The sequence below is a fragment of the Microbacterium sp. T3-8 genome (assembly GCF_055398145.1).
Map to the genome: position 1 here is coordinate 958,732 of NZ_AP027918.1, position 450,942 is coordinate 1,409,673.

Consider the following 450,942-nt stretch of genomic DNA (forward strand, 5'->3'; position numbering starts at 1 on the left):
TCCCGACCCGCACACGAGGAGCGCGACCATGACCCGGATCCCCGAGCCCGACCGTACGCCCGAGGGCCCCGCCTACGAAGGTCGCCTTCTCGATCGTCCCGATGAGGAGGTGGTCGATCAGGGCGCAGCCTTCGACCTGCGCACCCTGCTGACGCGCCGCGGAGTGCTGAGCCTGGCAGGGATCGGCCTGGGCGCGGTGGTGCTCGCCGCCTGCGCTCCGTCGGTCACGGCATCCGGTTCTCCCTCGCCGACCGCGACGCCGACGCCCAGCCCGACTCCCACCCCCACGCCGACGTCGGATGCCGTGGCCGCCGACGTCTCGGAGATTCCCGAGGAGACCGCGGGGCCTTACCCGGGCGACGGCTCGAACGGTCCGGACATCCTCGAGGACTCGGGCATCGTCCGCCAGGACATCCGCTCCTCCATCGACGGCGGCGCGACCGCCGAGGGAGTGCCGCTCGTGTTCGAGCTGCAGATCGTCGATGTCGCCAGCGGGGCGCCTGCCGAGGGCGTCGCCGTGTACGCCTGGCACTGCACAGCGCAGGGCGAGTACTCGATGTATTCGTCGGGCCTGGAGGACGTCACCTACCTGCGGGGCGTGCAGGTGGCAGATGCCGCGGGCACGGTGTCGTTCACCTCGATCTTCCCCGGCTGCTACGCCGGGCGCTGGCCGCATATCCACTTCGAGGTGTATTCGGACGTCGCGTCGATCACCGACGCGAGCAATGCGATCGCGACGTCTCAGCTGGCGCTGCCCGAGGCGGAGTGCGCGGCGGTCTACGCGACCTCGGGCTACGACGGCTCGGCTCGGAATCTCTCTGGGATCACACTCGCCAGCGACAACGTGTTCGGGGAGGATTCGGCCGTGTCGCAGCTCGCGACGATGTCAGGGGATGCGTCGGCGGGGTACCGTGCGGTGCTGGTCGTGGGAGTGACGGTCTGACACGGCCTGCGCAAATCTGCTAGTCTGTCTACGCAACGTGTGTGCACGCCCCTCTCGGCGCCCACGTCGCCACTGATCAGGGCCATTCCGGACCACGCACATCGACGCGCGCGGCATCCGCCCACGATCTTCCATCGCGGAGCGCGGACGCGCCCGCCACACAGCAATGATGAGCATGACCATGAGTACGACAACTTTCCATCCGACCGATCCGTTGACCTGGAAGCAGGCCGACCTCGACGTGCACGTCGCGACCCGCGACGGCGAATTCGCCGGTTTCGTCGAGTTCGACGGCACCGCCCACGTCGTGCGTGACGCGCGCGGTGCCGATCTCGGCACATTCGCCGATCTCGACGACGCTCAGCGGGCTCTGGAGTTCTCACACGAACCCCACAGCAAGCGCCGGAACCTCGGTTTTCCCGCGGTTTTCCGCCGCCGCCCGCGCCGCGCCCGCGCCTGAACGACCCCGCCCCTCCGGAATCGCATGCCGGAGGGGCTTTCGTATGCCCTCCCGCGTATGCGGGCAGGGTTAGCCTGAGGTCAGCGATCGGCATCTGCCCTTGGCTTCTGAAGCTCAAGGGCTCCCGATCGGAAGGAGAGCATCATCTCCACTTCACAGCTCGAATCCACCGCTTCCACGCTCGGCCCCATCCGGCAGACCTATTCCGGAAACGCCGACTTCCCGCCGATGGCGAAGGCGTATCGCGATGTGCAGCAGGTGGTCAAGGAGACCGGCCTGATGCAGCGCACCCCGGTCTTCTACTCTCTCGTCGCGGGGGCTCTCGCCCTCGGCTTCGGTGGTGCGATCACCGGGTTCATCCTGCTCGGCGACAGCTGGTTCCAGCTCCTCATCGCCGGAGCCCTCGGCATCCTCTTCACGCAGGTCGCGTTCCTCGCCCATGAGGCCGCCCACCGCCAGATCCTCGCCTCCGGGCCGTCGAACTTCCGCCTGGCGCGGATCCTCGCGGCCGGCGCCGTCGGCATGAGCTACCACTGGTGGGACTCCAAGCACACCCGCCACCACGGCAACCCGAACCAGGTCGGCAAGGACCCCGACATCCAGGTCGACACGATCTCGTTCCTCGAGACGGATGCCGCGCAGTCGCGCGGTCTCGTGCGCCTGATCACCCGCAAGCAGGGCTGGCTGTTCTTCCCGCTGCTCACGCTCGAGGGCATCAACCTCCACTACATCAGCCTCAAGCACCTCACCACGCAGAAGAACGTGAAGGGCCGCTGGACCGAGCTGAGCCTCATCGCGCTCCGCCTCGCGCTGGTCATCGTGCCGGTCTTCCTCTTCCTCCCCCTGGGCATGGCCTTCGCATTCATGGGCGTGCAGCTCGCCGTCTTCGGCGTCTACATGGGCGCGTCCTTCGCTCCCAACCACAAGGGCATGCCGGTCATCGCGCCCGATGCCAAGCTCGACTTCTTCTCGAAGCAGGTGCGCACCTCGCGCAACGTCAACGGCGGCTGGTGGGCCACCTGGTTCATGGGCGGACTCAACCACCAGGTCGAGCATCACCTGTTCCCGAACATGTCGCGCCTGCACCTCTCGAAGGCACGCGGAATCGTGCGCGACTACTGCGCGGCCAACAGCATCCCCTACACCGAGACGAGCCTGTGGCGGTCGTACGCGATCGTCATCGCGTACCTCAACCGTGTGGGACTCGCCGCGAGCGATCCGTTCGACTGCCCGGCCGCGTCGCAGATGCGCCGCGCATAGACGACGACCATGACGAAGGCCCGAGCGGAATCCGCTCGGGCCTTCGTCATGCAGGGGTGTGTCAGCGTGCCGAGTCGTCGTCGCTCTCGACGACCTCGATCGTGATCTTCTCGAGCGGACGATCGTCGTCGATCGCCTCGTCATCGAGCACCTCGTCGCCCAGGAACTCCTCGGCGGGCTCGTCGTCGACCGTCGCGACCTCGCCGAGCGACGCGGTCGCGCCGCCCTCGTCGGAGAAGACGCCGTCGGGGCGGATGAGCTCGCGCACCTCGGCCATGAAGCTCGTGAGCTGCTGCTGCTGCCAGCGCAGCTGACGCGTGCGGTCCTCGGCATCCCGCAGCACCGTGTTGGTGTGCGTCGTGACGGCGTCGACGATCTTCTGCGACTTCACCCGCGCGCGGTCGAGCGTCTCGCGGGCGCGCACCTGGGCGTCTGCCTCGATGGACTGCGCCTGCGAACGCATGAGGCGCTCGTAGTCGTCGGCCTTCGCCGAGATGCGCTGGGCGTGGTCGAGAGAGGCCGAGACCTGCTCGTTCGCATCGCTCGTGATGCGCTCGGCGTGGGCGACGGCCTGGTTGTGCAGCACGAGGAACTCCTGCTGAGCGTCGTCCTGGCGGCGGGTCAGTGTCTCTTCGAACTCGAGCACGCGGGCGTTCATCTCGCGCACGTCGCGCTCGGCGTCGGCACGCAGCTGGGTGGTCTCGCGGGTGACGAGCGAGCGCAGTGCGGCCGCTCCCTTCTCCGCCTCGGTGCGGATGGCCGTGGCCTCCTGCGAGGCCTGGTTGACCTTCTCGGTGGCGTGGGCGCCCTCGCGCTCGATGCGCGCCTCGTGCGCCGTGTACTCGGTGTCGATCTTGAGGCGCACCTGGTCGGCATCCCGCTCGGCCTGGGAGATGATGCGGGCGACGTCGGCCTCGGCCTCGGCGCGCTGGGCGGCGACCTCTTCGCGGGCGGCGGCCATGAGGCGGTCGGCCTGCACCGCGGCGTTCTGGATCAGGACGTTCGCCTGCTCCTCCGCCACGCGCAGGATCGCCTCGAACTGCTGGCGCGACGGCGCCTCCTCACCGTCCGGGGCGGGGGCGTCGACGAGCTCGGAGGTCAGCGTCGCGACCTGCTGCTCGGTCTCGGCGACTTTCGCCTTCAGAGCGGTCAGCTCGCTCTCGAGCTCTTCGCGGGCGGAGCCCTCCTCCGACTTCAGCGCATCGATCGCGTCGGCGTGACGCACCTCGGCGTCGGCCAGGTCGGCGTTGGCCTGCTGCAACTGGTTGCGCAGCGTCGACAGCGCGGAGTCGACCTCCGCCTTGTCGTAACCGCGGAAACCGATCGTGAACGCCGCCGGAGACGACGAGGAGCCCTGCGGGGAGGAGGCTGCGGGCGGCGTGGTCTCGATCAGCTGGTCGAAGAAGTCGGGGGAGCGGTCGCCGCTGCGGTCTTCGGACTCGGAGGATTCGCTCATGGTTCGTGCCTTTCTGGGGCAGGTCCGTGAGGACCGGGGAGGGATCGTGAAGGGCCGATGCCGTGACAGCCGCTGCGAGCCGCTGTCGCCGTCGCAGTCCAGCCTAGTTGCGTCGGGCGGGAGTTGCGTGCCGGTTTCACCCGGCGCGAAAGGCGAATTCACCCCGCGCGAGGGGCGATCAGGCGTCGAGTGCCCAGCGGGCGTTTTTGGGGTCGAGCAGGTGACCGCGAAGGTATTCGAGGTGCGGCCCCTCCGACACCGTGACCCCGCGCGCTGCGGCGGCGGTCGAGATGCGCGTGCGCAGGTCCTGCCAGAACGAGACGGTCTGGGGGAAGCCCATGTACTCGCGGAAGGTCTCGACCTGCACGCGCGTGCCGGCGGGATCGGGCACCAGGCGCACGATCGTGTCATCGGGCTCGACGAAGCGGATGCCGAAGCCGCCGTCCGCGCGCCCCGGGAAGTCCTTGGGCTTCTTGCCCGCGGCCTCGGCGACGATCTCGCGCGCCGCGTCTTCGGGGGCGTGGATGACGACGGTGGTTCCGAACTCGACGAGCACGTTCACCAGTTGCTTCGCGGCGAACTTGCGTCCGGCGTTCTCGCCGGCGGCTGCGGCCTTGCGGTTCGCCCACCTCTTGATGAAGGGCCCGCCGATGATGAGTACGAGGACGAGAATGCCGAGAAGGATGATTGTCGGGTCCACGGCCACAGCGTAGCGGGTGCGTGCGGTCGGCTGGCGCGCACCGATATTTCGGTTAGCTCGACAGCACGTGATCGAGCACCAGCTCGCCGCTGGCGTTGAGGTGCTGCATCAGTTCGGCGATGCGTTGCGGGTCGACGGTGGGCGGCTGCTCCTCGTCGAAGCCGAACTGCAGGGGGATCGCCGGATGGATCCAGACCGTCGCCCGCTTGTTGGGGCCGCTGTCACGCGGCGCCCACGTCATCATGAAGCTCTCCTGTCGGCGCAGCTTCGTCGCGATGATGATCTTGAGATGCGCGAGCGTCACGTCCTCGATGATGATCGGGTCGGAAGTGCCGTCATACCTGAGCCTGCCCATAGAAGAACCGTACTTGTTATTCGGGGAATATCACGCCGATGTCCGCCACGAATTCCTGTCGCGCTGGTACCGTGACGGCGGGGGACATCATGTCCGCTGGGGCCGAACGACCACGGGAGAGCGCGACATGAAGCGACAGTCACGCTTGCGGCGCGCCCGAGTCGGTGTTCTGGCACTCCTGGCGGTGGTCCTCGCCTCCTTCTTCCCGTCGCTCACGTCGTCGGCACCGGCATCCGCTGCGACCGACGGGCAGATGGTCGTACCCTCATCCGGGAACATCCAGTCGAAGGTCGGCGACGGATGCCGCAACAACTACCGCAAGCACGACGGCATCGATATCGGCGGAGGCGGCGGAACGCCGATCCTGGCGGCCTATGACGGCGTGATCAAGGCGCGAACCGCGAACAGCGGGTACGGCAACTACGTCGACATCGAACATCCCGGCGGCTACGTCACCCGCTACGGGCACATGGCCGCGCCCGGCATGCAGGCGGCAGGCACGCGCGTCAGCCGCGGACAGCAGATCGGCGTCGTCGGCAAGACCGGCGCCACCGACGCGTACCACCTGCACTTCGAGGTGTGGCGCAACGGCAGCGTGTACAGCGCGATCAACAACGGCTTCACGTGCCTGACGAACGTCACGCGCGGCAGTTTCATCCCGATGAACTTCCCCGGTCTCGGAACCCCGGTAAACCCCAAGGTGCTGACGGCCGACTACAACCGCGACGGCAAGGCCGATCTCGTCGGTGTGGCCGCCGATGGCGATCTCCACTTCCTCGGGGGGAACGGCACCGCGGCGCTCAAGCCGCGCGTCGTCATCACCTCCGGCTGGGCGGGCCGCGGACAGATCGCGCACGGCGACCTCAACAACGACGGCCACTCCGACCTGATCGTGGTCCGCAACGATGGAACGCTGGAGTTCTACGGGGGCAGTCCTGCGGCCGGAGGAGGGTTCGCCTCCCAGCGGGACATCGCGACCGGATGGGGCGGACTGCTGCATCTCGTCTCCGGAGCCGACTACACGGGAGACGGCCTCCACGACGTCATCTCCGTCCGTCCGGACGGCAACATGACGATCCATCTCGGAGACGGCAAGGGCGGATTGTCAGGGCAGACGCGTCCCGGCGGACCGGAGTGGAATTCGATGGTCTACCTCGTGGGCGGCGACTTCGACCGCGACGGGCGCGGAGATCTCATCGCGATCGATGCCGCCGGCACCCAGTACTTCTACCCGGGCATCCCCAACGGCTTCGCCGCGCGTCAGATCGTCGGGCGCGGATGGACCGGGTTCACGGCCATGACGGGCGGCGTCGACTACAACGGCGACGGGCGCCCCGACCTCGTCGCGCGGATGGCGAACGGCGACCTTCGGGTCTACCCCGGCGGCGGGAACGGCGGGTTCGGCGCCTCGTACGTCATCGGAACCGGGTTCGGCTCCTACCTGCAGATCGAGTGATCGCGACCGGCGTCAGCCGAGAAGCAGCATGATCAGGAGCAGCACGGGCAGGCATCCGATCGTCGTCAGGAAGACGGTGTCACGGGAGATCGCCTCGCCGACGCCGTAGCGCTGCGAGTAGTTGAACACGTTCTGCGCGGTCGGCAGAGCCGCGAGCACCGTGACGATCAGCACCTCGTGCGTGGTGAGCCCGAACACGAACTGGGCGAAGACCCACGCGACCAGTGGCATGACCGTCAGCTTCAGGATGCTCGCCACGACGACATCGCGTCGGTGCCCCCGCGTGCCGAGCACGCGCTGGCCGTGCAATGACATGCCGTAGCTGATGAGGAGCACCGGCACCGCGGCATCCGCGATCAACTGCGCGGGTGCCAGGACGATCTCCGGGAGTTGCAGGCCTGTGACCGACACCAGGGTTCCGAGCAGGGCGCCGATGATGATCGGGTTCGTCGCGGTGCGCAGCAGCGTGCGGCGCAGAGAGGTGCGCTCGGCCGTGGCGGCGTCGAGGATCGTGAGCGAGACCGGCGTGAAGACCAGGAGCTGCAGAAGGATCACCGGCGCGGGGAATGCCGCACTCCCCAGCAGATAGAGGGAGAGGGGCAGGCCGATGTTGTTCGAGTTGACCTGACCGGCCGAGAGAGCGCCGATCGTCGTCTCGGCCACCGACCGACGCCAGGCGAAGCGCGCGACGAGGGTGTGGATCAGGATCACGACGACCGCGGCGATGGCCGACACGGGCAGCAACGACGAGAACAGCATCGTCGCGTCGGCGTGCGCGAGAACGGTGAAGAGCAGGAACGGCGAGAGCACGAAGAAGACCAGGCGACTCAACACCGGACGCGCGTGCTCGCCGAGCAGATCGATCCGTGCCAGCACGTAGCCGACGATGATCGCGACGCCCACCACGACGAATCCGGTGAGTGTCTCGAGCATTCTTCGAGCGTATCGAGGTGCCGCGAGCCGGACGAATCCGGGGGCGCGGGGGAAACACGTCGGGCGGTGCGAGCCGGAGCCCGCACCGCCCGACGGCGATCAGATCAGGATCGGATCAGAGGGTGTTGCGCGTCCGCATCCGACGGACGGTGAGCAGTGCTGCGCCGAGGAGCAGCAGGGCCGCCGCCGTCACCACGTACGGCGTCGCATCGGTCATACCGGTGTTGGCGAGCGAACCCGGGGCGCTGCCCGAGCCCTCGCCCGCGCCGCCGCCCGTGGTGGGAGCCGCCGCGACCTCGTACGAGACGGTCGTGCTGTTGCTCTGACCGTTGACGGTCTGCGTCACGACGAGCGAGAACTCGCCCGCCTGGGCGGTGAGCGGAACGCTCCATGCGCCGTCGGCGACGGTGGTCGATCCGGCATCCGCACCATTCAGGGTGACGCTGATCGCGGCCTCCTCGATGCCCGTTCCGGTCGCGGCCGTCGGGGCGCTGGCGAAGGCGTAGGCGCCTCCGGCCAGCGGTGCGTCGACGATCGGGGCCGTCGGGATCACGGCGAAGGCCGAGGTCGCAGATGCCGAGGTGATGCCGTCGAGCTCCTGCGTGGCGCTGACCGAGTAGGCGTCGATGCCGAGGTCGACCTCGACGCTCCAGGTGCCGTCCTCGCCGACCGTGGCCTCATCGGTGACGTCGCCGGTCAGGGTGACCGTCGCGCCGATCTCGCCGGTTCCGGAGATCTCGGTGACCTCCGACACGATGCGGTCACCGTTCGCGGGCGACGTGAAGACCGGGGCTGCCGGGAGCACAGCGACCGCGAACGGCGTCGCCGCCGACTCGTTGAAGCCGTTGCGCACGATCGCGCTGAACTCGTACTCGCCGACCTCGGGCGGCGCGGGGAACGACCAGTTGCCGTTACCGTCGATCGGCACCTCGAAGGGTGCGCCCTCGGCCTGGGTGACGACGAGCGTCTGACCTGCGGCTCCGGTGCCGGTGATTGCACCGCCGATACCGACCTGAGCGGGCGAGGTGACGGTCGGAGCGTCGACGTAGAGCGCGACGGTGTAGCCGCCGGTGAGGGAGAGTGCGTTCTGCAGGTCGGCTGCGAACATCACCGGACCGTCGGGGCCCGTTCCGCCGCCGGACAGGATGCCGACGGCCGTGTTTCCCTGGTAGACCGCGCCGCCCGAGTCGCCCTCAGCCGAGTTCGCGGACGTGAGGAAGCCGTAGACGAGGCGTCCGCTGACGTTCGCCCAGACGCCGGTCTCCGTCACCTGCCCGGAACTCAGACCGGTCGTCCGGCCGGACTTGCTCACGGTGCCGAACTGCGGAGCGCCCACGGCACGCACCGGCGTGGTGCTGAGTGAGAGGTCCTCCGACGCAGAGGTCGTCCAGTCGGTGATCTCCGGGAGCAGCGTGAGGTCGACGTTCTGCACGTCCCATACCGAGATGTCGGTCGAGGTGAGGTCTCCGCTGGCGCCGGTCGAGTTGCCCGGGCCGCCGTACTGCGAGAAGGAGAGCTCGGCGAGGCCGTCCACGAGAGCCACGTCGCCGTTCTCGGGGTCGCCGCCACCCGCCGGGTCGCCGGTCGGGAGCGTCAGAGCGCTGAACGTGTACGCGCCGTCGTCAGTGCAGTGACCGGCGGAGATGATCGCGGGATCGCCGGTGGGCGTCCAGCCCGAGAAGCCGATCGAGCAGAGACCGCCGACCTCCGGGGATGCCGGGTCGAAGGCGAGGTAACCGGCACCGGCGACGACATCGGTGGTCGCCAGGGACTCGAGCGGAGCATCGAGCACCTTGACGACGACGTTCGAGTGACCGTCGACGAAGGCATCCGCTTCGCCCGGCAGGGAGTCCTGCGGTGCGGTCGTGTAGACGACGACCTGGCCGTCGGCGTTCGTGCCGACGGCTTCGACGCCGTCGGTCGTGAGCAGCTGCTTGGCGTTCGCGTCGAACGACGCTCCGCTCGTCGGCGCCGCGCCGTCTTCGTCAGCCGTGGCGGCCGTGGGGATCAACGCGCCGGACAGCGCGAGGATGATGGCCGCGGTGGTACCGCCGGCCAGCACTCTTCTCTTGTTGGGGGTCATCTTCTCGTCTCGATATTTCGCAGTGCAGGTGATCGACGGCGCGCGCGAAAGCGCTTGCGCGTGCCCGGGGACACGCCCAACCTAGCCAACCTGTGAGCGCGCTGTATGCGATCGGAGCGAGGTCTTGCGCGAATTGTCATTGGGGAGATGTCCCCATGACGCACGGCGAAACAGCCGGTCAGCGCCGAGTACGCGCTCGCGTCTTCGTGACGCTGCCGAGGGTCGCGCGCACCGGGGTGCCGAGGTACAGACCGAGCGACGCCCCCGAGGCGAGACCGATCCCGATGACGGCGGCGTCGATCAGCGAGCCGCCCGCGCCGACGACGCCCATGCTGGTGCCGCCGTTGTGCACCATCTCGAGCAGCCCCTGGAATACCGCCACTCCGGGCACGAGCGGCACGATGGCCGCGGTCGTCACCGCGACCGACGGAACGTGCAGGTTGTGGGCGATCAGCACCCCGACGAAGCTCGCGAGCAGAGCGCCGATCGCGCTCGCCGCGGCCGGGTGCAGATTGAGGGCGACGGATGCCGTGTACCCGGCGATCGTGATCGCGCTGAGCAGAGCGCTGACGAGGATGATGCGGATGCCGGCGCCGTTGAACACGGCGACGGCGACGGCGATGATGATCGCCCCGGCGAAGACCCCGAGCAGGGGACCGAACGGGGCGGGGTCGTCGGGCAGGTCCATCGTGAACCCGAGCACGCTACCGAGCTCGAGTCCGACGAGGATGCCGATCACCACACCGAGGGTCTGCATCGTGAGGTCGAGGATGCGTCCGCCGGCGGTGAGCGCGAACCCGTCGATCGCATCCTGCGCGGCGCCGACGACCGTGAGCCCGGCGAGCATGAGCACGATGCCCGATGCGACGATGATCGAGGGGCGGATGCCGACGAACGGCTCGATCCCGGCGGACCCGAGCGCCGATACGGCGACCGCGACCACAGTGGTGACGAATCCTCCGGCGATCTGGCTGAAGAAGAGGGGAACCCGCACGCGCGCGAGGCCGGCCTGCGTGAGGGCGGCGGCGAGGGCGGCGATGAAGGTGAGTCCCACGATGATCGGTGACGCGCCGAGAAGGATGCTGACGCCGACGGCGAGCATCGCCCGGGCGACGACGACCACGGACTGCTGGTAGCGGAACGGCACGCGCCGGATCACGCGGAACGCGGTGCGGGCGGACTCCAGGTCGAGCCCCGCTTCGACGTCGGCGACGAGCGCCTGCACGCGTTGCAGTTTGGCGTGGTCGGGGGCGGCGACGCGCACGACGCGCAGCAGAGTCTCGGGCCACACCTCGCCGCTCAGGTGGAACGAGACGGTCACCGAGTTGTAGGTGACGTCGACCTGCACCCCCTTGAGGGCATAGGCCTCGCACACCCGGGTGATCGCGAGCGTGACCTCGTGAGCGGAGGCGCCGACCGCGAACATCGATTCGCCGATGCGCGTGGCGAGGTCGAGCACGCGGGGCACCGTGCGCTCGTCGATGATCGGCATGGCCTCGGTGTGCGCGACGTTCGAGGGATCGTTGTGCAGGATCCGCTGCATCGAGGCGAGCAGTCGCCGGCGCGAGTTCGAGGGCATACCTCTATCCTCTCGTCCGGGTCAGGCGAACGATGAGAGAGCACGCCGATATGCCACGCTGTCGGCTCGTGTGCCGGCCGTGACGAGGAGGGCGTTGTCACCGACGCGACGGGTGTGCTCGCTCTGGCACGGGATCGTGATGATCGTCGTGAGTCCCGCCCGCCACGCGGGGATGAGGGCCTCCAGGTCGCGGTGCTCCGGGTCTTCGGTGAGGGTGTGCGGGCGCGCGGCGGCGCGCTCTTCGAAGGCCGAGTGTTCGTGGTCGGTGTAGGAAGGGTCGTCGAAGGCGGCGTCGCCGAACTCGTCGCGCCAGGTCGGGCCCATCATGTCGCGGAGGAGGTTCTCGCGATCGGGGTCGCCCGGTTCCATCGCGAGCAGTCGCGGGAACTGGTCGTGATCCTGCTCGCGGCCGGCATGGACGGAGGCCGCCCGCCAGAGTCGATTCCACGCTCTCTCCCAGTGAGCCCGGGTGTCCGCGTCGAGCACGGCTGCAGCCGGCGCGGGAGTCCGGACGAGGAGCGGCGGAAGGTCGTCGCCGGTGGGCTGGAGCCCGTACGCCTCGCGCAACCAGAGGAGTTCGAAGAGCGCATGCGGTGCGTCTTCGATACGGATGACCATGTCGTGCGGCCAGCGGTTACCGGGGATCGGGTTCACGGATCGCATCGGAGAAGTACACCCGAGATGCGCGCCGGGCGAAAGACCTCCCGGGGCTATTGCGCTCCAGGCCAGCGGATGCCCGCGGGCAAAGCAAAACCCCCGCCATGTAGAAGCTAGGCGAGGGTTTCTGGGCTGATTGTAATGATCAGCCTTGTGGCTCCGACCGGCATCGATCCGGTGACCTTTCGATTTTCAGTCGAACGCTCTACCAACTGAGCTACAGAGCCGCGCGACCGGCGAACCTGTCGCGTCCTAGACGAAAAGCCCTCTCCGAAGAAAGAGCTCATCGCACGGAGCGACCCTGACGGGACTTGAACCCGCGACCTCCGCCGTGACAGGGCGGCACGCTAACCAACTGCGCTACAGGGCCATACTTGTTTTCAATTATATCGGACGTGGTGACCCCAACGGGATTCGAACCCGTGCTACCGCCGTGAAAGGGCGGCGTCCTAGGCCGCTAAACGATGGGGCCGAGTCAGTCCCGGGGGACTTCCTTGCCGACGCTCAAGCATAAGCGATAGTCGGGGCAAATCGCGAATCGAGGGCGAGTCAGCGCGCTCCCGGGCGTGTTCCGGGAGACGATGTACCCGTCAGCATGCCCTTCGACCGACCCGCGCGCCCTGGTGCGCATGTGAAAGTTGTTGTTACTGTGACATGTGTGAAACCGGCGGAAGGGGCCGTGTGAACGACCAGATCACGAAGGATGCCGCAGCAGCTGCAGCATCCGAGGAATGCGGCTGCGCGCCCACGCCCGCCGAGCGCGACGCTCTCTGGAAGCAGAGCTTCAGCCGTCGCAGCGCGCTCGGGCTCGGCGCGCTCAGTGTCGTCGCCCTCAGCGCCTTCGGGGTCACCTCCGGCGTCTCCGCCGCCTACGCCGCGTCGTACCCGAGCTGGGACGACGTGCAGAAGGCCAAGAACAACGAGGCAGCCAAGGGCGCCGAGATCCAGCGCATCGAGGGCCTGATCCAGTCCCTCACGCAGAAGGTCGCGCAGACCCAGGCGGCTGCCAAGACCGCCTCCGACGAATACTTCACGGCCCAGCAGGAGTTCTTCGCCGCGATCGCCGAGGCCGACACGCTCCAGGCGAAGGCCGACGAGCAGGCGGGCGTCGCCGACGAGTCGGCTCGCAAGGCCGGCCAGGTCGCTGCGCAGATCTATCGCAACGGTGGCGACGACACCTCGCTCGAGTTGTTCTTCGCCGGCTCCGCCGCGAACGCCGATGAGCTGCTCTCGCGCCTCGGCACGATGGACAAGCTCCTCGAGTACAACCAGTCGGTCTACGACGATGCCGTCGCCGCCCGCAACTCCGCCCAGTCGCTCAGCGACCAGGCGAAGGTCGCACGCGACGAGCGCGACCGCCTGCAGAAGATCGCCGAGCAGAAGATGGTCGCGGCCCAGCAGGCGGCGGATGCCGCGCAGGCTGCCCTCGACGAGCAGTCGGCGAACCTCAACACCATGCAGGCGCAGCTCGCCGCCCTCAAGGACACGACGACGAAGACGGTCGCCGGCTACCAGGCCGGTGTCGCGGCTCGCGAGGCCGAGGAGAAGAAGCGCCGTGAGCGCGAGGCCGCCGAGGCCGCGGCGAACGCCGGCGGCAACAGCGGCGGCGGAGGCGCCCCCGCCGGCAGCGGCAGCGGTTGGGTGCGCCCGCACGGCGGTTACCGCAGCTCGGGTTACGGTCCCCGTTCGCAGCAGTGCAACGCGAACGGATGCTCGTCGAGCTGGCACTACGGCATTGACCTCGCCAACGGTTGCGGGGCGGCGATCTACGCCGCGTACGCCGGTGTCGTCGACGCCGCGTTCTACAACGGCGGGTACGGCAACTACGTCCGCATCCAGCACGGCACCGGCGTCGCGACCGGCTACGCGCACATCCGCGACGGCGGCTTCGCGGTCAGGGCCGGCCAGCAGGTGCAGGCCGGGCAGATCATCGCCTACGCGGGCAACACCGGCGGATCCTTCGGCTGCCACCTCCACTTCGAGGTCTACATCAACGGGTACTACACGAACCCGGCCGACTTCATGGCCGCGCGCGGCATCTCGATCTGAGCATCCGCCCCCGACATGCAGAAGACCCCCGGCCGCTGAGCGGATCCGGGGGTCTTTCGCTTCGAGCGTTGGCGAGGGGTCAGTGACCCTGCTCGCCGAAACGGACGATCGCCTCGTCGAGGATGCGCTCGGCCTCGGCCTTGTCGCCCCACGCGTCGACCTTGACCCACTTGTTGGGCTCGAGGTCCTTGTAGTGCTCGAAGAAGTGCGCGATCTCCTTCTTCGTGTACTCGGCGATGTCGTCGATGTCCTGGATGTGCGCCCAGCGCGGGTCCTTCGACAGCACGGCGACCAGCTTGTCGTCGCCGCCGGCCTCGTCGCTCATCTTGAGCACGGCCACGGGACGCACCTCGACGACGACGCCCGGGTAGATGGCGTGGTCGAGCAGCACGAGCACGTCGAGCGGGTCGCCGTCCTCGCCGAGCGTGTTGTCGAAGTAGCCGTAGTCGGCCGGGTAGCCGAAGGTCGTGTAGAGCACGCGGTCGAGGTGCACTCGCCCGGTCTCGTGGTCGACCTCGTACTTCACGCGGCTGCCGCGCGGGATCTCGATGACGGCGTCGTGTGCGCCCATGCGTGTGCTCCTCAGGAGAAAAATCGGTTGGATGCCGCGGACAAGCCTACTCGGCAGGTCCGGGCGTCTGAACGTCGGAGTCGCGCGAACGCCCGCGAGACAGCCGATCGACCAGCCGGGAGACGGGGGCGTTCAACAACAGCAGGAAGAGGGCGGCGTACCCGATCTCGGGAACGAGCACGGCGACGAGCAGTGCCGCAGCGAACAGGATGATCGCGGCCAGGTCGCCGAGCACCCCCTCGCGGTAGGTCGAGGGCGGCGCGGTCGAGAGCTCCGGGCGCCGTCCGAGATAGATGCCGCCGGCCAGCGTCGCGAGCTGCGTGGCGATCAACGTGCCGATGTACACGACCTTCTGCAGTGGGTCGGTGTCGATCTGCCCCAGCATGGCCGTCGGCACGGGCAGCCACACGATCGTGGCCATCCACGCCAGGTTGATCCAGATCAGCGGCGTGGTGATCCGCTCCACATCGCGGTACTGACTGTGGTGCCCCATCCAGAAGGTCGCGATGAGCAGGAAGCTCAGTGCGAAGCTCAGCAACTGCCCCGAGTGCTCGTGGAAGAACTCCGCCGTCGTCAGCTTGCCGGACGCGGCATCCGACACCGCCTCCATGAGCGGCAGGATGAGCAGCGTCATCGCGATCGCGACGACGGCGTCGACGAACGCCTTGAACCGCTCGGTGCGGAACGGCGGGGTGCGGTGCGGTGCGGTCACGGCGTCAGGATAGTGCCGCCGCAGGGGCGGGCGCACGCCCCGCGGATGCCGTGCCCTAGCGTGGAGGGATGCCGTCACTCGACCCCGCCATCGCCGAGATCCGCCGCGCCGTGCGCACCGCACTGGCCGATCTGCCCGAGGGTGCCGCCGTCGTGGTGGCTCTGTCCGGGGGAGCGGACTCCCTGGCACTGACCGCCGCGGTCGCCTTCGAGGCGCCGAAGGTCGGCATCCGCGCGACCGCCGTCACCGTCGATCACGCCCTTCAGACGGGATCGGATGCCGTCGCCGCGCGGGCCGCCGAGCAGGCGACGGCCCTCGGTCTCGAAGCCCGCGTCGTGCGGGTCGAGGTCGACGACGCGACCGACGACGGCCCCGAGTCGGCGGCGCGGGACGCGCGCTATCGGGCGCTGCGGGATGTCGCCGACGAGGTCGGCGCGCGAGCGGTGCTGCTCGGCCACACGCTCGACGACCAGGCGGAGACAGTTCTGCTCGGGCTGGCCCGCGGCGCCGGAGCCGCGAGCCTGCAGGGCATGGCGCCCGTGCGGGAGGACGACGACGGCGTGCGCTGGATGCGCCCGTTGCTGGCGGTGCGTCGCACGACGACGCGCGCCTTCTGCGCGGCATCCGCTCTCGATGTCTGGGACGACCCCCACAACCTCGACGATCGTTTCTCCCGGGTGCGGGTGCGCGAGCGCGTGCTCCGCGTGCTCGAGGCCGAGATCGGGCCGGGAATCGCCGAGGCTCTCGCGCGCACCGCCGAGCAGCTGCGCGAAGACGCCGAGGCGTTCGACGAGATGATCCACGAGACCATCGAAGACATCGTCGAGCACGCCGAAGCCGGCATCTCGGTGAGCGTCGCGGCGCTCGCAGCGAACCCCGCGGCCCTGCGCAATCGCGTGATCCGCCTCGTGGTCGACAGCGAGTTCGGGGTGAGCCTCACCCGGCTGCAGACGCTGGAGGTCGCGCGCCTGGTGACCGACTGGTCGGGTCAGGGCCCGATCGACCTGCCCGGGTGCGCCGCCGCCCGCCACGGTGGGCGCATCGTCTTCACGGCGCGCACCTGACCTGCGGCGGGCGGCGCCCGTTACTTCTTGCCGCCGAAGAGCCCGCCGACGATGCTGCCCAGGTCGATGCCGCCGTCGCCCGACTTGTTGCCGCCGCCCAGCAACCCGCCGATGATGTCGCCGACGCCACCGCCGCCGGAGTTGCCGTTGCCGCCGCCGAGCAGACCGCCGATGATGTCGCCGATCCCGCCACCGCCCTGCGACTCGGTCGAGGCGGAGCCGCTCTTGCCCTTGCCTGCGTTCGCGATCAGACCCATCACGATCGGCGCGAGGATCGGCAGGAGCTTGCCGAAGTCGATGCCCGCGGTCTTGTCTGACTGCGTGAGCTTCTCGGTGACCTTCTTCTTCTCCTCGGCTCCGAGGATGTGCGTGACGATCTTGTCGCCATCGGCCTGATCGATGTCCTTGATCGAGGCGGCGCCGCCCGTGCCCTCGTGCTTCTTCAGCGCCTTCTGGATCGCCGCCGAGCCCTCGTCGGTCGAGGCGTTCTTCGCGAGCCCTCCGAGAAGCACCGCACCGCCCTGCTCGACCGCGGTCTTCGCGACGTCGGGAGAGACACCGAGCTGCTTCGCGATGTCGTCGATCGGGACCTGCTTCAGGATGTCGTCGAGAGCCATGGGAATCCTTCCGTCGGTGGGCGTCCGCCCGTCTCACGGCTCAGAGTAGTGCGGATGCCGGGGCAGGGGGAGAGCGGTGTCGTCGATCGCCTAAAATCGATCCATGCGCGCCACGGAAATCCAGGCTGACCTGTCCGAGATCCTCGTCACCGAGGAGCAGATCCTCGCCAAGCTCGACGAGCTGGCCCTGCGGGTCGCCGACGATTACGCGGGCAAGGACCTCATCCTGGTCGGCGTGCTCAAGGGCGCGGTCATGGTGATGGCCGACTTCGCGCGGGCGCTGCCCTTCCACGCGCCGATGGACTGGATGGCCGTGTCGAGCTACGGTGCGAGCACGAAGTCCAGCGGCGTCGTGCAGATCCGCAAGGACCTCGACACCGACCTGAACGGCAAGCACGTGCTCATCGTCGAGGACATCATCGACTCGGGGCTCACGCTGAGCTGGCTGCTCGAGAACTTCGAGTCGCGCGGCGCCGAGTCGATCGAGGTGCTCGCCCTGCTGCGCAAGCCGGAGGCCGCGAAGGTGGTCATCGACTGCAAGTACGTGGGCTTCGACATCCCCACCGATTTCGTCGTCGGCTACGGCCTCGATTTCGACGAGAGGTACCGCAACCTGCGCGACGTCGCCGTGCTCGCCCCGCACGTCTACTCCTGACGCGCTACGCCGTGGGTGAACGCACAGCAGGCGCCTAGTACGCGCGCGATACGCTGATCCGATCATGGATGTGAAGAAGCTCGGCAAGAATCCGCTGATCTACGTACTGGTGATCGGCCTGCTGCTGATCCTCGGGTTCGTGCTGGTCTCGAACATCGCGGCACCCAAGCAGATCACCACGCAGGAGGGTCTGAAGCTGCTCGGCGGCTCGACCGTCACCGAGGTGGTCAACACCGACGGCGACCAGCGCGTCGACCTCACGCTCTCGAAGCCGTTCGAGGGTGCCGACAAGGTGCAGTTCTACTACGTCGACGCCCGCGCCGACGAGGTGGTCACGGCGATCAACGACGCCGACCTCAAGGAGGGCTTCAACGACGCCGTGCCGCGCGCGACGTGGTTCGACGGCTTCCTCTCTCTCCTCCTGCCGCTCGTGCTCCTGGGCCTGCTGTTCTGGTGGCTCCTGTCGTCGATGCAGGGCGGCGGCGGCAAGGTCATGCAGTTCGGCAAGTCGAAGGCGAAGCTCGTCAACAAGGAGACCCCGACGGTCACCTTCGCCGACGTCGCCGGCGCCGACGAGGCGATCGAAGAGCTCCATGAGATCAAGGAGTTCCTGCAGGACCCCGCGAAATTCCAGGCGATCGGCGCCCGCATCCCGAAGGGCGTGCTGCTGTACGGCCCTCCCGGAACCGGTAAGACCCTTCTCGCCCGCGCTGTCGCCGGTGAGGCCGGAGCCCCCTTCTACTCGATCTCGGGTTCGGACTTCGTCGAGATGTTCGTCGGCGTCGGAGCCTCGCGTGTGCGCGACCTGTTCAACCAGGCCAAGGAGAACTCGCCGGCGATCATCTTCATCGACGAGATCGACGCCGTCGGTCGTCACCGCGGCGCCGGCATGGGAGGCGGCAACGACGAGCGCGAGCAGACGCTCAACCAGATGCTCGTCGAGATGGACGGCTTCGACCCGAACGCGAACGTCATCGTGATCGCGGCGACGAACCGCCCCGACATCCTCGACCCCGCACTGCTGCGTCCCGGCCGTTTCGATCGCCAGATCGGTGTCGACGCTCCCGACCTCAAGGGCCGTCAGAAGATCCTCGAGGTGCACAGCAAGGGCAAGCCGCTCTCGCAGAGCGTCGACCTCGAGGTCGTCGCCCGCAAGACGCCGGGCTTCACCGGTGCCGACCTCGCGAACGTGCTGAACGAGGCGGCGCTCCTCACCGCCCGCTCGAACGCGCAGCTCATCGACAACCGCGCGCTCGACGAGGCGATCGACCGCGTCATCGCCGGTCCGCAGCGTCGCACCCGAGTGATGAAGGACCGCGAGAAGCTCATCACCGCGTACCACGAGGGCGGGCACGCGCTCGCCGCCGCGGCCATGAACTACACCGACCCGGTCACCAAGATCACGATCCTGCCGCGCGGCAAGGCCCTCGGCTACACGATGGTGCTGCCGCTCGAAGACAAGTACTCCGTCACGCGCAACGAGCTGCAGGACCAGCTCACGTACGCGATGGGCGGCCGCGTCGCCGAGGAGATCGTGTTCCACGATCCGACCACCGGCGCCTCGAACGACATCGAGAAGGCGACCTCCATCGCCCGCAAGATGGTCATCGAGTACGGCATGACGACCGAGGTCGGTCCGGTCAAGCTCGGTTCCGAGGGCGGCGACATGTTCGTCGCGCGCGACATGGGCCGCGGACGCGAGTACTCCGAGAAGGTCGCCGAGCGCGTCGACGCCGAGGTGCGCGCGCTCATCGAGCAGGCCCACGACGAGGCCTACGAGGTGATCAGCGCGAACCGCGACATCCTCGACCGTCTCGCCCTGGCGCTGCTCGAGGAGGAGACCCTCGACCACAACCAGATCGCCGAGATCTTCACCGAGATCCGCAAGCTCCCCGAGCGCCCGCTGTGGCTGTCGAGCAGCGACCGTCCGGTCTCGGACGTGCCGCCGATCGAGGTTCCGAAGAAGGTCGTGCCGGTCGCGGCGTCCGTCGAGGAGCCCTCGGCGACCGCCCGCGCACAGGAGCCGTCAGGAGCCACGAACCCGCGTCCCGCGACGGCCTGATCGTGGGCGTCGACAGGGCGCGGATCGAGCGGCTGACGCGTGAGCTGCTCGAGGCGATCGGTGAAGACCCGGATCGTCCGGGGCTGCGCCAGACGCCCGCGCGCATGGCCGAGCTGTACGCGGAGTTCTTCGGCGGCGTCGGCGAGGATGCCGCGGCTCCGCTCGAGCGCACGATCAGCGTGACCCGGGGCCCCGCCCCCGACACGCTGCCCTCGGGCGCGGTGCTGCTGCGCGATATCCGCTTCCGTTCGGTGTGCGAGCACCACCTGCTGCCCTTCGCCGGCCGGGCCCACCTGGCCTACCTCCCGGGGGAGCAGGTCGTGGGTCTGGGTGCGCTGGTGCGCGTCGTCGAGATCCTCGCCGCCCGCCCGCAGGTGCAGGAGCGGCTGGGCGAGCAGATCGCCGACACGATCGCCGAGAACCTCGACACCCGCGGTGTGCTCGTCGTGCTCGACGCCAGCCACGGGTGCGTGACGATGCGCGGCGGACGCCAGCCCGAGGCATCCACCCTCACCATCGCCGCCCGCGGCATCTACGAGGACCCGATCGCGCGCGCCGAGCTCATCGCCCTCATCGGTCCGTCGTCCGGTGCACTCTCGTGACCGGCATCTGGGGCATCGTCAACGTCACTCCCGACTCGTTCAGTGACGGCGGACGCTACCTCGACGTCGACTCGGCGGTCGCGCGGGGACTGAAGCTGCGCGCCGACGGCGCCACCGTGCTCGACATCGGCGGGGAGTCGACGCGCCCCGGCGCGGAGCGTGTGGACGCCGCCACCGAGCAGTCGCGCGTGATCCCGGTGATCGAGCAGCTGGCCGCGGCCGGCGTCGCCCTCAGCATCGACACGATCAACGCCTCGACGGCGTCGGCGGCGGTGCGCGCCGGGGCCCGCATCGTCAACGACGTGTCGGGCGGGCTCGCCGACCCCGAGATGCGCGCGGCCGTCGCCGAGTCCGGCGCCGACTACGCGATCGGGCACTGGCGCGGTTTCTCCGACGACATGTACGCCCGCGCCGACTACCATCGCATCGCGCGCGAGGTCGCCGGAGAGCTGCAGGAGCGCCTGGGCGAAGCCGCCGCGGCGGGCATCGCACCGTCGCGGGTGATCCTCGACCCGGGCATCGGATTCGCCAAGGCGGGTGCGCAGAACTGGGATCTGCTGCGGGGACTCGACGACATCGTCGCCCTGGGACCCCGCGTGCTCATCGGCACCTCGCGCAAGCGGTTCCTGGCCGAGACGTTGGGCCAAGCGGATGCCGACGTCACCGAGCAGCGTCGCGACCTCGCGACCGCCGTGACCAGCGCTCTCGCGCTGCGCGCCGGCGTGTGGGCGGTGCGCGTGCACGACGTGGCCGCGACCCGCGACGCGCTCGCGATCGCGCACGCCTGGGAAGGGCGCTGAGCGCCGGCCGCTGCGTCGTCGGTGCTCCCGCGTACGCTGGGGTGATGGACTCCCTCGATGAGATCGTGCTGACCGGGCTGACGGTGTTCGGCCGGCACGGTGTGTACGCCCACGAGCGCGCCGACGGGCAGGAGTTCACGATCGACCTGCGCCTGCGTCTCGACCTCGCCCCGGCCGCGGCATCCGACGACGTGGTCGACACGGTGCACTACGGCGAGTTGGCCGAGAAGGTGGCGGCGATCGTCGCGGGAGAGCCGGTCGACCTGATCGAGACGCTCGCGTCGCGCATCGCCGACGCCGCCCTCGGCGACGAGCGGGTGCACGACGTCACCGTCACGGTGCACAAGCCGCACGCCCCCATCCCCCTCACGTTCACCGACGTCTCGGTGGTCCTCACACGCGGGCGCATCACGGCAGGAGGCGTCGCATGAGCCGCAACCTCACCCGACCGCCCGAGGTTCCGCTGCCGGGTCCCGGTCGCGAGCCGGTCACCGCCGTCGTCGCCCTCGGAGCCAACCTCGGCGACCGGCACGCCACGATCACCGCCGCGGCCGAGCGCATCGCGCGCCTTCCCCTGGTCACCGACGTACGACTCTCTCCGCTGCACGAGACCGTCGCCCTCCGCGTCGACGGGCCCGACCCCGACGCGCCGGGCTACGTGAACGCGGTCGCCCTGGTGACTACGCGCCTCGCCCCCGAGATCCTGCTCGGCATGCTGCATGCGATCGAAGACGAGAACGGGCGCGAGCGCCACGAGCGGTGGGGCGACCGCACCCTCGATCTCGACCTCATCGCGTACGGCGACGAGGTCTCCGACGACCCGCGTATCGTGCTGCCGCACCCGCGTGCGTTCGAGCGCCTCTTCGTGCTCGACCCGTGGCTCGACATCGACCCCGACGCCGAGCTCGCAGGTCACGGCCGTATCGCCGACCTCGCCGCCGCGCTGCGCGCGCAGGGGGAGTGATGCAGCGCACCTCCGCCGGGCTCCTCGTCATCCTCGCCGTCGTCGGCGCCGGTCTCGGGTTCCTCCTCGATCAGCTGCTGACGGCGATGGGCCGCGCGACCTTCACCCCTTCGGTCTTCCTCCCGGTGCTGCTCGTGCTCATCGCGGCGGCGGCGCTCGCCGTCGCCTGGCCGGTGCGGCGCAGTGTGCGCACCGGCATCCGCATCGATCCGTTCCGTGCGCTCCGCGCCGCGACGCTCGCTCGCGCCTCGAGTCTGCTCGGAGCCCTGCTCGCGGGCTTCGGCGCCGGTCTCCTGGGCTTCCTCCTGACACGGCCGATCGATCCCCCGGTAGGGTCGACAGTGGCGATGATCGCCCTGATCGCGGGAGCAATCGTGCTCGTGGTCGCCGCCCTCGTCGCCGAACAGTTCTGCACCCTGCCGAAGGATCCTGATGACTCAGAGCCCAGAGAACGCGCCCCTGAACCCGGCCGAGGGCACTGACCTCGCCGCCCTCGACCAGGGGGTGTACACCTCTCTCCGCACGGCGCGCAGCGAGGCCCGCCTCGAGCTCGACGGCACCTGGCACCAGATCTCGCCGCGCTACGCCATCTCGCAGCTGCTGCAGAACGCGCTCCTGCTCGTCGTCGTGATCGTCGCCGCCGCTGTGCTCGCTCTCGTGCTGCACCAGAGCTGGGTGTGGATCCCCGGCGCCGTGCTGACGCTGCTGATCGTCGTGACGATGATCATCCTGCCGCGGCAGGCGCGGGCGATCGGCTACATGCTGCGCGCCGACGACATCGTCTTCCGCAAGGGCATCCTCTGGCAGCGCATGATCGCCGTGCCCTACGGGCGCATGCAGCTCGTCGACATCACGCAGGGTCCGGTCGACCGCGGCTTCGGCATCTCGCAGCTCAAGATGGTCACCGCCGCCGCGACCACCGGCGTCCAGATCCCCGGCCTCACGCAGGCCGCGGCCGAGGCGCTGCGCGACACGCTCATCGAGGTCGCCGAGACCCGCCGGACCGGCCTGTGAGCGAGCCGCAGTTCCCCGCCCCGCCGACGCCGGCGGACGCCGCGCCCGCCGGGAAGGCGGATTCGTCGAACCTCGCCGACGGCGAATGGCATCGGATGCATCCGCTCACGCCCCTGTTCAAGGGCGGGCTGGTGCTGCTGATCGTCGCGGGCATCACGTTCGCGAACCTGCGCGACCGGGTGATCGCCTGGTTCGTGAACATCACGACGCCGAGCGACACGCACTACAGCGACTACTCCTCGGGCGACCCGGTCGACTGGGTGCTCGAGAACAACCTGATCCTCATCGCCCTTCTGGCGGTGCTCGGGCTCCTGATCGTGCTGGTCGCGATCTTCTGGTTCGTCTGGCGCTTCCAGCAGTTCCGCATCACCGGCGACCACGTCGAGGTGCGCAAAGGCATCATCTTCCGCTCGCACCGCCGCGCCCCGCTCGACCGCGTGCAGGGCGTCAACCTCACGCGGCCGTTCCCGGCGCGCATCATCGGCCTCGCCAAGCTCGAGGTCGTCGGCGCCGGAACCGACGCGAACGTCGAGCTCGAGTACCTCGCCACCCCGCGGGCCGAGGCCGTGCGCGCCGACATTCTGCGCCTCGCGTCGGGCGTGCGTGCGGCGCGGCAGGCCGCGGCATCCGGTGCACCTGCCGGGCCGACGACCACCCGCGCCCAGCTCGTCGACTCGATGAACCACGGCGTCACGGGACTCATCGCCGGCGTCGACCTCGAAGACGTGGCACCCGAGAGCGTCGTGAAGATCCCGACCGGCCGACTGGTCGGCTCGCAGCTGCTCGCGGGCGTGCTGTGGTTCGTCTTCTTCGCGCTGATCTTCGGCATCACGATGGGGTTCATGTTCTTCGGTGCCCTGCTCGACGGAGACGTGGGCGGGAGCTTCATCTCGCTGGGGCTCGCGCTCGGCATCGGCATCCCCCTCGTCATCGCGGTCGTGGGTATCACCTGGGCGCAGATCTCGAAGTCGCTCCGGTACTCGATCGCTCCGACGCCCGACGGCGTGCGCATCACCTACGGTCTGCTCACGACGGTCACCGAGACGCTGCCCCCGGGCCGTATCTTCGCGGTCGAGGTCACGCAGTCGCTGCTGTGGCGCCCGTTCGGCTGGTGGTCGATCAAGATCAACCGCATGAGCGGCAAGAGCGCCGCGCAGCAGTCCTCGGGCAGTGCGCAGCAGTTCAACATCGTGCTGCCGGTCGGCAAGCGGGCAGACGTCGAGCGGGTGCTCGGGCTGATCCTGCCCGACGTGCCGGCGGCCGACATCCCGCTCATCTGGGAGCACGGCATCCTCGGACCGGTCGAGGGCGACCCGTACCGCACCATGCCGCGTCGCGCCGGATGGCGTCGCCCCCTCTCGTGGAAGCGCCACGGCTACACGGTCACCGACTTCGGCCTGATCCTGCGTCGCGGTGTCATGTGGCGCAAGCTCGCGGTGTTCCCGCTCGCGCGGCTGCAGGGCGTCTCGCTCTCGCAGGGACCGATCGACCGTGCGCAGCGCGTCAGCGGCGCGCAGGTGCACACGGTTCCCGGTCCGATCCACGGCATCCTCTCGGGCCTCGAGCGCGACGACGCCCTTGCACTGATCGGCGACGTCTCGAGCCGGGCTGCTGCCGCGGCTGCGCGCGACACCTCGCACCGCTGGAGCGAGCATGCAGGAGAAGCGGATGCCGCGGCCGCGGGTGCGCCCGTACCGCCGCCGTATGCGCCGGTGCCTCCGCCGTACGCGGGGCAGCCCGGTGCGGATGCGGGTGCACCGCCGGTTCCGCCGCTGCCTTCGGGTGCGCCGCCTGCTGCTCCGGTGCCGCCTGCTCCTCCGGCACCGCCCGCTCCTCCGGCGTCGGCTGCTCCTCAGCCGCCGGCACCGCCCGCGCCTGCCGCCCCTCCCGCACCTCCTGCGTCGACGGAGGAGTGACGTGGTGGAGCGCGACGGACGCCTCGGCGTCGGCATCATCGGCGCGGGTCTCGTGGGGCCCGTCATCGGCGCGGCCCTCGGCGGCGCCGGGCATGCGGTCGTGGGGATCACGAGCGGATCCGACGACGAGCGGGCGTCGGCCGTTCTGCCCGACGTGCCCGTGCTCGACGCACTCGAGGTCGTGCGCCGCGCCGAGCTCGTGGTGATCGCGGTGCCGCACGACCAGTTGGAATCGCTCGTCGCCGGTATCGCCGAGGTCGGCGGATGGCAGATCGGCCAGCTCGTGCTGCACACCGACCCCGCCTTCGGTATCGAGGTACTGCGTCCCGCCGCCGCGAAGGGGGCGATCCCGCTCGCCGTACACCCGGCGATCACGTTCACCGGAACCTCGATCGATCTGCGTCAGTTGCAGGCGGGGTTCGCGGCGGTCACCGCTCCCGCGGCCGTCCTGCCGATCGCCCAGGCCCTCGCCGTCGAGATCGGTTGCGAGCCGGTCGTCGTGGCCGAGGCGGATCGCGCCGCCTACGCCGATGCGATTCAGACGGCGACCGAGTTCTCGCGCTCGATCATCGGACAGGCCACGGGTCGCCTCCGCGAGATCGGCATCGACAACCCCGGCGGCTACCTCTCGGCCCTCGTGCAGTCCACCGTCGAACGGGCGCTGCGCGAAGCATCCGATCCTCCGCCTTTGCTCTGACGGGCGCCCGCGAACGCGTGAGGGGTCACAACGCGCCGCGAGTGCGGCGTGCGGTGCGGCGTGTCTTGACCCCTCACGAGTGAGGGGAGTGAGGGGAGCGCGAGGGGAGCGCGAGGTGCGGGTCAGCGTCCGCCGGAGAAGCCGCCGCCTCCTCCGCCGCCGGAGAACCCGCCGCCGCTCGAGCCGCCGAAGCTCGACGAGCTGCCGGTCGATGGCGCCGTGTACGACGATGCCGATGCGGTGGAGACGGCGAAGGCCGCGAGCGAGGTGCTCAGATACGGTGAGCGACCGTCGCCGATCCAGCCGGGACCCCGCTGCTCGTACGTGTACGCGTGCTCGAGCACCTTGCCCCATTCGTCTTCCATGCCGAAGAGCATCGCGTAGGGGAGCAGACGCTCGTAGAGCACGATGACGTTCGCGCTGCCGTCCTGCCGGCGCTCCGCCCCCGTGTACGACTGCAGCATCTGCAGACGGTCGGCCTCGGCGACGCGGATGAACTCGCGCACCCCCTGCAGATACTCGTACTGCCGGGCACCCTCCGCGGTGAGCATGACGTGCTTCGAGAATGCGTAGAGGCTCGCCAGGAGCACGAAGAAGGCCCCGAAGGCGACGACCACGAGCGCCGGAATCGCTCCGACCCGACCGGTGGCGACGCCCCAGATCGCCACCGCCAGTCCGATCGCGGCGACGGCGATCGCGATCCACTGCAGGATCACGGCGCCGCGGGCGCGCTCGCGCACGGTGAGCCCGCGGGTCTCGGCCTGCTTCTTGCCCAGCGCCTGCAGGACGCCCATGCGCGCGGCGAAGGTCTCGCTCGCGGCGGGGATGTCGACGACGCCGGTGTCGTCGGCGCCGAGGAACAGGTTGTCGACCGCATCCGCGTCGAGCTGGTCGGGGAGACGTCCGTCGGGAAGGCGTCGCAGCCGCGGCCGCTCGGGCTCGGCGCCTTCCTCGATCCGCAGCACCCCGCGGACGGCGAGGTGCACGATCTCGGCGGGGATCACGGCCTTCGCGCCGGGCAGGATCGCGGCCGCGAGCAGCGGGGGCATCGCATCCGGCACGTCGTACTGGGCCACGACGATGCCGGTGGCGGTGCGTCGCCTCCTGCGCACCGCCGAGACGGCGAACCAGCTCGCGACCGTCAGTCCCAGGCCGCCGACCGCGGCGAACATCGGTGCGACGTCGGTGACCGGGTTCGGGGTGCGGGCAGCGGGTTGCGTGACGGTACCCGCGTCGAAGCCGATCGCGACGGTCACTCCGTCGCCGGCGGCGCGCTCGCCCGATTCGACGCGGAAGAGGGCGCCGTCGGCGGTGTCCGTCGGGCCTTCGAGCGTGCATGCCTCCGACGACCCGGAGTATCCCTCGTAGCAGCGGCTGGCGCCGGTGAGGGCGGCGGTCAGGGTGTCGTCGAAGAGGATGTCGGCGCGGAAGGACTCGATCGCCTGCGTGCTGTCGAGGGGGAGGAGGTCCCAGTAGAACTCGTCGACTCCGGTCTCGGCGGCGAGGACGACGTCGCGCATCTCGTACTCGATCACGTAGGTCTGAAGCCCCTGCACGTAGTCGTCGTCGCCGGTGAGCACGTAGAGCACGCCATCGTCGGTGTCGGTCTCGTAGGGAACGTCGGCGCCCGTCTCATCGGTGACGGAGAGGATGCGGGTGTCGATGCCCGCGTTCTCGTAGGAGGTGGCGAGACCGCGGACGATCCCGCGGTTCTGGTCGAAGTCGGGGAATCGGGCGACGAGCTCCTCGGTGACGTGCATGGTGGCTCGGCCCTCGTCGTCGACGCCCACCGTGTAGGTGGCGTCCCACGACGCGTAGGAGAAGTCGTCGACGTCGGCGGAGACGGATGCTCGGGCGCTCGCGGGGCTCGATGCGAGCAACACGAGGCCGGCGACGGCGGCGGTGGTGGCGAGGGCGCGGAGGATCCGTGGGGCGGCCATTCTTCGAGGCTACCCAGCCTCGGCCTCGGATCGGCCTACGGCCTCGGTAAACTGGAACGACTTTTCCAAGGAGCCCCGAATGACCGACGCGTCCGCCGCGCCCGCGCAGAACCCCACCGACCCTTCGAACACGGAGCTCGGCGACGACGAGATCCACGAGCAGAAGGCCGTGCGTCTCGCCAAGCGCGAGCGTCTGATCGCGAAGCGGACGGATGCCGGTGGCGGGGCGTTCCCGGTCGGTGTCCCGGTGACCCACACGATCCCGGCGCTGCGCGCCCAGTACGGCGAGGGTGGTGCCGACGAGCTCGAAGCGGGAGCCGAGACCGGCGTCGTGGTCGGCGTCGCCGGCCGCGTCGTGTTCAGCCGCAACACCGGCAAGCTCTGCTTCGCGACCCTGCAGGCGGGTGACGGTTCGCGCATCCAGGCGATGATCTCTCTCGCGAACGTCGGCGAGGAGTCGCTGGCGGACTGGAAGGAGTACGTCGACCTGGGAGACCACGTCTTCGTGCACGGCGAGGTCATCTCGAGCCGCCGCGGCGAGCTGTCGATCATGGCCGACGGCTGGGAGATCGCATCGAAGGCGATCCTGCCCCTGCCGAACGCGTACGCCGAGCTGAGCGAGGAGGGTCGTGTCCGCAGCCGCTACCTCGACCTGATCGTGCGTGAGCAGGCCCGCCAGACCGTGCGCGCCCGTGCCGCGGTGAACGCGAGCCTGCGGGCCACGTTCACCGGTCACGACTACCTCGAGGTCGAGACCCCCATGCTGCAGGTGCAGCACGGCGGGGCATCCGCTCGCCCGTTCATCACGCACTCGAACGCGTTCGACACCGAGCTGTACCTGCGCATCGCCCCCGAGCTGTACCTCAAGCGTGCGGTCGTCGGAGGTATCGAGCGCGTCTACGAGATCAACCGCAACTTCCGCAACGAGGGCGCCGACTCGACGCACAGCCCCGAGTTCGCGATGCTCGAGGCCTACCAGGCCTACGGCGACTACGACCAGATGGCCGCTCTCACTCAGGAGCTCGTGCAGAACGCGGCGATCGCGGTCGCGGGTTCCACGACGGTGACCTGGGCCGACGGCACCGAGTACGACCTCGGCGGCGAGTGGGACCGCATCTCGATGTACGAGTCGCTGTCTGCCGCTGCCGGACGCACGTTCACCCCGCAGGACGCGGTCGACGATCTCATCGCCTTCGCCGAGGCCAACGGCGTCGATCTGCCCGCCCAGGCGACCCACGGCAAGCTCATCGAGGAGCTGTGGGAGCACTTCGTGAAGGGCGACCTGGTGCGCCCCACGTTCGTCATGGACTTCCCCGTCGACACCTCGCCCCTCGTGCGCGAGCACCGGTCGATCGACGGAGTGGTCGAGAAGTGGGACCTGTACATCCGCGGCTTCGAGCTGGCGACCGGGTACTCCGAGCTCGTCGACCCCGTGATCCAGCGCGAGCGTTTCGTCGAGCAGTCCAAGCTCGCCGCGCGCGGCGACGTCGAGGCGATGCCGATCGACGACGAGTTCCTGCGGGCGTTGGAGCACGGCATGCCGCCGTCCGGCGGCATGGGCATGGGCATCGATCGCCTGCTCATGGCGATCACGGGTCTCGGCATCCGCGAGACCATCCTGTTCCCGCTGGTCAAGTAGTCCGCCCCGCGGTGCGTCGGAAGGTCCATTCCGGCAGCACCGCGGCGTTGATCATCGACCCCACGAGCGCGGCGAGTCCGTAGTCGGGGTCGATCTCGCGCACCAGGTCGAGGTAGTGCGCCGCGTGCGTGGACCGGCCGAGCGCCCACGAGAGCCACGCCGCCGCGGTGAGCGGGGCGGGGCGGGCGGCACGCGGTGCGCGCGACGCGGCGGTGCGCACGACGTCGAGGGCGAAGCTGAGCCGATCGGGGTCGGGCGTCGGACCGCGCCCGAGGAAGATGTCGCCGAGCTCGTCGGGGATCGACCGGCCGTGCTGGGCGAAGTCGAGCTGCGCCGCGAGCGATCGTCGACCGGAGGCGTGGTCCGAGGCCCACTGCAGCAGTGCCACGTCTCGGTAGGCGGGGCGCTCGAGGCACCACAGCAGCGCGGCGACCGCGAAGGGCGGCAGCTCCCCACGGGAGTCGAGCAGCTGCTCGTAGAACGCGGGGACGTCGTCGAGGATCGCGAGGGCGGCCAGGGCCTCGGAGTTCTCGTCGTCGGACAGCGACGACGCCGGGCGCCCGAGCAGTTCGGAGAGGTCGTGCAAGGCCCGCCCGACGCGCTCCTTCTGCGCGAGATCGGCGACGGGGAGCACGGCACCGGATTTCTGATCGCCCGACACGTCTCCGATGCCGGGCACCTTCTCGGCGCGCACCGGCTCGACGGGATGCAGAAGAGGTTCCTCTTCGAGGTAGCTCGCCCATCCGCCGGGCGTGACGCACAGCGCGTCGACGATGCGGAGGCCGGCGTCCTCGGCGCAACCGAGCAGTTCGTCGAGGGCGACGGCGTGGGGGAGGACCCACCCGTCCGGTGTGCTCTGAGCCGCCTCGTCGACGTAGGCGACGACGGCGACCGCGTCGATCGCGGCCACGCGTGAGACGAGGCCGATCGCGGTATCCGCATAGTGCTCGAGCGGCACGTCGTCGCGGGGAAGGTCGATGCGCATCGCGCCGTAGGCGCGGGAGCCCTGGAAGGGGAGCATGACGATGCTGCGCCGGGGCGTGAAGCCGGCGAGGAGGGGGACGATGCCGAGGAACTCGGCGGAATCTGCGGCACGGAGGACGGTGTTCATGAGGCGAGTGTGCCCGGTGGCGGCATCCGCCCGTTCCGGAAAACCGGGCCTGTGGAGGGATTGCCCCGTCCTTCGGATCGGCGCAGGAGGAGTGAGGTCGCGTACCATGGGGGTATGGACAACTTCTGGGTCGCCGCCGCGTGGTCGATCCTTCCGACTCTCGGGGTCAGCGCCATCTTCTTCATGGTGCTCCGCGGCATCCTGCGATTCGACCGCACCGAACGCAAGGTGCACGCGCAGATCGAGGCGGAGGAGCGCGCGGCCCGCGGTCTTCCCCCGCGCTCCTGAGGCACTGTCCCACCCATCCGCTACTGTGAAGCGAACACCGCCGGACGGTGATGCGCGACGGAACCCTTCATCGGTGAGGTCCGTCAGGAAGAGAGCAGTATGACCGCGGAGGGCGTCGCCTGGGCGATCACGGCGTTCCTCGTGGTGCTCGATCTGACCATCCGCATCACGGCGATCATCGTCATCCCGCGCAACCGCCGCCCCACGGCTGCGATGGCCTGGCTGCTGGCGATCTTCTTCATCCCGTTCGTCGGGGTCTTCCTGTTCCTCGTGATCGGAAACCCGCGACTGCCGCGCGCCCGCCGCCGCAAGCAGGACCAGATCAACGAGTACATCGCCGCGACCAGCGAGCACCTGCACTTCGGAACCCTCCGTCCCCACGCGCCGGACTGGTTCGGTCCGCTGGTCGAGATGAACCAGCGCCTCGGCGCTCTGCCGCTCTCGGGCGACAACGGAGCGCATCTGATCTCCGACTACCAGGAGTCGCTCGACGCGATGGCCGACGCCATCCGCGAGGCGAAGGACTACGTGCACGTCGAGTTCTACATCCTGCAATCGGATGCCTCGACCGACAACTTCTTCCGTGCGCTCGAAGAGGTCGCGGCGCGCGGTGTCTCGGTGCGGGTGCTGCTCGACCACTGGGCCAACCGCTGGAAGCCGCGCTACAAGCAGACGATCCGGCGCCTCAACGCCATGGGCGCCGACTGGCACCTCATGCTGCCGGTGCAACCGTTCAAGGGGCGGATGCAGCGCCCCGATCTGCGCAACCACCGCAAGCTGCTCGTGGTCGACGGCGTGACCGCCTTCCTCGGCTCGCAGAACGTCACCGACTCGACCTACAACCTGCCGAAGAACATCAAGCGGGGCCTGCACTGGGTCGACCTCATGGTGCGCCTCGACGGGCCGGTCGTGCTCAGCGTCAACGCGATCTTCCTCAGTGACTGGTACAGCGAGACCGACATCGTGCTGGAGGAGATCGACATCGCCCACGCCGACATCGGATCGGGGGACCTCGACTGCCAGGTCGTGCCCTCGGGCCCCGGGTTCGAGGTCGAGAACAACCTGCGTCTCTTCCTCGGCCTGCTGTATGCGGCGAAGAATCGCATCATGATCGTGAGCCCGTACTTCGTGCCGGACGAGGCCCTGCTGCTCGCCGTCACCGCGGCCGTCGACCGCGGTGTCGAGGTCGAGTTGTTCGTCTCGGAAGAGGGCGATCAGGCCATGGTCTACCACGCGCAGCGCAGCTACTACGAGGTGCTGCTCAAGGCGGGCGTGCGCATCTGGATGTACCGCAAGCCGTACATCCTGCACACCAAGAGCCTGACGGTCGACGACGAGGTCGCGGTCATCGGCTCGAGCAATATGGACATGCGCTCCTTCGGTCTCAACCTCGAGGTCTCCATGCTCGTGCGCGGCGAGGAGTTCGTCGCCGAGATGCGCGAGGTCGAAGACACCTATCGGTCGCTCAGCCGGGAGCTCACCCTCGAGGAGTGGATGCAGCAGCCGCTGCGCTCGACCGTGCTGGACAACCTGGCGCGCCTCACCTCCGCCCTGCAGTGATCGCTCCCGACTTCCGATGGAATATCGCCACCGGTACCCTGGGGGCATGGTCACTCCCTCGCGCGTCGTCGCCGTCCTCTCCGCTTTCGCCGCGGCGCTGCTGATCGCCGGGTGCACCGCCACCCCCGGATCGACCTCGCCCACGAGCACACCCGGTGCATCGACCGCGCCCGGGGCCGGCGATGACGACTTCGCCGACGTCGAGGCCGCACTGCTCGACGAGGGCCGCATGTTCGCCGTCGTCACCTGGGGCTCCTCGACGTGCGTTCCGCAGGTCGACACGGTGACCGCCGAGGGCCAGAACGTCTCGGTGACGCTCGTCGACGGCGCAGCCGACCAGGTCTGCACCCAGGACATGGTGCAGCGCGCCAGCATCGGCGGCCTGCCCGCCGGTGTGGACCCGACGAAGGACATCACGCTGCAGGTCACCTACGGCGATATCTCGGATGACGCCGAGATCGGCGGGGCACCCGTCACCGGCGTTCCCGGGGAGTCGACCGAGTACCAGCCCTCCGCCGGATGGTTCGACGACGGCAGCCTCGTGCTGCTCACCTGGGGCTCGTCGGGATGCCCGCCGGTCGTCGAGTCGCTCGAGGGTTCGGGCAACGCGGGCACGGCGACCTTCGTCACCGACGACACCCAGATCTGCACCATGGACATGGCGCCGCGTGCGACGATCCTCTCGTTCGGCGACGACGCGGTCGACGACGACGGCTTCACCCTCACCCTCGTGGGCGGTGGCCTCGACGGCACGGTGTCGGTGCTCGCCGACTGACACCGCCGGCTGAGCGCATCGCCGGCGGAGCACCTCGCGGCGGAGCACCTCGCGGCGGAGCACCGGAAGGAAAGCCGCGTGTCAGAGCGCGTCGACCGGATGCCCCTCCGGCAGCGCGAGCAGGAGCGCGCTCGGATCGACCCGGCAGGTGATGCGCACGGTATTGCCGAACTCGTCGCCGTCGAGCTCGACCGGCGTGGGCACCGACGTCGCAGCCTCCGCGGCGAGGCCCTGGAAGTAGTGCACCGCGGCATCCTTCCCCCGGCGCTCGAGGATGCGCCTGCCGGCGGCGAAGCGCCGCAGCACCGAGTTCTCCCACCAGATCCTGCGCCAGACGTTGAACCAGCCGAACGCACCGGAGGGCCGGATCACGGCGACGTCGAGGGTTCCGTCGGAGATCGAGGCATCCGGCACCAGAGCGATGCCCGCGGGCAGGGTGCCGCAGTTGGCGAAGAGGATGCTGTGCACCTTCGTCGAATGCAGGCGGCCGTCGTCGATCTGATACACCGAGCGGAAGGGCGAGGCGTTGGCGAGCGAGCGCGCGGCGCCGTCGACGTAGGCGATCCACCCGACCGACTTCTTGAGGTCCGGGCGGGTGTTCGCGATCATGTCGGCGTCGAGTCCGATTCCGGCCAGCACCACGAAGGCGTGCTCGCTCTCGTCACCGCTCTCACGTGTGATGCGCGCCCATCCGATGTCGATCGCGTGGCGGGATCCGGTCAGCGCCGCACGGATCATGTCGTCGGGCGAGCCCAGCGGCAACGCCAGGTTGCGTGCGAGCAGGTTGCCGGTGCCGCTCGGCAGGATCGCGAGGGGAACGCCGGTGTTCGCGATGGCCTCGGAGACCGCGCGCACGGTGCCGTCGCCACCGGCGACGAGCACGACGTCGACCCCACGGGCGAGAGCCTGCGCCGTGGCACCCTGCCCGGCATCCTGGATCGTCGTCGGATAGAACGCCGGATGCTCCCACCCCTCGGCCTTCGACAGCTCGCGCACGGCAGCGCGCAGTCTCTTCTCGTCGACCTTGATCGGGTTGTAGACGAGCGCGGCCTGTCGTCTCGCGGCCGGGGGCTTCGTCATGGCGATACTCTATTCCCGGCATGTGTCATGCAGGTGACACGGGGACGGGTGCCCGAGCGCTCTGGGGAGGGGCCGGAATGGGTGCGCAGGCGAAGAGCGAGTCGATCGGCGATGCGCGTGCACTGCTGACCGAGATGATCACGGACGAGCCCGATCGGCTCCGGCGCCGCAGCATCTCGCTCGGCGTGCCCGTGGACGATGCCGACGACGCCGCCCAGATGGCGCTCTTGCGCGCCTGGAGATCGGTCGCCCACCTGGAGACTCCCGAGCCGGGAAGGGTGTGCTCGTGGCTCGACGCGATCGCGCGCAACGTCGCGATCGACCTCTCCCGTCAGCGGGCACGCCGCCCGCAGACCGAGCTCGACGACGAGATGCCCGACGCCGTGAACGTGGCCGGAGCCGCCGAGATCCGCGTGATCCTCGACGGTGCGCTCGCCGCTCTGCACGACCTCCCCGACTCGCTGCGGGAGCCACTGCTGCTCACCGCCGTCGACGGGTTGTCGGCCGGCGAAGCGGCGGAGCGCCTCGGCATCGACCCCGCGGCGGTCCGCCAGCGCGTCGCCCGCGCACGCAAGGCGCTCGGCGCCTGCCGGCAGAGCGGCATGGGCGCCGACTGACGGGTTCTTCTCGGCCCCGGGGTGACGCCCTGGTCCGCCCGTCGAGACCCATCGAGCCCGTCAAGACCTATCGAGCCCGCCGAGACCCACCGTTGCCGACGTCGGCACCGGTGGGTCTCGACGGGCGTGGTGGGTCTCGACGGGCTCGCAGGAGACCGCGCTGCGCGGTCAGACGGTGCCGAAGGGGTTGTCGACCGCGTAGCGCCAGCCGTGCTCCTCATCGAAGACGGCCACGTCGGCGGTCGTGCCGGCGAGGGCGATCTCGGATCCGTCGGGGCCCGTGCCCGTGATCGTCCAGTCGGCGATCGCGAGGCCGGTGCCGGCGCTCTCGAACACGTGGCGGACGGTCATCGAGATCGGCAGGTCGAGACCGAGGAACTGCTCGAGCGCGCCGCGGACGGCGGCCTCGCCGGTCACCGGGGTGCCGGGAGCCGGGACGAAGACGACGTCGGCGGTGTTCAGGGCCATCAGGCCGTCGAGGTCGCGGGCGTTGAAGCGGTCGGCGAAGGCCAGGTTCAGCTGGTCGAGCGAGGTGACACGGGTGGTCATGGGTATTCCTTTCACAGCGGCGATCGGCCGGATGCCGACCACCGAGGAGAAAGACGATGCGCGGCCCCGGGTGTGACATCCGGCGAGCCTGAGGGGGTGGGAGACCCCCGTAGAATCGTGGAATGATCGACCTCGCTCTTCTCCGCGACCACCCTGATCTCGTCCGCCGCTCGCAGGCCGCGCGCGGCAACGACCAGGCCACCGTCGACATCGCACTCGAGGCCGATCGATCGCGCCGCGCGGCGCTCGCCGCGTTCGAGGAGCTGCGGGCCGAGCAGAACGCGTTCGGCAAGGTCATCGCGAAGGCGCCGAAGGAGGAGAAGCCCGCGCTCGTCGCGCAGGGCAAGGAGCTCGCCGAGCGCGTCAAGCAGGCGCAGCAGGTCGCGAACGACGCCGGAGAGGCAGCATCCGCCGCCCTGGCCCGCATCGAGAACGTCGTGATCGACGGCGTGCCCGCCGGTGGCGAGGCCGACTTCGTCGAGCTGCGTCGCGTCGGCGAGGTGCCCTCGTTCGACTTCGAGCCGCGCGACCACCTCGAGATCGGCGAGATCCTCGGGGCGATCGACATGGAGCGCGGGGCGAAGGTCTCGGGCGCCCGCTTCTACTTCCTGCGCGGCATCGGCGCCCGTCTCGAGATCGCGCTCATGAACCTCGCGCTCGACAAAGCGCTGCAGAACGGCTTCGTGCCGCTCATCACGCCGACGCTCGTGCGCCCCGAGATCATGCAGGGCACCGGCTTCCTCGGCGAGCACGCCGACGAGGTCTACCACCTCGACAAGGGCGACGACCTCTACCTCGTCGGCACCAGCGAGGTCGCCCTCGCCGGGTACCACAAGGACGAGATCGTCGACCTGTCGGACGGCGCGCTGCGCTATGCCGGCTGGTCGACCTGCTACCGCCGCGAGGCCGGATCGCACGGCAAGGACACCCGCGGCATCATCCGCGTGCACCAGTTCAACAAGCTCGAGATGTTCGTCTACACGGAGGCGGAGGATGCCGAGGCCGAGCACCTGCGCCTCGTGGCCCTGCAGGAGGAGATGCTGACCTCGCTCGGCCTCGCCTACCGCGTGATCGACGTCGCCGCGGGCGACCTCGGATCGAGCGCCGCGCGCAAGTACGACATCGAGGCCTGGGTGCCCACGCAGGGCGCGTTCCGCGAGCTGACGTCGACGTCGAACTGCACGACCTATCAGGCGCGCCGCCTCGACGTGCGCCACCGGCCGGTCGTCGACGGGGCGGACTCCGGCTCCGCACCGAAGACCCAGCACGTCGCGACGCTGAACGGCACGCTTGCGACCACCCGCTGGATCGTGGCGCTGCTCGAAACGCACCAGCAGGCCGACGGCTCGGTGCGCGTGCCCGAGGTGCTGCGCCCCTACCTCGGCGGGCTCGAGGTTCTGACGCCGGAGAACACGAAGGCGACGTCGAGGGTCACCGCATGACCGCGCCCTGGCTCGTCGCGCTCGACGTCGACGGCACCATCCTGCTCCAGGACGAGACGATGAGCCCGGGCGTTCCCGAGGCCGTCGCGCGCCTCCGCGATGCCGGTCACGTCGTGACGATCGCCACCGGTCGCAGCTGGATGGCCACCCGCCGGTACGTCGAGCAGCTCGAACTCGACGCCGAGTACGTCGTCTGCTCGAACGGCGCCGTCACGATGCGCCGCGTCGGCGACGACTGGGAGCGCTGGAACGTCGAGACCTTCGACCCCTCGCCCGCGCTCGCCCTTCTGCGCGAGCGCCTGCCGGACGCCCGCTACATGGTCGAGCTCGCCTCGGGCCAGCGGCTCTTCACCGACCAGCTCGACGACTGGACGCTCGACGGCGGCCGGCGGGTGAGCTTCGAGGAGCTCGCGGCCGAGCCCGTGTCGCGCATCGTCGTGGTCTCGCCCGGTCACGACGAGGAGGACTTCCATCGGCTGGTGGCGGATGCCGGCCTGAACGAGGTCTCGTACGCGATCGGGTGGACGGCCTGGCTCGACATCGCCCCGCAGGGGGTCGACAAGGGCACCGCGCTGGAGCGCGTGCGCGAAGAGCTCGGCCTCGTCGGGGAGCGCGTGCTCGTCGCGGGTGACGGGCGCAACGACATCGGCATGTTCGGCTGGGCGCGCACGCTCGGCGGGCGCGCGGTCGGCATGGGGCAGGCGCCGGCCGAGGTGAAGGATGCGGCATCCGAGATCACCGACGACGTCGTCGACGGCGGGCTGGCGAGTGCGCTGAATACACTTCCAGCGCCCGCCCAGGTCAGCGCGGGAGAATAGAACTCGGCTAGACTCACGGCTTGTCGGCAGATCCGTCTGTCGGGAGGGTTGTCCGAGCGGCCGATGGAGCTGGTCTTGAAAACCAGTGGGCAGAGATGTCTCGTGGGTTCGAATCCCACACCCTCCGCTTCCTGAGCCCGGTGCCCCCTCACCGCAGGCAGAACCGAAAGGCACCGTGTGACCGAGAACACCCGACGCCGTCGAACGATCGCGCGCCACGGCCAGTTGCACTCGCCGGGACCCCTCAGCCAGCTGCTGAAGTTCATCGCGATCGGACTCGCGGTGGTGCTGGTGAGCGGTGTGGGCGTTGCGGCGTACGTCGTATACGACCTGCGCAGCACGCAGCTCGCGAACTCCGTCGAACTCGAGGGCCAGTCGGCCGATGCGGTTCCGCCAGACATCAGCGAGTACGAGGGTGGATTCAACTTCGTGCTCGCGGGTGTCGACACCTGCGAAGAGGCGTACGCCGGCTATTTCGGTGACCGCTGCAGCGGCAACGACTCGGAGGGCAACCTCAACGACGTCAACCTGCTCGTGCACGTCTCCGATAACCCCCGCCGCATCACGGTCGTCAGCTTCCCGCGCGACCTCATGATCCCCATCCCCGAGTGCACCGACGACGACGGCAACGTGCACTCCGCGATGAGCAAGCAGCCGCTCAACGTGGCCTACAGCGACGGCGGTCTCAACTGCGTCGCGAAGACGATCTCCGAGCTCACCGGTCAAGAGGTGCAGTTCGCGGCATCCGTCACCTTCGGCGGCGTGATCGAGATCACGAACGCGATCGGCGGCGTCGATGTGTGCCTCGCGAACCCGATCCGCGATCGCTACACGGGCCTCGACCTGGCGGCCGGCACCCACACGGTGCAGGGCCTCGAGGCTCTGCAGTTCCTGCGCACCCGTCACGGTGTCGGCGACGGCAGCGACCTGGGCCGCATCGGCAACCAGCAGCAGTACATGTCGAGCCTGGCGCGCAAGCTCATCAGCGGCGAGACCCTCGGCAACGTGGGCACCATGCTGAAGCTCGCGCACGTCGGTCTCAGCAACCTCGAGACGAGCACGACGCTGGACGACCCGATGACGATCGTGCAGATCGCCCTCGCGGTCAAGGAGGTCCCGTTCGAGGACATCGTGTTCGTGCAGTACCCGACGGGTACCGACTCGCAGAACGCCAACAAGGTGGTGCCGAACTACACGGCCGCCGGCGAGCTCTTCGACGCGATCGAGGCGAACGCGCAGCTGCAGATCACGCACCAGAACACCAGCAACGACGGTGTGATCGTGCAGGAGCCCACGCCTGCCGAGACGACCCCCGAGGAGACGGCCCCCACCGAGGAGACGGCTCCGACCGAGGAGGCTGCTCCGACCGAGCCGGCGACGCCCGACAACGTCGTGGCGCTCCCCGACACCATCAAGGGCAACTCGGCCGCGCAGCAGACCTGCTCGAACGGCAACGTGCGCTGACCGACGGTCAGGTGTGCGGCGTGTAGCGCACGGGGGCATGCGTCGCGGCCACGAGGGCACGCAGCTCCTCGAGCGTCGCCGGCGCTGCACCGAGCGCCCGCGCCTGCACGAGCACGTTGCCGAGCGCTGTGGCCTCGACGGGGCCGGCGAGCACCGGGAGCCCGGTGCGGTCGGCGGTCGCCTGGCACAGCAGGGTGTTGAGGGATCCGCCGCCGACGATGTGCACGACGTCGAGGCGGCGCCCGGTGAGAGCGGATGCCGTCGCCACAGCTTCTGCGAACGCCACCGCGATCGACTCGACGATGCTGCGCGCGAACGCGGGTCGGTCGGTCGGGGCCGTCTGCCCGCTCGCGGCGAGCAGGGCGCCGATACGCGCGGGCATGCCACCCGGCGCCGAGAGCGACGGGTCGTTCGCGTCGAAGGTCGGCACGGGGGCAGTGACGGCGGATGCCGCGGCCAGCAGAGCGACCAGATCGATCGGAGCGCCGTCCTCGGCCTCCCAGGCCCGCACGGTCTCGCTCAGCAGCCACAGGCCCGCCACGTTGTGCAGGAACCGGAAACGCCCGTCGACACCGCGCTCGTGCGTGAAGTTCGCCGCGCGGGCGGCATCCGTCAGCACGGGCTCCGCGAGCTCGACGCCGACGAGTCCCCACGTGCCGCACGAGATGTAGGCGGCGGAGGGAGACGCCATCGGCACCGCGGCGACGGCGGAGGCCGTGTCGTGCGAGCCGACCGCGATCACCGGGAGGTCGGCGCCGATCCGGCGGACGATCTGCGGACGCAGGGTACCGATGGTCGCGCCGGGATCGACGAGTGCGGGCAGGAGCGCGGGAGCGATGCCGAGACGGGAGGCGAGGTCGGTGTCCCACTCCCCGTCGTCGACGCGGAGGAGCCCGGTGGTCGAGGCATTGGTGCGCTCGGCCACACGCGCGCCCGTGAGGAGGAAGGCGAGCAGATCGGGGACGAGCAGCGCGCTCTCGGCCTCGGGAGCGCGGTCGTCGACGCGCAGCTGATAGAGCGTGTTGAACGGCAGGAACTGCAGGCCGTTGCGGCGGTAGAGCTCGTCGAACGCGACGATCTCGTGCACCTCCTCGACGCCGCGAGCGGATCGCTCGTCGCGGTAGTGGAACGGCTCGGCGACCACTTTCCCGCCCGCGATCAGCCCGTAGTCCACGGCCCAGGAATCGATCCCGATGCTCTCGATCCCGGGCTCGCGGCGGACCGCCTCGGCCAGGCCGTCGAGCACGTTCTCGGAGAGAGCCTCGAAGTCCCAGTGCAGGCCGTCGGCGCGTGCGACGGGACCGTTCGGGAACCGCGAGACGGGCTCGAGGTCGAGCACGCCGTCGCCGATGCGGCCGATCATCACCCGGCCGCTGGTCGCGCCGAGGTCGACAGCCGCGACGGCGCGGGTGCTCATCGCAGGAACGCGGCGGCGACGCCGGAGTCGACCGGGATGTGCAGGCCGGTGGTGCGGCTCAGTTCGGGGCCGGTCAGCACGTACACGGCATCCGCCACGTTCTCGGGAACGACCTCGCGCTTGAGGATCGTGCGGTTGGCGTAGAACTGGCCGAGGTCCTCTTCGGCGACCCCGTAGGTCGCGGCGCGGTTGGCGCCCCAGCCCGAGGCGAAGATGCCCGAGCCGCGCACGACGCCGTCGGGGTTGATGCCGTTGACGCGGATGCCGTACTCCCCGAGCTCGACCGCCAACAGCCGCACCTGGTGGGCCTGGTCGGCCTTGGTCGCCGAGTACGCGATGTTGTTCGGGCCGGCGAAGACGGAGTTCTTCGACGAGATGTAGATGATGTCGCCGCCGAGCTTCTGGTCGATGAGCACGCGCGCGGCGGCCTTCGACACGAGGAACGAGCCCTTCGCCATGACGTCGTGCTGCAGATCCCAGTCCTTCTCGGTGGTCTCGAGCAGCGGCTTCGAGAGCGAGAGGCCGGCGTTGTTGACGACGAGGTCCACGCCGCCGAACGCGAGTACGGCGTCGTTCAGAGCCGCCTGGATCGCGTCGGCATCCGCCACGTTCGCCGCGACGCCGATCGCGACGTCGGTGCCTCCGAGCTCCGTCGCCGCGGCCTGCGCCTTCTCGAGGTCGAGGTCGGCGATGACGACGCAGGCACCCTCAGCCGCGAGACGGGTGGCGATGGCCTTGCCGATGCCGGACGCGGCGCCGGTCACGAACGCGATGCGCCCCTGGTGCGACTTCGGCTTCGGCATCCGCTGCAGCTTGGCCTCCTCCAGCGCCCAGTACTCGATGTCGAACTTCTCGGCATCGGAGATGGGGGAGTAGGTCGAGAGCGCCTCAGCCCCGCGCATGACGTTGATCGCGTTGACGTAGAACTCGCCGGCGACGCGCGCCGTCTGCTTGTTCGCGCCGTACGAGAACATGCCCACGCCGGGAACGAGCACGATGAGCGGGTCGGCGCCGCGGATCGCGGGCGACTCGGCGGTCGCATGTGCGTCGTAGTACGCCTGGTAGTCGGCGCGGTATTCGGCGTGCAGCTCGTGCAGGCGTGCGATCTGCTCCTCGGCGGATGCCGTGGCCGGCAGGTCGAGGATCAGCGGCTTGACCTTGGTGCGCAGGAAGTGGTCGGGGCAGCTCGTGCCGAGCGCGGCGAGGATCGGGGCCTTCTCGGAGGCGAGGAAGTCGAGCACCTCCGCGGCATCCGTGAAGTGGCCGACCATCGCGCGGTCGTGCGAGGCGATGCCGCGGATCGTGCCGGCCAGAGCAGCGGCGCGCTCGCGGCGCTCGCCGGACGGCAGTGCCTCGAAGCCGGTGCGGACGCCGCCGAACGGGTCGGTCTTCCCGTGCTCGGCGATGTACGAGGCTGCGGTGTCGATGATCCACAGCGAGTTCGCCTCGGCTTCGTCGGACGTGTCGCCCCACGCCGTGATGCCGTGGCCACCGAGGATGCCGCCGATCGCCTGGGGGTTCGCCTTCTTGATCTCGGCGATGTCGAGTCCGAGCTGGAAGCCGGGGCGGCGCCACGGCACCCACACGACCTTCTCGCCGAAGATCTTCGAGGTCAGGGCCTCGCCGTCGGCGGCGGTCGCGATCGCGATGCCGGAGTCGGGGTGCAGGTGGTCGACGTGCGCGGCATCCACGAGTCCGTGCATGGCCGTGTCGATCGAAGGAGCGGCTCCGCCCTTGCCGTGCAGGCAGTAGTCGAATGCCGCGACCATCTCGTCTTCGCGGTCGATGCCGGGGTACACGTCGACCAGCGCGCGCATGCGGTCGAGACGTAGCACGGCCAAGCCCTTCTCGGTGAGGGTGCCCAGGTCGCCGCCCGAGCCCTTCACCCACAGCAGCTCGACGGGCTGCCCGGTCACGGGGTCGATCTCGGTGCCCTTGGCGGAGGTGTTGCCACCGGCGTAGTTGGTGTTCTTCGGGTCGGCGCCCAGGCGGTTGCTGCGCGCGATCAGGTCGGCGGCGGTCGGGTTCGTCATGAGTGGTGTTCCTTGATCGAGGGGTCGAGGGACGGCGCGCTCAGGCGCCCCAGCCGGCCTGCACGCCACCGACTCGTTCTGCGGCGATCTTCTGCTGGTAGCCGGATGCCGCGTAGGCGGCCATCGGGTCGGCGGCGAGGCCGCGCGACTCGCGCCACTCGGCGAGGGCGGGGCGCACGTCGGTGTAGAACGCGTCCATGAAGATCGCGTTCGCTGCGAGCACGTCGCCGGACTTCTGCGCGGCGGTGAGGGCGTCGCGGTCGACGAGCAGCGCGCGTGCCGTCATCTCCTGCACGTTGAGCACCGAGCGGATCTGACCGGGGATCTTGTCCTCGACGTTGTGGCACTGGTCGAGCATGAACGCGACATCGGGGTTGTTCAGACCGTCGCCGCGCACGACCTCGAAGAGGATGCGGAAGAGCTGGAACGGGTCGGCGGCGCCGACGATCAGGTCGTCATCGGCGTAGAAGCGCGAGTTGAAGTCGAACGACCCGAGCTTGCCGAGGCGCAGCAGCTGCATGACGATGAACTCGATGTTCGTGCCGGGGGCGTGGTGGCCGGTGTCGAGGCAGACGGATGCCTTGTCGCCGAGCGAGACCACCTGCGCGTACGAGGTGCCCCAGTCGGGAACATCGGTGTGATAGAACGCCGGCTCGAAGAACTTGTACTCCAGCACGAGTCGCTGGTCGTCGCCGAGGCGGGCGTAGATCTGCTGGAGCGATTCCTGCAGGCGGTCCTGGCGGCCGCGCAGGTCGGCCTGGCCGGGGTAGTTCGATCCCTCGGCGAGCCAGATCTTGAGGTCGCGGCTGCCGGTGGCATCCATGACGTCGATGCACGCGAGGTGGTGGTCGATCGCCTTCCGGCGGATCGCGGCGTCTTCATGGGTGAGGGCGCCGAACTTGTAGTCGTCGTCCTGGAAGGTGTTGGAGTTGACCGTGCCGAGCGTCACGCCGAGATCTTCGGCGTGCTTGCGCAGGTCGGAGAACGAGTCGACGAGGTCCCACGGGATGTGCAGCGCCACGCTCGGCGCCAGAGCCGTGTAGGTGTTGACCTGCGCGGCATCCGCGATCTTCTCCCACGGGTCGCGCGGCGTGCCGGGGGTGCCGAACACCTTGAAGCGCGTGCCGGAGTTGCCGAAAGCCCAGCTGGGAAGCTCGATGCCCTGCTTCTCGAGCGCGGCGAGGTGGTCAGGGGTGAGGACGGACATTGTCACTCGCTTTCTGTAAAGATGAATCGTTTCATAAGTTACGGCAGTACGAGAGATCCGTCAACTGCCGACGGCAAGCGAATGGGTATCATCGGGCGATGACCGACGACGTCGAATGGGAGACGAGGCTTCGGGCGCTCCCCTCCACCGGGTGGCCCGAATTCCTCACCGCGCATTCCGGGCTTCCCGGTCGCCGCGCGAACCTCGCACTCGTCTCCGCAGTAGCTCGCACAGCCGAACCGGCGGTGATTGCCGAACTCGAGAAGACCGATGACGAGTTCGCGATGATGTGCGTCGCCGCATCCCGCGGTGCTCGATCCGACGACGCCGACGTCCTCAGGCGACTGCGTGGCCACGCCGAGGACCAGCGGTGGCGCGTCCGCGAAGGAGCGGTCATCGGTCTGCAGCTTCTCGGCGATCGGGACATCGCCGCGCTTCTCTCCATCGTGAAGTCCTGGGCGGAAGAGACCGATCCGCTCCTCCAGCGCGCGGCGGTTGCGGCGATCTGCGAGCCGCGGCTGCTGCGCGACCCGCGAACGGTCGGCGATGCTCTCGGCGTCTGCGCGACGACCACGGCGCACTTCGTCACCTGGCCGAGCGAGCGCCGTCGTGCTCCGGACGTGCGAGTCCTGCGCCAGACCCTCGGCTACTGCTGGAGCGTCGTCGTGGCGGCGGACCCCGACGTAGCCCTGGACGCCTTCCTCGGGCTGGATCCCGACCATCCCGACGTGGGCTTGATCGTCGCGCAGAATCTGCGCAAGAGTCGTCTCTCCCGGATCCTTCGCGACAGAGGTGAAGGGGTGGCTCGGTAGCCTGTGGCCATGGGATTCTCACCGTGGGGCTTGGGTATCTCCCTGGCGGTGCTGGCTCCCACGTTTCTGCTGTGGGTGCTTCCGCCGCGGTCGCCGCTCCCCCGACCGCGAGTTCCCGGCGTGCTCGCCGTGCTGGAGCGCAGCGGCCAAGCGCTGTGCCTGGTCGTGCCGGCCGTCACGCTCCCCGGCGCGATGAGCGTGTGGTGGGCGGTGCCCGGCGGGCTGGCGCTGGTCGCGTACTACGCCCTGTGGGCACGGTACGTCGTCGAGCGCACCCCGGATTCGCTCTATCGGCGAACGTGGGCGCTGCCGGTACCGATGGCCGCGCTCCCCGTGCTGGTCTACCTCGCTGCGAGTGGGCTGCTGGGCAATCCGTTCATCGCCGCCAGCGCTGTCGTGCTTGCGGCGGGGCACGTGCCGACATCTCTGATCATCGCGAAGGAACTGCGCACGCCACCCGATCGACGCGCGCTCTAGCGAGCCCCACCCCGCACCGCCTCGAACAGCCCGTCGTCGCCGACCTGCCCGCCCTTGAGGAGCACTTCGACGCCGTCGACCGAGGCATCATCGCTGCGGGCACGCAGCACCACCACGTTCGCGCCGGGATTCGCGGCGATCGACAGGCTCGCGATGCCGAGCGAGCGCACGACGCGGCTCGACGTGTCGCCGCCGCAGACGATCAGGCGGCGGGTCGCCCCGGCGCCGAGAGCCCCGCGGATGACGGACGTCGCCGCATCGGCGATCGCCGCCAGTACCTCGGGATGACCGGCGAACGCCGGGGCATCCTCCGACGAGAGGGCGACGCTGCGGCCCGCGCGCAACAGCGCGACGACCTCGGTCTGTGCGTCGGCATCCGGGGCGAGCGGGCGCACTGCCCAGCCGGCCGCCTGCGCGGCGGCGATCTGGCGCCGGGTCTGCGGCGAGCGGCTGCCGGACACGGCCAGCACCGGGCCGCCGGCGGTGCGTTCTTCGGCGAGGGCGGATGCCGGACGCCCGAGCGCGAGCGCCCTGCTGAGTCCGCCCGATCCGATCGCGAAGAGCGGATGCCGTTCAGTACTCAGCTCTTCCAACGCCGTGCCGATCAGCGCGAGATGCGCGTCGTCGATGGCGTCGAGCACGAGAGCGGCCGTGGGGGAGCCGTCGATCTCTGCGGCGAGCGACGACGCCGTCGAGTACCGGGTGAACGGCACACCGTCGATCGGCAGCGGGGTCTGCCGCGAGAGGTGCGCCGCGAGGTCGGAGTCGTCCATCGGCGTCGACGGATGCTGAGACATGGTCGGCTGGCGGTCGAGCCGGTGCACGGTGCCGCCCTCGGCCGCGAAGTGGTGGCCGAAGACCGTGTAGCGGCCGAAGTCGGGCTGGGCGAAGAGCACGGGAACGGTCCGTGAACCGAAGACCTCGCGGCCGATCTCGATCACCCGGCCGAGGCTCCCGACGGTCGGCGAGGAGTCGGCCGTGGAGCACGCCTTGTACTGAACGATGCGGGGCGACAGATCGCGCAGGGCCGTGAGAGCGGGGCGCACTTCGGCATCCAGCGCATCCGGCGAGAGCGAGCGGGCGATGCCGGCGATCCCGACCACCTCGTGGGAGCCGGCGGCATCCGCGAGAGCCGCGGCCGAGGGCGTGCCGATGAACAGGCATCCGCGCACCCCGTGCCGGGCGAACTGCAACAGCACGTCGACGCTGCCGGTGACGTCGTCGCCGTAGTAGGCGACAGCCGGCGGGGACAGCGGCGAATCAGTCACGGACCGCCCCGAAACGCTCGGTCGCCCGACGCAGTTCGGGCGATGTCGCCAGCGCCTGCGCGGTCGTCTCACCGCGCTCGGCCGAGGCCCACGCGGCGCGCATGCTCTCGACGCCGGCCGCGGCGCCGTCGGGATGACCGTGGATGCCGCCGCCCGCGAGCACGAGCAGGTCCGACGACCCGACCGCGCGACGGGTCGCATGGGCGAGCCCTCCCCACTGGCCCGACGACAGCACCGGCACCGTGTCGCCCACCCCGTCGAGCGGCGTGCGCACGTCGGCGATCGACGCGAGCACCTCGTCGTCGGACTCGTAGAACTTGTTCGAGATGCCATTGGTGTGCAGATGGTCGGCGCCGCTGAGCCGCGCGAGCTTCTGCCAGGCTCGGAACGAGAAGCCGACCTGCGGGGAACGGCTGATCGCGCCGAACATCGCGCGGTGGCCGTGGATCGGCACCTGCGTGAAGCGCCGCACGTGCGCGAGGCCCGCGAGCCCCACCATGTTGATGCACACCATGACGCAGGTGCCCCCGGCGGCGACCACGAGGTCGTGGTTCTGCTCGAGCAGATGGATGTCGTCGGTGATGTTGAACGCGTACATGGGCATGCGCCCCGTGCGGTCGGCGTAGCGTTTCAGCACCGGCATAACGGCGGCCACGCGCTCGGCGAGCGGCGCGGTGGGGCCGTTGCCCTGCAGCTCGTCGTCCTTGATGAAGTCCACGCCCGCCTCGGCCAGCTCTCCCACCACCTCGGCAAGGTCCGACGGCGAAAGACCGATGCTCGGCTTCACGATCGTGCCGATCAGCGCGCCGTCCGGGCGTCCCATCCGCTCGCGCGTGCCGGCGAGTCCGAAGCGGGGGCCGCCGTAGCGCTCGCCGAAGGCCGCGGGGAGGTCGAGGTCCACCAGCTTGACGGCCGCGAGCTCCTTGATCTCGAACAGGTTGCCGGCGACGGCCGCCTGCAGGTTCGGGATCGACGGCCCGAAGTTGTCGAGCGGAAAGCGCAGACGCATCCGTGCGCGCCGCCGCTGCGCCGGGTCACCGACGGTGCCGGGCAGGGCGCTGTCGCCGGTGAGGGGCAGCTCCTCGAGGTCGACGACCTGCGCCGCGAAGCGGGCGCGCAGATCGTCGGATTCGCGCTCGACCCGCACGAAGGTGCCGGTCGACTGCTCTCCGGCGAGGGTCTCGGCGGCCTGCTGCAGCGGCAGAGAGGTCTCGATGACGTATGTCGCGGTGACGTGGGCCGCGGTGACGTGGTCGCTCATCGGGTCACCAGACGATCGGGAGCCAGACCGACATCTCGCCCGGGCCGCGATTGCCCCACGCGAAGTACGGCACGAGCCGGGTCGGGATCTCGACGAGCGGCGCCGCGTCGATGTCGGCGTAGAGGGCGTCTTCGGAGGTGCCGGGAATGGCCTGGAGCGTCGTGGTCACGGCGAGAAGGCGCTGCCCGTCGATCTCGATCCGTTCGGTGCCGAACGTCGCACCGCGGCGCAGCGCAGCCTGTTCGAGCAGAACGTCATCGGGGAGGTCGGCCTCCTCGACGCAGTAGACGACCGGACCGCGCTGCACGGCGACCTGGTTCGCGGCCTCCTCGGCGAGGCGGTGGGCGCGCAGCACGCGCACCGGCATCGGCAGATCGAGCACGATCTCGTCACCGACCGCGAGGGGCCGATCGATCCGCGTGTAGGTTCCGGGAGCGCTCGCCGCGACGGGTTCGCCCGCGACCGTGAGCGCGGCATCCGACGACCATCCGGGGATGCGCAGGTGCACGGGCAGTCCGCCCGCTTCGACCGCGGTCACGGTGAAGACGATCCGTCCATCCCACGGGTAGTCGCTGTGTTCGGTGAGCGCGAGCATCCGCCCGTCGTCGAGCACGGCGCGCAGTTCGCTGCCGCCGTACTGGTGCACGTGCAGACCGGCGTCCGAGACGGATGCCGCGCGCTCGTGCCACCGCGAGAGTGTCCTGGCCGTGTTCGGCGGACAGCAGAAGCAGCTGAGGTACCGCTCGCGCAGACGCTCGTCGGACTTCGGCGGGGCGGGCACCGGGTGCAGGCCCGTGTCGCCCGCACGACGCAGCTCGAAGGGCAGCTCGCGCACCTGACGCAGCGGGTTCGTGTAGAAGTACGAGGTGCCGTCGAGGCTGATCCCGGCGAGCAGCGCGTTGAACGCGATCTGCTCGATCACATCGGCGAAGCGCGCCTCGCCGGTGAGCGCCAGCATCCGCTCAGCCCAGAGGATCATGCCGATGTTCGCGCACGACTCGGCGTGCGCGGTGGTGTGAGGCAGCTGATACGCGCGGCCGTAGGCCTGGTGCACGCGGCTGATCTGCTCCTGCCAGGGATGCCCGTCGGGCGAGGCGCCGTCGTAGAGCGCGCCGCAACCTCCGGTGATGTAGAGCTTGGTGTCGATCACGTCGTCCCAGAGGCGCGTGAGCACCTCGACGATGTCGGCATCGCCGGTCTCGAGGGCGAGGTCGGCGAGCCCGGCGTAGAGGTAGTTCGCCCGCACGGCGTGCCCGGCGACCACGTACTGCTCGCGCACGGGGAGGCGATCCTGGTTGTCGTCGCCACCCTGGAAGTCGTCGCGCACGCGCAGGAACGACTGGGCGAGCCCGAGCCAGCGGCGGTCGTCGGTCGCGCGGTACAGCTCGATCACGGCCATGTAGTGCGAGGGGCAGATCGCGCTGCGGGCGAGCTCGACCGGCTTGTTCTCGGCGAGATCCTCGAGGTACCCGGCGGCGCGCACGGCGACGTCGAGCAGCAGCGGCGATCCGGTGACCTCGTGATGCCGCACGCACATCGTGATGAGGTGGCCGAGGTTGTAGGTCTCGAAGTGGAACCTGTCGGCGAGGTCTGTGGCCGCCACCGGCCCGAGCGCCGCGATCAGCGTGGGCGTGTGCAGGTACCCGTCGGCGCGCTGCACCGAGGCGATGAGTCGCGCCAGTTCGTCGATCGTCTCGGCGAGGGCCGGATCGGAGCGCACCTCGAGCTGGGCGATCGCGGCTTCCATCCACTTGTAGAAGTCGCCGTCCATGAAGGGCGGTCCGACGTGCTCGCCCTGCTCGAGGCCGGCGGCGATGCGGAAGTTGCGCAACCCCGCGCTCACGGCGGGATCGCGGAGCGAGTCCCACATCGACGGAACGGTGACGTCGCGGGTGCGCTCCTGCACGGCGCCCCAGAAACCGCTCGCCCAGCGAGCGTGGTCGGTGCCGAGCGGAGTCAGCGTGCGCGGTCGTGTGCCGGTGGTCATCGGGCGTCCTCCGGGGTCGCGGTGCGGGTATCGGGATCGTCGTTCGCGAGCAGCTCGGCGAGTCGTGCGACCCCCGGCGCGATGCTGGTGAGCACCGGCACGGTGACGCGGGCGCTCTCGGCCGCCGAGGCCATCGAGGCCTGGGCGAGCACGACGACGTCGGCGTGGGCGGCCAGGCGTTCGATCGCAGCGGCGACGAGTGCGTCGTGCTGCGGGCGATCCCCTTCCGAGACTGCGACGAACGCCCCGTCGACGACCTCGTCGAGGATCGTCGGCTCGACACCGGCGATCGCGGCGCGCTCGCGCAGCAGCGCGACGGTCGGGGCGAGGGTGGTCGGGAGGGTGGCGATCACGGCGATGCGTTCGCCCGTGGCGACGGCCCGATCGGCCATCGCCTCGTCGATGCGCAGCACGGGGATGCCGGCACGCTCGGCGGTGGGAGCCGCGTAGCCCGAGATCGACGAGCACGTGAGCATGACGACGTCGGCTCCGCCCTCGCGCGCGGCGCCGGCGAGGTGCGCGAGACGGTCGGCGACGGATGCCGCGCGCTCCGCGTCGCCCAGATCGGCGACGATCCGGTCGTCGAGGTAGTTCACGAACGTCGCGTCGGGCAGGGCCGCGCGGGCGGCGTCGACGACCGGGGCGATCACGACGGCCCCGGTGTGCAGGAAGGCGACGCGGGTCATGCGGTCACCTCCGCGGCGGAGTCGGTGGCGTCGGCATCCGCTCTGTCGAGCGTGACGGAACGCGTGTGCGTGCCGTGCCCGACCTCTTCCTCGGGCTGCCCCGGGAGGGCGAGCACGCCGGTGGTGCCGACGGGCAGCTCGGCAGTGACGTGGAGCACGCCCGCGTCGATCCGCCACGAGACCGCGGCCTCGCCGAACGGGGTGCGATGCCGGGCCGACGCCGAGGTGAGCCCGCCGCCGGGGCGCGGCGCGACGCGAATGCGACGGTAACCCGGGGCATCGGCGGCGAGGCCGGCGACGACGCGGTGCATCCAGTCGACCACGGCGCCGAGCGCGTAGTGGTTGAACGAGGTCATCGACCCGGGGTTCACCGAGCCGTCGGGGCGCATCGAGTCCCAGCGCTCCCAGACCGTCGTCGCGCCCATGCCCACCTGGTACAGCCACGACGGGCACTCCTTCTCGAGGAGAAGGTCGTAGGCGGCGTCGAGCTGACCGTTCGCGCTGAGGGCGTCGGTCACGAGCGGCGTGCCCACGAACCCGGTGCCGATGCGGTTGCCCCCGGCCCGCACGAGAGCGGCGAGCCGGGCGGCGGCGGGGGCGCGCAGCTCGTCGGGGAGCAGGTCGAACTCGAGGGCGAGAGCGTAGGCGGTCTGCGCGTCGGAGGTCATCCGCCCGTCGTCGCCCACATAGGCGCCGATGAACGCCGCCTTCGCCCCGGCGGCGAGGGCGGTGTAGTGCGCGGCATCCGTCGTCTCGCCCAGCGTCGCGGCCATGTCGGCGACCAGCCGTGCCGAGTACGCGAAGTAGCCCGAGGCGACGAGGTAGCGATCGGTGAGGGCGTCGGCCGGGTCGTGCGGGGGAGCAGCAGGGTCGAGCCAGTCGCCGAGCTGGAACCCGGTGTCCCACAACCGCGAGGGACCCGCGATCTCGGCCTGCAGGTCGACCCACGCGCGGGCGCTGTCGAACTGCGCGCGCAGCACGCCCTCATCGCCGAAGCGGCGGTGCAGGGTCCACGGCACGATGGTCGCGGCATCGCCCCAGGCGGCACCCGGGCGCTGCGGGGTCCACATGGTGTCGGCCGGGATGACGGGCACGTACCAGGGCACGGTGCCGTCGGGCAGTTGCTCGGCCTCCAGGTCGCGCAGCCAGCCGGCGAGCATGCCGGAGGAGTCGTACAGGAAGGATGCTGCCGGCGCGAACACCTGGATGTCGCCGGTCCATCCCAGGCGCTCGTCGCGCTGCGGGCAATCGGAGGGGATGTCGACGAAGTTTCCCCGCATGCCCCAGACGACGTTCTCGTGCAGGCGGTCGAGCTGGGGGTTCGAGGATTCGAACCAGCCCGTGCGCTCCATGTCGGTGTGCAGCACGCGGGCGACGAGAGCGCCGGCCGCGGCATCCGCATCGATGTCGCCGGGCCAGCCGTCGACCTCCACGTAGCGGAAGCCGTGATAGGTGAAGCGCGGTTCCCACTCCTCGCCCTCGGGGCGCCCGGCGAACGTGTAGACGTCGGTCGAGACCGCGTCGCGCAGCGGGCGCGTGTAGAGCTCGTCGTCCTGCAGCACCTCGGCGGTGCGGAGCGTCACGGTCGTGCCCGCGGCGGCCGTGGAGCGCAGGCGCACGACGCCGACGAGGTTCTGCCCGAAGTCGAGCACGCGCTTGCCGGCCGGGGTGCGCAGCACGGTGACCGGGTGCACCTCCTCGGTCACGCGCACGGGCGGGCCGGTCGGTGCCAGGAGCGTCGCGGGGTCGCGGCGGCGCAGCTGCACGCGCTGCCAGTCGCCGTCGTCGTACCCCGCGCGGCTCCACCCCGGCAGCTCCTCGCGGGCGTCGTAGGTTTCGCCGTCGTAGATTCCCGAGTGCAGGATCGGGCTCGGCGCCGACCGCCACCGCGTGTCGGTTGCGACGGTCTCGGTCGTGCCGTCGGCGTAGGTGAGCTCGAGCTGACCGATGAAGGAGAGATCGTCGCCGAAGACGTTGCGGAAGCCGCCGCGCCACCCGAGACGACCGCGGTACCAGCCGTCGCCGAGCCACGCGCCGATCGCGTTGTCGCCCTCGGCGAGCAGGTCTGTCACGTCGTAGGTGTAGTAGCGCAGGCGCTCGCGGTAGACGGTCCAGCCGGGGGAGAGCACGTCGGTGCCGACACGCTCGCCGTTGATCTCGGCCTGGTAGAGACCGTGGGCCGACGCATAGAGGCGGGCGCGCACGAGGTCGGGGCGCACGGTGAAGTCGCGGCGGACGAGCGCGGGCCGGCGGTCGTCGCGCATCGGGTTCTCGTTCCAGATCGCGCCGATGGGGCCCGCGGTCCAATCCTCGGGGTGCAGCAGTCCGGTCTCGACCGTGGCCCAGGGGCTCGGGTCGCTCCATTCGCCGTCGGTGCCGCGCACCCGCACGCGCACGGATGCCCGGGCGCGCGAGTGGAGTGCCCGACCCGGCCACGGCACGAGCACCTGCGCGTCGGAGTCGATCTCGAAGGTTTCGACGGCGCCATCGGTGTCGATCTCGATGCGGGAGGCGGCGTGCGTCCATCCGGTGGGAGCGGTGTCGATCACCCACGACAGGCGCGGGCGTGACTCGCCGATGCCCAGGGGCTCGCGGTGATGCTCGAAGCGAACGGCGGATACGGTGGCCGGCATTGGACACTCCCAAGATTTCGAAACGTTTCAGAGACGCAGACAAAGCGTTGTCGTAGCGAATCGCGTTAGAATTGTGACGTTTCAATACTAGGGCATGGAGGTCGGCGAGGTCGATCACGTGCCAGACTCGGACGCGGAGGTCCCCCATGGTCATTGCGGTCACAGGAAGCAGCGGCACGCTCGGTCGCGCGACGGTCGAACGACTGCGCGTCGGGGGAGCCGAGGTCATCGGCTTCGACCTCGCCGGCCCCGCCGGGGCGGGCTTCACGCGCGTGGACCTCACCGACTACGGGCAGACGCTCGACGCGCTGCTCGGGGTGACTGCGCGCCATGAGGGCATCGACGCACTCGTGCACCTCGCCGCGATTCCGGTGAACGGGCTCGTGCCCGATGCCGCGACCTTCGAGAACAACGTGCTGGTCTCCTCGCACGTGCTGCTCGCCGCGCATCGCGCCGGCATCCGCACCGTCGTGCTCGCGTCGAGCATCACGGCCATGGGCTTCCCCTTCGAGGTCGCGCCGCCGTCGCTCCCGGTCGACGAGACCTACACGCGCGCGTTCAACACCTACGGCCTCGGCAAGGTCGTCGAAGAGGCGATGGCCGCGCAGCTCGTCGGATGGCATCCGGATGCCTCGATCACCGCGCTGCGCTTCACCAACGTCGTCGCGCCCGAGGCCTACGACACCTTCGCCGCGGCATCCGAGCCCGACTACCGCCGCGACCTGCTGGGGTCGTGGGTCGACGCGCGCGACGGAGCCGAAGCCGTGGCGCTCGCGCTCGAGGCGGCGACCCCCGGGTTCCGCGTCTACAACGTCGCAGCTCCCGAGTCGGGCAATGCGGCGCCCTCGCGCGAGGTCGCGGAACGGTGGTTCCCCGGCGTTCCCGTGGCCGAGGATCTCGCCGAGTTCGGATCGCTCATGTCGACCCGCCGCATCCAGGACGAACTTGGGTTCCGCGCCCGGTACGACTGGCGCTGACGCTTACCTGCTGAGGGGTCAAGACACGCCGCGCGTCCGCGTACGGTCGTGGCGTGTCTTGACCCCTCACGTGCCTTCGTCGCGACCCGCGCCGTCCGGCCAGGCCGCGAGGCACACCTTGTTGCCCGATTGATCGGCAAGGATCCAGGCGGCGGGGGCCTCGGAGTCGTCGACGATCCGACCCCCGGCGGCGACCGCGCGAGCTACACGGTCCTCGATGTGGGCGCGCGAGAGCGATACGTCGACATGCATGGCGTGCCGCAGGGGTTTGGCAGGGTCGAGTTCTTGCATCCATACGGTCGACCCCTGCCCGAGAGGGTCGATGCAGTTGTCGTCGTCCATCGGGGCGTAGCCGAGGACGGTGCGCCAGAACCTGAGGTCGATGGCATCGGGCGCGGCGGCGACCGCGAGTTGGACCTCCTGAACCGCGCGCGGATCTCCGGCGATGCCCTGTCTGCGCGCCATCTCGGAGATCGTACGGGCGAGGCTGGCGTGCGAGCGCTCGGTGGCCCACACCTCGCGGGTGAGCTTGACGGTGAGGCTGTGCGGCGTCGCCGTCAGCACCGTGCGTTCGCCGAGGTCGGGCAGCTCGGCGATGGCGGACGCGAGGCGAGCGGCCTGGGCCAGCGACTCCACGGTGAACACCGCGGTCGGCCCTCCATGGAGGATCACCCAGTCGCCGAGGTCGCCTTCGGACAGGAAAGCGCGCCACCCCTCTTCGCTCATGGTGCACACCCTACGCCGCGCACTGATCGCGCGAAAGGAACCCGTCTACCAGTCCGCGCGCAGCGACCGCACCATGCCCTGGAGCAGGTGGAACGCGACCTGCTGATCGTCGGCGCTCATGCTCGACAGCATCCGTTTCTCGACCGCGCGCACCGCGGCGGTCGCCTGCGCGAGCAGGTCGCGCCCGGCGGGCGTGAGGTCGGTGGGGAGCGCCTTGCCGACCGGGGCTTCGGATGCCCGCACGACGAGCCCCTCGCGTTCGAGCTGCTGCAGCAGCACGTTCATCGACTGCCGGGTGACGAAGGCGCCGCGGGCGAGGTCGGAGTTAGAGAGGCCGGGGCGCTGCGCGAGCAGTTCGAGGCAGGAGTATCGCGTGATGGTCATGTCGAGGGGGCGCAGGGCCTCTTCCATCGCGAATCGCAGGGCGCTCGCGGCCTCCTTCAGTAGATACCCGAGGGAGGTCGGCAGGTGGATGCCGTCTTGACTCATGTCAGTATTCTGACATAGATTGATGCATGTCAGAAAACTGACACGTATCGAAGGAGCATCCCATGCCCGTCACCGGCCCCGACTTCATCTCTCTGCAGACGCGCGACCTCGACGCCTCGCAGGCGTTCTACGAGAAGTACCTCGGCCTCGTTCGCTCGCCCGCCGGGCCTCCGCACGCCGTCGTCTTCACGACCACGCCGATCGCGTTCGCGCTGCGCGACATCGTGCCCGGAACCGATCTCGCCGCAACGGCGCAGCCCGGCATCGGCGTCGCCCTCTGGCTGCACGCGACGGATGTGCAGAGCATCCACGACGCCCTGGTCGCCGATGGGCGCACGATCGTCGCCGCCCCCATCGACGGACCGTTCGGGCGCACCTTCACCTTCGCCGACCCCGACGGCTACCACGTCACCCTCCACGACCGCGCCTGACGCTCTCGGAGGGGACGCTTCGACAGGCTCGGCGACCTCGTCGTAACCCAGGAGTCGAGACACGCCGCTGGCGCGTGGCCGCGCGCGGCGTGTTGTGACCCCTCACCGCCCGGGGGTCGGACGCGAAAGGGGGCGGATGCCGCAGCATCCGCCCCCTTCGTCGTCGCGGGTCTCAGCCCTTGACCGCGCCGGCCGCGAGGCCCTTCATGATGCGCTGGTTGAGGAAGAGGTACATGATCAGGATGCCGAACACCGTCACGCAGATCGCGGCGAACAGCGGGCCGTAGTTGATCGCGCCGTATTCGCCCGAGAAGTTGAGGAGCCCGACCTGGATCGTGTTGAGGCTCCTCTTGCCGCCGAAGACGAGGGCGATGAGCAGGTCGTTCCAGATGAGGAAGAACTGCACGATCGCGACCGTGAAGATCGCGTTCTTCATCATCGGCAGGCCGATCGCGAAGAACGAACGCAGCATCGAGGCGCCATCGATCGTCGCGGCTTCGAAGATCTCGCGGGGGATCGCGCGGAAGTACGTCGCCATCATGAACACCGTGAGCGGAAGGCCGCCCGCGACGTAGATGAGGATCATCGGCAGGTACGAGCCGCTGAGGCCCATCTTCGAGAAGGCGTTGAACAGCGGCAGGATGATCATCTGCCCGGGGATCATGATGCCCGCCAGGAACAGCAGCAGCACCGAGGCGCGGCCCTTGAAGACCATGATCTCGAGCGCGTAGCCCGCCGCCGTGCCGAGCAGCACGATGAACACGAGCGACGGCACCGTGACGATCAGCGAGTTCGTGATCGTGGTGGCGAGGTTGCCGGTCTCCCAGGCGACGGCGTAGTTGTCCCATCGCCAGTTCTCGGGGAGCGTGTACGAGGGGTTGTTGAGGAACTCGTTGTTCGACTTCAGCGAGTTGATGAACATCCAGAACAGCGGGTAGGCCGTCACGATGACGAGCACCGCGATGGTCAGCCAGGTCGGGATCTTGCGCAGGATGCCGAGGGCGATCGCTGCGGGACCGCGGCGGTGCGGGACGAACGCCTTCGCGCTGGGAACGGCCGTCGTGTCGAGTGTGGTGGTCATGATGCTGTCCTCAGACGGTGTTGTCGCGACGCGACGAGCGGAAGATGACGAGCGTGATCAGCAGACACATGATCGTGAGCACGAGGGCGACGGTCGAGCCGTAGCCGAAGTCGCTGTACTGGAACGCCGTGCGGTACATGTACATCGTCAGCGGCGTGGTCGCGTTGCCGGGGCCGCCGCCGGTGAGGGCGAAGACCGAGTCGAAGACCTTGATCGTGCCGTTGATGCTGAAGATCATCGAGGCGAAGAGGATCGGCAGCGACATCGGGAGCACGATGTAGCGGAAGAGGCTGAACGACTTCGCGCCGTCGAGACGGGCCGACTCGATGATCTCGTCGGGGATGTCGAGCAGGCCGGAGAAGACGAGGATGCCGTAGAAGCCGGCGGAGCGCCAGACGTCCATGATGACGATGACGACGAACGCGGTCGCGCCGTCGCCGAGCCAGTCGATGTTGCTGAGGCCGACGTTCACGAGCAGCTCGTTGACGAGGCCGTCGCCGGGGGCCGACTGGAAGAGCTTCTGGTACAGGATGCCGATCGCGACGGTCGGGAGCACGACGGGGAAGAACACCAGAGTGCGGACGATGACCGAGGAGCGGCGGAGCACGAAGTGGTAGAGCAGCGCGAGTCCGAAGCCGAGCACGACCTGGAACAGGGTGGTCAGCAGCGCGTAGCGGATCGTGAACCAGAAGGCGTCGGCGACGTACTGGTCGGAGAAGAGCCGCTGGAAGTTCTCGATGCCGTTGAACTCGAAGCCTTCGAGGATGCTGCCGGTGAAGAACGTGAGGCCGAACGACCAGAGCACGGGGACGATGGTGATGAGCGTATAGATGACCAGTGCCGGCAGGAGCAGCAGCAGGATCGTCTTCCGGTCGCCGAGGACGGACTTCATGCGTGGCGGCCTTTCGGGTGTAGAGGGGGTGAGACGAGAGAACCGGCTCCGCGCACTCCGGGTACGAGTGCGCGGAGCCGGTGCGGATCAACCGGCGTCGAGAGCGTCCTGGACGAGGGTCATGAACTCCTCGGCCGTGAGCTGGCCCGTGACGAGCAGCGCGGCGTTGGTCGACGAGATGTTGCTCGCCTTCGCGTTGAAGAGCGCCTCGAACCACAGCACGCTGTCGGTGCTGGTGGAGATCTCGTCGGCGATCGTCTGCGAGATCGCGGGCAGCTCGACGTCGGCGTCGTCGGCGATGAAGCCGGTGATCTGGCCCTGCTCGAGCGCCTCGTTGCCGTAGTTCTCGGCGATGCAGCCGAGCCAGGCGCCGGTGCCCTCGTTGTAGGCGGCGTTGCTCATCGTGGCCGGCAGGCCGACGTTCGACGGGTAGGCGTCGGGCGTGCCCTTGCCACCCTCGACGGCCGGGAAGTTGAAGAACCCGACGTTGTCGGCGCCGATCTGGTTGCCGTCTCCGTTGATGTTGCCGAGGATCCAGCTGCCCATGTAGATCATGGCGGCCTTGCCCGTGAGGAACTCGTTGTAGGAGCTGTCGATGTCGAGCGAGGTGACGTTCGCGTCGAAGTAGCCTTCGGCGCCGAGGTCGGCGATCGCCTGCGCGGCGGCCACGTACTCGGGGTCGGTCAGCTTGGCGTCGCCGGACGCGACCTTCTCGAGCGCGTCGTCACCGACCGAGCGGAAGAGGTAGCTCGAGATGAGGCGGGTGATGGGCCAGCCCTGCTCGCCGGATGCCGTGAACGGCGTGTAGCCCGCGGCCTTGGCCTCGGCGGCGATGGTGGTGAGGTCGTCCCAGCTCTCGGGGACGTCCCAGCCCTGCTCCTCGAAGATCTGCTTGTTGTACCAGATGCCCTCGATGTTGTACTGGAACGGCAGGAAGTTGAACTCGCCGCCGTAGAGCTTCTTGATGGTCGACACGGCGCCTTCGGCGATCTTGTCGCGCACGCCGAGCTCGGTCAGCTTCTCGTCGAAGTCGACGAGGTAGCCGCCCTTGGCGAGCTTCGCGCCCTCGGAGGGGTTGCCGCCGGCGGAGAAGATCGGGGGCAGTTCGTCCTGCGTGGCGAGCAGCTGCACCTGGGCGTCGAGGTCGGCCTGCGGTGCCGAGTTGAACTCGAGGGGCATAGCCTCTTCTTCGGCGGCGCACTGGTCGCCGGCGAGGGCTTCTAGCACCGGCTGCGTGGTGGTGTTCTCGGAGTTCTTCAGGAACTCGAAGGTGGTCGCACCCGATCCGCTGTCACCGGCGCAGCCGGAGAGGATGAGAACCCCGGCGCTGGCCAGAGCGGCAACGCTGAGGAGCGGCTTGCGAAGGCGCCGCCGTTCTGCTGTGAACACATTTCCTCCTTGAAAGTGATATCTCGTTATTGAGACGTTTCAAAACTGATGTTAGGGGGAGATCTGTGGCCTGTCAAACGAAAACTGTTCTGAGGCGCGGTGAGGAAGTTCGGCGGCCGTCGGGCGGATGCGCAAGGATGAATCCATGAGCATTGAAACGTCACAATCAGCCGCGGTCGACGACGAGGTGGTCGTCGACGACGCGGTCGATCGACTCATCGCCGAGATGAAGCTCGCGCAGAAGACGGCCCAGCTGGTGGGGCTGTGGGCCGGCGCCCGCCGCGACGACAACGCCGCCCCGATGCAGGATCAGCTGATCGCCGACGGCATGCACGTCGAGGAGTTCGCCGCGCACGGCCTCGGCCAGCTCACGCGTCACTGGGGAACCACGCCGATCACGGTCGAGGCGGGCACCGCCGAGCTGCGCCGCCGCCAGAGTGCTCTCACCGAGCGCACCGGCATCCGCGCTCTCGTGCACGAGGAGTGCCTCACCGGCGTCCTCGCCTGGGGAGCGACGACCTACCCGACCCCGCTGGCCTGGGGCGCCGCGTTCGACCCGGCGCTCACCGAACGTCTCAGCCGGCGGATCGGCGAGGACCTGCGCGCGCTCGGCGTGCATCAGGGGCTCGGCCCCGTGCTCGACGTCGTGCGCGACGCCCGTTGGGGACGCGTCGAGGAGTGCATCGCCGAAGACCCGTTCACGGTCGGCGTCGTGGGCAGTGCCTACGTGCGCGGCCTCGAATCGGCGGGGGTGGTCGCCACGCTCAAGCACTTCGCCGGGTACTCGGGGTCGCGGGCGGGCCGCAATCACGCGCCGGTCTCGGTCGGTTTGCGCGAACTCGCCGATGTCCACCTGCCGCCGTTCGAGCGGGCGATCCGCGCGGGGGCCCGCTCGGTCATGAACGCCTACAACGACGTCGACGGGGTTCCGGCCGCGGCATCCGCCGACCTGCTCACCGGCATCCTGCGCGACCGCTGGGGCTTCGACGGCACCGTGGTCGCCGACTACTTCGCCGTGCGGTTCCTCGAGACGATGCACGGGGTCGCCGCCGATGGCGAAGACGCGGCGGTGCTCGCGCTCTCGGCCGGCATCGACGTCGAACTCCCCACCGGCTCCGACTACCTCGCGCCGCTCGTCGCCGCGGTCGAGAGCGGGCGGATCGACGAGTCGCTCGTCGACCGCGCTCTGCGCCGCGTGCTGCGGCAGAAGCGCGATCTGGGGTTGCTGGAGCCGGCCGCACCCGAGGGCGATGCGACCGTCGACCTCGACTCCGCGGCCAATCGCGCGCTCGCGCGCGAGATGGCGGATGCCTCGATCGTGCTGCTCCAGAACGACGGTGTTCTGCCGCTCGATGCAGGGCGCACCCCACGGCTCGCCGTCGTCGGTCCGAACGCCGACCGCTTCGGGGCGGTGTTCGGGTGCTACTCCTTCGTGAAGCACGTGCTGCCCCGGCATCCCGAGGTCGATACGCTGATCGCCGCGCCCACGGTCGCCGAGGCGCTGCGCGGGCGCTGGCCGGGTGAGGTCGATGTCGTCGAGGGCTGCGCCGTCATGGACGACGACGTCTCCGGGATCGACGCGGCGGTCGCGGTCGCGCTCGCCGCGGACGTGGTCGTGGCGGTGATGGGCGACGACTCCGGGATGTTCGGACGCGGCACGTCGGGCGAGGGCTGCGACCGCGAGGACCTGAGTCTGCCCGGGGTGCAGGAGCAGCTGCTCCACGCGCTCGTCGAGACCGGTCGTCCGGTCGTGCTCGTGCTGCTGACCGGTCGCCCCTACGCGCTCGGCGCCGCCGCCGACCGCTGCGCGGCCGTCGTGCAGGCGTTCTTCCCCGGGCAGGAGGGCGGGCCGGCCATCGCGGATGCTCTCCTCGGGGTCACCTCGCCCTCGGGCCGTCTCCCCGTGCAGATGCCCCGGCCGGGCACCCCGCAGCCGGGCAGCTACCTCGCCCCGAAGCTCGGATCGCTCACCGGCGTCAGCTCGGCCGACCCGACGCCGCGGCATCCGTTCGGCCACGGCCTCGGGTACACGACCTTCGTGCGGGACGGACTGAGCGTCGCAGAGACCCGGGTCGCCGTCGACGGCGTCGTCGAGGCCGAGGTCACGGTGCGCAACGCGGGCGACCGCGAGGGAGCCGACGTGCTGCAGGTCTACGCGAGCGACCCGGCGGCGCAGGTCGTGCGTCCTCTCCGCCAGCTCGTCGCGTTCCACAAGGTGCGGTTGGCCCCGGGGGAAGCGCAGACGTGGCGGGTGCGAATCCCCGCTGCCGCCTTCGCCTTCACCGGTGTCGCGGGGCATCGCATCGTCGAACCCGGCCGCATCGTGCTACGGGTGGCCGCGGATGCCGCGGACGAGGGGCAGGCCATCGAGATCGACCTGATCGGAGACGTGCAGCGCGTCGACGCGATCGCCGACGAACCGGTCTGGGAACGCCGTGGCTGAGCGTGCGTGTGCCGCTCCGGGTGCGTCGCAGAGGAGCCGGTAAAGTGACTGATCGATCACCGAGCCGAAGGAGGCCGCGCATGGCCCGAGTCGGAATCCGTGACGTGGCGGTGCTCGCGGGTGTGGCCGTGGGTACCGTGTCGAACTACCTCAACCACCCCGACCGCGTCTCGGCCGACAAGGCCGAGCGCATCCGCGCCGCGATCGACTCGCTCGGGTTCGTGCCCAGCAACGCCGGTCGGCAGTTGCGCCTCGGGGTGAGCAGCGCGATCGGCTACATCGCGCCCGACGTGAGCAACCCGTACTTCGCCGAGATCGCCGAGAGCGTCGAGCTGCGCGCCAGCGAGCTCGGCTTCACCGTGTTCCTCGCCAACTCTCACCGAAGCCGCGATCGCGAGAACGACTACATCCAGCTCTTCGAGCAGTACCGCGTGCAGGGACTCCTCATGTCGTCGCACCTGCCCGTCGAAGACCGCCTCGCGCAGGTGCGCCGTCGCGGCACGCCCTCGGTGCTGGTCGGCCAGCGCGGGCAGTCCGACGAGCAGCCCTCCGTCTCGCTCGACGAGGTCTCGGGCGGGCGCCAGGCGATGCAGCACCTGATCGAGGTCGGATGCCGTCGCCTGCTGTTCGTCGGTGGCCCGCTCGACATCCCGCAGGTCTCGGGGCGTCTGGCCGGTGCGGGCGAGGTCGTGCGCGAGTTCGGGGCGGCGACGCTCGAGGTGATGGACGAGCCCGATCGCACCGTGCGCGGCGGCAAGCGGATCGGGGCGGCGCTGCTCTCGCGCCCGGCGGACATGATGCCCGACGGCATTTTCGCCGCGAACGACCTCCTCGCGCTCGGCATCATGAACGCCCTCGTCGCCGGCGGCGTCGAGGTTCCGCGGCAGACCGCAATCGTCGGCTACGACGATATCGAGTTCGCGGAAGCCTCGCTCATCCCGCTCACGAGCGTCATGGGCCGCCACGACGGCTTCGGCATCGCCGTGGTCGACCTGCTCTTCGACGCGATCGGCGGCAACGCGATCGCCGCGCCGCATCGGATGTTCGAACCCCAGCTCGTGGTGCGCGCGAGCACCGGGAGGGCATGACCGTGGCCGCGAGCATCCGCGACGTCGCCGACCGCGCCGGGGTGTCGGTGGGCACGGTCTCGAACGTGCTCAACCACGTCGACCGCGTCAAAGAGGACTCCGTCCGGCGCGTGCACGAGGCGATTGCCGAGCTCGGGTACGTGCGCAACGACGCCGCCCGTCAACTGCGCGCGGGGCACAGTCTGATGGTCGGCCTGGTGGTGCTCGACGTGCGCAACCCGTTCTTCACCGAGCTCGCCCGCGGCGCCGAGCGCGAAGCTGCCCGACACGGGCTCTCTGTCGTGCTCGCCAACAGTGACGAGGACGTCGCGCAGGAGGCCCGGCACATCGACCTCTTCGAGCAGCAGCGCGTGCGCGGCATCCTGCTCTCGCCCTATCAGGAGGCGGGACCGCGCCTGCGCCGGATGCGCGACCGGGGCATCCCCGCCGTCCTCGTCGACCGGCGCGGCGCCGACGACTCGTTCAGCAGCGTCTCGGTCGACGACGAGACCGGCGGGTACCTCGCGGCTCGCCACCTGCTCGACACCGGGCGTCGCCGCATCCTCTTCGCCGGCGGCCCCCTCGACATGCGTCAGGTGGAAGACCGCCTCGGCGGTGCACGCCGCGCCATCGCGGAGGTGCCCGGCGCCGTGCTCGACACGCTTCCCTCGGCGGCGTCGACGGTCGACGCCGGTCGTCTCGCGGGCGATCAGGTCGCCGCACTCGCGGCGTCGGAACGCCCCGACGCGATCTTCTGCGCCAACGACCTCGTGGCGCTCGGGGTGCTGCAGGGACTGCTGACGAACGGCATCCGCGTGCCCCAGGACGTCGCTCTGATCGGCTTCGACGACATCGACTTCGCGGCGGCTGCGGCCGTGCCCCTCTCGTCGGTGCGGCAACCGAGCAACCTCATGGGCGAGACGGCGATGCGCCTGCTGCTCGAGAGCGCCGACGACCCGGGCCGTGCGCCCGAGCACATCGTGTTCCAGCCCGAACTCGTCGCGCGCGCCTCGACGGCCTGAGCCCTGGCCCGCCCGCGCGGCCTCAGAACTCCGCGACGACCGGGCGTCCGTCGAGGTACGCGATGAGGTTGAGCACGAGGAAGTTCCAGTTCTGGAAGTTGCGCGTCATGATCGCCTCCCCGGTGTCGGGGTTGTAGAACTCGTGCAGGCATCCTGTCGTGGCGAGGTCTCGACCGAACAGCTCGACGGTCTGCTCCGCGAGCTCGCGGGCGTCGTCGGCGAAGCCGTACTTCTCGAGGCCTCGGAAGACGAGGTAGTTGCTGATGCCCCACACCGGTCCGAGCCAGTTGGAGGGGTTGTTCGACGCACGCAGGTTGTAGGGCTTCTCGAGGCGCGACAGGGTGCGCACCCCGAAGTTCGCCCGGAACGTGCGGGTGTCCTGCAGGCGTTCGCGCATCCGCTCGGCCTGCTCCTGCGACGCGAACCCCGCCCACAGCGGCAGGAAGCTCGACCAGTTGTCGACCCGCAGCAGCAGCGCCGACCACGATCGCGGAGCGCCGCTGTGCAGCCAGTCGTCGCCGTCGATCTCGCGGAAGGCCAGGTCGGCGCTGTAGTAGGTGCCGTCGCGCTCGTCCCACAGGTGCGTGTTGATCGCGTCGGCGAGGTCCTGCGCGCGTCCGCGCCAGCGATTCGCCTCGGGCAGCCGGTCGAGGTCTTCGAGCAGCGATCCGAAGGCGAGCAGTTCGCGGTAGAGCAGCGAGTTGACGTAGATCGAGGCCGTGCTGCGGTCGGGGCGGTAGTAGACCGAGGGGTCGTTGTCGACGCCGATCGCGAAGTCGGTCTGCCAGTACGCCAGGCCCGTCTCGGCGTGGATGTGGCTCTCGAGGTAGCGCTCGAGGAACGACTGGATCACCGGGATGCCGTCACTGATCCACTCGGCGCTGCCCCGGCGACGGCTGAGCAGTGCGGCCTGCTGGGCGATGATCGGCTTGTGCATGTTCTGCGAGAACCCGGCGGCGCGCGAGGGGTCGCCGTGCAGCAGCGGACCCTCGGGCTTGAGCAGCAGCGGCATCACGCCGTCGGCGTCGGTGTGGTCGAGGAAGTTGCGGATCGTGCCCTCCTCGTAGGCGCCGAAGCGCCCCGCCTCGCCGGTCTCGAGCTCGACCTGGCCGAGCACGACGCTGATGAACCAGGAGTCCCAGTCCCACAGCGCGTTCGAGTAGTAGGGGGAGTCGGGCGAGCTGGGCACCGTGTACGGGTGGGCGAGCACGCCGGAGGGCTCGCGGGTCATCTGCGTCGCGTGCTCGGTGACGTAGGTGCGGAGGTCGGACTTCCAGGTGTCGATCATGCGTTCGATTCCTCGGTTCGGGGGAGGGAGATGCGGGTGAAGGCGGAAGGGGCGAGCGCGACGGCTGCTTCGCCGCGGTCGGTCGAGACGTGCAGGGAGCGCGGCTCGTCGGCGATGTTGGCCACGAGGATGTCGTCGCCGGCGTCGGTGCGGGCGCCGATCGCCCAGGTCAGGCCGTCGGGGCTGGGTCCGGTGAGCAGCGTCGCGCCGTCGCGCGCCGCGAGGGCGGCGAGCGCGTGCAGGGCGGACGCGACGGGCAAGTCCTCTCCGTCGGACGAGCGGATGCCGCGCGGCCCCCACTCCTCGAACCACGCGAGCGAGGTGACCCCGGGCACGGCCAGGGCCGCGGCGCTCGCGATCGTCCAGGCGGCGAGTTCGGGCGCCTGCTGGCGGTCGTCGTCGGTTCCGGTGAACTGCGGGCCGTAGCCGTCGCGCAGGTCGTCATGCGGCGACAGCGGTTGGGCGGAGGCGGCCACGTCGTTGAAGCGGGGGCGGAGCGAAACCGGGCCGATGTGCACGGGGCGCCCGGCCGCGCGCACGACGGTCTCTTCGGCGACGAGGCGCTGCATCGAGACGGACTCGACGATCTGCTCGGTGTCGGCGGAGTGGAACAGCGGGGTGACGGTGACCGCGATCCCGTCGAGGTCGTCGGGCAGGCGGTGGAGTTCGCGGTTGAGTTCGGTGAAGTGCGAGCGGCTGCCGCCGATCACCGCGGGCGTGCGGCCGTGCGCGGCGAGGGCGGCGCGCAGCAGATCGATCGCCTCGCCGTCTGAGACGTGCCGGGCATCGCTGACCTGGTGGAAGGCCGTGGCGCGCACGAGGTCGATGCCCGCGAGGGCGGCGACGGCATCCGATATCTTCTCGGGCGCCGCCGGGTCGATCACGAAGCGCACGTCGAGGGGGAGACCGGAGGTGGAGGCCCGGGCGATGGCCGCCCGCCAGTCGCGACTCGCGAGGTCGAGCTCGACGAGCAGGGTCGTGCCGACGGGGTCGACGACCGGAGCGGGATCGGGGGCGGATGCCGCGGCGACCCCGACCGACGGGAAGGGGCCGGCAGGGGTGAGGCGGATCGTGTCGGAAACGGCGCGGATCTCGGCATCCGCCGTTTCCTCAACCTGGATCCGGAGGGCCTGCACGACGTGCTCGCCCTCGATGACGCGGTAGGGGAAGGGGAGCGAGAGTGGCCGGTTGTAGGTCTTGAACGAGGCATCCGTCCAGTTGCGCTGGTCTTCCATCTCGAACACGTCGCCGACGAACGCCAGGTCGATCGCGGCGCCGTCGTGCGTCCAGCCGAGGGACGTGATATCGACGACCGGCTGGTGCGCGCTGATGCGCTCGGGGAACGCGGTCTGCTCGGTCGTGCCGTCGGAGTGGCCGACCTGCAGGGCGGCTCCCGCGACCTGGGGTGGGTGCAGAACGACGAGTCCGGTGCGGTTGGTGTCGACGTCGCGCGTCGCCCGCAGGTCGAGGGTGATGGCGAGTTCGGCGGCGTCGGCCGTGGCGCGGAGCACGCCCCCGAACGCAGGCTCGGTCGTGCGCACGGCGATCTCGAGGCGCGAGTCGTCGCCGGTGATCTCGCCGAGGTCAGGGGCAGGGTGTTCCAGTCGCCGTCGCGCACCACGGCGCGGATGCTGCGGAGCACCCGATGCCCTCGCCACTGCAGGTCGGCGAGCTCATCGTCGCGGCGCTCGATCGTCCAGTCCCCGAGGGTGCGCTCGTCGCGTTCGGGGCGGTTCCACGTCATGATGCGTCCTTGCACGAGGTGGGCCATCGCCCGGATTGGTACGTTTCAATCCTGCCGTACGTGCCGGGTGTCGGGCAAGGCGAGCGGGGGAATCCGGCGGGGATCGGACCGGGTTCGGTCCCGGTTCGTGGGATGCCGCGGAATCCGTTACGATGGCTAGGTGCATCCGAGCTTTCGGGCGAGGATGCCTGGAGACGTCGCATAGTCCGGCCTAGTGCACCACCCTGCTAAGGTGGAGACCTCTTTAAGGGGTCCAGGGGTTCAAATCCCCTCGTCTCCGCAGCGAAGCCCCCGAGTGATCGGGGGCTTTTTCGCGCTCTCCGGTGGAGTCGTGCCGCCGATCCATACCAAAGGGTACGGGCCGATCCTTTGGTATGGATCGTGGGTGCGACCCGATCGAATCCGTCCGGACTGATCGGGTGGGGGGAGCCGGACGCGCGGGATGCTGGGGCATCCACAGAGGAGGAACGCATGATCGGCACGCTGAACGCTCTGGTCGACCTGGTCGAGAGCACCGACGTCGATGATCTCGATGTCGCCGGATTCGCTCGCGCGCGCGGCACCACGGAGTACCACCTGCGCCGGATGTTCTCGACGCTGGCGGGCATGCCGCTGTCGGAGTACGTGCGACGTCGCCGCATGACTCGGGCAGGCGCGGAACTCGTCGCCGGGGCATCCGATCTTCTCGATGTCGCCGTGCGGCACGGATACGGCTCGGTCGAAGCCTTCGGCCGAGCGTTCCGAGCCGTGCACGGGATCGGGCCTGCCGACGCGCGCCGTGACGGCGGACCTCTTCGCACACAACCCACGCTCCGGTTCCGCCTGAGCGTTGAAGGGAGCACTCCCATGCACGTCACCATCACCCATCACCCCGCGATCGTCCTCGTCGGGCACGCGGTCGACGTCCCGCTGATCCACCGCGGGGTCAACCCGCGCATCCAGGAGCACATCGCCGCGATCGCTCCCGAAGAGCACGCGCGCCTCAAGGCGCTGTCGGATGCCGAGCCCACCGGCATCCTGGCCGTCACCGCCGACATCGAGCCCGACGCACCCGAAGGCAGCCCCCTCACCTATCTGCACGGCGTGGCCCGGAAGGAGTCGTCGCCCGTGCCCGCCGACCTCGATGCGATGCCGCTGCCCGCCGGCTCCTGGGCGATATTCGCGGCCGACGGGCCGTTCCCCGAGACGCTGCAGAACCTCTGGGCGGCGACGGCGACCGAATGGTTCCCCTCCAACCCGTGGCGGCTGCGGCCCGGGCCCTCGATCGTGCGGTACCTGGAGTTCACCGGTGCGCACGCGTCGTGCGAGCTCTGGTTGCCGATCGAAGAGGCGTGACCGGGTCGGCGACGCGCGTCAGTGACCCGACGCGCCCAGCGCGGCAATCAACTCCTCGGTCGTCGTGACCTCGGCCAGCAGGGGAACGATCTGCGCGAGGTGCGCTGCACCGACGTCCGGGCGGAAATCCATGACGACATCCGTCGGGAGCGCCACCGAGTAACCGAGCGCATAGGCGTCTCGCGCGGTCGATTCCACCCCGATGCTGGTGGCGACGCCGGTCACGACCACCTGCGTCACGCCGCGGCGGGAGAGCTGGTCGTGCAGATCGGAGCCGGCGAAGGCGCTCCATGGTGCGCGACGGATGCGGATGTCGGCGGCATCCGTCGCCAGGGAGGGGAGGGGTGCATCGCCACCGGCGGGCACCGTCGAGACCCCGTGCGCCTTGGTCATCTCGGTGCGCCCGGGCACCGACCCGCTGACCGTGGCGACGACCACCGGCTTGCCGGATGCCCGGAACGCCGCGGCGAGCGTGTTCGTGTTCGCGACGACCCGCTCGAGGGTGTCCTGCTCCATGCGGGGCGCGGTGGCGACCTGGAGGTCGACGACGATCAGCGCGACGTTCTCGTCGAGGGGTGCGAGCGGCATCAGTCGTTCTCTCCGCCGAAGGTGACGACGACCTTCTCGGCCTGTCCGGGCGTTGCGGCGAGGGCGAGTGCGTCCTGCACGCGGTCGAAGGAGATCTCGTCGCTGATGATCTGCGCGTACTTCTGCCAGTTGTCGATGATGTCGTCGGTCACCTCGAAGATCTCGGTGGGATAGCCCATCGACAGACGGATGTCGAGCTCGGTGGTCAGGAGCCCGCCGAGGTCGATCTCGACCGGAGCCTTGTGCACGGCGACCACGCTGAGCACGGCGCGCTTGCCGGCGACACCGAGCACCGTCCGGATCACCTGCGGCGCACCCGCGGCGTCGATGTATCCCTCGGTGGAGGAGCGCTCGCCGCGCAATCCGATGCCCGTCGACCGGCCGTGCAGCTCGATCAGCCGCGCGGCCACGTCTTCGGTGCGGGAATCGATGACGGCATCCGCTCCGAGCGCCAGCGCCTTCTCGAGGCGGTTGCGCACGATGTCGATCACGACGACGTGCGCGACGCCGCGGCGCTTGAGGCTGAGCAGGGCGCCGAGGCCGATCGGGCCGGCGCCGAAGATCGCGATCCGGTGCTCCGGCGCGGGGTCGAGGCGGTTGACCGCGTGGCGGGCGACCGCCATCGGTTCGTTGAGCGCGGCCACGCTGAACGGCACGTGCGGTGGGATGACACGGAACTGCTCACCCGGCTTCGCATCGAGCAGCACCACGTACTCGCTGAGCGCGCCCTGCGCGCCGCCGGAGCCGAGCAGGCCGTCGACGGTGGCCATGACGTTGATGACGACGTGGTCGCCGACGGCGACACCATCGACCTCGGCGCCGACCTCGACGACCTCGCCTGCCGGTTCGTGACCGAGCGGCGTCGCGCCCTGGCGCGGAGGGATGCCGCCATAGGTCGTGTACATGTGGTCGGAGCCGCAGATGCCGCAGGCGCGCACGCGCACGAGCACGTCGCGCGGGCCGGCGGTGGGGGCGTCGACGTCGACGACGGTCGTCTCGCCGGGGCCGGTCACCAGTACTGATCTCATCGGGGGCTCCATTCGGGTCGGAAGTTCACGCGGCACTTATGTTACACATGTCACATAAGTAGCGGAACACCTTCGGTACTCTCGACTCATGGCGGAATCTCGGATCGGGCGGCCCCCGGATCAGCGCACCCGCGCGGCCGCGCTCCGCGCCACCCGTGAGCTCCTCCTCGCCCGCGGCTACGAGGGCGTCGCGATGAGCGACATCGCCGCCGCGGCCGGCGTGCCGCGCCAGACGCTCTACCGCCGCTGGCCGACGAAGCAGGCGCTCGTCGCCGACTGCGTGCTCGACGACGTGCTGCCGGTCGAACTGGTCGTCGTCGCCGCGACCGGGGACCTCCGTGCCGACATCGACCTCTGGCTGCAGAGCTCGATCGCCTCGATCGAAGCGGATGCCGACGCCGCACTGTTCCGGGCGCTGCTCGTGGCCTCGGCATCCGATGAATTGGCTCGGCAGCGCATGGTCGGCCACTTCCTCGCTCCGCTGCGGAATGCGATCGAGCGTTCGTTCGCGGCGGCGGGACGCGAGGGGCACGAGCTCGTCGCGGATGCGCTGCTCGGGGCGATGGTCGCGGCGATCGTCTCCCGCGATGCCGAGGCGCTGCGCCGCGTGCGGGACCTCGGCGACCTGCTCACCCGCGGATGACGGAAGGACTCGCGATGCCGGCCACCGATCTGAAGAAGACGCTCGACGCGTACCAGGCGAAGCGCGGGGTGTTCCGGCTCGTCGACGTGCCGCCGATGCAGTACCTGATGATCGACGGTGCCGGCGATCCGAACGTGTCGCAGGCCTACGCGGATGCCCTCGCCGCGCTGTATCCGATCGCCTACGGGGTCAAGTTCGCGAGCCGCGCGCAGCTCGGCGTCGACACCGTCGTCATGCCGTTGGAGGGCATCTGGCATGCCGAGGACATGGCGTCGTTCACCTCGCGCCGCGACAAGTCGACGTGGCTGTGGACGATGATGATCATGGTTCCCGACCATGTCACCGCCGAGATGGTCGAGGCGGCGCGCGACAAGGCCGCGGCGAAGAAGGATGCCTCGCCGAGCCTGTCGGCGGTGCGGCTCGAGACCTTCGACGAGGGGCTGTGCGTGCAGACGCTGCACGTCGGTTCGTACGACGACGAGGCGCCCGTGCTCGAGGATCTGCACCACCGCTTCATCCCCGGCAACGGGTTGGAGATGCGCGGCATCCACCACGAGATCTATCTCAGCGACGCGCGCCGGGTCGAGCCGGCCAAACTCCGCACGATCCTGCGGCAGCCGGTGGCTCCCGCGGGTCCCTGAGCGAGCGAAACGAGACGAAGGGCCACCGCCCGCGCTCACGCCGTCGCGGGCTTCTCGCTCCACAGCAGCAGGAAGGCGCCGAGCCCGATCATCATGCCGCCGCCCGTGGCCGACATGGTCGAGAGGCGGCGCGGTGAGCGGCCGAACCAGTCGCGCGCCGCGCTCGCGAGCAGCACCCAGATCGCGTCGCAGCTGACGCCGATCGCGACGACGATGACGCCGAGCACGAAGAGCTGCAGCGGCACGGAGCCCGCGTGCAGGTCGACGAACTGGGGGAGGATCGCGAGGAAGAACGCGATCGACTTCGGGTTGGTGAGCCCCACGATGAAGCCTTCGAAGAGCAGCCGGGTGCCGGACTTGCGCGTGGCTGGTGCGGTCGCGGCTGCGGCGGCATCGTGCCGGTGCCGGATCGCCTGGATGCCGAGGAACACGAGGTAGCCGGCGCCGAGCACCTTCACGATCGTGAACAGGATCACGGACTGCGCGATCACCGTACCGACGCCGAGGGCCACGGCGAGCACCAGCACGATCGATCCGACGGCGGTGCCGAGGATGCTGAGGAACCCGCCGACCCGGCCCAGAGCGATCGATCGACCGATGGTGAAGAGCACCGTCGGCCCGGGGATCACGACCATCACGAACGCGGCGACGACGAACGCGAGCAGCGTCTCGGGAGCGAACATGAGCCGATCCTAAAGGCATATCAATATGCTCTCCACAGATGCGGTTCATATGTCTTCATCTGGGGTCGATCTGTCGTAATCTCGCCTTCGAGATCGGAGGTTCGAATGGTTGATGATGGATGGTCGGTATCGCCCGAGCAGGTATCGGTCGTGCTGCAGAACGTGGACGTGGCGGGGGAGCCTCTGGGGCAGGCGGTGAAGGACGCCCAGGCTCTCGCCGAGCGTCGCTCCGACCTCATCGTGACCGGGCGCACGACTCTCGCCGAGGCATGGGACGACTTCCTCGAAGTGCGCGCACTGGTGCCGGGGAAGGCGATCACCGCAGTGTCGAATGCGGCGGCCGCGGTGGTGGAAGGTGTGCTCGCGATCACGGCGGGTGATGAGGTCATGGCGGAGACTTGGCGCTCAGAACACCCGGGGATCTTCGAGGGGCAGGTGAAGATCTCGTGAGCGCCTTCGTCTCGCACACGTTGCGCGAGGTGCCCTCCTCGACGGCGATGTCGGCACTCGGCACAAGCGCCGAATCGCTCGGAACCCTGGTCGTGGAGACGATGGATGCGGTGAGGACCCAATGGGTGGAGCTGGAAGGCGCGTTCACTCTCATTCCGGCAGGCGACACATCCGGAGCGATGATGACGCCGTCGGAATCCTCGAAAGGGTTCCGCGATGCGATGGACGCCGCGAAGAAGGCTCTGGCGGATGCTGCCGGCAACGTGTTCGCCGTGCTCGAGCAGACGCGCACCGATCTACAAGGGACGATCCAGAATCTCAACGAGCGGCACTACTCGCATTCCCTGATCCTCGATCAGGAGATCGCGACGTTCCAGGCCGACCGTGAGAACGACCCGGTGATCAACGGGAGGAACCATCCGGAGACGGATGCGTACACCACGGCGAAGGTGAACCTCGGGCTGCTCGATCAAGAGGCGGAACGGCTCGCCTTGGAAGTCGAGATGTTCAATCGCTCGGTCGATCAGGCAGAGCAAGACCTTGCCGACAAGCTGCGCGGGATCGAGGGTGGCGATGAGATCTATCAATCCTCGGGGAAGGCGGTGACGACCGCGCAGACGGCTTGGGGGCTCATCCCACCCGGCCTCTCGTCGGGGCCCGGCACGGCGCCGACCGTGGTGTCGCTCGGGGACTACCTCGATCTCGCCATCGCCCGTGCGGCAGCAGACCGCATCAACTGGTTCACGACGGCGGGGGAGAAGGACGTCTCTGACTGGTTGGCCGCCCACCCTGAGTTCTTCGCGGCTATCGGGTTCATCCCTCCCGCGAAGGCCAACGAGATCTGGGATCGTCTCCGGAACCGGTCGACAGCGGATGCCTCGGGCAAATGGGTCACCGGCCCGTTGGCCACCCTCTGGGATAGAGCGCCCGCGTCGATCGGGAATCTCAATGGTGTCAAGACGGCGGATCGCGTGCCGTGGTCGACGCGCGAGGTCGAGCGGTTGCTCGATGATCCGACACTGACGGACGACCAGCGTAAGAAGCTCAATCTGCTTTGGGATCAGCAGGACCGAGAACTTCGAGTCCTCTCCGCCTTCATCGATGAAACCGGGGACGTGCGGGCCTCACTAGTCCGTGGAAACCCGGACACGGCCACCCAGGTGATCACGATCACGCACGGCATCGAGACCGATGTCGGCACTCTGGGTGAGTGGGGTCAGGTTGCGCGAGATGTGTACGACTACACGAATCAGCAAGTCGACTTCCGTCACATCGATGCTTCGACGGCTGTGATTCTGCAGATGGAGTGGGACTCCGGCGGGATGTGGTCTGTGTGGGATGACGAGCTTCCCGCCAATGGTGCCAGTCGTGTCGCGGCGATGGTCGAGGGGCTGCGCTACGTGAACCCTGATGCCTGGCAGGAGGGCTGGGCGCACTCGCTCGGGACGACGGCGGTCACGTTGAGCAACGCACAATCGCCCGGTGTCTTCGACCACATGACCCTTTTCGGGTCGGCAGGTCTCACTCCGGAAGGCAACGCTGCAATGGAGGATGCAATCTCTCACGGAGACGCCAGCGTCTCCGTGACCGGCGCCACCTCCGACTGGATCGCAATCTGGGGACGACCACCAGTGCTCTCCACACACTCCGTCGACCCCGCCGCGAGCGAGGGCGTCGAGATATTCGGATCTGACGGGGGCACAGTGACGGACTACGTCACGCCGGACCTTCGTCCGGTGATCGGTCTGCCCACAGGCGGCCACAACGCAGGAGCGTCGACGGATTGGCTCTATCGTCTCCACCGGTCGCCCGGCTTCACTTTCTCGTACGCGCCTGCGGACAGCGTCGGATATCTCGATCCACGCGGGCAATCGTTCCTCCAAGCGGTGGCGGACTACGCCGAGCGGGTGGAGGGACGGCAGTGACGGCTTCGACGGACCGGGTTGGCGGAGCGTCTCGGCGGTGGATTTCCGTAGTGGCTTTAGGAGCGATGATCATGATGACAGCAGGGTGCTCCCCGAGTGGACACGATTTGTATGGCCAGGCACACGACGTCTACTCATCGATGCGTGAAGAAGTCGCTGATCTGCAGCTCTACGTCTTTGATGGTGAATGGGATCTTGGTGGCTGGGGCGTAATTCCGGAAGAGTGCGGGAGTAGCGGATATCGATTCGCGTTCAGTCGCACGACGCCTCTCGATGATGGATGGTGGCTGCCGCAGGAAACGACCGAGGCGAAGGCGGATGCAATCATGCGCTGGTTGGACGAGCATGGATGGTCGGATATTCGGCTACTTACTTATAGTGGCGGCGTCGCATCGGTGAATATCGAGGCCTCGAACCCCGCAGCGCATGTTGAAGATCTGCTCGTCACCCTCACGCCAGGAACGGCGAACGACATCGTGCATCTGAAGGTCACCGGATCATGCGAGTCGGGTAGCCAGGCGGAGTTGAGAGCGTTGATGTTCCCCGACGGGGTGTCGGATCTGAACGCACCCGAGCGTGCTCACCCGTCCGTGCTGCCGCCGTTCGGACTTCCAGCGCCGAGCCCGACTCCGACTCCGACTCCTGAATCATGAGCGACGACAGGGCGGGCGTGCCGCCCATCGCACCGCTTCAGCCATCGGCGATGCCGAAGGCGAAGCGCGACAGAGCCGAGACCTTCGGCGCGATCGTGGTGTTCACGCCACTGATCGTCACTGGGTTGTCGTTTGTCATCCTGGCGGTGCCGATCTACGGCATCATCGGGCTCGCCATCTTCGGCTATCTCGCGATGGTCTGGTGGGTGTTCGGTGTGGCGTCACTGTTGGTTCTGTTCTTCGCGCTGTGGGGCAACCGGCAGGCGGCGCTCTATGGGGCGCTCGGAATGCTCGAATCGCTGGTGCTGGGCATGATCTACTCACAGTTCCCGGGCGCATGAGCGACGACCTCGAACGCACCGCAGCGCCCGAGCATCCCTACGTTCCGAACTCGGCGCAACGAGAAAGAGCACGGTCGGCGGCATGGGGCTCCATGCTCGCGGCGCTGTGCCTGTGGGTGGCATTCCCGCTCTGGACGGCGTGGTCGGCGTACCTGAACTTCGTACCGATCTGGCAGTACCTGCAGTACGGGGTGTCAATCGTCCTCGCCGCGTTCATCTACAAGAACGTGCACTTCCGTAGTCGATTCGGATCGCTCGCGACCAAGATCTTCGGCGCGCTCGGCGCACTCGCCATCGCGGCGCTCGGCCCCGTCCTGCTCCTCTACATGCTCGAGCATCCGTGGGGGTGGTCATGAGTGGTTTGGATCGGGCTGTGGATAACTTGACCATGGTCGTGACGACCCCGTCTTCGACGAGCGTGGCGGCGATCTTGACCCCGTTGCCGTCGGTGTAGCTGACGACCTCCTCGGCGAGAGCTTCTCGAGTTGCGCGGTGTCTTCCTGATGAGCTGCCGAGTGCTCAAAATGCTCACCACCGCGCGGATCCACGTCTCCTGCACGATGTCTTCGGCATCCGACACACTGCCCAGCATCCGGTAGGCGACGCCGAAGAGGCGACGACGATGAGCGTCGAAGGTCTCGAGCGCATCGTTCAGGCCGTCGGCGGGCGACAGCTCGTCGGGCATGGTCTCCTCTTCTCCACGCGGAGCTGTCGGCTCCACCCGCTCTGACCGGATAGCGCGGCGATCTGTGACGCCGGGCGTGATGAAGAGAACTGCCGATGCTAACCGCTGGCCTACCGCTCTGGCAATGGCATTCTCCGATTCCCTGCGCGCGCCTATCGTCGACACCACAAACAGAATCACAGGAGCCCGCATGACTGCACAGACCCGCACATCCCCCGGCTCCGCATGCGGCGGTGACGAGCACGGACTCGTCCACTCGCCCGCCGCCGACACCCCGGCCACCGCAGACGCTCCGAGCGAGGTCTCGTACGAGCGCGTCGACCCCGACCGCTACGTCGTGCTGCACGACGGCCCCGTCGGTTTCGTCGAGGTCGTGCCGCCCGTGTTCGTCTGCTACGTCGGCCACCCCTACGCCCAGGCGAGCGAGATCGCCCAGGTTCACGACTTCCACCGCGCCGTGGAGATCGTCGCCGAAACAGCCGCGTCACCGCGTGCGCCTAAGATCACGGCATGAGCCTCGAGATCTGGCCGGGAACGCCCTACCCCCTGGGGGCCACCTACGACGGACAGGGAACCAACTTCGCCCTCTTCAGCGAATGCGCCGAGAAGGTCGAGCTGTGCCTGTTCGACGCCGACGGCACCGAGCAGCGTGTGGAGCTGACCGAGGTCGATGCGTTCGTCTGGCACGGCTACCTGCCGGCGGTGCAGCCGGGGCAGCTCTACGGCTATCGCGTGCACGGCCCCTACGACCCCACCGAGGGTCAGCGGTTCAACCCCAACAAGCTGCTGCTCGACCCTTACGCCAAGGCCGTCGCGGGTGACATCGACTGGGGGCAGTCGCTCTTCGGCTACGACTTCGGCGACCCCGACTCGCGCAACGACGAGGACTCCGCCGCGTCAATGGCGAAGGGCGTGGTCATCAACCCGTTCTTCGACTGGGCGGGCGACCGACTGCTCAAGACGCCCTACGCGCAGACCGTGATCTACGAGGCGCACGTGAAGGGCCTCACCGTTCAGCATCCCGACGTGCCCGACGACCTGCGCGGCACCTACGCGGGCATCGCGCATCCCGCCATCATCGACCACCTCGTGCGCCTCGGGGTGACGGCGATCGAGCTCATGCCGGTGCACCAGTTCGTGCACGACTCGGTGCTCCAGGACAAGGGCCTCACCAACTACTGGGGTTACAACACGCTCGCGTTCTTCGCGCCGCACAACGACTACGCCTCGAACGGCCAGCAGGGTCAGCAGGTGCAGGAGTTCAAGGCGATGGTCCGCGCCCTCCACGCCGCGGGCATCGAGGTCATCCTCGACGTCGTCTACAACCACACCGCCGAGGGCAATCATCTGGGACCGATGCTCTCGATGCGCGGGATCGACAACCGGGCGTACTACCGGTTGGAGGAGGACAAGCGGTACTACACCGACTACACCGGCACGGGCAACAGCCTCAACGCCGGCAGTCCGCACGCGCTGCAGCTGATCATGGACTCGCTGCGCTACTGGGTGACCGAGATGCACGTCGACGGGTTCCGCTTCGATCTCGCCTCGACCCTTGCTCGCGAGTTCTACGACGTCGACCGGCTGGCGGCGTTCTTCGAGCTCGTGCAGCAGGATCCGATCGTCTCGCAGGTGAAGCTGATCGCCGAGCCGTGGGACGTCGGCCCCGGCGGCTACCAGGTGGGCAATTTCCCGCCCCAGTGGACCGAGTGGAACGGCAAGTACCGCGACACGGTCCGCGACTTCTGGCGCGGAGAGCCGCAGGCGCTCGGCGAGTTCGCGTCGCGCCTGACCGGCTCGGCCGATCTCTACGAGCACTCCGGCCGTCGCCCCGTGGCGTCGATCAACTTCGTCACCGCGCACGACGGCTTCACCCTGCGCGACCTCGTGTCGTACGACGAGAAGCACAACGAGGCCAACGGCGAAGACAACAACGACGGCGAATCCCACAACCGCTCCGACAACAACGGGGTGGAGGGTCCGACCGACGACGCCGATGTCAACCGTCGCCGGGCGCGCCAGCAGCGCAATTTCCTGGCGACGCTGTTGCTCTCGCAGGGCGTGCCGATGATCGCGCACGGCGACGAGTTGGGCCGCACGCAGGGCGGCAACAACAACGGCTACGCGCAGGACAACGAGATCACCTGGGTCGATTGGGATGCCGCCGACCGGCCCCTGATCGAGTTCACCGCATCCGTCGCCCGACTGCGGCACGAGCATCCGACGTTCCGACGCAGCCGCTTCTTCGACGGGCGTCCCGTGCGCGACGAAGACGGCGAGCGCGTGCCCGACGTCGTCTGGCTGCGGCCGGACGGACGCCCGATGAAGCCCGAGGACTGGGACTCCGGATTCGGACTCTCGGTCGGCATGTTCCTCAACGGCTACGGCATCCGCGAGAAGGACGTGCGCGGGCGCCCCGTCACCGACGTGAACTTCCTCGTCTACTTCAACAGCGGGGATGCCGCGGTCGATGCCGTTCTGCCGCCGGCCCGGCTCGCGAAGGGCTGGGAGATCGTCGTCGACACGGCGGGTCAGTCGATCGAGGGCGCGACCCTGCGTCCGCGCGACGACCTCATCCTCGAGGCCCAGTCGCTGCTCGTGCTGCGCGAGCGCCCCGAGGCGGAGATCGACACCGACGACTCCGTCGAGGCATCTCTGCGTGCGCAGACCGAGCACGTCGAGGCGGTCGAGGCGGCTGCGGCCGCATCCGCCGCCGAGGCCGATGACGCTCCGACCGAGGCACCGGACGAGGAGAACCCGTGACCCGTCGCCCCCTCTCGACGTACCGCCTGCAGATCACCTCGCGCCTCACGCTCGACGAGGCGGCGCGCGTCGCGCCGTACCTCGCCGCGCTCGGTGCGGACTGGGCGTATCTCTCGCCGTTGCTCGCCGCGACTCCGGGATCCGACCACGGTTACGACGTCGTCGATCACTCGCGCGTCGATCCGAGCCGTGGGGGAGCGGAAGGACTCGAGCGCTTCGCGGCTGCGGCGCACGGAGCGGGCCTGGGCATCCTGATCGACACGGTCCCGAACCACATGGGGGTCGGCGTTCCGCGCGCGAACCCGTGGTGGTGGGATGTGCTGCGCCTCGGTCGATCGTCGTCGCACGCGGTCGCGTTCGACATCGACTGGCGACGGGGCGACGACCGGGTGCGCCTCCCGATCCTCGGCGCGGCGCCCGCCGACGTGGTGACGTCGGGCGACCTCGTGGTCGATACGACTCCGCAGACGGATGCTCCGGACGGCACCCTCTCCTACTTCGAACACGTTCTCCCGCTGGCCCCCGGCACGGCCGCGCTCGCCGACGATCTGCCGGCCCTGCTCGCCGCGCAGCACTACGAGCTGCGGTTCTGGGAGGACCAGAACACCGAACTCAACTACCGGCGGTTCTTCGCGGTGCCCGAGCTCGCCGGCATCCGTGTCGAACTCCCCGATGTCTTCGCGGCGTCGCACCGCGAGATCGTCCGGTGGATCACCGAGGGCCTCGCCGACGGGCTCCGGGTCGACCACCCCGACGGCCTGTCGGATCCGGGCGGCTACCTCGAGAGCCTGGCGGATGCGACCGGCGGGGCGTACGTGCTCGTCGAGAAGATCCTCGAGCCGGGCGAGGCGCTGCCCGACTGGTGGCGCACCGACGGCACCACGGGGTACGACGCCCTGGGTGAGATCGACCGCGTGCTCATCGACCCGGCCGGTGTCGCGGCGCTCGACGCGCTCGACTCCCGTCTGCGTGCCGACACCGGCCTTCCCGAGGCGGAGTCGTGGCACGACCTGACGCACACGACGAAGCGGATGATCGCCGAGACGATCCTGCAGTCCGAGGTGCGACGCCTCGTGCGCAGCCTGCCGTTCGGCATAGTCGACGCGGATGACGCGCTCACCGAGATCGTGGCGTGCTTCCCGCTGTATCGCCCGTATCTGCCCGCGGGACGCGAGCACCTGGACCGGGCGCTCGCCGAGGCCTCCCGGCGCCAACCGGATCTCGCGGGGCCGATCGCCGAGCTCGCCCCGCTCCTCGCCGACACGGCGCTCGAGATCGCCGACCGGTTCCCGCAGTTGAGTGGCGCGGTGATGGCGAAGGGCGTGGAGGACACGGCGTTCTACCGCTACACCCGCCTCGGTACCCTGACCGAGGTCGGCGGCGACCCGTCGATCGCGGCGCTGACCCCGGCCGAGTTCCACGCGGCTCAGCAGGACCGCCTCGCCGCCTGGCCGCACTCGATGACGACGCTCTCGACGCACGACACCAAGCGCTCGGAAGACGTGCGGGCGCGGCTGTCGGTCCTCGCCGAGATGCCGCAGCGCTGGGCCGATGTGCTCGCCGATCTGCGCGCGATCGCCTCGACCGGTCACGGTCCCCTCGACTCGCTGCTGTGGCAGGCGGCGGTCGGCGCCTGGCCGATCACCTCCGAACGCCTGCGCGACTACGGCCTCAAGGCCGCGCGCGAGGCGGCCGAGTCGACGACCTGGCAGCACCCCGACGAGGACTTCGACCGAGGCGTGATCGCCATCGCCGATGCCGCGAACGGAGCCGCCCGCGAGACGCTCGAGGGGTTCGTCGCCGAGATCACCGGCTTCGGTCGGTCGAACTCGCTGTCGGCCAAGCTGCTCCAGCTCACCGGTCCCGGCGTGCCCGACGTCTATCAGGGCAGCGAGCTGTGGGATCTGTCGCTCGTCGACCCCGACAACCGACGCCCGGTCGACTTCGCCGCGCACGCGCAGCTGCTCGGCGCGCTCGACACCGACGTGGCGCACGGGCTCCTCCCGGCGGTCGACGGCACGGGTCTCGCCAAGATGCTGGTCACCTCGCGCGCCCTCCGGTTGCGCCGCGACCACTCCGAGCTGTTCACCCGCTACCGTCCGGCCGAGGTCGTGGGCGACGCATCCGCCCATGCCGTCGCGGTCGACCGCGGCCGCGTCACCGTCGTCGCGACCCGCTTGCCCGTAGGGCTCGCGGCCCGTGGCGGCTGGGGCGACACGCTCCTGATGCGCCCCGACAGTGCGGCCACCGATGTGCTCACCGGCCGCCGCATCGACCCGGGCCCCGTGCGCCTGGCCGAGCTGCTCGACACCTATCCCGTCGCCCTGCTGATGGAGGCACGATGATCGAGGTCTGGGCGCCGCGGGCGCAGCGACTGCGGCTGCGCCGCTGGGCGGATGCCGCGGCATCCCCCCACGACACCGAGCTGGCCTCGGCATCCGACGGCTGGTGGCGCGCCGACGTGGCGCTCGCCGAGGGCGACCGCTACGGCTTCGTGATCGATGACGCCGACGAAGCCCGCCCCGACCCGCGCTCGCGTCGTCAGCCCGACGGCGTGCACGGCCCGTCGGCGGCATTCGACGCGTCGACCTTCGCCTGGACGGATGCCGCGTGGACCGGCCGCCCCCTCGCGGGCGGCGTGATCTACGAGCTGCACGTCGGCACGATGACCCCCGAGGGCACCCTCGACGCGCTGATCGAGCGGCTCGACCACCTCGTCGACCTCGGCGTCACGCACATCGAGCTGCTGCCGGTGAACGCCTTCAACGGCCTCTGGAACTGGGGCTACGACGGCGTGCTCTGGTATGCGGTGCACGAGCAGTACGGCGGCCCGCGCGCCTACCAGCGGTTGGTGGATGCCGCGCACGCCCGCGGTCTCGCCGTCATCCAGGACGTCGTGTACAACCACCTCGGTCCGAGCGGCAACTACCTGCCCGAGTTCGGTCCGTATCTGCGCGACGGTCAGCGCAACACATGGGGCGACTCGATCGACCTCGATGAGCCGGCGGTGCGCGAGTACATCATCGAGAACGCGCTGATGTGGCTGCGCGACTTCCACGTCGACGGGCTCCGCCTCGACGCGGTGCACGCTCTGCACGACGAGCAGCCCGTGCACATCCTGCAGGAGCTGGCCGAGCGGGTCGATGCGCTGTCGGCGCATCAGCAGCGGCCGCTCACCCTGATCGCCGAGTCGGACCTCAACGACCCCACGCTGATCCTCCCGCGCGAGGCGGGCGGCTACGGGCTCACGGCGCAGTGGTCCGACGACTGGCATCACGCCGTGCACGTGGCCCTGACCGGTGAGACGGCGGGCTACTACGAGGACTTCGCCGCGGCGGATGCCGTCGCCAAGGTCACCCGCGGAGGGTTCTTCCACGACGGCACGTTCTCGTCGTTCCGCGGGCGTCCGCACGGCCGACCGGTCCCCGACACGGTCCCCGCCTGGCGACTGGTGACCTTCGCCCAGGACCACGACCAGATCGGCAACCGCGCGGCGGGCGACCGGCTCTCGCAGACGCTGTCGCCGGGGAGGCTCGCGGTCGCGGCCGTGCTCACCCTCACCGCTCCCGGAACCCCCATGCTCTTCATGGGAGAGGAGTGGGGAGCCTCCACGCCCTGGCAGTTCTTCACCTCGCACCCCGAGCCCGAGCTCGGTCGCGCGACCGCCGAGGGCCGCATCGCCGAGTTCGCCCGCATGGGTTGGGACCCCGATCAGGTGCCCGACCCGCAGGACCCGGAGACCTTCGAGCGCTCGCACCTCGACTGGGCCGAACTCGACCGGCCCTCGCATGCCGGGCTGCACGCGCTGTACCGCGATCTGATCGCGCTGCGCCGCGCCCGACCCGAACTCACCGACCCCGATTCGTCGCGCAACCGCGTCACGGTCGAGGTGAGCGCGAACTCGGCAGGCAACGCGCCCGACGCCCGTGTCTACCGGATCGACCGCGGTGCGCTGGCGGTGCTGGTGAACCTGTCGCCCGAGCCCGCGTCCTTCGCGGTCGGCCCCGGTGACGAGGTGCTCCTGGCGACGGGCGAGGCGCTCATCGTCGACGGAGAGATCACCGTCCCGTCCGAATCGGCGGCCGTCGTCGCTCCCCCCGAGGGCCCGGAGGCCGTCTCGGGGTGAGAAGCTAGAAGGATGAGCACGTCGTCCCTCACCGCCCCGGCCACCCCGCTGAGCGACGACGAGGTGCGTCGGCTGCGCGAGGACTTCCCGATCCTCGCGAGCACGGTGAACGGGCATCCGCTCGCCTATCTCGACTCGGGCGCGACCTCGCAGCGGCCCTTCGCGGTGCTCGACGCCGAGCGCGAGTTCGCGACCACGTTCAACTCCGCCGTGCACCGCGGAGCGCACACCCTCGCCGCCGAGGCCACCGAGCTCTTCGAGGACGCCCGGGCCACCGTCGCGCGCTTCATCGGGGCCGACGACGACGAGATCGTCTGGACCTCGAACGCCACCGAGGCGCTGAACCTCGTCGCCTACTCTCTCTCGAACGCCTCGATCGGGCGGGGAGGCGCGGCGGCCGAGCCCCTGCGACTGCGGGCGGGCGACGAGATCGTCACGACCGAGATGGAGCACCACGCCAACCTCATCCCGTGGCAGGAGCTCGCCGCGCGCACCGGCGCGACCCTGCGCGTGATCCCGCTCGACGACGACGGGGCGCTGCGCCTCGACACCCTCGCCGAGCACATCACCGACCGCGCGAAGCTCGTCGCCGTCACCCACGTCTCGAACGTGCTCGGCGTGATCAACCCCGTCGAGCAGGTGATCGCCCGCGCCCGCGAAGTCGGTGCGCTCGTGATGCTCGACGCCTGCCAGTCGGCTCCGCACCTACCGCTCGACGTGCGCGCCCTCGACGTCGACTTCGCCGTGCTCTCCGGCCACAAGATGCTCGGACCCACCGGTGTCGGCGCGCTCTACGGCCGCCGCGAACTGCTCGAGATCATGCCGCCGTTCCTCACCGGCGGCTCGATGATCACCACCGTCACCACCACCGAGGCCGAGTACATGGCTCCGCCCCAGCGCTTCGAGGCCGGCACGCAGCGGGTCTCGCAGGCGATCGCGCTCGCCGCAGCGGTCGACTACCTGACCGAGATCGGGATGCCGCGGATCGCCGCCCACGAGGCCCAGCTCGGCGCGCGCCTGCTCGACGGGCTCGGCGCGATCGAGGGCGTACGGGTGCTCGGCGCGGGCATCGCCCTGCCGCGCGTGGGGCTCGCGAGCTTCGACGTCGCCGGCATCCATTCGCACGACGTCGGCCAGTTCCTCGACGACCGCGGCATCGCCGTGCGCGTCGGCCACCACTGCGCCCAGCCGCTGCATCGCCGTCTGGGCGTGACCTCGTCGACCCGGGCCAGCACCTACCTCTACACGACCGACGCCGAGGTGGATGCCGTGATCGACGGCGTCGCCGCGGCCATCGACTTCTTCGGAGCACGCTCATGACGTCCGGCGACCTGCAGAACCTCTACCAGGAGCTCATCCTCGACCACTCGCGCACGCCGCACGGCTTCGGCCTGCGGGGCGAGATCCTGGCGCAGTCGCACCAGGTCAACCCGACCTGCGGCGACGAGGTCACCGTTCAGGTGCACCGCGCGGCTGACGGATCGATCGAGGCGATCGCCTGGGAGGGGCACGGCTGCGCGATCTCGCAGGCATCCGCGTCGCTGCTCGCCGAGCTCGCCGAAGGGCTCTCGGTCGACGATCTCGACGTGCGCATCGCGGCGTTCCGCGAGGCGATGCGCTCGCGCGGCAAGATCGAGCCCGACGAGGAGCTGCTCGGCGATGCCGCGGCTCTCGGCGGGGTGTCGAAGTACGTGGCGCGCGTGAAGTGCGCGATGCTCGCGTGGGTCGCCGCGGAGGATGCCCTGCAGAAGTCGACGCTGTCGCCCTCGGCCTAGGGCGCGCCGACGTCATCCGAGGACTTCTCGGAATACCGGCGGGCGGTGGGCGTTGGCCCCTGCATGACCACTATCGGAATCATCGGTGCAGGACACATCGGCGCTCAGGTCGCTCGCGCGGCCGTCGCCACCGGCTACGACGTCGTGATCGCGAACTCGCGTGGACCCGAGACCCTCACGGATCTCATCGACGAGCTGGGCCCGAAGGCGAAGGCGGCGACCGCGGTCGAAGCAGGTGCGGAGGGCGATGTCGTCGTGGTGACGGTGCCGCTCAAGGCGATCGGTGACGTGCCGGTCGAACCGCTCGCCGGCAAGATCGTGCTCGACACGAACAACTACTACTTCGAGCGCGACGGCCACATCGACGCACTCGACAAGGGCGAGACCACGACCTCCGAGATCGTGCAGGCGCACCTGCCCACCTCGCGCATCGCCAAGGCGTTCAACCACATCATGGCCGCCGACATCACGTCCGACGGAACCCCGGCCGGTACGCCGGACCGCCGCGCGCTCGCGACCGCGGGCGACGACGAGGCCGTCGCGTTCGTCACGAAGTTCTACGACGAGATCGGATTCGACACCGTGAACATCGGACCCCTCAGCGAGTCGTGGCGGGTCGAACGCGATCGCCCGGCGTACGTCGTGCGGCAGAACGCGGCCGAGCTCGAGGCGAACCTGGCGAAGGCGAATCGCCTGCCCTGAGTCGAGATCGATTTCACGATGGGGGACGGATGCCGCGGCATCCGTCCCCCGTCTCATTCAGCTGAATATTCTCGCCCTGGGATACCAAAGTTGGCGATTTCGCTCTGCGAGTGCAAGACTGCCGGAATGACGGGGGCGGGGGCTACCGAACTGGAGTCGGTGCGAGTGACGCGCATACTGCGCGATGACATCGTGCTGGGTCGGCGTGCCCCGGGATCGCGACTTGTCGAGCGCGACATCGCCGCCGAGCTGCACGTCTCGCGGCTGCCGGTGCGCGAGGCCATCCGCGTTCTCGTGTCGGAGGGCGTCGTCGTCGCACGGCCGCGCACGTGGGCCGTGGTGCGCGAGTTCACGCACCAGGACATCCAGGACTTCGCCGAGGTGCGCGAGGCGATCGAGACCCTGATCTTCGTGTTCGCCGCCGAGCGCCACGACGAGGACGGCATCGAGCGCATCCGCCTCGCCTACGAGCGTGAGATGGCGGCGGCCCTCGCGGGCGATGCCGAAGGTGCGCGGATCGCGGCGGGCGAGTTCCACGAGATCGCCGCGCGCCTCGCCGGCAACGACATGCTCAACGAGCTGATCAGCGTTTTCCTCACGCGGCTGCAGTGGTTGTTCGGTCAGCACGACGACCTCCTGGCGATGGCCGAGGAGCACCGCATCATTCTCGAGGCGATCGAGGCCCGCGATTCCGACGCCCTGCGCACACTGATCCCGCAGCACCTCGCGAGCGGGCGGCTCGCGGCCGAGCGGCGGTTGGCGCGCGGCGTCGAGGTCTGAGGGGCGGGCTGGTCCGTTCGGTGCCGGTCTGGTGTGCGGTCTGCGTGCGTGGCACTAACTCAGGACAACCGGCCCCTGAAATCGTTATCTTCGCTCTCCGGGCCCGGATCCGGCCCGTTCTTCCTGAGTTAGTGCACGCCGGTCCGCCGCACTTCGCCCTCACACCGCCCCGGCACACCGCTATATTGGGCCTGTTGGGTGTGTTCGCGTTCTCTGGGGAGCGGTATGCGAGGCGTAGCCGTCGTCGTCGGGGGTCTGTTGTTGATCGGGGGAGCGACGATCGTCGTGCTCGCCGACCAGCAGCGCGCGGCCGAGGTCGCCCAGCTCCACGAGCGCGTGGAGCAGACCACCGAGCGTCTCGACGACATCGGTGACGACAACCTCGGCCTGGCCGCACGGCTCACGGCCCTGCGCTCGCAGATCGCCGAGCAGGATGCCGAGCTCACCGACACCACGGGATTCATGCAGTGATCCGGCGCGCGATGGCGGTGACGATCGCTGCGGCGATCCTGGTGGGCGGCGCCGTGGTCGATCGAGCCGCCGCTCTCGAGGCGGAGCGCGCCGAGACGGTCGCCGAACTGATCGCCGTGACCGAGCAGGCGACCACCTCTGCCGCGCGCACCGCCTATCTCGAAGGGGCCGTCGAACGCGCCGAAGAGGATGCCGCCGACCGCGACGCGGTGCTTGAGGTGCGCCCCGCCTTCGTCGATGAGATCGCCGCTCTCTCCACGGCGTTGGAGGGCGCGGACGGCAAGGTCGACACGGCGGCGCACCGGGCATCCGCTCTGAATGCGCAGCAGACGGTGCTCGCCGAGCGGTCGGATCCCGCGGTGGTCGTCGCGGCCACCGCCACTGTTCACGCGCTCACCGAGAAGGTGGGCGAGGAGGTCTCCGACTGGCAGGCGGCTCAGATCGTCACCGCGGGTCCGGCCGGGCCGGCCTGGAGCACGAGCGGACCCGACGGGTACGCGCGCGTGCGCGCCGCCCTCGACCAGGTGGGCGGGGCGGGCGTGGGCCTGTACGAGTCGTCGTCGTGCGCGGGCGGCACGGCCCCGGCCTGCGCGAACAGCGGCGGCTACATCAAGTACCGCGCCGACATCGCGAACTGGAGCACCGGGCGCCTGCAGTGGGCCATGGCGCACGAGCTCGCGCACATCTACCAGTTCCAGGTGTGGGGCGCGCTCAACGCCTCGGGCTCGTACCAGTCGATGTTCGGGGGAGACCCCGAGTTCCTGGCGAACTGCATGGCGGTCGTGCGCGGGTACCCGGGTGATGTCGGGTGCAACGGCGATCAGCAGGCGTGGGCGTCGGGTATCTGGGTCGGCGCGGTGGGCTGACGGCCGGTCGCTGGCTCAGTCGATCGGCGTCGTCGTGTCGATGGCCTCGCGCAGCGGCCCGCGCATGACGCGCCAGTAGCCGGTGGGGGAGAGGCGCGTGAGCACGTCGATGAGCCGGGCCTCGCGGCCGATCATGGTGCGCGCCCGGCGATGGACGGTCGCGCGCACGATGCGCGCCGCGGCATCCGCGGGTTCGGTGTGGTACATCGCGGCCTGTGCGGCGGCGGCCCGATCGGCGATGGCCGGCGGGATCGCGGCGGCGTACCTGCCGTGCAGGATGATGCCGGTGCGCACGCCCGCCGGATACACCGCGCCGACCGACACCGTGCTGCCCTCGAGCTCGTGCCGCAGCGCCTCGGAGAACCCGCGCACGGCGTACTTGCTCAGCGCGTACGGGATGCGACCGGCCGGTGCGGCGAGGGCGTAGACGCTCGCGAGGTGCGTGATGTGGGCGGCGGGGGCGCGGCGCAGCGCGGGCAGGAGCGCCTTCGTGATCGACACGGTGCCCCAGAGGTTCACGTCGGTGAGCCAGCGCATCTCCTCCATCGTGAGCTGGTCGATGTCGCCGAGCATCGACGACCCGGCGCAGGTGATGAGCGCGGTGATCCGAGGATGGGCGGCGGTGATGTCGGATGCCGTCGCGAACACCGCGTCGTCGTCGCGCAGGTCGACCACGTGGATGGTGAGGGGCGGCGCGCTCGGGTTGCGCGGACCGGCGAGTTCGGTCGAGAGAGCCTGCAGCGCCTCGGCGTTGTGGTCGATGAGGGCGAGGTGCGCGCCGGCGGCGGCGAGCTGGCGGGCGACCTCGGCCCCCATGCCGCTGGCCGCGCCGGTGATAACGGTCGTGCTTCCGGGCAATGTCAGTGGCCGCATGCATACTCCTCGAGGGCGAGCCGAGCGGGCTCTTGCCCATTCTGGCCGAGGCTGCGCGCGGGCGATACGGGTACGCTCGAAGGGAGGAGGTTCCGGTGGGACGAACAGCGGATGCCATCGCCGAAGGCGTCGCGATCGCGACCGCTGCGGCGCGCCTCGCGATCAAGAACCACATCCTCGTCGGGACGATCGCCGAGGACGGGATCTTCGACACCGAGAAGTACATCGCCGACGCCCGTGAGGCGTTGCGAGCGATGGCCGAGGAGTCCGAGGCTGCGGCCGCGAACGTCACCGCCCTGCGCAAGCGGGCCCGTGGTCGGCACTCCGATCCGCGCGGCACGCACGACTACCGCGACCGCGATGTGCGCAATCTTCGACGGCGGGCCAAGCAGGCGAGCGGCGTCGCGGCGAAGCTGCGCGAGATGATGGACGACCCCGAGCAGCTCGGCGCGATGGTCGAAGAGGCGCGCGAGGGTGCGTGGTCGGATGTGCGGCACAACCTCGACCGTCGACTCCGTGTCGAGGGCATGCGTCCCGATCAGGATCCTGACTACTCCCGCATGCGCGAGGCGCGGATGCAGGCGCTGCGGCTCGTCGATCTGCAGGCGCTGTCGTCGCTGCAGCGCGCCAAGGCGAAGCGCAAGAAGAAGGAGAAGGACGCCGAGAAGGAGTCCGCCGAGACCGCCTGAGGGGCTCGTTTCGCTTTCGCGTCGAGTCTCATGTAGGCTATTCCACGGCCCGCTGAGCGGGCTGGGCGCCCGTAGCTCAATGGATAGAGCATCTGACTACGGATCAGAAGGTTAGGGGTTCGAGTCCCTTCGGGCGCACATCACCTGAAACCCCCGTCGCGAGAGCGGCGGGGGTTTTCTCGTCCCCGGGGAGTGTCTCGCCCCCGCACAACTTCGGAGTTCTGGCGCGACGCGCCGGTCGCGGAATCCGTTCGTGCGGTGTGTCGGATCGGATCTCCGAAGTTGTGCCGGGGGAGGAGTGTCTTGTGGGGGACCCTTCGACAAGCTCAGGGACCCAGCCTCACCGGGTCGCCCCGTCTCTGCACTGGGTCGCTGAGCCTGTCGAAGCGTCTCATTCCGCACGAATTCGAAATTCGCGACGGATAAACGCCCGCACCCGATATACCAAAATGCCAAAAGGGGCGACCCGGGAAAGTGCTCGTGCTACCGCCTAGACGAGGAACTCCGCGTTTTATGACGCGAAAACGGAATCTTTTTTCTGGGCCCGGCGTGTCGCGCAATTCGGCTTGCAAATGCGCGAAGACATAGGCCACTGTGAATCCCCAGAGCGGCGCATATGAGGCGCCTGTGAGCATCCGGGGGGATGACTTTGCCCAAGTACATGGTGCGACGTGTTGTCGCGCGCGCAATCGTCGGAGCAGTCGCACTGGTGTCGTTGATGTCGACACCGGTCATGGCACAGGCGGTCGAACCCGCCTCCGCCGACACGGTGATCGCGAGCGTCGCGGCCGCTCCGGTGGTGTTCGCCTCGGCGGACGAGAAGGACTCCGACGGCGACAGCATCCCCGACGTCGTCGAGCGCGAGGTCTGCGGCACCGCGACCTGTGCGATCGGCACCGAAGACCGCGACGCCGACGGCATCCCGGACTGGACCGAAGTGCTCTCGTGCGGCAGCACCACGTGCGCCTCGCCCACGGCCGACCGCGACAAGGACGGCATCCCCGACTTCGCCGAGCGCCTCGTCTGCGGCACCGACACCTGCTCGAACTCGCTCGAAGACGCCGACGGCGACCGCATCGGCGACTGGGTCGAGTTCGTGATCTGCGGCACGCGCACCTGCGCGGACGGCTCGGAGGACTACGACGGCAACGGCGTCTCGGATGCTGCGGAGCTCGCCGCCTGCGTCGTGCGCGTCGACGACCTCGCCATCACCGGTGGCACGATCGCCCTGTGGATCATCATCCTCGCCGTCGTGCTGATCGGCGGCGGCCTCGGACTCTGGATCTGGCAGCGCCGCCGCAACGCCGCGGCCGGCATCGACGCGGTAGATGACGCGGATGCCGACACCGATACGGATGCCGCTGCGCCGACCGAGAGCGACACGGATGCCGACGCGGACTCCGACCTCGACGTCTTCGACGAGCCCGCCGCAGAAGCCGACACCTCCCCGGATGCCGAAGGCACCGACCCGACGCCCGACACGACCCCCGACACCACGACCGACACGACGCCCGACACCGACGACTCCACCGAGGCTGGTCGCTGATGTGGTCGAGGTCCGTCGCGGTCAGTGCGATCGCGGCGCTGGTTCTCGGTGTCGGCGCCGTGGCGCCCGCACCGTTCACGCCCCAAGAGGTCATGGAGCAGGCCCGCTCCGAGGTGCTGCAGAAGGTCTACGCGGCCGCCGGCCTGAACGCCGACGGTGAGCTCGACGACACCGACACCGACGACACCACCGGCACCGCCACCGTGACCCCCGCCCCGGCGGCCCCGCCCGTCCAAGGCGGCATCTCCACGACCACCAGCGCCACCGCCCACACCTCCACCGGCACCTCGAAGCCGATCGAGACCTCGGCCGCGGCATCCGATCTCGCCCCCGGCGAGCCGACCGACATCGCCTCCGACGCGCTCGGCGTGCAGGCGACGTTCTCGGGCCATGACCTCGAGGCTCCCGTCTCGCTCAGCCTCACCGAGGCGCCGTCCGAGGCGCAGGCGCGTCGCTCGGCCGTGGTCGACACCTCGGGTGTGGTGGTGAGCGATCCGGTCGAGATCGTCGCGCTGAACGATGCCGGCGAGAAGGTCACGAGCTTCCCCGCCGAGCTGATCGATCTGCCCAGCGACGACCCCGAGCACGGCCCGGTCGTCAAGGACGTGATTCCGGGCATCACGCTCGAGTTCGACGTCGACATGGCGCGCGTCGAAGAGGCCGAGGTCGAGACCTCGACCCTGCGCATCTACACGCGCTCGACGCCCGACGAGCCGTGGACCGAGCTGCCGTCGTACTTCGACGCCGAGACGCAGACGGTCAAGGGCGAGTCCGATCACCTGTCGCAGTTCGTGGTGATCGGGACCCCGTTCCCGGTTCCGCCGGGACCGGTGGTGGTGCTCGACCCCGACAACGACGAGGGCGTCGTGCAGACGCCGGCTCCGGCGACCGAGTTCCCGTACAACTGGAACCTCGTCGAGGGCCTCGCCAACTACCTCGCGCTGCAGTGCAAGGCGCAGGTCGTGCTGACACGGCCGGCCAGCATCCCGTTCGTCTCCCGTGATACCCGCGCAGGGGTCGCGGCATCCGCCAACCCCGTCGCCACCGTGAGCTTCGGCTTCGCGACCTGGAACGGGTACGCGTGGGGCAACGAGGCCGAGGGCGGCACGATGGCCTACTCGCGCGGCTCGGGTGCCGACAACCAGCTGCGCGACTCGTTCGTCACGCACATGCCGACGTACACGGGGCGTCCGTCGAACATCGAGCCGTCGAACGCGAACTTCCCGTTCGCGCAGTTCGGCGGGGTGCCGGGGGCGTACGCGCACGTCGAGACGCTGTTCCTCGACCACAACTACGACCGCCCGGTCATCGATCAGGGCTTCGGCAGCATCGTCGACGGCACGTTCCGCAGCCTCGGCGGGTACCTCGAGTCGATCGGCTTCGACTGCACCGACCCCGTGCTGGGCGGCTGGCCTTCGCCGCCGTCGCAGGCCGAGCTCGCCCGCTGGCGCCACCTGGGCTACCAGAACTACCAGACCTACGGCGCCGATCCGGTGTCCTTCTCGACCGGAAACCTGGTCGAGTCGTTCCCGCTGTTCGACCTGGCGGGCCCCGGCGCGCAGTCGATCGCGGCGAACCTCGTATACAACGCGCAGGACGGCCGGCTCTCGCGGGTCGGCGCGGGCTGGACGTTCGGGCTGGGAGCCCGGGCGCAGCGCTTCGACGACGACTCGGTCATGGTCGTGCGCGGCGACGGTGCGTCATTCGTCTTCGCGAGCGACGGCGCCGGTGGCTACACGGGCGAGGAGGGGCTCGGCCTCACGCTCACCGAGGGCGGCGCGGGCCAGCTGAACCTCACGAGTGACGAGGGTGAGACCTGGGTCTTCGACGCCGCCGACATCTGGGGCATCGGCGAGCTCACCCGGCACGTCGACCGCCAGGGCAACGCCACGACCCTCACGTACGGGGCATCCGACCCCGACGTGCACCAGTTCACGCCGCTGACCTCGATCACCGACGCCGCCGGGCAGACCGTGCAGGTCGCGAGCGACGGCGTCGGGCGTATCACGGGCTTCACACTGCCGGATGGACGCACCTGGTCGCTGGCCTACAACGACGCCGGCGATCTGATGTCGATCACGAGCGCCGACGGCACCGTGCAGTCGTTCACGTACGACGCCGAGCACCGGATGCTCACGGCCACCGACGGCAACGGCGTCACGTATCTCGTGAACGAGTACGACGCGGCGGGCCGCGTGGTGCGGCAGCTAGATGCCGAGAGCAACGTGCGCACCTTCGCGTACGCCGATGGCAAGACGACCTATACCGACAACGAGGGCGGCGTGGCCGTGTTCGAGTACGACGACGAGGCCCGCATCACGGGCATCGTCGACACCGCCGGTGAGAGGGCGACGTGGGAGTTCGACGACATCGGCAACGTTTCGTCGCACACCGACGAGGCCGGTCGCACGTGGGAGTACACCTACGACGACGACGGCAACCTGCTCGAAGAGGTCGACCCGTCGGGCACCGTCACGAGCTACACGTACACCGATGGCGGCGACGTCGAGACGGCGACCGATCTCGACGGCGACCGCACCGAGACCAACGTCTACAACGCGCAGGGCTTGATCACCGAGGTGCAGCAGGCCGACGGCACGAGCGTGCGGTTCGAGTACAACGCGGCGGGCGACCTGACACGCAGCATCCTGCCGTCGGGAGCCGCCACGACCTATGCGTACGACGCGCGGGGCAACCTGGTGTCGTCGACCGATGCGATCGGGCGGGTCACGACGTACGCCTACGACGCGAGCAACCGCCTCACCTCGGTGACCGATGCGGCCGGCGGCGTCTCGTCGTTCGCCTGGGATGCGGGCGACCGCCTCGCATCGACGACGGATGCCGAGGGCGGGATCACCACCTACGCCTACGACGGCAACGGGCAGCTGACGGCGGCGACCGACCCGATGGGTGCGGTCACCGGCTACACGTGGGATGCGCTGGCGCGCCTGGTCACGGTGACCGACCCCGAGGGCGGTGCGTCGACGTTCGCCTACGACGGTGAAGACAACCTGACGGCGTCATCGGATGCCGAGGGCGGAACCACCGCGTTCGTGCTCGACGAGGCCTACCGCACGGTGGGTGTCATCGATCCGAACGGCGGGGAGTGGGAGCGCCGGTACGACGAGACCGGGGTGCAGACGGCATCCGTCGATCCTCTCGGTGCCGAGACGACGTCGACGATCGACGATCTCGGTCGCCCGGTCACGACCACCGACGCCACGGGTGCCGCGTCGTCGGTGGAGTACGACGCCGCCGGACGCGTGGTGTCGCAGACCGACGCCGCGGGCGGAGTGACGACCTACGAGTACGACCCGATGGATCGGGTGACGCTCGTCACCGACCCGGCAGGGTTCGAGACCGAGTACCTGTACGACATCGACGGCAACCTCATCGGGATCATCGACCGCAACGGCAATCCGACGCTCTACGAGGTGGATGCCGCAGGCCAGGTGCTGCGCGAGACCGATGCCACCGGCGCGGTCACCGAGTTCTCGTACGACGCCGTGGGGCGGATCACGAGCATCCTCGATGCCGACGGTCGCGCGACCGCGATCGAGTACGACCGCAACGGGCAGCAGACGGCGATCGTCGCGCCCGGTGGGGCGCGCACGACCTACGCCTACGATGCCGCGGGGCGCCTGGTGTCGCAGACCGATGCGCTCGGCGGGGTCACGACCTACGCCTACGACAAGGCATCGCGCCTGGTGACGGCGACGGATGCCGCGGGCGGCGTGAGCACCTACGCCTACGACAAGGCCGGCCGGCAGACGCAGGCCGTCGATCCGGTCGGTGAGGTGACGGCGTTCTCGTACGACGAGGCGGGTCAGCTCGTCGGGGTCATCGAGGGTTACGAGCCCGGGGCGGATGCCGCCGCCGATGTGAACGTGAAGACCGCGTACGCGTACACCGCCACCGGTCTTCTCGAGAAGATCACGAACCCGCTGGGGGCGGAGACGACCTTCGCGTACGACGCGGCGGGGCGTCAGACGACCGAGACCGGTCCGACGGGCATCGAGACGAAGACGGCGTACGACGACGCCGGTCGCGTCGAGCGGGTGTCGAACCCGGCTGGACTCGTGGCGGCGTACACGTACGACGCGCGCAGTGATGTCGAGACGCTGGTGCGGTCGGACGGCGAGGTGTCGTTCGAGTACAGCGGCGAGCAGCAGCCGATCGTGATGGACGACCCGACCGGCACGACCGGGTGGGTCTACGACGAGGTGGGTCGTCTGCTCCAGCAGACCGACACCCGGGGTGACACGCTCACCTCGACGTACACGCCGGCGGGTCTGCGCGAGTCGCTGACGTATCCGGATGGCACCGAGACGGCGTACACGTTCGACGCCGCGGGTGATGTGGCGACGCAGTCGACGCCCGAGGGGGTCGTCGAGTATGCGTGGGATGCCGAGAGTCGGTTGACGGGCATCACCCGCCCGAACCAGGTGACGAGCTCGTTCGAGTACGACCCGCTGGGTCAGGTCACGCGGGTGCTGCACGAGACGCCCGAGCCGGAGCCGGTGCCTGCCGAGCCCGAGCCGGAGCCGTTGAAGACGGATGCCGTGGAGTGCCGTGCCGTGGGCACGTATCTCGCCGAGCGGCAGGCGCCGGCCGCGGGTGGGCAGAAGCCGTGTGTGAAGACGTGGGACTACCTGGAGCGGCGCACGCTGCCCGAGGTGGAGTCTCCGGTTCCCGCCGGGGCGTCGCTCGAGTACACGTACGAGTACGACGCCGCGGGCAGTGTGACGGACTCCGTCCGCACGATCACGGGTCCCGAGATCGCGGGACCGTCGGTCCCTGAGCCTGTCGAAGGGCCCGACACCCCGTCCACACCGTCGGTCCCTGACGCGCCGTCGGTCCCTGAGCCTGTCGAAGGGCCCGACACCACGCAAACAGTCGACACCCTCTCTCACACCTTCACGTACGACAACCTGGGTCGCCTGACGCAGTCGGAGGCATCCGATGGTGAGACGAACGCGTACGGCTATGACGAGGCGGGTAATCGCACGTCGTGGGATGTCACGGGCGCCGAGGCGGGGGATTCTCATCTGACGGCACAGTTCAACGCCGCCGGGCAGCTCACGTCGACCAAGACGACGGGTGTGAATGCGGGTTCTGCGTCGTACTCGTTCGATGGTGCGGGTAATCGGTCGTCTCAGACGGTGAATGGTGTTCCGACGTCGTTTGGTCATGATGCGGCGGGGCGGTTGTTGTCGACGCAGACGGAGGGGCGGTCGACGTCGTATAGGTATGACGGGTTGGATCGTCGGACGTCGGTGACGGATGAGACCCGGTTTGGGTCGGACACGACATCGACGACATGGGATGGTCTTGACCCTGTTGCGACCGATAGCGGGTTGCACGGGTCGACGGAGTTGTTGCGGGATCCGACGGGTGAGGTCGTGTTCCAGTCGGGTGCTTACGACGACGCGTGGGTGTTGGGTGATGCGCGCAATGCGACGGCGACGGCGGATGCCGGGGGTCGGATCACGGATCTCGTGGACTACACGGACTTCGGTGCTGCCGGGTTCGAGTCCACCGGGTGGGCGTCGTTGGTCGGTAACGACGGGCAGCCGGGTGATGCGACTCTCGGGCTGGATCATTACTACGCCCGTGACTACGACACCGCGACCGGGTCGTGGGTGCAGCCGGATGAGTGGCGCGGGTTGCTGGTGCGCCCGCAGTCGTTGAACCGGTTCGCGTATGTCGAGAACTCGCCGGTGGCGTTCAGCGATCACCTCGGGTTCCTGCCGATCGGTGGCGGCCTCAAAGGTGGCGTCGCGAAGGCCAACATGAAGAACGCGATGAAGAAGGGCGGGATCGCGGCTGCGCTAGGAAAGAAGAAGGGGTCAAGGCTCCCCAAGCACTCGATGGGGGATCTCGACGGTAAGGCGCCACGCAACTTCGCCAAGGATCCGAGGGATCGTTCTTCGGACTTCACCACTCAGTTGCACCTGCGCAACATGGTCGGCTGCGGATTCGGCGACACTGCCTGCCGGGGAAGTCAGTTTGGTGGATCGAGTAGCTGCTTCTTTATGCCGAATCCAGCGGCATGCCTGATCAACCAGTGGGCGGGAGGCGCCCTACGAGGGGTCGTGGATGCAGTCTCTAATGCTTGGAATCTTGCTGCGGGAGTAGCAAGATTTGCGCGAAACATCCCGCTGACGGCTTTCGGCATCGCTACTGCGGCGATCGGCGGTGCGAGCTGCGACTGGTTCGAGAATGGGCTCGTGCTCTGCGCAGGGTCGAAGCTCGGTGGAACGATCACTCTGGGAAACGTGATCGTCACGGACTACACCCGAGACGGTTTCATCGCGCATCCTGAGCTCGTCAGACACGAGTCAAATCACACCGTCCAGTCGGCAACAATGGGAAACGACGCATACGTCGCGGTCTGGGCTGCGGGTTTGATCTTGTCCGGGGTGTTCGGGCAGTGGCCCAATGAGCGTGGCGGAGGGTGCCTGAACCCGATCGAATGGGCTGCTGGACCTGGAGGTGGATATGAAGAGATTTGCTTCAAGTGGTAGTACCGAGAGTCAGTCATCTAGGCTTCGGTTTACTTCTCGAGCGACTCTGACCGGGACGCTTCTGATCGGACTTCTCCTTTCGTTGGCCGCGTGCAATGACTATTACCACCATGGCAAGTACGAGATGCTCGTCAGCGGAGGAGACCTTTTCTTCACCGTCTGTGAGGGGCAGGTCGCCACTGACATCCTCGTCCAGGAATGGCATCGAGGAATGGGCGAACCGAGCGACGAGACCATTTGGCATGCTGAGGGCGAGGCTGATCTTCGGGCTGGCACTGTGCTCCAAGCTGGCACCGATAGCGACGGACTCTCGACGGTGGAGTTCGCCATGCCAGCACTCGAGCCTGGGACTAAGTACTTCATTGAGGTGCAGGGAGACGTCCCAGGAACTCCGTCAGCTCTACTTGAGATCCCAGCGGACGGCATGCCGAACGGAATGTGGCTCAACTCGGACGGCAGGGTCCGCGAGCGGGCATGCTCGGGCTGACGAGCCGAGCGATTCATGGGCTTTCAAGGTGAGGGGAGGTGTTCGAAGACGATCGCGTCAATAACGCGTACTGAACTGTTTCGAGCGCGACATCCCCCTCGTCGCGATGAGGCGTTGCTGACGCAGGCGAGGAGAGCAGCGTGAGCGCTTCGACCCGCGGTGCGCGGTTTCTCGAGATCGTCGGCGGACTCCTGCTGATGTTCATACGCAGCATCCTGTTGTGGCTGGTCATTCCCATCGCGTTTCTGGCATGGGTCTTCGTGCACGGCTGGGCGCAGCACACCCGGTTGCGGCATGCGCTCGCTTGGTACGACTTCAACACTGTGTCGCTCCTGATGAACGGTCCTCTCCGACTCATGTTTCGGGCCGAACAGCGACCGCCTTTCGTCGGTGTCTCTCATATGGGGAAGGGCGAGTGGCATCGAGTCAGCCTGAACGACTTGCTCTAGTTCAGCCTGGAGTAGCGCGGGATCTGTCGAAGTCGCGTCATGATTCGTGCGCTCGGTCGTCTCTTCAGTGGAGTGGCGGACGCTGCAACGGAGGACTGCGAACGCTGCGCGCGTTCGGGATGATCGGGGGAATCAACGGTGGGCAAGCTTGTCATCACCTAGCTTCTGGACGTGGGCTGCGAGGCAGCGCCGCATCCGCATGATTATGGTCGTCGTGTGCCTGGTGTACGTCGGCATCTCCGGCGCGCTCATTCTGTGGTTCGTTCCTATCCAGGTTCCTGAACTGTTGATCGCTTCTGTCGCGCTTGTGATCGTGACCCCGATAGTGCTCTATTACCAGTTGACGAGCGGTCTCGACTTCTTCGCCACGTCTGACGTCGCGGGCCCTGATCCGTCGCCGCACATCGCGGCGCAGGTGTCGAGGAATGCAAATCACGCCGAGTCTTTCGGATCGCCTCGGTTGCCCGACGACTTGTCGAACCTTGTATCGATCCCGTTATCGCAGGTCGGAGAGGGGCCTGTTCGGGTGCGGACGGAATGGGATCGACATCTGTTCGTCGCGGCCCATCGGATGAGGCTGGTGGGCAAGGACGCCGGTCGCGGAATGAAATCGACCTTGGTCATCGACTCGTCCGGAATGTCACTGATCGCGGGCTGGAGGCGGCCGGGCGTCGTCTTCACACTGCCGGCGTCGTCTGTTCTCGGCCTGTGGAGAGGCTCCGACGTCGCCACGATCGGAGGCTCGGATGTCCTCGTGGCAGTGATCGAGCATGAGGGCGACCAGCTTCTCTTCGCATTCACGGTGAGGCGCTGGAGCCAGGACGAAGAACTGAAGAAGTTCAGGGTCGACGAGCTGATCGCGTTCAGCGAGGTTCCTCGGTGATCGAGCAACGCGGTTTCCACAACGTCAAGGCCCGCGGAGCATCTCGGCGCCGATCCCTGATGCTCTGGTTCTGGTCCTCGATCCTGATGTCGGGCGCCTGCCCACGGCGATGGGAAGCGACGCGGTTGCGGCAACCGATAGTGCTCTTGCCGTCGGCGCAATGAACGAGTTCGACGGTGTGACGTCAGTGTGTCTCTCGGATTCGGACGATGAGTGCTCGACAGGAGAGGGGATGACGCTTCGGTGGCGAGGAGTCATTCGCACCTCCGGGCGGATCGCGGTCATGAACGTCCGCAACGAGATCCTGCTGGAAGCGCCAGCGAGATCCGACGCTGAGGTCGTTGTCTGGAGCAACTCACTGGCAGAACCCGACGCGCTCTGCATCTGCCTGCTGTAGCGAAAACAACGCTCGCCTAGAAGAGCCATCGGAAGGAATCAAAGATGAGTGACAGCAACGACGGCTCGACATACGAACTGCACGTGCCGATCGAGACCCTCAGGGCGGCGACGTCTGTGCTGCTGCGGCATCTCGAACAGCTCGAAGGACCGGTCGTGACGCTTCGAGAGGACTACTTCTGGTCGATCCCCGCTGATGATCTCTACGACGTAATCCGCGAACCGAGTGCGCTCACGATCGGGCAACTGAGTGAGAGTCTTGCGCACCTCGCGTCGGTCTCATCGCATCCGGACGCTGCTCTGTCGTACGGTCTCGTGTGGCTGGCTGACGTGCTCCGTGCCATCGGCCATGACGTGGTCCGCTGATGCGTGCCGCTCGGACCGAGCCGCGCCTCGTCGACCTCGTCTACGACGGGGCCTTCGCTCAAGCCATCGAACGCGCGCACTCGTTCGCTCCGCATGAAGTCCACACCCAGCTTTTCCTCGACGATGAACGTCACCTCGAGGACGCCGGACCCTGCGATGAGTTCCTCAGGGCGTGGATCGACTCGATCGAATTCCCGTTTCTCCGAGCGGAGGCGGCCGACGCCTTCGCCCGGTGCTACACGACCGAGCTCGCACCCGTGCCGAACGGCGAGTACATCGGTGCGTACCTGCTTACCCGGGCACTGCATGATGCACTTGCGCGAGTCATCGAGGTGATCCTGGGTGACGAGCTGAAGGACCTCGAAGAGACTCCGAGGCATCCACTCTCCGCGGAATCGGCAGCGCGGTGGAGAGCCGTCGGCCGAGCCTTGGCAGAGCTCGATCTTCCTCCTGCTGTGTCGCCCGTGGCACCCGGGGGGGGGGGGGGGGGGGGGGGGAGAGAGATGGCCAGCCGGACCACTCGAGGGGAACGCAGACAGACGAACGGCTCGGACGGGCTCGTCGCGGTCGCTCAGGGAGCCCCTTCTGGCGACGAGCTGATCGCAACGGCTGACACCCCGAAGAATGGTCCGAAGTCGCGTCATATTCCGGGCGTTCGGTCGTCTCTTCAATGGGGCGTGGCCTTTGCGGTGATTCCACGAAGGCTCTAAGCGATAGCGACTACCGGAGGAACTGAGTGACGATCGAGAGCAGCAGTGGGACCCCCGTCAGGCGACTCGCCGACGTTCTCGGTCGCGCACGGGGTGAAGCTCGGCACGTTCATGGCTGAACCCGCCGTCGCTGATGCGGCGATCATGCTCTTCGGTGTCTCCTCGACGTCGATGGTCGGCGCATTGCTCATTGTGAATCCTCGGACAGCTATTCGGCTCAACGTCAAGGGCATCCGCGCTCTTGCCGACGTTTACGGGCAGAAAGCCACCGAGCGAATTGTGCGCGACGCCGATCCGAAGTGGGCGGTCAACTTCGGAATCGGCTTGCTGGCTATGGCGCTGGCCTCGCTGGTGATCCTGTTCTTCCGGTTGCACGTGCCGCTTGCGGTCCAGACAACGGCCATGGTGGCGGGGCTTGGCGCCTTGCAAGTCCTGGCGACGGTCGCATTGCTCGCGATTCGACAGCGGAATCGTCGATCCCGGGCCTTCACGCGTCGCAGTTCGTCGACTCGCGACCGCATTCGGATCAACGCAATGATCGTCGGCTCGTGCGGTGTCTCGACTCTGATCCTTCTCGCCGTGCTGCTTGCGACAGTGCCGATCGGAGGATGAGTGAGCGCCCGTAGGCGAAACGCGTATCGGTGGTTGAACCTCGTCCTGTTCTTCGCGGGGGTCGCGCTGATGGCGCTCGCGTACTGGCTGGATGTCCGCGATGGAGTTCCGACTACGAGGCGGGAAGACCAACCGTTCGAGGTCACCGTGGCCGGCGGCCTCGGCATCATCGCGCTGGGAAACGGACTCTACAGATTCTGGAAGAGCTTCAAGAGCGATGATGAACAAAGGAAACGGTGAGTGGCGCGCATGATTCAATCCGGGCTGGCATCCTTCGTCGTGCGATCGATGGAGACGCCACTGGCATCCATCACGGAGGTGCTCGGCATCCAGCCCACCGGGGTCATCCCCAGAGGCACAGTTCTGCGCTCGGGTCGTGTGCAGGAGTGCAACGTCTGGTGCATCGACTCCGACCGGATGGACAACACCGAAGACGACCGAACCGGCACTGTCGCGCTGCGCTGGTTGCTCGATGCCTGCCGTCCCGTAGCGGGGAGGGTGCCTCTGCTTCCGGCGGACTGTGAGACCTGCATCTGGTGGACGGCCGACTCCGACTCCGCCCAGGGCGGATTCGTGCTGCCGGCCGAGCTGATGGCGCAGGTCGCGGCGCTCGGCGTCGACCTCTACACGACGGTGAACCTCGATGACCGAACGGATGCCGAACGCGAGGCTAACGCATGATCGTGCCTCCGGCGCAGAGCCTTCCGCCGGCAAGCTCGCGCACCGTCTGGAACTGGCTCATCGTCGCCCTGCCGATCTTGACGTCGATTCTGGCGTTCGGCTACCTCGCTGATTGGCAGCGGATCTTCCCGCAAATCGTCCAACTGATGGTCGATGATGTCGCGCGCGTAGACCGGCCGACATACGACTCCGCGGAAAGCATGAGCGAGTTCATGTCACTGTTCTTCGAGCTCTTCTTCAGCCCGTGGCTGTGGACGTCGTTCATTCTGGGATGGGGCGCGTACGCGGCATCCGTTCGATTCGCTGTGCTCGATGTGCGCGCGCTGACGGGTCGCGGGTTCCTCCAGCCGTTTCCCTGGGCGTGGACCTTCCTGTCGCCCCTGGTCTATGTGATCGGGCGACACGTCGTCGTCCGGCGGCAGGGCAGCACCGAGCGTGCGCCGCTGATGGTGTCGGTGATCTCGCAGTCGCTGGCTTTCGTGGCGATGACGTACTGGACCGTCGTTCTCACCATGCAGGCGCTGGAGCTGATGCTCCCGATGGTGTTCGCACGCTGAAGCACTCGAGGCTTCTCGTCTCGTTCGCGTAACAGGTGGCGTAGCGCCGTCATGTTCGACGCAGTAGGTCGTCTTATTCATGAGGGGGTGATTCTGGTGCGACTAGAAGCAGAGACGGGTGCTGCTGCGGGGGGCGGCGGCGACGCCGTCGCCGTGGAGATGAAGCCATGACACATTTCGGGTTGTCGACGATGTACTGGGCGGCGATCATAACCACCTTGATCGTCGCAGCCGCGAGCACCAGCGCTCTGTCGGGCGGAACGTTGCCGCCTGAGGCCTATTACTTCTTCGGCCCTGCCTTCCTCGTCTCTCCGCTTGTCGCGCGGGTCGCCTACAAGTACAGCGAACCGCGGGCCGCGCGAAAAGCGCTCCACGGGGCGATGGCCGCCACCGGCGCCGACCACGGCCTCATCCTGCGCCCGTCCGTCAGACAGATGCTGGGCGTGGCCAAGCTGTGGGAGCACTCGGCGCATGCGCGGGCGCTTCAGAAGGACTTCGTCAACGCGCCGACGTTGGCCAGCGCCCGGCTGGTAGCGGTCCGTACCGCGAACGGGCTCGAGCTCCGCATGGGCTTCTCCGGCGAGCAACTGCTCCTCGACCTCCCAGACGGGAGGTTTCGGTTGGGCAACCCACCGGGCATCGGACGGTTGGAACTACTCCACCCGAACGGTGACCCGGCCGCCGAGTTCCCCATCATGCGCATCCGAAAAGGGTTGCTCAAGCCAGCGACGATCGCCGAGGCGAGGGAGGGTCTCGATCCTCGCGGCGCGGCCCCGCACAGGGAGGAGTCCATCAATGACTGAAACCCCCGAACTCCGATTCTTCGACGCGATCGTCCGCGCGGTGCACGCGAGGGGCGAAGATTGGAGCCTCCGCGTCATCGATGCCGCGGTGGCCGCCCTCGTCGACGACCTCGACAGCCCGAGCCTGCGGATTCTCGCCGGGCAGCCGGCCAACGACGAGGTCGCCACCGAGCGGCTTCTCCTCGCTACGTGCGAAGAGCTCGGCATTCCCCACCCGCCCAGACGAGAACGATGGGTGTCGCGCGTGATTGACGGGCGTCGCTGGGAGCGCATCGCGAGTGACAGCATCCGCTTCGCGATCGAGCCGTCGGAGGCGAGCAGCACGGGAGTGGAGCTGTGCATCTACATCAATGATGTCTCGGTCGCCGCCAGCCTCTCCTCCGGCCTCCACCCCGTCGACATCGACCACTTCACGGTCGAGGTCGATGAGCGGCTCGCGCTGATCTCATCGTGCCCGGCATGTGGGGATTCCGAGTGCGACTGGGTCGACATCGACATTTCGCCCGACGGCAAGGCGGTTCACTGGGATTGGGTGAGCGGCGTGCCGAACGGCGTCGACGCGGGTGTCTCCTTCCCGGTTGGCGCATACGAAATGGAGGTCGAGCGCGTCCGGGCCGATCGCTCGTGGGAGACCCCGATGGATGCCGCGCGGCGCCTGGTGTTCGGTCGGGTGGATCACGAGCTTCTCAGGGTGCGCGGGGTGAAGCTCGACTGGGTCGGTCCCGACCACGACGATCCTGCGCGGGTCAGAGTGTGGCTCTCATCTCTCATCGATCGGGATCCCGAGCATCCGTTCCAGGTCTTCCTGCGATTCCCCGGAGACGGGTCACCTGCCGAAACCAGTGCCGCCGAGATCGTTCGAACACTTTCGCGACCGCCTGAAGAGTGGCGCGCGACCTACCTCATGAACAACTCGCGAGACGAACACCTGGCGCCGTCAATCGCAGGTCCGCTCTGGCGGCGCAGGCCGAACCCGGGTGAGCCGCCCGCTGTGGAAGCGCGCGTACTCGGGCCGATCGCCAGCGAACCCGGCTGGTCGGAATGGCTCGCCACCTACGTCTTCGACCCGCGCACGCGCGACAAGACCCTCCGCGAGATCGAGAACATCGACACTCGTGCGGATAACGCCAAGATCGTCACGCGCGGGATCGCCGCGGGGTTGATCGTGTTGCTCGGCGCGGGCGTACTCGTCGGCACGACCGTTCTGGCGGACGGCATGCACGATCCGCCCTTGTGGATGCGACTTCTGCTCCTCACGTTCGGCCTCCTCACGGTCCTCGGGCTCGGCCTCTCGATTTGGCGCATCGGCGGCGGGAGCGTTGCGCGCACGGAGGCCGCGCGGACGCGGGCGATCGAGGCGCTGGAGAATGACAGCCGACGGATGCTCCCGCGCACAGTTCTCCGCGACTTCTACGTCTCCGATCGCGTGAGCGACAGCGATGTGTGGGATGCGGCGCAGCAGCTGCACGCGCTCGACGCCGCGTGGGCCGGCTACGCCCAGTTACGCGAGCGCCGCAACCTCACTCTGGGTCAGGAACTGGAGATACTGGAGGCCGAGGCGTCTGCCCGCATCGTGCTGGATGCTGTCGGCGAGCTGCTGAACCCCGGGTCCGCGCCGGCGGAGGAACACTGGTGAGTGGGCGGTTCGTGCCGATCCCGAAGGACGTGAACGGGTGGTGAGTCGATGAGGCTTGAACTCGACATTCGGTTTCTCAGTCGCTCCGGAGTTGATCTCACGGTCGACGACCTGCGACTCGGGCTATCGCTTGGCATCGTGAAGCCGACGACTGTCGTCGCTCTGGCGAAGCGCGCTGATCTCGAATCGCCTGTCGACCCGGTCATCCAGGAGCTCTCGGAGCTCGATGGCAGCGCGATCGCGGATATTCGGGAGATCCTCGGTGCGGGAGAACAGGCGACGCTCGAGCCGGAGCTGTCTGTCCGAAAGTGGCTCTATCTCGAGCTGCTCGCGACGTACGAACTCAGGGAGAATCTGAAGGATCCTTTCGAGTTCGTCGAACTGATCTACGCCGACTTCGGCTACCCGGAGTCGGTGGCACCCTTCGTGAGATACATGCCGTTGGAGGAAGGCGCCCCTTCTGGCTTGGCGGCCATGACGGAGAGCTGGCGACAGTACTTGACGAGTGAAGCGGAGGCTCTCGTGTGCTCGCGTGAAGATCGGCCGGGCGACCCGGTTGAGGAGCGCTAGCCCCTACCCCTCCACCAGGCTCGTGATCGCCGGATCCCGCCGCGCGACCTCCACCGCGGTCGCGACGATCACTTTCCGCATGGCCGACACCGCGATCGCCGGCCGAACGTCCGAGCGGTGCGCGAGGCTGACCGTGCGGGTCATCATGGGGTGCGACAGGCGCATCGACCGCAAGCCGGGCTGGTCGAGCAGCACCATCGCGGGCACGACGGCGACGCCGAGGCCGCGTTCGACGAAGCGCAGTACGGCGTCCATCTCGGCGCCGGCGAGCACGGGCGCGGGTTCGAGGCCCTCGCTGCGGAACGCGGCATCCGTCGTCGCGCGCAGTTCGTACGTCTCGTCGAAGACGATGAGCGGCAGGGTGGCGAGCTCGTCGAGGCCGATGGCGGATGCCGTCGACACCGGCGGCTGAGACGCCGATGACACGACGACGAGCTCTTCGGCCAGCAGCGGCATCCGCGTCAGGCTCACGCCCGCGGGCGGCGGGCCGGCCGATTCGGTGATGAGCGCCATGTCGACCGCGCCGACGGCGACCTGCTCGACCAGCGCGCGCGATCCGGCCTCGGCGAGCTGCAGCTCGACACCGGGGTGCGCGACGTGGAAGGCCGCGAGCGCCTCGGCGACGAGGCTCATGCACAGTGTGGGCGGGGCACCCAGGCGCACGCGTCCGCGACGGATGCCGGCGAGCTCGCCCATCTCCTCCTTGATCGCCTCGGCCTCGGCGAGCATGCGCTGGGCGCGGGGGAGCAGCGTCTCGCCGGCGGAGGTGAGGGCGATGTGGCCGCGCGCGCGATGGAAGAGTTCGGCGCCGAGTTCACGTTCGAGCGTCGAGATCTGCCGACTGAGCGACGGCTGCGCGAGGTGCAGCGATTCGGACGCCCGCGTGAAGTGCCCGAGGCGGGCGACCTCGACGAATCCGCGCAACTGCTCGAGGTTCATGTCCATAGGCTACCAACATGGTTCGAAGAGGAACTATGCATTGGAGTTATTAGGGTGACCTAACTAGCGTCGAGAGCATGAGTACTCGCGAACGTCAGATCTCCACCACGATCCTCGTCATCGGCACCGGCGGATCCGGGCTGCGCGCGGCGATCGAGGTCGCCGAACACGGCATCGACGTCCTCGCCGTCGGCAAACGCCCCCGACAGGATGCCCACACCTCCCTCGCCGCCGGCGGCATCAACGCCGCCCTCGGCACCATGGACGCCGACGACAGCTGGCAGCAGCACGCCGCCGACACCATCAAGGAGAGCTACCTGCTCGCCACCCCCCACACCGTCGAGATCGTCACGCAGGGCGCCGAACGCGGCATCCGCGACCTCGAACGCTGGGGCATGGACTTCGCCCGCGAAGACGACGGACGCATCTCGCAGCGCTTCTTCGGCGCGCACACCTTCCGCCGCACCGCCTTCTCGGGCGACTACACCGGCCTCGAGATCCAGCGCACCCTCGTGCGCAAGGCCGAGCAGCTCGAGGTCCCTATCCTCGACAACGTCTACATCACCCGCCTGCTCGTGCGCGACAACGTCGTCTTCGGCGCCTACGGCTTCGACCAGGCCGACGGCACCCGCTACCTGATCCACGCGGATGCCGTCATCCTCGCCGCCGGTGGACACAACCGCATCTGGCGCCGCACCTCCTCGCGCCGCGACGAGAACACCGGCGACTCCTTCCGCCTCGCCGTCGACGCCGGCGCCCGCCTGCGTGACCCCGAGCTCGTGCAGTTCCACCCGTCCGGCATCATCGAGCCCGAGAACGCGGCCGGCACCCTCATCTCCGAGGCGGCGCGCGGTGAGGGTGGCATCCTGCGCAACGCCCTCGGCGAGCGCTTCATGCCGAAGTACGACCCCGAGCGCATGGAGCTGTCGACCCGCGACCGCGTCGCGCTCGCCGCGTACACCGAGATCAAGGAGGGGCGCGGCACCGAGAACGGCGGCGTCTGGCTCGACGTCTCGCACCTGCCGCGCGAGACGATCATGACCCGCCTGCCCCGCGTCTACCAGACGATGATGGAGCTGCAGATGCTCGACATCACCAACGACCCGATCGAGATCGCGCCGACCGCGCACTACTCGATGGGCGGCGTGTGGGTGCGGCCCGAAGACCACCAGACCGACGTCGACGGCCTCTACGCCATCGGCGAGGCCTCGAGCGGGCTCCACGGCGCCAACCGCCTCGGCGGCAACTCGCTCATCGAACTGCTCGTCTACGGACGCATCGTCGGCCAGGCCGCGATGGAGCACGCGGCCTCCCTCGAGGCGCAGAAGAGGTCAGCGGATGCCGTCGCCGGCGCACGAGCCGAGATCGACGACCTCCTCGCCGCCGACGGACGCGAGAACGTGCGCGCCCTGCAGCGCGCGATCCGCAACACCATGACCGAGCACGCCGGCGTCGTGCGCTCGGAGGAGGGGCTGCGTCAGGGTCTCGCCGAACTCGACCTCATCGAGGGGCGCATGGAAGACATCGGCATCCACCCCGACATCGCCGGGTTCCAGGACCTCGCGCACGCCTTCGACCTCAAGGCCTCGGCGCTCGCGGCGCGGGCGACGATGGAGGCGGCGCTCGAGCGTCGTGAGACCCGCGGATGCCACAACCGCAGCGACTTCCCCGACACCGACCCGACGCTGCAGGTGAACCTCGTCTGGTCGCCGCGCGACGGCGTGACGCGCGAGGCGATCCCCGAGATCCCCGAGGAGATCGCCGAGCTTATGCGCGAGGTCGACACGGCGGGCAAGCTCGTCGAGTAGGGGTTCCCCATGGCCGGGCGCTTCGACAGGCTCAGCGACCCAGTTCTGGTCCGCGACCCAGTCGCTGCCCGCGACCCGGTTTCGGTCCGCGACCGAGCCGCGCTAGTGGGTCCCTGAGCCTGTCGAAGGGCCCCACACCCCGCGGAAACTCAGTCCTCGGTGTCGACGACCCCGATCCCGACCGCCTCATGGTCGGGTTCGGGCTCGTCGCGCTTCGGGGCCTTGGGCTCTTCACCCGGGTCCTTCTCGGTGCTCGGCTCCTGCAGGTCTTCGGTGCTCGGCACCTCGCTCGGGTCGGCGTCTTCGGGTGACTCGGCCGCATCCGGCGTGGTCACTTCGCCCTCGGCATCCGATGCCGGAGTCGGCGTGGGCGTCTGCGCCTCGGCGGAGAGGTCGTCGGTGGGTTCGGGGGTGCTGTTCGTCATGATCGCTCCCTTCGCGATGTCTGACGTTCAGGATGCCGTCGCAGCTGCCCCGTTTGAAGGGGCTTGACGCGCGCTCAGAAGTGCATCTGCTGGAGCGTGCCGTACTTGATGACGATCTCCTCGACCTCGGGCTGGGCATCCGCCGGCTGCAGGCGCACGGTCTTGCCGCTGCCGTCGAGCAGCACCAGGTCGGGTCCGTTCGAGAACCGCAGCGCCGGCCAGGGCGAGGTCCAGACGATCGAACTGTTCGCATCGAGGGCCGTCACACCCGCGGCATCCATCGTCACCGCCGTGGTTCCATGGTCGCCGCGCACGGGGAAGCGCGCGGGGAACTCGCTGTTCTCCCACTCGCGGAAGTACACCGACAGGCCGATCTTCGCCTGGGGGAACCCGGCGCGCAGGCTGCGGCCGATCCGCGAGATGTGCACGGTGCGGTCGTCGGGCTCGTCGTCGGAGGGGATCTGCAGCAAGCCGCCGATCTCGTAGGTGAGGCGGAAGAGCTCCTCCTGGCGCTTGTCGTCGAGGGCGAGGTCGCTGCTCTCGAGGAACGGCTGCGTGCCGATGCGGCCGGAGCGCACGCTGAACGTGCGGCTGGTGGCGTTCTTCTTGCGGCGCGAGCTCAGCACGCCGAAGACGACGATGCCGATCACGACGAGAACGCCGACGGCGAGGAAGATCAGGATTCCGGTGTCATCACTCACACGCCCACAGTAGTGAGTCAGCGGGTTAACGAAGGTGAACCGACATCGACGATCCGGCGTAGCCTGAAGGGGTGACAGCGTACGTCTCGGCCTTCGACCTCTTCTCCATCGGAGTGGGGCCCTCGAGCTCCCACACGGTCGGACCGATGCGGGCGGCTCTCGACTTCGCGCAGCGGCTCGCCGCCGCAGGCTCGCTCGATCGCGTCTCGCGCGTGGGGTGCACACTCTTCGGCTCGCTGGGCGCGACCGGCATCGGCCATGGAACCCCGGATGCCGTCGTCGCCGGCCTCCGTGGACTCTCGCCCGAGACCTGCGACCCCGCCGCGGTGCGATCGGCGTGGAGCGACTATCCCGCGGGCGCACCCCTCGTCATCGCCGGCGCCCATGAGGTCGCTTTCGCGAAGGAAGATATCGTCTTCGCCCCGCGCACGCGCTTGCCCGGGCACCCGAACGCCATGACGCTCACGGCGTGGGCGAGCGACGGCGAGGCGGTGGTGGAGGAGACCTACTACTCCGTCGGCGGTGGGTTCATCCGTCGCGAGGGCGAGGAGGCCGCGCTCGCGACCTCCGGGTTCCCCTATTCCTACGCGGATGCCGCGTCGCTGCTCGCGCTCTGCGACGAGCACGGGCTTTCGATCGCCGAGGTCGCGCGCCTCAACGAGACCTCCCTGCGCAGCGAAGCAGAGGTGGCCGCGGGGCTCGACGCGATCTGGGACGCAATGGCCGGATGCGTCGACGCCGGCCTGCACTCCGACGGTGTGCTGCCCGGCATCCTCAAGGTGAAGCGACGTGCCGGGGTGATCCGCGGGCAGCTCGACGCCTCGGAGGCCGACGGCCACCGCGAACTCCCGGGCGAGTGGCTCGGTGCCTTCGCGCTCGCCGTCAACGAGGAGAACGCCGCGGGCGGACGTGTCGTCACCGCCCCGACGAACGGTGCCGCCGGCATCCTGCCCGCCGTCGCCATGTACTGGTGGCGGTTCCTCGCCGACTCCGGCCTCGGGGCGGGCAACGCCGTCACTCCGTACGGCGAGCTGGTCGGCAGCGCGCTGCTGGGATTCGAATCGGATGCTCGGGCGCTCGCCCCCTCCGACGCGTTGGACGAGGAGCAGACCGCCGAGGCGAACCGCCGCCGCGGCATCCGTCGTTTCCTGCTGACCGCCACGGCTCTCGGGTCGCTCTTCAAAGCCAACGCCTCGATCTCGGGCGCCGAGGGCGGGTGCCAGGCCGAGGTCGGATCGGCCTGCGCGATGGCCGCCGGCGGACTCACCGCCGTGATGGGCGGCACCAACCGTCAGATCGAGAACGCCGCCGAGATCGCGATGGAGCACCACCTCGGACTCACGTGCGACCCGATCGGGGGCCTCGTGCAGATCCCCTGCATCGAGCGCAACGCGATCGCCGCCTCGACCGCCGTCACCGCCGCCCGCCTCGCCCTGCGCGGCGACGGCAGCCACTACGTCTCGCTCGACGCGGTCGTCGAGACCATGCGCCAGACCGGACTCGACATGTCGACCAAGTACAAGGAGACGAGCGAGGGCGGCCTCGCGGTCAACGTCATCGAGTGCTGAGGGGTGGCTCGGGCATTCCTGCCGGAGCATAATCGCACCATGAGCGGTTCGGTGGGCGGCGAGGGAGCCGCGGTCGAGATCACGGGGCTCCGGGTGCGGAGGGGGCCCGTACACGTCTTCGATGGCATCGATCTGCGCATTCCTCGCGGACAGATCACCGGGCTGCTCGGACCCTCGGGCTGCGGCAAGACCACCCTGATGCGGGCGATCGTCGGCGTGCAGCGCATCGACGCGGGTCGGGTCACGGTTCTGGGGGAACCGGGCGGATCGCCGCAGCTGCGCCATCGCGTCGCCTACGGTACCCAGGGCGCCGCGGTCTACGCTGACCTCACGGTGCGACAGAACCTCGCGTACTTCGCCTCCCTGCTGAAGGCGCCGAAGGGCGATGTCGATCGCGTGCTCGCCGAGGTCGGGCTGCGCGCGCAGGCCGGCCAGCTCGTCGAGTCGCTCAGCGGCGGGCAGCTGAATCGCGTGTCGCTCGCGATCGCCCTCATCGGATCGCCCGAGGTCGTCGTGCTCGACGAGCCGACCGTCGGCCTCGACCCCGTGCTGCGCGCCGAACTGTGGGCGTTGTTCCGGGGCCTCGCCGATCGCGGCGTGACCCTCGTCGTGTCGAGCCACGTGATGGACGAAGCCGCCCGCTGCGACCGTCTGCTGCTCCTGCGCGACGGCCGGATCATCGCCGACACCACCCCGCAGGGACTCCTCGACGAGACCGGCGCCCCCGACGCCGAGGCCGCGTTCCTCACGCTGATCGAACGCGATCAGGCCGCGGCATCCGTCTCTCCTGCCGGTCCTGGTGCCGGCGAGACGCGCCGATCGCGCCGCGCCCGCGGGACGGAGGCCCCGCGTTGAACGGCGCACGGATGCTCGCAACCGCCGGGCGCGTGCTCGCGCAGCTGCGTCACGACCCCCGCTCGATCGCCCTCATGCTCATCGCCCCGAGCCTGCTCGTCGGGCTCTTCGCCTGGCTGTTCAGCGACCAGGACGGGGTGTTCGATCAGTTCGGCGGCGCGATCCTGGCACTGTTCCCGTTCATCGTGATGTTCCTGGTCACCTCGATCACCACGCTGCGCGAGCGCCGATCGGGCACGCTCGAGCGACTCATGACGACGCCGCTCGGCAAGGCCGACTTCATCCTCGGGTACGCACTCGCCTTCGGAGTCATGGCCCTGCTGCAGGCGGTGATCACCGTGTCGTTCGCGGTGGGAGTGTGCGGGCTCGACGTCGAGGGGCCGCTCTGGCAGCTCGGGCTCGTCGCGATCGTCGACGCCCTGCTCGGCACCGCGCTCGGACTGCTCGCGAGCGCGTTCGCGCAGACCGAGTTCCAGGCCGTGCAGTTCATGCCGCTGCTCGTCTTCCCGCAGATCATCCTCGGCGGCCTGTTCATGCCCCGTGACCAGATGCCCGACGTGCTGTTCGCGATCTCGGACTGGCTGCCGCTGAGCCACGCGATCGACACGATCAACGCCGTCGCTGCGGGAGACGAAGGGTGGGACGTGTTCGGGCCGCTGCTCATCGTGGTGGCGTTCGCGATCGGCGCGCTCGTGCTCGCCTCGCTGACGCTGCGCCGACGCACGCGTTGACCGCGGCGAACGGCCTCAGCGCGCGGCGCGGTTCTTCGTGTGTCGAGTCGGGGCGGCCGCCCAGGGATCCTCGGGCCACGGATGCTTCGGGTAGCGGCCGCGCATCTCGGCGCGCACCTGCGCATACGGACCCGACCAGAACGAAGTGAGGTCGTCGGTGACGGCGAGCGGGCGCCCGGCGGGGGAGAGCAGGTGGAAGAGCACCGGCACGCGACCGTCGACCAACCGGGGAGTCTCTGCCCAGCCGAAGCACTCCTGCAGCTTCACGGCGACGACCGGTCGGGCATCCGGATCGTCGGGGGTCGGATACACGATGCGGACGCGCGAACCGCTCGGCACCTCGAGCCGCTCGGGTACGAGCTCGTCGAGACGCCCGGCTTCGGGCCACGGGAGCAGGCGCCGCAGTGCCGAGGTCAGGTCGAGCCGGGCCGCGGGGGTACCGCTGGCCAGAGCGTCGAGCTCGGGTGCGAGCCAGGAATCGAGGGCCGAGAGGAGTCCGGCATCCGAGACGTCCGGCCACGGCGCCCCCAGCTCCCGGTGCAGCAACGCCAGGCGGCTCCGCAGCTCGACGGCGGATGCCGACCAGGCGAACATGCTCAGCCCCTCGCGCTGCAGCGTGCGGCGCACGGCATCCCGCCCCTCGTCGGCAGACGCGCGCACCGGAGCCGAAGAGCGCAGGATGGCGCCCACCCGGCGCTCGCGACGCGCCTGGATGCGACCGCCGACGAACTCCGCCTCGACGCGGTCGGTGAGCAGGTGGCTCGCCGCCTGCTCCATCTGCTCCTCGGTGAGCATCGCAGCCGATCGCACGATCGCCCCCGAACCGGCCGCCGCGCGCCCGGACGCCCGCGTGACGTCGGCGATGGCCAGCCACTCGAGGGCCGCGAGCGAACCGCTCACTCCCGCGCGGGTGCCCGAGGCCAGCAGGAACGTCGCCCCGCTCGCCGTGCGGTCGACGCGGCGGGCGATCCGCTCGGGGAACGCCAGGGCGATCACCAGGCCGACACCGTCGAGATCGGAGCGCACACCCGCTGCCGAGGTTGTCAGGCGCTCGAGGCGATCCGCGTCGCTGCGCCACCGGCGAGAGTCCGGAGTTCGTCCGCCCCGCAGGGCGATGAGCGCCTGCGCGACGTCGGAGTCCGCCGTGCGCACGTCGCCGCCCAGCAGCGCGACGACCTCGGCGGCGAGGCGAGAGCCCACGACCGGGCTGCCGTCACGCAGAGCGCGGGCGAGCCGCGGATCGGTCGGGATGCGTGCCAGGGCTCGGCCCTCGGGCGTCGCGCGACCGTCGTCGTCGATCGCGCCCAGGCCGTGCAGCACCGTGAGGGCGTCGGCCAGGCTCTCGGAGGGGAGCGGGTCGATCAGTCGCAGACCCTTGCCTCCCGGTGCGCCCCAGCTGGCGAGCAGCAGGGCGGCATCCGCGAGATCGGTCGAGGCGATCTCGGGAGTCGGACGCGCTGGTGCCGTGGCATAGGTGCGTTCATCGACGCAGCGGACGACCGTCCCCGCTCCCTGGCGGGTCGCGCGGCCGGCGCGTTGCACGCTCGACGAACGGGAGGCCACGGTGGTGACGAGCCCCGTCATTCCGCGCCCGGCGTCGCGCTGCGGAGTGCGGGCGAGGCAGGTGTCGACCACCAGTCGCACGCCCGGCACGGTCAGCGAGGACTCCGCGAGTGATGTCGTGACGATGATGCGGGGTTCTTCGGCAGGGCGGCGGCCGCGGATCACGGCATCCTGTTCGGCCGCCGGCATCCGACCGTGCTGCTCCCGCACGTCGAACACGTCGGTCGTGTCGCGGATGCGGCGAGCGATCTCCGACACCTCGCGCGCGCCCGGTGCGAAGACCAGCGCGTCGGCAGCGGGATCGTCGCGGTGCAGATCGAGAGCAGCGGATGCCGCGGTGCGCGCGACGTGATCGAGGAACGCCCAGGTCACCCCGCGATCGTCGAGGCGCGGAGCGGGGCTCGGCGCCCACCGTTCGGTGAGGGGGAAGGCGGGCACCCGATGGTCGACGATCGGCGCGGGTTCGTCGTCGGTGCCGATCACGGCGGCGATGCGCTCGGCATCCAGCGTTGCCGACATGGCGATGAGTGCGAGGTCGTCGCGCAGCTCGCGCACCTCCGAGAGCAGGCCGATCAGCAGGTCGGTCTCGAGCGCGCGCTCGTGGACCTCGTCGATGATCACCGCATCCACACCCGCGAGGTCCGGATCGTCGAGCAGGCGGCGCAGCAGCACGCCCGCCGTGACGAACTCGACCCGTGTCTCGGTCCCGACCGCGCGCTCGCCGCGCACGGTGAACCCGACGCGCGTGCCGAGCGGCGATCCGTCGAGCTGAGCGAGCCGGCGCGCCGCGGCCCGGGCGGCCACGCGGCGCGGCTGGGTGACGATCACGCGGCCCGGCGATCGCGTTGCGAGCAGCGGTGGCACGAGCGTGGTCTTGCCCGTGCCGGGAGGGGCGCTCACGACCACCGACGTACTCGTGTCGAGCGCCGCCTGGAGCTCGTCGATCGCGGAGGCGAAGGAGAGCCCCGCGCCGATCGCGGCGAGGTCGAAGGCGGCGGAGGTCATGGTTCCAGTCTGCCTGTGTCGAGAACGGCGAGTAGACGTGGCGCGGCCCGCGGCGGGTGTACTTAACTCAGGAAAACCGGCCCGGATCGGCCTGGATCGGGTGGAAACAGACTGCGCGGTCGAGTTCTTCCTGAGTTGGGTACGGAGAAAACGACGGATGCCGCGACCGAAACGGCCGCGGCATCCGCTGTGTCCTGCTGGTGACTACTCCGCGTCGTCGGCGGGCGGCGGGGGAGTCGTCGGGTTCGGCACGCGCTGCGTCGGTGCGGCGGCGGCGGGGGCGGGGGCGGATGCTTCGGCCACTCCTGCTCCGAATCCGCGGCCCACGGCCTGGCCCTGGATGATGCCGGCGAGGTCGAGACCGGTCGCCGACTGCACGCTGTCGAATACCGAGCGCAGTGCCTTCGCGCTGTCGGCGCCGACGACGTGCGAGGCGCCGTCCTCGCCGGAACCGCCGATGATCGACACGTTGCCGATCGCCGAGTAACCCTTGGCGAACTCGGCCATGATCGACGGCAGCACGTCGAGCACGCGCTGCGAGAGGAAGGCGTCCTGGTTGGAGGCGATGGCCTTGGCCTCTGCCTCGACGGCGGCGGCACGGGCTTCACCCTCGGCGCGGATCGCGTCGGCCTCGGCGATGGCGCGCAGGCGACGAGCCTCGGCCTCGGCTTCTGCCTTCGAGCGCAGTGCCTCGGCCTCACCGGTCGCGCTGGCGACCGCGGCTGCGGCCTCACCGTCGGCACGGGCCTTGTCGGCCTGCGCCTGCTGCTCGGCGATGCGGGTGCGGGCCTCGGCCTGCTTGACCTGCTCGATAGCTGCGGCCTCGGCGGCGCGCTCACGCGTGTAGAGCTCGGCCTGGGCGCGGGTCTCGGCCTCGTACCGCTGCGCGTCGGCGACGCGCTTGACGTCGGCGTCGAGCTGGGCCTGCTTGTTCTCGGCCTGCTGCTGCAGAACGGCCTGCTGAGCCTGCTCGCGGGCGAGGTTCTCGGCCTGCTCCGCCTCGGCGCGCGCCCGACCGATGCCGGCGTTCGCGTTGGCGGTGTTGGTGTCGAGGGCGGTCTGCTCGACCAGGTTGGCTTCCTGGTTGGCGATGAACTTCTGGTTGATCGCACGGTCGGCGTTCGTCTGCGAGATCTCGGCCGACTGTCGCTTCGCCTGGATCTCGGGAGCACCCAGCGACTGGATGTAGCCGACCTTGTCGGTGATGCCCTTGATCTGGAACGAGTCGAGGATCAGGCCCTGCTCGGCGAGCTCCTGCGAGACGTCGGCGGCGATCTGGTCGGAGAACTTCTTGCGCTCGCGCATGAGCTCGACGACCGAGAGGGTCGCCACGATGCCGCGCAGGGCACCTTCGAGCTGCTCGGTGGTGAACTGCTCGATGGCCTTGTCCTGCGAGGCGAAACGCTCGGCGGCGCGGCGCACGAGGATGGGGTCGGAGCCGATCTTGACGATCGCGACGCCGTCGACGTTGAGCGTGACGCTGTCGAGCGACTGCGCCTCGGCGTTGAGCGACACCTGGCGCGAGCGCAGAGAGATGATCTCGTGGCGCTGCGTGATCGGGTTGACGAGCGACTTGCCGTTCACGATGACCGTGACCGGCGACTCCGACATCTCGGGGCGGCTGGTGCCGTCGGCGCCGACGACGGCGCGTTGCACCTTCTGCTTGCGTCCCGAGATGACCAGCGCCTCGTCGGCGCGGGCGACCTTGATCCAGCTGCGTGCGAACAGCAGCAGGATGAGCAGGACGACGACGACGATGACGACGGCGATGCCGACGATGACGAGGATGCCGACGATTCCGGCGAGCTCCATGGGTGACCTCCCTGATCCCCCGAAGGGGAAGTCTGCGTTCCCGCGGCGTGCGGGACTCAACTCCCACCCTGCCAGATCACAGGAACGGATGCCGAGGGGAGAACTCCCCGTGTCAGGAGCGGCGCAGTTTGTCGGAGAGCGCGCGGAGCGTGCGCAGTTCGTCGTCGTCGAGCGCCGACATGCGTTCGGCGATGGATCGCCCGTGCACGGTGGCGACCGCGCGGAACGCGCGCGCACCGGCATCCGTCGCGGTGATGAGCGATCCGCGACCGTCGTCGGGGTCGGCGCACTTGGTGACGAGGCCGTTCGTGACCATGCGGTCGACGAGGCGCGAGACGCTCGGCTGACTGATCAGCATGTTGGCCGTGATGTCGCGCAGACGGGCGGTCATGTCGGGGGAGCGGGTCACCGTGAGCATGACGTCGTACTCGGCCTGACTGATGTCGGTGCCATCGAAATCGGCGAGCATGTCGTGGAAGACCTCGTGCTGCGCGCGGAACAGGCTCTCCCAGGCGGCGAGGGCGAGCTTGCGATCGGTCATCCCTACAGGATACCGGCCTCGGGGGCAGCAGTAAGGGCCGATCGGAGAGGCTCCCGACCGGCCCTTGTCCCTTGCACCAAGAGTGTCCTGCAATCACATTCGGTGAGTGCCACAGCAAACATTCACCGTGTGATCACTGTATAACGGCGAGATAACGAATGCAACGGTTTGATTACGGAAAGTCGGTGGAGAATATCGGCCCCGACGCGCCCGGAAACCCTCCGTCTGTTCGGTGTTCACCGAACGGATGCCGCGTGGACAGGAGCAGGGCCCGCGGCGTCCCTAGCCTGACCGGACACCCCCTCTCGAGACTCTTCAAGGAGTGCCCTTCCGCATGTCTGTTCCGTCCCCCGCCCGTCGGCGCGTCTGCGCCGCGATCCTCGCCGCGACGTTGGCCTCCGGCGCCGTCGTCGCGCTCGGGGGCTCTGCCGCCACCGCGGCGGAGCTGCCCGACACCTTCCTGAGCACGGCCGCGACCACGTGGCACTACTCCGACGACAACACCGACCCCGCCGCCGGGTCCCCCGATCGTCTGGTCTGGACGCAGGCGGGCTTCGATGACTCCGCGTGGAAGACCGCGGCCGGCGCGTTCGGCGCGAAGAACGGCCAGCCGACCGGCATCGGCTCGGGCTTCCCCATCAATACCCTGCTGAACCAGTACATCGCCGGCACGACGGACGACGTCCCGACCTTCCACTTCCGCACGGCGGTCGACATCGACGCCGAGCAGCTGGAGGCCATCGACGGTCTCTCGGCAACTCTCACCTACGACGACGCCGTGCAGGTCTTCGTGAACGGCGAGAAGGTCGCCGGATTCGTCGACGAGAAGGTCGAAGCGGCGCCCGAAGCGCAGCGCAACCTCATGTACGCGGGGAACAGCGGCGGGGACCCCGTCACCTCGACCTTCACGATCGACGCCGACGACCTCGTCGCCGGTGAGAACACGATCGCCGTCGCGCTCTACCAGGACCGCATCACGAGCTCGGACATCTACTTCGACTTCCAGAGCCTCACCCCGATGATCGCGGGCGTGGAGCCGGTCGCTTCGTACGACGACGTGGTCCTCACCATCGGCGCCGACGAGTCGACCCGCAACGTGACCTGGTACACGAACGTCGACACCGCGCAGTCGCTGCAGTACGCGCCCGGCACCGACACGAGCGCGTTCCCGGCATCCGGCATCACGACAGTCCCGGCCACCGGCGGCCTGACGAGCAGCAACGAGTACAACCGTCGCGCCGCCCTCCAGGGGCTCGCCGAGAACACCACCTACCTGTACCGCGTGGGATCCGAAGCGGGTGGCTGGTCGGACGTGAAGTCGTTCTCGACCGCATCGTTCTCGGGCGACTACGGCTTCCTCTTCTTCGGCGACCCGCAGATCGGCGCCTCCGGCAACGCGGAGCGCGACGGACAGGGGTGGGCCGACACGCTCGACATCGCCGAGCAGACCTACCCCGACAGCGAGCTGCTCTTCTCGGCCGGTGACCAGGTCAACACGGCATCCAGCGAGACCGAGTACGGCTACTACCTCGCGCCGGAGCAGCTCTCCAGCATCCCCACCGTGCCGGTCAACGGCAACCACGACGTGGGCTCGAAGGCCTACGCGCAGCACTACACCGTGCCGAACCTCGACGAGACGGCGGGCTCCGCGACCAGCGGCACCTCGTCCGGCGGCGACTACTGGTTCATGTACAAGGACGTGCTCTACGTCGTCCTCAACACGAACAGCAACGACGACCAGAGCCACATCGACTTCATGGAGAAGGTCGTCGCCGAGCACGGTGCCGACGCCAAATGGCAGGTGCTCGCCTTCCACCACTCGATCTACTCGGTCGCCTCGCACGTGTACGACTCCCAGATCGAGCGTCTGCGCAATGCGCTGCCGACCGCGATCTCGGACCTCGGCTTCGACCTCGTGCTCCAGGGCCACGACCACAGCTACACCCGCACGTACCTGATCAAGGACGGCGAGCTCGCCGACGCGACCGAGGTGCCCGGCCAGGCCGAGGTCTCGGCCGGTGAGGGCGAGGTGCTGTACGTCACCGCGAACTCCGCCAGCGGTTCGAAGTACTACGACGTGAAGGCGCCCGACGCCTGGTACGGATCGGTCATCAACCAGGAGAAGGTGCGCAACTACTCGCACGTCGAGGTCACCGACGACTCCATCACCGTCACGACGCTGCGCAGCCAGGCCAACGGCACGGCGTCGCCCGTGAACAGCGTCGTCGACGAGGTCACCCTCGTGCGCGACGACGTCACGGCTCCGGACATCGCCTTCCCAGCGGAGTCGGAGGTCGTGCAGGGGGAGAAGTTCGACGCCCTCGCCGGCGTCACCGCCACCGATGAGCGCGACGGCGACGTCTCTGCGTCGCTCGAGGTCGAGGGGTCGGTCGACACCGACGTGCTCGGTTCCTACGACCTCGTCTACACGGCGACGGATGCCGCGGGCAACACCGCGACCGCCGAGCGCACGGTGAGCGTCGTCGAGGCTCCGGTGGTCGCCCCCGCGAAGCCGAGCGTCACTGTCTCGGGAGAGGCCGTGCAGGGTGGGAAGATCACGATCGCGGGCACCGGGTTCACCCCCGGCGACAGCGTGTCGGTCGTCGTGCACTCCGACCGCGTCGACCTCGGCTCGTTCACGGTCGCGGCCGACGGCACGCTGGCCGCGAGCTGGACGATTCCTGTGGCGTTCGATGTCGGAGCCCACACGATCGTCGTGACCCTCCCGGACGGATCGACCGTAGAGGCGACGTTCACGATCGCGGCTGCGGCGGCGTCCGGAGCGGCCGGTTCGGACGCGCTGGCCACGACCGGTGCGGAGCTGCCGCTCGCGATCGGCGGCATCGCGCTGCTGCTGCTCGTCGTCGGCGGTGTGCTCGTCGCCCGTCGTCGCCTGGTCGCGAACCGCGACTGACGATCACGGATGCCCCGGGCCTTTGGGCTCGGGGCATCCCCGTATCTTCGACATCTCCGAGGAACTCATGAAGTCGTCCGCGTCGGCTCTCGCCCTGCTGCTCGTCGTCGTGCTCACCGGCTGCTCTCCGGTCGCCGAGGCATCGCCGTCGTCATCGATGGCGCCCACGAGCACCCCGTCGGCGAGCGCCGAAGCCTCGACACCCGTCGAGCTCGTGCCCGGCTCGACGCTCGATCGATCCGCGGTGACCGCAGCGGTGCCCGTGGGGGAGACGATCTCGATCGTGGTTCCATCCGCCCCGGGTGAAGAGGAGCGCCTGGCGCTCGCCGCCGTGCAGGACGAGGCCGCCCGTCACCGCGCCACGGTGCAGGTGCATGCGGATACCGACCCTGTCGCGTCGGTCACCACTGCTCTCGCCGATCGTCCCGACGTGATCGTCGCCATCGGTCCCGCGCTCATTGGCGCCATCGACCGGGCCTCCGCCGCCAACCTCGACGTGTCGTTCCTCGTACTCGGCACGCAACTCGCCGAGCCCACCGGAAACGTCATCGCCGTCACCTGGCCCGGAGCCGAGGAACGAGCCGTGTTCGCCGATGCCCCTGCGTCTTTCACGGGTGCCGCGACGTACGCGGGCGAGGCGCTCGGGGTCGGTCTCGCCGCCTTCGCCTCCGGACTCGACGGTCACGTCATCGCTCTCGACTGAGGGCACGACACCGACCGAGGCGCAGCCCTAAGCTCGTCGTGACGAGGGGTCGGGATGACGAAGAAGATCGTGGTGGCGGTGCTCGCAGGGATCGGGGCGGTGCTCTTGCTCGCGGGATGCGCCGGGCCGAGCGGCGTGGGTGCGGAACCCACGCCCACGGTGACGCCGACGGCGGCGTGCCCGCAGGTCGAGGGCGTCGATCTGCCGCCCGAGTGTGCGCCCTACGATCCCGAGCAGGCGATGGACCTCAACGACCGCTACCGCGACCGTATGGAGATCGACAGCGCGACGCACGAGGCGAGCGCCGCCGTCGTCGAGACGCTGCGCATCGACCTCGAGGGGTTGCGCACCGCGGGCACGTTCACGGTCGACACCGTGCGGGCCGCCCTGACGGATGCCGGGCTCCCCGACGCGCAGGTGCGCGAGGACTACGGCGACGTGCTCTTCGGCGTCGGGGGTGTCGACGGCGGATGCGTCTTCGGCGAGGTCACCGAGGAGGGCGTGACCGTGGACATCGGCGGCTACATCCTCGACGGCGGATGCCTGCCCGCGCAGTGAGACGTCGGCGGCCCGGGGCCTAGTCGTTTTCGAGCACGTAGGCCCCGGAGGCATCCGTGAACAGCGCCGTCTGGCCGGGAAGGGCCTGCCGGGCGAAGTCCGAGATCCATGGGAACCGGGCGAGGAACGAGTCGACCGACCACACCTCGTGGTTCGCGGAGTCGTTCATGTAGGCATCCGATTCGAGCCCGGTGACCGACTGCAGGTGCGCGCCCGTGAACGTGACCCAGCGGGGCGAATGCTCGGCGTGCAGCTTCGAGAGGAACACGGGACGGTTGCCGGCGATGCCTGCGGGGGCCGCCACGGCATCGTCACGGGTCACGTCGAGCAGCGCGTCGAGCGAGCCCGCTTCGGCGACCAGCGCCTCCCATCCGCGTGCCGCGGCGTACGCCGCCTCGGTATCGGTGAGCAGGCGCAGCGTGCGCACATGGCCGACGAGGGCACCCTCGTGCCGCACCTCGTCGAACGAGCTTCCCCACCGAGAGCCCGTCGCCATGATCGCCGTGATGCGCGTGCCCGAGAGGAAGGGCTCGGTGTTGCGCCAGGGAGCGCCGACCGGAGGCACTCGGCGGTTGCGGGCGATGTCGTCGCACACGATCTCGATCGCGGCGAGAGCGGCGCCCTGCTGGCCGTCGATCACCTCGACCGCCAGTTCGACCTGTTCACCGGTGTCGGTCGGCAGGCGTGAGGCGCCCAGAGTCATCACCGTCACCGGGCCGTCGGTCGGGCGCTTCTCGACGATGCGGACCGACCCACCGATCAAATCGGGGAAAGGCGCCGGCGCGACCCCCAGCGAATCGAAGACGTGTTCGGGGAAGCCGTGATCCGAGGTCATCGCCCGAGTCTTCCAGTCGCCGAGAGGCGAGGCAACGGGCGGGCGGCGGCTCAGGAGCCGATGAGGCTCCGCTGCTCGACGAGCGGGCAGGTGAAGACGTCGCGCTCGCCGAGTCCGACCCGATTGATGTAGCGCACGACGATGGCGTACGAGGTGAGCAGGCCGACGGAGGTGTACGGCACGTCATGCGCGCGGCAGTACTCCGCGATCATCGGCGCCGCACGGCGGAGGTGAGGGCGGGGCATCGACGGGAAGAGGTGATGCTCGATCTGATAGTTCAACCCGCCCATGACGACGTCGAGCAGGCGAGTGCCCCGAACGTTCCGGCTCATCATGACCTGACGCCGCAGGAAGTCGAGCGTCATGTCGCGCGGCACGACCGGCATCCCCTTGTGGTTCGGAGCGAAGGCGATCCCCATGTAGAAGCCGAACAGGCCCAGCTGCACGGCCAGGAAGACGAACGCGATGCCCGGCGACAGCACGAGGAAGACGAGCGTCAGAAAGCCTCCGAGGCGGATGCCGAGGAAAGCGATCTCGATCCATCGCCGTTCGAGACGACCGCGCGCGAACACCCGGCGCACGCCTGAGGCGTGCAGCGACAGCCCCTCGAAGAGCAGGATCGGGAAGAAGAACACGCCCTGGTGTCCGCGCATCCAGGTGAGCACCGGACCGCGGTGCCTCGCCGCCGTCTCGGCCGTCACGGCGATGACGGGCAACTCGATGTCGGGGTCGGATCCCAGCTTGTTCGGGTTGGCATGGTGGCGGGTGTGCTTGTGCTGCCACCAGCCGTAACTCATGCCGACGAGCAGGTCGCCGAGGATCAGGCTGATCCAGTCGTTCCAGCGCCCCGAGACGAAGATCTGCCGATGGGCGGCGTCGTGGCCGAGGAAGGCGATCTGGGTGAAGACGATCGCGAGCGCGGCGGCCGTGAAGAGCTGCCACCACGACTCACCGATCCAGACGAACGCCGCGAGGCACACGGCGACGACCAGTGGCGCGGCGATGAGCTTCGTCCAGTAGTACCCGTATCGGCGGCGCAGCAGGCCCTGGTGGCGGACCTGCTGCGCCAGCTCGGTGAACGCGCTCGTCGCGCGCGCAGTGCCCTCGCGCGGACGGGTGCGGATGGTCTGGCGGATGTCGTCCATGACGACCTCCTTCTCCGGCGTCGCCGCTAGCTGCGGACAGCGCCTCCTTCTTCGACCCAGTCCTCGATGCGGGAGTCGTCGTCGGACGACCGATCGCTTTCGGAGGGAGGGGTGAACACGACCGCGTCGGCGAGCGCGGCGACCAGCGCCGCGCGCTCCTGCTCGCGGTCGGAGGCGATCTGGAATCGGTCGGCCGCCTGCGCACGTGCCGTGTGCAGGGCGGTCGTGATCTCGGCGAGCCGCTGCGCGAGCACGGAGGCGAGGCCATCGCGAAGCTCTTCCAGATTGGTGTTCGCGATCTCGAGGCGACGGTCCGCCACGTGCAGCTCGACCGTCGGGTATCCGTTCGCGGACAGGTGGTCGCGCATCTCGCTGCTCTGGATCGCATCGACCTCATCGCGATCGGCTTTGCGCGTGAACACCGCTTCGACGGTGTAGTGGTCGGGAGCGTCGTCGGTCATCAGTGCGGCGGGAAGCGAACCGACGAGGACGGACCCCAGGCCCAGCAGTTCAGGGTTCTGCCCTGCGATCTTCAGTTGTGCGTTCATACCGCGACGATAGGTGCGTCGCCGCCATCACGGCAGGGCGTTGACTCCCCGGAACATGCGTGTGTGCGAATATGTCGCGCCAGGATCACCCGTGCGCGAGCACCTGCAGGCCGATGACGGCGAGGCCGAGCGCCGCCTCGGCTCCGAGCGCGACGAGGCGCTGGAACCACGTCAACGGCATCCGCCGTACGGCGATCCAGCCGATGACGATGAGCGAGGCGAGCAGGGCGATCGCGCTGGCGCGCAGCGCGGCATCCGTCGACCAGGCATCGAGCCCCGCGAATCCCAGGAACACGAACAGCAGCACGACCGTGCTGAGCGCCCCGAAGCTCGACGCGAGAGCGTGCCGCAGCTCGGGCGGCGTGAAGAGCCGCTCGTGTACGACGAGGTGCGAGATCAGGTCGGCGGTGAACACGGCGAGCAGGGTGCCCATCACCGTGACGATGAGCGTCGTCGCCGCCTCGCCGGCGCTCACGTGGCCGTGGGTCGAGAGCGTGATGACGACGGCGAGCGCGGCGAACGTGAGGTAGATCCGCTCCTTGAGGTGGGCGGCGCGGGCCGCGCGTTCGGCCTCGTCGATCTCTGCGGCCATGACTGCTCCTCGTTCGCTCTGCGGGTGTGCAGACCAGGCTACGGCCCGCGGGCGCCGCGGTTGTCGGTCGTGCACGACGTTGTTACGGTCGTCGGATGCTGTTCGCCGGAGTTCTCTTCTTTCTCATCGGCTTGGGTCTCTTCACGGGATCGATCGTGCGCGTCGTCCGCGCCAACCCCGGACGACGGGTGCCGTACTGGCGCGAGGCCGAGGTCGCGCCGAAGTGGTCGATCGCGATGCGCGCAGGCGGGGGAGCGTGCATGGCCTTCGGCGTCGGCATGCTCGGCGGCACCTGGGTCGAGCAGGGCGACTCGGCGTGGTGGTGGGTGCTGCCCACCCTCGTGCTGTGGGTCGCGCTGCCGGCCGCAGTGATCGCGATGCACAACGCTCGCGCTCGCCGCTGACGGCATCCGTTCGGGTCGCACGAGAGGTCGGTATCCGCCGCGATGCCGACCTTTCGTGCGCCCGGATCATCTCAGCGCCCGGGGGAGACGTCGGATGTTCGGGTTGCGCATCGGCCTCGGCGGTGTTTATATTACGACGTAAAGTAATTCTCCCAAGAAGGCAGACATGACGCTCAGTGTCGAGCAAGACCTCCCCACCGCGACAGCGGCGGCACCCGCGGAACGGCGGAAACGGCAGTCCCGGTTCCGCCGCAGCCTGCGCCGCTACTGGCAGCTGTACCTCCTGCTGCTGATCCCCATCATCTGGTTCATCGTGTTCCGCTACATCCCGATGGCCAACGCGGTCATCGCGTTCAAGAACTACAACCCGATCGACGGCGTCTGGGGCAGCCCCTGGGTGGGCTTCGACAACTTCGCGAACCTCTTCCGCAACCCCGTCTTCCCGCGCCTGGTCGGCAACACGTTCATCCTCGCCGCGTACACCCTGCTCGCCAGCTTCCCGCTGCCGATCATCCTCGCCCTCGCGCTCAACGAGGTGCGACTGCGCTTCTTCAAGCGCACCGTGCAGATGGTCACCTACGCGCCGTACTTCATCTCGACGGTGGTCGTGGTGTCGATGACGATCCTGCTGCTCTCGCCGCGCGTCGGACTCCTCGGGCGCACGTTCAGCTTCTTCGGCGCCGGGCAGGTCGATCTGCTCGCCAGCGCCGACTTCTTCCGGCACATCTACGTCGCCACCGACATCTGGACCACGACCGGATACTCGGCCGTCATCTACCTCGCCGCCCTCGCGTCGGTCGACACCTCGCTCTACGAGGCCGCCAAGATCGACGGCGCGAGCAGGCTCCAGAAGATCTGGAACGTCGACATCCCGGCGCTGCTGCCCACGGCATCCATCATCCTCATCCTCGGCGTCGGCAACATCATGGCGATCGGGTTCGAGAAGGCGTTCCTGCTGCAGAACGCCCTCAACCTCTCGACATCCGAGATCATCCCGACCTATGTGTACAAAACGGGCATCCTCAATGCGAACTTCAGCCTCGGGGCGACGATCGGGCTCTTCAACGCCGTGATCAGCCTCGTGCTGCTGCTCGTGGTGAACACGGTGTCGAAGCGAGTGACGGGAAACGGACTGTGGTGACCACGATCAACACCGAGGCGCTCCTGACCGAAGAGGTCGTCGTCGCGAAGAACAAGAAGCGCCGGCCGAAGCGCGACCCGCTCACCCGCGGCGTCAAGGTCAAGGAGACCAAGACCGACCGAGTGTTCATCGCCGCGGCTTACATCCTGCTCACGGTCTTCCTGCTCGTCGTGCTGCTGCCGCTGCTGAACATCCTCGCGAGCTCGGTCTCGAGCCCCCAGGCCGTCTCGGCGGGCCGCGTGCTGTTCTGGCCCGTCGACTTCACGCTCCGCGGCTACGAAGAGGCGCTCGGCAACCCCGCGATCCTCCGCGGATTCGGCAACTCGATCTTCTACACCGTCGTCGGCACGCTCATCAGCGTGCTCGGCACGGTCGCCGTCGCCTACCCGCTCTCGCGGACCCAGCTCTTCGGACGCAAGGTCATCACCGGTGGCGTCGTGTTCACGATGCTCTTCAGCGGTGGCGTCATCCCGATGTACCTCGTCGTGCAGTCCCTCGGCCTCCTCGACACCCGCTGGTCGATGCTGCTGCCCAACGCGATCGGCGTCTGGCAGGTGATCATCGCGATCGTGTACTTCCGCTCGGCCGTGCCCGACGAGGTGTACGAGGCGGCACAGCTCGACGGGGCATCCGAACTGCGCATCCTCTGGACCATCGTCGTGCCGCTCGCGAAGCCCCTGCTCGCCGTCATCGCCCTGATGTACGCGATCATGCAGTGGAACTCGTACTTCGACGCCCTGCTCTACCTGCGCAACGCCGACCTGCAACCCCTGCAGCTCGTGCTGAGAGGACTCCTGATCCTCAACGACTCGGGCGGGGGCGGAGACGTCGCCGAGCAGCTGCGGCGCCGTGAACTCGCCGACCTCATGCGGTACTCGACCGTCGTCATCGCGACCATCCCGATGCTCGTCGCCTACCCGTTCGTCGCGAAGTACTTCAACAAGGGGATCATGGTCGGCGCCGTCAAGGGCTGACCCCTCTCACAGACCCACCACCACACACCCCCATTACCCGGGCAAAGGAGATTCCGGCAATGAGACACAGCATCATCCGAGGAGCGGCGGCCGTAGGCGCCCTCGCTCTCGCCGCAGGAGCGCTGGCGGCATGCACGTCGCCCAGCGACGACAACGGCAAGCTCGTCGCGTTCGGCCCGCAAGGCGACAACGGTTCGCTCAAGGACAACGCGTTCACGAAGCTGCTCGAGGAGAAGTTCGACATCGACTTCGACTGGCAGACCACCACCTACGACGGCAGCGTCGCCGGAGAGAAGCGCCAGGTGTCGCTCGCCAGCGGTGACTACCCCGACGCGTACTTCCTCGTGCCGTGGGTCGACGCCTTCTCTCGCAGCGAGGTGCTCAAGTACGGGCAGCAGGGCCTGCTCGTGCCCCTCGAAGACCTCATCGACGAGTACGCGCCGAACCTCAAGGAGCGCTTCGAGGAGAAGCCCGACTGGAAGCAGTCGGTCACCGCGCCCGACGGGCACATCTACGCGATCACCCAGTGGACCGAGTGCTTCCACTGCAGCTACCCGTCGAAGCTGTGGGTCAACTCCACCTGGCTCGACAAGCTGGGTCTCGACCAGCCGACCGACACCGAGGAACTGCGCGAGATGCTGCGCGCGTTCAAGAACGACGACCCGAACGGCAACGGCAAGGCCGACGAGGTCGCGCTCAGCGCATCGTCGGGCGAACCGGTCATCAACTACTTCATGAACGCCTTCACCTACGCCCCGTACGGCTCGCCCACGAGCCCGCCGCCGATGGTGCTCGACGGCGACCAGGTGACGCTCTCGGCGACCACCGACGGATGGCGCGAGGGCCTGAAGTACATCTCGTCGCTCGCGGACGAGGGGCTCATCGACACGGCGTCGTTCACCCAGAACGGCGAGTCGCTGCGCGCGCTGGGCGACAACGCCGAGGCCGAGATCCTCGGTGCCGCGGCGGTGCTGCACCCGTACGAGATCGTCACGCAGGATTCGCCCGACGGGCGCGACACGCACTACGACGCGGTGCCGCCGGTGAAGGGCCCGGATGGCACGCAGTACGCGACCTACCGTTCGCCGATCAGCTCGCTGGGCATGTTCGCGCTCACGAACAAGTCGAGCGAAGAGGAGCGCATCCAGGCGATCAAGGCGATCGACTACCTCGTGACCGATGAGGGCGACAAGCTCGGCGCCATGGGCCCCGAGGGCGAGGCCTGGGTTCCGGCCGAGCCGGGCGATGTCGCTCTCGACCCCGAGCTCGAGCCGACCTTCAAGCCGCTCACGTACGACGAGACCTCGAACTCCGCCTGGCGCTCGATGGCTCAGTACTGGGACTCGCTCGAGTTCCGCAACTCGCAGGTCGTGCCGGAGGACATCTACGCACCCGACGGGTACGAGCGTCGTCTGCTCGAGGCCACGAACCTCTACGAGCCGTTCGCTCCCGACGAGAGCCTCGTCTTCCCGTCGGAGAAGCTGTGGCCGAACCCCGACACCTCGGCGGAGATCGCCGAGCTGCAGACGAACATCGCGACCTACATCACGCAGGCGCAGGCGGAGTTCGTCACGGGGCAGCGCGACATCAACGACGACGGCGCATGGCAGTCGTACATCGACGACCTGAACGGCCTGGGCGTCGACCGCTACCTCGAACTGCAGCAGGAGCTCTACGACGCACTGTGAGCGAGTGAGGTGAAGGACTGCCCGGCGGATGCTTCCGCCGGGCAGTTCTGCGTGGGGTGACTGGTTGCGACGGTTTGACCCTCAGCGAGAGGGGCTTGGGTGCCTGAGCCTGTCGAGGGGCCCCGCCCCGCGGAACCGAGCTCAGCGCACGAGGGACTGGATCGCGGCCGCGGCGGCGCCACGGGCCCAGTCCTCGAAGGTGTGCGGGCGTGCGACGATGCGACAGCGCGCCGCGGCGCCGAAGGCGTGTGCCTCGAAGGCGCTGCGCAGCGTCTCATCGAAGAGGTCGAAGTTCGACACGCCCTCGCCGCCGATGATCACGAGTTCGGGGCCGGTGAGGTTCACGAGCGTGGCGATGGCGGTGCCGACGATCTCGGCAGCCTCGCGGAACGCCGCCTCGGCAGCGGGGTCTCCGTCGTGGGCGAGGCGCACGGCCTCGTCGATGCCGATGATCCGACCGTGCGCGGCCGAGACGGCCGCTTCGATGGCGGGGGTCGCGGCCACGGCCTCGACGCAGCCGTTGCGCCCGCACGGGCATACGCGTCGGGGATCGGCGAGGGCCAGGTGCCCGATCTCGCCGGCGACCCCGTAGGCGCCGCTGACGACCTGGCCGTTCACGTGCAGTCCGCTTCCGATGCCGCGGCCGATCGTGACGATCGCGAACGAGGCCGTGCCCAGACCGATGCCGAACCAGTGCTCGCCGACGGTGAGCGCGTGCACGTCGTTCTCGAGGGTCACCGGTCGGCCGATCCGGTCGCGCAGCCGCGCGGCGAAGTCCTCGTCGGTCCAGCCCATGATGGCCGACTCGCGCACGATGCCGTGACGGCTGTCGACGTCGCCCGAGATCGAGACGCCGAGCCCGGCGATCGCGGCCGACCGCGGCCCGAGCTCGCTCTCGAGAGAGGCGGTGACCTCGACGATGGCCTCGAGCACGGCATCCGGGTCGTGGGCCGCGAGCGCACGGTGCTCGGAGGCGAGCACCGTGGTCGTGAGGTCGGTGGCGACCGCGATGACCTCGTCGACGTTCACCTTCACACCCAGCATGATCATCGCTCCGGGCACGATCGACACCGGGGCGACGGGTCGCCCGGGATTGCCGTCGCGGTGCTCGGCGGGCGGTGCATCGACGAGCCCCGCTGCGACCAGCGGCGACACGGCCTTCGTGACCGCGGCCTGTGAGAGGCCGGTGTGCCGGGCGATCTCGATACGGCTGATCGGGCTGCGCGTGAGGATGGTCGCGAACACCTTCGATCCGGCATCCGATGCGGATCGGATGAGGGTGGTGCGCGTCGACGTGTCGTGGTCCATCAATTCCTCGTTCGTTATCGGCAACCGTAGCGAATCACGGGCGCAGACGGGCGGCGGCGAACTCGAGGGCGTTCTCCTCGTCGAGGTCTCCGCCGGCCTCGTGGCCGTTGTCGGGCCAGAGCACGACGTGCTTCTCGCCCCCGTAAGCCGTGAAGGCGGGGAGCACGGATGCCGGGGGCGTGACCCCGTCGCGCAGCCCGGTGCTCAGGATCGCCGGAGCGTTCGCGCGCTTCGCGTGGTTCACCGCGTCGAAGTAGCGGAGGGTGTCGAGGGCCGCCGCCCGATCGAGCCGGCGGTCGGCGAAGTACTGGGTCAGCAGGGCGTACGGTGCCTCGTTGCTCAGGTCGGCGGCGCGGTTGAGTTCGCTGAGGAAGGGAGCCTGGATGATCGCGACGGCGAGGTCGGGCACGAGCCCGGCCATGGCGAGCGCGATCCCGCCACCCTGACTGGCGCCGACGACGCCCACACGCGATGCGTCGACCAGGTCGAGCGAGCGGAGGGCCTCGACCGCCCGCACCGCGTCGGCGTAGACACGACGGTAGTAGTACTCGTGCGGCGAGCGCAGGCCACGGGTGAGGAACCCGCCGGCCGAGGGGCCGCCGTCGGGGTGGTCATCGTCGGTGTCGCCGTGGCCCTGCCCGCGGGCGTCGACCACGAGGTGCGCGTAGCCGGCGGCGGCCCAGCGCAGGTCGCGCAGCGCATGGCCGCGGCCGTTGCCGTATCCGAAGAACTGCACGAGCCCGGGGAGCGGTGCGGTGGCGCCGTGCGGCGCGCGCAGCCAGGCGCGGATCTGCGTGCCGCCGAATCCGGCGAACGTCACCTCGAACACGTCGATCGCGGTCAAGCGGGTCGGATGCGGTTCGATCGTCACGCCGAGCGGATGCTGTCGCGTCTCGTCGAGCGTCTCGGCCCAGAAGGCGTCGAAGTCGGCGGGCTCGGTCTGCGTGGTCGGGGTGTCGACCGTCACGAACTCACCGCGCATCGACAGCTCCGCTCAGAGCATCGGCGCCGACCGGCACCGAGAGAGTGCCGCCCGCGGGCACGGTCAGCGTCACGCGGTGCCCGTCGTGCTCGACGTCGACCGTGCGGTCCTCGGCGAGGCGGTTGTGCAGGATCGCCTCGGTGAGGTGCCCCTCCGACCACGCGACGTCGGCGACGAGGCCGGTGCGCACGCCGATGCCCTGCACCTCGCCCGTCGTCCACGCGGCCGGCAGCGCGGGCAGCAGGCGCACGACGCCGCCGTGGCTCTGCACGAACATCTCGGCGATCGCGGCCGGGAAGCCGAGGTTCGCGTCGATCTGGAACGGCGGATGCGTGCTGAAGAGGTTCGGCAGCAGGCCACCCCACTCCGAGCCGTCGACCGGACCGTGCCGCGTGGCGTCGCCGTCGAACGGCGTGAGCGCCTCGTCGAGCAGCGAAGCGGCGGTCTCGCCGTCGCCGATGCGGGCGCGGAGCGCGATCTTCCACGCCCACGACCACCCCATCGCTCCGGGGCCGCGCGCGTCGAGCAGGCGGATGCCGGCATCGAACAACTCGGGGGTGCGTTCGCGCGTCGTCACCTCGAGCGGATACATGCCGAGCACGGGGGTGAGGTGGCGGTGCAGCGGTTCGACCTCGACCACGTCGGCCGACCACTCGCTGATGCGCCCGTCGGCACGGATGCCGACCGGGGCGAGGGCACCGAGCGCGCTCGTGATCTCGGCCGCGAGCGTCGGGTCGTCGAGGTCGAGGGCGTCGATCGCCTGGAGGGCGCGTTCGAGCAGGCCCTGCACCAGCAGCAGATCGGATGCCGACGTCAGGCCGATCGCGGTGCCCTCGCCGTCCGAGGCGAAGAAGGAGTTCTCCGGGGAGGTGGAGGGGGACGTGCGCAGGCGTCCGTCGGCGTCGGGCACGAGCCAGTCGAGAGTGAACTCGACGGCGCCGCGCAGCACGGGCCAGATGCGGGCGCGCAGAAGGTCGCGGTCGCCACCGAACTCGTAGGCGTCCCAGAGGTTGTGGGTCAGCCAGACGCCGCCCATCATCCAGATCGCCCAGCTCGGGGCGCCGTGACCGTCGCCGACCGGCAGCGCCCAGCCCCACACGTCGCTGTTGTGGTGGGCGACCCAGCCACGCGCGCCGTAGAGTTCGCGGGCGACGTCGGCGCCGTTCTCGGCGAGCTTCTCGACGAGCGCGAGCAGCGGCTCGAAGGAGTCGTCGAGGCCGAGCACGGGAGCCGCCCAGTAGTTCATCTCGGTGTTGATGTTGATCGTGTAGTTCGACGACCAGGCCGGGCGCAGCTCGGCGTTCCAGATCCCCTGCAGGTTCGCGGCCGGGCTGCCCGCGCGCGAGCAGGAGGCGAGCAGATACGCGCCGAACTCGGCGATCACGGTCGTCTTGAGGGCGAGGTCGTCGCCGCGCAGCAGGTCGCGCTCGACGTCCCAGGTGCCCTCGCGCCGCCCGCCGATCGCGAACCGCGCGCGCGTCAGCTTTCGTCGGTCGGCGACGTGCTCGTCGAACAGTGCGGATGCCTCGCGGCGAGCGGCGGCATCCGCCTGTTCCGCCGCGCGGTTCCGGATCGTCTCGCGCGAGACGTTCCGCCACTCCTCCTCGCTCGCGCCGGCCCACCACGACGCGGCGCGAGACGAGGAGGAGAGGAAGATCAGCAGGCGCCGGGCGCCGTGGACGGCGACACCGTCGGCGGTCACTTCGACACGGCCGTCGGTGCGCCACGCGACGGATGCCGCGGCGAAGGCGTCGTAGCCCTCGTCGTCGGCGTACCGCAGCGGCGTCTGCAGCGGTCCTTCGTGCAGAGGCGCTCCATCGATGGGGGCCACGACGCCGAGCGTCATCCCGCCGTCGCGGACGACGAGGCCATCGGTGTGCAGGGGAGTGGTCAGCGCGACGGATGCCGTGAACTCGGCGTCGGCCTCGATCTCGATCACGAGGGCCTGCGCGGGGGCCGAGACCCACGATCGACGGCGCAGCGTGCCACCGGGAATGCGCAGCGTCTCGAGGAGCACGGCGTCGTCGAGGTCGAGGATGCGCGCGGGGTCGTCCGGCTCGGCATCCGTGATCCGCACGTGCAGGTCGCCGAGCGGCAGGTACTCCTGCGAGTAGGGTCCCTCGAACGCCATGAGGAGGTCTTCGGCGCGGCGCACGTCGTCGGCGTCGAGCGCCGCGCGCACCTCGGCCAGGCGTGCGGGGCCCGCGCCCGCGGCGATCACATCGCGCAGCGCGCGGGCGGGTCCGTCGGGCGTCCCCGACCACACAGTGGAGTCGTTGAGGGCGTAGCGCGCGTCGGCGCCGCCGAAGGCCATCGCGCCGATCCGCCCGTTGCCGAGCGGGGCCGCTTCCTCCCATCGGGTCGCCGGGGCAGCCCACGAGAGCCGGAGATTTCCGGCGGCGGACGAGGGGTTTTCTGCTGCGGAGAGCGACATCGATCTTCCTGTCAAAACCTCGGATGTTTGCTTGCGGTCTCAGCGTATTCATGATTAATTACCGGTGTCAAGTAATTGGCCGGGCCGTTGGGTCCGGTTCTTTCCTGGGGACAACGCGACGGAGCGCCTGGGGTTTCACCGTCGAAACCACCGAGAGGAAATCATGTTCGACACCATCCGTTCGACAACACGGTTGCGATGGGCGGCGGGCTTCGCCGTCAGCGCACTCGTGCTCGGAGCAGGTGCCGCCACGGCATCCGCAGCATCCGCCACCGAGGTCTCCGCGACCCCGGTCACGGCGGCACTCGCGACGAGCGTCGTCGCCGCGACGAACACCGACGAGGAGTCCCTCGCGGACAAGCCCTACATGGGCTGGAGCAGCTACAGCATGCAGGTCTACGCCGGCAACGGGCAGGCCTGGATCAGCGCCGACCAGATCATCGCGCAGTCCGACGCCATGCACGAGAAGCTGCAGAGCCACGGCTACGAGTACATCAACATCGACGCCGGCTGGAACGGCAGCAACGACGAGTACGGCCGCCCGATCCCGAGCGAGACGCTGTACCCGAACGGCCTGCAGGCCGTGATCGATCACGTGCACGGCAACGGCCAGAAGATCGGCCTCTACTTCATCCCCGGCATCTCCGAATCGGTCTACGAAGCCGCGTACCCCGTCTACGGGGCCCCCGAGTGCACGACCGCCGACGTCGTCAAGCGGCCGCTGCAGCAGGCCGACTACTGGGGCATCGGCCACCGCATCGACTTCTCCACCCCCTGCGGCCAGGCCTACATCGACTCGATCGCCGACATGCTCGGCGAGTGGGGCATCGACTTCGTCAAGTTCGACAGCGTGACCCCCGGCTCCGGCGTCGGCGACCTCTCGCTCGACGCCCGTGACGACGTCGCCGCATGGTCGCAGGCGCTGAAGCGCAACAACATCTGGTTCGAGCTCTCCTGGGCGCTCGACATCCGCTACGCCGACTACTGGAAGGAGCACGCCGACGGCTGGCGCATCGACTGGGACGTCGAGTGCTACTGCGAGAACGAAGCTCTCACCACGTGGGACAACATCGCCCGGCTCTTCCCGAAGGCCGCCGAATGGTGGCGGCACGCGGGGCCGAACTCGGGATGGAACGACTTCGACTCGCTGAACGTCGGCAACGGCAAGATGGACGGCCTCACCAAGGACGAGCGCCGCACCGCGGCCACGTTCTGGGCGGTGTCGTCGGTGCCGATGTACCTCGGCAACGACATGACCAACCTCGACGCCTACGGCCTCGAGCTGCTCACCAACGACGAGGTCATCGCGGTCAACCAGGCCGGGCGCCCCGCGCACCCGGTCTCGACCGGCTCGTCGCGCCAGACGTGGTTCTCGACCAACCCCGACGGCTCCGTCACGGTCGCGGTCTTCAACCTCGGACGCACGGATGCCGACATCACGGTCTCGCTCGCCGACCTCGGCGTCGAGGGCGAGGTCAAGGTGCGCGACCTCTGGAAGAAGAAGAACCTGGGCAAGGCGACCGGCGAGTTCGTCGCGACCGACGTGCCCGTGCACGGCACCCGCCTGTTCACCTTCACGCCGGCGAAGAACAGCACGCTCACCCTCAACGACGACGACGCACGGCTCACCTACGAGGGCGCATGGACGCGCAACGGCGGCGCCGAGGTGCCCGCCCGCGCCCAGGCCCTGACGGTCTCGTCGTTCGACTCGTCGCAGGGCGGCACGGCTCCCGAGCCCGGCCCGTCGAACGTGCGCACGATCAACAACAACGACCCCGGCATCGTCTACAGCGGTACGTGGAGTCAGAGCGGTGGACGCGGCATGGGCGACTACCAGGACGACGTGCACTACAGCGAGGCCAACGGGTCGGCGTTCGAGTACTCGTTCGTCGGCACCGGGATCGACTGGTTCACCGAGACGCACTCCTCGCAGGGGGAGGCCGAGGTCTACCTCGACGGCGTGCTCGTCGACACGGTCGACACCTTCCAGGCCGAGGGCCGCGGGGTGCAGCAGCAGGTCTACAGCGTGCGCGATCTTCCGAACGGTTCGCACACTCTGCGCGTCGTGAAGAAGTCGGGCCAGTTCATGCTGAACGACCGCCTCGACATCGTGCAGGAGGGCGTGATCGACGTCGACCACCTCGCCTTCGACCGGGCGGCCCCGGCGGATGCCGTCGTCACGCTGCTGCGCGACCCGAGCGAGCTGCAGAGCATCTCGCGCGACGGCACGCCGCTCACCGACGGCACGGACTACACGATCGCGGGTGACGAGATCACCTTCGCGAGCGGGTTCCTCGCGGCGCTGCCGGATGGCGACACCGGGCTCGAGCTACGGTTCCGCGGCGACCACCGCGACGACGTGCACGCCACGGCCGACGACGGAGCGGCGGTCTCGTTCACGTTCAGCGGCAAGAAGCTGACGTTGACCGGCGCGACCGGACCCGATCAGGGCACCGCCGAGATCTACCTCGACGGCAACCTCGTCGACACGGTCGACCTGCACAGCGACACCCGCCTCACGCAGCAGGTGCTCTTCACGCTCGACGACGTGAAGAAGGGGGATCACACGATCAAGATCGTGAAGACCTCGGGCGACCTGCTCCGCTTCGACAGCCTGTCGTACGTGACGCGGTAGCCCGATGAGACCAGGGGCGCGGGTGGAGTGTGTGCCGCCCGCGCCCCTTTCCTCTTTGTGTGGATGCCGTCAGGCGGCGTCCGGCGTGATGACCAGGCGCGTGCCCCACGGGTCGGCGAGGCGTAGCGTGTGTCCATCGTCGGCGCCGTCGACGCCGTGCGAGCGGATGCGGTCGGCGAGCGCCTCGACGTCGTCGCGGGTGGGCACCACGATGCGCACATCGCCGAGGCCGAGCGAGGCGGCCCGCGGGCCGGCGCCGGCACTCTGCCAGGTGTTCATGCCGATGTGGTGGTGGTAGCCGCCCGCCGAGACGAACAGGGCGCTGCCGAGATCGGCCGTCACATCGAACCCCAGCACTCCGGCGTAGAACGCCTTCGCCGAGGGGATGTCTCCCACCTGCAGGTGCACGTGACCGATCGCAGCCGTGTCTCCCGACGTCGAGGCATCCGTCGTCAGCCACTGCTGCAGGAACGCGTTCGGGTCGAGGGCGAGCGAGGCCATCTGCACCCCGCCGTCGGGCAGGATCGTCCACTCGTCGCGCGGACGGTCGTGGTAGAGCTCGAGGCCGTTGCCCTCGGGGTCGGTGAAGTAGAACGCCTCGCTGACGAGGTGGTCGGCCGAGCCGGTGAACGTCTGCGGAACGCGCTCGGCCATCGACAGGAGGGATGCCGCGAGCTGGTGCTGATCCTGGAACAGGATCGCCGTGTGATAGAGCCCTGCGCCGCGCGGATTCGCGTTCGGCAGCTCCTTCTCCTGGCGGAGCCGCATGATCTTCTGCGTGCCTCGGCCGAGGGTGGCCGTGGCACCGGACTGGTCGAGCACGTCGAGCGTGACGGCCTGCTGGTAGTACGCGGTCATGGCGTCGAGATCGCGCACGAGCAGTTCGACGGTGTCCATGCGCGTGTCATCGGGTGCCGCGCCGGCGGTCGAGACGGATGCCGCGCGCCACGCGCCGGCCGCAGGTGTCAGGCTCATGCGCCGATGGCCTTCACCGACCACGCGGGGAAGTCGGGTGCCCAGGCGAGGCCGGCGGCGGCGAGCTTCTCGCGCGGCTGCACGACCTTCATTCCTCCGGCGGCGACATAGGCGAGGGCGAGGATGCCGGCGACGATCCAGTAGGCGATCAGCATGGTGCTTCTTTCGGTTGATTGACATTTCAACTAACGCGAGAGGTGGCGCGATAATTCCACCGCTCAGGGCACCTCGTCAGAAAGCATCCGTCCGCATGCTCTAGACTGATCTCACCAAGGGGAGTACTCCGCCACGGTGGTTTCGTCATTACGGATGCGTTCGCATCCCGGGCCGCCGGTTCCTGATCGAAGGAATGGAGAAGACTTTGGCGCTGCTGCCGCATACGCCGAGTCTGGAGTCCTCATGGATGTCACCCCCCTGATCTGGATCATCACGATCGCCGTGACGATCGCGTTCTTCGTGTACGAGTTCTTCGCGCACGTGCGCACACCTCATGAACCGTCGATCGGCGAGTCCGCCCGCTGGTCGATCTTCTACATCAGCCTCGCGCTGCTCTTCGGCATCGGCATCGGCGTCGTGTCGGGATGGACCTACGGCGGTGAGTACTTCGCCGGGTACCTGACCGAGAAGGCGCTGTCGATCGACAACCTGTTCGTCTTCCTCATCGTGATGACCGGGTTCGCCGTGCCGAAGAAGTACCAGCAGAAGGTGCTGATGATCGGCATCGTGATCGCCCTGATCCTGCGCGGCATCTTCATCGCCGTCGGCGCGACGCTCATCGAGAACTTCTCGTGGATCTTCTACCTGTTCGGCGCGCTGCTGCTCGTGCTCGCCTACCGTCAGGCGTTCAGCAACCACGAGAGCGACCCCGCCAACGGTCGGTTCATGAGGTTCGTGCGCCGCCACCTGCCGGTCAGTGACGAGTACAACGGCGACAAGCTCACGGTCGTCAAGAACGGCAAGCGCTTCGTGACCCCGATGCTGCTCACGATCATCGCGATCGGCTTCATCGACCTCGTGTTCGCCGTCGACTCGATCCCCGCGATCTACGGACTCACCGACCAGGCGTACATCGTGTTCACCGCCAACGCCTTCGCGCTCATGGGTCTGCGCCAGCTGTACTTCCTCATCGGCGGCCTGCTCGAGCGTCTCGTCTACCTGGCGCAGGGCCTCGCGGTCATCCTCGCCTTCATCGGCGTGAAGCTCGTCTTCCACGCCCTGCACGTCAACGAGCTGCCCTTCATCAACGGCGGCGAGCCCGTGCTCTGGGCGCCCGAGATCCCGATCTGGTTCTCGCTGCTCTTCATCGGTGCGACCATCGCAGTCGCCACCGTCGCCAGTCTCCTCAAGACGCGCCGCGATCCCGCGGCCGTCGCCTCCGCCACCGAGAACACCGACAAATAAGGAGATCTCCTTGAACGCCCACTGTTCTGACTCTTCGGACTCTGACAGTACGAGCGCCCGGTTCACCCCGGGCGCGCACCCCCGCACCGAGCAGGTGACCCGCTGATGGGCGACCTGCTCTGGAACATCGCCCTGGTCTTCGCGTTCGTCCTGATCGGCGGTGTCTTCGCAGCGACGGAGATGGCGCTCGTCACGCTGCGCGAGAGCCAGATCAACGCGATCGGCCTGCGCGGCAAGCGCGGGGCGAAGGTCGCGGCTCTGGCCCGCAACCCCAACACCTTCCTCTCCGCGGTGCAGATCGGCGTGACGGTGGCCGGCTTCGCATCGGCGGCCTACGGAGCGACCTCGATCGCGCCGTCCGTCGCGCCGCTGTTCGAGTCGTGGGGTCTGGATCCGGCGATCTCTCTCACGATCGCGACGATCGCGCTGACGCTCGTGATCGCCTACCTGTCGCTCGTGCTCGGCGAGCTGGTGCCCAAGCGCCTCGCGATCCAGCGCAATGCGCAGTTCGCGTACGCCGTGGCGCCCGCGCTCAACGGCTTCGCGATCGTCATGCGGCCGGTGATCTGGCTGCTGTCGGTGTCGACGAACGCGCTCGTGCGTCTGCTCGGCGGAGACCCGAACAAGACCGGTGAAGAGCTCAGCGACGAGGAGGTGCGCGACATCGTCGCCTCGCATCAGGGTCTCCCCGATGACGAGCGCCGCATCCTCGACGACGTGCTCTCGCTGCGCGGACGTCAGATCAGCGAGGTCATGCGGCCCCGCCCCGAGGTCGTCGCGCTCGACGAGACCGCGACGGCAGCCGAAGCGATGGCCCAGGTGCGCGATCTGCCGTTCTCGCGCTACCCCGTCGCCGACAAGTCGATCGACGACATCATCGGCTTCGTGCACGTACGCGACCTGTTCGAGGCGGCGGGCGACGATCCGTCGCGTCCCGTGCAGACGCTGCTGCGTGACATCCCGTACATCCCGTCGACCGCCCGGGTGCTGCCGACCCTCACGCGAATGCGCGCCGACGGGCACCACATCGCGGTCGTCGTCGACGAGTACGGCGGCACCGACGGGCTCGTCACGCTCGAAGACCTGGTCGAGGAGGTCGTCGGCGAGATCTTCGACGAGTACGACACCGCCGAGATGGATCTCCCGGGCGGAGCGATCGACGGCCGTCTGAACCTGCAGGACTTCGAGGAGGCGACGGGTCTCGAGCTGCCCCGCGGTTCGTCCGACACGATCGCCGGGTTCATCACCGAACAGCTCGGACGCCTCGCCGTCGTCGGCGACACGGTCGAGGTGCCGGGCGCGACGATCCAGGTCGCCGAGCTCGACCGCCGCCGAATCGCGCGCGTAAGGGTGACCCCGCGCGCGGAGGAGGAGGAGGAGGAGCCGGCCCCGGCCGTCTGACCTTCGCCGCGCCGTCGCCGAGCCACCTCTCGCCGAGCCACCCCTTTCTGCGCGAGCCACCCCTCTGCGGGCGGTGCGGAAAGGGGTCGCTCGGTCGTCGAGGGGTGGCTCGGCGAGTGTCGAACGGATGCCGGGGCGCCGGGCGAGGGAACGCGACGTCCACCCGGCGTGCCGATACTCTGGCCGGGACATCGATACGGGGGACACTTCCATGCGCACTTCTCGACTGGCCATTCTCGCCGCCGCTGCCGGCCTTCTCGCCACGGCGCTCACGGGCTGCACCTTCTCGGCATCCGCCACCGCGTCGCCCGACGACATCGCGACGCTCGCGGAGGACGCGCTCGAGGGCGAGATCGGCCAGCGCCCCGAGATCGACTGCGGCGACGACAGCATTCCCCTGAAGGAGGACTCGGTCGTGCCGTGCCTTCTCACAGATCCGGCCAGCGGTGCTGAGTTCGACGCCGACGTCACCCTCACGAAGGTCGACGGCACGAACGTCACGGTTTCGGTGCAGGTCGCGGATGCCCCGAACAACGCTCCCGCACCCGAACCGAGCGAGAGCCCCGCGACCGACACCGGTGGAACCCTGACGCTGACCGCCGAGGAGATCGGCGTCACCGCTGCGCGGGCGCTGACCGACGCGGGCGTGCTCCCGAGCCCGAGCGTGCTCTGCCCGGGCGGATCGCACGAGGTGTCCAACGGCTACAGTCTCGAGTGCACCGCGATCCAGGGCGGCGATCAGTACGCCGCGACCGTCACGATCTCCGAGGTCGAAGGGTCGTCGTACTCCGTCAACATCGTCATCCCGGAGCTCGCCGGCTGATCCCGCCCGCCGGCTGATCGTTCAGGCCGGGAAGACGACCCCGGTCGCCGCCTCGGCGGCCGACCACAGCGCCGCCCCCGTCGCGGGTGAGCGCACGGCATCCGAGGCGGCGACTCGCTTCGGCGCCCCCCGGAACTCGAGCAGCCCACCCGGCCCCCAGTAGTCGCCGCCCGTGGCATCCGTCGCCGTCGACGCGTGAACGATCGGCAGAGCGCCGGCGTCCTTCCCCTGCACGAGCGCGCGCGTCGGACGGGCCAGCGCCCGCACGAGGCGGGAGCCGGCGGCGAGACCGGGCCGTTCGGGCGTGAGGGGGTCCACCGCGTAGCCCGGATGCGCGCAGAGCGCCGAGCGCCCGGATCCCGACCACCGGCGGTCGAGTTCGAACGCGAACGCCATGAGCGCCGCTTTCGAGCGGCCGTACTGACGCAGTGACGATCCGCGCCAGGAAGCGGTGATGCGCGCGGGATCGAGTTGCGCGAAACGGTGCGCGAGTGAGCCGACCGCCACGACCCGGGCGTCGGGCGCAAGTGCTCGGCCAAGCTGTGCGATCAGGGCGAAGTGACCGAGGAAGTTCGTGCCGACCATGAGGTCGAGCCCGTCGGCGGTGCGGGCATCGGGTGTCGCCGCCTTCACGCCGGCGTTGCAGATCACGGCGTCGAGTGTTTCGCCGATGCCGGATGCCGCCTGCGCGACGCTCTCGAGCGATCCGAGGTCGAGGGGCAGCACGCGCAGATCGGCGTCCGCCACCCGGGTGCGAACGGCGTCGACCGCCGTCGCCGCTCGCTCGGCGGAGCGGCATCCGAGCAGTACCCGCGCCCCGCGGGTCGCGAGCTGCTCGACGCACCAGTAGCCGATGCCGGCGTTCGCTCCGGTGACGAGGATCGTGCGGCCGCGCAGATCGGAAGCATCCATTCCCCCAACCTACGCGGCCGCCGTTCCCCGGGATCCCGAAGCGCGGATGCCGCGGTTACGCCGAACGTCGCGAGAGGAGTCCCGCGACGACGTCGATCAGCACGAACCCCACGAGGGTCCAGCCGACCAACGGGAGCCACAGTCCCACCACCGCGCCGACCGCCGCGACGGCCGCCAGCCCCCACCACGGGGCGTCGCGCAGCACCCCGCGCGGCGGTGGTGAGCCCCCGAACCTCCGTGCCGAGCGCGGCGGTCGCCGCTTCCACCACATCACGTACCCGAGCACGACCATCCCGGCGATCGCGAGGGCGATCACGAACAGCACGATCTGGTTCGCGAGACCGAACATCACTCCCATGTGCAGGTCGATGCCCCACCGCGCGAGCTTCGCCGGCAGTGAGAACTCGGCGAAGTCGACCCGGTCGACGACCTGCATCGTCGTGCCGTCGATCGCGACCGAGTCGACCTCGGTCGGGTAGCTCGTCTTGATCCCGCGCACGACCCACGCCGAGCCCGGCGCGGCGGGAGGGGTGATCTCCACGAGCCCGGTGTCGACGTTGGTGCGCTGCGCGATCGCGAGCACCGCATCGAAGGTGGCGGGATTCGCCGCACCGGTCGGAGCGGACACCGCCCCGTGATGCCCGGCGTGCTCGTCGGCCGGGGCATCCGCTCCGTCGAGCGCGGTCGTGAGCTGCGGCGTGCCCCAGTCGAGCGAGGCGCGCAGGCTCGAGACGTTCGCGCCGGCGAATTGCGACCAGGTGATGCCGGTGGCCGAGAGGAACAGCGCTCCGAGCACGACCCAGACCCCGAGAGACGCGTGCCAGCCGAAGACCCGCCGATACCCGGTGTGCGTCGGGTTCGGCCGCAGCAGATCGCGCTTCGCGCGCGCCTTGCGGATGCGGATGATCCACAGCGCGAGGCCCGCCACGACGACGATCCCCAGCCACGATGCCGCGAGCTCGCTGTAGTATCGGCCGATCTCGCCGAGTTGCAGGTTGCGGTGCAGGTTGTCGATCCAGGTGCGCAGCGGCAGCGCCCCGCTCGTGCCGTAGACGGTGAGGTCTCCGTGGATCTCGCCCGTACCGGGGTCGATGAACACGGCGCGGGACTCGCTCGCGGCGAGCCCGTCCTGCGCGAACAGGATGCGCGAGGTGTCACCCGGCTCGGGCGCGGGGCGCACCGCCGACAGCGTCGCCTCCTCACCGACGTGCTCCTCGGCGATCCTGATCTGCTCGGCGAGGGTGAGCGACGTCGACGATGCCGGCGCGTGCAGCTCGTGCGCGTAGACGACCTGCTCGAGCGTCGGCGTGAGCGCGTAGAGCGCACCGCTCAGCGCCGCCACCAGGATGAACGGCCCCACCAGGATGCCGGCGAAGAAGTGCAACCGCAGCATCAGGGCTCCGAACCACCGGGGCTTCTTCGCGCGGCCCGGTCGGGAGGCGGCCGGCGGCGCGGCCTCCGTGACCGTCACGACGAGCCGCCCAGCAGCGTCTCGCCGATGAAGCCGCCCTCGCGGCATCCGGGCGGGATCGCGAACACGGCCGAGCCGATCGGCGTCGTCCACTCGTTGAGCAGATCGAGGTCGGCGAGCCGTTGCTGCATCGGCGTGAACTGCCGATCGATGTCGGCCTGGAACGACACGAAGATCAGGCCGGACTCCGACACGCTCGCGCCTGCCGGACGCTCGTCGTAGTTGTAGGCGCGACGGAAGATCTTCTCGCCGTCGTCGCCGCGGGCGCGGCGCATGTGCGCGAACTGCGGGATCACGGGGAAACCGACCGCCGTGGTCGCGTCGAAGTCCGGTTCGTCGAACTCCTGCGTGCCGGTGAGCGGTGCGCCGTTCGCCAGTGTGCGGCCGACGGATGCCTCGCGCCCGCTGCGATCCAGGCGATCCCATTTGTCGAGGTCCATCCGCGTACGGCGCACGACCATACCGGTGCCGCCGGCCATCCATCCGTCCTCGACCCACACGACGGAGTCGAACTCGGTCGTGCCCGGTTCGGGGTTGGCGGTGCCGTCGACCTGGCCGAACAGGTTGCGCATGGTCGTGCCCGAACGCTCGGTGCCGTACGCGCGGCGGAAGCCCTGCTGGCTCCAGCGCAGCGACGCGAAGCTGCGGGCGTCCTTCAACAGCATCCGCGCCGCGTGCGCGACCGTGAGCGGATCGTCGGCGGCGATCTGCAGCAGCAGGTCGCCGTCGGAGAACTCCGGCTGCAGGCGATCGATCGAGAACGCCGGCAGGGGAGCGAGCCACTCCGGCGCCACGCCCGCCGCGCGTGCGACGAGGCCCGGGCCGAACCCGAACGTGACGGTCAGGCGTGCGGGCGCAGCGGCGAGCTCCGGTTCGGAGTCCGCGAGCGCCGCTTTCCCCTGCGTGAGGCGGGCGGCGTCATCGGTGAGGATGCGCAGCAGCCGGGTGAGGCCGTCGCGATCCGTCGTGTCGAGCAGGTCGAGGGCGAGGAACAGTCCGTGCGCTTGCGCGGCGGTGTCGATCCCGGCCTGATGCGTGCCGTGGAACGGCACGGCCTCCTCGCCGTTCATCGGCGTCGAAGCGGGGGCTGCGGTGCCGGCGTCCTGCCGGTTCAGGGCGTAGTCGACCCCGATCGCCGCGACCGCGCCGACACCGGCGACAGCCCCTCCGAGGAGGAACTGCCGCCGGGTCGACCCGGAGCGATCGGAGCGCGCACCCTCGGTGCGCGGGGGCATCAGTGGTCCATGCCCTCGTGGTCGTCGCCCTCGTCGCCCTCGTAGTTCTCGTTGGCGCCCGAGTAGTCCTTCACCGGAGCGGTGAAGGCGTACGTCGAGTCGTCCGAGAACGTGAGGGTGACGGTGACCTCGTCGCCCGCGCTGAGGGCGCCCGTGAGCCCCATCAGCATGATGTGGTCGGCACCGGGCACGAGTTCCAGCGAACCGCCGGCGGGGATCGAGAACCCGCCCTCGATCTCGCGCATGACCATCTCGCCGGCCTCGTTCTCGACGGTCTCGTGCAGCTCGACCATGCCGGCGGCGTCGGTCTCGGCCGACACGATCGTGACGGCATCCGTGCCGCTGTTGGTCAGCGTGCCGAAGGCCGCCGACATGTCCTCGTCGGTGGCCTTGACCCAGGCGTCCTCGATGGTGACGGTCTCGCCCGCGGGGGCCGCCTCGGTGGGCGTCTCGGCAGCGGCGCACCCCGTGAGGGCGAGCAGCGAGACGGCGACGAGCGCGGTCAGACGGGACAGGTTCTTCGTGGGGGTGTTCATGGAAATGCCTTTCACTTCTCTTCCGCGGCGTCGCCCTCGGCGGACGCGGCGGGTGCCGTCTTCGGACGGCGGAGGATTCGATACAGGACGAGGGCGACGACGGCGATCGCCGCACCCGCGCCGCCGACGAGCAGCAACCGCAGGCCGCCGTCGGTCTCATCAGTGGACTGACCCGTGGGATCCGAGGCGTCCGGAACGTACGAGGGAGCATCGGCATCCGTCGGTGCCTGCGTCGCCGTCATCGGTTCGGCGTCGCCGATCGTGAACGGGACGATGCCCGAGATCGGATGCCCGTCCTCCGAGACCACCTGCCAGCGCACCTGGTACCCGGCGTCGGGCATTCCGGGCTCGACCGTGGCGGTGACGGTGTTACCCGAGACCTCCACGTCGCCGGTCGCCCAATCGCGACCGCTCTCGTCGATCACGAGCACGACCGCGCCCTGGGTGGAATCGCCCAGCACGAGCAGCTCGCCCGAGTACGTCAGGGTGATGCTCTCGGGCGCCGTGGCCAGACTCTCGTCGGCTTCGGGCGTGCTGTGGACGAGCGAATCATGGGCGGATGCCGGCACGGCCGTCGCGAACACCGCGACAGCCGCCACCGCCATCCCGACCGCGAATCTGCGGGCAGGGGACATGGATGACAGACCTCTCAACGGGCGCCGGGAAGCCGACGCCGCATGTGCGTTCGGATGCCCGCGCGGCAGCGTGCCGGCGCAGGCGTGATCGCCTGACGGCACAGAGGCCGCAGGCGCGGATCAGATCGCGGGGGAGAGAGGTGGCGCTCGACCGCGCAGGGTCGACAGCAGCAGGGCATCGCGCAGGGCGACGGGGGAGGAGAAGACGGAAGGCGCCGCGAGCGGGCGCGCGGGTGCCACGAAGGCCGCCGAGGCGACGCGGCGCCGCACCCAGCGGATGCTCTGCTGCGCGAGATCGCGCAGACCGAGGAGCAGCCTTTCGCCGCGGTGCAGAGCGGCGATCGTGAGGGCGGCGGCGACCACGTGTCCGATCCACATGGTGCCGTCGGCGACGACGGCATCCGGGATCGCGCCCGCGGCCGGGAGCACCAGCGGGGCACCGTGCACGTGCGGGGCGACGACGCCCGACGGCGTGATCGTGCCGAGCACGAAGAGCGTGTGGAAGAGGAACTGGCTGACCGCCACCGAGATGCTCAACCGGATGACCGAGAGCCGGCGGCCGGCGAGGAGGACGCACACCATGAACGAGAGCACCCACGGCACGATGATTCCGAGCGGTCCCGGCATCGCCCCGCCGGCGGTGACGTGCCCGGCCAGTGCGACGAAGATCGCCACGGCGGATGCCGCGAACCCGCGCAGGACGGCGGGTCTTCTGGACGGGTGCACGCGTCCATTCTGTCAGGTCGCCGAAACGCCGCGAACGAGGGGCGTCAGATTCTCCGACGCCCCTCGTTGTAATCGACGGGCCCTTCCCCAGGGCCCTCAAGTGATCTCCCCGATCACGTCGGTGCTTCGGGCACCACACCCGAGGGGCGGCGGTCCCCACATGCCGCCCCTCATCTCCCTCCGGAGATCTCGCGTCAGGCGATCACGTGCACGGCGCCGCCGACGATGATCGTCAGGAGCGTGGTCCAGGCGACGATCGCGAGTCCCTGCCAGAAGAGGATCCGTGTCTTGCTCACGCCGGTCGCGGCGAGCATCGTCGCCGTGAACTGCGTCGGCAGCAGCAGCGGGCCGAGCAGGCTCACCCCGGGAACGCCGTAACGCTCGAGAGCGTTCTGGAACTTCTGCTTGCGCGGGCTCGCCGCCTCCGGCGTCTCGATCGCCGCTGCGTCGCCGCCGGCCGCGACGAGCTGACGGGAGCGGTTGCGCTGCACGATCGCCTGCCGTGCGCCGGAACTGGCGAGCACGAGCACCAGCACGCAGAGGAAGTTGCCGACGATGCCCGCGATGGCGGCGACGACGGGATGGATGCCGCCGATGATGCCGATCGAGGCGGCGCCCTCTCCCTCGATGAACGGGACGGCGCCCGCGAGGGCGACGATGAGCGGCTGAACGAGCTCGGGCACCTGGGCGACCAGGTTCTGGAAGGTCTCGATGAGGTTCATGGTGTCCTCCGGGTCTGTGCGGCAACGGTCTCTCCGTTGCGATGCATCCAGTTCACCCGCTGGGGCCCGATCGCGGCAGTGCCGCGGTGTCACCGGAATCCACGCGCTCCGCACGACCGAGGGGTGACAACTGTCACGGCTCTAGGGTGGTGGGGTGAGCACCCCCTCGACACCCGGAGCCCGCCAACTCGCGCGCGGCATCATCGCCACCTGGTGGTACACGGTGTCGGGTGTGCTGTTCCTCGAACTCATGCTGGTGTTCTTCTGGACGGTGCTCGCGTTCGCCGAGCCCGAGAGCATCGTGCCCGGCATGATCGTGGCCATCGGTGGCCTGATCTGGTGGGCGTCCACCGCGCTCCTGCTGCGCGACTACCGGCACCGCGTCGATGCCGAGCCCGGCGTCGCATGGCGGAGCATCCTCCTGCCGATGACCGTCGCGGTGGCGTTCGGCGTCGTCGCGGGCATCGCGCTGGGCAGTTGGCAGCTCGCGCTCATGCCCATCGTCCAGTCGCTCGCGCTGCTGAACTGGCCGGCCGGTGTGCGGTACCGCGTGACCATCGCGGCGGTGCTGGTCATGGGGGCGCTCGGATTCATCGATGCGCACGACGAGGCGGCAGCCGTGTGGTGGATGCCGATCTTCTACACCGCGCTCCTGCCGATCATGACGGTGAGCACGCTGTGGTGGTGGGATGTGCTGAACACGCTCGACCGCGCCAGAGCCTCCGAGGTCAGGCTCGCGGCCACCCAGGAGCGTCTGCGCGTCGCCACCGACGTGCACGACCTGCAGGGGCACCATCTGCAGGTGATCGCGTTGCAGCTCGAACTCGCCGAGCGACTCATGCCCGTCGACGCGGATGCCGGCATGGAGCAGCTCCGCGCGGCGCGCTCCAGCGTCGACGACGCACGGCAGGGCACGCGCGACCTCGCCACCCGCTTCCGCTCGGTGCCGCTGGGCGACGAACTCGCCAACGCCCGCGACCTGCTCACGGCCGCGGGCCTCGAGGTCGAGGCGCGCATCGCCCCGGACGCGGCATCCGCGCCGGCATCCGCCCTCGGGCCGGTGATCCGCGAGACGACCACGAACGCCCTGCGCCACGGCGGCGGCGCGCGGGCACGGCTCACCCTCGCTCGAGACGGCTCGCACTGGCGGTACACGATCGCGAACGACCGTGCGGACGGTGAGGAATCGGATGCCGATGGCTCGGGCCTCGACGGCATCCGCCGCCGTCTCGCCGAGGTCGGCGGAGCGCTGGAGGTGCGCGACGACGGCGGGGAGTTCGTCGTCACCGCGACCGTCCCCGCCGAGGACGCGCGATGATCCGCGTGCTGCTGGCCGACGACGAGGGCATGATCCGGTCGGCGCTCGCCGCGTTGCTGCGGCTCGAAGACGACATCGATGTGGTGGCGGAGTGCGGTGACGGCGACGAAGCGGTGGCCGAGGCGCTGCGCCTCGAGCCCGACGTGTGCCTGCTCGACCTCGAGATGCCGGGCCTCGACGGCGTGCAGGTCGCCGAGCGGTTGAATCGCGCCATCGCGACCCGCTGCGTCGTCGTCACCCGCCACGCGCGGCCGGGTGTGCTGCGTCGTGCGCTGGCATCGGGGGTGTCGGGCTTCCTCCCCAAGTCCCGCGGAGCGAACGAGGTCGCCGCGGTCATCCGCAAGGTCGCGGCCGGCGGCAAGTACGTCGACCCGGAGATCGCCGCCGATGCCCTCAGCGACGAGCGCTCGCCGCTGACCGATCGCGAGCTCGACGTGCTGCGTGCGGGGCGGCGCGGCGAGACGACCGGGCAGATCGCCCGCATCCTCTCGCTCGCCCCGGGAACCGTGCGCAATCACGTCTCGGCGATCCTCGGCAAGCTCTCGGTCGCGACCCGCCAGCAGGCGGTTCTCCTCGCCGAGGAGCGCGGGTGGATCTGAGCCGCCTATCCTGGCATCATGACCTCCGCTGCCGCTAAGCCCTCGGTCCTGTTCGTGTGCGTGCACAACGCCGGTCGCTCGCAGATGGCCGCAGGATTCCTGCGGGAGATCGCGGGAGACCGCATCGAGGTGCGCTCGGCCGGATCGATGCCCGCCGACGCGATCAACCCGGTCGCGGTCGAGGCGATGAGCGAACTCGGCATCGACATCACCGCCGAGCAGCCGAAGGTGCTCACGACCGAGGCCGTCCAGGCATCGGATGTCGTCATCACCATGGGATGCGGCGACGCCTGCCCGTTCTTCCCCGGCAAGCGCTACGAGGACTGGACGCTCGACGACCCGGCCGGGCAGGGGATCGACGCGGTGCGCCCGATCCGGGATGAGATCCGCGCGCGGATCGAGACCCTCGTCTCCGAACTCGTCTGATCCTCTGCGGGGCTGCGGCCGGAGGGAGCCCGGGGCATGTCGTGGTTCGGAACGCTGCCGACGCCGGTGGGAGTCATCGGAGTGGTCAGTGACGGCACGGCGGTCACGCGCGTGACGTGGATCACCGAGGCCCCGGCCGGGGCCGAGCTCGGCCCGGATCCGCTGCTGAGCGAAGCCCTCGGGCAGGTGGACGCGTACTTCGCCGGTCGGCTGACGCGGTTCGACCTGCCGATCGAGCTCGGCGAGCAGACCGTCGCGACCCGTGCCGTCCTGACGGCGCTGTACGAGACCGTCGGCCACGGCGAGACCCTCACCTACGGCGGCCTCGCGGCCCGGAGCGGCACCGAGGTCCCCGCCCGGGGGATCGGATCGATCATGGGCGCCAATCCGGTGCCCCTCATCGTCCCGTGCCATCGCGTCGTCGCGGGCGACGGTCTCGGCGGGTATTCGGGCGGCGTCCCCGGCCACGGTCTCGAGACCAAGCGCTGGCTGCTCGAGCACGAGGGTGCGCTGCCGGCGTCGCTGTTCTGACGGGTCGTTCCGGAGGCGCCGGCGGCGGCATCCGTCATCGCGTCATCGACGCGTCCGACGTCCTGCGAGAATGGACGTGCCGAAGTCCCGAACCGAGGAGCCAACGTGCAGTTCATCTCCACCCGCGGCGGCATGCAGCCGCAGCCGTTCAGCGAGACGCTGTTGGAGGGCCTCGCGCCCGACGGAGGGCTCGCCGTCCCGGCCGAGATGCCGACCGTCGACACCGAGACGCTCGAGCGCTGGCGGGCACTGACCTACCCGCAGCTCGCGACCGAGGTGCTCGGCCTCTTCGCCACCGACATCCCGCGCGAAGACCTGGCCCGGATGACCGAGGCGGCCTACGCGCCGTTCCCGGGCAACGTGGTGCCGCTGCGCTCGATCGGCGACGGTCTCACGCTCGTCGGCCTTTCGGAGGGCCCCACGCTCGCCTTCAAGGACATGGCGATGCAGTTCCTCGGGCAGGTGCTCGAGTACGCGCTGGAGCGCAAGGGATCCGTGCTCAACATCCTCGGAGCGACCTCGGGCGACACCGGATCCGCCGCCGAGCACGCGCTGCGCGGCAAGGAGCGCGTCTCGGTCTTCATGCTCTCGCCGCAGGGCCGCATGAGCGCCTTCCAGCGGGCGCAGATGTTCTCGCTCGACGACGACAATGTGCACAACATCGCCGTCGAGGGCGTGTTCGACGACTGCCAGAACCTCGTCAAGCACCTCGCCGGAGACCTCGACTTCAAGCGGGCGCAGAACCTCGGCGCCGTGAACTCGATCAACCTCGCGCGCATCACCGCACAGGTCGTCTACTACTTCTGGGCGTGGCTGCGGGCGACGGATGCCGACGGCCCGACCGAGGTGTCGTTCACCGTTCCGTCGGGCAACTTCGGCAACATCCTCTCCGGTTTCTTCGCGAAGCAGATGGGGCTGCCGATCCGCCGCCTCGTGCTCGCCGCCAACGAGAACAACGTGCTCGACGAGTTCTTCCGCACGGGTGTCTACCGGCCGCGCAACGCGGCGCAGACGCTCGCGACGTCGAGCCCGTCGATGGACATCTCGAAGGCATCGAACCTCGAGCGCTTCATCTTCGAGCTCGTGGGCCGTGACCCCGAGCGCGTCGTCGGCGCCTGGCGCGACCTCGATGAGCAGGGCTACTTCGACTTCGCCGGCGATCAGCCGCGCTTCGCGCTCGAGTACGGGATCGTCAGCGGCACGTCGACGCACGCCGACCGGCTCGAGACCATCCGTTCGGTGTACGCCTCGACCGAGGAGATCATCGACCCGCACACGGCCGACGGCGTGAAGGTGGCGCGTCAGTACGTGGAGGAGGGTGTGCCCATGCTCGTCCTCGAGACCGCGAAGCCGCACAAGTTCGCCGAGACGATCAACGAGGCCATCGGTGTCGAGCTCGATTACTCGAAGGAACTCCGCGAGATGCTCGGCGCCCCCCAGCACGTCACCGAGATGGCCGACGACGAGCACGCGCTGCGCGCGTTCATCGAGGCGCACGCCCTGCGTTGACGCGCGTCACTCCTCGGGGTCGCCGTGCAGCATCCAGCCGATGCCGAACCGGTCGACGAGCATCCCGAACGTTCCGCCCCACGGCGGAACGTCGAGCGGCATGGTGATCGTCGCGCCTTCGGCGAGCTTGTCCCAGACCTCTTGGGTGCGCGCCTGCGTGTTGCCGCTGAGCGAGACCGAGATCCCGGCGGGCTTCTCGTAGGGCATCCCGTCGGGGGTGTCGGACGCCATGAGCACCAGGCCGTCGGGCGTGGTGAGCTGCGCGTGCATGACCAGGTCCTTCTGACTCGGATCCTGCACCATGTCGGGGAAGTCCCCGAACACGCTGATGTCGAGGTCTCCGCCGAGCACGCTCTGATAGAACTCCATCGCCTGGCGGGCGTCGGTGCGGAACGACAGGTACGGGTTGAGATTCGCCATGACTGCTCCTGGCGAGAGGGATGCCCCGGGTTCGAGGCACGATCAGTCTGCGTCGGTCCGTCACCGCGCACAAGAGAGTTCGGCGAGCGCGTCCCGGTTCAGGCCGGGAGAGCGCGAACCGCGGCGGTGAGCACCTGCGGGACGGTCGGCACGCCCTCCGCGCGGAAGACCGTCTCGCCGTTCGCCGCACGGATGATGACCGTCGGGGTGAAGCGGATGTCGAGGGACTCCGCCGCGTCGGGATCGCGTGCCACGTCGATCTCGGTCACGGTCGCATCCGGCAGGAACCGCACGGCGTCGGCGAGGACGGCGCGAGTGCGCGCGCACGCACCGCAGAACGCCGATGTCACGAGCGTCAGCTCCATGTGCGTCTCCTCTCGGCGGATGCCTCCACCGATGCAACCGCCGAGCGCAGGTTCGTGTTCCCGCCGCCAGGACTCGGTCGCGAGGCGCCGCTCAGAACGCGGTGCGTTTGACGAGGCCGCGATTCCTGCGGATGTTCTCGTAGTCCCACTGGATCGCGCGCGACTCGGCGAGCCAGGCGGCGACCGCGTCGGTGTCGACGTCGTCGGCCGCGACCAAGAGCACATCGGCGGCCTGGAACGACCCGGATGCCTCAAGACCCGGTGCCGCGAACGACTGCCCGCTCCAGAACATCAGCCGCATCCCGTCCTTCAGCCTGCTGTAGCCGACGATCGGATTGCCGTCGAGGAACCAGACGGGATGCGCGTGCCAGACCTTGCCGGTCGCCGCGGGAAGACCGCGCTCGATCTCCGCGGCGAGCAGGTCGGCGATCTCGCGGTCGGCCGGAGCGAGGCGTGCGTGGTACTCGTCGATCGAGCCGTCCCGGATCACGTCGGTCACTCCCTGTCCAGGCCGAAGTTGCGTGTCATCATGCCGAACATCAGCGCAGCGAATGCGCCGATCATCGTTCAGATCTGTGGCTCGGTCATGGCGATCATCCCCCTCGTGTGCGTCGTCGCGTCCATCCTGCCAAGGCTCGCACGGTTGTTCAGACCGCTCAGCACGATCGGTGGAAAACTCGCTCAGGTCGTCATCGGTGGAGGGGAAGCGCGCCCTCACGCATCCCTCGCCTCCGCCCGCGGATGCAGCACACCCGAGGCGGCGCCGAGCACCGCGCCGACGATCGTGTCGACGATCCGCTCGCCCGCGACGTCGAGCGACCCGATGCTTCCGGTCGCCGCGCCCGTCAGCAGCAGCACGAGCGGGGTGATGAACACGAGGGCGAGGGCGTAGTGGCGCACCACGACGAGCTCGATCGAGAACTGCAGCAGCCCCAGTAGCAGGGCCAGCCAGATGCCGGCCGGGTGCAGCAGCGCGAGCAGGATGTAGAGGCCGGCACCGACCACGGTGCCGAGCATCCGATGCAGCCCGCGCTGGAAGGCGGCGCGTCGTGCGGCGGCCACACCGATCACGGCGACGGCCGAACCGACGATCCAGTAGGTGCGATCGGGATCGATCACGAGGCCGAGCAGCACGCCCACGATCGCGACGATCACGACGCGGAGCAGGAGCATCCGGGAATCCGCGTTCCAGGCCGGCCCGGGCAGGATCTCCCGCAGCGGGCGCGCCCGGATCCGCCGGATGCGGGGGAGCGCGAGCGGCGCGAGGGCGACGAGGTACGAGAACAGGCAACCGCCGGTGAGGGCTGCGAGATAGACGAACGGGTCGATCGTTCCGGAGGCGACGACGTGGGCGGACAGGCCGTAGACCAGCACGAAGAACAGGGGGCCGGGAGGGCCGAGCCGGAAGCCGAACGCGAGAGCCGCGCTCACGGTCGCGACCACCACGACACCGATGCTCACCACGAGGGTGTTCCCCGCGACGAGAATGCCGAGGGCGGCGCTCAGGATCAGCGAGACGGCGATGATCGGCAGCACCCGCGCACGATCGACCACCGGGGCGGAGCCCGCGTAGAGCACCGTGAAGGCGCCGGAGGCGGCGATGTAGCCGAGCGGTGCCTGGCCGAGGACGGTCGACACGGCGATCGGTGCCGCGATGCCGATCGCGGCCTGGAGGGCGAGGGGCCAACGCGGTCCACGGGAGGGGGCGAAGGCGAAGAGGCTCACCCCTCCATTCTCCTCCTCGCTCCTGCGAAGGCGGACACGGTCGATACGATGGCGAACGTGACCCCCACCGTGCGCCCCGGCATCGATGAACGCCTCTCGCGGATGATCCAGCTGCCGACCGTCTCGGCCGAGCTCGAAGAGCGGGGACGGGAGCCGTTCGACGCCTTCGTCGCCCTGATCGCCGAGCTGTACCCGTTGACGCACGAGAGTCTCGCGCTCGAGCGCCACACCGATTTCGGGCTCCTCTTCCACTGGCGCGGGAGGGCGGAGGCATCCGAGGGGCCGGTCGTGCTGATGGCTCACTACGACGTCGTCCCGGTCGACGAGAGCGATGCCTGGACGCATCCTCCCTTCGCCGGTGTGATCGCCGATGGCATCGTGTACGGGCGGGGCGCGCTCGACGACAAGGGGCCGTTGATCGTCGTGCTCGAAGCCGTCGAGAACCTGCTCGCCGACGGCTTCGTCCCTGCGCGCGATGTCTACCTGTCGTTCGGTGGCAACGAGGAGACCTACGGGCACGCGGCGCAGGAGATCGCCGCGGTGCTGCGCGACCGCGGCATCGTTCCCTGGCTCGTCGTCGACGAGGGAGGAGCGGTGGTCGATGCGCCCCTGCCGTTCGTACCCGGGCGTGCGGCGATGATCGGCGTCGGCGAGAAGGGCGTGATGACCGTGCGGCTCTCGGCCCGCGGGGACGGCGGTCATGCCTCCGCCCCGCCGACCCTCACGGCGGTGCGGCGCATCGCGCGCGCGGTCGATCGGCTGGGCCCCACGACGTTCCGACCGCGGGCGTCGACGGCGATCCTCCGGATGCTGTCGCGCCTCGCCGATCAGACGCCCGGGTCGGCGCGGCACCTGCTCCGGGTGCTCGCCTCCGCGCCGCTGCTCACGGCGCGGGTCTTCGCCGCGCTCGGGGGAGAGCCGGCGGCGCTCGTGCGCACGACCGTCGCGCCCACGATGCAGTCGGGCGGGACCGCGGCGAACGTGCTCCCGTCGCAGGCGTCCGCCACCGTCAACCTGCGCATCGCGCTCGGAGAGACGACGCAGCAGACGGTGCTGCGCGTGCGTCGGCGCGTGCGCGACCCGCTCGTGAAGGTCGAGGTCGTCGAGGCGAGCGAACCGTCGCCCGAATCGTCGACCGAGAACGCGCAGTTCGCGCTGCTCGCCGAGGCGCTCGAGGTCTCGCATCCGGGCGTGCCGGCCGTGCCGTACGTGATGATGGCGGCGACGGATTCCCGGCACTTCCATCGTTTCGCCCCGGCGGTGTACCGCTTCGCTCCCCTCGAGATGTCGAACGCCCAGCGGGCATCGATCCACGGCGTCGACGAGAACGTCGAGATCGCCGCCCTCGCGCGGGGAGAGCGGTTCCATCGCGCTCTCCTCGAACGGCTAGTGTGATCTCAGTCGCCCCTCGATGGGTCCGGGGGCCCCACGAGAAGCAGGAGTCGCGATGACGCGCACGCGCACACTGGGCACCCTGGCCGCCGTCGTCGGCTACCTCGCGTTCGTCGAGTTCACCAGCGGCGTCCTGCAGGGTTACTACACCCCGATGCTCACCGACATCGCCCGGCACCTCGGCATCCACGACGCCGACGTGAACTGGCTCGAGGGCACGCAGCTCATGCTGTCGGCCCTGGTGGTGCCCGCCTTCGCGAAGCTCGGCGACATGGTCGGCCACAAGCGGATGCTGTTGATCTCGACGGCCCTCACCGCCGCGGCAGCACTCGTGCTGCCGTTCACCGACTCGTTCGGGGTCTTCCTCGTCGCGTGGACGCTCATGGGCTTCTACGTCGTCTGGCTCCCGCTCGAGATCGCCCTGATCTGGTCGCGGTCGCGCCGGATGGAGGGGCGCTCCACGATCACGGCGAAGGCCGCCGGTCTCCTCGTCGCCGCCCTCGAGGGGGGAGCGATCCTCGGGGCGCTCGCCGGAGGTGCACTCGTCGACGTGCTGCCGCTGACGGTCGTGCTCCTCGTGCCGGCGATCCTCATCGTCGTCTGCTTCTTCGTCATCCTGTTCGGGGTGAAGGAGTCGCCCGACCCCACGGGCGGTGCGTTCGACACGGTCGGGCTCATCCTCATCTCGCTCGCCCTCGTGTGCTTCACCGGTGGACTCAGCCTGCTGCGCCTCGAGGGCGGCCTCGTGAACCCGTGGTCGTGGGCGGTGGTGCTGCTCGGGATCGTGCTGGTCGTGCCGTTCGTGCTCTGGGAGCTCCGCCGCGACGATCCGCTGATCGACGTGCGCATGTTCCGCTCACCGGCCCTCGGCCCGGTGTTCCTCACCGCCGGTCTCTTCGGCGTCAGCGTGCTCGGCGCGCAGGCTCCGCTGTCGACCTTCGCGCGCACGGACCCGGGTGTGCACGGCTACGGGCTGGGCACCTCCGGCTTCCAGACCTCGCTCATCATCGGGCTCTATCTCATCGCGATGATCGCCGGCGCGCTCCTGTTCCCGCTGGTCGCCCGTCGCACCACGCCCCGGCTCACGCTGATGGGCGCGTCGCTCCTGGTCGGGATCGGGTTCCTGCTGTTCCTGCCGTTCCACGACACCTACGCGCAGGTCGTGACGAACATGGTGATCGCCGGGCTCGGCTCCGGAGCGCTCGTGGCTGCGCTTCCCGCGGCGGCGGCATCCGGTGCACCCGCCACGCAGACGGGCGTGGCGACCGGCCTGACGAACTCGGTCAAGACCGTGGGCGGGGCGATCGCATCGTGCGTGTTCGGCATCGCGCTGTTGAACGGCGTGGCCGAATCGGCCGGTGCGGCGGCCGAGGGCACCGCCGGGTCGCTCGCCGGGTACTTCACCGTGTGGATCGTGTGCGGCGTCACTGCCCTGGTGGCCGCCGTCACTCTCGTCTTCGTACCGAAGACGGCGTTCACGGATCGTCCCGCCGAGGTCGAGGCGTCGCCGGTCGTCTGATCGCCGGCTGCCATCCGAGCAGTCTGCCAGCGTCCGCAGGGTGACATCTACACGGGGACGTGACCCGTGGATGACCCACGAATCACGCCCCCCTGTGCAGGGAGATCAGTTCCCCTTGACGTTCACGATCTGCCGCAGCGTGTGCCGGATCGTCACGAGGCTCTCGGCATCCGCCATCACCCGATCGATCGGCTTGTACGCCTGCGGGATCTCGTCGATGAAGGCATCCGTGTCGCGGAATTCGATCCCGACCATGGCCTCCCGCAGCTGCTCGTGGGTGAACGTGCGCCGCGCCGCCGACCGGGAGTACTCCCGACCGGCACCGTGAGGCGAGGAGTTCAGCGACAGCGGGTCACCCTTCCCCTCGACCACGTACGACGCCGTGCCCATCGATCCCGGGATGAGCCCGGGCCGACCGGCATCCGCCTGGATCGCGCCCTTCCGCGACACCCACACCCGCTTGCCGAAGTGCTTCTCCGACTCGGTGAAGTTGTGGTGGCAGTTGATCCGCTCCTGCTCGTCGACGGGTGCGCCGACGAAGTCGGACACCTGCCGGATCACCCGATCCATCATCTCCTCCCGGTTCAGCAGCGCGAAGTGCTGGGCCCACCGGAGTTCCCGGATGTATCGCGTGAACTCCGGCGTGCCTTCGACCAGGTAGGCCAGGTCGGGGTCGGGAAGCTCGATCCACCACTGCTTCGCCAGCCGCTGTGCCACCGCGATGTGGTGGCCGGCGATCCGGTTGCCCACACCCCGCGAACCCGAGTGCAGGAACAGCCACACCCGGTCGAGCTCGTCGAGGGAGACCTCGATGAAGTGGTTCCCGGAGCCGAGCGATCCGAGCTGCAGTCGCCAGTTCTTGGCGTAGGACTCGGGGTCGAACCCGTTCTGCTCGGCGAGCGCTTCGAGCTCCGCGATGCGGGGCTCGGCGGTGGCGACGATCTTGTTGTTGTGGTGGCCGGCCGACAGCGGTACGGCGCGCTCGATCTGCACCCGCAGCGGCGCGAGGTCGCGTCCGGCGACGTCGCTCTTCGTGAACTGCGTGCGGACGGCGATCATGCCGCAGCCGATGTCGACCCCGACGGCGGCGGGGATGATGGCGCCGAGCGTCGGGATGACCGAGCCGACCGTCGCCCCCTTGCCGAGGTGCGCATCGGGCATGAGTGCCAGGTGCGGGTGGATGAACGGCATGCGTACCGTGGTGTGCGCCTGATCGAGTGTCTTCTCGTCGATCAGCGACGCCCACGACAGCAGCCGCGCGGAGAGCTTCTCCATGATTCCTTTCCTTCGTGATGTTCAGTCACAGGTCGGGCACTCATAAAAAAAGCCCCGGACCTGACGGTGCGGGGCAGGGGACAGCGGATGCTGTCACACGGCGCGCGCCGGAGGGTACGACTCATCGCGGTCGTGGCGCTTCTGCGGAAGGGCTGCGACCGTGGCGATGGGCTGATTCCGCAGGGCGGTCATGCGTCGTCTCCTCGGCTGAGTGCTGCACCGGTCGGCGCAGCCTTGCAACATTAGGGGGCGGGCGGGGTGGGTGTCAAACGTCGCGCGGAGGGTTGTGCATGAACTCGATGCGGATGCCGCCGTCGTCCTCGACGAACGAGGCGTAGTACCGCTCGGTGAAGCGCGGGTACTCCTTCGGCTCGCGCACGGGTGTCCAGCCGGCCGTGACGGCGATGGCGTGCAGTCGTTCGACGTCGTCGCGGGAGTCGACGGCGAACGCCAGGTGCTGCCAGCCGACGCGTCCGTGACGGTGCGGTTCGGGGTCGTCGTCGCGCGGTGCCATGAGAATCAGCTCGGTCTCGTCATCCTTGTTCCAGGAGAGCGAGTGATCGTCGCCGTAACCGATCGCGAAGCCGAGCGCGGCGAGCACCGGGGCGAACTGGGCGCGCCCGCGTTCGAGGTCGGCGACCGTGATGCCGAGATGATCGAGGAGGGGCATCAGAGCTCGATACCGTGGTCCTCGTCGTTGACGCCGGCGTTGTGCCCGCGCCGCGACTCGTAGCCGAGGAACCACCCGATCCAGACGATGGCGGCGAGCAGCACGCCGAGCCAGACGTTCTGGAAGATCAGGCCGATCACGACGCCCAGCACCAGCAGGCCGACGGTGACGATCAGGCGGAGCGCGAGTCGACGACGAGACGGGTTCATGGTCACAGCCTAGGGCTAGCGGGCGCGGTGGTCCTCGGGCGCGAGGCGCGGACCTCGGCGCGGCTCCTGCACGCCGCTGGCGTGGATGAGGCGGAGCACCCGCTGCCGATGGCCCGCCCACGGGGCGAGGAGCGCGAGCATCCCGTCGTCGTCCGTGCGTGTGCCGGTCAGTGCATAACCGACCTGGTGCGCCAGGTGATAGTCGCCGACGCTCACGGCATCCGCATCTCCGAGCGCGCGGATGCGCGTCTCGGCCGAGGTCCAGAGGCCGATCCCGGGCAGGCTGGCGAGCACGCGGTCGCGGTCGACGCCGGTCTCTGCGGCGCGCGTGGCGCGTTCGATGCTGTCGCCGCGCTGCGCCGCGCGCACGAGCGTCTTCGACTGCGGCGGCTCGACGCCGGCGCGCTGCCAGATCCACGACGGGATCGTGCGCCAGACGGAATGCGGGGGAGCGGCGTGCATCGGCCGCGGGGTCGGGCCGGGGGCGCGCTCGCCGTAGCGGGTGACGAGGTAACGCCAGGCCCCGAAGGCTTGCATGCCCGTGACCTTCTGCTCGATGATCGCGCATGCGAGCGCGTCGAACACCTCGTCGGTACGCGTGAGCCGCAGACCGGGGTGACGGTGGGCGGCATCGGCGATCAGCGGATGCCGGGTCGGATCGAAGCCCTCTGCGTCGTCGTCGGCCCCGCAGAGCCGGGGGACCCGGTCGAGAGCATCGCCGGCTCCCGGGCCCCAGGCGGTCGCCCGCACCTCTCCCGAAGAGGCGCGGAGTGCGATCGTCGCGATGCCGGAGGGGGTGCGCAGAGCGCGCCAGATGACGCCGCCGTCGATGACGGTCGTGGGGTCGTTCCGCCCGCGACGCAGCATCCCCACGGTCCGCAGCAGGTCGAGCGGATGCTCCGGTCGGTACACGATCTCGTGCGGAGCGCGCGCGGCCTCGGCCGCATCGGCATCCGCTGTCATCGTCATGCGCCCACCCTACGTCGGGCGTCCGACAGAGCGATGGGTGCGCGGGTCAGAAGCGGTCGGGCGAGGGGGTGCCGTGTCCGTAGCGGATGACGACATCGGCGTGGCGATCGAAGCGGTAGCCGATGCCGCGCACGGTGCGGACGATGTCCTCGTAGCGGCCGAGCTTGGCGCGCAGTCGGCGAACGTGCACGTCGATCGTGCGCTCACCGGGCGTTTCGTCGTCCTGGGCCTGCCACAGGGCCGAGACCAGTTCCGAGCGCTCGATCGTGCGGCCCTCGCGGAGCACGAGGTACTGCAGCAGCTCGAACTCCTTGTAGGTGAACGCTGCGGACTCGCCGTCGATGAGCACGCGCTTGCGCGAGATGTCGACCGTCACGCCGCCCTCTTCGTCGACGGCGTCGTCCTCGGCCGCGGCCTTGGTACGGGCGATCGCGCCGGGCTCGTGCAGGGCGAGACGCACCACGTCGAGGTCCTTACCGCCGGAGCCGTGCGGGGCGAGGGCCACCGTGGCGTGCGTCTCGGCGCCAGGGGCGAGCTCGGCGAGCGTGCGGCGGAGGGCGTCGACGAGCAGCGGAAGGCTCACGCCGGCCTCGGCGGCCTTGATCTCGTCGAGACCGACGTAGAGGGCGAAGCCGCGCGGCGAACGGGCGGCGGGAAGATCGGCGGCGGTGTTCAACGGTGCGTCTGCCTCGGTGCGTGCGGGAACGGTGCGCAGCGGGGCGGTGGCGGGACGCTCGAGAAGTGCGATGTTCGACATGATGATGAAGTCCTCAGGACGTGAGCCGATGGGCTCTGATGCGTTGCATGAATGACCGGGGCGAGCCGGGAAGCGAGCAAAGGGTGGATGCTCGGGGACCCCTGCCTCGAAGATCGCGAGGGACGGGGTCGGGCGGGTGGCTGTTCGTTCAGCTGCACATTCGGCAACACATGCCAACGCGACCGGGCATCATCATCCCGGCAGTCCCGTTCGCCTCCTGGGCGGACAAAGGGCGTGCGTTGGTGGTCATGGGGGGATTATGTCCGATCGTGTCGGCCCGTGTCAAAACGACCACACGATCGCGCGGCGGGCGTAACGTGGTTCCGATGACGAAATCGACGCTCGCCTCCGGCTTCATCCTCACCGACGAGAAGGACGCCTCCCGCTACACGCTGACCCGCGACGGGCAGCTCGTGAGCGTGCTCGACTACCGCGACGACGGTCGCACCATCGCGCTCACTCGGGCCTTCACGATCCCGAGTTTCCGCGGCCACGGCTATGCCGGGACGGTCGTCGAGGGCGCGGTCGCCGAGATCGAGGAGCGGGGTGACCGCAAGGTCGACGCGGTCTGCTGGTACGTCGCCGACTGGTTCTCGGCGCACCCCGAGAAGGCGTCGTTGCTGCGCTCACGGTGACCGCCTCGTCCGTGACGTTGTGTTACGACGTCGATTTGGAAGGATGGGGCGTATGAAACTCGCCGAGGCACTCACCGCACGGGCCGATCTGCAGCGCCGGATCGAACAGCTTCGCGCGCGGATCACAGCGAACGCCCGTTTCCAGGAGGGGGAGGAGCCCTCCGAGGATGCGAACGCACTGCTCGTCGACGCCGAAGCCGACCTTGCACGGCTGCGCGATCTGATCCGCCTGATCAACGCCACGAATGCACGGCTCGATCTGGGGACCGACGGCACGATGACCGACGCGCTCGCGACGCGGGACGTGCTGCGGCTCCGGCATTCACTGCTGGCGGATGCCGCGGCATCCGCATCCGGCAACACGCAGTTCCCCCGGCAGATGCGTTCGGAGCTGCGACAGATCTCGGCGCTCCCCGTGGCGGAGCTGCGGGCGAACGCGGATCGGGTCGCGCAGGAGCTGCGCGAACTCGACAACCGGATCCAGCAGGCGAACTGGACGAACGATCTGGAGGAGTAGCGGAAGTCGGTAGTCACGACGAGGCGGGCACAACCCCCGCCGGGAGGGGCAAGTCCCGGCACCTGTGGGCGGAGGGCAGCCCTGATCTCGCATCGCGCAGCCCCGCACGCCGCACAGGTGATCGCGCACCGCGCATCTCGCATCACCGCGTGCCGATCGTCGTGACGAGGGTGGGTCAGGGGACCTTCCGCTTACGAACCTCTCGATCGACTTGTTATAGTCGAGCTCTGCTCAGCCCCGTCGGCTGAGGTGGTCAGGCGCCCGCGGCGCACTGGTCCGAGGCTCGAAACCTCCGGCATCCTTCACCAGACACCGGAGGTTTTTCCATGTCGTCATCCCTGCGCGCCCGCCCTCAGACCCGATGGTGGGCGCTCGTCGTCCTCTCGTTGACCCAACTGGTCGTCGTCCTCGACGGCACCATCGTCAACATCGCCCTGCCCCGTGCTCAGGCCGCTCTCGATCTCAGCGACGTGCAGCGCCAGTGGGTCGTGACGGCCTATGCACTCGCCTTCGGAGCGCTCCTGCTCCTGGGCGGCCGGATCGCCGATTTCATCGGACGCAAGCGGGCGTTCCTGATCGGCATGCTCGGCTTCGGAGCCGCCTCCCTCTACGGCGGTCTCGCCCAGCAGGGCTGGGAGCTGGTCCTCGCGCGAGGCCTGCAGGGCGTGTTCGCCGCCCTCCTCGCGCCGGCGGCCCTGGCGTTGTTGACCGTGACGTTCCCGACTGGACGGGAGCGCAACACCGCCTTCGCCGTGTTCGGCACAGTCGCCGGCACCGGCGCGGCCATCGGCATGCTGCTCGGCGGTGTCCTGACCGAATTCGCCGACTGGCGTTGGTGCCTGCTCGTCAACCTCGTCTTCGTCGTGATCGGCGTGGCCGGTGGGGCGATCGTGCTGACCGAGAGCGCGGCTGAGGGCAGCAAGCGCCTCGACATCGCGGGTGCCTTGAGCGTCACCCTCGGACTAGGGTCCCTCGTCTACGGGTTCAGCCTCGCCGAGGGCGGGTGGGCGCAGCCCCTGACGATCGGCTTCCTCGTGCTCGGCGGCGTGCTCCTCGGACTCTTCGTCTGGGTCGAGAGCCGGGTCGCGCACCCGCTGCTCCCGTTGCGCGTGGTCGCCGACCGCGTGCGCGGCGGCGCGTTCCTCATCCAGGGCGTCGCCGGCGCGATCATGATCGGCGCGACCGTGTACCTGACGTTCCACCTGCAGTTCGTTCTCGGCATGGGAGCGCTCCAGGCGGGGCTCGCGAGCCTCCCGCTCCCGATCGCGACCATGGTGCTCGCGCCGATCGCGACCAAGCTGCTGCCCGTGATCGGTCCGCGCCCGATGCTCGTGGTCGGCCCGCTGATCGCTGCGGTCGGCCTGTTCACGCTCTCGGGAATCACACCGGACGGTGCGTACGTCGTTCAGATCGCCCCGGCGCTGGTGCTGCTGGGGATCGGGATGGGCTTCGTGTTCATCCCTCTGCAGAACCTGGCGCTCTCGGGGGTCGCGCCGCACGACGCCGGGGTGGCGTCGGCGGTCGCGAACTCGGCGATGCAGATCGGCGGATCGATCGGGTTGTCGGTGTTCACGGCGGTCTACGCGGCCGCGGTCGGTGGACACGCGCAGACAGAGGTCGGTCCGGAGCGGCTCACGGGTGCCTACGGCTGGACGTTCATCGCCGCATCGATCTTCATGGTCGCCGCCTCGGTGATCGCGGCGACCATGGTTCGCGGATCGAAGAGCGAGCTGCTGCCGTCGCTCGGAGAGGCCGTCCCCTCCGCGCACTGAGCGGAGCCGGTCGCCCATCGGGCGGCGGATCGACGATCGGCCCCGTCGATCCGCCGCCGGGGAACGGCTGCTGCGGCACGCCTCGGACGGAATGTCGGTGGCCCTTCGTACCGTGTGATTATGCGCATCCTGCACACCTCCGACTGGCACATCGGCCGCACCTTCCATGGCAACTCGACCATGGACGCGCTGGCCCAGGTGCTCGGAGCGCTCACGGAGCAGGTGAGGGAGCACGCGGTCGACGTCGTGGTCGTGGCGGGCGATGTCTTCGACTCCGCGACGCCATCGGGTCCCGCCTACACCCTGCTCGGCGATGCGCTGGTCGCTCTGCACGACACGGGGGCGAGCGTCGTCGTGACGAGCGGCAACCACGACTCGGCGGCCCGACTCGGTTTCCAAGCCCGGCTGCTGCGCGAGGGCATCCACGTGCTCACCGATCCGCTGTCGATCGGCACGCCGGTGACGATTCACGATGTCGACGGTCCGGTGAACTTCTACGGGATCCCGTACCTCGAGCCCGCGATCGTGCGCCAGCACTGGCCCGAGGGAGATGCCGAGGGACGTCCCCTGCGCACCCAGGCGCAGACGATGGCGCATGCCATGCACCTCGTCCGCGAGGGCATGGCGCGTCACGACGGGCGCTCGGTCGCGATCGCCCACTGCTTCGCCGCCGGAGTCGATGCGACGACGGGGCTCGAGCGGGAGGTGCGCCAGGGCGGGCTCGACGTCGTGCCGCTCGAGGTGTTCGACGGCCCCGATTACGTCGCTCTCGGGCACATCCATGGCCGCAACCGCCTGAGCGACCGCGTGCGCTATGCCGGAGCGCCGCTGCACTACAGCTTCGGCGAGCAGAGCAAGCCGCGCGGCTCCTGGCTCGTCGAGATCGGAGAGAGCGGGCTCGCGGGTGTCGAGTGGCTCGACCTCCCGGTTCCGCGCCGGCTCGTCACTCTGACGGGCACCCTCGACGAGATCCTCTCCGACGACAACGTCGCGGCTCATGCCGAGGATTGGGTGTGCGCGACCTACACCGACGCGCTTCCGCAGACCGAGCCGATGCGCCGCCTCCGTGAGCGCTTTCCGTTCTGCGCACTGGTGCAGCACCTGCCGGCGACGACGGTCGAGAGCGGTGAAGGGTCGTACGCGGCGCGTCTGCGCGAGGCCGTGAGCGACGACGAACGCATCGCCGCCTTCCTCGAGCACGTCCGCGAGGGCCACGGGCCCACGGCGCGTGAGATCGAGCTCATCCGTGAGGTGCTCGACGACCGGGTGCGCGCAGAGGCGCTCGTCTAGATGCGCCTGCACCGCCTGGAGGCCGAGGGATTCGGTCCGTTCCGCTCGCGCCAGGTCGTCGACTTCGACTCGTTCGCCGACGATGGCATCTTCTTGATCGCCGGTCGCACGGGTGCAGGCAAGTCGAGCATCCTCGACGCCGTGTGCTTCGGGCTCTACGGCGGAGTGCCGCGTTACGAAGGCGGCGAGAAGCGGCTGCGCAGCGACTACTGCGAGCCCGATGACATCTCCGAGGTCTCGATCGAGTTCAGCACCCCGGCGGGTCGCTATCGGGTCACTCGTTCGCCCGAGTACCTGCGCCCGGCCAAGCGCGGGGGCGGTTTGACCAAACAGGCACCGGCGGTGGCTCTCGAAGAGCACACGGAGTCGGGATGGATCGGGCGAGCCGCCCGAGCCGTCGACGTCGCTCACGAGCTCGACGAGATCCTCCAACTGAGCCGCGAGCAGTTCCTGCAGGTGATCCTTCTCGCCCAGAACCGCTTCTCGGAGTTCCTGCTCGCCAATAGCAAGGACCGCCAGGCACTTCTCCGCCGGCTGTTCGGCACCGAGCGGTTCGACGACGTGCAAACGCGATTCGATGAGCGGCGTCGAGCGTCGGAACGCGCACTCGACCTGCGTCTGGCGACGATCGGAGCGCGGCTCGACGAGGCCGAGGCGCTCGTCTCTCGGGAGGCGCTGGGAGCGGATGAGCGCGCGCACACCGCGGAGTCCGAGGCGTCCGGAGAGTCCGAGGCGTCCGGAGAGTCCGCGGCGTCCGGAGACGCTGCGGCGGCGGATGAGCCGTTCGCTTCCGAGTCCGCCGGCGCTTCCGGCGGTGGGCCGACACCCGGAGCCGCGGCGTCGCGGGACGTGCCCGCCGCCGACACGGGCGGACGCCTCGACGATCTTCGCCGCGCCGAGGCGCGAGCCGCGTATCGCAGCGAGCGCCGCCGTGCCGAACGCGACGATGCCGAGCGCGCACTCGCGGCGGCGGATGCCCGACTCGCCGAGGTTCGTGAGGAACGTGCGGCGCAGAGCGAACGCGACCGTTCGCGTGCCGCGCTCGCGATACTGGACGCCGAGCAGCCGCAGATCGACGAGGATCGGGTCGCGCTCGCGTCCGCGCGCAGCGCCGAGGCCCTCCGCGCAGTGATCGATGCCGCCGAACGGGCCGCACGCGCCGCGGAGTCCGCGGCGGAGTCGGCGCGGATCGCGGAAGACGAGTGGGGCGCCGTCGATGCGGGTCTCGACGCCCCCACTGTCGACCTGCTGAACGACTGGGTTGCCGAGCGTCTGAGCGAGCGTGGCGCATGGGAGCAGGCCGCTCTGCTCGAGGAGGGTTCCGCTTCCCGCAACGCGGAGATCGAACGCGCGCGTGCCGCGGCGAGTGAGGCCGCCGCGCGCGTCGCCGAACTCGTCCGGGAGCAGGGCGACCTGCCCGCCGAGCTCGCCAGGGAAACCCACGCGCGTGACGAAGCGAGGCGCACCGCTGACCGTCTCGACGACCTCACCCGACGGCGCGACCAGGCGATCACCCGCGCGGAGGCCGTGCGTCGTCGCGAAGAGCTGCGGGAGCAGAGCGACGCGGCCGAGCGTGCGCTCGCGGAGGCGACCGACGAGCTGGCGACGGCTCAGACCGCGCTCGCGCTCCTGCGTCGACGGCGCCTCGACGGCTTCGCGGGAGAACTCGCCTCGACTCTCACGGCTCAGGAACCGTGTCCCGTGTGCGGGTCGCGCGAGCATCCGGCCCCCGCCGTGCACGCCGACCCGGTGTCGGCAGACGACGTCGAGGCGGCCGAGGCCGTGCGTGACCTGGCTGCTCGACGCGAACGTGCCGCCTCCGAGCATCACGTGTCGCTCCGCGAGAAGATCGCCGGAGCGGAGGTCGCCGCTGAGGGGCGTACCGCAGAGACGGCATTGGCCGAACTCGAGGCGCTCGAGACGGAGCGGCGATCCTCGATCGATGCGCAGAGCGCTCTCGCCACCCATGACGCCGCCATCGCCGCGATCTCCGCGCGAGCGGAGGCCCTCGACGACGAGCGCGCCGCCGCAGAGGCGGCAGTGGGAGCGGCACGCGAGACGCTCGCCGCCCAGGAGCAGAGCGCCCGAGAAGCCGAAGCGCGCATCGTCGAGGCACGAGGTGAATTCCCTTCGGTCGCATCGCGCATCGCGATCACCAGCGACGGCATCGCCGCTGCAACGGCGCTCGCCTCCGCGCTCCGCGACCTCGAACAGCGGGAGCTCGCTCGCGCCGAGGCCGAGGCGGCTCGACGGAGCGCACTCACCGACTCGCCCTTCGAGACGATCGACGACGCCCGCGCGGCTCTGCGCTCGCCGCGCGAGTGCGACGCACTCGAGGAGAAGATCACCCGGCACGCCGTGAGCCGCGAGAAGGAGAAGAGCATCCTTCTGCCGCTCGAGATGCGTGCGCTCCCCGACGAACCGATCGACATCGCGCCGTTCGAAGCATCCGCCGCCGACGCCCGGGCCGGCTGGATCACCGCAGTCTCCGCCGCCGGAGCCGCAGCGGGTGTGCTCGAACGGCTGACGTCGCTCACCGCGGCCGCCGCAGACGAGCACGGTCGCAGCGCCGAGGAGATGGCCGAGCACGCCGTGCTGCAGAACCTCGCCGATTCGATCGCCGGTCGGGGCCGAACACACGAAAAATGACGCTCGAGACCTTCGTGCTCGCCGCCGAGCTCGAGGAGATCGTCGAGGCGGCCAACCGTCGGCTGGGCGACATGTCCACGGGCCGCTACCAGCTCCGGCACTCCGACGCCCTCGCCGCACGCGGCGCCGCATCGGGGCTCGGCATCGTCGTCCACGACGCCTTCACCGGGCAGACACGTCCCGCGCAGTCGCTCTCGGGCGGCGAGACCTTCCTGAGTTCCCTCGCACTCGCGCTCGGACTCGCGGAGGTGGTCACGGCCCGGGCCGGCGGCATCCGTCTCGACACGCTCTTCATCGACGAGGGCTTCGGGTCTCTCGACGCCGACACCCTCGACGTCGCGATGCGCACGCTCGACGAACTGCGGCAGGGCGGTCGAACCGTCGGCGTGATCAGTCACGTCGAGGCGATGCAGGATCAGATCCCGGCGCAGCTCCGCGTACGTGCGACGAGTGCCGGGCCCAGCGTCATCGAGACGCGCTGACGCGACATCCGCTCAGGCGTGCGGACGCGGTATCCGCGCACATGCGCGGATGGCGGCGCCGCTCAGACGCCGTACTCCCGCCGGATGACCTCGCGCAGCTGGACGCTGCACCGGGCGATCGCCGCCCGGAAATCGACCAGCGCGCCCTCCTCGGCGCGATCCGAGATCGCGCGGAACGCCCGGATAGGCACCCCGAACTTCTCGGCGACCCAGATGTACGCATAGGTCTCCATATCGACGAGTCCGGCGCCGGACGGGCGGATGACCGCCGTGATGCCGGCATCGCCCACGAAGCTGTCGCCGGTCGCGATCAGCACGCCGTCGCGACCCGTCGACACGCGCGCCGGAAGTGAGACGTGCTGGCCCGCGATGCCGTCGAGATCGAACACGTCGTGCTGCAGGGCGCTCCCGATCTCGTGGACGCTCGCGTCGAGATCCGGATCGATCCCACCCGCCGTGCCGACGACGACGACCTCGTCGTAAGGCTTCGCGTCGAGCGCGCGTGTGAGGGCGTACGTCGCCTGCATCTTGCCCTCGCCGGTGACGAGCTGATCGAATCCTTCGAGGTTCTCGGGGAACGCTTCGAGTTCGGATGCCATGGCGGCGACGAGAAGTTTCACCTCGCCATCCTGCCAGGTGCCGGCGGGCGACGCGAAGCCGCGGGGCATCCGCGATGCGTCATCCCTCCGTAACAGGACCGGGAGATACTGGGAGGAGGAAGAGTGGAGGAAGCCGTGTCCCTGCAGAAGCAGATCTCCGATGCCCTCGGTGTTCGCGCCGAGATCGATCCCGAGTCCGAGGTCGAACGGCGGGTGCAGTTCCTCGCCGACTACCTCCGCACCACCGGCGCCCGAGGCTACGTGCTCGGGATCTCGGGTGGTCAGGACTCGACGCTCGCCGGTCGCCTCGCACAGCTCGCGGTCGAGCGCGTGCGTGCCGAAGGCGGAGAAGCCCGTTTCCTGGCCGTGCGCCTTCCGTACCGGGTGCAGCACGACGCAGCGGATGCCGAGGCGGCACTCGCCTTCATCGCCGCCGACAGCTCGGTCGAGGTCAACATCCAGAACGGCGTCGACGGCGTCGAAGAGGATATCGAGTTCGCCGTGACCAGCGACATCAGCGATTTCAACCGCGGCAACATCAAGGCACGGGTGCGCATGGTCACGCAGTATGCGCTGGCCGGGCACGAGGGCGCCCTCGTCATCGGCACCGATCACGCCGCCGAGGCCGTGACCGGCTTCTACACGAAGTTCGGTGACGGGGCCGCCGACATCCTGCCGCTCTCCGGCCTCTCGAAGCGACAGGGTCGCGCGCTGCTGCAGTTCCTCGGCGCCCCCGACCGGCTCGCGTTCAAGGTGCCGACGGCGGATCTGCTCGACGGGCAACCCGGACGCGCCGACGAGGACGAGCTCGGACTCACCTACGAGCAGATCGACGACTTCCTCGAGGGGCGCCCGGTGGACTCCGAGGTGGCCGGCCGGATCGAAGCGCGCTACCTCGCGACCCAGCACAAGCGCAACCTCCCCGTGACGCCCGACGACACCTGGTGGCGCTGACCCGGGTGCCGTGAGCTGCGGCGATGTCGGATGCCGCAGCTAGTGTCGAAGCACGACGAAATGGAGCATCGTGCGGATCGACACTCAGGCGCAGCGCGTCATCTGGAGCGCCAGCGACCTCAAGGCCGCAGCCGAATGCGAGTTCGCCTGGTGCCGTGCGATCGACGCCAAGCTGGGCCGGGTTCCGGCGGTCGAAGAGCCCGAAGACGCGACGCTCGCGCGTGCGGCGCTGCTCGGTGACGTCCACGAGAGGAACGTGCTCGCGCGGTACGTCGCCGAACTCGGTGACGACGCGGTGCGCCAGATCGCGAAGGTGTCGTCGACGGATGCCGCGGCGCTGGGTGCTGCGGTCGAGGAGAGCCTGGCGGCTCTGCGTTCGGATGCGGAGGTCGTCTTCCAGGCGGCGTTCGCCACCGAGGAGTTCGTGGGGTTCGCCGATTTCCTGCGACGCGATGCCGACGGCCGTTGGCGGGTGCAGGACTCGAAACTGGCGCGCAAGGCGCGCGTCACCGCGTTGATGCAGCTCGCGGCATACGTCGACCAACTCGATCGACTGGGAGTGCCGCGCGCCGACGAGGTCGATCTCATCCTGGGAGACGGCACGCTCAGCACACACGCCGTCGACGACCTGCTCCCGCTCTTCCAGGTGCGTCGCGCCCGCCTGCGCGCACTGATCTCCGATCGACGCATCGATGCGGGAGCAGAGGGCGACCCGCTCGCCTGGGGCGAAGACCGGGGAGATCTGCAGGTCGTCGCCTGCGGCCGCTGTGCGACGTGCGAGGAACAGGTGATCGCGCACCGCGACCTGCTGATGGTCGCACGCATGCGTCCTGTCCAGCGCGCCCGACTGCGTGCGGCGGGTATCGCGACCATCGACGAGCTCGCCACCGCGCCCACGGCGCCGGCGGGAATGAACGTCGACACCTTCGAAGGGCTCCGTGCGCAGGCCGCTCTGCAGCTCCGCGCCGATGCCAGCGGTGCCCCCACCTTCGACGTGCACTACGCGCCGGCGATCCACACCCTCCCGGTGCCGAGCCACGGCGACATCTTCTTCGACTTCGAAGGCGACCCGCTCTACACGGAGCCGGCGCCGATCGGGGAGTCGCACTGGGGCATCGACTATCTCTTCGGCTGGGTCGACAACGCCGACCAGTACACGGCCATCTGGGCGCACACGTTCGCCGAGGAGCGCCGCGCGTTCGAGACCTTCCTCGACTTCGTCGCCGTGCGCCGGGCCGCCCACCCCGGAATGCACATCTACCACTACGCGCCCTACGAGACTTCGCACCTGGTGGCGATGGCGGCGCGACACGGAGTGCGCGAGGGCGAGGTCGATCGACTGCTCCGTGAGGGGGTCTTCGTCGACCTCTACCCCCTGGTGCTGCGCACGGTTCGCGTCGGTTCGCGTTCGTATTCGATCAAGAAGCTCGAGCCGCTCTACATGGGCGACGACGTGCGCACGAGCGACGTGCAGAAGGGCGACGACTCGATCGTGCAGTACGTCGCCGCGCGTGAGCTCGCGGCGGCGGGCGAGCAGAGCGATGCCGACGCGGTGCTCGCCGATCTCGCGGACTACAACCGCTACGACTGCGTCTCGACGCGCCGTCTGCGCAACTGGCTGATCGAGATCGCGCGGCAGAAGGGTGTCAGCCCCGCCCCTCCCGACGCCGCCGACCAGGTGATCTACGAGCCCTCTCCGCGGTCGGTGGCCCTCCTCGCCGACGCGGAGCGCGCCGTCGACGCGGGCCAGGACGGCCAGGTCCATCGCATCGCCGCAGCGGCGATCGACTACTTCCCGCGCGAGGCCAAGAGCTTCTGGGTCTCGCACTTCCAGCGGCTCCGTGAGCCCGTCACGATGTGGGAGGGCACGCGCGACGTGGTGCGCGTCGATGCGGGCTCCTCGGTCGTGCGCCGCGAGTGGAGCATCGGCGAGGGACGTCGGGTGATGTCCCGCGACATCGAGATCCGCGGTGAGGTCTCGCCGGGAACGACGCTGGGTGTGGGAGCGCAGCCGTTCGCACTGTACGAGGCACCGGCGCCGTTCGACGTCGACATCCCCTCGCGCGCGGTGCACGTGCCGCACGCCGTGACGGTGGCCGAGGTTCTCGACGACGGATTCCTCATCACCGAGACGGCGATCCAGGGGCAGACCTGGGACGAGCTCCCCCTTGCCCTGACGCCCGCCGCGCCGCCGCGGGTCGTCTCCCTGCAGGGAGCGATCGACGAATGGGCCGACGCCGTGCACGCCGCAGCTCCGGGATTCCCGGAAGATCCGGCGACCGACATCCTGCGCCGGATCCCGCCGCGTACACGCTCGGGCGCGCCGCTTCCGCCGGTGGAGGCCGGCGCCGGCGACCCGATCGACGCCATCGTCCGGGGCGTGCTCGACCTCGACCGCAGCTACCTCGCGGTGCAGGGGCCTCCCGGAACGGGCAAGACCTACACGGGGTCACGCGTGATCGCCCGGCTCGTGAACGAGCACGGGTTCAAGATCGGGGTCGTCGCGCAGTCCCACGCCATCATCGAGACGTTGCTCGCCCGAGTCGTCGCCGACGGCGTGGCGCCCGCGCAGGTCGCGAAGGCGCCGAAGGACCCCGACTCCGATCCCGCGTACACGGTGATCCCGAAGAGCGGCATGGCGGCCTTCCTCGCCGAGCACGCCGATGAGGGTGTCGTGGTCGGGGGCACCGCCTGGGACTTCAGCAACACCGCCCGCGTCGAGCGTGGAGGTCTCGATCTGCTCGTGATCGACGAGGCGGGACAGTTCTCGCTCGCCTCGACCATCGCGGTCGCGGCGGGTGCGAAGCGCCTGCTGCTCCTCGGCGACCCGCAGCAATTGCCGCAGGTCAGTCAGGGTGCTCACCCCGAACCCGTCGATACCTCGGCACTGGGATGGGTGATGGACGGCGATGCGGTCGTGCGCCCCGAGTACGGCTACTTCCTCGCCCGCTCCTGGCGCATGCATCCGTTCGTCGCCGCGCCGGTGTCGAAACTCGCCTACGCCGGCAAGCTCGCCTCCGCGCCGGGAACCGAGAAGCGATCCGTCGACGGCATCGACCCCGGGCTCCACGTCGTGCCGCTGAGACACCGTGGCAACGCGACGCAGTCGCCGGAGGAGGCCGCCGAGGTCGTGCGGATCGTCCGTGATCTCGTCGGGCGGACGTTCACCGACAACACCGGCGACGGCGCCAACGCCGACACCGGCGACGACAACACGACGACCCGCCCGCTCACCCCTGCCGACATCATCGTCATCACGCCGTACAACGCGCAGCGCCAGCTCGTGCACGAGGCGCTCGCGTCCGCGGGCTTCGGCGATGTCCCGGTCGGAACCGTCGACAACTTCCAGGGCAAGGAAGCGGTCGTCTCGATCACCTCGCTCGCCGCCTCCAGCGGACGCGATGCCCCGCGAGGTCCCGAGTTCCTGCTTCTGCAGAACCGATTGAACGTCGCGATCTCCCGCGCGCAGTGCGTCGCCTACCTGATCCACTCGCCGGCACTGCTCGACGATCTTCCCTACACGCCGGAGGGCGTGGCGCGGCTCAGCGCCTTCGCCCGCCTGGTGGGCGCGGCGGACTGACCGAGGCGAACCTGTGCACACCCGAGACGAGATACTTCGAGCAGCCGCGGAGTGGGCGTGGTTTCCCCGAGGATCCGAGAGCGAGAACGCGGAGCTGCTCCTCGTTCGCTACCCTCCTCGCTTCGGTGGGGGAGTACGAGGGTCGCAGGTGCGCTCCTCGCGGCGTGCGGACGAGGTTCTCGACCATGCGATCTCCCGTACGGTGCGCTGGGGCGAAGACACCCTGACGTTCTGGACGAACCCCTCGGACGCGCCCGATCTGGAGGATGAGCTCCGCCGGCGTGGAGCCGAACACATCGACACCGTCGCGGTGTTCGCACGACCGATCGATGGTGAGGCCGCGGCCGCAGCACCTCCGCCGAACGGGGCCATCGCCGAGCTGGTCACCGACCTCGACCAGATCCGAGCGGTCGACGCGATCAACGTCGCGGTGTGGGAGCAGCTCGCTCTCGACGACGAGGGCCTCCGTGCCGAGTTCGATGAGCTCACCGCGTCGCTGGAGTCGCGCACCCACGGACGTGTGCTCGCGCGCCTCGCGGGGCAGCCGGTGAGCACGGGAGGGTGGACACTCGCCGACGGCTTCGCGCGTCTCTGGGGCGCGTCGACTCTCGAAGACCATCGCGGACGCGGCGCCTACCGTGCAGTCCTGTCCGAACGCCTCCGGATCGCGGCGCAATGGGGCGCCATGACGGCTCTGGTGAAGGGACGCGTCTCGACCTCTGCGCCGATCATCGCGCGCGCCGGCTTCGAGCACTACGGGGATGAGCGTGCGTACCGCCTCATCGTGGGCTGAACAGCCGCCTGCGGCTCAGACCGTGCCGTAGAGGCGGTCGCCCGCGTCGCCGAGGCCGGGCACGATGTACCCCTTCTCGTTGAGACGCTCGTCGAGCGCACCCAGCACGAGCGTCACATCGCGGTCGCCGACGAGCGCCTCGATCGCTGCGACGCCTTCGGGCGTGCCCAGGAGGCAGATCGCCGTGACGTCCTTCGCCCCGCGATCGAACAGGAACTGGATGGCCGCGGCGAGCGAGCCGCCCGTCGCGAGCATCGGGTCGATGGCGAAGCACTGCCGGTCGCTCAGGTCGTCGGGAAGACGCTCGGCGTACGTCGTGGGTTCGAAGGTCTCCTCGTCGCGCACCATGCCCAGGAATCCGACCTCGGCGGTCGGGAGCAGCTTGACCAGGCCCTCGAGCATGCCGAGGCCGGCCCGCAGGATCGGGACGACGATCGGGCGGGGCTCGGAGATCTTCACACCCATCGTCGTCGTGACGGGGGTCGTGATCTCGATCGGAGAGACCTTGACGTTGCGGGTCGCCTCGTACGCGAGGAGCGTCACGAGCTCCTCCGTCAGCTGGCGGAACACCGGCGACGGGGTACGCGCATCGCGCAGCACCGAGAGCTTGTGGGTGACGAGAGGGTGGTCGGCGACGTGAACACGCATGGAATACAGGCTAATGCGCCGAGCCGCCCGGCACGACATCGGATGCACCGCGCGCGGCGGACGCCGCACGCCGCTGTCGTAGGCTCGATCCATGACCGCCGCCGACCTGCCCGCGATGCGCCGTGCGCTCGTGCTCGCGGCGGAGGCGAGCACCGCGGACGAGATCCCGGTGGGTGCCGTGGTCGTCGACTCCGCCGGTCGCATCATCGCCGAGGGGCGCAACACCCGCGAGGAGACGCACGATCCCACGGGTCACGCCGAGGTCGAGGCGCTGCGCCGGGCCGCGGCATCCGTCGGCTCTTGGAATCTCGAGGGGCACACCCTCGTCGTCACCCTGGAACCGTGCCTCATGTGCGCCGGAGCGATCCTGCAGGCGCGCATCGGACGGGTCGTCTTCGGGGCGTGGGACGACAAGGCGGGAGCCGCGGGGTCGATGTACGACGTGCTGCGCGATCGCCGTCTGCCCTACCGGGCCGAGGTCGTCAGGGGACTGGAAGCGGATGCCGCTACCGCCCTGCTGCGCGACTTCTTCGCCCGCAAGCGCTGACGCTGCGGGCTGGCCGGTCAGTCCGAGGACTTGAAGACGAACGCGTCCGTCGGGGGCTCCGGATCGAGGGCAGGCCGGTACACGTCCGGCTCGATGTAGATCACGCGGGCGGCGGGAACGGCCTCGCGGATGCGTGCCTCGATCTCATCGATGTCGTCGGCGGCCTCGCGCACCGACTTGTCGGCGGTCAGTGCGATCTTCGCCGCGACCATGAGCTCGTCGGGGCCGAGGTAGAGGGTCTTGATGTGGATGAGCTTCTCGACCTCGTCGCCGGCGGCGATCGCTTCGACGATGCGATCGAGGTCGGCGGTGGTGGCGCCTTCGCCGACGAGCAGGCTCTTGGTCTCGATGCCCAGCACGATCGCGATGAGCACCAGCAGCACACCGATCATGAGCGTGCCGATCGCGTCGAACACCGAGTTGCCGGTGATGACGGTGAGCCCGACGCCGAGCAGTGCGAAGCTCAGGCCCGCCAGTGCACCGGTGTCCTCGAGCAGAACGACGGGCAGTTCAGGCGCCTTGGAGCGGCGCACGAACGACACCCAGGACTGCCCCTTCTCTCGAACGAGGTTGCTCTCCTTGATCGCGGTGCGCAGTGAGAAGCTCTCGAGTCCGATCGCGATCACGAGCACGACGATCGGCAGCCACCACCACACGGGGTCCAGTTCGTGCGGGTGCGTGAGCTTGTCGATGCCCTCGTAGATGGCGAACAGGCCGCCGAGGGAGAACAGGATGATCGACACGACGAACGCCGAGACGTACCGCTCGCGGCCGTAGCCGAAGGGATGCGCGCGGTCGGCCTCGCGGCGCGACTTGCGTCCGCCGAGCAGGAGCAGGAGTTGGTTGCCGGAGTCGGCGATCGAGTGCACGGCCTCGGCGAGCATCGACGCGGACCCCGAGAGCAGCCAGGCGACGAGCTTCGCGAGCGCGATGCCCATGTTCGCCAGGAACGCTGCGATGATCGCCTTGCCGCCGCCGGATGCACTCATGCGTCGAGTCTAGATCGCCCCCTCTGGGGATCGCAGGTGCGCCCGCCGTAGGATGACGACATGGCTGACTCTCTCCCCGCTCTCGCGTTCCTCGGTGCCGGTTCGATGGGAGGGGCGATCCTGCGCGGCGTCGTCGCCTCGGGTGTCGCCGTCGACGGCGGGATCACCGCCACGAACCGCTCGCGGGTGAGTGCCGCCGACCTCGCCGACCTTCCCGGCGTCACGACCATCGCCCTCGAAGAGCACCCCGACGGCAACCGCGACGCACTCGCTTCCGCTCGGATCGTGCTGGTGGGCGTGAAGCCGGGGATGGTGCCGGATCTGCTCCGCGAGATCGCCCCGCACCTCGCCCCGGACGCCATCGTGGTGAGCCTCGCCGCCGGTGTGACGCTGGCCACGTTCGCCGACGCCCTGGGCGCCGACGTGCACGTCGTCCGCTCGATGCCCAACACCCCGGCGACGGTCGGCAAGGCGGTCACCGGTCTCGCGGCCGGTCCCGCATCGACGCCCGACGACATGGCGCTCGTGCGCCGTCTGTTCGAGACGGTCGGCGCCGTGATCGAGGTGCCGGAGTCGCAGATCGACGCGCTCTCGACGATCTCGGGTTCGGGCCCCGCCTATGTCTTCCTGCTCATCGAGGAATGGACGAAGGTCGGCCTCGGGCTCGGCTTCAGCGAGGCGGACGCCCGCCTGATGGCGGAGCAGACCTTCATCGGCTCGACGGCGTTGCTCGAAGCGTCGGGGGAGACCCCGACCGAGATGCGCCGACGGGTCACGAGTCCGAAGGGCACGACCGAGCGTGCGATCGCGGTGCTGCAGGATGCGCACCTCGAGAAGACGTTCGCGGATGCTTCGGCGGCCGCGCTGGCGCGCGCTCGGGAGCTCGCCGCCGGGGCGTGACCATGCGGCTGCGATTCTCGGGCGAGATCTGGTTCTGGCGCGGACCCGCGCCGTTCCACTTCGTGACCGTGCCCGAGACCGAAGCGGTGATGATCGGCGAAGTCGCCGCGGTCGTCACCTACGGGTGGGGGATGATCCCGGCATCCGTCACGATCGGCGGAACGCGCGTGACGACGTCGCTCTGGCCGAAGGACGGCGGCTACATCGTCCCGATCAAGAAGGCTCTGCAGGACGGTGAGGGCATCGGCATCGACGACGTCGTCGACGTCACGCTCGACATCGACGCCTGACGCCTCGCCCGACCTGTACGAGTCGCGCGCGTCAGCGGTCGAGGGCGGCGAAGCGCTCGATGTCGCTGTTGGTGCCCGAGACGATGATCAGGTCGTGGTTCGTGACGATCGTGTTCGCCTCGGCGTAGCGGAACGGCTTGCCCGGGCTCTTGACGCCCACCACCGTGACGCGGTACTTCGTGCGCACGCCGGACTCGTTGAGGCCGATGCCTCGGATGAACTTCGGCGGGTACATCTTGGCGAGCACGAAGTCGTCGTCGAAGCGGATGAAATCGAGCATGCGGCCGCTGACGAGGTGGGCGACGCGCTCGCCGGCCTCGCGCTCCGGATAGATGACGTGGTTCGCTCCGACGCGGGCGAGGATCTTGCCGTGCGACTGCGAGACGGCCTTGGCCCAGATCTGCGGGACCTTGAGGTCGACGAGGTTGGCGGTGATGAGGACGGATGCCTCGATCGACGAGCCGACCGCGACGACCGCCACCTGGAAGTCCTGGGCGCCGATCTGGCGCAGGGCGTCGATGTTCTTCGCATCGGCCTGCACGGTGTGCGTGACGCGATCCGACCACTTCTGCACGAGCTCGAGGTTGCCGTCGATCGCGAGGACCTCCCGGTCGAGGCGATCGAGTTCGCCCGCGCAGGCGGCGCCGAACCGGCCGAGACCGATGACGAGGACGGGAGCGTCGCCCCGGAGGACTTCAACCAACGATCGGCCTTTCCACGGGCAGTGAGTAATACTGCGATCGCGATGTCGCGGCGACTGCCGCGGCGAGAGTCACTGTACCAATGCGCCCCATGAAGATGGTGGCGGCGAGCACGTAGGAGCCGGCGTCGGGGAGCTCGGCGGTGAGGCCCGTCGAGAGTCCGACGGTGGCGAAGGCGGAGATCACGTCGAACAGCACGTGGCTGATGTCGGCCTTCGTGATCTGCGCGATGACGATGGTCGACAGGGCGACGATCGTGGCTCCCCAGGCGACGACGCTGAGCGCGACGCGCTGCACGTCGCTGGGGATGCGCCGGCCGAACACCTCGACGGACTGGCGACCCTTCGCCTCGGACCACACCGCGATCGCGAGCACCGCGAGGGTGGTGACCTTGATTCCGCCGGCGGTCGACGCCGATCCTCCACCGACGAACATGAGCATGCTCGCGGCGACGAGCGACGAGCCGTTGAGGTCGGCCATGTCGATCACGTTGAAACCGCCCGAGCGGGTCATCGCCGACAGGAAGAAGGCCTGGAACGTCGTGTCGGCGGCATCCATCGAGCCGAAGGTCTTCGGGTTCTGGTACTCGAGGATGAGGAAGACGGCGGCCCCGAGGACGAAGAGCAGCACGGTCGTCACGAGTGTGAGCTTGGTGTGCAGCGACCAGCGCTTGACGTGCCAGACGTGCTTGGCCAGCGAGTAGATCACGGGGAAGCCGATGCTTCCGAGGAAGACGCCGACCATCAGCAGCGACAGCACGAGGTAGTCGTCGGCGAACACCGCGACGCCGCCGTCGTTGGGGGCGAAGCCCGTGTTCGTGAACGCCATCGCGGCGAAGTAGGGGGCTTCCCAGAGAGCGGCGATCGGACTCACCCCGGCCATCACGAGTCCGGGGTAGAGGAGCACGGCGAGCGCGCCCTCGATGATGAGCGCCGAGAAGGCGACGGTGCGCAGTAGCTGGCCGACCTCCCCGAGGCGGACGGTCTGGCTCTCGTTGACGACGCCGCCGTGCGCGCGCATCGGGTTGGTGTCGCCCGCGGCGAGGAGCTTGGCGCGCAACCCCAGGCGCTTCGAGATCACCATGCCCATGAGGGAGGCGAGGGTCAGAACGCCGAGACCGCCGATGTTCACGCCGACGAAGATGAGCACGTGCCCGAACGGCGACCAGTGGTTCGCCATGTCGACGGTCGCGAGGCCGGTGACGCAGATGGTCGAGACGGCCGTGAACAGCGCGTCGCTGAGCGGGGTGACGGTGCGATCGGCCGCAGCGATCGGCAGCGAGAGCAGCGCCGTGAACACGAGGATCAGCAGCGCGAACACCACGATGGCGAGACGCGAGGGCGAGGAGGTGAGGATGTGACGGCCGTGGGCGGCGACATTGCGCAGGCGTTGCTTGGGGGACGACGCAGACACGATGCCCGACATCGCGTCCCCTTTCGTCTGCCTCCGCCGCAGATCGGCGCCGGCTCAGCACCTGAGACCGAGCCCTCGTCATGGTACTCCGTGCCGGGGACGACTACCCTGAACACATGACCGACATCTTCGACGTGATCGCAGACGGTACGAGGCGAGACATCCTCCAGCTCCTCCTGCGGCGCACCACCGAAGGAGAAGCGGGCACGAGCGTCAGCCAGATCGTCGCCGACCTCGGCATCAGTCAGCCCACGGTGTCGAAGCACCTCAAGGTGCTCCGCGACGCCGAGCTGGTGACCGTGCGCGAAGACGGTCAGCGTCGTTTCTACAGCCTCGCGGTCGAGCCGCTCGAGGTCGTCGACGACTGGCTGGTGCCCTTCCTCGTCGACGCGTTCGGCGACGACGCCCCCGACATCGCCTACCCCGGGGCCCCGATCCCCGAGAGTGCCGCGCACGCGGCGGAGGTGGTCGGGCGCGCGGCGGCATCCGCGAAGCACGTGGTCGCCACGGCCCTCAAGCGACTCGGCGCCTGACACCCCGCTCGACACAGTTCGCCCCCGGCGACCGGGGGGCTGTCGTCGGGGGCGATGCCGCGGGCCCCAGCCCGCGTGTCCCGAGGCGGTGCCTGCCCCGGTCCTGCGCCGAGTGTGACACTTTCGGCTGAGTGAACCTCGGAGAGAGGCTATGCCTCTGCTGTGACGAGTGACGGCACCGTGAGTCCCACTGTTCACACCGGCCCCAAGGGTTTACACGCGTCACTGCCAACCCATAGAGTGTGCTCATTCGAGAAAGGGGTATGTGGGATGCCCGAAGTTCCTGACGTCCGGTTCCTCACTGTTGCTGAGGTGGCCGGGATCATGCGCGTGTCGAAGATGACCGTCTATCGGCTCGTGCACTCCGGCGACCTGCCGGCCATCCGTTTCGGACGCAGCTATCGCGTGCCGGAGTCCGCCGTGGCGGACGCCCTCCAGCGCCCGATCGCCGACGTCGGCTGACCGTGCGGGAGTCCGCATCGTCGGTGTGACGGCGCAGGCCCGACGGTTTGCTAGACTGATCCGAGGCATTTTTCCGTGCCCGTACCCGGGCGTCCGATCATCGCGACGCCCAACCCCCTGACTTAGTGAGGTTTCCGTGGGTTCTGTCATCAAGAAGCGCCGCAAGCGCATGGCGAAGAAGAAGCACCGCAAGCTGCTTCGCAAGACTCGCCACCAGCGCCGCAACAAGAAGTAAGCGGCCAAGACACGAGCGCCCCCGACAGCTCTTCGGAGCATGTCGAATGGGGGCGCTTTGTGTCTCTGCCGAAGGTCCGAGCAGCTCGAAGGAAGCCATGAAGTCGATCACCGTTACCGAACTCGCCGACCGCACGGGCACGCCGCTCATCGACGTGCGCGAGAAGGACGAGTTCGCGGCGGGCCACGTGCCCGGCGCCGTCAACATCCCGATGTCCGAGATCGGCAACCGACTCGAAGAGCTCCCGGCCGAGTCGTTCGACGTGATCTGCCAGGCCGGCGGCCGTTCCGCTCGCGTCGTCGAGGCGCTCGAAGCGCGCGGCTACGACGCCACCAACGTCGAGGGCGGCACGGGCGAATGGATCGCGCAGGGACGCGCGGTCGAGGTTCCCTCGGCGTGACCACGCTGACCCTCATCGGTAAGCCCGACTGCCACCTCTGCGACGTCGCCTCCGAGGTCATCGACGCCGTCGTCGCCGAGCTGCCGGATGCCGCGGCCGAGCGGATCGAGATCGTCGAGGCCTCGATCACCGAAGACCCCGCCCTGTTCGATCTGTGGTGGGAGAAGATCCCCGTCGTCCTGATCGACGGAGAACTGCACGCGCACTGGCGACTCTCGCCGGACCGACTGCGCACCGCGCTCGAGGAGGCCCTGAAATGACCATCCGCCATGTCGTCTCCTGGAAGCTCGCCTCGGAGGACGCCGACGAGCGCGCCGCGCAGGCCGCCGAGGTGGCCCGCCGCCTCAACGCCCTCGACGGTGTCGTGCCGCAGCTGCTGTCGATCTCGGCCGGCGCGAACGTCGTGTTGCCGGAGTCGAACTGGGACGTCGTGCTCGTCGCCGACTTCGACTCCGTCGAGGCGCTCGACGAGTATCAGGTGCACCCCGCGCACGTCGAGGCGTCGGGATACATCCGCTCCGTCGTGAGCGCACGGGTCGCCGTCGACTTCGAGATCTGATCCCCGCACGCGTAACGCACCGAAACAAAACCGTAATCCTGGATCGGGCACTCTTAGTAGGGCATCCACCCGGCACGTGCCAGGATGTTCACCTATCGGCCCACTTCGGTGGGCCTTACCCTGCCATCGACTCTCAGGAGCTGTTATGCACCGTCGCACTACCTTCGCCGGCCTCGCACTCGTGGCTGCCGCAACCCTCGCGCTCGCAGGCTGCGCCGGCGGAACCGACTCCGGAAGCGGGGACTCGGATGCCGGAGACGAGTACGGTCTCGTCAGCGCGGGCACGCTGACCGCCTGCTCCGACGTGCCCTACCCGCCCTTCGAGGTCGAGGACTCGAGCACCGAGAGCGGCTACTCCGGATTCGACATCGATCTTCTCGATGCGATCGCGAAGAAGCTCGACCTCAAGCTCGCCGTCCAGGACGTGGGCTTCGACGCGCTCCAGTCCGGCACCACGCTCGTCGCAGGTACCTGCGACCTCGGAGCTTCGGCGATGACGATCACGGACGAGCGCAAGGCGAACATCGACTTCTCCGACCCGTACTACGACTCGCTGCAGTCGCTGCTCGTGCGCACCGACTCGGGTATCGAGTCGATCGACGACCTCGCCGGCAAGAACGTGGGCGTCCAGCAGGGCACCACCGGTGAGACCTACGCGACCGAGAACGCCACGGGCGCCGAGCTCGTGCAGTACCCCTCCGACGGCGAGCTGTGGCCCGCGATGCAGGCCGGTCAGATCGACGCCATTCTGCAGGATCAGCCGGTCAACATCGAGCACGAGAAGGCCGACAGCGCCTACAAGATCGTCGAGACGTACGACACCGAGGAGTCCTACGGTTTCGCCTTCGCCAAGGGCGAGAAGGACGCGCTCGTCGATGCGGTGAACACCGCCCTGCAGGAGCTGCGCGACAGCGGTGAGTACCAGAAGATCTACGACTCCTACTTCAGCGCGAACTGATCGTCGTGCGTAGGAGTTTCGGAGGTCCTTCACAATGGCGTTGAAACGGACGACCAGGACCAAGCTGTATCGCCTGGTGATGTATGTGGTGTTCTTCGCGGTCATCGCGGGGATCGCCCTGTCGATCAATTGGGAACGGGCGATCCCCCAGTTCCTGAACGTGGAGGTCGCCGCGAGGCTCTTCCCCGACATCATCACGATCGGCCTGCGGAACACGATCCTGTTCACGATCATCGCCTTCACGGGTGGTCTGCTGCTCGGCATCCTCTTCGCGATGATGAAGCTGTCGAGCATCGGGTTGTTCCGGTGGGTGGCTACCGCGTGGATCGAGCTCTTCCGCGGCCTTCCCGCCCTTCTGACGATCTTCTCGGTGGCATTTATCGTCCCGATCGTCTTCGGGTGGAAGGTGCCGGGCGGGCCGGTCGGCGCCGGACTCCTCGGACTCATGCTGGTGGCCTCGGCGTACATCGCCGAGGTCATCCGCGCCGGGGTCCAGGCTGTGCCGAAGGGGCAGACGGAGGCGGCGCGCTCGTTGGGCATGTCGCCGCTGAAGACGATGTTCTGGATCATCCTCCCGCAGGGTTTCCGCATCATCATCCCGCCGATGACGAATGAGCTGGTGCTCCTGCTGAAGGACACGTCACTCGTGTTCATCGCCGGTAGCTTCATCTGGTCGAAGGAGCTCACCACCTTCGTCCGCGACGCGAACACGTCGAACGCGAACGCGACGCCGCTGATCGTCGGCGCCCTGCTGTATCTGGTGGTGACCATTCCGCTCACGCGATACACCGCGTGGCTGGAGCGACGGATGGCGAGAGAACGATGATCACAGAACTGATCGATGTCCACGCTCCGGCGATCGACATCCAGGGTCTCGTCAAGACCTTCGGCGACAACGAGGTGCTCAAGGGCATCGACCTCACCGTCACCAAGGGCGAGGTCGTCTGCGTCATCGGCCCCTCCGGCTCGGGGAAGTCGACGCTGTTGCGCTCGGTCAACCTGCTCGAGGAGCCGACCGGCGGCAAGGTGCTGATCGAGGGGATCGACATCACCGACCCCGAGACCGACATCGACCGTGTGCGCACCCGCATCGGCATGGTGTTCCAGAGCTTCAACCTGTTCCCGCACCTCGATGTGCTCGGCAACCTCACCGTCGCCCAGCAGCGGGTGAAGAAGCGGAGCAAGGCCGAAGCACAGAAGATCGCAATCTCGATGCTCGACCGAGTCGGGCTGTCGCAGAAGGCGGATGCCTATCCGGGGCATCTGTCGGGTGGGCAGCAGCAGCGCGTCGCGATCGCGCGTGCGCTGTGCATGAACCCCGACATGATGCTGTTCGACGAGCCGACGTCGGCGCTCGACCCCGAACTGGTCGGCGAGGTGCTGCAGGTCATGCGCACGCTCGCCGACGAGGGCATGACGATGCTCGTGGTCACCCACGAGATGGGCTTCGCCCGTGAGGTCGGCTCGCGCCTGATCTTCATGGACGGCGGTCACATCGTCGAAGAGGGCGACCCGCGCGAGGTCATCGGCAACCCGCAGCACCAGCGCACGAAGGACTTCCTCTCGCGCGTGCTGTGAGACGTTCACACACGATGAGGCCCCCGGAGCGAATGCTCCGGGGGCCTCATCGTTGTGGAGGAGGGATCAGACCTCGACGACCTCGGCGTCGGGGGCGTGGGTGCGCACGGACTCGATCCCGTTCTCCGCGGCGGACTTCGAGGAGTAGCCCTCGCTCGTCGCGATGACCTGACCGTTGCCGGCCTTGAGGCGGAACCGGTATTCGCCGGACCTGTCGGTGTAGAGCTCGAACTTGCCTGCCATGAGGCATCCTCTCTGTGGTGTCTGCGAGGCGGAGGGCCTCTCGTGCATCACGGTAGCGCCCGACCGCGTGCGGCGGTAGGGCGGGACTCAGGCGCGCGGGTGCACGGCTACGGGCTCGGGCGCGACCGCGATGCGGACGCGATCGCCGAAGGCGGGGTGGATGCCGGGGGCGTGCTGCACCCGGACGATCTCTCCCGCTTCGGTGCGAACGAGCGTGCGACGCATGCTGCCGAGGAAGGTGCTCTCCTCGACGACCGCGTCGGTTGCCGCATCCGCCTCCGAAGCGAAGAACACGTTCTCGGGGCGCAGGTACACGTCGACCGGGCCGTCGGCGGGCGTCTGCAACGGCAGCCGCTGCCCCCACACGACGACGTGGTCGCCCTCGGCGACACCGGCGACGACGCTCGAGAGGCCCACGAAAGCGGCGACACCGGCGGTCGACGGCGTCGTGTAGAGCTGCTCCGGCGACCCGATCTGCTCGATGCGGCCCGAGTTCATCACGGCGATCCGGTCGGAGACGGCGAGCGCCTCCTCCTGGTCGTGCGTGACGAACACGGTCGTGATGCCCAGGCGCAGCTGGATCCGGCGGATCTCATCGCGCAGCTGCACGCGCACCTTGGCGTCGAGCGCCGACAGCGGCTCATCGAGGAGCAGCACCTTGGGCTCGGTGACCAGGGCGCGCGCCAGCGCCACGCGCTGCTGCTGGCCGCCCGACAACTGGTGCGGGTAGCGGTCGGCGAAGTCGGCGAGACCGACCAGGGCGAGAGCATCCTTCGCGCGCTTCGCGGATTCGGATGCCGACACCCCGCGGCGGCGCAGCCCGAAGGCCGTGTTCTCGGCGACGCGCAGGTGCGGGAACAGCGAGTACGACTGGAAGACCATACCGATGTCGCGCTTGTTGGTCGGGACGCGCGAGACGTCCTGACCGCCGAGCAGCACCGCGCCCTCGTCGGAGCCCTCGAGGCCCGCGAGCACGCGCAGGAGCGTGGTCTTGCCGCAGCCCGACGGACCCAGCAGCGAGACGAACTCACCCGGGGCGATGTCGAGGTCGACGCCGTGCAGCACGCGGTTGCCCGCGTAGCTCTTCACGATGCTCTGCAGCTGCACCCGGGTGCCCTCGCCCGCCTCGGCGAGCAGCAGGTTGTCCTGGGTGCGGGGGAGTGCGTGATCGATGGTCATGAGTGGGCCTTTCCGTTGCCGCGTGCGACGCGACCGATGAGGAGGAGAAGGAGGAACACGAGTGCGAGTGCCAGCAGCGTGAAGATCGCCGGCGCGTACGGGTCCTGCTTCTGCACGACGACCATGGCCGTCTGGAACACCTGCCGGTTCAGCAGCGAGGCGATGGTGAACTCGCCGAGCACCACCGCGATGGAGATGAGCGACGCGGCCAGCAGGCCCTGGCGGAGGTTGGGCGCCAGCACCTTGAGCACGACCGTCGGCCAGCTCGCCCCGAGCGACCGTGCGGCCTCGGAGAGCGTGCGCAGGTCGGCGGCGTCGATCGACGCCTGGATCGAGCGGTAGGCGAAGGGCAGCACCGTGATGCCGTACGCGAACGCGAGCGTCCACGTGCCGGTGCCCACCGAGCGGCCGATCTGCAGGTAGATCGGGGCGAGACCGACGACCAGCACGATCGCGGGGATCGAGATCGGCAGCAGCACCGCGAACTCGAAGATCGGCTTGAGCTTGCCGAAGCGCAGGTTCACCAGGATCATCGTCGGCGCGAGCAGGAACAGCACGATCGCGACGGTGACGACGGCGAGGATGAGCGAGTTGCCGAGACCAGTCCAGATCGGCTTGATCGCCGCGGAGGCGGCGGGGTCGAACAGCGCGAGCCAGTGGTCGAACGAGAGCCCGCTCTCGGTGTCGCGCAGCGTGTAGAGGAACGTCGACACGAGCGGGATGGCGAAGAACAGGCCGACGAGGATGCCGATGACCCAGCGGGTCGTGAGCGAGGGGGCGAGACGGTTCACGACTGCCACCTCGCGGCCCGACGCTGGATCAGCGAGTACAGGGCCATCACGACGCCGACCACCACGATCATGCCGAGGGCGAGCGCGCCCGCGAGGTTCTCGCGACCGAGCACGGTCTCGCTCGTGAGTGCGGTGCGGATCTGCAGCGGCACGATTTGCGAGCCCTGGCTCGCGAGAGCGGCGGCCGTGGCGTAAGAGGAGAACGAGTTCGCGAACAGCAGCAGCAGGCTCGCGAGGAACGACGGGGCGAGCACCGGGAGCCCGATGCGCAGCCAGAAGCTCGTGCGCGTGCCGCCGAGGGTGAGGTTCGCCTCGGCCCACTGCGGCTTGAGCGCGGCGAGGGCCGGCATGAAGGTGATGACCATGAGGGGGATCTGGAAGTAGATGTACGGCAGGATCAGGCCGGGCAGTTCGTAGAGCCACGTGCCGTTCTCGTAGATGTTGATGCCGAACGTGTCCTTGAGGAACACCGTCAGCACACCCTGGATGCCCATCATCGCGATGAAGGCGAACGCCAGCATCACGCCGCCGAACTGGGCGAGGACTCCGGCCGCGGCATCCACCGACGAGCGGATCGCGCCCTGCGGATTCATCCCGAGGAGGGCGTAGCAGACGAGCGCGCCGACGACGGCGCCGACGACGGCGGTCAGGAGCGAGATCCAGGCGGAGTTGGCGAACGTGTTCAGTACGACGGGATCGCCCAGTGCCGACACGTTGGTCCAGGTGAACGAGCCGTCCTTGGTGAAGAAACCGGAGCCGATCGCGAGCAGCGTCGGCACGGCCAGGAACAGCACGATGTAGGCCGCGAAGGGTACGAGACCCAACCAGGCCCAGGAAGGCGCGGACCGCCGGGCCCGCGCGGTGTGCGCGGGCCCGGCGGTGGTAGCGGGAGCGGATGCCGGAGCATCCGCCCCCGTGTCGACGAGAGTCGTCACTGGACCGCCGCTGCCCACTTCTCACCGAGCAGCGTGCCGGCGCCTGCGGACTGCTCCTCGGTGGGGACGACCGTCTCCTCGGGAACCTCGGGCAGAGCCGCAGCGAGGTCGGCGTCGATCGTGCCGGCCTCGGTCATGGCCTCCATGCGCACGGGGCGAGCGCCGCCGCCGAGCCACAGGTTCTGCACCTCGTCGCTGTAGAGGAACTCCTGCCACAGGCGCGCCGCAGCCGGGTGCGGGGCGTCGACGTTGACCGCCTGGTTGTAGTAGCCCGCGTAGCCGGTGCCGTCGAAGACCACGACCTCCCAGTTGGGGTTGTCGGCTTTGTGCGAGGCGTTCAGGTAGTCCCAGTCGAAGACGACGGGGGTCTCGCCGCTCGCGACGGTCGCCGTGGTCACGTCGACCTTGAGCAGGTTGCCGGCCTTCTGCAGCTCCGAGAAGAAGTCGATGCCGGGCTGGAAGTCGTCGAGCGTACCCTCGGACTGGACGGTCGCGAGACCGACCGCGGCGAACGCGGCGCCGGCCTGGGTCGGGTCGCCGTTGATCGCGACGGCACCCTTGTAGTCGGCCGAGAGCAGGTCGGCGAGCTCCGCGGGAGCGTCGAACTTCGAGGAGTCGTAGCCGACCGACATGTATCCGCCGTAGTCGCCGACGAAGAGGCCGGTCGGCTCCTTGAGCTCTGCGGGGATGTCGTCCCACGTCTGCACCTTGTAGGGGGCGAAGTAGTCGGTGTTCTGGAGCGCGACCGTGAGGCCGATGTCGAACACGTCGGGAGCGGTGTCGAGGCCCTTGTTGGTCTCGGCGGCCTGGATCTCCTCGGCGCTGGACACGTCGGGGGAGGCCTCGTTGATGGTGATCTCGGGGTACTTCTCGGCGAAGAGGTCGAGGATCTCGCCGTAGTTCGCCCAGTCGCGCGGCAGCGCGATGACGTTGAGCTGGCCCTCCGCCTTGGCGGCGGCCTCGAGGTCGGCGAACGTGCCGAAGTCGGCGACGGACGTCGCGGTCGCGGCGTCGGTCGATCCCTCGCCGGCGTCGGTCGCGTCGGCGGCGCCGGAGCAGGCGGTGAGTGCCAGAGCGGCGGTGGTGACCAGTGCGATACCGGCGCCGATGCGCGCGCGGCGGGTGAAGCGTGCCATGAGTGTCCTCTCGGGTGACCGGCGGTGCGCCGGTTCGGGTTGCGAGAGGAAACTATGGGCCGTGAGTTACCGGTCGGAGCGGCGTGGGTGAACGGAGGGTGACCGGGTGGTGGCGGGGTGGGGTGCGCCCCGTCCTGGCGCGGAGTTCAGGCGGTCTCGACCGTGTACTTGAAACCGAGATGTGACCCGATATACCCCAACTTCTCGTAGAAGCGGTGGGCGTCGGTGCGCGCGGCATCCGAGGTGAGCTGCACCATCGCTGCTCCGACCGCGGGTGCGGCCTGCTCGCCGACCCAGCGCATCACGGCCGACCCGATGCCCGACGACCGCAGGTCACTCTGCACCCGGACGGCCTCGACGAGCAGCCTCCGGGCGCCCCGACGCGCCATGCCCGGGATCGAGGTGAGCTGCAAAGTGCCGACGATCGCCCCGTCGAGCTCGACGACGAGCAGGTCGTTCGACGGCTCGGCGAGGATCTCGAGGAGCGCCTCGGCATACGCCGGCCGGTCTTCCGCCGAGGCGACATCGCCGCGCGCTGCACTGATCGGGTCGTCGGCGAGCAGGGCGATCACGGCATCCGTGTCGTCGGCCGTCGCGCGGCGCAACACCGCGCTCCCCAGGCGCGACGCGAACGGGTACGGCAGGGGGAGGGCCTCGATCATGGCTCCAGTCTGTCAGCGGGCGCGTCGCACGCTGACAGACTGGATGCCGGTGCACGCCCGAATCTCTGGAATCATGGCCGGGTGGATATCGGCACCGTGCTCGGACTCGAGCAGCTCACCTGGGGGATGCTGCTGCTCGTCGTCATCGCCGCCTTCGCCGCCGGCTGGATCGATGCCGTGGTCGGGGGCGGAGGGCTGTTGCAACTGCCCGCGCTGCTGCTCATCCCCGGGATCGCGCCGATCCAGGCGCTCGCGACCAACAAGCTCGCCTCGGTTTTCGGCACCGCGACCAGCAGCGTCACCTACTACCGGCGGGCGAAACCCGACATCCGCACCGCGATCCCGATGGCCCTCATCGCACTCGCCGGATCGTTCGGCGGGGCTGCGGTGGCCACGCTGCTGCCCGCCGCGGCGTTCAAGCCGATCATCGTCGTGGCCCTGCTCGCTGTCGCACTCTTCACCGCCTTCCGGCCGCAGATGGGCGCGGCGACCATGCTGCGCTTCCACGGGCACAAGCACCACATCATGGCCGGCGCGGCTGGTCTCGTGATCGGCTTCTACGACGGCATGATCGGGCCGGGAACGGGGACGTTCCTCGTGATCGCGCTCGTCGCGCTGCTCGGCTACGACTTCCTGCAGGCGAGCGCCAAGGCCAAGATCGTCAACCTCGCCACCAACCTCGGTGCGCTGCTGCTCTTCATCCCGCATGGCTCGGTGCTGTGGGTGCTCGGGGGGATTCTCGCGGTCGCCAACGTCGCGGGCAGCTACCTGGGGTCGCGCATGGCGATCTCGCGCGGCACGAAGTTCATCCGCGTGGTCTTCCTCGTCGTGGTGATCGCCCTGATCGCCAAGCTCGGCGTCGACGTGTGGAACGAGAACCTCGCCCCGGCGCTCGGACTGGTGCACTAAGTCGAGACAAGGCAAAGTCGGAGGTGCGCTCAGACATCTGACGTGAGTGCTGCACGATAAACCAGTTCCGACTTGGCTTGACGCGAGTGCGTTCGCTTGTTGGACTCGAAAGATGGTCTTCTTCACAGAGCTGCCCCCGGAATCTGCGCCCACTCCCATCCGGGCTGTTGAAGCCTCGCCCTGGCTTTATCCGCCGAAGGACGAGCTGCCCGTTGCGGTCCCGTTGGTCAGACGCCTCGCGAGGGTGCCGGGCGCGAGTCTCAGCTTGCGACGGGTCGATGTGTACCGTGCTGGCGTGGAGTTCGTCCTGCGGTTCGACATGGGCATAGAAGCGGGTCTTGATTCCGAGAGGGAGCAGCACCTGCGTGACCTTCTGCATCCGCGCGGGTTCCGCCCGGACCCGACGCGGCAGATGCGGCTTGGTGTGATGTTGTCGGACGGTTCTCGCGCGGATGCGACAGCTGACTCGCGTGGCCTTCCACGCGGTGTTGAGGAGCCGGACGGTCCCTCCTTGACGTTCTCCGGTGGCGGTGGCGAGGGTAGCGGGGATCGGTGGACGACCGAGTTTCGCGCCTGGTTGTGGCCGCTGCCTCCGAAGGGCGCGTTGACGCTCTACTACTTGTTCGAAGGAATCGGCATCGAAGAGGGCTCCCTCGAGGTCGAGGCCACCGAATTGAGGGAGGCGAGTCGCAGCGTCCTGGACGTCTGGACTCCCTGACACCCGCACGCACAAGACGTCATCATGCGACGAGGCCAGGCGGGTCAGCCAGCGAAACGCCAGCGCCCACCCCGTGCCATCGCAATCCGGGTGGTTCTTGGTTGTCAACTCGTCGCGGGAGCGACCGATCGCATAGTAAGGCTGCTCCGACCCGAACTTCGTGTAATTCTGCGAGCCCCCGCGGCGCGCCGGAGGGTCGCACCGTGCTGGTGCACACGGACGATCGTGGAATCGATTGAGGTCACCCCATGGATCCTTCGACGGGCTCAGGGGCCGAGCAACGCGACAGGCCCAGCACCCGGAACCGGGTTGCTGAGCCTGTCGAAGCATCCCCCGCACGGGGGCAGAGGGTCAGGCCTCGTCGTCCTCCGGCTCGTAGTCGACGCCGGCCTCGGCGCGCTGCTCGGCCGAGATCGGAGCGGGCGCGGCCGTGAGCGGGTCGTAGCCGTTGCCCGACTTCGGGAACGCGATGACCTCGCGGATGGACTCGGTCTTCGTGAGGTGCTGCAGCACGCGGTCCATGCCCAGCGCGATGCCGCCGTGGGGCGGCGCGCCGAACTTGAACGCGTCGAGCAGGAAGCCGAACTGCTCATCGGCCTGCTCGTCGCTGATGCCCATGACCTCGAAGACCCGCTTCTGGATGTCTTCGCGGTGGATGCGGATCGAGCCGCCACCGAGCTCGGAGCCGTTGCACACGATGTCGTACGCGTAGGCGAGGGCCGATCCGGGGTCGGTGTCGAACGTCGCCTCGAACTCCGGCTTCGGTCCGGTGAACGCGTGGTGCACGGCGGTCCAGGCTCCGGCGCCGACGGCCACGTCGCCCGAGGCCACGGCATCCGCCGCCGGCTCGAACATCGGGGCGTCGACCACCCAGGTGAAGGCGAACTCGTCGGGGTTCAGGTAGCCCAGGCGGCGACCGATCTCGACGCGGGCGGCACCGAGGAGGGCGCGACTCTCCTTCGTGGCGCCCGCGGCGAAGAACACGCAGTCCCCGGCCTCGGCGCCGACGAGCTCGGCGAGACCCGCCTGCTCGGCCTCGGACAGGTTCTTGGCGACGGGGCCGCCGAGCGTTCCGTCCTCGTTGAAGAGCACGTAGGCGAGACCGCGGGCGCCGCGCTGCTTCGCCCAGTCCTGCCAGGCGTCGAGCTGCTTGCGGGGCTGGCCCGCGCCGCCGGGCATGCGCACGGCGCCGACGTACTCGGCCTGGAAGACGCGGAACGTGGTGTCGGCGAAGTACTCGGTCGCCTCGACCAGCTCGAGGCCGAAGCGCAGGTCGGGCTTGTCGGAGCCGTACTTCGCCATCGCGTCGGCATAGGTCAGGCGCGGCAGCGGGGTCTGCACCTCGACGCCGATCGTCTTCCACATGGCGACGACGAGCGACTCCATCAGGCGGATGACGTCTTCCTGGTCGACGAAGCTCATCTCGATGTCGAGCTGCGTGAACTCGGGCTGGCGGTCGGCGCGGAAGTCCTCGTCGCGGTAGCAGCGCGCGATCTGGAAGTACTTCTCGACGCCGCCGACCATGAGCAGCTGCTTGAAGAGCTGCGGCGACTGGGGCAGGGCGTACCAGCTGCCCGGGCTCAGGCGCGCGGGCACGAGGAAGTCGCGGGCGCCTTCCGGCGTGGAGCGCGTGAGCGTCGGGGTCTCGACCTCGGTGAAGTCGTCGGCGTGCAGCACGTCGCGGATCGCCTTGTAGACGTCGGAGCGCAGGCGCAGGGCGGATGCCGGGGCCGGACGGCGCAGGTCGAGATAGCGGTACTTGAGGCGCGCCTCCTCGCCGACGGTCTCGCTGTCGGCCAGCGCCGTCGAGACCTGGAAGGGGAGGGGAGCGGACTCGTTGAGCACCTCGACGGTGGTCGCGATGAGCTCGATCTCGCCGGTGGGCAGGTTCGGGTTCGCGTTGCCCTCGGGGCGGCGCGACACCTCGCCCGTCACCTTGAGGACGAACTCATTGCGCAGCGGGTGGGCGATCTCCTCGTCGCGGATCACGACCTGGGCGATGCCCGACGCATCCCGAAGATCGATGAACGCGACTCCTCCGTGATCACGACGGCGATCGACCCACCCCGCGAGGGTGACGGTCTGACCGATGTGCTCGGCTCGCAGTGAGCCTGCCGAGTGGGTGCGAAGCACGGAGTATTCCTTCTGTTCTGTGAACGGGCGAACCCGCCCATTCTACGGGGGCGCGCGGCGTGTCTCCGGCGGGCGGAGGGGATCAGTAGGGTGGCAGGGAAAAGGAAGGTGCTCCCATGGAACTCGCCCTCGTCCCCGCCGCCGATGTACCGGTCGTCCCCGATTTCGTCTCCGCGTTCTTCTCGGGAACCACGAGCGTCATCGGCATCATCTTCTACGTGCTGCTGGCGATCGCCTGGTGGAAGGTGTTCACGAAGGCCGGGTATCCGGGCATCCTCGCGCTGATCCCGATCGTCAACGCGATCTTCCTGCTGCGCATCGCCGGGATGTCGGGCTGGTGGGTGCTGCTCTATCTGGTGCCGATCGCCAACGTCATCCTCGCGATCGTCGTCGCGGTCAAGGTGGGCGATCGCTTCGGCAAGGGTGGTGCGTTCTCGTTCTTCCTGCTGTTCCTGATCCCGTTCATCGGGTACTTCATCCTCGGGTTCGGGGACTCCCGCTACCGCAAGGCCTGACGTGCCGGCATCCCGTCTGCACCTCGTCCGTCACGGCGAGGTCCACAATCCCGGCCGCGTGCTCTACGGCCGTCTGCCCGACTTCCACCTCAGCGACGACGGACGGCGCATGGCGCAGTCGGCGGCCGAGCACGTCGCCGGTCTCGGTCGCGACGTCGAGGCCCTGCGGTGCTCGCCGCTGGAGCGCACGCAGGAGTCGGCCGCTCCGTTCGCCGAGCGCTTCCACCTCGAGCCGGTGCTCGACGAACGCGTCATCGAGCCGACCAACGTCTTCGAGGGCACGCAGATGCGCCGCTCGCTCATGAACCCGCTCAACTGGTGGCATCTGCGGCAGCCGTCTGTGCCCAGCTGGGGCGAGCCGTACGTCTCCGTCGCCGAGCGCATGCGCGCCGCGATGGACGAGCTCTGGCACACCACCGAGGCGGGCGACGCGGTGATCGTGTCGCACCAGGCACCGATCTGGATCACACACCTGTCGGTCGCCGGACTCCCGCTGCGGCACGATCCGCGCACCCGGCGCTGCGCCCTGTCGAGCGTGACCTCGTTCGAGCGGGTCGGCGACGTGTGGCGTGAGGTCGACTACGCCGAACCCGCGGCGACGGGCGGCGCGGTCGACGTCGGCGCCGTCTGAGGCATCCCGTTCATGGCCCTGGGAGCTACGCGCCCTCGGCCATGAGCGACTGGATGTGACCGACGGCGGCGAGCTGACCCGCCGCGACCGCCAGCGCGACCGCGGCCATCGCGCCGGGCAGCGAGGCCCGATGTGCGATGTCGCCCGCCGCCGACACCCCGGCGACGGACGTGCGGCCGAAGTCGTCGATCTCGATCGCGCCGGACGGGAGCATCGCGAGTCCCTGCTCGGCGAACGGGGCGCGCTGGCGCGAGACCACCGAGGCGACGAAGATGCCGGCGACAGATGCTTCGCCCTCCGCCGTGGTCAACGTCACCGTCTCTCCCTCCCGCGCGATCGACAGAGGTGACGAGGGGGCGACGACGGCGCCGAGCGCCTCGAGGGTCGCGCGATCCTCCTCCGGGAAGGAACCCTCGGTGGGGAAGACCGTGATCGACGACACGATCCGGCCGAGCAGCCCGATCAGATGGGCGGCGCGGGCGGCCTCGCCGATCACGGCGATCGGCTTGTCCGCATGCTCGTGCCCGTCGCAGAACGGGCAACTGAACGCGCCGGCGCCCCACAGCTCCTGCAGTCCGGGGATCGCCGGCAGTTCGTCGGCCATGCCGGTCGCGAGCACGATGCGTCGAGCCACCACCGTGCCGCCGTCGGCGAGTTCGACGGTGAACGCCCCCTGCTCTCCATCGACCCGCTCGACGCGGGCATCGCGCACCTCGACGTCCGCGTACTCCGCGAGCTGGGCGCGGGCGATCGCGCGGAAGTCGGCGGGCGGGGTGCCGTCGTTCGCGGCGACGTTGTGCATGTGCAGCACCGTGCCGTTGCGGTACTCGCCCGAGTCGAGCAGCAGCGCCGAGCGGTGCATCCGTCCCAGCGTCAGCGCCGCCTGCAGGCCCGCGGGGCCTGCGCCGATCACGATCACGTCGTACATGAGGGGTCCTTCCGACCGGTGGATCTTGTGTTCGCGATCAGTCTGTGACTTCATGTCGGGATGAAGTCAAGCGACGGGGCGCGAGGTTGACATCACTAGTTCGGCTAGTAATCTAGTTTTGCGAGCATTGTCCGGATGTTCGCACCACACGGAGGGAGCGGGACATGATCGAACGGGAAGAGATCGCTGCGAACGAGGATGGCGCGGGCGCCGAGGGGGAGCGCTTCGGGAAGTGGTTGTCCCTGATCAATCAGGAGGACTGAGGTGAGCACCGCGGAGGCTCCCGCCACCATCTGGAACGCGATCGATCAGTCGTACGCGCTCGACGTCGCCCGCGCCGTGGAGCGCGTGCGCGTCGCAGAGGACCAGCTGGCGCGTCGACGTCAAGCGTCGTGTGGACCGAGTCCACTGCTTCGCGAGATCACCCGGCTCATCGCCGAGGCCGACCATCGCAACGAGGCGATCACTCCCGGTGACCTCGCGTCCGAGTTGCAGGTGACGACCGCCGCGATCTCGAAGGCGCTCGAGAAGCTCGAGACCGCGCGGGTCATCACCACGCAGCGGAACCCCGCGGACAGTCGCTCGAAGCTTCTCGTTCCCCTGCGGCGGATCGATCCCTCCGAGGGGCTCGACGCCACGGCGGTCGCCGTCCACCGGATCGCGACGGACCTGAGCGCCGAGCAGTCGGCGGTGGTGAGCGACTTCCTCGAGAAGGTCGCCGACCTCATCACGAGGGAGTGCCGGGACTGACGGCGTCGCTTCGGCGGTCGAGCGGCGGACCTTGCGTCCACGCTCCGTTTGTGACTTCATGTTGGGATGAAGTCACATGCCGAGCATCCGTGGTCCGTCGGCGATGTCGCCGCCCGCGTCGATCTGCCCACCAACGTGCTGCGCCACTGGGAGTCGGTCGGACTGCTGACCCCCGCTCGCGACGACGCCGGCCGCCGTCGGTACGGCGAGGACGACGTCGTGCGTATCGCCGTGATCCAGCGCAGCAAGGCCGCGGGCATGACGCTCGATCAGATCGCGGTGCTGCTCGACGACAGCAGTTGGGGGCGCCATCAGGTGCTGCAGTCGCACATCGACGACATCGACCGCCGCATGGAGGAGATGCGTCGCTCGCGCGAGATGACCGAGCACGCGCTGCGCTGCCGCTCGCACGACATCGCCACCTGCCCGCGCTTCCGGGCGGGCGTCGACGACGTGCTGTCGCGGTTCTGAGGGGCTCCGGTGACGGCTCCCGTATCCGGCCTAACCATAGGAACCTCGGCGTAAACTCGTAACCGTGCCACTCGCCTCGAGGATTCACCCGATCCGCAGCGGCCGCCCCTCCCGCACTCGCCGTTCCCGGCGTGCGGTCGGAGCCGCGCTCGCCGCGGTGCTTGCCGTCGGCCTGACCGCCTGTGCTCCGGATGCCGTGAGCGAGTCGTTCCTGAGCGGTGAGAACACCGGCTACGTCGCCGCCGATGGCGCGATCCAGGAGATCCCCGTCGCCGAGCGCGGCGAGCCGATCGACTTCTCGGGCGTCACCGAAGACGGCGAGGCCTTCGACAGCGCCGACATCGCGGGCCAGGTCACGGTCGTGAACTTCTGGTACGCCGGCTGCGCGCCGTGCCGCGTCGAGGCCGGCGATCTCGAGTCGGTGTGGCAGGAGTACGAAGACCAGGGTGTGTCGTTCGTCGGCATCAACACCCGCGATCAGGCCGACACGGCCAAGGCCTTCTCGACCGAGTTCGAGATCACCTACCCGAGCCTGATCGACGTCGACACCGCGCAGGCCAAGCTCGCCTTCGCGGCCGAGACGCCCATCCAGGCCACCCCCACCACTCTCGTGCTCGACAAGCAGGGCCGCGTCGCCGCCCGCATCATCGGGCCCATCGACGGGACCTCGATCCTGTCCACGCTCGTCAAGGACGCGCTCGCGGAGAGCGCGTGAATCCCCAGGACATCATCGGTTCGGGAGCGCTCTGGCTGGCGATCCCGGTCGCTCTGCTCGCCGGGCTCATCTCGTTCCTGTCGCCCTGCGTGCTGCCGCTCGTGCCGGGGTACCTCGGCTTCCTCGGCGGATCCGTGGCTCCCCGCCCGGTGAACGGCGCGACCGCGTCGACGGATGCCTCGGCCTCGGGTCGCGGTCGCCTCGTCATCGGCGTGCTCCTCTTCATCGCCGGCTTCAGTGCCGTCTTCGTCGCGATCACCTCTCTCGGCGGCGTCGCGAGTGTCTTCCTGATCCAGTGGGGCGAGCTCATCACGCGCATCCTCGGCGTCGTGATCATCCTCATGGGGCTCGTCTTCCTCGGGCTGTTCGGCTTCGCGCAGCGCGAGCTGCGCTTCCACATCGACGGCAAGTACGGCGTGATCGGGGCGCCGCTGCTCGGCATCGCCCTCGGGATCGGCTGGGCGCCCTGCCTCGGCCCCACCCTGACGGCGATCTTCGCCCTCTCCTTCAACGCCGGCGACCCGGTGCGCGCGGGGGCCCTCGGTCTCGCCTATTCCCTCGGCCTCGGCATCCCGTTCCTGCTCGTCGCCCTCGGCTTCGGTTGGGCGACCACGGCCATCGGATTCCTGCGCCGCCACATCCGCGTCGTCAACATCATCGGCGGCGTGCTGCTGATCGCCCTCGGCGTGCTGATGGTGACGGGGCTGTGGACCGACATCATGTCCCGACTGACGGCGGTGATGAGCAGTGTCATCCTCCCGCTCTGATCACGAGACGACCGAGAAGAAAACCCGGAAGAACGAGAGTGCCGTGAGCAGCAAGACGCCCAGGTCCAGCGATCCGCTGCGACCGTCCGACCACGTCGACGGCGACGACTCGATCACGCAGCCGCGCCTCGGTTTCGTCGGGTGGCTGCGCTGGGGCTGGCGCCAGCTGACCTCGATGCGCACCGCGCTGATCCTGCTGCTCGTGCTCGCGGTCGCCGCGATCCCCGGATCGATCTTCCCGCAGCGCATGGCCGACCCGAACGGTGTCACGCAGTGGCAGCGCGACAACCCCGATCTCTTCCCGATCCTCGACGGCCTCAAGCTCTTCGACGTCTATCTGTCGCCGTGGTTCTCGGCGATCTACCTGCTGCTGTTCACCTCGCTCGTCGGCTGCGTGATCCCGCGCATCCGGCACCACTGGAAGGCGCTCCAGGCCCGCCCGCCCCGCACGCCCGCGCGGCTGCAGCGGCTCGACGACTTCCGGGCCGTCACCCGCGACCTCTCCGCGACCGCGGGGAACGGCGAGAAGACGGATGCCGAGGCCGAGGCATCCGCATCGATCGCCGTCGCGACCAAGCAGCTCAAGGCACTCGGGTATCGGGTCGAGCGCTACGACCGTGGGCGCACCTTCTCCGTGTCGGCCGAGCGCGGGTACTGGCGCGAGACCGGGAACCTGCTCTTCCACCTCGCGCTCGTCGGCGTGCTGGTCACGGTCGCCATCGGCGGCGGCTTCGCGTATACCGGTCAGCGGGTGCTGGTCGAGGGCGAGACGTTCGCGAACACGCTCGTCGACTACGACTCGATGAACCGCGGACGCTTCGTCGCCGACGACGCCCTCGCGCCCTACTCGATGCGCCTCGACACCTTCGATGTCTCGTACACCCCGTTCGGCGAGGCGGGTTCCGGCCAGGCCGGCGACTTCTCGGCCAACGTCACGGTCAAGGAGAACGGGGAGGAGCGCACCGGCTCCATCAAGGTCAACGAGCCGCTGCCCGTCGCCGACGACGACATCTTCCTGCTCGGCAACGGTTACGCGCCCACCATCACGGTGCGCAACGCCGACGGCGACGTGGTGTTCACCAACAGCGTGCCGTTCCTGCCGCAGGACACCAACATGACCTCGCTCGGCGTGATCAAGGTCACCGACGGACTCCCCGAGCAGCTCGGCCTGCTGGGCTTCTTCTACCCGACGACCGCCGTGCTCGACACGGGCGCGTTCTTCTCGGCCTACCCCGCGCTCACCAACCCGACGCTCACGCTCGACGTGTACTCGGGCGACCTCGGCATCAACGACGGCACCCCGCGGTCGGTCTACGTGCTCGACACCACCGACCTCACCCAGCTCACCGGTCGCGCGGTCGACAAGGACTCGATCGAGCTCGCTCCGGGCGAGACCGCCGACCTGCCGAACGGCATGGGAACGGTCACCTTCGAGGACGAGTCGCCCGAGGGTGCGACCGACGCCACCCAGTCGGTCAAGCGCTTCGCCTCGCTGCAGATCCACCGCGACGAGTCCGGCGTCTGGGTGCTCGGCTTCGCGGTGCTCGCGCTCGGCGGACTCATGCTCGCGCTGTTCGTGCCCCGCCGCCGCATGTGGGTCAAGGCCACGGTCGAGGGTGACTCCGTCTCGCTCGAGTACGCAGGCCTCGCCCGCGGCGAGGACCCGACGATCGCGGTGGCGCTCGACGACATCGTCGCCGGCCACGGCCGCCTGCTCGATGCAGCCGGGGGTACGGTCGCCCGCGAACCCGCCGCCGACGACCTCACCGAAGATCTCGCGGATGCCGACCCGACGGCATCCGACTCCCCGAAAGTAGACTGACACCATGTTCGACCTCGAAGTGATCTCGCCGGTCCTGCTCTGGACCGCGATCGCGATCTACGCCGCGGCTTTCATCGCGTTCGCATTCGACCTCGCGCGCCGCTCGCAGATCTCCGCCGACGCGCAGACCGTGCGCGAGGCCGAGCTGGTCGGCGCCGGCGCGCGCGGGGGAGCGACGCTCACCGCCACCGGAAAGCCCATCGAGCCGAAGCCCCAGCGCTTCGTCATGGCGCGCATCGGCACCTCGCTCACCGTTCTCGCGTTCATCTTCCACCTCGGTGCGACCCTCACCCGTGGTTTCGCGGCCGGTCGCGTGCCGTGGGCGAACCTCTACGAGTTCGCGATGATCGGCACGCTGCTCATCATCGCCGTCTACCTGATCGTGCTGGTCAAGGTCGACCTGCGCTTCCTCGGCACGTTCATCACCGGCCTCGTGGTGGTGCTGCTGGGCCTGTCGTCGACGAACTTCTACGTCGAGGTCACGCCGCTCATGGACCCGCTCAAGAGCGTGTGGCTCGTGATCCACGTCTTCGTCGCCTCGCTGGGCACGGCGTTCTTCGCCCTCGCCTTCGCGCTCTCGGTCATCCAGCTCATGCAGTCGCGGCGCGAGCGCCTCGTCTCGGAGGGTGCGGCCAAGACCGGCCCCGGGTTCCTGCGCACGTTCCCCTCGGCCGAGCGCCTCGAGAGCATGGCGTACCGCTTCACGATCATCGGGTTCATCCTCTGGACCTTCACCCTCATCGCAGGTTCCATCTGGGCCTACTACGCGTGGAGCCGCTTCTGGGGCTTCGACGTCAAGGAGACCTGGACCTTCGTGATCTGGGTGCTCTACGCCGGCTACATCCACGCCCGTGCGACCCGCGGCTGGCGGGGGAACCCCTCGGCCTGGCTCGCGATCGTCGGCTTCACGGCCGTGCTGTTCAACTTCACGATCGTGAACGTGTTCTTCAAGGGACTGCACGCCTACTCCGGCATCAGCTGAGGCATCCGCCCCTGACATCCACGACGCCCCGTCTCCTTCCGGAGGCGGGGCGTCGTGCGTGCGGGTTCGAAAACGGAGATCGGATGCCGACGACAGGGCGTGTCGTTCGCACGACTCGCCGCCGCGCGGCCCGGACGTCTCCGTTTCCCGGGGCGGGGTGGGGGAACGAACGAACAGGGCGGATGCCGCGGCTCAGGTCGCGAGCACCGCCGTGGCCGAGGTCGTGCGGCGCAGGGCCACCGCGAGGGTGGTCGCGATGAGGGCGAGCACACCCCACACGACGAGGCCGGCGACGGCGGAACCGCTCCCGGCGATCAGTCCCGCGAATGCGGGTGAGGTCGGAAGCGCGGCGCCGAGGCCCGCGAGCCAGTCCGGCACGGTCGAGATCAACCCGGTCGCGACGGCCAGCACGCCGATCAGGGCGCTGACCCACCGTCCGACTCCGCCGAAGATCGCGACGAGCGCCTGGTTCACCGCGGCGAAGACGACACCCGCGAGCACGGCGGTGCCCGCGAAGGTCCACCAGGCGGCCGCATCGTACGAGGCGACGAACTGCACGATGATCGAGACCAGCAGTCCCTGTCCGGCGCCGATCAGCGCGGCGGGCCAGAAGGAGCGCAGTGTGAGCGTCGGCGACGAGCGGCGCGACGTCAGGGTGCGGGCGGTGTGCGCGCGCATCACGATGAACGATGCCAGGCCACCGAACCACAGCACCACCGCGGCGAGCAGCGGGATGGCGGTGGGGCCGAAGATCGTGTCCATCGACGAGGTCGACTCGACCGGGTCGGCGATCACCGAGGCGATCGACGTCGACTCGGAATCGCTGAACGAGGGGAGCGAATCGGATGCCGTGCGCAGACCACCGGCGAGGTCGCCCGCGCCGGTCGCGAGGGTGTCGAGGCCCGTCGCGAGTTCGGTGGCGCCGGTCGCCAGTTCGGTCGCGCCGCTCGAGAGCTGGCCCGCGCCGGTCGCCAGCGCGCGGGCTCCCGCGGCCGACTGGTCGACTCCCTCGGTCGCGAGCTGGTTGAGCCCGGCCGAGATCTGGCTGGCGCCGGAGCCTGCCTCGTTCATGTTGGTCGCCAGGGTGGATGCCGCGGCCGGGAGGCCCGTGGACACCGGGGAGAGGTAGGCCGATGCCGTACCGGCGGCGGTCGCGGAGGTTGCGGCGGACGTCGCCACCTCGCCGAGCTTCGTGCAGAAGTCCGGGTCGGTGACCGACGTCGCGCAGGTGGCGGCGAGCTTGCCGAGTTCTGTGGCCGTCTTGGCCGACTCCGAGGCAGCCGTGTCGAGGAAGGGGGCCCCGCCCTGCGCGGCTCCGACGAGCTTGGCGAAGTCTCCGTTCGGATCGTTCAGCGCGGCCGCCCCACCGGTCAGCCCCGCCCCGAGCTCGCCCGCGGCGCCGGCGAGCTGCCGCGTGTTCGTGGCGATCGTGTCGAGACCGGTCGCCAGCGACGTGGCGCCGGTGCCGAGGTCACCCGCGCCGGTCGCGAGCTGGGTGGCGCCGTCGGGGATCGCGGCCGCGCCGGTCGCGGCATCCCGTGCGCCGTTCGCGAGGTCGAGTGCACCGGAGGCGGCCTCGCCGATCTGATCGCCGATCGTCGTGAAGCCGACCAGGATGTTCTCGGTCGTGGCCTCCGACAGCGTGGTGCCGAGCATGGACGCCGCGACGTTCGCGATCTGCCCCGTGATGAGGTCGTCGGCGACGAGACCGTCGTCGGGCGTGGTGACCTCGATCGTCGCCTTCTCGGGCGTGCCCTCGCCCTCGGAGATCGTGCGCCCGGCCGAGGTGGCCGCCGAGGAGAAGTCCTCGGGGATGGTGATGACTGCCTGGTAGTCGCCGTTCGCGAGACCTTCGGCGGCGTCGTCCTCGTTGGAGATCACCCAGGTGAGGTTCGAGTCGAGGTCGTCCGACCCCTCCACGAGTCCGGACGCGAGCTGACGCCCGAGGGGCGTGACCTGTCCGTCGATCTCGACCGGCTCGTCGAGGTTCACGATCGCGGCGGTCATCGAGTCCAGGCGCTCGGTCGGATTCTGGAGAGCGGTGACGAGGATGCCGCCGATCGCCGCCGGCAGCAGCAGTATGCCGAGGATCGTCAGCCACGTGATGGGCTTGCGGGAGCGTGCGCGCTCGATGGGGAGGGTCATGCGGTCACCTCGGTGGTTGCGGTCGCCCGTCGCGGGGCGCGGGTGTCGAGAAGGTTCGCGTCGGGCCAGCCGGCCTCCGCGAGGATCGTGCGGGCGGTCGCCGCATCGGACGCCGTGGCGAAGACGGCCAGGGAACGTGTGGCCGCGGCATCCCGCAGCATCGCCGTCACCTGGTCGCGTCGGCCTCCGGACAGTCGGTCGATGCCGTCGACGACCACGACCTCCGAGCGCCCGCGCAGGGCCTCGGCGAGGTCGTCGAGCGCGGCATCCGCATCGTCGACGATCACGCAGCCGACGTGCGCCCGCACCCAGGCGGCCCGGCCGGGGAGCAGGTGCCCGACGACGCGGAGTCGCCCCTCGTCGGCGGTCACGCGACCGGCGACGGCCAGAGCGAGGGCCCGCCGCTCACGGGCGTCGCCACCGGTCGCGATCAGCGCTTCGCCCGGAGCGACCCGGAACGACAGGGCTTCCACGACCGGTGCGTCGGTGCTGACCGTGAGCTCGTCGGCCGCGACGACCGAGCCGTCGCCCGGCCACTCGGCCAGATGGCGTTCGCGCTCGACGGCCTCGCCCTCGATGTCGACGCGGGGGAGGATGCGCTCGAGCCAGGCGGGGATCTGCCAGGCGTGTTCGCCGAGGATCGCCATGAGGGCGGGGATGAGCGTCATGCGCACGAGGAATGCGTCGATCGCGATGCCGGCGGCGAGGCCCAGCGCGATCGGCTTGAGAGACGAGTCGCCCTCCGGCACGAACGCGACGAACACCGCGAACATGATGAGTCCGGCGGCTGTGACGACCTTCGCCGATCCCGTGAAGCCGCTGCGGACGGCGCGCTGAGCGGCGGCCCGGCGTTCGGCGCGCGAGGCGGAGCGCGAGGCGCGATCGTGCACGAAGTCCTCGCGCATGCGCGAGACGAGGAAGACCTGGTAGTCCATCGCGAGGCCGAAGAGCACCCCCATGAGCACGATCGGCATGAAGCTGATGATCGGGCCGACCTTCGCCACGTGCAGCAGATCGGCGAACCAGCCCCACTCGAACACCGCGCCGACCACGCCGAAGGCGGCGACGATCGAGAGCAGGTAGCCGAGGGCCGCCGTCACGGGCACCCACAGCGAGCGGAACACGATGGTGAGGAGCACGAGCGACAGCCCGATCACGAAGATCCCGAAGGGCAGCAGAGCGCCTCCGAGCTGGTCGGAGATGTCGATCCCGACCGCCGTGAACCCGGTGACCTTGAGGTCGATGCCGAACTCGTCGAGCCACTCGTCGTGGTGCGAGCGAAGTTCGCGCACGAGGTCGGCGGTGGCGGGGTCGTCGGGCGCGGTCTCGGGGATGATCTGCACGATGCCGGTGTCGGCCGTCTCGTTCGGGGTCGAGAGCGCGACGTCCTTCACCCCGTCGATCTTCGCGACCGCGTCGCCGAGGTCGTCCATCAGCCCGACCGGATCGGTGGAGGTGACGATCGTTCCGGTGAGGATGAGGGGGCCGTTGAAGCCGGGACCGAACTCCTCGCCCACGATGTCGTAGCTCTGCCGGGCCTCGGAGTCCTTCGGCAGCACGCCGGCGTTGGGGAGGGCGAGGTCGAGGCTGAGGGCGGGCACCGCGACGACGCCGAGACCGAGCACGACGGCGATCGACACGAGCACCGGATGCTTCGTCACACCGCCGACCCAGCGCTCGCTGAACGCCCGGCGGGGGGCGCGCGCGGATCCGTCCTTCTTCGTCGCGGCGCGCTCCCGCCGGGGGCGGCCGACGATGCGGCCCTTCATGAAGCCGAGCACGGCGGGAGTGAGGGTGACCGCGATGGCCACGGCGATCGCGACGGCGACGGAGGCGGCGATGCCCATCGTCGTCAGGAACGGGATGCCGGCGAAGCCGAGCCCGATCAGGGCGATGAGCACGGTGATCCCGGCGAAGACGACGGCCGAGCCGGCGGTGCCGACGGCGCGGGATGCCGATTCCTCGGGGTCGACGCCGGCGCGCACCTGATCCTGATGCCGGGCCATGATGAACAGCGCGTAGTCGATGCCGACGGCCAGGCCCAGCATGAGGGCGAGGAGCGGGGTGGTCGACGAGACGGTGGCGAAGGCGGTGGCGGCGAAGATGCCCGCCATCGAGATCCCGACGCCGAGGATGGCGGTGAGCAGGGGGAGACCGGCGACCACGAACGAGCGGAACGTGACGATGAGCACGAGGAGCGCGATGATGAGGCCGACCGCTTCGGTCGGTGTGATGCCCGGGATCTCGGTCGCGAAGAGGTCGCCGCCGAGTGCGGTCTGCGAACCGTCCGGCAACGCCGCGCGGAGATCGTCGACCACGGCGCTCAGCTCGTCCTTGGTCGCCTCCGAGACGTCGGTCGACTGACCGTCGAACTGCAGGCGCACGATCGCGGCGGTGTCGTCGTCGTTGATCATGCCGTCGACCATCTCGTCGTAGGGCGATGTGACGGCGAGCACGTCGTCGATGCCGCCGAGTTCGTCGACGGCATCCTCGATGTGCGCGCGATAGTCGTCGTCGGTGACCTGATCGCCGTCGGCGGCGACGACGACGAACTGCGCGTTCGTGCCGCTCACCTGCGGGAACGAACGGGAGAGCTGCTCGAGGCCGGCCTGCGATTCGGTGCCGGGATCGAGAACGTGTTGTCCGTGCCGGAGCCGAGCACAAGTGCCCCGGAGCCCGCGAGGCCGAGCACGAGCAGCCACGAGCCGAGCACGCGCCAGGGGTGCCGGAACGACCAGCGACCGAGTGAGGACAGGAGAGTGGACACGCGGGTTCCTCCGGAGGATGGGGGATGAGGTGGATACACAGGTGTATCCAATACATAGATGTATCGTAAGGTCGCCCGCATTCGGAAATCTGTGTGCGGGGTGTGAGAATCGTCACGATCGCGAACACCAGGAGGTTTCGATGTCGATACCGGCAACCCGGAGTCGTGAGAACACGCGCGCCCGCCTGCTCGAGGCGGCCGAGCAGCTCTTCGCGGAGGTCGGCCTCGACGGCGCCTCGGTGGAGGCGGTCTGCGAGCGCGCCGGCTTCACGCGCGGGGCGTTCTACTCGAACTTCGAATCGAAGGACGAGCTCTTCCTGATGCTCGCCGGACGTGTCGCCGAGACCCGTGTGAACGCGGTGCGCGAGCGCGTGACCGAGATCACCGCCGAGGGCGGCCTGGTGCCCGGCTGCGATCCGACCGACCTGTTGCAGAAGGTGATGGACTCCGGCAGCGACGACCGCATGGGCGTGATGCTCATGAGCGAGATCCGCATCCGCGCGCTCCGCGACGCCCAGTTCGGAGCGGCGTATCTGGCCCAGGAACGCGAGATGGTCGGCAGCATCGCGCAGATCGTCACGGACATCGTCGACGCCGGGGAGCTGCGGCTGCGCGTGCCGGCCGAGGTCGCCGGACGCATCCTCATGATCGTCTGGGAGGGCATGACCGTGCGAGGCGCGATGGCCGGGCAGGACGACGCTCAGCTGCGCCGCGCGGGCAGCGAGGAACTCGGCCGACTGGTCGATCTGCTCCTGGTCTGACGGGTCTCAGCCCTCGTCGAGCACGCGGTAGCTGCGTTCGAGGCGCGCGAGCCACCAGTCGCGGCGGTCGTCGTCGGCGGCGAGGCGGTCGAGCGCGGCACCGTCCGGGGTGACGCGGTCGGCGCGGATCACCCCGTCGCGGGGGCGCCGATCGGCGACGTCGTCGAGGAAGAGCGATGCCGTCCCGAGGCCGCAGTCGTAGTCGAGGTGGGGGAGGGCGGCGGCGAGGGCGGCGCCCTGCGAGAGTCCGACGGCGGTGTCGAGGGCGCTCGACACGACCGCCGGAAGCCCGGTCGCGGCGATGAGCTGGAGGGCGTGGGTCACTCCGCCGAGCGGCTGCGCCTTCACGACGATGAGGTCGGCGGCCCCGGCGCGCGCCACGGCCAACGGGTCGGACGACTTGCGGATGCTCTCGTCGGCGGCGACCGGGATGCCCAGGTACTTCACGCGGGTGCGCAGCTCGGCGAGCTCCTCGACCGTCGCGCACGGCTGCTCGACGTACTCGAGATCGAACTCGTTGAGCGCGTGCACGGCGTGCTCGGCCTCGTCGACGTTCCAGAGGCCGTTCGCATCGACGCGGATGCGGCCCTCCGGTCCCATCGCCTCGCGCACGGCGCGCACGCGGGCGATGTCGTCGGCGAGCGTCTGCCCGGGTTCGGCGACCTTGACCTTGGCGGTCCGGCATCCGGAGAACCGCGCGAGCACGTCGGTCACGCGCGCGGCCTCGACCGCGGGGATCGTGGCGTTGACGCGGATGCCGTCGCGCAGGGGTGCGGGCTGCGGGCGCCAGGCGAAGTCGATCGCCGCGGCGAGCCAGGTGGCGGCCTCGGCATCCCCGTACTCGATGAAGGGCGAGAACTCGGCCCATCCCTCGGGGCCTTCGAAGAGGAGAGCCTCCCGGGTGTCGACGCCGCGGAATCGCGTGTGCATCGGCAGGGCGACCACGCGTGCGGTGGAGAGGATCTCGCTGAGTTCGGGCGTCATGGGTCTCATTCTCATCTCCCGCCGCCGTTCCCGTCGCACTTTCCGTCGGTCCGGCCGGATCTTTCCGACGGAAAGTGCGACGGGGGCGCAGCCGCGCGCGGGAATAGGGTGGAGAAGTGACCAGCGCATTCGTCTCCGACCTGTTCGACCCCGCCGAGTGGCAGCTCGCGCCCGGCGCCGAGGACTACACCGACATCACGGCCCACGTCTCGAACGACGGAGGCATCGCGCGCATCGCCTTCCACCGGCCGGAGGTGCGCAACGCCTTCCGCCCCCACACGGTCGACGAGCTCTATCGTGCGCTCGACATCGCCCGTCAGGACCCGCGCATCGGCGCGGTGCTGCTCACGGGCAACGGCCCCAGCGCGAAGGACGGCGGATGGGCGTTCTGCTCGGGCGGCGACCAGCGCATCCGGGGGCGCGACGGGTACAAGTACGCCGCCCCTTCGACAGGCTCAGGGATCGCGGGGGGAGGCTCAGGGACCACGGCTTCTCCTTCCCCCGCCTCGTTGGGCCGCCTGCACATCCTCGAGGTGCAGCGTCTGATCCGCTTCATGCCGAAGGTCGTCATCGCGGTCGTGCCCGGATGGGCGGCGGGAGGCGGGCATTCGCTCCACGTGGTCTGCGACCTCACGATCGCCAGCGCCGAGCACGGACGCTTCAAGCAGACGGATGCCGACGTCGGCAGCTTCGACGCCGGATACGGTTCCGCGTACATGGCCCGCCAGACCGGGCAGAAGATCGCCCGCGAGGTGTTCTTCCTCGCCGAGGAGTACTCGGCGCAGCGCGCCTATGAGATGGGCGCGGTCAATCGCGTGGTGCCGCACGCCGAGCTCGAGCGCGAGGCGCTCGCGATGGCCCGCACCGTGCTGACCAAGTCGCCGACCGCCATCCGCATGCTCAAGTTCGCGTTCAACGCCGTCGACGACGGACTCGTCGGGCAGCAGGTCTTCGCGGGCGAGGCGACGCGTCTCGCCTACGGCACCGACGAGGCCGTCGAGGGGCGAGATTCGTTCCTCGAGAAGCGCGACCCCGACTGGTCGTCGTTCCCCTGGCACTACTGAGGCACCGTCATGACCGTGCTGATCCCGATCGAGGCCGATGATCCGCAGCCGCTGAGTGTCGCGCTGCGGCGGGCGCTCGACGGGGGTCCGGCGCTCGGCTTCGGGATGCTCGCCGACGTGCCCGATCGGGTTCCGGTGGGCACGGCCGTCGTGATCGCGACCTCCGGGTCGAGCGGCATCCCCAAGCGCGTGGCGCTGAGCGCCGAGGCGCTGCGCACGAGCGCCGAGGCGACCGCCGACCGCATCGGATCGGGCCGCTGGCTGCTCGCCCTCCCGACGGGGTACGTCGCGGGTCTCCAGGTGCTCGTGCGTTCGATCCTCGCGGGCACCGAACCGGTGGCGCTGTCGGGCAGGTTCTCGCCCGAGGCGTTCGCGCACGCCACGCTGTCGATGCTGCGACACGGTGATGAGGCGCTGTACACCTCGCTCGTACCGGCCCAGGTGGCGACGCTGCTCGACGCGGCCGACGACGTCGCCGTGCGCGCCGCGCTGCAGGCCTACCGTTCGATCCTCGTCGGCGGGCAGTCCCTGCCCGAGCCGCTGCGGGAGAGGGCATCCGATCTGGGCGTGCGCCTCGTGCGCACCTACGGCTCCACCGAGACCAGCGGCGGGTGCGTGTACGACGGGGTCCCCCTCGACACCGTCTCGGTGCGCACCATCGACGGAGAGCTGCGCATCGCGGGGCCCATGCTCGCCGACGGCTACCTCGGCGACGACGAGCTGACCTCGCGGGTGTTCGTGCGCGACGAGCACGGCATCCGCTGGTATCGCACGGGCGACCTCGGTCTGGTCGAGAACGGGATCGTGCGGGTGCACGGTCGCGCCGACAACGTCATCGTCTCGGGCGGCATCAACATCTCCCTCGATCGCGTCGAGCGGATCGTGCGGCAGGTGCCGGGTCTCCATCAGGCCGTCGTGGTCGGCATCGACGACGAGCGGTGGGGCGAGGCATCCGTCATCGTCGCCGCCCGCGGCGAGGTGCTGCGCCGCAGCGAATCCGACCAGCTCGTGCACGCGCGCGACGCCGTCGCCGAGGCGCTCGGCAAGCACGCGCGTCCGGCGCGCCTGATCCTCGTCGACGAGATCGCGACGCTCGCCTCCGGAAAGCCCGACCGCGAGGCGATCCGCCGCATCGCCGCCGAACTGCGCTGAGGGGCGCTATCGCGGCCCGTGCCAGACTGGGGCATGGCCACGTACACGCACGGACATCACGAGACCGTTCTCCGTTCGCACAGTTCCCGCACGATCGCGAACTCCGCGGAGTATCTCCGCCCGCACCTGGATCCGGCCGCCCGCCTCCTCGACGTCGGCGCGGGCCCGGGCAGCATCACGGCCGAGTTCGCGACCGTCGTCGCGCACGTGACGGCGACGGAGATCGACGCGAACGCCCTCGTGCTCTCCCAGAACCTCGTCGCGGACCGCGGCCTCACGAACGTCGACTTCTCGATCGAAGACGTGCACGCGCTCTCGTTCGCCGACGACAGCTTCGACGTCGTGCACACGCACCAGGTGCTGCAGCACGTCGGCGATCCGGTGCAGGCCCTGCGAGAGATGCGACGAGTCACGGTGCCCGGCGGCATCGTCGCGGCGCGCGACGCCGACTACGCCGGGTTCATCTGGTTCCCGCTGCTGCCCGAACTCGACGAGTGGCTGCGGCTGTACCGCGCGGCCGCCCGGGCGAACGGGGGAGAGCCCGACGCCGGGCGACGCCTGCTCTCGTGGGCGCGCGCCGCCGGCTTCGACGACGTCAGGGCGACGGCATCCACCTGGTGCTACGCGACCCCCGAGGAGCGCGCGTGGTGGGGCGGCATGTGGGCCGACCGCATCCTCGAATCGGCGCTCGCGCGCCAGCTCGTCGACAGCGGCCTCGCGGGCCCCTCCGAGCTGCAGGCGATCAGCGACGCCTGGAAGCGATGGGCGGATGCCGGAGACGGCTGGTACCTCGTTCCGCACGGCGAGATCATCGCCCGGGCCTGACGGCCGGTCGCACTCGGGATACATCCCCAGACGGACGCGGCGCGCCCTTCGCTCGCGTAGCGTGAGAGCGTGTTCCGTCCCGTCTCCCGCACCTGGCTCGCCCTCGACATCGTCGGCGCGGTCATCGGTTTCGGTCTCACGGTCGGCATCCCCCTCGTGCCGGGCTCGGGCGGCCTCAGCGTCTGGATCGTCGACGGCGGGTGGTCGGTCACGGCCTACCTCGTCGTCGGAGCGATCGTCTGGGGCGCCGCCGCGATCGCCCGCCTGGCCCCGGCTCTGGCCCTCTGCGTCGCGTGGTTCGGTGCGCTCCTCCAGATGGCTGCGGGGCTGCCACCCGTACCCTTCGACTTCGGCGTGCTGGTCGTGCTGTTCGCGACGGCGGCCTGGGGCAGCCGACGACTGCTGTGGCTCGGCGGCGCCTCGGCGCTCGGCGGCGGGATCGTCGGCGGCGCGTACTTCGGGCTGGCGTGGTCGGGCGAACTGATCACCGACGCCGCGAGTGTGATGCGCGCCGCGCTCACCTCCGTGCTGCTCGGCTCGTTGTTCGTGCTGGCGATGGTGATGGCATGGGGAGCGGGACTGCTCTGGCGGGTCATCCTCGCCGGTCGCGCCACGCAGGTGGCGCGCGCGCAGGCCGAGACCGTGGCCGCCGAGGAGCAGGAGCGCGTGCGCATCGCCCGCGACATGCACGACGTGGTCGCGCACTCGCTCGCCGTCGTGATCGCGCAGGCCGATGGAGCCCGCTACGCCGCCGCAGCGAAGCCCGAGATGGCGACCGAGGCGCTGGGCACGATCGCGCAGACCGCCCGCGGTGCGCTGTCGGACGTGCGGATGCTCCTCACCCAGCTGCGTCACCGCCAGGGCGACGGACCGCAGCCCACGCTCGCCGACCTGGAGACGCTCTTCGCGCAGGTGCGGCACGCCGGCATCGAACCGCGGATCACGATCGACCCCGTGCCCCCGGGTGAGCCGCCCGCGGCCATCCAGCTCGCGGTCTACCGCATCCTGCAGGAGGCCCTCACGAACGCGATCCGCCACGGCGACGGAGCGGTCGACGTGCACCTGGCGTGGCTGCCCGACCGGGTCGAGATCCGGGTGGCGAACACCGTCGCGCCGGGGCCTGGGCCCGTGCAGCTGGGGCAGGGCGGGCACGGCCTGATCGGCATGCGCGAGCGCGCCCAGCTGGTCGGCGGTAGTCTGCATGCCGAGCGCCGGGGAGCGCAGTTCCACGTCTACGGCATGCTGCCGATCGGAGTCACGTCATGATCAGAGTCGTCCTCGTCGACGACCAGTCCCTCTTCCGCGCCGGTGTGCGGATGCTGATCGCCTCCCAGCCCGACCTCGAGGTCGTGGGCGAGGCCGGCGACGGGCGGGAGGCGCTCGATGTCGTGCAGCAGACCCGACCCGACGTCGTGCTCATGGACATCCGGATGCCGGTCATGGACGGCCTCACCGCGACCGCCGAGATCCTCCAGCGCCCCGACGCGCCGCGCATCGTGATGCTGACGACCTTCGACCTCGACGAGGCCGCGGCCCGGGCCATTCGTCAGGGGGCGAGCGGATTCCTGTTGAAGGACGCCGACCCCGAGTTCCTGCTCGCCGCCGTGCGCACCGTGCACGCGGGGTCGAGTGTGATCGCGGCATCCGCCACCCGTGAGCTGTTCGCGCACTTCGCGGATGCGCCGACCCCGGTTCCTCCGCAGTTCGCCGACCTCACCGACCGCGAACGCGAGATCTTCGCGCTCGCCGCACGCGGTCTGTCGAACGGTGAGATCGCGACGCGCGAGTTCCTCAGCGAGGCGACCGTCAAGACGCACATCAGCCGCATCCTCTCCAAGCTCAGCCTGCGCGACCGCGTGCAGCTCGTCGTGTTCGCGTTCGAGCACGGCCTCGCCTGAGATCCGCCTCGCCTGAGCACGGCCCCCGGCATCCTCCCTGCGGCATCGTCGGGATCATCCTCCAGGCGGAGGCGGATGCATCCGCCGGGCGACGACCGCGACGGCACCTGCTCCGTAGCGTCGGAGACATGGAGATCACGACCACCGACCTGGGCCTCGCCGCCCGCGTCCAGCACCTGAAGAAGACCTACGGCTCCGGCGAGGGAGTCGTGCGGGCGCTCGACGACGTCAGCGTCGGCATCCGCCGCGGTCAGTTCACCGCGATCATGGGCCCGTCGGGCTCGGGCAAGTCGACGCTCATGCACATCATGGCCGGCCTCGACACCCCGACCGAGGGGCGCGCGTTCATCGGCGACACCGAGATCACGGGTCTCGGCGACCTCGACCTCACCATCCTGCGCCGCCGACGCGTGGGGTTCATCTTCCAGGCGTTCAACCTGGTTCCCACGCTCGATGCCCTCGGCAACATCCTGCTGCCGTTCGAGCTCGACGGGCGCCGGCCGAGCGCGCTGGAGCGTGCGCGCATCGACGGACTCATCGAGACGCTGGGTCTGGGCTCGCGCCTGCGCCACCGTCCGCACCAGCTCTCGGGCGGACAGCAGCAGCGCGTGGCCATCGCCCGTGCCCTGGCCACCGCGCCGGACCTCGTCTTCGCCGACGAACCCACCGGAAACCTCGACTCGAAGACCGGACGCGAGGTTCTCCAGCTGCTGCAGGCCGCCAGCCGGGAGCACGGTCAGTCGATCGCGATGGTCACCCACGACGCCATCGCGGCCAGCCACGCCGACCGCGTGCTCTACCTCGGTGACGGTCGCATCGTCGCCGACCACCCGCGCCAGACCGCCGAGGAGATCTCGGCCTACATGCTCGCGGCCGAGGTGTCGGCATGACCGCCGTCGGCACGGCCTCGGTGGTCGGTACCGTCGTGCCCGAGACGGCCGCCACGGCTCCGCGCCTCGCGTGGTTGCGCGACCGGGGCATGGGCGCCAGCATCCTGGTCGCGGCGCTGTCGGCGGCGTTCGGGGTGATCCTCGTCGAGGTGACGGCCTTCATCGGTGCGGTGCTGCAAGCCGACCCGTTCATCGGCGACAGCGAGACGCTCGCGATCGTCGTCGCCATCCTCTCGGTGCTGCTCACGGGGGTCGCGATGTACGTCGCCGCGATCGTCACCGCCAACACGTTCTCGACGATCATCGCCGGGCGCACCCGTCAGATCGCGCTCATGCGCCTGGTCGGTGCGACCGCGCGCTCGCAGCGTGCGGAGGTCGGGCGACAGGGCCTCGTGGTCGGCGTGATCGGCGCGCTCACCGGCGTGATCGTCGGTGTTGCGCTCGCTGCCGTCGGAGTGCAGATCGGGCGGATGCTGATCGCCAACGTGCCGGCGGACTTCACCCTCGCGCAGCCGTTCCTCGTGCTGCCCGCCGCGGGCGTCGCGCTCACGACCTGGGTCGCGGCATGGGTCGGCTCGCGACGCGTGCTCACGGTGACGCCCCTGCAGGCGATCGGCGGATCGGTCGAGCGCGGCCACGACGAGGTGTCGGGCAGGGCCGGGCGTCATGTCGGCGCCTGGGTGCTGCTCATCGCCGGTGCCGCCCTGCTCGCGGGTGGGGTGCTGGTCGGACTCGTGACGCCGCTCGGGGTCGTCGTCGCGTTCGTGGGGGGCCTGCTCTCGTTCACCGGTCTCGCGCTCGGCTCGGTGCTGTTCATGCCGCCGGTGCTGCGCCTCGTCGGGCGGATGTTCGGGTCCAGCGCCACCGCGCGCCTCGCCGCCGAGAACGCGCTGCGGTATCCCGAGCGATCGTCGCGCATGGCGATCGGCGTGGTGATGGGCGTCACCCTCGTGACGATGTTCGCGGTCGCGCTGGAGTCGGCGAAGCGGTTGATGATGAACCAGACCTCCGAGGAGGTGCCGCCGGAGTTCTTCGCGCCGTTCGACGCCTTCGCCTCGATCATGATGGTGCTCGTCGCCGTCTCGGCCGTGATCGCCGCCGTCGGCCTGGTGAACCTGCTCACGATCGGTGTCGTGCAGCGGCGCCGTGAGCTCGGGCTGCTGCGATCGATCGGGCTGTCGAACGCCCAGGTGCGCCGCATGGTGCTGCTCGAGGCGACGCACATCACGGTGGCCGCGACGCTCACGGGTCTGGTGCTCGGAGTCGCCTACGGGTGGATCGCCGCCCAGTCGTTGCTCGGCTCGGTGCCGGTGCTGCCGGACTTCACGCCCGCCGGGCTCGTCGCTCCGCAGGTGCCGTGGCTGCCGGTGGTCATCATCGTCGTCGCGACGGCGGTGCTGACGCTCGTGGCCGCCGCGACGCCGACCCGGCTCGCGACGCGGGTCGCGCCGGTCGAGGCGCTGGCAGCCGACTGACGGCGGGCTCGCCGGCTCGCTGAGGGGTCAAGACACGCCGCTGCCGCGGTCCCGCGGGCGGCGTGTCTTGACCCCTCACGGTGCGGAATAGGCTGGACGGATGCCGTCGCCGTTCGATCAGTCCACCTACCAGGTCCGCCTCGACTGGGGGCTCGCCGGCCTCGCACGGCTCGCCGAGGCCGACGTGGTCGTGATCGTCGACGTGCTGCACTTCTCGTCGAGACTGGCGGATGCCGTCGCCGACGGTGCCGCGATCGATCTGGCCGAGGCGGCGGTGTGGTCGACGGACTCCGTCGCACCGGCGCTCGCGGTGACCGCCGCCGCCGGAGGAGCGACGGTGCTGGTCGGAGGCATCCGCAATGCCACCGCCGTCGCACGCACCGTGCAGGCCATCCAGGAGGAGCGTCAGGCGCGCACCTCGGTCGCCCTCATCGCCGCGGGGGAGCGCGACGGCTCGAACGACGTGCGCTTCGCGGTCGAGGACCACCTCGCCGCCGGAGCGATCATCGCGGCGCTCACCGACCTCGGCATCGATCACACGGCGCCCGATGCGGCGGTCGCGGCGGAGGGCTTCCGTGCTCTGCGCCGTGCGCTCGGGCACCTGGTCTCGGCGAGCGGTTCGGCGCGCGACACCGCCGATGCCGACGCGGTCGCCGCGGCATCCCGTCTCGACGCCGTCTCGGCGGTCCCCGTGCTCCGCGACCGGGCTTTCACCGCCTTCGCCTGAGACAGCCGGCGGCACGCCCGGGGGCAGCACCGTGTGCGCGGGGCACGAGCGTAGGGTCGGGGCATGAGGTTCCTCCCCGCAGTCATCGTCGACGCCGTGCTGGTTCTGATCTTCGCCGTGATCGGCCGCGCCTCTCACGACGAGAGCCCCGCCGGATTCCTGCTCACCGCCTGGCCGTTCCTGGTCGCGCTGCTCGTCGGTCACGCGCTCGCCGCATTGCTGCCCGGTCGCCCGCGTCGGCCGTGGTCGGTGCTGTGGGGCGTGGTCGTCTGGGTCGTGGCCGTCGCCGGCGGCATGCTGCTGCGCGTGGTCACGGGGGACACCGCTCAGCTCGCATTCATCATCGTCGCGACGCTGACCCTCGGCGTGCTGCTGGTGGGGTGGCGCGCGGTCACGGCTCTCCTGCGACGCGGGCGCGCCTCGCGGGCAGCGGCCGACGGTCAGCAGGGCGCGACCCTCTCGCACGACGACCCGGAAGAAACGGCCTCCTCGGAGAACGCGAGCGACGGCCCGCGCACGCTCTAGAGCCCAGCGCCCTAGCGCGGCGACTGCGCGGCGAGCTTCACGTCGGCCGTGATCTCGCGCCGCGTCCAGGTGAAGAGGTATCGCTGATCGAAGGTGCGCGAGCACTGGGCGCACGAGGTGGCGCGGGTCGGGCGGCGATGCCGGAACGTCTCGTGCCCGGCGGGGCAGCGGCCGATCCAGGGCGCGAGCTCGACGGCGGTCTCGCCGTGGTGCGTGGTGCCGCCGACGTAACCGAGGTCGCGTGCCACGCGCTTCCAGGCCGGACCGTGCGCGGCGGCGTGCCCGGCGAGGGCATGGGCGACCTCGTGCAACAGCACCTGATGGATCTCGTCGTCGTCGAACCGTGCCGCGAGATAGCGCGACACGGTGATGCGCTTCTTCGTGTAGTCGCACTGCCCGGCGCGACGCTTGGCATGGTCGAAGCCGAACGACCAGGAGTCGTCGAGGTACATCGTCATGAGCGCCTCACCCCAGATGCGCACACGGTCAAGATCCGCCATGCGCTCAGGCTAAGCCATACCGCCGACACCGGGGTGAACGGCCGGTGCGCACGGTCAGCCGGCGACGAGCTGCGACGGGCGACGGCGCTCGGCCGCGTCGATCGCCAGCAGCGTGACTTCGAGCTCGCGATCTGCCGCGCCGGCCTCGCGGCGCAGGAACAGCGACTGCTTGAAGCTGTCGCGCGCGGTGTCGAAATCTCCGGCGTCGAAGGCGTTCTTGCCGCGGTGCTGGTGGGCGAACGCGGCGATCGTGATCCACCCCTGCCCTTCGGCCTCCTCCGCGCACGCGGCGAGCTCCTGCTCGGCGGCGGCGTGCGCCCCACGGAACTGCTGCACGGTCGCACGCAGCACGCGGGCGCGCAGCACATCCTTGCGCGTGCCCGCCATGCGCGCCTGTCGCACGGTCGTCTCCGCGAGGGCGAGCGCCTCGTCGAGGCGTCCCAGCACCTTCAGCAACCACACGCGCTCCAGCAGAGCGGGAAGGCTGCGCTGATCCTCGATCTCTTCGAGCCGTACCGCGCACTCGTCGATATCGACCAGCTCGCGGAGGTTCTCCCGGTCGTATCCCCGGATGAAACTCATTGCTCTCCTTCCGCAGCGTCCCCGTCCAGTCTGCATGCCGTTCACCCGGTCGTCGGGTCGGCACGCCCGCGTGCCCGCATCCCGGATGCGGATCAGCGCAGGAAGAGCGAGGCGTCGGGTCGCGGAGAGGCCACGGCATCCGCATCGGTGACGATGTGCGCGCCCTGCACGAACGTCTTCACCTCGGCGCCCTGCGCGATCTTCGCCGGATGCGGGCCCGCGGCGAGCAGGCGGGGGAGCCACTCGGTGGGCAGGGGAGAGGCGGATGCCGCGACCACGAGGTTGCCGAAGCGGCGTCCCTTGAGCACCTGCGTGTCGGCGAGCACCGCGACCTCGGGGAGCACCGCGGCGACGGTCGCGACCTGTCGGCGGGCGAAGGCGAGTCCAGGGCCGTCGGCGACGTTGATGAGCAGCACCCCTCCCGGGGAGAGCAGCTGCGAGACCTCGCGGTAGAACTCGACGCTGGTGAGGTGCGCCGGGGTCTGCGCGCCGGAGTAGACGTCGGAGACGACGAGATCGCACGCGCCGGTGAGGGCGGCGGGGAGTTTCTGCACGCCCTCGCGCGCATCCCCGATGCGGAGGCGGATCGACGCGCCCTTCGGTAGGGGCAGGTGTTCGCGCACGAGCGCCGCGAGGGGCGCCTCCCACTCGATCACCTGCTGCCGCGATCCCGGACGGGTCGCATCGATGTAGCGCGGCACGGTCAGGGCGCCGGCGCCGAGATGCACGGCGGTGAGCGGTCCCGCGGGCAGCTGATCGATCACGGCGCCCATGCGCACGATGTACTCGAAGTGAAGGTGCGTCGGGTCGTCGAGGTCGACGTGCGACTGCGGGGTGCCGTCGACGATGAGTTCGAATCCGCTCGTGAACTCCGAGGGGGCGATGGTGGCGACGCCGCCGTGATCGAGCTTCGCCTGCGGATGCTCGGTGTCGCGTGCGCGCATCCGTCCCATGCCTGCGAGCCTACGCGCTCGTGCCGTGCCGATCAGCGCTGACGGCCGTTGGTGCAGGTCTCCTGTTCGGCGGTCTGACCCGAGATGCTCGGGTCGAGCGTGGCGCGGGGCGACGGGGTCTCGGTCGTCGGTGCGTCGGTGGAGGGGGCGGTCCCGGGGTCGGTCGCCGTGCCCGGGTCGACGACCTCGACGCCGCCGTTGTTGGTCGCGTCGCCCGTGAGCTGCACCGGCTGACCGGCGGCGAGTGCGGACCACAGGGTCTCGGCGGCCTCGTAGTTCGGGACGACGCGGTCGCTGTCGTCCGGGTCCTCGAAGACCGGGTACTGCGCGAAGACGAAGTCGCTGAACGGGACGTCCTTGATCGACAGTGCGAGCTGCGCGATGCGCACCGGGTTGCCGAGCTCGGTGCTCGGTTTGATGTTGTCGACGGCCGTGTTCGCGAGCCCGAGCACCTTGCTCGGGTCGCTGAGCACCTCGTCGCTGAGGATCTTCTTCACCAGTCGCGACATGTACTGCTGCTGGTTCGAGACGCGCGCCATGTCACTGCCGTCGCCGACCCCGTAGCGCGTACGGATGAACTGCAGCGCTTCGTAACCCGAGACGGTCCGGGGTCCGGGCGCCCAATAGTCGATGCCCGCCTTCTCGTCGCGGATGCCGTCTCCGCCGATGCAGACCTCCACACCGCCGATCGCGTCGGTGATGGCCATGACGCCATCGAAATCGATCTTCGCGGCGAACGGGATCTCGACGCCGCTGAGGTCGGTGATGGTCTTGGCGACGCAGGAGAGCCCGGCGTTCTGGTAGATCGAGTTGATCTGCGTCTTGCTGGTCGCCGAGGCGATCGATCCGTCCTCGCGCGTGCACTCGGGCGTCTCGATCATGAGGTCGCGCGGCAGGGAGACGACGGTGACGTTGCGGGGTTCGGCCGAGACGTGCACGAGGAGGTTGACGTCGTTGAGGATGCCGCCGTCGGCTTCCGAACAGCGCTCGCCGAGGAGCCCGCCTGACACCTCGCCGCACTCGTCGGTGCCGATGAGCAGCACGCTGAACTCGCCCGGGAAGGCGCTGATCGACGGAGGTTCCACCTCCGGCGCGTCCTCGAGCGCCACCGCGTCGGCATTGAAGCGGTTGATGTAGTCGACGACGACGAAGGCGCCGACGGCGATGGCCGAGACCAGGACGACGCCGAGGGTGATCCCGGCGATCTTGAGGAAGCCCTTCATCGGTCCCGGGGTGGGGAGGGGAGCGTGGCGGGCGACGGTGGATCGGTCCTTGTGGCGGGCGCGAGGCATCTCGAGAGCATAGCCAGGGCCCCGGGAGGATGCCTGTGAAGGCCCCACGGAAACGATTGTCACAAGCATGTGACGATCGTGTGAAAAACTTGCAGGCAATTAGTTAGTCGTAGATACTTATTCGACAGGGCGAGCACCCACTCGTCCATCCCCAGGACGTTTCAAAGAGGAGATCCACTGATGCACAAGCGCATTCTTCCGGTCGTGGCGCTCGGCGCCGTGGCTTCGCTCGCGCTGGCCGGCTGCGCCGGCGGCGGCGACAACGGCGGAGCAGCAGACGGAGAGGGCCAGGAGCTCACCGTCTGGATCATGAAGGGCACGAACCCCGATTCCACCGCCTTCTACGACAAGGTCTCCGCGGCCTTCGAAGAGGAGACCGGAGCGACGGTCAACATCGAGGAGATCCAGTGGGCTGACGCGCACGATCGCTTCGTCACCTCGATCGCCGGCGGCACCACCCCCGACATCGCCGAGACCGGCACCACCTGGACCGCCGAGTTCGCCGACGCCGGCGCCCTCCTCCCGCTCGACGAGTACGTCGACGCCGAGGACGGCCTGCGCGACGACCTGGTCGAGGGCCTCGAGGTCGCGGGAACCTACGACGACGAGCTCTACGGCATGCCGTGGTACGCCGGCGTGCGTTCGCTCGTCTACCGCGCCGACGTGTTCGAGGAGCTCGGTCTCGAGGCTCCGAAGACGTGGGACGACATCATCGCCGCGGGCGACGCGATCAAGGCCGCCAAGCCCGACATGCTCCCGTTCCCGGTTCCCGGTGACGCCGAGTTCCAGGTCTACCCCTGGGTCTGGGGTGCGGGCGGAGAGATCGCCACGAAGGACGGCGACACCTGGACCAGCGAGCTCGACAGCACCGAGTCGCAGGCCGGCATCGAGTTCTACACCGGACTCGCGACCGAGCACGGCTTCTCCTCCGCAGGTGCCACCACCTGGAAGGAGACCGACCTCCGTGACGCGTTCACGCAGGGCAACGTCGCCATGATGCTCTCGGGCTCGTGGACGCCGAAGTCGCTCATCGAGGCGAACCCCGACCTCGAGGGCAAGATCGGCGCGGCGGTCATCCCCGGCGAAGACGGCGGCATCGCCCCGTCCGTGCTCGGCGGATCGCACCTCTCGGTCTTCAACACGACCAAGAACGCCGACCTCGCGTGGGAGTTCGTCAAGCTCATGACCACCGGTGAGTTCGCCGAGCAGTGGTCGAACGAGACCGGCTACTTCCCGGGCGTCCAGTCCGCGATGGAAGAGGCCCTCGCCTCGACCGACCCGCTCGTGGCACCGTTCGCCGAGCAGATGGTCGACGGCGGAGCATCCGTCCCGGTCACCCCGAACTTCGGCGCCGTCCAGGCGAAGAAGACGACCAACTCCATGATCCAGGCCATCCTCAGCGGGCAGAAGGACGTCGCGACCGCGACGAAGGATGCCGCCGCTGAGATGACGGACCTGCTCAACCAGTAAGGAAGCACTCCTTCCATGTCGATGGTGCAAGCGCCACTGCCGGCCACGAAGGCGGAGTCCACCTCCGCCTCCGTGGCCGGCGGCCGGAAGCGTCGCGGTCTCTCGATCGTCACGGCCCGCCCCTGGCTCCTCCTCGCGCCCGGGCTGATCATCCTCGCGGTGCTCATGCTCTGGCCGCTCATCCAGGTGTTCATCTACTCGCTGCAGGACTACGGCCTGCGCGAGATCAACACCGGGGAGAACAACTGGATCGGCTTCGACAACTACGTCGAGGCGCTCACCAACCCGACCCTGTGGACGGTGGTCCTGCCCAACACCGTCGGGTTCGCCGCGGTGGCGGTCTTCGTCACCGTGGCGGTCGGCACGCTCGTCGCCCTGCTGCTCGCTCGCCTCGGCACCACGTGGCGCGTCATCGTCTCGAGCTGCATCATGGTCGCGTGGGCGATGCCCGCCGTGACCGGCACCTACGTCTGGACCTTCATCTTCGATGCCGACCGCGGCATCTTCAACTCCGTCCTGCGAGACCTCGGCCTCATGGACCAGTCGATCAACTGGTTCACCAACCAGTGGTCGTTCTACGCGATCGTGCTGCTGAACGTCGTGCACCACGGCTTCCCGTTCGTCGCGATCACCGTGCTCGCCGGACTCCTCGGCGTCTCGAAGGAGATGCTCGAGGCCGCGGCCCTCGACGGCGCCGGCGCGTGGCGCCGCTTCTGGAAGATCATCTTCCCGACCCTCAAGCCCGTCTTCTCGGTCGTCATCATCCTGTCGACGATCTGGGACTTCAAGGTCTTCGCCCAGGTGTACCTGATGCCCGGCGGTGGCGGCGGCAACCGCCAGGTGCTCAACCTCGGCGTCTGGTCGTACGTCGAGTCGTTCGGTCAGAACCGCTACGGCTTCGGTGCGGCACTCGCCGTGCTGCTCACCCTCGTGCTGATCGGCATCACGATCGTGTACATCCGATCCCTCATGAAGGAGGACGAGCTGTGAACCCGCGCGCATCCCTCCGCTCCCGCATCGGTATCGGGATCGCCGTCGCGGCCGTCCTGATCTTCACGCTGTTCCCCGTCTACTGGATGGTCTCCAGCGCCTTCGACAAGAAGGCCTCGAGCGGTGGGCAGTCGCTGCTGCCGCAGGAGTTCACCTTCGACAACTTCGCGTTCGTCCTCACCGAGGGCGGGTTCGGCACGTTCCTGCGCAACTCGGCGATCGTGGCGATCGTCACCGTCGTCGTGAGCGCGCTCGTGTGCCTCCTCGCCGCCGTCGCGGTCGCCCGCTTCAAGTTCAAGTTCCGCACCACGATCCTCATGATGATCCTCGTCGTGCAGATGGTGCCGCTCGAGGCGCTCGTCATCCCGCTGTTCCTCCAGGTGAAGAGCCTGGGCCTGCTCAACAGCATCCTGGGCCTGATGGTCGTGTACGTCGCGCTCTCGCTCGCCTTCGGCATCTGGATGCTCCGCGGATTCGTCGCGGCCGTCCCGGTCGAACTCGAAGAGGCTGCCTACATCGACGGCGCGAGCTGGTGGCGCATGTTCCGCTCGATCCTGCTGCCGCTGGTCATGCCGGGCCTGGTCGCGACGAGCATCTTCAGCTTCATCACCGCGTGGAACGAGTTCATCTTCGCGATGACGATCCTCGGCGCGCAGACCGACCAGTACACGGTCTCGATCGGTCTCAAGTCGTTCTTCGGCCTGTTCGCCAACGACTGGGGCAGCATCATGGCCGCGTCGACGATCATCACCCTCCCGGTCATGATCTTCTTCGTGATCGTGCAGCGCCGTCTGGCCTCGGGCATGGTGGCGGGAGCCGTGAAGGGATGACCGACGACCTCGAGCGCCTCGCGAACGGCGTGCTCTGGCCGGGCTTCTTCGGTACCGAGGCGCCCGCCTGGCTGACCTCCGAGCTGCGTGACGGCCTCGCCGGCGTCGTGTACTTCGGCCAGAACGTGGGCGAGGGGCTGTCGGCGTTGAGCGCCGAGATCCTCGCCGCCAACCCGGATGCCCTGATCGGCGTCGACGAGGAGGGCGGCAGCGTCACCCGCCTCGAGTCGGCCACCGGGTCCACGCTCCCCGGAGCCGCTCAGCTCGGCGCACTCGACGACCTCGTCGCGACCGAGCGCACCGGTGCCGAGCTCGCCCGTCGCGTGCGTGCGGTCGGTGCGAACGTCGTGCTGGGTCCCGTCGCCGACGTGAACACCGATCCGCGCAACCCCGTGATCGGCGTGCGGGCGTTCGGTTCCGAGGAGCCGCTCGTCACACGTCACGTGATCGCGGCGGTGGACGGCATCCAGGACGGTGCCGTCGCCGCGTGCATCAAGCACTTCCCGGGTCACGGCGACACGCATCTCGACTCGCACCACGCGCTGCCCGAGATCGCGCTCGACATCGACGAGTACGAGCGCGTGCACCTGGCGCCGTTCCGTGCCGCGGTCGAGGCCGGGGTCGACAGCATCATGACCGCCCACATCGTCGTCCCGGCGTGGGGCGACCAGCCCGCCACCCTCAACCCGCGCGTGCTCGGCATGCTGCGCGAGTGGGGTTTCGAGGGCGTCATCATCACCGACGCGCTCGACATGGCGGCCATCCGGGAGACCGTCGGGATCGGCGGGGGAGCGGCGCAGGCCCTCGCGGCCGGCGCCGACCTGCTCTGCATCGGAAACCCCACGAACCCCGGCGACGATGCCCTCCCCGACCAGGACGAGCGCGACTTCCGCGCCGCGCGCGACGGCATCGTCGCAGCGCTGCGCGACGGGTCGCTCTCCCGTGAGCGCGTCGAGGAGGCCGCCGGCCGCGTGACGGCGCTCGCGCGCAAGCTCCGTGCGGCCGCCGCCGAAGTGTCGGACGGCATCGAGGAGTTCGACGCGACCGACGTCGTGCGTCGCGCGATCAGCGTCGTCGGAGACGCCCCGGCCGCGGCATCCGCTCTGTCGGTCGTCGATGCACGCCGCCGTTCGACGCTGGCCGTCGACAGCGCCTCGGCGTACGTCTCGGCGACGCTCGCCGACGACGGGCGCCGCGTGCGCCTCGACGTCGCGCACACCTCGGTCGAGGAGCAGGATCGGGTGCTCGACGACGCGGTGTCGACGGAGGGCACGACCGTGCTGCTCATCGACCGTCCCGATGCGGATGCCGCGCAGCGTGCACTCGTGGAGCGCGCGGCCGTGCGCGATCCCGAGGCGGTCGTCGTCAACGTGGGCCTCGCCGCACGCACGGCGCTCCCGCTGCCGACGATCGAGGTGGGAGCCGCCAGTAGGCTGGGAGCGCAGATGGCACGGGAGCGGTTGGTCGGCGCCGCCGGCTGAGACGGGTGCGCACGATGGACGACGACGTTCTCGCGCTGGTCCGCCGCTCGGCCCCGAAGTTGAGCGCGGCCGAGACGCGCGTGGCCGAGCGGATCCTCGACGACCCGATGGTCGTCGTCGAACTCGCGATCACCGACCTCGCCGAGCTGTGCGGCACATCGCTGTCGACCGTCGCGCGCTTCGCGCAGTCGCTGGGCTTCAGCGGCTACCGCGAGCTGCGCGTGGCGGTCGCGCGCTCGGTGACGCTGGCCCAGGCGCAGCAGGCGCGCTTCGGGTTGGATTCGACGACGATCTCGGCCGACGATGGCCCCGCCACGATCGCCGCGAAGCTCGCGGCCCAGCAGATCGACGCGATCGAGAGGACCGCTCACGGGCTCGATGCGGCGACCCTGGATCGGGCGGCGCGGGCCCTCGTCGATGCCCGCCACATCGACCTCTTCGGCCAGGCGGCCTCATCGCTCGCCGCGCAGGATCTGCAGCTGAAGCTCTCGCGCATCGGCAGCGCCGTCTCGCACTCGGCCGATCCGCACCTGGCGCTGACCGCGGCCGCGTTGCGCACGTCGGACGACGTGGCGGTCGCCTTCTCGCACAGCGGCGAGACGGTCGAGACGCTGCGTGCGCTGGAGGTGGCGAGGGATGCCGGTGCGCTCACCGTCGCGGTGACCGGTGTCGCCGACTCCTCGCTCGCGCGGACCGCCGAACTCGTGCTCCTCACGCACGCCTACGAGTCGCCTTTCCGGATGGCGGCGATGTCGAGCCGGATCGCGCAGCTGGCCCTCGTCGACGTGCTCTTCGTGCGCGTCGTGCAGCACCGCGGCGAGCCCGTGTCGATCCCGCTTCGGCTCACGCACGACGCCGCGGTGCACCACCGGCGCTGAGACCCGGGTCCGGAGATCGCGATACCGGATCGCAACACTCTCGTAACGCGAGAGTCTTGGCATACCAACATCCACTGAGTAGCGTCGAGGGAATCACCATGCGGGCGACGATGCCCGCATGCGCAGCGAAACGCCCCACAGGGAAGGTTCATCCATGCACCAGTCACCACTTCGACGACGCGGTCTCGTCGCCATCACGGGGGCGACGATCGCCGCCCTCGCCCTCGCGGGTTGTGTCGCGAGCGAGCGCGGCGACAACGATTCGGAAGGGTCCGGCGACGTCGACGGCACCTTCGTGTTCGCCGCATCGTCCGACCCGGCCAGCCTCGACCCCGCGTTCGCGCAGGACGGCGAGAGCTTCCGCGTCTCCCGGCAGATCTTCGAGGGTCTCGTCGGCACCGAGCCGGGAACGGCCGACCCCGCGCCGCTCCTCGCCGAGAGCTGGGAGTCGTCGGAGGACGGCATGAGCCACACCTTCACCCTCAAGGAGGACGTGACCTTCCAGGACGGCACGCCGTTCAACGCCGAGGCCGTCTGCGTCAACTTCGACCGCTGGTACAACTGGACCGGCCTCGCCGCGTCCGAAGCCTTCGGCTACTACTACAACAAGCTCTTCAAGGGCTACGCCGACACCGCGGCGGATGCCGTGTACAAGTCGTGCACGCCCGACGGCGACTACTCCGTCACGATCGAGCTGAACAAGCCCTTCGCCGGTTTCGTGGCCTCGCTGTCGCTGCCGTCGTTCGCGATGCAGAGCCCCTCGGCGATGCAGGAGTTCGGCGCCGACGAGGTGGGCGGATCCGCCGAGGCTCCGCAGCTCTCGGAGTACGCCATGGGCCACCCGGTCGGCACCGGTCCCTACTCCTTCGAGGAGTGGGCACCGGGCGAGCAGGTCACGCTCAAGGCCTACGACGGCTACTGGGGTGACGCCGGACAGATCGACGAGATCATCTTCCGCACGATCGACGACCCGACCGCTCGCCGCCAGGCGCTCGAGTCCGGCTCGATCGACGGTTACGACCTCGTCGGCCCGGCCGACACGAAGGCTCTCGAGGACGACGGCTTCACCATGGTGTCGCGCCCGCCGTTCACGATCCTCTACCTGGCGTTCAACCAGGCGATCCCCGAGCTGCAGGACCCGAAGGTCCGTGAGGCGCTGTCGTACGCGGTCGACAAGGACGCGCTGATCAGCCAGGTGCTCCCCGAGGGCACCGAGAAGGCCATCGAGTTCGTGCCCGAGGTCGTCAACGGCTACAACCCCGATGTCACGACCTTCGACTACGACCCCGAGAAGGCCAAGGAGCTGCTGGCCGAGGCCGGCTACGACGAGGCCAACCCGCTGAAGCTCACCTTCAACTACCCGGTCAACGTCTCGCGTCCGTACATGCCGGACCCCGAGCAGATCTTCACGGTGCTCTCGTCGCAGCTCGCAGACGTCGGCGTCGAGACCACCCCGGTCTCGGAGGAGTGGGTCGAGTACCTCGACCGCACCACCGGCACGTCGGACCACGGCATCCACCTCCTCGGGTGGACCGGTGACTACAACGACACCGACAACTTCGTCGGCGTCTTCTTCGGCCAGCAGAGCTCCGAGTGGGGCTTCGACAACCCCGAGCTGTTCCAGAAGCTGAACGAGGCGCGCGGCGTCTCGAACCTCGAGGACCAGACGGCTCTGTACGAAGAGATCAACGAGATGGTCGCGCAGTTCATCCCCGGTGTTCCGCTCGCCCACCCGGCGCCCACGCTGGCGTTCGATCCGCGCGTCGAGAGCTACCCGGCCAGCCCGGTGAACGACGAGGTCTTCACGGACATCGTCCTCACCAAGTAGGCCCGACCGACGCGCACCCTTCGTCTCGTCGCTCCGCTCCTCGCTCAGGGACCGGCCTCCCGGTCCCTGAGCGAGCGGAGCGAGACGAAGGGTGTGCGCCCGATCTACGGAGATCTCTGTGCTGCGCACCATCGGCGGGCGACTGCTGTTCCTCATCCCCACTCTGATCGGCCTCAGCATCCTGCTGTTCGCCTGGGTCAGAGCCCTCCCCGGCGGCCCGGCCGTCGCCCTTCTCGGTGAGAAGGCGACCCCCGAGGCCATCGAGAGGGTCAACGAACTCTACGGATTCAACAAACCGCTCATCGAGCAGTACTTCGTCTGGGTGACGAGGCTGCTCCAGGGCGACTTCGGCACCTCGATCCAGACCAACCGGCCGGTCGTCGAGGAGTTCTTCCGCCGCTTCCCGGCCACCATCGAGCTCAGCGTCGTCGCGCTCATCTTCGCGGTCGGCGTCGGCATCCCGCTCGGCTACTGGGCCGCGCGCCGCCACGGCAAGTTCAGCGACCACGCCTCGGTCGTGCTGAGCCTGATCGGCATCACGATCCCGGTGTTCTTCCTCGCGTTCATCCTGAAGTACATCTTCGCCGTGCAACTGGGCTGGCTGCCCTCCGACGGCAGGCAGAATCCGAGGATCGACGCCACGCATCCCACGGGCTTCTACGTGTGGGACGGTCTCATCACGGGCGAGTTCGATGCCGCGTGGGACGCGATCCTGCACCTGATCCTCCCGGCTCTGGCGCTGGGCACGATCCCGCTCGCGATCATCGTGCGCATCACGCGGGCGAGCGTGCTCGAGGTGCAGAACGCCGACTACGTGCGCACCGGGCGGGCGAAGGGCGTCGGATCGTCGACGCTCCGCAACCGCTTCATCCTGCGCAACGCCATGCTGCCCGTCATCACGACGATCGGTCTGCAGACCGGTCTGCTCATCTCGGGGGCGGTGCTCACCGAGACGGTGTTCGCCTTCCCGGGGATCGGGTCCTTCCTGGCCCGGGCGATCTTCACCCGGGACTTCCCGGTGCTGCAGGGCTTCATCATCTTCATCGCGATCGCGTACGCGCTGATCAACCTCGCGGTGGACGTCTCGTACAGCTTCATCGACCCGAGAGTGAGGGTCCAATGACGACCATCACCGGCATCCGGAAGGGGGCGATGTCATGAGCGTCGCACTCCCACCCGCCCAGGGCGGCGGCGTGATCGACACCGTCGCGATCGCCCAGGCCGGCATCAAGGAAGGGCCCGGCGGGTTCTGGCGCGACGTCTTCCGACGTCTGCGCCGCAACCCCACGGCGTGGATCGGCGCGATCATCGTGCTGCTGTTCCTCCTCGTGGCGGGCCTCGCCCCGCTGCTCGCCCCGTATCCCGAGACCGCGCTCCCCGGGGCGAAGTTCATCACCCCGACCTACATCCCGGGACCGGGGGAGCTGCCGCAGTTCCCGCTCGGCCTGGATCGGTTCGGCGGCGACGTGCTCTCGAAGCTGATCTGGGGTGCGCGGGCGTCGCTGCTCGTCGGCGTCATCTCCACCGCGATGGGACTCGTCGGCGGCATGCTGCTCGGTCTCCTCGCCGGTACCTTCGGCGGCTGGGTCGACACCGTGATCATGCGCTTCGTCGACATCATCCTCTCGGTGCCGAACCTGCTCCTCGCGGTCTCGATCGCGGCGATCCTCGGCCAGACGCCGTTCGCGGTGATGATCGCGATCGGTGCCTCCCAGGTGCCGATCTTCGCCCGCCTGCTGCGCGCCTCGATGCTGCAGCAGCGATCGAGCGACTACGTGCTCTCGGCGCAGACCCTCGGTCTCGGTCGGGGGCGCATCACGATGTCGCACGTGCTGCCGAACGCGATCGGTCCCGTGATCGTTCAGGGCACGCTCACGCTCGCGACCGCGGTGATCGACGCCGCAGCGCTCTCGTTCCTCGGTCTCGGCGGCGGTCGCCCCGAGACGGCCGAGTGGGGTCGCATGCTCACCTACGCGCAGGCGGAACTCTCGATCGCGCCGTGGCTGGCCTTCCTGCCCGGTATCTGCATCGCGGTCACCGCGCTGGGCTTCACCCTGTTCGGTGAGGCGCTGCGCGAGGCGATGGACCCGAGGACGCGTGCCCGATGAACGCCCAGGAGAACACGATGAACGACACCCCGCTCCTCTCCGTCGAGGGGCTCGCGGTCGACTTCACCACCATGGACGGCGTCGTGCACGCCGTCGAGGGGGTCGACCTCGAGATCTCGCCCGGTGAGACGGTCGCGATCGTCGGCGAGTCCGGTTCGGGCAAGTCGACGACCGCGATGGCCATCATCGGCCTCCTCGCGGGAGGTGGCAGGGTCGCCAGCGGCAGCATCCGTCTCGACGGGCGCGACATCGCGCACGCCGGCGAGAACGAGCTCCGCACGATCCGCGGGCGCGACATCGGTCTCGTCCCGCAGGATCCGATGTCGAACCTCAACCCGGTCGCGAAGGTCGGCACCCAGGTCGCCGAGACGTTGCTCGCGCACGGTCTCGCCACGCGGCAGAACGTGCAGCAGAAGGTCGTCGAGGCGCTCACCGCCGCGGGCCTGCCCGATCCCGAGAAGCGGGCGAAGCAGTATCCGCACGAGTTCTCGGGCGGAATGCGGCAGCGCGCGCTGATCGCGATCGGCCTCGCCTGCAAGCCGCGTCTGCTGATCGCCGATGAACCGACGAGCGCGCTCGACGTCACGGTGCAGCGCACGATCCTCGATCAGATCGGTGCGATGACGCGCGAGCTCGGCACCGCCGTGCTGCTCATCACGCACGACCTCGGTCTCGCCGCCGAGCGCGCGGAGCGCGTCGTGGTGATGCACCGCGGCAAGGTGGTCGAGCAGGGCCCCGCCCGCCAGATCCTCGAGGATCCGCAGCATCCGTACACGCAGTCCCTCGTGAAGGCCGCCCCCTCGGTGGCGGCCGCGCGCCTGCGTCCGGAGGCCTTCCAGGTCGAGGAACGAGCGGATGCCGCGGCCGACGCGTCCGTGGATTCCGGTTCCGCTGCGAAGGCCGACCACATCGTCGAGATCGAGGGCCTCACCAAGGTGTACCCGGTGCGCGGACGCGGCGAAGATTTCGTCGCGGTCAACGACGTGTCGCTCGCGATCCCGCGCGGCGAGACGGTCGCGATCGTGGGGGAGTCGGGGTCGGGCAAGACGACGACGGCGCGGATGCTGTTGAAGCTGATCGAGCCGACCAGCGGTCTGATCCGCTTCGAGGGCAAGGACGTCGCGTCGCTCAGTCGTGCCGAGACGCGCGACTTCCGCCAGCGCGTGCAGCCGATCTTCCAGGATCCGTACTCCAGCCTGAACCCGATGTTCACGATCGAGCGTCTGATCGCCGAGCCCCTCGAGTTCTACCGCCGGGGGAGCGGCGCCGAGCGTCGTGCGCGCGTGCGCCAGCTGCTCGACGACGTGGCGCTGCCGCAGTCGATGCTCGGGCGGTATCCGTCGGAGCTGTCGGGCGGTCAGCGCCAGCGCGTCGCGATCGCCCGTGCACTCGCGCTCTCGCCCGACCTCATCGTGTGCGACGAGCCGGTCTCCGCCCTCGACGTGCTGGTGCAGGACCAGATCCTCACCCTGCTCGGCGACCTCCAGAGCGAGTACGGGCTCAGCTATCTCTTCATCTCTCACGACCTCGCCGTGGTGCGTCTCATCAGCGATTACGTGTGCGTGATGAAGGACGGCAGCCTGGTCGAGGCCGCATCGTCGGAGGAGATCTTCACGAACCCGCGCGACCCGTACACGCGTCGTCTGCTCGCCTCGATCCCCGGGAACGAGCTCGACATCGCGTCGTGAGGGGCGGGCGGCCGGCGATGTCGCAGGCAGTGGATAGCATGTGACGCATGCGCACTCCTCTTCGATCCGCTGCCCTGCTCGTCGCCGCCGCCCTCACCCTCACCGGGTGCTCGACGCTCATCCCGACCCCGCAGGAGACGAGCGGGTCCTCGTCCGAGGTCGAGGCGGAGGAGACGACGGCGGGCGAACTCGACGCAGCGCCCGCGACGGGAGCCACGATCGCCGGTGACGGCTACACGTTCATCGCGCCCGCGGGGTGGGAGGACCCGCAGCAGGAGATCCCCGGGTTCGATCCCGACAGCTTCGCCGCCGATCTCCAGGACGCCGACGGGTTCGCCGACAACGTGAACGTGCTCAAGTCCCCGGTCGGCGTCGTCACGCCCGACCAGGTCGAGACGCTGGGGTTGAAGGAACTCGAGACGGTGGGCGCCACCGATGTCGTCGTGCACGACCGCGTCGTCGTCGCGGATTCCGAGTCCGCGCACATCTCGGCGGCCATGTCGAGTGAGGGCGTCTCCTACGTCGTCGACCAGTACTACGTCAGCAGCGCCGACCAGACCTACGTCGTGACGTTCTCCTTCAGCGACACGGTGCCGGCGACCGAGCGCCAGCAGACCGCAGAGTCGGTGCTCGTCACCTGGACCTGGGTGTGATGCTCGCCACACCGCGCTGACGGATGCCAATACCGCAGCATCCGATATTGGTCAAGGACTCCACTTGCCATGTCGCAGATTCGTGTCTATAGTTAGTAGTTGCGCTCGCTTCTCCATGCCCTCATATGGTGGTCGGCATTTCGTTGAGCTTCTGAGCGCACACTCCACCTGACGACAAAGGAATCGAGAAGCCCTGCGGGGCTCACGGAGGTTATTCCCTTGGCTGCTGCTCGCAACGCATCCACATCCACCACCACCAAGAACGGACGCGGAGCTTCCCGCCTCTCGTTCGCCAAGATCTCCGACACGCTGACGGTCCCCGACCTTCTCGCCCTCCAGACCGAGTCCTTCGGCTGGCTCGTCGGCAACGACGACTGGAAGGCCCGCGTGGCCGAGGCCAAGAAGGCCGGCCGCACCGACGTCAACGAGATCAGCGGTCTCGGCGAGATCTTCGAGGAGATCTCCCCGATCGAGGACCTCGGCGAGACGATGCAGCTCTCGTTCACGAACCCGTACCTCGAGCCCGAGAAGTACTCGATCGAGGAGTGCAAGGAGCGTGGCAAGACCTACGCCGCTCCGCTGTACGTCGAGGCCGAGTTCATGAACCACCTCACCGGTGAGATCAAGACCCAGACGGTCTTCATGGGCGACTTCCCGCTCCAGACCGGCAAGGGCACGTTCATCATCAACGGCTCCGAGCGCGTCGTCGTCTCGCAGCTGGTGCGTTCGCCCGGTGTCTACTTCGACAAGACGCCCGACAAGACGTCCGACAAGGACATCGTCTCGGCGCGCGTGATCCCGAGCCGCGGTGCGTGGCTCGAGTTCGAGATCGACAAGCGCGACCAGGTCGGCGTGCGCATCGACCGCAAGCGCAAGCAGTCGGTGACCGTCTTCCTCAAGGCCCTCGGCATGACGAGCGAAGAGATCCTGGCGGAGTTCGCCGGCTTCACCTCGATCGAGGAGACGCTCGCGAAGGACACCATCGTCACGAAGGAAGATGCGCTCCGCGACATCTACCGCAAGCTGCGTCCGGGCGAGCAGGTCGCCGCCGAGGCCGCCCGCGCGCTCCTCGACAACTTCTACTTCAACCCGAAGCGCTACGACCTGGCGAAGGTGGGTCGTTACAAGATCAACCACAAGCTCGGTCTCGACGCGCCGCTGACGGACTCGGTCCTCACGGTCGAAGACATCGTCGCGACGATCAAGTACCTCGTGCGCATCCACGCGGGCACCGAGACGTTCTCGGGCATCCGTGGCGGCAAGAAGGCCGAGATCCGTCTCGCGACCGACGACATCGACAACTTCGGCAACCGTCGTATCCGCGCGGTCGGCGAACTGATCCAGAACCAGGTCCGCACCGGTCTGTCGCGCATGGAGCGCGTCGTCCGCGAGCGCATGACCACGCAGGACATCGAGGCGATCACGCCGCAGACCCTGATCAACGTGCGCCCCGTCGTCGCCGCGATCAAGGAGTTCTTCGGAACGTCGCAGCTGTCGCAGTTCATGGACCAGAACAACCCGCTCGCGGGTCTGACCAACAAGCGTCGTCTCTCGGCGCTCGGCCCGGGTGGTCTCTCGCGTGACCGCGCCGGCGTCGAGGTCCGTGACGTCCACCCGTCGCACTACGGCCGCATGTGCCCGATCGAGACCCCGGAAGGCCCGAACATCGGTCTGATCGGTGCTCTCGCGACGTTCGCGCGCATCAACTCGTTCGGTTTCATCGAGACCCCGTACCGCAAGGTCGAGGGTGGCGTCGTCACCGACCAGATCGACTACCTCACGGCTTCCGAAGAGGTCGACTTCAACATCGCGCAGGCCAACGCCCCGCTCGATGCCAAGGGTCGCTTCCGCGAGAGCCACGTCCTCGCGCGCCCCAAGGGCGGTAGCGGTGAGGTCGACCTCTTCCTCCCGGAGGAGATCGGCTACATCGACGTCTCGCCGCGCCAGATGGTGTCGGTCGCGACCTCGCTCGTGCCCTTCCTCGAGCACGATGACGCGCAGCGCGCCCTCATGGGCGCCAACATGCAGCGTCAGGCCGTGCCGCTGCTGCGCAGCGACTCGCCGCTCGTCGGAACCGGTATGGAGGGCTACACGGCCATCGACGCCGGTGACGTGATCACCGCCGAGAAGGCCGGTGTCGTCTCCGAGGTCTCCGCGGACCGCGTCGTCGTCATGCTCGACGAGGGCGGCACGCAGGAGTACCACCTGCGCAAGTTCGACCGCTCCAACCAGGGCACCTCCTACAACCAGAAGGTCGTCGTCACCGCCGGCGAGCGCATCGAGGTCGGAGAGGTCATCGCCGATGGCCCCGCCACCGAGAACGGCGAGCTGGCCCTCGGAAAGAACCTCCTCGTCGCGTTCATGACGTGGGAGGGCTACAACTTCGAGGACGCGATCATCCTGAGCCAGGACCTGGTGAAGGACGACACCCTCTCCTCGATCCACATCGAGGAGTACGAGGTCGACGCGCGCGACACCAAGCTCGGCAAGGAGGAGATCACCCGTGACCTCCCCAACGTCAGCCCGGAGCTGCTCAAGGACCTCGACGAGCGCGGCATCATCCGCATCGGTGCCGAGGTCCGCCCCGGCGACATCCTCGTCGGCAAGGTCACGCCGAAGGGCGAGACCGAGCTGTCGGCCGAGGAGCGTCTGCTCCGCGCGATCTTCAACGAGAAGAGCCGCGAGGTCCGCGACACGTCGCTGAAGGTTCCCCACGGTGAGCAGGGCACGATCATCGCCGTCAAGGAGTTCAACGCCGAGGACGGCGACGACGAGCTCGGCTCGGGCGTCAACCGCCGCGTCGTGGTCTACATCGCCCAGAAGCGCAAGATCACCGAGGGCGACAAGCTCGCCGGCCGTCACGGCAACAAGGGCGTCATCGCGAAGATCCTCCCGATCGAGGACATGCCGTTCCTCGCGGACGGAACCCCGGTCGACATCGTCCTGAACCCGCTCGGCATCCCGGGTCGAATGAACTTCGGCCAGGTGCTGGAGACCCACCTCGGGTGGATCGCCAAGCAGGGCTGGAAGGTCGAGGGCACCCCCGAGTGGGCCGTGCGTCTGCCGGAGCAGGCTTTCGAGGCCGCTCCCGGTACGAAGGTCGCGACCCCGGTGTTCGACGGCGCGTCGGAGGAGGAGATCTCCGGTCTCCTCGACTCGACGCTCCCGACGCGCGACGGCGTTCGCCTGATCGACTCGTCCGGAAAGACGCAGCTGTTCGACGGCCGCTCCGGTGAGCCGTTCCCGGCGCCGATCTCGGTGGGCTACATGTACATCCTGAAGCTGCACCACCTGGTCGACGACAAGATCCACGCACGTTCCACGGGTCCGTACTCGATGATCACCCAGCAGCCGCTCGGTGGTAAGGCGCAGTTCGGTGGACAGCGCTTCGGTGAGATGGAGGTGTGGGCCCTCGAGGCCTACGGCGCCGCGTACGCCCTCCAGGAGCTCCTCACGATCAAGTCCGACGACATCCTCGGCCGCGTCAAGGTCTACGAGGCGATCGTCAAGGGCGAGAACATCCAGGAGCCCGGCATCCCCGAGTCGTTCAAGGTGCTCATGAAGGAGATGCAGTCGCTCTGCCTGAACGTCGAGGTCCTCTCGGCCGACGGCACGCTGGTCAACCTCCGTGACACCGACGACGAGGCGTTCCGCGCCGCGGAAGAGCTCGGTATCAACATCTCCAGCCGCTTCGAGGCCGCCTCGATCGACGAGATCTAATCCTTCGGACGGGCCCGGGACGCAATTCCCGGGCCCCCCGAAGCAGACTTCTCAAAAAGAATTTCCGACACAGGAGAACTAGTGCTCGAGTCCACAACTTTCGATGAGCTTCGCATCGGCCTGGCGACCGCAGACCACATCCGCGCGTGGTCCTACGGCGAGGTCAAGAAGCCCGAAACCATCAACTACCGCACCCTGAAGCCCGAGAAGGACGGCCTCTTCGGAGAGCAGATCTTCGGACCGTCCCGCGACTGGGAGTGCGCCTGCGGAAAGTACAAGCGCGTCCGCTTCAAGGGAATCGTCTGCGAGCGCTGCGGCGTGGAGGTCACCAAGAGCTCCGTCCGTCGTGAGCGCATGGGTCACATCGAGCTCGCCGCTCCCGTCACCCACATCTGGTACTTCAAGGGTGTTCCCTCGCGTCTGGGCTACCTGCTCGACATGGCGCCGAAGGACCTCGAGAAGGTCATCTACTTCGCCGCGTACATGGTCATCTCGGTCGACGAGGATGCTCGTCACCGCGACCTGGGCACCCAGGAGAACAACGTCCGTCTCGAGCTGAAGACGCTCGGCGACCGCCGTGACTCCAAGATCGCCGAGCGCCTCGCTCGTCTCGAGGAGGAGCTCGCTGCTCTCGAGGCCGAGGGTGCCAAGGCCGACGCCAAGAAGAAGGTCAAGGACGCCGCCGAGAAGGAGATGTCGCTCATCCGCAAGGGTGCCGACGAGGCGATCGCCAAGCTCGAGCGCGTGTGGGAGGACTTCCGCACGCTCGAGGTCGGCGCACTGCGTCCCGAGGACGACGTCTTCCACGAGCTGCAGGACCGCTTCGGTCAGTACTTCGAGGCCTACATGGGTGCCGAGTCGATCCAGCGTCGTCTCGCCGCCTTCGACCTCCAGGCCGAGGCCGAGAACCTGCACCTGCAGATCGCCGAGGGCAAGGGCCAGCGCAAGATCCGTGCGATCAAGCGTCTCAAGGTCGTCAACTCGTTCCTCGAGACCGGCATGAGCCCGGCCGCGATGGTCCTCGACGTCGTCCCGGTGATCCCGCCGGAGCTTCGTCCGATGGTGCAGCTCGACGGTGGCCGCTTCGCGACCTCCGACCTGAACGACCTGTACCGCCGCGTGATCAACCGCAACAACCGTCTTCGTCGTCTGATCGACCTCGGTGCCCCCGAGATCATCGTCAACAACGAGAAGCGCATGCTGCAGGAGGCCGTCGACGCCCTGTTCGACAACGGTCGCCGTGGTCGTCCCGTCACCGGTACCGGCAACCGCGCCCTGAAGTCCCTCAGCGACATGCTGAAGGGTAAGCAGGGTCGTTTCCGCCAGAACCTGCTCGGAAAGCGCGTCGACTACTCGGGCCGTTCGGTCATCATCGTCGGACCGCAGCTCAAGCTGCACCAGTGCGGTCTGCCCAAGCAGATGGCTCTGGAGCTCTTCAAGCCGTTCGTCATCAAGCGCCTGATCGACCTGGGTCACTCGCAGAACATCAAGGCCGCGAAGCGCGCCGTCGAGCGCACCCGTCCCGAGGTCTGGGACGTGCTCGAGGAGATCATCCGCGAGCGTCCCGTGCTGCTCAACCGTGCGCCCACGCTGCACCGTCTCGGCATCCAGGCGTTCGAGCCGCAGCTCGTCGAGGGTAAGGCCATCCAGCTGCACCCGCTCGTCTGCGCGGCGTTCAACGCCGACTTCGACGGTGACCAGATGGCCGTGCACCTGCCGCTGTCGGTCGAGGCTCAGGCCGAGGCCCGCGTGCTGATGCTCGCGTCGAACAACATCCTGAAGCCGTCCGACGGCCGCCCGGTGACTCTGCCTTCGCAGGACATGATCATCGGTCTGCACCACCTGACCACGGTCAAGGAGGGCGCAGCCGGTGAGGGCCGTGCATTCGGTTCGGTCGGCGAGGCGATCCTGGCGAAGGACGAGGGAACCCTCGACCTGCAGGCCAAGATCCGCATCCGCATCCCGGGTCTGACGTTCCTCGAGGGCGAAGCGCCCGAGGGGTACGAGCGTCACGGTCTCGTGGACGCCTCGCTGGGTCAGGCGATCTTCAACGACGCGCTGCCGAAGGGCTACCCCTTCGTCCGCGAGCAGGCCGACAAGGGCAAGCTGTCGCAGATCGTCAACAAGCTGGCCGAGGAGTACCCGAAGGTCGAGACGGCTGCGTCGCTGGACCGCATCAAGGATGCCGGTTTCTACTGGGCCACGCGCTCCGGTGTGACCGTCGCCCTGAGCGACATCCTGACGCCGCCGAACAAGGCCGAGATCGTCGCGGGCTACGAGAAGCAGGCCGCGAAGGTCCAGTCCCAGTACGAGAAGGGCCTCACGACCGACGCCGAGCGTCGCCAGGAGCTCATCAAGATCTGGACCGAGGCGACTGACGAGGTGCAGGCCGCGATGAAGGCGCACTTCCCGGAGGACAACACCATCAACCGCATGGTGTCCTCGGGCGCCCGTGGTAACTGGCTGCAGATCCGCAACATCGCGGGTATGCGTGGTCTGGTGAACAACCCCAAGGGTGAGATCATCCCGCGTCCGATCATCTCCTCGTACCGCGAGGGTCTGTCGGTGGCGGAGTACTTCATCGCGACGCACGGTACCCGTAAGGGTCTGGCCGACACCGCTCTGCGTACCGCCGACTCGGGTTACCTGACCCGTCGTCTGGTGGACGTCTCGCAGGACGTCATCATCCGCGAAGAGGACTGCGGCACGTCGAAGGGCCTCGAGCTCCCGATCGCCGCTCCGAACTCGCAGGGTGAGCTCGTGCGCGATGCGAACGTCGAGAACTCGGTGTTCGCTCGTACGCTCGCCTCGGGTGTCGTCGACAGCAAGGGCGAGGTCCTCGCCGACGCCGGTGACGACGTGGGTGACGTGCTCATCGACAAGCTGGTCGCGGCGGGTGTCGAGACCATCAAGGTGCGCTCGGTCCTGACCTGCGACTCCGCCGTCGGTGTCTGCGCGCAGTGCTACGGCCGTTCGCTGGCGACGGGTAAGACCGTCGACATCGGCGAGGCCGTCGGCATCATCGCGGCCCAGTCGATCGGTGAGCCCGGTACCCAGCTGACGATGCGTACCTTCCACACCGGTGGTTCCGCGTCGGCAGACGACATCACGCAGGGTCTTCCCCGTGTGCAGGAGCTGTTCGAGGCTCGTACCCCCAAGGGTGCGTCGCCGATCGCCGAGGCCGATGGCCGCATCACGATCGACGAGACGGACAAGGCCAAGAAGGTCATCCTGACGCCCGACAACGGCGACGAGCCGGTCATCTACCCGGTTCTGCGTCGTGCGACGCTCCTGGTCGAGGACGGACAGCACGTCACGGTCGGTCAGCCGATCCTGGTGGGCACGCTCGACCCCAAGGAGGTCATGCGTGTCATGGGTGCCCGCGAGGTGCAGCGTTACCTCGTCAACGGCGTCCAGGGCGTGTACCGCTCGCAGGGTGTGCCGATCCACGACAAGCACATCGAGGTCATCGTCCGCCAGATGCTCCGCAAGGTCACCGTCGTCGATCACGCCGACACGACCCTGCTGCCGGGTGAGATGGTCGACCTCAAGCGCTACCAGGCGATCAACCGCGAGGCCGTGGCAGAGGGCAAGCGCCCCGCGTCGGGCCGTTCGGAGCTGATGGGTATCACGAAGGCGTCGCTCGCGACGGAGTCGTGGCTGTCGGCCGCCTCCTTCCAGGAGACGACCCGCGTGCTCACCGAGGCTGCGATGCAGGGCAAGCGCGACCCGCTGGTCGGTCTCAAGGAGAACGTCATCATCGGAAAGCTCATCCCGGCCGGAACCGGTCTCTCGAAGTACCGCGATGTCACGGTCGAGGCCACGGAAGAGGCCAAGAGCGAGCGCTACCCGAACCGGATCTTCGCATCCGACGGTGCGTACGCCGACGGCGACTTCGGTTACGTCGACTTCGACGCGTTCTCGACGGACGACATCACGCCCGGTACGTACAACTGAGTGTGAGTGAGTGAACGAAGGCCCCGGGGTTCTCCCCGGGGCCTTCGTCGTATCCGGCCCGGCATCCGAGCGGGCGGATGCCTAGTCGAAGATGCTCGCGATGATGCTGGCCGTGTAGCCGGTGGGCGCGAGGTTGGAGTACTGGGTGTCGATGAGGATGCCGTCGCGCCAGAAGAGGGTGCGCCCGTCGGTCACGGGGTATTGCTCGTTCTGCCAGGTCTTCTCGCAGCGGGTACCGCCGTCGGGCGTGAAGCAGCTGAAGCCCTCGGTGTCGGCCAGATCATTGAGCAGATCGAGCGCGGGTCCGCGGTTCATGCGCTCGATCGTGGTGACGAGGCCGGTGGTGTCGGCGCCGGGGTCGCGCCAGATGCATGTGAGGGTTCCGTTCGGGCCGACGCCCGACGGTCCGAACGCGGCGTCGTTGAGCGGCGTCTCGCCGAGCTGCGACAGCACGTCCTCCGAGAGGATCGCGCGGCAGTCGGTCGGCAGCGCCACGGCGGCGGCGGTGGGTGTCGGTGACGGGGTGGGGGAGGAGGATGCCGACTCGGTGGGCGATTCCGATTCCGAGGGCGACGGAGAGGCTGAGGAGCCCCCGTCGCCGTCGGAGGCGGCGCCGCAGCCCGTGAGGCCGGCGATGAGCAGGAGGGCCGCGACGGCGGCAACGGAGCGTGCCTTCATAGCCACACCGTACTCCTCGGTCATCCCGAGCCGTGCGAGCGGACGATGACGGCGGGGCGCGGTAATGTCGGGCGAGTGAGCACAGACACTTCTTCCCGATCCGCGGTCGTCATCGGAGACGCCCTGATCGACGAGATCCGCGATGAGGCGGGCATCCGCGAACTGGTGGGCGGGGCCGCGTTGAACGTGGCCGTGGGCCTGCGCAGATTGGGCGTGCCGACGACGCTGATCGCGATGGTGGGCGACGATGCGGCCGGCGCGCACATCCGGGAGTACCTCGACGACCACGGAGTCACGCTGATCGCCGAGCCGGCCCCGCACGGATCGTCGCGCGCGATCGTGCAGCGCTCCGCCGGTGGCGAGCCGGAGTACGTCTTCAACGAGGCGGCGCAGCGGCGCAGCATCCGTTATTCGGATGCCGCGCGGCGGGCGATCGCCGACTCGGATCTCGTGGCGATCAGCTGCTTCCCGTTCGATGTTCCGGCCGAGGTCGACGCGCTGGCGGATGCCGTCGGCGACGCGCGCCTCGCGATCGATCCCAATCCGCGTTCGGGCATGCTCAGCGACCGGAAGGAGTTCGTTCGCGGCTTCGAGCGCCTCGCCGCGGCGACCGAGATCGTCAAGGTCGGCGCCGATGATGCGACGCTGCTCTACGACGGCGACCTCGTCGCGCTGCGCGCGCGTCTGCGCGGTCTCGGCGTGCGAGCGGTGCTGGCGACGGCGGGCTCCGACGGTGCGGTCATCGAGACGGATGCCGCGACGATCTCCGCGCCGATCGCGACGCTGCCGGGGCCGATCGTCGACACAGTTGGAGCGGGGGATGCGACCCTCGCGGCCGTTGCCGCGGGGCTGGTCGGGGCGCGTCCTGAGGCGGCGGAGGAGTGGCAGGCGCTGCTGCATCGGGCGATGGACATCGCGGCGGCCACGTGCCGCGCCGAGGGTGGTCTGCTGCGCACTCCCGAGTCGCTCGCGGAGTCGACGCGCGGCGTGCACGGCAGCTGACAGCTCGATTTCATCCACCGGCGTTCGGCGGGTACTATAAATACTCGTGCCCCCGGTTGGCTGTTCAAGTTGGACGGGTGCGCTCTGGCGAGTTACCCAAGCGGCCAAAGGGATCTGACTGTAAATCAGACTGCACTGCATTCGGGGGTTCGAATCCCTCACTCGCCACCAGACAGAAGAAGCCCGGAATCCCGCAAGTATCGCGAGCTCCGGGCTTCTGTCATTGTCGGAGGTCGTCTAGGCGATCCCCGGTAGCTTCGCCAGACTGAATCTCTGCGGGTGGGTTGCCACCCCGACGCTCCCACCGGATCCCTGCATAGTCGGTAAAGCGGATTATGGCGGCAGCGTCCTTCACGTACTCGTCTCGATGTATATGGACTGTCTCCAATATCGATACGTGGTTCGACAGCACCTGCTTCTTCAAGATCGAAAGCTCGTTGCCCACGAGGTCAATGCTCACCTCGATGTCAAACACGAAACTGTCGCTGGTGTTCTGTATTGCCACGGTCGCGCTGACCTCATCCTTGCTGTGGAGGACCGGGCTTATTTGCGTATGTACGTGCTGCGCCTGGCGGGTACGGCGATCAGCCGCGTCGTTCAGATACGCATCACGGGCCGTTCTCGCCGCGCGTGCGGCTTGGACGGCTGCATAGGCGGTGAATGCTGCGGCGAGGAGCGCGATGATCGCGGAGACGATCGCGATGATGGTCGACGCAGTGTCGGGCGCGAGCTGGACAACGATTGGACTCGGTAAAGGCGACGGCATGCACTCACAGTAGAGCGTGAGGATGCCTGTGACGACGTACGGCTGGGCAAAGCGAGAGGGGCACCCGTTTGTGGATGCCCCTCTCGGCGCTTGTCTACGGTCCCGTCGGGCCGTAGACTTCGGGAAGGTTGTCACCGTCCCTCAGGCCAGCGCAGGCCTGTACCTCCTCCGAGGCTGCGACTCAAGGGAACTGGAATTCCGTTTGAGCCGGTAGACCGGGATCACCGCGTCCGGCGACTTTGGACCCCGGCCAATCCCTACCTAGCCATCACGACTCCTCGCGATCTCGGGTGTAGTCCTCGAACGGGTTGTAGTTCAAAGGGGCGAAGAGGTTGTCCTCTAACTTCAAGACGAGGTCTCGCTCTACCGCTCGTGCGAGTGCATTATTAACTGAATTGCGGGGGTTGGTCCACGAGTCGGGGAAGCTCTTGTAGTGGCGGAAGGCCTTGAAGATCTCGTCGCGGTCGGCGGGCCGTCCGAGACGCTCGACCACCTCCGCAACCCAGATGGTTGACGGCACGCGCTTCTTCGCTGCGGGCTGGTACCGAGGGTCGTCCCCTACGTTCGTGAAGTCGATCTCCCTGGCCGCCGGACCCGAGGAGCTTTCCTCGTCATCGGTGGCATCGTCGATGACTGCCTCGTCCTCGACGCTGGGGATGCCGAGCAAGGCCTCGATACTGTCGATCGCGCCGCGCAGGTGCGTGAGCCGCTGGGCGACCGCCTGGAGTTCTTCGTCCAGTTCGATCGCGCGAATCTCAGCCTGGACACGCTCAGAGCGGAGCGTATCGAGGGTGGTACGGAGCGGGTCCTGGGTCATGCCCACAAGTGTGGCACACCACCCGACACAACTCAAGCACCAAACCCTAACTCGGGTTCGGGTGCTCCGATGTGAACACTTCTGGTGTACACAATGTCGGGTCTCAATGTAGAGATGTGGTGTGTGTGGTTTGCGAGCGAACTGTACACGGCACGTCCGACATCGCTGGCGGGTGCGAGATTTGCGCTCGCCTAGCTCCTGAGCGCCGTAACCCTCACAACCAGGGCGGTCGCCGCGACCACATCGGGGTTGACCATGTCGTGCGAGTCGGGGAACAAGTGCATTTAGGTGTCGTACGTGAGCTGGAAGTTCTCGTGGCCCATCCACCGTGCTAGGTCGTGGATCGTGTCGCCCGTGGCAGCGTAGAAGTGGCGGAAGGCGTACCAGACCAGCGGCCGGATGCCGAGTTCCTCCATCGCCGGGCGCACATGGCCGCTGTGGATCGACTCGTGGCGCGGCGGCACGTCGTAGCTCAGCGGAGCGCGACGGCCCGGAGCGCCACCCTTGCGCCGTCCTGGCCACAAGAGAGCGTCGGGATCGTTCCGGGAGCCAGCAAAAGTGAGGGCCGGCGCATCGTCCAGGCGGGCCGCGTCCGCGCGATGTCGGAGTCCGCTCATAGGATCACAGAAGAGGCATAGCAGCCTTGGTCTCGGGCGGCCGTGCGAGCTGTCCGCGTGGAACGGGGGAGTCATGAGGTTACGACAGAAGACGCCGATGCGCCTGGACGAAGCTGCTCCGGAGCTCAGGACCCTGGCGCCGGAGTACTCTTTCGCCGCTCACGGGACGTACTTCACCATCCTTAAATCCACCATCGACGACCAACCCTGGGTTCATAACATCGCTCTCGCCGGTACCTACGGCGCGGGCAAGAGCAGTGTCCTGAGCGAGGTGGCGACGCGATATCCGAAGCGTGTTGTCGAAGTGTCGCTTCTAACGCTCGGGGCCAAAGATGAGGTTCCTGAGAGGACATCGACGTCGACGGAGACTAACCCCGCGGCGTCTTCGAAGACCAATCGGATCCAGAAAGAGATCGTTAAGCAGCTCCTGTACACCCAGAAACCAACGAAGGCTCCAGGGTCTCGGTTCCGCCGGATCGTCGGGCACAACCGCTGGGTCGAGGCGGGCTTCGCTGCAGCTGCCGGAGTCCTCGTCGTCCTCCTCGGACTCCTCGTCGGTCTGGACGTCGTCGCGGCCCCCGCATTCGGCATCGCTTTCGTGGATCGGCCTCACTACTTCGGTGTCGTCGCACTGTTCATCGCTATCGCCGCGCTTGCGGCGACCCTGGTGCTCCTGGTGAGAGCACTCCTGCGAGGTCGCGTCTCGATCGACAAGGTGACCGCCGGTCCCGCCACCATCACTTTGCCCTCGCGGTCAGCGAGCTACTTCGACGAGTATCTCGACGAGATCATCTACTTCTTCGAGACGAACAGAAATCTCGACATCGTCATCATCGAAGACCTCGACCGGTTCAACGACCCGAACATCTTCGAGTCCCTGCACTCGCTGAACGGGATACTCAACTCCGCCAAGCAGCTCGGTGGTCGGGACATCCGGTTCATATACGCGGTCCGGGACAGCGTCTTCGAGAAGCTCGGCAGAGAATTCAACGACGATGTAACCGATGAGGCGCGTGCAGAACTTGTCCGAGCGAACCGCACCAAATTCTTCGAGCTGGTGGTCCCCGTCGTGCCGTTTATCACGCACCGCAATGCTCGGGACCTCATGTCCCGCGAGCTGGAGGACCGAGGCCACCAGGTGTCGAAGGATCTCATCGACCTTGCTGCCCGTCACCTTGCCGACATGCGCCTCATACACAACATCATCAACGAGTACGAAGTCTTCAAGCACCGGTTGCTCGACGTGCCTACCCCGGTGCCAGAGCTGGATCCGGACAGGCTGTTCGCAATCGTCCTGTTCAAGAACGCCCACATGTCCGACTTCGAGAAGATCCGTCACGGCTCCAGCTCCTTGGACACGCTGTGGGGCATCTCCCGGGATCTGATCCGCGCGAACGCGGACAGGCTGCGCGGCGAAGCTCGAGAGCTCCGCGGTCGTTTGCGCCGCCAGGAGGACACTCACGACTTCGCGGCGTCGCTGGCGCGTGAGCTCGTCAGGCGTGTCGATGCGCTTGCCGGCGCTCCCAACAGCGGCCTGGTATCGGGCACGCTGTCATACCAGGGAACCCCCGTCAGCGACGAGGAGCTTCGGTCCCCGGAATTCTGGAAGACGTTCGTCCCGGGTGGCAAACCGCTCATCGTTGTCGCGCACATGCCTGGCTACTACGGGCCTAATACCCAAGAGATGGAGTTGTCCGCCGCAACTATCGAGACGTTGACGGGCATGTCGGTCGATGTCGACGCGTTCACGGCGACAGCCGACGCCCGCGCGGAAAGGAGCATCACAGAGAAGGAAGAGGAGATTGCCGCGCTCTCACGCATGCGGTGGGCCGATCTCGCCGATTCCAAGCAATACACCCTTCGCGCGCAGCAGGCGCCTGACGGTTGGGGCTTCGCTCGATGGGCGGAGAGTGTGCTCCCCTCGCGACTCGCCGCTGATCTCGTGGTCCACGGCTACATCACCTCCTACTTCCCACTGCACGTGTCATCGTTCTACGGTGACGTCGTTCTGCCGCGGGCGATGACCTACGTGATGCGCTTCGTCGACCAACGTAAAGCGGACCCCGATTTCGAGCTCGACGCGCTCGATGTCGAGGCCATCATATGGAGCGAAGGCACGTCGGTGCTCACCGAGAAGAGCATGCTCAACGTCAGCATTCTCGATCATCTGTTGGAGTCGAGGACCGACGATGCGAAGACGGTCATCTCCAGTCTCGTCTCCGAGCCGGAAGCCGAAGAGTTCGTCGACCGATACCTCGAATCGGGTGCGTCCACCGCACAATTCGTCGCCCTGCTGACATCGCAATGGAGTGAGGTGTTCGTACACCTCATGGCGTCGACGGCCGTGGACGGTGCCGACCTGATCACGTTGCTCGACGTCGCCATCGCACACCGCGCTTCGGACCGAGGCTACGCGTATCCCCTGACGTTGCGGCAGCGTATCGAAGCCGGCTACCGAGACCTCCCGTCACTCGCCGCAGACGCTCCCGCAGATGCTGCGAGGACGACGGTCAAGTTCGTCCGTGAGGTCGGAGCCGTGCTGGCGTCGTTGGAGGGACTCCCGGATGCTGCCATCGAGGAACTCCGGACGACCGGTTCGTACGCAGTCACGCAGGCCAACCTCGAGCAACTTACCGGCGGCACCGATTTGTCCCTCGACGCCCTGGCGAAGGTCAACCCATACATTGTGCAAGTCGTCGCCGCGAGTCCTCGGGCCTACCTCGACGCGTGCCAGCAGTCGGACGCGACATCGCATTCGGTGACGTCGCCCGCACTGTTGAAGAAGTTTCTCACTGTCGCTGGCTCCACCGATGACGCCGCGTGCGCCGGGGTCGTTGAACTGGCGCACCCTCGGTGCAAGATCGACCAGATTGAGAACGTCCCGTCCGTAACGTGGGACCCGCTCTTCCGTCACGGACATGCAGAGGTGTCGTTCGAGAACGTCTACGCCTACTTCGAAGACCGGGACGAAGTCGACGATGACATTGCGGTGGCTCTCGCATCTGTGGACAGCCTCGCGGGCTCGCCAGGCGCCGATGATGATGTCCGCGCGGAACTCGCCCTTGCCATCATCGATTCCCCCTCCGACGAACTCACCGCAGGAAGGCGGGTGACCCTGGCCACCTCGCTCGACCCGGGTGTTTTTTCGACATCGGAGGTGCAGCCCCGCTCTGGCAAGCTCATCGGGAAGCTGATCGAATCCGGGCTGATTGCTGATGATGAGGAAGCCTTCGAATCGCGGCTGATGGTCGACTGGGACACTCAGGCGTACGCGATTTCCCGTTCCACAAACTTCCCCGACTTCGTTTCCCCGTCGACCCTTGACGCGAAGTACATATCGTCGCTGCTTGCCGACGACGCGCTGAAGTCCGTGCACTTCCCGGTTGCGAAGGCTTTCTCCTCGTACTCGACCTTGCCGGCTGCAGCCCACCAGGCATATGCCGAGCGGGCGCTGAAGGGCGGTTTCATCCCGAATATTGCTAGCATCCGGCGCTCTCGAAATGGTGGCATCAGTGTTGACCTCACATTGCGCCTCCTGGCCCTGTTCCGTGACGGTGTCTCCGGGGACGACCTCCGCGACGTCGTTCGCTCCCTGGGGTCGCCGTGGTCCAAGCTCGCGGACCCCGGTTACGGCAAGAGCACGCCGGTTCCGTATTCTCCGCATGCCCAGACGGTCCTTACAGATCTGCGGGCGGCAGGAATCGTCAAGAACATCACCCGAGACGGGGACCTGCTCTATGTCACGCGGAGGACGAAGTAGCCGGCCTAAGGAGAGCTCTAGGCTCACGGTCCTGGTGCGCTTCGAGCAGCACTCCATCCAAGTCGCCCATGCGAAGCCGCTCGATGCCCGTCGAACGATAACAACCGCTGATACGCCGGTGCTACTGGCAGGTCGCGAGAAGCGGATTTCGTCATGCCAACTCTCGAGCGGGAGTAGGGCGGTCGAGGGTGTGCGTGGGAATAGCGATCTGCGATCCTTGTAGAGGGTATGGAACGAAGAGATACGCGGATTCCCCACCAGAAAGGCCCCGCGATCGCGGGGCCTTCTTCGTTTTCGGTTCACCTCCACGGCGCTCACCGCAAGTAAGAAGCCCCGTTGAGATCGAGCACCGCTCCCGACGCCCACTGCGCCTCGGGAGAGGTGAGGTAGACGACCGCGGCGGCGACCTCCTCGGGCGTGCCGACGCGGCCGAACGGACTCTGGGCGCGCACGGAATCGCCCTCCGCCCCTACGAGCTTCGACTGCTGACGTTCGGTCGCGACGAAGCCGGGGGAGACGGTCGCGACGGCGATGCCGTGCGGAGCCAGCGCCACGGCCAGCGACTGGCCGAGGGCGTGCAGACCCGCCTTCGCGGCGCCATAGGCGGGGAAGTCGGGCTCGCCGCGGTCGGCGCCGCGTGAACCGATGTTCACGATCGATCCGCCCGCACCCGCGCGGATGAGCGCGTTCGCGACGAGATAGGAGACGTTGGCCGCGGCGCGGAGGTCGACGTCGAGCATTCGCGTCCATGCCTCCTGCCAGGTGGCGTAGTCCACGGCATCCACCCGATGGAAGGTCGCCGAGCTCGGCGCGATCGCCGCGTTGTTCACGAGCACGTCGATGACCCCGAGCGCCGCGGTCGCCTCGTCGACGATGGCCGCCGCATCCGTCGGGTCCGAGAGATCGCCGCCCACCAGGTGATGGCCGTCGCCGTGCAGCAGGGCGAGCGTCTCGGCAGCGGAATCCCGGTCGCTGCCGTAGTGCACCGCGACGCGATCGCCGCGAGCGCTCAGCGCGATCGCGGTGGCCCGGCCGATGCCGCGGGATGCTCCGGTGACGAGTGCGTGTGCCATCCCGCCACTCTACGAGCCGTTCCCACCCGCGACTTCCTAGACTGGGACGATGCGAGCGCTCACCGAAGCAGACGTCCGGGCATCGTTCGTCAATGCGGATGCCGACGAACTCCGGGTCATGGAGATGCCGCACGACTTCGTGCTGGTCGACTGGGACTACCTCGATTTCTTCGCGTGGCGCGATCCGGGCGCCGGGCGCCGCGGGTACGTGCTGATCCCGCACGACGGCGAGATCGTCGGCATCGTGCTGCGCGCCTCCGACCCGGGGCGCGGCCGATCGGGCATGTGCGATATCTGCCGCACCATGCAGCCGGGCAACCAGGTCACGCTGTTCTCGGCGCGACGGGCGGGGGAAGCGGGGCAGCGGGGCGACTCGTTCGGCACCTACATCTGCGCCGACCTCTCGTGCCACGAGAACGTGCGGCTCGCACACCCGCTCGCGCCGAACGAGGTCCTGGCCGACGGGCAGGTCGACTTCCGCCTCGACGGCACTCGCCGCCGCATGGAGGCGTTCGTCTCGCGGGTGTGGCAGTACGCCTGACCGCGATTACGCTGGACGCAACGTCCTGTGCTCGAAGGAGAAGCCATGAGCGATGCCATCCTGTTCTCGGTCGATGAGGGGATGGCTCGGCTCACGCTGAACCGCCCGGCTCGGCTCAACGCCTTCAACGCCGATCTCGCGCACGCGTGGCGCGACGCCACGGGTGAGGCGACGTCGCGTTCCGATGTGAAGGCGATCCTGATCGATGCGGCGGGGCCCGCATTCTGCGCCGGCGGTGACGTGATCGACATGGCGACCACGATGGGGTCGGGCGATGAGATCACGGCTCTGGCAGAGGTCATCAACACCGGCATCCGCTCGCTGACGGAATCGTCGGTGCCGGTCGTCGCGGCCGCGCACGGCACGACCGCGGGCGGAGGACTCGGGATTCTGCTCAGCAGCGACTACGCGGTGGTCGGCTCGCGATCGCGGCTCGGTAGCCTCTACGCGAACATCGGCCTCACCCCCGACCTGTCGGTCTCGGCGCAGCTCGCCCGAGCGGTCGGGCAACGTCGAGCGCTGCAGCTGGTGCTGCAGGATCGCCTGCTCACCGCCGACGAAGCGGTGGAGTGGGGCCTCGCGGCCGAGACGGTGACGGGCGAGGACTCGGCGGCCGAGGCCGCCCTCGTGCGGGCTCGCGGCGAGGAGATCGCCCGCTTCTGGCTCGCCGGTGCCGCGGATGCCTACGGGCAGGCGAAGCACCTGGTGCGCGCGCAACCCGAGCGCACCTTCGCCGAGCAGCTGACCGCGGAGGCGCTCTCGATCGGCGCCGCGATGCAGACGCCCGACGCGCAGGCGCGGATCGCCGCGTTCGCCGCCGCGTCCGCGAAGAAGGCCGGCTGACCCGGACTGCACCGACGTCGGCTTTCGGATGCTTGTGCACATCCGGGGCGTCGGGGCAGTGCCCGCGCCTGCTCGCATGGCAGGATGAGGGGCAACGCCGCTAGAGGGGGAGGGTCGTCATGTCCCAGCCGGAGACCGTGACCGAAGAGAAGAAGAACATGTCGCTCCTGATCAGGGGAGCGATCTGGATCGCCATCGGGGCTCTGATCGCCGCAGCGCTCGTCTGCGTCGTGTGGGTGCTGATCGGTGACCAGGACGGCCTGATCGGCCGGGCATTCCTCACGATCCTGCTGTTCGCCGGATTCGCGGGCATCGCGATCCTCGAGGCGGGACTCGCACCCAAGCGCCCCGACTGGCTGGCGCTCACCAGCATGGTCACCTGGATCATCGCGCTGATCGTCGGTGCCTTCAAGATCTGGCTGCCCGAAGACGACTACTACTTCAACGGAGCGGCGCGGTTCTTCCAGCTGCTCCTCGTGGTCGGCATCCTGCAGCTCGCGCTGCTGCACGTGCGCCTCTTCACCCCGGCTGCACAGCGCCACCCCACCACGTTCAACCGGGTGATCTACATCATCACGGTCGTCTTCCTTGGCGGCCTCGTGGCGATGCTCGTGTTCTATCTGACCTTCCCCGACTCGTTCGAGTACGTCGAGCTCTACTGGCGGATCGTCGTCGCGTTGACGATCCTCGCCGCCGTCGGAACGACGCTCGTTCCTCTGCTCAACGCGCTCTTCGCTCCGAAGAAGCCCGCGCAGCAAGCGCCTCCGGCGAGCGCGTTCCTCTCGTGGCCGACGTTCGCCGACGGTGTGACGCCGCTGCCCGCACTGCCCGACGGCAGCCCCGACTGGAACGCCTACTACACGGGACAGCCCACGGCGTACGTTCCGCAGGCTGCGCTCCCAGCGACGTCGTTCCCGGTGGCGCCCGAGCCGCAGGCTCCCACGGTTCCCGGAGTTCCTCCGGTACCGACCGCTCCCGCCGAACCCGGATTCGCGTACCCGAGCGCGCCCCCGCAGCCTGCCGCTCCGCAGGCAGCGCCGCCGCAGCCGGCGCCCCCTCAGTCCGCACCCCCGCAGTCGGCGCCCTCGCAGTCGGCGCCCTCGGCTCCGCACACGCAGGAAGCCTTCCCGCCGCCGCCTCCCGCCCCGCGTCCTCCGCAGTGAGCGGCGAGATCGAGGTCGAGCTCGCCGAACTCGCGCAGGAGATCGCACGCGAGGCCGGCGCGCTCGCGCAGCGCCGTCGCCGCGAGGGTGTCACGCTCGCGGCGACCAAGACCACGCTGGCCGACATCGTCACCGAGGCCGACCGCGAGGTCGAGGCCCTGATCCGCACCCGGCTCGACGCGGCGCGGCCGGGTGACGGGTTCCTCGGCGAGGAGTCCGAGGCGGCGCAGGGCGAGACCGGCATCACGTGGGTCGTCGACCCGATCGACGGCACCGTGAACTACGCCACCGGCATCCCCGCCTACAACGTCAGCATCGCCGCCGTGCGCGGAACGGCAGACCCGGCGAGCTGGGAGCATCTCGCCGGAGTCGTGTTCGCACCCGCGCTGGGTGAGCTGTTCTCGGCCGCGCGCGGGCACGGCGCCTGGCTGGGTGACGAACGACTCGCGGTCACCGACGAGACGCCGGCAGGCGCGCTGCTGGCGACGGGCTTCGGATACGACCCGGCCACGCACGACGGCGACATCGAGACGGTGAGGCGCGTGATGCCGATCGCGAGGGACCTGCGGCGGATGGGAGCGGCGGCGCTCGACCTCGCCTACGTCGCCGCCGGACGCCTCGACGGATACTTCGAGCGCGGTCTGAAGCCCTGGGATTTCGCGGCCGGGGCACTGCTCGTCCGCGAGGCCGGAGGCGAGGTCTCCCGCTTCGACGTCGACACGGCGCGCCCCCTGATCGTCGCCGGCGGGAGCGCCGTGCATGCGCGCCTGATCGAACGGATCGGCGTGAAAGATGAATGACTCATGGCTTTCCCAGCCGAGGCGAGGTAGTGTTTACGCGATCGTTATTTCCGCCGCCCGAAGGCGGATCATGAGTAAGCGCCCCCGAGCTTGACGTACGACCCCGAGAGAATCGTTTTGCCCTTCGAGAATCCCCAGGCTGAATCTGCGCCCACGCGCCGCTCCAGCCGACTCCGCACTCAGGCCCACGAGGCCACCGCGGTGGGAGAGACGGCGACAGCCTCTGCATCCCCCGCGGCCACCGAGACCTCCGCGCCGCTGTCCCGTCGCGCCGCCCGCATGCTGGCGGCCGAGGCCATCGCCGCCGACGAGTCCGTCGAGAAGATCGCCGCACCCGACGAGGTCGTCTCCGAGCTCGGCGAATCGACGCCGAAGCCGGCCAAGGTCCCCCTCGTGGTGAGCGACGAGCCGATCATCATCGACGGCCCCGCCATCCCCGCGCCGACCGAGAACCTCATCGACGCGTTCGAGCAGGCCTCGCAGGCGTTCAAGGGATCGGCGTTCCACCGCGCGACCGCCTCCGTGCCCGTCGAGAAGTCGTCGATCGAAGAGATCGTGCACCTCGCCCCGCGCCGCTCCGGCCGCATCCGCAAGGTCGTCACCGTCGGGGCCTCCCTCGGTGTCATGAGCCTCGCAGGCCTCCTCGCGGTCTCCATGACCCTTCCCGCCGAAGCCCTCGCCGCCGTGCAGGGCACCTCGGCCGCCTCCGCGTCGCTGGTCGCCCCCGCTGCCGCCGACGAGAAGTCCGCGGCCTCCGATGAGATCCAGGCCTTCGTCACGTCGTCCGACGTGCAGAACGAAGCTCTCGACCGCGGCGACGACTTCAGCACGATCTCCCTCGTCGAGGTCGCCGCCGAACAGGGCATCAACTACTCCAACGAGGTCTTCACCAACGACCCCGAGGCCGCCATCCAGTGGCCGTTCCTCGTCGGCGTCGGCATGAGCTACGGCTACGGCATGCGCAGCGGCCGTCTGCACGAGGGCATCGACTTCGTTCCCGGCAACGGCGCTCCCGTCCAGGCCATCGCCGACGGCACGGTGCGCCTCGCGACCGAGCAGGGCGGCGCCTACGGCGTCACCGTGTACATCGACCACGTCATCGACGGCGAGGTCATCACGAGCCACTACGCGCACATGCAGTACGGCTCGCTGCAGGTGAAGACGGGCGACAAGGTCACCGTCGGAACCGTGATCGGCAAGACCGGCAACACCGGCCGTTCGTACGGCGCGCACATGCACTTCGAGCTCATCGTCAACGGATCGACCATCGATCCGCTGCCGTGGCTCAAGGCGAACGCCGGTCGCTACGAGTATTGACCGGCTCGATTTCATGAGGACGCCACAGTGATGGTATTCTCGTGTGGTTGCCCCGCGAGGGGCAGCACGCCCCGATAGCTCAGTGGCAGAGCACTTCCATGGTAAGGAAGGGGTCGTCAGTTCAATCCTGACTCGGGGCTCGCAGCATTCGTCTCTGCAGAACGCGGATGCGTCGCGGCAGGGTAGCTCAGCTGGTCAGAGCGCACGACTCATAATCGTGAGGTCGCGGGTTCAAGCCCCGCTCCTGCTACAGGAATTCACCCCGGTCTTCGGACCGGGGTTTTCTGTTGCTACGCGACTTCCGCCGACGGAGAGTCGACGGGAGGGCGGCTGAGGATCAGGATTCGCCGCAGATGCATCGCCGCGAGCACACCGGGGCCGATCGACTGACGCAACTCGATCGTGCGATCATCGACCGTCTCGAGGAGGAGACGCACGGCGCGCGTCGCCTCTCCTCGAATGCGATGCGCCTCGGCCGACGTCGGATCCTCGAGAGCGATCACGTCGGCGACCGCATGGCAGGCGGCGGTCAGCGGAGCGGGGAGTTCGAGATCGAGGTCGATCGCCGCGGGGCGATCCCAGATCGTGTCCGCGAGCGAGTCCGCGATGTCCCTGATGTGCTGCGAGATCCGCTCCAACGCCTCCAGCTGTCGGTGCGCATCGTCGGTCTCCCCGCGTCGACCCCACGCGCGGGGATTGCCTCGGCGACTCTCGTCCGCCTCGACGAGAGCGAAGCGCAGCGAACGTGCCGTCTCCGCGAGCGAGGTCGCGTCGTCGGCCCACTGCTCCTTCTCGGGCGGCCACGAATCCGACACCGCCTCACCGATATCGTGCAGGTGCGTCGCGAGTCGCTCGCGGAAGAGACGCAGGCTTGCCGTCGCCTCGGCGGTGAGCGGTGCCGGCGCGATCGCCAGATTCACGACGAGCCCCACGACGACCCCGACCGACATCTGGGTGAGGTATCCCAGGGAGTAGTCGTCGGCATTCTGCCCGCCGATGATCAGCACGAAGAGGGCGGCCATGGGCACGTACTCGCGCCCCACCCCGAACCACCCCGTGCCCGAGAGGAGCACCCCGAGCCCGACGACGATCGGGATGGACCACCACGTCGGACCCACCGTGAGCACGATGATCGAGGCCAGCCCGATGCCGGCGGCGAGTCCGAGCAGGGTCTGGAGCCCGGACTTCACCGACCCCATCAGCGTCGGGTACATGCTCACCAGCGCGCCGAGGGGTGCGTAATAGGGGTACTCGTCGGTGACCCCCGGCATGTATCGCGCGATGAACCACGCGATCCCGACGGCCAGCGCGGTCTTCGCGACCAGCAGAAGTCGTGCGGGACGCGTCGCTGCCTGCAGCGCCGAACGGAAGGGCGGGCGACGCATCAATCCTCGGTGCGGAAGCCCGCGGGTTTGTGCGTGCCGTCGCAGAAGGGCTTGATGGCCGACAGCCCGCAGCGGCAGAGGGCGATCGTGCGCCGGTGGCGCTCGATCGGCGCGCCCTCGGCATCGACAAGGTCGATGTCTCCCCGGACCAGGAGGGGCCCGTCGGGATACGCGGTGATCGTCGGATGCTCGTCGTGCACGCTCATACGTCCCCCCGCTCTCGGAGCGAGGACTCGTCGCGCGACCAGGCCTCGAGGATGTGCTCCCCGACCCAGCCGTCCACCGCGAGGCAGGCGGCGGCTCCGAACATGATGTCCGGCAGCAGATCCGGTCGGTCCTCGGCGAGTCCACCGGCGAGATCGCGAGCGGCGATCTGCTCGTGCACGGCGTCCGCTTCGACGTGCTCGTCGAAGTAGTCGGTGACGTCCTCGCCGTAGCCGAGTCGACGCAGGCCGTCGGCATAGAGCTTGTTTGGGATCGACGACGTCATCTCGAAGGCCGCCAGATGGCCGACGATCGCACCGACCAGCCGACGGTTCAGTCCGAACATCGACATCATGTTGTGCGACGCGAGAGTGATCGCCGGCACATCGTCGACGTAGGTGCCATACGTGTCGTCGAGGTCCGCACCGCGCATCGCGGCGGCGAAGATCTCCGCGTGCACGCGCTCGGGGCGCCCACCGCCGTACTCGTCGGACTGGATCTCGACGAGCGCCGCCTTCGCCCGGCCGGTGAGCCTCGGGATCGCCCACGAGTGGGGGTCAGCCTCGCGCAGCGTGTAGACGGAACGCTGCAGGAAGAACTCGCGGGCCTGCTCAGGGGTCGCCTTGCGGGCGAGGTAACGCGAGAGGCTGGGTCCGTCGTCGTCCGCGGCGAGGGCGAACAGCGCGCGCCCGACGGCATCGACGGTGGGCTCCGGCATCTCCGGAATCGGAACGACATCGCGCAGGCGCTGCTCGAAGGCCGCCTCCAGCACACCACGGACCGCGATCAGCTCGGGATCCCACTCCAGGCGAGGATCCAGTCCGGGGAGCGAACCGTACGCGGAGGCGTAGAGCAGGAAGAGCGCCAGCTGCACGTCGTCGTCGTGCAGGAGATCGGATGCCTCGGCCACCGCGGCCTGCGCACTCCGCACGGTCACGGCATCCGCTTCGCCGGTCAGGCGCTTCCGCACCGCATCGCCGAGTGGGCCGCGCGGGGAGGGGAGCGGGGCGTGGGAAGTGAGGAGAGGGGAGGTCATGTGCTTCTCCGATCAGTGAGGCGGGTGCAGTGTTCTGCGCTGGCGACCGAAGGGTCAGCGAGCGCGGCCCTCGGCGAGGTACGCCAGCCGGTTCAGGGTCTCCGCATTGCGGAAGCGAAGGAGCGGCGTGGTGATCAGGCTCGGCAGCAGTGTCGCGGGCCCTTTCACCGGCTCCTCATCGATGCGCACCATGGCGCCGCCGTCCCACGCGCGGACCCTCAGGGTCACCCGAGCCTCTCCGATCGGCCAGCCCTTCGCGCGGATGACCATGCGATTCGGGGGCGACCACTCCTCGACGACGGTGGTGTCGTCGAGGAGGGCGGGCCAGACACCGACCGAGTGATGCAGCTGGGATCCCTCGGCGGGCCAGGTCTCATCGACCTCGCGCATCCGCGAGGCGCCGACGACCCAGGCCGGGTACAGCCATCCGTTCTCGAGCACCTCAAAGACATCCGCCGGGGTGCATCGGAGCGTGCGCACGTTCTTCGCCATGCGACCACCATCGCGCGTCGAGCGCCCCGGGCCCAGGGGGTTGACGCGGCGGAGGATCGTCTCAGCGCGAGAGGTGCGCGCGCAGCGCCTCCACGACCAGAGCGTGGTCGGCGTGCATCTCGAGGCCGCTCACACCGATCGCGCCCGCGAGCGTTCCGCCGATCCGGATCGGGAACCCGCCGCCCGCCGCTGCGTACAGCGCGGGGTCGAGACGGGATGAGCGCTCGAAGTCCTCGCCCCGGGAGAGGAAGTCGTAGTGCACGCCCAGAGAAGAGCGGCCGAAGTGCTCGACGACGCGGAACTTCCGCTCCAGCCAGGCGTCGTTGAGGGCGCTCGTGCCCGGCGCCGCCATGTGGAAGGCGCGTTGGCCCCCGAGGACCACCGACACGACGATCGGCAACGCGTCGGCGACGGCACGCGCGCGCAGCCAGGCGCCCACCTCCCAGGCATCCGTCACGGTGAAACGATCGACATCCAACTCCCGCTCCTCGGCGGTGATCGCGTCGAGGGCGGCCTGTGCATCGATGCTCATACTCGTGAGACTAGCGGCCCGCCCGCGCCCGGGCGCAGAAAAGCCCGGAATCCGCGAGGGACACCGGGCCTTCTGCGACGGAGATGCCGTCGAGGTCACGCCAGCGGGCGGAGACCCTCCACGAGAGGAGTGGTCGGGCGGCCGATCAGACGCGCGAGCGTGCCGTCGGTGTCGGCCAGTGCGCCGTCGCGGATGCCGGCGTCGAGCGCGGTGACGAAGCCGACGGTTCCGGCGTCGAGACCCGCGGACTCGAGAGCGGCGGCGTGCTCCTCGGCGGTCAGCGCGCGGTACTCGACGGGGCTGCCGATGACCTCGGCGATCGCGGCGGCGAGCTCGTCGTAGGTCCATGCGACGTCGCCGCCGAGCTCGTACGCCTGGCCGAGGTGGCCATCTTCGAGCAGCACGACCGCCGCGGCATCCGCGAAGTCCTTGCGGCTCGCCGAGGCCACGCGGCCATCGCCGACGCTGGCCGCCAGGACGCCGGTCTCGCGGGCCTGCGCGATGTTACCGGCGTAGTTCTCGGTGTACCAGTTGTTCCGCAGGATCACGGCGGGGATGCCGGACGCGGCGATGAGCTCCTCGGTCGCCTTGTGCTCGGGGGCGAGCACGAGATCGCTCGTCGGGGCCTTCGGAGCACTCGTGTAGACGAGCTTGCCGACTCCGGCCGCCTTCGCCGCGTCGATGACGGCCTGGTGCTGCGCGGTGCGGCGACCGACCTCGGAACCCGAGATCAGGAGCACCGAGTCGACGCCCTCGAGGGCTGCCGCGATCGTGTCGGCCCGGTCGTAGTCGACGACCGCGGTGCGCACGCCGCGGGCGGCGATGTCGGATGCCTTGGTGAGGTCGCGCACCCCCGCGACGATCGACGACGGCTCCGCGCCGCGCTCGAGGAGGCTGTCGATGACGAGGCGGCCGAGCTGTCCGGTGGCGCCGGTGACGAGAATGGTCATGAGGGTCCTTTCGTGGGAATGACACCTTCGACAACCCCGCGCTGGTTCAAAACCTTCCGACCTGCGGGTACCCACTTTGAAGTAAGGTACCTACATGACGGTGAGTTATGCGCAGATCCGGGAGAGCACCCCGCTCGTCTTCGAGCAGGGGTGTAGCACCCGCGTGATCCTCGACCACGTGATGAGCAAGTGGGGCGTTCTCGTTCTCTCGTCGTTGTCGGACGGAACGCTGCGCTGGGGAGAGCTGCGCCGCGAGGTCGACGGCATCAGCGAGAAGATGCTCGCCTCCACGCTGCGCACCCTCGCCGACGACGGCCTCGTGCACCGCGAGTCGTTCCCGACGGTGCCCCCGCACGTCGAATACAGCCTGACCCCGCTCGGGCGGGACCTCATGGAGCGGATGCTGCCGCTGATGGCTTGGATCGCCGACCACGCCGACGGGATGCTCGGGCGAAACTGAACTGCGGATTTCACTGAACTGCGGATTTCGTCGCGTGCGTACCCATTCGCGGATGGAATCAGTCGTTCGGAGAAAGTCATTGACGCGATAACCGCAATGGCCCTACTGTCTGACCATGGCAGCTACGACGCCCATCCACCTTGAACGGCCCGACGGCAAGGGGTTGGCGGCAGGCACACTCGGGCTCTGGGGTTCGACCGTCATCGGTCTCGCCTCCACCGCGCCCGTGTACTCGCTCGTCGCGACGCTCGGCTTCGTGGTCCTCGCGGTCGGCGCGCAGGCGCCCATCGCCTTCATCATCGCCTTCGTTCCGATGCTCCTCATCGCGTTCGCGTATCGAGAGCTCAACAACGCCGTGCCCGACTGCGGCACGACGTTCACCTGGGGCACCAAGGCGTTCGGCCCGTGGGTGGGCTGGATGGGCGGCTGGGGCGTCGCCGTCGCGGGCATGGTCGTGCTCGCCAACCTCGCGCAGATCGCCTCGGTCTACTTCTGGTCGTTGATCGGGCAGGACCTCGCCAACAACGACTGGCGCGTGGTCGTCGTGGCCGTCGTCTTCATCGCCGCGATGACGTGGGTGAGCTGGCGCGGGGTCGAGATCGGCGAGCGCATCCAGAACATCCTGCTCGGCATCCAGTACCTCGCCCTCGGCATCTTCATCGTCACTGCTCTCTGGCAGTTCTTCGCGGGAACGGCGCCGAACCCGACGCCCTTCGACATGGAGTGGCTGAACCCGTTCGCGTTCACCGACTGGTCGGGCTTCACCGAGGCCATCCTGCTCGCCCTCTTCATCTACTGGGGCTGGGACACCTGCCTCGCCCTGAACGAGGAGACCAAGGACCCGAAGCGCATCCCGGGCCGCGCGGCTCTGCTCACCACCGTCATCCTGCTCTTCACCTACGTCGCGGTCACGATCGCGGCCATGATGTACGCGGGCCTCGGCGAGACCGGCACGGGACTCGGCAACGAGGCCAACGCCGACGACTTCTTCCTCGCCATCAAGGACGGGCTGCTCGGACCGTTCGGGTGGGTTCTCGTGGTCTCGGTGATCATCTCGGCGATCTCCTCGACGCAGACCACGATCCTCCCGACCGCGCGCGGCACCCTCGCCATGGGCGTCTATCGTGCGCTTCCCGCGAGGTTCAAGGACGTGCACCCGAAGTACAAGACGCCGTCGTTCTCGACGATCGTCATGGGCGTGGTCGCCTCGGTCTACTACATCGGCATGACGCTCATCAGCGACAACATCCTGCAGGACTCGATCCTGTCGCTCGGCCTCGCGATCGCGTTCTACTACGCGATCACCGGCTTCGCCTGCGTCTGGTACTTCCGTCGTGACATCTTCCGCTCGCCGCGGGAGTTCTTCTTCAAGGGCCTCTTCCCCCTGCTGGGCGGACTGATGCTCACCGGAGCGTTCGTGCAGTCGGCGATCGACATGTGGGACGTCGACTACGGCTACACCGTGCTGTTCGGCATCGGCGGCACCTTCGTGATCGGCATCGGATCGCTGGCGTTCGGTCTCGTGTTGATGTTCGTCTGGTACCTGTTCCCGCGGTCGAAGCGGTTCTTCCGCGGCGAGAGCCTGAACCGCGACACCCAGGTGATGGTGCCGGATGAGCCGGCGACCACCATCCGTTCGATCGACGGCGGCATCTGACCCTTCCCGGATCGCAATGACGGCCCCGGCGTCCGCGGATGCTCCGGGGCCGTCGTCGTGGGTGTCCTAGGCTTGTCGACGTGCGCATCCGGCTCGACATCGCCTATGACGGAACCCACTTCCGCGGGTGGGCCCGGCAGCCGACGCTGCGCACCGTGCAGGGCACGCTCGAAGAGGCGCTGGCGCGGATCGTGGGTTCCGACGTGCGGCTGGTCGTCGCCGGACGCACGGATGCCGGAGTGCACGCCTCCGGCCAGGTCGCGCACGTCGACCTCGACGACGCGCAGTGGGCGCGCATCGAGTCCCGGCACGGACGCGCAGCCCTCGACCCGGCCGCCTCGATCGCCGGACGGATGCGCGGAGTGCTCGGCGCGTACTCCGATGTGGCGGTGCACCGTACCTCGATCGCGCCCGAGGGATTCGACGCGCGGTTCTCGGCGGTCTGGCGCCGCTACCGTTACCGGCTCGCGGATGAGATCGCCGGATTCGATCCGCTGCGCCGCCTCGACACGACGAGCGTGCGGGGCCGACTCGACGCATCGGCGATGGACGCCGCGGCGCAGACCCTCATCGGCCTGCACGACTTCGCCGCCTACTGCAAGCCCCGCGACGAGGCCACGACCATCCGTACGCTTCTCGACTACCGGTGGACCCGCGATCCCGAGGGAGTGCTGGTCGCCGAGGTCAAGGCCGACGCGTTCTGCCACAGCATGGTGCGCGCGCTCGTCGGCGCCTGCGTGGCCGTGGGGGAGGGACGACTGGACATCGGCGACCTCGTGGTGCTGCGCGACGCCCTCACTCGCACGAGCGAGTTCAAGGTGCTCGCCGCGCGGGGGCTGATCCTCACCGAGGTCGGCTATCCGGCCGACGATCTGCTCGCCGCGCGCGCCGAGCAGACGCGGGCGCGACGCGACAGCGAGTGAATCAATAACAGACCCGCGCGGCCAAGACAACCCGGAGCCCACCCATAGCGGCCGGGGGTAGCGTGGCAACGATCATGAAGGTCATCTCGTACAACCTCCGCAAGCACCGGGCCGCCAGCGAGCTCGTGGCGCTCGTCGGCGAGCACGATCCCGACATCCTGTGCCTGCAGGAGTGCGACGTGCAGCACCTGCCCGAGAGCATCGGAGGCCTCGTGCTCGCCGATGCGACGCAGGGCAACCGGTTGGGGCTGGCCCTCTACTACCGTTCGAGCACGTTCCGGTTGCGCGAGATCCGGGCGATCGGGCTCAAGAAGTCGCTGCACGACCGCATGCTCAAGCCCGCACACGAGCGCATCCTCGCCGCGCGGCTGGTCGACATCGACGAGGGGCGCGAGATCATCGTGGGGTCCTTCCACGCGGCTCCGCTCACGGCGCTGAACTCGCTGCGACGGCACCAGATCCGAGCGGCGCTGACGTCGCTGGCGGCCCTCGGCGACGGGCTGCCGCAGCTCATGGTCGGGGACTACAACTATCCGGTGTTCAAGGAGAATCTCGGCCAGGCCGTGCGGGATCACGGGTACGCCCTGACCCTCAGCGACGACCACACCTACACCCGCTATCGCGTGTTCCGGGGTCACTACGACTTCGCGACGTCGACGGGCTTCGAGATCGAGCGGATCACGACCCTGCCGCAGGGCACCAGCGATCATCGTCCGATCCTCGTCTCGGTGCATCCGGACTGACGCCGCAGACCCGGATGCCGCAGACTCGAAGCATGACGACGATTCCCGCAGTCCTGGTCGGCGGGCCGACGCTGTACTTCACGTACGGCGGTTACGGCTTCCTGACCGATCCGACGTTCGACGAACCCGGTGTGTACGAGGGAGGATCACGCCTGCGCAAGCTGACGGGTCCGGCCGTGCGTCCCTCCGCGCTCGGCCCGATCGACGTGGTGCTGCTGTCGCACGACGAGCACGCCGACAACCTCGACAACGCGGGTCGCGCCCTGCTGCCCGAGGTGCCGCTGGTGCTGGGCACGGCGGAGTCGGCGACGCGGATCCCGCAGGTCGCGGGGCTCGTACCGTGGCAGGAGCATCGGATCGGCGATGTCACCGTGACGGCGGTGCCCGCGCTCCACGGACCCGAGGGGGCGGAGGCCGTGGTCGGGTTCGTCACGGGTTTCGTGCTCGAGGCGCCCGGCGAGCCCACCGTCTACGTCTCGGGAGACAACGCCTCGGTCGATCTCGTGCGCCGCATCGGCGAGCGGTTCCCGGCGATCGCGATCGCCGTGCTGTTCACGGGCGCCGCGAACGTCGGCGCCTTCGGCGACACCGATCTCACGCTGAACGCGCGGACCGCGCTCGAGGCGGCGGGCGTGATGGCGGATGCCGTCATCGTGCCGGTGCACGCGGAGGGATGGCTCCACTTCTCGGAGACCCTCGAGCGGCTGGTCGGGATGTTCGAGCACGCCGAGCAGGGGCACCGGCTGCGTGTGCTGACGCCGGGGGAGCGGTCCGACCTCGCGTGAGGCCGGTTTGAGGGACCGCGCTCGGTAGAGTATGCTGTCTCTTTGGTGCCCGTGCCGCTCGTCGGCGGGGTGCATCATCCGAACGTGAGCCCTCCACTGGCGTGTTCCTCCCTCTCGGGAAGAACCACCCCGGAGTGGGATTCACGAACTTCTCCGTTCGACACAAGAAAGCAGCACTATCGTGACGCGCACTTACACCCCGAAGGCCGGCGAGGTCCAGCGTGACTGGGTCGTCATCGACGCCACCGACGTCGTTCTCGGCCGTCTCGCCTCGCACGCGGCAACGCTCCTGCGTGGCAAGCACAAGCCCACCTTCGCCAACCACATCGACTCCGGTGACTTCGTCATCATCGTGAACGCAGAGAAGGTCGCGCTCACGGGTCAGAAGCTCCAGAAGAAGCTGGCCTACCGCCACTCGGGTTACCCGGGCGGCCTCAAGTCGGTCACCTACGCCGAGCTCCTCGAGAAGAACCCGGTCCGCGCCGTGGAGAAGGCCATCCGTGGCATGCTCCCGAAGAACAGCCTCGGCCGCCAGCAGCTGTCCAAGCTCAAGGTGTACGTCGGTGCAGAGCACCCGCACGCCGCGCAGCAGCCCCAGCCGTACACCCTCGACCAGGTCGCCCAGTAAGCGCCGTACAGACTTAAGGACATACTCGTGGCTGACATCCAGGACACCACCGAAACCCCCCAGAGCTTCTCGACCTCGACCCCCGAGACCGATGCAGTCGAGGCGGCTCCCCGCCCCGTGCTCAGCGTTCCGGGCGCCGCAGTCGGTCGTCGCAAGCAGGCCATCGCCCGCGTGCGTCTGATCCCCGGCTCGGGCACGATCACGGTCAACGGCCGTTCGATCGAGGACTACTTCCCGAACAAGCTGCACCAGCAGCTCATCAACGACCCGTTCACGGTCCTCAACCTCGCCGGCGGCTATGACGTCATCGCGCGCATCTCCGGTGGTGGCCCCTCGGGCCAGGCCGGTGCGCTGCGTCTCGGCATCGCCCGTGCCCTCAACGGCATCGACGAGGAGAACAACCGCCCGACCCTGAAGAAGGCCGGCTTCCTCTCGCGCGACGCTCGCGTCAAGGAGCGCAAGAAGGCTGGACTCAAGAAGGCCCGCAAGGCGCCTCAGTACTCGAAGCGTTAAGGTCCACTGCTTCCGATGCCGATCTTTGGCACGGACGGTGTGCGGGGGCTTGCCAATGGCATCCTCACCGCCGACCTCGCGCTCACCCTGGCCCAGGCGACTGCTGTCGTCCTGGGCCAGGGCCGTACTGCGGAGGCACGCAAAGCCGAAGGCAAGCGTCTGACCGCAGTCGTGGCTCGCGACCCCCGGGTCTCGGGACACTTCCTGACCGCGGCGGTCGCCGCCGGTCTCGCCTCCTCGGGCGTCGACGTGCTCGAGGCGGGCGTCATCCCGACCCCCGCGCTGGCGTTCCTCGTCGCCGACCGTGACGCCGACTTCGGTGTCATGATCTCGGCGTCGCACAACGCGGCGCCCGACAACGGGATCAAGATCTTCGCGCGCGGCGGCGTCAAGCTGCCCGACGTCGTCGAGCAGCGCATCGAGGCCGCCATGTCCGGCGAGATGCTGCGCCCCACCGGCGAGGGCGTCGGTCGGATCGACCGGTTCTCGGATGCCGAGGACCGGTACGTCGTGCACCTCCTGGGGTCGCTGCCGAATCGGCTCGAGGGCATCAAGGTCGTGCTCGACTGCGCCCACGGCGCCGCCTCCGGCGTCTCGCCCGAGACCTTCCGCGACGCGGGAGCCGATGTCATCGTCATCGGTGCCGAACCCGACGGTCTCAACATCAACGACGGCGTCGGCTCGACGCACCTCGACAACCTCGCGGAGGCGGTCGTGCGTCTCGGTGCCGACATCGGCATCGCGCACGACGGCGATGCCGACCGCTGCCTCGCCGTGGACGCCGCGGGCAACGTCATCGACGGCGACCAGATCATGGCGATCCTCGCGGTGTCGATGAAGGAGCGCGGTCATCTCACCGACGACACGCTCGTCGCCACCGTGATGAGCAACCTCGGCCTGCACGTCGCCATGCGCGAGCACGGCATCACGGTGCGTCAGACCGCGGTGGGCGACCGCTACGTGCTCGAAGACATGAACGCCGGCGGCTTCGCCCTCGGCGGCGAGCAGTCCGGTCACGTGATCATGAGCGAGTTCGCCACCACTGGCGACGGCCTGCTCACCGGTCTGCACCTGGTCGCCGAGATGGCGCGCCAGGGCAAGACGATCGCCGAGCTCGCGGCCGTGATGACCGTCTACCCGCAGGTGCTCATCAACGTGCGTGGCGTCGACAAGGACCGTGTCGATGACGACGAGGTCGTCCAGGCCGCCGTCCGCGCGGTCGCGACCGAGCTGGGCGACACCGGTCGTGTGCTGCTGCGCAAGTCCGGCACCGAGCCGCTCGTGCGCGTCATGGTCGAGGCCGCCGATGCGGAATCCGCGCAGGCCTACGCCGACCGTCTCGCCGATATCGTGCGGGAGCGCCTCGCGCTCTGAGGATCCCGGCTCTTCACCGAGCGCAAGTCCCCGTCCTGAGCAGCCGCTCGCGCCCCTGCGGCCGACGCGAGCTCAGGTCGGGGACTGACCCAGCTGCTCGATGTAGCGCAGGAGCACTCCCTCGCGGAGCGCCCACGGCGAGACCTCGAGCTCGTCGACCTTCAGGGCGGTCATCGCCGTGTGCAGCGAGACCGCGGCGGCGACGATCTGGAACGTGCGATCCGGTGTGATGCCCGGCAGCTCCTGCCGGGCCGACGCGGGCAGGCGCGCGAGGCGAGGGATCCAGGATCCCAGCGACGCGCGGGGGAGCAGCATCCGCTCGGATCCCGACCACCCGGGCACCGGGTACCCGACGAGGCGCGCCAGAGAGCGGATGGCCTTCGACGATCCGACCACGTGGTCGGGGCGGGGGAGGTCCGCGAAGCGGGGCAGCACCTGATCGAGGGTGTCGCGCGCGTGCGCGCGCAGACGCTCGACGTCGTCCTCCCCGGGCGGATCGTTCGGCAGGAACTGGACGGTCATGCGTCCGGCGCCCAGCGGAACGGATGCCGCGGCATCCGGGAGCTCCTCGCCACCGGCGGCGATCTCGAGCGAACCGCCGCCGATGTCGAGGAGCAGGATCTGACCCGCCGACCACCCGAACCAGCGCCGCACCGCGAGGAACGTCAGCTCGGCCTCGGTCTCGCCGTCGAGCACCTGCAGCGGCTGCCCGAGAGCGGTTTCGATCCGTGCGATCACCTCCGCACCGTTCGCGGCGTCGCGCACCGCGCTGGTCGCGGTGGCGAGCAGGGCATCGACGCGCTCCTCCTCGGCGACCCGGCGGGCCTGCGCGACCGCCCGCTCCAGTGCGAGGACCCCCTCTTCGGAGATCGAGCCGTCGGGCAGCAGATACCGCATCAGGCGCAGCACCGAGCGATCGCTCGTCGTCGCGAGCGGACGCCCTCCCGGCCGCACGTCGGCGGCGAGCATGTGGACGGTGTTGGAACCGATGTCGAGGACTCCGAGGCGCACGCGTAGAGACTACCGTCGCCCCGATACGATGGTCGGGTGACCACCGTCGACCCCACGCAGCCCCTCTCGCCGTACCGAGAGATCGGGCGGGCGGAATGGGCGCGACTGGCCGCCGACCTCGATCAGCCGCTCAGCGAGACCGAGGTCGTGGAGATCCGCGGCATCGGCGATCGTCTGAGCCTCGACGAGGTGCGCGAGGTCTACCTGCCCCTCAGCCGCCTGCTCAGCCTGTACGCGACGTCGACCAAGCGCCTCGGCGCGGCGACCAGCTCGTTCCTCCAGGAGGAGGACTCGACGACCCCGTTCGTGGTGGGTGTGGCCGGCTCCGTCGCTGTCGGGAAGTCGACGATCGCCCGTCTCCTGCGCGAGCTGATGAGCCGGTGGCCCGGCACGCCGCGTGTCGAGCTGGTGACGACCGACGGTTTCCTCTATCCGAACGCCGAGCTCGAGCGTCGCGGCCTGATGGAGCGCAAGGGCTTCCCGGAGTCCTACGACCGCCGCTCGCTCATCGAGTTCCTCACCGAGGTCAAGAGCGGTGCGCCCGAGGTGCGCGCGCCCTTCTACTCGCACATGCGCTACGACATCGTTCCCGACGCGCACGTGGTGGTGCGTCGCCCCGATGTCGTCATCGTCGAGGGGCTGAACGTGCTCCAGCCGCCGGCGGCGCCGAACGACGTCGCGGTCAGCGACCTCTTCGACTTCTCGATCTTCGTCGATGCCGACAGCGACCACATCGCGAACTGGTACGTCGAGCGCTTCCTCGCCCTGCGCGAGGGTGCGTTCAGCAATCCGTCGTCGTACTTCAACGTCTTCGCGCACCTCACCGATGAGGAGGCGATCACGACGGCCCTCGGGTACTGGAACGAGATCAACATGCCCAACCTCGTCGAGAACGTGATGCCGACCAAGCATCGCGCTCGTCTGGTGCTGAACAAGGGCGCGGATCACTCGGTCGAGAGCGTGCTCCTGCGCAAGCTCTGACCCCGTCGGGCGGGTTCGATTGTTCGGACGGCTCGCAAAAAAACGCGCCTATTCTTGACGGCATGTGTGGAATCGTCGGATACGTGGGCCCGCGCCCCAGCCAGGACATCCTTCTCGCCGGTCTCGCCCGCCTCGAGTACCGCGGATACGACTCCGCGGGCGTCGCGGTCATCGACGGCGACGGAGCGCTCGGCATGCGCAAGAAGGCGGGCAAGCTCAGCGCTCTGCGCGACTCGCTCTCCGACGCCCCGCTGCCCGACGGCACGACCGGTATCGGTCACACCCGCTGGGCCACCCACGGCGGCCCGACCGACGTCAACGCGCACCCGCATCTCGCCGACGACGACAAGCTCGCGCTGATCCACAACGGCATCATCGAGAACTTCGCGTCGCTCCGCGATGAGCTGGTGGCCGCCGGCGTCGCGTTCCGCAGCGAGACCGACACCGAAGTGGCCGCAGCCCTGCTCGGCCGCGAGTACGCGCAGAACGGCGGCGACCTGCAGCTCGCGTTCCGCAGCGTCGTCAACCGCCTCGAGGGCGCGTTCACCCTGCTGGCCGTGCACCAGGACCACCCGGGGCTCGTCGTGGGCGCCCGCCGTAACTCCCCGCTCGTGATCGGCCTCGGCGAGGGCGAGAACTTCCTCGGTTCCGATGTGGCCGCTTTCGTCGAGCACACCCGCCACGCGCTCGCGATCGGTCAGGACCAGATCGTGTCGATCACGCCCGACGCCGTCACCGTCGTCGACTTCGCCGGTACCCCGGTCGAACCCGAGCCCTTCGAGGTCTCGTGGGATGCCGCCGCCGCCGAGAAGGGCGGATGGGCGAGCTTCATGGCCAAGGAGGTCTCCGAGCAGCCCGAGGCCGTCGCCAACACGATCCGCGGGCGCATCCACGACGGCCAGGTCGTGATCCCCGAGCTCGACGGACTCGACGACCTCTTCCTCGGCATCAATCGCGTCATCATCACCGCGTGCGGCACCGCCTCGTACGCGGCGCTCGTCGGCAAGTACGCGATCGAGCAGTGGGCCCGTGTCGCCGTCGACGTCGAGCTCGCGCACGAGTTCCGCTACCGCGACCCGGTGATCGGCGCCGACACCCTCGTCGTCTCCATCAGCCAGTCGGGCGAGACGATGGACACGCTCATGGCAGTCAAGTACGCCCGCGAGCGCGGCGCACGCACGCTGTCGATCTGCAACACGCAGGGCGCGACGATCCCGCGCGAATCGGATGCCGTCGTCTACACGCACGCCGGCCCCGAGGTCGCGGTCGCTTCGACCAAGGCCTTCTCGGCGCAGATCACCGCCCTCCTCCTGCTCGGTCTGCACATGGGGCGCGTGCGCGGCTCGGTCGCCGACGCGTCGACCGACGTCGACGAGCTCAGCGCCCTGCCCGACAAGATCGCCCGGGTGCTCGCCGATGAGAACGAGCACGTCTCCCAGCTCGCCGGGTGGATGGCCGACACGCGCTCTGTGCTCTTCCTCGGCCGCCACGTGGGTTACCCGATCGCGCTCGAGGGCGCGCTCAAGCTCAAGGAGATCTCGTACATCCACGCCGAGGGCTTCGCCGCCGGCGAGCTCAAGCACGGTCCGATCGCGCTCATCGAGCCCGGGCAGCCGGTGTTCGTGCTCGTGCCGTCGCCCCGCCACTCGGCGCTCGTGCACTCGAAGGTCGTCTCGAACATCCAGGAGATCCGCGCTCGCGGAGCCCGGGTCATCGTGATCGCCGAAGAGGGCGACGCCGCCGTGCTGCCCTTCGCCGACGAGGTCATCCGCATCCCGCTCGCCGGCGCGATGTTCGAACCGCTGCTCGCGGTCGTCCCGCTGCAGATCTTCGCGATGGCGCTCGCCACGGCGAAGGGGCTCGACGTCGACCAGCCGCGAAACCTCGCGAAGTCCGTCACCGTCGAATGAGCCGGGTTCGCGGTGCACGGGTCCGACCGTGCGCCGCGAGTAGGCTGGAACCGTGATCATCGGGACCGGCATCGACCTCGTCGACATCCCGCGATTCGAGCGGACCCTCGAGCGCACCCCTCGTCTCCTGGAGCGTCTCTTCGCGCCCGCGGAGCGGAGCCTCCGGCTTCCGTCGCTCGCTGCCCGGTACGCCGCGAAAGAGGCGCTGATCAAGGCGCTCGGCGGCTCGGACGGCGTGCACTGGACCGAGATCGAGATCGCATCGGAGGAATCGGGGCGGCCGTACTTCGTGCTGTCGGGATCTACGGCCGACGTGATCGTCGAGCGCGGGATCGCGACCCTGCACCTCACGATGAGTCATGACGCGGGACTCGCGACCGCATTCGTCGTCGCCGAGGGAGGCCACCTGTGACCGTTCCGTTCCGCGAGGCATCCGTCGATATCGATGCGATCGCCGACAACGTCCGCCACTTCCGCCGTCTGACCGGTGTGGAGGTCATCGCCGTCGTGAAGGCCAACGCCTACGGTCACGGAGCGGCCTCCGCCGCCGTGGCTGCACTGGCCGGCGGCGCGACGAGGCTCGGCGTCGCCGAGATCCCCGAGGCGCTCGAGCTGCGCCGGCAGGGGATCACCGCCCCGATCCTCGCGTGGCTGCACGCGCCCGGCGAGCGTTTCGACCGTGCGGCGGCCGAGAACATCGAGCTCGGCATCTCCTCGTTCGATCAACTGGAGGCCGCCGCGGCGGTCGCGAGCGTCGATCGCCCCGTCGCCGTGCATCTGAAGTTCGAGACCGGTCTCTCGCGCAACGGCATCGCCCCGGCGGACTGGGCGCGGGTGCTCGCCGAGGCCGCCCGGCACGAACGCATCGGACGTCTGCGGGTGGTGGGGCTCTTCAGCCATCTCTCCAACACGTCCCTCGACGACGATCGCGCAGCTCTGGCGAAGTTCGAGGAGGGGGTCGAGGTCGCGGCATCCCTCGGCATCCATCCCGAGATCCGGCACATCTCTGCCACGGCCGCCGCGATCGACCGGCCCGAGATGCGGCTCGATGCGGTGCGCATCGGCGTTGGCATCTACGGGCTCTCGCCGTTCGACGACCGCACCTCCGCCGAGCTGGGCCTGCGTCCGGCGATGACGCTCCGCGGAGCCGTCGCCGCCGTGCGCCGGGTGCCCGCCGGCACCGGCGTCTCGTACGGCTACGACCATCGCACCGACCGCGACACGACTCTCGCGCTCGTGCCGCTCGGATACGCCGACGGCGTGCCCCGGCACGCCTCGGGTCGGCTGCCGGTCTCGATCGGGGGGCAGCGCTTCACCAACGTCGGCCGCATCGCCATGGATCAGTTCGTCGTCGACGTGGGAGACACCCCGGTCTCGATCGGCGATGAGGTCGTGCTGTTCGGCGACCCCACGCTGGGTGTGCCCTCGGCCGCCGACTGGGCGGATGCCGCCGACACGATCAACTACGAGATCGTCACCCGCATCGGAGCGCGCGTTCCACGGAGGACGACATGAGCGTCGATCCCGCCTTTCTCGGGCGCCGTGAGGTCGCCTCCTCCGACGACATGGAGCGCCTGGGCTTCCTGATCGGCGAGCAGCTCGAAGCCGGCGACCTGCTGATCCTCACGGGTCCCCTCGGTGCCGGGAAGACGACCTTCACGCGCGGCCTCGCCGAGGGGCTCGGTGTACGGGGGCCGGTGCAGAGCCCGACGTTCGTGATCGCACGCACGCACCCGTCGCTGGTCGGCCGAGCGCCGCTCGTGCACGTCGATGCGTACCGGCTCGGCTCCGGAGCCGAGCTCGACGACCTCGACCTCGATCTCGCGCGATCGGTCGTCGTGGTCGAGTGGGGACGCGGCATGGCGGAGGACCTCGCCGATGCCTGGTGGGACATCGAGCTCGAGCGTCCCGTCGGCGATGACGGCGGCGAGATCGATCCGGCCGAGCTCGACGCCGATGCGCCGCGCTACTTCACCATGACGCGCATCGAGGCCTGAGTCCCCTCGCGCCCGGCGCGACAGCCCGACCGACGGCCACCCGTGAACGGCGACTACCCTGGAGAGGTGATTCTCGCCGTCGACACCTCCCTGGGCAGCGCCGTCGCGCTGATCGATCCCGACGGCGCGCGCCGCGCCGAGGCGGGCACGAGCGACCCGCTCGGGCACGCCGAGGTGATCGGCGACCTGCTCGTCGAGGCGCTGGCCGCATCGGGCGGCGACGACGTCTCGCACGTCGTCGCGGGCATGGGCCCCGGCCCCTTCACCGGACTCCGCATCGGGATCGCCGCCGCCCGGGCCTTCGCGCTCGGTCGTGGCATCCCCGTGCTCCCCGTCCCCAGCCATCACGCAGCGGCGCTCACGGCGATCGAGACGGATGCCGTCACCGGGCCGTTCGCGATCGTCACCGACGCGCGACGACGTGAGGTCGCGATCACGGTCTTCGACGGCGTCGACGCCGACGGACTTCCGCGAGTGCTCGTCGACACCGTGCTCGTTCCGGTCGTCGACGCGGACCCGCACCTCGACGGCATCCGCCGGATCGACGTCGCCGCGCTGTCGGCCGTCGACCTCGCTCGCGTCGGCGCCCGCGCTCACGCCGCCGGTCGCGAACTCGCAGGCGCCGAGCCCCTCTACCTCCGCCAGCCCGACGTGAAGCAGCCGGCCGCCCCGAAGCGGGTGGGGCTGTGACCCTGCGCGATGCGACCGCCGCCGACCTCGACGCGATCATGGGGATCGAGCGGCGTTCGTTCCCGACCGACGCGTGGAGCGCCGAGGCGATGGCCGCCGAACTCGTCAGCGAGCACGGGCGCTACCTCGTCGACGACGAAGAGGGCTCGGTCATCGGCTACGGCGGTGTGCGCGCGCTGCGCGGCAGTGCGGACGCCGACATCCAGACCATCGCGTTCGACGCCGACCATCGCGGGGAGGGGCGGGGACGGGCTCTGCTGCGCGCCCTGCTCGATGTCGCGCGCGAGCGCGGGGCGCGCGAGGTGTTCCTCGAGGTGCGAGCCGACAACCCGTCTGCGGAGGGGTTGTACCTCTCAGAGGGTTTCGAGGAGATCGGACGACGCCCCCGCTACTATCAGCCGGATGATGTGGATGCGATCGTGATGCGGCTCGTGCTGCGCAGGTCGCCCGGGAACGACTCCGACACGGGGAGCGAGGTGAGCGCATGAGCGAACCGCTGGTGCTGGGGATCGAGACGAGCTGCGACGAAACGGGCATCGGGATCGTGCGCGGACGCACTCTGCTGTCGAACACGATCGCCTCGAGCATGGACGAGCACGCCCGCTACGGGGGAGTGGTGCCCGAGGTAGCCGCCCGCGCGCACCTCGAGGCCCTGCAGCCGTCGATCGACGCGGCCCTGGCCGAGGCGGGCGTGGGTCTCGCCGACCTCGACGCCGTCGCCGTCACGAGCGGGCCCGGTCTCGCCGGCGCGCTCATGGTCGGTGTCGGGGCGGCCAAGGGCCTCGCGGTCTCGCTCGACAAACCGCTCTACGCGGTCAACCACCTCGTCGGGCACATCGCCGCCGACATCCTCACGGCCGATTCCGAACCTCTCGAGTACCCGACGATCGCGCTTCTCGTGTCGGGCGGGCACACCTCGCTCCTGCATGTTCGCGACCTCACGACCGACGTCGAACTCCTCGGGGAGACGATGGACGACGCGGCGGGAGAGGCGTTCGACAAGGTCGCCCGTCTGCTTTCGCTTCCGTACCCCGGTGGGCCCGAGATCGATCGGGCGGCCGTCGACGGAGACCCGAAAGCGATCCGCTTCCCGCGCGGGCTGTCCCGCGCCTCCGACCTGGCGAAGCACCGCTATGACTTCTCGTTCTCGGGGCTGAAGACGGCGGTCGCGCGCTGGGTCGAGAAATGCGAGGCCGACGGCGTCGAGGTGCCGGTGGCCGATGTCGCGGCGAGTTTCCGCGAGGCGGTCGTCGATGTGCTCGTCACGAAGGCGCTCGCCGCCTGCGCGGATCTCGGCGTTCCCCGACTGCTGCTCGGCGGGGGAGTGATCGCCAATCGCCGCCTGCGCGACGTCGCCCTCGAGCGCGCAGCCGCGGCGGGCGTGACGGTACGCATCCCACCGCTCTCGCTCTGCACCGACAACGGGGCCATGATCGCGGCGCTCGCCGCCGAGCTGATCTCCTCCGGCAAGCAGCCGTCCACGCTCGCCTTCGGCGCCGACTCGACGCTTCCGGTGACGGAGATCCAGGTCGCCGAGGCGGTCACCGTATGACCGACTCCACGGAGCCGACGCCCGCACCGGGGACGCCCACGCCTTCACCGACTCCGCGCATCGACCGGCCGAGCGGCGAGGTCGAGAGCCCGGCAGGTTCCGCACGACTGCCCGGAGCGCGTCGCGACGGATACACGCGGCTGCCGACCGGCCCCGTGGGCATCGAGCCCGTGGTCGTGAGCGGTCCGGATGCGGACGACCCGACGGGCCGCACCGCGTGGGCGCCCGCCGAGACCGAGATGGTCATCGATGACGCCCGCCTCGCTCCGTGGGCGCTGCTCGCAGCGATCGTCGCCCTCGGTGCCTCGTTCTTCGTCGGCTGGGGCCTGCCGGTGGGGGTGGTTGCGATCATCGCGTCGATCATGTCGTTGCGTCGACCGGTCGAGAGCCGGGGGATGGGTCGCTGGGCGCTCGTGCTCGGGCTGACCGCGACGGTGTACAGCCTGGGCTGGCTCGTCTGGGCCGGCATGCAGTTCGAGAGACTGGGCTGACGTCGGATGCTCGACGCCGAGGAAGCCGTCGAACTGCGCGCCCTGCAGGCGCGCGCCTACGGGCGTGAGGGCGGATTGACCACCGCTGAGATGGCACGTCTCGAGGAACTCGGTTCACGTCGTGACCGGGACCCGGATGTCGAGCATCCCTCCGGTCCGGAGCCGGTCACCCCCGGCGGCGAGGTCGCCCCGTCGGAGATCGATGCACACCCGCACGACCAGGAGAGCGCGGAGAATCCGTCCATCGACCGGCCCCGTCGGTCGGCGATACGACGGACGATCACCATCGCGGTCGCGATCGTCGTGGTCTTCGGGATCGGCACGGTCGCCGGCTGGCTGCTCACGCGGCCGGCCGAACACGTCATCGTGATCAGCGAGGCGCAGCAGCAGTGGCAGCAGCGCCTCGTCGACGGCGGCGAGTACGACGCCGGTTCGATCCGAGTCATGGCGGTCGAGGCCGACGTGGTCGTGTGGGCCGCGACGAAGGGGGACGGGGCCTCCACATGCCTCGTGTTCAGCGATGGCGAAGTGTACCGACCGACGTGCAACGGCACGGATGCGGTGCGCTCCTCGGGGATGGATGCGGCGTTGACCGTCGACGTCGATGACGAGCTCAAGCGCCAGGTGTCGGCGCAGCTGTTCCTGACTCTCGACGGACGCCCGGCGGTGCTCTCGCAGAGCTTCCTCTACGGCGAGGCCGACGACTACGGCATGCTCTACGACGAGGACCAGTCGCGAATCGCCGAGAATCTGGTGGCACTCGGGTTCGAGCGGACGAGTCTGTGGATCGCCGGGTACGACCGCGACACTCCCGTATGGTCGGCCACGCGCACGGCGACAGGACAGACGTGCGTGATCTACGACGGCTCCGGGGAAGCCCCGCTTTCGGTGTGCGACCCGAACGCCGCGGAGGAGGCGGGTGCCCGGTCCCTGGCGTTCGAACGCCCGGATGAGGAGACCGGAGGGACGACCCGCATCACCTATGCCTACGGGGCGGGGCCGTCGTACCTCGAGATCGCCCGGGAGTCGGCGCCGGGAGAAGCGAAGTGAGCACTGACGGCGAACTGCGAGATCTGCAGCGCAAGGCGTACGGCCGCGCAGCCGCGCTGACGCGAGACGAGGCCAGTCGTCTGCGTGAGCTCGAACAGGGTCGTCGCACCATCATCCCCGGATCCGCAGACCCGTTCCCCGAGAGGATCCATGCGGTTCCACGCGCGACGGTGACCGCTCCGGCATCCGATCGTCCGACCGACTGTGCGCCGAGCCTCGAGGAGTCCCTCGCACTCGGACAGGTGGAAGAGGCGGATGCTACGGAGACTGCCCCCATCGACGCACGAGAACCGGAGGCGGCTCCGAAGACGCGCGCGGTGCTGCGTCGGCACTGGCGGTTCGTGACGGTCTCCGCAGTGCTGCTGCTCGCACTGGGGATCGGTATCGGCTGGGCCGTCTTCGCGCCGCCGTCCGATGCGATAGCGCTGACCGCGGAGCAGCAGGAGCGGCGTGCTCTTCTCGAAGACGAATCCGACTTCGATCCCGGCACGCTGCGTGCGGTCGGGCAGGACGACGACTCCGGTGCGATCGTCTGGCTGGGCACCAAGGGCGAAGGGGATCTGACCTGCGCCGTCGTCGATGTCGACGAGGCGACGCAATCCCAGTGCCAGCGCACGTCCGATTTCCAGAACGTCGGAATCAACGTCGCGGTCATGCGCCCCGGCGAGACCGTCGACGAGGTGACCGCCGTCTTCACGACGATCAATGCGTACATCGTGGTCGCCACCGACGGCGATCCGATCGCATCGATCCAGCAATGGGACTCGTCGTCATCGATCCTCGCCCAGTTCGTCGGCGACGAGCGCACGCGGGCCGAGGAACTCGTCGCGCAGGGCTTCGAGATGAACCTGAGCGTCGTCGGCTACTTCCGAGACGAGCCGGTCTGGATGGCGAATCGATACGGCGAGACGGTCGAGCCCGAGGCCTGCCTGATCGTCGATGCCGCACAGCTCGATGCGGTCTGCCTGCCCTCCACGACGGCGATCGACGTCGGCCTGTCCACTTTCGTGTCGGACGACGGATCGGGTTCCGGGCCCGGCTCGTCGCTCACTCTCGCCTTCACCGCGAGCCAGACGCCGTACCTGACGATCACCGAAGCCCGAGCGGGCTGACCTACTCGGCGGCGGACACCCGGTCGGCGAGGATCGCGCGGCGCTGGTCTCCGACCCGCACCAGGATCAACGTGGCCGAGGCACCACCGCGCAGCGTGAGCTTCTTGCGGAACTGCGCCGGGTCGATATCGACTCCGCGCTTCTTGATCTCCAGCGTGCCGATGTCGTTCGCCCTGAGCACGGCATTGATCGCCTTCGGGTTCGCGGCCATCGTCTCGCGCACCCGGAAGGACTGCACGAAGGGGCTGGTGAGCGCGGCATCCGAGGTCAGGTAGGCGATCTTCTCGTCGAGCATGCCGGCATCGAGGCTGCGGGCGACGTCGCCGATCAGACGAGCCCGGATCACCGCTCCGTCGGGTTCGTGCAGGAAGGCGCCGAGCGGGCGCACCTCGGCGTCGACGGCGTCGGCGCCGGCGGTGAGTTCGTGCGAGCGCTCGCCGCGGATCACGAGCGCGGCGCGGCGCACGCCGGCCCGAGCAAGAGCCCCGGTCCAGAGCACGAGTTCGACCACGCTGCCGTCGGCGCTGACCCACTGGGCCTCGGCATCGGCCGGCAGCGCATCGCGATCGTGCGCGGGGCCGAGCTTGATCCCGGTCGGCACGCGGGATGCGAGCGCGAATGCCCAGTCCAGCGAGGGGGAGTAGTCGTCGGGCGAGACGCGACGGGTCTCGCTGTGCCCGGCCGTGCGCCGGGCGGGGTCCATCCACACCGCGTCGCGCCCGTCGAGGTCGGCGCTCTCGGCCGTGCCGTGCTGAACGGTCGCGCTCTCACCGAACGGGGCGAGGTTGTACGCCGCGATCGCCGCGGTCACCGGGTCGGCGTCGACCGCGAGCACATCGAGACCGGCTCCGGCGAAGGCAAGGGCATCGCCGCCGATCCCGGAGCCGAGGTCGGCGATGCGGGTCAGCCCGGCGCTGCGCATGCGCTGGGCGTGGCGGGCGGCGACGCCGAGACGTGTGGCCTGCTCGAGGCCCGCGCGGGTGAACAGCATCCGCTCGGCGAACGGTCCGAACTTCACTCCCGCCTTCGCACGCAGGTGCGCCTGGCCGACCACGGCCGAGACGAGTTCGGGGGAGTGTCCGTCGGCCCGCAACCGCGACACCGCGCGCGTGACCTCGTCCGTCGACTCGACGCTGCCGAGCGCATCCAGCAGCTCCAGTCCGACGGGGGTCAGCAGCGCTTGCAGCTCAGACATCTCCACTCGCTCAGCCTACGCGGGCGGCGGGGCTGGCACTCGCGTTGCATGAGTGCCAGCGAAGCGCCTACACTGGCGTTAGCACTCTCGGGTTGAGAGTGCGAACAAGTCTTTCGTGTCAGCGTCAAGAAAGAAGAGGTAGACCGTGTCGGTTTCCATCAAGCCGCTCGAGGACCGCATCGTCATCAAGCAGGTCGAGGCCGAGCAGACCACCGCGAGTGGCCTGGTCATCCCCGACACCGCCAAGGAGAAGCCCCAGGAGGGCGAGGTCGTGGCGGTCGGCCCCGGTCGCATCGACGACAACGGCAACCGCGTTCCGCTCGACGTCGCCGTCGGCGACCGCGTGCTCTACAGCAAGTACGGCGGCACCGAGGTCAAGTTCGGTGCGGACGAATTCCTCGTCCTGTCGGCTCGCGACGTCCTGGCGGTCGTCGTCCGCTGATTCAGCGTTCCCGAGAAGGGGCCCGGATGCTTCGGCATCCGGGCCCCTTCTCGTCAGCGCGCGGCGGAGTCGTCGCGCCCGCGCCGTCGGAGCGACGACGGTCGGGGAAGTCGCAGCGCATGCGCCACGGAGGTGAGGCGCGATCCGATCTTCCACGACGTGCTCGTCTCGATCTCGTGCAGCCGTGAACGCAGGCTCTCGAGCTCGGTTTCCGCTTTCTTCCGTCGAGCGTGTGATTCGGCGAGTTCTTTCTCGACGGCCTGCCGGGCCCGACGCTGCTCATCCCTGTCGCCGGCGAGTCGGAGGGCCTCGGCTGCGCGCTCCTTGCCGAAGCGCACCGCCTCGGCATGCTCGTGCTCGAGTCGCATCGCTGCGATCTGGAGCTGGGTGACCTCGTCGATGCGGATGGCGAGAGCGTCGCTCTCCGGCGCGTCGTCCGCTTCGGTGAAGACTGCCAGGGCGTCGACCACGCTCTTGCGCGCGGAGTCCGCGAGGGCCGCGGCATGCGCAGCATCCGCTCGTGTTCGAGTGCTGCGGTCACGGCAGCAGGAAGGCTGGAGGGCTCGATGCCGAACGGGAAGTCCGCGTCCCAGGTTTCGGCGTAGACGTCGACCTTCGGCTTGGCGATGCTGAGGCGCTTCGTGCCGTAGGCGCACGCGAGGATGCGGCCGTGCAATGAGCTGCCGATCCAGAGGGAGGCCGTGGCGATCTCGCGCACACGGTCGTCGATCGAGCGTGCGTCGCTGAGGGCGATGTCCCAGTCCGGGCGCTCGGCCGAGACCCGGTCGATGAGTTCGCGGTAGCGCTCGATCGAATCGTGCGCGGGCGCTGATCCGGCGACGAAGAGCCGGATGGGATGATCCCCGAGTTCCGAGCACGCGACGATGGCGTCGGTCCATGCCTCGATGCCGTACGTGCGGATGTGTCCTTCCGACAGCTGAAGGAGCACGGAGCTGTCGCGGGGTGCATCGATCGGTAGGACCGACGCGATCGTGTGGACGAGGTCGGGCGCGAGACGGTGCGGGATGCCGAGGCGCTCGAGCAGTTCGGCGGACTTCGGATCACGGACCGAGATGTAGCGCGCTTCGCGCAGGGCGCTCGTGGCGACGGCGGCACGCCAGGGAGTCAGGCCGCCGATGCCCGAGACTCCGACGGAGTTGAGCACCAGGCGCGCCCCGCGGTTGCGGGGGAACGCGCTCGGTCGCGGCACGTACGGCGACTCCATCCGTGCGTTCATCACCTCGTCGAGGAGCGCGTCCTGTTCGGCCGCGTCGAGCGACGAGAACCGCGTCCACTCGGCGTCGTCGACGGCGGTCCGGTAGACGTACTCTCGCTGCGTTGAGCCGACCTCGCCGCCGACGGTCCAGATGCCCGTGGCGGGCTTCTCGGTGAGGGTCGGGCCGGTCGCGGTGATCCGCCGCCCGAGGAGCGCGGACATGTCGACGGCGATCGGCGCGGTGTACTCGACATCGACGATGCCGCGCGCGAAGTGATCGGCGACGACGAGGAAGAGCAGATCGCCGAGGTTGTCGCGTTCGTAGGCGCCGCACGCGACGACCGGGGGGAGCGTGTGCGGGGGCACGGCACGTCCTTCGGGAGACCGCCGCCGTCGGGTGCGGAGGCAGGGCTGTCCGCGAGGGGAATCGCGGAATCGCGAGGGCTCAGGCGATGCCGATCAGTATACCGATCGGCCATTTTGGACCCCGGGAAGAAAGCACAGCATCCGCCACGCGGCATCCGATTCCTGCCGAAATCATCCGGCAGGCCACGGAACCACCAGTGGATGCGCACCGCGGGCATAGTGTTGTGCGGTGAGTTCCGTCCCCCGCGCTTCGTCGAGCCAGACCTCCGGAGTCGCCTACGCGGGCGGTGCCTATCTGCTGTGGGGCGTGCTGCCGCTGTACTTCCTGCTTCTCGTGCCCACGGGGCCGTGGGAGGTCGTCGCCTGGCGAGTGCTGCTGTCGTTCGTCTTCTGCCTCCTGCTCCTCACCGTCATGCGGGGCTGGACCGCGTTCCTGGCGATCATCCGGCGGCCGAAGCTTCTCGGCTGGACGGCGCTCGCGGGCCTGCTCATCTACGTCAACTGGCAGGTGTTCCTCATCGGCACCCTGACGGGCAACGTGGTCGAGACGAGCCTCGGGTACTTCATCAACCCGATCACGACGGTGCTCCTGGGCGTGTTCGTGCTGCGCGAGCGGATCCGCCGGCTCCAGTGGGCGGCGATCGGGATCGCCTCGGTCGCCGTGGTCGTGATCATCGTGGCCCACGGCGAGTTCCCGTGGATCGCCCTCTCGCTGACGGCCTCCTTCGGTCTGTACGGACTCATCAAGAAGCAGATCGGGCCGGCGGTGGATGCCGTCAGCGGTCTGACCCTCGAGTCCTTCTGGTTGATCCCGATCGCCGTCGTGCAGCTCATCCTGGTGGCTCAGACCCCGGCGGGCCTCACGATGGGCGTGAACGGCGGATGGCACGCAGTGCTCTTGGCCTGCGCCGGGATCGCGACGGCCGTGCCCCTGCTTCTGTTCGCCGCCGGTGCGCGCCGGATCGATCTCACCGTCATCGGGATGATCCAGTTCATCACCCCGGTGATGCAGTTCGTCATCGGCGTCGTCTTCCTCCACGAGCCCATGCCGGCCGAGCGCTGGGCCGGTTTCGTGATCGTCTGGATCGCGATCGTCGTGTTCGTGATCGACCTGCTGCTCGCCGCGCGACGAGGGCGAAGGACCGCTCCCACGCCCATCGTCTGAAACCGGTATTCCACCGCGTAGCGGATCGTTAACGCACCGAAACACTTGCGACCCCTACGGAGCGCTTCTGCGCCCTAGGGTTAGAGCACTCGACTGTGGTCACGTCCACGCTCAGTTACGCAAGGGAGCATTATGAAGGCACTGAAGGGTTCGCGCACCGCGAAGATCTTCGCAGGCATTGCGCTTGTCAGCGCGTCTGCCCTCGTCATCGCGGGTTGCAGCAGCACCCCGTCCGATGACTCGTCCGACGGCGGCGCGCCCGCCACCGATCTCACCCTCAAGCTCGGCTCGCTGCTGCCGAAGACGGGGTCGCTGGCATTCCTGGGACCGCCCATGGAGTCCGGTGTCGGACTCGCGGTCGAGGAGGTCAACGCGGCGGAGGCCGGCATCACCATCGACCTCACCGCCGAGGACGAGGGCGACACCGATACCAAGGCGTACGAGACGTCGATCGAGAAGCTGCGCAACGCTGACGTCAGTGCGATCGTCGGTGCGGCCGCCTCCGGTGTCTCGAAGCTGGTGCTCGACGGAAACGTGAGCGCGGGGATCCTCCAGATCTCGGCGTCGAACACGTCCCCCGACTTCACCGCCTGGGAGGACGACGGACTCTACTTCCGCACCGCCCCCAGCGACCTGCTGCAGGGCGAGGTGCTCGGCAACCTGATCGCCGAGGACGGCGCCAAGACGCTCGGCATCATCTACCAGAACGACGCCTACGGCACCGGCCTGAACGACGCGCTCACCACGACGTTCGAGGGCACCGGCGGCGAGGTCGTCGAGTCGGTCTCGTTCAACGTCGGCGACGCGCAGTTCGATGCGCAGGTCGAGTCGATCAAGGCGCAGAACCCGGACGCCGTCGCGATCGTGTCGTTCGAGCAGTTCAAGACCATCGCGCCGCTGCTGGTGAACGCCGGCATCTCGGCTGACAAGTTCTACATGGTCGACGGCAACCTGTCCGACTACGGCGACGAGATCTCGGTCTCGCTCGAGGGCGCGCAGGGCACGAAGGCGGGCCCTGCACTCGAGGACGACTTCACGGATCGCCTGCAGGCGTCGTGGACGGCTGCCGGCAACCCCGAGGTGAAGGACTTCACCTACGCGGCCGAGGCCTACGACGCCGTGATCCTGGTGGCGCTCGCGTCGCTCGCGGCCGGTTCGACCGAGGGCGCCGACATCGCGGCCAAGATGCAGGAGGTCTCGGGCGGTTCGGGCGACGGTGAGAAGTGCACCAGCTTCGCCGAGTGCGCCGAGATCATCAACGACGGCGGCACGGCCGACTACGACGGCTACTCCGGCGACGTGACGTTCGACGAGAACGGCGACCCGCAGGGCGCCACGATCGGCATCTACAAGTACGTCGCGGGCAACACCATCGAGCGCACCAACTGATCGCATCGATGAGTTGATCGACCGATCACTCGGAAGGCCCCGGATGCTCGCATCCGGGGCCTTCCTCGTACGGGCAGGTAGCCATGACTGCACCGCCGTGCGGCATGCGAAAGGGGCGGGACGCCGAAGCATCCCGCCCCTCGTCGAAGCGCTCAGGCGACGTCGTCGGCGAGCGTCCCGAGGTACAGTCCGATGACCTTGGGGTCGCTCAACAGCTCGCGCCCGGTGCCTTCGTACGCGTCCTTGCCCTGGTCGAGCACATAACCGCGGTCGCAGATCTGCAGGCAACGGCGAGCGTTCTGCTCGACCATGATCGTCGTCACACCCGCTTTGTTGATGTCCGAGACGCGGATGAACGCGTCGTCCTGACGCACGGGGGAGAGGCCGGCCGAGGGCTCGTCGAGCAGCAGCACCGACGGGTCCATCATGAGCGCCCGCGACATCGCGACCATCTGCCGCTCACCGCCCGAGAGCGACCCGGCGCGCTGCTTGAGACGCTTACCGAGCTCGGCGAAGATGCCGGTGACGAACTCGAGGCGCTCCGCGTAGATCTTGGGGTTCTGGTAGAGCCCCATCTGCAGATTCTCCTCGATCGACAGCGAGGGGAAGACGTTGTTCGTCTGCGGCACGAAGGCCACTCCTCGCTTGACGAGCTTGTCGGCCTTGAGGCCCACGATGCTCTCGCCGTTCAGCGTGATCTCTCCACCGCGCACGTTGACGAGACCGAACATCGCCTTGAGCAGCGTCGATTTGCCGGCGCCGTTCGGGCCGATGATGCCGATCAGCTCGCCCTGACGCGCGACGAGATTCGCGCCGTTGAGGATGTTCACGCCGGGAAGGTAGCCCGCGTGGACGTCCGTGAGTTCGACGACCACCTTGTCTTCGCTCATGCGTTGTCCTTCGTGTCGGAGTCGACGGGATCCGTCGCCTCGAGCTCTGCCTCTGCCTCGGCCTCGATCTGTTCGCGGATGCGCGCAGCCTCGGCGTCGGCGACGACCGGAATGCGACCGGTGACGGCACCGAGGTCGACGTCCTGGTGGGCGCCGAGGTACGCGTCGATGACCGCGGGGTCGTCCATCACCTGGTCGGGCGGACCTTCGGCGACGACGCGGCCCTCGGCCATGACGACGACCCAGTCGGCGATGTGGCGTACCATGTGCATGTCGTGCTCGACGAAGAGCACGGTCATGCCCTGATCCTTGAGGTCGAGGATGTGGTCGAGCAGCGACTGGGTGAGGGCCGGGTTCACGCCGGCCATTGGCTCGTCGAGCATCACCAGCGTCGGGTCGCTCATGAGCGCCCGGGCCATCTCGAGGAGCTTGCGCTGACCGCCCGAGAGCGCGGCGGCGAAGTCCTTCTCCTTGGCGTCGAGCTTGAAGCGCGCGAGCAGCTCACGGGCCTTGCCCTCGATCTCGGTGTCCTGCGCGCGCCAGAGGAAGGGGAACAGGCTCGACCAGAAGCCCTCTCCGCGCTGCCCGGTGGCCCCGAGCTTCATGTTCTCGAGGACCGTGAGCAGCGACAGCGACTTCGTGAGCTGGAACGTGCGCACCTGACCCATGCGGGCCACCTTGAACGACGGGATGCCCGACAGGTTCTTGCCGTCGAACGACCAGGTGCCGCTGTTGGGCCTGTCGAAACCGCAGAGCAGGTTGAAGAGAGTGGTCTTGCCGGCGCCGTTCGGTCCGATGAGCGCCGTGATGGCGCCGCGGGGGATCTCGAGGTGCTCGACGTCGACGGCGGTCATGCCGCCGAATCGCCGCTGCACCGCGTCGACGACGAGGATCGGGTCGACCTTGGCGACGCCGGGCTTGACCTCGCCCTTCGTCAGACCGGTGGTCTTCGGACGCTTGATGCTTCCCGTCGCCGGCGCGGCGGCCGGCTCGGGGGTCAGTTCACTTGACAAAGGTCATCTCCCTCTTGTCTCCGAGGATGCCCTGCGGGCGGAAGATCACGAGCAGCATGAGTGCGACGCCGACGACGATGTAGACGACGGTCGCCGCCTGCTTGTCGGTCATCGGCAGCAGGCCGGCGTTCGCCAGCTGCGGCAGGAGGCTCGCGAGGAACGCGTTGACCACCCAGAACAGGACCGCTCCGAGCGTCGGGCCGAACACGGTGGCCGCGCCGCCGAGCAGGAGGATCGTCCAGAGGAAGAACGTCAGCGACGTCGAGTAGCTGCCGGGGACGACCGCCGACGGGAGGACGAAGACGATTCCGCCTGCCGCGCCGAGCACACCGCCGACGACCAGCGCCTGCATCTTGTAGGCGAAGACGTTCTTGCCGAGCGAACGCACGGCGTCCTCGTCCTCGCGGATGCCCTTGAGCACGCGCCCCCAGGGGCTGCGCATCAGCGCCCAGACGAGGAGCACGGCGAGGGCGAGCACGATGAGCCCGAACACGCGGTTCCACAGGTCGTTGGCCGTGTACGTCCACGGGCCGAACCCGTAGGTTCCCGGGGGGAACGGGTTCGCATCGCGGAAGCCGCCGTTGTACTGCGCGAGGCCGTCGGCGGAGTTCGTGAACTCGTCGAAGACCTGCGTGGTGAAGAGCAGGCGCACGATCTCGCCGGCCGCGATCGTGGCGATGGCCAGGTAGTCGGCGCGCAGACGCAGGGTCGGGATGCCGAGGAGCACGGCGAAGAGCGCGCCACCGAGCAGGCCGATGAGCATGCCCACGAACCACGGCAGCCCGAACGAGAGCACGGAGATCGCGTAGCCGTAGCCGCCGATGGCCATGAAGGCCGCCATGCCGAAGTTGAGCAGTCCGGCGTAGCCGAAGTGCACGGCGAGGCCCGTGGCGGCCAGCGCGTATGCCAGCGTGATGGGGCTGAAGAGGTAAGCGGCCGTGTTGGTGAAGATGGATCCGAAGTCCATGATGATCAGCCCAACCTTTCCTTGCGGCCGAGCAGGCCCTGCGGTCTGACGAGAAGGATCACGATGAGGATGACCAGGGCGCTCGCGTACTTCAGGTCGGAGGGGATCCAGAGGGTCGACACTTCGACGGCCATACCCACGATGAGCGAGCCGACGAGCGCGCCGAAGGCGGTGCCGAGACCGCCGAGCGTGATCGCGGCGAAGATGAGCAGCAGCATCTGCATGCCCATGTTCCAGGTCACTCCGGGGCGGAAGTAGCCCCAGAGCACGCCCGAGATCGCGGCGAGCGTTCCGGCGAGGATCCAGACGTACCGGACGACCCGGTCGACATCGATGCCGGATGCGGCGGCGAGCTGCGGGTTGTCTGAGATCGCCCGCGTGGCCTTACCGACCCGAGTGCGAGTGAGGAAGAACGCCACCCCGATGATCACGACGATGCTGACGCCCATCGCGATCATGTCGATGTACGACAAGGAGATGGGTCCGAGCCGGATGGGCTCGGGGCTCGCGCCCGGGAGCTGGTAGGTGCCGCCACCGATCATGTACTGGAAGAGGTAGCGGAGCGCGAGCGAGAGGCCGATGCTGACGATCATCAGCTGCACGACTCCCAGCCCGCGACGCCGCAACGGACGCCAGAGACCGGCATCCATGGCCCAGCCCAGCAGACCGCCGGCGATCACGGCCGCGGCGATGCCGAGCCACGGAGGAAGCATCCAGAGGGAGGTCGTCACGACTCCGACGAGCCCGCCCCAGGTGACCATCTCGGCGTGTGCGAAGTTCGACAGTCGCGTCGTGCCGTAGATGAGCGCCGCGCCCATCGACGCGAGTGCGAGGAGCAGGCCGAAGTTCAGGCCGCCCACGAGTCGCGACGCCAGCTGGTCGATGAAGCTGACGGTGATGCGCTCGCCCTCGCCGAGGAAGAGGTTGAGGATCTTGGTTCCGGTGAGACCGAACTCCACCTCGAACGATGCCGTCGTGCCGGAGATCGGCTGCGTGCCCTCGGGGAGGAGCGACGCGTCGACGATCACACCGTCGGGGAGCGTCTCCTCGTTCACCGTGATCGTGTACGTCTCCTTCTCGGGCACGTACAGGCGCCACTTGCCCTCGGCATCCGTCTCGGTCTCACCCTCGAAGCCGCTGCCGGAGACCGAGAGCTCGACGCCCTCGACCGGCTCGTCGTCGAAGGTGATGACCCCGCCGAAGTAGAAGTCGGTGACCTCTTGACCGTCGTCTGTCGTCTCTGCCGAGGCGGCGAGCGGCGGCTGCATGAGGATCGCGCCGAGTGCGAGCAGCACTCCGATGAACGCGACCAGCCACGGCTTCTTCCGGTGGACGGCGATTGTTGTGGATCCCACGCAACCTCCAGGGTGAGTGCACCTTCGCACAGACTTCGACCGTCTCGGGTTGGACGACGCACTTGACTGTAGTGGGCGATCTGCGTTTCGCCTACACCTTTAATCTGATCGAAATGAGAGCGGTACCAATACACCGGTGGGCCGATCGGGGTCGTCACGGTGCCCGGCTCCGGGAATGTTCTCGGCCGCTCTCCGCTTAGAATCTTCATACGGTTTCCCGGCCGGATCCGGCCGGCCCCACGAACTCGGCGTCGCGCGACACGCGCAGGAGGAGCATCCATGGAACAGCACGATCCCTTCGGTTTCGTCGGACTGACGTACGATGACGTCCTGCTGCTTCCCGGGCACACGGATGTCATCCCCAGCGAGGCCGACACCTCCTCGCGAGTGACACGTCGCATCTCGGTCGCCACTCCTCTTCTCTCCAGCGCGATGGACACCGTCACCGAGGCGCGCATGGCGATCGCGATGGCGCGCGAGGGCGGCATCGGCATCCTGCACCGCAACCTGTCGATCGCCGATCAGGCGTCGCAGGTCGACCGCGTCAAGCGCAGCGAGTCGGGCATGATCACCGACCCGATCACCACGACCCCCGACGCGACCGTCGAAGAGGTCGACGCGCTGTGCGCCCAGTACCGCATCTCGGGCCTGCCCGTCGTCGACGGCGACGGCCGTCTGGTCGGCATCATCACGAACCGCGACATGCGCTTCGTCTCGGGCTTCGAGCGCCAGTCGACCCTCGTGAAAGACGTCATGACGTCGGAGGGACTCGTCACCGCATCCGTCGGCGTGGCCGCCGGCGAGGTCATCGCCCTCTTCGCGAAGCACCGCGTCGAGAAGCTCCCCCTGATCGACGCCGACGGCAAGCTCGCCGGACTCATCACGATCAAGGACTTCGACAAGAGCGAGAAGTACCCCCTCGCCACCAAGGACGACCAGGGTCGCCTGCGTGTCGGTGCGGCGATCGGCTTCTTCGGCGACGCGTGGGAGCGCGCCGAGGCGCTGCGCGACGCCGGTGTCGACGTGCTCGTCGTCGACACCGCCAACGGCCAGTCGCAGGGTGTCATCGATCTCGTCAAGCGCCTCAAGGCGGACGAGTCCTTCGCGCACATCGACATCATCGGCGGCAACGTCGCGACCCGCGAGGGTGCACAGGCGCTCGTCGACGCGGGAGTCGACGCGGTCAAGGTCGGCGTCGGCCCCGGCTCCATCTGCACCACCCGCGTCGTCGCCGGCGTCGGTGTGCCGCAGGTGACCGCCGTGTACGAAGCCTCCCTCGCCGCCCGCCCCGCGGGCGTGCCGGTGATCGCCGACGGCGGGCTGCAGTACTCGGGCGACATCGCCAAGGCGCTCGTCGCCGGTGCGGATGCCGTGATGCTCGGATCGCTCCTCGCCGGCACGGACGAGTCTCCCGGCGAGATCGTCTTCCAGTCCGGGAAGCAGTTCAAGCAGTACCGCGGGATGGGGTCGCTCGGTGCCATGCAGACGCGTGGCAAGCAGACCTCCTACTCCAAGGACCGCTACTTCCAGGCCGATGTCCCCAGCGACGACAAGCTCATCCCCGAGGGCATCGAGGGGCAGGTCCCGTACCGCGGACCGCTCGGCGCCGTCGCGTACCAGCTCGTCGGCGGACTCCGTCAGTCGATGTTCTACGTCGGCGCCCGCACGATCGAAGAGCTCAAGACTCGCGGAAAGTTCGTGCGCATCACCTCGGCAGGGCTCAAGGAGTCGCACCCGCACGACGTGCAGATCGTCGTGGAGGCGCCCAACTACAAGAAGTGATCCGCTCGCGCGGATGAGGCGAGGGACGGATGCCGCGGCATCCGTCCCTCGTTCTCTGCGTGGCGTCGCGCGCCGTCAGGCGAAGGGCGTGTGCCACAATCGTGAGGAACCTGCTCGCCCTTTCCCGCGTGCTTCCGGTGGCGAACGCATCGGTGGTATACCGCCCCCAACGGTCGGGAATCTCCCCAAGGAGAGCCGAATTGTCCGTAGATGCCATCCGCGTCCTCGTCGTCGATGACGACCAGGACGTCTCCCTGCTCGTGAAGACGGTGCTCGAGCGACGGGCCGGGTGCGTGGTCGACCTCGCCCCCGACGGTCTCGTCGCGGTCGAGAAGGTCGCCGAGATCCGCCCCGACGTCGTCATCACCGACATCGAGATGCCCGGATTGAACGGACTCGAACTCCTGGCGGAGTTGCGTCGCAAGGTGCCGGCGGTGCCCGTCGTCGTCATGACCGCCCACGTCTCGGTGGAGTACGCGGTCTCGGCGCTCCGCGCCCAGGCCGACGAGTTCCTGACCAAGCCGCTCGACAACGCGCGTCTCGTCGAAGTCGTGCGCAACCTCGCCGAGGAAGGCCGCCGCCGTCGCGAGGAAGGGCGCCGCAAGGAGATCGTGCTCGCGGTCGGAGCCCATCCCGACGACGTCGAGATCGGCGTCGGGGGAGTGCTCGCGGCGCACGCCGCCGCGGGCGACGAGATCACCATCCTCACCCTGTCGCGAGGCGCGCGCGGAGGCGATGCCAACAGCCGTCAGAACGAATCGCTGGCCGCCGCCGAGCTGATCGGCGCCCGCCTGTTCCTCAAGGACCTGGTCGACACGGAGATCTCCGGTGGCGGGTCGACCGTGCGTCTGATCGAAGAGGTCGTCGAGCAGATCCAGCCCACGATCGTCTACACGCACTCCGCGCACGACCGTCATCAGGATCACCGCGCCGTGAACGAGGCGACCACGGTCGCCACCCGCCGCGTCGGCACGGTCGCCTGCTACCAGAGCCCCTCGTCGACGATCGACTTCCGGCCCACGCGTTTCGTGCGCATCGACGGCTTCGTCGACCAGAAGCTGCGCCTGCTCGACTGCTTCGGATCGCAGACCGCGAGCCGCGCCTACCTCGAGCCGGAGTTCGTGCGGGCGACCGCTCGGTACTGGTCGCGCTTCGGTGGCGGCGTGGCGGTGGAGCCGCTCGAGATCGTCCGCGAGACGGCGGCCTTCGTCGGCGCTCATGAGCTCACCCGACAGGAGGGCTGACATGGCCCGCGTCCTCGTGACCGGAGCCGGAGGCCCCGCCGGCGTCGCCGTCATCCGCTCGCTGCTGCGCCGACCGGAGCTGACGGTCTTCGCAGCCGACATGGACGGCTGGGCGGCAGGTCTCTACCTCGTGCCCGCCGAGCAGCGGCGTCTGGTGCCGCCGGGCAAGGCCGACGGCTTCGTGCCGGCTCTCGCGCAGTTGGTGGTCGACGACCGCCTCGACCTCGTGATCTCGACCGTCGACGTCGAACTCATCACGCTCGCCCGCCGACGCGAGGAACTCGCCCCCGCCGTCCTCGCCGCGCCCTCGGCCGACACCCTCGACACCGCGCTCGACAAGCTGCTGCTCGCCGAGCGGTGTGCCCCCACCGGACGCGCACCGCGCACCGTGCTGGCCGGTCCCGACGCGCTCGCGATCGAGTGGGAGTTCCCCGTCTTCGCCAAGCCCCGCCAGGGGGCGGGGAGCCGCGGCATCCGCCTGGTGCCCGATCGGGCGGCGCTCGACGCGCTCCCGCTCGACGAGGGACTGATCGTGCAGGACTTCCTGCCCGGTGAGGAGTACTCGGTCGACGTCATCGCCGATGCCGCGGGGAGGGTCGTCGCCGCGGTGCCGCGCACCCGCGCGCGTGTCGACTCCGGCGTCGCGATCGCCGGGCGCACCGTGCACGATCCCGAGCTCGAGGAGACCGCCGCCGAGATCGCCCGGGCGATCGGGCTGGTGGGTGTCGCCAACGTGCAGCTGCGCCGCGACCGCACCGGAGCCGCCGTGCTGCTCGAGGTCAACCCGCGATTCCCCGGCGCGCTGCCGCTCACGATCGCGGCGGGCGTCGACATCCCCTCGCTGGTGGTCGACCTGTTCCTGGGGGCCGAACTGCCCGAGCGGCTTCCGTTCCGGGAGCTCGCCTCGGTGCGCTTCCTCGAGGACATCGTGGTCGAGATCGATGACGTGCTCGTCTCGGAGCACGCCGGTCACCAGGAGGAAGCGTGAGCATCGGCATCCTCCGCGGCGATCACCACGTCCACTCCACCTTCTCCGACGACGCCGTCTCGACTCCCGAGGAGAACGTCGCGGCCGCCGTCGTCGCGGGCCTCGAGACCCTCCGCATCGTCGACCACGTGCGCCGCGACACCACCTGGGTGCCCGAGTACGTCTCCGCGATCGCGGCCCTGCGCGTGCCCGAGGGGCTGACCGTGCTCACGGGGGTCGAGGCCAAGATCCTCGACACCGCGGGTACTCTCGACATCCCCGAGCTGCCGGCGGGGATCGATCGCATCCTGATCGCCGACCATCAGTTCCCCGGGGTCGACGGGCCCCTCGGCCCGACCGCCGTGCGCGAACGCATCGCCGACGGGTGGGCGACGACGGACGTGCTCGACGACTTCGTCGCCGGAGTCATCGCCGCGATGGAACGCCACCCGGGCAACCAGCTCGCCCACTGCTTCTCGCTGCTGCCGAAGATCGGTCTCGCCGAGAGCGACCTGGGCGAGGAGCGCCTCACGGCGTGGGCGCAGGCCGCGGCTCGCACGGGCACGCTCGTCGAGGTCAACGAGAAGTGGGGATGCCCCGAGCCCGCGTCGCTGGCCGCGCTCCGCGCCGCCGGTGCGGAGCTGGTGGCCTCCACCGACAGCCATGATGCCCGTGACGTGGGCCGGTACGCCCGCGTGCGCGACCTGCTCGGGGCGGAGGCGCTGCCGTGATCGACCAGCTCGAATGGTGGCAGACGGCGATCGTCATCGTGCTCATCCTCTGCATCCTCGTCGGCACGCTGCCCGTCATCAACACGGGGCTGCAGTTCCTCTCGCTGCCGATGCACGCGTTCCGCAACCACTACGGGAAGGCGGCCCCGCATCACCCGAACGTCGCGGTGATCATCCCCGCGTGGAACGAGGGGCTCGTGATCGGGCCCGCGATCGAACGGCTGCTGCAGCTGCAGTACCCGGAGGAGCGGCTGCGGATCTTCGTCGTGGACGACGCGTCCACCGACGACACCCCTGACATCGTGCGGGCCAAGGCGGCGCAGCACCCCGGACGCGTGGAGCACCTGCGGCGCGAGGTCGGCGGCCAGGGCAAGGCCCACACACTGAACCACGGACTCGACATCGCCCTCGCCGACCCGTGGACCGAAGCCGTGCTGATCATGGACGCCGACGTCATCTTCGCCCGCGACGCACTGCGCAAGCTCACCCGGCACCTCGCCGACGAGAAGGTCGGCGCGGTGACCGCGTACATCGCCGAGGGCAGCCGTGATCGCAACTACCTCACCCGGTTCATCGGGGTCGAGTACATCATCGGCCAGCTCTCCGCCCGACGCACCCAGAACGTGCTCGGGGCGATCGCGTGCCTCGCCGGCGGGGCGCAGCTCCATTCGCGGGCGAACCTCGAGGCGATCGGCGGACGGATCCCCACCGGCACCCTCGCCGAGGACACCATGACCACCTTCGAGGGCCAGTTGAAGGGGCGGCGGGCGGTGTTCGAGCCCTACGCCGTCGTGCTGGCCGAGGAACCCCGCACGATCGACGCACTCTGGAAACAGCGTCTGCGGTGGGCGCGCGGCAACGTGCAGTTGACGTCGATCTACAAGCACCTGTGGTTCCGACCGAGCCCCGATCACCAGCTGGGCAGCTTCTCGTTCGGGCTCGCATGGTTCACGATCCTGCTGCTGCCGGCCTTCATGCTGGTCGCGGCGACCGCGCTCGTGATCCTGCTGATCTTCCACAGCGACATCGCGGAGTTCGTCTTCCGGTTCATGTGGATCGCGGCCGCGTGCATCTATCTGTTCTCGATGCTCTATGCCGTGCAACTCGACGGGCGCATCGGTCGGCACTCCTGGCGCGAGGCCATCATGTTCCCGGGCCTCGGCGCGCTCATCCTCATGGCCATCGCGCTGTTCCCCTGGGCGTTCGAAGACGCCGTGCTCGCCCTCGGCGGGTCGCTGAACGACGACACCCTCTTCGTCTGGGCCCTCGTCTTCTACCTCTGGGGCCCGATCTCGATGCTGGGCGTCTGGCTCGCCCGGGCCGTCGAGAAGCTGCCGGGCGGGCGGTTCTTCGCCGGCCTCCTGCTCTACATCTGCGGATACGGCTCGTTGCTGTGCGCCATCACCGTGGATTCCTACATCAAGGAGTGGCGTCGCGCCGACGCCTCTTGGATCAAGACCGAGAAGGTCGGACGGGTCGACTCATGACCGAGATGCCCACACCCCAGGCCGAGGCCGAGGAGATCGAGCAGGACGCACGCTCCGAGAAGCGGCTGGTCTGGCAGGCTCTCGCCGCTATCGCCGTCGTCGTCGTGGTGGTCGTCGTCCGCGAGATGTTCCTCCGATGAGCGCACGCCCGTTGGCCCTCGTGGTCGAGGACGACCTCGACCAGATGTCGCTGCTGCGTCGTCATCTCGACCGCGAGGGCTTCGACGTGTTCTCCGCCGGTGACGCCGAGTCGGCGATCTCGGCCTTCCCGCACATCGACCCCTCGCTCGCGGTGCTCGATCTGCTGCTCCCGGGTATCTCCGGCACCGAGTGCGCGCGCCTGGTGCGGGAGACTTTCCCGCGGTGCTTCCTCGTGATCAGCTCCGTGCTCGACGTGACGTCGTACCCGACGGCGGATGCCGCGCTCCCCAAGCCCGTGCGCGGGGCAGCCCTGCGCCGGGCCGTCGCGGGAGTCGACCGATGAATCGTTACGAGTCCTTGGGCACGGCGGCCGCCCCCGCTCCCGTGCAGCGCGGGTGGCAGCGGTACTTCGACGACCCGACACCGCTCATGAAGCAGGGCCCCACGGCCATCGCCGTCGGCGTCGCAGGGCTGCTCGTGATCGCGGTGCCCGGTATCCAGGCCACGAATCCGGCGGCGGCGATCGTCGGTATCGCTCTGGTGGGGCTCGTCACCGCACTCGCCGCGGTCCTCGCGGCACGGGGCGTTCACGACGGCTGGATCGTGCTCCTCATCCCCGCCGTGGACATCCTGGCCATCGGAGTGCTGCGTGTCGGCACAGGGGGAACCGCGTCGCTGTTCTCGTCGTTCGTCCTGCTCCCGGTGATCTGGCTCGCCGCCTCACCGGGGTTGCGTCCGGTCTTCCTGATCGGGGTCCTGACGTCGATCGCTTTCCTGATGCCGATCGCGCTCGACTCGGCAGCCGGCGAGCTCGCCTGGCTCCGCGGCGTGATCAGCCCCCTCGTCTTCGCGGTGGCCGGGGCGATCGTCAACGAGCTCTCACGTCTCCAGCGTCTGCGCACCGCTCAAGCGGAGGCGCTCGTCGTCGAGCGCACGGCGGCGCTCTCGGCCAACCTCTCGATGGTCCAGCAGCTCCAGGCCAGCGAGAAGCAGTACCAGTTCCTCCTGGAGTCGTTCAGCAGCCTGTGGAGCTCGATCACCGCCCAGGCGGTCATCGCCACCGACCGCAAGGGCGTCGTGATCGCCTGGAATCCCGGGGCGGAGCGCCTCATCGGTCTGTCCGTCGACGAGGCGCTCGATGATGTGACCGTCGATCGCTTCTTCGATCCCTCGGCACTCGGCCTGTTCGCCGATCCCGCGACTCCCCGCTCGCTCGACGACCCGACCGGGATGCGCGCCCTGCTCGACGAGGTCGACGAGGGCCGCACGGTCGAAGCCGATGTCGACATGACCACCGCCGGCGGATCGAGCGTGCCCGTGCGTCTCACACTGTCGCTGTACCAGGGGACGGATGGCGCACAGCGCGGCTATCTGCTCGTCATCACGGACGAGACCAAGGCCGTCGAGGTCGCGCGCCTCAAGGACGAGTTCGTGGGCATGATCTCGCATGAGCTGCGCACGCCGTTGAGCGCGATCATCGGGTTCCTCGACCTGCTGCAGAACGATCCGGAACAACCGTTGACCGCTGACCAGCAGGACTTCGTGGCTGTGATCGAGCGGAACGCGAAACGCCTTCTGAACCTCGTCGGCGACCTGCTCTTCACCGCGCAGGCGGAGTCCGGCCGATTCCCGCTCGAGAAGGCGGAAACCGACCTCTCCGCTCTCGTGCGATCCGCCGTCGAGTCGTCCGGGCCGAACGCTCAGAAGAACGGCGTGGAGCTCCTCTCCGACATCCCGGCGGAACCCATCCGTCTCCTCGTCGACGCCGGCCGAATCGGTCAGGCGATCGACAATCTCCTGTCGAACGCGATCAAGTTCACGCCGAGCGGCGGACGAGTCACCGCGCGCCTGGAGATGCGCGAGGGCGAAGCGCGCATCTGCATCGAGGACACCGGTTTCGGGATCCCGGAGGAAGAGCAGGGGATGCTGTTCACTCGCTTCTTCCGCGCCTCGACGGCGACCCGGAACGCGGTGCCCGGAGTGGGGCTCGGGCTGACGATCACTCGCGCCATCGTTCAGGCGCACGGCGGGACCATGAGCATGAGCAGCGAGGTGGGGAAGGGAACCGAGTTCTGGTTCACTCTTCCGGTCGAGCTGCGCACGGAAGCGCTGCGTCTCGAGGGCCTGCGCAACGTCTGACATCCCGGTGAGGGGTCACGACTCGCCGCGTGCGGACGCCGTCCTGCGGCGTGTTCCGACCTCTCAGCTCACGTGGGGGAGCCGGAACGGCTCGGCGGCGCGCGCCGACTCGTCGAGCGCGAGATCCGCGAGCGTCGCCCCGATCCCGGTCGCGAACTTGAACCCGTGGCCCGAGAAGCCCGCTCCGACGACGATCCGGCCGCGTCGGTCGAGGACGAACGCGCCGTCGTCGGTCGAGGTGTACGTGCAGCTGATCGGCACCGCGCTCGCCGCGTCGAGTCCCGGCATCCACTCGCGCACGTAGCCGGCGAGAGTGTCGAGATGCGTGGGGACGTGCGGGCGGGCGTCGGGATCGACCTCGTCGCCCACGCGGTGGAAGCCGACCTTCACGCCCTCCCCGGGAGTGGGCATGCCGTAGACGGTCGCGGGGTACTCCGCCGGATCGACGTAGTGGTTGAACGACGGCCAGACGGCGTCGTCGACCGGCGCGAAGTGCGCGGGCGTCTCCTCGGTGACCGTGAGGCGGGGGAGCCCGAGCTCTCCGACCAGGTTCCGGCTCCAGGCGCCGACCGTGACCACCACGGTCTCGGCGCGCAGGTGCGAGCCGTCGGCGAGAGAGCGATGTCGATGCCCTCCCCGCGGTCGTCGATCGTGGCGACCGGCGTGCTCCATCGCACGTCGCCGCCCGCGGCGAGGATGCGGCGCTCGAACTCGATCAGGGCAGCGGATGCGCGCACGACGCCGGCGTCGGGCGACCACAGCGCGTCGTCGTCGAAGCGCATGCCGGCCCAGCGGCGGGCCGCCTCGCCTGCGGAGAGCACCTCGGCCGGGATGCCGCGCGCGGCCAGGCGCTCGTGGATCCGCCGCAGGTCGACATCACCGTGCGTGACGAGGCCGTGCAGCCGCAACAGGGGAGCCCCGCCGACGTCGCCGAGCGAGTCCCACCCCTCCCGCGCACGCACGAGGAGGTCGAGGTAGTGATCCTCGTCGTAGGCGTTGTTGAAGTTGCGCGTGGCTCCGTGCGACGCCCCCTCGCGATGGCCGCGGGCGAACCGCTCCAGCACGACGGGACGCTTCCCGCGTCGTGCGAGCTCCCAGGCGGTGGCGAGTCCCATGACCCCGCCGCCCACGACGACGACCGCTGCGGCATCCGCTCCCATGCATCCTCCCGATGTCGCTCCCAGTCTCCCAGCCATCGACCGCCTCCGCGCCCGGGTAGTCTGGAGTGGTGACCATGGAGATCGAGCTCGGCCGAGGAAAGCGCGCGCGTCGCGCGTACACGTTCGATGACATCGCGGTGGTGCCCTCGCGGCGCACGCGCAACCCGGAGGACGTGTCGACCGCCTGGACGATCGACGCCTTCGGCTTCGGCATCCCCGTGCTGGGGGCGCCGATGGATTCCGTCGTGAGCCCGCAGACGGCGATCATGCTCGGGCAGCTCGGCGGCCTCGGCGTGCTCGACCTCGAGGGCCTGTGGACCCGGTACGAGAACCCCGAGCCGCTGCTCGCCGAGATCGCCGGCCTCAGCGACTCTCAGGCGACCGTGCGCATGCAGCAGCTGTACTCGGAGCCGATCAAGCCCGCGCTCATCACGCAGCGTCTCGCCGAGATCCGCGAGGCCGGCGTCACCGTCGCCGGTTCGCTCACGCCGCAGCGCACCCAGGAGTTCTACGACACGGTCGCCGCGGCCGGGGTCGACCTGTTCGTGATCCGTGGCACCACGGTGTCGGCGGAACACGTCTCGAGCGACGTCGAGCCCCTCAACCTCAAGAAGTTCATCTACGACCTCGACGTGCCCGTCATCGTCGGCGGCGCAGCCACCTACACGGCCGCGCTGCACCTCATGCGCACGGGCGCGGCCGGTGTGCTGGTCGGCTTCGGCGGGGGAGCGGCGTCGACCACGCGCGCGACCCTCGGCATCCACGCGCCGATGGCGACCGCCGTCTCCGACGTCGCGGCGGCGCGTCGCGACTACCTCGACGAGTCGGGCGGACGCTACGTGCACGTCATCGCCGACGGCGGCGTGGGCACCTCCGGCGACATCGTGAAGGCACTGGCGATGGGGGCGGATGCCGTCATGCTCGGCGTCGCGCTGGCCCGCGCCACCGATGCGCCCGGTCACGGCTACCACTGGGGCCCCGAGGCCCACCACCCGAAGCTGCCGCGCGGTCGTCGCGTGCAGGTCGGAGGGATCGGCACGCTCGAGGAGATCCTGTACGGCCCCGCTCCCGTGGCCGACGGCACCGCGAACCTCATCGGCGCGCTGCGCAAGTCCATGGCGACCACCGGATACTCCGACCTCAAGGAGTTCCAGCGGGTCGAGGTCGTCCTCGCCCCGTACGAAGCCTGATCCTCCGTATCGCCGCCGTGTCGTCCGCCCCGCTGTTCCCGCCGACCCTCCGTGAGGTGATGCTGCGCGGGCGATGGATCGGCATGCTGCTGTTCTGCCTGCTGGTGGCCGGCGTGTTCGCCTGGCTCGGCCAGTGGCAGCTCGAGCGTGCGATCGAGACCGACCCGCCCGAGCCGGGCGCGACGGAGCAGGTGCAACAGCTCGATGAGGTCGTGGAACCGGGGCAGTACCTTCCCGAGCCGCTCGTCGGTCAGCGGGTCGAGACCTCGGGCACCTGGGTGCCCGGCGACTTCCTCGTCGTCTCGCAGCGCTACAACGACGGCGTCGAGGGCTACTGGGTGACCGGTCAGCTGCGCGTCGCCGAGCGCACCTCGATCGCCGTCGCGATCGGATGGGCACCCGACCGCGAGAGCGCGGACGCGGCGATCGACGAGCTGAACGCCGATGACGGCGGCACCGTCGAGATCGCCGGCCGCATCATCTCCGACGAGGGACCGGTCCCGCCGCCGCACGACGAGCCCGACCGGATGAACCGGATGTCGACGGCCGCGCTGCTCAGCTTCTGGCACGACACCGACCAGCTCGACGTGTATCGGCCGTATCTCGCCGCGATCGAGGCATCCGCCGGGCTCGTCGACATCGATTCGCCTGCGCCGAACGAGATGTCGCCGGTCAACTGGCTCAACGTGTTCTACGCCGTCGAGTGGGCGATCTTCGCGGGCTTCGCCTTCTACCTCTGGTACCGCCTGGCGAAGGACGCGTGGGAGCGCGAGGTCGAGGAATTCGAGGACGCCGCCGCGGCGTCCGCCTGACACGCGCACCTCGGGAACGCGGCCGTGCGCGGCCGGTGAGCAGTCGGTGACCAAACGGCGAACACCATTGAGGATGTCGGACCCTCTCCGTAGGGTCGAAGACATGCGCGCGTCCGGACACACGCTCCGGGCGCTCGCACGACAGGCCCCACAAGGGCCCGACGTCACCGAAATCCACAATGTCGAGGAGACCGTTCGCATGTCAGCCCCCCACGACGACGCCCGCACGGGAGTCGATTCGTCAGAATTCCGGAAGCGGGGGCGCACGGGCGCTCTCGCTCTGACCACCGCAGTCGCGCTGACCTTCGGGTCGCTCGCCGCGGCCCCCGCTTTCGCCGAGGAGCCCGTCGATGACCCCGCATCGTCGAGCACCGAGACCGAGGCTCCGGCGACCCCCGCGCCGGACGACACCGCACCCCCCGCACCGGAGGTGGCCCCGTCGACGCCTCCGGCCGCCGAGGACGAGGCGGACGACGCGGCAGCGGAGCCCGCGCCCGAGGAAGCACCGGCGGCCCCCGCGGAGGATGCCGCGGTCGCGAGCACGCCGGCCACCCACACGATCGCCGAGGTGCAGGGCACCGGCGACGTCTCTCCCGTGAACGGTCAGACCGTCACCGTCGAGGGCATCGTCACCGCCGATTACCGGACCGGTGGCTACAAGGGCATCGTGATCCAGACGCAGGGCTCCGGCGGCGCCGAGGACGCGACGCCCGGCGCCTCCGACGGCGTGTTCGTCTTCTTGAACGCCCTCGCTCCGACTCTCGAGATCGGCGACCTCGTCTCGGTCACCGGGCGGGTGAGCGAGTACTTCGGCCAGACCCAGATCTCGCCCACGGCTCTCGCGGGTGTCGAGGTCGTCACGGCCGATGCCGGTCTGCCCGAGGTCACCCCTCTCCCCGACACCGTCGTGGGCGCCGACCGCGAGCAGTACGAGAACATGCTCGTCGCCCCGGCCGGTACCTATCGTCTCGCGTCGAGCCACCAGCTCTACAACTTCGGCACGCTGTGGCTGAACGCCGGGGAAGACCTCAACGTCAAGAGCACCGAGACGACGCGTCCGGGTGATGATGCAGCCGCGATCGCGGCCGCCAACCGGGCGAACCGCATCCTGCTCGACGACGCGTGGTCTCTGCAGGTCAACAACAACAACCACCCGGGTCAGCAGCCGTACTTCACGACCGACCAGGTCGTGCGCACGGGTGACGTCGTCGACTTCAGCGACGCCGGCTACATCCTGCAGTGGGGCTTCGACGACTGGCGGCTGCAGCCGACCGTGCCGATCGACGACTCCTCGCCCGCCGAGCTCAAGGTCGGCTTCGAGCAGACCAACCCGCGCCCCGAGACCGCTCCGGACGTGGGCGGCGACGTGCAGGTCGGGTCGTTCAACGTCTTCAACTACTTCACGACATTGAAGAGCGAGAACCCCGACGCCCGCGGCGCGGCGAATGCGGAGCTGTTCGCGATCCAGAAGTCCAAGATCGTCGCGGCGATCAACGGACTCGACGCCGACATCGTCTCGCTCATGGAGATCGAGAACTCGGTCAAGCTCGGCAAGCCGATCGACACGGCGCTCGCCGACCTCGTCGACGGGCTCAACGACGCGGCGGGCGGCGAGGTGTGGGCGTTCGTGCCGACGCCCGACGCCCTGAACGACGCGGCGACGACCGACTACATCACCAACGCGATCATCTACAAGAAGGATGCCGTCTCACCGGTCGGCGACAGTGCGACCGTGACCGACGAGTCGGTGTGGGGCAATGCCCGTGAGCCGATCGCGCAGGCTTTCGACATCGACGGACGGGTCGTGACGGTCGTTGCGAACCACCTCAAGTCGAAGTCCCCGCCCACCGGCGCGGGTGCCGAGCCGGCCGACGGTCAGGGTTTCTTCAACGCCGACCGCGTGGCGCAGGCCGAGGCGATCCTCGACTTCGCCGGCGACCTCGAGCAGTCGACCGGGAGCAGCGACCTGCTGCTGATCGGCGACTTCAACGCCTACGGCAAGGAAGACCCGATCGACGTGTTCACGTCGGCGGGCTGGAGCGATCTCGTCGCCGACAAGACCGACGGACAGTACACGTACTCGTTCGACGGCGAGCTGGGTTCGCTCGACCACGTGATCGCGTCGCCGTCGCTCGCCTCCTCGATCACCGGAGCCGGCGTGTGGGGCATCAACTCGCCCGAGTGGAGCGACCGCGGCTACGCGTTCGGAGCCACCGAGGCGGGTACGCCCTATCGGTCGAGCGACCACGACCCGATCATCGTCGGTGTTTCCTCGGAGATCCCGCCGGTGAGCATCGACGTCGTCACGGTGAACGACTTCCACGGACGCATCGAGGCCGACGGCGCCGCCGCCGGTGCCGCTGTGCTCGCAGGAGCCGTGCAGCAGTTCCGTTCCGAGAACCCGAACACGATCTTCGCGGGAGCGGGAGACCTGATCGGTGCATCGACGTTCACCTCGTTCATCAACGACGACAACCCCACCATCGACGCGCTCAACGCGGCCGGTCTGGATGTGAGCTCGGCGGGCAACCACGAGTTCGACCAGGGCTGGGAGGACCTGCGCGATCGCGTGCAGGACCGCGCGGACTGGGAGTACATCGCGTCGAACGTGTTCGTGACCGAGACCGGCGAGCCCGCTCTGGCCCCCGCCTGGGTCAAGGAGCTCGACGGCGTCAAGGTCGGCTTCATCGGAGCCGTCACCGAGGATCTCGACTCGCTGGTCTCCCCGGAGGGGATCGCCGACCTCGAGGTGCGCAGCATCGCCGACTCCGTGAACGCGGTGGCCGACGATCTGCGCGACGGCGACGAATCCAACGGCGAGGCCGACGTCATCATCCTGCTCGTGCACGAGGGCGCCGAGAGCACCGATGTCGCGGCGGTCACGCCCGACTCGCCGCTCGGTGAGATCGTCTACGGCGTGGACGCCGATGTCGATGCGATCGTCTCGGCTCACACCCACCTCGCCTACAACCACGTCATCGACGGCCGCCCGGTCGTCTCGGCAGGTCAGTACGGCGAGAACCTGGGCCTGATGAACATCCAGGTCGACCCGACCACGAAGGACCTGATCTCGATCACCAACGAGATCAAGCCGCTCACCGCCAACGGACAGCCGCTCTACCCGGCCGTGCCCGAGGTCGCCGAGATCGTCGCGAAGGCGAAGGCCGAGGCCGACGTGCTCGGTGCGGTCGAGGTCGGGCAGATCACGGCGGACTTCAACCGGGCGCGTCAGGCGAACGGTTCGGAGAACCGCGGTGGCGAGTCGACGATCGGCAACTTCGTCGCCGATGTGCAGAAGTGGTCGACGGATGCCGACATCGCCCTGATGAACCCCGGCGGTGTGCGCGCGAACCTCGCGTACGCGTCGAGCGGGGCATCCGATCCCGACGGCAACGTCACCTATCGAGAGGCGGCGAACGTGCAACCGTTCGCCAACACGCTCGTGACGCTCACCCTGACGGGGGAGCAGCTCAAGGGCGTGCTCGAGGAGCAGTGGCAGCCCGCAGGGGCGGCGCGTCCGTTCCTGAAGCTCGGCGTCTCGGAGGGGCTCGTGTACACGTACGACCCCACGGCGGCGCAGGGAGCGCGGATCACCTCGATCACGCTCGACGGAACCCCGATCGACCCGGCGGCCGAGTACACCGTCGCGGCGAACTCGTTCCTCGCGGCGGGCGGCGACAACTTCGTCACCTTCCGAGAGGGCACCGGCAAGCGCGACACCGGCAAGATCGATCTGCAGTCGATGGTCGACTGGTTCGACGCGAACGGCACCGCGACGCCCGATCAGGCGCAGCGCGCCGTCGGCGTCACGGTCAGCCCGGCGGATGCCGACGGGTACAGCGCGGGCGATCAGGTGACCGTCGCGCTGTCGTCGCTCGCGTTCAGCGCGGGAGAGCCGGCACCGGGCGAGGTGACGCTCTCGCTGGGCGACACCCAGCTCGCCGCGGGTGCGATCGACCCGGCGATCGTCGACACGACCGACGAGGCCGGACGTGCGACGCTCACCTTCACCGTCCCCGCGGGAGCGACGGGTGAGCAGGCGCTCACCGTCTCGGTCCCGGCGACGGGCACGACGGTGCAGGTGCCCTTCACGATCACGGGTGAGGCGGAGTTCGCCGGCACGATCGACCTGGGCTCCTCGAAGGTGACGGCAGGCAAGAAGCTGCAGATCACCGGTGAGGGTTATGCGCCGGGCGAGACGGTGACCGTGCAGCTTCGACCGAAGAAGGGCGCGCCGATCGAGGTCGGCACGATCCAGGTCGCCGGCGACGGCTCGTTCGACGGCTCGGTGACGGTTCCGAAGAACACCAAGGCCGGCGATTACACCGTCGCGGTGTCGCAGTCGGACGGAGACGAGGCCACGGCATCCGTCACCGTCAAGAAGGCGAGCACGATCGGCGGGATCATCGGCGGCATCATCGATTGGATCCTCGATCTGATCGGCGGATGGTGGTGACCCCACCCCGCTGATCGAAGCGGAGGCCGCCGGGAGCGATCCCGGCGGCCTCCGTCGTCGTTCAGGTCGCTGTCAGGTGTCAGGGGACGAGAACCTGCACGTCGGCCTGCGCGAGGGCTGCGGCGATGTGTGGGGGCGGCGGGGCATCCGTGATCAGGTAGTCGGCCCGGTCGAGTTGCGCGATCTGCGCGAAGAACCGGCGCCCGATCTTCGAGGAGTCCGCCAGGATCGCGGTGCGCTCGGCGCGCTGCATCATCTCGGACATCATCGCGGCGTCGCCGAGGTTCGAGGCCGAGTACCCGCCCTCGTCGACGGCCCCGACGCCGATCAGCGCGAGGTCGCAGCGGATGTCGACCTCCGGGCCGCCGGGCGTCATCGTGAACGTCACGGGTCCGGTCGTCGCCTGGGTGATCGAGCGCACCGCACCGCCGAACACGTACAGGTCGCGGAACGCGGTGGGGGCGAGCTCGGCGGGGATCCGCAGGTTGTTCGTCGCGATCGTCAGATCCTGATGATTGCGAAGCGCGCGAGCGACCGCCAACGTCGTCGTACCGGCGTTCAGCATCACCACAGAGCCGTCCTCGATCAGACCGGCGGCGAGGCGGGCGATGCGCTCCTTCTCCTCGGTCTGCACGCGCATGCGCACGTCGAGGGCGCGGTCCTTGAGCGGCCCGGTCGCGGAACTCACGGCACCGCCGTGGGTGCGCACGAGCACGCCTTCGCGGTCGAGTTGATCGAGATCGCGGCGGATCGTGTCGATCGAGACGCCGAAATGCTCGGCGAGATCGCCGACCGTGACCTGCCCCGTCTGCTCGACGTAGCTGGCGAGATCGGCCTTCCTGCCCGCGGGGAGGCGACGACGATGAGCCGGTGCGGATGTTTCCATGCAGACATCTCTAGCACACGAAAGCGACGAACACCGCAGACTTGTGCAGAAAACGGCATGTCGCGTGCATGAGCGATTATCCGCGGAATATCCGCCCCCGTGGAAGAAATCTGTAACGACATCTCCAGATTGACGCTTGACGCCGCGGCAAATCCGGGCATAACATGGCTCAAAACCGCATGAACAAGCATTGAAGCGCGTGATGCGGCACGATCTCGAAGAGGAGAAGTGATGAGCACAGTGCGACTGGGGCAGCGACGCACCCGGAACATCGTCGGAGCCGCCGCGGCGGCCGTGACCCTTCTGGCGGTGGCGGGCTGCGCGCCCAGCACCGGCGGCGACAGCGGTGGAGACGGCGGTGACGTGACGATCGAGTTCGCCCAGTGGTGGGAGCCGGAACTGCCCGACGGCGAGTTCCGCGCCCTCATCGACGAGTTCGAGGCGGCGAACCCCGGGATCACGGTCGATCTCGTGAGCGGGCCGTACGCCTCCACCAAGGAGCAGCTGTTCGCGGGAGCCGCGTCCGGCACCATGCCCGATGTCGTCGGTCTCGACGGCGCGTGGGTCAACGACTTCGCCTCGCAGGGAGTCATCGCCGACCTCAGCGCGCTGATGGAGGAGTACGACTACGACGACAGCGAGCTCGCCAGCCAGATCCAGGTCGACGGCAGCACGTACATGATCCCGGTCGTCAACTTCGTGTATCCGATGTTCACGAACGACGCGCTCCTCGCCGAGGCCGGTGTCGACGCTCCGCCCGCCACCCGCACCGAGTTCGCGGATGCCGCGGAGAAGGTCTCCGCCCTCGGGGGCGACGTCTCCGGGTGGGTCCTCCCGCTCTCCCTCGAAGCGCCGAACGGTGTGCAGAACGACGTCATGTCGTGGGTCTGGGCATCCGGCGGCTCGATGCTGAAGGACGGTCAGCCCGATCTCACCAACGACGACGTGACCTCCGCGGTCGAGTACATCGGCGAGCTGTGGGACGCGGGAGTGATCGCCTCCGGTTCGTTCACGATGAAGGAGCAGGACAAGGTCGAGGAGTTCACCAACGGCCGGGCCGGCATGATGATCGACTCGCTCGCGCACATCAACCTCATCCGCGAGACGAACCCCGACCTCGAGTTCTCGATCTCGGCGATCCCCGCCGAGGACGGATACGAGGGCGAACGCGGCATTCCCTACGCCTCGTGGGGCATCGGCGTGGCCGAGAACTCCGAGCACAAGGAGGCGGCGTTCAAGCTCGTCGAGTTCCTCATGAGCCAGGAGACCAACTCGACTCTGTCGACGATGGCGAAGGCCTTCCCCGGCAACTCGACCTCGGTTCCCGACTTCGTGAACGACGACGAGCTGTTCAAGACCGCGTTCGACATCTACCAGGCCGGCTACCCCGCCAACGAGTTCACCGGGCTGCCGGTGGCGGAGGAGCTGATGCGCCAGTTCGGCGAGCAGCTGCAGTCCGCACTCGACGGGCAGCAGTCGATCCCCGACGCGCTCAAGGCGGCGCAGACGTCCTGGGAAGCGGAGTTCTGAGCTCCTCGCCTCCCGCCTGAACGGGGTGCCGCATCGCCGATGATGCGGTGCGGCACCCGACCAACCTAGGAGCCCGCACCTCATGAGCCTGAGAACGACCGACGACACCGAGGTGATCGTCACCGGGGTGCCGCACTCGCGGCGCCGACGGCAACTGCGCAAGACCACCGAGTCGTACGCCTTCCTCTCGCCGACGATCATCCTGCTGTTCGTCCTGATGATCGTGCCGATCGTGATGGTGATCGGATACTCGTTCCAGGACAACGTGATCCTGAACAAGTCGCCCGAGTTCGTCGGGATCGCCAACTACGTCGAGGTCCTCTCCGACCCCCGCTTCTGGAAGGCCACCGGCAACACGATCCTGTTCACGGTCGCGAGCGTGCTGGCGCACCTGGTGCTCGGTCTCGCGTTCGCGATGATGCTGAACAGCCCGCTCCTCGGCCGAGTCTCGCGCTCGCTGTTCCGGGCCCTCTACGTTCTGCCGTGGCTGTTCACGGTCGCGGTGATCGCGGTGCTGTGGCGCATGCTCCTCGCCCCGAACGGCGTGATCAACTTCCTGCTCAACACCGACATCGAATGGCTCGCCTCTCCGCAGCTGGCGTTGGGCACCATCATCTTCATCAACATCTGGGCGGGGTACCCGTTCTTCATGGTCAGCCTGCTCGCCGGCCTCCAGGGCGTCCCGGCCGAACTGCACGAGGCGGCCACCGTCGACGGCGCCAGCAACGTGCAGCGCTTCTGGAACGTGACGATCCCGCAGCTGCGACCGATCATCGTGAGCCTCGTGCTGCTCGACCTGATCTGGACCTCGCAGCAGTTCGCCCTCATCTGGATGACCACCGGCGGCGGTCCGATCGACGTCACGGAGGTGCTCAGCACCTTCACCTACAAGCTCGCCTTCGCCAAGTACGACTTCTCGCTCGCCGCCACCTCGGCCGTGCTCGTGCTGCTGATGTCGATGGTGCTCGCCGTCTTCTACGTCCGTCACCAGAAAGCGAGGGACTGATCATGGCGCTCACCGTCAAGAACCGCCGCGTCGTCGCGAAGGGCTCGCTGATGATCGGACTGATCATCGGAGCCGTCTTCGCCGCCGGACCCGTGCTGTGGATGCTCTCGAGCTCGTTCAAGTCCAACACCCAGATCTTCGAGCTGCCCCCGCGGCTCATCACCGACACCTTCTCGTTCGACGCGTACATCGCGATCTTCACGAACGCCGAGACGGTGCGGTTCTTCCTCAACAGCTACATCGTCGCGGGGTCGGTCACGATCCTCACCCTGATCGTCGCGATCCAGGCGGCCTACGCCTTCAGCCGCTTCGACTTCCGGGGCAAGCGCATCCTCAACGTGGTGATCGTGAGCGTGCAGGCCGTGCCGCCCATTACGCTGCTGATCCCGTACTTCGGCCTGATGGTCGGCCTCGGCCTCTACAACTCCTACGCCGGGCTGATCCTCACGTACATGGTGTTCACGCTGCCCTACGCGATCATCATGATGACCGGCTACTTCAACACCCTGCCGCGCGAGCTCGACGAGGCCGTCCGCGTCGACGGCGCGGGGTCGTTCACGGCGCTGTGGCGCATTCTCGTGCCGATCTCGGTGCCGGGCATCGTGTCGGTGGGCATCTACACGTTCATGATCGCGTGGAACGAGTACCTGTTCGCGCTGACGCTCACACGCACGATCGACATGCGCACGGTGCCCATCGGCATCCAACTCCTGATGGGGCAGCACTCCTACGAGTGGAACCAGATCATGGCCATGAGCGTGCTCGGGTCCATCCCCGTGCTCATCCTCTTCCTCTTCTTCCAGCGCTACTTCATCAGCGGCCTCACGGCCGGCTCGGTGAAGAGCTGACCGCCACCCCGCCCGGGGCCCTCGACCATCACGAAAACAGGAGAAACACGTGCTCTACACCGGAAAATCCATCCTCGACGTCGCCAACGCGCACAACTTCGCGATCCCGGCGTTCAACATCAGCGATTGGGCGATGTTCAACGGAGTCATGGACATCAGCGAGGAGAAGAACGCGCCGGTGATCATCGCGATCCACCCGGACGAGGTCTCGCACATCACGACCGACCTGATCGCGGCGATGCACTCCCGCGCGCACCGTTCGAGCGTCCCCGTGGCGATCCACTGGGATCACGGCGGCAGCTACGAGCAGATGATCACGGCGATCAAGGCCGGGTTCACCTCGGTCATGATCGACGCATCGCTGCTGCCGTTCGACGAGAACGTCGCGCTCACGCGCAAGGTCGTCGAGGCCGCGCACGCGGTGGGTATCCAGGTCGAGGGTGAGCTGGGCACGATCGGCGCGAACGACAGCTACGGCGAGTCGGGTGCTGCGGAGATCATCTACACGAACGTCGACGACGCCGTGCGCTTCGTCGAGGAGACGGGCGTCGACAGCCTCGCGATCGCCATCGGCACTTCGCACGGGCTGTACCCCGCCGAGAAGAACCCCGAGCTGCGCCACGACCTGCTCCAGGAGATCAAGGCCGCGGTCGGCATCCCGCTCGTGCTCCACGGCGGATCGGCGAATCCGGACTCCGAACTGCGTCGCGCCGTCGAGCTGGGCATCAACAAGATCAACATCTCCAGCGACATCAAGGTCTCGTACCACAACCGCATGCGCGAGATCCTGGGCACCGACGAGCGTCTGCGCGAGCCGAACGCGATCCAGCCCGAGCCGATCGCCGCCCTGAAGGCGACCGCGGCTGAGAAGATCGAACTGTTCGGTGCGGACGGCAAGGCCGACCTGTACTGACCGGCACGGATCTCGACGGGGAGGACGATCGACGGATGACACGTGATGTGGACGGTCGGCTCGTGCTGGGGCTCGGCGGAACGGTCGACTTCGAACTGCGGTGGGACTCCGCCGTCGTCGGCCGGCTGGCCCGGGAGCATCGCATCCGGCGGCACGAGCTGACCGCCGCGGCGTCGATCGTCGACGAGCGCTCGCTCCTGGTGGCCGTGCTCGCGTTCGTCGCAGCCGGGACCGGGGCCGAGCGCTTCGTCGAGTCCTCCGAGGTGATCGAGCGCTTCGCCGCGCACTTCGACGTGGCCGTGACGCTCGGCGGCACGGGGGTGCGGGCGGGGCTCGTGCTCGACAGCCTCGGCATCCCGAGCGTGCAGCATCTGGTGAGCATCGACGACAACGTCCGCCGTCTGCTGCCGGAGCGCGTCTCGTACGTGTCGTCGGCCGACCGCGACACCCTCGATCCGCACCTGATCGTGCAGTACCCGGTCGGGGCGCACGTGCGGCTGATCGACGGTGACATCGTCTCCCCGAGCGCGAACCGGCTGATCTTCGCGAACGACCCGCCCAATCGCGAGATGCGTCTCGCCGACGATCTGCCGGCGGCCCTGGCCGGAGCATCCGTCTTCCTGGTGTCGGGCTTCAACACCATGCAGGACCACGACCTGCTCGAGCGCCGGCTCGACGAACTGCTCGTGGCGCTCGCGTCGCTGCCCGACGACGCGCTGGTGTACTACGAGGACGCGGGTTTCTACACGCGGGCCTTCTCGCACACCGTCCGCGACCGGCTGCTCTCCCGCATCGATGTCTACGGCATGAACGAGGACGAACTGCAGGAGTATCTGGGCCGATCCGTCGATCTGCTCGATCCGGCCGATGTGATCGCCGCGCTCACCGCGATCGCCCGGCTGATCCCCGCCCCCGCCCTCGTCGTGCACACCCGGCACTGGGCGATCGCCGTCGGCTCGGATGCCGCGCGCCACCGCTCAGCGCTCGAGAGCGCTGTCCGGGTCGCGGCGACGCGCTACCGGCTCGGCGACGGATTCTCGTCGTCGGATGCCGAGGAGACGGCCGCGATGGCGCGGAGCCGACGCGGCGCCGAGCTCGTCGCCGCCGTCGAGCGCGGCATCCCCGGAGCGGTCGGCGTGCCGGCCTTCGCCCTCGATATCGCGGAGCCGACGACGATCGGTCTCGGCGATACCTTCGTCGGCGGGTTCCTGGCTGCGCACGCCGATGTGGATGCTGCGCACGCCGACGCGGATGCCGTGCACGCCGATGTGGATGGAGCGCACGCCGATGTGAATGGAGCTGCCCGATGAACCCGATCGCCCTCGCCCCCAACCGACCGGCCGAGCGCTTCTACCGCGGCGGTGAGCGCCTCCGCGCGTTCCGCGGCGATCCGGGGTCCGCGCCCCGCGAACCCGAGGACTGGATCGGATCGGTGACGACGGTCCGCGGCGAGGAGACCCTCGGCCTCAGCACTCTGCCCGACGGGCGGCTGCTGCGCGAGGCGATCGCCGAGCATCCGATCGCCTGGCTGGGGGAGGAGCACGTCCGCCGTTGGGGTGACGACGCGCGCCTGCTCGTCAAGCTGCTCGACGCGGGGGAGCGGTTGCCGGTGCATGCGCATCCGCACGACGACTTCGCGGCCGGGCATCTCGGCCGCGCGCACGGCAAAGCCGAGGCCTGGTACATCCTCGAGGGCGGGACGGTGCACGTCGGCCTGCGGGAGGACGTGACGGCCGACGCTCTCGCCGATCTGGTCGCGCGCCAGGACGTCGCCGCGCTCCTCGGTCTGCTGCACGCGATCGAGGTCGGGCCCGGCGATGTGGTGTGGGTGCCGCCGGGGGAGCTGCACGCGATCGGCGCGGGTGTTCTCCTGCTCGAACTGCAGCAGCCCGAGGACCTCTCGATCCTGCTCGAGTGGGAGGGATTCGCGATCGACGGCCCCGGGGAGGGGCATCTGGGTCTCGGGTTCGATCTGGCCCTGACAGCGGTGAACCGCACCGGACGTGACCGGGCACAGGTCGACGCCCTCGTCCGCACGGCACCGCGATCGGGGTCGGCGTTCCCGGCCGCCGCCGACGAGTACTTCCGCCTCGATCGGGTTCCGGTCGACGGAGGGCCCGTGATGCTCGATCCCGGGTTCGCGATCGTCGTCGTGGTCGATGGCGAGGTCGCTCTGGGAGGACAGGGGTTCCCCGCGGGGTCGACCGTGCTCGTTCCCGCCGCGGCATCCGAGCGCGCGCTCACGGGTCACGGTGAAGCGCTGGTCGCCCGGCCGCCCGCACCGTGAGGGCGTCGAGCGCGGGCCATCCGCGCCGGATCGAGCGGTGCGGCGCGCCGACTAGACTGGACGCATGCCCGAACCGAAAGTCGCCAGCTTTCCGGCGATCCGCGGTGCGCTGAAGTTCTACCAGATCGCGTCGATCATCACCGGAGTCATGCTGCTCCTGCTGCTGACCGAGATGGTGCTGAAGTACACGCCGATCCACCTCGAACTGTTCCTCGGAGGATCGGGCGGACCGCTCTGGTTCGCCGGCGTGCTCGCCGGCGCCGACTGCGAGTGGTGGTCGCTGTTCGCCCCCTGGACGAACTCGTGCGAGATGACCTCGCTCGGCGACGGCTTCAACGTGTCGCTGGCGATCCTCGTCGCGCACGGCTGGTTCTACGTCGTGTACCTCTTCGCGTGCTTCCGCATGTGGAGCCTGATGCGCTGGCCGTTCCCGCGCTTCATCCTGCTCGCCCTCGGCGGCGTGATCCCGCTGCTGTCGTTCTTCATGGAGGCCATCGTGGCCCGTGAAGTCAAGACCTACCTCGCCACCCGAGAGGCCTCAGAGGTCTCCGCTCCCGCCCCGGAAGGTGCCCGTTGACCGAACAGTCCGAGACCCAGCAGCGCCCCGCGCTCGTCGTCGACTTCGGCGCGCAGTACGCGCAGCTGATCGCCCGCCGCGTGCGCGAGGCCGGCGTCTACAGCGAGATCGTGCCGCACACCGCGACCGCCGCCGAGATCGCCGCCAAGAACCCGGTCGCGATCATCCTCTCCGGAGGGCCCTCGTCGGTGTACGAGGAGGGAGCGCCGCGCCTCGACCCCGCGGTGTTCGACCTCGGCGTGCCCACGCTCGGCATCTGCTACGGCTTCCAGTACATGGCCCAGACCCTGGGCGGCGAGGTCGCGAACACCGGCCTGCGCGAGTACGGGGCGACGGATGCCGTCATCACGGGTGACGGCGGAACGCTGCTCGGCGGCCAGCCCGTCGAGCAGAACGTGTGGATGAGCCACGGCGACCAGGTCGCGCGTGCTCCCGAGGGCTTCGACGTGCTCGCGACGACGGACGCGACCAAGGTCGCGGCGTTCGCGAACGAGGACCGCGGCTTCTACGGCGTGCAGTGGCACCCGGAGGTCAAGCACTCCGATCACGGCCAGCGCGTGCTCGAGAACTTCCTGCACAAGGGCGCGGGCCTCGCGTCCGACTGGAACAGCGGCAACGTGATCGCCGAGCAGATCGAGCGCATCCGCGAGCAGGTGGGCGACGCCCGCGTCATCTCGGCGCTCTCCGGCGGTGTCGACTCCGCGGTCTCCACCGCGCTCGTGCACAAGGCGATCGGCGACCAGCTCACCGCCGTGTTCGTCGACCACGGGCTCCTCCGCAAGGGCGAGCGCGAGCAGGTCGAGAAGGACTACGTCGAGTCCACCGGCGTGCGTCTGATCACGGTCGACGCCGCCGACACCTTCCTCGGCCACCTGAAGGGTGTCACCGATCCCGAGGAGAAGCGCAAGATCATCGGGCGCGAGTTCATCCGCGCGTTCGAGAAGGTGCAGCTCGACCTGGTCGCCGAGGCGAAGGCCTCCGGCGGCGCCCCGGTCAAGTTCCTCGTGCAGGGCACGCTCTACCCCGACGTCGTCGAGTCCGGCGGCGGTGCGGGCACGGCGAACATCAAGTCGCACCACAACGTGGGCGGTCTGCCCGACGACCTCGACTTCGAGCTGATCGAGCCGCTGCGTGCGCTGTTCAAGGACGAGGTCCGGGCGATCGGGCGCGAGCTCGGCATCCCCGAGGCGATCGTCGGCCGACAGCCGTTCCCCGGCCCCGGCCTGGGCATCCGCATCATCGGCGAGGTCACGGCCGACCGTCTGGAGATCCTCCGCGAGGCCGACGCCATCGCTCGTGAGGAGCTCACCAAAGCCGGGCTCGACCAGGAGATCTGGCAGTGCCCGGTCGTGCTCCTCGCCGACGTGCGCTCGGTGGGTGTGCAGGGCGACGGCCGCACCTACGGCCATCCGATCGTGCTGCGTCCCGTGTCGAGCGAAGACGCGATGACGGCCGACTGGACGCGCCTGCCGTACGACGTGCTCTCCAAGATCTCGAACCGCATCACCAACGGCGTGCGCGACGTCAACCGCGTTGTGCTCGACGTGACGTCGAAGCCGCCGGGGACGATCGAGTGGGAGTAGGGGAGACGATGCTCCCCGCGTCGGCGCCGGCCCTGCCGGACGCCGAGTACCTGGTGTTGTCGAGCCGGCTCATCCCCGACCTCGACGGCGGCTACACGATCGCGACGCTGTCGCGCGCCCGGCAGCTGGCCGGTGCGGGCGTGGCCGAGGGGCGTGGGCCGCAGCTGCTCACCTTCGACCCGGGTACCGCGGCCGACCACGCGCAGCACCGGGAGACGTTCGTCTCGCGCGGTGCTCTGGTCGACGCCTCCCGCCTGCGCAATCTCTTCGACGAGGCCGTCGCCGCCGAGGGCGGAGCGACCGTGTGGCTGCGATCGGTCGCCGATCCCGCCCTCGTCGCGAACCCGGGGGTCGAGTACCGCACGATCGCGGATGCCGAGGGTCGGCCGTTCGTCGCGCTCCCGGTGATCCCGGGCAATCCCGACTGGCACCTGAGCGTCGAGCCGGTGCAGATCTTCGATGCGGACGGCGAGGTCGTAGGCGGCGTCGCCGGTTTCGGCGGACTGTACCGCGCGTGGCTGTCGCACCTGGCCGCGGGCCTCGGCGACCGCCCGATCGTCGTCATCTGCGAATCGCGTCAGCTCGGCGAGCTCATCGTGGGGTGGCAGGATCCGCGCGTGCGCATCCTCCACACGATCCACACCATCCACCTCGAGGCTCCCTACACGGCGGATGCCCCGACCAACGCCCTGTGGACGCGCTGGTTCGCCCTCTCCGACCGTTTCGACGCCGTGATCTGGCCGACGGCGACGCAGCGCGACGACGTCGTGGCACGCTTCGGCACGGCGGCGCGGAACGAGACCGTGCCGAACCCGATCGCGGCCGTCGCGCGCCGCGACGACCTGCGGGAGCCGGGACTGGTCGTGGTGCTCGGACGCCTGGCTCCGGGCAAGCGCGTCGATCAGGCCATCCGCGCATTCCTCGCGGCCGACGTGCCCGACACTCGCCTCGAGATCTGGGGCGGCGGACCGGAGCAGGAGCGCCTGACCGCCCTCATCGCCGAGCTCGGTGCGGCAGATCGCGTCGTGCTCGCCGGGTACACCGACGACCCGGGGCGCGTTCTCGACCGGGCCTCGGTCGTACTCACCGCCACCGCCTTCGAGGGGCAACCGCTGTCGATCGTCGAGGCGCTGCTGCACGGCGCGCCGGTCGTGTCGTACGACGTGCGCTACGGCATCCGCGACGTCCTGGGCGCGGGCGGGGGAGTGCTCGCTCCGAGCGGCGATGTCGATGCGTTGGCCGCCGCCCTGCGCGGCGTGCTGGCCGACCCCGCGCTGCTCGCGCGGCTGAGTGCCGAGGCCTCCGAGGTGGCCGCGGCATGGAGCCCCGAGAAGTCGCTGAGCGCGCTCACCGCCGTGATCGATGCGGCCGTGCGTCGGCCGCCCCGGCGCTGAGAACACGCTCGAGAAGAGCGCGCGAGAAGAAATCTCGGAGAATTCCGGATCGCATGTCGATCCGACGCGTTCCCGTTCGACGTCTTTGATGAGAGGGTCGAGACACGATCCCATCGATCAAGGAGAACACCATGAAGTACATGCTCATCATGCGCGCGACCGACGAGGCCGTCGATGCGTACAAGGAGATCCCCTTCGAGCAGGTCATCGAGGCGATGGGGAAGTACAACGAGTCCATGATCAAGGCCGGCGTGCTGGCAGCGGGCGAGGGACTCACCGATGCCGCGGAGGGCTTCGTCGTCGACTTCAGCGCCGAGACCCCGCTCATCACCGACGGCCCCTACGGCGAGACCAAGGAGCTGTTCAACGGATTCTGGATCCTCGAGGTGTCGAGCCGCGAGGAGGCCGCCGAGTGGGCGAGCCGTGCACCGCTCGGACCCGGATCGTTCCTCGAGGTGCGCCGGGTGACCGACGCCTCGGACTTCCCCGCCGACAACGAGTGGATCGAGAAGGAAGCAGGCTGGCGCGAGGAGCAGGCGCAGCGCGCCCAGCAGTGAGATGACCCCCTCCTCCGACGATGCGGCGGTGCGTCCCCTTCCCCCACCGGGGACGGTGGAGCGCACCGTCGCCGCGGTCTGGCGCATCGAGTCGGCGAAGATCGTCGGCACGCTCGCCCGCATGGTCGGCGACTTCGGGTGGGCGGAGGACCTCGCCCAGGAGGCGCTGCTCGATGCGCTGCGGCAGTGGCCGGTCGAGGGTGTGCCCCGCAACGGCGCCGCCTGGTTGACGGCCGTCGCGAAGCGCAGAGCGATCGACGGATGGCGGCGGCAGGAGCGCTTCGACGATCGCATCGCCGTGCTCGCCCACGACCTGGAGCGCGCGCAGGCCGAGGGGATCGACGCCGTGCCCTGGGATCCGGACGCGGTCGACGACGACGTGCTCCGGCTGATGTTCATCGCCTGTCACCCCGTGCTGTCACGCGAAGCCCAGGTGGCTCTCACCCTGCGTGTGGTCGCGGGGCTGTCGAGCGAGGAGATCGCTCGCGCGTTCCTGGTTCCCACGGCCACCGTGCAGCAGCGCATCGTGCGGGCGAAGAAGACGCTGGCCGCGGCGGGGGTTCCGTTCGAGACTCCTCCGCGCGAAGAGCACACCGCCCGTCTCGGGGCGATCCTCGGCATCGTGTACCTGATCTTCAACGAGGCCCACGCGGCGAGCAGCGGGCCGGAATGGATGCGGCCGGACCTCGCCGACGAGGCGATCAGGCTGGGGCGTGTGCTGGTCGGGCTGATGCCGCGCGAGCCGGACGCCCTCGGGCTGCTCGCTCTAATGGAGCTCACCGCGGCGCGGTTCCCGGCACGGACCGACGCGCAGGGAGATCCGGTGCTGCTCGGCGACCAGGACCGACGGCTGTGGGACCGCAGCCGGATCACGCGAGGACGCGCCGCACTCGCGCGGGCGGATGCCGTCGGCCGAGGCCGTGGCGCCTATGGACTGCAGGCGGCTATCGCCGAGCGCCATGCGCTCGCTCCGTCGATCGAGGAGACCGACTGGGAACAGATCGTCGTGCTCTACGAGGCGCTCGGGCGGCTCGCCCCGTCACCCGTCGTCGAACTCAACCGCGCGGCCGCCGTCGCGATGGCGACGGGGCCGGCCTCGGCGCTGAAGGTACTCGATCAGCTGGAGGCATCCGGAGTTCTGCGCGGGTACCACCTGCTGCCGGCGACGCGGGCCGAGATGCTGCGCCGCCTCGGGAGGGAGGACGAAGCGCGCAGCGAGTTCGCGACGGCCGCCGCCCTCACCGGCAACGACCGTGAACGCGCGCTGCTCGAGGCGAAGTCGCGCGGCGAGCGGACATGACTTCGCCCCCACCGGGGGCCGGAGGGGGCGAAGCGCCGCGATCAGCGCACGGAGCGGTGATCAGGCCTTGCTGCGACTGCCACGACCGACGATGAGGCCGTAGATCAGCAGCACGATGATCGACCCGCCGATGGCGAGGAGCCACGTGCCGAGATCCCAGAACTCGGTGAGCGGGCGGTTGAGGATCAGCGAGCCGAGCCACCCTCCGAGCAGGGCGCCGACGACGCCCAGCAGAAGCGTGATGAACCATCCACCGCCCTGCTTGCCGGGCAGGATCAGTTTCGCGATGGCCCCGGCGATGAGACCGAGAAGAAGAAAGCCGAGAAAGCTCATGATGACCTCCTGTGTGCAGACGAGTTTCGTCTGATCGCTCGATTCTGCGCTCTCAGGAAGCTTTCAGGAAACCCCTTGCGCCGCGGGGCGGAACATGCAGGAGGCCCGCCTCCGAAGGGAGACGGGCCTCGTGAGCGACAGACGACGGATCGTCAGTTGTTGCCGCGGACGATCGCGATGATGCGCAGGATCTCGACGTACAGCCAGACGACCGTGACCATGATGCCGAAGGCGCCGAGCCAGCCGTAGACGCGGGGAGCGCCGTTGCGCACACCCTGCTGGATCTGGTCGAAGTCGAGCACCAGCGAGTAGGCGGCCATGATGACCACGAGCACGCCGATGATCAGTCCGAGCGGAATGCCCATGATCTCGGCGCTGTAGAGGCCGAAGGCCTGGCTCGCGGGCAGGACGCCGGTCCACATGAGCACGAGGTTCAGCAGCGAGAAGACGAGGTAACCGACCATCGCGACCATGAAGATCTTGGTGGCCTTCTTCGACGCGCGGATCTTGCCGCTGGCGAAGAGGGCGAGGGTCACGCCGACGACCGAGATCGTCGCGAGCGTGGCCTGCAGCACGATGCCCGGGTAGAGGACCTCGAAGAACGCCGAGATGCCACCGATGAACAGACCCTCGAGGGCGGCGTAGGCGAAGATCAGCGCCGGACGCACCTTCTTGCGCGAGGTGAAGGTGATGATCATCGCGAGGACGAAACCGCCGAGCGCACCGATCATCCACGGCACGAGCGAGACGGTCGAGAACGAGGTGATGTCGGTGCCGCCGAGCGTCCACACCCAGCCGATGGCCGCGGTGACGAGGAGGATGCCGAACAGGCCGGCCGTCTTCCAGACGGTGTCCTCGACGGACATGCGATCGGTCTCGATCGAGCCCGCCGGCGGGGCTGCGTACATGCCCTCGAGCTGCGCGTTGGCCGCGGCGTCGACGGTGGCGTGCTGGAACGATGCGGCCTGGGCTCCCCGAGCACCCTGCGGTGCGCCGGGGTAGGTCGCGACATTGCGCGGATCCTGCTGCTTGAAAGCAGGGTTGTTGAATGCGAAGTTGCTCATGGTGGGCCTCACTCCAGAAGGGTGTCGTAGGTCGCTTTCCTCCACGATACCGGCGTGGGGCGCGCGATGGGTGTTCTACGCTGAGAGCGTGCCCAGGAAAACTCCCCTCGTCATCGGACACCGGGGCGCGCCCGGGTATCGCCCGGAGCACAGCCGCTCCTCGTACGAGCTGGCGCTCGCGATGGGGGTGGATGCCGTCGAGCCCGATGTCGTCGCGACGAAGGACGGCGTGCTGGTCGTGCGCCACGAGAACGAGATCTCGGGCACGACCGATGTGGCGGAGCATCCGGAGTTCGCCGATCGCCGCACCACCAAGCGGGTCGACGGGCAGGCGCTGACGGGCTGGTTCACCGAGGACTTCACCTGGGACGAGCTCTCGACGCTCCGCGGGCGCGAGCGTCTGCCCGAGGTGCGCGCCACGAGCGCCAGCTTCGACGGCGGGCAGCCGATCCTGCGTCTCGTCGATCTGCTCGACCTCGTGCGGCGCGGGTCGGTCGAGCACGGGCGCGAGATCGGCGTGGTGCTCGAGGTCAAGCACGCCACGTACTTCGCGAGCATCGGTCTCGACCTCGTGCCGCTGATCGAGCGCGATCTGCGGGCCGCCGGCTGGGCGGACGGAGAACTGCCGCTGATCATCGAGTGCTTCGAGCAGACCGTGCTGGGTCAGCTCCGGGCCCGCGGCATCCCGGCCTCCTACATCTACCTGATCGAATCGTCCGGCCGCCCCTACGACCAGCTCGTCGCCCACGGCAAGAGGGCGCTCACCTACAAGGCGACGGTCGCACCGCGGGGCCTCAACGGCCTGATCGGCTCGGTCGACGGCATCAGCGTGAGCAAGAAGATGCTGCTGGCGCACGGCAACACGATCGTCGCCGACGCGCATGCGCGGGGCCTCAAGGTCTTCACCTGGACGTGCCGACCCGAGAACGCCTTCCTCGCGCCCGAGTTCCGCGGCGACGGGGGCAAGGGCGCCTTCGGCGACTACGAGGCGGAGTGGGGCGTGATCGCGCGACAGGGGATCGACGGCGTCTTCGTCGATCACCCCGACCTGGGCGTGGCGTTCTTCCGCGGCTGAGGGATCGGGCACCGGCAGAGCCGGCGTCGGAGCGACCCGGCGGTGCGCGGCGGGAGCGTCGGAGCCGGATGCCAGACTGGCCCGCATGAGTGGAATCGTCGTGGAAGACGTCAGCCGGGCGTTCGGGACGGTGCAGGCCGTCCGGTCGGCCACACTGCGCGCGGAACCGGGGCGGGTGACCGGACTCGTCGGGCCGAACGGCGCGGGCAAGACGACCCTGCTCCTGATGCTGGCCTCGCTGCTCGCCCCCGACACCGGCACGATCCGCATCGGCGGCGTCGACCCGATGGTCGATCCGCTGGCCGCCCGCCGGCTGCTCGGGTGGATGCCCGACGCGCTCGGCGCCTGGCCCTCGCTGACGGCGCGCGAGACACTCGTGACCACGGGTCGGCTGTACGACATCGCACCGACGGATGCCGCGCATCGGGCCGCCGCGCTGCTCGACCTCGTCGGGCTCACCCCGCTCGCCGATTCCCCCGCGAAGGTGCTCTCCCGCGGGCAGAAGCAGAAGCTCGGGCTCGCCCGGGCGCTCGTGCACGACCCCCGGGTGCTGCTGCTCGACGAGCCCGCCTCGGGACTCGATCCCGAGGCCCGTGTGCAGCTGCGCGTGCTGCTGCGCCGTCTCGCCGCCGAGGGGCGCACCGTGCTCATCTCCAGCCACATCCTCTCGGAGCTCGAGGAGGTCGTCGACGACGCCGTCTTCCTCGTCGCGGGGGCAGTGGTCGACGCGGCGCCGGCCCAGGCATCCGTCCGAGCCTGGCGGATCCGGCTGCTCGGCGCCTCGACCGATCGGTTGGCCGCCGACGCCTGGCAGGTCGCGTCGACCCTCGGGGTGGCTCCGGAGTCGCTCGGCGCCGACCGCGGAGCCGTACTGATCGGCTTCGAGACCGAGGAGTCCGCCGCGCACGCGCTGCAGAGGCTGGTCGCCGCGCAGCTCCCGATCTCGGAGTTCGCGCCGGCGCAGAGCGCGCTCGAACACACGTTCCTGCATCTGAATCCGACGGTCGCACCCCCGCCCACGGCTCACCCCGGAACGGAGGCCGGAGCATGAGCATCGCCCATATCGGCACCATCGCCCGTCTCGAACTGACCCAGCGCCTGCGCAGTGTCGGTTGGTACGTGCTGCTCGGCGTCTTCGCCGCGGTGCTCCTCGGGGTCACAGCGCTGTCGTCCGCCGTCTACTCCTACGGCGACGCCCCGGGGGCGGGGATCTTCTCGATCGTCGTGAACATGGTGCTCCTGCTCGTCGTGCTGGTGTCGCCCACGCTGAGCGGCAACGCCATCAACGGCGATCGCGAATCGGCGACCCTCGCCGCGATCCAGGTGACCGCGGTTTCGACGGGCGACATCATGCTCGGCAAACTCGTCGCCGCGATCGCGACGGGCGGGGCATTCCTGCTCGTCGCGCTGCCCTTCCTCGCCTTCTCGCTGCTCGGCGGGGGCGCGGACCCGCTGGTGCTGCTCATCTCGATCCTCGTACTGGCCGCGGAGATCGTCATCGTCGCGGCCATCGGGGTGGGGCTGAGCGGTCTGATCGCGCGTCCGTTGTTCTCGGTCGCCACGACGTACCTCGTGGTCGCCGGTCTCGTGATCGGCACGCTCATCGTGTTCGCGCTGGGCGGGCTCGCCGTCCGCGGCGAGGCGACGAACTACAGCCGTCCCTACGACGAGAACGGCCCGATCTGCGACCAGTGGGAGGAATACACCTACGAGGTGCCGCGCTTCGATCTCGTGTGGTGGGCGCTCGCCGCGAACCCCTTCGTCGTGCTGGCCGATGCCACGCCCACCGAGTACGGAAGCGGCGGGTATCCGGTCGATCTGTTCGGGCAGATCAAGTACGGGGTGCGCAGCGCGCAGCTGTCGCCCCTCGAACAGCGCTGGGACGACTGCGCGGTGGGGAGCCCCGGTCCGACTCCGCGCGAGGTGATCGACTCCACGGTGCCGAGCTGGTTCGTCGGGCTCGGAGTGCAGGTCGTGATCGCCGGGTCGCTGTTCGCCGGCGCGTGGTCGCGCACGCGTACGCCCGCACGGATGCTGCCGCCGGGGACGCGCATCGCCTGAGCTCCGGTCGCGGATGCCGGACCGTGCGCGGGAGGAGACGGGCGGCGGTGGTGTCGGTGGCGCCGCCTAGACTCGTAGAGCCATGACCGAAGCTCCTCTCATCGTTCCCGGAACCGCCGGCCCGCAGGGTCAGGACGACCTCCTCGCCGGCCTCAACCCGCAGCAGCTCGAAGCCGTCACCTATCGCGGTCCCGCGCTGCTCATCGTCGCGGGGGCCGGATCGGGCAAGACGAGCGTGCTCACGCGTCGGATCGCGTCGCTGCTGCGCAGCCGCGAGGCCTGGCCGAGCCAGATCCTCGCGATCACCTTCACCAACAAGGCGGCGGGCGAGATGCGCGAGCGCGTCGAGGGCCTGATCGGCGATGCGGCGCGCGGCATGTGGATCTCGACCTTCCACTCGGCATGCGTGCGCATCCTGCGGCGCGAGGCGCAGCAGTTCGGGTTCACCAAGTCGTTCACGATCTACGACTCGGGTGACTCCCGCGCGCTCATCAAGCGTCTGGTCAAGGAGCACGAGGCCGACGCCTTCGGGCTGACCCCGGCATCCGTGCAGTCGCGCATCTCGAAGCTCAAGAACGAGCTGTCGGATGCCGAGTCCTATGCGCGGCAGGCCAACATGTCGGACCCCGCCGAGCGGATCTTCGTCGAGGTCTTCGCCGACTACCAGCGCCAGCTGCAGAAGGCGAACGCCTTCGACTTCGACGACCTGATCGGGCAGACGGTCTATCTGTTCCGCGCGTTCCCCGAGGTGGCCGACACGTATCGCCGTCGGTTCCGGCACATCCTCGTCGACGAGTACCAGGACACCAACCACGCGCAGTACGCGCTCATCCACGAGCTCACGCGGCCCCTCGCATCGTCGTCGGCACCCGACCCGTATGCCTCGAACGGCATGATGATCTTCGAGCCGGAGCCCGAGCCGAAGAACGCCGACACCGCTGGCGCCTCGCTCACCGTCGTCGGCGACTCCGACCAGTCGATCTATGCGTTCCGCGGCGCCGACATCCGCAACATCAGCGAGTTCGAACGCGACTTCCCCGGGGCGCGCGTGGTGCTGCTCGAGCAGAACTACCGCTCGACGCAGAACATCCTCTCGGCGGCCAACGCGGTGATCGGCAACAACTTCGACCGCAAGGAGAAGAAGCTCTGGAGCGACCGGGGCGAGGGCGACAAGATCATCGGCTTCACCGGCTACTCGCAGCACGACGAGGCGCAGTTCGTGGCCGACGAGGTCGAGGCGCTGCACCGCGCCGGCATGCCGTACTCCGAGATGGCGGTCTTCTACCGCACGAACTCCCAGTCGCGTGCGCTCGAGGAGATCTTCATCCGTTCGGCGGTGCCGTACAAGATCATGGGCGGTACCAAGTTCTACGAGCGAGCCGAGATCAAGGATGCGCTGGCGTATCTCGTGGCGGTCGCGAACCCCGCCGACGAGATGGCGGTGCGCCGCATCCTCAACAAGCCGCGTCGCGGCATCGGCGATGTGACCGAGACGGCCATCGCCCGCTTCGCCGAGGAGCAGGGGATCACGTTCCGCGACGCCCTGTCTATGCCGGCACAGCTCGGCTTCGGCCCCAAGATCCAGGCGGCGATCGCGCAGCTCGACGCCGTGCTCACCGAGGCGACGGCCATCATGCTGCCGCCGACGGGCGAGGTGCCGGCTCCGACGACCGTGGCCGACGGCCTGAGCCTGCTGCTCGCCAAGAGCGGTTACCTCGATGCGCTGCGCGCCAGCCGCGACCCGCAGGACGAAGCGCGCGTCGAGAACCTCGACGAGTTCGTCGCCGTCGCCCGCGATTTCGCACGCAACAACCCCGAGGGCACGATCGTCGACTTCCTCACCGATGTGGCGCTCGTGGCGGATGCCGATGACCTCGACGACGAGTCGGGCACCGTGTCTCTCATGACGATGCACACCGCCAAGGGCCTCGAGTACGACGCGGTCTTCGTCACGGGTGTCGAGGAAGACCTCATCCCGCACCGCATCTCGGCCGGCGAGCCCGGTGGTCCGCAGGAGGAGCGTCGGCTCTTCTACGTCGGTATCACCCGTGCTCGCAAGCGCCTGCACCTGTCGCTCGCGATGACCAGGGCGCAGTTCGGCGAGGTGACCGTCGCGATGCCGAGTCGTTTCCTGCAGGAGATCCCGGTCGCTCTGATCGACTGGCGCCAGTCTCCGGGAGACGTCAACTCCCGCGGGGGCATGCAGTCGCGCGCCCTCAACGCGCGCCGTGCGGGCGGATTCGGAGGATCGGGGTCGGGTGCCGGCTCCGGCGATCGCTTCGGAGTCAAGCCGCTGCCGGGCCGCGATTCGCTCAAGCCCCTCTCGACCGCCATGGACCGCTTCCCGAACCGCGTCACGGCCAAGGTGCGCGACAACGGCGACCTCGAACTCACCGCGGGGGACCGCATCCGCCACGTCGACTTCGGCGAGGGTCGCGTCGACGCCGTCACCGGTGAGGGCGCCAAGCGCATCGCGCACGTGCGCTTCGACACCGCCGGGCAGAAGAAGCTCCTCATCAAGGTCGCACCGATCGAGAAGATCTGACGGCACCGGCCCGGTGCTGCCGGGCCCACCGCCGCCGAGGGCGGAGCCGCGGAGGGTTAGGCTGGCTCATATGGCCCTCTTCTCCCGCCGCAAGAAGTCCGCTGACGACGCCGTCACCTCCGCACCCGACGCCGCCGAGGCGGTCGAGACGCCGGCGGATGAGGCTCCGGTCGCCGCGGCGGAGGAAGCCCCCGCCGCTCCGTCGATCGGCATCTCGGTGCAGGCTTTCCGCGGCGTCGGAGCGGAGGCGGGTCCCGAGGTCTCGCTGCCCGACCCCGACGCGACGCCCGCTCCGGCCGTGCAGACCGCGCCTACGGCGCCCGCCGCCCCTGCCGCTCCCGCCGCCGAGCCGCGTCTGCCTCTCGCCCCCGCGTCGCCGCCCGAGCAGACCGAGTCCGTTCCCGGCATGAAGGACAACGTGCTGCTGCGCGAGGCCCTGAAGCAGGTCGAGAAGGGCGCGAGCAACGAGCAGCTGCTCGGCGTCATGCGGCAGGCGCTGCAGGGACACCTCTTCATCCGCGTGAACGGCGATGCCCGTGCGCAGATCGCCGAGGGCAAGCCCCTCGCCGTCGCCGTCGTGCGCGACGAGGAGCGCCAGTTCATGCTGGCCTTCAGTTCGGCCGCCGCCGTGCGCGACTCGGTGAAGCTCGAAGCCGACCCCTCCTCGACATCGGCCGTGGCGCAGCCCTCGACCTCCGTCATGCAGCAGGTCGTCGCCGGCGACTTCGCGGGCCTCATCATCGACAACGCCTCCGCGCCGCACCGGGTGGTGTTCCCGACCGAGCTGCTGCAGAAGACGCTCGAGCAGGCCGATGCCGAGATGACGGTCAAGGCCATCGTCGCGGCCCCGCGCGAGCAGGACTCCGCGACCCGTGCGGGCGAGGCGCTCGCCGAGACGCGCATGTGGGTGGCCGTGAACGACGGTGGCGCCGACGGCCAGGTGGGTATCGCCGAGGCGCAGACGACCGACGGCAAGCGCTTCCTGCAGCTGTTCTCGCACCCGCTCGAGGTCATCGCCCTCGGCCGCGGCGACCGACCGCTGCCCTTCGAGCCCGCGCAGCTCGCGAAGGTGCTCGCGGGGCACACCGAGATGGCGGGCGTCGTGATCGATCCGGCGGGTCCCACCCTCATCGTCGAACGCGATGCCCTCACGCGCGTGCTCGAACTCGCCTCCGCGACCGAGGACTGACACCACACGACGGAGGGGCCCTGCTTGCGGCACGCCCTTCCGCGGGCGACAGCCGCGCTCTAGGGTCGTTGCATGGCCTCCGAACGTGTGCCCGTGACCGTGTCCGACCCCGAGGGGGAGCGCGAGGTCGTGCTCTCCAGCCCCAACCGGGTCGTGTGGCCGGAGGTCGGGGTCACCAAGGCCGAGCTGGCCGACTACGTGCAGTGGGTCGCCGATCCCTTCCTCGCGTCGAACGGCGACCGACCGGTATCGCTCGAGCGGTTCCGTGACGGCGTGGGGAGCGAGGGCTTCTTCTCGAAGAATCCGCCGAAGGGCACTCCCGACTACGTCGACGCCGTGACGGTGACCTACAACAGCGGGCGGCGGCATCCGCAGATCGTGTTGAACCGGCCGTCGGCGATCGTCTGGGCCGTGCAGATGAATACGATCGTGTTCCACCCGTGGGCGTCGCTCGCGAGTGACCCCGACAACCCCGTCGAACTGCGCATCGATCTCGATCCGCAACCGGGCACGGACTTCGCGGATGCCGTCACCGCCGCCCACGGCCTGCGGGAGGTGCTGAGCGAGGCGGGACTCGAGGCGTTCGCGAAGACGAGCGGCAATCGCGGTCTGCACGTGTTCGCGCCGATCGAACCCACCCACGAGTTCCTCGACGTGCGCCACGCGGTCATCGCCGCGGGGCGGGAACTCGAACGCCGGATGCCCGATCGGGTCACGATGAGCTGGTGGAAGGAGGAGCGCGGAGAGCGCATCTTCATCGACTTCAATCAGGCCAACCGTGATCGAACGATGGCGGGCGCCTACAGTCCGCGTGCCCTGCCGGGTGCGACCGTGTCGACCCCGGTGCACTGGGACGAGCTCGAGGGCCTCGATCCGACGAGGTTCACGGTGCGCAGCGTTCCGCAGCGCCTCGACGAGATCGGCGACCCGTGGGCCGACAAGCAGCAGAAGCCCGGACGCATCGACACCCTTCTCGCCTGGTGGGAGCGCGACGTCGAAGACGGCCTGGGCGAGCTGTCGTTCCCACCCGAGTTCCCCAAGATGCCGGGGGAGCCGCCGCGCGTGCAGCCCAGCAAGAAGGTGGCGGCGCACTGGGATGCCGACGGGGAGCCTGCCGCGAAGGACTGAGTCAGCCGATCACGTCGGCGAGGTCGTATCCCGCGACCGAGTCGAGCTGCGCGTAGGTGCACGAGCGCGCTTCGCGATCGGGACGCCAGCGTTCGAACTGCACGGTGTGGCGGAAGCGCGCACCCTCGAGCTGGTCGTAGCGCACCTCGAGGACGCGCTCCGGACGCAGGCGCACGAAGGAGACGTCCTTCGATCCGGTGAAGCGCGATCGCTCGCCCTCGCCGGTGACGGCGTCTCCGGCTTCGTCGCGCTCGACCAGGGGCGCGAGCTCCTCGACGAGGTCGCGGCGGCGCGCGTCGCTCCACGCGGCGACGCCGCCCACTTGGCGCAGCGTTCCGTCCTCGTCGTAGAGGCCGACGAGGAGCGAGCCGACTCCCGCGCCGGACTTGTGGATGCGGTATCCGAGCGCCACGACGTCGGCCGTGCGGGCGTGCTTGACCTTGATCAGCGTGCGCTTGCCGGGGGCGTAGGGCTGGTCGAGCGGCTTCGCGACGACCCCGTCGAGCCCGGCGCCCTCGAATTCCGCGAGCCAGCGCACGGCGGCATCGTGATCACGCGTCGTACGGGTGATGTGCACGGGATGCGCCACGTCCGCCAGAAGCGACTCCAGGCGAGCCCGGCGCTCCGAGAACGGCCGGTCGAGCAGGTCGTCGTCGCCCTCCGCGAGCAGGTCGAACGCGATGAACATCGCCGGTGTCTCGGCGGCGAGGCGCGCCACGCGGGAGGCTGCGGGGTGGATGCGCTGGCTGAGCGCCTCCCAGTCGAGACGCTGCTCTCCTTCCGCGCCGGTCGCGACGACGATCTCGCCGTCGAGCAGGCACGGGCGGGGGAGCAGCTCCGGGATCGCCTCCACCAGTTCCGGGAAGTATCGGGTGAGCGGCTTGGCTCCGCGGGATCCGATCTCGACGGTCTCGCCGTCCCACGCGATGAGGCCGCGGAACCCGTCCCACTTGGGTTCGAAGAGCAGGCCGCCGGGCGTCTTCGCCGGATCGGGCACGGTCGCCGCGGCCTTCGCGAGCATCGGGGCGGGGATGTCGTAGCGCATGCCTCCATCCTGGCGAGCACGTGCGCGCGGCGGAAGGGGACGCGAGGAGTCACGACATGCCGCGCCGGCGCCGCGAGGCGCGGCGTGTCCTGACCCCTCACGGGAATGGGGCGTCAGGGGAAGAGGTCGCCGAGCTCGTGCGGCTCGCCGGCGTCGGCGAGGGCCGTGCGGGCGGCGAGCCATCCCGACATGCCGTTGACGCCGGGCCCGGGCGGGGTCGCGGCGGAGGCGAGATAGACGCCGGGCATCGGCGTGCGCCACGGGGCTGCGGAGAGCGTCGGCCGCTGCAGCGCCTGCCGCATCGTGAACGCCCCGCCGAGCACGTCGCCACGGATCTCGGCCGGGTTGACGGCCTCGCGTGCGGATGCCGGCACCGAGCGGTGCGCGAGGATGCGGTCTCGGAACCCCGGGGCGAAGCGCTCGACCTGACGCGTGATCAGCTCGGTCGCGTCGAGGTCCGAGTCGAGGGGAACGTGGATGTAGGTCCACAACACGGCCTTGCCCTCGGGTGCGCGGGTGGCGTCGAAGACGGAGGGCTGGACCGCGAGCACGTACGGGCGCTCGCTCACCCGCCCACGGGCGACGGCGTTCTCACTCGCCCGCACCTCCTCACGTGTGCCGCCGAGGTGCACGGTCGGCGACTGCGCCACGTCGGCGTTCGCCCACGGCACCGGTCCGTCGAGCTCGAAGTCGACCTTCGCCGCGGCCGGCCCGTACCGGTAGCGGGAGAGTGCGCGAGCGTACCCGGCGGGGATTCCGGGGTGGGTCAGGGCGAGACGCGGCGAGGTGTTCAGCAGGAGCAGGTCGCCGCGCGCGGGATCGCCCCAGTCGAGGATGCCGAGGTCGCGCACGTGCAGCCCCGTCTCGACGCGACCGCCGTGCGCCTCGAGGTCGGCGACGAGCGCGTCGGCGATCCGCTGGGCGCCCCCGCGCGGATACATCCAGCCCTGTGCGTGACCGAGGGCGGCGAGCAGAAGCCCGGCCGCCGCGCCGGGGAGCGAGGGAACGGGCGTATTGGCGTGCGCGAGCACGCCCGTGATCAGGGCCGCCGCCTCCGGGGTGCGGAAGGCGCGCGAGGCGAGCGGTGTGCCCTGGTCGAGCATCCGCAGGGCGTAACGCGCGGCGGTGAGCGGCTCGTGCGGCCAGCGCGGGATCTGATGGCCGGTGAAATCGACGACCCCGTCGATGTGCCCGCTCAGCGGCCGCAGTCGAGCGAGCCATGCATCACGGTCGGCCCCGAGGGCGGCGGACGTCTTCTCGATGCCGCGCCAGGCGATCGCCGCACGGCCGCCGTCGAGCGGATGGGCGTAGGAGATCTCGGGACGGATCCAGTCGATGCGGTCGGCGAGGCCGAAGGCGCGGAAGAACGGCGAGGCGAGTGCCGCCGGGTGCACGGCGGAGCAGACGTCGTGGCGGAAGCCGGGAAGGATGCCGTCGGTCGTGCGCACGCCGCCACCGATCGTGTCGGACGCCTCGAGTACCCGCACCTCGTACCCTGCCCTGGCGAGCGACACGGCGCTCGCCAGACCGTTGGGCCCGCTGCCGATGATCGTCGCCCGCACCATGCCGCCAGTCTTGCACGGCCCGCGCCGGGGGCGGGGAGCGGAAGCGGTCGAGACGGCCCCGGGATCGTGCGATCCTGGAAGGGATGAACGAAGTACAGGGCCCGACCCCGACCGGCACCTCCCGTCCCTACCGCTCCCTCGCGGAGGCGCTGCGCGCGCACCGCATCGACCCGGTGAACCACGAGTTCATCGGCGCGATCGTCGACGCCGTGGGTGTGACCTCGTTCATCGACCGCGGCCGCTACATCGAGGCCCTGCGCCGCGGCGACCACGCCTCGCTCCACATCGGGCGCACCTACACGAACGGGTTCGCCGAGGACGAGACGATCGTCGTCGGCTCCACCCCGCTGCGCCTGCAGCCCAGCGAGGGGCGTGCGCCGTACTTCTACGTCACCCACCCGAGCGAGTACGCGCCCTCCGTCCCCGCGCGTGCGGCGAAGCGTTCCTCGACCCCGCGCACGCCGTCGGTGCCGCGCGAGAAGGCGCCGAAGCCGGTGACCGAGCGCGACTACGGTGTGTGCGACGTGTGCTTCATGGTCAAGACGCCGTCGGGCGGCTGCGGCTGCGACTGAGCGCCGCTCGCCGGCATCCGTCCTCCACCGTCAGGCGAACGCGCTCATCCCGGTGATGTCGCGCCCGAGAAGCAGCGCCTGCACGCTCTCCGTGCCCTCGTAGGTGTGGATCGCCTCGATGTCGGCGAGGTGCTGCATCACGCCGTTCTCGAGCAGGATGCCGTTGCCCCCGAGCAGGTCGCGGGCGGTCGAGGCGATGCGGCGTGCGGCGCGGGTGTTGTGGAACTTCGCGAGCGACGCCTGCGTCGGACGCAACGCGCCCGCCGTCTCGAGGTCGGCCATCCGGCGGCAGTAGAGCTGCATCGCGGTGAGGTCCTCGAGCATGTGGGTGAGGCGCTCCTGCACCATCTGGAACTTCGCGAGCGGCTTGCCGAACTGCACGCGCTGGGTCGCGTACGCCAGGGCGGCCTCGTAGCAGGCGGTGGCGTGGCCGAGTGCCGACCAGGCGACGCCGGAGCGGGTCGCGTAGAGCACGACCGACGCATCCTTGAAGCTGTGCGTTCCGGGGAGCACGGCGTCGAGGGGAACGCGCACGTCGTCCAGGCGGATGTGCGCCTGGTGGATCGCACGCAGCGACGCCTTTCCGCGGATGACGGTGCCGGTGTATCCGGGGGTGTCCTGCTCGACGAGGAAGCAGCGCACGGCGCCGTGCTCGTCGGCGGATTCGTCGTCGACGCGCGCCCAGACGAAGGTGATCCCGCCGGATGCCCCGTTGCCGATCCACTTCTTCGTGCCGCTGATGACCCAGGCGTCGCCGTCGCGGCGCGCGACCGTCTCGAGTGAGACCGAGTCCGACCCGTGGTCGGGCTCGGTGAGGGCGAAGGACCCCAGCACGCTCGCGTCGGCGAGGGCCGTCAGCCATTTCTCCTGCTGCGCGGGCGAGCCGAACAGTGCGAGGGTGCGGAGCGCGAGACCACCCTGCACCGCGAGGATCGTGCCGAGGGAGCCGTCGCCTCGCGAGACCTCCATGTTGACCAGTCCGGCGGCGAGAGGGGAGAGACGCGTGAGGGCGGGGTGCTCGACGCCGTCGACGACCAGATCCATCTCGCCCAGGCGGCGAGCGGCGGTCAGCGGGTACTCGGCCCGGTCCCAGGCGTCGGCCATCTGCGGGGCGACCTCGTTGACGTACGCCTGCGCGCGTTCCCAGGCGGCACGATCGGCATCCGGGATGTCGGCGAACACGGCGTAGTAGTCGCTGCCCTGCCGTCCCGTGACGTCGTACGACGAGACGCGCTCGCCGGGCAGGGGGGAGGAATCGATGCTCATGGGGCTCCTTCGTGGCACCAGGTATCGTACTCCTCGAAACTGAGTTCCACGACTCCGGGAGCGCGAAAGCGGAACCCTGCCCGAGGGACCCGCCGCAGAGCGCTCAGTCGAGCTGCGAGCGCAGGCGCCGCGTGACCTCGGCGACCGGCATCGACCGCGGGAACACGGCGACGACGACATCGTCGGGAGCGCTCGCCGTGGCATCCGCCGGCACGCCGTAGCGACGGCGCACGTCCGCCAGTGCCGCCTGCAGGGTCGCGAGAGGCACCTTCTTCGTGCCGCGCAGCAGCTGGCGCAGCACGTGGTTGTGCACCGCGGTCACCAGGGCAGCGAAGCCGACCGCGTCGAGCGGGTCGACGCCGGGGAGGGCCCCGCGCAGGTACTCGTCGAACAGGCGCTCGTAGCGGAACACCGTGATGATCTCGCGCTCGCGCAGCACCGGGACCTCGCGCACGATCCGATAGCGGCGGCGGGCGAGCTCGGGGTCGTGGGCGAAGTGCGAGAAGACCGACTCGGATGCCGCGCACACCGCGCCCCACGGATCGTCGTGTCCCTCGGCGAGGAACACCCGCAGGCGCTCCAGCAGTGCCTCGTGGTCGGCGAAGACGACGTCCTCCTTACCGCCGAACTGGCGGAAGAAGGTGGATCGCGAGACGCCGGCCGCCTTCGCGATCTGCTCGACCGAGGTCTGATCGAAGCCCTGCGTGTCGAAGAGCTCGAGGGCAGCGGCCACGACGCCGGTGCGCAGTTCAGCGGATTCGTGCATGGCACGAGCCTAGACCTCGCGCTGTCGAGCATGCGGATGGTGTGACGCGGGCGGGCCCCGGCGGAGCATCCGGGCCCGCAGGAGCGTCCAGTCCGAGGTAGTAGGCTGGGGGACTGGTCGATGTCTCGACATCGAGAGAATTACCAGACAGCAGCCCAGTGAAGGAACCACAGTGGATCTGTACGAGTACCAGGCACGAGACGTTTTCGAGAAGTACGGAGTGCCGGTTCTCGCCGGCATCGTCGCCGACACCCCCGAGGAGGTGAAGGCAGCCGCGGAGAAGATCGGCGGCGTCGTCGTCGTCAAGGCGCAGGTCAAGACCGGTGGTCGTGGCAAGGCCGGCGGCGTCAAGGTCGCCAAGACCCCCGAAGAGGCCTACGAGGCGGCCAAGGCCATCCTCGGCCTCGACATCAAGGGCCACATCGTCAAGCGCGTCATGGTCGCCCAGGGCGCCCGCATCGCCGAGGAGTTCTACTTCTCCGTGCTGCTCGACCGCGCCAACCGCTCCTACCTGAGCCTCTGCTCGGTCGAGGGCGGCATGGAGATCGAAGAGCTCGCCGTCGAGCGCCCCGAGGCCCTCGCCCGCGTCGAGGTGAACCCGCTCACGGGTATCGACAAGGAGAAGGCCGTCGAGATCGCGCGCGCCGCGAACTTCCCCGAGGACCTCGTCGAGAAGGTCTCCGACGTCTTCGTGAAGCTCTTCGACGTCTACAAGGGCGAGGACGCGACGCTCGTCGAGGTCAACCCGCTCGTGCGCACCGAAGAGGGCGACATCATCGCACTCGACGGCAAGGTCACCCTCGACGACAACGCGTCGGAGATCCGTCACCCCGAGCACGAGGCTCTGGAAGACAAGGATGCCGCCGACCCGCTCGAGGCCAAGGCCAAGGCATCGGGTCTTAACTACGTGAAGCTCGACGGCGAGGTCGGCATCATCGGCAACGGCGCGGGACTCGTCATGTCGACGCTCGACGTCGTCGCCTACGCCGGTGAGAACCACAACGGCGTCAAGCCCGCCAACTTCCTCGACATCGGCGGCGGCGCCTCGGCCGAGGTCATGGCCGCCGGTCTCGACGTCATCCTCGGCGACCCGCAGGTCAAGAGCGTCTTCGTCAACGTGTTCGGCGGCATCACGGCGTGCGACGCCGTCGCCAACGGCATCAAGGGCGCGCTCGAGACGCTGGGTGCCACGGCATCCAAGCCGCTCGTCGTGCGCCTCGACGGCAACCGCGTCGACGAGGGTCGCGCGATCCTCGCCGAGTACGCGCACCCGCTCGTGACCCTGGCCGCCACCATGGACGAGGGCGCCGACAAGGCCGCCGAGCTCGCCAACGCTTGAGACTGAAGGACTAGAAGAATGTCGATCTACCTCAACAAGGACTCCAAGGTCATCGTCCAGGGCATCACCGGCGGCGAGGGCACCAAGCACACGGCGCTCATGCTCAAGGCCGGCACGCAGGTCGTCGGTGGCGTCAACGCCCGCAAGGCCGGCACCACGGTCTCGCACACCGACAAGGACGGCAACGCCGTCGAGCTGCCCGTCTTCGCCTCGGTCGCCGAGGCGATGAAGGAGACCGGCGCCGACGTGTCGATCGCCTTCGTGCCGGGCGCCTTCACGAAGAGCGCGATGGTCGAGGCCATCGACGCCGAGATCCCGCTGCTCGTCGTGATCACCGAGGGCGTGCCCGTCGGTGACTCCGCCGAGGCCTGGGCCTACGCCCAGAGCAAGGGCAACAAGACCCGCATCATCGGGCCGAACTGCCCCGGCATCATCACCCCCGGTGAGGCGCTCGTCGGCATCACGCCCGCGAACATCACGGGCAAGGGACCGATCGGCCTCGTGTCGAAGTCGGGCACCCTGACCTACCAGATGATGTTCGAGCTGCGCGACCTGGGCTTCTCGACCGCCATCGGCATCGGCGGAGACCCGGTCATCGGCACGACGCACATCGACGCGCTCGCCGCGTTCGAGGCCGACCCCGAGACGAAGGCCATCGTCATGATCGGCGAGATCGGCGGCGACGCCGAGGAGCGTGCGGCCGAGTACATCAAGGCGCACGTCACCAAGCCGGTCGTCGGCTACGTCGCGGGCTTCACGGCTCCCGAGGGCAAGACCATGGGTCACGCCGGTGCGATCGTCTCCGGTTCGGCCGGAACCGCTCAGGCCAAGAAGGAGGCCCTCGAGGCCGCCGGGGTCAAGGTCGGCAAGACGCCGTCCGAGACCGCCGACCTGATGCGCGCGATCGTCGAGTCGCTCTAAGCGCTAAGCTGTAGGAGAAGGCCCCGGGCTCCACCCCGGGGCCTTCTTTCATGCCCGGGGAGCCCCGTCAGTGTTCGACCAGGGCGTCCCACATGAGGGCGACGTGCCGGGCGTCGGTGCCGCAGCATCCGCCGATCACCCGGACCGACGGCATCCGCTCGGCCAGGGCGGCCACGGCGATCGCCAGGTCTGCCGGGTCGCCCTCGTCGATGGTCTCGGACTCGTCGAGTTCTGCGTGCGACCGACGCGACGCATTGGGGCGGAGTCCGACGATCCTCGGCACCGTCGCCGCGTCGAGGGCGTGCGCGAAGTGGTCGGGATGCGCGCAGTTGAGGAGATAGCCGTCGGCGGGTGAGCCCGCGTCGACCAGATCGATCGTTTCGGCGAGCGTGCTCCCCGTCGCGAGGCGGCCGTCCGTCTCCACGGTGAACGAGATCTCGACGGGGATGCCCTCGTCGCGTGCCGCCCGCACGATCCCGATCGCCTCGGCCGCGTCGGAGAGCGTGTACGCCGCGATGATGTCGACGCCCGCCGCGGTCAAGGACTGCACCTGCGGACGGTGATAGGTCAGCGCATCGTCGGCTCCGGTCGTCGGATCCCACGTCCCGGGGCGGTACCCATCGCCTCGGGGGCCGAGCATTCCCACCAGGCGTACATCGGGCAGGTCGGCGTAGTCCTCCGCGACCGCGCGCATCAGGGACACCGCCTCGCGGTTGATCCGATCGAGTGCCGTCGCGTCGTATCCGAGCCGCGCACCCCAGTCGGCGCTCGCACGCCACGTCGCCGATTCGAGGCGCAGGCCCGCGCCGTTCGCGCGGGCGATGTCGCCGTAGGCGCGATAGTACTCCCGGAACAGGCGCCGTCCGCGGCGAGAGTCGAGCAGCACGAAGGCCGCGAACTCCGGCAGATCGATGCCGTGATGGAAGATCAGGTCGGTCTCGAGACCGCCGTCGGTGACGTACCGCTGCGCGTCGGCATCCATGGATTCCGGTCTACCACCGCGCGATGGCCCGCGCTACGGGACTTCCGGACACGAAAGAGGGGCGGATGCCGCAGCATCCGCCCCTCCGTCGACTCGCTCTCAGATGCCGATGCCGAACAGTGCCTCGATCGGCCCGCGGGCGAAGAAGATCACGAAGCCCGCGCCGACCACCCAGAGCAGCGGGTGGATCGTCTTGGCGCGACCGGAGAAGGCGTTCACGACGATCCAGCTGATGAAGCCGGCGCCGATGCCGTTGGCGATCGAGTAGGTCATCGGCATGACCGTGGCGGTGAGGAAGACCGGAAGCAGCACGCGGAAGTCGCTGAGATCGATGTTCTTGATCTGAGCGAGCATCATCGCACCGACGAGCACGAGTGCGGCGGCCGCGACGGCGCCGGGCACGAGCGAGGTCAGCGGGGTGAAGAACATCGCGACCAGGAACATCGCACCCGTGATGAGCGTGGCGAATCCGGTGCGTGCGCCCTCGCCGATGCCGGCGCCCGACTCGACGAAGACCGTCGCCGACGACGACGAGGTGCCACCACCGGCGATCGCGCCGATGCCCTCGACGACGAGCGCGGACTTGATGCGCGGGAAGTCGCCCTTCTCGTCGGCGAGGTCGGCCTCCTTCGCGAGGCCCGTCATGGTGCCCATGGCGTCGAAGAAGTTCGAGAACAGCAGCGTGAACACGAACATCACGAGGGCGACGATGCTGACCTTCTGCAGGTCGAAGCCGAAGTCGACCTGGCCGACCAGGCTGAGGTCGGGCAGGCCCACGATCGAGCCGGTGAAGCCGAAGTCGAGGCCGAACGGCCAGATGAGGTTGACGATGCCGCCGAGCACGGTGCCGCCGACGAGGGCGATGAGGATCGCACCCTTGACGCGCAGCGCGGTCAGCACGCCGCCGATGAGCAGCGTGACGACGAAGAGCAGGGTCGGGATGGAGGCTACGGAGCCACCGATGCCGAGGTCGACGGGCGGCGAGGCGTTGCCGGTCGCGGTCACGAAACCGGCGTTCACGAAGCCGATGAAGGCGATGAAGAGGCCGATGCCGACCGTGATCGCGAGCTTGAGCTGCACGGGAACGGCGTCGAAGATCATCTTGCGCAGGCCGGTCGCGGCCAGCAGCACGATGATGACACCGTTGATCATGACGAGCGCCATGGCCTCGGGCCAGGTCACCGAGCCGACGACCGAGAAGGCGATGAAGGCGTTGATGCCGAGTCCGGCGGCGAACGCGAACGGCAGACGCGTGATCACGCCGAACAGGATCGTCATCACACCGGCGGTGAGCGCGGTGGCGGCGGCGACCGCGGAACCGGACAGCACGTTGCCGTCGACGTCGGGCGTCGCGAGGATGATCGGGTTGAGGATCACGATGTACGCCATCGTGACGAACGTCACCAGGCCACCCCGGATCTCGGTGCCGAAGGTGGAACCGCGCTTGGTGATCTCGAAGAAACGATCCAGGGCGTTCTTCGGCTCAGCGGCGGTGGGTGCGGGGGACGGGGCAGTTGTCATTCGGGTGAACCTCCGGATGAGACGATATCGTCTCTCCCGCGCCGCGCGCGCCCACCGGCATCCGCCCGGATTCTCGTCGTAGTCTCGAAAGGCTATGCAACGCCTTCTCGTCGCCCTCCTCGCCGCGTTCGACGCCGCCATCGCGGCCGCCGTCGGACTCGCCGTGCTCCTGGCGCCGCTGACCCTGCTGTGGACCCTCGCCTTCGGCGCCGCGGCCGACTGGGGTGCGCTCTGGCCGCTGACCGGCACGCTGTGGGCGTTCGGGCACGGGGTACCGCTCGACATCACGATCGCGGACGCGGCGCTGGTCGCGGTCGGTGTTCCGGCGGCGGCGGCGTCCTTCACCGTCTCGGTCGCCCCGCTCGCCCTCCTGGTCTTCACCCTGCTGTTCGCGGCGCGCTCGGGCGCGCGAGCCGCGAACGCCGGCTCGTGGGTGACCGGTGTGCTCTCGGGCACGGTCGTGTTCGCCGCGATCGCCGCCGGCGTCGCCCTCACCTCGCGTCTCGACGCGGCGAAGACCTCCCTGCTCCTCGCGATCCTGCTGCCCGCGGCCGTGTACCTCGCGGGTGCGGTGTGCGGAGCGGTGCGCGTGGTCTGGGAGGACGGCGACGGCGGGCCGATCGATGCGATCCACGACCGTCTGGATGCCTGGACCGAGTGGACCCCGGTGCCCGCGGCCATCGTGCGGGGAGCGGCGTTCGCCCTCGTCGCCGTGCTCGGCGTCTCGGCCGCAGCGCTCGCCCTCCTCACGCTGTTCCGCGGCGGTGAGGTCGTCGCCCTCTTCCAGGCCGCACGTGTCGACGTGCTCGGCGCGGTCGTGATCACCCTCGCCCAGTTCCTCTACCTGCCGACGCTCCTCGTCTGGACGGCGTCGTGGATCGCCGGACCCGGATTCGCCGTGGGCGTCGGTACCGCGGTGTCTCCGGCGGGCACGCAGCTCGGCGTCGTGCCCGGCATCCCGGTGCTGGGGCTGCTGCCCGAGAACAGCTCGATCTGGATGCTCATCGTCGTGCTGCTGCCGGTCGCCGCCGGTGCCGTGGCCGGCTGGGCCGTGCGCTCTCGCCTGGTGTGGGAGGGGACGCCGCTGCGGATGCTGCCGCGCGCCGTGATCGCCGTCGGCATGGGCGCCGTGACCGCGGGTGTCGCCGCCCTCGCCGCGCTGCTCACCAGCGGGTCGATCGGTCCGGGGCGTCTGGCCGAGACCGGCCCGTCGGTCGGCGCCTTCGCGCTCGCCCTCGGGGGAGAGGTGCTGCTGGGCGCCGCGATCCTGCTGCTGTCGCCGCGCAACCGCGACGAGCTCGCCGAGGAGCGCACCGATCGCTGGGTCGCCGAGATGACGGCATCCGATCTCGACGATCTGATCGGCGACGCGGCATCGCCCACGCCGTCTGCCGGATCCGCCGATACACCAGCGGATGCCGCCCCTCTGCCCTTCGCGGAGACGGCTCCGCTCGACGACGTCACCGGGGAGGGGCGCCCTCCCGCGCCCCGGTAGACTGGGCGCGTGCTCACGGTCGCCGTTCTCATCTCGGGCACCGGCTCGAATCTTCGTGCCCTCCTCGAGGCCGCCCGCCACCCGGACTTTCCCGCGCGGGTGGTCGTCGTGGGCGCCGACCGCGAGGCCGACGGCCTGGCCCACGCCGAGGAGTTCGGCATCCCCAGCTTCACCGTGCCGTGGCACGAGCACGAGAGCCGCGAGGCCTGGGGCGAGGAGCTCGGCCGCCAGCTCGCCGTCTGGAACCCCGACCTCGTCGTGCTCAGCGGTCTCATGCGCCTGCTGCCCGCATCCCTCGTGGCGCAGTTCTCCCCGCGTCTCGTGAACACCCACCCGGCCTACCTGCCGGAGTTCCCGGGCGCGCACGGGGTGCGCGATGCGCTCGCCGCCGGCGTCGCCGAGACGGGCGCCAGCGTGATCGTCGTCGACGACGGCGTCGACACCGGACCGATCCTCGCGCAGGAGCGCGTGCCGATCCTCGACGGCGACACCGAGCACACCCTGCACGACCGCATCAAGCCCGTCGAGCGCCGCCTGCTGATCGATGTCGTGCGGCGCATCGCGACCGGCGAGCTCGCGCTCGACGCCGCTTCCTGATCCTCTTCCTCCCCTCTCACGCCCGACGCACGAAGGAGCATCACCATGGCCGGCCCCCGCCACGACCCCTCGCTGTACCGCGATCGCGACACGGTGCCGATCCGCCGGGCGCTCGTCTCGGTGAGCGACAAGACCGATCTGCTCGTCCTCGCGAAGGCGCTCGCCGACTCCGGCGTGCAGATCGTGTCGACCGGTTCGACCGCGGCGACCATCCGCGAGGCCGGCTTCGAGGTGACCGACGTCGCCGCGGTGACCGGTGTCGCCGAGATGCTCGACGGTCGCGTCAAGACCCTGCACCCGAAGATCCACGGCGGCCTGCTCGCCGACCTGCGCCTCGAGGACCACGAGCGTCAGCTCGCCGACCTCGACATCGCACCGTTCGAGCTCGTCGTGGTGAACCTGTACCCGTTCGTCGAGACCGTCGCCTCGGGCGCCCAGGGCGACGACGTCGTGGAGCAGATCGACATCGGCGGGCCCGCCATGGTGCGCGCCGCCGCCAAGAACCACGCGAACGTGGCGATCGTCGTCTCGCCGCAGTCGTACCCCGGGATCATCTCGGCGATCGCCGAGGGCGGCACCTCGCTGTCGCAGCGGCGCGAGCTCGCGGCCCGCGCGTTCGCGCACACCGCCGCCTACGACACGGCCGTCGCGTCGTGGTTCGCCGAGGGCACCCTCCAGGACGACGGCGACCTGCCGGCGCACCTGACGATCCAGGCCGAGCGCCTCGCGACGCTCCGCTACGGCGAGAACTCCCACCAGCGCGGTGCGATCTACACGCGCGCGGGCGGTCACGGCATCGCCCAGGCCACGCAGCTGCAGGGCAAGGAGATGTCGTACAACAACTACGTCGACGCGGATGCCGCCCTGCGCGCCGCCTACGACATGATCAAGCCGGCCGTCGCGATCATCAAGCATGCCAACCCGTGCGGCATCGCGACGACCGCTCCGAACGCCCTCGACCCGATCGCCAGCGCGCACCTGCGCGCGCACGAGTGCGACCCGGTCTCGGCGTACGGCGGAGTGATCGCCGCGAACGGCACCGTGACGCTCAAGATGGCCGAGAACCTCAAGGACATCTTCACCGAGGTCATCGTCGCCCCCGCGTTCGAGCCCGCCGCCCTCGAGGTGTTCAAGGCGAAGAAGAACCTGCGTCTGCTGCAGCTGCCGGAGGACTGGCAGCAGGAGCGCATGGACGTGCGCCTGGTCTCGGGCGGACTCCTGCTGCAGGACGCCGACCGGTTCCCCGACGACATCGTCTCGGTCGCCAAGAACTGGGAGCTCGTCTCCGGTGAGCGCCCGAGCGACCTCGAGATGGAGAACCTGATCTTCGCGTGGAAGGCGTGCCGCGCCGTCAAGTCGAACGCGATCGTGCTCGCGAAGGACAACGCCACGGTCGGCGTCGGCATGGGCCAGGTCAACCGCGTCGACTCGTGCCGCCTCGCGGTCGAGCGCGCGGGCGAGCGCGCGGGCGGTTCGGTCGCGGCATCCGACGCGTTCTTCCCGTTCGCCGACGGCGCCCAGGTGCTCATCGACGCCGGTGTGACCGCGATCGTGCAGCCGGGTGGCTCGGTGCGCGACGAGGAGGTCGTGGATGCGGCCCGCAAGGCCGGCGTCACGATGTTCTTCACGGGAGAGCGCCACTTCTTCCACTGAGCATCCGCAGTTCCCTCGAGGCCCTCATCCGCAGACCGCGGGTGGGGGCCTCGGTCCGTCCGGTCTCTCGGCGATCGGAGATCGGCGATCGGCGGCCGGCGTGAGGAGTCACGACACGCCGTCTCGCGCCGCGCGGATGCGACGTGTCGTGACCTCTCACCGTGATGTCCGATTTCCGCCAGTCGATGTCGGAGGCCCGTGACAGCATGGAGTCATGAGCCTCCCCGTGACCGACTTCGACGAGCGGTATCGCGCGATCGACGCACGCGACACCCGTTTCGACGGGCAGTTCGTGACGGCCGTGCGATCGACGGGCATCTACTGCCGGCCGAGCTGCCCGGCGCGCACGCCGAAGCCCGAGAACGTGACGTTCTACCCGACGAGCGCCGCGGCGCACGAGGCGGGCTACCGGGCATGCAAGCGCTGTCTCCCCGAGGCGGCGCCCGGGTCGCCGGCTTGGAATCTGCGCGGTGACGCCGCGGCCCGTGCGATGCGACTCATCTCCGCGGGCGTGGTGGAACGCGAGGGAGTGTCCGGCCTCGCCGCGCGGCTCGGGTACTCGAGCCGGCATCTGAACCGGGTGCTGGTGAGCGAGCTCGGTGCCGGGCCGCTGGCCCTCGCCCGGGCGCACCGTGCCCACACGGCGCGCATGTTGCTCGTCGGAACCGACATGCCCGTCTCCGACGTGGCGTTCTCGGCGGGGTTCGCCAGCATCCGGCAGTGCAACGACACGATCCGCGAGGTCTTCGCCCTCACGCCCAGCGAGCTGCGCGCGCGACGACGGATGCCGATGGCCGCAGCTCCCGGCACGATCGACCTCGTGCTGCCCTTCCGCGGGCCGCTCGATGCCTCGGGCGTCTTCGCCTGGATGGCGGCCCGCGCATTGCCCGGGGTCGAGGTGGCCACCGAGACCTCGTTCGCACGGCACCTGCGCATGAGCGGAGGGCCGGCGTGGTTCGAGGTGCGGCAGGATGCCGCCGAGCGACTGCATCTGCGCGCCCGGGTCACGCAGCTGGGTGATCTCGCGCCCCTGGTGGGCACGGTGCGGCGCCTGTTCGATCTGGATGCCGACCCGCGGGCCGTCGACGACGCGCTCGGTGCGCACCCCGAGCTCGCGCCGCTGGTCGCCGCGACCCCGGGGATCCGAGTGCCGGGAGCGGCCGATCCCCACGAGATGCTCATCCGCGCGATGGTCGGTCAGCAGATCACGGTCGTCGCCGCCCGTACGGCGCTGACCGCGCTCGCCGACGCCCTCGGAGAGCGCACCGACGACGGTGTGCTCTTCCCGACCATGACCGCGATCGCCGAGCACGGCTCCGAGGTGCTGCGGGGGCCGGCCGCCCGCATCCGTGCCATCACCGGTGCCGCTGCCGCGCTGGCGGACGGCTCGCTCACCCTCACGGTCGGTGACGATGGGGCCGAGCAGCGGGCCGCGCTCCTCGCGATGCCGGGCATCGGGCCGTGGACGGCCGACTACGTGCGCATGCGGGTGCTCGGAGACCCCGACATCCTGCTCCCGGGTGACGTCGCGATGCGAGCCGGGGCCGCGGCCTCCGGTCTCCCGGGCGAACCGCGTGCCCTGACGGCGTGGGCGGAGCGGACGGCTCCGTGGCGGAGCTACCTCACCGCGCACCTCTGGCGCGCGGCCCCCGTCCGCTCGGCGAAGCGCGCGACGACGACACCGATCACGACGACACCGATCACGAAGGAGACCCCATGACCGCCCTCATCCAGACCATCGACACTCCCGACGGGGCGTTCACCATCCTCGCCGACGACGAGCAGCGCGTGCTGGCGTCCGGTTGGACGGCCGACCGCGGGGCGATCCTCGGAAGGCTCGCGGCGGCGGTGCGCCCGGCAGAGGTGCGCGAGGGCGAGACCGAAGCAGCGTCGGCCGTGCAGGCGTATTATGCGGGCGACCTCGCGGCGATCGACGCCGTGCCCGTGCGTCAGACGGGCACCTCGCTGCAGCTGTCGGGCTGGGCCGCGCTGCGGGAGATCGCCCCGGGCGCTCCGCTCACGTACACCTCCTTCGCCGCCGTGCTCGACAACCCGCGCGCCGTGCGGGCCGCGGCATCGATCTGCGCGCGCAACGCCCCGGCGCTGTTCGTGCCGTGCCACCGGGTGCTGCGTACCGACGGCACCCTCGGCGGCTTCGCCTGGGGACTCGACGTGAAGAAGCGCCTGCTCGCACGCGAAGAGATCGCGCGCTGAGAGACCGGGGCCGACGGGTCGCGCGAGAGGAAAGGAGGAATTCCTCTTGCGCACAGCTTGTTCACAGCAATAGGCTGGAGGGCTGTCGCACCGACCGGACGACACCGCCGAGCCCTGAGGAGGACACCATGACCACGATCCTGGTCACGCAGATCGCAGCTCTCGGCACGACTCCGGTGCGCACGTTCCACTAGAGCCGCACCGCGCTCCGCGCCCCGCCTCTTCCCCGCCGGACGCCGGACTCGACGAGTCCGCTGCACTCACCGAGACCGCTCGGCGTCCGCCTGCTCCGCAACCTCTTCCGCACGAACCGTCTGAGAGACATGTCTTCCTCGCAGAATCCCCCCGCTTCCTCCTCCCTGTCGACCGCCGCAGCGCTGTGGCGTCTCAAGCCCTTCGTCCGTCCCGTCATCTGGCGGCTCGCCGGCGGTGCCGCCAGCGCGCTCGCCGCGGCGATCATCGCGCTGATGATCCCGATCGTCCTCGAGCAGATCATCCAGGGCCCTGTGCAGACCGGCGAGCTCGGAGCGATCGTCTGGGGCGCGGTCGCCGTTCTCGGCCTCGCCCTCGGTGAAGCCCTGATGGTGTTCCTGCGCCGCCAGTTCGTGCTCAAGCCCTCGACCGAGGTCGAGTACCGCATGCGCACCGATCTCTACGCGCGCCTGCAGACCCTGCCCGTGGCGTTCCACGACCGCTGGCAGTCGGGCCAGTTGCTGAGCCGCATGATGCAGGACATCGGCCTCATCCGCCGCTGGCTCGCCTTCGGTCTCGTGCTGCTCGTGGTGAACATCCTCACGATCATCATCGGAGCGGCACTCCTGTTCCGGTGGCACTGGCTGCTGGGCACGATCTTCATCGTCACCGCGATCCCGCTGTGGATCCGCGGCTACCTCTTCGAGAAGCGCTACGGGGCCCTCACCCGCCGGAGCCAGGACCAGGCGGGCGACCTCGCCACGAGCGTCGAGGAGAGCGTGCACGGCATCCGTGTGCTCAAGGCGTTCGGGCGCGGTAAGCATGCGCTGAGCCGCTTCAGCCGCCAGGCCGAGACGCTGCGCGAGACCGAGATGAGCAAGGCCGGGGCGATCGCCTCGATCTGGTTCTGGCTCGACCTCATGCCGCAGATCGCCTTCGGTCTCAGCCTCATGTCGGGGATCTGGCTCATCTCGCAGGGCGCGATCGACCTGCCCGAACTGTTCGCGTTCTTCGCGATGGCGACGGTGCTGCGCTGGCCGATCGAGTCGATCGGCTTCCTGTTCTCGTTCATGCTCGACGCCCGCACGGCGACCGACCGCGTGTTCGAGATCTTCTCCGAGACGAACACGATCACCGACCCCGAGAACCCCGTGCACATCGAGAACCCGCGGGGCGAGCTGGCATTCCAGAACGCGCATTTCCGCTACCAGGACGCCGGCGCGCAGGAGCGCGACCTGCTCGACGGCATCGACCTCGTGCTGCGGCCGGGCGAGACCATGGCGCTGGTCGGCCTCACCGGCAGCGGCAAGACCACCCTCACGACGCTGCCGACCCGCCTCTACGACGTGACCGGCGGTTCCGTGACGCTCGACGGCGTCGACGTGCGCGACCTGCCGCTGGCCGAACTGCGCCAGCACATCGCGATGGCGTTCGAGGACGCGACGCTCTTCTCGGCGACCGTGCGCGAGAACGTGCTGCTGGGTCGCGCCGAGCTCGACGTGCACAGCGACGAGGCCGAGCGCGTCCTGCGCGAAGCCCTCGACGTCGCCCAGGCATCGTTCGTCGACGCGCTGCCCGATGGCGTCGAGACGGTCATCGGTGAAGAGGGACTGAGTCTCTCGGGCGGTCAGCGACAGCGACTCGCGCTCGCGCGTGCGGTCGCCGCGAAGCCGAAGGTGCTCGTGCTCGACGACCCCCTCTCGGCGCTCGACGTCGACACCGAAGCGCTCGTCGAGGAGGCGCTGCGCCACGTGCTCGCCGACACGACCGCGATGATCGTCGCGCACCGGCCGTCGACCGTCGCCCTCGCCGACCGCGTGGCGCTGCTCGAGGCCGGGCGCATCACCGCCGTCGGCACGCACAGCGAGCTGCTGCGCAGCAGCCGCCACTACCGTCACGTCATCTCCAGCCTCGAGGCCGAGGAAGCGGCGCGCACCGGCGCGATCCCCGTGATCCGCGACGACGAGGCCGACGAGGCTCACGACATCGAGGCGGGCATCCGCGCCCAGAACGGCGAGCAGCCCGACGAAGATCTGATCACCGAGAAGGAGGTGCGGTCATGAGCGCCCTCATCGGAACGCAGGACGAAGACCGCTCCCGGTACACCAAGGAGGAGAGCAGGGCCATCCGGCAGCGCTCGCTGCGTCTGCTCGGCTCGCTCGTGCGGCCGCTCAAGGCGCGCATCGTGCTGGCAGCCGTCGTGCTCGTCATCTCGACCGCGCTGCAGGTCGCGGGCCCCATCCTCATCAGCATCGGGCTCGACCGTGCGCTGCCGGCCGTGATCGAGCACTCCGACTGGATGCCGACGTTCATGATCGGCGGCGTCTACCTGCTCGCAGGGGTCGTCGCCGCGGTGATGATCGCCTGGTACGTCATCATCGCCGCCAAGCTGACGCAGGCGGTGCTGCTCGATCTGCGCAAGCGGATCTTCCTGCACACGCAGCGTCTGAGCCTCGAGTTCCACGAGTCGTACACCTCCGGGCGCATCATCTCGCGTCAGACGAGCGACCTCGACTCGATCCGCGAGCTGCTCGACGGCGGCCTCAACGAGCTCGTCTCCGGCGTGCTCTTCGGCCTGTTCACCTTCATCGCGCTGTGCATCTGGGACTGGCAGTCCGGACTCATCCTCGCGATCGCGGGTGTTCCGCTGTTCTTCCTGATGCGCTGGTTCTACTCGCGGTCGCAGCTCGTCTACCGCGAGTCGCGCGTCATCAGCGCACAGGTGATCGTGCAGTTCGTCGAGACCATGACCGGCATCCGCGCGGTCAAGGCGTTCCGCAAGGAACCCCGCAACGACGTCGCCTTCCAGAAGATCTCGGGGGAGTACCGCGACGTCAACCGCCGTTCGCTGATGCTGTTCGGCACCTTCGAGCCCGGCCTGATGGGCGTCGCGGCGCTCACGCTCGGCATCGTCGTGCTCTGGGGCGGCGTGCGCGTCGCCGAGGGCGCGCTGACCGTCGGCGTGCTGCTGTCGGCGGTGCTGTACGTGCGCAACTTCTTCGCGCCCATGCAGGAGATCGCGATGTTCCTCAACTCCTACCAGTCGGCCACCGCCGCGCTCGAGAAGGTGTCGGGCGTGCTCGAGGAGGTGCCGACGGTGCCCGACCCCGAGAAGCCGGTCGACCTGTGGGAGTCGCGCGGGCACATCGAGTTCGACGAGGTGACCTTCGGGTACAACGGTGAGAAGACGATCCTCCCGAACTTCTCGCTCGACATCCCCGCGGGGCAGACGATCGCGCTGGTCGGCACGACCGGTGCGGGTAAGTCGACGCTGGCGAAGCTCATCTCGCGTTTCTACGACCCGTCGAAGGGTACGGTGACGCTCGACGGCGTCGACCTGCGCTCGCTGCACCCGAAGGACCTCCGCCGCGCGATCGTCATGGTCACGCAGGAGGCCTACCTGTTCAGCGGCACCGTCGCCGACAACATCGCACTCGGCAAACCCGACGCCTCGCTCGACGAGATCCGCGCTGCCGCCCGGGCCGTGGGCGCGGACGGGTTCATCGAGGCGCTGCCCGACGGCTACGGCACCGACGTCAACAAGCGCGGTGGCCGCGTGTCGGCCGGTCAGCGTCAGCTGATCTCGTTCGCCCGTGCGTTCCTCGCCGACCCCGCGGTGCTGATCCTCGACGAGGCGACGGCGTCACTCGACATCCCCTCGGAGCGGCTGATCCAGGATGCCCTGCAGACGCTGCTCGCCGACCGGACCGCGATCATCATCGCCCACCGGCTCTCGACCGTCGCGATCGCCGACCGGGTGCTCGTGATGGAGCACGGCGAGATCATCGAGGACGACACCCCCGATGCCCTGATCGGCGGCACGGGCAAGTTCGCCCAGTTGCACGCGGCATGGCAGGAGACGCTGGTCTGACGCGACGAGCCGTCGCACGGCACGACGCGGAACGGCGCACCCCGGGAGATCCCGAGGTGCGCCGTCTGCGTGTGGAGCGGCCGCGACTACGCCTGGATGAACGCCAGGATGTCGGGGTTGATCACGTCGGCGTGCGTGGTGAGCATGCCGTGCGGGTAACCCTCGTAGATCTTGAGCTCGGAGTTCGGCAGGAGCTCGTGCTGCTTCAGCGCGGCATCCTTGTACGGCACGACCTGGTCGTCGTCGCCCTGCAGCACCAGCACCGGAACCGTGATCGACTTCAGGTCCTCGGTCTGGTCGGTCTCGGAGAACGCCTTGATGCCCTCGTAGTGCGCGAGCGCGCTGCCGGTCATCCCCTGGCGCCACCAGTTGGCGACGACGGGCTCGGAGACGGCTGCGCCCTCGCGGTTGAACCCGTAGAAGGGACCGGAGGCGACGGGCTGGAAGAAGTCGGCGCGGTTCGCTGCGAGCGCTTCGCGGAAACCGTCGAAGACCGAGATCGGCGTGCCCTCGGGGTTCGCCTCGGTCTGCACCATCAGCGGCGGAACGGCCGAGACGAGCACGGCCTTCGCGACGCGCCCCTGGGGCTGGCCGTACTTGGCGACGTAGCGGGCGACCTGGCCGCCTCCGGTCGAGTGGCCGATGTGCACGGCGTTCCGCAGATCGAGGTGCTCGACGACCGCCGACGCGTCACTGGCGTAGTGGTCCATGTCGTGCCCGGTGCCGATCTGCGAGGAGCGTCCGTGACCGCGACGGTCGCTGGCGACGACGCGGAAGCCCTTCGACAGGAAGAACAGCATCTGCGCGTCCCAGTCGTCGGACGACAGAGGCCAGCCGTGGTGGAACATGATGGGCTGGGCGTCGCGCGGACCCCAGTCCTTGAAGAAGATCTCCGCGCCGTCTTCCGTGGTTACGAATCCCATGTGGGCCTCCATCGTCGGTGCCGCACCGAATCGTGGTCGGTGCGGCGGTGTGGGCTTGTGCGCCCATCGGGGAGTGATGAGCAGGATCAACGTACCCCCGTGCGGCCCCCCGGGACAGGGGTTTCCGGAAGGATTCGACACCTGTTCAGTGAGGTTCCCTCCCCGGTCCTGCTCAGCGCCCCGGCCAGCGGCTCGATAGCATCGGAGGATGGACCCGTTGATGCTCCTCGGGGAGTGGTGGTGGATCGCGGCGGTCGGCGCCGGCGGTGTCACCGCGGGCGCCGTCGGGCTGCGGCGTCGCAGCACGCGCAGTGGTCGACGCCTCGCCGTGGATGCCGCGCGCCATGACCTGCGAGCGGCGAAGGTCGCGGTGGTCGAGAAGCGCGCAGCCGTGAAGATCGCGCGCGCCGATCACACCCGCATCGCAGCCGAACGCACCGCACGCCGGGCGACGGCGGAGCACGTGGCCAGCGCGAAACGGATGCTGCGCGACGCCGAGCGCGATGCGAAGGCGGCCGCGGCCGATGTGCGCGCGAAGCAGGTGCGCCTGAACGCGGCCCGCGCCGCGCTCCCCGCGGCATCCGCCCCTCGCCCGCTGGAGCGGTTGCGCGCCGACCACGATGCGATCGTCGCGCGCTGGATGACCTACGAGACCGATCCCGGTCTGCAGATCGCCTACCCGGCGATGTCGGACGTGAAGCAGCCGGCGACGGCGGCATACTTCCACGCGGCGAATCGTGCGGCGGAGGCGCGGCGCACGGCGGGGGAGCGTCCGACGCCCGCGGAGTTCGCCGACTACCGCGACGCCGTCGACGCGCTCGCCCGTGCCTTCGAGATCGCCGAGCACACCGCGCGCGGGCGGGGGGACACGACGGCGAGCGTCGGATGGCAGGACGCCGCGCAGGACGCGATCTCGCGCTCCGCCGAGGCGATCGATCGTGCGGCGGGAGCGGCGGCATCCGCCTTCGCCGCGTGGTCGGCGCGCAAGCGCCCGCGCGGCGACGACCGGGAGAGCCGGGACGACCGCGATCGGTGAGATCCCGCCAGGATCAGCGGGACCCCACCGCGCTCGCTCAGGGAGCGATCGTGCGGTTGCGCACCAGCTCGCGGTACCAGTGACCGGAGTCCTTCACGGTGCGCTCGAGCGTGTCGAAGTCGACCCGCACGATGCCGAACCGCTTGGCGTAGCCGTAGCCCCATTCGAAGTTGTCGAGCAACGACCAGACGAAGTATCCGCGCAGGTCGACGCCGCGCTCGAGAGCCCGGTGCGCCGCGGTGAAGTGCCGACGCAGGTAGTCGGTGCGCTCCGGGTCGGGAACGGTGCCGTCGGCCGAGACCTCGTCGTCGAACGCGGCGCCGTTCTCGGTGACCATGAGCGCCTGCTCCGGGAACTGCTCCGAGAGTGACACGAGCAGCTCCTCGAGTCCCTCGGGTGCGATGTTCCAGCCCATCGCCGTGTACGGGCCCGGCTGCTCGACGAACTCGACGAGCTGATCGCTGCCCGGCCAGGCGGTGCCGCCCTCGGTGCCCTTGTGGCCGTCGTTCTGCTGCTTCGGCGAGACGCCGTCCCAGAGCCGCACGGTCGCGGTCGAGTAGTAGTTGACTCCCAGCACGTCGATCGGCTGGTGGATCGTGGCGAGGTCGCCCTCCTGCACGAACGACCAGTCGGTGACCGAGGATGTGTCGTCGAGCAGATCGTCGGGGTACTCGCCGCGCAGCATCGGACCGGTGAACGCGCGGTTCGCGAGGGCATCGATGCGACGCATCGCCTCGGCCGCACCGTCGCCCTGACCGCGCAGCACGTGGAAGTTCAGCGTGACCGAGTAGTCCGGGTCGCCCGTCGAGGTCGCCCGCAGCGCCTGCACCGCGCGCCCGTGCGCGAAGTTGAGGTGGTGCACGGCCGACAGGGCGGATGCCGGTTCGTGGCGCCCCGGTGCATGCCCGCCCTGACCGTAGCCGAGGTAGGCCGAGCACCACGGCTCGTTGAGCGTCGTCCACGTGTGCACACGGTCGCCCAGGGCCGTGCCCATGATCTCGGCGTACCGCTCGAAGGCGTCGGTCGTGGAGCGCGCGGTCCAGCCGCCGGCATCCTCGAGGTACTGCGGCAGATCCCAGTGGTACAGCGTGGCGACGGGACGGATGCCGCGGGCGAGCAGCCCGTCGACGAGACGCGAGTAGAAGTCGACGCCGGCCTGGTTCACCCCGCCGGACACCGTGGGGACGATGCGCGGCCACGCGATCGAGAACCGGTAGGCCTGCAGCCCCAGGTCGGCCATCAGGTCGAGGTCCTCCTCGGTGCGGTGGTAGTGGTCGCAGGCCACGTCTCCCGTGTCGCCGTTCCACACCTTGCCGGGGGTCTTGCTGAACGTGTCCCAGATCGAGGGGGTGCGCCCGTCCTCGGCGGCGGCTCCCTCGATCTGGTACGACGCGGTCGCCGACCCGAACGTGAAGTCCGCGGGGAAGACGAGTCCCGAGCCCCGGTAGTCGTCGCGGGGGGTGAACAGCGTGGTCATGCGGTGATCTCCTCGAGGTCGGCCGTGTAGGTCTCGGTGCGACCGTCGGGATTCGTGACGGTGACGGCCGCGGTGCCGGTGCCGCCCGCGAAGACGCGCAGCTGCAATCCGTCATGGTAGTCGTAGTCGGGTCGATCGACCCGGGCGCCCCAGGGGAGCACGGTTCCGGGGCGCACGTACAGGGGGAGCGAATCGAAGCCGTGCCGCTCCCGCCGCCACCCGCCGCCGGTCACCGTCTCGCCCGTGAGCAGCGAGGTCCACTCGCCGGCCGGCAGGTAGAACTCGACCTCGCCGTCCTCGGTGAACACGGGGGCCACGAGCAGGTCGGAGCCGAGCATGTACTGGCGGTCGAGGTACGCCGTCGCCGGGTCGTCGGGGAACTCGAGCACCATTGGCCGCATCAGCGGCACACCCGTGGCGGCCGCGTCGAGGCCCTGCGCGTACAGGTAGGGCATGAGGCGCATCTTGAGGTGCGTGAAGCGACGCGTGACCTCCACCGCCTCGTCGTCGAACGCCCACGGCACCCGATACGAGCTCGAGCCGTGGAACCGCGAGTGGGAGCCGAGCAGGCCGAACGCTGTCCAGCGCTTGTAGACGCCGGCATCCGGCATCCCCTCGAACCCGCCGATGTCGTGGCTCCAGAAGGCGAAGCCCGAGAGGGCGAGCGAGAGGCCGCCGCGCAGGGTCTCGGCCATCGACGTGTAGGTCGACGTCGAGTCGCCGCCCCAGTGCACGGGCATGCTCTGCCCGCCCGCGGTCGCCGAGCGGGCGAAGAGCACGGCATCGCCCTCGCCGCGCGCCTCGGTGAGCACGTCGTACACGGCGCGGTTGTAGAGGTCGGTGTAGAGGTTGTGCATGCGCTCGGGGTCGGCGCCGTCGGCCCAGACCACGTCGATCGGGATGCGCTCGCCGAAGTCGGTCTTGAAGCAGTCGACGCCCTGCGCCACGAGAGCGCGCAGTTTCGACTGGTACCAGGCCGTCGCCTCGGGGTTCGTGAAGTCGACGAGCCCCATGCCCGCCTGCCAGAGGTCCCACTGCCACACCGAGCCGTCGGCGCGCTTCACCAGGAACCCCTGGTCGGCCGCCTCGCGGAACAGGGGGGAGCGCTGGGCGATGTAGGGGTTGATCCACACGCAGACGCGCAGGTCCTTGTCGTGCAGGCGGCCGAGCATTCCCTCGGGGTCGGGGAACACCCGCGGGTCCCACTCGAAGTCGCACCAGTTGAACTCGCGCATCCAGAAGCAGTCGAAATGGAAGACCGACACGGGCAGTTCGCGGGCCGCCATCTCGTCGAGGAAGGAGTTGACGGTCTGCTCGTCGTAGTCGGTCGTGAAGCTCGTCGACAGCCACAGTCCGTACGACCAGGCCGGCACCACGGGCGGGCGACCGGTGAGGGCGGTGTAGCGCCCGAGCACGTCCTTGGGGGTGGGCCCCGCGATCACGAAGTACTCCAGCTGTTCGCCCGACACCGAGAACTGCACGCGCTCGACCGCCTCCGAGCCGATCTCGTACGACACGTGTCCCGGGTCGTTGACGAGTACGCCGTAGCCCCTGCTCGAGAGGTGGAACGGCACGTTCTTGTACGCCTGCTCGCTCGAGGTGCCGCCGTCGGCGTTCCACACGTCGACCGTCTGGCCGTTCTTGACCAGCGGACCGAAGCGCTCGCCGAGTCCGTAGATCTGCTCGCCGACGCCGAGGTCGAGTTGCTCGTGCACGAAGACGGATGCCGCCGGCATCCCGCCGCCCTGACGCGCGTTGCTCACGATCCCCGGGTCGACCTGGGCGCCCTCGGCGAGCTGGACGTATCCCTGCGCCTTGTGCCCGCTGCCGGTGACCCGGCGTCCGTCGACCGCGAACGACAGGTCCCACGGGGCACCGGGGGTGACCGTCGCCACGAGGGAGCCCGCGTCGAGGACGCCGCCGGCGTCCGACACCGACACGGATGCCGTGGCACCACCGGCACCGGGGAGGGCGAAGCCGCCGTGCCACCGCCGGCCGTTGTGGTGGGCGATCCGCACCCGGATCACGCCCTCGGCGGGGGAGGAGAGGGTGGTCGTGAGCACGGGCCGGTTGAGGGTGTCGCCGCGCTTGGAGATCACCATCGTCGGAGCGGTGATGACGAGACCTGGGCCGTCGGGGGTCTGGGTGGTCTCGGCGATGTCGTACGCCTCCTGCGCGTACAGCGCGGTGACGCCGGGGCGCAGCTGCCAGAACCCGTCGGTGAACTTCATTACTTGACTGCTCCTGCCGTGATGCCCCGGGTGAGGGTGCGCTGGAAGATGAGGAAGAAGATGAGCGTCGGGATGATGCCCAGCAGGGCCGAGGCGCTCGTGGTGGTGACGTCCATGAGGCGGTCGCCCTGCAGCACGCTGATCGCGACCGGGACGGTCTGGTTGGCGTTCGACGCGAGGAACGTCAGCGGGATGAGGAACTCGTTCCACGTCCAGATGAAGAAGAAGATGAGCAGCACCGACAGCGTCGGGCGGCTGATCGGGAAGACGACGCGCCACAGGATCTGCCAGCGGGTCGCGCCGTCGAGCGAGGCGGCCTCGAGGATCTCCTTGGGGAAGGTGCCGTACACCGACGACAGCAGGTACGTGCCGAACGCGGCCTGGATCACCGTGAACACGATGATGACCGACCAGACGTTGTCGTACAGTCCGACCGATTTGAACATGTAGTACAGCGGGTACAGCAGCGCCTCCTGCGGCAGCAGGTTCGCGAGCAGGAAGAGCAGCACGATCCAGGAGCGTCCGCGCACGCGTCCGATCCCGATCGCGAAGGCGTTGAGCATCGAGATCACGACCGCGAGCACCGAGACGATGCCGGCGATGAAGATCGAGTTCCAGACCTTCTCGGGGAAGTTCACGCGCTCCCAGAACTTGATGATCCCACCGAAGTCGAGGGTCTCGGGGAAGGCGAGGGGGCCGGAGGTCGCGTAGTCGAGCGGCGACTTGAAGGAGTTCACGAGCACGAGGTAGAACGGCGCGATCACGAGCAGCGCGCCGACGATGACGAGCGCCAGCAGGAGCCAGTCGACGGGACGCTTCTTGGTCATGCCGCCGCGCGGACGGCTCGCGGCCTTCTTGCCGGTGACGATGGCGGTGGTGGCGTGCATCACAGACCCGCCCTTTCCTTGCGCTCGAGCGAGTTCTGGACGCGGATGAAGATGATCGACACGATGACCACGACGATCGTGAGCACGGTCGCGATCGTGGCGCCGTAGCCCACGTTCCGCTTGGTGAAGAACTCCTGGTAGGCGTAGTACGCCGGGACGAGGGTGGACCCCGCCGGTCCGCCGCGGGTGATGATGTACACCGGGCCGAACACCTTGAGCGCCGCGATGGTGCAGGTGAGGGTGACGACGAAGATCTCGGGGCGGATGATGCTCATCGTGATCGCCGAGAAGCGCTGGAACCAATTCGCGCCGTCGAGTTCGGCCGCCTCGTAGAGCTCGGGGTCGACGCGCTGGAGCGCGGCCATGAACACCACGACGGGGTAGCCGAGCTGCACCCAGACCATCACGACCATCAGCACGATGAGCGCGGAGGGCATCTGGCCGAGCCAGTCGTAGGCGGGGATGCCGAACCAGGCGAGGATCTGGTTGAGCGCGCCGTCGCCGCCGGGGCGCACGATCCAGCCGATCACGATGCCGGCGACGGCGATCGGAAGGATCTGGGGGAGGTAGTAGGTGGCCCGCAGGAAGCTGCCGACCTTGCCGCCGAACTTGCGTCCGACGACGTCGAACAGGAGGGCGGCGACCATGAGGCCGATGATCGTGGGCACGACGACCATCGCGAGGATCATCCACACCGAGTTGGTGAAGGAGGTCCAGAAGTCGCTGTCGGTGAGGATCTTCTGCCAGTTCTCGAGACCGATGAACTCCGGCGTGCGTACGCCCTTCCACTTCGTGAAGGTGAGGTACACGTTCCAGATCAGCGGGACGATGACGACCACGAGCAGCAGCACGAAGCCGGGGAGCAGGTACATCCAGTAGGCCCCGGTCCCACCGCTGCGCTGCGGGATCGACGGTTCTTCGGGCGGCAGCTTGGTGCGGCGGCCCTCGCGGGTGGCGAGTGACATGTTCATCTCCAGGAGGGTGCGGGGGCGGCGCCGGTCGGGCGCCGCCCCCGCGGGCGGATCAACGGAATTCGGCGGTGCCCTCGTCGTACTGCTCGCCGAGGTTCGCGTTCGTGGTCTCGGCATCCTGCACGCCGGTGACCAGACCCTGCAGCTCCTGCACGATCACGTCGTAGAAGCCGGGTGCGGGCCAGTCCGGGTAGAACGACAGGCCGTCGGCGTCGAGCACGCCGTTGAACGTCTCGATGAGCGCGGCGCTCTTCTCGTCGGTGATGTCGGCGGTGTCGGCGGCGACGGGGAGGCCGCCGTTGTTGCCGATGATCGCTTGGATCTCGGGGCGCATCGTGATGTCGATGAACTCGTACGCGAGCTCCTTGTTGGCGGCGTTCTCGGGAACGACCCAGAGGTTGCCCGAGGAGCCGAGCGAGAGATCGGCGCCCGGGAAGGCGTTCATCGTCCACTCGAAGCCGGTGGCCTCGGCGACGAAGCGGCCGAACCACCACGAGCCCGACACGAAGATCGGCGAGGTGCCGTTGATGAACGAGACACCGGCGTCCTCGGCCTTGACGGAGGAGACGTCGGAGGCGATGTAGCCCTTGTCGACGTACTCCTTCAGGGTCTCGGTCGCGGAGGTGATCTCCGGACCCTGCCAGTCGACCTCTCCGTCGTAGAGCTGGTAGGCGTCGACGAAGCTGCGGTCGCCCTCGAGCAGGGCGAGCTGGTACCAGAGCTGGCCGAGCGGGTACTCGGCGCCGGCCTCGGCCAGCGGGGTGATGCCCTGTGCCACGAAGGCGTCGAGCACGTCGACGAACTCCTCGTAGGTGGTGGGGATCTCGAGTCCCGCTGCGGCGAAGGCATCCTGGTTGTAGTAGACGCCGACGAACTCGCCGTAGTTCGGCACGCCGAACCAGGTGTCGCCGCCCATCACGCCGTCTTCCGAGTACTTGGCCGTGGTCTGCAGCGACGGGGCGAGCTTCTCGTCCCAGCCGTACTCCTCGACGGCGTCGGAGATGTCGGTGATGAGGCCGGTCGAGGCCAGGAAGCCCGCCGTCGCGTTGCCCTTGTTGAATTCCATCAGGTCGGGGGCGGCGTCGGTGTCGAGCACCTGGCTCGCGGTCTTCTGGATCTGCTCGAACGACTTCTCCTCGAACTCGACCGTCGCGCCGGTCTCCTCTTCGAAGATCTTGATCGCTTCGTCCCAGGCCTTGCCCATGGCGCTGTCGGCGCCCTCGTAGTGCCAGAGCTTGAGGGTCTGGCCGTCTCCGCCGTCGTCGGACGATCCGGCGGTGCAGCCGCTCAGCGCGATACCGGTCGCGGTGAGAGCGGCCAGGGCGGTGAGCGTCTTCGTCCTGCGTGTCGTGCGTGCCATCGTCGGCACTCCTTTCTCGGTGGCCCCGGAGGGCCGAACACTGCATCGGTGGGGTGTTCAGTTGTGGCGATCGCGTGATCGTCGAAGCGTTTCGATCTCGGCGATACGGGAGGGAGGTGTGAGGGCGAGGTCAGTCGCGGGGCGGTCGGACGGAACCCGCGCCGTGGTACTCGGGCGCGATGAGGTGGATCTCGGGCGGCACGTTCGTCTCGTCGAGGTGGCGCACGGCGATGTCGACCGCGAGCTCGCACGACTGCTGCGGCACGAGCGGGATGGTGTCGATCGGCGCTGCGAGTACGGAGGTGTCGAAGGATGCCGCGGCCGAGATGACCGAGGCGTCGACGCCGAGCGCGAGGCCGCGTTCGTCCAACACCTCGAGGAGCACGTCGTGCACGTCGCCGACGGCGTGCACGACGAACGCGCGGATGCCGTCATCGAGAGCAGCTTCGGCCGATCGGCGCACGAGAGCGGGGTCGGTGGCAGCGGCCCCGGTCGCGGTCCAGGTCAGGACGACGCCGCGGTCGGCGGCGCGCTCCTCGACCCCGCGGAGGAGTCGGCGGGGGAAGTTCGATTTGCGGTACGAGACCTCGGTCTGGCCGAGGAGGTGCACCGCGGTGTGGCCGGCGTCGGCGAGTCGATCGATCGCGAGGTGGCCGGCGGCCTCGAAGTCGAGGTCGACGCAGGTGAGGTCGCGCTGATCGTCGGGGAGCCCGATGAAGATCGTCGGCGTGCGCACCGAGCGGGCGATGTCGACGCGCTCGTCGTCGGGCGCCACATCGAGCACGAGGATCGCATCCACGAGGTTCGACGCGGCGACGCGGTTCATCCCATCGGAGGTCTGCTCGTCGGTGAGGAGGAGGATGTCGTAGCCGCGGCGGCGGGCGGCGACGGCGGTGGCCAGCACGAACGCCATGTGCGTGGGGGCGTGCGTGTCGGCGCGCAGCGGCTCCGTGAGCGCGAAGATGTGGGTGCGGCGGCCCGCGAGCATCCGGGCGCCGGCATCGGGCTGGTACCCGAGCGTCTGCGCCGCATCCTCGATGCGGCGGCGGGTCTTCTCCGACACGGGACGCTTGCCGCTGAGCGCGTACGACACGGTGCTGATCGAGACACCGGCGGCAGCGGCCACCTCGTGGATCGTCGTCATCGTGACTCCATCGTCGCTCTGGGTGAGATTGTCGAAGCGCTTCGCTCAGGCTTCTTCAGCGATGATAGACACGGTTTGTGGTCGAGCGCAACATATTTCTGTCACGCCGGGGGAGATGCGCGCGGGCACGGTCGCCCGACGCCCCGGCCGAAGGCGACGGGGTCTCGATGGGGGAGGGGATTCGAGACCCCGCCGCCGGCTTCAGGACGCGATGCGGATCGAGGCGATGACCTCGCCGTACTCCGTCTCGCCGACGGGCGTGAAGCCCACGCGCAGGAAGAACGCCTCGGGGCCGTCGTCTCCGGCCTCGTAGATCACATCGACATGGTCGAGACCGCGGGAGCGGGCTTCCTCGAGCAACTTCTCGACGGCGAACCGGCCGACGCCGCGACCCTGGTCGTCGGCGTCGACGTTGATGCGCCACAGCACCGAGCGGAAGTGATCCTCCGGGGCCTCGGGATCGAAGTTGGCGCTCACGAAGCCCACGACGGCATCGCCGTCGAGGACGACCCGCTGCCACGACGTGGCCGGGTTGATGACGGTCGCCGCGATCCCGTACGAGACCGGAGCGAGGAACTGCTCCTGCCCGGGCTTGAGCGACATGTTGTTCACGGCGACGATCGTCGCAGCGGAGAGTTCGACCATGCGCAGTTCGGACATGACCCCAGGCTAACCCCTCGCGCGCACGCGCACACTCGATCGGGTCGAGATTTCTCCCACAGCGTTGCGGGTATCTTGGTATCGAGACAAATCGCCCTTGTGAACGGAGATCATCCGGTGACTGACGACGCCATCATCTACACCTACACCGACGAGGCACCGGCGCTCGCCACCGCCTCGCTCCTGCCGATCATCACGGCCTACACCGGTCAGGCGGGCATCGAGGTCGAGACCAGGGACATCTCGCTCGCCGGCCGCATCCTCGCAGCCTTCCCGCAGAAGCTCACGCCCGAGCAGCAGGTGGGCGACGCGCTCGCCGAGCTCGGCGGCCTCGCCACGCTGCCCGAGGCGAACATCATCAAGCTGCCGAACATCTCGGCATCCATCCCGCAGCTCAAGGCCGCGATCGCCGAGCTGCAGAAGGCGGGATACGACATCCCGGACTTCCCCGACGACCCGACCTCGCTCGACGAGAAGGACGTGCGCGCGCGCTACGACCGCATCAAGGGCTCCGCCGTGAACCCGGTGCTGCGCGAGGGCAACAGCGACCGCCGCGCGCCCCTCGCGGTGAAGAACTACGCCAAGAAGCACCCGCACCGCAACAAGGCCTTCGCCGAGGGGTCGAAGACCCGCGTCGCGACGATGGGCCACGACGACTTCAAGTCCAACGAGAAGTCGTGGGTCGCGGCATCCGACGACGTGCTGAGCATCCGCCACACGGCCGCCGACGGCACCGTCACCGTCCTCAAGGAGGGCCTCAAGGTCCTGCCGCGCGAGATCATCGACGCGACCTTCCTCTCGGCCGCGGCTCTCGACGCCTTCCTCGCCGAGACCCTCGCCCAGGCCAAGGCCGATGACGTGCTCTACTCGGTGCACCTCAAGGCCACGATGATGAAGGTCAGCGACCCGATCATCTTCGGCCACGTCGTGAAGGCCTTCTTCGCCGACGTGTTCGCGACCTACGGCACGCAGCTCGCCGAGGCGGGTCTGCGTCCGAACGACGGTCTCGGCTCGATCCTGTCCGGTCTCGCCGATGTCGCCGACGGAACCGCGATCGCCGCGGCCTTCGACAAGGCCATCGCCGAGGGTCCGCGCCTGTCGTACGTGAACTCCGACAAGGGGATCACCAACCTGCACGTGCCCAGCGACGTGATCGTCGACGCCTCGATGCCCGCCCTCGTGCGCAACGGCGGCAAGCTGTGGGGCCAGGACGGCGGCGAGGACGACACCCTCGCGGTCATCCCCGACTCGTCGTACGCCGGCGTGTACCAGGCCGTCATCGACGACGTGATCGCGAACGGCCCGCTCGACCCCGCCACGATCGGCACCGTGCCGAACGTCGGTCTCATGGCGCAGGCGGCCGAGGAGTACGGCAGCCACGACAAGACCTTCGAGATCCCCGCGGCCGGTGTCGTGCAGATCCTCGACGGCGAGGGCAACGCGCTCATCGAGCACGAGGTCGAGGCCGGAGACATCTGGCGCGCGACGCAGACCAAGCACATCGCGGTCATGGACTGGGTCAAGCTCGCGGTCACCCGCGCTCGCGCGACCGGCGACCCGGCGGTCTTCTGGCTCGATGCGAACCGCTCGCACGACGCCCAGATCATCGCCAAGGTGCACCAGGGTCTCGCGCTGCTCGACACGCACGGCCTGACGCTGACGATCCTCGCCCCCGAGGAGGCCACGCGCTACACGCTCGCGCGCATGCGTCACGGACTCGACACCATCTCGGTGACGGGCAACGTGCTGCGCGACTACCTCACCGACCTGTTCCCGATCCTCGAAGTGGGCACGAGCGCCAAGATGCTCTCGATCGTTCCGCTGCTCGCCGGTGGTGGGCTGTTCGAGACGGGTGCCGGTGGCTCCGCGCCCAAGCACGTGCAGCAGCTCGTCGAGCAGAACTACCTGCGCTGGGACTCGCTCGGCGAGTTCTTCGCGCTGGCGGCCTCGCTCGAGCACTTCGCCGACCGCACGGGCAACGAGAAGGCCCGCGTGCTCGCCGAGACCCTCGACGCCGCGACCGGAACCTTCCTCGAGGAGGACCGTTCCCCGGGTCGCGCGCTCGGCACGATCGACAACCGCGGCAGCCACTTCTACCTCGGCCTGTACTGGGCGCAGGAGCTGGCGAAGCAGACGAAGGATGCCGAGCTCGCTGCGGCCTTCGCGCCCATCGCCGCGGCACTGACCGAGAACGAACAGACCATCGTCGCCGAGCTCAACGCGGTGCAGGGCTCGCCCGTCGAGATCGCGGGGTACTACCGCCCCGACGACGCGCTCGTGACGGCGGTCATGCGTCCGTCGGCCACCCTGAACGGGATCATCGACGCGCTGAACTGATCGCAGACACGACGAAGGGGCGGATGCTTCGGCATCCGCCCCTTCGTCGTATCCGCTCGTGTTCGGGAGTGATCCCGGATCAGACGTGGACCGCGTCGGTCAGTTGTGGACCGAGACCTCGAGGCCGACCGGCGACCAGTCGTAGACGTACTTCGCGAGGTCGATCGGCAGGTTGACGCAGCCGTGGCTCATCCGGTTGCCGTAGTTGTTGTGCCAGTAGGTGCCGTGGAACCCGATGTTGGTCGTGAACCAGGTGATCCACGGGACGTCCTCGGTGCAGTACGGGGCGCCCTCGTAGCAGCCCATGTCCTGCATGCGGGTGTGCGCGAAGACCTTGAACTCGCCCGTCGGTGTGGGGGTGCCGGGAAGGCCCGTCGACACCAGCCAACTGTTGACGACCTGGTCGTTCTCGTAGAGCGTGGCGCGCTGCGTGCTGAGGTTGATGTCGATGTGGCGGTAGAGGTTCACCGACTCGAACGGCACCTCGGAGACCGCGAGCGGGAACACCCCGTCGCCCGCCTCGATCTTGGCGGCGACGTCGTCGGCGATGCCGGTCGTCTCGCCGATCGTGCGTCCGGTGACGCCCTCGGTCTCGGAGCGGAGCACATTGCCGGCCGAGTCGACGATGTTGCTCGCGTTCACGGGTGCGCGGTCGACGATCCCGGGCAGCAGGTCGACGGTCTTCTGGATCTCCGCGGCGTCGGCCGAGACGGCCAGCTGGCCGCCCTCGTCGGTGACGGTGAGCCACGAGGCGACGACGTCGGCCGTGAGCGGCACGGTGCGCTCCTCGCCCACGTAGAACCCGGCGGTGCCGAGCAGGGTGTTCAGCGAGGCGGCGGTGGTCGCGGCGTCGTCGTCGGTGACGGCGGCCGCGGCCTCGGTCGGGTCGCCCGAGAACTCGACGTTCGAGCCGCCGGCGGCGACGGTGTCGATGATCGCGGCTGTGAGGGCGTCGACGTCGATCGCGGTGCCGGCCTCGGCGGGGATCGTGACGTATGTTCCGCTGGCGGCGTCGAAGGTGACGCCCGCATCGGTGGGGTCGACGAAGCTGGAGGGCACGGCGTCGCGCAGGGCGCTGGTGGCCGTCGCAGCGTCGAGCGTGATGTCTCCGGCGATCGGCTCGCCCATCCAGGCGCCGAGGTTCCACATCGGACGCTCGGCGAAGGCCTGGTTGCTGAGCGCTTCGCCGTCGAGGGCGATGCCCAGATCGCTGCCGGTGAGCACCGTGCCGTCGCCTGCTCCGGTGAGAGTGATCTGCGTGTCGGCGAGGTGCGACTCGATCGCGTCGTTCGCCGCTCCGGGCGTCATCCACCCGACGTTGATGCCGGCGACCGTGGTGCCGGGGGCGATGAGGATCATCGAGGCCGCACCGGCGCCGATGGCCACGACGCCGAGGCCGAGGCCGATCCAGAGGCCCAGGCGGCGCTTCTTGGGGGCCGGTTCGTTCGGAGCCCACGCGAGGGGCTGCTCGCCTGTGGGCGGCTCGGACTCCGCCGCGGTCGGCGCTCCGTCGAGCGCTTCTGTCGCAGCCTCGTGAGTCGAGATCACATCCGTCACGAACTTCACCCCCCGGTTATCTAACGTGCCGTCTTTGACAAGAGTACCGGAGAGCATATAACGGGGAGGCAACGGTCGCCCGTGGCCTCCCCGTGAGAATCACTCGACGATCGCGATGCCGTCGATCTCGACGAGCATCTCCTCGCGCGGCAGGCCCGTGAAGACCGTGGTGCGCGAGGGCAGCACACCGCTCGTGGTGTGCGCTTCGACGAATGCGCCGTAGGCGTCGTTCATGATCGGGAAGTCCTCGCGCTTGGTGAGGTACACGCGCAGCATGACGACGTCGTCGAACGTCGCGCCGGAGGCCTCGACGATCGCCTTGACGTTCTCGAGCGTGCGGGTCGTCTGCGCCGCGACGTCACCGGGGTAGAGGTACTCGTTGGTCACGGCGTCGACCGGGCCCTGGCCGGAGACCTGGACGAAGGGGCCCTTGCGCACGCCCTGCGAGAAGGTGTGGGCGGGAGCGGGGGCGGCGTCGGTGGAGATACGGGTCTTCGCAGTCATGAGGCCAGCCTAGTAGCCTTGTTAGATGCCTCAACAAATTGCGGATGCCGTGGACGGAGCCCCCGGAGAGGCCCTGGTGCTCAGCGCCGACAAGGCCGCGCAGGGTCGAGTGCGCGTGTACCGTGGGGCGACCGTGGTCGACGGCACGGGTGCGGATCGCTTCGTCGCCGACGTCGCGGTCGAGGGCGCGCGCGTGGTCGCGGTGGTGCGGGAGGGCGCGGAGTCGCCGACCCTCGTGCTGCCCGAGGGGGCGATCGAGGTCGACGCCCGCGGACTCGTGCTCGCACCGGGGTTCATCGACATGCACGCCCACAGCGACCTCGCGGTGCTCGCCGGCGCCGCGCACGACGCGAAGATCCTGCAGGGGGTCACCACCGAGGTCATCGGCCAGGACGGACTCGGCTACGCGCCGCTCGACGACGCGACCGCACCCGTGATCGCCGCGCAGATCGCCGGCTGGAACGGGCCGACCACCGCGCCGTGGCGAACCGTCGCCGATCTGCTCGACGCGATCGATCGCGCATCCGTCGCGAACGCCGCGATGCTGGTGCCGCAGGGCAACCTGCGGATGATCGTGGTGGGTCACGAGAACCGTCCGGCGACGAGCGACGAGATCGCTCGGATGCGCGCGCTGCTCGCCGACTGCCTCGACGCGGGCGCCTTCGGCATGTCGAGCGGTCTCACCTACACGCCGGGGATGTACGCCGACACCGACGAGCTCGAGGCGCTGTGCCGGGTCGTGGCCGAACGCGGCGGATACTGGGCCCCGCACACGCGCAGCTACGGCGGATCCGCGCTCGATGCCTATCGTGAGGCGCTCGACATCGGCCGGCGCACCGGGTGCCCGATCCACCTCACGCACGCGACCATGAACTTCGCCCCGAACCGCGGGCGCGCACGCGACCTTCTCGAACTCATCGATCAGGCGATCGCCGACGGCGTGGATGCGACGCTCGACACCTATCCCTACCTGCCGGGGGCGACGACGCTCGCTGCGCTCCTTCCGAGTCGGCTCTCCGAGACCGGCTCGCTGCTGCGCACGCTCGCAGACCTCGACGACGCCGGACGCGAGCGCGTGCGGGTCGAGCTCGAGGAGATCGGCTGCGACGGGTTCCACGGGGAGCGGGCGGACTGGACGCAGATCCAGATCTCCGGCACCGCCAACCCGGAGCTGGGCGACCTCGTGGGACGCACCATCGCCGAGATCGCCGCGACCGAGGGTCGTCGCGCGGTCGACGTGGTGCTCGACACGATCATCGCGGATGCCGGAGCCACGGGCATCCTCATGCACATCGGCGACGAGGCCAACGTGCAGGCGATCATGCGCCATCCGCGGCACACGGCGGGGAGCGACGGCATCCTGATCGGTGCGCGACCTCACCCGCGGGGACGCGGCACCTTCGCCCGCTATCTGGGTCACTACGTGCGCGAGCTCGGCATCCTCACGCTCGAGGAGGGCGTGCGGCATCTGTCGGGTACACCCGCGCAGCGCCTCGGCCTCGACCGCGGCGATGCGCCCCGAGGCGTGATCCGCGAGCGGGCGACCGCCGACCTCGTCCTCTTCGACGCACGGACGATCGCCGCGGGGGCCACGTTCGAGTCTCCTCTCCACCCGCCCGTGGGCGTGGTCGAGGTGCTGGTCGGGGGAGTGCCGGTCGTGGCGGACGGCGCGGTCACGGGCGCCACCCCCGGTCGGGCGCTGCGCATGCCGCCGGCGCCCCACCGCGCGACCGTGCCCCGGATCGCCGCGCACATCGACGAGAACACGACGGGGTTCCGGTGGTCCACGCGCACGCCGGTCGTCGGAGCGGACGACCTGGTCGCCGCGATCCGCCGGCTCGGCGGCGGCGAACGAGCGGAGGACCGGGGTGAGGCGGTTCCCGCCATCCGACTCCGCGTCGATGCCGCGCTGGCCGAGGCTCCCGATTCCGAGGGGCGCATCGGCGCCGAGGCCTTCCGCCTGTCGGTCGATGCCGGGGGGATCGAGATCGTCGGCGCGACACCGGCCGGCGTCTTCCGTGGCGCGACCGTGCTGCGTCAGCTGCGCGATCCCGATGCGGAGGCGGAGGCGGACGCCGTGATCCCGGCCGGCGTCTGGCAGGGCTCGCCGGCGTACGGCTGGCGCGGGGCGATGCTCGACGTCGCCCGGCACTTCCGTCCGGCCGACGACGTACGCCGCCTCATCGACCTCCTCGCCGATCACCACCTCACCGTGCTCCACCTGCACCTCACCGATGACCAGGGCTGGCGCTTCGAGGTGCCGGGATATCCCCGTCTGACCGGGATCGGCGCACGGCGCGAGGCCACGCAGCGCGGCCATGGCCCGCTCGCGACCGTGGAGCCGGGCGTGCACGAGGGCTTCTACACGCAGGCCGAGCTGCGCGAACTCGTCGCCTACGCGGCGGAGCGCTTCGTCACGCTGGTGCCGGAGGTCGAGCTGCCCGGTCACATCCAGGCGGCTCTCGCGGCCTACCCCGAACTCGGCAACGTCGACGTGGGCGAGCCGATCACCGGCCCCTGGCAGCGCTTCGGCGTGAACCCGCGCACGCTCGCGCCGACCGAAGCGTCGCTCGCCTTCGGGCGGGCGGCCATCGATGCGCTCTGCGACGTGTTCGACGCGGAGTGGATCGGCATCGGCGGCGACGAGGTGCCGGTCACCGAATGGGCGGAGAGCCCGGCGGCGCAGGCGCGCATGGCCGAGCTCGGTCTCGCCGACCCGCACGACGTGCAGCCCTGGTTCACCGCGCACTTCGCCGCTCACGTGCGCAGCCGCGGTCGCACCGCGCTCGCCTGGGACGAGGTGCTCGAGGGCGATGTTCCCGAGGGAGTACGCATCCTCGCCTGGCGCGGCCCCGTGGCGATGCGCGAAGCGGTGCGCCGCGGCATCCCGGTCATCGCCTGTCCCGACCTCGAGGTGTACCTCGACTATGCGCAGGCGGATTCGGTCGAGGAGCCCATCCGCGTCGGGCCGCCGCTGACCATCGAGCGCAGCTACACGCTGCGGATCGAGGAGGGCGCGGTCGGCGGGCAGGCGAACGTCTGGACAGAGCACCTGCCCACGCGCGACCGTGTGGACTTCGCGATGTTCCCGCGCCTCGCGGCGATCGCCGAGCGGCTCTGGGAGGGTGGGGATCCCGCCCCGTTCGACGACTTCGCGCGCCGGCTCCCCACGCACCTGCGGCGCCTCGCGGCCGCCGGGGTGCGGTACCGTTCCCCTGACGGTCCCTCGCCCGTGCAACGGCGACCCGGCGTGCCGGGCAAACCGATGACGATCGAGGCCCGCGAGCAGATCGTCGCGGGCCTCGTCGCACGCCTCGTCACGGGGGCGAAAACGGCTCCCGACGAGGCCGTCACACAGAAGTAACGTTTCGGTAACCTCGCGGACTCGCTCGGCGAGCGGGGTTGCGTAAATTATGTTCGTAAGGTCTACTAACAAACATGTCCGTGTCGGATGAACAGCGCCCCGCATCGTCGTCGGAGTACGTCGATGCGAATACGCACGCCTTCGGACCCGGCCGCCACCTGCGCTCGCGGTCGAAGGTCCTCCCCGAGCACGCGCGCGGGCACAATCGCGCCCTCGTGCTGCAGACGCTGTACCACGCCGGCGCGATGAGCCGAGCGGACCTCTCGCGCGAAACGGGCCTCACGCGGGTCACCATCTCCGACCTCGTGGCCGAGTTCATCGCCGACGGGATCGTCATCGAGATGGGCCTGCGCGAGACCGCCGGTCCCGGCAAGCCGCCGATCCTCATCGACATCGACCGTGTCGGTCACCAGATCCTCGGGCTCGACCTCTCGGGCCCGCACGCGTTCATCGGAGCCGTGCTCAGCCTCGACGGCGACGTGCTCGAGCGCCGCGAGGTGCCGCGGCCCGAGTCCGCCGACGGCGACGCGGCCTACGCCGCCACGCTCGAGCTCGCACGCTCGCTGGTCGCCGCCTCGACGCGCCCGCTGCTCGGCGTCGGCATCGGCACCCCCGGTGTCGTGCGCCCCGACGGCATCGTGCTGAGCTCGCCGAACCTGGGCTGGACGAGCTTCCCCCTCGAGGCCAAGCTCGGCGCCGACCTCGACCTCCCCGTGCTCGCCCGCAACGACGCCAACGCCGCCGTGCTGGCCGAGTACACCTTCGGCGAGGCAAAGGCAGACTTCATGCTCATCAAGATCGGCCGCGGTGTCGGCGCCGGTCTCATCACCGGCAGCCAGCCGCTGCTCGGCAGCCGCTTCGCCGCCGGTGAGATCGGTCACGTCACGGTCGGCACCGACGGGGGGCCGCGCTGCGCCTGCGGGAAGGACGGATGCTTGGAGGCATGGCTGAGCGAGACGCGCCTGAGCGAGGCTGTCGCCGCCGACCCGTCCGCCCGCGACGAGATCCTCCGCGACGCCGGCACCCGTATGGCGATCGCCATCGCCCCGATCGTCGCCGCCCTCGACCTCTCGGAGGTCGTGCTCTCGGGTCCCGCCGACCTGCTCGACGGCATCCTCATCGACGCGGCCGTCGAGACCCTGCACGCCCGCACGCTGGAAGGCGTGTTCGAGGACGCTCTCATCCGCCTCACCGTGCAGGACGACATCGTCCTCCGCGGAGCCGCGGTGATGGTGCTCTCGGGCCAGCTGGGAGTCTCGTGACCCGTACGACCCCGAGCCCCGGCATCCCGGAGCTCGCGACTCGTCGAGGCGCCGGCGAGTCCGCGGGCGGCGCCGTGCGCGTCGGACTCGACGTCGGCGGCACCAAGATCGATGCCGTCGCGGTCTCGCCGTCGGGCGAGATCATCGGACGCCTGCGGCGCCCCACCGGGTGGGGCGATGACGCCGTGGTCGAGAGCATCGTGCTCGCCGTGCGCGCGCTGGCCGCGGAGAACGCGATCGCGATGGCCGACATCGGCTCGGTGGGCATCGGCATCCCCGGGCTCGTCGACGTCGAGAGCGGGCGGGTCCTGCACGCGGTCAACCTCGGCGTCGAGTCGCTCGACCTCGCCGCGCGCGCCCAGGCCGAGCTCGGCATTCCCTTCCGCGTCGAGAACGACGTCAAAGCCGCAGCGCTCGGCGCCGCCGTGCTGCGCGGAGCGACCGGGTCCATGGCCTACCTCAACCTCGGCACGGGTGTCGCCGCCGGCATCGTGATCGACGGCCGCATCCACCGCGGCTCCCGGGGCACCGCCGGGGAAGTGGGGCACATCTCCGTCGACCCCCGCGGACGCGTGTGCGGGTGCGGGCAGCGCGGCTGCATCGAGACCCTCTGCGGCGGCGGCGCACTCGCCAAGGCCTGGGGCAGGCCCGGCGCGCTCCCGGTCAAGGACATCATCGAGGCGGCCGACGCCGGCGACGCCGACGCGATCCGCCTCCGCGCCGATCTGCACCACGGGGGAGCGGCCGCCGTACGCGTGCTCGTGCTCTCCGCGGATGTCGACACCGTCATCATCGGCGGCGGACTCACCGCTCTCGGCCCGCGCCTGGAGGATGGCATCCGCTCGGCCCTGCAGGCGGATGCCGAGACGTCGCCGTTCATGCGATCGCTCCACCTCGATGAGCGCATCGAGATGCTTCCCGCGGGGTCACCCGCTGCCGCCTTCGGTGCCGCGCTCGTCGGCGCCGCCGTCCCCGAGAAGGAGATCGTCTTCCATGGCTGAGGTCGTCATCGTCGAGAGCAAGGAAGCCGCCGGCTCCCTGGTCGCCACCGAGATCGTCGAGCTGCTCGACGCACGCGCGGATGCCGTGCTGGGTCTCGCGACCGGGTCGACCCCGCTCCCCGTGTACGAGGCGCTGCGCGTGCAGCTCGCCGGTCGCGACCTCTCGCAGGTGCGCGGCTTCGCGCTCGACGAGTACGTGGGCATCGACCCGCACCACCCCGAGAGCTACCGCTCGGTCATCACGCGCGAGGTCGTCGAGCCGCTCGGCCTCGACCCCCGCCGCATCCACGTTCCCAACGGAGCGATGAAGACGATCCAGCACGCCGGCGACGACTACGAGGCCGCGATCGCCGCCGCGGGAGGCGTCGACCTGCAGATCCTCGGGATCGGAACCGACGGTCACATCGGCTTCAACGAGCCCGGCTCGTCGTTCGCCTCGCAGACCCGGGTGAAGACGCTCACGGCACAGACCCGCGAGGACAACGCGCGCTTCTTCGACTCGATCGACGACGTTCCGATGCACTGCATCACGCAGGGACTCGGCACGATCCTGAAGGCACGCCACCTCGTGCTGCTCGCGTTCGGTGAGGGCAAGGCCGAGGCCGTGGCCGCCGCCGTCGAGGGCCCGCTCACGGCGTCGCTGCCGGGCTCGGCGATCCAGCTGCACCCGCACGCGACCGTCGTCGTCGACGAGGCCGCCGCATCGCGTCTCGCGCAGGCGGACTACTACCGCTACACGTTCGCGAACAAGCCGGCCTGGCAGGGCATCTGAGCGCGCTCGGACGAGCAGCGGGCCCGCGTCAGGGCTGAGGCGTCACTCCACGCGGAGCGGGCCACGCCTCACTGAGGAGCGGGCCACGCCAGCGGCAGCAGGTGCTCGACGCTGAGGGGAGCGAGGGGGAGGGCCGACACGTCGTCGGGCGTGATCCAGCGCAGCTCCTCGAGTTCGGCCTGCACGCTCACCTCGCTCGGATCGATCGTCGTGCGGAACGCGTCGGCGATCACCCGGTGGCCCGGTTCGTTCGCGGCTGCCGAGACGAACCGGCCGAGGGGTTCGATCGCGCTCTCGTCGAGCTCGAGTCCGAGTTCCTCGTGCAGTTCGCGCAGCAGCGTCTGCGAGGGCGTCTCGCCGTGCTCGGGTTTGCCGCCGGGCTGCATGAACCGGGTGGTGCCGCGCTTGCGCACGACGAGCACGCGTCCGGCGCCGTCGTCGATGATCGCCGCGCTCACATGGATGTCAGGCATCGGGGGCGAACACCTTTCCCGGGTTGAGGATGCCGAGCGGGTCGAACACCCGCGCGATCTGCCGCTGCAGCTCCCACTGGTCGTCGCCGAGCTCGTCGGCGAGCCAGCGGCGCTTGAGGGTGCCGATCCCGTGTTCGCCGGTCAGCGTGCCCCCGAGGGCGATCGCCGCGCGGAAGAGGTCGTCCGCCGCCTGCCATACCTGCGCGGGCGTCTCGGCACCCGCGAACAGGAAGTTCGGGTGCAGGTTGCCGTCTCCCGCGTGCGCGACGGTGGGGATCGTGAGTCCGTACTGCCGCTCGATGCGCGCGATCTCGTCGAACATCGCCGGCATCGCACTGCGCGGCACCGAGACGTCTTCGATGAGGGCGGTGCCCAGCGATGCCATCGCCTGGTGCATCGACCGGCGGATCGCCAGCAGGCGCTCGCCCTCGACGGGGTCGTGCGTCACGGCGACGGTGCCCTGGTGGACGCGCAGGATCTCGGCGATCGCATCGGCCTCCGCCTCGGAGGCGGGCCCGTCTGTCTGGATCGTGAGCTGCGCGGCACCCGGCGTGGGGGCGGGGAGGTCGAGGACGGTGTGCACGGCGGCGAGGCTCGCGGCGTCCATCAGCTCCATGATCGCGGGCTGCGCGCCCGAGGCCGTGACGGCGGCGGAAGCGCTCGCGGCGCTGCGGACGTCGGGGAACGTCGCGGCGATCGTGCAGACCGTGCCGACGACGCGGCGGCGCAGCTTGAGCGTGGCGCCGACGACGACGCCGAGGGTGCCCTCCGAGCCGATCACGAGCGAGGTGAGGTCGAGACCGGTGACGCCCTTCACGCTGCGGTGGCCGAGATGCAGCAGGCGGCCGTCGGCCAGGACGAGGTCGACCCCCAGCACGGCATCGCGCACCACACCGTACTTGGCGCACAACAGCCCGCCCGCGCCGGTGGCGATGTTGCCCCCGACCGTCGAGATCTCGCGGCTCGCGGGATCGGGCGCCCACCACACGCCGTGCTCGGCGAGGAGACGGTTGAGATCGGCGTTCAGGATGCCGGGTTCGACGACCGCGAGGAGGTCGTCGGGGCGCACTTCGAGCACCGCGGTCATGCGGGCGGTGGAGAGGACGATCTCCCCCTCGCCGGCGTTCGCGGCTCCGGCGAGGCCGGTGCCGGCGCCCCGCACGACGACGGGGGTGCGCGTGGCGGTCGCGATGCGCATCGTCTCCTGCACGTGCGCGACGGTCTCGGCGTGCACGATGGCGAGGGGGCGCCCCTCGGCGGCATGTCCGGAGCGGTCGGCCCTCGCCTCCTCGAGCGCAGCCGCGCGCGTGTCGACGAGATCGCCGAGGGCCGCGGTCAGCTGCGCGAGGACGCTCATCCGAGTGCGCGTCGTCCGCTGATGAGGCCGGTGACGATCGCGACGAGGGCGAAGGCCGATCCGACCAGGGCCTGATCCATCGACCACCAGGCGATCGTGACGCCCACGTAGATGAGCAGCTCGACGGCGGCGCGCAGGAACGGGTGCACGCGCAGCACGGGGCGCGGCGAGAGGAACAGCGCCCAGACGAGGATCACGACGACCGGGGCGCCGATGCCCACCACGATGCTCCAGGGGAGATCCCAGGTGGCGAAGCCCCAGAGCGCGAGAGAGGCGACGGCCACCACCAGCACGACGGCACGGATGACGTCGATGACCGTGATGACGGGGCGCTCGACGCCGGGTACGGGGGTGGGATCCTGGGGCATGGATCCAGTCTATTCGGCGGGAACCGGCTCCTCGTCCGGTACCACGACGACCTCGGGCGTCACCGCGGCGTCGACCCGGGCATCCGTCTCGGCGGGAGCGGTCTCGACTGCGGGCTCGTCCTCGACGGGTGCCGGGGCCGGCTGCTCGACCGGGGCGGGCTGCTCGACCGGGGCGGGCTGCTCGGCGGGAGCGGGCTGCTCGGCGGGAGCGGGCTGCTCGGCGGGAGCGGACTGATCGACGGGCCCTGGTTCTTCAAGCTCCGGGCCGGGAATACCGAGGAGCACGTCCCCCGTCTCGCAGTCGGTGACAACCTCGACGAGGCTGCGCAGGGTGACCGATTCGCTCGCCGGGCCCTGCTTGTCAGCGATGGGATTCCCTTCTGCGTCGATCAACGTGTAACGGACTGCGACGGAGACATTCGTTTGCAGCTGGCTCCAAGACGGGCGGATATCTGCTGTTCCGCGTCCGACGCTGTCGAGGTGTCCGATGTCCGTTCCGCCGGTCTTCGCGTCAAGTAGCGGCTGGACGTGGGATTCGGCTGCGCCCTCGATGCTCAAGAGGAAATGGGTGACAAGGCGGTCGTCCAGGCAGACGTCTGCCGACATGATCTCCGGGTTCCCCTCCGGAAGAACGGCCTCGACGGGCGGCTCTTCTTCTTCCTCGTCCGGAGGCGTCGTCGGAGTGGGGGTAGGAGTGGGCGTAGGCGTAGGCGTAGGTGCAGGGGTGGGAACCGTCCCGGGACCCGAATCGCCGCCGGAGCCCGGAGCCGGATTCGCCGGAGTCGTGACGACGGGGGCCGTGGGGACGTCCGTACCGGTGTCGGCATCCGTCTCGTCGTCGGCCACCGGAGGAACGGTCTCGTCCTTCGGCTTCTCGACGGGCTCGTCGAGCTCGTCATCCACGGGTTCGGTGCTCATCGACGCGTCCGGTCCGACGTCCGAGGAGATCGACGACGAATCGGAGTCGCCGGCACTCGGCAGTGACGTCGACGGGTTCGCCCCGGCCAGGCCGGGGATGATCGTCGCCGCGGCGACGACACCGGCCACCACGAGAGCGGCCGAACCGGCGCCGACGAGGGCGCCCATGCCCGACAGCATCCCGCCGGATGCTCCTGCGGAACCACCGGCAGACCCGCCGGCACCACCGCCGGCCGACCCGCCCGCTCCGCCGGCACCGCCGGCTCCCGCGCCACCGGCGGTCGAGCCCGCCGCGAGGGCGCCGGATCCGCCGTCGCCGGCGACCACGCCGCCGGGCACGCTGGAGGGCATGGCCGCGAGAGCGACGATCGGTGCGCCGCCGCCCTGCAGGGTCGCCAGGTACCCCGCGGCGCCCGTGACGCCGAGCACGAGGGGGAGCAGCACGAGCGCGAGGCGCTTGGAGACGTCCTTCGCCTCGGCGGCCACGATCATGCAGCGGGCGCACTCGTCGAGGTGCGCCTCGATGCGACGGTGGTCACGCGATCCGAGATTGCCGCGCGAGTAGGCGCCGAGGTGCTCGATCGTCCACTGGCACTCCGAGCCCGGGGCCGAGCTGCGCAGGTGCGCCTGGATCCACGCCTCGCGCAGACCCTCGCGCGCGCGGAACGCGAGCTGTGAGACCGCGCCCGACTTCATGCCCAGGAGCGGAGCGACCTCCTGCGGCCGCATCTGCTCGATCTCGGTGTACCAGAGCACTTCCTGCCAGCGCGTGGGGAGACTGCGGAACGCCTGCGCGGTGAGGCTGCGATCGAGGGCGTCGTTCGACGCCTGGTCGGTGCTGTCGGGGTCGGCGACCGCGTCGAGCTCGTCCATCGCGTCTTCGCGGCGCGAGCGACCCCAGGCGGCGGCCGTGTTGCGGATGCTGGTGAAGAGGTAGGCGCGGAACGAGCCGTTGGGTCCGCCGCCCTTGACGATCGCCTGGTAGATGCGGGTGTACGACTCCTGCACGAGGTCGTCGGGATCGATCGACGAGGTGACCGAGCGTGCGACCGCGATCCCCGAGGGGTAGTGACGACGCCAGAGTTCTCCGAACGCCCCCGTGTCACCCGAACGGGTGCGGAGGATGAGGTCTGCGTCGGCGATCGTGTCGTCGATGTGAGGAGTGTTCTCTTCGTGCACTGTGATCCCTCGGTCGTGGGGCACGGGTATGTGCCTTCACAGAGTGAGACGCGCGATGGGCCGGATCATCACGCGAGTTCTCCATTCTCTCTCGGAACTCGCGCGAGGGCCAGCCCTCGCCGGAGTCCGAGGTCGAAAAAGTCTGGAAAAGAAAGGCCCGGTCAGAAGCGAATATTCACGAGTCTCAGAACTTTTCTCAGATTTTTTCTCAGGTTCGCGTAATGAATCGTGCTGCACGTCGTCTCATCTGTAGAGACAGCCACGACGAACTCCACCGGGGGGCGGGGTTCGGGCTCCGATGCAGGGGGTTCACGCATCGGTCGGGCGGGTCGGGAGCCTCGGGGGAGGAGTTCTCGGCCCCCCTCTCTACGTGGGGGAACCCGAGGGTGCCGATCCGGGGGGATCGGCACCCTCCACTCTCTCCGCGCGAAGGGACCGGAGCTGCCTGCGCTGCGCGTCGGCGTGCGGTGGAGGGATCTAGGCCCTGCGGGGCCGCGCCCCGACCCACACGCGCGCCACGCGCAGTTCTGCATCGAGCAGCACGGCATCGCCCACCATCCCGGTGCGCAGCGCGCCCAGCTCCGAGGCGAAGCCCACGGCTCCGGCCGGGGTCTCGGTCAGCGCACGCACCGCGTCGACGAGCGCGACGCCCGCGGCGACCGCGCGCCGCAGAGCCTCGTCCTGGGTGAGCGTCGAGCCGGCGATCGCCCCCGTCTCGACGGTGCGGGCGATGCCGTTCTCGACCGTCACGCTCACCGCGCCCAGGTCGTAGCGGCCGTCCGCGCTCCCCGCCGCAGACATGGCATCCGTGATCAGGGCCACGCGCCCGGGAGCGGCGTCGAACACGAGCTTGACGACGTGCGGATCGAGGTGCACGTCGTCGGCGATCGCCTCGAGCACGACACGGTGATCGGCCGCGGCGGCGAGCACGGGCCCCGGAGCGCGGTGGTGGATGCCGGGCATCGCGTTGAACGCATGGGTGAGGATCGACGCCCCCGCCTCGAACGCGGCGACCGACATGGCGGCATCCGCATCGGTGTGGCCGACGGCGGCCGCGGAGCCTGCCGCGACGATCCGGCGGATCGCGTCGAGTCCGCCGGGAAGCTCCGGGGCGATCGTGATCTGACGGATCGTTCCGCGACCCGCGGCGAGCAGCCGGTCGACGTCATCGGGCAGCGGTGCGCGCAGGAGCGACGGGTCGTGGGCACCGTGGTGCCCCGGATCGAGGAACGGCCCCTCGAGGTGCGAGCCGAGGATGTCGGCATCCGTCTGCACAAGGTCGGCGATCAGTGCGGCGCTGCGGGCGAGTTCATCGAGCGGAGCCGTCACCAGTGACACCACGGCGCGGGTCGTGCCGTGCGCGCGGTGCAGGTCGCGCGCGGTGCGGATGGAGTCGACGCCGTCGTCGAACGATGCGCCGGCCCCGCCGTGCCCGTGGATGTCGACGAAGCCGGGCGTGAAAATCGCATCGGAGCCGGCGACGGATGCCGCGTCGACGACCTCGTCGGCGGGCGCCCAGTCGGCGCCCGTTCCGCGTGCGGCGACCCGGCCGTCGGCGAAGCGCACCCAGGCGTCGTCGACGATCTCGCCGCGATCCACGACGCGCGCGGAGTGGACGACCAGGCTTCCGGTCGCTGCAGGGTGGACGCTCATCGATCGCTCCAGGGGATGTCTGCGACGGGGTGGAATCGGGTCCCCTCAGCCTTCCACAGCGGAGCGAGGGCACCGAGCCGCTCGCGGAACGACGACCATTCTCGTCCCTCTCCATGCTGTGGCGACCAGGCGATCTCGGCCTCCGCGGCGGCGCGCGGGAAGACGAGCAGCTCGACGTCGTCGATCGTGCGCGTGGTCTCGGACCACAGCGGTGCCTCGGTGCCGAGGATCGCCGCATCCGGAACATCGAGCACGGCGGTCGGTTCCCACTCGTACGCGGTTCGCACGTCGATCACGGCGGCCCAGGTGAGGCCGAGGGGGAACTCCTCGTCGTACTTCATGTCGAGGTACGTGGCATCCGCGGCCGACATGATCAGCGCCCCGCCGCGTTCCACGAAGTGCGCGGCCTCGGCGGCGTGCGAACCGGTGGGGACCTTCATGCCCCAGTACTGCCCGATCGTGCCCTCGGCGATGCCGTCGGCGGCACCCATCTCGTGCCAGGCGGCGGGGATCTTCCCGGCATCCACGACGATCTGCGTCGCGCGCTCGGCGAAGTGGTCGAAGTCCTCCTGCGACGTGCCCAGCGACTCGTCGCCGCCGATGTGGAGGTACGGGCCCGGGGTCATCTCGGCGAGCTCGCGCACGACGTCGCGCACGAAGTCGTAGGTGCGCTCCTCGCGGATGCGCACGCTCGAGTGGCCGACGCCCCAGCCGAGGTACGTCTCTCCCGCGACGGGCAGGGGCTGCCCCAGCGTCTCGGACTGCGCGACGAGGGCGTCGTTGAGCACCGGCGCCTCGACGAGCTCGGGGTAGGCGACGCCGACCGCGTGGGTGTGCCCCGGCAGATCGATCTCGGGGATCAGCACCACGTGCCGCGACGCCGCGTGGGCGACGATCTCGCGGTAGTCGTCCTTCGTGTAGAAACCGCCGGGGTCGCCGCCGGCCGACGTCGCCGATGACCGCTCGGTGAGCAGCGGCCAGGAGTCGATGTGCACCCGCCACCCCTGATCGTCGGTGAGGTGCAGGTGCAGGCGGTTGAACTTGAGTGCGCTGGTGGCGTCGATGAACCGCTTCACCTCGGCGACGTCGAAGAAGTGGCGGGCGACGTCGAGCATCACTCCGCGATGCGTGAAGCGCGGGGCGTCGTCGATCTCGACGCACGGCAGGCTCCAGCCCTCGTCGTCCTCGCGGAGCAGCTGCAGCAGGGTCTGCACGCCGTAGAACAGGCCGGCCTCGTCGGCGCCGATGATCTCGACGTGCGTGCCGACCGACAGGCGGTAGCCCTCGGATGCCGCGGCGTCGGCGTCGATGCGCAGCACGATGTCGCCCGGGGCCGGGGTGTGCGCCGGCTCGTCGACGGAGGTGAGGGGAGGGGCGCCGCGCCGTGCGGCCGCGGCCGTCAGGACGTCGGCCGCGGGGGAGGAGCCGTGCACGCGCGTCGTCGCGGTGATCGGCATCCGTCCTTCGTGCACGACGGCCGCGGCGGGCACCGGGACGAGCGGAAGCTGATGTGTAAAGACCATGAACAAACCCTAGCCGCGCGGCGGGGAGTCGACCAGGGGGAATCCGGTATGCTCGATCTGTCGCGACTGGCGTCTGGGTGGGTTACCACCGGGGAGCGACCGACCACGGAATTCGACCGCGCGCCTGGGCCGATGAGAACACCCTTCGAATCCGTCGTCAGAGGAGCCCGTCATCATGACCGACCGTTACTTCAACGCCCCGCTCGCCGAGGTCGATCCCGAGATCGCCGAGGTGCTCGACCGCGAGCTGAAGCGTCAGCAGACCTTCCTCGAGATGATCGCGTCCGAGAACTTCGTGCCCGTCTCGGTGCTGCAGTCGCAGGGCTCCGTGCTCACGAACAAGTACGCCGAGGGCTACCCCGGCCGTCGCTACTACGGCGGCTGCGAAGAGGTCGACGTCGCCGAGGAACTCGCGATCTCGCGGGCGAAGAGCCTGTTCGGCGCCGAGTTCGCGAACGTCCAGCCGCACTCCGGCGCCTCGGCCAACGCCGCCGTGCTGCACGCGATCGCGCGCCCCGGCGACACGCTCCTCGGCCTCTCGCTCGACCAGGGCGGCCACCTCACGCACGGCATGAAGATCAACTTCTCGGGCCGTCTCTACGACATCGTCGCCTACGGTGTGAACCCCGAGACCTCGGTCATCGACATGGACGAGGTGCGTCGCCTCGCGATCGAGCACAAGCCGAAGGTCATCATCGCCGGCTGGTCGGCCTACCCCCGCACGCTCGACTTCGCGGCGTTCCGCGCGATCGCCGACGAGGTCGGCGCACTGCTCTGGGTCGACATGGCGCACTTCGCCGGTCTCGTCGCCGCGGGCCTGCACCCGAACCCGGTGCCCCACGCCCACGTCGTCTCGTCGACCGTGCACAAGACGATCGGCGGCCCTCGCTCGGGCTTCATCCTCACGAACGACGCCGACATCGCCAAGAAGATCAACACGGCCGTGTTCCCGGGCCAGCAGGGCGGCCCGCTCATGCACGTGATCGCCGCCAAGGCGACCGCGTTCAAGCTCGCCGCGACCCCCGAGTTCGCCGAGCGACAGGAGCGCGTGCTGCGCGGTGCCGCGCTGATCGCCGAGCGCCTCTCGCAGCAGGACGTCAAGGACGCCGGCATCGCCGTGCGCTCCGGTGGCACCGACGTGCACCTCGTGCTGGTCGACCTGCGCGAGGCCGAGATCGACGGCAAGCAGGCCGAAGACCTGCTGCACGACATCCACATCACGGTCAACCGCAACGCCGTGCCGAACGACCCGCGTCCGCCCATGGTCACCTCGGGTCTGCGCATCGGCACCCCGGCGCTCGCCACCCGCGGGTTCGGCGACACGGAGTTCACCGAGGTCGCCGACATCATCGCGCTGGCGCTGCAGCCGGGTGCCGACGTCGAGGCTCTCCGCGCCCGCGTCGACGCGCTCGCCGCCGGCTTCCCGCTCTACCCGGACCTGCAGCAGTGACCGCGGTCGTCCTCGACGGCAAGGCGGCATCGGCCGAGATCAAGGCCGAGCTGACCGAGCGCGTCGCCGCGCTGCGCGCCCGCGGGATCACCCCGGGCATCGCCACGGTGCTCGTCGGTGCGGACCCCGCGTCGCAGCTGTACGTGGGCATGAAGCACCGCCAGTCCGAGGCGATCGGCATGAACTCGATCCAGCGCGAGCTGCCGGCCGATGCCACGCAGCAGCAGGTCGAGGCGCTGATCGACGAGCTCAACGCCGATCCCGACTGCCACGGCTACATCGTGCAGCTGCCGCTGCCGAAGCACCTCGACACGGATGCGATCCTCGAGCGGATCGACCCCGCGAAGGATGCCGACGGACTGCACCCGACGAACCTCGGTCGCCTGGTGCTCAACGTCAACAGCCCGATCCACACCCCGCTGCCGTGCACGCCGCGCGGCGTGATCGAGCTGCTGCTGCGCAACGACTACGACCTGAAGGGCAAGCACGTCGTGGTCGTCGGCCGCGGGGTCACGATCGGCCGCTCGATCGGACTGCTGCTCACGCGCCGCGACATCAACGCGACCGTGACGCTCACCCACACGGGCACGGTCGACATGCCGCGCTACCTCCGCGAGGCCGACGTGATCGTGGCCGCCGCGGGCGTCGCGCACCTCATCCGTGCCGAGGACGTCAAGCCCGGTGCCGCCGTGCTCGACGTGGGTGTGACCCGCACGACCGACCCCGAGACGGGCAAGAGCGTCGTCTCCGGCGACGTGCACCCCGACGTGGCCGAGGTCGCCGGCTTCCTCTCGCCGAACCCGGGCGGGGTCGGCCCGATGACCGTCGCGCTGCTCATGACGAACGTGGTCGAGGCGGCAGAGCGCCTCGCCTGAACGAAGACGCTGACGGCATCCCGCTCGACGGATGCCGTCAGCGTCGGCGCACGCGCGCCTGCACGCTGTCGTAGACCTCGGAGGCCTTCGCCTGCAGCTTGTCGTCGACCTGGTCGTAGATCATCCACCCGACCAGCAGCAGGAGCGGCGGGATCACGTAGCCCCAGAATCCACGGGCGTCGACGCCGCTCAGCCACACCGTGAGCGCCCAGACGATCAGTTCGACCAGGTACACGAGCACGTACTGGACGACCTTCTCACCAGCCTTCGTACGGTCGGCGGCCGACTTCGCGGCGGATCGGCGGAAGGCGGCTGCCAGCGTCGGCTTCACGAACAGCGCGGCGAGGGTGAGGATGATCGCCGCCCAGAACGCGTGCCATCCCACCGAGACGCCCCGCAGCAGCAGTCCGATCAGCAGCAGAACCACCACGTTGAACACGTAGAGCGAGCCGAATCGCACGATTGCCTTCTTCATGGGATCAGAATCCCACAGCCCGCGCGGAGTGCGCATCCCCGGAGCGACCGGGGATGATGTCAGCGCTGGCCGCCGAGCGAGCTCTGCACGTTCGAGATGCGGGCGTGCTCGTCGAAGCTGAAGGTGGCGGAACCCGTCGCATCGACGACGGTCGCGCCCGAGAAGGCCTCGTCGGTCCAGGTGAGCGTCCAGCCGGCGAGGCGGGCGAGATCCCACACCGAGGTGCGTGCGTCGGGCAGGGTGAAGCTCGCGAGCATGCGCGGCATGACGATCAAGGCGTCGGCCACGGTGAGCTGCGGCAGCGGCGCGTCGAGGAGGAAGACGGCGCGTGTGCCGCCGCCGACGGGAGCGGAGTAGTACGGGGAGCGGCCGGTGAGTTCCACCGCGACGCCGCCGACGGTGTGTGCGGCCGCGGCGATCCAGTCCTCGTCGCCCGAGGCATCCGCGGGGAACGGCACCTCGGCCGAGGTGAGTTCGGCGATGCCGTGCTCCTCTCCGTAGGCGCGCAGCTGCGCGGCGACGCCCTGCGGGTCGCCCTGCGGGTGCGCCCAGGCCCAGAGCATCGAGCGCGGCCCCGGGGCGATCGTGGCGATCAGGTGCGCACGCGTGACGAGCTGACGCGAGGGGTCGGCGTTCGCGGTGAAGGTGAGGGTACCCGCCGTCATGTCGGCGTCCCAGCGATGCTCGCCCAGCGCATCGGCAGCGGCCGAGAGCTGATCCTGGCGGATCACGGAGTAGAGGGCGGCACGATCGGCGAGAGGCTGGAGCGCAGCGAAGGTCATGCGAACAGTTTCGTGGCTGAGCCTATGAATCCGCCAGTCAGTAGCTCTGTTTCTCACCCCGGTCCGGAGCATCCGAACCACCCGAGGCGATGAACCGCGCTGCGAGAGCCTCGGATGCCCGCGCGAGCAGCGCCACGTCGGCACCGACGGCCACGAAGTCGGCGCCGGCGGCGAGGTAGGCCTCGGCAGCCACCGGATCGAAGGCGTTCACCCCGACCGGGGTTCCGGCCGCCTTCGCCGCGGCGAAGACGCGCTCGACGGCGGCGACGACATCCGGATGCGTCTGCTGACCCAGCAGGCCCATCGAGGCCGAGAGGTCGGACGGGCCGACGAACACGGCATCCACCCCGTCGACGGCGGCGATCTCGCCCGCCGCCTCGACGCCCGCCGCGGTCTCGATCTGCACCGTGAGCGACGTGTGCTGCGCCGAATCGCGCAGGTAGCCGTCGACGCGGTTCCAGCGCGCACTGCGGGCGAGGGCGCTGCCGACACCCCGCACGCCCTCCGGCGGGTAGCGGGTGGCGGCGACCGCGGCCCGAGCCTCCTCGGCGGACGACACCATCGGCACGATCACGTTCTGCGCGCCGAGGTCGAGGATCTGCTTGAGGGCCACGACGTCGTTCGCGGGCGCGCGCACGACCGGTGTCACCGGATACGCGGCGACCGCCTGCAGCTGCAGGAGAACCGAATCGAGCGTGTTGGCGGAGTGCTCCATGTCGATCAGCAGCCAGTCGAGGCCGGAGCCCGCGGCGACCTCGGCGAGCAGCGGGCTGCCCGAGCACACCCACATCCCCACGAGCGGGCGATCGGATGCCGCGAGCCGGTCGCGGAAGGGGGGATCTAGATGAAGCGGCATGCGATCGTTCCCATCGGTCCGTAGTCGCACAGCACCTCGTCACCGCGCGACACCCACATCGGGCGTGTGAACGATCCTGCCAGGATGATCTCGCCGGCCTCCAGGCGCGCGCCGTGCTGGTGGAACTTGTTCGCGAGCCACGCGACGCCGGTGGCCGGGTGGCCGAGCACGCCCGCGGCGACGCCCGTCTCCTCGATCTCGCCGTTGCGCGACAGCACGCCGGGCACCCAGCGCAGATCGATCTCATCGGGACGCTTGCGCACCGAGCCGAGCACCATCGCCCCGTAGGCGGCGTTGTCGCTGATCGTGTCGACGATCGTGCGGCCCTCGAGCTCGATGTGCGAGTTGAGCACCTCGAGCGCGGGGACCGCGTAGTCGATCGCCCCGAGCGCGTCGTCGAGCGTGCAGTCGGGGCCCTCGAGCGGATGCTTGAGCACGAACGCGAGTTCGACCTCGATGCGCACGTTCGAGAAGTGGTCGACGGGGATCTCGGCGCCGGACTCGTGCACCGTGTCGTCGAACATCACCCCGTAGTCGGGCTCGGTGATGCCCGTCGCCTGCTGCATGGCCTTCGACGTCAGTCCGATCTTGCGGCCCACGAGCGTGCGGCCCGCGGCGATCTGCGTGTCGCGCCACACCCCCTGGATCGCGTAGGAGTCCTCGATCGTCGCCTCGGGCCAACGAGACGTGATCCGGGGGATCACCGTGTGCTCCCGGTCGGCCCGGGCCAATTCTGCGGCGATCTGCGCGATCACCTCTGCTGACAGCATCCGCATCTCCTACAGCTGGTGGCCGAGCTTGTACTCGCCCTGCTTGTACTCGGGCATCGATGCCTCGCCCTCGTCCGGCCGCGTGTACGAGAAGCCGTCGGCGCCGATCGTCACCGCCATCTCGCTGGAGTCAGTGCGGGCGACGACGGGCTGAGGGTTGCCGTCGAGGTCGAGCACGAGCGACGCCTCGGTGTACCAGGAGGGCACGACGGGGTTGCCCCACCAGTCGCGACGCTGGTTGTCGTGCACGTCCCACGTGATGACGGGGTTGTCGGGGTCACCGGTGTAGTAGTCCTGCGTGTAGATCTCGACGCGGTGTCCGTCGGGGTCGCGCAGGTAGAGGTAGAAGGCGTTCGAGACGCCGTGGCGACCGGGTCCTCGCTCGATCGCGTCCGAGCGGCGGAGCGCGCCGAGCTTGTCGCAGATCGCGAGGATGTTGTGCTTCTCGTGCGTGGCGAACGCGACGTGGTGCATGCGGGGCCCGTCTCCGCCGGTCGCCGCGGTGTCGTGCACGGTGGGCTTGCGGCGCATCCATGCGGCGTACACGGTGCCCTCGTCGTCCTGGATGTCCTCCGTGACGCGGAAACCGAGGTCCTGGTAGTGGCGCACCGCGCGGGGCACGTCGGGGGTGACCTGATTGAAGTGGTCGAGGCGCACGAGCTCGCCCGGGGTGTGCAGGTCGTAGCGCCACGAGAGGCGCTCGACGTGGGTGGTCTCGAAGAAGAACTCGTAGGGGAAGCCGAGCGGGTCGACCACGCGCACCGAGTCGCCGATGCCCTGCACGAAGCCGTTCGGCTCGCGGCGCACGTCGCAGCCGAGCTCGGCGTAGAAGGCGACGGCGCGGTCGAGATCTTCCGCGCTGCGCACCCGGTACGAGAACGCGGCGACGGCGGCGATCGGCCCCCGGCGCAGGACGAGGTTGTGGTGGATGAACTCCTCGGTCGAGCGCAGATAGATCGCGTCGTCGTCTTCGGCGGTCACGTACAGCCCGAGCACGTCGACGTAGAACTGACGCGAGGCGGCGAGGTCGGTGACCACGAGTTCCATGTAGGCGCAGCGCAGGATGTCGGGCGGCGTGCTGGTCGGCGTCGCGACCGGGTTGTCGGAGTGGATCGGTGCCTCCTGCGACACGTAGTAGCCGGAGGAGGTGAGAGTCTTCTGCGTCTTGTCGGTCATGTCAGCGTCCTTGCTGTCGATTCCTGCGTGACAGGAGGGGGTCAGTTCTTGCCGAAGGTGGGGTTGTGGGCGCCGCCGAGCGTGATGTGCACGCTCTGCTGGTCGGTGTAGAAGTCGATCGAGCGGTAGCCGCCCTCGTGGCCGAGGCCCGAGGCCTTCACGCCGCCGAAGGGCGTGCGCAGGTCGCGCACGTTGTTGCTGTTCAGCCACACCATGCCCGCCTCGACCGACTGCGCGAAGTTGTGGGCGCGCTTCAGATCGTTCGTCCAGATGTAGGCGGCGAGGCCGTACTTCGTGTCGTTCGCGAGCGCGAGCGCCTCGTCGTCGGAGTCGAACGGGGTGATCGCGACCACGGGGCCGAAGATCTCCTCCTGGAAGATGCGGGCGTCGGGGGCGACATCGGCGAAGACGGTCGGGGCGACGAAGTTGCCCTCGTCGAACCCCTCGGGGCGCCCGCCGCCGGCGACGAGCCGGCCCTCGGTCTTGCCGATCTCGACGTAGCTCATCACCTTGTCGTAGTGCTCGGGGTGAACGAGTGCGCCCACCTCCGTCGTCGGGTCGTGCGGGTAGCCGACCTTCACGCGCTTGGCCTGCGCCGCATAGCGCTCGACGAACTCCTCGTAGATCGAGCGTTCGACGAGGATCCGCGAGCCGGCCGTGCAGCGCTCGCCGTTGAGCGAGAAGACGCCGAAGATCGTCGCGTCCACCGCGGCCTCGAGATCGGCATCGGCGAAGACGACGGCGGGCGACTTGCCGCCGAGCTCCATCGACAGGCCCTTGAGGAAGGGGGCGGCGTTGCCGAAGATGATCTGCCCGGTGCGGCTCTCGCCGGTGAACGAGATGAGGGGCACGTCCGGATGCTTCACCAGCGCGTCACCCGCATCCTCACCGAGCCCGTTGACGAGATTGAAGACGCCCTGCGGCAGGCCCGCCTCCTCGAAGATCCCGGCCCACAGCGACGCCGACAGAGGCGTGAACTCGGCGGGCTTGAGCACCACCGTGTTGCCGGTCGCGAGGGCCGGGCCGAGCTTCCACGACTCGAGCATGAACGGCGTGTTCCACGGGGTGATGAGACCCGCGACGCCGATCGGCTTGCGGTTGACGTAGTTCATCTGGCGACCGGGCACCTTGAAGGCGTCGTCGGACTGCGCGACGATCAGGTCGGCGAAGAAGCGGAAGTTCTCAGCGGCGCGGCGGGCCTGGCCCAGCGCCTGCGTGATCGGAAGGCCGGAGTCGTACGACTCCAGTTCGGCGAGGCGGGCATCCCGCGACTCGACGATGTCGGCGATGCGGTGCAGCACGCGGGAGCGCTCGCGGGGGAGCATCCGCGGCCAGGGGCCCTCGGTGAACGCGCGGCGGGCGGCGGCGACGGCCCGGTCGATGTCGGCCTTCTTGCCCGCGGATGCCGTCGTGTAGGTCGTGTTCGTCACGGGGTCGAGCACGTCGAAGGTGTCGCCGTCGACCGAGTCGACGAAGGCGCCGTCGATGTAGTGCTGGATGTGCTCGGGCAGGTCGGCGGGAATGCGCGGATCGGTCATGACTGGTCTCCGGTCGTCGGGGCGGTGCGGGTGTGCAGTGCGTCGAGGAACGCGTCCATCGTGCGCCAGCGGTGGTTGCGGGCGGCGAGTTCGATCTCGAGCGGATCGGCACCCGCTCGGATGAGGTCGAGGATCTCGGTGTGCTCCTCGACGGAGTGCTGGGCGCGGCCCGGGATCGACGCGAAGGTCGAATCGCGGATGCCGGAGAGCCGCGACCATCCGCGGTGCACGAGGTCGAGCAGATGCGGGTTCGGGCACGGCTCGAACAGCACGGAGTGGAACTGCCGGTTGAGCTCGGTGAAGGCATGGGCGTCGAGGTGGTCGAGCATCCGGGCCATGCGGTCGTTGATGCGGGCCGCTTCGTCGAGGGCGTCGTCATCGAGCAGCGGGGCGGAGAGAGCGGTCGCCGACCCCTCGACGATGCCCAGCGTCTGCATGGTGTGGGCGTACTCGCTCTCGTCGACGAGCGTGACCCGGGCGCCGACGTTGCGCTCGAAGGTGACGAGTCCCTCGGCCTCGAGACGGCGGATGGCCTCGCGCACGGGCACGACGCTCATCTTCAGGTCGTCGGCGATCGAGCCGAGCACCAGGCGGTAGCCGGGACTGAACATGTGCCCGGTGATGCGCGAGCGGATCCACTCGTACGCGACCTCGGACTTGCTGGCGGCGGTGGTCGTCATGCGTTCGTGCCCGTCTCGGTGTGCGGGGCCGTCTCGTTCTGCGGGGCGGTCTCCGCCTCGTACCGGGCGCGCCATTCGGCGTTCAGGGGGAACAGGCCGTCGACGGGATGCCCCGCTTCGACCTGCGTCGCGATCCACGCATCCTCGTGCTCCTGGGCGATCGCGGCGTCCGCGATCTCCTCGGCGAGGGCGGGTGGGATCACGATCACGCCGTCACCATCGCCCACGACGATGTCGCCGGGCTGCACGGACGCCCCGCCGCAGGCGATCGTGACGTCGACCTCCCAGGGCACGTGCCGGCGACCGAGCACCGAGGGGTGCGCGCCCTGCGAGAAGACGGGGAGGCCGATCTCTGCGACCTGGTCGAAGTCGCGCACGCCGCCGTCGGTGACGACGCCGGCCGCGCCTCTGGTGCGGGCGCGCAGGGCGAGGATGTCGCCGAGCGTGCCGGTGGATGCATCGCCGCGCGCCTCGATCACGATGACCTCGCCCTCCTCGACGGCGTCGAACGCGCGCTTCTGGGCGTTGTAGCCGCCGCCGTGGCTCGCGAAGAGGTCTTCGCGGAAGGGGACGAAGCGCAGCGTCTTCGCGGTGCCGACGATCTTCGAGCCCGGGATGTTCGCGGTGACGCCGTCGATGAAGCACGAGTGGTGGCCGCGCTTGCGCAGTTGGGCCGAGAGCCCGGCGGTCGGGGCCTCGAGGAGCTTCGCGCGGAGGGCGGGGGAGAGTGTGGGCCCTTCGTCTCGCTTCGCTCGCTCAGGAACCGGGTTCCTTCCCTCCTCGGTTCCTGAGCGAGGAGCATCACGACGAGACGAAGGGACCGCCACGAGACCGGCGGCCTCGGCGGAGCCCCAGGCCTCGGTGCGCTGCAGGTCGTCGACAGCGGGGAGCGACCCGACCGTCTCGTCGAAGGCGACGTGGCCCTGCGTGACGGTCGTGACGAGCCGGCCCGACGTGGGGACTCCCGGGGCGTCGGGAGCATCCACCTCGATCTCGACCACGTCGCCGGGGACGATGACGGATGACCCGGCCGGAGTGCCGGTGAGGATCACGTCGCCGGGCTCGAGCGTGAAGTGCTGCGACAGGTCGGCGACGAGCTGCGCGAGCGGGAAGATCAGCCCGGCCGTCGTGTCGTCCTGGCGGAGTTCGCCGTTGACCCAGGCGCGCACGCGCAGCGCCGTCGGGTCGACCGTGCGGGCGTCGATGAGGTGCGGTCCGAGGGGTGTGTAACCGTCGCCACCCTTCGAGCGCACGTTCGATCCCTTGTCGTTCGCTCGCAGGTCGTAGAGGCCGAGGTCGTTCGACGCCGTGACCCACGCGACGTGCGTCCAGGCATCCGCCAGAGCTACCCGCCGGGCGGAGGTGCCGATGACGAGCGCGATCTCGCCCTCGAACGCGAGCAACTCGGTGCCCGCGGGACGCTCGACCGTGCCGCCCGAGACCCCGACGGAACTGGACGGCTTGAAGAAGTACGAGGGGGCGGCGGGGCGACGCCCGCGCTGGTCGGCCCGGGAGGCGTAGCTCAGATGGATCGCGATGATCTTGCCGGGGCGGGCGATGGTATCCGTCACGGGGCGCCTCCTCGCGCTTTCTCCGACACCTTGTGCGTCGTATCCGAAATCATATATCATCGCTTCCACCCCCGGCAAGCACCTCCGACCGAGACTCGGATGCACGCCGTGACAATGCAGTCACGAACAAAGGAGACACCGCATGAGCGGTCAGTCACAGGCGGGTTTCACACCCACCGGAACCATCGCGACGGCGGCCGACCGTCGCCGCGTCGTCTTCGCCACGGTGGTCGGGACCACCGTCGAGTGGTACGACTTCTTCATCTACGCCACGGCCGTCGGGCTCGTGTTCGGGCAGTTGTTCTTCGCGCCGCTCGGCGCCGACAGCGCCCTGATCGCGTTCGCCACGGTCGGCGTGAGCTTCCTCTTCCGCCCGCTCGGAGCGTTCCTCGCCGGCCACTACGGCGACAAGCTCGGACGCAAGACGGTGCTCATGTGGACGCTCATCCTCATGGGTCTCGCGACCGCACTTATCGGTCTGCTGCCGACCTACGAGACGATCGGCATCACCGCCCCGGTGCTGCTCGTCCTGCTGCGCATCCTGCAGGGCATCTCGGCCGGCGGGGAGTGGGGAGGCGCGGTGCTCATGGCCGTCGAGCACGCCCCGCGCGCCAAGCGCGGCATCTTCGGCGCCTCGCCGCAGATCGGTGTTCCGCTCGGTCTGCTGCTGGCCTCGGGTGTCATGGCGCTCATGACGGTGATCGCGCCGGGCGACCAGTTCCTCGCGTGGGGCTGGCGCGTGCCGTTCCTGCTCAGCGTCGTGCTGATCCTCGTGGGTTACTACGTGCGTCGCCGCGTCGAGGAGAGCCCGGTGTTCGCCGAACTCGCGGAGCGCAAGGAGAAGGCGAGGATGCCGATCGTGCAGCTGTTCCGCAAGCACGCGCTGCTCGTGATCATCGCCGCGCTCGTGTTCGCGGGCAACAACGCCGTCGGCTACATGACCACCGGCGGCTACATCCAGGGATACACGACCAACCCCGAGGGTCCGATCGGGCTCGAGCGCGGTCCGGTGCTGTGGGCCGTCGCGGGATCGGCGGTCACCTGGCTGATCAGCACGCTCGTCGCGGGCTGGATCTGCGACCGCATCGGCCGCCGCACGACCTACATCATCGGCTGGGTGCTGCAGCTCGGCGGCGTGTTCGCGCTGTTCCCGCTCGTGAACACCGGGGAGATCGGACTCGTCTTCGCGGGCCTCGCGATCCTCACGATCGGCCTCGGCTTCACGTACGGCCCGCAGGCTGCGCTGTACACGGAGCTGTTCCCGGCCAGCATCCGCTTCTCGGGCGTCTCGATCTCGTACGCGATCGGTGCCATCGCCGGAGGCGCGTTCGCCCCGACCATCGCTACGGCCATCGTGTCGGCGACCGGTTCGACGCAGGCCGTCACCTGGTACCTCGCCGGCATGACCGTGATCGGACTCATCGCGACGCTGCTGCTGCGTGACCGTTCCGGCATTCCGCTCGGCCCGGATCACGAGGAGGAGCAGGCTGTGAGCCCGATCCACGGACTCGCCCGGGCCTGACCCGCGGATCCGTCCCATCGCAGTTTCGGTCGGCTCGGTGCACCCGGGCCGACGGAAACTGCGACGGGAGCGCAGAAGCCGCGCACAATGAGAGAAGTTCGGAAGGAATCGACGACGATGCAGTTCCACCACCACGGCTATGTCTCCGGCGACCCGCGCGTGCAGGATGCCGCGGGCACGGGTATCGAGCGACCCGATGACCTGCCCGACGAGGTCGACGTGCTCATCGTCGGCTCGGGGCCGGCGGGAATGCTCCTCGCGGCGCAGATGTCGCAGTATCCGGGCGTGACGACCCGCATCATCGAGAAGCGCGACGGACGGCTCGTGCTGGGTCAGGCCGACGGCATCCAGCCGCGCAGCGTCGAGACCTTCCAGGCGTTCGGGTTCGCCGAGCGCATCACGGCCGAGGCCTACAACATCGGCTGGATGAACTTCTGGGGGCCCGATCCTGATGACCCCGCCGGCATCGTGCGCACGGCGCGCACCGCCGATTACGCCTACGACATCTGCGAATTCCCGCACCTGATCGTCAACCAGGCGCGCGTGCTCGACTACTTCGCCGAGGCGGCCGCCGACGGGCCCGCCCGCATCGTGCCCGATTACGGCGTCGCATTCGAGGGGCTGACCGTGCACGACGAGGGCGGGTACCCGGTCGAGGTGCGCGTGCGGTACGTCGCAGGAGCGCGGACGGGGGAGGAACGGGTCATCCGGGCGAAGTACGTCGCCGGATGCGACGGTGCTCGCAGTCGTGTGCGCGAGGCGATCGGTCGTATCCATGTGGGAGACGTCGCGGCGCACGCCTGGGGCGTCATGGACGTGCTGGTGAACACCGACTTCCCCGATTGGCGCACCAAGTGCGCGATCAACTCGCGCGCCGGGAACATCCTCCACATCCCGCGGGAGGGTGGCTATCTCAGTCGCATGTACATCGACCTCGGCGAGGTCGCGGACGACGACGACCACCGTGTGCGGCAGACGCCGATCGAGGAGATCATCCGTCGGGCGAATGCGATCCTGCACCCGTACACGCTCGACGTGCGCGAGGTGGCGTGGCACAGCGTCTACGAGGTCGGCCATCGCGTGACCGACGGATTCGACGACGCCCCCGAGGATTCCGGGCGCTCGCCGCGGGTGTTCCTGACCGGCGACGCCTGCCACACGCACAGCGCCAAGGCCGGGCAGGGCATGAACGTCTCGATGCAGGACGGCTTCAACCTCGGGTGGAAGCTCGGTTCGGTGCTCACCGGCCGCGCGCCCGAGGCCCTGCTCGCGACGTACGGCGCCGAGCGGCGACCCGTCGCGCAGCAGCTCATCGACTTCGATCGCGAGTGGTCGAGCCTCATGGCGCGCAAGCCGGAGGAGATCTCGGACCCGCAGGAGCTCGCGACCTACTACCTCGCGACGGCCGAGTTCCCGTCGGGGTTCATGACGCAGTACTCGGCATCGATGATCACCGGGTCGGATGCGCATCAGGGACTGGCCACCGGCTTCCCGCTCGGGAAGCGTTTCCGCTCTGCGGAGGTCGTGCGGGTGGGCGACGGGAACGTGGTGCACCTCGGACACCACGCGCGCGCCGACGGGCGGTGGCGCGTCTACGCCTTCGGCGACGCGTCCGGTGAACGGTTGGCTGCGTGGGCGCAGGCTGCGGCACCGCTCTTCGAGCGATTCACCTCGGCGGATGCCGATGCGGACGCCGTGTTCGACGTGAAGGCCGTGTATCAGCAGCCCTTCGAGGACGTCGAGGTGACGACGACGCCGGCGCTGTTCCAGCCGCGGACCGGGCCGCTCGGTCTCGTCGACTGGGAGAAGGTGTACGCGGCGGGGCCCAGCAAGTGGACCGACGTCGACATCTTCGCCGAGCGGGGACTGTCGCGCGACGGCGTCGTCGTGGTTGTCCGACCCGACCAGTACGTCGCCGCGATCCTGCCGTTGGATGAAGCGGGCGTGCGGGAGCTGGCGGAGTTCCTGGCTGAAGGGATGCTGCAGGCGCGGTGAGGCTGACATTGTCTCCCGCCTGCTCCAGGGTCTGATCTGGCGAATGTCGGAGGTGCGGCCTACCGTGGATGCGGACGGGCGATGACGCCCGCCGTGACCTGAGGAGTGGCGTGATGGACTGGAAGATCGAACTCATCTTCGTGCCGGTGTCGGATGTCGACCGCGCGAAGGACTTCTACGTGAAGATCGGCTTCAACGCCGACCACGACCAGACCCCGACCGAGGGGCTGCGGTTCGTGCAGATGACTCCGCCGGGCTCGGCGTGCTCGATCGCGTTCGGCACCGGGCTGGGCCTGGATCTCGAGCCGGGTCAGCAGAACTCGATCCAGGTCGTCGTTCCGGATGCCGACGAGGCTCTCGCCCACCTGCGGGGCCTCGGGGTCGATGCCCGCGGCGTCGAGGATCTCGACTGGGGGCGGTTCGTGTCGTTCGACGACCCGGACGGCAACACCTGGACGCTGCAGGAGCTGCCCGACTACGGCGCGCAGGGCTGAGGATTTTTGGCGGCGCGGGGCTGAGGGGCGCGGTCAGGCTCCTTCCGCGACGATCTCGACCTTGAAGCCTGCGGCATTCTCCAGCCATCCGGCGTAGTGGTCGGGGCCGCCCGCGTGGGGGTAGCGCTCGTGGTACAGCGGGCGCCAGCCGTTCTCTGAGGCGAGCGAAATGATCGCGTCGACGGCCGTTGCGGTGCCTCCTTGGAAGGCGAGGTGGTTGACGCCCGGGCGACGGCGGTCATGGCCTTGATCGTCGACGCCCGGCGGGGTCGTGATCGTGAGGTACGGCCCGCTGTCGGCAGCCCAGGTCTGACCCTCCGGCCATTCCTGCTGCAGTGAGAAACCCAGCCGCGGGAGGAGCCATCCCCAGTCGCGGCGAGCGGATTCGGGGTCGGCGACCCATACTTCGACGTGGTGGAGACCGGGCATGGCATCGATTCTCGCAGGCGCAGGCGCAGGCGCAGGCGCAGGCGTAGGCGCAGGCGCAGGGGCAGGTGCGGGCACAGGGGCGGGGGCAGGGGCAGGCGCAGGGGCAAGGGCAGCTGCAGGCGCAGGGCGACGGACACGGCCCTCACCGGGAACACCCTTCTGCTCGACCGTGTTCATGCGCGGATCGGTGTTCGTGTCCGGTGTATCGCTGTCGCTCTCGAGGTCGCGGTCGAGGTCGCGGTCGCGGTGGCGGTGGTGGTGGTGGTGGTGCGTGGTGCGGGTCGGGGTGTTCGCCATTTTTGGTGGGGGTCCCACCAGGCGGGTCCGCGGACGTGGGGTGTGCCGTTGTGCATGCGGATGGTCCAGCCGGAGGTGTCGAGGGTGCGGTGGTGGTGCCAGCAGAGGGTGACGCCGTTGTCGGTGTGGGTGGGTCCGCCGCGGGAGTGTTCTGTGACGTGGTGGATTTCACACCAGGCGGCGGGGACGTGGCAGCCGGGGATGAGGCACTCGCGGTCACGGAGCGTGATCGCGCGGCGTTGGTGGACGGTGAATACCCGGTCGGTGGTGTCGATGCCGATGATGCGACCGGTGGGGTCGGAGGTGACGCGTTGGATGCTCCCGCCGCACGCTGTGTGTCGGGCCGTCGCGAGGGAGACCGGGGTGTCGATGCCGTCGACGTGCGCCCATCCCCGCCCGGACGCGTAGTCCTCCGCGGTCACGGACACGACCAGGGTCGGGGCGGCGCCGCCGAGGGAGGGCATGTCACTGTGGCGGGCGGCGATTCCGAGGGCGGCGGCGAGGGCGTCGTGCTGCTTCTGCGCCCGGGACCGCCCATCGACCATCCCGCCAGGGTCGCCCGAGGGCAGGGCATCGTCGGACGGCAGAGCGTTGCCGTTGAGCCGGGGAAGCGGTTCACCGAGCAGGGCGTCATCGACCGAGCCCATCGTCGCTCCCTCAGCGGAGGGGGCGAACCGCACCCCACCGGCCATGCCCGCATCCGGGAGCGGGGTCGCGGGGGCGGGTGGTCGGTCGACCTTCGGGTTCAGGTACGCGTCCCAGATGCGTTGCAATTGCCCCGCCGTCTCCGGCAGCAGTGACCCGCGGATCGGTATCACCCCGTCCTTCACTCGTCCGAGGACGATCCCGCGGGCGCGCATCGCGCGTTCTTCGGCAGGTTCCGCACCGTCCGGGTCGAGGTAGGTCACGATCACCCGCGACAACAGCTTCAAGTCTTCCGGGGTGGCCGGCGGGCCCGAATCGAACTCGCGCTCGGCATCGGCATCACGGTCTCCGTCCATAGCCCCGTCGCCCTCGACGGCGACGAGTCCCCGGGCGTACTCCGCCAACTCGACGTCCGCCCGCAACCGGTCCGCTGACCCGATCCGCGGCCCCGCCTGCTCCACAGGCCCGGTCGCGGCCAGTAGCCCCGCGACCCCGACGGCCCCGTCCAGCAGCGCTTCCCGCAGGGCCGGCCATCGGGCGGGCAGCATCGCCCCGGAGGAGAAGTCCAGCTCCCGACGGACGACCTTTCCGGCTTTCACCACCCGTGCCGCCCCGGCCGCGTCCGTACGCAGCACCCGCTGGACGAGTTCGTTCATCGTCCGGCATCCGAACCGACCGCAGAACGCCAACTCGCCCGCTCCCGCCGGGCGCTGATCGACCGATCCGACCGTCTCCACGATCACCGCATCCACCCGCCTCGCGACCTCACCCGCGGCGCGGAGCACCTGCATCTTCCCCGCATCCGACAGCCCCGCCAGCGCGTCTGCGCGCAGCACCGCGGCCAGGTCGGCGGCGACCCGGTCCAGAAGCTCGGCGGTGCTGTTCATGCGTCCCAGCCCACCAGTAGCCACCGACATTCCGACACAAAAACCCCAGGCCAAAGGAGATATCGACGCGATCGGTGGAGAACTCGGGGCAACACGACACCGGTGCAGAACGAGTGCACACGGGCGGGACCCTTCGACAAGCTCAGGGACCCAGGTCGTGCGGCAATGCCGCGGCCCTTGGTCTCGCTGCGCTCGCTCAGGAACCGGGAGGCTCGCTGCGCTCGCTCAGGAACCGGGGGTACGCAGCCGCGGCCCCGCGTCTCGCTGCGCTCGCTCAGGACCGAGAGTCTCGCCGCGCCCGCTCAGGAACCGTCGGCGGGAAGCGGGAAGGCGCCGCCCGCCACGACGATGCCGCCGGACTCCGGGATCGTCACGATCAACTCACTCGGCCGACCGACGTGCGCGCCCTGGCGGATGCGAATCGTCTCTCCCGCGTATCCGTGCTCCCGCAGATACGCGCCGGTCGAAGCCGCCGCGGATCCCGTCGCCGGATCCTCGGTGATGCGTCCGACCGGGAAGAGATTGCGAGCCTCGAACGCGGTCGAATCGTGTGCGTGCATCACCGTCACCGTTCCGAGCCAGCCCTGCGCGCGCATCAGATCGGCGATGTCGGCGGGACGGAAGCGGAACTGGTGGAACAGCTCCCGATCGGCGACGAAGACGATCGGATGCCAGTTGCCGGCGAATGACTCCTGCACGGGGAACCGCGGATCGACGTCGGCCACGGTGAGACCCAGCAGGTCCAGCAAGCGATCGCGTACCGCCGGGTCGAGCTCGCGCACCTGCGGCTCGACGCTCGTGAAGGACACGGTGATCGCGCCCGCGGCATCCGCCACCGACTCCAGGGCCACCGGCCCCGCCGCGGTCTCGAATACGACCGTTCCCGCCCCGTCACGTTCGGCGAGGGCGACCGCCGTCGCCACCGTCGCGTGACCGCAGAACGGCACTTCAGCTCCCGGCGAGAAGTACCGCACTCGGTGATGCGGCACCCCATCGACCTCGGAACGCCCCGTCACGAAGGCGGTCTCGGAGTATCCGACGTCGGCGGCGATCCGTAGCATCCGCTCGTCGTCGAGACCTGCGGCGTCGAGCACGATGCCCGCGGGGTTGCCGCCGTCGGGCGTCGCGGCGAACGCGCTGTAGCGCAGGATCTCGGGGTTCTCGGGCATGGATCGGAGCCTAACGGACCGCAGCGAACGGACGGGAACGAACGGACAGGAACGAACGGATGCCGCGCCTACGAGTTCACGCGGATGATCTCCTGCTGGTACGGCGCGATCACGTCACCCGAGATGCGCAGGTCGAGCAGCAGGAAGCGGCGGGTCGCCGGGTCTTCGGCAGCCCACGATTCCAGGCGATCGAGATCTGCGAGCGTGCGCACGACCACGCCCTCGGCGCCGACCGCTGCGGCGAAGGCGGCGAAGTCGACCTCGGGAATGCGCATCGGCGCCTCGGCGAGCCCCTTCAATCCGTACAGGTTGACCTCGGCACCGTAGGCGGCGTCGTTCCAGATCACCGCCACCCCGCGACCGGCGGCTGCACGCACCGCGGACTCGAGATCGGCGATCGCCATGAGTCCGCCGCCGTCGCCCGAGGTGAGCACGACGGTGGCGTCGCGCCGAGCGAGAGCGGCACCGACGACGCTCGGCCAGCCCTGTCCGATCGACTGGAAGGCCGTGCCGATCATCATCATCCGGTCGGGCGCGGCGACCGGCCAGTACATGTTCGCCCAGCCGATGAAATGCCCGCCGTCCGAGACCACCACGCGGTCCTCGGGCAGCAGCGCGGCGATGCGCCGGGCCGCGGAGCGAGGGTCGAGACGCCCGTCGGGGGCGAGATCGTCGCCGTGGTCGTACGCCCGTGCTGCGGTGACGTCGACGCTCTCACGCCACGGCGCACCGATCGAACCCGTCACCCGCCCCACCAGCGCCTCGGCCGCGAGACGTGCGTCGGCCCGGACGAAGCCACCGACGTGGGCGTGCGTGGCCGCCGGGGCGATGTCGATCTGGAACACCTTCGTGCCGGGCGCGAACAGCGCGCCGAAGCGCATCGTGAACTGGTTCAGTCCCGCGCCGAACACGACGGCGACGTCGGCCTCGCGGATCAGCTCCATCGCCCCCTCGGCCCCGAAACCGCCCGTGACGCCCAGGTCGAAACGAGTGTCGGGGAAGACTCCGCGGCCGAGGGCGGTGGATGCCGTGAGCGCGCCGGTGGACGCTGCGAGCTCGCCCAGCGCCGTGCTCGCTCCCGACAACCAGGCGCCGCGGCCGGCCAACAGGAACGGCCGCTCGGCCGTGGACAGAGCGGCGGCGATCTCGTCGAGCATCCCCTCGGCGAACTCCCCGCTCGGTGCCAGCGCTGCCGGCGCCCGCGGCTCCGGGGCCGGCGGCACGGGGCCGGCCTCCCGCGCCGCGACGTCGTAGGGGATCGCGAGCACGACGGGTACGCGGTAGGTGAGCGCGTGCTCGATCGCGATGACGGTCGTCGCCGCCGCGTCGGCGCGGCCGACGGTATAGGTGCGCGCACCGACCGCCGAGGCGAGGGCGATCTGGTCGACGTCCCACGGACGCGGTCCGGACGTCGGCTCGTCGCCGACCACGAGCACGAGCGGCACGTGCGCCTGCACCGCCTCCGCCAGCGCCGTGAGGGTGTTCGTGAATCCGGCGCCGTAGGTGGAGGTGCCCGCGGCGATCCGGCCCGAGGCGCGGAAGTGCGCGTCGGCGGCGACCACGGCACCCTGTTCGTGGCGTACGGCGGTGAAGACGGCATCCGTCTGCGTCTCGATCGCGTCGAGGAAGTAGGCGTTGCCGTTTCCCATCACCCCGAAGACGGCGTCGATGTGCTGGGCGAGGGTGAGCGCGACGTGCGCGGAGACGGAGGGCATGGCGAAGCCTTTCGAGACAGGGACGGAGAACGACGTTCCGTATGTGTCTCGCACCCGCGTCGGCGAGGAGTGCTTCGTGCCTCTTTTTCAGGCACCGGTCGCAGGGCGGCCGGACGTGGTCAGTCTATCGCCGCGATGGAGGACAATGGATCGGGTGACTGACGCATCGAACGAGCGCGAGACGCTCACCTGGGACGGCTTCGGCGCCGCCACCCGCGACCTTGCCCGTGACATCCTCGCCAGCGGCTTCGAGCCCGAGGTCGTCGTCGCGATCGCCCGCGGAGGGCTCCTGCCCGCCGGCGCCATCGCGTACGGTCTCGGCGCGAAGAACTGCGGCGCGATCAACGTCGAGTTCTACACCGGCATCGGCACCGTGCTCGACGCCCCCGAGGTGCTCCCGCCCGAGCTCGACATGGCATACCTCGACGGGCGCCGCGTGCTGCTCGTCGACGACGTCGCCGACTCGGGCCGCACCCTCGCCCTCGCGGTGCAGCTGCTGAAGGACAAGGGCGCCGACGTGCGCTCGGTCACGATCTACACGAAGCCGTCGACCATCATCCAGCCCGACTACGCCTGGAAGGACACCGATCTCTGGATCAACTTCCCGTGGTCGTTCCAGGGAACCGTGCGCGAAGAGGACCTCGGGCTCGCACCTTCGGCCTGAGCGGATGCCGTAGCCGGCGCTCTTCTCACCTCACTCCCGCAGCAGGGAGCGGAGCGTCTGGATCGTGTCGGCCTCGCCCGGCGCCTTGTCGGGGCGGTAGCCCTTGACGCGGGCGAAGCGCAGCGCGATGCCCCCGGGATAGCGCGGGGATCGCTGTACGCCGTCGATCGCGATCTCGACGACCAATTCGGGCCGCAGGAACACGGTGCCCTGCGTGCGTCGGGTCTCGAGCGTCGGGAACGTGGCGGTCTGCCAGCGCAGCAGTTCGTCGGTGAGCCCTTTGAACGTCTTGCCGACCATGACGAGAGCGCCGGGTTCGCCGAATTCTCCGGCGGGATCGAGTGCCCCGAGATGCAGGTTCGACAGCAGACCCTGACGGCGCCCCGAGCCCCATTCGGCTGCGAGCACCACGAGGTCGTAGGTGAGTACGGGCTTGACCTTGACCCAGGACTTGCCTCGGCGACCCGCGGCGTACGGCGAGTCGATGGCCTTGGCGACGATGCCCTCGTGGCCGGCGGCAAGGGCATCGTGCGAGACTCGTTCGGCGGCCTCGGCATCGGCCGTCACCGTTCCCGGGATGCGCCAGGGGCCGGCGACCCGTTCGAGCTCTGCGAGCCGCACGCCCAGCGGCTCGTCGATGAGGTCGCGCCCGTCGACGTGCAGCAGATCGAAGAACCACGGGCGCAGGGCGAGCTCGCGCGCGGCGTCGGCCCCGAACCGCGACATCGTCTCCTGGAACGGACGCGGCCCACCGTCTTCGTCGAGGGCCAGCGTCTCGCCGTCGAGGATGAGGTCGTGCGCGGGCAGGGCACGCACGATCTCGACGAGCTCGGGCACGCGGTGGGTGATGTCGGCGAGGCTGCGGGTGTACACCGACACCTCGTCGCCGTGTCGGTGCACCTGGATGCGGGCACCGTCGAGCTTGTACTCGACCGAGGCCTCACCCGTGATGCCGAGGGCATCGGTCGGGGTCGCGGCGGTGGCGGCGAGCATCGGCAGCACGGGACGACCGACGCGGAGCCCGACCTCGTCGAGCGATTCGGCGCTTCCGGTGAGTGCGATCAGCGCCGTCTCGCCGAGGTCGCCCGACAGCATGGCGGCCCGGCGTACGGCGGGCACCGGACGATCGGAGGCGCGGGCGATCGCGTCGAGCAGCACGCCGCCGAGCGCGCCGGTGCGCAGTTCGCCGAGCATGGCCCGGGTGAGGAAATCCCACTCCGGCGCGGTCGCCCGTGCGGCCAGCGCCTGGAGGGTGCTGCTGCGCACGCTCGCGGAGCCGGTTCCGGATGCCGCGGCGAGACGCTCGAACGCCTGATCGACGTCGGTGATCGCGAGCGTCGAGGCATCGGCGTGGGAGACCTCGAGGGCGCTCATTCCTCGCCATCCGACGCCGAGGCGACCCTGCCGCGGTATCGCGAGCAGGAGCCCGGTCAGCGGCGCGATCTCGTCGGCGTCGGCCTGGACCAGCAGCCGGGCAAGCGCGTCGATCTTCGCCAGGCGCGAGGACGTGGCGGCGACCTCCTCGGTCGTCGAGACCAGCTGCGAGAGCATCATCTCCGAAGTGTGACACCGGGCACCGACATCCGGCCAGAGCGTTGACAACCCGGGGTCACCGGCTCAGCGGCACCCCCGTTCACCGGCGTGTCGGCTCACGTGCGCGCCGCCTCACCGCCCGCGGAACCGCGGCTTCCGCTTCTGCTGGAACGCCGCGAATCCCTCGCGGTAATCATCGGTGTCGCCGAGCTCCGCCTGCGCCGCGTTCTCGAGCTCGACCGACTCCCACAGCGCCAGCCGCTCGTCGCGGATGCGCGCCACGAGGCGTTTGCTGGCGACGAACGCGGCCGTCGGTCCGAGGGCGGCCGTCGCCGCGGCATCCCTCGTCGCCTCGTGCACCTCGTCGTCGGGCAGCACCCGCGAGAAGAGTCCCGCGGTCACGGCCTCGACGCCGGTCATCAGGCGTCCGGTGTAGATGAGGTCGAGGGTGCGGTGCGCGCCCAGGCGATCGAGGAAGAGGGCATGCCCGCCGGAGTCGAGGGTGGCGCCGAGAGCGGCGAACGGCGAGCCGATCTTCGCCGACTCCGCGACGTACACGACATCGGTGGCGATCAGCAGGCCGAGGCCGACGCCGAGGCAGGCCCCGTGGGCAGCCGCGAACGTGGGAGCGGGAAAGCGCGACATCCGCTGCAGGAGCGGGGCGACGAGCCCGCCCAAGTACCCGATCACGTCGTCGTCGCGCGGATCCACGCCCGAGATGTCCCGTCCCGCGCAGAACGCGCGCCCCTCTCCGCTCAGCACGAGGGCGCGCACACCCGCCGTCTCGGCCTCGGCGTAGGCGGCATCGAGGCCGTGGAGCGCCTCCTCGTCGAGCGCGTTCAGTCGCTCGGGAGCGCGCAGGGTGACGTGGGCGACGTCGTCGGCGATGCGGAGATCGATCATCGGTGCGTTCTCCCTCACACGTCGTAGTCGACGACGACGCGGTCGCTGGTCGGATGGGACTGGCAGGTGAGCACGAACCCGCGCTCGATCTCGTCGGGCTCGAGCGCGTAGTTCTCGGTCATCGTGACGCTGCCCTCGACGACCCGGGCCCGACAGGTGCCGCACACCCCGCCCGCGCAGGCGAAGGGGGCGTCGGGCCGCACGCGCAGCGCCGCGTTCAGCACCGACTCGTGCGCATCCACGGGGCTCTCGACCGTCGACGAGACGCCGTCGAGCGTCACCTCGATCGTCGTCGTGCGCTCACCCGCCCGCACCTGCACCGGTCGTGCGGCACGGGCGCGCTCGTCGCCGGTCGTGAACAGCTCGAAGCGGATGTGCTCGCCGCCCACGCCGACATCGGCCAGGACCTCGCGGCAGAGGTCGACCAGGGCGAGCGGCCCGCACAGGAACCACTCGTCGATGTCGTCGGGCGGGAGGAGGGTCGCGAGGATCGTGCGCAGCTTCGGCTCGTCGATGCGGCCCGACAGCACGGGAGCGGTGCGCTGCTCGCGCGAGAGCACGTGGTGCAGGGTGAGGCGCGTGGGGTAGCGGTCCTTCAGATCGGCGAGATCCTCGAGGAACATCACGTCGAGCGTCGACCGGTTCGTAAACAGCAGGGTGAACCGCGCGGTGTCCGACCGCGACAGCACCGTGTGCGCCAGGGCCATCAGCGGGGTGATGCCGGAGCCGGCGGCGATGCCCACCACGTGCCGGTGATCGAGGTCGGGCAGGGCCGAGGTGAAGGTGCCCTGCGGACTCATCACGTCGATCTCGAACCCCGGCTTCAGACCGCTCTGCGCCCAGGTCGAGAACCGCCCGCCCTCGTCGCGCTTGACCGCCACGCTCAGCCGGGTGTCGGCGCCGTCGGCGCGATGCTCGGGAGCACGGCACAGGGAGTACGACCGCCGCACCTCGACCCCGTCGAGCACGGTGCGCAGCGCGACGTACTGGCCGGGCAGGTGGTCGTACTCGCCGGCGAGCGCGGCCGGCACCGTGAACGTCACCTCGACCGCGTCGTCGGTGAGCGGGCGCACGGCCTCGACGACGAGCGTGTGGAAGCGGGCGCGTCGACGCGCCGTCGGCACCTCGCGGGGCGGGGCCGGGGGAGCGGATGCCGTGGCCGGCGCGAACAGCGACATCAGTGCACCTTGAAATGGTCGAAGGGCTCGAGGCAGGCGCGGCACTCGAACAGCGCCTTGCACGCGGTGGAACCGAACCGCGATACCTCCCGGGTGTCGAGCGATCCGCATCGCGGGCAGCGCACGCTCAGCGTGAGAGGGATGGGTCCGTCGTGCACCGCCGCAAGACCGGTCGGAGGGGCGATGCCGTAGCGTTCGAGCTTGCGCTTGCCGGCATCCGACATCCAGTCCGTCGTCCAGGCCGGGGCGAGCACGAGCCGCACCTCGACCTCGCCGAAGCCCGCCGCGGTGAGCGCCAGGATCACGTCGTCGCGGATCGTGTCCATCGCGGGGCATCCGCTGTAGGTGGGGGTGATGTCGACGCGCACCCGCGCGCCGTCGGACTCGACCGCGCGCAGCACGCCCAGGTCCTCGATGGTCAGCACCGGGACCTCGGGGTCGGCGACGGCGGCGGCGATCCGCCAGGCATCCGTCGTCGTCATCTTCGTCACCATGTCGCCCCCGGATGCCGTCGCGCGAGCACCTGCATCTCGGCGAGGATGTGCCCCATCGGTGTTGCATGCGACCCCTGTCGTCCGCCCGCCGACGACGCCGCGACGTCGGGCATCGCGAGGTCGGCCCGGGCGAAGACCGTGTCGATCACGGCATCGAAGCCCGCGCGCAGCGATGACGGACGCGCAGCCGCATCGCCGAGCCGGTCGATCAGCGGGTCGTCGCGGAACAGTTCGTCGGCGAACGGCCAGACGTCGCGCAGGGCGCGGATCATCCGCGTGCGCGACTCCTCGGTGCCGCCCGCGAGCCGGAGCGTCCACTGCACGGCGTGGTCGCGGTGGTAGTCGACCTCTTTGAGCGCCTTCTCGGCCACGGCCGCGATGGTCCCGTCGCCGCTCGATCGCAGCGCCGCGTAGAGCTCGACCATGTACGTCGAGACGACGAGCTGGCGTGCGATGGTCTGCGCGAAGTCGCCGTTGGGCTGCTCCACGATCCAGGCGCTGCGGAACTCCGGCTCGTCGCGGAAGAACGCCAGATCGTCTTCGCTGCGTCCGTCGAAGGAGCCGGCGTAGCGCAGCAGCGAGCGGGCGTGGCCGAGCAGGTCGAGGGCGATGTTGCCGAGCGCCACGTCCTCCTCGAGCTCCGGAGCGCGCGAGATCCAGCCGCCCAACTGCTGCGACAGGATCAGCGCATCGTCGCCGAGACGCAGCGCGTACTCGGCGATGTCGGCGGATGCCGCGCGCTCGCCGGATCCCGCGAGTTCCTGCGCGAGGTGCAGCTCCTCGACGGTGACGTCACCGTGCGTGCTCATAGGTGCGGCACGCCTTCGGAGGCCGTGTAGTACACGGCATGGCGATAATTCTTGCCCGCGGCGCTCTCGAAGTACGCGCCCTTCGCATCGGGGTCGCTCGTGGTGATGGCCTCGGCGGGCACCGCCCAGATCGAGACCCCTTCACCGCGCCGGGTGTAGAGGTCGCGGGCGTTGCGGATCGCCATCTCGGCATCCGGTGCATGCAGGGACCCCACGTGCACGTGGCTCAGCCCGCGGTTCGCACGCACGAAGATCTCCCAGAGGGGCCAAGGCTCGCGGGGGTCGGTGCCGGGGCTCGCCATCAGGCCACCTCCTTGTCGAGGGCCGAGGCGGATGCCTGCCGGCGGGCGTACTCCGCCGCGGCCTCCCGCACCCATGTCCCGTCCTCGTGAGCGGTGCGCCGGCGCTCCAGCCGTTCGGTGTTGCACGGTCCGTTGCCGCGGAGCACCTCGAAGAACTCGTCCCAGTCGATCTCACCCATCTCGTACCGCCCGGATGCCTCGTCGAAGCGCAGCTCGGGGTCGGGGAGGGTGACGCCGAGGATCTCTGCCTGTGGAACGAGCATCCCCACGAACCGCTGGCGCAGCTCGTCGTTCGAGAACCGTTTGATCTTCCAGGCCATCGACTGCGCGGAGTTGGGGGACTGGTCGTCCGGCGGGCCGAACATCGCCAGGCTCGGCCAGTACCAGCGGTCGACGGCATCCTGCGCCATGCGTCGCTGCTCCTCGGTGCCCTGCATGAGGGTGAGCAGGATCTCGAAGCCCTGGCGCTGGTGGAACGACTCCTCTTTGCAGACCCGCACCATCGCGCGGCCGTAGGGTCCGTACGAGGCGCGGCAGAGCGGAACCTGGTTGCAGATCGCGGCGCCGTCGACGAGCCATCCGATCGCGCCCATGTCGGCCCAGGTCGGGGTGGGGTAGTTGAAGATCGAGGAGTACTTCGCCCGCCCGTCGATGAGCTGCTGCATCATCTCGTCGCGGGTGATGCCGAGGGTCTGCGCCGCGGAGTAGAGGTAGAGGCCGTGGCCCGCCTCGTCCTGCACCTTCGCCATCAGGATCGCCTTGCGCTTGAGGCTGGGCGCGCGCGTGATCCAGTTGCCCTCCGGCTGCATGCCGATGATCTCGGAGTGCGCGTGCTGCGAGATCTGACGGATGAGCGTCTTGCGGTAGGCCTCGGGCATCCAGTCGCGCGGCTCGATGCGCTGCTCGTTCGCGATGAGCTCGTCGAAGAGGCGTTCCTCATCGGAGATGCGTTGCTCGTCGGAGATGCGTTGCTCGTCGGAGACGTCCGCGGTGATCGACGGGTCTGCGGGGGCGTTCATCGTGGCTCCTCCCGGTCAGCATCTTTACTGACCGATCGTTAGGTAATTCTGTCACGACGGGACGGGATCCTCAAGGCCGGCGCGCGCCGGATCCTCGACTCACTGCGAGCGCGAGACCAGCTCCAGCAGCGCTCGGCCGTACGCCTCGGCGGGATCGGGGTGCTCGAACGAGAGGTCTTCCCCCGAGATCCGCACCCGTACACGGAAGGTGTCATCGAGCCGCTCCAGCGAGCGGAAGGTTCCGCGCAGCAGCTCGCGCAACTGATCCTCGCGGGGGAGCCACACGGCATCCGCGAGGGTCACCGCGTCGAGCGCCCACTCGGTCGTGCCGTTGAAGGCGAGGTCGGTGCCGCTCGGCGTCTGCCGCGCCTCGATCGTCATGCCGCTGACGGTGAACACGTCGGCCTCGGATTCGAGCTCCACCTCGTTCGGGAGGTCGAGCTGGAAGCGGTCGCCCTCGATCGGATGCCACACCAGGCCGGCGGCTCGGAGGGCGACGGCGAGGTCTCGGGTGATCACGTCTCCACGCTAGACGACCGGTTGCACGGCGGGGCCGGTGCGCCGGTGCGCCGATCGCGGTGTCGGAGGGATGGGGCAGAGTGAGGGGATGACCTCCGCACCCTCCCTCGGCACCCGCGCGGCCGCTCTCGCCGCCCTCCGCGAGCTGGTCGGCCGCCCCGATGCCGACTTCCACGACGGGCAGTACGAGGCCATCGAAGCGCTCGTCGACGGTCGTCGCCGGGCGCTCGTCGTGCAGCGCACGGGGTGGGGGAAGTCGGCCGTCTACTTCGTCGCCACCCGCCTGTTGCGGGGCCAGGGGGCGGGGCCGACCGTCCTGGTCTCGCCGCTGCTGGCCCTGATGCGCGACCAGATCGCGGCAGCCTCCCGAGCCGGGGTGAGGGCGGTCGCCATCGATTCGACGAACGCCCACGAGTGGACCGACGTCCTCGCGCAGCTCGACCGTGACGAGGTCGACGTTCTGCTCGTGTCGCCCGAGCGCCTCAACAATCCGGCCTTCCGGGAAGAGCGTCTGCCGGCGCTCGTGAGCCGCATGGGGATGCTGGTGGTCGACGAGGCGCACTGCATCAGCGACTGGGGGCACGATTTCCGCCCCGACTACCGACGGCTGCGCGATCTCATCGCCGAGATGCCGGCCGACGTCCCGGTTCTCGCCACGACGGCCACGGCGAACAGCCGCGTCATGGTCGACGTGGCCGAGCAACTCGGCGCGAGCACGGCGGGAGGCGATCCCGGGGCCGGGGTGCTCACGATCCGCGGACCGCTCGCGCGCACGTCGCTGCGCCTCGGGGTGCTCCAGCTGCGCGACTCCGCGAGCCGACTGGCCTGGCTGCTGAGCCACCTCGACGATCTCCCCGGATCGGGCATCATCTACACGCTGACGGTCGCGGCGGCGGTCGATACGGCGCGACTGCTGCGCGATCACGGGCACGACGTGCGGGCGTACACGGGGCAGACCGACACCGAGGAACGCGCCGAATCCGAGGGGATGCTCCAGCGCAACGAGGTGAAGGCGCTCGTGGCGACGAGTGCGCTGGGCATGGGGTTCGACAAGCCCGATCTCGGTTTCGTGCTGCACCTCGGCGCGCCCTCGTCGCCCGTGGCGTACTACCAACAGGTGGGTCGTGCGGGCCGCGCCAGCGAGAGCGCCGACGTGCTGCTGCTGCCCGGTGTCGAGGATCGCGACATCTGGCACTACTTCGCGACCGCGTCGATGCCCGACCGTGAACGTGCGGAGCGGGTGATCGGCGCACTCGGCGACGCGCCGATCTCGACACCGGCCCTCGAGGCGATGGTCGACATCCGTCGGACCCCGCTCGAACTGCTGCTGAAGGTGCTCGACGTCGACGGCGCGGTGCGACGCGTGCAGGGCGGGTGGGTCGCGACGGGGGCGCCGTGGAGCTACGACGCCGAGCGATACGAACGCATCGCGGGGGAGCGCGTCGCCGAGCAGCAGCACATGATCGCGTACGAGCAGACCGACGGATGCCGGATGGAGTTCCTGCAGCGCGCCCTCGACGACGACACCGCGAAGCCCTGCGGGCGGTGCGACAACTGCGCGGGTGAATGGTTCCCGCGCGAGATCGGCGCGGCGGCCACCACCCAGGCCTCCCAGTCGCTCGACCGGGTAGGGGTACCGATCGAGCCCCGCCGCGCCTGGCCCACGGGCGCCGATCGGCACGACGTCCCCGTCAAGGGGCGCATCGCAGCCGACGAACAGGCGGGCGAGGGGCGGGCGCTGGCGCGATTGACCGACCTGGGGTGGGGTGGCACGTTGCGCACGCTCTTCGCCGCGGGGGCTGCGGATGAGGCGGTGACGCGACAGGTGCTCGACGGATGCGTGCGCGTGCTGGCCGGGTGGGGATGGTCGCAGCGACCCGTCGCGGTGGTCGCACTCCCGTCGCGCTCGCGCCCCCAGCTCGTCGACAGCCTCGCCCGCGGACTGGCCGAGATCGGCCGGCTGCCGCACCTGGGCGAGCTCGGTCTCGTCGGCGGCGGTCCGAGCGGTCAGCCCGGTGGTAACAGCGTCTTCCGCCTCGGCGGTCTCTGGGATCGGTTCAGCGCCGATCACCTCGAGATCCCCGACGGTCCTGTGCTGCTCGTCGACGATCTCGCCGACAGCAGATGGACTCTCACGGTCGCCGCGCGCACGCTTCGGCGCGCCGGCGCGAGCGAGGTGCTGCCGTTCGTGCTCGCCCTGCGCGGGTGATACTGCGCGGGTGACACTGCGCGGGTGACCCGGTGGCGTCGAAGAACGCCGAAGAAGAGAGATCGTGGCCCCGGATCCCACGTTCGACCTTGACAAGACCAGCCGTCCCGAGCATGTTCGACAGTGACGGCGGTGTCGCCTGTTCCAGGTCGCCTGCTTTCGCGACGTCGGCCACGCGGCCGGCATCGACACCCGACGGAAGAGATCGAAGGAGATCGGACGATGAAGAAGCTCATCAACGCCCCGGAGGACGTGCTCGTCGAATCGCTCAAGGGAGTCGCACTCGCGCATCCCGAGCTGTCGGTCGACCTCGAGACGCACGTCATCACGCGGGCCGAGCCTAAGGCGCAGGGAAAGGTCGCGATCGTCTCCGGCGGCGGATCGGGGCACGAGCCCCTGCACGGCGGCTACGTCGGCGTCGGGATGCTCGACGCCGCGGTCGCGGGTGAGGTCTTCACCTCTCCGACACCCGACCGCGTGCAGGCAGCGACGAAGGCCGTCGACCGGGGGGCCGGCGTGCTGCACATCGTGAAGAACTACACCGGCGACGTGCTCAACTTCGAGATGGCCGCAGAACTCGCCTCGATGGAGGGCATCGAAGTCGGCACGGTCGTCGTCGACGACGACGTCGCGGTGCAGGACTCGCTCTACACGGCCGGACGACGCGGCGTCGGCCTCACCGTGCTGCTTGAGAAGATCGTCGGCGCGGCCGCGGAGGAGGGACAGGACCTCGCCGCCGTCGTCGCCCTCGCGCAACGCGTCAACGGCCAGGGGCGGTCCATGGGCATGGCGCTCACCAGCTGCACGGTGCCGGCCGCCGGCAAGCCGACCTTCGACCTTCCGGACGACCAGATGGAGATCGGCATCGGCATCCATGGCGAGCCCGGGCGCCACCGGGAGCCCCTGGCGCCGGCATCCGACATCGCCCGCCAGCTCGTCGAGCCGATCCTCGCCGACCTCGACTTCGCGGGACCCGCGATCGTGATGGTCAACGGCATGGGCGCGACCCCGCAGATCGAGCTCTACCTGATGTACGCCGAGGTCGCAGCGCTCCTGGAGGCAGCGGGCGTGCAGATCGTGCGCAACCTCGTCGGCAACTACATCACCTCGCTCGACATGGCCGGCTGCTCGGTCACGGTGCTGAAGGCCGACGACGAGGTGCTGCGGTTGTGGGACAGCCCGGTCGTGACCCCCGGTCTGCGGTGGGGCGCCTGATGGTCGCGGATACCGTTTCGATCGCCACCCTGCAAGACTGGATCACCCGCTTCGGTGCGGCCGTCGCCGAGAAGCGCGAATGGCTCACCGAACTCGACTCCGCGATCGGCGACGCCGACCACGGCGCGAACATGGCGCGGGGGATGAGCGCCGTCACCGAGAAGCTCGCAGCGAGCGCGCCGGCCGCGGCGGACGACCTCCTGAAGACCGTCGGGATGACGCTCGTCAGCTCAGTCGGCGGCGCCAGCGGGCCGCTCTACGGCACGTTCTTCCTGCGGATGGGGATGACGACCGGCGCGGTCCAGGATCTCGACGCGACCGGCCTGGCCGCCGCGCTGCGCGCCGGGCTCGAGGGCATCGTCGCGCGCGGCAAGCCCGAGGTCGGGGACAAGACGATGTTCGACGCGATGTCGCCGGCGGTCGATGCGCTCGACGCGGCCATCGAGGGAGGTCCCGACCTCGCCGAGGCGACGCAGGCCGCTGCGGTCGCCGCCGCCACGGGGCGCGACGCGACGCTGCCGCTGGTGGCCCGCAAGGGGAGGGCCAGCTATCTCGGCGAACGCAGTGCCGGACATCTCGATCCCGGTGCCGCATCGACCACGCTGCTCTTCGAGACGCTCGCCGCGGCGATCGCGGCGAGCTGATGATCGGCATCGTCGCCGTCTCCCACAGCGCACGACTCGGGGAGGCGGCGCTCGAGCTCGCCCTGCAGATGGTGCAGGGGCCCGGCGCGCGAGTGCGCGTCGCGGCCGGTGCGGGCACGGATGCCGACGGCACGCCGATCCTCGGCACCGATGCCGTGGCCGTCGCCGGAGCGATCGACGAGCTCGCCGCCGACTGCGACGGTGTGCTCGTGCTCATGGACCTCGGGTCGGCTGTGCTCAGCGCTGAGCTCGCGCTCGAACTGCGCCTGAGCGACGTGCCGGTCAGGCTCGCCCCCGCACCGTTCGTCGAGGGTCTGCTCGCCGCCGTGGTGTCTGCGGCGGCCGGGGGAGATCTCGACACGGTCGCCGCTGAGGCGTCCGCGGCCCTCGGAGCGAAGACGGGTCAGCTCGGTGCGGAGGAACCGGCTCCGGAATCGGTGGCTCCGTCCCGACCCGCCGGCGACGCGCAGACCCGTCGCGTGCTCGTGCGCAACCCGCAGGGCCTCCACGCGCGTCCCGCGGCGCTGATCGCCGAGGCATCCGGTGGCGTCGACGTGCGCCTGCGACGGCTGCCCGACGGTCCGGAGGCGGCCGCGGCGAGCCTCTCGCGCCTGCTGATCCTCGGCGCGCGCCAGGGCGACGAGATCGAGATCTCGGCGCAGGGTGCGGATGCCGCCGGTGCTCTCGATCGGATCGCGGCGCTCTTCGACGACGGGTTCGGGGAGGGTACGGACAGTCTCCCCGGCAACGGCAACGGCAACGGCAACGGCAGCGGCCCCGGCACCGGCACCGGCGTCGGGACGGGCTCGGCGCCGGAACCGGTCGCGCCGCCTCGGGATGCTGCGGGTGCGGTGACCGCGGGCGATGTGCTGCGCGGACGAGGCGTGAGCCCCGGGGGCGCCGCGGCATCCGTCGTTCATCTCGCACCCGCGCTGCCCGAGCCCGATGGCGGAGTCGTCGTCGCCGAGAGCGAGCGCGCCGCCGAGGTCTCGGCGGTCGAGCGGGCGACCGTCGCGGTCGCCGAGCACCTGCGTGCGCGCTCCGCGGAGTCGACGGGGGAGGCGCGGGAGATCCTCGATGCCGCACGCCTCATCGCGTCCGATCCCGAGCTGCTCGCCGATGCCCGCGCGCTCGTGCTCTCGCAGGGCCGCACGGCCGCGCGCGCGGCATGGGAAGCGGCCCGATCGCACGAGACGGCGCTCGAGGCGCTCGGGGGGCGGATGGCCGAACGCGTCGCCGATATCCGAGACGTGCGCGACCGCGTGATCGCGGAGATCCTCGGACTCGACCTGCCGGGGGTCCCCGAGCGCGAGGAGCCGTTCGTGCTCGTCGCCGTGGACCTCTCGCCCGCCGACACGGCCGCCCTCGGCGGTGGTCGCTGCGCAGCGCTCGTCACCGAGCAGGGCGGTCCCACCTCTCACACGGCGATCATCGCCCGCTCGCTCGGGCTCCCGGCGGTCGTCGGCGTCACCGGAGCCACGGGCATCCGCGAGGGGGAGATCGTGCTCGTCGACGGTGATCGCGGCACCGTCGAGGTCGGCCCGGATGAGGAACGAGTGGCGTCCGCGCGTGCCGCCGCGGTCGTCGTCGAGTTCGACGGGCAGGGCCGCTCGGCGGACGGCCATCCGCTCGCCCTGCTCGCCAACGTCGGAGGTGCGGCGGACGCCCTCGCCGCTGCGGAGGCGCGCGCCGAGGGTGTGGGACTGTTCCGCACGGAATTCTGCTTCCTCGGGCGCACGGATGCTCCCTCCGTCGATGAGCAGGTCATCGCGTATCGCGGGGTGCTCGCCGCGTTCCCCGGTCGCAAGGTGGTCGTGCGCACGCTCGACGCGGGAAGCGACAAACCCCTGCCCTTCGCGAACGTCGACGACGAGGAGAACCCGGCGCTCGGCATACGGGGTCTGCGGATCGCCCGTCGCAGCCCGCGTCTTCTCGACGATCAGCTGCGAGCGCTCGCCCTCGCCGCCGCGGCGGAATCGGCCCTCGTCGAGGTCATGGCGCCGATGGTGGCGACCGTCGAGGAGGCGGCGGAGTTCGCGGAGCGGGCCAGGGGCGCGGGGATCGACCGTGTCGGCATCATGATCGAGACCCCGTCGGCCGCCCTGCTCGCCACCGAGATCTTCGAGGTCGTCGACTTCGTCAGCCTCGGCACCAACGATCTCGCCCAGTACACGCTCGCGGCCGACCGGCTCCTCAGCGAACTGGGCGACCTCAACGATCCGTGGCAGCCTGCCGTGCTGCGACTCATCGGCGCCGTCGGTGCCGCGGGGCGCGCGGCGGGAAAGCCGGTCGGGGTATGCGGCGAGGCCGGGGCGGACCCCGCGCTCGCTCCGGTGCTCGCGGGGCTCGGAGTGACTTCGCTCTCGATGGCACCGCGCGCGCTCGGGCGGGTCGGCGCGGCGCTCGCGGCCGTCGATCAGGACGCGTGCCGACGTGCAGCCGATGCGGCCCTCGCAGCGCCGACCGCTTCGGCGGCGCGAGAGGCGGTGGGCGCCGTTCTGGCGGACGTGAGCGGGCTCTGACACCTTCCGTCGCGACATATATGCACCCACGGGCATGCGATTCGTATCATTGTGATCTCGACCGGTCGTGGGGGCGGGCGGGATGTCCGGAGCAGCCGCTACGCTCGCCCCAGGGGAGGCGTCGGCAGGCGGCGCAGCGGATCATCGGAGGGTCATATGCCGCACGCGCGGTCGTTCACGAAGCTCGTCCTCGGCCTGGTGACGGCCGGGGCATTGTTCGGACTCTCCGGGTGCGCGCCCGAACCCGACTCGACGCCGGATCCCACCCCGACGGCGGCCCCCGAGACTCCGGAGCCCGCGGCCTACGACGGGCCGCTCCACTTCGTCGGTGACGAGCTCGACTGGTTCCTGCCCTCGGAGGACGAGATCCGCGCGCTCCTGCCGGGCATCGCGGAGATGTCCGAACCGACGAGCGCACTGGAGCAGATCTCCGACGGGGGTGGGCCGGTGCCCGTCCCCTCGATCTGCGGCGCGCTCTCCGCGGAGATGTCCTTGGGATCGGTCGGGGCGCGGACCCTCACGTGGACCCTCGAGGGAAGCGACAACGCCGTGGGACGGCTGCACGTGCTGCAGCTCGCCGACGAGGCGCAGGTCTCAGCGCGGATGGACCAGCTTCGCGCGGCGACGGAGCAATGCGCCTCCTACGTGCTGGAGCGGGAGTCCGGGTTCGACGCCGAGATCGTCGGCGACGGTGACGACGTGCAGGCGATCGCCGGAACGCTGACCGAGGGGTACGTCGATGGCGAGTGGCGGTATCACAAGGGCTACGCGTCGATGGGGAACGTCATCGTCGAGCTGTTCCAGACGGGGGTCGACGGATCGGCGATCGACGCCGAGGCGGTGGCGGAGATGCTGCGAGAGCACAGCGGCTCCGCCCGCGACGCCCTCATCGAGGAGCTGACGGTGAATCCGCCGACTCCGTCGGAGACACCGGCGGCGGCCGACCCGTCAGCGCCGTGGAGTGCGTGGGAGATGAGCACCGCGGCCGTCGGTCCGATCGTGCTCGGCAGTGATCTCGATGCTGCGCTGGCCGCTGTACCGGGTGCTCGGGCGGTCGAGCCGGAATGGGCGGGGAGCCCGTGGTGGCTGACCGCCGCCGATGGATCCGCATCGGTCGGGATCTGGACCGATGAGAGCGGCGAACGCGTCGAGAGCGTGACGGTCGGAGTGTCGAACGTCTACGGCGAACCGGTCCACCCGGGAGCCTCCTTGCCCTCGGCCGGCGGAGTGCGTGTGGGGGATCCCGTGAGTGCGGCCATCACGGCGTTCCCGCAAGGGACTTTCGTGACCGTCATCGCCTCCGGCGAGTACTTCTACGAGTCGGCCACACGAGACGGCGGGTTCGTGCGGTTCCGCGCCGACCGCGACCCCGCCGATCCGGCGGCGGTCGTGACGGGCATCGGCGTGGAGGACGCGACGTTGCGCGTGCCGCCGGTGTTCGGATGAACGGGCGGGGGATGCCGTCGATGCGGTCGCTCACGAGACTTCTGGTCGGGATGGTCGCGGCCGGGGCGCTGTTCGGGCTCTCCGGAATCAGGCGGGCACCGTCTCGCCCTGAGGTCGCTTGCTCACGAGCGTGAGCACGTCGTAGGTCGCGACGGTCTCGTCGCGCTGATTGCGGATGACGGCGTCCCAGCGCACCTCGCCGTAGTCGTCGGTCTCGCGCGGCGTGATCTGCTTCGCGGTCAGTTCGACGCGGATCTCATCACCCGGCGACACCGGCGCGACGAAGCGAAGGTCCTCGAGTCCGTAGTTCGCGAGCACCGGACCGGGTTCGGGATCGACGAAGAGTCCTGCCGCCCACGACACGAGCAGATAGCCGTGGGCGACTCGCCCCGGGAAGAACGGATTCGCCGCCGCCGCGGCCTCGTCCATGTGGGCGTAGAAGATGTCGCCGGTGAAGCGCGCGAACGTCTCGATGTCGTCGAGGGTCACGGTGCGCGATCCCGAGGCCACCTGGTCGCCGACCCGCAGTTCGGCGAGTGATCGGCGGAACGGATGCCGTCCGTCGCTGCGCACCGCGGCGCCCGTGTGCCAGACACCGGTCAGGGCCGTGAGCATCTCGGGCGATCCCTGCACCGCGGTGCGCTGCATGTGGTGCAGCACCGCCCGGATCCCGCCCAGCTCTTCGCCACCGCCGGCCCGCCCCGGTCCACCGTGCACGAGGTTGGGGAGCGGGGATCCGTGTCCGGTCGAGGAGCGTGCATCGTCGCGGTCGAGCACCAGCAGCCGCCCGTTGAACGGCGCGATGCGGGTCGCGAGCGCCACCGCCTGCGCGGGGTCGTGCGTCGCGATGCTCGTCACCAGCGAACCGCCGCCGCGGGCGACGAGACCTGCGGCCTCCGCGATGGTCGAGTAGGTCAGCATCGAGGCGACCGGGCCGAAGGCCTCGATGTCGTGCACGGCATCCGCCTCGGCGTCGTCGAAGCGCAGCAGGATCGGCGCGACGAAGGCCCCCTCCGAGACCGGCCCCGTGGTTCCGTCGGCGCGTCGCACCTCCGGCGTCGCGGTCGTGCCGATCACGATCCGTCCGCCGGCATCCTGCAGTGCGGCGACCTGTCGCAGCACCTCGTCGCGCTGGGCGAGGGAGGCGAGCGGGCCCATGGTCACGCCTTCGGCGCGGGGGTCTCCGAGCACCGTGCGCTCCGCGAGGCGGGTGCGCACGGCCTCGATCACGGCATCCGCCGATCCTTCCGGCACGATGACGCGACGGATCGCGGTGCACTTCTGTCCGGCCTTCGTCGTCATCTCGGTGACGAGCTGGCGCACGTAGGCATCGAACTCGGGCGTGTCGACCGTGGCATCCGTGCCGAGCACCGAGGCGTTGATCGAGTCGGTCTCGGCCGTGAAACGCACGCCCCCGGTCTGCACCGCGGCGCTCCGCCGCAGCGACTCGGCGGTCGAGGCGCTGCCGGTGAATCCCACGATGTCGCCGAGGAGCAGGTGGTCGAACAGGTCGGGCACGCTCCCGCTCACGAGCTGCAGCGTGCCCTCGGGCACCAGACCCGACTCGATGAGGATGCGCACCATCGCCTCGGCGAGGTAGCCGGTCGGGGTCGCGGGCTTGATCAGCGTCGGCATTCCCGCGAGGAAGGCGGGGGCGAACTTCTCGAGCGCACCCCAGACGGGGAAGTTGAAGGCGTTGATCTGCACGGCGACGCCCGGCAGCGTGGTGTGCACGTGGCGGCCGAGGAAGGACCCGTCCTTCGAGAGGGGCTCGACCGGGCCGTCGATGCGCACGGTGCTGTTCGGCAGTTCGCGGCGTCCCTTGCCCGAGTAGGAGAAGAGCACGCCGATGCCGCCGTCGATGTCGACCCACGAATCGGCGGCCGTCGCACCCGTACGGGCCGAGAGCGCGTACAGCTCGTCCTTGCGGGCGGTCAGCGCCAGCGCGAACTGCTTCAGCAGCACGGCCCGCTGGTGGAAGGTGAGCGCGGCGAGGCTCGCCTGCCCGATCGTGCGGGCGTGCGCGAGCGCCGCCGCGAGGTCGAGCCCCGTGGTCGACACGCGGGTCACGAGCTCACCGGTCGAGGCGTCGCGCACCTCCGTCGAGGGTGATCCGGCCGAGGGCGTCCACCAGGCGCCCTCGATGTAACTGGGCAGGTACTCGGTCATCGCGTCTCCTTCGGAGAGTCGGGGTCGGTCCAGTCGTAGAAGCCTGCGCCGCTCTTTCGTCCCAGCCGCCCCTCGGCCACCATTCGGCGCAGCAGAACGGGTGGCTCGAAGCGCTCACCCAACTCGCGGGCGAGCTCCTGGGCGATCCCGAGACGCACGTCGAGCCCCACGAGGTCGGTCGTGCGCAACGGGCCCACCGGATGCCGGTACCCCAGCGTCATGGCGGCGTCGATGTCGGCCGCGGATGCGACGCGCTCCTCGAGCATCCGAATGGCTTCGAGGCCGAGCGCGACGCCGAGGCGCGACGACGCGAAGCCGGGAGAGTCGGCGACCACGATCGGAGTCTTGCCGAGCAGAGCGACCCACTCGCGCGCGGTATCGACGACGGCCGGGTCGGTGGCCGCTCCCCGCACGATCTCGACGAGCGCCGACGAGGGCACCGGGTTGAAGAAGTGGAGCCCGAGAAAGCGCTCCGGCCGTCGGCGGGCGAGCGCGAGGTCGTCGATCGAGATCGATGAGGTGTTCGAGGCGAGCACGGCCTCGTCCGGCAGCACGTGCTCGAGCCGCGCGAGCGCATCCTCCTTGAGAACGCGGTCCTCGGGCACGGCCTCGACGACCAGTGCAGCCTCGCTGCACGCCTCGACATCGGTCGTGACCCGGAGGCGCGCGGCGCATTCGCCCGCATCGAGGCCGGGGTCGCGGTCGGCGGAACGGCGGAGACTCTCGTCGATGCGCAGCGCCGCGGCATCCACGCCCTCCGTATCGCGCTCGACGACGACCACTCGCGATCCGGCGAGCAGGAACGCGTGCGCGATGCCCGCGCCCATACGCCCTCCACCCATCACGGCGACGACGGCCGGCGCGCTCACGAGCGATCCGTGCGATCGAGGAAGGCGGTCATGCGGCGCTCCTTCTCGGGGCTCTCGAACAGCTCGGCCTGCAGTTCTCCGTCGACGTGCGGATGCTCCGCACGCGGCGCGCGGAGGGCGCGCTTGGTGTGCCGGGTGGCGCGCGGGTCGTTCGCGGCGATGCGGTCCGCGAGCGCGTGGGCGGCGGGCAGCAACTGCTCGGGCGGATGGATCGCCGAGATGAGCCCCCAGGCGAGAGCGTCGTCCGCGCCCAGCGCACGGCCCGTGAGCAGGAGATCGGCGGCGCGGGCGTGGCCGACGATCTCGGGCAGGCGCCAGGTCGCGCCGGCAGCGGCGAGGATGCCGAGTCCGGTCTCGGGGTTGCCGATGCGGAGCGACGCGGTGGCGATGCGGATGTCGGCGGCGTAGGCGAGCTCCGCGCCGCCGCCCAGCGCGTAGCCGTCGAGGGCGGCGATGACCGGCATCGGCAGTTCGGCCACGCGGAGGAAAGCCGTGGCGTTGATCCCGCGGCGCGCATCGTCGGCGCGGCGCTCGCGGAGTTGGGCGATGTCGGCGCCCGCCGCGAAGTCGCCGCCCGCACCCGTGAGGATCAGCGTGCGGGGGTCGGCTTCCAGCTCGGCGCAGAGCGCGTGCAGGGCATCGATCGTGGCGAGGTCGATGGCGTTGCGGCGCTCCGGTCGGTTGAGCGTGGCGAGCACGCGGTCGTCGCGCTGTTCGATCAGCAGCGGGTCGCTCATGCCACCCGCTCCAGGATCATGGCGGTGCCCTGCCCGACGCCCACGCACATCGTCGCGAGTCCGAGCCCCGCCCCCTCGCGCTCCATGCGCCCGAGCAGCGTGACGACGATGCGGCACCCGCTCGACCCGAGCGGGTGCCCGAGGGCGATCGCTCCGCCGTCGCGATTGACGCGCTCCGGGTCGAGTCCGAGCCGGCGGATCGAGGCGAGCGACTGGGAGGCGAACGCCTCGTTCAGCTCGACGGCCCCGATCGCGTCGACCGCGAGGCCGGTGCGCCGCAGCGCCTTCTCGGTCGCCGGCACGGGGCCGAGACCCATGATCTCCGGAGCGAGTGCGGCGGAGGTCGCCGTGACGATGCGGGCACGGGGGGTGAGGCCGTAGCGGCGCACGGCCTCACCCGAGGCGACGATCACGGCGGAGGCCCCGTCGTTCAAGGAGCTCGAGTTGCCGGCGGTGACGACGCGGCCGCCCTCCACGACGGGGCGCAGCGATGCGAGCGCACCGAGGTCGCTGTCGCGGCGCGGGCCCTCGTCGACGTCGACCTCGCCGGCGTGCGTGGGCACGGCGACGATCTCGTCGGCGAAGCGTCCCGCGTCGATCGCGTCGATCGCGCGCCCGTGGCTGCGCAGCGCGAACGCATCGGCATCCTCTCGCGTGATCCCGTCGCGCCGGGCGACCTCCTCCGCGGTCTCCGGCATCGAGAGGGTGGTGCCGGCGCGTGCGGAGAGGCGCGGGTTCGTGAACCGCCAGCCGATCGAGGTGTCGACGACGGCGCCCGGCTTCGCCCACGCCCGTTCGGGCTTGGCCTGCACCCACGGGGCCCGGGTCATCGACTCGACGCCGCCCGCGACGAGCAGCTCGGCGTCTCCCGCGCGGATCGCCTGGGCCGCCAGGGCGATGGCCGACATCCCCGAGGCGCAGAGTCGGTTCACGGTCAGACCCGGGATGTCGTCGGGGAGCCCCGCGAGCAGCACGGCCATGCGCGCGACGTTGCGGTTGTCCTCCCCGGCCTGGTTCGCCGCTCCCAGGATCACCTCGTCGATCGCGGTATCCGGCACTCCGGCGCGATCGACGGCGGTGCGCACCACGAGGGCGGCGAGGTCGTCGGGGCGGATGCCGGAGATGGCGCCGCCGTAGCGCCCGATCGGGGTGCGGACCCCGCCGATGAGGAACGCCTCGGTCATCTCGGCCTCCTCACACGCGCCCGTAGGCGCGCAACGGCTGTTCGATCAGCGCGACCAGCTGCCGCAGGAAGCTCGCGGCGTAGCCGCCGTCGCACACGCGGTGATCGAACACCAGCGACAGCTGGGCGATGCGGCGGGCGACGACCTCGCCGTCGACGACCCAAGGGCGCTCGAGCACGCGTCCGATGCCGAGGATCGCCACGTCGGGATGATTGATGATCGCAGCCGACCCGTCGACGCCGAGTCCGCCGTAGTTGTTGAGGGTGAAGGTCGAGCCGCGCATCCGTTCGGGCGGCATCGCGCCGGCCCGGGCGGTCTCGGCGAGCTCGCGCAGCGCGGCGTCGAGTCGCGCGACCCTCAGCTCGTGCGCGCGGGGGACGACCGGCACGAGCAGCCCGCGCTCGGTGTCGGTGGCGACCCCGAGGTTCACGCCCTCGAACGCGATGAGCTCCTCGCCGCCGTCATCCAGACGCGAGGCGAGCACGGGGTGGTCCTCGAGCGCGAGCAGGGCGAAGCGGGCGAACAGCGCGGTCAGCGACGGCGCGCGCTCGCCGGCCGCGGCGATCTCGCGCCGCAGATCCCAGAGACGCGTCGCGTCGACGTCGACCCAGACGGTCGCCTCGGGGATCTCGGCGCGACTGCGGCTCAGGCGGGCGCTCACGGCCCGGCGTAGCGGAGACAGGCGCTCACGGGCGCGCACGCGCAGGCCGTCGATCTCGTCGGCGGACGACGCCGGACCCGCGGATGCCGGTGCGTGCGCGCCGTCGACGGCATGATCGACCGCGGCCCGCAGCACGTCGGCGCGCGTCACGGCGCCGTCGGCTCCGGTCGCGGGGATCGCGTGCACGTCGAGACCGAGGTCGCGGGCGAGCCGACGGACGATCGGCGAGCGCACCGCGACGGTGCGGGCGGAGGGTGCCTCCGCCGTGTCGGCGGGCGTCGCGGCCGAGTCGTGCACGGCCGACCGCCGGCGGCGTCCGCTCGCCGACCGTTCGCTCGTGCCGTAGCCGATGAGCACGTTGCCCGAGCCTGCGCGTTCCTCGACTCGGTAGTCCTCGTGCGCCGCGTTCTCGGGGAGGACGGCTTCGGATGAGGCGCTCGCCGCCTCGGCATCCGACACCTCCAGCACCGGGGCGCCGACGGCGATCGTGTCGCCGGCGTCGCCGTGCAGCGCGGTCACCACACCCGCGAAGGGGGACGGCAGCTCCACGATGCTCTTGGCGGTCTCGACCTCGGCGATCGCCTGATCGACGGCGATCGTGTCGCCGACCGCCACGAGCCACTGCACGAGACCGGCCTCGGTGAGACCCTCGCCCAGATCGGGCAACCGGAAGACGTGCGCGGTGAGGGTGCTCACGATTCGTCCTCCCAGTGCAGCGTGTCGATCGCGTCGAGCACGCGGTCGACGTCGGGCAGGTACCAGTGCTCGAGCTTCGGCGGGGCGTAGGGGATGTCGAACCCCGTCACCTTGCGCACCGGCGCCTCGAGGTGCTCGAAACAGCGCTCGAACACCCGCGACTGGATCTCGGAGGCGACGCTCGCGTAGCCCGGTGCCTCGGCGATCACGACCGCCCGACCGGTGGCGCGCACGGCGGCCGTGACCGTGGCGTCGTCGAAGGGCGAGAGCGAGCGCACATCGACGACTTCGACGCTGCGGCCCTCGGCGGCTGCGGCCTCGGCGGCTTCCAGCGCGAGCGGCACGGCCGCGCCGTAGGCGAGCAGCGTCGCATCGGTGCCGGTGCGGGCGACCCGGGCGCTGCCGAGGTCGACGCGGTGCGCGGTGTCGACCTCGCCGCGCGTCCAGTACAGCTTCTTGGGCTCGAGGAAGACGACCGGATCGGGCGACTCGATCGCCGCCCGCAGCAGCGAGTAGGCATCCTGCGGGGTCGACGGGCACACGACCGTGAGGCCCGGGGTGTGCGCGTAGTACGCCTCCGACGAGTCGCAGTGGTGCTCGACCCCGCCGATGCCGCCACCCAACGGGATGCGGATGACCAGCGGCATCCGCACTCCTCCGCGCGTGCGGTTCCCGTACTTCGCCACGTGGCTCACCACCTGCTCGAACGCGGGCAGCGCGAAAGCGTCGAACTGCATCTCGACCACGGGGCGCATGCCGTTCATCGCCATGCCCACCGCCGTGCCGACGATGCCGGACTCGGCGAGAGGGGTGTCGAAGCAGCGGTCCTCGCCGAAGCGCGCGGTGAGTCCGTCGGTGACCCGGAAGACCCCGCCGAGCGCCCCCACGTCCTCCCCGAAGACGACGACCTCGGGGTCGTCGGTCAGGGCGTCGGCGAGCGCGAGGTTCAGTGCCGCGGCCATCGTGAGCGTCACCGGGGCCCGGCCGTCCGCATCGACGCCCGGGCGGATGCCGTCGAGATGCGTGCCGTCCTGCGCGATCGTCATCGGGATGCTCCTTCTCGAGAGGTGGACTCCGGCTGGCCGGATGCCGCCGCCGTGCGCTCGATCTCGCCCCGCAGCATCGCCCACTGCTCCTCGAGCTGCGGGGAACGGGTCGCGGTCACGAATCGGAAGAGATCCTCGGGATCGAGGTCGGCGTCGGTGTTCAGTGCGGTGCGCAGCTCGGTCGCGAGGGTCTCGGCATCCGCCGCGAACCGGGCCTCGGTCTCGTCATCGAGCGCTCCGACCGCGCGGAGGTGCGTGCGCAGCCGCCGCAGCGGGTCGCGCTCGACCCAGGCCTGCACCTCGGCGCGCTCGCGGTAGCGGGTGTCGTCGTCGGCGTTGGTGTGCGCCTGCATCCGATAGGTGTGCGCCTCGACGAGCGTGGGGCCGTCGCCCGCGCGTGCTCGCCGCACGGCCGCGCCGAGCACCGAGAGCACCGCGGCGACGTCGTTGCCGTCGACCCGCTGCCCCGGCATCCCGTAGCCGATCGCCTTGTGCGCGAGCGAGGGGGCAGCGGTCTGGCGCGAGAGGGGCACCGAGATCGCGAATCCGTTGTTCTGCACGAAGAAGACCACCGGCACGCGGAAGACCGACGCGAAGTTCATCGCCTCGTGGAAGTCGCCCTCGCTGGTGGCGCCGTCGCCGCACAGGGCGAGCACGACCGTGTCGTCGCCGCGACGCTTCGCGGCGTACGCGAAGCCGACCGCGTGCAGCAACTGGGTCGCGAGGGGCGTGGACTGCGTGGCGACGCGGTGCGCACGCACGTCGTAGCCCGAATGCCAGTCGCCGGCGAGCAGCACCATGGTCTCCGCCGGCGGGACTCCGCGTCCGATGATGGCGACGGCGTCGCGGTACGTGGGGAACAGCCAGTCAGCGGCGCCGTCGAGCACCCGCGCGGCTGCGACCTGGCAGGCCTCCTGCCCGTGCGACGAGGGGTAGACCGCGAGGCGGCCCTGGCGCACCAGTGCGCTCGCCTGGTCGTTGAAGCGGCGTCCCTCGACGAGTCCGCGGTAGGCGTCGAGCAGCGCGCCGCGGTCGGGGAGCGGATAGTCCGCGTCCTCGGTGAGCGTGCCGTCGGGGGCGATGAGCTGCACCGCCTCGTCGCGGGGGAGCATGTCGTCGTTCATCTGGTCGCCTTCCTCGCCGAACCTGATGACGACAGCATGCGCTCTCGCGCGCAGTCGTCCAAGAGGTGCGGCTGAATGCTGGACGATTGCGCGCTCGTTGCGCTCGCGCTCGCCGAAGTGTCAGAATTCGACGCGGGACGAAGGAGTGCCATGACCACGCTGGATGAGATCGACCGGGCCATCCTCGACGAGCTGCGACGCGACGCGCGGGCGTCGATGACCGCGCTGGCGGATGCCGTGCACATCTCGCGGGCGGGCGCCCATGCCCGCATCCGACGGCTCACCGATGCGGGGGTGATCACGGGGTACACCGTGCGCACGGATCCCGCGAAGCTCGGCCATCACGCGAGCGCCTACGTCACGCTCGCGATCGAGCAGGCCAGTTGGCAGCTCGTGCAGGATCGGTTGCGGGCGATCCCCGAGATCGAGCACATGGCGCTGGTCGGCGGAGACTTCGACGTGATCCTGCTCGTGCGGGCGAACGATGCGCGCGATCTCCGCCGGATCGTTCTCGAGGACATCCAGGCGATCCCGTCGATCCGCACGACCCGCACGACCCTGATCTTCGAGGACCTCGAGCGCTGAGCGGCCACCTCGCCGCGCGGCCCGCGTGCCAAACTGGGGCGATGAGCGCAGCCGACCCCGTCCGTCGCGGGCGCCCCGGGTACGACCGCCGGGGTCTGCTCGACGCGGCGGTGGCGGTGTTCAACGAGTCCGGCTACGACGGCACCTCGGTGGCTGCTCTCGCCGCCCGGCTCGGGCTGTCGAAGGCCGCGCTCTACCACCACTTCTCCTCCAAGGAGGAGATCCTCGAGACGGCCCTCGACGAGGCGCTCGACGGCCTCGAGGGCGTCCTGGCCATCACGGATGCCGTGCGCCCGGGCGACCGACTGGCCGCGGTGCTCGAGGGCGCCGTCGGTGTGCTCGTGACGCATCTGCCCTCGGTCACGCTGCTGCTGCGCGTGCGGGGCAACAGCGAGGTCGAACGGCGCGCACTCGAACGTCGGCGCGCCTTCGATCAGGCCGTGACCGCGATCGTGCGCGCGGCGCAGGAGGAGGGCGCGGTGCGCGCCGATGTGGATGCCTCGGTCGCGACGCGTCTGCTCTTCGGCATGGTCAACTCCCTCGTGGAGTGGTATCGCCCGAGCGGTCCCGAAGGGGCCGAAGCCCTCGCCCGCGACGTTCTCGCCGTGGCCCTCGACGGGCTCCGTACGCGCTGAGCCGCGGCATCCGCCTCTCCGGCGTGAGGCGCGGGTCGTCAGTCGATCGTCAGTGTGAAGCCGTCGTCGGTCGCCGTCACGGCGACGCGGGTGAGGTCGTCGACCTGCACCTCGGGGTCGTGCGCGTGGGCGTGCGGGCCGACGCCGACCACGCGCATGCCGGCGGCGTGCGCGGCCTGGATGCCGGCACCCGAGTCCTCGAACACGATGCAGTCGGCGGGATCGACACCGAGCTCCGCTGCGGCGCGGAGGAAGCCCTCGGGGTCGGGCTTCGAGGCCGAGACGCTCTCGGCGGTGATCGTCAGGGCGGGCAGGGGGAGCCCCGCCGCGCCCATGCGCGCGGTCATCAGTTCGACGTTCGCCGAGGTCACGATCGCGTGCGGGTGGGGGAGCAGCGCCTGCAGCAGTGCGGCGGCGCCGGTGATCTCGACGACTCCCGCGACATCGCTGCTCTCGTTCGCGAGCATGACGGTGTTCTCGTGCAGATTGATGGCGTGGTCGCGCTCGGGCAGCAGGATCGACATGCTCTGGTGGCCCTGGCGGCCGTGGATGACCCGCAGCACCGTGGCGGGGTCGAGCCCGTGCGGCTGCGCCCACTCCAACCAGAGGCGTTCGACGACGGCGGTCGAGTCGACCAGGGTCCCGTCCATGTCGAGGAGGACGGCGCGGGCGTGGAGGGTCTCGGTCACCCCTCCAGGCTAACGGCGCGGCGCCGCGGCATCCGCCCCCATCGGCGAGCGCCGCGACCCTAGGATGGCGGCGGGAGGTGCAGCATGCACGCGATCGCCGAACGGGTCCGCCAGGTGCTCCGGCAGGTGCGGGGGCCGGCGCGCGACGGCGCCGTGCTCGAGGCCGCCGCGCTCATCGTCGGGGCGCTGTTCCTCGTGATCGGTTTCCTCGTCGCCTTCCCCGTGTTCTTCGGCCACGAGATGGCGATCAGCGGCACGGGATCGATCGGCAACTTCGCGGCCTACGGGGGAGCGGGCACCGCGGCCCTCGCGTTCGCACTCGGACGTCTCGTCGCCCGCCCCGAGGATGCCGATCCGGATGCCGTGCGCGACGGGTTCAGCGTGCCGGGCGACCGTCTGCGCTGGTACGACCTGCTCGCGATCGCCTTCGCCCACGCGGCGATCGCCTACCTCGGCTGGCTCGGGATCGCGAAGCTGCTCGAGCAGAGTTTCACGGATGCGCCGGTGTTCGCGTTCCCCGGAGCGGTGCTCATCGGTGTCGCCTTCGCGCTCACCGCCTACGTGTCGTTCCTCAGCTCCGTCGCGCTCACCCCGATGACCCTGTCTCTTGTGCTCGCGGTGTTCCTCGTGATCGGCGCCTTCGCGAGCATGCTCGCCTCGAGCGATCCGCACTGGTGGCGCGACAACCTCTCGGCGCTGGGCATGAGCTCCAACAGCGCCTCGTATGCCTTCAACATCACCCTGATCATCGCGGGCGTCATGGTCACGACGATCTCCCGCTACGCGACCGCGGGCCTTCCCGCGACCGACCCGGTCGATCGGCGCGGCCGCACGATCGTGCGTACGGGACTCATCCTCATCGGCATCTTCCTGGCGTGCGTGGGGATCTTCCCCGTCGACGAGTTCTTCGCGGTGCACAACACCGTCGCGACCGGGATGGCGGTGGCCTTCGCCGTGATCGTGGTCGGGCTGCCGTGGCTCCTGCGCACCATCCCACGCGTCTTCGTGCTGCTCGGGTGGGCGTACGTGCTGGTGATCGTGCTTCTCGCGGTGTTCTTCGCGACCGGGTACTACAACCTGACCGCCGTCGAGCTGATCGCCGCGGTGCTCATCTTCAGTTGGATCATCGTGTTCCTGCGCACGGCGGGCTCGATCCATGAGCGGTCACCGGAGCCCGCGGCGGCGCCGGACGCGGTCGACACCGCCTGAGAACGGCTACTCGCCGCGCAGCGCCCGGGTCGCGGCGGCGCTGCGCTCGAGGGCGTCGACCGCGACGTCGCGCCGCAACTGCGCCGCACCGATGAAGAGGCAGTCGACGAGGGCGAGCTGGGCGATGCGGCTCACCATCGCGCCGGCGCGGAAGCGGGATTCGCGCGCGTGGGTGAGGAGGAGGTGATCGGAGGCGCGGGCGAGGGGAGAGGTACCGGCTCCGGTGATGCCGATCGTGGTGGCACCGGTGTCGCGGGCGGCCTGCAGGAAGAGCACGGCTTCGGGGGTCGTTCCCGAGTTCGAGAAGCCGATCGCGACGGTGGGCGAGGTGCGCAGGGCGGCGGCGGCGCTCGCCTCGTGCGCATCGTCGAGAGCGATCGCGTTGTGGCCGATGCGCAGCAGTTTGTGGCCGAGATCGGCGGCGGCCAGGCGACTCGCCCCGATTCCGAACAGCAGGATGCGCCCCGAGCCCTCGATGGCCTCGGCGGCCGCTCCGAGCGCGTCGTAGTCGAGGCGCTCGACGGTCTCCTCGATCGCGAGGCGTTCCAGGGCGGCGAGTTTGCGGGCGGCGTCACGCAGGCTGTCGTCGGCGGCGATCTCGGCCCCGAACCCGCTGTTGGTGCCGAAGTTGACCGATTCGCGCCCGAGCTCGGCGGCGAGGGTGCGACGCAGCGCGGCGTAACCGCTCACCCCGATCACGCGGCAGAAGCGTACGACCGACGCGACCGAGGTGTCGCACGACGCGGCGAGCTCGGTGATCGTGCTCTCGATCACCTGGGTGGGGTTGTCGGCGACGGCGCGGGCGATCCGGGCGAGGGAGGGCGGCAGCGTGTCGACCGAAGCCGCGATCGTCGTCTGGATGCTCATTCATCTCCCTTTCCGGCTGTGAAGAATTCTTTCATGTCGCCGTCAATCTGCGTAGACTATTTTTATGATCTCGATGTCCCGCGTGCTCGCCGTCGATCTCGGCAAGTCGCGCTGCCGACTGGTGGTCGCCGATCCGACACGCCGGCCTGCACATGAGGGTACAGGTGCGCCGGGGCTCGCCGCCGCCGACGGTGTCAGCGCCGCTCTCGCAGCGGTCGAGACCGTGCTCGCCGAGGTACCGGACGGGATGATTTCGGCCCTCTCCATCGGGGCGGCAGGTGCGTGGGCCGCACCCGCCGCCGCGCAGCGCCTGGCCGGTCTCCTCGCCGCGCGCGTGCTGGCCCCCGTCGCCGTGACCTCCGACGTCGTCACCGCCCACGCCGGAGCGCTCGACGGCGGCCACGGCGTGCTTCTCATCGCCGGCACGGGCGCCGCCGCCCTCGGAACGGATGCCGAGGGCGCCCGTCTCGTCGACGGCTGGGGTCCCGACGTCGGCGACCTCGGAAGCGGCTCCTGGCTCGGCCGCGAGGTGCTCGGCGCGGTGCTGCGCGCCGCCGATGGTCTCGGGCCCGCGACCTCTCTCACGGAGGCGATCGCGGAACCCGTGGGCGCGGCATCCGACATCATCCCTTGGCTCGCACACGGCGATCCACTCGCCCGACGTCTCGCGACCCTCGCTCCGCTCGCCCTGGATGCCGCCGAGGCCGGCGATGAGGCCGCCGCGGCCATCGCCGCCGAGGCGACCCGCCTGCTCACCGCTTCCGCCGTCGCGGCGTCCACGACGCCCGATGTCGTGCTGCACGGCGGACTCACCGACCACGCCTGGTTCCGTGCGCGGCTCACCGACGCGCTCTCCGCCGCCGGCCGCCGGGTCCGGTCGCCCGTCGGCGACGCGATCGACGGTGCCCTCCTGCTCGCCACCCGCTTCGATCTCCCTCACGAAAGGTTCGTGCACCGTGCCGAATGACGACATCCGACTCACCGCTCTGATCGAGGAGCTGTCGAAGCTCGACACCGAGGCCGCGACCACCGAGCGCGGCGACCTCGATCTGCTGACGAGCGCACAGCTCGTCGAGCGGATGAACGCCGAGGACGCCCGGGTGGCGGGAGCGGTGGCCGCGGAGGCCGCGCAGATCGCCGCCGCCGTCGACGGCATCACCGAGCGCTTCCGTCGCGGAGGGCGCCTCATCTACATCGGTGCGGGGACGGCCGGTCGCATCGGCGTGCTCGACGCGAGCGAGTGCCCGCCCACCTTCGGAACCGACCCGTCGCTCGTGGTCGGCATCATCGCGGGCGGTGAGACGGCGATCCGTTCGGCCGTCGAGAACGCCGAGGACGACGCCGACGCCGCAGCCGCATCACTGGCGGAACTGCAGCTCACCGCATCCGACACGGTCGTCGGCATCTCGGCCTCGGGCCGCACGCCCTACGTGATCGGCGGACTCGACTACGCCCGCGGTCTGGGCGCACTCACGGTCGCGATCGCCTCGAACCGGGCCTCCGCGATCGGTGCCGCCGCCGACATCGCGATCGAGGTCGTGACTGGCCCGGAGTTCATCTCCGGGTCGACGCGCCTGAAGTCGGGCACCGCGCAGAAGCTCGTGGTCAACATGCTCACGACGCTCTCGATGATCAAGCTCGGCAAGACCTACCGCGGCGTCATGGTCGATCTGCTCGCCACCAACGAGAAGCTGCACGCGCGGTCGATCCGCACGGTGTCGCAGCTCGCCGGGGTCGACACCGACGAGGCCGCGCGCGCGCTCGTCGCCGCCGACGGATCGGTCAAGCTCGCGGTGCTCATCCTCGCGACCGGCGCGACGCCCGCCGACGCGGCCTCCGCCCTCGACGCGGCCGACGGTCTGCTGCGCGAGGCGATCTCGGCGCTGAGCTGAGCTCGCCCGGCTGCCGCGGGGGTCAGTGCCCGAACTCGATCAGTGCGACGCCGACCGCGATGAGCGCGACGCCCGCGGCCATCATCGCCGAGAAGTGGTCCTCGAAGAGGATGCGGCCCATCACGGCCGTGATCGCCACGCCGGCGGCGGCCCAGATCCCGTAGGCGACGCCCACGGGCATGCCCATCGCCAGGATCGTGCCCAGCAGCGAGAACGCGGCGAGGTAGCCGACGACGATCACGGGGATCCACCGCCGGCGGCGCAGGCCCTCCGAGGCGCGCAGGCTCAGTGTGGCGGTGACCTCGCTGGCGATCGCGAGAACCAGCAGCAGCCAGATCACGAGGCGACCTCCGTCGAGGTCGGGCGGGCGTGCGAGCCGAGCTCGACGAGCAGCACGCCGATCACGATCGCGCCGACACCGATGATCTGCACCGTGCCGAGCGTCTCACCGAACAGCACGGTGCCCAGCACGGCGGTGAGCACGACGCCGATCGCCGACCAGATGCCGTAGGCGACGCCCACCGGCATCCCCCGATCGAGCACGACCGAGAGCAACCACAGCGACCCGGTGTACCCGGCGACGACCACGATCAGCCAGAGCGGATGCGTGAAGCCCTCGGCCGCGCGCAGTGACAGCGTCGCCGATACCTCGAGCGCGATCGCGATCAGCAGGGGCGGCCACGGCGAGCGGTGGGGTCGGTCGGTCATCGAGGGCCTTTCGGGAGCGGCGGTGCCGACGGTGGATGCCGGGCTCGTGCGCCGCAGGGGAGAACGCGTCGGATGCTCGCAGGATTCCCTGTCCGGCAGGTGAACGGGTGTCGGGGGAACGGGTGTCGGGGGCACCGGGCATCATGGGGACATGAACCGCACGTCGTTGCGCCGCGAGCGCCTTCGTTCGCATCGGCTCACCGCGCGCGCCGCGTCGGTGGTCGAGGCGGCGCGGCACATGCTGGCGGTGCAGAGCCAGGATTTCACCGCCGGGCGATGGGCGCTGGCTGCCCGCACGCGCGGCACCGTCGCCTGGGAAGCGGTCGATCGCGCGTTCGATCGCGGCGACCTCGTGCGTGCCTGGACGATGCGCGGCACCCTCCACACGATCCCGGCACGAGATCTGGGGTGGGTGCTGTCGGTCACCGGGGCGCGTCAGTTGGCGGCCGCCGCGACGCGCCATCGCGATCTCGGCATCGACGACGAGCTGCTGCGACGCGCGGCCCGGATCATCGACCCGGCGCTCCGCGATGGCGGCTGCTCCCGCGCGGAGGCCTTCGGGCGATGGTCGGATGCCGGGATCGACCCGCGGGATCAGCGCGGTGTGCATCTGCTCGGAGCTCTCGCGATGCGGGGCGAGATCTGTCAGGGCCCGGTCGTGCCCGCGACGACCTCCGCGGGGATCACCCGCGAACAGCGCTTCGTCGCGACCGACGCGTGGATCCGTGACTCGATGCGGCCCGACGATCCGCTCGCCGAACTCTTCGTGCGCTACGTCGACGGCCACGGGCCGGTGCGCGTCGAGGACTTCGCGTGGTGGTCGGGGCTCACCCTCGGAGCATCGCGCGAGGCCGTGGCCCGCGCGGGCGCCCGCCTGGTCGAGGTCGAGGAGGGCACCTACGCAGCGGTCGCACCGCCGCGTCGCTCGCCCGGGGCACCACGGGTGCAGGTGCTCGGAGCCTTCGACGAGTACTACATCTCCTATGCGGATCGCACGCTCGTGTGCCCGCCCGAGGGGCTGGCCGCGGTCGGTCCGGGCAAGAACGGTATGGTGCGCCCCGTCGTGGTCGTCGACGGCGAGGTGGTCGGGGTGTGGCGTCTGCCGCCGGCATCCGGACGCGGGGGCGGTGAGGCGGTCGTCGAGCCGTTCGCCGCGGGGGAGCGGCCGGCGCTCGATCCGGAGATCGACGAGCAGGTGCGCGCCGCGCTCGCGCGTCATGCGGCGTTCCTCGGTGCCGCGGCCTGATCCGCGGAGCGACCCGCAGACGAACGCCGCGGATCACTCCTCGGCGTGCCGCCCGAGGAACTCGTAGACCTCGCTGTCGTCGACGCCGGGGAAGGCACCGCGCGGCAGCGGCGAGAACATGTGCGTGTGCACGCGGGCGCTCGGCCACGATTTGCCGTTCCAGCGCTCCGTCAGCTCCGACGACGGGCGTCGGCAGCACGATTCGTCGGGGCAGTTCGACACCGCGCGATCGGTCGTCTCGCGACCGCGCCACCAGCGTGCGTCGTCGAAGGGGACGCCCACCGTGATCGAGAACTCGCCGTCGGCCGACGACCCGGTCTGGGTCGAGCACCAGAACGTGCCCGACGGAGTATCGGTGTACTGGTGGTGCTCGGTCGTGCGGTTCTGCTGCGTGAAGGCCGCCCGTGCCTGGAACTTGCGGCACACGCGCTGACCCTCGACGGCCCCGGTGACGTCCATGGGCAGCGGCAGGTCGTCGTTCTCGTAGACACGGGTGATCGCGCCGTCGGAGTCCACGCGCAGGAAGTGCAGCGACATGCCCAGGTGCTGGGTGAGCAGGTTGGTCATCCGCATCCCCGCGGCCTCGTGCGTGACACCGAAGGCGTCGCGGAAGTCCTCGACGGCGAGGTTGCGATCCTTCTTGGCCTGCTGCAGGAAGGCGACGGATGCGGTCTCGGGCAGCAGGCAGCACGCACCGAAGTAGTTGATCTCGAGGCGCTGCTGCAGGAAGTCGGCGTAGTCGGTGGGCGGGGTGTGCCCGAGCAGGCGGTGGGCCATCGCCTGCAGCGCCATGGAGCGCAGGCCGTGGCCGCCGGGGATGGAAGCGGGCGGCAGGTAGATGCGCCCGTTCTCGAGGTCGGTGACCGAGCGTGTGGAGTGCGGCAGGTCGTTGACGTAGATGAGCTCGAACCCGAGGCGCTCGGCCATGATGCTCACGGTGCGGTGGCTGAGCGCGCCCTGCACGTGCCCGGCGGCCTTGAGCTGCTTCTCGGCGAGCTTCTCGATGTCGCCGAGGTAGTTGTTCTGCGCCCGCATCCGCAGCCGGAGCTCGGTGTTGGCGCGGCGGGCCTCCTCCGGGGTCGCGATGGCCTCGCGCTCGCGGCGCTGGAGTTCGCGGTGCAGGCCCAGCACCGACTCGATCGTCTCGTCGCTCATACCCTTCGTCACGCGCACGGGAGAGATGCCGAGCTGGCGGAACACCGGGCTCTCCTGCGCGCGGTCGAGCTCGATCTCGAGAGCCGCGCGGCGGTTCGGCGGCTCCCCCGAGATGAGGTCGGTGACCTCGGTGCCCGTGGCCTGGGCGATGGCCTGCAGCAGCGAGAGTTTCGGCTCGCGCTTGCCGTTCTCGATCAGGCTGAGCTGCGACCCCGCGACGCCCACGAGCGCGCCGAGCTCGTCGAGGGTGAACCCCTGAGCCTGCCGGTGATGACGGATGCGATGGCCGAGGGTCGTGAGATGGATGCCGGAGGACGCCATTCCTTGATCTTAGACGAAAGAATCGCGATATTTAAGACCGGAATCGTCGAAAAGTCCCGAGGAATGCCGAAGAAGATGGGTTCAACGCCCCACACTTCAAAGGAGCAGCCCATGGCCATCGCCGAAGTCTTCACCCCTCGCACCTCGCCCGTCGCCGCCGCGCGCACCTTCGGCGCGGTGCCGGCCTATGACACTCCCGCGATGGCGGAGCTGGTGGCCTGGGTCGACGAGATGGCGGAGCTGACGCAGCCCGATTCCGTGCACTGGGTCGACGGGTCGCGCGCCGAGAACGACTGGCTGCTGCGCGGCCTCGTCTCCGAGGGCAAGCTCATCAAGCTCAACCCCGAGTGGCGTCCCGGCTCGTACCTCGCCCGGTCGCACCCCAGCGACGTCGCCCGCACCGAGGGGCGCACGTTCATCTCCTCCGAGAAGGAGGAGGACGCAGGTCCCACGAACAACTGGGCACCGCCCGCCGAGATGCACGAGAAGATGACGGACCTGTTCGCCGGGTCCATGCGCGGACGCACGATGTACGTCGTGCCGTTCTCGATGGGTGCGGTCGGCGGCCCGCTCTCGCACATCGGCGTGCAGATCACCGACAGCGCCTACGCGGTCGCCTCGATCGGCATCATGACCCGCGTCGGCGATGCCGTCACCCGGCAGATCGCCGACGGCGCCCCGTGGGTGCGCACCGCGCACACCGTCGGCGCCCCGCTCGCGCCGGGACAGGCGGATGCCGAGTGGCCGTGCAACGACGAGAAGTACATCGTGCACTTCCCCGACACCCTCGAGGTGTTCTCCTACGGCTCGGGATACGGCGGTAACGCGATCCTCGCCAAGAAGTGCTTCGCGCTGCGCATCGCCTCGGTGATCGCTCGCGACGAGGGCTGGCTCGCCGAGCACATGCTGCTGATCCGCGTGATCGACCCGCAGGGCACGGCCTACCACGTGGCTGCGGCGTTCCCCTCGGCATGCGGCAAGACGAACCTCGCGATGCTGCGCCCCACGATCCCCGGATGGAAGGTCGAGACGCTGGGCGACGACATCGCGTGGATCCGTCCGGGCGAGGACGGGCGCCTCTGGGCGATCAACCCCGAAGCCGGCTTCTTCGGCGTCGCTCCGGGCACGGGTGAGGCGACCAACGTCACGGCGGTCGAGACGCTGTGGGGCAACACGATCTTCACGAACGTCGCCCTGCGCCCCGACGGCGATGTGTGGTGGGAGGGACTGACCGACACCGCTCCCGCCGAGCTCACCGACTGGGAGGGCAATGCCTGGACGCCGGACTCCGGCCGTCCCGCCGCGCACCCGAACTCCCGCTTCACCGTCTCCGCGGCCCAGTGCCCGCAGATCGCGGAGGACTGGGAGGAGGCGGTGCCGCTCGACGTCATCCTGTTCGGTGGGCGTCGCGCCAGCAACGTCCCGCTCGTCGTCGAGGCGACCGACTGGACCCACGGCGTCTTCCTCGGATCGAACATCTCGTCCGAGCGCACCGCCGCGGCCGAGGGAACCCTCGGCGAGCTGCGCCGCGATCCCTTCGCGATGCTCCCGTTCTGCGGCTACAACATGGGCGACTACTTCGGTCACTGGTTGAAGGTCGGTCGCGGTCTGCGCTTCGATCGTGCGCCGCGCATCTTCCAGGTCAACTGGTTCCGCCGCGGCGACGACGGGCGCTTCCTGTGGCCCGGGTTCGGTGACAACTCGCGGGTCGTCGACTGGATCATCCGCCGGATCGCCGGCGAGGTGCCGGCCGTCGACAGTCCGATCGGGCGCCTGCCGCGCACGCAGGACCTCAACCTCACGGGGCTCGACATCCCGCAGGCCGACCTCGACGAGCTGTTCGAGGTCGACCCCGCGGCGTGGCGGATCGAGGCCGATCGCACCGAGGAGTTCTACGACACGTTCGGCGACCGGCTTCCGGCCGCCCTGCGTGCCGAACTGGCGTCGCTCCGGTACCGCCTCGAGAAGGCGTAACCGGAGCGCAGGGCCAGGTGCCGGTTCGGGGGAGCCGGCACCTCTGCGGGTCCTCATCGCAGGACGCGCGCACAGACCCGCGACGGCGGGATGTCGGAGACGAACCCATGGCTGAGTGGTCTCCGGTATCCCGCCGTCGCGTCTTTCCGTGCGCGTCGCGCCGTGTGGCCGGGGGCAGCGGTCGGATCAGGCGAGCAGCTGGTGGCGGGCGAGGTCGCGGTACAGCGGCGTCGACTCGACGAGCTCCGCGTGCGTGCCCTGACCGACCACCTCGCCGTCCTGCAGCACGACGATGAGGTCGCTGTCGACGACCGTCGAGAGGCGGTGCGCGATCACCACGAGGGTGCGGTCGTTCGAGACGGCGTCGATCGCCTCGCGCATGCGCTGCTCGTTCACGCCGTCGAGCGAGGAGGTCGACTCGTCGAGCAGCAGGATCGGAGCGTCGGTGAGCAGGGCGCGGGCGATCGCGAGTCGCTGGCGCTCGCCGCCCGAGAGCATCACGCCGTCTTCGCCGACCGGTGCCGCAAGGCCCAGGGGGCTGCGCTCGAGCACGTCGCCCAGGTTGACCGCGCGCAGCACCCGTTCGCAGTCCGCATCGGATGCCGACGGCGAGGCGAGCCGCAGGTTGTCGGCGAGCGTGCCGGCGAGGGTCGGAGCGTCCTGCTCGACGTAGCCGAAGTGCGCGCGCAGCTCGTCGCGAGGGTAGGTGCGCGCGTCGTGCCCGTGCACGCGGATCGATCCGCCCGTCGGGTCGTAGAAGCGCTCGACGAGCGAGAGGATCGTGCTCTTGCCGGCGCCACTCGGGCCGACGAGAGCGACGCGTGCGCCGCGGGGAACGGCGAACGAGACGCCGCGCAGCACCTCGCGGTCGGGGGCGTCGGCTGCGGGAACGGTGTCGAGGGTCGTCTCCGGCTTCTCGACGTGGGCGTCTTCGAGCAGCGTCCGGGCGGCCTTCGCCGCCGCCTCGCGCGCAGCGACCACGTTGTCGGGGTAGCGGAAGTGCACGTCGCGGAACTCGATCGCGGGAGCATCCGGCGCCGGCGCGGTGCGCGTGATGTCGGCGGCGATCCGCTCGTCGTCCTGCGTCTCGGTCGGCAGGTCGAGCACCTCCTGGATGCGGCCGAGCGCGCCGAGCGCCTGGTTGACCGAGGTGATCGCGCCGAACGTCGTCGCGAGCGGCATGACCAGCAGGAACAGGAACATGATGAACGCGATCAGCGAGGCGATCGAGAGTGCACCGGCGGCGACCCGGAACCCGCCGACGCCGAGCACCACGATCAACGAGAGCTGGAGCGCGATGCCCGCGACCGGAACCACGAGCGAGGAGATCTTCGCGATCCGCACGCCGATGCCGTAGGCCTCGTCGGCCGTCTGCGACACGGTCGCGGTCTCGCGCTCGGTCGCGCCGGACGCGCGGATCGTGCGGATGGACCCCACCGCGCGCTCGACCCCGGAGGCCAGCTCGCCGACCTTCTGCTGTTGCGCGGTCGAGGCCGTGCGGATGCGGCCGCTGAGCGCCACCACGACGACGACGGAGACGCCGATCACCAGCACGATCAGCAGCAGGAGGATCGGGTCGATCACGAGCATCGCCACGAGGGCTCCCACGAAGAGCACGGCGCTGCCGACGGCATCCGCCAGTCCCTGCGTGAGCACGGCGTAGAGCAGGGTCGTGTCGGTGCCGACGCGCGAGACGAGGTCGCCGGTGCGGCGCGCGTCGAACTCCGAGGTCGGCAGGTGCAGGATGCGGGCGATGAGCTTGCGGCGGCTGGAGAGCACGACCGCGGTGCCGGTGCGCTGCAGCAGGTAGTGCTGGAAGCCGGAGATGATCGACGACACGATCACGAACCCGATCAGCAACCACACCAGGATCCCGAGCGTGCCGCCGGACTGCACGGCTTCGATGACCTGCCCGACGAGCAGCGGTTGCACCAGCGACGTCGCGGCGCCGAAGACGCTGAGCACGGCCACGACGACGAGCGTGCGCTTGTGCTCGAAGAGGAAGGGGAGGAGCTGGCGGAACGTGGCGCGCGGACCATCCTGCTGCGCGCCGCGTCCGCGTCGGCGCGGTGTCGCCGTCCGGGACATGGAAGACCTCGTTCTGGGAAAAGGGGGGTACTACGACCGTACTTCGTGCGGAGGGCGTCCGCGGTCGCTCAGGATCGCCCGAACCGGCGGTGCGCGGCCTGCTTCGATACGCCGAGGGCGCTGGCGATGGCCTGCCAGGAGTAGCCGCCGTTGCGCGCCCGGCGCACCTGGGCCTCCTCGGCGCGCGAGATCTCGCGGCGGAGTGCCGTGAGCCGGTTCAGCTCGGCGAGGGGCTCGCCCTCGGGGTCGGTCGCGATCGCGGTGCGGATGCTCATGCGTCAACGCTAGTTGACACCTGAGCCGGCGTCAACCCGAATTGACGTTTCGAATCGCTCGCTTCGTCGATTCCGACCCGGCGAAACGGCGAAGTGAGCGATTCGAACCCGTGATTGGCAGACTGGGCGGATGCTCGACACTCCCGCACTCCGACCCGGCGACCACGTCGCCGTGCTGTCTCCCGCCTTCGCCGCTCCGGCCACCGCACCCGAGATCCACGAGCAGGCGATGAGACGGCTCGCCGAGCTCACCGGACTCGTCCCCGTCGAGTACCCGACGACGCGCCTCCTCGGCGCGAGTCCGGAAGCACGGGCCGCCGACGTCAATGCGGCGTTCGCCGATCCGAGCATCCGAGCGATCCTGGCGACCATCGGCGGCGACGATCAGATCCTCGTCGTGCCGCACCTCGATCCCGCGCTGGCGCTCGCCGATCCCAAGCCGTTCCTCGGGTACAGCGACAACACGAACATCCTCAACTGGCTCTGGGAGCTCGGCATCCGCGGGTACTACGGCGGCTCGACCGCTGTTCACCTGGGGCCGGGCGCCGCCGTCGACGACGTGCACCTGCTGTCGCTGCGTGCGGCGCTCCTCGACCGCGGCACGGTCGAGATCACCGAACCGGGGGAGTCCGAGGACATCGGTCGCCGCTGGACCGATCCGCGTGCGTTGACCGAGTTCGGCGATCGGACCCCGACGGAAGCGTGGACGTGGGCGGGGCCTGCGCGCACGGTCTCGGGGCGGACCTGGGGCGGATGCCTCGAGGTCATCGACAGCCTCGCCCTCGCCGACCGCCTGCCGGTGATCGATGATCTCGCCGGGTCGATCCTGTTGCTGGAGACGAGTGAGGAGCGTCCGCCGGCGAGTTGGGTGCACCGATGGCTGCGCGGGCTGGGGGAGCGCGGCATCCTCTCGGCTGTCGCAGGGGTGGTGGTCGCGCGACCGCCGGTGAGCGACTTCGACTTCTCGCCGTCCGCCGAGGAGGCGCGCGCCCTGCGCGCGGTCCAGCGCGACGTCGTGATCGACGTCGTCACGCGCTACAACCCGGAGGCGGTGGTGTGCGTCGGCCCGCCCTTCGGACACACCCGCCCGCAGTGGATCGTGCCCTACGGCGGCACGATGACCCTCGACGGCGTCGCCCACCGGATCTTCGCCGACTACTGACTCGCGACCGTCGGGGGAACGCGAGAACGCCCCCGGATCCCTGAGTTCGTCCCAGGGGCCCAGAGGCGTTCTGCGGTGACTGATGCCGTTACGGCTGCGGCGTCGCCGCCACGCCGAGGTCGTCCTCGTAGTCGACGTCCTTCGTCTCCTTCGAGAGCACCAGGGCGATGAACGTGAGAACACCCATCGACGAGAGGTACAGACCCACGAGCCACGGGGCGCCGCCGCCCGCCTGCCACAGCCACACCGCGATGAGGGGTGCGACGGCCGCGCCGAGGATCGACGAGACGTTGTACGAGATCGCCGAGCCCGAGTAGCGCACGTTCGTCGGGAAGAGCTCGGGCAGCAGGGCGCCCATCGGGCCGAAAGTGGCGCCCATGAGCATGAAGCCGAACACGAGGAACGCCTGGGCGAGAGCACCGGTGAACTTCGGGTCGACGGCAGGCAGCAGGAATGCGTTGAACGTCAGACCGAAGATGATGATGAGGCCCGTGACCCAGAGCAGCAGCTTGCGGCGGCCGATCTTGTCGGCGATCGGACCCGACAGCAGGGTGAAGATTCCGAAGAACACGACACCGATGATCTGCATGAGCACGAAGTCCGTGTAGCCGAAGCCGAGACCGGGGTAGAACTGGGCGGCGAACGCCGACGCGTCGAAGTCGTTGCCGGCGGCCTCCGCGGCGGCCTGCGCGGCGGCGGATGCCGTCTCGAGCGAGGCCGCCTTCGTGCCGTACGACAGCGTGAAGTTCGTCATCAGGTAGAACAGCACGTACGTGGCCAGCATGAAGAACGTGCCGAGGATGAGCTGCTTCCAGTGGTGGCGGAAGACGGTCGCGAGCGGGAGCTTGCGGATCGTGCCCTTGGTCTCGGCTTTCTTGAAGGTGTCGGACTCGACGAGGCGCAGACGCACCCAGAGGCCGATGATGACCATCACGGCGGAGAACAGGAACGGGATGCGCCAGCCCCACGAGAGGAACGCCTCGGACTTCAGCGCCGGGTTCTCGGCGTGGGGGAGCAGCCAGTTGATGCTGAGGAACAGCAGGTTCGCGATGATGAACCCGAGCGGGGCGCCGAGCTGCGGGAAGGTGCCGTACCAGGCGCGCTTGCCCTTCGGGGCGTTCTCGGTGGCGACCAGGGCCGCACCCGACCACTCGCCGCCGAGCGCGAAGCCCTGCGCGAGACGCATGATCAGCAGCAGGAGGGCGGCCACCCAGCCGATCTGCTGGAACGTGGGCAGGAGCCCGATGAGGAACGTCGCGATACCCATCGTGAGCAGCGAGGCGACGAGCGTGGCCTTGCGGCCGTACTTGTCGCCGAAGTGTCCGAAGACCACCGCGCCGATGGGGCGGGCGACCATCGCCGCGCCGAAGACGCCGAACGAGGCGAGGAGGGAGGTGGTGTCGTTGCCGGTCGGGAAGAAGAGGACCGGGAACACGAGCACGGCCGCCGTGGCGTAGGCGTAGAAGTCGTAGAACTCGATGGTCGTGCCGACCAGGCTCGCGGTGATGACACGCGAGTGGGGATTCGCCGGCGCTGTGGTCGTACTCATGCTGCTCCTTAGGAATAAGTGCCTCGGTATACCGAGGCACTCGGGCGAGTTTACGCCTTCCTGAGTGTTCGCTGTACGCCGGGCGGGGTCAGAAGGCTCCGTGTGACGCGATGCGTAGAGTCGGGCCGACGAGGGGACATCTGCATGGCGACCGAAATGCCCGTCTACCGGGCCCCGATGCGTTCACGCGATGACGCCGTGCCGCGGGGTGTCGGCGCCGAGCGGGCGCTCGCGCTCGGGATCTGCGGCATCGGCGGCCGGGTGTCGCCGTCGCCGACGACTCTGGAGTCCGCGCTCGCCCGCGCCGACGAGCAGAGCGGCATCCGTTTGGCGTGGAGGATCGAGCGCTTCGCCAAGGCGCCGATCGGGGCCTACGTCTGGACGCGCGACATCGACGGCCTGAGCTACCTCGGGCGGCTCACCGGCCCGTGGACCTACGACGCCACGGCGGAGGCGCTCGCCGCGGACCTCGTGCACGTGCGCCGCTGCGACTGGATCCTCGAGCCGATCGAGGAGAGCGTCGTCCCCGGCGCCGTGCAGGCCGCCTTCGGTCGTGGTGGACGCAACTGGCAGCGCATCCGTGCCGAGGGCGTCACGCCGCCCACGGCAGCGATCTGGCAGCAGCACCGCGGCGACGTCTGAGCCCTCTGCCCTCGCCGGGTTCGGTCACTCCTCGGTGTCGCCCAGGCACAGTCCGCGCACGAACTCCGCACGCGGCGAGAGCAGTTCCTCGAGTTCCAGGACGACGACGCGGTTCGCCCCGGCGCGGGTCGCCGGCGCGGGAACGAACAGCGTGCGCTGCGGACCGTTTCGCCAGTAGCGGCCGAGGAAGAACCCGTTCACGAACGCGTATCCCTTGCTCCACGCGCCGGTGTCGAGGAAGAGGTCGGCCGGAGCATCCAGCACGAGGTCACCCGTCCAGGCGCGCGGGCCGTCGCCCGATCGGGGGGCGGTGCGGGTCGCGACCTCGTCGGCGATGGCCTGCACGTCGAGCGGAGTCGAGGTCCAGTCGCCGAGGGGCGCGCCATCGAGCATCGGAGCGCCGATCAGGCCCTTCTCCTCGCCGAGACGATGGTCGTAGTTCACGCGACCCTGCTCCTCGACGAGGATGCTGAGGGTGCGCCCGGCGGGGATCCGCAGCGCCTGGTCGTGCCGCGTGCGCGACAGGGTGCCGACGGGCTGGCCGTCGACGCTCACCCAGGCGAGGTCGCGCACCTCCTCGACCGTGAGCAGGCCGGGGCCGCTCATCGGAGGAAGGGCGACGTCGTAGCGCACGAGGGCGCTGAGGTGCCCCAACTCGTCGAACGTGGCCGGGAGGGGAGCAGGAGAAGCGGATGCCGCGGCATCCGTCCATGCGCCGGCGGGCGCGAGTTCGACGCTCGCGACCGGGGCGGATGCCCGGGGCGCGGGCAGCTCGTCGGGGACGGGTGCGTACTTCGCGATCACGTCGCGGAAGGCGAAGAACTTCGCCGTCGGATCGCCGGCCTCGTCGAGCGGGGCGTCGTAGTCGTACGACGTGACGATCGGGAGGTAGCGGCCCTTGTGGTTCGCGCCGTTCGTCAGGCCGAAGTTCGTGCCGCCGTGGAACATGTAGATGTTCACCGACGCTCCTGCGGCGAGCAGGGCGTCGAGATCGGATGCCGCGGCATCCACGTCGGTCGTGTGGTGCACCCCGCCCCACCAGTCGAACCATCCGTCCCAGAACTCGGAGCACATGAGGGGGCCGGTGGGCTGGTGCGCGCGCAGGGTCGCGAGACGCTCGGTGCTGCGCGATCCGAACGAGCCGGTCTTGTGGAGCTCGGGCAGGCTGCCATCGGCGAGCATCTGATCGGTAGGCTGATCGACGGTCGTGAGCGGCACTGTGATCCCGGCCTCGCGGGTGAGGGCGACGAGGGCTTCGAGGTAGGCCTTGTCGGAGCCGTAGGCGCCGTACTCGTTCTCGATCTGCACGAGCACGACGGGACCTCCGCGGTCGATCTGCCGCGGGGCGACGATCTCGTACACGCGGCGCAGGTAGGCGCTGATATCGGCGAGGAACGCCGGATCGGAGGAGCGCAGAGCGCGCTCGCCGGCGGTCAGCCAGGTCGGCAGGCCGCCGTTGTGCCACTCGGCGCAGATGTACGGTCCGGGGCGCACGATCGCGTCCATCCCCTCCGCGTGCACGAGGTCGAGGAAGCGGCCGAGGTCGTTCCATCCGGTGGCGTCCCACTCGCCGCGCCGAGGTTCGTGCGCGTTCCAGGCGACGTAGGTCTCGATCGTGTTGAGACCCATCAGGCGCGCCTTGCGGATGCGGTCCTGCCACTGGTCCGGGTGGATGCGGAAGTAGTGCAGGGCGCCGGCGATGACCTGGTGCTTCCGTCCGTCGCGGAGGAAGTCGGTGTCGCCGATGGTGAAGGAGGTCACGATGTGAAGTGCTTTCGGTAGAGAAGTGGCCGGATCGGGTCCCGAGCCCAGGATCGTTCCCTGAGCCTGTCGAAGGGCCCGATCCGGCCACCGTGTTACTTGTTGACGCTGAAGCCCTGCGAGTTGCCGTACTCGACCAGCGCGTCCTGCCAGGCGATGAGGCCCTCGTTCAGGTCGGTGCCGTTCTGGTAGGCCTGGCCGACGGTGTCACCGAAGATGCTGATGCCGTAGACCTGGTAGGGGAGGTAGCTCCAGTCGGGGACCACGTCCTCGGCCGCTGCGGCGAGTACCTCGTTGATCTTCTGGCCGCCGAAGTACTCCGGGGCGTCGGAGAGGAACTCCTCGCTCGACAGCTCGGCGGAGGTCGACGGGAAGCCGCCGCTCTCGAGGAACAGCGAGATGCTGTCCTCGGAGTTGTTGAGCCACCACAGGAATCCGGCCGCGAGCTCCGGGTTCTCGCTCTGCGTGGTCACGGCCTGGCCGCCGCCGCCGTTCTCGGCGCTGGCGGGGGTGCCATCGTAGGTCGGCATCGGAGCGACGCGCCAGTCACCGGCGCCGTCGGGCGCACCCGAGATGAGGTTGCCGGGCATCCAGGCGCCGATCACGAGGGTCGCGATGCTGCCGTCGCCGAGGGCGCGGAACCACTCGTCGCTCCAGCTGCTGACCGGGGCCACGAGGTCTTCCTCGACGAGACGGTTCCAGTTCTCGGTCCACTTCTTCGAGCCCTCGTCCTGAAGGTCGATCGTGACATCGGTGCCGTCGGTCGAGAAGGGCTGGCCACCGGCCTGCCAGATCATCGACGTCGCGAAGCCCGCGTCGCCGGTGTCGTTGGTGATGTACGCGTCGGGGTTCGCGGCGTGGATCGCCTTCGCGGCCTCGTAGTACTCGTCCCACGTGGTCGGCACGGCGATGCCGGCGGCGTCGAACACGGCCTTGTTGTAGAACAGCGCCATGGGGCCCGAGTCCTGGGGGAGGCCGTAGATGGCGTCACCGTCGGTGACCGAGTTCCAGGTCGAGGCGGTGTAGTCGTCCTCGAAGTCGCCGAAGCCGTACTGAGACAGGTCGACGAAGGCATCCGTGAGGGCGAACTGCGGGAAGGCGTAGTACTCGACCTGCACGACGTCGGGAGCACCGGAGCCCGCCTTGATGGCGTTCTGCAGCTTCGTGTACTCGTCGGTGTTGGTGCCGGCGTTGACGACATTGACCTTGACGTTCGGGTACTCCTCCATGAACGCCGCGGCCTGCGCCTCGGCCGAGGGGGTCCACGACCAGTACGTGATCTCGCCGCCCTTCTCGAGCGCGGCCTCGACCGAGTCGAACGATCCGTCGCCGGCGGCGCTGCCGCCGCCGGTGCCTCCGGTGCTGCAGCCGGCCAGGGCGAGAGCTGCGACGGTGCCGGCGGCGAGCACCGTGAGGGTGCGGCGCGCAGCGGGGTGAGGAAGGTGCTTCATTGCTGTGTCCTTTCGGGGGTGCGATCCAGCATCGGATCGACGTTTTCTGCGATGCGAGGTGCGGGAAGCGGGGTGCTTACTGCTTGACGCTTCCCGCGGTGAGACCTGACTGCCAGAACCGCTGCAGCAGCAGGAAGGCGATCACGATCGGGATGATCGTGAGCAGCGAGCCCATGATCACCAGGTTGTAGATCGGCTGGGATCCGGCCCCGATCGCCTGCGAGCTCCACTGGTTCAGGCCCACGGTGAGCGGGTACCAGGCGGGGTCCGAGAGCATGATCAGGGGCAGGAAGTAGTTGTTCCACGTCGCGACGACCGTGAAGAGGGCGACGGTCACGATGCCGGGTGCGAGCAGGCGCATCGAGATCGTGAAGAACGTGCGGAACTCCCCGGCGCCGTCGATGCGAGCGGCTTCCAGCAGTTCGGTCGGCACGGATTCCGAGGCGAACACCCAGATGAGGTAGAGGCCGAACGGGCTGATGAGCGAGGGGATGATGACCGCCCAGGGGGTGTTCGTCAGACCCAGCTCGCTGAAGAGCAGGAAGGTGGGCACCGCGAGCGCCGTGCCGGGCACCGCGACCGCACCGAGCACGATCGCGAAGACGGCGCGTCGGCCGGGGAAGCGGTACTTCGCCAGGCCGTAGCCGGCCATGGTCGCCAGCAGCGTCGCGCCGCCCGCGCCGACCACGACGTAGAGCAGGGTGTTGCCCAGCCAGCGCAGGAAGATGCCGTCGCGGAACGAGAACGTCGCGACCAGGTTGTCGATGAACGCGAAGTCGTCGGCGAACCAGAGGCCGAACGAGCTGAAGAGGCCCGACTGCGTCTTGGTCGAGCTGAACAGCAGCCAGACGAGCGGCACGAGCGTGTACAGCGCGTACACGACCATCACGATCAGCAGCGTCTTCGACGACCGCGGGTTCATCGGGTCGTTGCGCTTGCGTGTGGAGCGGGCGAGGGGGAGTGCCATCTCAGCGCACCTCCGACTTCGAGCCGCGCAGTTGCACGACGTAGGCGATCACGGCCGTGATGATGCCCATGATGATGGCGATCGTCGCGGCGTAGTTGAACTGCTGGCCCGCGAACGAGAGGTTGTACGCGTACATGTTGGGGGTGAAGTACGTCGTGATCACGTTCGGGGCGAGGGGGCGCAGGATGTTGGGCTCGTTGAAGAGCTGGAAGCTGCCGATGATCGAGAAGATCGTGGCGATGACGAGCGCGCCGCGCACGGAGGGGATCTTGATGGAGAAGATCGTGCGCCAGGCGCCGGCGCCGTCGAGCGAGGCCGCCTCGTACATCTCGGTGGGGATCGTCTTGAGCGAGGAGTAGAAGATCAGCATGTTGTAGCCGACGAACTGCCACGTCACGATGTTTCCGATCGACACGAGGATCCACTCACGGGCGAACGGGGTGATGAGGTCGCTGCCGAGGAAATCGTTGAAGTTCGACGTCAGACCGAACTGGTCGCCGTAGATGTAGCCCCACATGAGCACCGCGACGACGGCGGGAACCGCGTACGGCAGGAAGATCAGGATGCGGAAGAACGAGGCGCCGCGCAGGCGCGCGCTGTCGAGGGCCAAGGCCGCGCCGAGGGCGAGGGCGAGCATGATCGGCACCTGCACGACGAGGAAGATCAGCACTCGGCCGAACGCCTCCCAGAACTGGGGGTCGGTGAGGGCGCGCACGTAGTTGTCGACGCCGACGAACGCGTTGCCGCCGATGAGCTTCTCCTGGAAGAAGCTGAGGTACAGGGCGTACGCGAGCGGGGTGAGGAACACCAGCGCGAACACGAGCATGAACGGGCCGACGAAGGCCCATCCCTTCCAGTCGCGCTTCTCGCGGCGGCGGATGCCGGCGGCTCCGGGGGCCGCAATGATTTCAGTCGTCATCGACGAGACCTTCTCCAAGTCCAGGCGCTCACTGCGCCGTGTGTCAACGTCAACATATGCGATGCGCTGCTAGTGTGTCAACGTCAACACATGAATGGATGATCAATCGTGTCCCTGGAATCCTCGACAGAGCAGTCGCCGCGGCGGCGAGACCCCTCGATGGAAGACGTGGCGCGCGAGGCCGGCGTCTCCGGCCAGACCGTCTCCCGGGTGGTGAACGCGCGCGGCTACGTCGGTGCGGCAACCAGGGAGCGCGTCGAGCAGGCGATGCAGCACCTCGGCTATCGGCCCAACAGTGCGGCCAGGGCTCTGCGATCGGGCCGCTTCCGCGCCATCGGCGTGATCATGTTCTCGTTCAGCTCCTACGGAAACCAGCGCACGCTCGACGCGATCGCCGTGCGCGCCTCGCAGATGGGCTACGCGCTCACCCTGATCCCGGTCGAGTCGAGTGCCCGCGAGACCGTGGCGGGCGCGTTCCGCCGTCTCGAGGAACATGCCGTCGACGGCATCATCATCGTGGTCGAGGCCCACCAGCTCGATGAGGCGGAGGTCGAGATCCCCGACGGGTTGCCGATCGTGCTCGTCGACTCGAACCGCGGCTCGACGCATCCGTTCGTCGACACCGACCAGGCGCAGGGCGCCCGGCTCGCCACCGAGCATCTGCTCGACCTCGGGCACGAGACCGTCTGGCACGTGTCGGGGCCGACCGAGTCGTACTCCGCCGAACGTCGCCGCGAGGCCTGGCGGTCGACGTTGGAGGCGCGGGGTCGCCGGGTTCCCGAGATGATCCCGGGCGACTGGAGCGCTGCCTCCGGGTACCGGGCCGGTGTCGAGCTGCGCGATCGCGACGACGTCACCGCCGTGTTCGCCGCCAACGACCAGATGGCGATCGGTGTGGTGCGCGCGTTCCGCGAGGCAGGCCGCGACATCCCGAGCGACGTCAGCGTGGTCGGCTTCGACGGACTGCCCGATGCGGCGCAGATCTGGCCGCCGCTCACGACGGTGCAGCAGCACCCCGAGAGGGTCGGCGCGCTCGCGGTCGACGCGCTGCTCGCCGAACTCGACGGGGGAGAGGTCGCGCAGACGCCCCTCGTCGGCACCGAACTCGTCGTCCGCGAGAGCACGGCACCCCCGCGCCCCGCTCCCTGAGCGATGGACGACGGGCGACGAACCGTCGAAGCGGGTCGGCTCAGCGCCAGATCGCGGCGATGGCGGCGTTCGCGGCGGTGAGGATTCCGACGAGCCAGAACATCACCGGGGGCACGGATGCTCCGCGCTTCTGCCGCGCGGTGCCGATGCCGAGCAGTGCGCCGATGACGAGCAGCAGCACGAGCTTCACGCCGATCTTGACGTAGTTCAGTTCGTACGAGATGCCCCACGGGGCGGCGAGAGCGAGACCGGCGACCGCGGCGATCGCCATGCCGATGCTCATCAGCCGCGTGAAGACGCGCTTACCGCCGAAGGCCTGCGCCGCCCACGCTCCGAAGAGCACGGCGAAGCCGATCAGGTGGACGAAGAGAACGATGTGGCGCAGGGTCTCCATGACCCTCACCGTACGAGTCCGCGCCTTCCCTCCGCTACGAAGGGAAGGCTGGCCTCAGCGCGCTCTCAGCCCCGCAGCTCCTTGATGACGAGGGCGGTGCGCAGCGCGGCATCCGCTGCTTCGGCGCCCTTGTCCTCCTTCGATCCCTCGAGACCCGCACGGTCGAGACCCTGCTGCTCGTCGTCGAGGGTGAGCACGCCGAAGCCGACGGGCTTGCCGGTGTCGAGCGAGACGCGGGTGAGGCCATCGGTCGTCGCCGCCGACACGTACTCGAAGTGCGGGGTGCCGCCGCGGATGATCACGCCGAGCGCGACCACCGCATCCGCACCACCGGCGAAGGCGGCCTGTGCGGCGACGGCGAGTTCGAACGATCCCGGCACGCGCACGAGGCGGTGCGTGGCCCGCGCCTCGTTCAGCACGCGCTCGGCCCCGGCGATGAGGCCGTTCGTGATCGTGTCGTGCCAGGTGCCGGCGATGATGACGACGTCGAGTCCGCGTCCGTCGATGTTCCCGGTCGTGGGTGCTCCTGCGCCGCTCATGCGTCGTCCTTTCGTCCTGCGAGGGCGGCCTTGAGCTCGTCCTCGCCGATGATGTGACCCATGCGGTCACGCTTGGTCTCGAGATACTGGTGGTTGTTGGGTCCGACGCCGACGATGAGCGGCACCTGCTCGACCACGTCGAGGCCGAGCTCGCGCAGCTGATTCACCTTGTCGATGTTGTTCGTCAGCAGGCGCACCTTCGACACCCCGAGATCGGCGAGGATGCCGGCGGCCGCCGCGTATTCGCGGGCATCGGCCGGCAGCCCGAGAGCGAGGTTCGCGTCGACGGTGTCGAGCCCCTCCTCCTGCAGGCTGTAGGCCCGGAGCTTGTTGATGAGCCCGATGCCGCGTCCCTCGTGACCGCGCATGTAGATGACGATGCCGCCGTCCTGCTCGATCGCGTCGAGCGCAGCGTCGAGCTGGGGGCCGCACTCGCACTTGAGCGAACCGAAGGCTTCGCCGGTCAGGCACTCGGAGTGCACGCGCACGAGCGAGGTCTCCTGCGGTTCGCCCGAGACGACGGCGATGTGGTCGGTGCCGGTGACGCGGTCCTTGTAGGCGAGGAACCGGAAGGTTCCGTGCGTGGTCGGCACGGTCGCATCGGCGCGCAGGCTCACGCGGCGGTTGCGCACCGGGCCGTTGTCGCCCTGCGGGTCGATCTCGTTGAGGTGGTCGATCAGCTGCTCGATCGTGATGACGGGCACACCGTCGCGGGCCCCGAGCTCGAGGAGCCCCGGCATCCGCATCATGCTGCCGTCCTCGGCGACGACCTCGGCGATCGCCCCCACCGGCTGCAGTCCCGCGAGGCGCATGAGATCGACGGCGGCCTCGGTGTGGCCGCTGCGCTCGCGCACCCCGCCGTCGACCGCGCGCAGCGGCAGCACGTGGCCCGGGCGGATGATGCTCGTGGCGGTCGATTCGGGGTTCGCGAGCACGTTGAGCGTGTGCGCGCGGTCGTGCGCGCTGATACCGGTCGTGACGCCCTCGGCGGCATCGACGCTCACCGTGTACGCGGTGGCGCGCGCGTCTTCGCTCGCGGCGACCATCGGCTGCAGGTTGAGGTCGTCGGCGCGGTCTGCGGGCATCGGCGCGCAGATGAATCCGGACGACCATCGCACGGTCCACGCGACCCACTCGGGGGTGGCGAGTTCTGCCGAGAGGATGACGTCGCCCTCGTTCTCACGGTTCTCGTCGTCGGCGACGAGAACGGGGCGCCCGGCGCGCAGGGCGTCGAGGGCGTCGGCGATCGTGGAAAGGCTCATCGCGAGCCTCCTTCCGGTGCGGTCCGGAACGCGAGCAGGCGCTCGACGTGCCGGGCGAGGATGTCGGTCTCGAGGTTGACGCGGTCGCCGACGGCGCGGGTGCCGAGGGTCGTCGCGGCGAGCGTCTCGGGGATCAGGGAGATCTCGAACCACTGCTGCTCGTCGGGTCCTGCGCCTGACGAAGGAGGGTCGCTGACCGCGCTGACGGTGAGCGAGGTGCCGTCGACCGAGATCGATCCCTTGTCGACGACGAGCGGGGCGAGGTCGGCGGGAAGGCCGATGCGCAGCACGCTCCACTGCGCTCCGGGCCGCACCTCGAGAACCGTGCCGACGCCGTCGACGTGCCCCTGCACGATGTGCCCGCCCAGGCGCGCGCCGACGGGCGTCGCCTTCTCGATGTTGACGCGGGTGCCGACGGCGGCATCGCCGAGCGCCGCGACGTCGAGGGTCTGCTTCATGACGTCGGCGTCGAAGGAATCCGCATCCGAGGCGACCACGGTCAGGCACACGCCCGAGACGGCGATCGACTCGCCGTGCACGGCGTCGGCGGCGGCCTTCGGAGCGCGCACGGTCAGACGCCACCCGTCACCCGACGGCGAGATGGCGGTGATCTCGCCGATCTCCTCGATGATCCCGGTGAACATCAGACGGCTCCTTCGGTCGACGCGGTGGGGAGAGAAGCGGGATGGGCGATCGCGAGCAGATCGGCGCCGAGGGGCAGCCACTCGTCGATCGTCAGGCGGTGCGCCTCGCCGATGGACGAGACGCCGATGTCGGTGAGGGCGAGGCGGCCTCCGCCCAGCAGCACGGGGGCGATGTAGGCGAGCACGCGATCGGCCAGCCCCGCCGCCACGAACGCGCTCGCGAGGGTCGGCCCGCCCTCGACGAAGACGCTCTGGATGCCGCGGCCGTGCAGGTCGGCGAGCACCACGTGCAGGTCGTGTCCGTCGAAGAAGAGGGGAGTGTTCGGATGCCGGCGCACCGCCGCATCCGCCGGAGTGGGGCGCGAGCCGATGACCACCGGGACGGGCTGGTCGGGGAGGAGCGCGTCTCCGTCGCGAGCGGTGAGCGAGGGGTCGTCGGCCAGCACGGTGCCGGTGCCGACGACGATGGCATCGGATGCCGCGCGGCGGCGGTGCACATCGGCACGGGCAGCGGGACCGGTGATCCACTGGCTCGATCCGTCGTCGGCTGCGGCGCGTCCGTCGAGGCTCTGCGCCCACTTCACGGTGACGTGGGGGCGGCCGAGGCGCTGCGCGGTGAGCCATCCCTCGATCACGGCGTGCGCGGCATCCGCCTGCTCGCCGGCCTCGACGCTGACGCCCGCGGCCCGCAGCCGCTCGGCGCCTCCGCCCGACACGGCGCCGGGATCGTCGAGCGCGTAGACGACACGGCTCACTCCGGCCTCGATGAGGGCGAGCGCGCAGGGACCGGTGCGTCCGGTGTGGTTGCAGGGTTCGAGGGTCACGACCGCGGTCGCGCCGCGGGCTGCGCCGGGGGCGAGCTTCGACAGCGCGTCGACCTCGGCGTGCGGGGTGCCGGCGCCGTGGTGCCATCCCTCGGCGAGGATCGTGCCGTCGGGGGAGAGGATGACCGCGCCGACCTGCGGGTTCACGCCGCGGGGGCCGAGCGCCGCGAGCGCGAGAGCACGGCTCATCGCCTCGCGCTCTGTCTCGTTCACTGCCATCCGTCGTCCTTCTCTGAAGGCTCCGGGGGAGGCGGACGGCGCGCACGGCGGCGCATCGTGCTGCCTCCCTTCCGGACTAGCGGGATCTCTCCCGCATCACCGTCGGTCCCGGATTTCCACCGGATCGGCACCTCGGTCGAAACCGAGACGCTCGCGGACTGTCACCGCCGGTTCGGATTCCCACCGACCCCGGAGCACGTTGATGTTCTGAGTGTACTCAACGCGCCCGCGCGGAATTCATTCCCCGTCATCCGGCGACGTCTCGGCTCATTTCAGCAGGCGCGACAGGCGTCGGTCGGCGAGCACCTTTCCGCCCGTCTGGCAGGTCGGGCAGTACTCCAGAGAGCGGTCGGCGAAGAAGACGCTGCGCACGGTGTCGCCGCAGACCGGGCAGGTCTCGCCGCGGCGGGCGTGCACCTGCATCCCCCGGCGCTTCGCGTCCTTCAGCTCGGCCGGGGGCTTGCCGGATGCCTCGGCGAGCGCCTCGCGCAGAGTCGCCTGCATCGCCGCGAACAGCGAGTCGATCGCCGCGTCGTCGAGCGTCGCGGCGATCGCGTACGGCGACATGCGCGCGGCGTGCAGGATCTCGTCGGAGTACGCGTTGCCGATGCCGGCGATCACCGCCTGATCGCGCAGCAGGCCCTTGATCTGCGTGCGTTTGCCGTCCAGGAGACCGGCGAACACCTCGCGGGTGAAGGCGTCGTCGAGGGGGTCCGGGCCGAGACGGGCGATGCCCGGCACCTCCGCCGGGTCGCGCACGACGTAGACCGCGAGGGACTTCTTCGTGCCCGCCTCGGTGAGGTCGAACCCGCTGCCGTCGTCGAGCGCGACGCGCAGGGCGATCGGCGTCTTGCCGGGCTTGATTATCGTCGTGGGCAGAGTCTCGTACCATCGCAGCCAGCCCGCCTTCGCGAGGTGGAAGACGAGGTGAAGATCGTCTCCGCACGAGAGCACGATGAACTTGCCCCGCCGCGTGGCGCCGCTGATCACGGCGCCGTGCAGCGCGGTGTTGGGCGGGTCGTAGGTCTTCAGCGCGGCGATCGCCGCCACGCTCGTGCGCGTGATCGTGCGCCCCACGACGCGCTCGCCCAGGAAGTCGACGAGCCCCTGCACCTCCGGCATCTCGGGCATGCGAACATCCTGCCACCGGCATCCGACATCGTCACCCCCGGCACCGGGCGGGAGAGACGGGTCAGAGCACGGGCCAGGCCGCCGGGGCGCGGTCGTCGGTGGGGAGGAGCCCCGCGACCCAGCCGTCGTCGCGGCCGCGCGGGCCGGTGAGCAGTTGCCGCTGAAGACCCTCGTAGCGGAAGCCGAGCGCGCGGGCGGCGCGAGCCGAGGGGACGTTCCCGACCACGGCGCGCCAGGTGAGGCGCGCGAGACCCAGCTCGTCGAAGCCCCAGTCGATGACGGCGCGGGCCGCCTCGACGAGATACCCCCGACCACGGGCGGATGCCGCGACCCAGTAGCCGAGTTCGGCATGCCCACCGGCGTCGTGCGGGGTGATGTGGTGCAGCCCGATCGAGCCCACGAGCTCCTCACCCGCGTGCACGCTCCACACCGCCTGCGACCCGTCGGCCCACCACTCGCCGGTCAGACGCACGTAATTGGCGGCGTCGTCGCGCGAGTAGGGCGAGGGCACGGTGGTCCAGCGCGGGATCTCCGGGTCCTGGCACGCGGCCGTGATCGCGTTGATGTCGGCGTCGGTCGGCGCCGCCAGCACGAGGCGCTCGGTCTCCAGTCGCACAGCTTCCATCGGACTACGGTATCGCCCGCGGCGGGCGGCAGAGGGCGCCAGAGGGCGGATGCCGGAGCCGATGTCGGAGGCGGCGGCTAGTCTTGTCCGGTGACTGTTCCAGGGATTCTGCGCGCCTTGGAAGAGGCGTCTCTGTACCGTGAAGCGCTCGGCTGGGCTCAGACCGATGCCGACCTCGGCCTCGTCGACGGGCTCGATGCTCCGGCCCTCGCGGGACTCCTCGCCAAGCGCGCCGCCGCGGGGCATCCGCAGGCGTTGCTCGCCGTCGTGCCCACGGGCCGCCGCGCCGATAGCCTGGCGCAGGCGCTCGGCTCCTACATCCCCGACGCCGAGGTGCTCACGTTCCCGGCTTGGGAGACCCTGCCGCACGAGCGCCTCAGCCCGAGCCCCGACACGGTGGGTCTCCGACTGCAGACGCTGCGCCGCATCCGCGAGTGGGCGGGCGATCATCCGCTCGTCGTCGTCGCCTCGGTGCGTGCGGCCCTGCAGCCGATTGCCGGCAACCTCGGCGAGATCGAGCCGCTCGAGCTCGCGGTCGGCAACCGCGGCCTCGAACTCGATACCGTGGCCGCCCGTCTCGTCGAGCGCGCCTACTCGCGCGTCGACATGGTCTCGCGTCGCGGTGAGTTCGCGGTGCGCGGCGGCATCCTCGACGTGTTCCCGGCGATCTCCGAGCATCCGTACCGCGTCGAGTTCTTCGGCGACGAGATCGATCAGATCCGCGCGTTCTCGGTCGCCGACCAGCGCTCCCTCCCCGGCGACATCGGCTCCGTCGACCTGCCGCCCAGCCGCGAGCTGCTGCTCACCGACGACGTGCGCGATCGCGCGCGTGCGCTGATCGGCGGCTTCCCGGCGATCGCGGGCATGCTCGAGAAGATGGCCGAGGGCATCCCGGTCGAGGGCATGGAGTCGCTCCTGCCCGCGGTCGCCGGTCCCCTCTCGTCGCTCGCCGAGTACCTTCCCGCGGGGGCGGCGACCGCCGTGGTCGACCCCGAGCGTTCGAGCGCCCGGGCCATCACCCTCGGCGACACCAATCGCGAGTTCCTCGACGCGGCCTGGAGCGCCGCGACCTCGGGTGCCTCCGCACCCATCGACCTCGGCGCGGGCGACTTCCTCACGATCGCCCAGTTGCGCGAGGTCGTCCGCGACCGCGGCGGTGTGTGGTGGCGGCTCAGCCCCTTCGGCGCGGGTCTCGGTGAGGACGAGGCCGAGGCGGCGAACCTCGACGCCACCGTGATCCCGTCCTTCCACGGAAACGTCGACGGGGCGATCTCCTTCGTCGCCGGGCGCATCTCCGAGGGCTGGCGCGTCGTGGTCATCGCCACCGGTTCGGGTCTCGTCGATCGCGCCCGCGACGTGCTCGCCGATCGCGGCATCGCCGCTCGCATCCTTCCCGAGTTGAACGATGCGCCCGAGCCCGGCGTCGCGACCCTGCTCACCGGCTCGGTCGAGGCCGGATTCCAGGTGCCGGAGGCGAAGCTCGCCGTCCTCACCGACAACGAGTTCTACGGTCGTACGATCGGCGGCGACCAGCGGGTGGTCAAGAAGCTCGCCTCCCGCCGCAAGAACGTCGTCGACCCGCTGCAGCTCAAGCCGGGCGACTTCGTGGTGCACAACACCCACGGCATCGGACGCTTCGTCGAGATGACGCAGCGCGAGGTCTCGACCGGTGGACGCAACGCCACGAAGTCGGTGCGCGACTACCTCGTGCTCGAGTACGCGCCCTCGAAGCGCGGCTACCCGGGCGACAAGCTCTACGTGCCCACCGACCAGCTCGACCTGCTCTCGAAGTACGTGGGCGGTGAGGGGCCGACCCTGTCGAAGATGGGCGGCAGCGACTGGTCGCAGGCCAAGGGCAAGGCCCGCAAGGCCGTGCGCGACATCGCCGTCGAGCTCGTCAAGCTCTATTCGGCGCGCATGAGCGCCAAGGGCTATGCCTTCGGGCCCGACACCCCCTGGCAGCGCGAGCTGGAGGAGGCGTTCCCCTTCGCCGAGACGGCCGACCAGCTGCAGACGATCGACGAGATCAAGGCCGACATGGAGCGGCCGATCCCGATGGACCGCCTGCTCTCGGGCGATGTCGGCTTCGGCAAGACCGAGGTGGCCGTGCGCGCGGCGTTCAAGGCCATCCAAGACGGCAAGCAGGTCGCGATGCTCGTGCCGACGACGCTGCTGGTGAAGCAGCACCTCGAGACGTTCACCGAGCGCTTCGCCGGATTCCCGGTGAAGGTGCGCCCGCTCTCGCGATTCCAGACCGACAAGGAGGCCCGCCTCACGCTGCAGGGTCTGCTCGACGGCACGGTCGACATGGTCATCGGCACGCACCGCATCCTCACCGACCAGGTGATGTTCAAGGACCTCGGCCTGATGATCATCGACGAGGAGCAGCGGTTCGGCGTCGAGCACAAGGACGCTCTCAAGAAGATGAAGACGAACGTCGACATCCTCGCCATGAGCGCCACGCCGATCCCGCGCACGCTCGAGATGGCGGTCACCGGCATCCGCGAGATGTCGACGCTGGCCACCCCGCCGGAGGACCGGCATCCGATCCTGTCGTTCGTCGGTCCGCGCAGCGACAAGCAGATGGCCGCGGCGATCCGTCGCGAGATCCTGCGCGAGGGTCAGGTGTTCTTCGTGCACAACCGGGTGCAGTCCATCCAGCGCGTCGCCGCCCAGCTCGCCGAGCTCGTGCCCGAGGCGCGCATCGCGGTCGCCCACGGGCAGATGGGCGAGCACGCGCTCGAGCAGGTCGTCGACGACTTCTGGGAGCGCAAGTTCGACGTGCTCGTCTCGACGACGATCATCGAGACCGGGCTCGACATCTCGAACGCGAACACGATCATCATCGATCGCGCCGACCGCTACGGCCTCAGCCAGCTGCACCAGCTCCGCGGACGCGTGGGCCGCGGTCGCGAGCGCGCCTACGCGTACTTCCTGTACGACGAGATGAAGCCGCTCAGCGAGACGGCGGCCGACCGACTGCAGACGATCGCCGTGAACAACGACCTCGGTTCGGGCATGCAGGTCGCCCTGAAGGACCTCGAGCTGCGCGGCGCGGGCAACCTGCTCGGCGGCGAGCAGGCCGGTCACATCGCCGGCGTCGGCTTCGACCTGTATCTGCGCATGATCGGCGAGGCGGTGTCGACGTTCCGCGGCGAGGAGGTCGAGTCCGGTCAGGAGCTGCGGCTCGAGTTGCCGCTCGACGCGCGCATCCCCGAGTACTACATCGACAGCGAACGCCTGCGGCTCGAGGCCTACCAGAAGCTGTCGGCGGCCTCGATCGCGACGGCGAAGGACGACGCGATCGACCTCGTCATCGACGAGCTCACCGACCGCTACGGCACGCCCCCGGCCGAGGTCGAGGGGCTCATCGCGATCGCCCGTCTGCGCCGCCGGGCCGCACGCGCGGGCCTCGCCGACGTCGTCGTGATGGGCTCGAACCTGCGCATCGCTCCGGCGCGTCTCGAGGATTCGATCAAGGTGCGCCTGCAGCGGCTCTACCCGAAGGCGAAGCTCGTCTCCGGCGGTGAGGCGCTGGTCGTTCCCATGCCCATGGTGCCGGCCGCGGTCGGCGTCGGGCTCGAACCCCTCCCGGATGCCGAGCTGCTCGAGTGGGTGGGGCAGTTGTTCACCGCCATCTTCCCGGAGCCCGTGAAGGCTGAGACCGTCACCAAGTGACGTGCTGCACACGGCGCGGGAGCCCACGCGTCGGTGCGGTGGCGCGCTACGGTCGCCGCATGGACCTCGCAGACGTCTGGCCGCTGTTCGCCCTCGAGATCGAAACCCCGCGTCTCACGTTGAGGCCGGTGCGCGACATCGATCTGCCGGGGTTGAGCCAGGCGGCCCTGGATGGCATTCATGACGACGAACGGATGCCGTTCGGGTACCCGTGGACGGATGCTCCCGCAGCCCAGCTCCCGAGCAATCTCGCGCAATACCAGTGGAGTCTCCGCAACCGGGTGTCGCCGCAGAACTGGATCATCGCATTCGCGGTCCTCCATGAGGGAGACGTCATCGGTGCTCAGGATCTCGCCGCGCACGGTTTCGCTGATCGACGGACGGTGAACACCGGGTCGTGGCTGACTCGATCCGTGCACGGCCGCGGTCTGGGAACGGAGATGCGCGCAGCTCTGCTCGCCTTCGCGTTCGACGTCCTCGGGGCCGAGTGGGCGGAGTCCAGCGCTGCCACGTGGAATCACGCTTCCTTGAGCGTGTCGCAGAAGCTCGGATATCGGCTCAACGGCGTCACCCGCGTAGCGCCGCGGATCGGGCAGCCCGCGGACGAGCAGCGGGTACGGCTCGCCAAGGAGGAGTTCATCCGACCGGACTGGCCGGTCGTCGTGCGTGGCGAGGACCACGCGCTCGGCCAGCTCGGGATCGTCCGCTGACGCGCGTTCGTCGAGATCGACGTCCCTCGGCTCGCGGCTAGCCGAGCGGTGCACGCGCGTCAACGGGGTGTGGCACCGGCGCAGGGCGGCGGAGGCTGAAGCCATGTGGACACTTCTGATCATCCTGCTCATCGTGTGGGCCGGCCTCGCCGTCTTCGGCTTCGTGGTCAAGGGCCTCCTCTGGCTCGCCGTCCTCGGCATCGTGCTGTTCCTGGCGACCCTCGTCATCGGCATGCTCCGCCGCACCGCAGCGACCAAGGAGTGACCGCGGAGCAGACCTCCCGCCGCGCGCTCCCGCGCCACTACGCTGTGAGCATGTTGTACGAGCACCTCGGGGCTCGGCCCCGGATCCACGACACCGCCGTCATCGCTCCCACCGCCGTCTTCTCCGGTGACGTCGAGATCGGAGCGGGCTGCCAGGTGCTGCACGGCGCCGTGATCACGGCCGAGGGTGGGCCGATCACGCTCGGCGCGCACGTGATCGTGATGGAGAACGCCCTCGTGCGGGCGACCGCCGCGAACGCCGTGCGCATCGGTGATCACACCCTCGTCGGTACGCTGGCGAGCATCGCCGGCGCGACGGTGGGCGAGGAGGTGTTCCTCGCCTCGGGTGCGCGGATCTTCAACGGCGCGATCGTGGGTGCGCGCAGCGAGGTGCGCGTCAACGCGATCGTCCAGAGGCGTGCGCGCGTTCCCGAGGGCACGGTCGTGCCGATCGGCTGGGTGGCCGTGGGCGATCCGCTCCAGCTGTTCTCGCCGGACCGGGATGCCGAGATCGCCGCGGCGCAGCCCGATCTCGACTTCCCGGGGCACGTGTTCGGCGTCGACCGCGACACCCCGGATCTGATGGTGCAGCTCACCGAGCGCTACGGCTCTTCGCTGGCGCGTCACGCCGACGACCTCCCGCTCGGCGACCACCGTGGCTGAGGCCGGCGCGGGACTCGTCCGGCCGGACGTCGACGAGGAGGACGCCGCCCGGATCGCCCGCGATCTCTACGGAGCCGACGTCGTCGCACGCGAGCTCGGCAGCAACCAGGACCGCAACTTCCTGCTCACGGAGGTCGACGGCTCGCGCAGCGTCCTCCGTATCGACAACCCGGTGTTCGGCGACGAGGCGCGCGACGCCCAGCACGCGGCCCTCGATGCCTACCGGGCAGCGGGCGTGGCCGTGCCCGCCGTGCTTCCGGGACTCGACGGTGCGCTGACCCAGCGCTGGCGCGGATTCGCCGTGCGCCGCAGCGAGTTCGCCGTCGGGGAGGAGCTCGTCGACGCCGGTTATCTCGCGCCGGTCGTGCTCGCCGAGTTCGGAGCGCTCGCGGCGGCGTCGGTGAACGCACTGGCGCCCCTCCGGCATCCGGGACTCGATCGCCCGCACATGTGGGACATGCGCGTGGCCTTCGACGAGACGGCGAAGCTCGCAGGCTCGATCACCGACGACGCGCTGCGCGGGCGCGTGCTCGCGGCGTCCGAGGAAGCTCGGAAGGCGCTCGCGGCGGTCGAGAGCGATCTGCCCGTCCAACCGATCCACGGCGATCTCACGGACGACAACGTCATGGGGCGGCGAGGGGCCGACTCCCGCCTGCACCCGCACACCGTGCTCGACCTCGGCGACCTGGCTCTCGGGTGGCGTGTGGCCGAGCTCGCGGTGTGCGTGTCGTCGATGCTGCACCACGAACCGGATCGCCCGCTGCGGGTGCTCGACACGATCGCCGCCTTCCACGCCGATGCGCCGTTGAGTGACGCGGAGGCGCGCGCGGTCTGGCCTCTCGTGGTGCTGCGCGCTGCGCTCCTCGTCGCGAGCGGGTGGCGGCAGCTCGAGATCGACGGTGACAACGACTACGCCCGCGAGCGGATCGCGGGGGAGCAGGCGATCTTCGACGCGGCGACACTCCTGCCGCTCGCGGAGGTCTGCGAGCAGGTGCTCGCACGAGTCGGGGTCGAGGCTCCGCAGTTCTCCGGTCGGGTCGAGGGGGCGCCGCTCACCGCTGTGCTGCCCGACTTCACCGGCACCGTCGAGGCGGTCGATCCGGGCGTCGAGTCCGACGCTCTCGACGCCGGACGCTGGCAGCGAGCGGATGCCGAGGCGGCCCTGGTCGCGTCGGCCCTGGCGGGGGGAGCCGGAGCGGCGCTCATGCCCTACGGGGTGTTCCGGCTGACGCGCACGCGCGTGGACGTCGCGGATGCCGCCCCCACCTGGCCCGTGCACACCGAGATCCATCTCGGCGCCGGCCCTCGCCTCCGCGTGACGAGTCCCGTCGACGGAGCGCTGCGGGCGAGCCGCGAAGAGCCGCGCATCGTGCTCGGGGACGGCTGGATCCTCGATCTGCGCGGGGTCGAGATCGACGACCGGGCGGCGCTGCACGTGTCGGCGGGTGACATGGTGGGGTGGCTCCCGGCGTCCGACACGGATCGCGTGCTCACCCTCGGCCTCCGACGGTCGGATGCCCCCGAACGACCTCCGCGCACTCCCGGCGCCGCCCTGGTCGAGCCCGAGCGGGTGCCGGCCTGGCGCCGTCTCACGGCCGATCCCGCGCCGTTGCTGGGTGTGCCGTCGCGCGCGCAGCACGACGAGTCCGCCGACGAGCTCGCACGCCGGGAGCGGATCTTCGCCGCCGCCCAGGAGCGGTACTACGCGCATCCGCCGCAGATCGAGCGCGGCTGGCGGCACCACCTGGTCGATACGACCGGCCGCGCCTACATCGACATGGTCAACAACGTCGCCGGCCTCGGACACGGACACCCGAGGGTCGCCGATGCGGCGGCCCGCCAGCTGCGCACACTCGGCACCAACTCGCGGTTCCTGTTCCGCGATCTCGCGGAGTACAGCGAGCGACTTCTCGCGCTGATGCCGCAGGGGAGCGGCCTCGACACGGTGCTGCTCGTCAACAGCGGCTCGGAGGCGGTCGACCTCGCGATCCGGCTCGCGCAGGCGGCGACCGGGCGGCGCACGATCGTGGCGCTGCGCGAGGCGTATCACGGCTGGACGATGGCCAGCGATGCGGTGACCACGAGCGCCTACGACAACCCGTTCGCCCTCGAGACGCGACCCGACTGGGTGCACGTCGCCGACGTGCCCAACCGGTACCGCGGCACGTATCGCGGCGACGACACCGCGGGGCGCTATCTCGACGACCTCTCGGCCGATCTCGCGGCCCTCGATCGTGACGGCCGTGATGCGGCCGCCTTCCTGTGCGAATCCGTGCTCGGCAACGCCGGGGGAGTGCTCCTACCCGAGGGGTACCTCGCGGGCGCCTACGAACGCGTCCGGGACGCGGGCGGTCTGTGCATCGCCGACGAGGTGCAGGTGGGCTTCGGCCGCCTGGGATCGACGTTCTGGGGCTTCGAGCGGGCGGGCGTCGCGCCCGACATCGTCACGATCGCCAAGCCCATGGGCAACGGCTTCCCGATCGGCGGAGTGATCACCTCGAAGCGCATCGCCGACGCCCTCGCCACGCAGGGGCAGTTCTTCTCCTCGGCCGGGGGCAGCACCCTGAGCTGCCGCGTCGGGC

General features: G+C 69.5%; 410 protein-coding genes, 9 tRNA genes, 3 pseudogenes and 2 riboswitches (1 of these 424 only partly in view). Of the genes and pseudogenes, 242 read left to right on the forward strand and 180 right to left on the reverse strand.

Translation table 11 applies throughout. The annotated features are described in order from the left end of the window. Positions 1 to 28 precede the first annotated feature (28 nt). The 3 genes from ACZ5Y9_RS04495 (at position 29) to ACZ5Y9_RS04505 (ending at position 2,663) form a co-directional block, all read left to right on the forward strand. Positions 29 to 943 (forward strand): intradiol ring-cleavage dioxygenase, encoded by a 915-nt coding sequence (locus ACZ5Y9_RS04495; protein WP_464472404.1) that lies wholly within the window; start codon positions 29 to 31, stop codon positions 941 to 943. 181 nt (positions 944 to 1,124) lie between these two features. Then, positions 1,125 to 1,403, forward strand: a complete 279-nt coding sequence (locus tag ACZ5Y9_RS04500; protein WP_247623490.1) for a hypothetical protein — start codon at positions 1,125 to 1,127, stop codon at positions 1,401 to 1,403. Between the two features lie 228 nt (positions 1,404 to 1,631). Next, positions 1,632 to 2,663, forward strand: a complete 1,032-nt coding sequence (locus tag ACZ5Y9_RS04505; protein ID WP_247623489.1) for a fatty acid desaturase family protein — start codon at positions 1,632 to 1,634, stop codon at positions 2,661 to 2,663. A gap of 61 nt (positions 2,664 to 2,724) precedes the next feature. On the opposite strand, the gene ACZ5Y9_RS04510 is transcribed toward ACZ5Y9_RS04505, so the two are convergent. From ACZ5Y9_RS04510 to ACZ5Y9_RS04520, 3 genes are all read right to left on the reverse strand, one after another. Beyond that, on the reverse strand, positions 2,725 to 4,119 hold the full coding sequence (locus tag ACZ5Y9_RS04510; RefSeq protein WP_247623488.1) for a cell division initiation protein: 1,395 nt from the start codon (positions 4,117 to 4,119) through the stop codon (positions 2,725 to 2,727). Positions 4,120 to 4,297: 178 nt separating this feature from the next. Continuing rightward, entirely contained in the window at positions 4,298 to 4,819 is a 522-nt protein-coding gene (locus ACZ5Y9_RS04515) for a hypothetical protein (protein ID WP_247623487.1), read from the reverse strand. Between the two features lie 52 nt (positions 4,820 to 4,871). Then, on the reverse strand, positions 4,872 to 5,174 hold the full coding sequence (locus tag ACZ5Y9_RS04520) for a DUF7882 family protein (RefSeq protein WP_247623486.1): 303 nt from the start codon (positions 5,172 to 5,174) through the stop codon (positions 4,872 to 4,874). 127 nt (positions 5,175 to 5,301) lie between these two features. Between ACZ5Y9_RS04520 and ACZ5Y9_RS04525 the strand changes: the two genes are divergently transcribed. Next, a complete protein-coding gene (locus tag ACZ5Y9_RS04525) occupies positions 5,302 to 6,630 on the forward strand; it encodes a VCBS repeat domain-containing M23 family metallopeptidase (RefSeq protein ID WP_247623485.1) in 1,329 nt (442 codons plus the stop codon). A gap of 12 nt (positions 6,631 to 6,642) precedes the next feature. Here the strand turns inward: ACZ5Y9_RS04525 and ACZ5Y9_RS04530 are convergent, their stop codons facing one another. The 7 genes from ACZ5Y9_RS04530 to ACZ5Y9_RS04560 form a co-directional block, all read right to left on the reverse strand. Further along, on the reverse strand, positions 6,643 to 7,563 hold the full coding sequence (locus tag ACZ5Y9_RS04530) for an AEC family transporter (protein WP_464472405.1): 921 nt from the start codon (positions 7,561 to 7,563) through the stop codon (positions 6,643 to 6,645). Positions 7,564 to 7,678: 115 nt separating this feature from the next. Next, positions 7,679 to 9,646 (reverse strand): S1 family peptidase, encoded by a 1,968-nt coding sequence (locus tag ACZ5Y9_RS04535; RefSeq protein ID WP_247623483.1) that lies wholly within the window; start codon positions 9,644 to 9,646, stop codon positions 7,679 to 7,681. 178 nt (positions 9,647 to 9,824) lie between these two features. Next, on the reverse strand, positions 9,825 to 11,225 hold the full coding sequence (locus ACZ5Y9_RS04540; RefSeq protein WP_247623482.1) for a threonine/serine exporter family protein: 1,401 nt from the start codon (positions 11,223 to 11,225) through the stop codon (positions 9,825 to 9,827). A 21-nt stretch (positions 11,226 to 11,246) separates the two neighbouring features. Beyond that, positions 11,247 to 11,888 carry a hypothetical protein gene (locus tag ACZ5Y9_RS04545; protein WP_464472406.1) on the reverse strand — a complete coding sequence of 214 codons (642 nt, stop codon included), beginning with the start codon at positions 11,886 to 11,888 and terminating at the stop codon, positions 11,247 to 11,249. A 148-nt stretch (positions 11,889 to 12,036) separates the two neighbouring features. Then, positions 12,037 to 12,109 (reverse strand) — tRNA-Phe (locus ACZ5Y9_RS04550). Positions 12,110 to 12,178: 69 nt separating this feature from the next. Beyond that, positions 12,179 to 12,252 (reverse strand) — tRNA-Asp (locus ACZ5Y9_RS04555). 26 nt (positions 12,253 to 12,278) lie between these two features. Next, positions 12,279 to 12,354: transfer RNA gene (locus ACZ5Y9_RS04560), tRNA-Glu, on the reverse strand. 209 nt (positions 12,355 to 12,563) lie between these two features. Here ACZ5Y9_RS04560 and ACZ5Y9_RS04565 point away from each other — a divergent pair. Continuing rightward, positions 12,564 to 13,931 (forward strand): M23 family metallopeptidase, encoded by a 1,368-nt coding sequence (locus ACZ5Y9_RS04565; protein ID WP_247955551.1) that lies wholly within the window; start codon positions 12,564 to 12,566, stop codon positions 13,929 to 13,931. A 79-nt stretch (positions 13,932 to 14,010) separates the two neighbouring features. Here the strand turns inward: ACZ5Y9_RS04565 and ACZ5Y9_RS04570 are convergent, their stop codons facing one another. Both ACZ5Y9_RS04570 and ACZ5Y9_RS04575 read right to left on the reverse strand, forming a co-directional pair. Further along, positions 14,011 to 14,502 carry an inorganic diphosphatase gene (locus ACZ5Y9_RS04570; RefSeq protein ID WP_045254862.1) on the reverse strand — a complete coding sequence of 164 codons (492 nt, stop codon included), beginning with the start codon at positions 14,500 to 14,502 and terminating at the stop codon, positions 14,011 to 14,013. A 46-nt stretch (positions 14,503 to 14,548) separates the two neighbouring features. After that, on the reverse strand, positions 14,549 to 15,214 hold the full coding sequence (locus tag ACZ5Y9_RS04575) for a TMEM175 family protein (protein WP_464472407.1): 666 nt from the start codon (positions 15,212 to 15,214) through the stop codon (positions 14,549 to 14,551). Between the two features lie 68 nt (positions 15,215 to 15,282). Here ACZ5Y9_RS04575 and tilS point away from each other — a divergent pair, with 68 nt between their 5' ends. Then, on the forward strand, positions 15,283 to 16,278 hold the full coding sequence (gene tilS / locus ACZ5Y9_RS04580; protein WP_464472408.1) for a tRNA lysidine(34) synthetase TilS: 996 nt from the start codon (positions 15,283 to 15,285) through the stop codon (positions 16,276 to 16,278). Between the two features lie 20 nt (positions 16,279 to 16,298). Here tilS and ACZ5Y9_RS04585 read toward each other — a convergent pair whose 3' ends face one another. Then, positions 16,299 to 16,895, reverse strand: coding sequence for a DUF937 domain-containing protein (locus ACZ5Y9_RS04585; protein WP_336641005.1), 597 nt, complete (start codon positions 16,893 to 16,895; stop codon positions 16,299 to 16,301). A gap of 103 nt (positions 16,896 to 16,998) precedes the next feature. Here ACZ5Y9_RS04585 and hpt point away from each other — a divergent pair, with 103 nt between their 5' ends. From hpt to ACZ5Y9_RS04635, 10 genes are all read left to right on the forward strand, one after another. Continuing rightward, positions 16,999 to 17,550: a hypoxanthine phosphoribosyltransferase gene (gene hpt, locus ACZ5Y9_RS04590; protein WP_247623476.1), complete on the forward strand. Its 552-nt coding sequence runs from the start codon at positions 16,999 to 17,001 to the stop codon at positions 17,548 to 17,550. Between the two features lie 64 nt (positions 17,551 to 17,614). Next, positions 17,615 to 19,612, forward strand: a complete 1,998-nt coding sequence (gene ftsH / locus ACZ5Y9_RS04595; RefSeq protein WP_247632935.1) for an ATP-dependent zinc metalloprotease FtsH — start codon at positions 17,615 to 17,617, stop codon at positions 19,610 to 19,612. A gap of 2 nt (positions 19,613 to 19,614) precedes the next feature. Continuing rightward, on the forward strand, positions 19,615 to 20,214 hold the full coding sequence (gene folE, locus ACZ5Y9_RS04600) for a GTP cyclohydrolase I (protein ID WP_247623474.1): 600 nt from the start codon (positions 19,615 to 19,617) through the stop codon (positions 20,212 to 20,214). Next, on the forward strand, positions 20,211 to 21,014 hold the full coding sequence (folP, locus tag ACZ5Y9_RS04605; protein WP_336641003.1) for a dihydropteroate synthase: 804 nt from the start codon (positions 20,211 to 20,213) through the stop codon (positions 21,012 to 21,014). The genes folE and folP overlap by 4 nt, the downstream gene beginning before the upstream one ends. A gap of 44 nt (positions 21,015 to 21,058) precedes the next feature. Continuing rightward, positions 21,059 to 21,445 carry a dihydroneopterin aldolase gene (gene folB, locus ACZ5Y9_RS04610; RefSeq protein ID WP_464472409.1) on the forward strand — a complete coding sequence of 129 codons (387 nt, stop codon included), beginning with the start codon at positions 21,059 to 21,061 and terminating at the stop codon, positions 21,443 to 21,445. Then, a complete protein-coding gene (folK, locus tag ACZ5Y9_RS04615) occupies positions 21,442 to 21,978 on the forward strand; it encodes a 2-amino-4-hydroxy-6-hydroxymethyldihydropteridine diphosphokinase (protein WP_336641001.1) in 537 nt (178 codons plus the stop codon). The genes folB and folK overlap by 4 nt, the downstream gene beginning before the upstream one ends. After that, positions 21,978 to 22,460 carry a DUF3180 domain-containing protein gene (locus ACZ5Y9_RS04620; protein ID WP_247955557.1) on the forward strand — a complete coding sequence of 161 codons (483 nt, stop codon included), beginning with the start codon at positions 21,978 to 21,980 and terminating at the stop codon, positions 22,458 to 22,460. The genes folK and ACZ5Y9_RS04620 overlap by 1 nt, the downstream gene beginning before the upstream one ends. Further along, positions 22,411 to 22,992 carry a PH domain-containing protein gene (locus tag ACZ5Y9_RS04625; protein WP_404597738.1) on the forward strand — a complete coding sequence of 194 codons (582 nt, stop codon included), beginning with the start codon at positions 22,411 to 22,413 and terminating at the stop codon, positions 22,990 to 22,992. Before ACZ5Y9_RS04620 ends, ACZ5Y9_RS04625 begins: the two co-directional genes overlap by 50 nt. Then, positions 22,989 to 24,908: a PH domain-containing protein gene (locus ACZ5Y9_RS04630; protein ID WP_308194250.1), complete on the forward strand. Its 1,920-nt coding sequence runs from the start codon at positions 22,989 to 22,991 to the stop codon at positions 24,906 to 24,908. Before ACZ5Y9_RS04625 ends, ACZ5Y9_RS04630 begins: the two co-directional genes overlap by 4 nt. 4 nt (positions 24,909 to 24,912) lie before the next feature. Beyond that, the gene (locus ACZ5Y9_RS04635; protein ID WP_247624730.1) at positions 24,913 to 25,605 is read left to right on the forward strand and encodes a DUF2520 domain-containing protein; all 693 of its coding nucleotides are present in this window, start codon (positions 24,913 to 24,915) and stop codon (positions 25,603 to 25,605) included. A 122-nt stretch (positions 25,606 to 25,727) separates the two neighbouring features. Here ACZ5Y9_RS04635 and ACZ5Y9_RS04640 read toward each other — a convergent pair whose 3' ends face one another. Beyond that, positions 25,728 to 27,545, reverse strand: a complete 1,818-nt coding sequence (locus ACZ5Y9_RS04640) for a DUF2207 domain-containing protein (RefSeq protein ID WP_247623468.1) — start codon at positions 27,543 to 27,545, stop codon at positions 25,728 to 25,730. A 79-nt stretch (positions 27,546 to 27,624) separates the two neighbouring features. On the opposite strand from ACZ5Y9_RS04640, the gene lysS reads away from it, so the two are divergent. Then, positions 27,625 to 29,184: a lysine--tRNA ligase gene (gene lysS / locus ACZ5Y9_RS04645; protein ID WP_464472410.1), complete on the forward strand. Its 1,560-nt coding sequence runs from the start codon at positions 27,625 to 27,627 to the stop codon at positions 29,182 to 29,184. Here lysS and ACZ5Y9_RS04650 read toward each other — a convergent pair. Next, a complete protein-coding gene (locus ACZ5Y9_RS04650) occupies positions 29,177 to 30,295 on the reverse strand; it encodes a DUF4192 family protein (protein ID WP_464472411.1) in 1,119 nt (372 codons plus the stop codon). The two genes, lysS and ACZ5Y9_RS04650, sit on opposite strands and share 8 nt — an antisense overlap. Positions 30,296 to 30,409: 114 nt before the next feature. Here ACZ5Y9_RS04650 and ACZ5Y9_RS04655 point away from each other — a divergent pair, with 114 nt between their 5' ends. From ACZ5Y9_RS04655 to ACZ5Y9_RS04665, 3 genes are all read left to right on the forward strand, one after another. Then, the gene (locus ACZ5Y9_RS04655; RefSeq protein ID WP_247623465.1) at positions 30,410 to 30,583 is read left to right on the forward strand and encodes a hypothetical protein; all 174 of its coding nucleotides are present in this window, start codon (positions 30,410 to 30,412) and stop codon (positions 30,581 to 30,583) included. A 99-nt stretch (positions 30,584 to 30,682) separates the two neighbouring features. Beyond that, complete coding sequence (gene cls, locus ACZ5Y9_RS04660; RefSeq protein WP_247623464.1) at positions 30,683 to 32,143, forward strand: cardiolipin synthase; 1,461 nt, start codon at positions 30,683 to 30,685, stop codon at positions 32,141 to 32,143. A gap of 46 nt (positions 32,144 to 32,189) precedes the next feature. Next, positions 32,190 to 32,918: a hypothetical protein gene (locus ACZ5Y9_RS04665; protein ID WP_247623463.1), complete on the forward strand. Its 729-nt coding sequence runs from the start codon at positions 32,190 to 32,192 to the stop codon at positions 32,916 to 32,918. Positions 32,919 to 32,999: 81 nt separating this feature from the next. On the opposite strand, the gene ACZ5Y9_RS04670 is transcribed toward ACZ5Y9_RS04665, so the two are convergent. After that, entirely contained in the window at positions 33,000 to 33,998 is a 999-nt protein-coding gene (locus ACZ5Y9_RS04670; protein WP_464472412.1) for a diacylglycerol/lipid kinase family protein, read from the reverse strand. Between the two features lie 77 nt (positions 33,999 to 34,075). Here ACZ5Y9_RS04670 and ACZ5Y9_RS04675 point away from each other — a divergent pair, with 77 nt between their 5' ends. Beyond that, entirely contained in the window at positions 34,076 to 34,615 is a 540-nt protein-coding gene (locus ACZ5Y9_RS04675) for an RNA polymerase sigma factor (protein WP_336640995.1), read from the forward strand. A gap of 168 nt (positions 34,616 to 34,783) precedes the next feature. Here the strand turns inward: ACZ5Y9_RS04675 and ACZ5Y9_RS04680 are convergent, their stop codons facing one another. Beyond that, entirely contained in the window at positions 34,784 to 35,164 is a 381-nt protein-coding gene (locus ACZ5Y9_RS04680) for a YybH family protein (RefSeq protein WP_247623460.1), read from the reverse strand. Positions 35,165 to 35,286: 122 nt separating this feature from the next. Between ACZ5Y9_RS04680 and serS the strand changes: the two genes are divergently transcribed. The 4 genes from serS (at position 35,287) to ACZ5Y9_RS04700 (ending at position 38,888) form a co-directional block, all read left to right on the forward strand. Continuing rightward, complete coding sequence (gene serS / locus ACZ5Y9_RS04685) at positions 35,287 to 36,606, forward strand: serine--tRNA ligase (protein ID WP_464472413.1); 1,320 nt, start codon at positions 35,287 to 35,289, stop codon at positions 36,604 to 36,606. Continuing rightward, the gene (locus tag ACZ5Y9_RS04690; protein ID WP_247623458.1) at positions 36,603 to 37,424 is read left to right on the forward strand and encodes an HAD family hydrolase; all 822 of its coding nucleotides are present in this window, start codon (positions 36,603 to 36,605) and stop codon (positions 37,422 to 37,424) included. Before serS ends, ACZ5Y9_RS04690 begins: the two co-directional genes overlap by 4 nt. A gap of 42 nt (positions 37,425 to 37,466) precedes the next feature. Further along, positions 37,467 to 37,551, forward strand: a tRNA-Ser gene (locus tag ACZ5Y9_RS04695). A gap of 50 nt (positions 37,552 to 37,601) precedes the next feature. Beyond that, positions 37,602 to 38,888, forward strand: a complete 1,287-nt coding sequence (locus ACZ5Y9_RS04700; protein WP_464472414.1) for an LCP family protein — start codon at positions 37,602 to 37,604, stop codon at positions 38,886 to 38,888. 7 nt (positions 38,889 to 38,895) lie between these two features. Here ACZ5Y9_RS04700 and ACZ5Y9_RS04705 read toward each other — a convergent pair whose 3' ends face one another. The 3 genes from ACZ5Y9_RS04705 to rhaI are packed head-to-tail and all read right to left on the reverse strand — an operon-like array spanning position 38,896 to position 43,545. Then, positions 38,896 to 40,305 (reverse strand): rhamnulokinase, encoded by a 1,410-nt coding sequence (locus tag ACZ5Y9_RS04705; RefSeq protein ID WP_464472415.1) that lies wholly within the window; start codon positions 40,303 to 40,305, stop codon positions 38,896 to 38,898. After that, entirely contained in the window at positions 40,302 to 42,338 is a 2,037-nt protein-coding gene (locus tag ACZ5Y9_RS04710) for a bifunctional aldolase/short-chain dehydrogenase (protein WP_464472416.1), read from the reverse strand. Before ACZ5Y9_RS04710 ends, ACZ5Y9_RS04705 begins: the two co-directional genes overlap by 4 nt. Positions 42,339 to 42,378: 40 nt before the next feature. Next, positions 42,379 to 43,545 (reverse strand): L-rhamnose isomerase, encoded by a 1,167-nt coding sequence (gene rhaI, locus ACZ5Y9_RS04715; RefSeq protein ID WP_464472764.1) that lies wholly within the window; start codon positions 43,543 to 43,545, stop codon positions 42,379 to 42,381. 98 nt (positions 43,546 to 43,643) lie between these two features. Between rhaI and ACZ5Y9_RS04720 the strand changes: the two genes are divergently transcribed. Beyond that, positions 43,644 to 44,357: a HEAT repeat domain-containing protein gene (locus ACZ5Y9_RS04720; RefSeq protein WP_464472417.1), complete on the forward strand. Its 714-nt coding sequence runs from the start codon at positions 43,644 to 43,646 to the stop codon at positions 44,355 to 44,357. 9 nt (positions 44,358 to 44,366) lie between these two features. Continuing rightward, on the forward strand, positions 44,367 to 44,834 hold the full coding sequence (locus ACZ5Y9_RS04725) for a hypothetical protein (RefSeq protein WP_464472418.1): 468 nt from the start codon (positions 44,367 to 44,369) through the stop codon (positions 44,832 to 44,834). Here ACZ5Y9_RS04725 and ACZ5Y9_RS04730 read toward each other — a convergent pair. The 5 genes from ACZ5Y9_RS04730 to ACZ5Y9_RS04750 are packed head-to-tail and all read right to left on the reverse strand — an operon-like array spanning position 44,831 to position 52,669. Beyond that, positions 44,831 to 46,102 (reverse strand): four-carbon acid sugar kinase family protein, encoded by a 1,272-nt coding sequence (locus tag ACZ5Y9_RS04730; protein WP_464472419.1) that lies wholly within the window; start codon positions 46,100 to 46,102, stop codon positions 44,831 to 44,833. The two genes, ACZ5Y9_RS04725 and ACZ5Y9_RS04730, sit on opposite strands and share 4 nt — an antisense overlap. After that, on the reverse strand, positions 46,095 to 47,363 hold the full coding sequence (locus ACZ5Y9_RS04735) for a RuBisCO large subunit C-terminal-like domain-containing protein (RefSeq protein WP_464472420.1): 1,269 nt from the start codon (positions 47,361 to 47,363) through the stop codon (positions 46,095 to 46,097). Before ACZ5Y9_RS04735 ends, ACZ5Y9_RS04730 begins: the two co-directional genes overlap by 8 nt. 4 nt (positions 47,364 to 47,367) lie before the next feature. Then, on the reverse strand, positions 47,368 to 49,350 hold the full coding sequence (locus tag ACZ5Y9_RS04740) for a glycoside hydrolase family 127 protein (RefSeq protein WP_464472421.1): 1,983 nt from the start codon (positions 49,348 to 49,350) through the stop codon (positions 47,368 to 47,370). Beyond that, positions 49,347 to 50,036 carry an aspartate/glutamate racemase family protein gene (locus ACZ5Y9_RS04745; RefSeq protein ID WP_464472422.1) on the reverse strand — a complete coding sequence of 230 codons (690 nt, stop codon included), beginning with the start codon at positions 50,034 to 50,036 and terminating at the stop codon, positions 49,347 to 49,349. Before ACZ5Y9_RS04745 ends, ACZ5Y9_RS04740 begins: the two co-directional genes overlap by 4 nt. Continuing rightward, a complete protein-coding gene (locus tag ACZ5Y9_RS04750) occupies positions 50,033 to 52,669 on the reverse strand; it encodes a family 78 glycoside hydrolase catalytic domain (RefSeq protein WP_464472423.1) in 2,637 nt (878 codons plus the stop codon). The genes ACZ5Y9_RS04745 and ACZ5Y9_RS04750 overlap by 4 nt, the downstream gene beginning before the upstream one ends. Before the next feature lie 146 nt (positions 52,670 to 52,815). Here ACZ5Y9_RS04750 and ACZ5Y9_RS04755 point away from each other — a divergent pair, with 146 nt between their 5' ends. Further along, positions 52,816 to 53,646, forward strand: a complete 831-nt coding sequence (locus tag ACZ5Y9_RS04755; protein ID WP_247623447.1) for an NAD-dependent epimerase/dehydratase family protein — start codon at positions 52,816 to 52,818, stop codon at positions 53,644 to 53,646. Between the two features lie 66 nt (positions 53,647 to 53,712). On the opposite strand, the gene ACZ5Y9_RS04760 is transcribed toward ACZ5Y9_RS04755, so the two are convergent. Both ACZ5Y9_RS04760 and ACZ5Y9_RS04765 read right to left on the reverse strand, forming a co-directional pair. Continuing rightward, entirely contained in the window at positions 53,713 to 54,372 is a 660-nt protein-coding gene (locus tag ACZ5Y9_RS04760; protein ID WP_464472424.1) for a VOC family protein, read from the reverse strand. A 45-nt stretch (positions 54,373 to 54,417) separates the two neighbouring features. Next, the gene (locus tag ACZ5Y9_RS04765) at positions 54,418 to 54,861 is read right to left on the reverse strand and encodes a MarR family winged helix-turn-helix transcriptional regulator (RefSeq protein WP_464472425.1); all 444 of its coding nucleotides are present in this window, start codon (positions 54,859 to 54,861) and stop codon (positions 54,418 to 54,420) included. 62 nt (positions 54,862 to 54,923) lie between these two features. Here ACZ5Y9_RS04765 and ACZ5Y9_RS04770 point away from each other — a divergent pair, with 62 nt between their 5' ends. Further along, positions 54,924 to 55,292 (forward strand): VOC family protein, encoded by a 369-nt coding sequence (locus tag ACZ5Y9_RS04770; RefSeq protein WP_404597711.1) that lies wholly within the window; start codon positions 54,924 to 54,926, stop codon positions 55,290 to 55,292. Between the two features lie 172 nt (positions 55,293 to 55,464). Here ACZ5Y9_RS04770 and ACZ5Y9_RS04775 read toward each other — a convergent pair whose 3' ends face one another. The 3 genes from ACZ5Y9_RS04775 to ACZ5Y9_RS04785 form a co-directional block, all read right to left on the reverse strand. Further along, complete coding sequence (locus tag ACZ5Y9_RS04775; RefSeq protein WP_247623444.1) at positions 55,465 to 56,373, reverse strand: carbohydrate ABC transporter permease; 909 nt, start codon at positions 56,371 to 56,373, stop codon at positions 55,465 to 55,467. Between the two features lie 10 nt (positions 56,374 to 56,383). After that, positions 56,384 to 57,265, reverse strand: a complete 882-nt coding sequence (locus tag ACZ5Y9_RS04780; RefSeq protein WP_247623443.1) for a carbohydrate ABC transporter permease — start codon at positions 57,263 to 57,265, stop codon at positions 56,384 to 56,386. 87 nt (positions 57,266 to 57,352) lie between these two features. Beyond that, positions 57,353 to 58,654, reverse strand: a complete 1,302-nt coding sequence (locus ACZ5Y9_RS04785; RefSeq protein ID WP_247623442.1) for an ABC transporter substrate-binding protein — start codon at positions 58,652 to 58,654, stop codon at positions 57,353 to 57,355. Between the two features lie 145 nt (positions 58,655 to 58,799). Here ACZ5Y9_RS04785 and ACZ5Y9_RS04790 point away from each other — a divergent pair, with 145 nt between their 5' ends. The 3 genes from ACZ5Y9_RS04790 to ACZ5Y9_RS04800 all read left to right on the forward strand — a co-directional run bounded on the left by ACZ5Y9_RS04790 (position 58,800) and on the right by ACZ5Y9_RS04800 (position 63,186). Continuing rightward, positions 58,800 to 61,097 (forward strand): beta-glucosidase, encoded by a 2,298-nt coding sequence (locus ACZ5Y9_RS04790; protein WP_464472426.1) that lies wholly within the window; start codon positions 58,800 to 58,802, stop codon positions 61,095 to 61,097. 80 nt (positions 61,098 to 61,177) lie between these two features. Then, positions 61,178 to 62,185, forward strand: a complete 1,008-nt coding sequence (locus ACZ5Y9_RS04795; protein WP_247632905.1) for a LacI family DNA-binding transcriptional regulator — start codon at positions 61,178 to 61,180, stop codon at positions 62,183 to 62,185. Further along, a complete protein-coding gene (locus ACZ5Y9_RS04800) occupies positions 62,182 to 63,186 on the forward strand; it encodes a LacI family DNA-binding transcriptional regulator (protein ID WP_247632904.1) in 1,005 nt (334 codons plus the stop codon). The genes ACZ5Y9_RS04795 and ACZ5Y9_RS04800 overlap by 4 nt, the downstream gene beginning before the upstream one ends. Positions 63,187 to 63,208: 22 nt before the next feature. Here ACZ5Y9_RS04800 and ACZ5Y9_RS04805 read toward each other — a convergent pair whose 3' ends face one another. The 3 genes and pseudogenes from ACZ5Y9_RS04805 to ACZ5Y9_RS04815 form a co-directional block, all read right to left on the reverse strand. Beyond that, the gene (locus ACZ5Y9_RS04805; RefSeq protein ID WP_464472427.1) at positions 63,209 to 64,474 is read right to left on the reverse strand and encodes an MGH1-like glycoside hydrolase domain-containing protein; all 1,266 of its coding nucleotides are present in this window, start codon (positions 64,472 to 64,474) and stop codon (positions 63,209 to 63,211) included. Continuing rightward, positions 64,471 to 66,132 carry a hypothetical protein gene (locus ACZ5Y9_RS04810; protein ID WP_464472428.1) on the reverse strand — a complete coding sequence of 554 codons (1,662 nt, stop codon included), beginning with the start codon at positions 66,130 to 66,132 and terminating at the stop codon, positions 64,471 to 64,473. The genes ACZ5Y9_RS04805 and ACZ5Y9_RS04810 overlap by 4 nt, the downstream gene beginning before the upstream one ends. Further along, positions 66,102 to 66,245: pseudogene (locus ACZ5Y9_RS04815) on the reverse strand (hypothetical protein); the annotation flags it as partial. The gene ACZ5Y9_RS04810 and the pseudogene ACZ5Y9_RS04815, both read right to left, overlap by 31 nt. Positions 66,246 to 66,408: 163 nt before the next feature. Between ACZ5Y9_RS04815 and ACZ5Y9_RS04820 the strand changes: the two are divergent. Both ACZ5Y9_RS04820 and ACZ5Y9_RS04825 read left to right on the forward strand, forming a co-directional pair. Next, a tRNA-Ser gene (locus ACZ5Y9_RS04820) sits at positions 66,409 to 66,498 on the forward strand. A 191-nt stretch (positions 66,499 to 66,689) separates the two neighbouring features. Next, positions 66,690 to 67,553, forward strand: coding sequence for an AraC family transcriptional regulator (locus ACZ5Y9_RS04825; RefSeq protein WP_464472429.1), 864 nt, complete (start codon positions 66,690 to 66,692; stop codon positions 67,551 to 67,553). Positions 67,554 to 67,571: 18 nt separating this feature from the next. On the opposite strand, the gene ACZ5Y9_RS04830 is transcribed toward ACZ5Y9_RS04825, so the two are convergent. Continuing rightward, positions 67,572 to 68,141, reverse strand: coding sequence for a cysteine hydrolase family protein (locus ACZ5Y9_RS04830; RefSeq protein ID WP_464472430.1), 570 nt, complete (start codon positions 68,139 to 68,141; stop codon positions 67,572 to 67,574). After that, a complete protein-coding gene (locus ACZ5Y9_RS04835) occupies positions 68,141 to 69,169 on the reverse strand; it encodes a zinc-dependent alcohol dehydrogenase (RefSeq protein WP_247623411.1) in 1,029 nt (342 codons plus the stop codon). Before ACZ5Y9_RS04835 ends, ACZ5Y9_RS04830 begins: the two co-directional genes overlap by 1 nt. Before the next feature lie 88 nt (positions 69,170 to 69,257). On the opposite strand from ACZ5Y9_RS04835, the gene ACZ5Y9_RS04840 reads away from it, so the two are divergent. Both ACZ5Y9_RS04840 and ACZ5Y9_RS04845 read left to right on the forward strand, forming a co-directional pair. Beyond that, on the forward strand, positions 69,258 to 69,812 hold the full coding sequence (locus tag ACZ5Y9_RS04840) for a TetR/AcrR family transcriptional regulator (protein ID WP_464472431.1): 555 nt from the start codon (positions 69,258 to 69,260) through the stop codon (positions 69,810 to 69,812). Positions 69,813 to 69,826: 14 nt separating this feature from the next. After that, positions 69,827 to 70,453 carry a GyrI-like domain-containing protein gene (locus tag ACZ5Y9_RS04845; protein WP_464472432.1) on the forward strand — a complete coding sequence of 209 codons (627 nt, stop codon included), beginning with the start codon at positions 69,827 to 69,829 and terminating at the stop codon, positions 70,451 to 70,453. A gap of 35 nt (positions 70,454 to 70,488) precedes the next feature. On the opposite strand, the gene ACZ5Y9_RS04850 is transcribed toward ACZ5Y9_RS04845, so the two are convergent. Further along, positions 70,489 to 71,136, reverse strand: a complete 648-nt coding sequence (locus ACZ5Y9_RS04850) for a LysE family translocator (RefSeq protein WP_404597680.1) — start codon at positions 71,134 to 71,136, stop codon at positions 70,489 to 70,491. 105 nt (positions 71,137 to 71,241) lie between these two features. On the opposite strand from ACZ5Y9_RS04850, the gene ACZ5Y9_RS04855 reads away from it, so the two are divergent. The 5 genes from ACZ5Y9_RS04855 to ACZ5Y9_RS04875 all read left to right on the forward strand — a co-directional run bounded on the left by ACZ5Y9_RS04855 (position 71,242) and on the right by ACZ5Y9_RS04875 (position 74,861). Further along, positions 71,242 to 71,586 (forward strand): hypothetical protein, encoded by a 345-nt coding sequence (locus ACZ5Y9_RS04855; protein ID WP_336640984.1) that lies wholly within the window; start codon positions 71,242 to 71,244, stop codon positions 71,584 to 71,586. Further along, a complete protein-coding gene (locus tag ACZ5Y9_RS04860; RefSeq protein WP_464472433.1) occupies positions 71,583 to 73,511 on the forward strand; it encodes an alpha/beta hydrolase in 1,929 nt (642 codons plus the stop codon). Before ACZ5Y9_RS04855 ends, ACZ5Y9_RS04860 begins: the two co-directional genes overlap by 4 nt. 65 nt (positions 73,512 to 73,576) lie before the next feature. Beyond that, the gene (locus tag ACZ5Y9_RS04865; RefSeq protein ID WP_464472434.1) at positions 73,577 to 74,164 is read left to right on the forward strand and encodes a hypothetical protein; all 588 of its coding nucleotides are present in this window, start codon (positions 73,577 to 73,579) and stop codon (positions 74,162 to 74,164) included. Further along, positions 74,161 to 74,505, forward strand: a complete 345-nt coding sequence (locus ACZ5Y9_RS04870) for a hypothetical protein (protein ID WP_464472435.1) — start codon at positions 74,161 to 74,163, stop codon at positions 74,503 to 74,505. Before ACZ5Y9_RS04865 ends, ACZ5Y9_RS04870 begins: the two co-directional genes overlap by 4 nt. Continuing rightward, entirely contained in the window at positions 74,502 to 74,861 is a 360-nt protein-coding gene (locus ACZ5Y9_RS04875; protein ID WP_464472436.1) for a hypothetical protein, read from the forward strand. The genes ACZ5Y9_RS04870 and ACZ5Y9_RS04875 overlap by 4 nt, the downstream gene beginning before the upstream one ends. Here the strand turns inward: ACZ5Y9_RS04875 and ACZ5Y9_RS04880 are convergent. Beyond that, positions 74,828 to 75,382 carry a sigma factor gene (locus ACZ5Y9_RS04880; RefSeq protein ID WP_464472437.1) on the reverse strand — a complete coding sequence of 185 codons (555 nt, stop codon included), beginning with the start codon at positions 75,380 to 75,382 and terminating at the stop codon, positions 74,828 to 74,830. The two genes, ACZ5Y9_RS04875 and ACZ5Y9_RS04880, sit on opposite strands and share 34 nt — an antisense overlap. On the opposite strand from ACZ5Y9_RS04880, the gene ACZ5Y9_RS04885 reads away from it, so the two are divergent. From ACZ5Y9_RS04885 to ACZ5Y9_RS04930, 10 genes are all read left to right on the forward strand, one after another. Beyond that, positions 75,381 to 75,704, forward strand: coding sequence for a hypothetical protein (locus ACZ5Y9_RS04885; RefSeq protein WP_247623400.1), 324 nt, complete (start codon positions 75,381 to 75,383; stop codon positions 75,702 to 75,704). The genes ACZ5Y9_RS04880 and ACZ5Y9_RS04885 overlap by 2 nt on opposite strands. Next, positions 75,701 to 77,953, forward strand: a complete 2,253-nt coding sequence (gene glgX / locus ACZ5Y9_RS04890) for a glycogen debranching protein GlgX (RefSeq protein WP_247623399.1) — start codon at positions 75,701 to 75,703, stop codon at positions 77,951 to 77,953. Before ACZ5Y9_RS04885 ends, glgX begins: the two co-directional genes overlap by 4 nt. Next, positions 77,950 to 80,298: a malto-oligosyltrehalose synthase gene (gene treY / locus ACZ5Y9_RS04895; RefSeq protein ID WP_464472438.1), complete on the forward strand. Its 2,349-nt coding sequence runs from the start codon at positions 77,950 to 77,952 to the stop codon at positions 80,296 to 80,298. The genes glgX and treY overlap by 4 nt, the downstream gene beginning before the upstream one ends. Further along, entirely contained in the window at positions 80,295 to 82,079 is a 1,785-nt protein-coding gene (treZ, locus tag ACZ5Y9_RS04900) for a malto-oligosyltrehalose trehalohydrolase (protein ID WP_464472439.1), read from the forward strand. Before treY ends, treZ begins: the two co-directional genes overlap by 4 nt. Before the next feature lie 12 nt (positions 82,080 to 82,091). After that, complete coding sequence (locus ACZ5Y9_RS04905; protein WP_464472440.1) at positions 82,092 to 83,399, forward strand: cysteine desulfurase; 1,308 nt, start codon at positions 82,092 to 82,094, stop codon at positions 83,397 to 83,399. Beyond that, on the forward strand, positions 83,396 to 83,854 hold the full coding sequence (sufU, locus tag ACZ5Y9_RS04910; RefSeq protein WP_247623395.1) for a Fe-S cluster assembly sulfur transfer protein SufU: 459 nt from the start codon (positions 83,396 to 83,398) through the stop codon (positions 83,852 to 83,854). The genes ACZ5Y9_RS04905 and sufU overlap by 4 nt, the downstream gene beginning before the upstream one ends. Positions 83,855 to 83,917: 63 nt before the next feature. Further along, positions 83,918 to 84,556 carry an NADPH-dependent F420 reductase gene (locus ACZ5Y9_RS04915; RefSeq protein WP_464472441.1) on the forward strand — a complete coding sequence of 213 codons (639 nt, stop codon included), beginning with the start codon at positions 83,918 to 83,920 and terminating at the stop codon, positions 84,554 to 84,556. 165 nt (positions 84,557 to 84,721) lie between these two features. After that, positions 84,722 to 85,336 carry a GntR family transcriptional regulator gene (locus tag ACZ5Y9_RS04920; protein WP_404597663.1) on the forward strand — a complete coding sequence of 205 codons (615 nt, stop codon included), beginning with the start codon at positions 84,722 to 84,724 and terminating at the stop codon, positions 85,334 to 85,336. A gap of 225 nt (positions 85,337 to 85,561) precedes the next feature. Then, on the forward strand, positions 85,562 to 85,807 hold the full coding sequence (locus tag ACZ5Y9_RS04925) for a hypothetical protein (protein WP_247623392.1): 246 nt from the start codon (positions 85,562 to 85,564) through the stop codon (positions 85,805 to 85,807). Next, positions 85,804 to 86,673 carry a hypothetical protein gene (locus ACZ5Y9_RS04930; protein WP_464472442.1) on the forward strand — a complete coding sequence of 290 codons (870 nt, stop codon included), beginning with the start codon at positions 85,804 to 85,806 and terminating at the stop codon, positions 86,671 to 86,673. Before ACZ5Y9_RS04925 ends, ACZ5Y9_RS04930 begins: the two co-directional genes overlap by 4 nt. A 15-nt stretch (positions 86,674 to 86,688) precedes the next feature. Here ACZ5Y9_RS04930 and ACZ5Y9_RS04935 read toward each other — a convergent pair whose 3' ends face one another. Then, complete coding sequence (locus ACZ5Y9_RS04935; RefSeq protein WP_247623390.1) at positions 86,689 to 87,546, reverse strand: SDR family NAD(P)-dependent oxidoreductase; 858 nt, start codon at positions 87,544 to 87,546, stop codon at positions 86,689 to 86,691. A gap of 95 nt (positions 87,547 to 87,641) precedes the next feature. Between ACZ5Y9_RS04935 and ACZ5Y9_RS04940 the strand changes: the two genes are divergently transcribed. From ACZ5Y9_RS04940 to ACZ5Y9_RS05005, 14 genes are all read left to right on the forward strand, one after another. Next, positions 87,642 to 88,235 (forward strand): asparagine synthase, encoded by a 594-nt coding sequence (locus ACZ5Y9_RS04940; RefSeq protein WP_464472443.1) that lies wholly within the window; start codon positions 87,642 to 87,644, stop codon positions 88,233 to 88,235. A 65-nt stretch (positions 88,236 to 88,300) separates the two neighbouring features. After that, a tRNA-Arg gene (locus ACZ5Y9_RS04945) sits at positions 88,301 to 88,373 on the forward strand. Positions 88,374 to 88,878: 505 nt separating this feature from the next. Further along, complete coding sequence (locus ACZ5Y9_RS04950) at positions 88,879 to 89,781, forward strand: hypothetical protein (RefSeq protein WP_464472444.1); 903 nt, start codon at positions 88,879 to 88,881, stop codon at positions 89,779 to 89,781. Further along, positions 89,781 to 96,308, forward strand: coding sequence for an RHS repeat-associated core domain-containing protein (locus tag ACZ5Y9_RS04955; protein ID WP_464472445.1), 6,528 nt, complete (start codon positions 89,781 to 89,783; stop codon positions 96,306 to 96,308). The genes ACZ5Y9_RS04950 and ACZ5Y9_RS04955 overlap by 1 nt, the downstream gene beginning before the upstream one ends. Before the next feature lie 627 nt (positions 96,309 to 96,935). Beyond that, the gene (locus ACZ5Y9_RS04960; RefSeq protein WP_247623385.1) at positions 96,936 to 97,244 is read left to right on the forward strand and encodes a hypothetical protein; all 309 of its coding nucleotides are present in this window, start codon (positions 96,936 to 96,938) and stop codon (positions 97,242 to 97,244) included. Between the two features lie 199 nt (positions 97,245 to 97,443). Then, positions 97,444 to 98,127, forward strand: coding sequence for a hypothetical protein (locus tag ACZ5Y9_RS04965; RefSeq protein WP_247623384.1), 684 nt, complete (start codon positions 97,444 to 97,446; stop codon positions 98,125 to 98,127). A 441-nt stretch (positions 98,128 to 98,568) separates the two neighbouring features. After that, positions 98,569 to 98,889, forward strand: coding sequence for a hypothetical protein (locus ACZ5Y9_RS04970; protein ID WP_247623383.1), 321 nt, complete (start codon positions 98,569 to 98,571; stop codon positions 98,887 to 98,889). A gap of 821 nt (positions 98,890 to 99,710) precedes the next feature. Continuing rightward, entirely contained in the window at positions 99,711 to 100,211 is a 501-nt protein-coding gene (locus ACZ5Y9_RS04975; protein ID WP_247623381.1) for a hypothetical protein, read from the forward strand. A gap of 33 nt (positions 100,212 to 100,244) precedes the next feature. Then, positions 100,245 to 100,451 (forward strand): hypothetical protein, encoded by a 207-nt coding sequence (locus ACZ5Y9_RS04980; RefSeq protein ID WP_247623380.1) that lies wholly within the window; start codon positions 100,245 to 100,247, stop codon positions 100,449 to 100,451. A gap of 9 nt (positions 100,452 to 100,460) precedes the next feature. After that, on the forward strand, positions 100,461 to 100,892 hold the full coding sequence (locus ACZ5Y9_RS04985; RefSeq protein ID WP_247624728.1) for a DUF4279 domain-containing protein: 432 nt from the start codon (positions 100,461 to 100,463) through the stop codon (positions 100,890 to 100,892). Next, positions 100,889 to 101,449: a hypothetical protein gene (locus ACZ5Y9_RS04990; RefSeq protein WP_247623379.1), complete on the forward strand. Its 561-nt coding sequence runs from the start codon at positions 100,889 to 100,891 to the stop codon at positions 101,447 to 101,449. The genes ACZ5Y9_RS04985 and ACZ5Y9_RS04990 overlap by 4 nt, the downstream gene beginning before the upstream one ends. A gap of 167 nt (positions 101,450 to 101,616) precedes the next feature. Beyond that, on the forward strand, positions 101,617 to 102,252 hold the full coding sequence (locus tag ACZ5Y9_RS04995) for a hypothetical protein (RefSeq protein WP_464472446.1): 636 nt from the start codon (positions 101,617 to 101,619) through the stop codon (positions 102,250 to 102,252). Further along, positions 102,245 to 103,888: a hypothetical protein gene (locus ACZ5Y9_RS05000; protein WP_464472447.1), complete on the forward strand. Its 1,644-nt coding sequence runs from the start codon at positions 102,245 to 102,247 to the stop codon at positions 103,886 to 103,888. The genes ACZ5Y9_RS04995 and ACZ5Y9_RS05000 overlap by 8 nt, the downstream gene beginning before the upstream one ends. A gap of 48 nt (positions 103,889 to 103,936) precedes the next feature. Continuing rightward, positions 103,937 to 104,458 (forward strand): DUF2247 family protein, encoded by a 522-nt coding sequence (locus ACZ5Y9_RS05005; RefSeq protein WP_464472448.1) that lies wholly within the window; start codon positions 103,937 to 103,939, stop codon positions 104,456 to 104,458. Between the two features lie 3 nt (positions 104,459 to 104,461). On the opposite strand, the gene ACZ5Y9_RS05010 is transcribed toward ACZ5Y9_RS05005, so the two are convergent. Then, entirely contained in the window at positions 104,462 to 105,397 is a 936-nt protein-coding gene (locus ACZ5Y9_RS05010) for a LysR family transcriptional regulator (protein ID WP_247623375.1), read from the reverse strand. 77 nt (positions 105,398 to 105,474) lie between these two features. On the opposite strand from ACZ5Y9_RS05010, the gene ACZ5Y9_RS05015 reads away from it, so the two are divergent. Continuing rightward, positions 105,475 to 107,205: an L-aspartate oxidase gene (locus ACZ5Y9_RS05015; RefSeq protein WP_464472449.1), complete on the forward strand. Its 1,731-nt coding sequence runs from the start codon at positions 105,475 to 105,477 to the stop codon at positions 107,203 to 107,205. 149 nt (positions 107,206 to 107,354) lie between these two features. Here ACZ5Y9_RS05015 and ACZ5Y9_RS05020 read toward each other — a convergent pair whose 3' ends face one another. Beyond that, on the reverse strand, positions 107,355 to 107,630 hold the full coding sequence (locus ACZ5Y9_RS05020; RefSeq protein ID WP_247955609.1) for a hypothetical protein: 276 nt from the start codon (positions 107,628 to 107,630) through the stop codon (positions 107,355 to 107,357). Between the two features lie 74 nt (positions 107,631 to 107,704). After that, on the reverse strand, positions 107,705 to 108,331 hold the full coding sequence (locus ACZ5Y9_RS05025) for a hypothetical protein (RefSeq protein WP_464472450.1): 627 nt from the start codon (positions 108,329 to 108,331) through the stop codon (positions 107,705 to 107,707). Between the two features lie 71 nt (positions 108,332 to 108,402). On the opposite strand from ACZ5Y9_RS05025, the gene ACZ5Y9_RS05030 reads away from it, so the two are divergent. Genes ACZ5Y9_RS05030 through ACZ5Y9_RS05040 form a run of 3 tightly spaced genes read left to right on the forward strand, consistent with a single transcriptional unit; the run spans position 108,403 to position 111,485 of the window. Further along, entirely contained in the window at positions 108,403 to 109,899 is a 1,497-nt protein-coding gene (locus tag ACZ5Y9_RS05030) for an L-serine ammonia-lyase, iron-sulfur-dependent, subunit alpha (protein ID WP_247623371.1), read from the forward strand. 39 nt (positions 109,900 to 109,938) lie between these two features. Then, complete coding sequence (locus ACZ5Y9_RS05035; RefSeq protein ID WP_464472451.1) at positions 109,939 to 110,754, forward strand: ABC transporter ATP-binding protein; 816 nt, start codon at positions 109,939 to 109,941, stop codon at positions 110,752 to 110,754. An 11-nt stretch (positions 110,755 to 110,765) separates the two neighbouring features. Beyond that, entirely contained in the window at positions 110,766 to 111,485 is a 720-nt protein-coding gene (locus tag ACZ5Y9_RS05040; RefSeq protein WP_372491563.1) for an ABC transporter permease, read from the forward strand. 15 nt (positions 111,486 to 111,500) lie between these two features. Here ACZ5Y9_RS05040 and hrpB read toward each other — a convergent pair whose 3' ends face one another. The 3 genes from hrpB to ACZ5Y9_RS05055 form a co-directional block, all read right to left on the reverse strand. Further along, a complete protein-coding gene (gene hrpB / locus ACZ5Y9_RS05045) occupies positions 111,501 to 114,053 on the reverse strand; it encodes an ATP-dependent helicase HrpB (RefSeq protein ID WP_464472452.1) in 2,553 nt (850 codons plus the stop codon). 204 nt (positions 114,054 to 114,257) lie between these two features. Next, entirely contained in the window at positions 114,258 to 115,865 is a 1,608-nt protein-coding gene (locus tag ACZ5Y9_RS05050) for an SPFH domain-containing protein (RefSeq protein WP_464472453.1), read from the reverse strand. A 112-nt stretch (positions 115,866 to 115,977) separates the two neighbouring features. Next, entirely contained in the window at positions 115,978 to 116,406 is a 429-nt protein-coding gene (locus ACZ5Y9_RS05055) for a MarR family winged helix-turn-helix transcriptional regulator (protein ID WP_247623366.1), read from the reverse strand. A 334-nt stretch (positions 116,407 to 116,740) separates the two neighbouring features. Here ACZ5Y9_RS05055 and ACZ5Y9_RS05060 point away from each other — a divergent pair, with 334 nt between their 5' ends. From ACZ5Y9_RS05060 to ACZ5Y9_RS05070, 3 genes are all read left to right on the forward strand, one after another. Next, positions 116,741 to 119,320 carry an immunoglobulin-like domain-containing protein gene (locus ACZ5Y9_RS05060; RefSeq protein WP_464472454.1) on the forward strand — a complete coding sequence of 860 codons (2,580 nt, stop codon included), beginning with the start codon at positions 116,741 to 116,743 and terminating at the stop codon, positions 119,318 to 119,320. A 67-nt stretch (positions 119,321 to 119,387) separates the two neighbouring features. After that, on the forward strand, positions 119,388 to 120,023 hold the full coding sequence (locus ACZ5Y9_RS05065; RefSeq protein ID WP_464472455.1) for a hypothetical protein: 636 nt from the start codon (positions 119,388 to 119,390) through the stop codon (positions 120,021 to 120,023). Positions 120,024 to 120,077: 54 nt separating this feature from the next. Next, entirely contained in the window at positions 120,078 to 120,581 is a 504-nt protein-coding gene (locus ACZ5Y9_RS05070) for a hypothetical protein (protein WP_464472456.1), read from the forward strand. 19 nt (positions 120,582 to 120,600) lie between these two features. On the opposite strand, the gene ACZ5Y9_RS05075 is transcribed toward ACZ5Y9_RS05070, so the two are convergent. From ACZ5Y9_RS05075 to ACZ5Y9_RS05090, 4 genes are all read right to left on the reverse strand, one after another. After that, entirely contained in the window at positions 120,601 to 121,416 is an 816-nt protein-coding gene (locus tag ACZ5Y9_RS05075; RefSeq protein WP_464472457.1) for a suppressor of fused domain protein, read from the reverse strand. 50 nt (positions 121,417 to 121,466) lie between these two features. Beyond that, the gene (locus tag ACZ5Y9_RS05080; protein ID WP_464472458.1) at positions 121,467 to 122,561 is read right to left on the reverse strand and encodes a fatty acid desaturase family protein; all 1,095 of its coding nucleotides are present in this window, start codon (positions 122,559 to 122,561) and stop codon (positions 121,467 to 121,469) included. 26 nt (positions 122,562 to 122,587) lie between these two features. Continuing rightward, positions 122,588 to 123,109 carry a hypothetical protein gene (locus tag ACZ5Y9_RS05085; RefSeq protein ID WP_464472459.1) on the reverse strand — a complete coding sequence of 174 codons (522 nt, stop codon included), beginning with the start codon at positions 123,107 to 123,109 and terminating at the stop codon, positions 122,588 to 122,590. Between the two features lie 85 nt (positions 123,110 to 123,194). Beyond that, positions 123,195 to 123,701 (reverse strand): hypothetical protein, encoded by a 507-nt coding sequence (locus ACZ5Y9_RS05090; protein WP_464472460.1) that lies wholly within the window; start codon positions 123,699 to 123,701, stop codon positions 123,195 to 123,197. Between the two features lie 95 nt (positions 123,702 to 123,796). Between ACZ5Y9_RS05090 and ACZ5Y9_RS05095 the strand changes: the two genes are divergently transcribed. The 4 genes from ACZ5Y9_RS05095 (at position 123,797) to ACZ5Y9_RS05110 (ending at position 127,908) form a co-directional block, all read left to right on the forward strand. Beyond that, positions 123,797 to 124,105, forward strand: a complete 309-nt coding sequence (locus tag ACZ5Y9_RS05095) for a hypothetical protein (RefSeq protein WP_464472461.1) — start codon at positions 123,797 to 123,799, stop codon at positions 124,103 to 124,105. 166 nt (positions 124,106 to 124,271) lie between these two features. After that, positions 124,272 to 125,246, forward strand: coding sequence for an ABC transporter permease (locus ACZ5Y9_RS05100; RefSeq protein ID WP_247632851.1), 975 nt, complete (start codon positions 124,272 to 124,274; stop codon positions 125,244 to 125,246). Then, on the forward strand, positions 125,243 to 126,220 hold the full coding sequence (locus ACZ5Y9_RS05105) for a carbohydrate ABC transporter permease (RefSeq protein ID WP_247632850.1): 978 nt from the start codon (positions 125,243 to 125,245) through the stop codon (positions 126,218 to 126,220). Before ACZ5Y9_RS05100 ends, ACZ5Y9_RS05105 begins: the two co-directional genes overlap by 4 nt. A 59-nt stretch (positions 126,221 to 126,279) precedes the next feature. Next, positions 126,280 to 127,908, forward strand: coding sequence for an extracellular solute-binding protein (locus tag ACZ5Y9_RS05110; protein WP_464472462.1), 1,629 nt, complete (start codon positions 126,280 to 126,282; stop codon positions 127,906 to 127,908). Positions 127,909 to 128,049: 141 nt separating this feature from the next. Here ACZ5Y9_RS05110 and ACZ5Y9_RS05115 read toward each other — a convergent pair whose 3' ends face one another. From ACZ5Y9_RS05115 to ACZ5Y9_RS05125, 3 genes are read right to left on the reverse strand one after another with little or no spacing between them, the layout of a single operon-like run. After that, positions 128,050 to 129,216 (reverse strand): ROK family protein, encoded by a 1,167-nt coding sequence (locus tag ACZ5Y9_RS05115; protein ID WP_464472463.1) that lies wholly within the window; start codon positions 129,214 to 129,216, stop codon positions 128,050 to 128,052. A gap of 34 nt (positions 129,217 to 129,250) precedes the next feature. Beyond that, complete coding sequence (locus ACZ5Y9_RS05120) at positions 129,251 to 130,198, reverse strand: acetylxylan esterase (RefSeq protein WP_247623308.1); 948 nt, start codon at positions 130,196 to 130,198, stop codon at positions 129,251 to 129,253. Continuing rightward, complete coding sequence (locus tag ACZ5Y9_RS05125) at positions 130,188 to 132,632, reverse strand: glycosyl hydrolase family 95 catalytic domain-containing protein (RefSeq protein WP_464472464.1); 2,445 nt, start codon at positions 132,630 to 132,632, stop codon at positions 130,188 to 130,190. Before ACZ5Y9_RS05125 ends, ACZ5Y9_RS05120 begins: the two co-directional genes overlap by 11 nt. A 163-nt stretch (positions 132,633 to 132,795) precedes the next feature. On the opposite strand from ACZ5Y9_RS05125, the gene ACZ5Y9_RS05130 reads away from it, so the two are divergent. Next, the gene (locus ACZ5Y9_RS05130) at positions 132,796 to 135,267 is read left to right on the forward strand and encodes a X2-like carbohydrate binding domain-containing protein (protein WP_464472465.1); all 2,472 of its coding nucleotides are present in this window, start codon (positions 132,796 to 132,798) and stop codon (positions 135,265 to 135,267) included. 69 nt (positions 135,268 to 135,336) lie between these two features. Here the strand turns inward: ACZ5Y9_RS05130 and ACZ5Y9_RS05135 are convergent, their stop codons facing one another. Both ACZ5Y9_RS05135 and ACZ5Y9_RS05140 read right to left on the reverse strand, forming a co-directional pair. Further along, on the reverse strand, positions 135,337 to 136,242 hold the full coding sequence (locus ACZ5Y9_RS05135; RefSeq protein WP_464472466.1) for a VOC family protein: 906 nt from the start codon (positions 136,240 to 136,242) through the stop codon (positions 135,337 to 135,339). Further along, positions 136,239 to 136,397, reverse strand: coding sequence for a DoxX family protein (locus ACZ5Y9_RS05140; RefSeq protein WP_404597587.1), 159 nt, complete (start codon positions 136,395 to 136,397; stop codon positions 136,239 to 136,241). The genes ACZ5Y9_RS05135 and ACZ5Y9_RS05140 overlap by 4 nt, the downstream gene beginning before the upstream one ends. Before the next feature lie 244 nt (positions 136,398 to 136,641). Here ACZ5Y9_RS05140 and ACZ5Y9_RS05145 point away from each other — a divergent pair, with 244 nt between their 5' ends. The 3 genes from ACZ5Y9_RS05145 (at position 136,642) to ACZ5Y9_RS05155 (ending at position 139,867) form a co-directional block, all read left to right on the forward strand. Continuing rightward, positions 136,642 to 137,643: a TerC family protein gene (locus ACZ5Y9_RS05145; protein ID WP_464472467.1), complete on the forward strand. Its 1,002-nt coding sequence runs from the start codon at positions 136,642 to 136,644 to the stop codon at positions 137,641 to 137,643. A gap of 105 nt (positions 137,644 to 137,748) precedes the next feature. Continuing rightward, the gene (locus tag ACZ5Y9_RS05150) at positions 137,749 to 139,044 is read left to right on the forward strand and encodes a hemolysin family protein (protein ID WP_464472468.1); all 1,296 of its coding nucleotides are present in this window, start codon (positions 137,749 to 137,751) and stop codon (positions 139,042 to 139,044) included. Positions 139,045 to 139,255: 211 nt separating this feature from the next. Beyond that, a complete protein-coding gene (locus ACZ5Y9_RS05155; protein WP_464472469.1) occupies positions 139,256 to 139,867 on the forward strand; it encodes a DUF4333 domain-containing protein in 612 nt (203 codons plus the stop codon). A gap of 21 nt (positions 139,868 to 139,888) precedes the next feature. Here ACZ5Y9_RS05155 and ACZ5Y9_RS05160 read toward each other — a convergent pair whose 3' ends face one another. From ACZ5Y9_RS05160 to ACZ5Y9_RS05190, 7 genes are all read right to left on the reverse strand, one after another. Beyond that, on the reverse strand, positions 139,889 to 140,779 hold the full coding sequence (locus ACZ5Y9_RS05160; protein ID WP_464472470.1) for an SDR family NAD(P)-dependent oxidoreductase: 891 nt from the start codon (positions 140,777 to 140,779) through the stop codon (positions 139,889 to 139,891). Between the two features lie 55 nt (positions 140,780 to 140,834). Next, positions 140,835 to 142,298: a PepSY-associated TM helix domain-containing protein gene (locus ACZ5Y9_RS05165; RefSeq protein WP_464472765.1), complete on the reverse strand. Its 1,464-nt coding sequence runs from the start codon at positions 142,296 to 142,298 to the stop codon at positions 140,835 to 140,837. Beyond that, positions 142,247 to 143,485, reverse strand: coding sequence for a Dyp-type peroxidase (locus tag ACZ5Y9_RS05170; RefSeq protein WP_464472471.1), 1,239 nt, complete (start codon positions 143,483 to 143,485; stop codon positions 142,247 to 142,249). The genes ACZ5Y9_RS05165 and ACZ5Y9_RS05170 overlap by 52 nt, the downstream gene beginning before the upstream one ends. Continuing rightward, the gene (locus tag ACZ5Y9_RS05175; RefSeq protein ID WP_336640927.1) at positions 143,485 to 144,021 is read right to left on the reverse strand and encodes a copper chaperone PCu(A)C; all 537 of its coding nucleotides are present in this window, start codon (positions 144,019 to 144,021) and stop codon (positions 143,485 to 143,487) included. Before ACZ5Y9_RS05175 ends, ACZ5Y9_RS05170 begins: the two co-directional genes overlap by 1 nt. Positions 144,022 to 144,032: 11 nt before the next feature. Next, positions 144,033 to 144,656, reverse strand: coding sequence for a copper resistance CopC family protein (locus ACZ5Y9_RS05180; protein ID WP_464472472.1), 624 nt, complete (start codon positions 144,654 to 144,656; stop codon positions 144,033 to 144,035). A gap of 120 nt (positions 144,657 to 144,776) precedes the next feature. After that, complete coding sequence (locus tag ACZ5Y9_RS05185) at positions 144,777 to 145,382, reverse strand: hypothetical protein (protein ID WP_464472473.1); 606 nt, start codon at positions 145,380 to 145,382, stop codon at positions 144,777 to 144,779. A gap of 194 nt (positions 145,383 to 145,576) precedes the next feature. Then, complete coding sequence (locus tag ACZ5Y9_RS05190) at positions 145,577 to 146,104, reverse strand: small multidrug efflux protein (protein WP_247623295.1); 528 nt, start codon at positions 146,102 to 146,104, stop codon at positions 145,577 to 145,579. 154 nt (positions 146,105 to 146,258) lie between these two features. Between ACZ5Y9_RS05190 and ACZ5Y9_RS05195 the strand changes: the two genes are divergently transcribed. The 5 genes from ACZ5Y9_RS05195 (at position 146,259) to thrC (ending at position 150,487) form a co-directional block, all read left to right on the forward strand. Next, positions 146,259 to 147,422: a sensor histidine kinase gene (locus tag ACZ5Y9_RS05195; protein WP_464472474.1), complete on the forward strand. Its 1,164-nt coding sequence runs from the start codon at positions 146,259 to 146,261 to the stop codon at positions 147,420 to 147,422. Continuing rightward, positions 147,419 to 148,021 (forward strand): response regulator transcription factor, encoded by a 603-nt coding sequence (locus tag ACZ5Y9_RS05200; RefSeq protein ID WP_336640923.1) that lies wholly within the window; start codon positions 147,419 to 147,421, stop codon positions 148,019 to 148,021. Before ACZ5Y9_RS05195 ends, ACZ5Y9_RS05200 begins: the two co-directional genes overlap by 4 nt. An 18-nt stretch (positions 148,022 to 148,039) precedes the next feature. Beyond that, the gene (locus ACZ5Y9_RS05205) at positions 148,040 to 148,447 is read left to right on the forward strand and encodes an arsenate reductase ArsC (RefSeq protein ID WP_247632831.1); all 408 of its coding nucleotides are present in this window, start codon (positions 148,040 to 148,042) and stop codon (positions 148,445 to 148,447) included. A 36-nt stretch (positions 148,448 to 148,483) separates the two neighbouring features. Continuing rightward, on the forward strand, positions 148,484 to 148,978 hold the full coding sequence (locus ACZ5Y9_RS05210) for a methylated-DNA--[protein]-cysteine S-methyltransferase (RefSeq protein ID WP_247623291.1): 495 nt from the start codon (positions 148,484 to 148,486) through the stop codon (positions 148,976 to 148,978). A 105-nt stretch (positions 148,979 to 149,083) separates the two neighbouring features. Continuing rightward, positions 149,084 to 150,487, forward strand: coding sequence for a threonine synthase (gene thrC / locus ACZ5Y9_RS05215; RefSeq protein WP_247955651.1), 1,404 nt, complete (start codon positions 149,084 to 149,086; stop codon positions 150,485 to 150,487). Positions 150,488 to 150,493: 6 nt separating this feature from the next. Here thrC and ACZ5Y9_RS05220 read toward each other — a convergent pair whose 3' ends face one another. The 4 genes from ACZ5Y9_RS05220 to ACZ5Y9_RS05235 all read right to left on the reverse strand — a co-directional run bounded on the left by ACZ5Y9_RS05220 (position 150,494) and on the right by ACZ5Y9_RS05235 (position 152,997). Beyond that, positions 150,494 to 150,907 (reverse strand): VOC family protein, encoded by a 414-nt coding sequence (locus ACZ5Y9_RS05220; RefSeq protein ID WP_247623289.1) that lies wholly within the window; start codon positions 150,905 to 150,907, stop codon positions 150,494 to 150,496. Between the two features lie 98 nt (positions 150,908 to 151,005). Continuing rightward, positions 151,006 to 151,272 (reverse strand): glutaredoxin family protein, encoded by a 267-nt coding sequence (locus ACZ5Y9_RS05225; protein WP_247623288.1) that lies wholly within the window; start codon positions 151,270 to 151,272, stop codon positions 151,006 to 151,008. 91 nt (positions 151,273 to 151,363) lie between these two features. Then, positions 151,364 to 151,771 carry a hypothetical protein gene (locus ACZ5Y9_RS05230; protein ID WP_464472475.1) on the reverse strand — a complete coding sequence of 136 codons (408 nt, stop codon included), beginning with the start codon at positions 151,769 to 151,771 and terminating at the stop codon, positions 151,364 to 151,366. A 215-nt stretch (positions 151,772 to 151,986) separates the two neighbouring features. Beyond that, on the reverse strand, positions 151,987 to 152,997 hold the full coding sequence (locus tag ACZ5Y9_RS05235; RefSeq protein ID WP_464472476.1) for an FUSC family protein: 1,011 nt from the start codon (positions 152,995 to 152,997) through the stop codon (positions 151,987 to 151,989). 48 nt (positions 152,998 to 153,045) lie between these two features. Between ACZ5Y9_RS05235 and ACZ5Y9_RS05240 the strand changes: the two genes are divergently transcribed. Both ACZ5Y9_RS05240 and ACZ5Y9_RS05245 read left to right on the forward strand, forming a co-directional pair. Continuing rightward, positions 153,046 to 154,392, forward strand: a complete 1,347-nt coding sequence (locus tag ACZ5Y9_RS05240; protein ID WP_464472477.1) for a M20/M25/M40 family metallo-hydrolase — start codon at positions 153,046 to 153,048, stop codon at positions 154,390 to 154,392. A 52-nt stretch (positions 154,393 to 154,444) separates the two neighbouring features. Then, the gene (locus ACZ5Y9_RS05245) at positions 154,445 to 155,908 is read left to right on the forward strand and encodes an MFS transporter (RefSeq protein ID WP_247623285.1); all 1,464 of its coding nucleotides are present in this window, start codon (positions 154,445 to 154,447) and stop codon (positions 155,906 to 155,908) included. Positions 155,909 to 156,013: 105 nt separating this feature from the next. Here ACZ5Y9_RS05245 and ACZ5Y9_RS05250 read toward each other — a convergent pair whose 3' ends face one another. From ACZ5Y9_RS05250 to ACZ5Y9_RS05270, 5 genes are all read right to left on the reverse strand, one after another. Further along, positions 156,014 to 157,183, reverse strand: a complete 1,170-nt coding sequence (locus ACZ5Y9_RS05250; protein WP_464472478.1) for an RtcB family protein — start codon at positions 157,181 to 157,183, stop codon at positions 156,014 to 156,016. A 265-nt stretch (positions 157,184 to 157,448) separates the two neighbouring features. After that, positions 157,449 to 157,853 carry a VOC family protein gene (locus ACZ5Y9_RS05255; RefSeq protein WP_247623283.1) on the reverse strand — a complete coding sequence of 135 codons (405 nt, stop codon included), beginning with the start codon at positions 157,851 to 157,853 and terminating at the stop codon, positions 157,449 to 157,451. After that, on the reverse strand, positions 157,853 to 158,062 hold the full coding sequence (locus tag ACZ5Y9_RS05260) for a hypothetical protein (protein ID WP_247623282.1): 210 nt from the start codon (positions 158,060 to 158,062) through the stop codon (positions 157,853 to 157,855). The genes ACZ5Y9_RS05255 and ACZ5Y9_RS05260 overlap by 1 nt, the downstream gene beginning before the upstream one ends. A 15-nt stretch (positions 158,063 to 158,077) precedes the next feature. Further along, a complete protein-coding gene (locus ACZ5Y9_RS05265; RefSeq protein ID WP_247623281.1) occupies positions 158,078 to 159,031 on the reverse strand; it encodes a DNA-3-methyladenine glycosylase family protein in 954 nt (317 codons plus the stop codon). 46 nt (positions 159,032 to 159,077) lie between these two features. Then, positions 159,078 to 159,788 (reverse strand): winged helix-turn-helix domain-containing protein, encoded by a 711-nt coding sequence (locus tag ACZ5Y9_RS05270; protein ID WP_247623280.1) that lies wholly within the window; start codon positions 159,786 to 159,788, stop codon positions 159,078 to 159,080. Between the two features lie 326 nt (positions 159,789 to 160,114). Here ACZ5Y9_RS05270 and ACZ5Y9_RS05275 point away from each other — a divergent pair, with 326 nt between their 5' ends. The 6 genes from ACZ5Y9_RS05275 to ACZ5Y9_RS05300 all read left to right on the forward strand — a co-directional run bounded on the left by ACZ5Y9_RS05275 (position 160,115) and on the right by ACZ5Y9_RS05300 (position 167,133). Beyond that, the gene (locus ACZ5Y9_RS05275) at positions 160,115 to 160,423 is read left to right on the forward strand and encodes a GNAT family N-acetyltransferase (RefSeq protein ID WP_464472479.1); all 309 of its coding nucleotides are present in this window, start codon (positions 160,115 to 160,117) and stop codon (positions 160,421 to 160,423) included. A gap of 52 nt (positions 160,424 to 160,475) precedes the next feature. Next, entirely contained in the window at positions 160,476 to 160,940 is a 465-nt protein-coding gene (locus ACZ5Y9_RS05280; RefSeq protein WP_464472480.1) for a DIP1984 family protein, read from the forward strand. A gap of 326 nt (positions 160,941 to 161,266) precedes the next feature. Next, positions 161,267 to 162,712 (forward strand): MFS transporter, encoded by a 1,446-nt coding sequence (locus ACZ5Y9_RS05285; protein ID WP_464472481.1) that lies wholly within the window; start codon positions 161,267 to 161,269, stop codon positions 162,710 to 162,712. A gap of 120 nt (positions 162,713 to 162,832) precedes the next feature. Beyond that, entirely contained in the window at positions 162,833 to 164,002 is a 1,170-nt protein-coding gene (locus ACZ5Y9_RS05290) for an exonuclease SbcCD subunit D (protein WP_464472482.1), read from the forward strand. After that, positions 164,003 to 166,651, forward strand: a complete 2,649-nt coding sequence (locus ACZ5Y9_RS05295; RefSeq protein WP_464472483.1) for an AAA family ATPase — start codon at positions 164,003 to 164,005, stop codon at positions 166,649 to 166,651. It begins immediately after the preceding gene. Beyond that, positions 166,648 to 167,133, forward strand: coding sequence for an SbcC/MukB-like Walker B domain-containing protein (locus ACZ5Y9_RS05300; RefSeq protein ID WP_464472484.1), 486 nt, complete (start codon positions 166,648 to 166,650; stop codon positions 167,131 to 167,133). The genes ACZ5Y9_RS05295 and ACZ5Y9_RS05300 overlap by 4 nt, the downstream gene beginning before the upstream one ends. 62 nt (positions 167,134 to 167,195) lie before the next feature. On the opposite strand, the gene ACZ5Y9_RS05305 is transcribed toward ACZ5Y9_RS05300, so the two are convergent. Further along, on the reverse strand, positions 167,196 to 167,753 hold the full coding sequence (locus ACZ5Y9_RS05305) for a phosphorylase family protein (RefSeq protein ID WP_464472485.1): 558 nt from the start codon (positions 167,751 to 167,753) through the stop codon (positions 167,196 to 167,198). Positions 167,754 to 167,867: 114 nt separating this feature from the next. Here ACZ5Y9_RS05305 and nadE point away from each other — a divergent pair, with 114 nt between their 5' ends. The 3 genes from nadE (at position 167,868) to ACZ5Y9_RS05320 (ending at position 173,059) form a co-directional block, all read left to right on the forward strand. After that, the gene (gene nadE, locus ACZ5Y9_RS05310) at positions 167,868 to 168,686 is read left to right on the forward strand and encodes an ammonia-dependent NAD(+) synthetase (RefSeq protein WP_247624726.1); all 819 of its coding nucleotides are present in this window, start codon (positions 167,868 to 167,870) and stop codon (positions 168,684 to 168,686) included. A gap of 70 nt (positions 168,687 to 168,756) precedes the next feature. Continuing rightward, a complete protein-coding gene (locus ACZ5Y9_RS05315; protein WP_464472486.1) occupies positions 168,757 to 172,266 on the forward strand; it encodes a TM0106 family RecB-like putative nuclease in 3,510 nt (1,169 codons plus the stop codon). Between the two features lie 148 nt (positions 172,267 to 172,414). Continuing rightward, the gene (locus ACZ5Y9_RS05320) at positions 172,415 to 173,059 is read left to right on the forward strand and encodes a GNAT family N-acetyltransferase (protein ID WP_464472487.1); all 645 of its coding nucleotides are present in this window, start codon (positions 172,415 to 172,417) and stop codon (positions 173,057 to 173,059) included. Between the two features lie 15 nt (positions 173,060 to 173,074). Here the strand turns inward: ACZ5Y9_RS05320 and upp are convergent, their stop codons facing one another. After that, positions 173,075 to 173,707 carry a uracil phosphoribosyltransferase gene (gene upp / locus ACZ5Y9_RS05325; RefSeq protein ID WP_247623271.1) on the reverse strand — a complete coding sequence of 211 codons (633 nt, stop codon included), beginning with the start codon at positions 173,705 to 173,707 and terminating at the stop codon, positions 173,075 to 173,077. Positions 173,708 to 173,798: 91 nt separating this feature from the next. Here upp and ACZ5Y9_RS05330 point away from each other — a divergent pair, with 91 nt between their 5' ends. After that, complete coding sequence (locus ACZ5Y9_RS05330) at positions 173,799 to 174,254, forward strand: nucleoside deaminase (RefSeq protein ID WP_464472488.1); 456 nt, start codon at positions 173,799 to 173,801, stop codon at positions 174,252 to 174,254. Positions 174,255 to 174,271: 17 nt separating this feature from the next. Here the strand turns inward: ACZ5Y9_RS05330 and ACZ5Y9_RS05335 are convergent, their stop codons facing one another. Next, the gene (locus ACZ5Y9_RS05335) at positions 174,272 to 175,243 is read right to left on the reverse strand and encodes a cation diffusion facilitator family transporter (protein ID WP_464472489.1); all 972 of its coding nucleotides are present in this window, start codon (positions 175,241 to 175,243) and stop codon (positions 174,272 to 174,274) included. Between the two features lie 60 nt (positions 175,244 to 175,303). Between ACZ5Y9_RS05335 and proC the strand changes: the two genes are divergently transcribed. Further along, on the forward strand, positions 175,304 to 176,143 hold the full coding sequence (gene proC / locus ACZ5Y9_RS05340; protein ID WP_464472490.1) for a pyrroline-5-carboxylate reductase: 840 nt from the start codon (positions 175,304 to 175,306) through the stop codon (positions 176,141 to 176,143). A 2-nt stretch (positions 176,144 to 176,145) separates the two neighbouring features. Continuing rightward, a complete protein-coding gene (locus ACZ5Y9_RS05345) occupies positions 176,146 to 176,433 on the forward strand; it encodes a DUF1905 domain-containing protein (RefSeq protein ID WP_464472491.1) in 288 nt (95 codons plus the stop codon). Between the two features lie 31 nt (positions 176,434 to 176,464). Here the strand turns inward: ACZ5Y9_RS05345 and ACZ5Y9_RS05350 are convergent, their stop codons facing one another. Together ACZ5Y9_RS05350 and ACZ5Y9_RS05355 are read right to left on the reverse strand one after the other, a co-directional pair. Then, positions 176,465 to 177,136, reverse strand: a complete 672-nt coding sequence (locus ACZ5Y9_RS05350; RefSeq protein WP_247623266.1) for a potassium channel family protein — start codon at positions 177,134 to 177,136, stop codon at positions 176,465 to 176,467. Continuing rightward, positions 177,129 to 178,559 (reverse strand): TrkH family potassium uptake protein, encoded by a 1,431-nt coding sequence (locus tag ACZ5Y9_RS05355; RefSeq protein ID WP_247623265.1) that lies wholly within the window; start codon positions 178,557 to 178,559, stop codon positions 177,129 to 177,131. Before ACZ5Y9_RS05355 ends, ACZ5Y9_RS05350 begins: the two co-directional genes overlap by 8 nt. 104 nt (positions 178,560 to 178,663) lie before the next feature. Here ACZ5Y9_RS05355 and ACZ5Y9_RS05360 point away from each other — a divergent pair, with 104 nt between their 5' ends. The 9 genes from ACZ5Y9_RS05360 to ACZ5Y9_RS05400 all read left to right on the forward strand — a co-directional run bounded on the left by ACZ5Y9_RS05360 (position 178,664) and on the right by ACZ5Y9_RS05400 (position 183,272). Continuing rightward, entirely contained in the window at positions 178,664 to 179,080 is a 417-nt protein-coding gene (locus ACZ5Y9_RS05360; protein ID WP_247623264.1) for an ArsR/SmtB family transcription factor, read from the forward strand. Positions 179,081 to 179,350: 270 nt separating this feature from the next. Continuing rightward, positions 179,351 to 179,542 carry a helix-turn-helix domain-containing protein gene (locus ACZ5Y9_RS05365; RefSeq protein WP_247623263.1) on the forward strand — a complete coding sequence of 64 codons (192 nt, stop codon included), beginning with the start codon at positions 179,351 to 179,353 and terminating at the stop codon, positions 179,540 to 179,542. A gap of 136 nt (positions 179,543 to 179,678) precedes the next feature. Beyond that, complete coding sequence (locus tag ACZ5Y9_RS05370) at positions 179,679 to 179,777, forward strand: 30S ribosomal protein bS22 (RefSeq protein ID WP_003792170.1); 99 nt, start codon at positions 179,679 to 179,681, stop codon at positions 179,775 to 179,777. A 97-nt stretch (positions 179,778 to 179,874) separates the two neighbouring features. Continuing rightward, positions 179,875 to 180,177, forward strand: coding sequence for a rhodanese-like domain-containing protein (locus ACZ5Y9_RS05375; RefSeq protein ID WP_247623262.1), 303 nt, complete (start codon positions 179,875 to 179,877; stop codon positions 180,175 to 180,177). Beyond that, the gene (locus tag ACZ5Y9_RS05380; protein ID WP_247623261.1) at positions 180,174 to 180,437 is read left to right on the forward strand and encodes a glutaredoxin family protein; all 264 of its coding nucleotides are present in this window, start codon (positions 180,174 to 180,176) and stop codon (positions 180,435 to 180,437) included. Before ACZ5Y9_RS05375 ends, ACZ5Y9_RS05380 begins: the two co-directional genes overlap by 4 nt. After that, positions 180,434 to 180,736, forward strand: a complete 303-nt coding sequence (locus tag ACZ5Y9_RS05385) for a Dabb family protein (protein WP_247623260.1) — start codon at positions 180,434 to 180,436, stop codon at positions 180,734 to 180,736. Before ACZ5Y9_RS05380 ends, ACZ5Y9_RS05385 begins: the two co-directional genes overlap by 4 nt. A gap of 145 nt (positions 180,737 to 180,881) precedes the next feature. Then, positions 180,882 to 181,694, forward strand: a complete 813-nt coding sequence (locus ACZ5Y9_RS05390) for a transporter substrate-binding domain-containing protein (protein ID WP_247623259.1) — start codon at positions 180,882 to 180,884, stop codon at positions 181,692 to 181,694. Between the two features lie 34 nt (positions 181,695 to 181,728). Beyond that, positions 181,729 to 182,520: an amino acid ABC transporter permease gene (locus ACZ5Y9_RS05395; RefSeq protein WP_247623258.1), complete on the forward strand. Its 792-nt coding sequence runs from the start codon at positions 181,729 to 181,731 to the stop codon at positions 182,518 to 182,520. Then, positions 182,517 to 183,272 carry an amino acid ABC transporter ATP-binding protein gene (locus tag ACZ5Y9_RS05400; RefSeq protein ID WP_247623257.1) on the forward strand — a complete coding sequence of 252 codons (756 nt, stop codon included), beginning with the start codon at positions 182,517 to 182,519 and terminating at the stop codon, positions 183,270 to 183,272. Before ACZ5Y9_RS05395 ends, ACZ5Y9_RS05400 begins: the two co-directional genes overlap by 4 nt. Before the next feature lie 66 nt (positions 183,273 to 183,338). Here ACZ5Y9_RS05400 and ACZ5Y9_RS05405 read toward each other — a convergent pair whose 3' ends face one another. The 6 genes from ACZ5Y9_RS05405 to ACZ5Y9_RS05430 all read right to left on the reverse strand — a co-directional run bounded on the left by ACZ5Y9_RS05405 (position 183,339) and on the right by ACZ5Y9_RS05430 (position 188,218). Continuing rightward, positions 183,339 to 183,515 carry a YegP family protein gene (locus ACZ5Y9_RS05405; RefSeq protein ID WP_247623256.1) on the reverse strand — a complete coding sequence of 59 codons (177 nt, stop codon included), beginning with the start codon at positions 183,513 to 183,515 and terminating at the stop codon, positions 183,339 to 183,341. A gap of 87 nt (positions 183,516 to 183,602) precedes the next feature. Further along, entirely contained in the window at positions 183,603 to 184,694 is a 1,092-nt protein-coding gene (locus ACZ5Y9_RS05410; RefSeq protein WP_464472492.1) for an ABC transporter ATP-binding protein, read from the reverse strand. Next, positions 184,691 to 185,485, reverse strand: coding sequence for an ABC transporter permease (locus ACZ5Y9_RS05415; RefSeq protein WP_247623254.1), 795 nt, complete (start codon positions 185,483 to 185,485; stop codon positions 184,691 to 184,693). The genes ACZ5Y9_RS05410 and ACZ5Y9_RS05415 overlap by 4 nt, the downstream gene beginning before the upstream one ends. Continuing rightward, a complete protein-coding gene (locus ACZ5Y9_RS05420; protein WP_372491561.1) occupies positions 185,482 to 186,438 on the reverse strand; it encodes an ABC transporter permease in 957 nt (318 codons plus the stop codon). Before ACZ5Y9_RS05420 ends, ACZ5Y9_RS05415 begins: the two co-directional genes overlap by 4 nt. Beyond that, positions 186,417 to 187,556, reverse strand: coding sequence for an ABC transporter substrate-binding protein (locus ACZ5Y9_RS05425; RefSeq protein WP_402787871.1), 1,140 nt, complete (start codon positions 187,554 to 187,556; stop codon positions 186,417 to 186,419). The genes ACZ5Y9_RS05420 and ACZ5Y9_RS05425 overlap by 22 nt, the downstream gene beginning before the upstream one ends. Positions 187,557 to 187,702: 146 nt before the next feature. Then, positions 187,703 to 188,218 carry a GNAT family N-acetyltransferase gene (locus ACZ5Y9_RS05430; protein WP_247623252.1) on the reverse strand — a complete coding sequence of 172 codons (516 nt, stop codon included), beginning with the start codon at positions 188,216 to 188,218 and terminating at the stop codon, positions 187,703 to 187,705. Positions 188,219 to 188,344: 126 nt separating this feature from the next. On the opposite strand from ACZ5Y9_RS05430, the gene ACZ5Y9_RS05435 reads away from it, so the two are divergent. Further along, positions 188,345 to 189,127, forward strand: a complete 783-nt coding sequence (locus ACZ5Y9_RS05435; RefSeq protein ID WP_404598117.1) for a sulfite exporter TauE/SafE family protein — start codon at positions 188,345 to 188,347, stop codon at positions 189,125 to 189,127. 295 nt (positions 189,128 to 189,422) lie between these two features. Next, positions 189,423 to 189,845, forward strand: a complete 423-nt coding sequence (locus ACZ5Y9_RS05440; protein ID WP_464472493.1) for a hypothetical protein — start codon at positions 189,423 to 189,425, stop codon at positions 189,843 to 189,845. 351 nt (positions 189,846 to 190,196) lie between these two features. Here the strand turns inward: ACZ5Y9_RS05440 and aspS are convergent, their stop codons facing one another. Beyond that, positions 190,197 to 191,978 (reverse strand): aspartate--tRNA ligase, encoded by a 1,782-nt coding sequence (aspS, locus tag ACZ5Y9_RS05445; RefSeq protein WP_464472494.1) that lies wholly within the window; start codon positions 191,976 to 191,978, stop codon positions 190,197 to 190,199. Between the two features lie 116 nt (positions 191,979 to 192,094). On the opposite strand from aspS, the gene ACZ5Y9_RS05450 reads away from it, so the two are divergent. Further along, on the forward strand, positions 192,095 to 192,493 hold the full coding sequence (locus ACZ5Y9_RS05450) for a DUF5684 domain-containing protein (RefSeq protein WP_247623250.1): 399 nt from the start codon (positions 192,095 to 192,097) through the stop codon (positions 192,491 to 192,493). A 1-nt stretch (position 192,494) separates the two neighbouring features. After that, positions 192,495 to 193,124 carry a histidine phosphatase family protein gene (locus tag ACZ5Y9_RS05455; RefSeq protein WP_247623249.1) on the forward strand — a complete coding sequence of 210 codons (630 nt, stop codon included), beginning with the start codon at positions 192,495 to 192,497 and terminating at the stop codon, positions 193,122 to 193,124. 25 nt (positions 193,125 to 193,149) lie between these two features. On the opposite strand, the gene ACZ5Y9_RS05460 is transcribed toward ACZ5Y9_RS05455, so the two are convergent. Continuing rightward, complete coding sequence (locus ACZ5Y9_RS05460; RefSeq protein ID WP_464472495.1) at positions 193,150 to 194,052, reverse strand: NAD(P)/FAD-dependent oxidoreductase; 903 nt, start codon at positions 194,050 to 194,052, stop codon at positions 193,150 to 193,152. A 264-nt stretch (positions 194,053 to 194,316) separates the two neighbouring features. Here ACZ5Y9_RS05460 and ACZ5Y9_RS05465 point away from each other — a divergent pair, with 264 nt between their 5' ends. From ACZ5Y9_RS05465 to ccsB, 6 genes are all read left to right on the forward strand, one after another. Next, positions 194,317 to 194,802, forward strand: coding sequence for a MarR family transcriptional regulator (locus tag ACZ5Y9_RS05465; protein ID WP_247623247.1), 486 nt, complete (start codon positions 194,317 to 194,319; stop codon positions 194,800 to 194,802). 66 nt (positions 194,803 to 194,868) lie between these two features. Further along, entirely contained in the window at positions 194,869 to 195,273 is a 405-nt protein-coding gene (locus ACZ5Y9_RS05470) for a MerR family transcriptional regulator (protein WP_247623246.1), read from the forward strand. Positions 195,274 to 195,337: 64 nt separating this feature from the next. After that, on the forward strand, positions 195,338 to 195,988 hold the full coding sequence (locus ACZ5Y9_RS05475; protein WP_247623245.1) for a TlpA family protein disulfide reductase: 651 nt from the start codon (positions 195,338 to 195,340) through the stop codon (positions 195,986 to 195,988). Then, positions 195,985 to 196,755: a cytochrome c biogenesis CcdA family protein gene (locus ACZ5Y9_RS05480; protein WP_247623244.1), complete on the forward strand. Its 771-nt coding sequence runs from the start codon at positions 195,985 to 195,987 to the stop codon at positions 196,753 to 196,755. The genes ACZ5Y9_RS05475 and ACZ5Y9_RS05480 overlap by 4 nt, the downstream gene beginning before the upstream one ends. A 43-nt stretch (positions 196,756 to 196,798) precedes the next feature. Next, on the forward strand, positions 196,799 to 198,577 hold the full coding sequence (gene resB / locus ACZ5Y9_RS05485; protein ID WP_404597552.1) for a cytochrome c biogenesis protein ResB: 1,779 nt from the start codon (positions 196,799 to 196,801) through the stop codon (positions 198,575 to 198,577). A 4-nt stretch (positions 198,578 to 198,581) separates the two neighbouring features. Then, positions 198,582 to 199,559 (forward strand): c-type cytochrome biogenesis protein CcsB, encoded by a 978-nt coding sequence (gene ccsB / locus ACZ5Y9_RS05490; RefSeq protein WP_247623242.1) that lies wholly within the window; start codon positions 198,582 to 198,584, stop codon positions 199,557 to 199,559. Between the two features lie 192 nt (positions 199,560 to 199,751). On the opposite strand, the gene ACZ5Y9_RS05495 is transcribed toward ccsB, so the two are convergent. After that, positions 199,752 to 201,704, reverse strand: coding sequence for a YhgE/Pip family protein (locus tag ACZ5Y9_RS05495; RefSeq protein ID WP_247623241.1), 1,953 nt, complete (start codon positions 201,702 to 201,704; stop codon positions 199,752 to 199,754). Next, positions 201,701 to 204,471: pseudogene (locus ACZ5Y9_RS05500) on the reverse strand (MMPL family transporter). Before ACZ5Y9_RS05500 ends, ACZ5Y9_RS05495 begins: the two are co-directional and overlap by 4 nt. Positions 204,472 to 204,611: 140 nt before the next feature. On the opposite strand from ACZ5Y9_RS05500, the gene ACZ5Y9_RS05505 reads away from it, so the two are divergent. Then, positions 204,612 to 205,232, forward strand: a complete 621-nt coding sequence (locus ACZ5Y9_RS05505; RefSeq protein ID WP_247632797.1) for a TetR/AcrR family transcriptional regulator — start codon at positions 204,612 to 204,614, stop codon at positions 205,230 to 205,232. A 6-nt stretch (positions 205,233 to 205,238) separates the two neighbouring features. Here ACZ5Y9_RS05505 and ACZ5Y9_RS05510 read toward each other — a convergent pair whose 3' ends face one another. Then, on the reverse strand, positions 205,239 to 206,216 hold the full coding sequence (locus tag ACZ5Y9_RS05510) for an o-succinylbenzoate synthase (RefSeq protein WP_464472496.1): 978 nt from the start codon (positions 206,214 to 206,216) through the stop codon (positions 205,239 to 205,241). Positions 206,217 to 206,332: 116 nt separating this feature from the next. On the opposite strand from ACZ5Y9_RS05510, the gene ACZ5Y9_RS05515 reads away from it, so the two are divergent. From ACZ5Y9_RS05515 to ACZ5Y9_RS05555, 9 genes are all read left to right on the forward strand, one after another. Then, a complete protein-coding gene (locus tag ACZ5Y9_RS05515) occupies positions 206,333 to 207,280 on the forward strand; it encodes a 1,4-dihydroxy-2-naphthoyl-CoA synthase (protein ID WP_464472497.1) in 948 nt (315 codons plus the stop codon). 9 nt (positions 207,281 to 207,289) lie between these two features. Next, complete coding sequence (locus tag ACZ5Y9_RS05520; protein WP_464472498.1) at positions 207,290 to 208,432, forward strand: AMP-binding protein; 1,143 nt, start codon at positions 207,290 to 207,292, stop codon at positions 208,430 to 208,432. 33 nt (positions 208,433 to 208,465) lie between these two features. Continuing rightward, positions 208,466 to 209,257, forward strand: a complete 792-nt coding sequence (locus tag ACZ5Y9_RS05525; protein ID WP_464472499.1) for a class I SAM-dependent methyltransferase — start codon at positions 208,466 to 208,468, stop codon at positions 209,255 to 209,257. A gap of 69 nt (positions 209,258 to 209,326) precedes the next feature. Then, on the forward strand, positions 209,327 to 210,523 hold the full coding sequence (locus ACZ5Y9_RS05530; protein WP_464472500.1) for a sensor histidine kinase: 1,197 nt from the start codon (positions 209,327 to 209,329) through the stop codon (positions 210,521 to 210,523). Further along, positions 210,520 to 211,155 (forward strand): response regulator, encoded by a 636-nt coding sequence (locus tag ACZ5Y9_RS05535; protein ID WP_247623233.1) that lies wholly within the window; start codon positions 210,520 to 210,522, stop codon positions 211,153 to 211,155. Before ACZ5Y9_RS05530 ends, ACZ5Y9_RS05535 begins: the two co-directional genes overlap by 4 nt. Positions 211,156 to 211,283: 128 nt before the next feature. Further along, complete coding sequence (locus tag ACZ5Y9_RS05540; RefSeq protein ID WP_247623232.1) at positions 211,284 to 212,045, forward strand: ABC transporter ATP-binding protein; 762 nt, start codon at positions 211,284 to 211,286, stop codon at positions 212,043 to 212,045. Further along, on the forward strand, positions 212,042 to 213,520 hold the full coding sequence (locus ACZ5Y9_RS05545; protein WP_464472501.1) for an ABC transporter permease: 1,479 nt from the start codon (positions 212,042 to 212,044) through the stop codon (positions 213,518 to 213,520). Before ACZ5Y9_RS05540 ends, ACZ5Y9_RS05545 begins: the two co-directional genes overlap by 4 nt. 100 nt (positions 213,521 to 213,620) lie before the next feature. Continuing rightward, the gene (locus ACZ5Y9_RS05550; RefSeq protein WP_247623230.1) at positions 213,621 to 214,247 is read left to right on the forward strand and encodes a 2-phosphosulfolactate phosphatase; all 627 of its coding nucleotides are present in this window, start codon (positions 213,621 to 213,623) and stop codon (positions 214,245 to 214,247) included. Positions 214,248 to 214,310: 63 nt separating this feature from the next. Continuing rightward, positions 214,311 to 214,772: a DUF3054 domain-containing protein gene (locus ACZ5Y9_RS05555; RefSeq protein ID WP_464472502.1), complete on the forward strand. Its 462-nt coding sequence runs from the start codon at positions 214,311 to 214,313 to the stop codon at positions 214,770 to 214,772. Between the two features lie 11 nt (positions 214,773 to 214,783). Here the strand turns inward: ACZ5Y9_RS05555 and ACZ5Y9_RS05560 are convergent, their stop codons facing one another. The 4 genes from ACZ5Y9_RS05560 to ACZ5Y9_RS05575 all read right to left on the reverse strand — a co-directional run bounded on the left by ACZ5Y9_RS05560 (position 214,784) and on the right by ACZ5Y9_RS05575 (position 218,099). Further along, the gene (locus tag ACZ5Y9_RS05560; protein WP_247623228.1) at positions 214,784 to 215,272 is read right to left on the reverse strand and encodes a SprT-like domain-containing protein; all 489 of its coding nucleotides are present in this window, start codon (positions 215,270 to 215,272) and stop codon (positions 214,784 to 214,786) included. Positions 215,273 to 215,326: 54 nt separating this feature from the next. Beyond that, a complete protein-coding gene (locus tag ACZ5Y9_RS05565; RefSeq protein ID WP_247623227.1) occupies positions 215,327 to 215,854 on the reverse strand; it encodes a hypothetical protein in 528 nt (175 codons plus the stop codon). A gap of 92 nt (positions 215,855 to 215,946) precedes the next feature. Further along, on the reverse strand, positions 215,947 to 216,807 hold the full coding sequence (locus tag ACZ5Y9_RS05570) for a spermidine synthase (protein ID WP_464472503.1): 861 nt from the start codon (positions 216,805 to 216,807) through the stop codon (positions 215,947 to 215,949). A 32-nt stretch (positions 216,808 to 216,839) separates the two neighbouring features. Then, on the reverse strand, positions 216,840 to 218,099 hold the full coding sequence (locus ACZ5Y9_RS05575; RefSeq protein WP_464472504.1) for an LCP family protein: 1,260 nt from the start codon (positions 218,097 to 218,099) through the stop codon (positions 216,840 to 216,842). A gap of 180 nt (positions 218,100 to 218,279) precedes the next feature. Between ACZ5Y9_RS05575 and ACZ5Y9_RS05580 the strand changes: the two genes are divergently transcribed. The 12 genes from ACZ5Y9_RS05580 (at position 218,280) to rpoC (ending at position 237,702) form a co-directional block, all read left to right on the forward strand. Continuing rightward, entirely contained in the window at positions 218,280 to 219,569 is a 1,290-nt protein-coding gene (locus ACZ5Y9_RS05580) for a sugar ABC transporter substrate-binding protein (protein ID WP_247623224.1), read from the forward strand. Positions 219,570 to 219,584: 15 nt separating this feature from the next. Then, complete coding sequence (locus tag ACZ5Y9_RS05585; RefSeq protein WP_247632785.1) at positions 219,585 to 220,559, forward strand: carbohydrate ABC transporter permease; 975 nt, start codon at positions 219,585 to 219,587, stop codon at positions 220,557 to 220,559. Beyond that, positions 220,556 to 221,389 carry a carbohydrate ABC transporter permease gene (locus ACZ5Y9_RS05590; RefSeq protein ID WP_247623222.1) on the forward strand — a complete coding sequence of 278 codons (834 nt, stop codon included), beginning with the start codon at positions 220,556 to 220,558 and terminating at the stop codon, positions 221,387 to 221,389. The genes ACZ5Y9_RS05585 and ACZ5Y9_RS05590 overlap by 4 nt, the downstream gene beginning before the upstream one ends. Next, positions 221,386 to 222,870, forward strand: a complete 1,485-nt coding sequence (locus ACZ5Y9_RS05595) for a glycoside hydrolase family 3 N-terminal domain-containing protein (protein ID WP_464472505.1) — start codon at positions 221,386 to 221,388, stop codon at positions 222,868 to 222,870. Before ACZ5Y9_RS05590 ends, ACZ5Y9_RS05595 begins: the two co-directional genes overlap by 4 nt. Positions 222,871 to 222,884: 14 nt before the next feature. Then, complete coding sequence (locus tag ACZ5Y9_RS05600) at positions 222,885 to 223,748, forward strand: MurR/RpiR family transcriptional regulator (protein WP_464472506.1); 864 nt, start codon at positions 222,885 to 222,887, stop codon at positions 223,746 to 223,748. A 154-nt stretch (positions 223,749 to 223,902) separates the two neighbouring features. Further along, a complete protein-coding gene (locus ACZ5Y9_RS05605) occupies positions 223,903 to 225,576 on the forward strand; it encodes an ABC transporter substrate-binding protein (protein ID WP_247623219.1) in 1,674 nt (557 codons plus the stop codon). Positions 225,577 to 225,694: 118 nt separating this feature from the next. Beyond that, on the forward strand, positions 225,695 to 226,699 hold the full coding sequence (locus ACZ5Y9_RS05610) for an ABC transporter permease (RefSeq protein ID WP_247623218.1): 1,005 nt from the start codon (positions 225,695 to 225,697) through the stop codon (positions 226,697 to 226,699). A gap of 34 nt (positions 226,700 to 226,733) precedes the next feature. Next, positions 226,734 to 227,684, forward strand: coding sequence for an ABC transporter permease (locus ACZ5Y9_RS05615; RefSeq protein WP_247623217.1), 951 nt, complete (start codon positions 226,734 to 226,736; stop codon positions 227,682 to 227,684). A gap of 17 nt (positions 227,685 to 227,701) precedes the next feature. Continuing rightward, entirely contained in the window at positions 227,702 to 229,372 is a 1,671-nt protein-coding gene (locus ACZ5Y9_RS05620) for an ABC transporter ATP-binding protein (RefSeq protein ID WP_464472507.1), read from the forward strand. Between the two features lie 47 nt (positions 229,373 to 229,419). After that, positions 229,420 to 230,025: a hypothetical protein gene (locus tag ACZ5Y9_RS05625; protein WP_464472508.1), complete on the forward strand. Its 606-nt coding sequence runs from the start codon at positions 229,420 to 229,422 to the stop codon at positions 230,023 to 230,025. 219 nt (positions 230,026 to 230,244) lie between these two features. Next, positions 230,245 to 233,745 (forward strand): DNA-directed RNA polymerase subunit beta, encoded by a 3,501-nt coding sequence (gene rpoB / locus ACZ5Y9_RS05630; RefSeq protein ID WP_247623214.1) that lies wholly within the window; start codon positions 230,245 to 230,247, stop codon positions 233,743 to 233,745. Between the two features lie 81 nt (positions 233,746 to 233,826). Next, positions 233,827 to 237,702 carry a DNA-directed RNA polymerase subunit beta' gene (rpoC, locus tag ACZ5Y9_RS05635; RefSeq protein WP_247623213.1) on the forward strand — a complete coding sequence of 1,292 codons (3,876 nt, stop codon included), beginning with the start codon at positions 233,827 to 233,829 and terminating at the stop codon, positions 237,700 to 237,702. A gap of 81 nt (positions 237,703 to 237,783) precedes the next feature. Here the strand turns inward: rpoC and ACZ5Y9_RS05640 are convergent, their stop codons facing one another. Further along, the gene (locus tag ACZ5Y9_RS05640) at positions 237,784 to 238,380 is read right to left on the reverse strand and encodes a hypothetical protein (protein ID WP_464472509.1); all 597 of its coding nucleotides are present in this window, start codon (positions 238,378 to 238,380) and stop codon (positions 237,784 to 237,786) included. A gap of 75 nt (positions 238,381 to 238,455) precedes the next feature. Here ACZ5Y9_RS05640 and ACZ5Y9_RS05645 point away from each other — a divergent pair, with 75 nt between their 5' ends. Both ACZ5Y9_RS05645 and ACZ5Y9_RS05650 read left to right on the forward strand, forming a co-directional pair. Continuing rightward, complete coding sequence (locus ACZ5Y9_RS05645) at positions 238,456 to 239,382, forward strand: carbohydrate kinase family protein (RefSeq protein ID WP_464472510.1); 927 nt, start codon at positions 238,456 to 238,458, stop codon at positions 239,380 to 239,382. A gap of 86 nt (positions 239,383 to 239,468) precedes the next feature. Then, a tRNA-Tyr gene (locus ACZ5Y9_RS05650) sits at positions 239,469 to 239,553 on the forward strand. A 49-nt stretch (positions 239,554 to 239,602) separates the two neighbouring features. Here the strand turns inward: ACZ5Y9_RS05650 and ACZ5Y9_RS05655 are convergent. The 3 genes from ACZ5Y9_RS05655 to ACZ5Y9_RS05665 form a co-directional block, all read right to left on the reverse strand. Next, positions 239,603 to 240,148, reverse strand: coding sequence for a hypothetical protein (locus ACZ5Y9_RS05655; RefSeq protein ID WP_464472511.1), 546 nt, complete (start codon positions 240,146 to 240,148; stop codon positions 239,603 to 239,605). Between the two features lie 268 nt (positions 240,149 to 240,416). Then, entirely contained in the window at positions 240,417 to 240,965 is a 549-nt protein-coding gene (locus tag ACZ5Y9_RS05660; protein ID WP_464472512.1) for a hypothetical protein, read from the reverse strand. Between the two features lie 284 nt (positions 240,966 to 241,249). Continuing rightward, positions 241,250 to 241,489 (reverse strand): hypothetical protein, encoded by a 240-nt coding sequence (locus ACZ5Y9_RS05665; RefSeq protein ID WP_464472513.1) that lies wholly within the window; start codon positions 241,487 to 241,489, stop codon positions 241,250 to 241,252. A gap of 190 nt (positions 241,490 to 241,679) precedes the next feature. Between ACZ5Y9_RS05665 and ACZ5Y9_RS05670 the strand changes: the two genes are divergently transcribed. Beyond that, on the forward strand, positions 241,680 to 245,342 hold the full coding sequence (locus ACZ5Y9_RS05670) for a YobI family P-loop NTPase (RefSeq protein WP_464472514.1): 3,663 nt from the start codon (positions 241,680 to 241,682) through the stop codon (positions 245,340 to 245,342). Between the two features lie 314 nt (positions 245,343 to 245,656). Here ACZ5Y9_RS05670 and ACZ5Y9_RS05675 read toward each other — a convergent pair whose 3' ends face one another. Continuing rightward, on the reverse strand, positions 245,657 to 246,415 hold the full coding sequence (locus ACZ5Y9_RS05675; protein ID WP_464472515.1) for an SDR family NAD(P)-dependent oxidoreductase: 759 nt from the start codon (positions 246,413 to 246,415) through the stop codon (positions 245,657 to 245,659). A gap of 49 nt (positions 246,416 to 246,464) precedes the next feature. On the opposite strand from ACZ5Y9_RS05675, the gene ACZ5Y9_RS05680 reads away from it, so the two are divergent. The 7 genes from ACZ5Y9_RS05680 (at position 246,465) to ACZ5Y9_RS05710 (ending at position 251,329) form a co-directional block, all read left to right on the forward strand. Next, the gene (locus ACZ5Y9_RS05680) at positions 246,465 to 246,956 is read left to right on the forward strand and encodes an FBP domain-containing protein (protein ID WP_247623208.1); all 492 of its coding nucleotides are present in this window, start codon (positions 246,465 to 246,467) and stop codon (positions 246,954 to 246,956) included. A 45-nt stretch (positions 246,957 to 247,001) separates the two neighbouring features. Then, complete coding sequence (locus ACZ5Y9_RS05685) at positions 247,002 to 247,799, forward strand: enoyl-CoA hydratase/isomerase family protein (protein ID WP_247632773.1); 798 nt, start codon at positions 247,002 to 247,004, stop codon at positions 247,797 to 247,799. Between the two features lie 119 nt (positions 247,800 to 247,918). Beyond that, positions 247,919 to 248,962 carry a hypothetical protein gene (locus tag ACZ5Y9_RS05690; protein WP_464472516.1) on the forward strand — a complete coding sequence of 348 codons (1,044 nt, stop codon included), beginning with the start codon at positions 247,919 to 247,921 and terminating at the stop codon, positions 248,960 to 248,962. Further along, positions 248,959 to 249,762, forward strand: coding sequence for an inositol monophosphatase family protein (locus tag ACZ5Y9_RS05695; RefSeq protein ID WP_464472517.1), 804 nt, complete (start codon positions 248,959 to 248,961; stop codon positions 249,760 to 249,762). Before ACZ5Y9_RS05690 ends, ACZ5Y9_RS05695 begins: the two co-directional genes overlap by 4 nt. Positions 249,763 to 249,963: 201 nt before the next feature. Beyond that, positions 249,964 to 251,079 (forward strand): M23 family metallopeptidase, encoded by a 1,116-nt coding sequence (locus ACZ5Y9_RS05700; RefSeq protein WP_440748731.1) that lies wholly within the window; start codon positions 249,964 to 249,966, stop codon positions 251,077 to 251,079. Positions 251,080 to 251,147: 68 nt separating this feature from the next. After that, a tRNA-Thr gene (locus ACZ5Y9_RS05705) sits at positions 251,148 to 251,219 on the forward strand. Positions 251,220 to 251,255: 36 nt separating this feature from the next. Further along, positions 251,256 to 251,329: transfer RNA gene (locus tag ACZ5Y9_RS05710), tRNA-Met, on the forward strand. Between the two features lie 40 nt (positions 251,330 to 251,369). On the opposite strand, the gene ACZ5Y9_RS05715 is transcribed toward ACZ5Y9_RS05710, so the two are convergent. From ACZ5Y9_RS05715 to ACZ5Y9_RS05740, 6 genes are all read right to left on the reverse strand, one after another. Beyond that, a complete protein-coding gene (locus ACZ5Y9_RS05715; protein WP_464472518.1) occupies positions 251,370 to 252,464 on the reverse strand; it encodes an FUSC family protein in 1,095 nt (364 codons plus the stop codon). Continuing rightward, positions 252,464 to 252,670, reverse strand: coding sequence for a CDGSH iron-sulfur domain-containing protein (locus ACZ5Y9_RS05720; protein WP_247623203.1), 207 nt, complete (start codon positions 252,668 to 252,670; stop codon positions 252,464 to 252,466). The genes ACZ5Y9_RS05715 and ACZ5Y9_RS05720 overlap by 1 nt, the downstream gene beginning before the upstream one ends. Next, positions 252,667 to 253,704, reverse strand: coding sequence for an iron-containing redox enzyme family protein (locus tag ACZ5Y9_RS05725; RefSeq protein WP_464472519.1), 1,038 nt, complete (start codon positions 253,702 to 253,704; stop codon positions 252,667 to 252,669). The genes ACZ5Y9_RS05720 and ACZ5Y9_RS05725 overlap by 4 nt, the downstream gene beginning before the upstream one ends. A 54-nt stretch (positions 253,705 to 253,758) precedes the next feature. Next, positions 253,759 to 254,196, reverse strand: a complete 438-nt coding sequence (locus ACZ5Y9_RS05730) for an SRPBCC family protein (RefSeq protein WP_247623201.1) — start codon at positions 254,194 to 254,196, stop codon at positions 253,759 to 253,761. Positions 254,197 to 254,257: 61 nt separating this feature from the next. After that, positions 254,258 to 254,728 carry a heme-degrading domain-containing protein gene (locus tag ACZ5Y9_RS05735; protein WP_247623200.1) on the reverse strand — a complete coding sequence of 157 codons (471 nt, stop codon included), beginning with the start codon at positions 254,726 to 254,728 and terminating at the stop codon, positions 254,258 to 254,260. A 95-nt stretch (positions 254,729 to 254,823) separates the two neighbouring features. Next, complete coding sequence (locus tag ACZ5Y9_RS05740; RefSeq protein ID WP_247623199.1) at positions 254,824 to 255,678, reverse strand: SDR family oxidoreductase; 855 nt, start codon at positions 255,676 to 255,678, stop codon at positions 254,824 to 254,826. Between the two features lie 94 nt (positions 255,679 to 255,772). Here ACZ5Y9_RS05740 and ACZ5Y9_RS05745 point away from each other — a divergent pair, with 94 nt between their 5' ends. The 8 genes from ACZ5Y9_RS05745 (at position 255,773) to glmM (ending at position 262,761) form a co-directional block, all read left to right on the forward strand. After that, positions 255,773 to 256,138: a winged helix-turn-helix transcriptional regulator gene (locus tag ACZ5Y9_RS05745; protein ID WP_247623198.1), complete on the forward strand. Its 366-nt coding sequence runs from the start codon at positions 255,773 to 255,775 to the stop codon at positions 256,136 to 256,138. 115 nt (positions 256,139 to 256,253) lie between these two features. Beyond that, positions 256,254 to 257,795, forward strand: coding sequence for an APC family permease (locus ACZ5Y9_RS05750; RefSeq protein WP_464472520.1), 1,542 nt, complete (start codon positions 256,254 to 256,256; stop codon positions 257,793 to 257,795). Positions 257,796 to 257,875: 80 nt separating this feature from the next. Further along, positions 257,876 to 258,718, forward strand: coding sequence for a tRNA pseudouridine(38-40) synthase TruA (truA, locus tag ACZ5Y9_RS05755; protein ID WP_404597523.1), 843 nt, complete (start codon positions 257,876 to 257,878; stop codon positions 258,716 to 258,718). A 74-nt stretch (positions 258,719 to 258,792) separates the two neighbouring features. Further along, a complete protein-coding gene (locus tag ACZ5Y9_RS05760; protein ID WP_247624723.1) occupies positions 258,793 to 259,461 on the forward strand; it encodes an endonuclease/exonuclease/phosphatase family protein in 669 nt (222 codons plus the stop codon). Positions 259,462 to 259,493: 32 nt separating this feature from the next. Further along, on the forward strand, positions 259,494 to 260,246 hold the full coding sequence (locus ACZ5Y9_RS05765; protein WP_464472521.1) for an MBL fold metallo-hydrolase: 753 nt from the start codon (positions 259,494 to 259,496) through the stop codon (positions 260,244 to 260,246). Positions 260,247 to 260,427: 181 nt separating this feature from the next. Continuing rightward, entirely contained in the window at positions 260,428 to 260,874 is a 447-nt protein-coding gene (gene rplM / locus ACZ5Y9_RS05770; RefSeq protein WP_102194388.1) for a 50S ribosomal protein L13, read from the forward strand. A 27-nt stretch (positions 260,875 to 260,901) separates the two neighbouring features. Then, a complete protein-coding gene (gene rpsI, locus ACZ5Y9_RS05775) occupies positions 260,902 to 261,387 on the forward strand; it encodes a 30S ribosomal protein S9 (protein ID WP_247623194.1) in 486 nt (161 codons plus the stop codon). Positions 261,388 to 261,402: 15 nt separating this feature from the next. Beyond that, entirely contained in the window at positions 261,403 to 262,761 is a 1,359-nt protein-coding gene (gene glmM / locus ACZ5Y9_RS05780) for a phosphoglucosamine mutase (protein WP_247623193.1), read from the forward strand. Positions 262,762 to 262,833: 72 nt separating this feature from the next. Here the strand turns inward: glmM and ACZ5Y9_RS05785 are convergent, their stop codons facing one another. Further along, positions 262,834 to 263,772 (reverse strand): Ppx/GppA phosphatase family protein, encoded by a 939-nt coding sequence (locus ACZ5Y9_RS05785; RefSeq protein ID WP_464472522.1) that lies wholly within the window; start codon positions 263,770 to 263,772, stop codon positions 262,834 to 262,836. A 36-nt stretch (positions 263,773 to 263,808) separates the two neighbouring features. On the opposite strand from ACZ5Y9_RS05785, the gene coaA reads away from it, so the two are divergent. The 11 genes from coaA to ACZ5Y9_RS05840 all read left to right on the forward strand — a co-directional run bounded on the left by coaA (position 263,809) and on the right by ACZ5Y9_RS05840 (position 273,555). Further along, a complete protein-coding gene (coaA, locus tag ACZ5Y9_RS05790) occupies positions 263,809 to 264,753 on the forward strand; it encodes a type I pantothenate kinase (protein WP_247623191.1) in 945 nt (314 codons plus the stop codon). A gap of 62 nt (positions 264,754 to 264,815) precedes the next feature. Beyond that, positions 264,816 to 266,663 carry a glutamine--fructose-6-phosphate transaminase (isomerizing) gene (gene glmS, locus ACZ5Y9_RS05795; protein ID WP_247632761.1) on the forward strand — a complete coding sequence of 616 codons (1,848 nt, stop codon included), beginning with the start codon at positions 264,816 to 264,818 and terminating at the stop codon, positions 266,661 to 266,663. Between the two features lie 52 nt (positions 266,664 to 266,715). Further along, positions 266,716 to 267,075, forward strand: a complete 360-nt coding sequence (locus tag ACZ5Y9_RS05800) for a holo-ACP synthase (RefSeq protein ID WP_247623189.1) — start codon at positions 266,716 to 266,718, stop codon at positions 267,073 to 267,075. Continuing rightward, complete coding sequence (gene alr / locus ACZ5Y9_RS05805; protein ID WP_464472523.1) at positions 267,072 to 268,178, forward strand: alanine racemase; 1,107 nt, start codon at positions 267,072 to 267,074, stop codon at positions 268,176 to 268,178. Before ACZ5Y9_RS05800 ends, alr begins: the two co-directional genes overlap by 4 nt. Continuing rightward, positions 268,175 to 268,660, forward strand: a complete 486-nt coding sequence (tsaE, locus tag ACZ5Y9_RS05810) for a tRNA (adenosine(37)-N6)-threonylcarbamoyltransferase complex ATPase subunit type 1 TsaE (protein ID WP_247955714.1) — start codon at positions 268,175 to 268,177, stop codon at positions 268,658 to 268,660. The genes alr and tsaE overlap by 4 nt, the downstream gene beginning before the upstream one ends. Before the next feature lie 66 nt (positions 268,661 to 268,726). After that, positions 268,727 to 269,350 (forward strand): tRNA (adenosine(37)-N6)-threonylcarbamoyltransferase complex dimerization subunit type 1 TsaB, encoded by a 624-nt coding sequence (gene tsaB / locus ACZ5Y9_RS05815; RefSeq protein ID WP_464472524.1) that lies wholly within the window; start codon positions 268,727 to 268,729, stop codon positions 269,348 to 269,350. After that, positions 269,347 to 269,838 (forward strand): ribosomal protein S18-alanine N-acetyltransferase, encoded by a 492-nt coding sequence (rimI, locus tag ACZ5Y9_RS05820; protein WP_464472525.1) that lies wholly within the window; start codon positions 269,347 to 269,349, stop codon positions 269,836 to 269,838. Before tsaB ends, rimI begins: the two co-directional genes overlap by 4 nt. Beyond that, positions 269,835 to 270,902: a tRNA (adenosine(37)-N6)-threonylcarbamoyltransferase complex transferase subunit TsaD gene (gene tsaD, locus ACZ5Y9_RS05825; protein ID WP_464472526.1), complete on the forward strand. Its 1,068-nt coding sequence runs from the start codon at positions 269,835 to 269,837 to the stop codon at positions 270,900 to 270,902. The genes rimI and tsaD overlap by 4 nt, the downstream gene beginning before the upstream one ends. Next, entirely contained in the window at positions 270,899 to 271,393 is a 495-nt protein-coding gene (locus tag ACZ5Y9_RS05830) for a hypothetical protein (RefSeq protein ID WP_464472527.1), read from the forward strand. Before tsaD ends, ACZ5Y9_RS05830 begins: the two co-directional genes overlap by 4 nt. Before the next feature lie 6 nt (positions 271,394 to 271,399). Then, complete coding sequence (locus ACZ5Y9_RS05835) at positions 271,400 to 272,443, forward strand: hypothetical protein (RefSeq protein ID WP_464472528.1); 1,044 nt, start codon at positions 271,400 to 271,402, stop codon at positions 272,441 to 272,443. After that, positions 272,440 to 273,555, forward strand: a complete 1,116-nt coding sequence (locus ACZ5Y9_RS05840; protein ID WP_464472529.1) for a hypothetical protein — start codon at positions 272,440 to 272,442, stop codon at positions 273,553 to 273,555. Before ACZ5Y9_RS05835 ends, ACZ5Y9_RS05840 begins: the two co-directional genes overlap by 4 nt. 1 nt (position 273,556) lies before the next feature. Here the strand turns inward: ACZ5Y9_RS05840 and ACZ5Y9_RS05845 are convergent, their stop codons facing one another. Further along, the gene (locus tag ACZ5Y9_RS05845; protein ID WP_464472530.1) at positions 273,557 to 274,756 is read right to left on the reverse strand and encodes a THUMP-like domain-containing protein; all 1,200 of its coding nucleotides are present in this window, start codon (positions 274,754 to 274,756) and stop codon (positions 273,557 to 273,559) included. 139 nt (positions 274,757 to 274,895) lie between these two features. On the opposite strand from ACZ5Y9_RS05845, the gene groES reads away from it, so the two are divergent. Further along, a complete protein-coding gene (gene groES / locus ACZ5Y9_RS05850; RefSeq protein WP_017203655.1) occupies positions 274,896 to 275,192 on the forward strand; it encodes a co-chaperone GroES in 297 nt (98 codons plus the stop codon). Position 275,193: 1 nt separating this feature from the next. Here the strand turns inward: groES and ACZ5Y9_RS05855 are convergent, their stop codons facing one another. Beyond that, positions 275,194 to 276,774 (reverse strand): polysaccharide pyruvyl transferase family protein, encoded by a 1,581-nt coding sequence (locus ACZ5Y9_RS05855; RefSeq protein WP_464472531.1) that lies wholly within the window; start codon positions 276,772 to 276,774, stop codon positions 275,194 to 275,196. A 229-nt stretch (positions 276,775 to 277,003) separates the two neighbouring features. On the opposite strand from ACZ5Y9_RS05855, the gene rarD reads away from it, so the two are divergent. Both rarD and ACZ5Y9_RS05865 read left to right on the forward strand, forming a co-directional pair. Next, positions 277,004 to 277,939: an EamA family transporter RarD gene (gene rarD, locus ACZ5Y9_RS05860; RefSeq protein WP_247623178.1), complete on the forward strand. Its 936-nt coding sequence runs from the start codon at positions 277,004 to 277,006 to the stop codon at positions 277,937 to 277,939. A 132-nt stretch (positions 277,940 to 278,071) separates the two neighbouring features. After that, entirely contained in the window at positions 278,072 to 279,328 is a 1,257-nt protein-coding gene (locus ACZ5Y9_RS05865) for an ABC transporter substrate-binding protein (protein ID WP_247632748.1), read from the forward strand. A 152-nt stretch (positions 279,329 to 279,480) separates the two neighbouring features. On the opposite strand, the gene ACZ5Y9_RS05870 is transcribed toward ACZ5Y9_RS05865, so the two are convergent. Genes ACZ5Y9_RS05870 through ACZ5Y9_RS05885 form a run of 4 tightly spaced genes read right to left on the reverse strand, consistent with a single transcriptional unit; the run spans position 279,481 to position 283,466 of the window. Next, positions 279,481 to 280,218, reverse strand: coding sequence for an ABC transporter ATP-binding protein (locus ACZ5Y9_RS05870; protein ID WP_247623176.1), 738 nt, complete (start codon positions 280,216 to 280,218; stop codon positions 279,481 to 279,483). Continuing rightward, on the reverse strand, positions 280,215 to 281,231 hold the full coding sequence (locus ACZ5Y9_RS05875) for an ABC transporter ATP-binding protein (RefSeq protein WP_372491560.1): 1,017 nt from the start codon (positions 281,229 to 281,231) through the stop codon (positions 280,215 to 280,217). Before ACZ5Y9_RS05875 ends, ACZ5Y9_RS05870 begins: the two co-directional genes overlap by 4 nt. Next, a complete protein-coding gene (locus ACZ5Y9_RS05880; RefSeq protein WP_247623175.1) occupies positions 281,221 to 282,198 on the reverse strand; it encodes a branched-chain amino acid ABC transporter permease in 978 nt (325 codons plus the stop codon). The genes ACZ5Y9_RS05875 and ACZ5Y9_RS05880 overlap by 11 nt, the downstream gene beginning before the upstream one ends. 5 nt (positions 282,199 to 282,203) lie before the next feature. Then, entirely contained in the window at positions 282,204 to 283,466 is a 1,263-nt protein-coding gene (locus ACZ5Y9_RS05885; protein ID WP_372491580.1) for a branched-chain amino acid ABC transporter permease, read from the reverse strand. 366 nt (positions 283,467 to 283,832) lie between these two features. Between ACZ5Y9_RS05885 and guaB the strand changes: the two genes are divergently transcribed. The 8 genes from guaB (at position 283,833) to ACZ5Y9_RS05925 (ending at position 292,044) form a co-directional block, all read left to right on the forward strand. Continuing rightward, positions 283,833 to 285,335, forward strand: coding sequence for an IMP dehydrogenase (gene guaB / locus ACZ5Y9_RS05890; RefSeq protein ID WP_247623174.1), 1,503 nt, complete (start codon positions 283,833 to 283,835; stop codon positions 285,333 to 285,335). Positions 285,336 to 285,535: 200 nt separating this feature from the next. Next, entirely contained in the window at positions 285,536 to 286,579 is a 1,044-nt protein-coding gene (locus ACZ5Y9_RS05895) for a response regulator (protein ID WP_247623173.1), read from the forward strand. A gap of 1 nt (position 286,580) precedes the next feature. Then, entirely contained in the window at positions 286,581 to 287,567 is a 987-nt protein-coding gene (locus tag ACZ5Y9_RS05900; protein WP_464472532.1) for an ATP-grasp domain-containing protein, read from the forward strand. Beyond that, positions 287,564 to 288,277 (forward strand): PHP domain-containing protein, encoded by a 714-nt coding sequence (locus tag ACZ5Y9_RS05905; RefSeq protein ID WP_464472533.1) that lies wholly within the window; start codon positions 287,564 to 287,566, stop codon positions 288,275 to 288,277. Before ACZ5Y9_RS05900 ends, ACZ5Y9_RS05905 begins: the two co-directional genes overlap by 4 nt. Further along, positions 288,274 to 289,764 carry a glycosyltransferase family 2 protein gene (locus ACZ5Y9_RS05910; RefSeq protein ID WP_464472534.1) on the forward strand — a complete coding sequence of 497 codons (1,491 nt, stop codon included), beginning with the start codon at positions 288,274 to 288,276 and terminating at the stop codon, positions 289,762 to 289,764. The genes ACZ5Y9_RS05905 and ACZ5Y9_RS05910 overlap by 4 nt, the downstream gene beginning before the upstream one ends. After that, positions 289,761 to 289,904 (forward strand): hypothetical protein, encoded by a 144-nt coding sequence (locus tag ACZ5Y9_RS05915; RefSeq protein WP_247632743.1) that lies wholly within the window; start codon positions 289,761 to 289,763, stop codon positions 289,902 to 289,904. Before ACZ5Y9_RS05910 ends, ACZ5Y9_RS05915 begins: the two co-directional genes overlap by 4 nt. Then, positions 289,901 to 290,248, forward strand: coding sequence for a response regulator (locus ACZ5Y9_RS05920; protein WP_247623168.1), 348 nt, complete (start codon positions 289,901 to 289,903; stop codon positions 290,246 to 290,248). Before ACZ5Y9_RS05915 ends, ACZ5Y9_RS05920 begins: the two co-directional genes overlap by 4 nt. Next, positions 290,245 to 292,044 (forward strand): sensor histidine kinase, encoded by a 1,800-nt coding sequence (locus ACZ5Y9_RS05925; RefSeq protein ID WP_464472535.1) that lies wholly within the window; start codon positions 290,245 to 290,247, stop codon positions 292,042 to 292,044. Before ACZ5Y9_RS05920 ends, ACZ5Y9_RS05925 begins: the two co-directional genes overlap by 4 nt. A gap of 63 nt (positions 292,045 to 292,107) precedes the next feature. On the opposite strand, the gene ACZ5Y9_RS05930 is transcribed toward ACZ5Y9_RS05925, so the two are convergent. Together ACZ5Y9_RS05930 and ACZ5Y9_RS05935 are read right to left on the reverse strand one after the other, a co-directional pair. Further along, a complete protein-coding gene (locus tag ACZ5Y9_RS05930) occupies positions 292,108 to 292,716 on the reverse strand; it encodes an FAD-dependent oxidoreductase (protein WP_464472536.1) in 609 nt (202 codons plus the stop codon). 14 nt (positions 292,717 to 292,730) lie between these two features. Beyond that, a pseudogene (locus ACZ5Y9_RS05935) lies at positions 292,731 to 293,240 on the reverse strand (FAD-dependent oxidoreductase); the annotation flags it as partial. 38 nt (positions 293,241 to 293,278) lie between these two features. Between ACZ5Y9_RS05935 and ACZ5Y9_RS05940 the strand changes: the two are divergent. The 3 genes from ACZ5Y9_RS05940 to ACZ5Y9_RS05950 all read left to right on the forward strand — a co-directional run bounded on the left by ACZ5Y9_RS05940 (position 293,279) and on the right by ACZ5Y9_RS05950 (position 299,662). Beyond that, complete coding sequence (locus ACZ5Y9_RS05940; RefSeq protein WP_247633994.1) at positions 293,279 to 294,394, forward strand: GuaB3 family IMP dehydrogenase-related protein; 1,116 nt, start codon at positions 293,279 to 293,281, stop codon at positions 294,392 to 294,394. A 59-nt stretch (positions 294,395 to 294,453) separates the two neighbouring features. Beyond that, positions 294,454 to 295,206: an SURF1 family protein gene (locus ACZ5Y9_RS05945; RefSeq protein WP_247624719.1), complete on the forward strand. Its 753-nt coding sequence runs from the start codon at positions 294,454 to 294,456 to the stop codon at positions 295,204 to 295,206. 199 nt (positions 295,207 to 295,405) lie between these two features. Further along, positions 295,406 to 299,662, forward strand: coding sequence for an ExeM/NucH family extracellular endonuclease (locus ACZ5Y9_RS05950; protein ID WP_464472537.1), 4,257 nt, complete (start codon positions 295,406 to 295,408; stop codon positions 299,660 to 299,662). Positions 299,663 to 299,741: 79 nt separating this feature from the next. Here ACZ5Y9_RS05950 and ACZ5Y9_RS05955 read toward each other — a convergent pair whose 3' ends face one another. Then, on the reverse strand, positions 299,742 to 300,548 hold the full coding sequence (locus ACZ5Y9_RS05955; protein WP_247623164.1) for a DeoR/GlpR family DNA-binding transcription regulator: 807 nt from the start codon (positions 300,546 to 300,548) through the stop codon (positions 299,742 to 299,744). Positions 300,549 to 300,779: 231 nt separating this feature from the next. Between ACZ5Y9_RS05955 and ACZ5Y9_RS05960 the strand changes: the two genes are divergently transcribed. The 11 genes from ACZ5Y9_RS05960 (at position 300,780) to ACZ5Y9_RS06010 (ending at position 312,543) form a co-directional block, all read left to right on the forward strand. Further along, complete coding sequence (locus ACZ5Y9_RS05960; protein WP_464472538.1) at positions 300,780 to 302,078, forward strand: ABC transporter substrate-binding protein; 1,299 nt, start codon at positions 300,780 to 300,782, stop codon at positions 302,076 to 302,078. An 82-nt stretch (positions 302,079 to 302,160) separates the two neighbouring features. Next, entirely contained in the window at positions 302,161 to 303,084 is a 924-nt protein-coding gene (locus ACZ5Y9_RS05965) for a carbohydrate ABC transporter permease (RefSeq protein ID WP_247623162.1), read from the forward strand. A 2-nt stretch (positions 303,085 to 303,086) separates the two neighbouring features. Further along, the gene (locus ACZ5Y9_RS05970; protein ID WP_247632737.1) at positions 303,087 to 303,932 is read left to right on the forward strand and encodes a carbohydrate ABC transporter permease; all 846 of its coding nucleotides are present in this window, start codon (positions 303,087 to 303,089) and stop codon (positions 303,930 to 303,932) included. Positions 303,933 to 303,981: 49 nt separating this feature from the next. Continuing rightward, positions 303,982 to 304,845: a ketose-bisphosphate aldolase gene (locus ACZ5Y9_RS05975; RefSeq protein WP_247623160.1), complete on the forward strand. Its 864-nt coding sequence runs from the start codon at positions 303,982 to 303,984 to the stop codon at positions 304,843 to 304,845. Positions 304,846 to 304,880: 35 nt separating this feature from the next. Further along, entirely contained in the window at positions 304,881 to 306,155 is a 1,275-nt protein-coding gene (locus tag ACZ5Y9_RS05980; protein WP_464472539.1) for an ADP-dependent glucokinase/phosphofructokinase, read from the forward strand. Further along, positions 306,152 to 307,132, forward strand: coding sequence for a class I mannose-6-phosphate isomerase (locus tag ACZ5Y9_RS05985; protein WP_464472540.1), 981 nt, complete (start codon positions 306,152 to 306,154; stop codon positions 307,130 to 307,132). The genes ACZ5Y9_RS05980 and ACZ5Y9_RS05985 overlap by 4 nt, the downstream gene beginning before the upstream one ends. A gap of 64 nt (positions 307,133 to 307,196) precedes the next feature. After that, a complete protein-coding gene (locus ACZ5Y9_RS05990) occupies positions 307,197 to 307,709 on the forward strand; it encodes a DUF3817 domain-containing protein (RefSeq protein WP_247623157.1) in 513 nt (170 codons plus the stop codon). Further along, a complete protein-coding gene (gene guaA, locus ACZ5Y9_RS05995) occupies positions 307,706 to 309,292 on the forward strand; it encodes a glutamine-hydrolyzing GMP synthase (RefSeq protein ID WP_247623156.1) in 1,587 nt (528 codons plus the stop codon). Before ACZ5Y9_RS05990 ends, guaA begins: the two co-directional genes overlap by 4 nt. A gap of 8 nt (positions 309,293 to 309,300) precedes the next feature. After that, positions 309,301 to 310,686 (forward strand): glycosyltransferase, encoded by a 1,386-nt coding sequence (locus tag ACZ5Y9_RS06000; protein WP_464472541.1) that lies wholly within the window; start codon positions 309,301 to 309,303, stop codon positions 310,684 to 310,686. 131 nt (positions 310,687 to 310,817) lie between these two features. Continuing rightward, positions 310,818 to 311,243, forward strand: a complete 426-nt coding sequence (locus tag ACZ5Y9_RS06005; protein WP_247623154.1) for a YciI family protein — start codon at positions 310,818 to 310,820, stop codon at positions 311,241 to 311,243. Between the two features lies 1 nt (position 311,244). Next, positions 311,245 to 312,543: an RNA polymerase sigma factor gene (locus tag ACZ5Y9_RS06010; RefSeq protein WP_464472542.1), complete on the forward strand. Its 1,299-nt coding sequence runs from the start codon at positions 311,245 to 311,247 to the stop codon at positions 312,541 to 312,543. 60 nt (positions 312,544 to 312,603) lie between these two features. Here the strand turns inward: ACZ5Y9_RS06010 and ACZ5Y9_RS06015 are convergent, their stop codons facing one another. Further along, complete coding sequence (locus tag ACZ5Y9_RS06015; protein WP_247623152.1) at positions 312,604 to 312,876, reverse strand: GlsB/YeaQ/YmgE family stress response membrane protein; 273 nt, start codon at positions 312,874 to 312,876, stop codon at positions 312,604 to 312,606. 152 nt (positions 312,877 to 313,028) lie between these two features. Then, positions 313,029 to 313,940 (reverse strand): Bax inhibitor-1/YccA family protein, encoded by a 912-nt coding sequence (locus tag ACZ5Y9_RS06020; RefSeq protein ID WP_247623151.1) that lies wholly within the window; start codon positions 313,938 to 313,940, stop codon positions 313,029 to 313,031. A gap of 88 nt (positions 313,941 to 314,028) precedes the next feature. Between ACZ5Y9_RS06020 and ACZ5Y9_RS06025 the strand changes: the two genes are divergently transcribed. From ACZ5Y9_RS06025 to ligD, 6 genes are all read left to right on the forward strand, one after another. Next, a complete protein-coding gene (locus tag ACZ5Y9_RS06025; RefSeq protein WP_247623150.1) occupies positions 314,029 to 315,015 on the forward strand; it encodes a glycerophosphodiester phosphodiesterase family protein in 987 nt (328 codons plus the stop codon). A gap of 85 nt (positions 315,016 to 315,100) precedes the next feature. Beyond that, positions 315,101 to 316,066: an ABC transporter ATP-binding protein gene (locus ACZ5Y9_RS06030; RefSeq protein WP_247623149.1), complete on the forward strand. Its 966-nt coding sequence runs from the start codon at positions 315,101 to 315,103 to the stop codon at positions 316,064 to 316,066. Next, positions 316,063 to 317,076, forward strand: a complete 1,014-nt coding sequence (locus ACZ5Y9_RS06035) for an ABC transporter permease (protein ID WP_247623148.1) — start codon at positions 316,063 to 316,065, stop codon at positions 317,074 to 317,076. Before ACZ5Y9_RS06030 ends, ACZ5Y9_RS06035 begins: the two co-directional genes overlap by 4 nt. Positions 317,077 to 317,158: 82 nt before the next feature. Further along, positions 317,159 to 319,621 (forward strand): ATP-dependent helicase, encoded by a 2,463-nt coding sequence (locus ACZ5Y9_RS06040; RefSeq protein WP_247632728.1) that lies wholly within the window; start codon positions 317,159 to 317,161, stop codon positions 319,619 to 319,621. Positions 319,622 to 319,691: 70 nt separating this feature from the next. Beyond that, entirely contained in the window at positions 319,692 to 320,810 is a 1,119-nt protein-coding gene (locus ACZ5Y9_RS06045; protein WP_464472543.1) for an SseB family protein, read from the forward strand. Between the two features lie 72 nt (positions 320,811 to 320,882). Then, positions 320,883 to 321,938 (forward strand): non-homologous end-joining DNA ligase, encoded by a 1,056-nt coding sequence (ligD, locus tag ACZ5Y9_RS06050; RefSeq protein ID WP_464472544.1) that lies wholly within the window; start codon positions 320,883 to 320,885, stop codon positions 321,936 to 321,938. A 1-nt stretch (position 321,939) separates the two neighbouring features. On the opposite strand, the gene ACZ5Y9_RS06055 is transcribed toward ligD, so the two are convergent. Together ACZ5Y9_RS06055 and ACZ5Y9_RS06060 are read right to left on the reverse strand one after the other, a co-directional pair. Beyond that, a complete protein-coding gene (locus ACZ5Y9_RS06055; RefSeq protein WP_336640814.1) occupies positions 321,940 to 322,983 on the reverse strand; it encodes an ATP-dependent DNA ligase in 1,044 nt (347 codons plus the stop codon). Positions 322,984 to 323,096: 113 nt separating this feature from the next. Continuing rightward, positions 323,097 to 324,548: a phytoene desaturase family protein gene (locus ACZ5Y9_RS06060; protein WP_464472545.1), complete on the reverse strand. Its 1,452-nt coding sequence runs from the start codon at positions 324,546 to 324,548 to the stop codon at positions 323,097 to 323,099. A gap of 83 nt (positions 324,549 to 324,631) precedes the next feature. Between ACZ5Y9_RS06060 and ACZ5Y9_RS06065 the strand changes: the two genes are divergently transcribed. Continuing rightward, positions 324,632 to 325,120: a hypothetical protein gene (locus ACZ5Y9_RS06065; protein ID WP_247623142.1), complete on the forward strand. Its 489-nt coding sequence runs from the start codon at positions 324,632 to 324,634 to the stop codon at positions 325,118 to 325,120. 30 nt (positions 325,121 to 325,150) lie between these two features. Here ACZ5Y9_RS06065 and ACZ5Y9_RS06070 read toward each other — a convergent pair whose 3' ends face one another. Together ACZ5Y9_RS06070 and ACZ5Y9_RS06075 are read right to left on the reverse strand one after the other, a co-directional pair. Next, positions 325,151 to 326,386 (reverse strand): acyl-CoA dehydrogenase family protein, encoded by a 1,236-nt coding sequence (locus ACZ5Y9_RS06070; RefSeq protein ID WP_247623141.1) that lies wholly within the window; start codon positions 326,384 to 326,386, stop codon positions 325,151 to 325,153. 103 nt (positions 326,387 to 326,489) lie between these two features. Continuing rightward, positions 326,490 to 327,152: a TetR/AcrR family transcriptional regulator gene (locus tag ACZ5Y9_RS06075; RefSeq protein WP_247623140.1), complete on the reverse strand. Its 663-nt coding sequence runs from the start codon at positions 327,150 to 327,152 to the stop codon at positions 326,490 to 326,492. A 172-nt stretch (positions 327,153 to 327,324) separates the two neighbouring features. Between ACZ5Y9_RS06075 and sucC the strand changes: the two genes are divergently transcribed. Both sucC and sucD read left to right on the forward strand, forming a co-directional pair. Beyond that, positions 327,325 to 328,491 (forward strand): ADP-forming succinate--CoA ligase subunit beta, encoded by a 1,167-nt coding sequence (sucC, locus tag ACZ5Y9_RS06080; protein WP_247632721.1) that lies wholly within the window; start codon positions 327,325 to 327,327, stop codon positions 328,489 to 328,491. Positions 328,492 to 328,509: 18 nt separating this feature from the next. After that, positions 328,510 to 329,412 (forward strand): succinate--CoA ligase subunit alpha, encoded by a 903-nt coding sequence (sucD, locus tag ACZ5Y9_RS06085; RefSeq protein ID WP_247623138.1) that lies wholly within the window; start codon positions 328,510 to 328,512, stop codon positions 329,410 to 329,412. Between the two features lie 67 nt (positions 329,413 to 329,479). On the opposite strand, the gene ACZ5Y9_RS06090 is transcribed toward sucD, so the two are convergent. Then, positions 329,480 to 330,394, reverse strand: a complete 915-nt coding sequence (locus ACZ5Y9_RS06090; protein ID WP_464472546.1) for a homocysteine S-methyltransferase family protein — start codon at positions 330,392 to 330,394, stop codon at positions 329,480 to 329,482. Positions 330,395 to 330,493: 99 nt separating this feature from the next. Next, positions 330,494 to 331,915 (reverse strand): NCS2 family permease, encoded by a 1,422-nt coding sequence (locus ACZ5Y9_RS06095; RefSeq protein ID WP_464472547.1) that lies wholly within the window; start codon positions 331,913 to 331,915, stop codon positions 330,494 to 330,496. A 94-nt stretch (positions 331,916 to 332,009) separates the two neighbouring features. Between ACZ5Y9_RS06095 and ACZ5Y9_RS06100 the strand changes: the two genes are divergently transcribed. The 7 genes from ACZ5Y9_RS06100 (at position 332,010) to ACZ5Y9_RS06130 (ending at position 341,937) form a co-directional block, all read left to right on the forward strand. Next, positions 332,010 to 333,410, forward strand: coding sequence for a cell division protein PerM (locus ACZ5Y9_RS06100; protein ID WP_464472548.1), 1,401 nt, complete (start codon positions 332,010 to 332,012; stop codon positions 333,408 to 333,410). Between the two features lie 9 nt (positions 333,411 to 333,419). Continuing rightward, positions 333,420 to 334,007 (forward strand): phosphoribosylglycinamide formyltransferase, encoded by a 588-nt coding sequence (gene purN, locus ACZ5Y9_RS06105; RefSeq protein ID WP_247623134.1) that lies wholly within the window; start codon positions 333,420 to 333,422, stop codon positions 334,005 to 334,007. 45 nt (positions 334,008 to 334,052) lie between these two features. Further along, a complete protein-coding gene (gene purH, locus ACZ5Y9_RS06110; protein ID WP_247623133.1) occupies positions 334,053 to 335,660 on the forward strand; it encodes a bifunctional phosphoribosylaminoimidazolecarboxamide formyltransferase/IMP cyclohydrolase in 1,608 nt (535 codons plus the stop codon). Positions 335,661 to 335,874: 214 nt separating this feature from the next. After that, the gene (locus ACZ5Y9_RS06115) at positions 335,875 to 337,380 is read left to right on the forward strand and encodes a DNA-3-methyladenine glycosylase 2 family protein (protein ID WP_464472549.1); all 1,506 of its coding nucleotides are present in this window, start codon (positions 335,875 to 335,877) and stop codon (positions 337,378 to 337,380) included. Continuing rightward, positions 337,377 to 337,874 (forward strand): methylated-DNA--[protein]-cysteine S-methyltransferase, encoded by a 498-nt coding sequence (locus ACZ5Y9_RS06120; RefSeq protein WP_247623131.1) that lies wholly within the window; start codon positions 337,377 to 337,379, stop codon positions 337,872 to 337,874. The genes ACZ5Y9_RS06115 and ACZ5Y9_RS06120 overlap by 4 nt, the downstream gene beginning before the upstream one ends. A gap of 323 nt (positions 337,875 to 338,197) precedes the next feature. Next, positions 338,198 to 340,129: an ABC transporter ATP-binding protein gene (locus ACZ5Y9_RS06125; RefSeq protein WP_247623130.1), complete on the forward strand. Its 1,932-nt coding sequence runs from the start codon at positions 338,198 to 338,200 to the stop codon at positions 340,127 to 340,129. Beyond that, positions 340,126 to 341,937, forward strand: coding sequence for an ABC transporter ATP-binding protein (locus tag ACZ5Y9_RS06130; RefSeq protein ID WP_247623129.1), 1,812 nt, complete (start codon positions 340,126 to 340,128; stop codon positions 341,935 to 341,937). Before ACZ5Y9_RS06125 ends, ACZ5Y9_RS06130 begins: the two co-directional genes overlap by 4 nt. Positions 341,938 to 342,023: 86 nt before the next feature. On the opposite strand, the gene ACZ5Y9_RS06135 is transcribed toward ACZ5Y9_RS06130, so the two are convergent. Continuing rightward, on the reverse strand, positions 342,024 to 342,860 hold the full coding sequence (locus ACZ5Y9_RS06135) for an alpha/beta fold hydrolase (protein ID WP_464472550.1): 837 nt from the start codon (positions 342,858 to 342,860) through the stop codon (positions 342,024 to 342,026). Between the two features lie 208 nt (positions 342,861 to 343,068). Here ACZ5Y9_RS06135 and ACZ5Y9_RS06140 point away from each other — a divergent pair, with 208 nt between their 5' ends. Continuing rightward, the gene (locus ACZ5Y9_RS06140; RefSeq protein WP_464472551.1) at positions 343,069 to 343,896 is read left to right on the forward strand and encodes a hypothetical protein; all 828 of its coding nucleotides are present in this window, start codon (positions 343,069 to 343,071) and stop codon (positions 343,894 to 343,896) included. 37 nt (positions 343,897 to 343,933) lie between these two features. Here ACZ5Y9_RS06140 and ACZ5Y9_RS06145 read toward each other — a convergent pair whose 3' ends face one another. The 7 genes from ACZ5Y9_RS06145 to ACZ5Y9_RS06175 form a co-directional block, all read right to left on the reverse strand. Then, positions 343,934 to 345,373: a GH1 family beta-glucosidase gene (locus ACZ5Y9_RS06145; RefSeq protein WP_464472552.1), complete on the reverse strand. Its 1,440-nt coding sequence runs from the start codon at positions 345,371 to 345,373 to the stop codon at positions 343,934 to 343,936. Continuing rightward, positions 345,370 to 347,604, reverse strand: coding sequence for an alpha-xylosidase (gene yicI / locus ACZ5Y9_RS06150; protein WP_464472553.1), 2,235 nt, complete (start codon positions 347,602 to 347,604; stop codon positions 345,370 to 345,372). The genes ACZ5Y9_RS06145 and yicI overlap by 4 nt, the downstream gene beginning before the upstream one ends. After that, on the reverse strand, positions 347,604 to 348,491 hold the full coding sequence (locus ACZ5Y9_RS06155; protein ID WP_247623124.1) for a carbohydrate ABC transporter permease: 888 nt from the start codon (positions 348,489 to 348,491) through the stop codon (positions 347,604 to 347,606). Before ACZ5Y9_RS06155 ends, yicI begins: the two co-directional genes overlap by 1 nt. Continuing rightward, complete coding sequence (locus ACZ5Y9_RS06160; RefSeq protein ID WP_247624718.1) at positions 348,491 to 349,456, reverse strand: carbohydrate ABC transporter permease; 966 nt, start codon at positions 349,454 to 349,456, stop codon at positions 348,491 to 348,493. Before ACZ5Y9_RS06160 ends, ACZ5Y9_RS06155 begins: the two co-directional genes overlap by 1 nt. Positions 349,457 to 349,514: 58 nt before the next feature. Next, positions 349,515 to 350,822, reverse strand: a complete 1,308-nt coding sequence (locus ACZ5Y9_RS06165) for an ABC transporter substrate-binding protein (RefSeq protein WP_247623123.1) — start codon at positions 350,820 to 350,822, stop codon at positions 349,515 to 349,517. 130 nt (positions 350,823 to 350,952) lie between these two features. Then, entirely contained in the window at positions 350,953 to 351,966 is a 1,014-nt protein-coding gene (locus ACZ5Y9_RS06170) for a LacI family DNA-binding transcriptional regulator (protein WP_247623122.1), read from the reverse strand. A gap of 201 nt (positions 351,967 to 352,167) precedes the next feature. Beyond that, positions 352,168 to 352,626: a GNAT family N-acetyltransferase gene (locus ACZ5Y9_RS06175; RefSeq protein ID WP_247623121.1), complete on the reverse strand. Its 459-nt coding sequence runs from the start codon at positions 352,624 to 352,626 to the stop codon at positions 352,168 to 352,170. Between the two features lie 117 nt (positions 352,627 to 352,743). On the opposite strand from ACZ5Y9_RS06175, the gene ACZ5Y9_RS06180 reads away from it, so the two are divergent. After that, positions 352,744 to 354,963: an NADP-dependent isocitrate dehydrogenase gene (locus tag ACZ5Y9_RS06180; protein ID WP_464472554.1), complete on the forward strand. Its 2,220-nt coding sequence runs from the start codon at positions 352,744 to 352,746 to the stop codon at positions 354,961 to 354,963. A gap of 99 nt (positions 354,964 to 355,062) precedes the next feature. Here ACZ5Y9_RS06180 and ACZ5Y9_RS06185 read toward each other — a convergent pair whose 3' ends face one another. Then, on the reverse strand, positions 355,063 to 356,529 hold the full coding sequence (locus ACZ5Y9_RS06185; protein WP_464472555.1) for a L,D-transpeptidase family protein: 1,467 nt from the start codon (positions 356,527 to 356,529) through the stop codon (positions 355,063 to 355,065). A gap of 90 nt (positions 356,530 to 356,619) precedes the next feature. Continuing rightward, positions 356,620 to 357,024, reverse strand: a complete 405-nt coding sequence (locus tag ACZ5Y9_RS06190) for a RidA family protein (RefSeq protein ID WP_247623118.1) — start codon at positions 357,022 to 357,024, stop codon at positions 356,620 to 356,622. A 25-nt stretch (positions 357,025 to 357,049) separates the two neighbouring features. On the opposite strand from ACZ5Y9_RS06190, the gene ACZ5Y9_RS06195 reads away from it, so the two are divergent. The 4 genes from ACZ5Y9_RS06195 (at position 357,050) to ACZ5Y9_RS06210 (ending at position 363,423) form a co-directional block, all read left to right on the forward strand. Continuing rightward, a complete protein-coding gene (locus ACZ5Y9_RS06195) occupies positions 357,050 to 360,388 on the forward strand; it encodes a family 20 glycosylhydrolase (RefSeq protein WP_464472556.1) in 3,339 nt (1,112 codons plus the stop codon). Positions 360,389 to 360,462: 74 nt separating this feature from the next. Next, positions 360,463 to 361,650: an ROK family transcriptional regulator gene (locus ACZ5Y9_RS06200; RefSeq protein ID WP_464472557.1), complete on the forward strand. Its 1,188-nt coding sequence runs from the start codon at positions 360,463 to 360,465 to the stop codon at positions 361,648 to 361,650. A 74-nt stretch (positions 361,651 to 361,724) separates the two neighbouring features. Further along, the gene (locus ACZ5Y9_RS06205; RefSeq protein WP_247633993.1) at positions 361,725 to 362,651 is read left to right on the forward strand and encodes an ROK family protein; all 927 of its coding nucleotides are present in this window, start codon (positions 361,725 to 361,727) and stop codon (positions 362,649 to 362,651) included. Then, entirely contained in the window at positions 362,644 to 363,423 is a 780-nt protein-coding gene (locus tag ACZ5Y9_RS06210) for a glucosamine-6-phosphate deaminase (RefSeq protein ID WP_464472558.1), read from the forward strand. The genes ACZ5Y9_RS06205 and ACZ5Y9_RS06210 overlap by 8 nt, the downstream gene beginning before the upstream one ends. 68 nt (positions 363,424 to 363,491) lie before the next feature. Here the strand turns inward: ACZ5Y9_RS06210 and ACZ5Y9_RS06215 are convergent, their stop codons facing one another. The 6 genes from ACZ5Y9_RS06215 to ACZ5Y9_RS06240 all read right to left on the reverse strand — a co-directional run bounded on the left by ACZ5Y9_RS06215 (position 363,492) and on the right by ACZ5Y9_RS06240 (position 370,894). Then, complete coding sequence (locus ACZ5Y9_RS06215; RefSeq protein ID WP_464472559.1) at positions 363,492 to 363,896, reverse strand: NUDIX hydrolase; 405 nt, start codon at positions 363,894 to 363,896, stop codon at positions 363,492 to 363,494. After that, positions 363,889 to 365,253, reverse strand: coding sequence for an FAD-binding oxidoreductase (locus tag ACZ5Y9_RS06220; protein ID WP_464472560.1), 1,365 nt, complete (start codon positions 365,251 to 365,253; stop codon positions 363,889 to 363,891). The genes ACZ5Y9_RS06215 and ACZ5Y9_RS06220 overlap by 8 nt, the downstream gene beginning before the upstream one ends. After that, on the reverse strand, positions 365,250 to 365,621 hold the full coding sequence (locus ACZ5Y9_RS06225) for a YrdB family protein (RefSeq protein ID WP_247632700.1): 372 nt from the start codon (positions 365,619 to 365,621) through the stop codon (positions 365,250 to 365,252). Before ACZ5Y9_RS06225 ends, ACZ5Y9_RS06220 begins: the two co-directional genes overlap by 4 nt. 9 nt (positions 365,622 to 365,630) lie before the next feature. Then, positions 365,631 to 367,718, reverse strand: a complete 2,088-nt coding sequence (locus ACZ5Y9_RS06230; protein ID WP_464472561.1) for a sigma-70 family RNA polymerase sigma factor — start codon at positions 367,716 to 367,718, stop codon at positions 365,631 to 365,633. A gap of 477 nt (positions 367,719 to 368,195) precedes the next feature. Continuing rightward, positions 368,196 to 369,371, reverse strand: a complete 1,176-nt coding sequence (locus ACZ5Y9_RS06235) for an N-acetylglucosamine-6-phosphate deacetylase (protein ID WP_464472562.1) — start codon at positions 369,369 to 369,371, stop codon at positions 368,196 to 368,198. Beyond that, positions 369,368 to 370,894 carry a family 20 glycosylhydrolase gene (locus tag ACZ5Y9_RS06240; RefSeq protein WP_464472563.1) on the reverse strand — a complete coding sequence of 509 codons (1,527 nt, stop codon included), beginning with the start codon at positions 370,892 to 370,894 and terminating at the stop codon, positions 369,368 to 369,370. The genes ACZ5Y9_RS06235 and ACZ5Y9_RS06240 overlap by 4 nt, the downstream gene beginning before the upstream one ends. A 52-nt stretch (positions 370,895 to 370,946) precedes the next feature. Then, a riboswitch (ZMP/ZTP riboswitch) is annotated at positions 370,947 to 371,031 on the forward strand. A 38-nt stretch (positions 371,032 to 371,069) separates the two neighbouring features. On the opposite strand from ACZ5Y9_RS06240, the gene glyA reads away from it, so the two are divergent. Beyond that, complete coding sequence (gene glyA / locus ACZ5Y9_RS06245) at positions 371,070 to 372,344, forward strand: serine hydroxymethyltransferase (RefSeq protein ID WP_247623108.1); 1,275 nt, start codon at positions 371,070 to 371,072, stop codon at positions 372,342 to 372,344. Then, positions 372,341 to 373,219 carry a bifunctional methylenetetrahydrofolate dehydrogenase/methenyltetrahydrofolate cyclohydrolase gene (locus ACZ5Y9_RS06250; protein WP_247955759.1) on the forward strand — a complete coding sequence of 293 codons (879 nt, stop codon included), beginning with the start codon at positions 372,341 to 372,343 and terminating at the stop codon, positions 373,217 to 373,219. The genes glyA and ACZ5Y9_RS06250 overlap by 4 nt, the downstream gene beginning before the upstream one ends. A 37-nt stretch (positions 373,220 to 373,256) precedes the next feature. Here ACZ5Y9_RS06250 and ACZ5Y9_RS06255 read toward each other — a convergent pair whose 3' ends face one another. Genes ACZ5Y9_RS06255 through ACZ5Y9_RS06290 form a run of 8 tightly spaced genes read right to left on the reverse strand, consistent with a single transcriptional unit; the run spans position 373,257 to position 381,067 of the window. Beyond that, entirely contained in the window at positions 373,257 to 373,694 is a 438-nt protein-coding gene (locus ACZ5Y9_RS06255) for a hypothetical protein (protein ID WP_247623106.1), read from the reverse strand. Positions 373,695 to 373,753: 59 nt separating this feature from the next. Next, positions 373,754 to 374,476, reverse strand: a complete 723-nt coding sequence (locus ACZ5Y9_RS06260; RefSeq protein ID WP_464472564.1) for a DUF6882 domain-containing protein — start codon at positions 374,474 to 374,476, stop codon at positions 373,754 to 373,756. Between the two features lie 37 nt (positions 374,477 to 374,513). After that, positions 374,514 to 375,332, reverse strand: a complete 819-nt coding sequence (locus ACZ5Y9_RS06265; protein ID WP_464472565.1) for an HpcH/HpaI aldolase family protein — start codon at positions 375,330 to 375,332, stop codon at positions 374,514 to 374,516. Continuing rightward, the gene (locus tag ACZ5Y9_RS06270; protein WP_464472566.1) at positions 375,317 to 376,102 is read right to left on the reverse strand and encodes a fumarylacetoacetate hydrolase family protein; all 786 of its coding nucleotides are present in this window, start codon (positions 376,100 to 376,102) and stop codon (positions 375,317 to 375,319) included. Before ACZ5Y9_RS06270 ends, ACZ5Y9_RS06265 begins: the two co-directional genes overlap by 16 nt. Positions 376,103 to 376,111: 9 nt before the next feature. After that, positions 376,112 to 377,278: a 3,4-dihydroxyphenylacetate 2,3-dioxygenase gene (gene hpaD / locus ACZ5Y9_RS06275; RefSeq protein ID WP_247623102.1), complete on the reverse strand. Its 1,167-nt coding sequence runs from the start codon at positions 377,276 to 377,278 to the stop codon at positions 376,112 to 376,114. Between the two features lie 41 nt (positions 377,279 to 377,319). Then, positions 377,320 to 378,816, reverse strand: a complete 1,497-nt coding sequence (gene hpaE / locus ACZ5Y9_RS06280) for a 5-carboxymethyl-2-hydroxymuconate semialdehyde dehydrogenase (RefSeq protein WP_464472567.1) — start codon at positions 378,814 to 378,816, stop codon at positions 377,320 to 377,322. Further along, a complete protein-coding gene (locus ACZ5Y9_RS06285; RefSeq protein ID WP_247623100.1) occupies positions 378,813 to 379,496 on the reverse strand; it encodes a GntR family transcriptional regulator in 684 nt (227 codons plus the stop codon). Before ACZ5Y9_RS06285 ends, hpaE begins: the two co-directional genes overlap by 4 nt. Next, complete coding sequence (locus ACZ5Y9_RS06290; RefSeq protein WP_464472568.1) at positions 379,493 to 381,067, reverse strand: fumarylacetoacetate hydrolase family protein; 1,575 nt, start codon at positions 381,065 to 381,067, stop codon at positions 379,493 to 379,495. The genes ACZ5Y9_RS06285 and ACZ5Y9_RS06290 overlap by 4 nt, the downstream gene beginning before the upstream one ends. A 142-nt stretch (positions 381,068 to 381,209) precedes the next feature. Here ACZ5Y9_RS06290 and ACZ5Y9_RS06295 point away from each other — a divergent pair, with 142 nt between their 5' ends. The 3 genes from ACZ5Y9_RS06295 (at position 381,210) to ACZ5Y9_RS06305 (ending at position 385,078) form a co-directional block, all read left to right on the forward strand. Beyond that, a complete protein-coding gene (locus ACZ5Y9_RS06295) occupies positions 381,210 to 382,589 on the forward strand; it encodes an MFS transporter (protein WP_464472569.1) in 1,380 nt (459 codons plus the stop codon). A gap of 117 nt (positions 382,590 to 382,706) precedes the next feature. Next, a complete protein-coding gene (locus ACZ5Y9_RS06300) occupies positions 382,707 to 384,584 on the forward strand; it encodes an FAD-dependent monooxygenase (protein WP_464472570.1) in 1,878 nt (625 codons plus the stop codon). Positions 384,585 to 384,697: 113 nt separating this feature from the next. Continuing rightward, a complete protein-coding gene (locus tag ACZ5Y9_RS06305; RefSeq protein ID WP_247623096.1) occupies positions 384,698 to 385,078 on the forward strand; it encodes a VOC family protein in 381 nt (126 codons plus the stop codon). Between the two features lie 33 nt (positions 385,079 to 385,111). Here ACZ5Y9_RS06305 and ACZ5Y9_RS06310 read toward each other — a convergent pair whose 3' ends face one another. The 4 genes from ACZ5Y9_RS06310 to ACZ5Y9_RS06325 form a co-directional block, all read right to left on the reverse strand. Continuing rightward, positions 385,112 to 385,507, reverse strand: coding sequence for a VOC family protein (locus tag ACZ5Y9_RS06310; RefSeq protein WP_464472571.1), 396 nt, complete (start codon positions 385,505 to 385,507; stop codon positions 385,112 to 385,114). A gap of 173 nt (positions 385,508 to 385,680) precedes the next feature. Beyond that, positions 385,681 to 387,336 (reverse strand): HNH endonuclease signature motif containing protein, encoded by a 1,656-nt coding sequence (locus ACZ5Y9_RS06315; protein ID WP_464472572.1) that lies wholly within the window; start codon positions 387,334 to 387,336, stop codon positions 385,681 to 385,683. Between the two features lie 302 nt (positions 387,337 to 387,638). Then, positions 387,639 to 388,505: a PhzF family phenazine biosynthesis protein gene (locus ACZ5Y9_RS06320; RefSeq protein WP_464472573.1), complete on the reverse strand. Its 867-nt coding sequence runs from the start codon at positions 388,503 to 388,505 to the stop codon at positions 387,639 to 387,641. Between the two features lie 68 nt (positions 388,506 to 388,573). Then, on the reverse strand, positions 388,574 to 390,220 hold the full coding sequence (locus ACZ5Y9_RS06325; RefSeq protein WP_464472574.1) for a thiamine pyrophosphate-binding protein: 1,647 nt from the start codon (positions 390,218 to 390,220) through the stop codon (positions 388,574 to 388,576). 145 nt (positions 390,221 to 390,365) lie between these two features. On the opposite strand from ACZ5Y9_RS06325, the gene ACZ5Y9_RS06330 reads away from it, so the two are divergent. Beyond that, positions 390,366 to 390,884, forward strand: a complete 519-nt coding sequence (locus ACZ5Y9_RS06330) for a phosphoribosyltransferase (protein WP_247623091.1) — start codon at positions 390,366 to 390,368, stop codon at positions 390,882 to 390,884. 30 nt (positions 390,885 to 390,914) lie between these two features. On the opposite strand, the gene ACZ5Y9_RS06335 is transcribed toward ACZ5Y9_RS06330, so the two are convergent. The 8 genes from ACZ5Y9_RS06335 to ACZ5Y9_RS06370 form a co-directional block, all read right to left on the reverse strand. Next, positions 390,915 to 392,438 (reverse strand): ATP-dependent DNA ligase, encoded by a 1,524-nt coding sequence (locus ACZ5Y9_RS06335; protein WP_464472575.1) that lies wholly within the window; start codon positions 392,436 to 392,438, stop codon positions 390,915 to 390,917. A gap of 111 nt (positions 392,439 to 392,549) precedes the next feature. Further along, positions 392,550 to 393,320: an enoyl-CoA hydratase/isomerase family protein gene (locus tag ACZ5Y9_RS06340; RefSeq protein ID WP_464472576.1), complete on the reverse strand. Its 771-nt coding sequence runs from the start codon at positions 393,318 to 393,320 to the stop codon at positions 392,550 to 392,552. A 14-nt stretch (positions 393,321 to 393,334) separates the two neighbouring features. Continuing rightward, positions 393,335 to 394,498, reverse strand: coding sequence for a 1,2-phenylacetyl-CoA epoxidase subunit PaaE (gene paaE, locus ACZ5Y9_RS06345; protein ID WP_464472577.1), 1,164 nt, complete (start codon positions 394,496 to 394,498; stop codon positions 393,335 to 393,337). Continuing rightward, the gene (gene paaD, locus ACZ5Y9_RS06350; RefSeq protein ID WP_464472578.1) at positions 394,498 to 394,992 is read right to left on the reverse strand and encodes a 1,2-phenylacetyl-CoA epoxidase subunit PaaD; all 495 of its coding nucleotides are present in this window, start codon (positions 394,990 to 394,992) and stop codon (positions 394,498 to 394,500) included. Before paaD ends, paaE begins: the two co-directional genes overlap by 1 nt. Beyond that, positions 394,986 to 395,801: a 1,2-phenylacetyl-CoA epoxidase subunit PaaC gene (gene paaC / locus ACZ5Y9_RS06355; RefSeq protein ID WP_464472579.1), complete on the reverse strand. Its 816-nt coding sequence runs from the start codon at positions 395,799 to 395,801 to the stop codon at positions 394,986 to 394,988. Before paaC ends, paaD begins: the two co-directional genes overlap by 7 nt. Next, positions 395,798 to 396,103, reverse strand: coding sequence for a 1,2-phenylacetyl-CoA epoxidase subunit PaaB (gene paaB, locus ACZ5Y9_RS06360; protein WP_464472580.1), 306 nt, complete (start codon positions 396,101 to 396,103; stop codon positions 395,798 to 395,800). The genes paaC and paaB overlap by 4 nt, the downstream gene beginning before the upstream one ends. Beyond that, positions 396,103 to 397,122: a 1,2-phenylacetyl-CoA epoxidase subunit PaaA gene (gene paaA, locus ACZ5Y9_RS06365; protein ID WP_464472581.1), complete on the reverse strand. Its 1,020-nt coding sequence runs from the start codon at positions 397,120 to 397,122 to the stop codon at positions 396,103 to 396,105. The genes paaB and paaA overlap by 1 nt, the downstream gene beginning before the upstream one ends. A gap of 99 nt (positions 397,123 to 397,221) precedes the next feature. Next, the gene (locus ACZ5Y9_RS06370; RefSeq protein ID WP_247632676.1) at positions 397,222 to 397,641 is read right to left on the reverse strand and encodes a pilus assembly protein CpaE; all 420 of its coding nucleotides are present in this window, start codon (positions 397,639 to 397,641) and stop codon (positions 397,222 to 397,224) included. Between the two features lie 88 nt (positions 397,642 to 397,729). Here ACZ5Y9_RS06370 and ACZ5Y9_RS06375 point away from each other — a divergent pair, with 88 nt between their 5' ends. From ACZ5Y9_RS06375 to ACZ5Y9_RS06395, 5 genes are all read left to right on the forward strand, one after another. Continuing rightward, positions 397,730 to 399,850 (forward strand): RecQ family ATP-dependent DNA helicase, encoded by a 2,121-nt coding sequence (locus tag ACZ5Y9_RS06375; protein WP_464472582.1) that lies wholly within the window; start codon positions 397,730 to 397,732, stop codon positions 399,848 to 399,850. 222 nt (positions 399,851 to 400,072) lie between these two features. Continuing rightward, entirely contained in the window at positions 400,073 to 401,065 is a 993-nt protein-coding gene (dhaK, locus tag ACZ5Y9_RS06380) for a dihydroxyacetone kinase subunit DhaK (RefSeq protein WP_247623081.1), read from the forward strand. Next, on the forward strand, positions 401,065 to 401,709 hold the full coding sequence (dhaL, locus tag ACZ5Y9_RS06385; RefSeq protein WP_464472583.1) for a dihydroxyacetone kinase subunit DhaL: 645 nt from the start codon (positions 401,065 to 401,067) through the stop codon (positions 401,707 to 401,709). Before dhaK ends, dhaL begins: the two co-directional genes overlap by 1 nt. Further along, complete coding sequence (gene ptsP / locus ACZ5Y9_RS06390; RefSeq protein WP_464472584.1) at positions 401,709 to 404,231, forward strand: phosphoenolpyruvate--protein phosphotransferase; 2,523 nt, start codon at positions 401,709 to 401,711, stop codon at positions 404,229 to 404,231. Before dhaL ends, ptsP begins: the two co-directional genes overlap by 1 nt. 156 nt (positions 404,232 to 404,387) lie before the next feature. Further along, positions 404,388 to 405,677: a hypothetical protein gene (locus tag ACZ5Y9_RS06395; protein WP_464472585.1), complete on the forward strand. Its 1,290-nt coding sequence runs from the start codon at positions 404,388 to 404,390 to the stop codon at positions 405,675 to 405,677. 87 nt (positions 405,678 to 405,764) lie between these two features. On the opposite strand, the gene paaZ is transcribed toward ACZ5Y9_RS06395, so the two are convergent. Genes paaZ through ACZ5Y9_RS06430 form a run of 7 tightly spaced genes read right to left on the reverse strand, consistent with a single transcriptional unit; the run spans position 405,765 to position 414,163 of the window. Beyond that, a complete protein-coding gene (gene paaZ / locus ACZ5Y9_RS06400) occupies positions 405,765 to 407,846 on the reverse strand; it encodes a phenylacetic acid degradation bifunctional protein PaaZ (protein WP_464472586.1) in 2,082 nt (693 codons plus the stop codon). Then, complete coding sequence (locus ACZ5Y9_RS06405; protein WP_464472766.1) at positions 407,843 to 408,688, reverse strand: 3-hydroxyacyl-CoA dehydrogenase family protein; 846 nt, start codon at positions 408,686 to 408,688, stop codon at positions 407,843 to 407,845. The genes paaZ and ACZ5Y9_RS06405 overlap by 4 nt, the downstream gene beginning before the upstream one ends. 23 nt (positions 408,689 to 408,711) lie before the next feature. Continuing rightward, a complete protein-coding gene (locus ACZ5Y9_RS06410) occupies positions 408,712 to 409,452 on the reverse strand; it encodes an enoyl-CoA hydratase/isomerase family protein (RefSeq protein ID WP_464472587.1) in 741 nt (246 codons plus the stop codon). Further along, a complete protein-coding gene (locus ACZ5Y9_RS06415) occupies positions 409,449 to 410,636 on the reverse strand; it encodes a thiolase family protein (RefSeq protein WP_464472588.1) in 1,188 nt (395 codons plus the stop codon). Before ACZ5Y9_RS06415 ends, ACZ5Y9_RS06410 begins: the two co-directional genes overlap by 4 nt. A 10-nt stretch (positions 410,637 to 410,646) precedes the next feature. After that, positions 410,647 to 411,993 (reverse strand): dihydrolipoamide acetyltransferase family protein, encoded by a 1,347-nt coding sequence (locus tag ACZ5Y9_RS06420; RefSeq protein WP_464472589.1) that lies wholly within the window; start codon positions 411,991 to 411,993, stop codon positions 410,647 to 410,649. Continuing rightward, a complete protein-coding gene (locus ACZ5Y9_RS06425; protein ID WP_464472590.1) occupies positions 411,990 to 413,039 on the reverse strand; it encodes an alpha-ketoacid dehydrogenase subunit beta in 1,050 nt (349 codons plus the stop codon). The genes ACZ5Y9_RS06420 and ACZ5Y9_RS06425 overlap by 4 nt, the downstream gene beginning before the upstream one ends. After that, positions 413,036 to 414,163 carry a thiamine pyrophosphate-dependent enzyme gene (locus tag ACZ5Y9_RS06430; protein ID WP_464472591.1) on the reverse strand — a complete coding sequence of 376 codons (1,128 nt, stop codon included), beginning with the start codon at positions 414,161 to 414,163 and terminating at the stop codon, positions 413,036 to 413,038. Before ACZ5Y9_RS06430 ends, ACZ5Y9_RS06425 begins: the two co-directional genes overlap by 4 nt. Before the next feature lie 150 nt (positions 414,164 to 414,313). On the opposite strand from ACZ5Y9_RS06430, the gene ACZ5Y9_RS06435 reads away from it, so the two are divergent. Together ACZ5Y9_RS06435 and ACZ5Y9_RS06440 are read left to right on the forward strand one after the other, a co-directional pair. Then, entirely contained in the window at positions 414,314 to 414,748 is a 435-nt protein-coding gene (locus ACZ5Y9_RS06435) for an Lrp/AsnC family transcriptional regulator (RefSeq protein ID WP_464472592.1), read from the forward strand. A gap of 41 nt (positions 414,749 to 414,789) precedes the next feature. Beyond that, positions 414,790 to 415,383, forward strand: a complete 594-nt coding sequence (locus ACZ5Y9_RS06440; protein ID WP_247623072.1) for a TetR/AcrR family transcriptional regulator — start codon at positions 414,790 to 414,792, stop codon at positions 415,381 to 415,383. Between the two features lie 38 nt (positions 415,384 to 415,421). Here ACZ5Y9_RS06440 and ACZ5Y9_RS06445 read toward each other — a convergent pair whose 3' ends face one another. Further along, complete coding sequence (locus ACZ5Y9_RS06445) at positions 415,422 to 416,072, reverse strand: HAD-IA family hydrolase (RefSeq protein ID WP_247623071.1); 651 nt, start codon at positions 416,070 to 416,072, stop codon at positions 415,422 to 415,424. Between the two features lie 84 nt (positions 416,073 to 416,156). On the opposite strand from ACZ5Y9_RS06445, the gene ACZ5Y9_RS06450 reads away from it, so the two are divergent. Beyond that, positions 416,157 to 417,281 carry a DUF998 domain-containing protein gene (locus ACZ5Y9_RS06450; protein WP_464472593.1) on the forward strand — a complete coding sequence of 375 codons (1,125 nt, stop codon included), beginning with the start codon at positions 416,157 to 416,159 and terminating at the stop codon, positions 417,279 to 417,281. Positions 417,282 to 417,287: 6 nt separating this feature from the next. Here the strand turns inward: ACZ5Y9_RS06450 and ACZ5Y9_RS06455 are convergent, their stop codons facing one another. Beyond that, complete coding sequence (locus tag ACZ5Y9_RS06455) at positions 417,288 to 418,148, reverse strand: MurR/RpiR family transcriptional regulator (protein ID WP_247623069.1); 861 nt, start codon at positions 418,146 to 418,148, stop codon at positions 417,288 to 417,290. A 64-nt stretch (positions 418,149 to 418,212) separates the two neighbouring features. Here ACZ5Y9_RS06455 and ACZ5Y9_RS06460 point away from each other — a divergent pair, with 64 nt between their 5' ends. Together ACZ5Y9_RS06460 and murQ are read left to right on the forward strand one after the other, a co-directional pair. Further along, entirely contained in the window at positions 418,213 to 419,115 is a 903-nt protein-coding gene (locus tag ACZ5Y9_RS06460; RefSeq protein WP_464472594.1) for an N-acetylglucosamine kinase, read from the forward strand. Then, on the forward strand, positions 419,105 to 420,040 hold the full coding sequence (gene murQ / locus ACZ5Y9_RS06465; RefSeq protein WP_464472595.1) for an N-acetylmuramic acid 6-phosphate etherase: 936 nt from the start codon (positions 419,105 to 419,107) through the stop codon (positions 420,038 to 420,040). The genes ACZ5Y9_RS06460 and murQ overlap by 11 nt, the downstream gene beginning before the upstream one ends. Before the next feature lie 22 nt (positions 420,041 to 420,062). Here the strand turns inward: murQ and ACZ5Y9_RS06470 are convergent, their stop codons facing one another. Next, positions 420,063 to 420,380 carry a DMT family transporter gene (locus tag ACZ5Y9_RS06470; protein WP_464472596.1) on the reverse strand — a complete coding sequence of 106 codons (318 nt, stop codon included), beginning with the start codon at positions 420,378 to 420,380 and terminating at the stop codon, positions 420,063 to 420,065. After that, positions 420,377 to 420,748, reverse strand: a complete 372-nt coding sequence (locus ACZ5Y9_RS06475) for a DMT family transporter (protein ID WP_247623065.1) — start codon at positions 420,746 to 420,748, stop codon at positions 420,377 to 420,379. The genes ACZ5Y9_RS06470 and ACZ5Y9_RS06475 overlap by 4 nt, the downstream gene beginning before the upstream one ends. Positions 420,749 to 420,899: 151 nt before the next feature. Here ACZ5Y9_RS06475 and ACZ5Y9_RS06480 point away from each other — a divergent pair, with 151 nt between their 5' ends. Then, positions 420,900 to 421,994 carry a winged helix DNA-binding domain-containing protein gene (locus tag ACZ5Y9_RS06480; RefSeq protein ID WP_464472597.1) on the forward strand — a complete coding sequence of 365 codons (1,095 nt, stop codon included), beginning with the start codon at positions 420,900 to 420,902 and terminating at the stop codon, positions 421,992 to 421,994. A 33-nt stretch (positions 421,995 to 422,027) separates the two neighbouring features. On the opposite strand, the gene ACZ5Y9_RS06485 is transcribed toward ACZ5Y9_RS06480, so the two are convergent. Further along, the gene (locus ACZ5Y9_RS06485; protein ID WP_247955793.1) at positions 422,028 to 423,470 is read right to left on the reverse strand and encodes an XRE family transcriptional regulator; all 1,443 of its coding nucleotides are present in this window, start codon (positions 423,468 to 423,470) and stop codon (positions 422,028 to 422,030) included. Between the two features lie 111 nt (positions 423,471 to 423,581). Between ACZ5Y9_RS06485 and ACZ5Y9_RS06490 the strand changes: the two genes are divergently transcribed. Further along, positions 423,582 to 425,444: a phosphoenolpyruvate carboxykinase (GTP) gene (locus ACZ5Y9_RS06490; protein WP_464472598.1), complete on the forward strand. Its 1,863-nt coding sequence runs from the start codon at positions 423,582 to 423,584 to the stop codon at positions 425,442 to 425,444. Between the two features lie 186 nt (positions 425,445 to 425,630). Here ACZ5Y9_RS06490 and ACZ5Y9_RS06495 read toward each other — a convergent pair whose 3' ends face one another. After that, on the reverse strand, positions 425,631 to 427,532 hold the full coding sequence (locus ACZ5Y9_RS06495) for an ABC transporter ATP-binding protein (RefSeq protein ID WP_464472599.1): 1,902 nt from the start codon (positions 427,530 to 427,532) through the stop codon (positions 425,631 to 425,633). A gap of 68 nt (positions 427,533 to 427,600) precedes the next feature. Next, positions 427,601 to 427,807 (reverse strand): AsnC family protein, encoded by a 207-nt coding sequence (locus ACZ5Y9_RS06500; RefSeq protein WP_247623060.1) that lies wholly within the window; start codon positions 427,805 to 427,807, stop codon positions 427,601 to 427,603. A gap of 130 nt (positions 427,808 to 427,937) precedes the next feature. On the opposite strand from ACZ5Y9_RS06500, the gene ACZ5Y9_RS06505 reads away from it, so the two are divergent. After that, complete coding sequence (locus ACZ5Y9_RS06505; protein ID WP_464472600.1) at positions 427,938 to 428,969, forward strand: S66 family peptidase; 1,032 nt, start codon at positions 427,938 to 427,940, stop codon at positions 428,967 to 428,969. Positions 428,970 to 429,057: 88 nt separating this feature from the next. Here the strand turns inward: ACZ5Y9_RS06505 and ACZ5Y9_RS06510 are convergent, their stop codons facing one another. Further along, entirely contained in the window at positions 429,058 to 430,518 is a 1,461-nt protein-coding gene (locus tag ACZ5Y9_RS06510) for an MFS transporter (protein WP_464472601.1), read from the reverse strand. A 177-nt stretch (positions 430,519 to 430,695) separates the two neighbouring features. On the opposite strand from ACZ5Y9_RS06510, the gene ACZ5Y9_RS06515 reads away from it, so the two are divergent. Continuing rightward, a complete protein-coding gene (locus ACZ5Y9_RS06515) occupies positions 430,696 to 431,160 on the forward strand; it encodes a GAF domain-containing protein (protein ID WP_464472602.1) in 465 nt (154 codons plus the stop codon). Between the two features lie 24 nt (positions 431,161 to 431,184). Here the strand turns inward: ACZ5Y9_RS06515 and ACZ5Y9_RS06520 are convergent, their stop codons facing one another. The 4 genes from ACZ5Y9_RS06520 to ACZ5Y9_RS06535 all read right to left on the reverse strand — a co-directional run bounded on the left by ACZ5Y9_RS06520 (position 431,185) and on the right by ACZ5Y9_RS06535 (position 436,258). Next, positions 431,185 to 432,921: a glycoside hydrolase family 35 protein gene (locus ACZ5Y9_RS06520; RefSeq protein WP_464472603.1), complete on the reverse strand. Its 1,737-nt coding sequence runs from the start codon at positions 432,919 to 432,921 to the stop codon at positions 431,185 to 431,187. Between the two features lie 95 nt (positions 432,922 to 433,016). Then, positions 433,017 to 434,372, reverse strand: a complete 1,356-nt coding sequence (locus tag ACZ5Y9_RS06525; protein WP_336640751.1) for an ABC transporter substrate-binding protein — start codon at positions 434,370 to 434,372, stop codon at positions 433,017 to 433,019. 76 nt (positions 434,373 to 434,448) lie between these two features. Beyond that, entirely contained in the window at positions 434,449 to 435,294 is an 846-nt protein-coding gene (locus ACZ5Y9_RS06530) for a carbohydrate ABC transporter permease (RefSeq protein WP_247624713.1), read from the reverse strand. A gap of 46 nt (positions 435,295 to 435,340) precedes the next feature. Then, the gene (locus ACZ5Y9_RS06535) at positions 435,341 to 436,258 is read right to left on the reverse strand and encodes a carbohydrate ABC transporter permease (protein ID WP_247623054.1); all 918 of its coding nucleotides are present in this window, start codon (positions 436,256 to 436,258) and stop codon (positions 435,341 to 435,343) included. Between the two features lie 159 nt (positions 436,259 to 436,417). On the opposite strand from ACZ5Y9_RS06535, the gene ACZ5Y9_RS06540 reads away from it, so the two are divergent. Then, positions 436,418 to 437,407, forward strand: a complete 990-nt coding sequence (locus ACZ5Y9_RS06540) for a LacI family DNA-binding transcriptional regulator (RefSeq protein WP_247624712.1) — start codon at positions 436,418 to 436,420, stop codon at positions 437,405 to 437,407. Positions 437,408 to 437,447: 40 nt separating this feature from the next. On the opposite strand, the gene ACZ5Y9_RS06545 is transcribed toward ACZ5Y9_RS06540, so the two are convergent. The 7 genes from ACZ5Y9_RS06545 to ACZ5Y9_RS06575 form a co-directional block, all read right to left on the reverse strand. Then, positions 437,448 to 437,801: a Fe-S protein gene (locus ACZ5Y9_RS06545; protein ID WP_247632650.1), complete on the reverse strand. Its 354-nt coding sequence runs from the start codon at positions 437,799 to 437,801 to the stop codon at positions 437,448 to 437,450. A 65-nt stretch (positions 437,802 to 437,866) separates the two neighbouring features. Next, the gene (gene ribH / locus ACZ5Y9_RS06550) at positions 437,867 to 438,340 is read right to left on the reverse strand and encodes a 6,7-dimethyl-8-ribityllumazine synthase (RefSeq protein WP_247623052.1); all 474 of its coding nucleotides are present in this window, start codon (positions 438,338 to 438,340) and stop codon (positions 437,867 to 437,869) included. Continuing rightward, on the reverse strand, positions 438,337 to 439,602 hold the full coding sequence (gene ribA, locus ACZ5Y9_RS06555; RefSeq protein WP_247623051.1) for a GTP cyclohydrolase II: 1,266 nt from the start codon (positions 439,600 to 439,602) through the stop codon (positions 438,337 to 438,339). Before ribA ends, ribH begins: the two co-directional genes overlap by 4 nt. Beyond that, entirely contained in the window at positions 439,599 to 440,246 is a 648-nt protein-coding gene (locus ACZ5Y9_RS06560; protein WP_464472604.1) for a riboflavin synthase, read from the reverse strand. The genes ribA and ACZ5Y9_RS06560 overlap by 4 nt, the downstream gene beginning before the upstream one ends. Further along, on the reverse strand, positions 440,246 to 441,289 hold the full coding sequence (gene ribD / locus ACZ5Y9_RS06565; RefSeq protein WP_464472605.1) for a bifunctional diaminohydroxyphosphoribosylaminopyrimidine deaminase/5-amino-6-(5-phosphoribosylamino)uracil reductase RibD: 1,044 nt from the start codon (positions 441,287 to 441,289) through the stop codon (positions 440,246 to 440,248). Before ribD ends, ACZ5Y9_RS06560 begins: the two co-directional genes overlap by 1 nt. A 54-nt stretch (positions 441,290 to 441,343) precedes the next feature. Beyond that, positions 441,344 to 441,490, reverse strand: a riboswitch (FMN riboswitch). A gap of 66 nt (positions 441,491 to 441,556) precedes the next feature. Next, positions 441,557 to 442,420, reverse strand: a complete 864-nt coding sequence (locus ACZ5Y9_RS06570) for an Fpg/Nei family DNA glycosylase (RefSeq protein ID WP_464472606.1) — start codon at positions 442,418 to 442,420, stop codon at positions 441,557 to 441,559. Between the two features lie 61 nt (positions 442,421 to 442,481). Beyond that, complete coding sequence (locus tag ACZ5Y9_RS06575) at positions 442,482 to 443,045, reverse strand: GNAT family N-acetyltransferase (RefSeq protein ID WP_464472607.1); 564 nt, start codon at positions 443,043 to 443,045, stop codon at positions 442,482 to 442,484. Positions 443,046 to 443,135: 90 nt separating this feature from the next. Here ACZ5Y9_RS06575 and mfd point away from each other — a divergent pair, with 90 nt between their 5' ends. From mfd to ACZ5Y9_RS06600, 5 genes are all read left to right on the forward strand, one after another. Further along, entirely contained in the window at positions 443,136 to 446,723 is a 3,588-nt protein-coding gene (mfd, locus tag ACZ5Y9_RS06580; protein WP_464472608.1) for a transcription-repair coupling factor, read from the forward strand. A 59-nt stretch (positions 446,724 to 446,782) separates the two neighbouring features. Continuing rightward, the gene (locus tag ACZ5Y9_RS06585) at positions 446,783 to 447,433 is read left to right on the forward strand and encodes a GNAT family N-acetyltransferase (protein WP_464472609.1); all 651 of its coding nucleotides are present in this window, start codon (positions 446,783 to 446,785) and stop codon (positions 447,431 to 447,433) included. A gap of 103 nt (positions 447,434 to 447,536) precedes the next feature. Further along, positions 447,537 to 447,698 (forward strand): hypothetical protein, encoded by a 162-nt coding sequence (locus ACZ5Y9_RS06590; protein WP_247623045.1) that lies wholly within the window; start codon positions 447,537 to 447,539, stop codon positions 447,696 to 447,698. Positions 447,699 to 447,748: 50 nt separating this feature from the next. Then, positions 447,749 to 448,360 carry a gamma carbonic anhydrase family protein gene (locus ACZ5Y9_RS06595; protein ID WP_464472610.1) on the forward strand — a complete coding sequence of 204 codons (612 nt, stop codon included), beginning with the start codon at positions 447,749 to 447,751 and terminating at the stop codon, positions 448,358 to 448,360. Beyond that, a protein-coding gene (locus tag ACZ5Y9_RS06600) for an aminotransferase (RefSeq protein ID WP_464472611.1) crosses the window boundary here: on the forward strand, positions 448,353 to 450,942 show its 5' portion. The gene runs 353 nt beyond the window's last position; 2,590 of the gene's 2,943 nt are visible here — the first part of the coding sequence; its start codon is at positions 448,353 to 448,355; the stop codon falls past the right edge of the window. Before ACZ5Y9_RS06595 ends, ACZ5Y9_RS06600 begins: the two co-directional genes overlap by 8 nt.

Bases quoted from the DNA above. Each gene is read 5' to 3' on its own strand.
- ACZ5Y9_RS04640 (WP_247623468.1), bottom strand. From the start codon at position 27,545: ATGGCCGCCCCACGGATCCTCCGCGCCCTCGCCACCACCGCCGCCGTC.
- ACZ5Y9_RS06410 (WP_464472587.1), bottom strand. From the start codon at position 409,452: ATGAGCGACCCGCTGCTGATCGAACAGCGCGACGACCGCGTGCTCGCC.
- tsaE (WP_247955714.1), top strand. From the start codon at position 268,175: ATGAGCGTCGATCCCGCCTTTCTCGGGCGCCGTGAGGTCGCCTCCTCC.
- ACZ5Y9_RS05495 (WP_247623241.1), bottom strand. From the start codon at position 201,704: ATGACCCTCCCCATCGAGCGCGCACGCTCCCGCAAGCCCATCACGTGG.
- ACZ5Y9_RS06430 (WP_464472591.1), bottom strand. From the start codon at position 414,163: ATGAACGACGACATGCTCCCCCGCGACGAGGCGGTGCAGCTCATCGCC.
- ACZ5Y9_RS04915 (WP_464472441.1), top strand. From the start codon at position 83,918: ATGACCACTATCGGAATCATCGGTGCAGGACACATCGGCGCTCAGGTC.
- ACZ5Y9_RS05300 (WP_464472484.1), top strand. From the start codon at position 166,648: ATGACGCTCGAGACCTTCGTGCTCGCCGCCGAGCTCGAGGAGATCGTC.
- ACZ5Y9_RS05095 (WP_464472461.1), top strand. From the start codon at position 123,797: ATGCTGTTCGCCGGAGTTCTCTTCTTTCTCATCGGCTTGGGTCTCTTC.
- ACZ5Y9_RS04765 (WP_464472425.1), bottom strand. From the start codon at position 54,861: ATGAGTCAAGACGGCATCCACCTGCCGACCTCCCTCGGGTATCTACTG.
- ACZ5Y9_RS05425 (WP_402787871.1), bottom strand. From the start codon at position 187,556: ATGGCACGCTTCACCCGCCGCGCGCGCATCGGCGCCGGTATCGCACTG.
- ACZ5Y9_RS06255 (WP_247623106.1), bottom strand. From the start codon at position 373,694: ATGAAGAAGGCAATCGTGCGATTCGGCTCGCTCTACGTGTTCAACGTG.
- ACZ5Y9_RS06395 (WP_464472585.1), top strand. From the start codon at position 404,388: ATGCCGCACGCGCGGTCGTTCACGAAGCTCGTCCTCGGCCTGGTGACG.
- ACZ5Y9_RS06120 (WP_247623131.1), top strand. From the start codon at position 337,377: ATGACCGCCCTCATCCAGACCATCGACACTCCCGACGGGGCGTTCACC.
- ACZ5Y9_RS04675 (WP_336640995.1), top strand. From the start codon at position 34,076: ATGGGTGCGCAGGCGAAGAGCGAGTCGATCGGCGATGCGCGTGCACTG.
- ribD (WP_464472605.1), bottom strand. From the start codon at position 441,289: ATGGCAGTGAACGAGACAGAGCGCGAGGCGATGAGCCGTGCTCTCGCG.
- ACZ5Y9_RS05345 (WP_464472491.1), top strand. From the start codon at position 176,146: ATGCGGCTGCGATTCTCGGGCGAGATCTGGTTCTGGCGCGGACCCGCG.
- ACZ5Y9_RS06570 (WP_464472606.1), bottom strand. From the start codon at position 442,420: ATGCCCGAGATGCCGGAGGTGCAGGGGCTCGTCGACTTCCTGGGCGAG.
- ACZ5Y9_RS06495 (WP_464472599.1), bottom strand. From the start codon at position 427,532: ATGTCCCGGACGGCGACACCGCGCCGACGCGGACGCGGCGCGCAGCAG.
- ACZ5Y9_RS04855 (WP_336640984.1), top strand. From the start codon at position 71,242: ATGGTTGATGATGGATGGTCGGTATCGCCCGAGCAGGTATCGGTCGTG.
- ACZ5Y9_RS05065 (WP_464472455.1), top strand. From the start codon at position 119,388: ATGAAGTCGTCCGCGTCGGCTCTCGCCCTGCTGCTCGTCGTCGTGCTC.
- ACZ5Y9_RS04710 (WP_464472416.1), bottom strand. From the start codon at position 42,338: ATGACGAACCCGACCGCCGCCGACCTGATCGCGCGCAGCAACCGCCTG.
- ACZ5Y9_RS05740 (WP_247623199.1), bottom strand. From the start codon at position 255,678: ATGACCATTCTCGTCACCGGCGCCACCGGACAGCTCGGCCGCCTCGTC.
- ACZ5Y9_RS05390 (WP_247623259.1), top strand. From the start codon at position 180,882: ATGCACCGTCGCACTACCTTCGCCGGCCTCGCACTCGTGGCTGCCGCA.
- ACZ5Y9_RS05265 (WP_247623281.1), bottom strand. From the start codon at position 159,031: ATGACGATGACAGCGGATGCCGATGCGGCCGAGGCCGCGCGCGCTCCG.
- ACZ5Y9_RS05915 (WP_247632743.1), top strand. From the start codon at position 289,761: ATGACCGAGATGCCCACACCCCAGGCCGAGGCCGAGGAGATCGAGCAG.
- ACZ5Y9_RS05000 (WP_464472447.1), top strand. From the start codon at position 102,245: ATGACTGAAACCCCCGAACTCCGATTCTTCGACGCGATCGTCCGCGCG.
- ACZ5Y9_RS05280 (WP_464472480.1), top strand. From the start codon at position 160,476: ATGAAACTCGCCGAGGCACTCACCGCACGGGCCGATCTGCAGCGCCGG.
- ACZ5Y9_RS05075 (WP_464472457.1), bottom strand. From the start codon at position 121,416: ATGACCTCGGATCACGGCTTCCCCGAACACGTCTTCGATTCGCTGGGG.
- ACZ5Y9_RS05135 (WP_464472466.1), bottom strand. From the start codon at position 136,242: ATGAGCCTGACACCTGCGGCCGGCGCGTGGCGCGCGGCATCCGTCTCG.
- ACZ5Y9_RS05005 (WP_464472448.1), top strand. From the start codon at position 103,937: ATGAGGCTTGAACTCGACATTCGGTTTCTCAGTCGCTCCGGAGTTGAT.
- ACZ5Y9_RS06270 (WP_464472566.1), bottom strand. From the start codon at position 376,102: ATGCTGTCAGCAGAGGTGATCGCGCAGATCGCCGCAGAATTGGCCCGG.
- ACZ5Y9_RS06530 (WP_247624713.1), bottom strand. From the start codon at position 435,294: ATGAACCCGCGGTCGTCGAAGACGCTGCTGATCGTGATGGTCGTGTAC.
- ACZ5Y9_RS05555 (WP_464472502.1), top strand. From the start codon at position 214,311: ATGAGGTTCCTCCCCGCAGTCATCGTCGACGCCGTGCTGGTTCTGATC.
- ACZ5Y9_RS04875 (WP_464472436.1), top strand. From the start codon at position 74,502: ATGAGCGACGACCTCGAACGCACCGCAGCGCCCGAGCATCCCTACGTT.
- ACZ5Y9_RS04950 (WP_464472444.1), top strand. From the start codon at position 88,879: ATGACTTTGCCCAAGTACATGGTGCGACGTGTTGTCGCGCGCGCAATC.
- ACZ5Y9_RS06480 (WP_464472597.1), top strand. From the start codon at position 420,900: ATGAACCGCACGTCGTTGCGCCGCGAGCGCCTTCGTTCGCATCGGCTC.
- ACZ5Y9_RS06515 (WP_464472602.1), top strand. From the start codon at position 430,696: ATGCGTTCACGCGATGACGCCGTGCCGCGGGGTGTCGGCGCCGAGCGG.
- ACZ5Y9_RS05145 (WP_464472467.1), top strand. From the start codon at position 136,642: ATGGATGTCACCCCCCTGATCTGGATCATCACGATCGCCGTGACGATC.
- ACZ5Y9_RS05050 (WP_464472453.1), bottom strand. From the start codon at position 115,865: ATGGAGCTCGCCGGAATCGTCGGCATCCTCGTCATCGTCGGCATCGCC.
- ACZ5Y9_RS04790 (WP_464472426.1), top strand. From the start codon at position 58,800: ATGAGCATTGAAACGTCACAATCAGCCGCGGTCGACGACGAGGTGGTC.
- ACZ5Y9_RS05150 (WP_464472468.1), top strand. From the start codon at position 137,749: ATGGGCGACCTGCTCTGGAACATCGCCCTGGTCTTCGCGTTCGTCCTG.
- ACZ5Y9_RS05400 (WP_247623257.1), top strand. From the start codon at position 182,517: ATGATCACAGAACTGATCGATGTCCACGCTCCGGCGATCGACATCCAG.
- ACZ5Y9_RS06500 (WP_247623060.1), bottom strand. From the start codon at position 427,807: ATGAGCATCCGCACCGCGATCGCGACCGACCCCGAGGGCGAGCCCCTC.
- ACZ5Y9_RS05240 (WP_464472477.1), top strand. From the start codon at position 153,046: ATGGCGAACGTGACCCCCACCGTGCGCCCCGGCATCGATGAACGCCTC.
- ACZ5Y9_RS05015 (WP_464472449.1), top strand. From the start codon at position 105,475: ATGAGTACTCGCGAACGTCAGATCTCCACCACGATCCTCGTCATCGGC.
- ACZ5Y9_RS05120 (WP_247623308.1), bottom strand. From the start codon at position 130,198: ATGCGCGGTGAGTTCGTGACGGTCGACACCCCGACCACGCAGACCGAG.
- ACZ5Y9_RS06115 (WP_464472549.1), top strand. From the start codon at position 335,875: ATGAGCCTCCCCGTGACCGACTTCGACGAGCGGTATCGCGCGATCGAC.
- yicI (WP_464472553.1), bottom strand. From the start codon at position 347,604: ATGAAGTTCACCGACGGGTTCTGGCAGCTGCGCCCCGGCGTCACCGCG.
- ACZ5Y9_RS06165 (WP_247623123.1), bottom strand. From the start codon at position 350,822: ATGGCACGCACGACACGCAGGACGAAGACGCTCACCGCCCTGGCCGCT.
- folB (WP_464472409.1), top strand. From the start codon at position 21,059: ATGGACTCCCTCGATGAGATCGTGCTGACCGGGCTGACGGTGTTCGGC.
- ACZ5Y9_RS05330 (WP_464472488.1), top strand. From the start codon at position 173,799: ATGACCGCCGCCGACCTGCCCGCGATGCGCCGTGCGCTCGTGCTCGCG.
- ACZ5Y9_RS05870 (WP_247623176.1), bottom strand. From the start codon at position 280,218: ATGAGCGAAGACAAGGTGGTCGTCGAACTCACGGACGTCCACGCGGGC.
- proC (WP_464472490.1), top strand. From the start codon at position 175,304: ATGGCTGACTCTCTCCCCGCTCTCGCGTTCCTCGGTGCCGGTTCGATG.
- ACZ5Y9_RS04835 (WP_247623411.1), bottom strand. From the start codon at position 69,169: ATGAGATCAGTACTGGTGACCGGCCCCGGCGAGACGACCGTCGTCGAC.
- ACZ5Y9_RS05160 (WP_464472470.1), bottom strand. From the start codon at position 140,779: ATGGATGCTTCCGATCTGCGCGGCCGCACGATCCTCGTCACCGGAGCG.
- purH (WP_247623133.1), top strand. From the start codon at position 334,053: ATGGCCGGCCCCCGCCACGACCCCTCGCTGTACCGCGATCGCGACACG.
- ACZ5Y9_RS05175 (WP_336640927.1), bottom strand. From the start codon at position 144,021: ATGAACACCCCCACGAAGAACCTGTCCCGTCTGACCGCGCTCGTCGCC.
- ACZ5Y9_RS05670 (WP_464472514.1), top strand. From the start codon at position 241,680: ATGCGCCTGGACGAAGCTGCTCCGGAGCTCAGGACCCTGGCGCCGGAG.
- ACZ5Y9_RS04525 (WP_247623485.1), top strand. From the start codon at position 5,302: ATGAAGCGACAGTCACGCTTGCGGCGCGCCCGAGTCGGTGTTCTGGCA.
- ACZ5Y9_RS05260 (WP_247623282.1), bottom strand. From the start codon at position 158,062: ATGAACCCGTCTCGTCGTCGACTCGCGCTCCGCCTGATCGTCACCGTC.
- ACZ5Y9_RS04655 (WP_247623465.1), top strand. From the start codon at position 30,410: ATGGACAACTTCTGGGTCGCCGCCGCGTGGTCGATCCTTCCGACTCTC.
- ACZ5Y9_RS05835 (WP_464472528.1), top strand. From the start codon at position 271,400: ATGCTCGACGCCGAGGAAGCCGTCGAACTGCGCGCCCTGCAGGCGCGC.
- ACZ5Y9_RS06210 (WP_464472558.1), top strand. From the start codon at position 362,644: ATGGCTGAGGTCGTCATCGTCGAGAGCAAGGAAGCCGCCGGCTCCCTG.
- ACZ5Y9_RS06125 (WP_247623130.1), top strand. From the start codon at position 338,198: ATGTCTTCCTCGCAGAATCCCCCCGCTTCCTCCTCCCTGTCGACCGCC.
- ACZ5Y9_RS06590 (WP_247623045.1), top strand. From the start codon at position 447,537: ATGTGGACACTTCTGATCATCCTGCTCATCGTGTGGGCCGGCCTCGCC.
- ACZ5Y9_RS05535 (WP_247623233.1), top strand. From the start codon at position 210,520: ATGATCAGAGTCGTCCTCGTCGACGACCAGTCCCTCTTCCGCGCCGGT.
- ACZ5Y9_RS06220 (WP_464472560.1), bottom strand. From the start codon at position 365,253: ATGAGCGTCCTCGCGCAGCTGACCGCGGCCCTCGGCGATCTCGTCGAC.
- ACZ5Y9_RS06340 (WP_464472576.1), bottom strand. From the start codon at position 393,320: ATGATCGATCTCCGCATCGCCGACGACGTCGCCCACGTCACCCTGCGC.
- hpaD (WP_247623102.1), bottom strand. From the start codon at position 377,278: ATGACCGACAAGACGCAGAAGACTCTCACCTCCTCCGGCTACTACGTG.
- ACZ5Y9_RS06035 (WP_247623148.1), top strand. From the start codon at position 316,063: ATGAGCATCGCCCATATCGGCACCATCGCCCGTCTCGAACTGACCCAG.
- ACZ5Y9_RS05035 (WP_464472451.1), top strand. From the start codon at position 109,939: ATGAGCGGTTCGGTGGGCGGCGAGGGAGCCGCGGTCGAGATCACGGGG.
- ACZ5Y9_RS04750 (WP_464472423.1), bottom strand. From the start codon at position 52,669: ATGCCGGCCACCGTATCCGCCGTTCGCTTCGAGCATCACCGCGAGCCC.
- dhaK (WP_247623081.1), top strand. From the start codon at position 400,073: ATGAAGAAGCTCATCAACGCCCCGGAGGACGTGCTCGTCGAATCGCTC.
- ACZ5Y9_RS05655 (WP_464472511.1), bottom strand. From the start codon at position 240,148: ATGCCGTCGCCTTTACCGAGTCCAATCGTTGTCCAGCTCGCGCCCGAC.
- ACZ5Y9_RS04625 (WP_404597738.1), top strand. From the start codon at position 22,411: ATGACTCAGAGCCCAGAGAACGCGCCCCTGAACCCGGCCGAGGGCACT.
- ACZ5Y9_RS05735 (WP_247623200.1), bottom strand. From the start codon at position 254,728: ATGAGCATCGATGCACAGGCCGCCCTCGACGCGATCACCGCCGAGGAG.
- ACZ5Y9_RS05505 (WP_247632797.1), top strand. From the start codon at position 204,612: ATGTCGATACCGGCAACCCGGAGTCGTGAGAACACGCGCGCCCGCCTG.
- lysS (WP_464472410.1), top strand. From the start codon at position 27,625: ATGACCGACGCGTCCGCCGCGCCCGCGCAGAACCCCACCGACCCTTCG.
- ACZ5Y9_RS04885 (WP_247623400.1), top strand. From the start codon at position 75,381: ATGACTGCACAGACCCGCACATCCCCCGGCTCCGCATGCGGCGGTGAC.
- ACZ5Y9_RS05970 (WP_247632737.1), top strand. From the start codon at position 303,087: ATGGCGCTCACCGTCAAGAACCGCCGCGTCGTCGCGAAGGGCTCGCTG.
- ACZ5Y9_RS04775 (WP_247623444.1), bottom strand. From the start codon at position 56,373: ATGACCACCACACTCGACACGACGGCCGTTCCCAGCGCGAAGGCGTTC.
- ACZ5Y9_RS04830 (WP_464472430.1), bottom strand. From the start codon at position 68,141: ATGCCGCTCGCACCCCTCGACGAGAACGTCGCGCTGATCGTCGTCGAC.
- ACZ5Y9_RS04985 (WP_247624728.1), top strand. From the start codon at position 100,461: ATGATTCAATCCGGGCTGGCATCCTTCGTCGTGCGATCGATGGAGACG.
- ACZ5Y9_RS04995 (WP_464472446.1), top strand. From the start codon at position 101,617: ATGACACATTTCGGGTTGTCGACGATGTACTGGGCGGCGATCATAACC.
- paaA (WP_464472581.1), bottom strand. From the start codon at position 397,122: ATGAACGCCCCCGCAGACCCGTCGATCACCGCGGACGTCTCCGACGAG.
- ACZ5Y9_RS04840 (WP_464472431.1), top strand. From the start codon at position 69,258: ATGGCGGAATCTCGGATCGGGCGGCCCCCGGATCAGCGCACCCGCGCG.
- sufU (WP_247623395.1), top strand. From the start codon at position 83,396: ATGACGTCCGGCGACCTGCAGAACCTCTACCAGGAGCTCATCCTCGAC.
- ACZ5Y9_RS05625 (WP_464472508.1), top strand. From the start codon at position 229,420: ATGCGCACTCCTCTTCGATCCGCTGCCCTGCTCGTCGCCGCCGCCCTC.
- ACZ5Y9_RS06215 (WP_464472559.1), bottom strand. From the start codon at position 363,896: ATGCCTGACATCCATGTGAGCGCGGCGATCATCGACGACGGCGCCGGA.
- ACZ5Y9_RS05545 (WP_464472501.1), top strand. From the start codon at position 212,042: ATGACCGCCGTCGGCACGGCCTCGGTGGTCGGTACCGTCGTGCCCGAG.
- ACZ5Y9_RS04670 (WP_464472412.1), bottom strand. From the start codon at position 33,998: ATGACGAAGCCCCCGGCCGCGAGACGACAGGCCGCGCTCGTCTACAAC.
- ACZ5Y9_RS06525 (WP_336640751.1), bottom strand. From the start codon at position 434,372: ATGAAGCACCTTCCTCACCCCGCTGCGCGCCGCACCCTCACGGTGCTC.
- ACZ5Y9_RS04965 (WP_247623384.1), top strand. From the start codon at position 97,444: ATGATTATGGTCGTCGTGTGCCTGGTGTACGTCGGCATCTCCGGCGCG.
- ACZ5Y9_RS05285 (WP_464472481.1), top strand. From the start codon at position 161,267: ATGTCGTCATCCCTGCGCGCCCGCCCTCAGACCCGATGGTGGGCGCTC.
- ACZ5Y9_RS05920 (WP_247623168.1), top strand. From the start codon at position 289,901: ATGAGCGCACGCCCGTTGGCCCTCGTGGTCGAGGACGACCTCGACCAG.
- ACZ5Y9_RS05760 (WP_247624723.1), top strand. From the start codon at position 258,793: ATGAAGGTCATCTCGTACAACCTCCGCAAGCACCGGGCCGCCAGCGAG.
- ACZ5Y9_RS05375 (WP_247623262.1), top strand. From the start codon at position 179,875: ATGAAGTCGATCACCGTTACCGAACTCGCCGACCGCACGGGCACGCCG.
- ACZ5Y9_RS04510 (WP_247623488.1), bottom strand. From the start codon at position 4,119: ATGAGCGAATCCTCCGAGTCCGAAGACCGCAGCGGCGACCGCTCCCCC.
- ACZ5Y9_RS05600 (WP_464472506.1), top strand. From the start codon at position 222,885: ATGGACGACGACGTTCTCGCGCTGGTCCGCCGCTCGGCCCCGAAGTTG.
- ACZ5Y9_RS05100 (WP_247632851.1), top strand. From the start codon at position 124,272: ATGACGCTCAGTGTCGAGCAAGACCTCCCCACCGCGACAGCGGCGGCA.
- ACZ5Y9_RS06595 (WP_464472610.1), top strand. From the start codon at position 447,749: ATGTTGTACGAGCACCTCGGGGCTCGGCCCCGGATCCACGACACCGCC.
- ACZ5Y9_RS05130 (WP_464472465.1), top strand. From the start codon at position 132,796: ATGTTCGACACCATCCGTTCGACAACACGGTTGCGATGGGCGGCGGGC.
- ACZ5Y9_RS05525 (WP_464472499.1), top strand. From the start codon at position 208,466: ATGGCCACGTACACGCACGGACATCACGAGACCGTTCTCCGTTCGCAC.
- ACZ5Y9_RS05880 (WP_247623175.1), bottom strand. From the start codon at position 282,198: ATGGACTTCGGATCCATCTTCACCAACACGGCCGCTTACCTCTTCAGC.
- ACZ5Y9_RS05205 (WP_247632831.1), top strand. From the start codon at position 148,040: ATGACCTCCGCTGCCGCTAAGCCCTCGGTCCTGTTCGTGTGCGTGCAC.
- ACZ5Y9_RS04955 (WP_464472445.1), top strand. From the start codon at position 89,781: ATGTGGTCGAGGTCCGTCGCGGTCAGTGCGATCGCGGCGCTGGTTCTC.
- ACZ5Y9_RS05510 (WP_464472496.1), bottom strand. From the start codon at position 206,216: ATGACGCCCGAACTCAGCGAGATCCTCTCCACCGCACGCGTGGTCGCC.
- ACZ5Y9_RS06375 (WP_464472582.1), top strand. From the start codon at position 397,730: ATGACCTCCGCACCCTCCCTCGGCACCCGCGCGGCCGCTCTCGCCGCC.
- ACZ5Y9_RS06450 (WP_464472593.1), top strand. From the start codon at position 416,157: ATGCACGCGATCGCCGAACGGGTCCGCCAGGTGCTCCGGCAGGTGCGG.
- ACZ5Y9_RS05245 (WP_247623285.1), top strand. From the start codon at position 154,445: ATGACGCGCACGCGCACACTGGGCACCCTGGCCGCCGTCGTCGGCTAC.
- ACZ5Y9_RS05675 (WP_464472515.1), bottom strand. From the start codon at position 246,415: ATGGCACACGCACTCGTCACCGGAGCATCCCGCGGCATCGGCCGGGCC.
- ACZ5Y9_RS05940 (WP_247633994.1), top strand. From the start codon at position 293,279: ATGGAGATCGAGCTCGGCCGAGGAAAGCGCGCGCGTCGCGCGTACACG.
- ACZ5Y9_RS05435 (WP_404598117.1), top strand. From the start codon at position 188,345: ATGCTGCTGCTCGTCGTCATCGCCGCCTTCGCCGCCGGCTGGATCGAT.
- glyA (WP_247623108.1), top strand. From the start codon at position 371,070: ATGACCGACCGTTACTTCAACGCCCCGCTCGCCGAGGTCGATCCCGAG.
- ACZ5Y9_RS05020 (WP_247955609.1), bottom strand. From the start codon at position 107,630: ATGACGAACAGCACCCCCGAACCCACCGACGACCTCTCCGCCGAGGCG.
- hrpB (WP_464472452.1), bottom strand. From the start codon at position 114,053: ATGACCTCCGCCGCCTTCGACCTCGCCGCGATCGGCGCGGGGCTCTCC.
- ACZ5Y9_RS05715 (WP_464472518.1), bottom strand. From the start codon at position 252,464: ATGCGTCGCCCGCCCTTCCGTTCGGCGCTGCAGGCAGCGACGCGTCCC.
- ACZ5Y9_RS05945 (WP_247624719.1), top strand. From the start codon at position 294,454: ATGCTGCGCGGGCGATGGATCGGCATGCTGCTGTTCTGCCTGCTGGTG.
- ACZ5Y9_RS04650 (WP_464472411.1), bottom strand. From the start codon at position 30,295: ATGAACACCGTCCTCCGTGCCGCAGATTCCGCCGAGTTCCTCGGCATC.
- ACZ5Y9_RS06460 (WP_464472594.1), top strand. From the start codon at position 418,213: ATGATCTCGATGTCCCGCGTGCTCGCCGTCGATCTCGGCAAGTCGCGC.
- ACZ5Y9_RS06325 (WP_464472574.1), bottom strand. From the start codon at position 390,220: ATGCCCTCCGTCTCCGCGCACGTCGCGCTCACCCTCGCCCAGCACATC.
- ACZ5Y9_RS05765 (WP_464472521.1), top strand. From the start codon at position 259,494: ATGACGACGATTCCCGCAGTCCTGGTCGGCGGGCCGACGCTGTACTTC.
- ACZ5Y9_RS05365 (WP_247623263.1), top strand. From the start codon at position 179,351: ATGCCCGAAGTTCCTGACGTCCGGTTCCTCACTGTTGCTGAGGTGGCC.
- ACZ5Y9_RS04690 (WP_247623458.1), top strand. From the start codon at position 36,603: ATGACCGCGCCCTGGCTCGTCGCGCTCGACGTCGACGGCACCATCCTG.
- paaZ (WP_464472586.1), bottom strand. From the start codon at position 407,846: ATGACCGAGTACCTGCCCAGTTACATCGAGGGCGCCTGGTGGACGCCC.
- ACZ5Y9_RS04545 (WP_464472406.1), bottom strand. From the start codon at position 11,888: ATGCGATCCGTGAACCCGATCCCCGGTAACCGCTGGCCGCACGACATG.
- glmM (WP_247623193.1), top strand. From the start codon at position 261,403: ATGCCGATCTTTGGCACGGACGGTGTGCGGGGGCTTGCCAATGGCATC.
- ACZ5Y9_RS06140 (WP_464472551.1), top strand. From the start codon at position 343,069: ATGGACCCGTTGATGCTCCTCGGGGAGTGGTGGTGGATCGCGGCGGTC.
- ACZ5Y9_RS06235 (WP_464472562.1), bottom strand. From the start codon at position 369,371: ATGAGCGTCCACCCTGCAGCGACCGGAAGCCTGGTCGTCCACTCCGCG.
- ACZ5Y9_RS06175 (WP_247623121.1), bottom strand. From the start codon at position 352,626: ATGTCCGAACTGCGCATGGTCGAACTCTCCGCTGCGACGATCGTCGCC.
- ACZ5Y9_RS06195 (WP_464472556.1), top strand. From the start codon at position 357,050: ATGCCTCAACAAATTGCGGATGCCGTGGACGGAGCCCCCGGAGAGGCC.
- ACZ5Y9_RS06055 (WP_336640814.1), bottom strand. From the start codon at position 322,983: ATGCGCTACGACATCCCCGCCCCGATGCTCGCGAAGGCCGCGGCGACC.
- ACZ5Y9_RS05745 (WP_247623198.1), top strand. From the start codon at position 255,773: ATGACGGTGAGTTATGCGCAGATCCGGGAGAGCACCCCGCTCGTCTTC.
- ACZ5Y9_RS04745 (WP_464472422.1), bottom strand. From the start codon at position 50,036: ATGACCCGCGTCGCCTTCCTGCACACCGGGGCCGTCGTGATCGCCCCG.
- ACZ5Y9_RS04795 (WP_247632905.1), top strand. From the start codon at position 61,178: ATGGCCCGAGTCGGAATCCGTGACGTGGCGGTGCTCGCGGGTGTGGCC.
- paaE (WP_464472577.1), bottom strand. From the start codon at position 394,498: ATGTCGCTGTTCGCGCCGGCCACGGCATCCGCTCCCCCGGCCCCGCCC.
- ACZ5Y9_RS06200 (WP_464472557.1), top strand. From the start codon at position 360,463: ATGTCCGTGTCGGATGAACAGCGCCCCGCATCGTCGTCGGAGTACGTC.
- ACZ5Y9_RS06060 (WP_464472545.1), bottom strand. From the start codon at position 324,548: ATGGTGCGGGCGACGATCATCGGCAGCGGGCCCAACGGTCTGGCGAGC.
- ACZ5Y9_RS04505 (WP_247623489.1), top strand. From the start codon at position 1,632: ATGGCGAAGGCGTATCGCGATGTGCAGCAGGTGGTCAAGGAGACCGGC.
- ACZ5Y9_RS05885 (WP_372491580.1), bottom strand. From the start codon at position 283,466: ATGCAGCCGCCGCTCGCCGCCTCGGCAGAGACGACAGACGACGGTCAA.
- paaD (WP_464472578.1), bottom strand. From the start codon at position 394,992: ATGGTGACGAAGATGACGACGACGGATGCCTGGCGGATCGCCGCCGCC.
- ACZ5Y9_RS06330 (WP_247623091.1), top strand. From the start codon at position 390,366: ATGGATCGGGTGACTGACGCATCGAACGAGCGCGAGACGCTCACCTGG.
- ACZ5Y9_RS05640 (WP_464472509.1), bottom strand. From the start codon at position 238,380: ATGAAGGCACGCTCCGTTGCCGCCGTCGCGGCCCTCCTGCTCATCGCC.
- ACZ5Y9_RS06065 (WP_247623142.1), top strand. From the start codon at position 324,632: ATGAACGAAGTACAGGGCCCGACCCCGACCGGCACCTCCCGTCCCTAC.
- ACZ5Y9_RS05040 (WP_372491563.1), top strand. From the start codon at position 110,766: ATGCTCGCAACCGCCGGGCGCGTGCTCGCGCAGCTGCGTCACGACCCC.
- ACZ5Y9_RS05470 (WP_247623246.1), top strand. From the start codon at position 194,869: ATGAAGTCACATGCCGAGCATCCGTGGTCCGTCGGCGATGTCGCCGCC.
- ACZ5Y9_RS05955 (WP_247623164.1), bottom strand. From the start codon at position 300,548: ATGGAAACATCCGCACCGGCTCATCGTCGTCGCCTCCCCGCGGGCAGG.
- ACZ5Y9_RS05125 (WP_464472464.1), bottom strand. From the start codon at position 132,632: ATGTCGCTCTCCGCAGCAGAAAACCCCTCGTCCGCCGCCGGAAATCTC.
- ACZ5Y9_RS04845 (WP_464472432.1), top strand. From the start codon at position 69,827: ATGCCGGCCACCGATCTGAAGAAGACGCTCGACGCGTACCAGGCGAAG.
- ACZ5Y9_RS06300 (WP_464472570.1), top strand. From the start codon at position 382,707: ATGCAGTTCCACCACCACGGCTATGTCTCCGGCGACCCGCGCGTGCAG.
- ACZ5Y9_RS06560 (WP_464472604.1), bottom strand. From the start codon at position 440,246: ATGTTCACCGGGATCATCGAGGAGATCGGCGAGATCACCGCCATCTCG.
- ACZ5Y9_RS05580 (WP_247623224.1), top strand. From the start codon at position 218,280: ATGCACAAGCGCATTCTTCCGGTCGTGGCGCTCGGCGCCGTGGCTTCG.
- ACZ5Y9_RS06475 (WP_247623065.1), bottom strand. From the start codon at position 420,748: ATGACCGACCGACCCCACCGCTCGCCGTGGCCGCCCCTGCTGATCGCG.
- ACZ5Y9_RS05055 (WP_247623366.1), bottom strand. From the start codon at position 116,406: ATGACCGATCGCAAGCTCGCCCTCGCCGCCTGGGAGAGCCTGTTCCGC.
- ACZ5Y9_RS05395 (WP_247623258.1), top strand. From the start codon at position 181,729: ATGGCGTTGAAACGGACGACCAGGACCAAGCTGTATCGCCTGGTGATG.
- ACZ5Y9_RS05960 (WP_464472538.1), top strand. From the start codon at position 300,780: ATGAGCACAGTGCGACTGGGGCAGCGACGCACCCGGAACATCGTCGGA.
- ACZ5Y9_RS04720 (WP_464472417.1), top strand. From the start codon at position 43,644: ATGACCGACGACGTCGAATGGGAGACGAGGCTTCGGGCGCTCCCCTCC.
- ACZ5Y9_RS05900 (WP_464472532.1), top strand. From the start codon at position 286,581: ATGGCCCGCGTCCTCGTGACCGGAGCCGGAGGCCCCGCCGGCGTCGCC.
- ACZ5Y9_RS05290 (WP_464472482.1), top strand. From the start codon at position 162,833: ATGCGCATCCTGCACACCTCCGACTGGCACATCGGCCGCACCTTCCAT.
- ACZ5Y9_RS06310 (WP_464472571.1), bottom strand. From the start codon at position 385,507: ATGCCCGGTCTCCACCACGTCGAAGTATGGGTCGCCGACCCCGAATCC.
- ACZ5Y9_RS05595 (WP_464472505.1), top strand. From the start codon at position 221,386: ATGACCGACGACCTCGAGCGCCTCGCGAACGGCGTGCTCTGGCCGGGC.
- ACZ5Y9_RS05225 (WP_247623288.1), bottom strand. From the start codon at position 151,272: ATGGAGCTGACGCTCGTGACATCGGCGTTCTGCGGTGCGTGCGCGCGC.
- ACZ5Y9_RS04530 (WP_464472405.1), bottom strand. From the start codon at position 7,563: ATGCTCGAGACACTCACCGGATTCGTCGTGGTGGGCGTCGCGATCATC.
- guaB (WP_247623174.1), top strand. From the start codon at position 283,833: ATGGAACAGCACGATCCCTTCGGTTTCGTCGGACTGACGTACGATGAC.
- ACZ5Y9_RS05210 (WP_247623291.1), top strand. From the start codon at position 148,484: ATGTCGTGGTTCGGAACGCTGCCGACGCCGGTGGGAGTCATCGGAGTG.
- ACZ5Y9_RS04780 (WP_247623443.1), bottom strand. From the start codon at position 57,265: ATGAAGTCCGTCCTCGGCGACCGGAAGACGATCCTGCTGCTGCTCCTG.
- ACZ5Y9_RS05720 (WP_247623203.1), bottom strand. From the start codon at position 252,670: ATGAGCGTGCACGACGAGCATCCGACGATCACCGCGTATCCCGACGGG.
- ACZ5Y9_RS05410 (WP_464472492.1), bottom strand. From the start codon at position 184,694: ATGACCATCGATCACGCACTCCCCCGCACCCAGGACAACCTGCTGCTC.
- ACZ5Y9_RS06005 (WP_247623154.1), top strand. From the start codon at position 310,818: ATGAAGTACATGCTCATCATGCGCGCGACCGACGAGGCCGTCGATGCG.
- ACZ5Y9_RS04850 (WP_404597680.1), bottom strand. From the start codon at position 71,136: ATGTTCGCTCCCGAGACGCTGCTCGCGTTCGTCGTCGCCGCGTTCGTG.
- folK (WP_336641001.1), top strand. From the start codon at position 21,442: ATGAGCCGCAACCTCACCCGACCGCCCGAGGTTCCGCTGCCGGGTCCC.
- ACZ5Y9_RS05360 (WP_247623264.1), top strand. From the start codon at position 178,664: ATGACCGACATCTTCGACGTGATCGCAGACGGTACGAGGCGAGACATC.
- hpt (WP_247623476.1), top strand. From the start codon at position 16,999: ATGCGCGCCACGGAAATCCAGGCTGACCTGTCCGAGATCCTCGTCACC.
- ACZ5Y9_RS06490 (WP_464472598.1), top strand. From the start codon at position 423,582: ATGGCCATCGCCGAAGTCTTCACCCCTCGCACCTCGCCCGTCGCCGCC.
- ACZ5Y9_RS05200 (WP_336640923.1), top strand. From the start codon at position 147,419: ATGATCCGCGTGCTGCTGGCCGACGACGAGGGCATGATCCGGTCGGCG.
- ACZ5Y9_RS06315 (WP_464472572.1), bottom strand. From the start codon at position 387,336: ATGAACAGCACCGCCGAGCTTCTGGACCGGGTCGCCGCCGACCTGGCC.
- ACZ5Y9_RS05220 (WP_247623289.1), bottom strand. From the start codon at position 150,907: ATGGCGAATCTCAACCCGTACCTGTCGTTCCGCACCGACGCCCGCCAG.
- ACZ5Y9_RS06265 (WP_464472565.1), bottom strand. From the start codon at position 375,332: ATGCCGCTTCATCTAGATCCCCCCTTCCGCGACCGGCTCGCGGCATCC.
- ACZ5Y9_RS04755 (WP_247623447.1), top strand. From the start codon at position 52,816: ATGGTCATTGCGGTCACAGGAAGCAGCGGCACGCTCGGTCGCGCGACG.
- ACZ5Y9_RS05110 (WP_464472462.1), top strand. From the start codon at position 126,280: ATGAGACACAGCATCATCCGAGGAGCGGCGGCCGTAGGCGCCCTCGCT.
- ACZ5Y9_RS06170 (WP_247623122.1), bottom strand. From the start codon at position 351,966: ATGACGACGATCCACGAGGTGGCCGCTGCCGCCGGTGTCTCGATCAGC.
- ACZ5Y9_RS04665 (WP_247623463.1), top strand. From the start codon at position 32,190: ATGGTCACTCCCTCGCGCGTCGTCGCCGTCCTCTCCGCTTTCGCCGCG.
- cls (WP_247623464.1), top strand. From the start codon at position 30,683: ATGACCGCGGAGGGCGTCGCCTGGGCGATCACGGCGTTCCTCGTGGTG.
- ACZ5Y9_RS05295 (WP_464472483.1), top strand. From the start codon at position 164,003: ATGCGCCTGCACCGCCTGGAGGCCGAGGGATTCGGTCCGTTCCGCTCG.
- ACZ5Y9_RS06505 (WP_464472600.1), top strand. From the start codon at position 427,938: ATGCTCGACACTCCCGCACTCCGACCCGGCGACCACGTCGCCGTGCTG.
- ACZ5Y9_RS06040 (WP_247632728.1), top strand. From the start codon at position 317,159: ATGACCGAAGCTCCTCTCATCGTTCCCGGAACCGCCGGCCCGCAGGGT.
- ACZ5Y9_RS05690 (WP_464472516.1), top strand. From the start codon at position 247,919: ATGTCCCAGCCGGAGACCGTGACCGAAGAGAAGAAGAACATGTCGCTC.
- ACZ5Y9_RS05980 (WP_464472539.1), top strand. From the start codon at position 304,881: ATGACACGTGATGTGGACGGTCGGCTCGTGCTGGGGCTCGGCGGAACG.
- ACZ5Y9_RS05585 (WP_247632785.1), top strand. From the start codon at position 219,585: ATGTCGATGGTGCAAGCGCCACTGCCGGCCACGAAGGCGGAGTCCACC.
- ACZ5Y9_RS06455 (WP_247623069.1), bottom strand. From the start codon at position 418,148: ATGAGCATCCAGACGACGATCGCGGCTTCGGTCGACACGCTGCCGCCC.
- ACZ5Y9_RS05725 (WP_464472519.1), bottom strand. From the start codon at position 253,704: ATGACCTCCCCTCTCCTCACTTCCCACGCCCCGCTCCCCTCCCCGCGC.
- treZ (WP_464472439.1), top strand. From the start codon at position 80,295: ATGATCGAGGTCTGGGCGCCGCGGGCGCAGCGACTGCGGCTGCGCCGC.
- ACZ5Y9_RS06575 (WP_464472607.1), bottom strand. From the start codon at position 443,045: ATGGAAGCTGTGCGACTGGAGACCGAGCGCCTCGTGCTGGCGGCGCCG.
- ACZ5Y9_RS05385 (WP_247623260.1), top strand. From the start codon at position 180,434: ATGACCATCCGCCATGTCGTCTCCTGGAAGCTCGCCTCGGAGGACGCC.
- ACZ5Y9_RS04620 (WP_247955557.1), top strand. From the start codon at position 21,978: ATGCAGCGCACCTCCGCCGGGCTCCTCGTCATCCTCGCCGTCGTCGGC.
- ACZ5Y9_RS05085 (WP_464472459.1), bottom strand. From the start codon at position 123,109: ATGAACGCACAACTGAAGATCGCAGGGCAGAACCCTGAACTGCTGGGC.
- ACZ5Y9_RS06190 (WP_247623118.1), bottom strand. From the start codon at position 357,024: ATGACTGCGAAGACCCGTATCTCCACCGACGCCGCCCCCGCTCCCGCC.
- ACZ5Y9_RS05180 (WP_464472472.1), bottom strand. From the start codon at position 144,656: ATGTCCCCTGCCCGCAGATTCGCGGTCGGGATGGCGGTGGCGGCTGTC.
- ACZ5Y9_RS06435 (WP_464472592.1), top strand. From the start codon at position 414,314: ATGACCACGCTGGATGAGATCGACCGGGCCATCCTCGACGAGCTGCGA.
- ACZ5Y9_RS05275 (WP_464472479.1), top strand. From the start codon at position 160,115: ATGACGAAATCGACGCTCGCCTCCGGCTTCATCCTCACCGACGAGAAG.
- ACZ5Y9_RS06240 (WP_464472563.1), bottom strand. From the start codon at position 370,894: ATGGTCTTTACACATCAGCTTCCGCTCGTCCCGGTGCCCGCCGCGGCC.
- ACZ5Y9_RS05540 (WP_247623232.1), top strand. From the start codon at position 211,284: ATGGAGATCACGACCACCGACCTGGGCCTCGCCGCCCGCGTCCAGCAC.
- ACZ5Y9_RS06440 (WP_247623072.1), top strand. From the start codon at position 414,790: ATGAGCGCAGCCGACCCCGTCCGTCGCGGGCGCCCCGGGTACGACCGC.
- glmS (WP_247632761.1), top strand. From the start codon at position 264,816: ATGTGTGGAATCGTCGGATACGTGGGCCCGCGCCCCAGCCAGGACATC.
- ACZ5Y9_RS06135 (WP_464472550.1), bottom strand. From the start codon at position 342,860: ATGGGATTCGTAACCACGGAAGACGGCGCGGAGATCTTCTTCAAGGAC.
- ACZ5Y9_RS06545 (WP_247632650.1), bottom strand. From the start codon at position 437,801: ATGGAGACCCTGCGCCACATCGTTCTCTTCGTCCACCTGATCGGCTTC.
- ACZ5Y9_RS05565 (WP_247623227.1), bottom strand. From the start codon at position 215,854: ATGAGTTTCATCCGGGGATACGACCGGGAGAACCTCCGCGAGCTGGTC.
- ACZ5Y9_RS05405 (WP_247623256.1), bottom strand. From the start codon at position 183,515: ATGGCAGGCAAGTTCGAGCTCTACACCGACAGGTCCGGCGAATACCGG.
- ACZ5Y9_RS05165 (WP_464472765.1), bottom strand. From the start codon at position 142,298: ATGCCGCGAGGGCGGCTTCATCGGCGAGACGCTGCTGGGCGGCTCGTC.
- ACZ5Y9_RS05090 (WP_464472460.1), bottom strand. From the start codon at position 123,701: ATGGCCGCAGAGATCGACGAGGCCGAACGCGCGGCCCGCGCCGCCCAC.
- ACZ5Y9_RS05255 (WP_247623283.1), bottom strand. From the start codon at position 157,853: ATGCCCCTCCTCGATCATCTCGGCATCACGGTCGCCGACCTCGAACGC.
- ACZ5Y9_RS05550 (WP_247623230.1), top strand. From the start codon at position 213,621: ATGCCGTCGCCGTTCGATCAGTCCACCTACCAGGTCCGCCTCGACTGG.
- upp (WP_247623271.1), bottom strand. From the start codon at position 173,707: ATGCGTGTTCACGTCGCCGACCACCCTCTCGTCACCCACAAGCTCTCG.
- ACZ5Y9_RS05990 (WP_247623157.1), top strand. From the start codon at position 307,197: ATGCCCGAACCGAAAGTCGCCAGCTTTCCGGCGATCCGCGGTGCGCTG.
- ACZ5Y9_RS05080 (WP_464472458.1), bottom strand. From the start codon at position 122,561: ATGGACGACATCCGCCAGACCATCCGCACCCGTCCGCGCGAGGGCACT.
- ACZ5Y9_RS04535 (WP_247623483.1), bottom strand. From the start codon at position 9,646: ATGACCCCCAACAAGAGAAGAGTGCTGGCCGGCGGTACCACCGCGGCC.
- ACZ5Y9_RS05950 (WP_464472537.1), top strand. From the start codon at position 295,406: ATGTCAGCCCCCCACGACGACGCCCGCACGGGAGTCGATTCGTCAGAA.
- ACZ5Y9_RS04735 (WP_464472420.1), bottom strand. From the start codon at position 47,363: ATGAGCGACCACGTCACCGCGGCCCACGTCACCGCGACATACGTCATC.
- ACZ5Y9_RS04520 (WP_247623486.1), bottom strand. From the start codon at position 5,174: ATGGGCAGGCTCAGGTATGACGGCACTTCCGACCCGATCATCATCGAG.
- ACZ5Y9_RS06405 (WP_464472766.1), bottom strand. From the start codon at position 408,688: ATGGGTGGAGGGCGTATGGGCGCGGGCATCGCGCACGCGTTCCTGCTC.
- ACZ5Y9_RS04540 (WP_247623482.1), bottom strand. From the start codon at position 11,225: ATGCCCTCGAACTCGCGCCGGCGACTGCTCGCCTCGATGCAGCGGATC.
- tsaD (WP_464472526.1), top strand. From the start codon at position 269,835: ATGAGCGAACCGCTGGTGCTGGGGATCGAGACGAGCTGCGACGAAACG.
- ACZ5Y9_RS06130 (WP_247623129.1), top strand. From the start codon at position 340,126: ATGAGCGCCCTCATCGGAACGCAGGACGAAGACCGCTCCCGGTACACC.
- ACZ5Y9_RS04925 (WP_247623392.1), top strand. From the start codon at position 85,562: ATGCGAGGCGTAGCCGTCGTCGTCGGGGGTCTGTTGTTGATCGGGGGA.
- hpaE (WP_464472567.1), bottom strand. From the start codon at position 378,816: ATGACCGATCCGCGCATTCCCGCCGACCTGCCCGAGCACATCCAGCAC.
- ACZ5Y9_RS06425 (WP_464472590.1), bottom strand. From the start codon at position 413,039: ATGACGATCGCGCAGGACGGCACGCATCTCGACGGCATCCGCCCGGGC.
- ACZ5Y9_RS05140 (WP_404597587.1), bottom strand. From the start codon at position 136,397: ATGCTGATCGCCTACTGGATCGTCGCCGGCATCCTCGCCCTCGCCTAT.
- ACZ5Y9_RS04585 (WP_336641005.1), bottom strand. From the start codon at position 16,895: ATGGCTCTCGACGACATCCTGAAGCAGGTCCCGATCGACGACATCGCG.
- ACZ5Y9_RS06095 (WP_464472547.1), bottom strand. From the start codon at position 331,915: ATGACAACTGCCCCGTCCCCCGCACCCACCGCCGCTGAGCCGAAGAAC.
- ACZ5Y9_RS04935 (WP_247623390.1), bottom strand. From the start codon at position 87,546: ATGCGGCCACTGACATTGCCCGGAAGCACGACCGTTATCACCGGCGCG.
- ACZ5Y9_RS06585 (WP_464472609.1), top strand. From the start codon at position 446,783: ATGGACCTCGCAGACGTCTGGCCGCTGTTCGCCCTCGAGATCGAAACC.
- ACZ5Y9_RS04680 (WP_247623460.1), bottom strand. From the start codon at position 35,164: ATGACCACCCGTGTCACCTCGCTCGACCAGCTGAACCTGGCCTTCGCC.
- ACZ5Y9_RS06015 (WP_247623152.1), bottom strand. From the start codon at position 312,876: ATGAGCTTTCTCGGCTTTCTTCTTCTCGGTCTCATCGCCGGGGCCATC.
- ACZ5Y9_RS05930 (WP_464472536.1), bottom strand. From the start codon at position 292,716: ATGGAGCACGCCGGTCGCCACGATCGACGACCGCGGGGAGGGCATCGA.
- ccsB (WP_247623242.1), top strand. From the start codon at position 198,582: ATGTTCGACCTCGAAGTGATCTCGCCGGTCCTGCTCTGGACCGCGATC.
- ACZ5Y9_RS06010 (WP_464472542.1), top strand. From the start codon at position 311,245: ATGACCCCCTCCTCCGACGATGCGGCGGTGCGTCCCCTTCCCCCACCG.
- ACZ5Y9_RS05620 (WP_464472507.1), top strand. From the start codon at position 227,702: ATGAACGACACCCCGCTCCTCTCCGTCGAGGGGCTCGCGGTCGACTTC.
- ACZ5Y9_RS05865 (WP_247632748.1), top strand. From the start codon at position 278,072: ATGAAGGCACTGAAGGGTTCGCGCACCGCGAAGATCTTCGCAGGCATT.
- rhaI (WP_464472764.1), bottom strand. From the start codon at position 43,545: ATGTCCGTCCTCACCCCTGACCACCTCGCCGCGCTCGAGAAGCAGGGC.
- ACZ5Y9_RS04825 (WP_464472429.1), top strand. From the start codon at position 66,690: ATGATCGGCACGCTGAACGCTCTGGTCGACCTGGTCGAGAGCACCGAC.
- ribH (WP_247623052.1), bottom strand. From the start codon at position 438,340: ATGAGCGGCGCAGGAGCACCCACGACCGGGAACATCGACGGACGCGGA.
- ACZ5Y9_RS05685 (WP_247632773.1), top strand. From the start codon at position 247,002: ATGAGCGATGCCATCCTGTTCTCGGTCGATGAGGGGATGGCTCGGCTC.
- ACZ5Y9_RS04865 (WP_464472434.1), top strand. From the start codon at position 73,577: ATGATCATGATGACAGCAGGGTGCTCCCCGAGTGGACACGATTTGTAT.
- ACZ5Y9_RS04990 (WP_247623379.1), top strand. From the start codon at position 100,889: ATGATCGTGCCTCCGGCGCAGAGCCTTCCGCCGGCAAGCTCGCGCACC.
- ACZ5Y9_RS05355 (WP_247623265.1), bottom strand. From the start codon at position 178,559: ATGTCGGGCATCGTGTCTGCGTCGTCCCCCAAGCAACGCCTGCGCAAT.
- ACZ5Y9_RS06000 (WP_464472541.1), top strand. From the start codon at position 309,301: ATGCTCCCCGCGTCGGCGCCGGCCCTGCCGGACGCCGAGTACCTGGTG.
- ACZ5Y9_RS04570 (WP_045254862.1), bottom strand. From the start codon at position 14,502: ATGGGCGCACACGACGCCGTCATCGAGATCCCGCGCGGCAGCCGCGTG.
- ACZ5Y9_RS06070 (WP_247623141.1), bottom strand. From the start codon at position 326,386: ATGAGCATCGATTCCTCCCCCCTGCCCGGCGAGCGCGTCTCGTCGTAC.
- ACZ5Y9_RS05985 (WP_464472540.1), top strand. From the start codon at position 306,152: ATGAACCCGATCGCCCTCGCCCCCAACCGACCGGCCGAGCGCTTCTAC.
- ACZ5Y9_RS06045 (WP_464472543.1), top strand. From the start codon at position 319,692: ATGGCCCTCTTCTCCCGCCGCAAGAAGTCCGCTGACGACGCCGTCACC.
- ACZ5Y9_RS05730 (WP_247623201.1), bottom strand. From the start codon at position 254,196: ATGGCGAAGAACGTGCGCACGCTCCGATGCACCCCGGCGGATGTCTTT.
- ACZ5Y9_RS04905 (WP_464472440.1), top strand. From the start codon at position 82,092: ATGAGCACGTCGTCCCTCACCGCCCCGGCCACCCCGCTGAGCGACGAC.
- ACZ5Y9_RS05190 (WP_247623295.1), bottom strand. From the start codon at position 146,104: ATGAACCTCATCGAGACCTTCCAGAACCTGGTCGCCCAGGTGCCCGAG.
- ACZ5Y9_RS05615 (WP_247623217.1), top strand. From the start codon at position 226,734: ATGAGCGTCGCACTCCCACCCGCCCAGGGCGGCGGCGTGATCGACACC.
- ACZ5Y9_RS05520 (WP_464472498.1), top strand. From the start codon at position 207,290: ATGACCGTGCTGATCCCGATCGAGGCCGATGATCCGCAGCCGCTGAGT.
- ACZ5Y9_RS05575 (WP_464472504.1), bottom strand. From the start codon at position 218,099: ATGCCTCGCGCCCGCCACAAGGACCGATCCACCGTCGCCCGCCACGCT.
- ACZ5Y9_RS05680 (WP_247623208.1), top strand. From the start codon at position 246,465: ATGCGAGCGCTCACCGAAGCAGACGTCCGGGCATCGTTCGTCAATGCG.
- paaC (WP_464472579.1), bottom strand. From the start codon at position 395,801: ATGAGCACGCACGGTGACGTCACCGTCGAGGAGCTGCACCTCGCGCAG.
- ACZ5Y9_RS06260 (WP_464472564.1), bottom strand. From the start codon at position 374,476: ATGACCTTCGCTGCGCTCCAGCCTCTCGCCGATCGTGCCGCCCTCTAC.
- glgX (WP_247623399.1), top strand. From the start codon at position 75,701: ATGAGCCTCGAGATCTGGCCGGGAACGCCCTACCCCCTGGGGGCCACC.
- ACZ5Y9_RS06030 (WP_247623149.1), top strand. From the start codon at position 315,101: ATGAGTGGAATCGTCGTGGAAGACGTCAGCCGGGCGTTCGGGACGGTG.
- ACZ5Y9_RS05430 (WP_247623252.1), bottom strand. From the start codon at position 188,218: ATGATCGAGGCCCTCCCCCTGCCGTACCCGTTCGCGTCGCGCCTGGGG.
- ACZ5Y9_RS05965 (WP_247623162.1), top strand. From the start codon at position 302,161: ATGAGCCTGAGAACGACCGACGACACCGAGGTGATCGTCACCGGGGTG.
- ACZ5Y9_RS06225 (WP_247632700.1), bottom strand. From the start codon at position 365,621: ATGCCCCAGGATCCCACCCCCGTACCCGGCGTCGAGCGCCCCGTCATC.
- ACZ5Y9_RS04805 (WP_464472427.1), bottom strand. From the start codon at position 64,474: ATGATCGACACCTGGAAGTCCGACCTCCGCACCTACGTCACCGAGCAC.
- ACZ5Y9_RS04770 (WP_404597711.1), top strand. From the start codon at position 54,924: ATGCCCGTCACCGGCCCCGACTTCATCTCTCTGCAGACGCGCGACCTC.
- ACZ5Y9_RS06075 (WP_247623140.1), bottom strand. From the start codon at position 327,152: ATGCACGAATCCGCTGAACTGCGCACCGGCGTCGTGGCCGCTGCCCTC.
- ACZ5Y9_RS05170 (WP_464472471.1), bottom strand. From the start codon at position 143,485: ATGCCCCCGCGCACCGAGGGTGCGCGCTCCGATCGCTCCGGGTCGACC.
- ACZ5Y9_RS04970 (WP_247623383.1), top strand. From the start codon at position 98,569: ATGAGTGACAGCAACGACGGCTCGACATACGAACTGCACGTGCCGATC.
- ACZ5Y9_RS05830 (WP_464472527.1), top strand. From the start codon at position 270,899: ATGACCGACTCCACGGAGCCGACGCCCGCACCGGGGACGCCCACGCCT.
- ACZ5Y9_RS04705 (WP_464472415.1), bottom strand. From the start codon at position 40,305: ATGAGCACCCGCGCCGTCGCGGCTGTCGACCTCGGCGCGACCAGCGGC.
- ACZ5Y9_RS05155 (WP_464472469.1), top strand. From the start codon at position 139,256: ATGCGCACTTCTCGACTGGCCATTCTCGCCGCCGCTGCCGGCCTTCTC.
- ACZ5Y9_RS04495 (WP_464472404.1), top strand. From the start codon at position 29: ATGACCCGGATCCCCGAGCCCGACCGTACGCCCGAGGGCCCCGCCTAC.
- ACZ5Y9_RS04740 (WP_464472421.1), bottom strand. From the start codon at position 49,350: ATGACCACCGGCACACGACCGCGCACGCTGACTCCGCTCGGCACCGAC.
- ACZ5Y9_RS06415 (WP_464472588.1), bottom strand. From the start codon at position 410,636: ATGACCGAGGCGTTCCTCATCGGCGGGGTCCGCACCCCGATCGGGCGC.
- ACZ5Y9_RS05335 (WP_464472489.1), bottom strand. From the start codon at position 175,243: ATGAGTGCATCCGGCGGCGGCAAGGCGATCATCGCAGCGTTCCTGGCG.
- ACZ5Y9_RS06145 (WP_464472552.1), bottom strand. From the start codon at position 345,373: ATGACCACGCTGTTCACCCCCCGCGACGACTACCGGGGCTCGGGACTC.
- ftsH (WP_247632935.1), top strand. From the start codon at position 17,615: ATGGATGTGAAGAAGCTCGGCAAGAATCCGCTGATCTACGTACTGGTG.
- ACZ5Y9_RS04975 (WP_247623381.1), top strand. From the start codon at position 99,711: ATGGCTGAACCCGCCGTCGCTGATGCGGCGATCATGCTCTTCGGTGTC.
- ACZ5Y9_RS05605 (WP_247623219.1), top strand. From the start codon at position 223,903: ATGCACCAGTCACCACTTCGACGACGCGGTCTCGTCGCCATCACGGGG.
- ACZ5Y9_RS04725 (WP_464472418.1), top strand. From the start codon at position 44,367: ATGGGATTCTCACCGTGGGGCTTGGGTATCTCCCTGGCGGTGCTGGCT.
- ACZ5Y9_RS05460 (WP_464472495.1), bottom strand. From the start codon at position 194,052: ATGTACGACGTGATCGTGATCGGCGCAGGCCCCGCGGGCCTGCAGGCG.
- ACZ5Y9_RS06305 (WP_247623096.1), top strand. From the start codon at position 384,698: ATGGACTGGAAGATCGAACTCATCTTCGTGCCGGTGTCGGATGTCGAC.
- ACZ5Y9_RS06285 (WP_247623100.1), bottom strand. From the start codon at position 379,496: ATGACGACCACCGCCGCCAGCAAGTCCGAGGTCGCGTACGAGTGGATC.
- ACZ5Y9_RS06160 (WP_247624718.1), bottom strand. From the start codon at position 349,456: ATGTCACTCGCCACCCGCGAGGGCCGCCGCACCAAGCTGCCGCCCGAA.
- ACZ5Y9_RS05450 (WP_247623250.1), top strand. From the start codon at position 192,095: ATGGAACTCGCCCTCGTCCCCGCCGCCGATGTACCGGTCGTCCCCGAT.
- dhaL (WP_464472583.1), top strand. From the start codon at position 401,065: ATGGTCGCGGATACCGTTTCGATCGCCACCCTGCAAGACTGGATCACC.
- ACZ5Y9_RS05560 (WP_247623228.1), bottom strand. From the start codon at position 215,272: ATGGCGGATCTTGACCGTGTGCGCATCTGGGGTGAGGCGCTCATGACG.
- ACZ5Y9_RS06295 (WP_464472569.1), top strand. From the start codon at position 381,210: ATGAGCGGTCAGTCACAGGCGGGTTTCACACCCACCGGAACCATCGCG.
- ACZ5Y9_RS06510 (WP_464472601.1), bottom strand. From the start codon at position 430,518: ATGAGTACGACCACAGCGCCGGCGAATCCCCACTCGCGTGTCATCACC.
- ACZ5Y9_RS06020 (WP_247623151.1), bottom strand. From the start codon at position 313,940: ATGAGCAACTTCGCATTCAACAACCCTGCTTTCAAGCAGCAGGATCCG.
- tilS (WP_464472408.1), top strand. From the start codon at position 15,283: ATGCCGTCACTCGACCCCGCCATCGCCGAGATCCGCCGCGCCGTGCGC.
- ACZ5Y9_RS05925 (WP_464472535.1), top strand. From the start codon at position 290,245: ATGAATCGTTACGAGTCCTTGGGCACGGCGGCCGCCCCCGCTCCCGTG.
- ACZ5Y9_RS04760 (WP_464472424.1), bottom strand. From the start codon at position 54,372: ATGAGCGAAGAGGGGTGGCGCGCTTTCCTGTCCGAAGGCGACCTCGGC.
- ACZ5Y9_RS05250 (WP_464472478.1), bottom strand. From the start codon at position 157,183: ATGGAGAAGCTCTCCGCGCGGCTGCTGTCGTGGGCGTCGCTGATCGAC.
- ACZ5Y9_RS04500 (WP_247623490.1), top strand. From the start codon at position 1,125: ATGAGTACGACAACTTTCCATCCGACCGATCCGTTGACCTGGAAGCAG.
- ACZ5Y9_RS05070 (WP_464472456.1), top strand. From the start codon at position 120,078: ATGACGAAGAAGATCGTGGTGGCGGTGCTCGCAGGGATCGGGGCGGTG.
- paaB (WP_464472580.1), bottom strand. From the start codon at position 396,103: ATGGCGAGCCCCGGCACCGACCCCCGCGAGCCTTGGCCCCTCTGGGAG.
- ACZ5Y9_RS06320 (WP_464472573.1), bottom strand. From the start codon at position 388,505: ATGCCCGAGAACCCCGAGATCCTGCGCTACAGCGCGTTCGCCGCGACG.
- ACZ5Y9_RS06100 (WP_464472548.1), top strand. From the start codon at position 332,010: ATGCAACGCCTTCTCGTCGCCCTCCTCGCCGCGTTCGACGCCGCCATC.
- ACZ5Y9_RS05270 (WP_247623280.1), bottom strand. From the start codon at position 159,788: ATGTCGAACATCGCACTTCTCGAGCGTCCCGCCACCGCCCCGCTGCGC.
- ACZ5Y9_RS06535 (WP_247623054.1), bottom strand. From the start codon at position 436,258: ATGACGACTGAAATCATTGCGGCCCCCGGAGCCGCCGGCATCCGCCGC.
- ACZ5Y9_RS05570 (WP_464472503.1), bottom strand. From the start codon at position 216,807: ATGGGACGGATGCGCGCACGCGACACCGAGCATCCGCAGGCGAAGCTC.
- ACZ5Y9_RS05115 (WP_464472463.1), bottom strand. From the start codon at position 129,216: ATGGACCACGACACGTCGACGCGCACCACCCTCATCCGATCCGCATCG.
- ACZ5Y9_RS04880 (WP_464472437.1), bottom strand. From the start codon at position 75,382: ATGCGGGCTCCTGTGATTCTGTTTGTGGTGTCGACGATAGGCGCGCGC.
- ACZ5Y9_RS06155 (WP_247623124.1), bottom strand. From the start codon at position 348,491: ATGCACGCCACCACCGCCATCGTCACCGGCAAGAAGGCCGCGAGCCGT.
- ACZ5Y9_RS06335 (WP_464472575.1), bottom strand. From the start codon at position 392,438: ATGATGCTCTCGCAGCTGGTCTCGACGACCGAGGAGGTCGCCGCCACG.
- ACZ5Y9_RS06090 (WP_464472546.1), bottom strand. From the start codon at position 330,394: ATGGATGCCGACGCGCAGCGGTACGTCACCGACGGCGGTCTCGAGACC.
- ACZ5Y9_RS05660 (WP_464472512.1), bottom strand. From the start codon at position 240,965: ATGACCCAGGACCCGCTCCGTACCACCCTCGATACGCTCCGCTCTGAG.
- ACZ5Y9_RS04800 (WP_247632904.1), top strand. From the start codon at position 62,182: ATGACCGTGGCCGCGAGCATCCGCGACGTCGCCGACCGCGCCGGGGTG.
- ribA (WP_247623051.1), bottom strand. From the start codon at position 439,602: ATGAGCCTTTCCACGATCGCCGACGCCCTCGACGCCCTGCGCGCCGGG.
- ACZ5Y9_RS04870 (WP_464472435.1), top strand. From the start codon at position 74,161: ATGAGCGACGACAGGGCGGGCGTGCCGCCCATCGCACCGCTTCAGCCA.
- serS (WP_464472413.1), top strand. From the start codon at position 35,287: ATGATCGACCTCGCTCTTCTCCGCGACCACCCTGATCTCGTCCGCCGC.
- ligD (WP_464472544.1), top strand. From the start codon at position 320,883: ATGGCCTCCGAACGTGTGCCCGTGACCGTGTCCGACCCCGAGGGGGAG.
- ACZ5Y9_RS06540 (WP_247624712.1), top strand. From the start codon at position 436,418: ATGGAAGACGTGGCGCGCGAGGCCGGCGTCTCCGGCCAGACCGTCTCC.
- sucD (WP_247623138.1), top strand. From the start codon at position 328,510: ATGTCGATCTACCTCAACAAGGACTCCAAGGTCATCGTCCAGGGCATC.
- ACZ5Y9_RS05010 (WP_247623375.1), bottom strand. From the start codon at position 105,397: ATGAACCTCGAGCAGTTGCGCGGATTCGTCGAGGTCGCCCGCCTCGGG.
- ptsP (WP_464472584.1), top strand. From the start codon at position 401,709: ATGATCGGCATCGTCGCCGTCTCCCACAGCGCACGACTCGGGGAGGCG.
- ACZ5Y9_RS05060 (WP_464472454.1), top strand. From the start codon at position 116,741: ATGTCTGTTCCGTCCCCCGCCCGTCGGCGCGTCTGCGCCGCGATCCTC.
- ACZ5Y9_RS06485 (WP_247955793.1), bottom strand. From the start codon at position 423,470: ATGGCGTCCTCCGGCATCCATCTCACGACCCTCGGCCATCGCATCCGT.
- ACZ5Y9_RS05750 (WP_464472520.1), top strand. From the start codon at position 256,254: ATGGCAGCTACGACGCCCATCCACCTTGAACGGCCCGACGGCAAGGGG.